The sequence below is a fragment of the Pseudomonas sp. MPB23 genome, from assembly GCF_046605395.1.
Classification (GTDB): Bacteria; Pseudomonadota; Gammaproteobacteria; order Pseudomonadales; family Pseudomonadaceae; genus Aquipseudomonas.
In genome coordinates this window covers 1,869,775-2,331,147 of the sequence record NZ_CP176771.1, presented here as the reverse complement: position 1 = coordinate 2,331,147, position 461,373 = coordinate 1,869,775, and the positions used below count along the sequence as shown (strand labels likewise).

408 protein-coding genes, 6 tRNA genes, 3 rRNA genes and 11 pseudogenes (1 of these 428 only partly in view) are annotated in these 461,373 nt (G+C 60.8%); 187 read left to right on the top strand and 241 right to left on the bottom strand.

Going from position 1 to position 461,373, the window contains the following annotated elements; genetic code table 11:
- Nucleotides 1-11: 11 nt before the first annotated feature.
- Complete coding sequence (gene fadD1, locus ACLH0J_RS10840) at nt 12-1,703, bottom strand: long-chain-fatty-acid--CoA ligase FadD1 (RefSeq protein ID WP_411391970.1); 1,692 nt, start codon at nt 1,701-1,703, stop codon at nt 12-14.
- Nucleotides 1,704-2,093: 390 nt separating this feature from the next.
- Nucleotides 2,094-3,782 (bottom strand): long-chain-fatty-acid--CoA ligase FadD2, encoded by a 1,689-nt coding sequence (gene fadD2 / locus ACLH0J_RS10835; protein ID WP_411391969.1) that lies wholly within the window; start codon nt 3,780-3,782, stop codon nt 2,094-2,096.
- 210 nt (nt 3,783-3,992) lie between these two features.
- On the opposite strand from fadD2, the gene ACLH0J_RS10830 reads away from it, so the two are divergent.
- Both ACLH0J_RS10830 and ACLH0J_RS10825 read left to right on the top strand, forming a co-directional pair.
- A complete protein-coding gene (locus ACLH0J_RS10830) occupies nt 3,993-4,937 on the top strand; it encodes a lysophospholipase (protein ID WP_411391968.1) in 945 nt (314 codons plus the stop codon).
- A gap of 69 nt (nt 4,938-5,006) precedes the next feature.
- On the top strand, nt 5,007-5,477 hold the full coding sequence (locus ACLH0J_RS10825; RefSeq protein WP_010567077.1) for a MaoC family dehydratase: 471 nt from the start codon (nt 5,007-5,009) through the stop codon (nt 5,475-5,477).
- 127 nt (nt 5,478-5,604) lie between these two features.
- On the opposite strand, the gene ACLH0J_RS10820 is transcribed toward ACLH0J_RS10825, so the two are convergent.
- A complete protein-coding gene (locus ACLH0J_RS10820) occupies nt 5,605-6,072 on the bottom strand; it encodes a ferritin-like domain-containing protein (protein WP_411391967.1) in 468 nt (155 codons plus the stop codon).
- A gap of 207 nt (nt 6,073-6,279) precedes the next feature.
- On the opposite strand from ACLH0J_RS10820, the gene ACLH0J_RS10815 reads away from it, so the two are divergent.
- Nucleotides 6,280-6,516 carry a DUF3820 family protein gene (locus ACLH0J_RS10815; protein WP_411391966.1) on the top strand — a complete coding sequence of 79 codons (237 nt, stop codon included), beginning with the start codon at nt 6,280-6,282 and terminating at the stop codon, nt 6,514-6,516.
- A 104-nt stretch (nt 6,517-6,620) separates the two neighbouring features.
- Here ACLH0J_RS10815 and ACLH0J_RS10810 read toward each other — a convergent pair whose 3' ends face one another.
- The 3 genes from ACLH0J_RS10810 to zwf are packed head-to-tail and all read right to left on the bottom strand — an operon-like array spanning nt 6,621 to nt 9,470.
- Nucleotides 6,621-7,286, bottom strand: coding sequence for a bifunctional 4-hydroxy-2-oxoglutarate aldolase/2-dehydro-3-deoxy-phosphogluconate aldolase (locus ACLH0J_RS10810; protein WP_411391965.1), 666 nt, complete (start codon nt 7,284-7,286; stop codon nt 6,621-6,623).
- 17 nt (nt 7,287-7,303) lie between these two features.
- A complete protein-coding gene (gene pgl / locus ACLH0J_RS10805; RefSeq protein ID WP_411391964.1) occupies nt 7,304-8,017 on the bottom strand; it encodes a 6-phosphogluconolactonase in 714 nt (237 codons plus the stop codon).
- Nucleotides 8,004-9,470, bottom strand: a complete 1,467-nt coding sequence (gene zwf, locus ACLH0J_RS10800; protein WP_411391963.1) for a glucose-6-phosphate dehydrogenase — start codon at nt 9,468-9,470, stop codon at nt 8,004-8,006. Before zwf ends, pgl begins: the two co-directional genes overlap by 14 nt.
- Before the next feature lie 219 nt (nt 9,471-9,689).
- Here zwf and ACLH0J_RS10795 point away from each other — a divergent pair, with 219 nt between their 5' ends.
- Nucleotides 9,690-10,550, top strand: a complete 861-nt coding sequence (locus ACLH0J_RS10795) for a MurR/RpiR family transcriptional regulator (protein ID WP_179130381.1) — start codon at nt 9,690-9,692, stop codon at nt 10,548-10,550.
- Between the two features lie 57 nt (nt 10,551-10,607).
- On the opposite strand, the gene ACLH0J_RS10790 is transcribed toward ACLH0J_RS10795, so the two are convergent.
- From ACLH0J_RS10790 to ACLH0J_RS10745, 10 genes are all read right to left on the bottom strand, one after another.
- Nucleotides 10,608-11,453, bottom strand: coding sequence for a D-hexose-6-phosphate mutarotase (locus ACLH0J_RS10790; protein WP_411391962.1), 846 nt, complete (start codon nt 11,451-11,453; stop codon nt 10,608-10,610).
- Between the two features lie 103 nt (nt 11,454-11,556).
- On the bottom strand, nt 11,557-12,903 hold the full coding sequence (locus ACLH0J_RS10785; protein ID WP_411391961.1) for a carbohydrate porin: 1,347 nt from the start codon (nt 12,901-12,903) through the stop codon (nt 11,557-11,559).
- A gap of 109 nt (nt 12,904-13,012) precedes the next feature.
- On the bottom strand, nt 13,013-14,173 hold the full coding sequence (locus tag ACLH0J_RS10780) for an ABC transporter ATP-binding protein (RefSeq protein ID WP_010567086.1): 1,161 nt from the start codon (nt 14,171-14,173) through the stop codon (nt 13,013-13,015).
- A gap of 2 nt (nt 14,174-14,175) precedes the next feature.
- Nucleotides 14,176-15,021: a carbohydrate ABC transporter permease gene (locus tag ACLH0J_RS10775; protein WP_411391960.1), complete on the bottom strand. Its 846-nt coding sequence runs from the start codon at nt 15,019-15,021 to the stop codon at nt 14,176-14,178.
- Entirely contained in the window at nt 15,014-15,922 is a 909-nt protein-coding gene (locus tag ACLH0J_RS10770) for a carbohydrate ABC transporter permease (RefSeq protein ID WP_010567088.1), read from the bottom strand. The genes ACLH0J_RS10775 and ACLH0J_RS10770 overlap by 8 nt, the downstream gene beginning before the upstream one ends.
- A gap of 93 nt (nt 15,923-16,015) precedes the next feature.
- A complete protein-coding gene (locus ACLH0J_RS10765) occupies nt 16,016-17,302 on the bottom strand; it encodes an ABC transporter substrate-binding protein (protein WP_411391959.1) in 1,287 nt (428 codons plus the stop codon).
- A 104-nt stretch (nt 17,303-17,406) separates the two neighbouring features.
- On the bottom strand, nt 17,407-18,666 hold the full coding sequence (locus ACLH0J_RS10760; protein WP_411391958.1) for an AGE family epimerase/isomerase: 1,260 nt from the start codon (nt 18,664-18,666) through the stop codon (nt 17,407-17,409).
- Between the two features lie 114 nt (nt 18,667-18,780).
- On the bottom strand, nt 18,781-19,617 hold the full coding sequence (locus ACLH0J_RS10755) for an ATPase (RefSeq protein WP_411391957.1): 837 nt from the start codon (nt 19,615-19,617) through the stop codon (nt 18,781-18,783).
- Between the two features lie 127 nt (nt 19,618-19,744).
- A complete protein-coding gene (locus ACLH0J_RS10750; protein WP_411391956.1) occupies nt 19,745-20,743 on the bottom strand; it encodes an NAD-dependent epimerase/dehydratase family protein in 999 nt (332 codons plus the stop codon).
- Nucleotides 20,744-20,795: 52 nt separating this feature from the next.
- Entirely contained in the window at nt 20,796-21,689 is an 894-nt protein-coding gene (locus ACLH0J_RS10745) for a LysR family transcriptional regulator ArgP (protein ID WP_010567093.1), read from the bottom strand.
- A 100-nt stretch (nt 21,690-21,789) separates the two neighbouring features.
- Between ACLH0J_RS10745 and ACLH0J_RS10740 the strand changes: the two genes are divergently transcribed.
- The 6 genes from ACLH0J_RS10740 (at nt 21,790) to ACLH0J_RS10715 (ending at nt 28,858) form a co-directional block, all read left to right on the top strand.
- Complete coding sequence (locus ACLH0J_RS10740; RefSeq protein WP_411391955.1) at nt 21,790-22,389, top strand: LysE/ArgO family amino acid transporter; 600 nt, start codon at nt 21,790-21,792, stop codon at nt 22,387-22,389.
- A 178-nt stretch (nt 22,390-22,567) separates the two neighbouring features.
- Nucleotides 22,568-23,164 (top strand): superoxide dismutase, encoded by a 597-nt coding sequence (locus tag ACLH0J_RS10735; RefSeq protein ID WP_411391954.1) that lies wholly within the window; start codon nt 22,568-22,570, stop codon nt 23,162-23,164.
- Between the two features lie 150 nt (nt 23,165-23,314).
- Nucleotides 23,315-23,491, top strand: a complete 177-nt coding sequence (locus ACLH0J_RS10730) for a hypothetical protein (RefSeq protein WP_411391953.1) — start codon at nt 23,315-23,317, stop codon at nt 23,489-23,491.
- 235 nt (nt 23,492-23,726) lie between these two features.
- Nucleotides 23,727-25,778: a putative bifunctional diguanylate cyclase/phosphodiesterase gene (locus ACLH0J_RS10725; RefSeq protein ID WP_411391952.1), complete on the top strand. Its 2,052-nt coding sequence runs from the start codon at nt 23,727-23,729 to the stop codon at nt 25,776-25,778.
- Nucleotides 25,779-25,904: 126 nt separating this feature from the next.
- The gene (locus ACLH0J_RS10720) at nt 25,905-27,248 is read left to right on the top strand and encodes an imelysin family protein (RefSeq protein WP_411391951.1); all 1,344 of its coding nucleotides are present in this window, start codon (nt 25,905-25,907) and stop codon (nt 27,246-27,248) included.
- 155 nt (nt 27,249-27,403) lie between these two features.
- Nucleotides 27,404-28,858 carry a TrkH family potassium uptake protein gene (locus ACLH0J_RS10715; RefSeq protein ID WP_411391950.1) on the top strand — a complete coding sequence of 485 codons (1,455 nt, stop codon included), beginning with the start codon at nt 27,404-27,406 and terminating at the stop codon, nt 28,856-28,858.
- Here ACLH0J_RS10715 and ACLH0J_RS10710 read toward each other — a convergent pair.
- Complete coding sequence (locus ACLH0J_RS10710) at nt 28,815-29,873, bottom strand: AraC family transcriptional regulator (RefSeq protein WP_411391949.1); 1,059 nt, start codon at nt 29,871-29,873, stop codon at nt 28,815-28,817. The two genes, ACLH0J_RS10715 and ACLH0J_RS10710, sit on opposite strands and share 44 nt — an antisense overlap.
- A gap of 161 nt (nt 29,874-30,034) precedes the next feature.
- Between ACLH0J_RS10710 and ACLH0J_RS10705 the strand changes: the two genes are divergently transcribed.
- The 3 genes from ACLH0J_RS10705 to ACLH0J_RS10695 all read left to right on the top strand — a co-directional run bounded on the left by ACLH0J_RS10705 (nt 30,035) and on the right by ACLH0J_RS10695 (nt 32,181).
- Nucleotides 30,035-30,346, top strand: a complete 312-nt coding sequence (locus tag ACLH0J_RS10705; RefSeq protein ID WP_411391948.1) for an Mpo1-like protein — start codon at nt 30,035-30,037, stop codon at nt 30,344-30,346.
- Between the two features lie 351 nt (nt 30,347-30,697).
- A complete protein-coding gene (locus ACLH0J_RS10700; RefSeq protein WP_411391947.1) occupies nt 30,698-30,880 on the top strand; it encodes a hypothetical protein in 183 nt (60 codons plus the stop codon).
- A gap of 104 nt (nt 30,881-30,984) precedes the next feature.
- Nucleotides 30,985-32,181: an MFS transporter gene (locus ACLH0J_RS10695; protein WP_411391946.1), complete on the top strand. Its 1,197-nt coding sequence runs from the start codon at nt 30,985-30,987 to the stop codon at nt 32,179-32,181.
- Here the strand turns inward: ACLH0J_RS10695 and arfB are convergent.
- Entirely contained in the window at nt 32,178-32,591 is a 414-nt protein-coding gene (gene arfB / locus ACLH0J_RS10690) for an alternative ribosome rescue aminoacyl-tRNA hydrolase ArfB (protein WP_065908949.1), read from the bottom strand. The genes ACLH0J_RS10695 and arfB overlap by 4 nt on opposite strands.
- A 69-nt stretch (nt 32,592-32,660) precedes the next feature.
- Between arfB and ACLH0J_RS10685 the strand changes: the two genes are divergently transcribed.
- Entirely contained in the window at nt 32,661-33,038 is a 378-nt protein-coding gene (locus ACLH0J_RS10685) for a c-type cytochrome (RefSeq protein ID WP_411392804.1), read from the top strand.
- Nucleotides 33,039-33,110: 72 nt separating this feature from the next.
- Nucleotides 33,111-33,283, top strand: a pseudogene (locus ACLH0J_RS10680) (colicin E3/pyocin S6 family cytotoxin); the annotation flags it as partial.
- A gap of 132 nt (nt 33,284-33,415) precedes the next feature.
- Here the strand turns inward: ACLH0J_RS10680 and ACLH0J_RS10675 are convergent.
- The 6 genes from ACLH0J_RS10675 to ACLH0J_RS10650 form a co-directional block, all read right to left on the bottom strand.
- The gene (locus ACLH0J_RS10675) at nt 33,416-34,825 is read right to left on the bottom strand and encodes an amino acid permease (RefSeq protein ID WP_411391945.1); all 1,410 of its coding nucleotides are present in this window, start codon (nt 34,823-34,825) and stop codon (nt 33,416-33,418) included.
- A gap of 548 nt (nt 34,826-35,373) precedes the next feature.
- Nucleotides 35,374-36,615 carry a 23S rRNA pseudouridine(2605) synthase RluB gene (rluB, locus tag ACLH0J_RS10670; RefSeq protein WP_411391944.1) on the bottom strand — a complete coding sequence of 414 codons (1,242 nt, stop codon included), beginning with the start codon at nt 36,613-36,615 and terminating at the stop codon, nt 35,374-35,376.
- A gap of 201 nt (nt 36,616-36,816) precedes the next feature.
- The gene (scpB, locus tag ACLH0J_RS10665; RefSeq protein WP_411391943.1) at nt 36,817-37,743 is read right to left on the bottom strand and encodes an SMC-Scp complex subunit ScpB; all 927 of its coding nucleotides are present in this window, start codon (nt 37,741-37,743) and stop codon (nt 36,817-36,819) included.
- 12 nt (nt 37,744-37,755) lie between these two features.
- The gene (locus ACLH0J_RS10660; RefSeq protein WP_173390412.1) at nt 37,756-38,454 is read right to left on the bottom strand and encodes a segregation and condensation protein A; all 699 of its coding nucleotides are present in this window, start codon (nt 38,452-38,454) and stop codon (nt 37,756-37,758) included.
- Between the two features lie 120 nt (nt 38,455-38,574).
- On the bottom strand, nt 38,575-39,204 hold the full coding sequence (locus tag ACLH0J_RS10655; protein WP_411392803.1) for an L-threonylcarbamoyladenylate synthase: 630 nt from the start codon (nt 39,202-39,204) through the stop codon (nt 38,575-38,577).
- A gap of 13 nt (nt 39,205-39,217) precedes the next feature.
- Nucleotides 39,218-40,081: a PHP domain-containing protein gene (locus tag ACLH0J_RS10650; RefSeq protein ID WP_411391942.1), complete on the bottom strand. Its 864-nt coding sequence runs from the start codon at nt 40,079-40,081 to the stop codon at nt 39,218-39,220.
- Nucleotides 40,082-40,168: 87 nt separating this feature from the next.
- On the opposite strand from ACLH0J_RS10650, the gene ACLH0J_RS10645 reads away from it, so the two are divergent.
- The 7 genes from ACLH0J_RS10645 (at nt 40,169) to ACLH0J_RS10615 (ending at nt 45,758) form a co-directional block, all read left to right on the top strand.
- On the top strand, nt 40,169-40,765 hold the full coding sequence (locus tag ACLH0J_RS10645; protein ID WP_411391941.1) for a septation protein A: 597 nt from the start codon (nt 40,169-40,171) through the stop codon (nt 40,763-40,765).
- Nucleotide 40,766: 1 nt separating this feature from the next.
- Nucleotides 40,767-41,066 (top strand): YciI family protein, encoded by a 300-nt coding sequence (locus tag ACLH0J_RS10640; protein WP_411391940.1) that lies wholly within the window; start codon nt 40,767-40,769, stop codon nt 41,064-41,066.
- 106 nt (nt 41,067-41,172) lie between these two features.
- Entirely contained in the window at nt 41,173-41,580 is a 408-nt protein-coding gene (locus tag ACLH0J_RS10635; protein ID WP_411391939.1) for a translation initiation factor 2, read from the top strand.
- Nucleotides 41,581-41,587: 7 nt separating this feature from the next.
- The gene (locus ACLH0J_RS10630; RefSeq protein ID WP_028617724.1) at nt 41,588-42,265 is read left to right on the top strand and encodes a response regulator transcription factor; all 678 of its coding nucleotides are present in this window, start codon (nt 41,588-41,590) and stop codon (nt 42,263-42,265) included.
- 225 nt (nt 42,266-42,490) lie between these two features.
- Nucleotides 42,491-42,955, top strand: coding sequence for a Spy/CpxP family protein refolding chaperone (locus ACLH0J_RS10625; RefSeq protein ID WP_411391938.1), 465 nt, complete (start codon nt 42,491-42,493; stop codon nt 42,953-42,955).
- A 69-nt stretch (nt 42,956-43,024) separates the two neighbouring features.
- Nucleotides 43,025-44,368 (top strand): sensor histidine kinase, encoded by a 1,344-nt coding sequence (locus ACLH0J_RS10620; RefSeq protein ID WP_411391937.1) that lies wholly within the window; start codon nt 43,025-43,027, stop codon nt 44,366-44,368.
- Nucleotides 44,369-44,408: 40 nt separating this feature from the next.
- Entirely contained in the window at nt 44,409-45,758 is a 1,350-nt protein-coding gene (locus tag ACLH0J_RS10615; protein ID WP_411391936.1) for a CoA transferase, read from the top strand.
- A 105-nt stretch (nt 45,759-45,863) separates the two neighbouring features.
- Here the strand turns inward: ACLH0J_RS10615 and arcD (ACLH0J_RS10610) are convergent, their stop codons facing one another.
- The gene (gene arcD, locus ACLH0J_RS10610; protein ID WP_411391935.1) at nt 45,864-47,291 is read right to left on the bottom strand and encodes an arginine-ornithine antiporter; all 1,428 of its coding nucleotides are present in this window, start codon (nt 47,289-47,291) and stop codon (nt 45,864-45,866) included.
- 447 nt (nt 47,292-47,738) lie between these two features.
- On the opposite strand from arcD (ACLH0J_RS10610), the gene arcD (ACLH0J_RS10605) reads away from it, so the two are divergent.
- The 6 genes from arcD (ACLH0J_RS10605) to ACLH0J_RS10580 all read left to right on the top strand — a co-directional run bounded on the left by arcD (ACLH0J_RS10605) (nt 47,739) and on the right by ACLH0J_RS10580 (nt 54,550).
- Nucleotides 47,739-49,166, top strand: coding sequence for an arginine-ornithine antiporter (gene arcD, locus ACLH0J_RS10605; RefSeq protein ID WP_411391934.1), 1,428 nt, complete (start codon nt 47,739-47,741; stop codon nt 49,164-49,166).
- A gap of 24 nt (nt 49,167-49,190) precedes the next feature.
- Nucleotides 49,191-50,447, top strand: coding sequence for an arginine deiminase (gene arcA / locus ACLH0J_RS10600; protein ID WP_411391933.1), 1,257 nt, complete (start codon nt 49,191-49,193; stop codon nt 50,445-50,447).
- A 69-nt stretch (nt 50,448-50,516) separates the two neighbouring features.
- Nucleotides 50,517-51,527: an ornithine carbamoyltransferase gene (locus ACLH0J_RS10595; RefSeq protein ID WP_411391932.1), complete on the top strand. Its 1,011-nt coding sequence runs from the start codon at nt 50,517-50,519 to the stop codon at nt 51,525-51,527.
- A gap of 97 nt (nt 51,528-51,624) precedes the next feature.
- Complete coding sequence (arcC, locus tag ACLH0J_RS10590; RefSeq protein WP_010566169.1) at nt 51,625-52,554, top strand: carbamate kinase; 930 nt, start codon at nt 51,625-51,627, stop codon at nt 52,552-52,554.
- Between the two features lie 18 nt (nt 52,555-52,572).
- Complete coding sequence (locus ACLH0J_RS10585; RefSeq protein ID WP_411391931.1) at nt 52,573-52,935, top strand: DUF5064 family protein; 363 nt, start codon at nt 52,573-52,575, stop codon at nt 52,933-52,935.
- Between the two features lie 106 nt (nt 52,936-53,041).
- Nucleotides 53,042-54,550: a sigma-54-dependent transcriptional regulator gene (locus ACLH0J_RS10580; protein WP_411391930.1), complete on the top strand. Its 1,509-nt coding sequence runs from the start codon at nt 53,042-53,044 to the stop codon at nt 54,548-54,550.
- Here the strand turns inward: ACLH0J_RS10580 and ACLH0J_RS10575 are convergent, their stop codons facing one another.
- Nucleotides 54,551-59,233, bottom strand: coding sequence for a hypothetical protein (locus ACLH0J_RS10575; protein ID WP_411391929.1), 4,683 nt, complete (start codon nt 59,231-59,233; stop codon nt 54,551-54,553).
- A 359-nt stretch (nt 59,234-59,592) separates the two neighbouring features.
- Here ACLH0J_RS10575 and gcvH point away from each other — a divergent pair, with 359 nt between their 5' ends.
- The 6 genes from gcvH (at nt 59,593) to ACLH0J_RS10545 (ending at nt 66,718) form a co-directional block, all read left to right on the top strand.
- Entirely contained in the window at nt 59,593-59,976 is a 384-nt protein-coding gene (gene gcvH, locus ACLH0J_RS10570; protein ID WP_411391928.1) for a glycine cleavage system protein GcvH, read from the top strand.
- A 10-nt stretch (nt 59,977-59,986) separates the two neighbouring features.
- The gene (gene gcvP / locus ACLH0J_RS10565; RefSeq protein WP_411391927.1) at nt 59,987-62,827 is read left to right on the top strand and encodes an aminomethyl-transferring glycine dehydrogenase; all 2,841 of its coding nucleotides are present in this window, start codon (nt 59,987-59,989) and stop codon (nt 62,825-62,827) included.
- Between the two features lie 163 nt (nt 62,828-62,990).
- Complete coding sequence (locus ACLH0J_RS10560) at nt 62,991-64,367, top strand: L-serine ammonia-lyase (RefSeq protein ID WP_411391926.1); 1,377 nt, start codon at nt 62,991-62,993, stop codon at nt 64,365-64,367.
- 39 nt (nt 64,368-64,406) lie between these two features.
- The gene (gcvT, locus tag ACLH0J_RS10555; RefSeq protein WP_411391925.1) at nt 64,407-65,531 is read left to right on the top strand and encodes a glycine cleavage system aminomethyltransferase GcvT; all 1,125 of its coding nucleotides are present in this window, start codon (nt 64,407-64,409) and stop codon (nt 65,529-65,531) included.
- A 388-nt stretch (nt 65,532-65,919) separates the two neighbouring features.
- Nucleotides 65,920-66,132 carry a cold-shock protein gene (locus tag ACLH0J_RS10550; RefSeq protein WP_411391924.1) on the top strand — a complete coding sequence of 71 codons (213 nt, stop codon included), beginning with the start codon at nt 65,920-65,922 and terminating at the stop codon, nt 66,130-66,132.
- Nucleotides 66,133-66,229: 97 nt separating this feature from the next.
- Nucleotides 66,230-66,718 (top strand): RDD family protein, encoded by a 489-nt coding sequence (locus ACLH0J_RS10545; protein WP_411391923.1) that lies wholly within the window; start codon nt 66,230-66,232, stop codon nt 66,716-66,718.
- Between the two features lie 68 nt (nt 66,719-66,786).
- On the opposite strand, the gene nadA is transcribed toward ACLH0J_RS10545, so the two are convergent.
- Complete coding sequence (nadA, locus tag ACLH0J_RS10540) at nt 66,787-67,845, bottom strand: quinolinate synthase NadA (protein ID WP_411391922.1); 1,059 nt, start codon at nt 67,843-67,845, stop codon at nt 66,787-66,789.
- Between the two features lie 239 nt (nt 67,846-68,084).
- A pseudogene (locus tag ACLH0J_RS10535) lies at nt 68,085-69,482 on the bottom strand (lactate dehydrogenase).
- Between the two features lie 409 nt (nt 69,483-69,891).
- Here ACLH0J_RS10535 and ACLH0J_RS10530 point away from each other — a divergent pair.
- On the top strand, nt 69,892-71,853 hold the full coding sequence (locus tag ACLH0J_RS10530; protein WP_411392802.1) for an ATP-binding protein: 1,962 nt from the start codon (nt 69,892-69,894) through the stop codon (nt 71,851-71,853).
- Nucleotides 71,854-72,247: 394 nt separating this feature from the next.
- A pseudogene (locus tag ACLH0J_RS10525) lies at nt 72,248-73,573 on the top strand (OprD family porin).
- 297 nt (nt 73,574-73,870) lie between these two features.
- Here the strand turns inward: ACLH0J_RS10525 and ACLH0J_RS10520 are convergent.
- From ACLH0J_RS10520 to ACLH0J_RS10435, 18 genes are all read right to left on the bottom strand, one after another.
- A tRNA-Lys gene (locus tag ACLH0J_RS10520) sits at nt 73,871-73,946 on the bottom strand.
- Nucleotides 73,947-74,009: 63 nt separating this feature from the next.
- On the bottom strand, nt 74,010-74,684 hold the full coding sequence (queC, locus tag ACLH0J_RS10515) for a 7-cyano-7-deazaguanine synthase QueC (protein ID WP_411392801.1): 675 nt from the start codon (nt 74,682-74,684) through the stop codon (nt 74,010-74,012).
- Between the two features lie 16 nt (nt 74,685-74,700).
- Complete coding sequence (gene queE, locus ACLH0J_RS10510; RefSeq protein ID WP_411391921.1) at nt 74,701-75,348, bottom strand: 7-carboxy-7-deazaguanine synthase QueE; 648 nt, start codon at nt 75,346-75,348, stop codon at nt 74,701-74,703.
- Between the two features lie 164 nt (nt 75,349-75,512).
- The gene (ybgF, locus tag ACLH0J_RS10505) at nt 75,513-76,349 is read right to left on the bottom strand and encodes a tol-pal system protein YbgF (protein WP_411391920.1); all 837 of its coding nucleotides are present in this window, start codon (nt 76,347-76,349) and stop codon (nt 75,513-75,515) included.
- Between the two features lie 6 nt (nt 76,350-76,355).
- Nucleotides 76,356-76,856, bottom strand: a complete 501-nt coding sequence (pal, locus tag ACLH0J_RS10500; protein WP_003209827.1) for a peptidoglycan-associated lipoprotein Pal — start codon at nt 76,854-76,856, stop codon at nt 76,356-76,358.
- A gap of 52 nt (nt 76,857-76,908) precedes the next feature.
- On the bottom strand, nt 76,909-78,168 hold the full coding sequence (gene tolB / locus ACLH0J_RS10495) for a Tol-Pal system beta propeller repeat protein TolB (RefSeq protein ID WP_411392800.1): 1,260 nt from the start codon (nt 78,166-78,168) through the stop codon (nt 76,909-76,911).
- A 38-nt stretch (nt 78,169-78,206) separates the two neighbouring features.
- Complete coding sequence (gene tolA, locus ACLH0J_RS10490; protein WP_411391919.1) at nt 78,207-79,280, bottom strand: cell envelope integrity protein TolA; 1,074 nt, start codon at nt 79,278-79,280, stop codon at nt 78,207-78,209.
- Nucleotides 79,280-79,732: a protein TolR gene (gene tolR / locus ACLH0J_RS10485; RefSeq protein WP_161793227.1), complete on the bottom strand. Its 453-nt coding sequence runs from the start codon at nt 79,730-79,732 to the stop codon at nt 79,280-79,282. The genes tolA and tolR overlap by 1 nt, the downstream gene beginning before the upstream one ends.
- A gap of 23 nt (nt 79,733-79,755) precedes the next feature.
- A complete protein-coding gene (tolQ, locus tag ACLH0J_RS10480) occupies nt 79,756-80,451 on the bottom strand; it encodes a protein TolQ (protein ID WP_411391918.1) in 696 nt (231 codons plus the stop codon).
- Nucleotide 80,452: 1 nt separating this feature from the next.
- The gene (gene ybgC, locus ACLH0J_RS10475; protein WP_411391917.1) at nt 80,453-80,908 is read right to left on the bottom strand and encodes a tol-pal system-associated acyl-CoA thioesterase; all 456 of its coding nucleotides are present in this window, start codon (nt 80,906-80,908) and stop codon (nt 80,453-80,455) included.
- Between the two features lie 139 nt (nt 80,909-81,047).
- Nucleotides 81,048-82,106, bottom strand: a complete 1,059-nt coding sequence (gene ruvB / locus ACLH0J_RS10470; RefSeq protein ID WP_003193867.1) for a Holliday junction branch migration DNA helicase RuvB — start codon at nt 82,104-82,106, stop codon at nt 81,048-81,050.
- Complete coding sequence (gene ruvA / locus ACLH0J_RS10465) at nt 82,107-82,718, bottom strand: Holliday junction branch migration protein RuvA (RefSeq protein ID WP_411391916.1); 612 nt, start codon at nt 82,716-82,718, stop codon at nt 82,107-82,109.
- 67 nt (nt 82,719-82,785) lie between these two features.
- Entirely contained in the window at nt 82,786-83,310 is a 525-nt protein-coding gene (ruvC, locus tag ACLH0J_RS10460) for a crossover junction endodeoxyribonuclease RuvC (RefSeq protein WP_010566147.1), read from the bottom strand.
- Between the two features lie 155 nt (nt 83,311-83,465).
- Nucleotides 83,466-84,212, bottom strand: a complete 747-nt coding sequence (locus ACLH0J_RS10455) for a YebC/PmpR family DNA-binding transcriptional regulator (RefSeq protein WP_411391915.1) — start codon at nt 84,210-84,212, stop codon at nt 83,466-83,468.
- A 135-nt stretch (nt 84,213-84,347) separates the two neighbouring features.
- The gene (gene aspS, locus ACLH0J_RS10450; protein WP_411391914.1) at nt 84,348-86,123 is read right to left on the bottom strand and encodes an aspartate--tRNA ligase; all 1,776 of its coding nucleotides are present in this window, start codon (nt 86,121-86,123) and stop codon (nt 84,348-84,350) included.
- Between the two features lie 107 nt (nt 86,124-86,230).
- Nucleotides 86,231-86,452, bottom strand: a complete 222-nt coding sequence (locus ACLH0J_RS10445; RefSeq protein WP_010208103.1) for an FmdB family zinc ribbon protein — start codon at nt 86,450-86,452, stop codon at nt 86,231-86,233.
- 185 nt (nt 86,453-86,637) lie between these two features.
- Nucleotides 86,638-86,979, bottom strand: a complete 342-nt coding sequence (locus tag ACLH0J_RS10440) for a ribbon-helix-helix domain-containing protein (protein ID WP_411391913.1) — start codon at nt 86,977-86,979, stop codon at nt 86,638-86,640.
- Nucleotides 86,980-87,160: 181 nt separating this feature from the next.
- Nucleotides 87,161-87,634, bottom strand: coding sequence for a Dps family protein (locus tag ACLH0J_RS10435; protein WP_411391912.1), 474 nt, complete (start codon nt 87,632-87,634; stop codon nt 87,161-87,163).
- A gap of 427 nt (nt 87,635-88,061) precedes the next feature.
- On the opposite strand from ACLH0J_RS10435, the gene ACLH0J_RS10430 reads away from it, so the two are divergent.
- Nucleotides 88,062-88,664 carry a cold shock domain-containing protein membrane protein gene (locus tag ACLH0J_RS10430; RefSeq protein ID WP_411391911.1) on the top strand — a complete coding sequence of 201 codons (603 nt, stop codon included), beginning with the start codon at nt 88,062-88,064 and terminating at the stop codon, nt 88,662-88,664.
- Nucleotides 88,665-88,732: 68 nt separating this feature from the next.
- On the opposite strand, the gene ACLH0J_RS10425 is transcribed toward ACLH0J_RS10430, so the two are convergent.
- On the bottom strand, nt 88,733-88,939 hold the full coding sequence (locus ACLH0J_RS10425; RefSeq protein ID WP_027605535.1) for a SlyX family protein: 207 nt from the start codon (nt 88,937-88,939) through the stop codon (nt 88,733-88,735).
- A gap of 3 nt (nt 88,940-88,942) precedes the next feature.
- Complete coding sequence (locus tag ACLH0J_RS10420) at nt 88,943-89,368, bottom strand: HIT domain-containing protein (protein ID WP_411391910.1); 426 nt, start codon at nt 89,366-89,368, stop codon at nt 88,943-88,945.
- 870 nt (nt 89,369-90,238) lie between these two features.
- Here ACLH0J_RS10420 and ACLH0J_RS10415 point away from each other — a divergent pair.
- On the top strand, nt 90,239-91,537 hold the full coding sequence (locus tag ACLH0J_RS10415) for an OprD family porin (RefSeq protein ID WP_411391909.1): 1,299 nt from the start codon (nt 90,239-90,241) through the stop codon (nt 91,535-91,537).
- 177 nt (nt 91,538-91,714) lie between these two features.
- On the opposite strand, the gene ACLH0J_RS10410 is transcribed toward ACLH0J_RS10415, so the two are convergent.
- Nucleotides 91,715-92,557, bottom strand: coding sequence for a mechanosensitive ion channel family protein (locus ACLH0J_RS10410; RefSeq protein WP_411391908.1), 843 nt, complete (start codon nt 92,555-92,557; stop codon nt 91,715-91,717).
- A 137-nt stretch (nt 92,558-92,694) separates the two neighbouring features.
- Nucleotides 92,695-93,180, bottom strand: coding sequence for a YajQ family cyclic di-GMP-binding protein (locus tag ACLH0J_RS10405; RefSeq protein ID WP_003193880.1), 486 nt, complete (start codon nt 93,178-93,180; stop codon nt 92,695-92,697).
- A 123-nt stretch (nt 93,181-93,303) separates the two neighbouring features.
- On the opposite strand from ACLH0J_RS10405, the gene ACLH0J_RS10400 reads away from it, so the two are divergent.
- Genes ACLH0J_RS10400 through ACLH0J_RS10390 form a run of 3 tightly spaced genes read left to right on the top strand, consistent with a single transcriptional unit; the run spans nt 93,304 to nt 96,882 of the window.
- A complete protein-coding gene (locus ACLH0J_RS10400) occupies nt 93,304-94,221 on the top strand; it encodes a putative 2-dehydropantoate 2-reductase (RefSeq protein WP_411391907.1) in 918 nt (305 codons plus the stop codon).
- A gap of 46 nt (nt 94,222-94,267) precedes the next feature.
- Nucleotides 94,268-96,301, top strand: a complete 2,034-nt coding sequence (locus tag ACLH0J_RS10395) for a sensor histidine kinase (RefSeq protein ID WP_411391906.1) — start codon at nt 94,268-94,270, stop codon at nt 96,299-96,301.
- Between the two features lie 2 nt (nt 96,302-96,303).
- Complete coding sequence (locus ACLH0J_RS10390) at nt 96,304-96,882, top strand: cob(I)yrinic acid a,c-diamide adenosyltransferase (protein ID WP_411391905.1); 579 nt, start codon at nt 96,304-96,306, stop codon at nt 96,880-96,882.
- A 64-nt stretch (nt 96,883-96,946) separates the two neighbouring features.
- On the opposite strand, the gene ACLH0J_RS10385 is transcribed toward ACLH0J_RS10390, so the two are convergent.
- The 3 genes from ACLH0J_RS10385 to secA form a co-directional block, all read right to left on the bottom strand.
- A complete protein-coding gene (locus tag ACLH0J_RS10385) occupies nt 96,947-97,891 on the bottom strand; it encodes a Nudix family hydrolase (protein ID WP_411391904.1) in 945 nt (314 codons plus the stop codon).
- A gap of 19 nt (nt 97,892-97,910) precedes the next feature.
- On the bottom strand, nt 97,911-99,128 hold the full coding sequence (argJ, locus tag ACLH0J_RS10380; RefSeq protein WP_411391903.1) for a bifunctional glutamate N-acetyltransferase/amino-acid acetyltransferase ArgJ: 1,218 nt from the start codon (nt 99,126-99,128) through the stop codon (nt 97,911-97,913).
- A gap of 123 nt (nt 99,129-99,251) precedes the next feature.
- On the bottom strand, nt 99,252-101,987 hold the full coding sequence (gene secA, locus ACLH0J_RS10375) for a preprotein translocase subunit SecA (protein ID WP_411391902.1): 2,736 nt from the start codon (nt 101,985-101,987) through the stop codon (nt 99,252-99,254).
- Between the two features lie 305 nt (nt 101,988-102,292).
- Between secA and ACLH0J_RS10370 the strand changes: the two genes are divergently transcribed.
- The gene (locus ACLH0J_RS10370) at nt 102,293-102,748 is read left to right on the top strand and encodes a DUF721 domain-containing protein (protein WP_411391901.1); all 456 of its coding nucleotides are present in this window, start codon (nt 102,293-102,295) and stop codon (nt 102,746-102,748) included.
- A 4-nt stretch (nt 102,749-102,752) separates the two neighbouring features.
- On the opposite strand, the gene ACLH0J_RS10365 is transcribed toward ACLH0J_RS10370, so the two are convergent.
- Entirely contained in the window at nt 102,753-104,231 is a 1,479-nt protein-coding gene (locus ACLH0J_RS10365; protein ID WP_411392799.1) for a helicase HerA-like domain-containing protein, read from the bottom strand.
- A 264-nt stretch (nt 104,232-104,495) separates the two neighbouring features.
- On the opposite strand from ACLH0J_RS10365, the gene ACLH0J_RS10360 reads away from it, so the two are divergent.
- Nucleotides 104,496-105,617, top strand: coding sequence for a glycosyltransferase family 4 protein (locus tag ACLH0J_RS10360; RefSeq protein ID WP_411391900.1), 1,122 nt, complete (start codon nt 104,496-104,498; stop codon nt 105,615-105,617).
- Nucleotides 105,610-106,353, top strand: coding sequence for a DUF2334 domain-containing protein (locus ACLH0J_RS10355; protein WP_411391899.1), 744 nt, complete (start codon nt 105,610-105,612; stop codon nt 106,351-106,353). The genes ACLH0J_RS10360 and ACLH0J_RS10355 overlap by 8 nt, the downstream gene beginning before the upstream one ends.
- Before the next feature lie 59 nt (nt 106,354-106,412).
- Here the strand turns inward: ACLH0J_RS10355 and ACLH0J_RS10350 are convergent, their stop codons facing one another.
- Nucleotides 106,413-106,589: a hypothetical protein gene (locus tag ACLH0J_RS10350; protein ID WP_411391898.1), complete on the bottom strand. Its 177-nt coding sequence runs from the start codon at nt 106,587-106,589 to the stop codon at nt 106,413-106,415.
- Nucleotides 106,590-106,673: 84 nt separating this feature from the next.
- On the bottom strand, nt 106,674-107,522 hold the full coding sequence (purU, locus tag ACLH0J_RS10345) for a formyltetrahydrofolate deformylase (protein ID WP_411391897.1): 849 nt from the start codon (nt 107,520-107,522) through the stop codon (nt 106,674-106,676).
- 350 nt (nt 107,523-107,872) lie between these two features.
- Between purU and mvaT the strand changes: the two genes are divergently transcribed.
- Complete coding sequence (mvaT, locus tag ACLH0J_RS10340) at nt 107,873-108,247, top strand: histone-like nucleoid-structuring protein MvaT (RefSeq protein ID WP_005790963.1); 375 nt, start codon at nt 107,873-107,875, stop codon at nt 108,245-108,247.
- Between the two features lie 90 nt (nt 108,248-108,337).
- On the opposite strand, the gene sbcB is transcribed toward mvaT, so the two are convergent.
- Nucleotides 108,338-109,765 carry an exodeoxyribonuclease I gene (gene sbcB, locus ACLH0J_RS10335; RefSeq protein WP_411391896.1) on the bottom strand — a complete coding sequence of 476 codons (1,428 nt, stop codon included), beginning with the start codon at nt 109,763-109,765 and terminating at the stop codon, nt 108,338-108,340.
- A gap of 166 nt (nt 109,766-109,931) precedes the next feature.
- On the opposite strand from sbcB, the gene ACLH0J_RS10330 reads away from it, so the two are divergent.
- From ACLH0J_RS10330 to ACLH0J_RS10305, 6 genes are read left to right on the top strand one after another with little or no spacing between them, the layout of a single operon-like run.
- Nucleotides 109,932-110,624, top strand: coding sequence for an RDD family protein (locus ACLH0J_RS10330; protein WP_411391895.1), 693 nt, complete (start codon nt 109,932-109,934; stop codon nt 110,622-110,624).
- Nucleotides 110,621-111,601, top strand: coding sequence for a stage II sporulation protein M (locus ACLH0J_RS10325; RefSeq protein WP_411391894.1), 981 nt, complete (start codon nt 110,621-110,623; stop codon nt 111,599-111,601). Before ACLH0J_RS10330 ends, ACLH0J_RS10325 begins: the two co-directional genes overlap by 4 nt.
- Nucleotides 111,588-113,117 (top strand): DUF4129 domain-containing protein, encoded by a 1,530-nt coding sequence (locus ACLH0J_RS10320; protein ID WP_411391893.1) that lies wholly within the window; start codon nt 111,588-111,590, stop codon nt 113,115-113,117. The genes ACLH0J_RS10325 and ACLH0J_RS10320 overlap by 14 nt, the downstream gene beginning before the upstream one ends.
- Nucleotides 113,114-114,271, top strand: a complete 1,158-nt coding sequence (locus ACLH0J_RS10315; RefSeq protein WP_411391892.1) for a DUF4350 domain-containing protein — start codon at nt 113,114-113,116, stop codon at nt 114,269-114,271. The genes ACLH0J_RS10320 and ACLH0J_RS10315 overlap by 4 nt, the downstream gene beginning before the upstream one ends.
- Nucleotides 114,268-115,263, top strand: a complete 996-nt coding sequence (locus ACLH0J_RS10310; RefSeq protein WP_411391891.1) for an AAA family ATPase — start codon at nt 114,268-114,270, stop codon at nt 115,261-115,263. The genes ACLH0J_RS10315 and ACLH0J_RS10310 overlap by 4 nt, the downstream gene beginning before the upstream one ends.
- A gap of 7 nt (nt 115,264-115,270) precedes the next feature.
- Nucleotides 115,271-116,602, top strand: coding sequence for a DUF58 domain-containing protein (locus tag ACLH0J_RS10305; RefSeq protein WP_411391890.1), 1,332 nt, complete (start codon nt 115,271-115,273; stop codon nt 116,600-116,602).
- Between the two features lie 60 nt (nt 116,603-116,662).
- On the opposite strand, the gene ACLH0J_RS10300 is transcribed toward ACLH0J_RS10305, so the two are convergent.
- Nucleotides 116,663-117,022, bottom strand: coding sequence for a PilZ domain-containing protein (locus ACLH0J_RS10300; RefSeq protein WP_411391889.1), 360 nt, complete (start codon nt 117,020-117,022; stop codon nt 116,663-116,665).
- 225 nt (nt 117,023-117,247) lie between these two features.
- On the bottom strand, nt 117,248-117,622 hold the full coding sequence (locus ACLH0J_RS10295; protein ID WP_411391888.1) for a tetratricopeptide repeat protein: 375 nt from the start codon (nt 117,620-117,622) through the stop codon (nt 117,248-117,250).
- Nucleotides 117,623-117,797: 175 nt separating this feature from the next.
- Between ACLH0J_RS10295 and pyk the strand changes: the two genes are divergently transcribed.
- Nucleotides 117,798-119,249 carry a pyruvate kinase gene (gene pyk, locus ACLH0J_RS10290; protein WP_411391887.1) on the top strand — a complete coding sequence of 484 codons (1,452 nt, stop codon included), beginning with the start codon at nt 117,798-117,800 and terminating at the stop codon, nt 119,247-119,249.
- Nucleotides 119,250-119,359: 110 nt separating this feature from the next.
- On the opposite strand, the gene ACLH0J_RS10285 is transcribed toward pyk, so the two are convergent.
- The gene (locus ACLH0J_RS10285) at nt 119,360-120,292 is read right to left on the bottom strand and encodes an iron-sulfur-binding ferredoxin reductase (RefSeq protein WP_411391886.1); all 933 of its coding nucleotides are present in this window, start codon (nt 120,290-120,292) and stop codon (nt 119,360-119,362) included.
- 215 nt (nt 120,293-120,507) lie between these two features.
- Here ACLH0J_RS10285 and ACLH0J_RS10280 point away from each other — a divergent pair, with 215 nt between their 5' ends.
- From ACLH0J_RS10280 to ACLH0J_RS10260, 5 genes are all read left to right on the top strand, one after another.
- Nucleotides 120,508-122,031 carry a fumarate hydratase gene (locus ACLH0J_RS10280; RefSeq protein WP_411391885.1) on the top strand — a complete coding sequence of 508 codons (1,524 nt, stop codon included), beginning with the start codon at nt 120,508-120,510 and terminating at the stop codon, nt 122,029-122,031.
- A 146-nt stretch (nt 122,032-122,177) separates the two neighbouring features.
- Nucleotides 122,178-123,944, top strand: coding sequence for an ATP-binding protein (locus ACLH0J_RS10275; RefSeq protein ID WP_411391884.1), 1,767 nt, complete (start codon nt 122,178-122,180; stop codon nt 123,942-123,944).
- Nucleotides 123,938-125,263, top strand: a complete 1,326-nt coding sequence (locus tag ACLH0J_RS10270; RefSeq protein WP_411391883.1) for a sigma-54-dependent transcriptional regulator — start codon at nt 123,938-123,940, stop codon at nt 125,261-125,263. Before ACLH0J_RS10275 ends, ACLH0J_RS10270 begins: the two co-directional genes overlap by 7 nt.
- Nucleotides 125,264-125,460: 197 nt before the next feature.
- The gene (locus tag ACLH0J_RS10265; protein ID WP_411391882.1) at nt 125,461-126,780 is read left to right on the top strand and encodes an MFS transporter; all 1,320 of its coding nucleotides are present in this window, start codon (nt 125,461-125,463) and stop codon (nt 126,778-126,780) included.
- Between the two features lie 222 nt (nt 126,781-127,002).
- Nucleotides 127,003-127,635 (top strand): flavin reductase family protein, encoded by a 633-nt coding sequence (locus ACLH0J_RS10260; protein WP_411391881.1) that lies wholly within the window; start codon nt 127,003-127,005, stop codon nt 127,633-127,635.
- 124 nt (nt 127,636-127,759) lie between these two features.
- Here the strand turns inward: ACLH0J_RS10260 and ACLH0J_RS10255 are convergent, their stop codons facing one another.
- On the bottom strand, nt 127,760-128,005 hold the full coding sequence (locus tag ACLH0J_RS10255) for a hypothetical protein (RefSeq protein ID WP_411391880.1): 246 nt from the start codon (nt 128,003-128,005) through the stop codon (nt 127,760-127,762).
- Nucleotides 128,006-128,047: 42 nt separating this feature from the next.
- On the bottom strand, nt 128,048-128,389 hold the full coding sequence (locus ACLH0J_RS10250; protein ID WP_411391879.1) for an antibiotic biosynthesis monooxygenase family protein: 342 nt from the start codon (nt 128,387-128,389) through the stop codon (nt 128,048-128,050).
- A gap of 326 nt (nt 128,390-128,715) precedes the next feature.
- On the opposite strand from ACLH0J_RS10250, the gene ACLH0J_RS10245 reads away from it, so the two are divergent.
- Entirely contained in the window at nt 128,716-129,645 is a 930-nt protein-coding gene (locus ACLH0J_RS10245) for an AraC family transcriptional regulator N-terminal domain-containing protein (RefSeq protein WP_411391878.1), read from the top strand.
- A gap of 18 nt (nt 129,646-129,663) precedes the next feature.
- Here the strand turns inward: ACLH0J_RS10245 and ACLH0J_RS10240 are convergent, their stop codons facing one another.
- The 4 genes from ACLH0J_RS10240 to edd all read right to left on the bottom strand — a co-directional run bounded on the left by ACLH0J_RS10240 (nt 129,664) and on the right by edd (nt 134,770).
- Nucleotides 129,664-131,091: an ATP-binding protein gene (locus tag ACLH0J_RS10240; protein ID WP_411392798.1), complete on the bottom strand. Its 1,428-nt coding sequence runs from the start codon at nt 131,089-131,091 to the stop codon at nt 129,664-129,666.
- Nucleotides 131,092-131,122: 31 nt separating this feature from the next.
- Nucleotides 131,123-131,857, bottom strand: coding sequence for a response regulator (locus tag ACLH0J_RS10235; protein ID WP_411391877.1), 735 nt, complete (start codon nt 131,855-131,857; stop codon nt 131,123-131,125).
- Between the two features lie 133 nt (nt 131,858-131,990).
- Nucleotides 131,991-132,947: a glucokinase gene (locus tag ACLH0J_RS10230; protein ID WP_411391876.1), complete on the bottom strand. Its 957-nt coding sequence runs from the start codon at nt 132,945-132,947 to the stop codon at nt 131,991-131,993.
- A complete protein-coding gene (edd, locus tag ACLH0J_RS10225; RefSeq protein WP_411391875.1) occupies nt 132,944-134,770 on the bottom strand; it encodes a phosphogluconate dehydratase in 1,827 nt (608 codons plus the stop codon). Before edd ends, ACLH0J_RS10230 begins: the two co-directional genes overlap by 4 nt.
- Before the next feature lie 221 nt (nt 134,771-134,991).
- Between edd and gap the strand changes: the two genes are divergently transcribed.
- From gap to ACLH0J_RS10185, 8 genes and pseudogenes are all read left to right on the top strand, one after another.
- Complete coding sequence (gene gap, locus ACLH0J_RS10220) at nt 134,992-135,993, top strand: type I glyceraldehyde-3-phosphate dehydrogenase (RefSeq protein WP_411391874.1); 1,002 nt, start codon at nt 134,992-134,994, stop codon at nt 135,991-135,993.
- A 144-nt stretch (nt 135,994-136,137) separates the two neighbouring features.
- Complete coding sequence (locus ACLH0J_RS10215) at nt 136,138-136,656, top strand: RNA polymerase sigma factor (protein WP_411391873.1); 519 nt, start codon at nt 136,138-136,140, stop codon at nt 136,654-136,656.
- Between the two features lie 73 nt (nt 136,657-136,729).
- Nucleotides 136,730-137,698 (top strand): FecR family protein, encoded by a 969-nt coding sequence (locus tag ACLH0J_RS10210; protein WP_411391872.1) that lies wholly within the window; start codon nt 136,730-136,732, stop codon nt 137,696-137,698.
- Between the two features lie 117 nt (nt 137,699-137,815).
- Nucleotides 137,816-140,383: a TonB-dependent receptor gene (locus ACLH0J_RS10205; RefSeq protein WP_411391871.1), complete on the top strand. Its 2,568-nt coding sequence runs from the start codon at nt 137,816-137,818 to the stop codon at nt 140,381-140,383.
- Nucleotides 140,384-140,519: 136 nt separating this feature from the next.
- Nucleotides 140,520-141,128, top strand: coding sequence for a biliverdin-producing heme oxygenase (locus ACLH0J_RS10200; RefSeq protein ID WP_411391870.1), 609 nt, complete (start codon nt 140,520-140,522; stop codon nt 141,126-141,128).
- 134 nt (nt 141,129-141,262) lie between these two features.
- Entirely contained in the window at nt 141,263-141,664 is a 402-nt protein-coding gene (locus tag ACLH0J_RS10195) for a YbaN family protein (RefSeq protein WP_411392797.1), read from the top strand.
- A 135-nt stretch (nt 141,665-141,799) separates the two neighbouring features.
- Nucleotides 141,800-143,080, top strand: a pseudogene (locus ACLH0J_RS10190) (HAMP domain-containing protein); the annotation flags it as partial.
- Nucleotides 143,081-143,182: 102 nt separating this feature from the next.
- Nucleotides 143,183-143,938, top strand: a complete 756-nt coding sequence (locus ACLH0J_RS10185; protein WP_411392796.1) for a methyl-accepting chemotaxis protein — start codon at nt 143,183-143,185, stop codon at nt 143,936-143,938.
- A 46-nt stretch (nt 143,939-143,984) separates the two neighbouring features.
- Here ACLH0J_RS10185 and ACLH0J_RS10180 read toward each other — a convergent pair whose 3' ends face one another.
- Entirely contained in the window at nt 143,985-144,548 is a 564-nt protein-coding gene (locus ACLH0J_RS10180; protein ID WP_411391869.1) for a nitroreductase family protein, read from the bottom strand.
- Between the two features lie 139 nt (nt 144,549-144,687).
- On the opposite strand from ACLH0J_RS10180, the gene ACLH0J_RS10175 reads away from it, so the two are divergent.
- The 5 genes from ACLH0J_RS10175 to ACLH0J_RS10155 all read left to right on the top strand — a co-directional run bounded on the left by ACLH0J_RS10175 (nt 144,688) and on the right by ACLH0J_RS10155 (nt 152,787).
- Nucleotides 144,688-146,115, top strand: a complete 1,428-nt coding sequence (locus ACLH0J_RS10175) for a di-heme oxidoredictase family protein (RefSeq protein WP_411391868.1) — start codon at nt 144,688-144,690, stop codon at nt 146,113-146,115.
- A gap of 31 nt (nt 146,116-146,146) precedes the next feature.
- Nucleotides 146,147-147,211, top strand: coding sequence for an imelysin family protein (locus ACLH0J_RS10170; protein WP_411391867.1), 1,065 nt, complete (start codon nt 146,147-146,149; stop codon nt 147,209-147,211).
- Nucleotides 147,212-147,213: 2 nt separating this feature from the next.
- Complete coding sequence (locus ACLH0J_RS10165; RefSeq protein ID WP_411392795.1) at nt 147,214-148,311, top strand: DUF1513 domain-containing protein; 1,098 nt, start codon at nt 147,214-147,216, stop codon at nt 148,309-148,311.
- Between the two features lie 262 nt (nt 148,312-148,573).
- Nucleotides 148,574-149,731: an efflux RND transporter periplasmic adaptor subunit gene (locus tag ACLH0J_RS10160; protein WP_411391866.1), complete on the top strand. Its 1,158-nt coding sequence runs from the start codon at nt 148,574-148,576 to the stop codon at nt 149,729-149,731.
- Nucleotides 149,728-152,787 (top strand): multidrug efflux RND transporter permease subunit, encoded by a 3,060-nt coding sequence (locus ACLH0J_RS10155; protein WP_411391865.1) that lies wholly within the window; start codon nt 149,728-149,730, stop codon nt 152,785-152,787. Before ACLH0J_RS10160 ends, ACLH0J_RS10155 begins: the two co-directional genes overlap by 4 nt.
- 167 nt (nt 152,788-152,954) lie before the next feature.
- Here ACLH0J_RS10155 and ACLH0J_RS10150 read toward each other — a convergent pair whose 3' ends face one another.
- From ACLH0J_RS10150 to colR, 5 genes are all read right to left on the bottom strand, one after another.
- Nucleotides 152,955-153,182, bottom strand: coding sequence for a hypothetical protein (locus ACLH0J_RS10150; protein WP_411391864.1), 228 nt, complete (start codon nt 153,180-153,182; stop codon nt 152,955-152,957).
- Nucleotides 153,179-153,898 carry a lipopolysaccharide kinase InaA family protein gene (locus tag ACLH0J_RS10145; protein ID WP_411391863.1) on the bottom strand — a complete coding sequence of 240 codons (720 nt, stop codon included), beginning with the start codon at nt 153,896-153,898 and terminating at the stop codon, nt 153,179-153,181. The genes ACLH0J_RS10150 and ACLH0J_RS10145 overlap by 4 nt, the downstream gene beginning before the upstream one ends.
- A gap of 4 nt (nt 153,899-153,902) precedes the next feature.
- Nucleotides 153,903-154,583 carry a class I SAM-dependent methyltransferase gene (locus tag ACLH0J_RS10140; protein WP_411391862.1) on the bottom strand — a complete coding sequence of 227 codons (681 nt, stop codon included), beginning with the start codon at nt 154,581-154,583 and terminating at the stop codon, nt 153,903-153,905.
- A 188-nt stretch (nt 154,584-154,771) separates the two neighbouring features.
- Nucleotides 154,772-156,052: a sensor histidine kinase gene (locus ACLH0J_RS10135; protein WP_411391861.1), complete on the bottom strand. Its 1,281-nt coding sequence runs from the start codon at nt 156,050-156,052 to the stop codon at nt 154,772-154,774.
- Nucleotides 156,042-156,725 carry a two-component system response regulator ColR gene (colR, locus tag ACLH0J_RS10130; RefSeq protein ID WP_010565305.1) on the bottom strand — a complete coding sequence of 228 codons (684 nt, stop codon included), beginning with the start codon at nt 156,723-156,725 and terminating at the stop codon, nt 156,042-156,044. The genes ACLH0J_RS10135 and colR overlap by 11 nt, the downstream gene beginning before the upstream one ends.
- A gap of 201 nt (nt 156,726-156,926) precedes the next feature.
- On the opposite strand from colR, the gene ACLH0J_RS10125 reads away from it, so the two are divergent.
- A complete protein-coding gene (locus ACLH0J_RS10125) occupies nt 156,927-158,876 on the top strand; it encodes an LTA synthase family protein (RefSeq protein ID WP_411391860.1) in 1,950 nt (649 codons plus the stop codon).
- A gap of 48 nt (nt 158,877-158,924) precedes the next feature.
- Nucleotides 158,925-159,635 carry a phosphatase PAP2 family protein gene (locus tag ACLH0J_RS10120; RefSeq protein WP_411391859.1) on the top strand — a complete coding sequence of 237 codons (711 nt, stop codon included), beginning with the start codon at nt 158,925-158,927 and terminating at the stop codon, nt 159,633-159,635.
- A 221-nt stretch (nt 159,636-159,856) separates the two neighbouring features.
- Here the strand turns inward: ACLH0J_RS10120 and ACLH0J_RS10115 are convergent, their stop codons facing one another.
- The 7 genes from ACLH0J_RS10115 to ACLH0J_RS10085 form a co-directional block, all read right to left on the bottom strand.
- Nucleotides 159,857-160,081 carry a DUF2188 domain-containing protein gene (locus tag ACLH0J_RS10115; protein WP_411391858.1) on the bottom strand — a complete coding sequence of 75 codons (225 nt, stop codon included), beginning with the start codon at nt 160,079-160,081 and terminating at the stop codon, nt 159,857-159,859.
- 114 nt (nt 160,082-160,195) lie between these two features.
- Nucleotides 160,196-161,857, bottom strand: a complete 1,662-nt coding sequence (gene ltrA / locus ACLH0J_RS10110; protein ID WP_082810649.1) for a group II intron reverse transcriptase/maturase — start codon at nt 161,855-161,857, stop codon at nt 160,196-160,198.
- A 1,036-nt stretch (nt 161,858-162,893) separates the two neighbouring features.
- On the bottom strand, nt 162,894-164,540 hold the full coding sequence (gene groL, locus ACLH0J_RS10105) for a chaperonin GroEL (RefSeq protein WP_411391857.1): 1,647 nt from the start codon (nt 164,538-164,540) through the stop codon (nt 162,894-162,896).
- A 51-nt stretch (nt 164,541-164,591) separates the two neighbouring features.
- Nucleotides 164,592-164,888 carry a co-chaperone GroES gene (gene groES / locus ACLH0J_RS10100; RefSeq protein ID WP_003175874.1) on the bottom strand — a complete coding sequence of 99 codons (297 nt, stop codon included), beginning with the start codon at nt 164,886-164,888 and terminating at the stop codon, nt 164,592-164,594.
- Between the two features lie 247 nt (nt 164,889-165,135).
- The gene (locus tag ACLH0J_RS10095) at nt 165,136-165,612 is read right to left on the bottom strand and encodes an FxsA family protein (RefSeq protein WP_411391856.1); all 477 of its coding nucleotides are present in this window, start codon (nt 165,610-165,612) and stop codon (nt 165,136-165,138) included.
- Between the two features lie 66 nt (nt 165,613-165,678).
- On the bottom strand, nt 165,679-166,410 hold the full coding sequence (locus tag ACLH0J_RS10090; RefSeq protein ID WP_411391855.1) for a HugZ family protein: 732 nt from the start codon (nt 166,408-166,410) through the stop codon (nt 165,679-165,681).
- A 104-nt stretch (nt 166,411-166,514) separates the two neighbouring features.
- Nucleotides 166,515-167,522 (bottom strand): DUF481 domain-containing protein, encoded by a 1,008-nt coding sequence (locus ACLH0J_RS10085; protein WP_411391854.1) that lies wholly within the window; start codon nt 167,520-167,522, stop codon nt 166,515-166,517.
- 155 nt (nt 167,523-167,677) lie between these two features.
- Between ACLH0J_RS10085 and ACLH0J_RS10080 the strand changes: the two genes are divergently transcribed.
- From ACLH0J_RS10080 to ACLH0J_RS10065, 4 genes are all read left to right on the top strand, one after another.
- Nucleotides 167,678-168,031 carry an MGMT family protein gene (locus ACLH0J_RS10080; protein ID WP_411391853.1) on the top strand — a complete coding sequence of 118 codons (354 nt, stop codon included), beginning with the start codon at nt 167,678-167,680 and terminating at the stop codon, nt 168,029-168,031.
- 43 nt (nt 168,032-168,074) lie between these two features.
- Nucleotides 168,075-169,607, top strand: coding sequence for an AmpG family muropeptide MFS transporter (locus tag ACLH0J_RS10075; RefSeq protein WP_411391852.1), 1,533 nt, complete (start codon nt 168,075-168,077; stop codon nt 169,605-169,607).
- 107 nt (nt 169,608-169,714) lie between these two features.
- Entirely contained in the window at nt 169,715-171,430 is a 1,716-nt protein-coding gene (locus ACLH0J_RS10070; RefSeq protein ID WP_411391851.1) for a proline--tRNA ligase, read from the top strand.
- A gap of 20 nt (nt 171,431-171,450) precedes the next feature.
- Nucleotides 171,451-172,404 carry a hypothetical protein gene (locus ACLH0J_RS10065; protein WP_411391850.1) on the top strand — a complete coding sequence of 318 codons (954 nt, stop codon included), beginning with the start codon at nt 171,451-171,453 and terminating at the stop codon, nt 172,402-172,404.
- A gap of 46 nt (nt 172,405-172,450) precedes the next feature.
- Here ACLH0J_RS10065 and dinB read toward each other — a convergent pair whose 3' ends face one another.
- A complete protein-coding gene (gene dinB / locus ACLH0J_RS10060; protein WP_411391849.1) occupies nt 172,451-173,509 on the bottom strand; it encodes a DNA polymerase IV in 1,059 nt (352 codons plus the stop codon).
- Nucleotides 173,510-173,786: 277 nt separating this feature from the next.
- Between dinB and ACLH0J_RS10055 the strand changes: the two genes are divergently transcribed.
- The 7 genes from ACLH0J_RS10055 to ACLH0J_RS10025 all read left to right on the top strand — a co-directional run bounded on the left by ACLH0J_RS10055 (nt 173,787) and on the right by ACLH0J_RS10025 (nt 183,495).
- Nucleotides 173,787-173,863: transfer RNA gene (locus ACLH0J_RS10055), tRNA-Met, on the top strand.
- Between the two features lie 279 nt (nt 173,864-174,142).
- Nucleotides 174,143-175,186 (top strand): HlyD family secretion protein, encoded by a 1,044-nt coding sequence (locus ACLH0J_RS10050; protein WP_411391848.1) that lies wholly within the window; start codon nt 174,143-174,145, stop codon nt 175,184-175,186.
- Nucleotides 175,187-175,188: 2 nt separating this feature from the next.
- Nucleotides 175,189-177,930, top strand: a complete 2,742-nt coding sequence (rbbA, locus tag ACLH0J_RS10045) for a ribosome-associated ATPase/putative transporter RbbA (RefSeq protein ID WP_411391847.1) — start codon at nt 175,189-175,191, stop codon at nt 177,928-177,930.
- A 1-nt stretch (nt 177,931) separates the two neighbouring features.
- Entirely contained in the window at nt 177,932-179,056 is a 1,125-nt protein-coding gene (locus ACLH0J_RS10040) for an ABC transporter permease (protein ID WP_411391846.1), read from the top strand.
- 173 nt (nt 179,057-179,229) lie between these two features.
- Nucleotides 179,230-179,306, top strand: a tRNA-Met gene (locus ACLH0J_RS10035).
- Nucleotides 179,307-179,572: 266 nt separating this feature from the next.
- Nucleotides 179,573-182,215: a bifunctional lysylphosphatidylglycerol flippase/synthetase MprF gene (gene mprF / locus ACLH0J_RS10030; RefSeq protein WP_411391845.1), complete on the top strand. Its 2,643-nt coding sequence runs from the start codon at nt 179,573-179,575 to the stop codon at nt 182,213-182,215.
- Nucleotides 182,215-183,495, top strand: coding sequence for a virulence factor family protein (locus tag ACLH0J_RS10025; protein WP_411391844.1), 1,281 nt, complete (start codon nt 182,215-182,217; stop codon nt 183,493-183,495). The genes mprF and ACLH0J_RS10025 overlap by 1 nt, the downstream gene beginning before the upstream one ends.
- A gap of 65 nt (nt 183,496-183,560) precedes the next feature.
- Here the strand turns inward: ACLH0J_RS10025 and recJ are convergent, their stop codons facing one another.
- Together recJ and ACLH0J_RS10015 are read right to left on the bottom strand one after the other, a co-directional pair.
- Complete coding sequence (gene recJ / locus ACLH0J_RS10020) at nt 183,561-185,270, bottom strand: single-stranded-DNA-specific exonuclease RecJ (protein WP_308581004.1); 1,710 nt, start codon at nt 185,268-185,270, stop codon at nt 183,561-183,563.
- Nucleotides 185,271-185,327: 57 nt separating this feature from the next.
- Entirely contained in the window at nt 185,328-185,870 is a 543-nt protein-coding gene (locus ACLH0J_RS10015) for a YaeQ family protein (protein ID WP_010565286.1), read from the bottom strand.
- Nucleotides 185,871-186,018: 148 nt separating this feature from the next.
- Here ACLH0J_RS10015 and ACLH0J_RS10010 point away from each other — a divergent pair, with 148 nt between their 5' ends.
- Together ACLH0J_RS10010 and ACLH0J_RS10005 are read left to right on the top strand one after the other, a co-directional pair.
- Nucleotides 186,019-187,218: a CaiB/BaiF CoA transferase family protein gene (locus tag ACLH0J_RS10010; protein WP_411391843.1), complete on the top strand. Its 1,200-nt coding sequence runs from the start codon at nt 186,019-186,021 to the stop codon at nt 187,216-187,218.
- Nucleotides 187,218-188,102, top strand: coding sequence for a TIGR02285 family protein (locus ACLH0J_RS10005; protein ID WP_411391842.1), 885 nt, complete (start codon nt 187,218-187,220; stop codon nt 188,100-188,102). Before ACLH0J_RS10010 ends, ACLH0J_RS10005 begins: the two co-directional genes overlap by 1 nt.
- 169 nt (nt 188,103-188,271) lie before the next feature.
- Here ACLH0J_RS10005 and ACLH0J_RS10000 read toward each other — a convergent pair whose 3' ends face one another.
- The 10 genes from ACLH0J_RS10000 to ffh form a co-directional block, all read right to left on the bottom strand.
- Nucleotides 188,272-188,556 (bottom strand): DUF3509 domain-containing protein, encoded by a 285-nt coding sequence (locus tag ACLH0J_RS10000; protein WP_411391841.1) that lies wholly within the window; start codon nt 188,554-188,556, stop codon nt 188,272-188,274.
- Nucleotides 188,557-188,812: 256 nt separating this feature from the next.
- Complete coding sequence (gene thrC, locus ACLH0J_RS09995; protein ID WP_411391840.1) at nt 188,813-190,222, bottom strand: threonine synthase; 1,410 nt, start codon at nt 190,220-190,222, stop codon at nt 188,813-188,815.
- Between the two features lie 67 nt (nt 190,223-190,289).
- On the bottom strand, nt 190,290-191,594 hold the full coding sequence (locus tag ACLH0J_RS09990; protein WP_411391839.1) for a homoserine dehydrogenase: 1,305 nt from the start codon (nt 191,592-191,594) through the stop codon (nt 190,290-190,292).
- A 129-nt stretch (nt 191,595-191,723) separates the two neighbouring features.
- Nucleotides 191,724-192,455: a thioredoxin fold domain-containing protein gene (locus ACLH0J_RS09985; RefSeq protein WP_411391838.1), complete on the bottom strand. Its 732-nt coding sequence runs from the start codon at nt 192,453-192,455 to the stop codon at nt 191,724-191,726.
- Nucleotides 192,456-192,594: 139 nt separating this feature from the next.
- Nucleotides 192,595-193,491, bottom strand: coding sequence for a site-specific tyrosine recombinase XerD (gene xerD / locus ACLH0J_RS09980; RefSeq protein ID WP_411391837.1), 897 nt, complete (start codon nt 193,489-193,491; stop codon nt 192,595-192,597).
- Nucleotides 193,492-193,712: 221 nt separating this feature from the next.
- Nucleotides 193,713-194,063, bottom strand: a complete 351-nt coding sequence (rplS, locus tag ACLH0J_RS09975; RefSeq protein ID WP_003175895.1) for a 50S ribosomal protein L19 — start codon at nt 194,061-194,063, stop codon at nt 193,713-193,715.
- 45 nt (nt 194,064-194,108) lie between these two features.
- On the bottom strand, nt 194,109-194,882 hold the full coding sequence (gene trmD / locus ACLH0J_RS09970) for a tRNA (guanosine(37)-N1)-methyltransferase TrmD (RefSeq protein ID WP_024077235.1): 774 nt from the start codon (nt 194,880-194,882) through the stop codon (nt 194,109-194,111).
- Nucleotides 194,864-195,400: a ribosome maturation factor RimM gene (rimM, locus tag ACLH0J_RS09965; RefSeq protein ID WP_010565276.1), complete on the bottom strand. Its 537-nt coding sequence runs from the start codon at nt 195,398-195,400 to the stop codon at nt 194,864-194,866. The genes trmD and rimM overlap by 19 nt, the downstream gene beginning before the upstream one ends.
- A 5-nt stretch (nt 195,401-195,405) precedes the next feature.
- Nucleotides 195,406-195,657, bottom strand: a complete 252-nt coding sequence (gene rpsP, locus ACLH0J_RS09960) for a 30S ribosomal protein S16 (protein ID WP_003175899.1) — start codon at nt 195,655-195,657, stop codon at nt 195,406-195,408.
- Nucleotides 195,658-195,909: 252 nt separating this feature from the next.
- On the bottom strand, nt 195,910-197,286 hold the full coding sequence (ffh, locus tag ACLH0J_RS09955; protein ID WP_024077237.1) for a signal recognition particle protein: 1,377 nt from the start codon (nt 197,284-197,286) through the stop codon (nt 195,910-195,912).
- A gap of 219 nt (nt 197,287-197,505) precedes the next feature.
- Here ffh and ACLH0J_RS09950 point away from each other — a divergent pair, with 219 nt between their 5' ends.
- The 3 genes from ACLH0J_RS09950 to ACLH0J_RS09940 all read left to right on the top strand — a co-directional run bounded on the left by ACLH0J_RS09950 (nt 197,506) and on the right by ACLH0J_RS09940 (nt 201,103).
- Nucleotides 197,506-198,318 (top strand): inner membrane protein YpjD, encoded by an 813-nt coding sequence (locus ACLH0J_RS09950; RefSeq protein ID WP_411391836.1) that lies wholly within the window; start codon nt 197,506-197,508, stop codon nt 198,316-198,318.
- Between the two features lie 12 nt (nt 198,319-198,330).
- Complete coding sequence (locus tag ACLH0J_RS09945; RefSeq protein ID WP_411391835.1) at nt 198,331-199,569, top strand: transporter associated domain-containing protein; 1,239 nt, start codon at nt 198,331-198,333, stop codon at nt 199,567-199,569.
- A gap of 223 nt (nt 199,570-199,792) precedes the next feature.
- Nucleotides 199,793-201,103 carry an MFS transporter gene (locus ACLH0J_RS09940; protein WP_411391834.1) on the top strand — a complete coding sequence of 437 codons (1,311 nt, stop codon included), beginning with the start codon at nt 199,793-199,795 and terminating at the stop codon, nt 201,101-201,103.
- Between the two features lie 112 nt (nt 201,104-201,215).
- Here the strand turns inward: ACLH0J_RS09940 and purT are convergent, their stop codons facing one another.
- From purT to ACLH0J_RS09915, 5 genes are all read right to left on the bottom strand, one after another.
- Entirely contained in the window at nt 201,216-202,397 is a 1,182-nt protein-coding gene (gene purT, locus ACLH0J_RS09935; RefSeq protein ID WP_411391833.1) for a formate-dependent phosphoribosylglycinamide formyltransferase, read from the bottom strand.
- A 69-nt stretch (nt 202,398-202,466) separates the two neighbouring features.
- Complete coding sequence (locus ACLH0J_RS09930) at nt 202,467-202,934, bottom strand: preQ0 transporter (protein WP_411391832.1); 468 nt, start codon at nt 202,932-202,934, stop codon at nt 202,467-202,469.
- Nucleotides 202,935-203,082: 148 nt separating this feature from the next.
- Complete coding sequence (locus tag ACLH0J_RS09925) at nt 203,083-203,298, bottom strand: DUF1289 domain-containing protein (RefSeq protein WP_411391831.1); 216 nt, start codon at nt 203,296-203,298, stop codon at nt 203,083-203,085.
- Entirely contained in the window at nt 203,295-203,819 is a 525-nt protein-coding gene (locus ACLH0J_RS09920; RefSeq protein ID WP_411391830.1) for a gamma carbonic anhydrase family protein, read from the bottom strand. The genes ACLH0J_RS09925 and ACLH0J_RS09920 overlap by 4 nt, the downstream gene beginning before the upstream one ends.
- A gap of 23 nt (nt 203,820-203,842) precedes the next feature.
- Complete coding sequence (locus tag ACLH0J_RS09915; RefSeq protein ID WP_411391829.1) at nt 203,843-204,457, bottom strand: CoA pyrophosphatase; 615 nt, start codon at nt 204,455-204,457, stop codon at nt 203,843-203,845.
- Between the two features lie 146 nt (nt 204,458-204,603).
- Here ACLH0J_RS09915 and ACLH0J_RS09910 point away from each other — a divergent pair, with 146 nt between their 5' ends.
- The 9 genes from ACLH0J_RS09910 (at nt 204,604) to ACLH0J_RS09870 (ending at nt 219,583) form a co-directional block, all read left to right on the top strand.
- Complete coding sequence (locus ACLH0J_RS09910) at nt 204,604-205,152, top strand: NUDIX hydrolase (RefSeq protein WP_411391828.1); 549 nt, start codon at nt 204,604-204,606, stop codon at nt 205,150-205,152.
- A 37-nt stretch (nt 205,153-205,189) separates the two neighbouring features.
- Nucleotides 205,190-205,693: a L,D-transpeptidase family protein gene (locus tag ACLH0J_RS09905; RefSeq protein WP_411391827.1), complete on the top strand. Its 504-nt coding sequence runs from the start codon at nt 205,190-205,192 to the stop codon at nt 205,691-205,693.
- Between the two features lie 261 nt (nt 205,694-205,954).
- Nucleotides 205,955-206,686, top strand: a complete 732-nt coding sequence (locus ACLH0J_RS09900; RefSeq protein WP_411391826.1) for a GntR family transcriptional regulator — start codon at nt 205,955-205,957, stop codon at nt 206,684-206,686.
- A 37-nt stretch (nt 206,687-206,723) separates the two neighbouring features.
- A complete protein-coding gene (gene nagA, locus ACLH0J_RS09895; protein WP_411391825.1) occupies nt 206,724-207,830 on the top strand; it encodes an N-acetylglucosamine-6-phosphate deacetylase in 1,107 nt (368 codons plus the stop codon).
- Nucleotides 207,823-208,833, top strand: coding sequence for an SIS domain-containing protein (locus ACLH0J_RS09890; protein WP_411392794.1), 1,011 nt, complete (start codon nt 207,823-207,825; stop codon nt 208,831-208,833). Before nagA ends, ACLH0J_RS09890 begins: the two co-directional genes overlap by 8 nt.
- Nucleotides 208,834-208,869: 36 nt before the next feature.
- A complete protein-coding gene (gene ptsP, locus ACLH0J_RS09885; protein ID WP_411392793.1) occupies nt 208,870-211,380 on the top strand; it encodes a phosphoenolpyruvate--protein phosphotransferase in 2,511 nt (836 codons plus the stop codon).
- Between the two features lie 26 nt (nt 211,381-211,406).
- The gene (gene nagE / locus ACLH0J_RS09880) at nt 211,407-213,101 is read left to right on the top strand and encodes an N-acetylglucosamine-specific PTS transporter subunit IIBC (RefSeq protein WP_411391824.1); all 1,695 of its coding nucleotides are present in this window, start codon (nt 211,407-211,409) and stop codon (nt 213,099-213,101) included.
- Nucleotides 213,102-213,182: 81 nt separating this feature from the next.
- Entirely contained in the window at nt 213,183-218,885 is a 5,703-nt protein-coding gene (locus tag ACLH0J_RS09875; protein WP_411391823.1) for a toxin, read from the top strand.
- A 236-nt stretch (nt 218,886-219,121) separates the two neighbouring features.
- On the top strand, nt 219,122-219,583 hold the full coding sequence (locus ACLH0J_RS09870; protein WP_411391822.1) for an EF-hand domain-containing protein: 462 nt from the start codon (nt 219,122-219,124) through the stop codon (nt 219,581-219,583).
- Between the two features lie 171 nt (nt 219,584-219,754).
- On the opposite strand, the gene ACLH0J_RS09865 is transcribed toward ACLH0J_RS09870, so the two are convergent.
- A complete protein-coding gene (locus ACLH0J_RS09865; RefSeq protein ID WP_411391821.1) occupies nt 219,755-220,066 on the bottom strand; it encodes an NGG1p interacting factor NIF3 in 312 nt (103 codons plus the stop codon).
- A gap of 4 nt (nt 220,067-220,070) precedes the next feature.
- Nucleotides 220,071-223,967: a phosphoribosylformylglycinamidine synthase gene (gene purL / locus ACLH0J_RS09860; RefSeq protein WP_411391820.1), complete on the bottom strand. Its 3,897-nt coding sequence runs from the start codon at nt 223,965-223,967 to the stop codon at nt 220,071-220,073.
- Nucleotides 223,968-224,253: 286 nt separating this feature from the next.
- Between purL and mltF the strand changes: the two genes are divergently transcribed.
- The 3 genes from mltF to ACLH0J_RS09845 all read left to right on the top strand — a co-directional run bounded on the left by mltF (nt 224,254) and on the right by ACLH0J_RS09845 (nt 229,600).
- Nucleotides 224,254-225,714: a membrane-bound lytic murein transglycosylase MltF gene (gene mltF, locus ACLH0J_RS09855; RefSeq protein WP_411391819.1), complete on the top strand. Its 1,461-nt coding sequence runs from the start codon at nt 224,254-224,256 to the stop codon at nt 225,712-225,714.
- Between the two features lie 74 nt (nt 225,715-225,788).
- Nucleotides 225,789-226,493: a trehalose operon repressor gene (treR, locus tag ACLH0J_RS09850; RefSeq protein WP_411391818.1), complete on the top strand. Its 705-nt coding sequence runs from the start codon at nt 225,789-225,791 to the stop codon at nt 226,491-226,493.
- Nucleotides 226,494-226,558: 65 nt separating this feature from the next.
- Nucleotides 226,559-229,600 carry a membrane-targeted effector domain-containing toxin gene (locus tag ACLH0J_RS09845; protein ID WP_411391817.1) on the top strand — a complete coding sequence of 1,014 codons (3,042 nt, stop codon included), beginning with the start codon at nt 226,559-226,561 and terminating at the stop codon, nt 229,598-229,600.
- Between the two features lie 65 nt (nt 229,601-229,665).
- Here ACLH0J_RS09845 and guaA read toward each other — a convergent pair whose 3' ends face one another.
- The 4 genes from guaA to ACLH0J_RS09825 form a co-directional block, all read right to left on the bottom strand.
- On the bottom strand, nt 229,666-231,243 hold the full coding sequence (gene guaA, locus ACLH0J_RS09840; protein ID WP_411391816.1) for a glutamine-hydrolyzing GMP synthase: 1,578 nt from the start codon (nt 231,241-231,243) through the stop codon (nt 229,666-229,668).
- Nucleotides 231,244-231,325: 82 nt separating this feature from the next.
- Nucleotides 231,326-232,795: an IMP dehydrogenase gene (gene guaB / locus ACLH0J_RS09835; protein WP_411391815.1), complete on the bottom strand. Its 1,470-nt coding sequence runs from the start codon at nt 232,793-232,795 to the stop codon at nt 231,326-231,328.
- A gap of 240 nt (nt 232,796-233,035) precedes the next feature.
- Nucleotides 233,036-233,584, bottom strand: coding sequence for a sugar ABC transporter ATPase (locus ACLH0J_RS09830; protein WP_411391814.1), 549 nt, complete (start codon nt 233,582-233,584; stop codon nt 233,036-233,038).
- A 161-nt stretch (nt 233,585-233,745) separates the two neighbouring features.
- Nucleotides 233,746-234,513: a sulfite exporter TauE/SafE family protein gene (locus ACLH0J_RS09825; RefSeq protein WP_411391813.1), complete on the bottom strand. Its 768-nt coding sequence runs from the start codon at nt 234,511-234,513 to the stop codon at nt 233,746-233,748.
- Between the two features lie 100 nt (nt 234,514-234,613).
- Here ACLH0J_RS09825 and ACLH0J_RS09820 point away from each other — a divergent pair, with 100 nt between their 5' ends.
- The 4 genes from ACLH0J_RS09820 (at nt 234,614) to leuA (ending at nt 239,742) form a co-directional block, all read left to right on the top strand.
- Entirely contained in the window at nt 234,614-235,504 is an 891-nt protein-coding gene (locus tag ACLH0J_RS09820) for a LysR family transcriptional regulator (RefSeq protein ID WP_411391812.1), read from the top strand.
- Nucleotides 235,505-235,534: 30 nt separating this feature from the next.
- The gene (gene xseA, locus ACLH0J_RS09815) at nt 235,535-236,914 is read left to right on the top strand and encodes an exodeoxyribonuclease VII large subunit (RefSeq protein WP_411391811.1); all 1,380 of its coding nucleotides are present in this window, start codon (nt 235,535-235,537) and stop codon (nt 236,912-236,914) included.
- Nucleotides 236,915-236,917: 3 nt separating this feature from the next.
- Nucleotides 236,918-237,739 carry a peptidoglycan DD-metalloendopeptidase family protein gene (locus tag ACLH0J_RS09810; protein WP_411391810.1) on the top strand — a complete coding sequence of 274 codons (822 nt, stop codon included), beginning with the start codon at nt 236,918-236,920 and terminating at the stop codon, nt 237,737-237,739.
- 323 nt (nt 237,740-238,062) lie between these two features.
- A complete protein-coding gene (gene leuA, locus ACLH0J_RS09805; protein WP_411391809.1) occupies nt 238,063-239,742 on the top strand; it encodes a 2-isopropylmalate synthase in 1,680 nt (559 codons plus the stop codon).
- Between the two features lie 183 nt (nt 239,743-239,925).
- On the opposite strand, the gene ACLH0J_RS09800 is transcribed toward leuA, so the two are convergent.
- The 21 genes from ACLH0J_RS09800 to trmJ all read right to left on the bottom strand — a co-directional run bounded on the left by ACLH0J_RS09800 (nt 239,926) and on the right by trmJ (nt 258,843).
- Nucleotides 239,926-240,717 (bottom strand): amidohydrolase, encoded by a 792-nt coding sequence (locus ACLH0J_RS09800; RefSeq protein WP_411391808.1) that lies wholly within the window; start codon nt 240,715-240,717, stop codon nt 239,926-239,928.
- Nucleotides 240,705-241,853 (bottom strand): pyridoxal phosphate-dependent aminotransferase, encoded by a 1,149-nt coding sequence (locus tag ACLH0J_RS09795; RefSeq protein WP_411391807.1) that lies wholly within the window; start codon nt 241,851-241,853, stop codon nt 240,705-240,707. Before ACLH0J_RS09795 ends, ACLH0J_RS09800 begins: the two co-directional genes overlap by 13 nt.
- A 114-nt stretch (nt 241,854-241,967) precedes the next feature.
- Complete coding sequence (gene der, locus ACLH0J_RS09790; protein WP_017846171.1) at nt 241,968-243,437, bottom strand: ribosome biogenesis GTPase Der; 1,470 nt, start codon at nt 243,435-243,437, stop codon at nt 241,968-241,970.
- A gap of 258 nt (nt 243,438-243,695) precedes the next feature.
- Nucleotides 243,696-244,847 (bottom strand): outer membrane protein assembly factor BamB, encoded by a 1,152-nt coding sequence (bamB, locus tag ACLH0J_RS09785; protein ID WP_411391806.1) that lies wholly within the window; start codon nt 244,845-244,847, stop codon nt 243,696-243,698.
- Nucleotides 244,840-245,481 (bottom strand): YfgM family protein, encoded by a 642-nt coding sequence (locus tag ACLH0J_RS09780; protein ID WP_411391805.1) that lies wholly within the window; start codon nt 245,479-245,481, stop codon nt 244,840-244,842. Before ACLH0J_RS09780 ends, bamB begins: the two co-directional genes overlap by 8 nt.
- A 41-nt stretch (nt 245,482-245,522) precedes the next feature.
- Nucleotides 245,523-246,812, bottom strand: coding sequence for a histidine--tRNA ligase (gene hisS, locus ACLH0J_RS09775; protein ID WP_411391804.1), 1,290 nt, complete (start codon nt 246,810-246,812; stop codon nt 245,523-245,525).
- A 21-nt stretch (nt 246,813-246,833) separates the two neighbouring features.
- A complete protein-coding gene (gene ispG / locus ACLH0J_RS09770; protein ID WP_010565238.1) occupies nt 246,834-247,943 on the bottom strand; it encodes a flavodoxin-dependent (E)-4-hydroxy-3-methylbut-2-enyl-diphosphate synthase in 1,110 nt (369 codons plus the stop codon).
- 2 nt (nt 247,944-247,945) lie between these two features.
- Nucleotides 247,946-248,938 carry a RodZ domain-containing protein gene (locus ACLH0J_RS09765; protein ID WP_411391803.1) on the bottom strand — a complete coding sequence of 331 codons (993 nt, stop codon included), beginning with the start codon at nt 248,936-248,938 and terminating at the stop codon, nt 247,946-247,948.
- Nucleotides 248,938-249,696: a type IV pilus biogenesis/stability protein PilW gene (gene pilW, locus ACLH0J_RS09760; RefSeq protein ID WP_411391802.1), complete on the bottom strand. Its 759-nt coding sequence runs from the start codon at nt 249,694-249,696 to the stop codon at nt 248,938-248,940. Before pilW ends, ACLH0J_RS09765 begins: the two co-directional genes overlap by 1 nt.
- Before the next feature lie 12 nt (nt 249,697-249,708).
- Nucleotides 249,709-250,857, bottom strand: a complete 1,149-nt coding sequence (gene rlmN / locus ACLH0J_RS09755) for a 23S rRNA (adenine(2503)-C(2))-methyltransferase RlmN (RefSeq protein ID WP_411391801.1) — start codon at nt 250,855-250,857, stop codon at nt 249,709-249,711.
- A gap of 28 nt (nt 250,858-250,885) precedes the next feature.
- Nucleotides 250,886-251,311 (bottom strand): nucleoside-diphosphate kinase, encoded by a 426-nt coding sequence (gene ndk / locus ACLH0J_RS09750; protein WP_017846179.1) that lies wholly within the window; start codon nt 251,309-251,311, stop codon nt 250,886-250,888.
- A gap of 91 nt (nt 251,312-251,402) precedes the next feature.
- The gene (gene iscX, locus ACLH0J_RS09745; RefSeq protein ID WP_411391800.1) at nt 251,403-251,603 is read right to left on the bottom strand and encodes a Fe-S cluster assembly protein IscX; all 201 of its coding nucleotides are present in this window, start codon (nt 251,601-251,603) and stop codon (nt 251,403-251,405) included.
- Nucleotides 251,604-251,617: 14 nt separating this feature from the next.
- Complete coding sequence (gene fdx, locus ACLH0J_RS09740) at nt 251,618-251,959, bottom strand: ISC system 2Fe-2S type ferredoxin (RefSeq protein ID WP_411391799.1); 342 nt, start codon at nt 251,957-251,959, stop codon at nt 251,618-251,620.
- A 3-nt stretch (nt 251,960-251,962) separates the two neighbouring features.
- Nucleotides 251,963-253,825, bottom strand: a complete 1,863-nt coding sequence (gene hscA, locus ACLH0J_RS09735) for a Fe-S protein assembly chaperone HscA (protein ID WP_411391798.1) — start codon at nt 253,823-253,825, stop codon at nt 251,963-251,965.
- A 51-nt stretch (nt 253,826-253,876) separates the two neighbouring features.
- The gene (hscB, locus tag ACLH0J_RS09730; protein ID WP_411391797.1) at nt 253,877-254,398 is read right to left on the bottom strand and encodes a co-chaperone HscB; all 522 of its coding nucleotides are present in this window, start codon (nt 254,396-254,398) and stop codon (nt 253,877-253,879) included.
- A gap of 8 nt (nt 254,399-254,406) precedes the next feature.
- Entirely contained in the window at nt 254,407-254,730 is a 324-nt protein-coding gene (gene iscA / locus ACLH0J_RS09725; protein ID WP_010565230.1) for an iron-sulfur cluster assembly protein IscA, read from the bottom strand.
- Nucleotides 254,731-254,758: 28 nt separating this feature from the next.
- Nucleotides 254,759-255,145: a Fe-S cluster assembly scaffold IscU gene (gene iscU / locus ACLH0J_RS09720; protein WP_411391796.1), complete on the bottom strand. Its 387-nt coding sequence runs from the start codon at nt 255,143-255,145 to the stop codon at nt 254,759-254,761.
- A 99-nt stretch (nt 255,146-255,244) separates the two neighbouring features.
- Entirely contained in the window at nt 255,245-256,459 is a 1,215-nt protein-coding gene (locus ACLH0J_RS09715; protein ID WP_010565228.1) for an IscS subfamily cysteine desulfurase, read from the bottom strand.
- A gap of 50 nt (nt 256,460-256,509) precedes the next feature.
- Nucleotides 256,510-257,001, bottom strand: coding sequence for a Fe-S cluster assembly transcriptional regulator IscR (gene iscR, locus ACLH0J_RS09710; protein WP_003194020.1), 492 nt, complete (start codon nt 256,999-257,001; stop codon nt 256,510-256,512).
- 286 nt (nt 257,002-257,287) lie between these two features.
- Nucleotides 257,288-258,070 carry a serine O-acetyltransferase gene (gene cysE, locus ACLH0J_RS09705; protein ID WP_411391795.1) on the bottom strand — a complete coding sequence of 261 codons (783 nt, stop codon included), beginning with the start codon at nt 258,068-258,070 and terminating at the stop codon, nt 257,288-257,290.
- A gap of 2 nt (nt 258,071-258,072) precedes the next feature.
- Complete coding sequence (trmJ, locus tag ACLH0J_RS09700; protein ID WP_010565226.1) at nt 258,073-258,843, bottom strand: tRNA (cytosine(32)/uridine(32)-2'-O)-methyltransferase TrmJ; 771 nt, start codon at nt 258,841-258,843, stop codon at nt 258,073-258,075.
- A 145-nt stretch (nt 258,844-258,988) separates the two neighbouring features.
- Between trmJ and suhB the strand changes: the two genes are divergently transcribed.
- The gene (gene suhB / locus ACLH0J_RS09695) at nt 258,989-259,804 is read left to right on the top strand and encodes an inositol-phosphate phosphatase (RefSeq protein WP_411391794.1); all 816 of its coding nucleotides are present in this window, start codon (nt 258,989-258,991) and stop codon (nt 259,802-259,804) included.
- Nucleotides 259,805-259,898: 94 nt separating this feature from the next.
- On the opposite strand, the gene ACLH0J_RS09690 is transcribed toward suhB, so the two are convergent.
- From ACLH0J_RS09690 to queA, 6 genes are all read right to left on the bottom strand, one after another.
- The gene (locus ACLH0J_RS09690) at nt 259,899-260,441 is read right to left on the bottom strand and encodes a glycine zipper 2TM domain-containing protein (protein ID WP_053257883.1); all 543 of its coding nucleotides are present in this window, start codon (nt 260,439-260,441) and stop codon (nt 259,899-259,901) included.
- Nucleotides 260,442-260,565: 124 nt separating this feature from the next.
- Entirely contained in the window at nt 260,566-261,480 is a 915-nt protein-coding gene (secF, locus tag ACLH0J_RS09685; RefSeq protein WP_411391793.1) for a protein translocase subunit SecF, read from the bottom strand.
- A gap of 9 nt (nt 261,481-261,489) precedes the next feature.
- Nucleotides 261,490-263,358 (bottom strand): protein translocase subunit SecD, encoded by a 1,869-nt coding sequence (gene secD / locus ACLH0J_RS09680; protein ID WP_411391792.1) that lies wholly within the window; start codon nt 263,356-263,358, stop codon nt 261,490-261,492.
- A gap of 62 nt (nt 263,359-263,420) precedes the next feature.
- Nucleotides 263,421-263,759, bottom strand: a complete 339-nt coding sequence (gene yajC / locus ACLH0J_RS09675; RefSeq protein ID WP_003175975.1) for a preprotein translocase subunit YajC — start codon at nt 263,757-263,759, stop codon at nt 263,421-263,423.
- A 43-nt stretch (nt 263,760-263,802) separates the two neighbouring features.
- Nucleotides 263,803-264,918: a tRNA guanosine(34) transglycosylase Tgt gene (gene tgt, locus ACLH0J_RS09670; protein WP_010565220.1), complete on the bottom strand. Its 1,116-nt coding sequence runs from the start codon at nt 264,916-264,918 to the stop codon at nt 263,803-263,805.
- 5 nt (nt 264,919-264,923) lie between these two features.
- The gene (gene queA / locus ACLH0J_RS09665; RefSeq protein ID WP_010565219.1) at nt 264,924-265,973 is read right to left on the bottom strand and encodes a tRNA preQ1(34) S-adenosylmethionine ribosyltransferase-isomerase QueA; all 1,050 of its coding nucleotides are present in this window, start codon (nt 265,971-265,973) and stop codon (nt 264,924-264,926) included.
- Nucleotides 265,974-266,081: 108 nt separating this feature from the next.
- On the opposite strand from queA, the gene ACLH0J_RS09660 reads away from it, so the two are divergent.
- A tRNA-Leu gene (locus ACLH0J_RS09660) sits at nt 266,082-266,166 on the top strand.
- A 230-nt stretch (nt 266,167-266,396) separates the two neighbouring features.
- Here ACLH0J_RS09660 and ACLH0J_RS09655 read toward each other — a convergent pair.
- Both ACLH0J_RS09655 and ACLH0J_RS09650 read right to left on the bottom strand, forming a co-directional pair.
- The gene (locus tag ACLH0J_RS09655; RefSeq protein ID WP_411391791.1) at nt 266,397-268,508 is read right to left on the bottom strand and encodes a TonB-dependent siderophore receptor; all 2,112 of its coding nucleotides are present in this window, start codon (nt 268,506-268,508) and stop codon (nt 266,397-266,399) included.
- 271 nt (nt 268,509-268,779) lie between these two features.
- Nucleotides 268,780-269,673 carry a LysR family transcriptional regulator gene (locus ACLH0J_RS09650; RefSeq protein WP_411391790.1) on the bottom strand — a complete coding sequence of 298 codons (894 nt, stop codon included), beginning with the start codon at nt 269,671-269,673 and terminating at the stop codon, nt 268,780-268,782.
- A 94-nt stretch (nt 269,674-269,767) separates the two neighbouring features.
- Here ACLH0J_RS09650 and ACLH0J_RS09645 point away from each other — a divergent pair, with 94 nt between their 5' ends.
- Nucleotides 269,768-270,934 (top strand): MFS transporter, encoded by a 1,167-nt coding sequence (locus tag ACLH0J_RS09645; protein WP_411391789.1) that lies wholly within the window; start codon nt 269,768-269,770, stop codon nt 270,932-270,934.
- A 126-nt stretch (nt 270,935-271,060) separates the two neighbouring features.
- Here ACLH0J_RS09645 and ACLH0J_RS09640 read toward each other — a convergent pair whose 3' ends face one another.
- From ACLH0J_RS09640 to ACLH0J_RS09620, 5 genes and pseudogenes are all read right to left on the bottom strand, one after another.
- Nucleotides 271,061-272,266, bottom strand: a complete 1,206-nt coding sequence (locus tag ACLH0J_RS09640; RefSeq protein WP_411391788.1) for a ferric reductase-like transmembrane domain-containing protein — start codon at nt 272,264-272,266, stop codon at nt 271,061-271,063.
- Between the two features lie 398 nt (nt 272,267-272,664).
- Nucleotides 272,665-272,931: pseudogene (locus tag ACLH0J_RS09635) on the bottom strand (DUF3077 domain-containing protein); the annotation flags it as partial.
- 38 nt (nt 272,932-272,969) lie between these two features.
- On the bottom strand, nt 272,970-274,298 hold the full coding sequence (locus ACLH0J_RS09630) for an OprD family porin (protein WP_411391787.1): 1,329 nt from the start codon (nt 274,296-274,298) through the stop codon (nt 272,970-272,972).
- A gap of 472 nt (nt 274,299-274,770) precedes the next feature.
- Complete coding sequence (locus ACLH0J_RS09625) at nt 274,771-275,307, bottom strand: dihydrofolate reductase family protein (protein WP_411391786.1); 537 nt, start codon at nt 275,305-275,307, stop codon at nt 274,771-274,773.
- Nucleotides 275,308-275,491: 184 nt separating this feature from the next.
- A complete protein-coding gene (locus tag ACLH0J_RS09620) occupies nt 275,492-276,379 on the bottom strand; it encodes a LysR substrate-binding domain-containing protein (protein ID WP_411391785.1) in 888 nt (295 codons plus the stop codon).
- A gap of 130 nt (nt 276,380-276,509) precedes the next feature.
- On the opposite strand from ACLH0J_RS09620, the gene ACLH0J_RS09615 reads away from it, so the two are divergent.
- Together ACLH0J_RS09615 and ACLH0J_RS09610 are read left to right on the top strand one after the other, a co-directional pair.
- The gene (locus tag ACLH0J_RS09615) at nt 276,510-277,019 is read left to right on the top strand and encodes a sugar ABC transporter (protein WP_411391784.1); all 510 of its coding nucleotides are present in this window, start codon (nt 276,510-276,512) and stop codon (nt 277,017-277,019) included.
- Nucleotides 277,016-277,870 carry an MBL fold metallo-hydrolase gene (locus ACLH0J_RS09610; RefSeq protein WP_411391783.1) on the top strand — a complete coding sequence of 285 codons (855 nt, stop codon included), beginning with the start codon at nt 277,016-277,018 and terminating at the stop codon, nt 277,868-277,870. Before ACLH0J_RS09615 ends, ACLH0J_RS09610 begins: the two co-directional genes overlap by 4 nt.
- Nucleotides 277,871-277,891: 21 nt before the next feature.
- On the opposite strand, the gene ACLH0J_RS09605 is transcribed toward ACLH0J_RS09610, so the two are convergent.
- From ACLH0J_RS09605 to flgA, 7 genes are all read right to left on the bottom strand, one after another.
- Entirely contained in the window at nt 277,892-278,329 is a 438-nt protein-coding gene (locus ACLH0J_RS09605; protein ID WP_411391782.1) for a response regulator, read from the bottom strand.
- Between the two features lie 2 nt (nt 278,330-278,331).
- Nucleotides 278,332-279,660: an ATP-binding protein gene (locus ACLH0J_RS09600; protein WP_411391781.1), complete on the bottom strand. Its 1,329-nt coding sequence runs from the start codon at nt 279,658-279,660 to the stop codon at nt 278,332-278,334.
- A gap of 12 nt (nt 279,661-279,672) precedes the next feature.
- Nucleotides 279,673-280,284 carry a chemotaxis protein CheC gene (locus tag ACLH0J_RS09595; protein ID WP_411391780.1) on the bottom strand — a complete coding sequence of 204 codons (612 nt, stop codon included), beginning with the start codon at nt 280,282-280,284 and terminating at the stop codon, nt 279,673-279,675.
- The gene (locus ACLH0J_RS09590; protein WP_411391779.1) at nt 280,284-280,643 is read right to left on the bottom strand and encodes a response regulator; all 360 of its coding nucleotides are present in this window, start codon (nt 280,641-280,643) and stop codon (nt 280,284-280,286) included. The genes ACLH0J_RS09595 and ACLH0J_RS09590 overlap by 1 nt, the downstream gene beginning before the upstream one ends.
- Nucleotides 280,644-280,843: 200 nt before the next feature.
- Nucleotides 280,844-281,275, bottom strand: a complete 432-nt coding sequence (locus ACLH0J_RS09585) for a flagella synthesis protein FlgN (protein WP_411391778.1) — start codon at nt 281,273-281,275, stop codon at nt 280,844-280,846.
- Between the two features lie 27 nt (nt 281,276-281,302).
- A complete protein-coding gene (gene flgM / locus ACLH0J_RS09580) occupies nt 281,303-281,581 on the bottom strand; it encodes a flagellar biosynthesis anti-sigma factor FlgM (RefSeq protein WP_411391777.1) in 279 nt (92 codons plus the stop codon).
- 76 nt (nt 281,582-281,657) lie between these two features.
- Nucleotides 281,658-282,317: a flagellar basal body P-ring formation chaperone FlgA gene (flgA, locus tag ACLH0J_RS09575; RefSeq protein WP_411391776.1), complete on the bottom strand. Its 660-nt coding sequence runs from the start codon at nt 282,315-282,317 to the stop codon at nt 281,658-281,660.
- A gap of 162 nt (nt 282,318-282,479) precedes the next feature.
- Here flgA and flgB point away from each other — a divergent pair, with 162 nt between their 5' ends.
- The 13 genes from flgB (at nt 282,480) to ACLH0J_RS09510 (ending at nt 292,719) form a co-directional block, all read left to right on the top strand.
- Nucleotides 282,480-282,893, top strand: coding sequence for a flagellar basal body rod protein FlgB (gene flgB, locus ACLH0J_RS09570; protein ID WP_411391775.1), 414 nt, complete (start codon nt 282,480-282,482; stop codon nt 282,891-282,893).
- A gap of 15 nt (nt 282,894-282,908) precedes the next feature.
- On the top strand, nt 282,909-283,316 hold the full coding sequence (flgC, locus tag ACLH0J_RS09565) for a flagellar basal body rod protein FlgC (RefSeq protein WP_010567407.1): 408 nt from the start codon (nt 282,909-282,911) through the stop codon (nt 283,314-283,316).
- Between the two features lie 3 nt (nt 283,317-283,319).
- Entirely contained in the window at nt 283,320-283,997 is a 678-nt protein-coding gene (locus tag ACLH0J_RS09560; protein WP_411391774.1) for a flagellar hook assembly protein FlgD, read from the top strand.
- Between the two features lie 15 nt (nt 283,998-284,012).
- Nucleotides 284,013-285,161, top strand: a complete 1,149-nt coding sequence (flgE, locus tag ACLH0J_RS09555; RefSeq protein ID WP_411391773.1) for a flagellar hook protein FlgE — start codon at nt 284,013-284,015, stop codon at nt 285,159-285,161.
- Nucleotides 285,162-285,165: 4 nt separating this feature from the next.
- The gene (locus ACLH0J_RS09550) at nt 285,166-285,903 is read left to right on the top strand and encodes a flagellar basal body rod protein FlgF (RefSeq protein ID WP_411391772.1); all 738 of its coding nucleotides are present in this window, start codon (nt 285,166-285,168) and stop codon (nt 285,901-285,903) included.
- 31 nt (nt 285,904-285,934) lie between these two features.
- Nucleotides 285,935-286,717 (top strand): flagellar basal-body rod protein FlgG, encoded by a 783-nt coding sequence (flgG, locus tag ACLH0J_RS09545; protein ID WP_271673827.1) that lies wholly within the window; start codon nt 285,935-285,937, stop codon nt 286,715-286,717.
- A gap of 14 nt (nt 286,718-286,731) precedes the next feature.
- A complete protein-coding gene (locus tag ACLH0J_RS09540; RefSeq protein ID WP_411391771.1) occupies nt 286,732-287,388 on the top strand; it encodes a flagellar basal body L-ring protein FlgH in 657 nt (218 codons plus the stop codon).
- Nucleotides 287,389-287,415: 27 nt separating this feature from the next.
- Entirely contained in the window at nt 287,416-288,525 is a 1,110-nt protein-coding gene (locus ACLH0J_RS09535; protein WP_411391770.1) for a flagellar basal body P-ring protein FlgI, read from the top strand.
- On the top strand, nt 288,525-289,448 hold the full coding sequence (flgJ, locus tag ACLH0J_RS09530) for a flagellar assembly peptidoglycan hydrolase FlgJ (protein ID WP_411391769.1): 924 nt from the start codon (nt 288,525-288,527) through the stop codon (nt 289,446-289,448). The genes ACLH0J_RS09535 and flgJ overlap by 1 nt, the downstream gene beginning before the upstream one ends.
- Nucleotides 289,449-289,513: 65 nt before the next feature.
- Nucleotides 289,514-291,124, top strand: a complete 1,611-nt coding sequence (flgK, locus tag ACLH0J_RS09525) for a flagellar hook-associated protein FlgK (protein ID WP_411391768.1) — start codon at nt 289,514-289,516, stop codon at nt 291,122-291,124.
- A 12-nt stretch (nt 291,125-291,136) separates the two neighbouring features.
- Nucleotides 291,137-292,333 carry a flagellar hook-associated protein FlgL gene (gene flgL, locus ACLH0J_RS09520; protein ID WP_411391767.1) on the top strand — a complete coding sequence of 399 codons (1,197 nt, stop codon included), beginning with the start codon at nt 291,137-291,139 and terminating at the stop codon, nt 292,331-292,333.
- Between the two features lie 55 nt (nt 292,334-292,388).
- On the top strand, nt 292,389-292,463 hold the full coding sequence (locus ACLH0J_RS09515) for a hypothetical protein (RefSeq protein WP_411392792.1): 75 nt from the start codon (nt 292,389-292,391) through the stop codon (nt 292,461-292,463).
- Nucleotide 292,464: 1 nt separating this feature from the next.
- Nucleotides 292,465-292,719, top strand: coding sequence for a bacteriocin immunity protein (locus ACLH0J_RS09510; protein WP_411391766.1), 255 nt, complete (start codon nt 292,465-292,467; stop codon nt 292,717-292,719).
- 60 nt (nt 292,720-292,779) lie between these two features.
- On the opposite strand, the gene fliR is transcribed toward ACLH0J_RS09510, so the two are convergent.
- The 13 genes from fliR to fliF form a co-directional block, all read right to left on the bottom strand.
- Entirely contained in the window at nt 292,780-293,568 is a 789-nt protein-coding gene (fliR, locus tag ACLH0J_RS09505) for a flagellar biosynthetic protein FliR (protein WP_010567397.1), read from the bottom strand.
- 6 nt (nt 293,569-293,574) lie between these two features.
- Entirely contained in the window at nt 293,575-293,844 is a 270-nt protein-coding gene (fliQ, locus tag ACLH0J_RS09500) for a flagellar biosynthesis protein FliQ (RefSeq protein ID WP_017735842.1), read from the bottom strand.
- Between the two features lie 11 nt (nt 293,845-293,855).
- Nucleotides 293,856-294,551, bottom strand: coding sequence for a flagellar type III secretion system pore protein FliP (fliP, locus tag ACLH0J_RS09495; RefSeq protein ID WP_010567395.1), 696 nt, complete (start codon nt 294,549-294,551; stop codon nt 293,856-293,858).
- Nucleotides 294,548-294,955 carry a flagellar biosynthetic protein FliO gene (fliO, locus tag ACLH0J_RS09490; protein ID WP_411391765.1) on the bottom strand — a complete coding sequence of 136 codons (408 nt, stop codon included), beginning with the start codon at nt 294,953-294,955 and terminating at the stop codon, nt 294,548-294,550. The genes fliP and fliO overlap by 4 nt, the downstream gene beginning before the upstream one ends.
- Nucleotides 294,952-295,437 (bottom strand): flagellar motor switch protein FliN, encoded by a 486-nt coding sequence (fliN, locus tag ACLH0J_RS09485; protein ID WP_411391764.1) that lies wholly within the window; start codon nt 295,435-295,437, stop codon nt 294,952-294,954. The genes fliO and fliN overlap by 4 nt, the downstream gene beginning before the upstream one ends.
- Nucleotides 295,430-296,485, bottom strand: coding sequence for a flagellar motor switch protein FliM (fliM, locus tag ACLH0J_RS09480; RefSeq protein ID WP_262049838.1), 1,056 nt, complete (start codon nt 296,483-296,485; stop codon nt 295,430-295,432). Before fliM ends, fliN begins: the two co-directional genes overlap by 8 nt.
- A gap of 3 nt (nt 296,486-296,488) precedes the next feature.
- Entirely contained in the window at nt 296,489-296,959 is a 471-nt protein-coding gene (gene fliL / locus ACLH0J_RS09475) for a flagellar basal body-associated protein FliL (RefSeq protein ID WP_411391763.1), read from the bottom strand.
- 125 nt (nt 296,960-297,084) lie between these two features.
- Nucleotides 297,085-298,290: a flagellar hook-length control protein FliK gene (locus tag ACLH0J_RS09470; protein ID WP_411391762.1), complete on the bottom strand. Its 1,206-nt coding sequence runs from the start codon at nt 298,288-298,290 to the stop codon at nt 297,085-297,087.
- An 8-nt stretch (nt 298,291-298,298) separates the two neighbouring features.
- Nucleotides 298,299-298,769, bottom strand: a complete 471-nt coding sequence (gene fliJ, locus ACLH0J_RS09465; RefSeq protein ID WP_411391761.1) for a flagellar export protein FliJ — start codon at nt 298,767-298,769, stop codon at nt 298,299-298,301.
- A gap of 19 nt (nt 298,770-298,788) precedes the next feature.
- Nucleotides 298,789-300,156 carry a flagellar protein export ATPase FliI gene (fliI, locus tag ACLH0J_RS09460; protein WP_411391760.1) on the bottom strand — a complete coding sequence of 456 codons (1,368 nt, stop codon included), beginning with the start codon at nt 300,154-300,156 and terminating at the stop codon, nt 298,789-298,791.
- Nucleotides 300,153-300,827 carry a flagellar assembly protein FliH gene (locus ACLH0J_RS09455; RefSeq protein WP_411391759.1) on the bottom strand — a complete coding sequence of 225 codons (675 nt, stop codon included), beginning with the start codon at nt 300,825-300,827 and terminating at the stop codon, nt 300,153-300,155. Before ACLH0J_RS09455 ends, fliI begins: the two co-directional genes overlap by 4 nt.
- The gene (fliG, locus tag ACLH0J_RS09450; protein WP_411391758.1) at nt 300,820-301,818 is read right to left on the bottom strand and encodes a flagellar motor switch protein FliG; all 999 of its coding nucleotides are present in this window, start codon (nt 301,816-301,818) and stop codon (nt 300,820-300,822) included. Before fliG ends, ACLH0J_RS09455 begins: the two co-directional genes overlap by 8 nt.
- A complete protein-coding gene (gene fliF / locus ACLH0J_RS09445) occupies nt 301,811-303,544 on the bottom strand; it encodes a flagellar basal-body MS-ring/collar protein FliF (RefSeq protein ID WP_411391757.1) in 1,734 nt (577 codons plus the stop codon). Before fliF ends, fliG begins: the two co-directional genes overlap by 8 nt.
- Nucleotides 303,545-303,779: 235 nt before the next feature.
- Here fliF and fliE point away from each other — a divergent pair, with 235 nt between their 5' ends.
- The 18 genes from fliE (at nt 303,780) to ACLH0J_RS09355 (ending at nt 325,178) form a co-directional block, all read left to right on the top strand.
- Nucleotides 303,780-304,094: a flagellar hook-basal body complex protein FliE gene (gene fliE, locus ACLH0J_RS09440; protein ID WP_411391756.1), complete on the top strand. Its 315-nt coding sequence runs from the start codon at nt 303,780-303,782 to the stop codon at nt 304,092-304,094.
- Between the two features lie 98 nt (nt 304,095-304,192).
- Nucleotides 304,193-305,599: a flagellar filament capping protein FliD gene (gene fliD / locus ACLH0J_RS09435; protein ID WP_411391755.1), complete on the top strand. Its 1,407-nt coding sequence runs from the start codon at nt 304,193-304,195 to the stop codon at nt 305,597-305,599.
- A 24-nt stretch (nt 305,600-305,623) separates the two neighbouring features.
- The gene (gene fliS / locus ACLH0J_RS09430; protein WP_010567382.1) at nt 305,624-306,025 is read left to right on the top strand and encodes a flagellar export chaperone FliS; all 402 of its coding nucleotides are present in this window, start codon (nt 305,624-305,626) and stop codon (nt 306,023-306,025) included.
- 2 nt (nt 306,026-306,027) lie between these two features.
- Nucleotides 306,028-306,399: a flagellar protein FliT gene (gene fliT / locus ACLH0J_RS09425; protein WP_411391754.1), complete on the top strand. Its 372-nt coding sequence runs from the start codon at nt 306,028-306,030 to the stop codon at nt 306,397-306,399.
- A gap of 331 nt (nt 306,400-306,730) precedes the next feature.
- Nucleotides 306,731-307,066, top strand: coding sequence for a flagellar transcriptional regulator FlhD (gene flhD / locus ACLH0J_RS09420; protein WP_411391753.1), 336 nt, complete (start codon nt 306,731-306,733; stop codon nt 307,064-307,066).
- Nucleotides 307,067-307,069: 3 nt separating this feature from the next.
- Complete coding sequence (flhC, locus tag ACLH0J_RS09415) at nt 307,070-307,636, top strand: flagellar transcriptional regulator FlhC (protein WP_411391752.1); 567 nt, start codon at nt 307,070-307,072, stop codon at nt 307,634-307,636.
- Nucleotides 307,637-307,844: 208 nt separating this feature from the next.
- Nucleotides 307,845-308,717 carry a flagellar motor stator protein MotA gene (motA, locus tag ACLH0J_RS09410; protein ID WP_411391751.1) on the top strand — a complete coding sequence of 291 codons (873 nt, stop codon included), beginning with the start codon at nt 307,845-307,847 and terminating at the stop codon, nt 308,715-308,717.
- A gap of 2 nt (nt 308,718-308,719) precedes the next feature.
- Nucleotides 308,720-309,574, top strand: a complete 855-nt coding sequence (gene motB / locus ACLH0J_RS09405) for a flagellar motor protein MotB (RefSeq protein ID WP_411391750.1) — start codon at nt 308,720-308,722, stop codon at nt 309,572-309,574.
- Nucleotides 309,575-309,676: 102 nt separating this feature from the next.
- Nucleotides 309,677-310,846 carry a flagellar biosynthesis protein FlhB gene (flhB, locus tag ACLH0J_RS09400; RefSeq protein WP_411391749.1) on the top strand — a complete coding sequence of 390 codons (1,170 nt, stop codon included), beginning with the start codon at nt 309,677-309,679 and terminating at the stop codon, nt 310,844-310,846.
- On the top strand, nt 310,843-312,939 hold the full coding sequence (gene flhA, locus ACLH0J_RS09395) for a flagellar biosynthesis protein FlhA (protein WP_411391748.1): 2,097 nt from the start codon (nt 310,843-310,845) through the stop codon (nt 312,937-312,939). The genes flhB and flhA overlap by 4 nt, the downstream gene beginning before the upstream one ends.
- Nucleotides 312,936-314,720 (top strand): flagellar biosynthesis protein FlhF, encoded by a 1,785-nt coding sequence (locus tag ACLH0J_RS09390; RefSeq protein WP_411391747.1) that lies wholly within the window; start codon nt 312,936-312,938, stop codon nt 314,718-314,720. Before flhA ends, ACLH0J_RS09390 begins: the two co-directional genes overlap by 4 nt.
- Nucleotides 314,721-314,770: 50 nt before the next feature.
- Nucleotides 314,771-315,220: a hypothetical protein gene (locus ACLH0J_RS09385; RefSeq protein ID WP_411391746.1), complete on the top strand. Its 450-nt coding sequence runs from the start codon at nt 314,771-314,773 to the stop codon at nt 315,218-315,220.
- Between the two features lie 39 nt (nt 315,221-315,259).
- On the top strand, nt 315,260-315,952 hold the full coding sequence (locus ACLH0J_RS09380; protein ID WP_411391745.1) for an RNA polymerase sigma factor FliA: 693 nt from the start codon (nt 315,260-315,262) through the stop codon (nt 315,950-315,952).
- Nucleotides 315,953-316,429: 477 nt separating this feature from the next.
- Nucleotides 316,430-318,466, top strand: a complete 2,037-nt coding sequence (locus ACLH0J_RS09375; RefSeq protein WP_411391744.1) for a type VI secretion system tip protein VgrG — start codon at nt 316,430-316,432, stop codon at nt 318,464-318,466.
- Nucleotides 318,459-319,358 (top strand): DUF4123 domain-containing protein, encoded by a 900-nt coding sequence (locus ACLH0J_RS09370; RefSeq protein ID WP_411391743.1) that lies wholly within the window; start codon nt 318,459-318,461, stop codon nt 319,356-319,358. Before ACLH0J_RS09375 ends, ACLH0J_RS09370 begins: the two co-directional genes overlap by 8 nt.
- The gene (locus ACLH0J_RS09365; RefSeq protein ID WP_411391742.1) at nt 319,355-322,897 is read left to right on the top strand and encodes a toxin VasX; all 3,543 of its coding nucleotides are present in this window, start codon (nt 319,355-319,357) and stop codon (nt 322,895-322,897) included. Before ACLH0J_RS09370 ends, ACLH0J_RS09365 begins: the two co-directional genes overlap by 4 nt.
- Nucleotides 322,890-324,047 (top strand): hypothetical protein, encoded by a 1,158-nt coding sequence (locus ACLH0J_RS09360; RefSeq protein WP_411391741.1) that lies wholly within the window; start codon nt 322,890-322,892, stop codon nt 324,045-324,047. The genes ACLH0J_RS09365 and ACLH0J_RS09360 overlap by 8 nt, the downstream gene beginning before the upstream one ends.
- Before the next feature lie 300 nt (nt 324,048-324,347).
- The gene (locus ACLH0J_RS09355) at nt 324,348-325,178 is read left to right on the top strand and encodes a hypothetical protein (RefSeq protein WP_411391740.1); all 831 of its coding nucleotides are present in this window, start codon (nt 324,348-324,350) and stop codon (nt 325,176-325,178) included.
- Nucleotides 325,179-325,238: 60 nt separating this feature from the next.
- On the opposite strand, the gene ACLH0J_RS09350 is transcribed toward ACLH0J_RS09355, so the two are convergent.
- Both ACLH0J_RS09350 and ACLH0J_RS09345 read right to left on the bottom strand, forming a co-directional pair.
- A complete protein-coding gene (locus ACLH0J_RS09350; protein ID WP_411391739.1) occupies nt 325,239-328,553 on the bottom strand; it encodes a tetratricopeptide repeat protein in 3,315 nt (1,104 codons plus the stop codon).
- Between the two features lie 172 nt (nt 328,554-328,725).
- A complete protein-coding gene (locus ACLH0J_RS09345; RefSeq protein ID WP_411391738.1) occupies nt 328,726-329,778 on the bottom strand; it encodes a flagellin in 1,053 nt (350 codons plus the stop codon).
- A 242-nt stretch (nt 329,779-330,020) separates the two neighbouring features.
- On the opposite strand from ACLH0J_RS09345, the gene ACLH0J_RS09340 reads away from it, so the two are divergent.
- From ACLH0J_RS09340 to ACLH0J_RS09330, 3 genes are all read left to right on the top strand, one after another.
- Complete coding sequence (locus ACLH0J_RS09340; protein WP_411391737.1) at nt 330,021-330,845, top strand: motility protein A; 825 nt, start codon at nt 330,021-330,023, stop codon at nt 330,843-330,845.
- Complete coding sequence (locus ACLH0J_RS09335) at nt 330,842-331,630, top strand: OmpA family protein (RefSeq protein WP_411391736.1); 789 nt, start codon at nt 330,842-330,844, stop codon at nt 331,628-331,630. Before ACLH0J_RS09340 ends, ACLH0J_RS09335 begins: the two co-directional genes overlap by 4 nt.
- Nucleotides 331,631-331,714: 84 nt before the next feature.
- Nucleotides 331,715-332,044 (top strand): hypothetical protein, encoded by a 330-nt coding sequence (locus tag ACLH0J_RS09330; RefSeq protein WP_411391735.1) that lies wholly within the window; start codon nt 331,715-331,717, stop codon nt 332,042-332,044.
- 30 nt (nt 332,045-332,074) lie between these two features.
- On the opposite strand, the gene ACLH0J_RS09325 is transcribed toward ACLH0J_RS09330, so the two are convergent.
- From ACLH0J_RS09325 to ACLH0J_RS09315, 3 genes are all read right to left on the bottom strand, one after another.
- The gene (locus ACLH0J_RS09325; RefSeq protein WP_411391734.1) at nt 332,075-332,710 is read right to left on the bottom strand and encodes a LysE family translocator; all 636 of its coding nucleotides are present in this window, start codon (nt 332,708-332,710) and stop codon (nt 332,075-332,077) included.
- Between the two features lie 239 nt (nt 332,711-332,949).
- A complete protein-coding gene (locus tag ACLH0J_RS09320) occupies nt 332,950-333,522 on the bottom strand; it encodes a hypothetical protein (RefSeq protein WP_411391733.1) in 573 nt (190 codons plus the stop codon).
- A 110-nt stretch (nt 333,523-333,632) separates the two neighbouring features.
- On the bottom strand, nt 333,633-334,007 hold the full coding sequence (locus ACLH0J_RS09315; RefSeq protein WP_411391732.1) for a c-type cytochrome: 375 nt from the start codon (nt 334,005-334,007) through the stop codon (nt 333,633-333,635).
- Between the two features lie 169 nt (nt 334,008-334,176).
- On the opposite strand from ACLH0J_RS09315, the gene ACLH0J_RS09310 reads away from it, so the two are divergent.
- The 8 genes from ACLH0J_RS09310 to ACLH0J_RS09275 all read left to right on the top strand — a co-directional run bounded on the left by ACLH0J_RS09310 (nt 334,177) and on the right by ACLH0J_RS09275 (nt 343,476).
- The gene (locus ACLH0J_RS09310; protein WP_411391731.1) at nt 334,177-334,557 is read left to right on the top strand and encodes a response regulator; all 381 of its coding nucleotides are present in this window, start codon (nt 334,177-334,179) and stop codon (nt 334,555-334,557) included.
- 193 nt (nt 334,558-334,750) lie between these two features.
- Nucleotides 334,751-335,365 (top strand): biliverdin-producing heme oxygenase, encoded by a 615-nt coding sequence (locus tag ACLH0J_RS09305; protein ID WP_411391730.1) that lies wholly within the window; start codon nt 334,751-334,753, stop codon nt 335,363-335,365.
- Entirely contained in the window at nt 335,362-337,605 is a 2,244-nt protein-coding gene (locus ACLH0J_RS09300) for an ATP-binding protein (protein ID WP_411391729.1), read from the top strand. Before ACLH0J_RS09305 ends, ACLH0J_RS09300 begins: the two co-directional genes overlap by 4 nt.
- A gap of 283 nt (nt 337,606-337,888) precedes the next feature.
- Nucleotides 337,889-338,092 carry a hypothetical protein gene (locus tag ACLH0J_RS09295; RefSeq protein WP_411391728.1) on the top strand — a complete coding sequence of 68 codons (204 nt, stop codon included), beginning with the start codon at nt 337,889-337,891 and terminating at the stop codon, nt 338,090-338,092.
- 113 nt (nt 338,093-338,205) lie between these two features.
- Complete coding sequence (locus ACLH0J_RS09290; protein WP_411391727.1) at nt 338,206-340,104, top strand: alkaline phosphatase D family protein; 1,899 nt, start codon at nt 338,206-338,208, stop codon at nt 340,102-340,104.
- 139 nt (nt 340,105-340,243) lie between these two features.
- Nucleotides 340,244-341,257 (top strand): diguanylate cyclase domain-containing protein, encoded by a 1,014-nt coding sequence (locus ACLH0J_RS09285; RefSeq protein ID WP_411391726.1) that lies wholly within the window; start codon nt 340,244-340,246, stop codon nt 341,255-341,257.
- 139 nt (nt 341,258-341,396) lie between these two features.
- Nucleotides 341,397-342,650 carry an aspartate aminotransferase family protein gene (locus tag ACLH0J_RS09280; RefSeq protein ID WP_411391725.1) on the top strand — a complete coding sequence of 418 codons (1,254 nt, stop codon included), beginning with the start codon at nt 341,397-341,399 and terminating at the stop codon, nt 342,648-342,650.
- 118 nt (nt 342,651-342,768) lie between these two features.
- Nucleotides 342,769-343,476 (top strand): hypothetical protein, encoded by a 708-nt coding sequence (locus ACLH0J_RS09275; RefSeq protein ID WP_411391724.1) that lies wholly within the window; start codon nt 342,769-342,771, stop codon nt 343,474-343,476.
- A gap of 146 nt (nt 343,477-343,622) precedes the next feature.
- On the opposite strand, the gene ACLH0J_RS09270 is transcribed toward ACLH0J_RS09275, so the two are convergent.
- The 8 genes from ACLH0J_RS09270 to hmpA all read right to left on the bottom strand — a co-directional run bounded on the left by ACLH0J_RS09270 (nt 343,623) and on the right by hmpA (nt 352,313).
- Nucleotides 343,623-344,714, bottom strand: a complete 1,092-nt coding sequence (locus ACLH0J_RS09270; RefSeq protein WP_411391723.1) for a pyridoxal phosphate-dependent aminotransferase — start codon at nt 344,712-344,714, stop codon at nt 343,623-343,625.
- A gap of 145 nt (nt 344,715-344,859) precedes the next feature.
- Nucleotides 344,860-345,747, bottom strand: a complete 888-nt coding sequence (cyoE, locus tag ACLH0J_RS09265) for a heme o synthase (RefSeq protein WP_411391722.1) — start codon at nt 345,745-345,747, stop codon at nt 344,860-344,862.
- 11 nt (nt 345,748-345,758) lie between these two features.
- Nucleotides 345,759-346,094, bottom strand: a complete 336-nt coding sequence (gene cyoD / locus ACLH0J_RS09260; protein WP_411391721.1) for a cytochrome o ubiquinol oxidase subunit IV — start codon at nt 346,092-346,094, stop codon at nt 345,759-345,761.
- A complete protein-coding gene (locus tag ACLH0J_RS09255) occupies nt 346,094-346,720 on the bottom strand; it encodes a cytochrome o ubiquinol oxidase subunit III (RefSeq protein ID WP_411391720.1) in 627 nt (208 codons plus the stop codon). Before ACLH0J_RS09255 ends, cyoD begins: the two co-directional genes overlap by 1 nt.
- A gap of 3 nt (nt 346,721-346,723) precedes the next feature.
- On the bottom strand, nt 346,724-348,742 hold the full coding sequence (cyoB, locus tag ACLH0J_RS09250) for a cytochrome o ubiquinol oxidase subunit I (RefSeq protein WP_411391719.1): 2,019 nt from the start codon (nt 348,740-348,742) through the stop codon (nt 346,724-346,726).
- 3 nt (nt 348,743-348,745) lie between these two features.
- On the bottom strand, nt 348,746-349,687 hold the full coding sequence (gene cyoA, locus ACLH0J_RS09245; protein WP_411392791.1) for a ubiquinol oxidase subunit II: 942 nt from the start codon (nt 349,685-349,687) through the stop codon (nt 348,746-348,748).
- Nucleotides 349,688-350,476: 789 nt separating this feature from the next.
- Nucleotides 350,477-350,983: a disulfide bond formation protein B gene (locus ACLH0J_RS09240; RefSeq protein ID WP_411391718.1), complete on the bottom strand. Its 507-nt coding sequence runs from the start codon at nt 350,981-350,983 to the stop codon at nt 350,477-350,479.
- 148 nt (nt 350,984-351,131) lie between these two features.
- Nucleotides 351,132-352,313, bottom strand: coding sequence for an NO-inducible flavohemoprotein (gene hmpA / locus ACLH0J_RS09235; RefSeq protein WP_411391717.1), 1,182 nt, complete (start codon nt 352,311-352,313; stop codon nt 351,132-351,134).
- 147 nt (nt 352,314-352,460) lie between these two features.
- On the opposite strand from hmpA, the gene norR reads away from it, so the two are divergent.
- Nucleotides 352,461-354,005 (top strand): nitric oxide reductase transcriptional regulator NorR, encoded by a 1,545-nt coding sequence (gene norR, locus ACLH0J_RS09230; protein ID WP_411391716.1) that lies wholly within the window; start codon nt 352,461-352,463, stop codon nt 354,003-354,005.
- A gap of 19 nt (nt 354,006-354,024) precedes the next feature.
- On the opposite strand, the gene ACLH0J_RS09225 is transcribed toward norR, so the two are convergent.
- Nucleotides 354,025-354,936, bottom strand: a complete 912-nt coding sequence (locus ACLH0J_RS09225) for a DMT family transporter (protein ID WP_411391715.1) — start codon at nt 354,934-354,936, stop codon at nt 354,025-354,027.
- A 138-nt stretch (nt 354,937-355,074) separates the two neighbouring features.
- On the opposite strand from ACLH0J_RS09225, the gene ACLH0J_RS09220 reads away from it, so the two are divergent.
- Nucleotides 355,075-355,950 carry a helix-turn-helix domain-containing protein gene (locus ACLH0J_RS09220; protein ID WP_411391714.1) on the top strand — a complete coding sequence of 292 codons (876 nt, stop codon included), beginning with the start codon at nt 355,075-355,077 and terminating at the stop codon, nt 355,948-355,950.
- Here the strand turns inward: ACLH0J_RS09220 and ACLH0J_RS09215 are convergent.
- From ACLH0J_RS09215 to ACLH0J_RS09180, 8 genes are all read right to left on the bottom strand, one after another.
- Nucleotides 355,947-358,448 carry a LuxR C-terminal-related transcriptional regulator gene (locus ACLH0J_RS09215; RefSeq protein WP_411391713.1) on the bottom strand — a complete coding sequence of 834 codons (2,502 nt, stop codon included), beginning with the start codon at nt 358,446-358,448 and terminating at the stop codon, nt 355,947-355,949. The two genes, ACLH0J_RS09220 and ACLH0J_RS09215, sit on opposite strands and share 4 nt — an antisense overlap.
- 399 nt (nt 358,449-358,847) lie before the next feature.
- Nucleotides 358,848-360,206, bottom strand: a complete 1,359-nt coding sequence (locus tag ACLH0J_RS09210; RefSeq protein ID WP_411391712.1) for a DUF1329 domain-containing protein — start codon at nt 360,204-360,206, stop codon at nt 358,848-358,850.
- A 26-nt stretch (nt 360,207-360,232) separates the two neighbouring features.
- Complete coding sequence (locus ACLH0J_RS09205) at nt 360,233-362,014, bottom strand: DUF1302 domain-containing protein (protein WP_411391711.1); 1,782 nt, start codon at nt 362,012-362,014, stop codon at nt 360,233-360,235.
- A 482-nt stretch (nt 362,015-362,496) separates the two neighbouring features.
- Nucleotides 362,497-363,408 (bottom strand): SDR family oxidoreductase, encoded by a 912-nt coding sequence (locus tag ACLH0J_RS09200; protein ID WP_411391710.1) that lies wholly within the window; start codon nt 363,406-363,408, stop codon nt 362,497-362,499.
- Between the two features lie 133 nt (nt 363,409-363,541).
- The gene (locus ACLH0J_RS09195; RefSeq protein WP_411391709.1) at nt 363,542-364,444 is read right to left on the bottom strand and encodes an alpha/beta fold hydrolase; all 903 of its coding nucleotides are present in this window, start codon (nt 364,442-364,444) and stop codon (nt 363,542-363,544) included.
- The gene (locus ACLH0J_RS09190) at nt 364,444-365,226 is read right to left on the bottom strand and encodes a class II aldolase/adducin family protein (protein WP_411391708.1); all 783 of its coding nucleotides are present in this window, start codon (nt 365,224-365,226) and stop codon (nt 364,444-364,446) included. Before ACLH0J_RS09190 ends, ACLH0J_RS09195 begins: the two co-directional genes overlap by 1 nt.
- A 150-nt stretch (nt 365,227-365,376) precedes the next feature.
- A complete protein-coding gene (locus ACLH0J_RS09185) occupies nt 365,377-366,063 on the bottom strand; it encodes an LrgB family protein (protein WP_411391707.1) in 687 nt (228 codons plus the stop codon).
- Entirely contained in the window at nt 366,053-366,439 is a 387-nt protein-coding gene (locus tag ACLH0J_RS09180) for a CidA/LrgA family protein (protein ID WP_411391706.1), read from the bottom strand. Before ACLH0J_RS09180 ends, ACLH0J_RS09185 begins: the two co-directional genes overlap by 11 nt.
- 98 nt (nt 366,440-366,537) lie before the next feature.
- Between ACLH0J_RS09180 and ACLH0J_RS09175 the strand changes: the two genes are divergently transcribed.
- On the top strand, nt 366,538-367,434 hold the full coding sequence (locus ACLH0J_RS09175; RefSeq protein ID WP_411391705.1) for a LysR substrate-binding domain-containing protein: 897 nt from the start codon (nt 366,538-366,540) through the stop codon (nt 367,432-367,434).
- On the opposite strand, the gene ACLH0J_RS09170 is transcribed toward ACLH0J_RS09175, so the two are convergent.
- Nucleotides 367,415-367,870 carry a flavodoxin gene (locus ACLH0J_RS09170; protein ID WP_411391704.1) on the bottom strand — a complete coding sequence of 152 codons (456 nt, stop codon included), beginning with the start codon at nt 367,868-367,870 and terminating at the stop codon, nt 367,415-367,417. The genes ACLH0J_RS09175 and ACLH0J_RS09170 overlap by 20 nt on opposite strands.
- A 129-nt stretch (nt 367,871-367,999) precedes the next feature.
- Between ACLH0J_RS09170 and ACLH0J_RS09165 the strand changes: the two genes are divergently transcribed.
- Both ACLH0J_RS09165 and ACLH0J_RS09160 read left to right on the top strand, forming a co-directional pair.
- Entirely contained in the window at nt 368,000-368,467 is a 468-nt protein-coding gene (locus ACLH0J_RS09165; protein ID WP_411391703.1) for a PAS domain-containing protein, read from the top strand.
- 57 nt (nt 368,468-368,524) lie between these two features.
- The gene (locus tag ACLH0J_RS09160) at nt 368,525-369,130 is read left to right on the top strand and encodes a hypothetical protein (RefSeq protein ID WP_411391702.1); all 606 of its coding nucleotides are present in this window, start codon (nt 368,525-368,527) and stop codon (nt 369,128-369,130) included.
- Nucleotides 369,131-369,132: 2 nt separating this feature from the next.
- Here ACLH0J_RS09160 and ACLH0J_RS09155 read toward each other — a convergent pair whose 3' ends face one another.
- Complete coding sequence (locus ACLH0J_RS09155; protein WP_411391701.1) at nt 369,133-370,089, bottom strand: MerR family transcriptional regulator; 957 nt, start codon at nt 370,087-370,089, stop codon at nt 369,133-369,135.
- A 213-nt stretch (nt 370,090-370,302) separates the two neighbouring features.
- Between ACLH0J_RS09155 and ACLH0J_RS09150 the strand changes: the two genes are divergently transcribed.
- From ACLH0J_RS09150 to ACLH0J_RS09125, 6 genes are read left to right on the top strand one after another with little or no spacing between them, the layout of a single operon-like run.
- A complete protein-coding gene (locus tag ACLH0J_RS09150) occupies nt 370,303-370,863 on the top strand; it encodes an antibiotic biosynthesis monooxygenase (protein ID WP_411391700.1) in 561 nt (186 codons plus the stop codon).
- 57 nt (nt 370,864-370,920) lie between these two features.
- Nucleotides 370,921-371,631 carry a dihydromonapterin reductase gene (gene folM, locus ACLH0J_RS09145; RefSeq protein WP_411391699.1) on the top strand — a complete coding sequence of 237 codons (711 nt, stop codon included), beginning with the start codon at nt 370,921-370,923 and terminating at the stop codon, nt 371,629-371,631.
- Between the two features lie 20 nt (nt 371,632-371,651).
- Nucleotides 371,652-372,212, top strand: a complete 561-nt coding sequence (folE, locus tag ACLH0J_RS09140; protein ID WP_010566239.1) for a GTP cyclohydrolase I FolE — start codon at nt 371,652-371,654, stop codon at nt 372,210-372,212.
- A 2-nt stretch (nt 372,213-372,214) separates the two neighbouring features.
- Nucleotides 372,215-372,586, top strand: a complete 372-nt coding sequence (folX, locus tag ACLH0J_RS09135; protein WP_026140129.1) for a dihydroneopterin triphosphate 2'-epimerase — start codon at nt 372,215-372,217, stop codon at nt 372,584-372,586.
- A gap of 16 nt (nt 372,587-372,602) precedes the next feature.
- Nucleotides 372,603-372,899: a DUF1244 domain-containing protein gene (locus ACLH0J_RS09130; protein ID WP_078834165.1), complete on the top strand. Its 297-nt coding sequence runs from the start codon at nt 372,603-372,605 to the stop codon at nt 372,897-372,899.
- Nucleotides 372,892-373,233 (top strand): HopJ type III effector protein, encoded by a 342-nt coding sequence (locus ACLH0J_RS09125; protein ID WP_411391698.1) that lies wholly within the window; start codon nt 372,892-372,894, stop codon nt 373,231-373,233. Before ACLH0J_RS09130 ends, ACLH0J_RS09125 begins: the two co-directional genes overlap by 8 nt.
- Before the next feature lie 90 nt (nt 373,234-373,323).
- On the opposite strand, the gene trxB is transcribed toward ACLH0J_RS09125, so the two are convergent.
- Nucleotides 373,324-374,280, bottom strand: a complete 957-nt coding sequence (gene trxB / locus ACLH0J_RS09120) for a thioredoxin-disulfide reductase (protein WP_411391697.1) — start codon at nt 374,278-374,280, stop codon at nt 373,324-373,326.
- A gap of 282 nt (nt 374,281-374,562) precedes the next feature.
- On the opposite strand from trxB, the gene cysZ reads away from it, so the two are divergent.
- Together cysZ and ACLH0J_RS09110 are read left to right on the top strand one after the other, a co-directional pair.
- Entirely contained in the window at nt 374,563-375,327 is a 765-nt protein-coding gene (gene cysZ, locus ACLH0J_RS09115; RefSeq protein ID WP_411391696.1) for a sulfate transporter CysZ, read from the top strand.
- 54 nt (nt 375,328-375,381) lie between these two features.
- Nucleotides 375,382-376,584 carry a glycosyltransferase family 4 protein gene (locus ACLH0J_RS09110; protein WP_411391695.1) on the top strand — a complete coding sequence of 401 codons (1,203 nt, stop codon included), beginning with the start codon at nt 375,382-375,384 and terminating at the stop codon, nt 376,582-376,584.
- On the opposite strand, the gene ACLH0J_RS09105 is transcribed toward ACLH0J_RS09110, so the two are convergent.
- From ACLH0J_RS09105 to rplU, 7 genes are all read right to left on the bottom strand, one after another.
- Nucleotides 376,553-377,656 (bottom strand): NADH:flavin oxidoreductase, encoded by a 1,104-nt coding sequence (locus tag ACLH0J_RS09105; protein ID WP_411391694.1) that lies wholly within the window; start codon nt 377,654-377,656, stop codon nt 376,553-376,555. The two genes, ACLH0J_RS09110 and ACLH0J_RS09105, sit on opposite strands and share 32 nt — an antisense overlap.
- A gap of 147 nt (nt 377,657-377,803) precedes the next feature.
- Entirely contained in the window at nt 377,804-378,286 is a 483-nt protein-coding gene (locus tag ACLH0J_RS09100) for a glutathione peroxidase (protein WP_411391693.1), read from the bottom strand.
- Nucleotides 378,287-378,387: 101 nt separating this feature from the next.
- Nucleotides 378,388-378,852, bottom strand: coding sequence for a CreA family protein (locus tag ACLH0J_RS09095; protein ID WP_411391692.1), 465 nt, complete (start codon nt 378,850-378,852; stop codon nt 378,388-378,390).
- A 15-nt stretch (nt 378,853-378,867) separates the two neighbouring features.
- Complete coding sequence (proB, locus tag ACLH0J_RS09090; RefSeq protein WP_411391691.1) at nt 378,868-379,986, bottom strand: glutamate 5-kinase; 1,119 nt, start codon at nt 379,984-379,986, stop codon at nt 378,868-378,870.
- A 111-nt stretch (nt 379,987-380,097) separates the two neighbouring features.
- Entirely contained in the window at nt 380,098-381,321 is a 1,224-nt protein-coding gene (gene cgtA / locus ACLH0J_RS09085) for an Obg family GTPase CgtA (RefSeq protein ID WP_411391690.1), read from the bottom strand.
- Nucleotides 381,322-381,514: 193 nt separating this feature from the next.
- Nucleotides 381,515-381,790 (bottom strand): 50S ribosomal protein L27, encoded by a 276-nt coding sequence (gene rpmA / locus ACLH0J_RS09080; protein ID WP_024077370.1) that lies wholly within the window; start codon nt 381,788-381,790, stop codon nt 381,515-381,517.
- A gap of 34 nt (nt 381,791-381,824) precedes the next feature.
- Nucleotides 381,825-382,139, bottom strand: coding sequence for a 50S ribosomal protein L21 (gene rplU / locus ACLH0J_RS09075; RefSeq protein WP_007950961.1), 315 nt, complete (start codon nt 382,137-382,139; stop codon nt 381,825-381,827).
- A 239-nt stretch (nt 382,140-382,378) separates the two neighbouring features.
- Here rplU and ACLH0J_RS09070 point away from each other — a divergent pair, with 239 nt between their 5' ends.
- The 3 genes from ACLH0J_RS09070 (at nt 382,379) to ACLH0J_RS09060 (ending at nt 384,232) form a co-directional block, all read left to right on the top strand.
- Nucleotides 382,379-383,347 (top strand): polyprenyl synthetase family protein, encoded by a 969-nt coding sequence (locus ACLH0J_RS09070; RefSeq protein ID WP_010566226.1) that lies wholly within the window; start codon nt 382,379-382,381, stop codon nt 383,345-383,347.
- 126 nt (nt 383,348-383,473) lie between these two features.
- On the top strand, nt 383,474-383,815 hold the full coding sequence (locus ACLH0J_RS09065; RefSeq protein ID WP_010566225.1) for a zinc ribbon domain-containing protein YjdM: 342 nt from the start codon (nt 383,474-383,476) through the stop codon (nt 383,813-383,815).
- 159 nt (nt 383,816-383,974) lie between these two features.
- Nucleotides 383,975-384,232 carry a hypothetical protein gene (locus tag ACLH0J_RS09060; protein WP_003194088.1) on the top strand — a complete coding sequence of 86 codons (258 nt, stop codon included), beginning with the start codon at nt 383,975-383,977 and terminating at the stop codon, nt 384,230-384,232.
- Nucleotides 384,233-384,367: 135 nt separating this feature from the next.
- On the opposite strand, the gene ACLH0J_RS09055 is transcribed toward ACLH0J_RS09060, so the two are convergent.
- Nucleotides 384,368-384,985 (bottom strand): FKBP-type peptidyl-prolyl cis-trans isomerase, encoded by a 618-nt coding sequence (locus ACLH0J_RS09055; protein ID WP_411391689.1) that lies wholly within the window; start codon nt 384,983-384,985, stop codon nt 384,368-384,370.
- Between the two features lie 97 nt (nt 384,986-385,082).
- Here ACLH0J_RS09055 and ACLH0J_RS09050 point away from each other — a divergent pair.
- Both ACLH0J_RS09050 and ACLH0J_RS09045 read left to right on the top strand, forming a co-directional pair.
- A pseudogene (locus ACLH0J_RS09050) lies at nt 385,083-386,318 on the top strand (methyl-accepting chemotaxis protein); the annotation flags it as partial.
- Nucleotides 386,310-387,173 carry a methyl-accepting chemotaxis protein gene (locus tag ACLH0J_RS09045; protein ID WP_411392790.1) on the top strand — a complete coding sequence of 288 codons (864 nt, stop codon included), beginning with the start codon at nt 386,310-386,312 and terminating at the stop codon, nt 387,171-387,173. The pseudogene ACLH0J_RS09050 and the gene ACLH0J_RS09045, both read left to right, overlap by 9 nt.
- Before the next feature lie 69 nt (nt 387,174-387,242).
- Here ACLH0J_RS09045 and ACLH0J_RS09040 read toward each other — a convergent pair whose 3' ends face one another.
- Genes ACLH0J_RS09040 through ACLH0J_RS09025 form a run of 4 tightly spaced genes read right to left on the bottom strand, consistent with a single transcriptional unit; the run spans nt 387,243 to nt 391,328 of the window.
- On the bottom strand, nt 387,243-387,611 hold the full coding sequence (locus ACLH0J_RS09040; protein WP_411391688.1) for a glyoxalase superfamily protein: 369 nt from the start codon (nt 387,609-387,611) through the stop codon (nt 387,243-387,245).
- A 29-nt stretch (nt 387,612-387,640) separates the two neighbouring features.
- A complete protein-coding gene (locus ACLH0J_RS09035) occupies nt 387,641-389,104 on the bottom strand; it encodes an N-acyl-D-amino-acid deacylase family protein (protein ID WP_411391687.1) in 1,464 nt (487 codons plus the stop codon).
- A gap of 1 nt (nt 389,105) precedes the next feature.
- The gene (locus tag ACLH0J_RS09030) at nt 389,106-389,966 is read right to left on the bottom strand and encodes a MurR/RpiR family transcriptional regulator (RefSeq protein ID WP_411391686.1); all 861 of its coding nucleotides are present in this window, start codon (nt 389,964-389,966) and stop codon (nt 389,106-389,108) included.
- Between the two features lie 12 nt (nt 389,967-389,978).
- Nucleotides 389,979-391,328, bottom strand: a complete 1,350-nt coding sequence (locus ACLH0J_RS09025; protein WP_411391685.1) for a gluconate:H+ symporter — start codon at nt 391,326-391,328, stop codon at nt 389,979-389,981.
- A 248-nt stretch (nt 391,329-391,576) separates the two neighbouring features.
- Between ACLH0J_RS09025 and ACLH0J_RS09020 the strand changes: the two genes are divergently transcribed.
- The gene (locus ACLH0J_RS09020; RefSeq protein WP_411391684.1) at nt 391,577-391,957 is read left to right on the top strand and encodes a lysozyme inhibitor LprI family protein; all 381 of its coding nucleotides are present in this window, start codon (nt 391,577-391,579) and stop codon (nt 391,955-391,957) included.
- Nucleotides 391,958-391,982: 25 nt separating this feature from the next.
- Here the strand turns inward: ACLH0J_RS09020 and ACLH0J_RS09015 are convergent, their stop codons facing one another.
- From ACLH0J_RS09015 to ACLH0J_RS09000, 4 genes are all read right to left on the bottom strand, one after another.
- Entirely contained in the window at nt 391,983-393,428 is a 1,446-nt protein-coding gene (locus ACLH0J_RS09015; protein WP_411391683.1) for a SulP family inorganic anion transporter, read from the bottom strand.
- A 192-nt stretch (nt 393,429-393,620) separates the two neighbouring features.
- The gene (locus ACLH0J_RS09010) at nt 393,621-394,517 is read right to left on the bottom strand and encodes a LysR substrate-binding domain-containing protein (RefSeq protein WP_411391682.1); all 897 of its coding nucleotides are present in this window, start codon (nt 394,515-394,517) and stop codon (nt 393,621-393,623) included.
- Between the two features lie 30 nt (nt 394,518-394,547).
- On the bottom strand, nt 394,548-395,138 hold the full coding sequence (locus tag ACLH0J_RS09005; protein WP_411391681.1) for an NAD(P)H-dependent oxidoreductase: 591 nt from the start codon (nt 395,136-395,138) through the stop codon (nt 394,548-394,550).
- A 117-nt stretch (nt 395,139-395,255) separates the two neighbouring features.
- Nucleotides 395,256-396,020 carry a sulfite exporter TauE/SafE family protein gene (locus ACLH0J_RS09000; protein WP_411391680.1) on the bottom strand — a complete coding sequence of 255 codons (765 nt, stop codon included), beginning with the start codon at nt 396,018-396,020 and terminating at the stop codon, nt 395,256-395,258.
- 183 nt (nt 396,021-396,203) lie between these two features.
- Here ACLH0J_RS09000 and ACLH0J_RS08995 point away from each other — a divergent pair, with 183 nt between their 5' ends.
- A complete protein-coding gene (locus ACLH0J_RS08995; protein ID WP_411391679.1) occupies nt 396,204-397,100 on the top strand; it encodes a LysR substrate-binding domain-containing protein in 897 nt (298 codons plus the stop codon).
- Here the strand turns inward: ACLH0J_RS08995 and ACLH0J_RS08990 are convergent.
- Nucleotides 397,046-398,452 (bottom strand): amino acid permease, encoded by a 1,407-nt coding sequence (locus ACLH0J_RS08990; RefSeq protein WP_411391678.1) that lies wholly within the window; start codon nt 398,450-398,452, stop codon nt 397,046-397,048. The genes ACLH0J_RS08995 and ACLH0J_RS08990 overlap by 55 nt on opposite strands.
- A gap of 273 nt (nt 398,453-398,725) precedes the next feature.
- The gene (gene kynU, locus ACLH0J_RS08985) at nt 398,726-399,976 is read right to left on the bottom strand and encodes a kynureninase (RefSeq protein ID WP_411391677.1); all 1,251 of its coding nucleotides are present in this window, start codon (nt 399,974-399,976) and stop codon (nt 398,726-398,728) included.
- A 144-nt stretch (nt 399,977-400,120) separates the two neighbouring features.
- Between kynU and ACLH0J_RS08980 the strand changes: the two genes are divergently transcribed.
- A complete protein-coding gene (locus ACLH0J_RS08980) occupies nt 400,121-400,594 on the top strand; it encodes an Lrp/AsnC family transcriptional regulator (RefSeq protein WP_411391676.1) in 474 nt (157 codons plus the stop codon).
- Between the two features lie 14 nt (nt 400,595-400,608).
- Here ACLH0J_RS08980 and ACLH0J_RS08975 read toward each other — a convergent pair.
- Nucleotides 400,609-400,713: pseudogene (locus ACLH0J_RS08975) on the bottom strand (catechol 1,2-dioxygenase); the annotation flags it as partial.
- 29 nt (nt 400,714-400,742) lie between these two features.
- Between ACLH0J_RS08975 and antC the strand changes: the two are divergent.
- Both antC and ACLH0J_RS08965 read left to right on the top strand, forming a co-directional pair.
- Nucleotides 400,743-400,877, top strand: a pseudogene (gene antC, locus ACLH0J_RS08970) (anthranilate 1,2-dioxygenase electron transfer component AntC); the annotation flags it as partial.
- Between the two features lie 76 nt (nt 400,878-400,953).
- Nucleotides 400,954-402,357, top strand: a complete 1,404-nt coding sequence (locus tag ACLH0J_RS08965; RefSeq protein ID WP_411391675.1) for an amino acid permease — start codon at nt 400,954-400,956, stop codon at nt 402,355-402,357.
- 74 nt (nt 402,358-402,431) lie between these two features.
- Here ACLH0J_RS08965 and kynA read toward each other — a convergent pair whose 3' ends face one another.
- Both kynA and kynB read right to left on the bottom strand, forming a co-directional pair.
- Entirely contained in the window at nt 402,432-403,304 is an 873-nt protein-coding gene (gene kynA, locus ACLH0J_RS08960) for a tryptophan 2,3-dioxygenase (protein WP_411391674.1), read from the bottom strand.
- Entirely contained in the window at nt 403,301-403,951 is a 651-nt protein-coding gene (kynB, locus tag ACLH0J_RS08955; protein WP_411391673.1) for an arylformamidase, read from the bottom strand. The genes kynA and kynB overlap by 4 nt, the downstream gene beginning before the upstream one ends.
- 292 nt (nt 403,952-404,243) lie before the next feature.
- On the opposite strand from kynB, the gene ACLH0J_RS08950 reads away from it, so the two are divergent.
- Nucleotides 404,244-404,588: a cupin domain-containing protein gene (locus ACLH0J_RS08950; protein ID WP_411391672.1), complete on the top strand. Its 345-nt coding sequence runs from the start codon at nt 404,244-404,246 to the stop codon at nt 404,586-404,588.
- Nucleotides 404,589-404,638: 50 nt separating this feature from the next.
- Here ACLH0J_RS08950 and mmsB read toward each other — a convergent pair whose 3' ends face one another.
- Together mmsB and ACLH0J_RS08940 are read right to left on the bottom strand one after the other, a co-directional pair.
- Nucleotides 404,639-405,526: a 3-hydroxyisobutyrate dehydrogenase gene (mmsB, locus tag ACLH0J_RS08945; protein ID WP_411391671.1), complete on the bottom strand. Its 888-nt coding sequence runs from the start codon at nt 405,524-405,526 to the stop codon at nt 404,639-404,641.
- A gap of 14 nt (nt 405,527-405,540) precedes the next feature.
- A complete protein-coding gene (locus tag ACLH0J_RS08940) occupies nt 405,541-407,058 on the bottom strand; it encodes a CoA-acylating methylmalonate-semialdehyde dehydrogenase (protein WP_411391670.1) in 1,518 nt (505 codons plus the stop codon).
- Between the two features lie 131 nt (nt 407,059-407,189).
- Between ACLH0J_RS08940 and ACLH0J_RS08935 the strand changes: the two genes are divergently transcribed.
- Together ACLH0J_RS08935 and ACLH0J_RS08930 are read left to right on the top strand one after the other, a co-directional pair.
- Complete coding sequence (locus tag ACLH0J_RS08935) at nt 407,190-408,137, top strand: LysR family transcriptional regulator (protein ID WP_262049802.1); 948 nt, start codon at nt 407,190-407,192, stop codon at nt 408,135-408,137.
- Between the two features lie 246 nt (nt 408,138-408,383).
- Nucleotides 408,384-408,609 (top strand): annotated as a pseudogene (locus ACLH0J_RS08930) (DUF3077 domain-containing protein).
- Nucleotides 408,610-408,703: 94 nt separating this feature from the next.
- On the opposite strand, the gene ACLH0J_RS08925 reads toward ACLH0J_RS08930, so the two are convergent.
- The 20 genes from ACLH0J_RS08925 to mrcB all read right to left on the bottom strand — a co-directional run bounded on the left by ACLH0J_RS08925 (nt 408,704) and on the right by mrcB (nt 436,065).
- Entirely contained in the window at nt 408,704-409,195 is a 492-nt protein-coding gene (locus ACLH0J_RS08925; RefSeq protein ID WP_411391669.1) for an OmpA family protein, read from the bottom strand.
- Between the two features lie 4 nt (nt 409,196-409,199).
- Nucleotides 409,200-410,462, bottom strand: coding sequence for a diguanylate cyclase domain-containing protein (locus ACLH0J_RS08920; RefSeq protein WP_411391668.1), 1,263 nt, complete (start codon nt 410,460-410,462; stop codon nt 409,200-409,202).
- On the bottom strand, nt 410,459-411,025 hold the full coding sequence (locus ACLH0J_RS08915) for a YfiR family protein (protein WP_411391667.1): 567 nt from the start codon (nt 411,023-411,025) through the stop codon (nt 410,459-410,461). The genes ACLH0J_RS08920 and ACLH0J_RS08915 overlap by 4 nt, the downstream gene beginning before the upstream one ends.
- Before the next feature lie 142 nt (nt 411,026-411,167).
- Entirely contained in the window at nt 411,168-413,237 is a 2,070-nt protein-coding gene (gene recD / locus ACLH0J_RS08910) for an exodeoxyribonuclease V subunit alpha (protein ID WP_411391666.1), read from the bottom strand.
- Entirely contained in the window at nt 413,234-416,908 is a 3,675-nt protein-coding gene (gene recB / locus ACLH0J_RS08905; RefSeq protein ID WP_411391665.1) for an exodeoxyribonuclease V subunit beta, read from the bottom strand. Before recB ends, recD begins: the two co-directional genes overlap by 4 nt.
- Nucleotides 416,905-420,357 (bottom strand): exodeoxyribonuclease V subunit gamma, encoded by a 3,453-nt coding sequence (gene recC / locus ACLH0J_RS08900; protein ID WP_411391664.1) that lies wholly within the window; start codon nt 420,355-420,357, stop codon nt 416,905-416,907. Before recC ends, recB begins: the two co-directional genes overlap by 4 nt.
- 137 nt (nt 420,358-420,494) lie before the next feature.
- Nucleotides 420,495-420,610: ribosomal RNA gene (rrf, locus tag ACLH0J_RS08895) — 5S ribosomal RNA — on the bottom strand.
- 151 nt (nt 420,611-420,761) lie between these two features.
- Nucleotides 420,762-423,653: ribosomal RNA gene (locus tag ACLH0J_RS08890) — 23S ribosomal RNA — on the bottom strand.
- Between the two features lie 247 nt (nt 423,654-423,900).
- A tRNA-Ala gene (locus tag ACLH0J_RS08885) sits at nt 423,901-423,976 on the bottom strand.
- A 30-nt stretch (nt 423,977-424,006) separates the two neighbouring features.
- A tRNA-Ile gene (locus ACLH0J_RS08880) sits at nt 424,007-424,083 on the bottom strand.
- A gap of 82 nt (nt 424,084-424,165) precedes the next feature.
- Nucleotides 424,166-425,702, bottom strand: a 16S ribosomal RNA gene (locus ACLH0J_RS08875).
- Together the 16S, 23S and 5S rRNA genes with 2 tRNA genes alongside form the textbook arrangement of a ribosomal RNA operon.
- 545 nt (nt 425,703-426,247) lie before the next feature.
- Nucleotides 426,248-426,868 (bottom strand): protein-methionine-sulfoxide reductase heme-binding subunit MsrQ, encoded by a 621-nt coding sequence (gene msrQ / locus ACLH0J_RS08870; protein WP_411391663.1) that lies wholly within the window; start codon nt 426,866-426,868, stop codon nt 426,248-426,250.
- The gene (gene msrP / locus ACLH0J_RS08865) at nt 426,868-427,881 is read right to left on the bottom strand and encodes a protein-methionine-sulfoxide reductase catalytic subunit MsrP (protein WP_411391662.1); all 1,014 of its coding nucleotides are present in this window, start codon (nt 427,879-427,881) and stop codon (nt 426,868-426,870) included. The genes msrQ and msrP overlap by 1 nt, the downstream gene beginning before the upstream one ends.
- Nucleotides 427,882-427,944: 63 nt before the next feature.
- Nucleotides 427,945-428,802 carry a CDP-diacylglycerol--serine O-phosphatidyltransferase gene (gene pssA / locus ACLH0J_RS08860; RefSeq protein WP_411391661.1) on the bottom strand — a complete coding sequence of 286 codons (858 nt, stop codon included), beginning with the start codon at nt 428,800-428,802 and terminating at the stop codon, nt 427,945-427,947.
- Nucleotides 428,803-428,946: 144 nt separating this feature from the next.
- On the bottom strand, nt 428,947-429,963 hold the full coding sequence (gene ilvC / locus ACLH0J_RS08855; RefSeq protein WP_003212125.1) for a ketol-acid reductoisomerase: 1,017 nt from the start codon (nt 429,961-429,963) through the stop codon (nt 428,947-428,949).
- A gap of 47 nt (nt 429,964-430,010) precedes the next feature.
- Nucleotides 430,011-430,502 carry an acetolactate synthase small subunit gene (ilvN, locus tag ACLH0J_RS08850; RefSeq protein ID WP_003176102.1) on the bottom strand — a complete coding sequence of 164 codons (492 nt, stop codon included), beginning with the start codon at nt 430,500-430,502 and terminating at the stop codon, nt 430,011-430,013.
- Nucleotides 430,503-430,504: 2 nt separating this feature from the next.
- Entirely contained in the window at nt 430,505-432,229 is a 1,725-nt protein-coding gene (locus ACLH0J_RS08845; RefSeq protein ID WP_411391660.1) for an acetolactate synthase 3 large subunit, read from the bottom strand.
- Between the two features lie 431 nt (nt 432,230-432,660).
- Nucleotides 432,661-432,990, bottom strand: coding sequence for a YqcC family protein (locus ACLH0J_RS08840; protein ID WP_411391659.1), 330 nt, complete (start codon nt 432,988-432,990; stop codon nt 432,661-432,663).
- On the bottom strand, nt 432,990-433,724 hold the full coding sequence (locus ACLH0J_RS08835) for a tetratricopeptide repeat protein (RefSeq protein WP_411391658.1): 735 nt from the start codon (nt 433,722-433,724) through the stop codon (nt 432,990-432,992). Before ACLH0J_RS08835 ends, ACLH0J_RS08840 begins: the two co-directional genes overlap by 1 nt.
- Before the next feature lie 16 nt (nt 433,725-433,740).
- A complete protein-coding gene (gene mrcB, locus ACLH0J_RS08830; protein WP_411391657.1) occupies nt 433,741-436,065 on the bottom strand; it encodes a penicillin-binding protein 1B in 2,325 nt (774 codons plus the stop codon).
- 118 nt (nt 436,066-436,183) lie between these two features.
- Between mrcB and ACLH0J_RS08825 the strand changes: the two genes are divergently transcribed.
- The 3 genes from ACLH0J_RS08825 (at nt 436,184) to ACLH0J_RS08815 (ending at nt 438,653) form a co-directional block, all read left to right on the top strand.
- Nucleotides 436,184-437,740, top strand: a complete 1,557-nt coding sequence (locus ACLH0J_RS08825; RefSeq protein WP_411391656.1) for an AAA family ATPase — start codon at nt 436,184-436,186, stop codon at nt 437,738-437,740.
- A 92-nt stretch (nt 437,741-437,832) separates the two neighbouring features.
- Complete coding sequence (locus ACLH0J_RS08820) at nt 437,833-438,177, top strand: pentapeptide repeat-containing protein (protein WP_411391655.1); 345 nt, start codon at nt 437,833-437,835, stop codon at nt 438,175-438,177.
- 203 nt (nt 438,178-438,380) lie between these two features.
- Nucleotides 438,381-438,653: a TfoX/Sxy family protein gene (locus tag ACLH0J_RS08815; protein ID WP_010562703.1), complete on the top strand. Its 273-nt coding sequence runs from the start codon at nt 438,381-438,383 to the stop codon at nt 438,651-438,653.
- A 240-nt stretch (nt 438,654-438,893) separates the two neighbouring features.
- Here ACLH0J_RS08815 and ACLH0J_RS08810 read toward each other — a convergent pair whose 3' ends face one another.
- The 4 genes and pseudogenes from ACLH0J_RS08810 to ACLH0J_RS08795 form a co-directional block, all read right to left on the bottom strand.
- Entirely contained in the window at nt 438,894-439,661 is a 768-nt protein-coding gene (locus tag ACLH0J_RS08810; protein ID WP_411391654.1) for a heme ABC transporter ATP-binding protein, read from the bottom strand.
- Nucleotides 439,661-440,698 carry a FecCD family ABC transporter permease gene (locus ACLH0J_RS08805; protein ID WP_411391653.1) on the bottom strand — a complete coding sequence of 346 codons (1,038 nt, stop codon included), beginning with the start codon at nt 440,696-440,698 and terminating at the stop codon, nt 439,661-439,663. The genes ACLH0J_RS08810 and ACLH0J_RS08805 overlap by 1 nt, the downstream gene beginning before the upstream one ends.
- A pseudogene (locus ACLH0J_RS08800) lies at nt 440,695-440,859 on the bottom strand (hemin ABC transporter substrate-binding protein); the annotation flags it as partial. The gene ACLH0J_RS08805 and the pseudogene ACLH0J_RS08800, both read right to left, overlap by 4 nt.
- Nucleotides 440,860-440,983: 124 nt before the next feature.
- Nucleotides 440,984-441,934: a transposase gene (locus ACLH0J_RS08795; RefSeq protein ID WP_411391652.1), complete on the bottom strand. Its 951-nt coding sequence runs from the start codon at nt 441,932-441,934 to the stop codon at nt 440,984-440,986.
- A gap of 80 nt (nt 441,935-442,014) precedes the next feature.
- Between ACLH0J_RS08795 and ACLH0J_RS08790 the strand changes: the two genes are divergently transcribed.
- Nucleotides 442,015-442,230, top strand: coding sequence for a hypothetical protein (locus ACLH0J_RS08790; protein WP_411392925.1), 216 nt, complete (start codon nt 442,015-442,017; stop codon nt 442,228-442,230).
- Here ACLH0J_RS08790 and ACLH0J_RS08785 read toward each other — a convergent pair.
- The 10 genes and pseudogenes from ACLH0J_RS08785 to ACLH0J_RS08740 all read right to left on the bottom strand — a co-directional run.
- The gene (locus ACLH0J_RS08785) at nt 442,209-442,382 is read right to left on the bottom strand and encodes a carbon storage regulator (RefSeq protein ID WP_411391651.1); all 174 of its coding nucleotides are present in this window, start codon (nt 442,380-442,382) and stop codon (nt 442,209-442,211) included. The two genes, ACLH0J_RS08790 and ACLH0J_RS08785, sit on opposite strands and share 22 nt — an antisense overlap.
- 151 nt (nt 442,383-442,533) lie before the next feature.
- A complete protein-coding gene (locus tag ACLH0J_RS08780) occupies nt 442,534-443,460 on the bottom strand; it encodes a hypothetical protein (RefSeq protein WP_411391650.1) in 927 nt (308 codons plus the stop codon).
- Nucleotides 443,457-446,729, bottom strand: a complete 3,273-nt coding sequence (locus ACLH0J_RS08775) for a toxin VasX (protein ID WP_411391649.1) — start codon at nt 446,727-446,729, stop codon at nt 443,457-443,459. The genes ACLH0J_RS08780 and ACLH0J_RS08775 overlap by 4 nt, the downstream gene beginning before the upstream one ends.
- Complete coding sequence (locus tag ACLH0J_RS08770) at nt 446,726-447,577, bottom strand: DUF4123 domain-containing protein (protein WP_411391648.1); 852 nt, start codon at nt 447,575-447,577, stop codon at nt 446,726-446,728. The genes ACLH0J_RS08775 and ACLH0J_RS08770 overlap by 4 nt, the downstream gene beginning before the upstream one ends.
- Nucleotides 447,574-449,643 carry a type VI secretion system tip protein TssI/VgrG gene (gene tssI / locus ACLH0J_RS08765; protein ID WP_411391647.1) on the bottom strand — a complete coding sequence of 690 codons (2,070 nt, stop codon included), beginning with the start codon at nt 449,641-449,643 and terminating at the stop codon, nt 447,574-447,576. Before tssI ends, ACLH0J_RS08770 begins: the two co-directional genes overlap by 4 nt.
- A gap of 506 nt (nt 449,644-450,149) precedes the next feature.
- A complete protein-coding gene (locus ACLH0J_RS08760; RefSeq protein WP_411391646.1) occupies nt 450,150-450,605 on the bottom strand; it encodes a hypothetical protein in 456 nt (151 codons plus the stop codon).
- Between the two features lie 2 nt (nt 450,606-450,607).
- Nucleotides 450,608-452,689: a hypothetical protein gene (locus ACLH0J_RS08755; protein WP_411391645.1), complete on the bottom strand. Its 2,082-nt coding sequence runs from the start codon at nt 452,687-452,689 to the stop codon at nt 450,608-450,610.
- Nucleotides 452,686-454,347, bottom strand: coding sequence for a hypothetical protein (locus ACLH0J_RS08750; protein WP_411391644.1), 1,662 nt, complete (start codon nt 454,345-454,347; stop codon nt 452,686-452,688). Before ACLH0J_RS08750 ends, ACLH0J_RS08755 begins: the two co-directional genes overlap by 4 nt.
- Before the next feature lie 19 nt (nt 454,348-454,366).
- Complete coding sequence (locus tag ACLH0J_RS08745) at nt 454,367-455,560, bottom strand: tyrosine-type recombinase/integrase (RefSeq protein WP_411391643.1); 1,194 nt, start codon at nt 455,558-455,560, stop codon at nt 454,367-454,369.
- A gap of 69 nt (nt 455,561-455,629) precedes the next feature.
- Nucleotides 455,630-456,373 (bottom strand): annotated as a pseudogene (locus ACLH0J_RS08740) (hemin ABC transporter substrate-binding protein); the annotation flags it as partial.
- A 156-nt stretch (nt 456,374-456,529) separates the two neighbouring features.
- On the opposite strand from ACLH0J_RS08740, the gene ACLH0J_RS08735 reads away from it, so the two are divergent.
- Nucleotides 456,530-456,847, top strand: coding sequence for a Rieske (2Fe-2S) protein (locus tag ACLH0J_RS08735; RefSeq protein WP_411391642.1), 318 nt, complete (start codon nt 456,530-456,532; stop codon nt 456,845-456,847).
- Here the strand turns inward: ACLH0J_RS08735 and sfsA are convergent.
- Entirely contained in the window at nt 456,844-457,557 is a 714-nt protein-coding gene (gene sfsA / locus ACLH0J_RS08730) for a DNA/RNA nuclease SfsA (RefSeq protein WP_411391641.1), read from the bottom strand. The two genes, ACLH0J_RS08735 and sfsA, sit on opposite strands and share 4 nt — an antisense overlap.
- Entirely contained in the window at nt 457,557-458,729 is a 1,173-nt protein-coding gene (locus ACLH0J_RS08725; protein ID WP_411391640.1) for a pyridoxal phosphate-dependent aminotransferase, read from the bottom strand. Before ACLH0J_RS08725 ends, sfsA begins: the two co-directional genes overlap by 1 nt.
- Nucleotides 458,730-459,047: 318 nt before the next feature.
- Between ACLH0J_RS08725 and dksA the strand changes: the two genes are divergently transcribed.
- From dksA to ACLH0J_RS08705, 4 genes are all read left to right on the top strand, one after another.
- The gene (gene dksA, locus ACLH0J_RS08720) at nt 459,048-459,491 is read left to right on the top strand and encodes an RNA polymerase-binding protein DksA (protein ID WP_411391639.1); all 444 of its coding nucleotides are present in this window, start codon (nt 459,048-459,050) and stop codon (nt 459,489-459,491) included.
- A gap of 83 nt (nt 459,492-459,574) precedes the next feature.
- Nucleotides 459,575-460,462: a tRNA glutamyl-Q(34) synthetase GluQRS gene (gluQRS, locus tag ACLH0J_RS08715; RefSeq protein WP_411391638.1), complete on the top strand. Its 888-nt coding sequence runs from the start codon at nt 459,575-459,577 to the stop codon at nt 460,460-460,462.
- 174 nt (nt 460,463-460,636) lie between these two features.
- Nucleotides 460,637-460,813 (top strand): hypothetical protein, encoded by a 177-nt coding sequence (locus tag ACLH0J_RS08710; RefSeq protein ID WP_003176118.1) that lies wholly within the window; start codon nt 460,637-460,639, stop codon nt 460,811-460,813.
- A protein-coding gene (locus ACLH0J_RS08705; RefSeq protein ID WP_411391637.1) for a sensor histidine kinase crosses the window boundary here: on the top strand, nt 460,797-461,373 show its start. 2,378 nt of this gene lie beyond the right edge of the window; only the first 577 of its 2,955 coding nucleotides appear in the window; the start codon lies at nt 460,797-460,799; its stop codon lies beyond the right edge, outside the window. Before ACLH0J_RS08710 ends, ACLH0J_RS08705 begins: the two co-directional genes overlap by 17 nt.

Here is a 461,373-nt window from a genome sequence, read left to right as displayed (position 1 = left end):
TTAGGCCTGGGTTACTTTTTCAGGCCCAGCTTCTTCAGTTCTTCATCGCGCAACTCGCGACGCAGGATCTTACCCACGTTGGTGGTCGGCAATGCATCACGGAATTCCACGGCCTTGGGCACCTTGTAGCCGGTGACGTTGGCACGCATGTGTTCCATCACCTGGTCTTTGGTCAGGGTCGCACCTGGCTTGACCACGATGAAAATCTTGATGTGCTCGCCGGATTTTTCGTCCGGCACACCGATGGCCGCGCACTGCAGCACGCCCGGCAGGGTCGTCAGCACGTCTTCGAGTTCGTTGGGGTAGACGTTGAAGCCGGAGACCAGAATCATGTCTTTCTTGCGGTCGACAATACGCAGGTAGCCGTCCGGCTGGATGATCGCGATGTCACCGGTCTTCAGCCAGCCTTCGCTGTCGAGGATCTCGGTGGTGGCGTCTTCGCGCTGCCAGTAGCCCTTCATCACTTGCGGGCCTTTGACGCACAACTCGCCGACCTCACCCAGGGCCAGTTCGACGCCGTCATCGGTGATGACTTTGCACAGGGTCGACGGCACCGGAATGCCGATGGTGCCGATCTGGATCTTCTGGATCGGATTGACCGTCGCCACCGGGCTGGTCTCGGTCATGCCGTAGCCTTCACAGATGTCGCAGCCGGTCACGGCTTTCCAGCGCTCGGCTGCCGCCAGTTGCAGGGCCATGCCGCCCGACAGGGTGACTTTCAGCGCCGAGAAGTCCAGCTTGCGGAAGCCTTCGTTGTTGCACAGCGCCACGAACAGCGTGTTCAAGCCGACAAAGCCGCTGAACTTCCACTTCGACAACTCCTTGACCATCGACGGCAGGTCGCGCGGGTTGCTGATCAGGATGTTGTGGTTGCCGATCAACATCATCGCCATGCAATGAAAGGTGAACGCATAGATGTGGTACAGCGGCAGCGGGGTGATCAGGATCTCGCAGCCTTCATTGAGGTTGGAACCCATCAGCGCCTTGCACTGCAGCATGTTGGCCACCAGGTTGCGGTGGGTCAGCATCGCGCCCTTGGCCACACCGGTGGTGCCGCCGGTGTATTGCAGCACCGCCACATCGCTGCTGGCCGGACTGGCGTCGTTGACCGCTCGGCCGTGCCCCTTGGCCAGCACGTCGTTGAACTTGACCGCCTGCGGCAAGTGGAAGGCCGGGACCATTTTCTTCACGTACTTGATCACGCTGTTGATCAACAGGCGCTTGAGCGGCGGCAGCAGGTCGCCGACCTCGGTGACGATCACATGCTTGACGCCGGTCTTGGGCACGACCTTTTCCGCCAGGTGCGCCATGTTGGCCAGGCAGACCAGGGCCGTGGCGCCGGAATCATTGAATTGGTGTTCCATTTCCCGCGCGGTGTACAGCGGGTTGGTGTTGACCACGATCAGGCCGGCCCGGATGGCACCGAACACGGCGATCGGGTATTGCAGGACGTTGGGCAGTTGCACGGCGATTCGATCGCCGGGCTTCAAATCAGTATGCTGTTGCAGGTACGCGGCGAAAGCACCGGACAATTCGTACAACTCACCGTAGGTGATTGTCTTGCCCAGGTTGCTGAAAGCCGGTTTGTTTGCGAAGCGCTGGCAGGACTGTTTCAGCACCGCCTGAATATTCGGATACTCGTCTGGATTGATGTCTGCAGCAATCCCGGCGGGGTACTTATCCTTCCAAAAGTCTACGTTCATGGAAGCCCACTCCTCAGCGACGCGAATTCATCATCGCATTTGATGCGATTATTATTGGTGTTTGTTTTTAGGTGAATCTGGCGCTTTCAAGCAGGCCGAGACGTCACAAAGCGCGCCGAGAGTAGCAGCTTTGCCAAGAGCCGCCTAGAGCCAAAAGTGGCCCCTACAGTCATAAACATGACTCAAGACCTTTCAATAGTCACTTTTAGAGCAAAGATTCTATACGCTTTGAAATGGCTCTGGAATGGCTCTGGAATGGGATCTACAAGGCGATAAATACAGCGATGGGAGGGGGCTTGCTCCCGATCGCGGTGTATCACCAAACACATTTGGTGACTCAAACACCGTCATCGGGAGCCCCCCCCTCCCACACATTTAACCTCTTTCAAATCACGCGATGTCGCGTAGCTCGCGCCGCAGGATCTTGCCCACCGGCGTCATCGGCAACGACTCCCTCAACACGATGTGCTTGGGCACTTTGTACCCGGTGAAGTTGGTCTTGCAGTAGGCCTTCAACTCTTCGAGGCTCACCCCTTCGGCGCGCGCCACCACAAACAGCTTCACCGCCTCGCCCGTACGTTCGTCCGGGACGCCGATCACCGCGCAGTTGGCCACCGCCGGGTGCGCCATCACCACGTCTTCGATCTCGTTGGGGTACACGTTGAAGCCGGAGACGATGATCAGGTCTTTCTTGCGGTCCACGATGCGCACAAAGCCGTCGTCGTCGATCACCGCGATGTCACCGGTCTTGAGCCAGCCTTCGGCATCCAGCGCCTCGTCGGTGGCGGCCGGTTGCTGCCAGTAGCCCTTCATCACCTGCGGGCCCTTGATGCACAGCTCGCCGCGCTCGCCCAGGGGCAGCTCGACGCCGTTGTCGTCAATGACCTTCATCGCCGTGGCCGGCACCGGGATGCCCACGGTGCCGAGCCGGGACTGGTTGCCATAGGGGTTGGTGCTGGCCACCGGTGAGGTTTCCGTCAGGCCGTAGCCTTCGCCGATCGCGCAGCCGGTGATCTGCTCCCAACGTTCGGCGGTGGCCTTGATCAGTGCGGTGCCGCCGGAGTTGGTGAGCTTGAGGTGGGAGAAATCCAAGTGTTTGAAATTAGGATGATCCATCAGCGCCACAAACAGCGTGTTGAGCCCCAGCAGCCCGGTAAAGCGCCAGTTCTTCAGCTCCTTGATAAAGCCGCCGATGTCGCGGGGGTTGGTGATCAGCACGTTGTGATTGCCGGACACCATCATGCACATGCAATTGGCCGTGAATGCATAGATGTGGTACAGCGGCAGCGGCGCGATCATCACCTCCTGCCCTTCCTTGATCAGTGGATGGCCATCCTCGCCGGTCTGGGACATACAGGCGCGGACCTGCTGCATGTTGGCCACCAGGTTGCCATGGGTGAGCATCGCGCCTTTGGCCAGGCCGGTGGTGCCGCCGGTGTATTGCAACACGGCGATGTCGTCCAGGGTCACCGGGTGACGGGTCACGCCCAGGCCCGCTCCCAGGCGCAGCGCGCGCTTGAACGCTACCGCCCGCGGCAGGTGGTAGGCCGGGACCATCTTCTTCACCTTGTCGACCAGGGTGTTGACAAGCCAGCCTTTGGCGGCGGGCATGAAGTCGCCCATCCTGGCTTCGATCAGGTAGTCGATCTCGGTGTCTTTGCACACCTCCTGCACGCGCGAGCCGAACAGGTTGAGGTAGACCAGCGCGCGTACGCCGGCGTCCTTGAACTGGTGGCGCATCTCCCGCGGGGTGTACAGCGGGTTGGTGTTGACCACGATCAGCCCGGCGCGCAAGGCGCCAAACACGGCAATCGGGTAATGCAATACGTTGGGCATCTGCACCGCGATACGGTCGCCGGGCTTGAGGTCGGTGTGCTGTTGCAGATAGCCGGCGAACGCCGCGCTCTGACGCTCCAGCTCGGCATAGGTCAGGGTGATGCCCATGTTGCTGAATGCCGGACGGTCGGCAAAGGTCTTGCAGGAACGCTCGAAGACTTCGATCACCGACTTGTAGGCCGACAGGTCGATGTCGTTGGGAACGCCCGCCGCGCGTTTGTCATTCCAGAAATCAGGTTGCATTATTCTTGTCCTCTTACCTGAGTGTGTCCGGCCGCTTTTGTGCTGCTACAAAAAGCGGAGCTTTGGGGACGTTAGCAGCTATGGCCAAACAGGCAAACAAGGGAAATAGCGTCATTAATTGCGTGAATCTCCCTACAAGGGTCAGCGCTGATCCGACGCGGTCCCCGGGATGCGCTATACACTGCAATGACCCCGAGCAAAGGAACCGCCATGAATCACTGCACCTTCTGGCTGACCGCGAATGACCGCAGCCGCCTGTACGTCAATCAATGGATGCCCGACGGTCCGCCCAAGGCCGTGGTGATGCTGTCCCATGGCATGGCTGAACACAGCGGTCGCTATGCGCGCCTGGCCGACGCATTGTGCGGCGCGGGCTACGGCGTGTACGCGCTGGACCAGCGTGGCCATGGCCGCACCGCCGATGAAGGCACTCTGGGGTTGTACGCCGAGCAGGATGGCTGGAACAAAGTGGTGGGCGACCTGGCCAGCCTCAACCAGCACATTGGCCAGCAGCAGCCGGGGTTGCCGATCATTCTGCTGGGGCACAGCATGGGCAGCTATATCGCCCAGGCCTACCTGCTGCACCACAGCGCGAGCCTGCATGGGGCGATTCTCAGCGGGTCGAATTTCCAACCCGTGGCGCTGTACCGCGCCGCGCGGCTGATCGCCCGGGCCGAGCGCCTGCGCCAAGGCCTGCGTGGGCGCAGTGCGCTGATCGAGTTCCTGTCATTCGGATCGTTCAACAAGGCGTTCAAACCCAATCGCACCGCGTTTGACTGGCTCAGCCGCGACCCGGTCGAGGTCGATAAGTACATCCACGACCCGCTTTGCGGTTTCCGCTGCACCAATCAGCTATGGATCGACCTGCTCGGTGGCTTGCAGCAAATCAGCAAAGCGTCCAATCTCGCGCAGATTGATCCGGGCCTGCCGATCCTGGTGATCGGCGGCGAATGTGATCCGGTGAGTGAGGGCAAGCGTCTCAAGAGCCTGGCCCACGCATTGCGCGAGGCCGGCTGCCAGCACCTGCAATTGACGCTCTACCCGCAGGCGCGTCACGAAGTGTTCAACGAAACCAACCGCGATGAAGTCACCGCCGATGTGCTGAGGTGGCTCGACCAGGCCCTGACATTGCGCAGGCCGACCCGATGCGAGTAATTTCTCTTTTAAAATCAGCCGCTTGAAATCATCCCATCATTACCGATTAGCCACAGGATGCACCTTTAGATGACCCAGGTAACCAACACCCCGTACGAAGCCCTCGAAGTCGGCCAGACCGCCAGTTACAGCAAGACCGTCGAAGAGCGTGATATCCAGCTGTTTGCCGCGATGTCCGGCGACCACAACCCGGTGCACCTGGATGCCGAGTACGCCAAGGCGACCATGTTCAAGGAGCGGATCGCCCACGGCATGTTCAGCGGCGCGCTGATCAGTGCGGCGGTGGCCTGCGAGTTGCCTGGGCCGGGCACCATCTACATTGGCCAGCAGATGACCTTCCAGAAGCCGGTGAAAATCGGCGACACCCTGACCGTGCGTCTGGAAATCCTCGAGAAGCTGCCCAAGTTTCGCGTGCGCATCGCCACCCGGGTGTTCAACCAGCGCGATGAGCTGGTGGTGGACGGCGAAGCGGAAATCCTCGCACCACGCAAACAGCAGGTCGTGACTTTGACCGAATTGCCGGCCATCACCATCGGCTGATGTTTCCACACCATGCAAATGCGGGAGGGGGCTTACTCCCGATGGCGGTGGACCAGTCACTGAACCTGTCGACTGATTTACCGCCATCGGGAGCAAGCCCCCTCCCACATGGCTTACCGCATTTGGCTTACGACTGAGCGCGAGCCTGGTTACGCAGGGCTTTCACCTGATCGTGGTTGCGTTGTACGCCGTGGTACTGGCGCTCAACCAAATCACGGATGCCCACCAGGTTGTGCTGGGTGATCTTGTCCAGCGCTTCCTTGTAAGCCTTCAGTGCGTGGTCTTCACCGCGCTCGGCTTCGTTCAGGACCGCTTCTTCGTCCTTGCCGGTCACCATCGACTTCACGTCGACCCAGCCACGGTGCAGGGCACCCGCGACGCTGCCGGAATCTTCCGGATCGCCCCCCAGGGCACGTACCGCAGTTTTCAGCTCGGCAGCCGCCGTTGCGCAGTCGGCGGAACGTTTGGCGAACAGGGCTTTGAGTTCTGGGTGCTTGATGTCTTCAGCACACTCTTTAAAACCCTTTTGGCCGTCGATGCTGGTTTCGATCAGGTCGTTGAGTACGGAGATCGATTCTTTGTTGGCGTCAGTCATTTTTCAATTCCTTATGTGGGTTGAGAAAGGTTGTCTTAATCATTGCAGCGCCCATGCCAGGTTTTGAAAAACAAATTAACCCTTATAAATTAATAACTTAAAATTAATTGAACCATCTATTTACACGTTATTTGCATGATCTGTCATTTGGCCTTCATGCAGAATGCCTGTATTTTCCAAGATCTCGACTCACACCGCTGAAACCCCATGAACCCGGAAAAACTCGAACTACTGATCACCCGCCAAATGCCCTTCGGCAAATACAAAGGCCGGATCATCGCCGACCTGCCCGGCGCGTACCTCAATTGGTTCGCCCGTGAAGGCTTCCCCCACGGCGAGTTGGGTGGCTTGCTGGCCTTGATGCAGGAAATCGACCACAACGGCCTGTCCGAATTGCTCGAACCGCTGCGCGCCAAGCACGGCAAACCCGCCCCGCGCCATTAGCCAGAAAAACCAAACCGCTCCTACAGGCAAAAAAAAGCGGCGCACCGACCAAGTGCACCGCAAAAATGCCGTTAAGCACAGCAACAACGATTCGGTAAGTCAGATCAATCCAGCAGCGCCAGCCCCTGGGCGGTGACTTCCTGGATGCGGCCCCAGTCGCCGTTCTTGATCCATTCAGGGTCGAGCATCCAGCTGCCGCCCACGCACATTACGTTTTTCAACGCCATGTAGCTTTTGATGTTGGCCGGGCCGACGCCGCCGGTCGGGCAGAATTTCACCTCGCCGAACGGGCCGCCCAGGGCTTTGATCGCCGCAACGCCGCCGCTGACTTCCGCCGGGAACAGCTTGAAGCGGCGGTAGCCCAGGCAATAGCCTTCCATGATGCCGGAGGCGTTGCTGATGCCCGGCAGCAGCGGGATCGGGCTGTGCACCGAGGCTTCCAGCAGGTCGCGGGTGACGCCCGGGGTGACGATGAATTGCGAGCCGGCCACTTCCGCCGCCTCGAGCATATGGCGATCGAGCACGGTGCCTGCGCCGGTGCACAGCTCAGGGCGCTGCTCGCGCAATATCTGAATGGCCTTGAGGCCGAACTCGGAACGCAGGGTTACTTCCAATGCGGTCAAACCACCGGCTGCCAGGGCATCGGCCAGCGGCAGGATGTCCTGTTCACGGGCGATGGTGATGACCGGCAGGATCCGCGCCTTGGCGCAGAGGCTGTCGATCAGGGCAACTTTATCCGCCATGGACACGGTCGGTTGAGGGCTTTTCATAGCGGCTGATCCTTGGCTCATGGGCACCAGTAAATCTCTAATGGAGGTTGCAAAAACGCGCGAATCGGCATGGCGGCAACGTCGTTGCTGGCCAGCGCGGCGCTCAAGGTGGTCAATTTCGAGCTGCCGGAAACCGACAGCACGATGGAGTGAGCCGTGGCCAGCAACGCGCGACTCATGGTCAGGCGCTGGTGCGGCACGGTCGGCGCCAGCATCGGCCAGCAACGGCGGGTACCGTCGGCCTGCAGGGCGTCACCCAGGTTCGGGCTGTTGGGAAACAGCGATGCGGTGTGGCCGTCATCGCCCATGCCCAATACCAGCACATCAATGGCTGGCAATTCGGCCAGCAGGCGATCGGCCTGCTCGGCAGCGTCTTCGAGATTGGCGGCAGCGCTGTAGAGGCTGAGGAACCTGGCCTTGGCTACCGGGCCTTGCAACAAGTACTGCTTCAACAGGCCGGCATTGCTGTCGGCGTGCTCCACTGGCACCCAGCGCTCGTCGGCCAGGCTGATGGTGACCTTGGACCAGTCCAGGCCTTGCTTGGCCAGGTGCTGGAAAAAGGCCACGGGGCTGCGGCCACCGGACACCACCAGCGTCGCCTCGCCACGGGCACTGATTGCCGCGCGCAACCGTTCGGCCACGTCATTGGCCAGGCCGTCCGCCAACAAGGCGGGCGTGCGGTACTCATGGGCAGTGACGCCCTGAGGCAGTTTCAATTCAGATATCGCCATACCACGACCTCCCATCCCGCGTGATCAGTGCAATCGAGCTCATCGGCCCCCAGGACCCGGCCGCATAGGGCTTGGGCGCATCGCCGGATTTTTTCCACCCGGCGATCAACTGGTCACACCACTTCCACGCGGCTTCGATTTCATCTTTGCGAACAAACAGATTCTGATTGCCGCGCATTACCTCCAGCAACAACCGCTCGTAGGCATCCGGGATACGTGCGCTGCGGTAGGTGTCGGAAAAATTCAGTTGCAGCGGGCCGCTGCGCAGTTGCATGCCTTTGTCCAGGCCCTGCTCCTTGGTCATCACGCGCAAGGAAATACCTTCGTCCGGTTGCAGGCGGATGATCAGTTTGTTGCTGATCTGCAGGCGCTGTTCCGGGGCGAAGATGTAGTGGGACGGTTCCTTGAAGTGGATGACGATCTGCGACAGCTTCTGCGGCATGCGCTTGCCGGTGCGCAGGTAGAACGGCACCCCGGCCCACCGCCAGTTACGGATATCGGCGCGCAGGGCAACGAAGGTCTCGGTGTCGCTCTGGGTGTTGGAGTTCTCTTCTTCCAGGTAACCCGGTACCGGCTTGCCGGCGCTGTAGCCGGCGATGTACTGGCCACGCACCACCTGAGTGGTGAGGCCGTCCGGGCTGATCGGCGCCAGGGCCTTGAGCACCTTGACCTTCTCGTCGCGGATGCTGTCGGCGGACAGGTCCGCCGGCGGGTCCATGGCGATCAGGCACAGTAGCTGCAGCAGGTGGTTCTGGATCATGTCGCGCAGTTGGCCGGCCTTGTCGAAATACCCCCAGCGGCCTTCGATACCGACCTGCTCGGCCACGGTGATTTCCACGTGGGAAATGTAGTTCTGGTTCCACTGGGTTTCGAACAGGCTGTTGGCGAAACGCAGGGCGATCAGGTTCTGGACGGTTTCTTTGCCCAGGTAATGGTCGATGCGGTAGGTGCGGTTTTCCGGGAAGAACTGCGCCACGGCGTCGTTGACCTTGCGCGAGGACTCCAGGTCCGAACCGATGGGTTTTTCCAGCACCACGCGGGTGTTGTCCGCCAGGCCGACCTTGGACAGGTTCTCGCAGATCGCGCCGTACACCGAAGCCGGGGTAGCGAAGTAGGCGATCAGGCGTTGCCCGGTGCCGGCTTTTTCGGCCAGGGCCACGTAATCATCGACGTTCATGAAGTCGACGTGGACGTAGGTCAGGCGTGCGAGGAAACGCTGGACGATGCTTTCGTCCAGCTCCTTGCCGACGTACTTGCGCAGTGCTTTTTCGATATGGGCCAAGTGCTGCTGCTCGGAACCGGACTCGCGGGCCAGGGCCAGGATGCGCGTGTCTTCGTGCAGAAGCCCGGCGCCATCGAGTTGATAGAGGGCAGGAAACAACTTGCGCAGCGCCAGATCACCCAAGGCGCCAAACAGGGCAAAGGTGCAGGGTTCTACGGTTATCGAAGGCATGATGTTTGTTCTTTTATCAAGTTAACCTACAAATACCTTTTTTCAAGGCATCACTCAAGGAAAAATGTAGTAATAACCACAACATTTTCCCGAAATACGCATTGCGAGTGGTGGTGTTCAGCTACCCTCAGTAGGATAGGCCACCGCAAAAGGCCACTCGTCGATTGGTTGCCACCCTTTATTTGCATCGTCGCCCGAAGGAAAGACTGAATGGACCGCGTGCGAAATCTTCTGGAACAGATCCGGAACCGCCTCGAAGAACTGAACAAGGCCGAGAAAAAAGTCGCCGAGGTCATCCTGCTCAACCCGCAGCAGGCGACCCGCTTCTCCATCGCCGCCCTTGCCCAAGCCGCCTCGGTCAGTGAACCGACGGTCAACCGTTTCTGCCGTTCGTTCGGCGTCAGCGGTTACCCTGAACTCAAACTGCAGTTGGCGCAAAGCCTGGCCAGTGGCGCCGCCTACGTCAGCCGCGCCGTGGAGGCCGATGACAACCCTGAGGCCTACACGCAAAAGATCTTTGGCAGCGCCATCGCCTCCCTGGACGCCGCCTGCCAGGCCCTGGACCCGGCCCTGATCAGCAAGGCCGTGGATCTGTTGATCCAGGCGCGGCAAATCCACTTCTTCGGCCTGGGCGCTTCGGCACCGGTGGCCATGGACGCGCTGCACAAGTTTTTCCGTTTCAACCTGTCGGTGACCGCCCATGCCGACGTGCTGATGCAGCGCATGATCGCGTCGGTGGCCCATACGGGCGAGCTGTTCGTGATCATTTCCTACACCGGACGCACCCGCGAGCTGGTGGAAGTGGCGCGTATCGCCCGGGAAAACGGCGCATCGGTACTCGGTGTGACCGCCGAAAACTCCCCGCTGGCCAAAGTCAGCACGGTGAGCCTGAACATTCCGCTGCCGGAAGACACCGACATCTATATGCCGATGACCTCGCGGATCATCCAGCTGACGGTGCTGGATGTGCTGGCCACCGGCATGACGTTGCGCCGCGGCGTGGATTTCCAGCCGCATCTGCGCAAGATCAAAGAGAGCTTGAATGACAGCCGGTATCCGGTTGGAGATGAGTTCAACTAATACTGCACACCGTTTTAGGGTGGCTAGGAACTTACTGTGGCAAGCCCGCTTGCCACATCAAGCCCCCGCCCGCGCCTGCAGACTCAGATGCGCCCGCTCCCCCGGCGCCAGACTCGCCGCGGCCATCGCCGATTCAACACACACAAACCCCGACGCCTCGTTGAAGCTCACGCCGAGCAACGGCCGACTGCCGGGGTGCCACACCACCGTGTCAGCGCTGTCGCCGGTGTCGATGCACAGTTCGCGCTGCCAGGCGTGGTCCTTGAGGTGCAATTCGCCTTCGTGCTGGAACACCCGCTGGCAACCGCCGTCCACCCGCAACTCGCCTTCCTGCTGGCAAACCTGGCGATTGAGCTGGTCATAGCCTTGTGCGCCATCAAGCCCAGACAGCGCTATCTCACCGACATTGCCAATACGCCAATAGGCGTGCAACGCATGGCTCAGTTGGCACGGCAATTCGTCCTGGTGCTCGGTGCAAAGACGCAGTTCCAGGGTTTCCCCCAGGTGCGCGTGCAGGTCGACCTGCCAGTCGCACAGTTGCAATTGCCAATGCAGACGCACGCCCTCGTCATCGGTGCTGCTGTCGAGCAGCTTCCAGTCGATCAGCCGCGCCCAGCCATGGGACGGCCACGCGTTTTCGCTGGGATGACGGCCGTACCACGGCCAGCACACCGGCACGCCACCGCGAATGGCGCCGACCTGCGGCCACTTGGCCGCACACCACAACCAGGGTTTCTGGCCACGGGGTTGAAAATGCAACAGCTGCGCGCCCTGGCGGCTGAACACCGCCTGGCACAAGGGATGGTCGATCACCAACACATCGCGCATCTGAAACCGCTCCCAGGCGAACACCGGACGCTCGCGCAGGGATTTGAAAAAGCGTTGCAGCGGATGCTCATGCATGTGCCACGGTCCTGAATATCTTCACAATGCAACCCAAAAAAAAGCGGATAGCCATGGCTACCCGCAAAATGCGCACAGAGAGAAGGAGCTTATCGCAACGGCCTTAGAACGTAGACTGAATTTTCAGACCTGCGACGAGGGCGTTGTCGACTTTATCCACGCCGCCCGGGTGAACGACGTATTGCAGATTGGGACGCACGGTCAGCCAGTTGGTGACGTGGAAACCGTAGTTGATTTCGTAGTTGTACTCGGTGCTGCGCAGCGGTGCGTACAGTGGATTGTCGTAGTCGCTCACACCGTTGGCGAGGTTGAGCAGTTCGGCGTTTTTCTTCACGTCGTCGTTGACGTGCAGACGAGCGGCACCAATCCCCACATCGTCTTTTGGACGCGCGTCGAAAGGCCCTTTGTACACCAACATGATCGACTGGTAGTTATCGACGGTGTTGGTGTCCTTGTCGTGGAACGTGGCGTTGGCCGCGATGTTCAGACCACGGGACGCGTCGCCGTTATGGGTAGTGAGTTGCTGTTGCGCAACGAACCAATAGCCTTTTTTGCTGCTATGGGTTCGGTAGGCGGCGCCGGTGGTGGCGGCATCGTTGCCGTTGACGTCTTCACGGACGTCGGCGGCATCGGCGGCGCTCTTGTAGTAACCCACACGGTATTCGCCCGGCAGGTTATTGACCTTCGGCGACCAGACCAATTCCACCGGGATCACGGTGCCCTTGGTGCCACTGCCGCTGAGTTTGAAGCCGTTGCCGTGCTCCAACTGCGACGGGTTCTGGTTGTACGCACCGATCTGCGCATACAACTCAGGCGTGATGTGGTACTTCACGCGGATCGCAGCCTGGGCGACCGGCCAGTTGTACCAGGTGCTGACATAGTTACCGACCTGGGAGCCGCAGAACGACAGGTTCTGGAAGTCGCACGGGAAGGTGTTGAAGTCTTCGCCTTCACCGAAGTAACCCAGCTTCACGTCCAGCTTGTTGTCGAACATCTGGTGCTGAATCCAGAACTGGGTCAGACGCACCATGTGGCCACGACCGTACACTTCTTGAGACGAGCTCAAGGTGCCGGCACGCGGGTCACCAATACGGTCGTTGGAGATGTTCTGACCGTTACGATTGGTCAGTTGGATCTTGGCCTGGGTGTTATCCCAGCCCCACAGTTTTTGCAGATCCAGGGCTACGCCGAGACCGAACTGGTCAGCGTAACGGGCAGTTTTGTCGTTGTTGTAACCACCATGCAGGTTGCCACCGACTTCGCCTACGTAGTCAGCCTTGATGTCGATACCTTGCTCGATCAGCTTGGTACGTTCGCCACCCCAATCACCGGTCATCCACTTGGAGTCGGCACTGAAGGCATCGGCCGCCATCGCATTGGCGGACAAAACCAGGGCAGCGGCCGCTGACAGTTGGCAGATCAGCCGAGTGTTGTTGTGTTGCTTTTTCATCCCTACATCCTCGTCTTTATTGTTATTAAACTGTTTTTATCTAACGCGGGTTACATTTTTTTCAATTAAAACAACAACTTATAATTTTAAGAGTTCACACCTACCGGCTTCAGCGGCCTTTGAACTGGGCCACGTTGTCGGCACGATCCTGCGCCGGCAACGACGCGGCAGTGCCCAGGCGCTCGCCGGTCTTGGCGTCGAACAGCAGCACTTTGGCCGGATCGAATTGCAGGGTCAGGGTCTCGCCCACCTGCGGTGCCACATCGGGCGCCAGGCGGCAGCAGACCTTGGTGTCGTTGAGCTGCACGAACACCAGGGTGTCCGGGCCGGTCGGCTCGGTGACCTGGACTTCGGCGCGAATACTCGACGAACCGTTGCCCTCCCCCGTCGCCAGCATGATCTGCTCCGGGCGCAGGCCGAGGATCACATCGCGGTCTTCCAGGCCGGCGTCGTTCATGCCCAGCGGCAGTTCGCAGCGGGCCTGGCCGCTGTCGAGCAGCGCCACCAAACGACCGTCCTTGCGCTGCAGGCGCAGGGGCACGAAGTTCATCGGCGGCGAACCGATGAAGCTCGCCACGAACTGGTTGGCCGGATTGTTGTAGATGTCTTTCGGCGTGCCGAACTGCTGGATGATGCCGTCTTTCATCACCGCCACTTTGTCGCCCAGGGTCATCGCTTCGATCTGGTCATGGGTGACGTAGACCGTGGTGGTCTTGAGACGCTGGTGCATCAGTTTCATTTCGGTGCGCATCTCGACACGCAGCTTGGCGTCGAGGTTGGACAGCGGTTCGTCGAACAGGTAGATCTTCGGCCGCCGCGCCAGGGCGCGGCCCATGGCCACACGTTGTTGCTGGCCGCCGGAAAGCTGGCCCGGCTTGCGGTTGAGCAGGTGTTCGATCTGCAGCAACTTGGCCACCCGCGCCACTTCGGCGTCGATATCGGCCTGGGGCATCTTGCGGATCTTCAGGCCGAACTCGATGTTTTCACGCACGCTCATGGTCGGATACAGCGCGTAAGACTGGAACACCATGGCGATGTCACGATCCTTGGGGCTCATGCCGCTGACGTCCTGGTCACCGATCATGATCGCGCCGCCGGTGATGGTCTCCAGGCCCGCGATGCAGTTCATCAGCGTGGATTTACCGCAGCCCGAAGGCCCGACCAGGATCAGGAATTCGCCTTCCTTGATCGACAGTTCGATGTTCTTCAAGGTGTCGGGCAGGCCGGCGCCATAGGTCTTGTTTACATTGCGAAGTTCAAGCGTAGCCATGATTACCCCTTGACCGCGCCGGCCGTGAGGCCGCGCACGAAATACTTGCCTGCGATCACATAGACCAACAGGGTCGGCAGCCCGGCGATCATCGCCGCCGCCATATCCACGTTATATTCCTTGGCCCCGGTGCTGGTGTTGACCAGGTTGTTCAACGCCACCGTGATGGGCTGGGAGTCGCCGCTGGAGAACACCACGCCGAACAGGAAGTCGTTCCAGATCTGGGTGAATTGCCAGATCAGGCAGACCATGATGATCGGGGTCGACATCGGCAGAATGATCCGACGGAAGATGGTGAAGAAACCGGCACCGTCCAGGCGCGCGGCCTTGATCAACGCGTCGGGAATGCTCACGTAGTAGTTACGGAAGAACAGCGTGGTGAACGCCAGGCCGTAGACCACATGCACAAACACCAGGCCAGTGGTGGTGCTCGCCAGGCCCATCTTGCCGAGGGTGAACGAGGCCGGCAGCAGCACGGTCTGGAACGGCAGGAAGCAGCCGAACAACAGCAAACCGAAGAACAACTGCGAACCACGGAAGCGCCAGAACGACAGCACGTAGCCGTTCAACGCACCAATGGCCGTGGAGATCAGCACAGCGGGAACGGTGATCTTGATCGAGTTCCAGAAGTAGCCATCCACCGTGGCCCAGGCCTTGACCCAGCCGATGCCGGTGACCACGGTCGGCCAGCTCAACAGGTTGCCGGTGCTGATGTCTTCCGGGGTCTTGAAGCTGGTGAGCAACATCACCACCAGCGGCACCAGGTACAGCAGCACCGCGAAGATCAGCACCGCGTAGATCGCGATGCGGCTCAGGCTGATGGCAGGTTTGGAAGCGAGACTAGTCATTACGCTTGGTCCTCAGCTCGGAGTACAGGTAAGGCACGATGATCGCGAGGATCGCGCCGAGCATCAGGATTGCACTGGCCGAGCCCATGCCCATCTGGCCGCGGCTGAAGGTGAACGAGTACATGAACATCGCCGGCAGATCGGACGAGTAGCCAGGGCCACCGGCCGTCATCGCGGCCACCAAGTCGAAGCTCTTGATCGCGATATGCGCCAGGATCATCACCGCACTGAAGAACACCGGACGCAGGCTGGGCAGCACCACGCTCCAGTAGATGCGCGGCAGGCTCGCGCCGTCGATCTGCGCGGCACGGATGATCGACTGATCGACGCCACGCAGGCCAGCGAGGAACATCGCCATGATGAAACCGGAGGCTTGCCACACGGCAGCGATCACCAGGCAGTAGACCACGCGGTCCGGGTCGATCAGCCAGTCGAGACGGAAGCCTTCCCAGCCCCAATCCCGCAGGAGTTTGTCCAGGCCCATGCCCGGGTTGAGCAGCCATTTCCAGGCGGTACCGGTGACGATCATCGAGAGCGCCATCGGGTACAGGTAAATGGTGCGGATAAAGCCTTCGCGACGGATTTTCTGGTCGAGGAAAATCGCCAGCATCACGCCGATCACCAAGGTGATACCGATGAACATCCCGCCGAACAGCGCCAGGTTCTTGCTCGCTACCCACCAGCGGTCGTTGTCGAACAGCCGCTCGTATTGGGCAAGGCCCGCCCAGTTGTAGCTCGGCAGGAACGTCGACGTAGTGAACGACAGCACAAACGTCCACAGGATGTAGCCGTAGAAGCCCACCAACACGATGAACATGCTCGGCGCCAGCACCAGTTTGGGTAGCCAGCGCTGCAGTGCATCGAACGGCGAGGCTTTGCTGAACACAGCAACAGAACTCATGGGGAAATCCAATACAGGGAAAAAGGACTACATACATTCCGCTGTAGGAGCCGACTTGCCGGCAAGCCGGCTCCTACGACGAGGCATTAACCGTTACTTGGCCGACTTGATCGCAGCGCCGAGTTTCTTGGCGGTGTCAGCCGGATCGGCTTTCGGGTCGTTGATGTAGTTGGTCACGACATCAAAGAACGCACCTTGCACGGCCAGGGTGGTGGCCATGTTGTGCGCCATGCTTGGCTGCAGGCCGCCGGTCTTGGCGTCTGCCAGGAAGTCCTTGGCCGCGGTCTGGGCGCAGGCGTCGAAGCCGAGCTTGTCCATTTCATTGAGCATGTCGGTACGAACAGGGATCGAACCCTTGTTGATGCTGAAGACCTTCTGGAAGTTTTCACCCAGCACAACTTTGGCGATGTCCTGCTGACCGGCCGCCGTGCCTTCGTTCTTCTGCTTGAACACCGCCAGGGAGTCGATGTTGTAGGTGAAGGCTTTTTCGGTGCCCGGGAAGGCGACGCACTCGTAGTCCTTGCCGGCGACTTTGTTGGCGGCGGTCCATTCGGACTTGGCCCAGTCACCCATGATCTGCATGCCGGCCTTGCCATTGATGACCTTGCCCGCTTCGAGGTTCCAGTCCTGGCCTTTACCGTCGACGTCCATGTAGGTCGCGACTTTCTTCAGCTCGGTCAGCGCCTTGACCATTTGCGGACCGGTCAGTGCGCCGTTGTCCAGGTCAACCAGGGCTTTCTTGTAGCCATCGGCACCCATCACCGACAACACGACGGCTTCAAATACGGTGCTGTCCTGCCAAGGCTGGCCACCGTGGGCGAGCGCAATGAAGCCGGCTTTCTTCAGCTTGTCGCCGGCGGCATAGAATTCTTCGAGGGTGGTGGGGTTCTTGGTGATGCCGGCCTTCTTGAAGACTTCCGGGTTGATCCACAGCCAGTTCACGCGGTGGATGTTCACCGGAACGGCGACGTAGTCACCTTTGTACTTCACGGTGTCGGAAACTTTCTTGTCGAGCAGGGAATCCCACTTTTCTTCTTTGGCGACGCTTTTGAGCACGTCAGTGTCCAAAAGGCCAGTGGAGGCCCACTCCTGGATGTCGGGGCCTTTGATCTGGGCCACGCCTGGTGGGTTGCCGGCGACCGCGCGGCTTTTGAGCACGGTCATGGCCGTAGCACCACCGCCACCTGCGACAGCGCCGTCTTTCCAGGTGAAACCGTCTTTCTCGACTTGGGCCTTCAGGACATCTACAGCCGCCTTCTCACCGCCCGATGTCCACCAGTGCACGACTTCAACCGTCCCTTTCGAGTCGGCGGCAAAAGCACTGAGGGGAAACAACGAGGCAATGGAAATAGCTACGGCGAGGCGATTAATCGCATTCATCTGAGTACCTTTTCTTTTTGTTATGCATGCAAGTCTGGCGCTTGCGCTGCACGGAGTTTAAACAGGGATTTTTGCGGCGCAGGTAACAAAGGGATGCACAAATGTCACCACCCGGTGACATAGCGCCCGCGTCCCAATGCACTGGCCATGCTGGGCGCCAAGGGCAGCGCGGGAAGCAATACCGCTTGCCAGGCATGGTACAGGTCTGGCTTGCCAGCCCAGATTTTGCTGGCGGGCTGGTTGTGCGGGTTGAGTTCGTGGTGCCAACTGCCGTGAATACGGTCGATAAAGTGGGTGTCGCAAAACGCCCAGAAGCGCCGGTACCAGGTTTCGTAGTGCAGTTCACCGGTACGCTTGAGCAAGGCCTGGGCTGCAGCGCTGGCTTCGGCGTGGGTCCAGTGCAGACGTTCGCGCACTACCGGCTGCTGGTTCCAGTCCAGGGTGTAGACGATACCGGGCGCGCCATCCACAGCCCAGGCGTAGTCGCAGGCACTGGCGAACAGGCCCTTGGCGTCGGTCAGTAGCCAGTCCGGCGTGGCCAGCCCTGCCTGCAGGCGTGCCGCTTCCAAGTGCAGCACCAGCCGGGCCCACTCGAAACCGTGGCCGGGCGTGATGCCATAAGGACGGAAGCCGTCGGCGGGGTTGTCTTCGTTGTAACCGAACACGGGGTTCCATTGGGCGTCGAAATGCTCGATCACCATGAACCGGTGGCTGGCAGCGTGGGTGTGGATGACGCGTTCGACGATACGCAAAGCGCGGTCGAGCCAGCGGGTGTCGCCGGTGACATCCGCCAGGGCCAGAAACGCTTCGGTGGCGTGCATGTTGCTGTTGGCGCCGCGATAGGCTTCGACGCCGCTCCAGTCCTGGGCAAAGGATTCGAGCATCACGCCCTCCTCCTCGCTCCAGAAATGTCGCTCGATGACCGTGATCGCATCCGTCAACAGGGGTTGCGCGCCGGCTGCGCCCGCCACCATCGCCGAGCTGGCGGCCAGGGCCACAAACGCATGCAGGTAGGCCGTTTTACCGGAGTTGCCGTCGATGGCATGGGGCGCGGCGAACCAGCCACCGTGTTCGGGGTCGCGCAGTGGGCCGCTGAGAGCCGCCACGCCGTGTTCGACCAGGTCGACATAACCGGGCAACCCCATGGCGTGGGCCATGGCGAAGCTGTGGGTCATGCGCGCGGTGTTCATGGTTTCGGCGTGGGCATTGGCCGGCAGTCGACCTTTGTCGTCCAGGTTGCCAAAGCCGTCGGGCAGGCGCGCGGCCTTGGCGAATGTCAGCAGGCGCTGGCCTTCGGCGGCGAGCCAGGCGTGATGGGCAGGCGCATTCAGCCAACTGCTGGCAGGCAGTGGTTGGGTGGTCATGGGTGGCCCTTATTGTTTTTGGTGGGATGACCGCAGTCTAAACAAGGGCGAAGTGGGGACATGTAACGAAGCAGAGAGGAAATGTCACCAAGCGGTGACATTTCCTCTCGCCCGTTATTGACTCTGCGCCGAGGCAGCGCCTGGGGCATTGAGGCGCTGATTGAGGGTCTGCATCTGGCTCTGCAGGGTGGTGATATTGCGGGTGGTCTGGATGCGGAACACGTCGAACTCTTTATTGGTCGGCGCATCGCTGTTGGCCGACGGGTTATCCTGGGCGCTCTTGAGCACCACCAGGTCCTGTTCGAGACGGGCAATGGTGGCGCTCTGTTTTTTCAAGGCGGCCACATCGGCGGCCAGTTCCTTGAGCTCGGTGTCGCGCTTGCCGACATCGCCCTGCGCCGCCTTGAGGGTCGCCACGGTGTCGGTCAGCGCCTGCACCTGGCCTTGCAGCCTGGCATTGGCGTTCGACAGGTCGGTGGTGCTGGCGGTCATCTGCGCCAGACGCTTGTCCAGCTCGGTGGCCTGGCCGGCGACGCCCAGTTGCTGCTTGCCCTGCTCCAGCAACTGGGTTTCCAACTGTTTGATCTGCAACTTCAGCGCTTCGCTGCCGGTGTTCACGCTGGCTTCACTGGCCACGACCTTGCCGGAAATGTCCTGCAGGCGCCCCGCTGCTTCTTCGCTGATACGCGCAAAACTTTCCTGGGTGGCAACCAGTTGCTGGCCCATCAGGGAAATCTGCTGGAAGCTCCACCACGCCAGGCCCGCGAAGGCGATCAGCAGGGCGCCGATCAAGGCCCACAACGGGCCGGTGCTGGCGCTCTTGACCTTGACCACGGGCGTGTTGCGCGAGCGCACCGAAGTGGCGGGGCTCGGTTCGAAATCATCGTCATCCCCAAGGTCGGCCCGCAGGCTGGGAACGTTGTCGAAGTCGTCGTTGGCATCGTTGCGCATGAATCAACCCTGAATCGCTGAAGTGGCTGGCTGGAACGCCGAGCGACGGGAGTATAAACCTGTGTCCCGCCGCACTGATCGACCGGAAACCCCGAATTCGGTTCCCAATGTGTTGCCTGGTGTGAACTTACCGCGAACCCGGGTCCTGGGCCTTCCACCAACTGCAGAACTCGTCGAGGGCGGTCCACAGGCTGACCTTGGGCTCGTAATCCAGATAATGCCTGGCCCGGCTGATGTCGAGGGTGAAATCTTTGTTCATCACCTGCATGCCCAGACGCGACAGCGCCGGTTCCGGTCGACCGGGCCACATCGCACAGAAGGCTTCGTTGAGCGCCGCCACGCTGTAGGACAAGCCGTAGGACCTATACCGCGTCACCTGGGGCAGCTCCATTTGGCGCATGACGTAGTTGACCACATCCCACACCGGCACCGGTGCGCCATTGCTGATGTTGTAGGCCTTGCCCAACGCCGAGCCCGTGGCGAGCAAACTGCTGAGCAACGCTTCGTTGAGGTTGTGCACACTGGTGAAGTCCACTTTGTTCAGGCCGTCGCCGACGATGGCCAGACGGTTCTTGCGCTGCATCTTCAACAAGCGCGGGAAGATGCTCATGTCACCGGCGCCCGTGACAAAGCGCGGGCGCAGGGCCAGGACTTCGAGGCCGAACTCCTGGGCACCGAACACCTTTTGCTCCGCCAGGTACTTGGTGGCGGCATAGGGATGTTTGAAGCGCTTGGGGACCTGGTCTTCGGTCAACCCGAGGTGATCGCGCCCATCAAAGTAGATCGACGGCGACGACAAGTGCACCAAACGGCCGACGCGCTGTTTGAGGCAGGCTTCGACGACGTTTTCGGTCACCAGCACATTGCCCTGGTGGAAATCCTGATAGCGCCCCCACATCCCCACGGCGCCGGCGCAATGCACCACGGCTTCGACATCGCGGCACAATTCGCGCACCAGGTCGGCATCATTCAAATCACCCTGGATAAACTCGGCACCACGCCGTACCAGGTGTTCCACACCTTCGGCGCGCCGCCCGTTGACCCGCACGTCCAGGCCCTGCTCCAGGGCGAAACGCGCAAAGCGCCCGCCGATGAAGCCGCTTGCGCCGGTGACCAGAATTTTCATGTATTACCCCGTGTTCTTTCGTTTTTCATCGCTGTTGCCTTGACGTCCGCCATCACTCCAACGGCACCAACCATTGGCCGCACGCCTGGGCCAGATGGTCGGTCAACAAGCCCAACAGTTGGCCGCCACTGCGCCAATGATGCCAGTACAGCGGCACGTCGATGGGCTTATCTGGCAATAACTCCACCAGCAGGCCACGTTGCAACTGGTCGCGCACCTGCAACTCCGGCACCAGGCCCCAACCGAGGCCGGCTTCCGTCAGGCGGATAAATCCTTCGGACGACGGGCATAGATGGTGTTCGAAACCGCCGTCCACGCCGAGCGACGCCAGGTAGCGGTGTTGCAGGAAATCATCCGGGCCGAACACCAGCGCCGGCGTTCGCGCCAGTTGATCGGCGCGCACGCCCTGGGGGAAGTGCCGGGCGATAAAGGCCGGGCTGGCCAACGCGCGGTAGCGCATGGCCCCGAGCAACAGGCTGCGAGCCCCGGCCACCGGACGCTCGCTGGCGCAGATACAGGCCGCCACTTCACCGGCGCGCATGCGCTTGAGGCCGACGGTCTGGTCTTCCACCACCAAGTCCAACAGTAAATGCTGCTCGGCGCAAAAGTCGCTGACGGCCTCGGCCCACCACGTGGCGAGGCTGTCGGCATTCAACGCGATGCGCAAACGTTCGGGCATGCCTTCGTCATCCAGCGCCGGCACCTGGCTTTGCAGGTCACGCTCCAGCAGCCGCACCTGTTGCACATGGTTAAGCAGGCGGCGCCCGATATCAGTGGGCGTCGGCGGGGTGGCGCGGATCAGTACCGGCTGGCCGATACGCGCTTCGAGCAATTTGATGCGCTGGGAAATCGCCGACTGCGACAGCCCCAGTACCTGTGCGCCGCGTTCAAAGCCGGCCTGTTCCACCACCGCCGCCAGGGCGGAAAGCAATTTATAGTCGAACATCAGTTTCTCTAATGAGCGATCAGCAATATTTGTTTTTCTTATACAGCCAGCCCATGGAAGATAGCCAGCATCGTTTCGGCCTGAGCAAGGATTTTCAACTATGTGGCAAAGCTATACGAACGGCCTGTTGGTCGCCCTGGGGCTGATCATGGCCATCGGCACCCAGAACGCATTCGTGCTGGCGCAGAGCCTGCGTCGCGAGCATCACCTGCCGGTGGCGGCCCTGTGCGTGATCTGCGATGCACTGCTGGTGGCCGCCGGGGTCTTCGGCCTGGCGACGATTTTGGCCCAAAGCCCGATACTGCTGGGGATCGCCCGCTGGGGCGGTGCTGCATTCCTGCTGTGGTACGGCGCCTGCGCGTTGCGGCGGGCGTGTACGAAACAGAGCCTGGACCAGGGCGACAGCCTCAAGGTACGTTCCTTACGCGCCGTGTTGCTCAGTGCCCTGGCGGTTACGCTACTCAACCCCCATGTGTACTTGGACACGGTCCTGCTGATCGGCTCGCTGGGCGCGCAACAAACCGAACCCGGCGCGTATGTGGCCGGTGCCGCCAGTGCATCGTTCCTGTGGTTCGCCACCCTGGCGCTCGGCGCGGCATGGTTGGCGCCGTGGCTGGCGCGACCGGCGACCTGGCGCCTGCTCGACCTGCTGGTGGCAGTGATGATGTTCAGCGTCGCCTATCAATTGATCAGCACCTGACGAATAGTCCAAAACGCTCTGGAACCTCTATCCCACACAGTTGTTGCGTGGTTTTGCCACATTCCCGGTGCTATGATCCGGACCCTGCGCCGCAAAGAGTACAAACTCCCCGGCGCTTGTTTGGCCGCCCGTGATCGGCCTTGCGCTCACCGCAACTGACCTGATTAGGAGAATCACCATGGCTTTCGAATTGCCGCCGCTGCCCTACGCACACGATGCCCTGCAGCCGCACATTTCCAAGGAAACCTTGGAATACCACCACGACAAGCACCACAACACCTATGTCGTGAACCTGAACAACCTGGTGCCTGGCACCGAGTTCGAAGGCAAGACCCTGGAAGAAATCATCAAGTCTTCTTCGGGCGGCATCTTCAACAACGCCGCGCAAGTCTGGAACCACACTTTCTACTGGAACTGCCTGGCGCCAAACGCCGGCGGCCAACCTACCGGCGCCCTGGCTGAAGCCATCAACGCTGCGTTCGGTTCGTTCGACAAGTTCAAGGAAGAATTCACCAAGACCTCCGTCGGCACCTTCGGTTCCGGTTGGGGCTGGCTGGTGAAAAAGGCTGACGGTTCCCTGGCCCTGGCCAGCACCATCGGCGCCGGCAACCCGCTGACCAACGGCGATACCCCGCTGCTGACCTGCGACGTCTGGGAACACGCTTACTACATCGACTACCGCAACCTGCGTCCAAAGTATGTGGAAGCGTTCTGGAACCTGGTCAACTGGAAGTTCGTGGCTGAGCAGTTCGAAGGCAAGACCTTCACTGCCTAAGCAACCCTTGCAGTAGAAAGAGCCCGGCGATTGCCGGGCTTTTTTGTGACCGACGGATAGCCAGGCCAGGAATATTGGAACCCAACAACAGGAATTCACCACACATGCGGCAGGAGGAATGAACCTCTTAATCAAGTGTGAGGAATTACGATGGATCCTATTTCGATGGCAACTGGTGCAATCCCAATGATAACGGGCCTTCTTGATAAAGGGATGGATATGGCAAAAGGGGCCATGGACATGGCAAACAAAGCAATGGACGCGTCGAATCCCGACGAAAAGGTCGGAGGAGACGAGCAAAAACCCCAGGGTCAGATTAGTTTTTAAGACCATCTCCAAGCCGAAGGCGGGTTCTCTCCGCCTTCCCTCGGGGGCACCAGCGCTTCCCGATCACGCCTTGCTCACGACTGGCGCGCACTGACATAGGTTGCCGTCTCTCAAAATTGATCCAGCCAGCACCTCAATTGAGCTCATCTCCCCAATGTTCCTTTGACTGCCATCATCAGATTGCCAATACTCATGGCATATTGAAGGCCACCCGCATGAGACAAGGAATGCCCCTTTGAAGCTGGAACTCAAGAACAGCTTGTCGGTGAAGTTGCTACGGGTTGTGTTGCTGTCGGCATTGATCGTTGGCGTGGCACTGAGCGTGGCGCAAATCGTTTTCGATGCCTACAAGACTCGCCAGGCCGTGGCCAGTGATGCCCAGCGCATCCTCGACATGTTTCGCGACCCCTCGACCCAGGCTGTCTACAGCCTGGACCGCGAGATGGGCATGCAGGTCATCGAGGGTCTGTTCCAGGATGACGCTGTGCGCATGGCGTCCATCGGCCATCCCAACGAAACCATGCTCGCGGAGAAGAGCCGCGCGTTGCAGCAATCCCCCAGCCGCTGGCTGACCGACCTGATTCTTGGCCAGGAACGCACCTTTACCACTCCTCTGGTCGGCAAAGGCCCCTACAGCGAGTATTACGGCGACCTGAGCATCACCCTCGACACCGCCACCTATGGCCAGGGTTTTATCGTCAATTCGGTGATCATCTTCATTTCCGGGGTCCTGCGCGCCCTGGCCATGGGCCTGGTGCTGTACCTGGTCTATCACTGGCTGCTGACCAAGCCGCTGTCGCGCATTATCGAGCATCTGACCTCGATCAACCCGGACCGGCCCAGCGAACACAAGATCCCGCAGCTCAAGGGCCACGAACGCAACGAACTGGGGTTGTGGATCAATACCGCCAACCAGTTGCTCGAATCCATCGAACGCAATACCCACCTGCGCCACGAAGCGGAAACCAGCCTGCTGCGCATGGCCCAATACGACTTCCTGACTGGCCTGCCTAACCGCCAGAAACTGCAGGAGCAACTGGACAAGATCCTGATCGACGCCGGCCGCCGGCAGCGCCGCGTGGCGGTTCTGTGCGTGGGGCTGGATGACTTCAAAAGCGTCAATGAGCAGTTCACCTACCAGGCCGGCGACAAATTGCTCCTGGCCCTGGCCGATCGCCTGCGTGCCCACAGCGGCCGCCTTGGCGCCCTGGCCCGCCTGGGTGGCGACCAATTCGCCCTGGTTCAGGCCGATATCGACCAGCCCTACGAGGCCGCCGAGCTGGCGCAAAGCATCCTCGACGACCTGGAAGCGGAGTTCGCCCTCGACCACGAAGAAATCCGTCTGCGCGCCACCATCGGCATCACCCTGTTCCCGGAAGACGGCGACAGCACCGAGAAGCTGCTGCAAAAAGCCGAACAGACCATGACCCTGGCCAAGAGCCGCTCGCGTAACCGCTATCAGTTCTATATCGCCAGCGTGGACAGTGAAATGCGCCGCCGCCGCGAGCTGGAAAAAGACCTGCGCGACGCCCTCAGCCGCAACCAGTTCCACTTGGTGTACCAGCCACAGATCAGCTATCGCGACCACCATGTGGTCGGGGTCGAAGCGCTGTTGCGCTGGCAACACCCGGAACACGGGCTGGTACCGCCCGACCTGTTCATCCCGCTGGCAGAACAGAACGGCACCATTATTCCGATCGGTGAATGGGGGCTGGACCAGGCCTGCCGCCAATTGCGCGAATGGCACGACCTGGGCTTCACCGGACTGCGCATGGCGGTCAACCTGTCCACCGTTCAGTTGCACCATGCCGAATTGCCGCGGGTGGTCAACAATCTGTTGCAGATCTACCGCCTGCCGCCGCGCAGCCTCGAGCTGGAAGTCACCGAAACCGGCCTGATGGAAGACATCAGCACCGCCGCCCAACACCTGCTGAGCCTGCGCCGTTCCGGGGCACTGATTGCGATCGATGACTTCGGCACCGGCTACTCCTCCTTGAGTTACCTCAAAAGCCTGCCACTGGACAAAATCAAGATCGACAAGAGCTTCGTTCAGGACCTGCTGGACGACGATGACGACGCGACCATCGTGCGCGCCATTATCCAACTGGGCAAAAGCCTGGGCATGCAAGTGATCGCAGAAGGCGTGGAGACTGCCGAGCAGGAGGCCTACATCATCGCCGAAGGCTGCCATGAAGGTCAGGGTTACTACTACAGCAAACCCTTGCCGGCCCGCGAGTTAGCGGCGTTTTTGAAACACTCCGAGCGCAATAACGCGGCAATTCTCTGATCCGATAAAACGATACTGAATATTTCCCACGTTTAACCCTTTACACAAAATGCAAATCTTTCGCATTATGTCGCAGTTTTGCGCTTCCACGCGCACCCTCTCAACAACCGAAGCAGGATGTTCGCCATGATTCGTATGCCCCTGGCCACTGCCAGTCTGCTGGCCATTGCCATTTCTCTCGCCGGCTGCGGCGAAGGTAAAGACAAGGCCGCCGCGCCCCAGGCGCCGACCCCGGCTGCCAGCACTGCCGCTCCAGCGGCTGCCACCCCTGCCGGCCAGGTCGACGAAGCGGCCGCCAAAGCGGTGGTTGCGCATTACGCCGACATGGTTTTCGCGGTCTACAGCGATGCCGAGTCCACGGCCAAAACCCTGCAAACCGCAATCGACGCCTTCCTCGCCAAGCCCAACGACGAAACCCTGAAGGCCGCCCGTGCCGCCTGGGTCGCCGCTCGCGTGCCGTACCTGCAGAGCGAAGTGTTCCGCTTCGGCAACACCATCATCGACGACTGGGAAGGCCAGGTGAACGCCTGGCCCCTGGACGAAGGCCTGATCGACTACACCGACAAATCCTACGAACACGCCCTGGGCAACCCCGGCGCCACAGCCAACATCATCGCCAACACCGAGATCCAGGTCGGCGAAGACAAAGTCGACGTAAAGGACATCACCCCGGAAAAACTCGCCAGCCTCAATGAGCTCGGCGGTTCCGAAGCCAACGTTGCCACCGGCTACCACGCCATCGAATTCCTGCTCTGGGGCCAGGACGTCAATGGCACCGGCCCAGGCGCAGGCAACCGTCCCGCGTCCGACTACCTGACGGGCGACGGCGCCACCGGCGGCCACAACGAGCGCCGCCGCGCCTACCTGAGCGCCGTGACCCAACTGCTGGTCAGCGACCTGGAAGAAATGGTCGGCAACTGGAAGCCCAACGTCGAAGACAACTACCGCGCCACCCTGGAGGCAGAACCTGCCACCGACGGCCTGCGCAAAATGCTGTTCGGCATGGGCAGCCTGTCCCTGGGCGAACTGGCCGGTGAACGCATGAAGGTTTCCCTGGAAGCCAACTCGCCGGAAGACGAACAGGATTGCTTCAGCGACAACACCCACTACTCGCACTTCTACGACGCCAAGGGCATCCGCAACGTCTACCTGGGCGAGTACACCCGCGTCGACGGCACCAAAATGACCGGCGCCAGCCTGTCGTCCCTGGTGGCCAAGGCCGACCCGGCTGCCGATGCGGCGTTGAAAGCGGACCTGGCCGCGACCGAAGCGAAGATCCAGATCATGGTCGACCACGCCAACAAGGGTGAGCACTACGACCAGTTGATCGCTGCCGGTAACGACGCAGGCAACCAGATCGTGCGCGACGCAATCGCAGCGCTGGTCAAGCAGACCGGCTCGATCGAAGCCGCTGCCGGCAAGCTGGGGATCAGCGACCTGAACCCGGACAACGCCGATCACGAGTTCTGATCCGTACCGTGTTGAATGAGGCGACCTTCGGGTCGCCTTTTTTCGCGCCCACAAAACCCATGTGGGAGGAGGCTTGCTCCCACAGGTGAAGCCCCGGTTTACAAGACCTGCACCCCAGGTAGAATGGCGCCTCTGCCCTATCTCGAGCTCACTTCATGGCGTTGCCGACCCTGCGCATCATCGGTTTCATCATCGGCATCTTCCTGATCAGCCTTGCGATCGCCATGGTCGTGCCCATGGCCACCTTGGTGATTTTCGAACGCACCCAAGACCTGCCCTCGTTCCTGTGGGCCAGCCTGATTACCTTTGTCGCCGGCTTGACCCTGGTCATCCCTGGGCGTCCAGAACACGTGCACCTGCGGCCCCGGGACATGTACTTGCTGACCGTCACCAGTTGGGTGGTGGTATGCGTGTTCGCCGCGCTGCCGTTTTTGCTGACCCAGCGCATCAGCTATACCGATTCGTTTTTCGAAAGCATGTCCGGCATCACCGCCACCGGTTCAACGGTATTGAGCGGGCTGGACAGCATGTCGCCGGGCATTCTGATGTGGCGCTCGCTGCTGCACTGGCTCGGCGGCATCGGTTTTATCGGCATGGCGGTGGCGATCCTGCCGCTGCTGCGCATTGGTGGCATGCGCCTGTTCCAGACCGAATCCTCGGACCGCTCGGAAAAGGTCATGCCCCGCTCGCACATGGTGGCGCGACTGATCGTGGCGGCGTACGTGGGCATCACCATCCTGGGCAGCCTGGCGTTCTGGTGGGCCGGGATGGGCCTGTTCGATGCGATCAACCATGCAATGTCGGCGATTTCCACCGGTGGGTTCTCCACCTCCGACGAATCCCTGGCCCACTGGAAACAACCGGCGGTGCACTGGGTGGCGGTGGTGGTGATGATCCTCGGCAGTTTGCCGTTCACCCTGTATGTGGCCACCTTGCGCGGTAACCGCCGGGCGCTGATCAAGGATCAGCAGGTACAGGGCTTGCTCGGCTTGCTGTTGATGACCTGGCTGGTGCTCGGCACCTGGTACTGGTGGACCACCAACCTGCATTGGCTGGACGCCTTGCGCCATGTGGCGTTGAACGTCACCTCGGTGGTAACGACCACCGGTTTTGCACTGGGGGACTACAGCTTGTGGGGCAACTTCTCACTGATGCTGTTCTTCTACCTGGGTTTCATCGGCGGCTGTTCGGGGTCGACGGCGGGCGGGATCAAGATCTTCCGCTTCCAGGTCGCCTATATCCTGCTCAAAGCCAACTTGAACCAATTGATTCACCCGCGCGCGGTGATCAAGCAGAAGTACAACGGCCACCGCCTCGATGAAGAAATCGTGCGGTCGATCCTGACCTTTTCGTTTTTCTTCGCCATCACCATCTGCGCCATCGCCCTGGCCCTGTCGCTGCTGGGCCTGGACTGGATGACCGCACTGACCGGCGCCGCCAGTACCGTGTCCGGCGTCGGTCCGGGCCTGGGGGAAACCATCGGCCCGGCGGGCAATTTCGCCAGCCTGCCGGATGCGGCCAAGTGGATCCTGTCATTGGGCATGCTACTGGGCCGACTGGAGATCATCACCGTCTTTGTGTTGTGCATTCCGGCGTTTTGGCGTCACTGACCGTCGACGCTTCCAGCAGCCGTACGCGGTATTCGCCGGGCGTGGCATCGAACCAGCGGCGAAACGCGCGGAAGAAGTTGCTGGGGTCGGCGAAGCCCAATAGGTAGGCAATTTCCAGCAGGGTCATGCTCGGCTGAGCCAGGTACTGCTCGGCCAGTTCGCGGCGGGTGTCGTCGAGCAGGGTCTGGAAACTGGTACCTTCCTCCTGCAAACGCCGCTGCAAGGTGCGCTGGGACAAGTGCAGGGCCTGGGCCACCGCTTCACGCTTGGGCTCGCCCTGGGGCAGCAGGCGGCACAGCACCTGGCGCGCCTTGTGGGTCACGCGGCTTTCAGAAAACCGCGCCAGGTACTCGCCGGCGAACCGATCATGCAGCAGCGCCATGGCTTCATTGGCGGTGGGCAACGGCGCGTCCATATCCGCGCGCTCGAAAATCAGTGCGTCGTAGGGCGCATTGAACTCCAGGGGCGCATGGAACGCTTGTTTGTAGGGCATCAGATCCACCGGTTGATCGCCCTGCAGCAACACCTTGCGCGGTTGCAGGGTGCGCCCGGTCAGCCAGCCGCACAGCGCCAACGCACAGGCCAGCGAGGCTTCCGCGCTCTGTCGGGTGGGGGGCAGGAGATCGCCGTGCACCGTCAGAATCAGCGCGTAGCCCTCGGGTAGCAGTCGGAAACTCAGGTCAGCACTTTCGGCGATGATCCGCTGATAGCGCACCAGCCGCATAAAGCCTTCGGCCAGGGTGTTGCTGGACATCAGCGCATAACCGGTCACATGAAACGACGCCGGGCGCACCACCTTACCCATGTTCAGGCCAATCGCAGGGTTGCCGGACACGTCCACCGCCCGCTGCCACAGCCGGGTCATGGAGTCTTGCGGAAACCGGGCATCCGGGTCATCCAGGGCGGCATAATCCAGGCCCAGTTGCTTGAACAAGGCGCGGCAATCCAGGCCGTCCATTTCCAATGCTTTGACTATCCCCATCGCCCAGCTTGCAGAAGTTGTTCGTTCGCTCATGGCGTCTTCTTAAAAAAGCTGGCTTAAAACGGTAGCCAGGAAAGCCAAGGATACTAAAGTGGCATCTATTGTCACTGGCTGTTACCACTGATCACTCTAGACTCAAATAAGCTCCCCGCCGAATATCTGTTGGGCGACATAACAACAAAGGGCTCGTCATCGTGGAAAACGTCAAGCAATTCAATAGCTTTGCAGAGTTTTACCCTTACTACCTCAGCGAGCACGCCAACAGCACCTGTCGGCGTCTGCATTTTATCGGCACCACGCTGGTGATCGGCCTTTTGGCCTACACGATAGGCAAAGGCTCCCTGGGACTACTGCTGACCCTACCCATCGCCGGTTACGGTTTCGCCTGGGTCGGCCACTTCTTTTTCGAAAAAAACCGCCCGGCCACCTTCCAGCATCCGCTGTACAGCCTGCTGGGGGATTTCGTGATGTACCGCGACATGATTCTGGGCAAGGTGCCCTTCTAGTCGTGTGACCTCTTGTCACTTGCGTTTAAACGATAAAAGTTCACACATCCGTCGACATAAAAATCTTTTTGTCATTTGCAGTGCTGTATCCTGCCAAGGCTTTTTGAGAGCGCGGAATCACCTGCGATTGAAAAAACAGACTTTGCGAGGAGCGACGACGATGCACGAGATACCTAATCTCCCCTTCCCAAGCCTGCACCCAACACCGCAACAGGCCAGCAACAAGCAACCCAAGGCCAAAGAAGCAAAACCAGTCGACAGCAAACGTCAGGACTGACGCCGTACCAGACCGTGTGGAAAGCGCGCCTTTGAGCGCTTTCCACACCGCCTGAATCACCCTGGATACCCGCCATGACCGATACCCTCCCCAACACCCCGGACACTGCCGTACTCAATGCTGCGCTGCAGATGGTCGAAGTCTGGAACCGCCTCAGTGCGGACAAACAAGCCGTGCTACTCAAGCGCTTCGGCACCCAGGAAAACGCGCTCGCGGCCCTGGTCACCACACAATTGTTGACCCCTGCCCAAGCTTGAGGGCGTTCTGATCTGACGTTTTTGCGTTTTACCCCCCTGAACCGATCAAAGCCCCGGTATCATTAGCAGCCTATCTTTACCTGCTGCGACAGTGGACCTCTCCCATGCCAGATACCCAGCGCCCCCTAGCGGTCACGCTGCAAGTTGTTTCCATCGTGTTATTCACCTTTATCGGCTACCTGAATATCGGCATTCCCCTGGCCGTGTTGCCGGGCTATGTCCACAGTGAGCTGGGCTTTGGCGCGGTGATCGCCGGGCTGGTGATCAGCGTGCAATACCTGGCCACCCTGCTGAGCCGCCCGTACGCCGGGCGCATCATCGATAACCTGGGCTGCAAGCGCGCCGTGCTGATCGGCCTGGTGGGCTGTGGCCTCAGCGGTGTGTTCATGCTATTGGCGGCCTGGTTTTCCAGCTTGCCGGCGTTGAGCCTGGGCAGCCTGCTGATCGGCCGACTGGTGCTGGGCAGCGCTGAAAGCCTGGTGGGGTCGGGCGCGATTGGCTGGGGCATCGGCCGGGTGGGCGCGGCCAACACCGCCAAGGTCATCTCCTGGAACGGCATTGCGAGCTATGGCGCGCTGGCTGTCGGGGCACCGCTGGGGGTGCTGCTGGTCAGCCACTTGGGGCTGTGGAGCATGGGCGTCAGCATCATTCTGCTGGCCGTTTTGGGGGTAGCCCTGGCCTGGCGCAAGGAACCCACGCCCATTGTGGCCGGCGTGCGCCTGCCGTTCATGAATGTGCTGGGACGGGTCTTGCCCCATGGTTTCGCGCTGGCCTTGGGCTCCATCGGTTTTGGCACCATCGCGACCTTTATCACGCTGTATTACACCACCCAGCATTGGGATAACGCGGTCTGGGCCCTCAGCCTGTTCGGCGCCAGCTTCATCGGCGCGCGCCTGCTGTTCGGCAACTTGATCAACCGGATTGGCGGTTTTCGCGTGGCGATCGCCTGTCTGTCGGTGGAAATCCTCGGCCTGTTGTTGCTGTGGCTGGCACCCGATGCCAACTGGGCGCTGGCGGGTGCAGCCTTGAGCGGGTTCGGCTTTTCCCTGGTGTTTCCGGCCCTTGGGGTGGAGGCGGTCAACTTGGTGCCGGCATCCAGCCGGGGGGCGGCGGTGGGGGCGTATTCGCTGTTTATCGACCTGTCGCTGGGCATCACCGGCCCGCTGGCGGGGGCTGTCGCCGCAGGTTTCGGCTTCGCGTCGATCTTCCTGTTCGCCGCTCTCGCCGCGTGCGGCGGTTTGCTGCTGAGTGTGTACCTCTACCGACAAGCCCCCAAGGCCCGCGAAGCACGCGACGCCTAGAAGTCGACTTTGCCGCGCCCGGCCTTGATGCTGCCGCGCTTGGTCTTGGATTCGAGGCGGCGTTTTTTCGAGCCCAGGGTCGGCTTGGTCGGACGACGCTTCTTCTCCACCTTGGTAGCACTGAGGATCAGTTCCACCAGGCGTTCCAGCGCGTCGGCGCGATTCTGTTCCTGGGTTCGGTACTGCTGAGCCTTGAGTATCAGCACCCCTTCGCTGGTGATGCGACTGTCACGCAGCGCCAGCAGGCGTTCCTTGTAGAACTCCGGCAGCGACGACGCCGGAATATCAAAGCGCAGGTGTACCGCACTTGATACCTTGTTCACATTCTGCCCACCGGCGCCCTGGGCACGTATGGCGGTCAGCTCGATCTCGGCATCGGGCAGGTGGACGTTATTGGAAATCACCAGCATCGATCAAACACCTTAGGCAACGGATAAGCCAACGTGGAAAACACCCTCTACAACAAGGCCACCCGCACAGTGAAGATCCCCTTGATCGCTTTGCCGGGCACTTTATCACTCATTCAAACGTCGCTGTCCCTGGCCGATCCTGCCAATGGCAAGAATCTCTATGTGCAGCGATGCGCCATGTGTCACGGAGCGGATCTCAAGGCGACAGGACCACCGGCCAACAAAAGCAGCCCGCCGACACCTGACCTTACAACCCCGGCCTTCAAACAGCGCCTGACGGACTACCCAGGCGTTATCGTCGCGTCGGTCATCCTTCGGCCGAATGGAAACCTGATTCCGAAAACATTGCAGGACAATGGCGTGCGAATCCCGCCGCATGCGTGGAGCGTTCAGGATTTCCGCGATTTGAATCAGTACATGAGTGGGGTCATTTCAAAAAGTCGGTGAATTGCCGGCAAAAGAAGTCTTCGACACACGCTGAATCTTCCCACGTCGAACATCAAATAATGCCACTACAGGGGGAAAAGGCGTAAGCGCTGGAAAGATCGCAAGGGGCGCATTTATGAGTGGGACTATGAGAATGGCCGGGTTGAACTTTACGACAAGCAAGGCAAACATCGTAAGGAGAGTTCAACCCTGATACGGGAGAGCGAACGAAGGACGCCGAGCCAGGCCGAACCACGCCAAAATAATCTTGACATGAGCCTCAGACATGCAGCACGAAATTCTTGCATTCGATAAAAAAACCGAGGCTCGAATCTAACCTGCCCGCCCCGGCGAAAAAACCGGCAAGGCGCCGGTTTTTTCGGGTTCGGGGTAACGTCTTACTCCAAAACGCTCCGGGTCGCCTGTGCCTTACGTTTGTTCTTGATCCAGTAACACACCGCCATGAACGCCACCCACACCGGAATCGCAGACACCGACACCTGGATCCCCGGAATCATCAGCATGATCACCAGGATAAACACCACGAACGCCAGGCACACATAGTTGCCGTACGGGTACCACAGCGCCTTGAACAGCGGCACCTGCCCGGTGCAGTCCATGTGTTGGCGGAATTTGAAGTGGGAAAAGCTGATCATCGCCCAGTTGATCACCAGCGTGGCCACCACCAGGGACATCAGCAGTTCCAGCGCATGTTGCGGGATCAGATAGTTCAACAACACGGCCACCAGGGTGATCGCCGCCGAAGCGAGGATGGACCGCACGGGCACGCCGCGTTTGTCGATCTTGGCCAACACCCTGGGTGCATCGCCCTGCTCGGCCATGCCCAGCAGCATGCGACTGTTACAGTAGGTGCCGCTGTTGTACACCGACAGCGCCGCCGTCAGCACCACGAAGTTGAGGATATGCGCAGCGGTGTTGCTACCCAACATCGAGAACACCTGCACGAACGGGCTGCCGCTGTAGGCATCGCCGGACGCGTTGAGGGTCTCCAGCAGGCTGTCCCAGGGCGTCAGCGATAACAGCACCACCAAGGCGCCGATGTAGAAAATCAGGATGCGGTAGATCACCTGGTTGATCGCCTTGGGGATCACCGTGCGTGGCTGGTCGGCTTCGGCGGCGGTGAAGCCGAGCATTTCCAGGCCGCCGAAGGAAAACATGATGATCGCCATGGCCATCACCAACCCGCCCACACCGTGGGGGAAGAAACCGCCGTGGTCCCACAGGTTGCTCACCGACGCCTGTGGGCCACCGCTGCCGCTTACCAACAGGTAGCTGCCCAGGGCGATCATGCCGACGATGGCCACCACCTTGATAATCGCGAACCAGAACTCGGCTTCTCCGAAGACTTTGACGTTGGCCAGGTTGATCAGGTTGATCAGCACGAAGAACGCCGCCGCCGACACCCAGGTCGGGATCTCCGGCCACCAGTAGTGCACGTATTTGCCGACGGCGGTCAGCTCCGACATCCCCACCAGGATGTACAGAATCCAGCAGTTCCAGCCCGACAGGAAGCCGGCGAAACCGCCCCAATACTTGTGGGCAAAGTGGCTGAAGGAGCCAGCGACCGGTTCTTCGACGATCATTTCGCCGAGCTGGCGCATGATCAAGAACGCAATGAAGCCGCAGATGGCATAGCCCAGGATCATCGACGGGCCAGCGGATTTGAGCACGCCGGCCGAGCCCAGAAACAGGCCGGTACCGATGGCGCCACCGAGGGCGATCAACTGGATATGCCGATTTTTCAGGCCGCGTTTCAGCTCGCCTGAAGAGGAATGGGGTCCACTCATGAAAAGGGTCTCACGCAAGGTTTGAGGATGTTGACTGCAGGTTGCTGCCTTGAATTACCGACTCAAGCAGCGCCGCTCAAACCCCGGCGCAGGCACCAGGAGTACAGCGTCTTTCTAACGGTCATGCGTCACCTGTTTGTTTTTATCTGTGACGAAATCGAACCCGTCCGGCTCGTGGCCGGGCGGAATGATCAGGGTGGGTAAACCCTGAGGTCTTGGCCTTTCGCGCGGTTACGCAAAGGGGGTCACAGTAAAACGCGGCGCATTGTACACCGCTCGACAGCTTGGGGCCGCCCTCCAAACGTGGATGCGACGATCTGTCAGGTATTCCTTACGGCGGCAAATTACCCAACAGTACCGCGACTTATTCGTAAATCATTCGTTACAGCATGGAAAATCGGCGTTACAGCGGTTATCTGCAGGAAAAACCGCGTTAAAAAACAGGACCAGATACCCATGATGGCGTGAAAGACTTGTGCGCACACAATAGCCGGCCGAAAAAAAACGCCAACCCGGGGGGGGGTTGGCGTTTTTGTACAGCCCTTACATCACTGCGGCTTCTTACGACCGAAACCAGGACGCTGGCCGGAACCGGCCGGTGCGCCACGGCGCTTGCCCGACGGCTCGTCCGCCACCAGCTTCAGGCCTGGACGCTTTTTCGGCTCAGGCTTGGCTGGGCGCTTGGTGTTGGCGCTGTCGGCTGGGCGGTCGCCCGCGCCGCGACCGGCTTCACCGCGGTTACCGCGGCCACCCGTCGGCGCTTCACCACGGCCAGCAGGGCGCGGTGCACGTGGCGCACGCTCGCCTTCCTGACGCGATGGCGCGGTCGGGCGACGCTCGCCTTCGATCTGCGGCTCACGGGAGATACGCCCGCCGGTAGCCGGCGCATTCAGCGCCGGACGCAGGGTACGCGCCACACGTTCGGTGCGGGCCACCGGACGCGAGGATTTACGCTGCATGCGATCGAGCTTGTCTTTGCTCTTGGCGTTCATCTGCGGCATCGCCACCGGCGTCAGGCCGACTTCGGCGCTGAGGACGTCGACTTCGTACTGGCTCATTTCGCGCCAGCGGCCCATCGGCAGATCGGAGTTCAAGAACACCGGACCGAAACGCACGCGCTTGAGGCGGCTGACCACCAGGCCCTGGGATTCCCACAGGCGACGCACTTCACGGTTGCGGCCTTCCATCACCACGCAGTGGTACCAGTGGTTGAAACCTTCGCCACCGGGCGCCTGTTTGATGTCGGTGAACTTGGCCGGGCCGTCTTCCAGCACCACGCCGGCCTTGAGACGCTCGATCATCTCGTCGTCGACTTCGCCACGCACACGCACGGCGTATTCGCGGTCCATCTCGTAGGACGGGTGCATCAGGCGGTTGGCTAATTCACCGTCGGTGGTGAACATCAGCAAGCCGGTGGTGTTGATGTCGAGGCGGCCGATGTTGATCCAGCGGCCCTCTTTCGGCTTGGGCATCTTGTCGAACACGGTCGGACGGCCTTCCGGGTCGTCACGGGTGCAGATCTCGCCATCGGGCTTGTTGTACATGATCACGCGGCGTACCGATTCGGCAGCCTCTTCACGCTTGATGACCTTGCCATCAATGGTGATTGCATCGTGCAGGTCGACGCGCTGGCCAAGGGTGGCCTCGACGCCGTTGACCTTGATGCGCTTCTGGGTGATCCAGGCTTCGACGTCGCGGCGCGAGCCCACGCCGATACGCGCCAGCACCTTTTGCAGCTTTTCGCCTGCTGGGCCGATTTCCTGGCTGTCGTTCTGGTCTTTGTCGTTCATCTTAAGCACCTCCCGGTGGGTCGATTCAGGCGTGGCCTGAAGAGTGTTGAAAGCGGGGCTTTGGCCGAATAGGTCGGCAAAGGGTCGCGAATCATACGCGCATGACGCGCGTTGCGCACCAGAGACTAGTCGATAACCACCCCGTCATCGGTTTTTCCGCCGACCGGTTCCACCATCCTGGAGCTCGCTCCAAGGTGGGCGTCAGTCGTCGAGCTGGTGCCGCTCGGCCTCGATGGCTTCGGCCAGGGCGCGGGCTTCGTCTTCTTCGTCGCTCAGGGGCGGCTGTTCGAGAGCGGCGACGGCGGCCAGGAGTTTTTCGCGGGCTTCGGCGACGCCGAGGATGTCTTCCTCGGGTTCCGCTTCGCGCTCTGGCTCGGCTTCAACGCTCACCTGGGCGTCAGGCTCGGCCACACCGTCACGCAGCAAGTCGTCGAAGTCGGTCTTGATCCCCTGCTCCATATCGTCCAGCTCCAACAACAGGGTGTGGAAACTGGTTTCGTCCTTCGGCTCTTCCGGTTCGGCGCTGGCGTCGGCCAGTTCCTGCAGGCTCGCCGGGACCGGCGCGTCGTCGAAGTCGAGCACCGGATCGGCTTCCATCTCGCGCAGTTCGGCCAACGGAGGCAGGTCGTCGAGGTTCTTCAGGTTGAAGTGGTCGAGAAACACCTTGGTGGTGGCGAACATCGCCGGTTTGCCGGGCACGTCGCGGTAGCCGACGATGCGGATCCACTCGCGCTCCAGCAAGGTCTTGACGATATGGCTGTTGACCGCCACGCCGCGCACATCCTCGATTTCGCCGCGGGTGATCGGTTGGCGATAGGCGATCAGCGCCATGGTCTCCAGCATCGCCCGGGAATAACGCTGTGGGCGTTCCTCCCACAAGCGGCCGACCCACGGGGAAAACTTCTCACGGATCTGCAGGCGATAACCCGACGCCACTTCGCGCAGCTCAAAGGCACGGCCATCGCAGGATTTGCGCAAAATCTCCAACGCCTTCTTGAACACCGGCGGTTCGGGACGTTCGGCTTCTTCAAAAAGTTCGAACAGGCGCTCCAGGGATTGCGGTTTACCCGAGGCCAGGAGAAAGGCCTCCAGCAAAGGGGCCAGTTCGCGGGGTTCAGTCAGATTCATCGATTCAGCTCGTTATTCGGCTCGCGCCCGCACGTGGATAGCCGCAAAAGGCTCATTCTGCACCAGCTCGACCAAGGACTCCTTGACCAGCTCGAGGATCGCCATAAAAGTCACCACCACCCCCAGGCGCCCTTCTTCGGCGGTGAACAGCTCGACAAAGGGCACGAACCCGCCGCCCTTGAGACGTTCGAGCACATCGCTCATGCGCTCACGAGTGGACAACGCCTCGCGGCTGACCTGGTGGTGTTCAAACATATCGCCACGGCGCAGCACCTCGGCCATGGACATCAGCAATTCTTCCAGGCTCACGTCCGGCAACAGCTTGCGCGCCCGCGCCTCCGGGGCGTCGAGCTTGGGCACCACCACATCGCGGCCCACGCGGCTCAAGCCGTCGATACCTTCGGCGGCGGCCTTGAAGCGTTCATATTCCTGCAGGCGGCGGATCAGTTCGGCGCGCGGGTCATCCTCTTCGGCTTCGACCGTCTCCGAGCGCGGCAGCAGCATGCGCGACTTGATCTCGGCGAGCATCGCGGCCATCACCAGGTATTCGGCGGCCAGTTCCAGGCGCACCGACTGCATCAACTCGACATACCCCATGTACTGACGGGTGATTTCCGCCACCGGGATGTCGAGGATGTTGATGTTCTGCTTGCGGATCAGGTACAGCAGCAAGTCCAGCGGGCCTTCGAAGGCATCAAGGAACACCTCCAGCGCGTCCGGCGGGATGTACAGGTCCAGGGGCATTTCCATGACCGCCTGGCCATACACCATGGCAAACGGCAGTTCCTGCTGGGCGCCGGCCTGGCTGTCGACGGTTTCCACGGCCGACACTCAGGCCTCGGCCATAAACGGCGCGGGGTCACCGCAACCGACACGGATCACCTCGGGCTCGCCATCAGCCAGGTTGATCACGGTGGACGCCTTGCCACCGCCGAAACCGCCGTCGATGATCAGGTCGACGTGTTTTTCCAGCAGTTGGCGCATTTCGTAGGGATCTTCCAGCGGTTCGGTGGCGCCGGGCATGATCAGCGACACGCTCATCAGCGGCTCGCCCAACTCGGCCAGCAGTGCCAGCGCGATCGGATGTTCCGGCACGCGCAGGCCGATGGTGCGCTTCTTCGGGTGCAGCAGCAGGCGCGGCACTTCGCGGGTGGCGTTGAGAATAAAGGTGTAGGGCCCAGGCGTGTGGGCCTTGAGCAGGCGGAACGTGCCGGTGTCGACCTTGGCGAACAGCCCCAGTTGGGATAAATCGCTGCAGATCAGCGCGAAGTTGTGCTTGTCGTCGAACTGACGCAGACGTCTGACACGCTCGACCGCGCTCTTGTCACCGATCTGACAACCGATGGCGTAGGACGAATCAGTCGGATAGATCACCACGCCACCGGCACGAATGATCTCCACGGCCTGTTTGATCAGGCGCGGCTGGGGGTTTTCCGGATGAATCTGGAAGAATTGACTCACGTGCTCTACCTGTTCAGACGGTGGCAATAATGGGGTCATGCTTGAATCGCCCCCACAAGAGCGGCAAGTCTTCCGGGACCGGGCGATACTCGCCGATCTCGGACCAGCCGCCTGGGCCATGAAAGTCACTGCCGGCACTGACCAGCAGACCGAATTCGCGGGCAAGGATCGCCAGGCTGCCGACCTGTTCAGCGGGTTGATGCCCGTTGACCACCTCGATCGCGTGGCCGCCCGCTCCAATATAGTCGCCAATCAACTTGCGACGCTTGCTGCGGGTGAAATCGTAATGCCAGGGATGCGCCAGGCTGACCCAGGCCCCGGAGGCCCGCAGGGTCTCGACGGTGTCTTCCAGGGTCGGCCAATGTTGCTTGACGTCGCCCAACTTGCCGGCCCCCAGCCATTTGCGAAAGGCTTCGGCGCGGTCTTTGACAAACCCTTCACGCACCATCCAGTCGGCGAAGTGCGGTCGGGCCGGCGCGTTGCCGCTGTCGCCCAGTTCCTGCTGAATGGCGCGGGCACCGTCGAGGGCGTTGGGCATGCCTTTAAGACTGAGCTTGCGGCCTATTTCTTCGGAGCGCAGCCAGCGGCCATCGCGCAATTGGGCAACAGCCTCCACCAGCGGCGTGGCGTTTTGATCGAACCCGTAACCGAGCACATGAATGGTGGCGCCGCCCCAGGTGCAGGACAATTCCACGCCGTTGACCAGTTGCATACCCAGGGCCTGGGCGGCTTCGCGGGCTTCGTCGAGGCCTTCGAGGGTGTCGTGGTCGGTCAAGGAAAGGACTCGCACGCCTTTTTCAAACGCACGCGCAACCAGAACCGCGGGCGCCAGGGCGCCATCGGAGGCCGTGCTGTGGCAGTGCAAATCAACATTCACGGAAGTGTGTAACCTCAAGTCAGGTGGCGCTTTCGCTACCAAGGATGTTTGTTATTATGCCGCCACATCCAGCTTCTGGCTCTTACTGTGAAACAATTCATCGACTTCATCCCGCTGTTGCTGTTTTTCATCGTTTACAAACTCGACCCCAGGGTCATCGATCTCGCCGGCCATGAACTGACCTTCGGCGGCATCTACAGCGCCACCGCCGTGCTGATCATCAGCTCCGTGGTGGTCTACGGGGCCATCTTCATCTCCCAGCGCAAACTGGAAAAAAGCCAATGGCTGACCCTGGTCGCCTGCCTGGTGTTCGGCAGCCTGACGCTGGCGTTTCACAGCGAAACCTTCCTTAAATGGAAAGCACCAGTGGTGAACTGGCTGTTCGCCCTGGCGTTCATCGGCAGTCACTTCATCGGTGACCGCCTGCTGATCAAGCGGATCATGGGCCACGCACTGACCCTGCCGGAACCGGTCTGGACACGTTTGAACGTGGCCTGGATCGTGTTTTTCCTGTTCTGCGGCGCGGCCAACCTGTTCGTGGCCTTTACCTTCCAGAACTACTGGGTCGACTTCAAGGTCTTCGGCAGCCTGGGCATGACCGTACTGTTCCTGGTCGGCCAGGGCATCTACCTGTCGCGTCACCTGCATGACACCGACCCTACCACGCCGAAAACCGAGGACTGACATGCTCTACGCCATCATTGCCACCGATGTTGCCAACTCCCTGGAAAAACGCCTGTCCGCGCGCCCGGCCCACGTCGAGCGCCTGAAAATGCTGCAAGCCGAAGGCCGCATGGTCCTGGCCGGCCCGCACCCGGCGATCGACAGCAACGACCCGGGCGACGCCGGATTCACCGGCAGCCTGATCGTCGCCGAGTTCGCTTCCCTGGCCGATGCGCAGGCCTGGGCCAAGGCCGACCCGTATGTAGCAGCCGGTGTCTACGCGGATGTGGTGATCAAACCGTTCAAGCAAGTCCTGCCTTGATCGGGGTCGCGCCGAACCTATTACGTTCGGCGCACTCCTAATGGCTCATTATTCCCGGTAACCTGCCGACAACGTTCTGAATATTCGTGTGGAATCAGGAGTTCCGATGCGCTTACGTCAGTTGTGTCTGTTGGCAGTGTTAATGATCGGGGCTACGGCCCACGCTGAAGAAACCTCAAGCACCGGCAGTTCCACGCCCCTGTCCTTGAGCGCCGGCGCCCAGATCACCGAGTTGCAGCAACGCTTGAAAGAAAGCGAACGGCAGCGTGAAGAACTGAGCAAGCAACTGCAGAGTGCGGATGCTACCCGCGAAAGCGCCCAATTGAGTCGCCTTCGCCAAGAGAACCAACGCCTGGCCCAGCAACTCAAAGAGACACAGGGCGGCGCCTTGACCCGATGGCTGACCGAGCAACAGCAGTGGTTTGTCACCGGCGGGGCCGTCGCACTGATCGCCTTGCTGTGCGGGATCTTCGCCAGCGGTGGGCACCGTCGCCGTCGACAATGGCTAAATTGAGTGAGTCATGAGCGAGCTGTTACTGATAGATGATGACCAGGAGCTCTGTGAGCTGCTGACCAGTTGGTTGAGCCAGGAAGGCTTCCAGGTGCGCGCCTGCCACGATGGCTTGAGCGCCCGCAAAGCCTTGGCCGACAGCGCCCCTGCGGCGGTGGTGCTCGACGTGATGCTGCCCGATGGCAGCGGCCTTGAGTTGCTCAAGCAATTGCGCAACGACCACCCGGAACTGCCGGTGCTGATGCTCTCGGCCCGCGGCGAACCGTTGGACCGCATCCTCGGCCTTGAACTGGGCGCCGACGATTACCTCGCCAAACCCTGCGACCCACGTGAGCTGACTGCCCGCCTGCGCGCTGTATTGCGCCGCAGCCACCCCGCCGCCGTGTCCACCCAGCTTGAACTGGGCGACCTGTGCTTCAGCCCGGTGCGTGGCGTGGTCAGCATCGACGAACAGGAATTCACCCTCACCGTCTCCGAAAGCCGCCTGCTCGAAGCCCTGTTGCGCCAGCCCGGTGAGCCGCTGGATAAACAGGAACTGGCGCAGATCGCCCTGGGCCGCAAGCTGACCCTTTACGATCGCAGCCTGGACATGCACGTCAGCAACCTGCGCAAGAAGATCGGCCCGCACCCCGATGGCCGGCCACGGATCGTGGCGTTGCGCAGCCGCGGCTACTACTACAGCCTTTGACCCTCCCGTGTAGGCGTGAGCTTGGAGCGCCAACGATAACGCGGGGGGCTTGAGTCTCCGTGTTGTTTTTGTGTTTTTCGCGAGCGAGCTTGCGCCTACACAGTTTTGTCAGCCTTCATCGGAATCGTCTTTACCCAAGCTTTACCCACACCTGACCGCCGCTGACCTTGATCTCCGTAATCTACTCACATCCGGACTCACCGGAATAGAGACAGGAGAATCACCATGCGCAAGACCCTAATCGCTCTGATGTTCGCCGCTGCCCTGCCTACCGTTGCCATGGCCGCCATGCCCGAAGGTCCAGGCCCGATGGGCGACCCTGAAGGCCATATGATGGGTGGCCCGGGCCACGGCGGTGAACACGGTCCGCGCGGCAAAGGCGGCCCGTTCAGCCAGCTCGACCTGAGCAAAGAGCAGCGCCAGCAGATCGGCAAGCTGATGGGCGACCAATGGCAAGCTCGCAAGGAGCTGGTCAAAAAGTACCTGGACAAACTCCCGGCCGCCGAGCAGAAAGCCATGCAGGATGAAATCGCCGCCGGCAAGCAGAAAACCCAGGCCGATATCCGTGCCGTGCTCAAGCCTGACCAGCAGAAGAAATTCGACGAAATCGTCAAGAAGCAAGAACAACGCCGCGCCGAGTGGAAGGAATTCCAGGCCTGGAAAGCGCAACAGCCGCAAAAAGCGCAATAATGCTTGCGCGTTAACACTCCCAGCCCAGTGGCTTGCTGCCACTGGGCTTTTCCTGTTTGAGGGTTTCCTGTGCGTTCATTGTTCTGGCGCATCCTGGCCAGTTTCTGGCTGGCCATCGCTCTGGTTGCCGGGTTGTCGATCCTGCTTGGGCACATGCTCAACCAGGATGCCTGGATTCTCAGCCGCCACCCCGGCCTCAATAACCTCGCCGAAGAGTGGACGCAGCTCTACGAATCCCAGGGCGAGGATGCCGCTCAGGAGTTGCTCCAGCAGCGCAAGCGCCAGTACCACATTGATGTGCAGGTGCTGAATGAAAGCGGCGAGCCGGTGGTGCGCGGTACATTCCCACGCCGCGCCGCCGCCTTCGAAGCCCGGCAAAACGACAACAAGGAAGGTCATCTGCCCTGGCGGCGCCTGACTGCCGAATACACCAGCGAGAAGACCGGCGACACTTACCTGTTGATCTATCGCATTCCGCACCCGGAACTCGACCAATGGCACCGCAACAGCCTGGCGTGGCCCTTGAGCGCATTGGCCATCGCCCTGGTGGTGCTGACCTTGTTCAGCCTGTTCGTCACGCTGTCCATCACGCGCCCGTTGAGCCGTCTGCGTGGCGCCGTGCATGACCTCGGCCAGGCCACTTACCAGCAAAACAGCCTGGCGCGCCTGGCCAACCGTCGCGATGAGTTCGGCGTGCTCGCCACCGACTTCAACCGCATGGGCGCGCGTCTGCAAAGCCTGATCGGCAGCCAGCGTCAGTTGCTGCGGGATGTGTCCCACGAACTGCGCTCGCCCCTGGCCCGCCTGCGCATCGCCCTGGCCCTGGCCGAACGCGCCAGCCCCGAGGAGCGTGAAAGGCTCTGGCCACGCCTGACCCGAGAATGCGACCGCCTGGAAGCGCTGATCAGCGAAATCCTGGTGCTGGCCCGGGTCGATGCCGACAACGCCAGCGCTGAAGACATCGAGCTCACGCCACTGCTCAAGACCCTGCAAAAGGACGCCCAGCTCGGCGCCCCGGAGCAGGTGGTGCAACTGACCGCCGACCCCGACCTGCACCTCAAGGGCTGGCCGACCATGATCGAACGCGCGGTGGATAACCTGCTGCGCAATGCCCAGCGTTTCAACCCGCCGGGCCAGCCCATCGAGCTGCAGGCCCGTCGCCAGGGTGAACGCATGCTGATCAGCGTGCGCGACCACGGCCCCGGTGTCGAAGCCGAGCACCTCAGCCAGTTGGGCGAGCCCTTCTACCGTGCCCCCGGCCAGACTGCACAAGGCCATGGCCTGGGCCTGGCCATCGCACGCCGTGCAGCCGAGCGCCATGGCGGCAGCCTGATCCTGGCCAACCATGCCGATGGCGGCTTTATCGCCACGATCGACCTGCCCCTGGAACCTGGGGTTGTCATGCCGGTGTAAGGATCTCTTATAGTGGCCCTTCTCTTAAGGAGGGCCGTTGATGACTGACCTGCTGACATCCATCCAAGCCGCACTCGATCTACCGCCTACACCGCTGACCGCGACCGAGGCCGGCGCCCTGCCCTCGACCTTCGCCGTGACCGAACTGGCCAGCGCCAGCATCGGCGCCGCCGGCCAAGCTGTCGCACAACTGATCCTGCAACAGACCGGGCGCTTGCCCAGTGTGAGCGTGGACCGGCGCCTCGCGTCCTTTTGGTTCTCGTCTTCGATTCGTCCGCTGGGCTGGCAAATACCGCCGCTGTGGGACCCGGTGGCAGGCGACTATGCCTGCGCCGACGGCTGGATTCGCGTGCACACCAACGCCCCCCATCACCGTGCCGCTGCCGAACGGGTAGTGGGCCAGGTCGCCGACCGCGCCGCGATGGAGAGCAAGGTCGCCCCGTGGAACGCCGCCGAGCTGGAACAGGCGATTGTCGATGCCGGCGGTTGTGCCGCGCAGATGCGTTCGTGGCCGGCCTGGCAGCGACATCCCCAAGGCCTGGCCGTAAACGCCGAGGACCTGATGCAGCGCCAGACCTATGCGACCACCGCCGACAGACCCTGGCTCGGTTCGGTGGCGCGCCCACTGGCGGGCATCAAGGTGCTGGACCTGACCCGTGTGCTGGCCGGCCCAGTGGCCAGTCGCTTTCTCGCCGGGCTGGGCGCGCAGGTATTGCGCATCGACTCGCCGACCTGGAACGAGCCGGGCGTGGTGCCGGAAATGACCTTGGGCAAGCGTTGCGCACGCCTGGATCTGAAAGCGGCAGAAGGCCGGCGAGTGTTCGAAACGCTGCTCAAGGACGCCGACGTCCTGTTCCACGGCTACCGCGCCGATGCCCTTGAACACCTGGGCTACACCGCCGGTGAACTGCAGGCCTTGGCCCCTGGCCTGATCGACGTCAGCCTCAACGCCTATGGCTGGAGCGGCCCGTGGCGCAATCGTCGCGGGTTTGACAGCCTGGTGCAGATGAGCAGCGGGATCGCTGAGGCGGGCATGGCCTGGAAACAGGCGGATAAACCGCTGCCGCTGCCGTTGCAGGCGCTGGATCATGCGACCGGGTATTTGATGGCGGCCAGTGCGATCCGCGCGTTAGGCGAGCGATTGACGTCCGGCCGAGGCGGATCGGCGCGGTTGTCCTTGGCGCGGACGGCCACATTGCTGCTAGAGGCCGGGCCAGTGCCCGAGCAGCCCGCATTGCGCGCTGAAGAACCGGGGGATCAAGGCCGGGTGCAAGAGTACACCCCTTGGGGTCCGGCCCATCGACTACTGCCGCCGCTGAACATCAGCGGCACGCCCTTGCAGTGGGATTTGCCGGCGGTGGAATTGGGCTCACACCGCCCCCAATGGTGACCACACCCCGCGTAGGAGCGAGCTTGCTCGCGAAAAACGCAAGGTCACCGCGTTCATCCAGAATGCACGCGTTATCGTTAACGAGCTTCGCGAGCAAGCGCGCGCCTACAAAGACAACACGCCGCTGTACAGCCCGTACGCCGCCAGGCTGGCCCCTGCAATCACGCAGCCGAAAATGCCTTTTTCCACATGGGTGAACACCGGCTGGCCCTGTTCGCGCTTGGCCAGGGCGAACAGGATCACGCCCGGCGCATACAGCAGCGCCGAAAGCAGCAAGTATTTCAAGCCGCCGGCGTAGAGCAGCCACACCGCATAACTCAGCGCGACCAAGCCCACCAGCAAGTCCTTGATGCGATGGCGATGGGCGCCCTCATAGGTCTCGCCACGCCCGCTCAACAACACCGCATAGGCCGCCGACCACAGGTAAGGCACCAGGATCATCGACGAAGCCAGGTAAATCAGCGTGGTGTAGGTGCTCTGGGAAAACAACGTAATGACCAGGAACACCTGAATCATCAGGTTGGTCAGCCACAGCGCGTTGATCGGCACCTGGTTGGCGTTTTCCTTTTTCAGAAAGGCCGGCATGGTCTTGTCGTGGGCGGTGGCGTAGAGGATTTCTGCACAGAGCAGCGCCCAGGACAACAGCGCGCCGAGCAGGGAAACCGCGAGGCCGATGCTGATCAGCAACGCCCCCCAGCGACCGACGATATGTTCCAGCACGCCCGCCAGCGAAGGATTTTGCAGCTTGGCCAATTCCGGCTGGCTCATGATCCCCAGGGACAACAGGTTGACCAGCACCAGCAACGCCAGGACCCCAAGAAAACCGATCACCGTGGCGCGCCCCACGTCCGAGCGCTTCTCGGCCCGCGCCGAATAGACACTGGCGCCCTCGATGCCGATAAACACAAACACCGTCACCAGCATCATGTTGCGCACCTGGTCGACCACGCTGCCGAACTGCGGGTTGCCCAGGCCCCAGATGTCGCGGGTGAAAATATCGGCCTTGAACGCCACGGCGGCGATGACCACGAACATCAGCAACGGCACGAGCTTGGCCACGGTGGTGATCTGGTTGATGAACGCCGCTTCCTTGATCCCGCGCATCACCAGGAAATGCACGGCCCACAGCAGCAGCGACGCACAGCCAATGGCCACGGGGGTATTGCCCTGGCCGAACACCGGAAAAAAGTAACCGAGGGTGCTGAACAGCAACACGAAGTAACCGACGTTGCCCATCCACGCACTGATCCAGTAGCCCCAGGCCGCCGAGAACCCCATGTAGTCGCCGAAACCGGCCTTGGCATAGGCATACACCCCAGCGTCCAGCTCCGGCTTGCGATTGGCCAGGGTCTGGAACACGAAGGCCAGGGTCAGCATGCCGACGGCGGTGATTGCCCAGCCGATCAATACCGCCCCCACCTCGGCCCGCGCGGCCATGTTCTGCGGCAAGGAGAAAATCCCCCCGCCGATCATCGACCCCACCACCAGGGCAATCAGGGCGCTGAGTCGAAGTTTCTGGACCGGTTGAGACATGCAGACTCCTGAACTTCTAACACGTTGAGATGACAATCGTTCACTCAACTCATTAACTCAGCGAGTGTTGTGCTTATTAAGCTCCGCGATAAAACCGCCACGCTCATAACGCATTGGCATGACAGTTTGTAAAGTTTAGGTTTATTTATATTTTTAATACGCCCCCTACTTTGTCGCTTTCGGACTACTTATCGTCGCATTTTGGCAAAGTTTGCACATTCAGGAAAACAGACTAGCTTCAAACCTCCGTATCGCCGACTAAATAATTAACCGCACCGAAGAAAACGCTCTGGAAAGCGCCTTTGCGAAGAAAAGTATTAACCACGGCCTAGTAGCCTAAGTCATTCATTCACAATGGAATGTAGCAATGATGTGATCTAAGTCAGCTATTTGTTTAAGCCACGGAATTACGCTGTGGTCTCTCTTTTCCTGCATTGGAGTTGTGCAATGTCTGAATCTGCCGGAAAACTTCGACTCGGTGCACTGGTTGCACTGGTTGTCGGCTCAATGATTGGTGGCGGGATCTTCTCACTGCCGCAAAACATGGCCGCCAGTGCCGATGTCGGTGCCGTTCTGATCGGTTGGGTAATTACGGCTGTCGGCATGTTGACTCTGGCCTTCGTGTTCCAGACCCTGGCCAATCGCAAACCCGATCTCGACGGCGGCGTCTATGCCTACGCCAAGGCCGGTTTCGGCGATTACATGGGCTTCTCGTCGGCCTGGGGCTACTGGATCAGTGCGTGGCTGGGCAACGTCGGTTACTTCGTGCTGCTGTTCAGCACCCTCGGCTACTTCTTCCCGATCTTTGGCGAAGGCAACACCCCGGCTGCCGTGATCGGTGCTTCGGTGCTGCTCTGGGCCGTGCATTTCCTGGTACTGCGCGGGATCAAGGAAGCCGCGTTCATCAACTTGGTGACCACCGTCGCCAAGGTGGTGCCGCTGGTGCTGTTTGTGTTGATTGCCGTGTTCGCGTTCAAGCTGGACATCTTCACCGCTGACATCTGGGGCCTGAAAAACCCCGACCTGGGCAGCGTGATGAACCAGGTGCGCAACATGATGCTGGTCACCGTGTGGGTGTTCATCGGCATCGAAGGCGCGAGCATCTTCTCGGCCCGCGCCGAAAAACGCAGCGACGTCGGCAAGGCCACCGTGATCGGTTTTATCACCGTGCTGCTGTTCCTGATGCTGGTCAACGTGCTGTCCCTGGGCATCATGACCCAACCGGAACTGGCCAAGCTGCAGAACCCATCGATGGCTGCCGTGCTCGAGCACGTGGTGGGCCACTGGGGCGCGGTGCTGATCAGCGTCGGCCTGGTCATTTCCTTGCTCGGCGCGCTGCTGTCGTGGGTGCTGCTGTGTGCGGAGATCATGTTCGCCGCCGCCAAGGACCACACCATGCCGGAGTTCCTGCGCCGCGAGAACGCCAACCACGTACCGGCCAACGCCCTGTGGCTGACCAACGCGCTGGTGCAGGTTTTCCTGGTCATCACCCTGTTTTCCGCCAGCACCTACCTGTCGCTGATCTACCTCGCCACCTCGATGATCCTGGTGCCTTACCTCTGGTCGGCGGCCTATGCGCTGTTGCTGGCGGTGCGTGGCGAGACCTATGAAAACGACCCGGTCGAGCGCAGGAAAGACCTGATCATCGGCGCCATCGCGTTGATCTATGCGGTCTGGCTGCTCTACGCCGGCGGCACCAAATACCTGCTGCTGTCCGCCCTGCTCTATGCCCCCGGCGCGATCCTGTTCGCCAAGGCCAAGCATGAACTGGGCAAACCGATTTTCACCAACGTCGAGAAGCTGATTTTCGCCGCGGTGGTCATTGGCGCCCTCGTGGCTGCCTATGGCCTCTACGCCGGCTTCCTGACTATGTAACTGTTGTTCACTGGAGGATCTGTAATGACCACGGAAAAAGTGAAGTACGGCGTCCATTCCGAAGCCGGCAAACTGCGCAAAGTCTTGGTGTGTTCCCCAGGTTTGGCCCACCAGCGGCTGACCCCTAACAATTGCGACGAACTGCTGTTCGACGACGTGCTGTGGGTGGCCCAGGCCAAGCGCGACCATTTCGACTTCGTCACCAAGATGCGCGAGCGGGACATTGATGTGCTGGAAATGCACAACCTGCTGACCGATATCGTCGCCATCCCCGAAGCCCTGGACTGGATACTGGAACGCAAGATCACCGCCAACCAGGTCGGCCTCGGCCTGGTCAACGAAGTCGGCTCGTGGCTGCGCAGCCTGGAGCCGCGCAAAATCGCCGAGTACCTGATCGGCGGCGTGTCGGCCGATGACCTGCCCAACAGCTTCGGTGGCAAGACCATCGAGATGTTCCGCGACTTCCTCGGCCACTCCAGCTTTATCCTGCCGCCGCTGCCCAACACCCAGTTCACCCGCGACACCACCTGCTGGATCTTTGGCGGCGTGACGCTCAACCCGATGTACTGGCCGGCGCGACGCCAGGAAACCCTGCTGGCCAGCGCCATCTACAAGTTCCACCCCGAGTTCACCAATGCCGACTTCCAGGTCTGGTACGGCGACCCGGATCAGGACCATGGCAGCGCCACCCTCGAAGGCGGTGACGTCATGCCGCTGGGCAACGGCGTGGTATTGATCGGCATGGGCGAGCGTTCGTCGCGCCAGGCCATCGGCCAACTGGCGCTGAACCTGTTCAAGCACAAAGCCGTCGAGCGCGTGATCGTCGCCGGCCTGCCCAAATCCCGCGCCGCGATGCACCTGGACACGGTGTTCAGCTTCTGCGACCGCGACCTGGTGACCATCTTCCCCGAAGTGGTCAGCCAGATCGTCGCCTTCAGCCTGCGCCCCGACGAAAGCAAACCCGGTGGCATCGATGTGCGCCGTGAAGAAACGAGCTTCCTCGACGTGGTCGCCAATGCCCTCAAGCTCAAGACCCTGCGCGTGGTCGAAACCGGCGGCAACAGCTTCGCCGCCGAGCGCGAGCAGTGGGACGACGGCAACAACGTCGTGGCCCTGGAGCCTGGCGTGGTGATCGGCTACGACCGCAACACCTACACCAACACCCTGCTGCGCAAGTCCGGCGTGGAAGTCATCACCATCAGTGCCGGTGAACTCGGCCGTGGCCGTGGCGGCGGCCACTGCATGACCTGCCCGATCATCCGCGACCCGATCGATTACTAATGTCCAGGCCTGGGCCGCAGCTTATCCGGCTGCGCCCCAGGGGATAACCGAAACCTAAGGAGATCCACCATGGCTTTCAACATGCGCAACCGCAGCCTGCTGTCGCTGATGCACCACACCAACCGCGAACTGCACTACCTGCTGGACCTGTCCCGCGACCTCAAACGCGCCAAATACACCGGCACTGAGCGCGCGCACCTCAAGGGCAAGAACATCGCGCTGATCTTCGAAAAAACCTCGACCCGCACCCGCTGCGCCTTCGAGGTGGCGGCCCATGACCAGGGCGCCCACGTCACCTACATCGACCCCGTGTCGTCGCAGATCGGCCACAAGGAAAGCATGAAAGACACCGCCCGCGTCCTCGGGCGGATGTTCGATGCCATCGAGTATCGCGGCTTCGAGCAGGAAATCGTTGAAGAGTTGGCCAAGTTCGCCGGCGTACCGGTGTTCAACGGCCTGACCGCCGAATTCCACCCGACCCAAATGATCGCCGACACCCTGACCATGCGCGAGCACAGCGACAAGCCGCTGCACGATATCAGCTACGCCTACCTGGGCGACGCACGCTACAACATGGGCAACTCGCTGCTGATGATCGGCGCCAAGCTGGGCATGGACGTGCGCATCGGCGCGCCGAAAGCGCTGTGGCCACACGAAGACTTCATCAAACAGTGCCAGGCCTTTGCCGAAGAAAGCGGCGCACGCATCACCATCACCGAAGACCCGGTCGAGGCGGTGAAAGGCGTGGACTTCATCCACACCGATATCTGGGTGTCCATGGGCGAGCCGGTGGAAGCGTGGGACGAGCGCATCGAGCAACTGCTGCCGTACCAGGTCAACGCCAAAATGATGAAAGCCTCGGGCAACCCCCGCGTGAAATTCATGCACTGCCTGCCGGCGTTCCACAACAGCGAAACCAAGGTCGGCAAGGACATCGCCACGCGCTATCCGAACCTGGCCAATGGCGTGGAAGTGACCGAGGAAGTGTTCGAGTCGCCAGCCAACATTGCCTTTGAACAGGCAGAAAACCGCATGCACACCATCAAGGCGATCCTGGTGTCGGCGTTGGCGGATATCTAACGTCTCACTGCCGGAACACAGTCAATGTGGGAGGGGGCTCGCCTCCTCCCATATCTGTTCCTGTGTTCACCACGATGAATTTCAGAAGGAATGCATTATGCGTATCGTCGTTGCACTGGGCGGTAACGCCCTGCTCCGCCGGGGTGAACCCATGACTGCGGACAATCAACGCGCCAATATCCGCATCGCCACCGAACAGATCGCCAAGATCCACACCGGCAATGAGCTGGTAATCGCCCACGGCAACGGCCCGCAGGTCGGCCTGCTGTCGTTGCAGGCGGCGGCCTACACCAGCGTTTCGCCTTACCCGCTGGACGTGCTGGGCGCCGAGACCGAAGGCATGATCGGCTACATCATCGAACAGGAACTGGGCAATCTGCTGGACTTCGAAGTGCCGTTCGCCACTCTGCTTACCCAGGTGGAAGTGGACGCCAAGGACCCCGCCTTCCAGCATCCGTCCAAGCCCATCGGCCCGGTGTACGCCAAGGCCGAAGCCGAGAAACTGGCCGCGGAAAAAGGCTGGGCCATCGCGCCGGATGGCGACAAATACCGCCGTGTGGTCGCCAGCCCACGCCCCAAACGCATCTTTGAAATTCGCCCGATCAAATGGCTGCTGGAAAAAAACGTCATTGTGATCTGCGCCGGCGGCGGTGGCATTCCCACGATGTACGGCGAAGACGGCAAGCTCAAAGGCATCGAAGCGGTGATCGACAAGGACCTGTGTTCTTCGTTGCTGGCTTCGCAACTGGAGGCCGATTTGCTGGTGATTGCCACCGACGTCAATGCCGCTTTTATCGACTTCGGCAAGCCGACCCAGAAAGCCATCGGCCAGGCCCATCCCGACGAAATGGAAAAACTCGGCTTCGCCGCCGGCTCCATGGGACCCAAGGTGCAAGCGGCCTGCGAGTTCGCGCGCCAGACTGGCAAAACCGCAGTGATCGGTTCACTCTCTGACATCGAAGCCATCGTCCAGGGCAGTGCCGGTACGCGCATCAGCACTGCCACGCCCGGAATCCGTTACCTGTGAAGTTGAGGAGAAACGCCTATGGCCACCTTTGAGTCCGGTCACTTGCACATCGAACGCCACGCACTCAACAACGATGATTACAGCTACAACCTGTGCATCGACTACGAAGTCAGCCAGGACCCCAAAGAAGGCAAGGGAATGTTGTTCAAGCTGCATGGCACCGTGCAGGGCAACGACATCAAGGAGGAGTTCTTCCTGCCCAAGGACCAGGCCTTCGACTTCGCGCGACATGCGATGAACATCGCGCAGAAGTATGGGATGCCGAAGATTGCCACGCTCAATGGCTCGATGCACAAGCAGTACGACCTGATGTTCGAAGATGTCAGGCACCAGTTGGACGTGAAGCCGGGCGACCCCATCAAACCCGAGCACCTGGGATGACATGAATCCCTTGTGGGAGGGAGCAAGTGCCCTTCCACATTGTTGATCTGCACCGCCTGTCAGGCATACTTGCCGCCTCTCGCTCTTCAGAATTGCTAACCGCCCCATGCGTATCCACGTCAGCTTCATCGACCGCGTCGGCATTACCCAGGAAGTCCTGGCCTTGCTCGGTGGGCGCAATCTGAACCTGGATGCGGTGGAGATGGTGCCGCCCAATGTCTACATCGACGCGCCGACCCTCAGCGCCGAGGTGCTCGAAGAGCTGCGCGATGCGCTGTTCAGCGTGCGCGGCGTGCAGGCGGTCACCGTGGTCGACATCCTTCCCGGCCAGCGCCGCCACCTGCAACTCGACGCCCTGTTGGCGGCCATGACCGACCCGGTGCTGGCCCTGGACAGCGCCGGCAAGATCCTGTTGGCCAACCCGGCGCTGATCGCGTTGTACGGTCGCGAACCGGCCGGGGAAAGCATCGCCGAGCTGTTCAATGACCCGGCATTGCTGGACACCCTGCTCGAAAATGGCTTTCGCCTGCCGCTGCGCGAAATCAGCGTCAACGGCCAGACCCTGTTGCTCGACGCCACGCCGATCACCGATGCCGGCGGCCTGCTGACCCTGTACCAGCCCAACCGCATCGGCGAACAACTGTCGGCGTTGCACCATGACCACGCCGAAGGGTTTGATGCGCTGCTGGGCGAATCCCCGGTGATCCGCACCCTCAAGACCCGCGCGCAACGGGTGGCGGCGCTGGATGCACCGTTGTTGATCCAGGGCGAAACCGGCACCGGCAAGGAGTTGGTGGCGCGCGCCTGCCACGCCATCAGTGCGCGCTCAAGTGCGCCGTTCCTGGCACTGAACTGCGCGGCGCTGCCGGAGAACCTGGCCGAGAGTGAATTGTTCGGTTACGCGCCCGGGGCCTTCACCGGCGCCCAGCGCGGCGGCAAGCCGGGGCTGATGGAGCTGGCGAACCAGGGCACGGTGTTCCTCGATGAAATCGGCGAAATGTCACCCTATCTGCAGGCCAAGCTGCTGCGCTTTCTCAACGACGGCAGCTTCCGCCGCGTGGGCGGCGACCGCGAAGTGAAGGTCAATGTGCGCATCCTCAGCGCCACCCACCGCAACCTGGAAAAAATGGTCAGCGAGGGTACCTTTCGCGAAGACCTGTTCTACCGCCTCAACGTGCTCAACGTCGAAGTGCCGCCCCTGCGCGAACGCGGCCAGGACATCCTGCTGCTGGCCCGTTACTTCATGCAGCAGGCCTGCGCGCAGATCCAGCGCCCGGTATGCCGCCTGGCGCCCGGCACCTATCCGGCGCTGCTGGGCAACCGCTGGCCAGGCAATGTGCGCCAGTTGCAGAACGTGATCTTCCGCGCGGCGGCCATTTGCGAAAGCAGCCTGGTGGACATCGGCGACCTGGATATCGCCGGCACCTCGGTGGCGCGCCAGAGCGACGGGGAAGTCGACAGCCTCGAACAGGCCGTCGAAGACTTCGAGCGCAGCCTGCTGGAGAAGCTCTACGTCAGCTATCCCTCGACGCGACAACTGGCCAGCCGCCTGCAGACCTCCCACACCGCCATCGCCCACCGCTTGCGCAAGTACGGCATTCCCGGCAAACCCTGATCACCAGAAGGCGCGTCGCCCACGGTGCTTGATGGCCTCCGTGGCGCTGAAAAACAGGTGCTCGGCCATGGGCGCGCTGATGCGTGAGTAGTAGATCGCGATCACGTCGCTGTCGGCCTTGTCGGCCAGGCTGCGAAAACTCATAAAGCGCTGCTCCGGCCGCTTGAGATGACCAGCGTTGTACGCAGCGTCGGCGGTGGTCGGCGTGGTGTAGTGAAAATGCGCGTAGGCCAGCACCCTGCCCTGCAGGTCCTTGACCACGTATTCCTGCAAGAAATCATCGGCGCGCTTGAGCGCAATCCGCCCTTCGATACGCACGATCCGCACCTCGCCCTGAGCCTTGAGCCAGGCCACCCCATCTTCATCGGGTGGCAGCCGCTTGAGCATGTCGATGCGCAGCAACCGCCCTTGTTCCAGATAACGGCGGCCGGCGTGTTCCAGCTCGTCGAGCAGCGCCTGGGTGGCGGTATCCCGTGCGGAAGGCAACGCTTTACGAATCTTCTCGGCAACAGCCTTGATGGCCTCGGACTGCCGCATCAACCGGGCCTCGACGCTGGCCGGCGGGCTGGACCCGAGCGTCTCGTCGCGGGCCTGTTGCAGCACGATCGGCTCTCGGGCCAACAGCCGGCGTGCGTCGCCCTTGAGGTTTTCCAGGGAGCGGGTCGGCCGGGGGACTGCAACGCCAGCCTCGGTAACGGCCTCGAACTCGGCGGAGCCGGGCCGCTGGTGCAAGCTGACGACGACTTTACGGTCGATCGGGTTGATGACATCGACGATGTCTTCGGTGGCTTGTGGGGTGCGCGCACGTACCTGGCCCAACTGATAGCGTTTCTTCGAGTCGCGGATCAGCCGTTGACCGGCGCCGGGCGCACGCACGCTGCTGACTACAGGATCGCCCGCCTGCTCACGCAACAGTTTGGCCAGGGCGATTCTCGACTCCTGCTCCAGACTGAGGATCGTGGTCCCCACCGGCACCTCGCTGTCGCCCATCAACAGGTCCGGCGCCAGGGCGCGGTATTCCTCCAGCAGCGCAAAGGCTTTGGCGTACTCGTGCAGAATCGCCTGGATGCCTTCGATGCGCTGCGCCAGGCTCAGCACACCGGACTCATCGATGGTTTTCTGCGACTGGGCCGACTGGATCGCCTCGTCAATCGCCGTCTCGACCCGACTGAAATCCTCCTGTTCTTCAGGCAGCGGCGGCCGACGCCACAGGCGCTCTTTGAGCGTCTGCAGTTGTAAGGTGCGCCAATCCAACGGCAGGCCGTGGGGAGAAGGGCCAATCTCGGCGATATACGAGGCGTGCCCCGGAATGCTGAGCAAACGCTCGTAAAAGACGCGCTCCCAAAAGCTCAGGTTGACCATCTTTTCGTGGAACTCGCCGGCCCTTTGACTTTCCTCGGCCAACGCACGGTAAGCCGCCTGGACCACCGTCGAGTCGCTATCGTCCAACTGCGCAGTCAATTGCTCCAAACGCGTCTCGGAAAACTGCTCTTCCCGGCGACTGAAAATCAACACGAACATTTGCCGGCGCATGTTCAGCAGCATGTCCCGCAACTGCAGGCTGTGCTCTTTTTCAAAACCGTCCATGGGCTTGTTGGCGTTTATCTGCAGCAGCACATTGAGCTTTTTTTGCAGCGTCTCGGCCTTTTTCTCCAGCTCCCGCCAATAGCGCGCCCGCGCACTGCTGCGGTGCTGGTCGGTGAAGGCCCCTTGCGCGCTTAAATGGGCCTTTTCACACAGGTCCTCGGCGGCAGTCAGGATGCGTTCTGCCTGCTCCACCTCGGCGCTCACTTCGCGGTATCGCTGCTCGAGCGCCAGGTTTTTCTGCTCCAGTTGCGCACGGCGCTCGGCCGCCGTGCGCTTGGGCTGCCCACCGATCAAGCGCAGGCCCAGGTCGACGGTCCAGACACCCCGCGAATTTTTCCCGAGCCATGGACCCAGGCGCCGAGGCGACCTGAGATCGACGATCCGCCAGCCGCCCTCAACAGCGCTGACGCCATACACCTTACTGTCGATCAGCGTGTAGTTTTCCTCGCTGGCCGGTGCGCCGCCACGCAGCACCCGGACCTGGCCGCGCACCGGGCAGTCAGGCGAGAGCAGCGTGGGAGCGGTCGGCCAACGCTCGCCGGCCCGAGGTGACCACTGGAAAGTCTCAAGCGCGGCCTGCTGCGTCGGGGCCAGCTTGAAGCGTGAATTGGACCAGGAATAATCCATGACTGTGATATCCGCGAACGCACGCTGCCAGGCAAACGTCGACACCGATTGGCGCACATGGCTGACCGGGATCGCCTCTCGCACCTGCCCCGCGTCGGCCGAAATCGCGCGGGGACCGCTCAGGCGTAAACGCTCATCCAGTCGGACCACGGGGCTCATGAGCAGGCCGGCCAGGCTGCCGATCAGTTCGGCGGTCGCCTCGGCAGACGCTTCCCGACTGGCCTCTGCCGGTAATGCCAGGACTGCGCGGAAGGTAGCAAGCGTCTGAAACAGCCAGCCAGCCACCGCCACCGGCCCCCTGATCATGGGTAACAGCGCCGTGAACACTTGCCACAGATCATTCTTGAACACGGTCCAGCGCAGCGCCTCGTTGGACGCCGACTGTTTGACCGCCAGTTGCCACAGGCTTTTCGCATTGTCGTCGAACACCGCCGCCAGGAACTCACCTGGCACCGGCTCGTCACTGAGCAGCGCCGGGCCTGAGACCGGCTGTTCATCGTATTCATCGCCCTGCAGGAAACGCTGCACATGGGGGCGCAGGAAACCGCCGTTGCCGAACAAGGCCCGGCTGCTGTCCGGTAACCGTTGCAGTACCAGGGTTTGCAGCTCGCCCGGACGCGCTATTTCGTCGAGCAGCGCCTGGCGACTGGGAAATTGCTGCAGGAGCGCTTCGCGTTGATCCGGCCGATAAAGAATATGGGGCAGCCCGCTGTTGTCGCGGGGCCCGATCACAAACAGGTTGGCGGCCCGATGGGCACGCCCGCCAGCATGGGTCAGGAACGCCAGGGGCCGGGCCACAATCACCTCGCCGTCGACCACCCGCTGTGGCGGATCGCGCTGCAACAACGCGTGCACCACCCTGGCTCCCGAGCGGGTAAACCCGTGGCACTGGCGAAGACTGTTTTCAAGGGCCCGCATCGGCAACTGGAGTGCCATCTGATCCACAAACAATCGACGCCGTCGTGCCGATTCCGTCGGGTCCGTTATCAACGCACGGTCGAGCAGTTGCGGGTAGCGGCGGCCCACATCCACGCATTCGATCAGGCGCTTGAGGTAGGCAGACGTCAGCCAGCCGGGCACGCTGCCGGGCCTGGTCGAATGGCTGATCTGCACGCTGGCATAGGCGGTGGCGAAGGGGTTTTCCAGCGACCATTGGGTCAAGGTCTTGGCAGAGCATTGCGTCCAGCCGACGGTAGCACCCTGGGTGCGTTCGAAGGTCAGCACAAAGTCGTCGGGGTCAAGGGCGGGTTCCCTCGGATGGTCCAGCTGCAGTTGGCGTTGCAGGGCCTTGCGCGCATACACATCGATCGGGTCAAGACCGTCCAGAAACGAAGCACCGCCGGTGCTCCGTTGCAACCGTTGCAGGCGCTCGAGCCACCGACCGTAGAACAGACGGTCGGCACTCCCCGCCCCCTGCAACCACACCGGCAGTTGTTCTTCGTGGGGCTGCTGGAGGCTATCGGGGTCGAACCACGCCAGTGGCGACGTGAGGGTGGCGAACAGGTGTTCGTAGCTTTCGACCTCGGGCAGTGCCGACCAGTCGATCCGGGACAGGTTGCGCAGTTGCCGCTCGAGCAAGGTCTGGGCCAGCGTATCGAAGACGTCGCCGTCGGGCTCGCGAAGCACCCAGTGGACGGGCACGCCTGGCCGGTAATCGCTCATGTAGCGGGGCAGCAGGTTGCCCAGGGTGTCGAGGCTATCGAGCCTCAGCAGGTTTATCACCGGGACGTAGACCAGGCTGACGAGTTGCCCCTGGACCCGACGCTGCAGGACCAACAGCGGCAACCACTCCCCCACGCCTTCCCCCTGGACCGCATAGACCTGATAGATACGCAGCACATCGGGTGCGCCCAAGGCTTCGCGGTCCACCCGCTGCGCCCACAGTTGCTGCGTCTGTTCGTCCCCCAGCCCCAGCAGCCCTCGTGCTTGCGCCGCTGTCAGCGACGGATTCTGCCGCGCCGCCAGCAGGCACGCGCGCAACTGATTGCCCACGGCGTTCCAGCGGCTGTGGGAAGCACCGTCCGACACTCGCGCGTTCCAGTAGGCCACCAGCCGCCGGGCAAACCCTGCGGGCACGTCGGGCGCCAGCGTATTGAGCATCAACTCGATGTCGTCCACGCTGACGACTGCGGTCACCGGTTCGAAAACCTGCGGCCCCGTTTGGCGCAACAACTGGTGATGGCCTGGCGTGTAGTTCAGCGCCTCGCCGCTCATGCAACGCTGGATCAACGCATCACTCAAGGCGATCAACTGCGTATAGGCCGTGCCGCCTGACATTGCTGGTTTCACCCCGATCCAGATGTGACTGGCCTGCAGACGGCAACCGACAAATTCGTCATCGATCCAGGCCTGGAGCATGGCCTGGGTCACTTGGGTCAGGCTCGGGCGCTGGGCAAACACGCCGGATAAATAATCGCGGGACCGGCGGGCCTGGGAAATTTCCGGGGGAATGGCGGTTGAAGCACTCATGGAACACATCCTGAAAACGAGAGGCGGACACGTTAAAACGCCGGTCGCAGTGCAAAGCGGTAGATAGATCGTCCACCGGACCGCCGAAAGCGACCTTAACCCGTACTGAAAGCGCTACAGCGTAACGATATCGCTACAACCCTGTTTTTTGCGCGCCATGCAAGGCTTTGATCCACATAGGCTTTTTTTCAGCGGCCCAACTGTAGCGAAATCGCTACAGCCAAACGGCATAAGCCTATGGCAGATTTTCATAACGCATTGATTTATAACGAATTAAAAACATTGGCCGCGATATTGCTACGCAACACCCCATTATTCCCATCCCGCCCACCAGATGAATCTGGTCCTGAGGAGTTTCCATGAGCGAGTTGCGTTTCACTGAAGATCACGAATGGCTGCGTGCCGAAGCCGATGGCAGCGTCACCGTAGGCATCACCGCTTTCGCGCAGGACGCGCTGGGGGATGTGGTTTTCGTGCAACTGCCGGAGTTGCAGGCCTATGACAAGGGCGCCGAAGCGTCCACCGTGGAATCGGTCAAGGCCGCCAGCGGCGTGTACATGCCTCTGGACGGTGAAGTCATCGAAGTGAACGCCGAGCTGGAAGGCAGCCCGCAACTGGTCAACGAAGACCCGATGGGCCAAGGCTGGTTCTTCCGCTTTAAACCGGCTGACGCCGAGGCACTGACTAAGCTGTTGGATCAGGATGCGTACGACCGCCTGATCAAAGCCAACGCTGAAGCCTGAGGAACGCACCATGACCGTCAATCTCAGCACCGCCAACGAATTCATCACCCGCCACATCGGCCCGCGCCAGGACGACGAGCAACAGATGCTCGCCCGCCTCGGCTTCGATTCCCTGGAAGCGCTCAGCGCCAGCGTGATCCCGGAAAGCATCAAGGGCACCAGCGTGCTCGGCCTGGAAGACGGCCTGAGCGAAGCCGAGGCCCTGGCCCGGATCAAGGCCATCGCCAGCCAGAACCAACTGTTCAAGACCTACATCGGCCAGGGCTACTACAACTGCCACACGCCGTCGCCGATCCTGCGCAACCTCCTCGAAAATCCGGCCTGGTACACCGCCTACACGCCGTACCAGCCGGAGATTTCCCAGGGCCGCCTGGAAGCGCTGCTGAACTTCCAGACCCTGATCAGCGACCTCACCGGCCTGCCGATCGCCAACGCCTCGCTGCTGGATGAAGCCACCGCCGCCGCCGAAGCCATGACCTTCTGCAAGCGCCTGAGCAAGAACAAAGGCAGCCAGGCCTTCTTCGCCTCGATCCACAGCCACCCGCAAACCCTCGACGTGCTGCGCACCCGTGCCGAGCCTTTGGGCATCGACGTGGTGGTCGGCGATGAGCGCGAACTGAGCGACGTCAGCCCGTTCTTCGGCGCCCTGCTGCAATACCCGGCCAGCAACGGCGACGTGTTCGACTATCGCGAGCTGACCGAACGCTTCCACGCCGCCAACGCCCTGGTGGCCGTGGCCGCCGACCTGCTGGCCCTGACCGTGCTGACCCCGCCCGGTGAGTTCGGCGCCGACGTGGCCATCGGCAGCGCGCAACGCTTCGGCGTCCCGCTGGGTTTCGGCGGCCCGCACGCGGCGTACTTCTCCACCAAGGATGCGTTCAAGCGCGACATGCCGGGCCGCTTGGTCGGTGTTTCCGTCGACCGCTTCGGCAAGCCGGCCCTGCGCCTGGCCATGCAGACCCGCGAGCAACATATCCGCCGCGAGAAAGCCACGAGCAACATCTGCACCGCCCAGGTCCTGCTCGCCAACATCGCCAGCATGTACGCCGTGTACCACGGCCCCAAAGGCCTGACCCAGATTGCCAAGCGCATTCACCAGTTGACCGCGATCCTGGCCAACGGCTTGAACGCCCTGGGCCTGAAGGTCGAGCAAGAACACTTCTTCGACACCCTGACCCTCAACACCGGCGCCCACACCGCCACCCTGCATGACAAGGCCCATGCCCAACGCATCAACCTGCGGGTGGTGGACGCCGAGCGCGTTGGCCTGTCGGTCGACGAAACCACCACCCAGGCCGATATCGAAACCTTGTGGGCGCTGTTCGCCGACGGTAAAGCCCTGCCGGACTTCGCCGCCAAGGTCGAAGGCCGCCTGCCGACCGCGCTGCTGCGCCAGTCGCCGATCCTCAGCCACCCGGTGTTCAACCGTTATCACTCGGAAACCGAGCTGATGCGCTACCTGCGCAAGCTGGCCGACAAGGACCTGGCGCTGGACCGCACCATGATCCCGCTGGGCTCCTGCACCATGAAGCTCAACGCCGCCAGCGAAATGATCCCGGTGACCTGGGCCGAATTCGGTGCCCTGCACCCGTTCGCCCCGGCCGAACAAAGCGCCGGCTACCTGCAACTGACCACCGAGCTGGAAGCCATGCTCTGCGCGGCCACCGGCTATGACGCGATCTCGCTGCAACCGAACGCCGGTTCCCAGGGCGAGTACGCGGGCCTGTTGGCGATTCGCGCCTATCACCAGAGCCGTGGCGATGAACGCCGCGACATCTGCCTGATCCCCTCGTCGGCTCATGGCACCAACCCCGCTACCGCCAACATGGCCGGCATGCGCGTGGTGGTGACCGCCTGCGACGCCCGTGGCAACGTCGACATCGAAGACCTGCGCGCCAAGGCCGTCGAGCACCGCGACCACTTGGCGGCGCTGATGATCACCTACCCGTCCACCCACGGCGTGTTCGAAGAAGGTATCCGCGAAATCTGCGGGATCGTTCACGACAACGGCGGCCAGGTGTACATCGACGGCGCCAACATGAACGCCATGGTCGGCCTCTGCGCGCCGGGCAAGTTCGGCGGCGACGTGTCCCACCTGAACCTGCACAAGACCTTCTGCATCCCCCACGGCGGCGGCGGCCCGGGTGTCGGCCCGATCGGCGTCAAGTCCCACCTCACGCCGTTCCTGCCGGGTCACGCAGCCATGGCCCGCAAGGAAGGCGCGGTGTGCGCGGCGCCGTTCGGCAGCGCAAGCATCCTGCCGATCACCTGGATGTACATCAGCATGATGGGCGGCGCAGGTCTCAAGCGTGCCTCGCAGTTGGCGATCCTGAATGCCAACTACATTTCCCGTCGCCTCGAAGAGCACTACCCGGTGCTCTACACCGGCAGCAACGGCCTGGTGGCGCATGAATGCATCCTCGACTTGCGCCCACTGAAGGACAGCAGCGGCATCAGCGTCGATGACGTGGCCAAGCGCCTGATCGACTTCGGTTTCCACGCACCAACCATGTCGTTCCCGGTGGCCGGCACCTTGATGATCGAGCCGACCGAAAGCGAATCCAGGGAAGAACTGGACCGCTTCTGCGACGCGATGATCGCCATCCGCGAAGAAATCCGCGCGGTGGAAAACGGCACCTTGGACAAGGACGACAACCCGCTGAAGAACGCACCGCACACCGCCGCCGAACTGGTGGGCGAATGGAGCCATCCGTACAGCCGCGAACAGGCGGTGTACCCGGTCGCGTCGTTGATCGACGGCAAATACTGGCCGCCGGTTGGCCGGGTCGACAACGTGTTCGGCGATCGCAACCTCGTGTGCGCCTGCCCGTCGATCGAAAGCTACGCATAACCTGATGGTTTGAACGCGGTCCAACATGTGGGAGGGGGCTTGCTCCCGATAGCGGTGTGTCAGTCACCAGATTTATCAACTGACACTCCGTCATCGGGAGCAAGCCCCCTCCCACACTTTGATCGGGCACATCCGATAGATAATAAGAAACCGGAGAACAACCATGTCCCTTAGCGTGTTCGACCTGTTCAAGATTGGCATCGGCCCCTCCAGTTCCCACACCGTCGGCCCCATGCGTGCAGCCGCTCGATTCGTCGAGGGCCTCAAGCGCGACAACCTGCTGAGCGCCACCTGCGGCATCAAGGTGGAACTCTACGGATCCCTCGGTGCCACCGGCAAAGGCCACGGCAGCGACAAGGCCGTGTTGCTCGGCCTGGAAGGCGAACACCCGGACACCGTGAACACTGAAACCATCGCCGCGCGCCTGGCACAGATGCGCAGCGACGGTCGTTTGAACCTGCTCGGCGAACACAGCATTGCGTTCAACGAGAAAGAACACCTGGCGATGATTCGCAAACCCCTCGCCTACCATCCCAACGGCATGATCTTTCGTGCCTTTGACGCCGCCGGCATCCAGATCCGCAGCCGCGAGTACTACTCGGTGGGCGGCGGTTTTGTGGTGGACGAAGACGCTGCCGGCGCCGACCGGATCGTCGAAGACGCCACGCCCCTGACCTTCCCGTTCAAGAGCGCCAAGGACTTGCTCAGTCATTGCGCCACCTATGGGCTGTCCATCAGCCAGGTGATGCTGACCAACGAAAGTGCCTGGCGCCCCGAAGCCGAAACCCGCAATGGCCTGCTGAAGATCTGGCAGGTGATGCAGGACTGTGTGGCCGCTGGCTGTCGCAATGAAGGGATCTTGCCCGGCGGCTTGAAGGTCAAGCGACGTGCCGCCGCCCTGCACCGCCAACTGTGCAAGAACCCGGAATCGGCCCTGCGCGACCCGTTGTCGGTACTCGATTGGGTCAACCTGTACGCGCTGGCGGTCAACGAAGAAAACGCCAACGGCGGGCGCGTAGTCACGGCGCCCACCAACGGTGCCGCCGGGATTGTGCCGGCGGTGCTGCATTACTACATGCGCTTTATCCCCGGCGCGAGCGAGGACGGCGTGGTGCGCTTTCTGCTCACCGCTGCCGCCATCGGGATTCTGTACAAGGAAAACGCCTCGATCTCCGGCGCCGAAGTCGGCTGCCAGGGCGAGGTCGGCGTGGCCTGCTCCATGGCCGCCGGGGCATTGTGCGAAGTGTTGGGCGGTACGGTTTCCCAGGTGGAAAACGCCGCCGAGATCGGCATGGAACACAACCTCGGCCTGACCTGCGACCCAATTGGCGGCCTGGTGCAGGTGCCGTGCATCGAGCGCAATGCCATGGGCTCGGTCAAGGCGATCAATGCGGTGCGCATGGCCTTGCGCGGCGACGGGCAGCACTTCGTGTCCCTCGACAAAGTCATCCGCACCATGCGCCAGACCGGCGCCGACATGAAAAGCAAATACAAGGAAACCGCCCGTGGCGGTTTGGCGGTCAACATTATCGAGTGCTGACGCTTAGAAGCGCGTCCGCACGTTTTTCAGGAGCTGAATATGTCCACCGAAACCCTGTTGAAAACCCCGTTGCACGCACTGCATATCGAACTCGGCGCGCGCATGGTGCCCTTCGCCGGCTACGACATGCCGGTGCAATACCCCTTGGGCGTGATGAAGGAACACCTGCACACCCGTGAACAGGCCGGGCTGTTCGACGTGTCCCACATGGGCCAGATCCGCCTGACCGGCGCCAATGCCGCCAAGGCCCTGGAAACCCTGGTGCCGGTCGACATCATCGACCTGCCGGTGGGCATGCAGCGCTATGCGATGTTCACCAATGACCAGGGCGGCATTCTCGACGACCTGATGGTGGCCAACCTGGGCAACGACGAGCTGTTCCTGGTGGTCAACGCCGCCTGCAAGGACCAGGACCTGGCACACCTGCGCGCGCGCATCGGCGAGCAGTGCACCGTCGAGCCGCTGTTCGAAGAACGCGCGCTGCTGGCCCTGCAAGGCCCGGCGGCCGTCAAGGTGCTGGCGCGCCTGGCCCCGGAAGTCACCCGAATGACGTTCATGCAGTTCGCCGCCCTGCGCCTGCTGGGTGTGGACTGCTACGTCAGCCGCTCCGGCTACACCGGTGAAGACGGCTTTGAGATTTCCGTGCCCGCCGCCAGCGCCGAGACGCTGGCCCGCAGCCTGCTGGCCGAGTCCGAAGTGCAAGCCATCGGCCTGGGCGCCCGCGACTCGCTGCGCCTGGAAGCCGGCCTGTGCCTGTATGGCCACGACATGAACACCGACACCACCCCGATCGAAGCCAGCCTGCTGTGGGCGATCTCCAAGGCCCGTCGCGCCGACGGTGCACGTGCCGGCGGTTTTCCTGGCGCAGAGCGCATCTTCGCCCAGCAACAAGCGGGTGTGAGCCGCAAGCGCGTTGGCCTGCTGCCCCAGGAACGCACACCGGTGCGTGAAGGCGCAGAGATTGTCGACGAGCACGGCACCGTGATCGGCCGTGTCTGCAGCGGCGGCTTCGGCCCGAGCCTGGGTGGTCCGCTGGCCATGGGTTACCTGGACAGCGCGTTCACCGCGCTGGACACCCCAGTCTCTGCGTTGGTGCGTGGGAAAAAAGTGGCACTTCGTGTAAGTAAAATGCCATTCGTGCCACAACGTTACTACCGTGGCTGATTGACTGTTCCTATAAGTAACGCGGTTGCGTTAACGTGCACTAATCTGTAACGCAACCGCCATAAAACAGTGCAACGACGATAGTCATTTTTATCGGGATATACCTATAACAAGTGATCAAGTCTATCGAATAAGTGATCTTCAAATTGTTGACCCAAGTGTCATACCGCCCAGCAAAACCAGGGCATTTTCCGGGGCTTGTTTTTTCTCCATTAGTTGGCGTAGAGTTTGCCCACTGTGTTTGCATGGGTCGCTTGGAACCTGGACCTGGGCAGTAGCCAAAGTTTGCTACACCCGTTCGACGTCTCTTACTTTCCTGCAACCCAGCCCAGTACTCTTTCATGCGAAAGGGGCTGTCATTCATTTTTAGCGTCAAGGAAATAAGAAAATGGCTGAACGTCAGAGCGGTACCGTCAAGTGGTTTAACGACGAGAAAGGGTTTGGTTTTATCACTCCAGAAAGCGGTCCGGATCTGTTCGTGCATTTCCGCGCTATTCAGGGCAACGGCTTCAAGAGCCTCAAGGAAGGTCAGAAAGTGACCTTCGTTTCGGTACAAGGCCAAAAAGGTCTGCAAGCGGATGAAGTGATCGCCGAAAGCTGATCACTCCCTGCGACAAAAAGCCTCTGGTGGTGACATCAGAGGCTTTTTTATGGCCGTTATTACGTAAAATGGCTTTTTTCCAGCCGAGAGACCTGCCATGCCGAAGAACCTGCTGAGCCCCCAAGGCGAATTCCCCGCCGTTGGCTTGGGCCGTCGCCTGGCAGCGATGTTTTATGATTTCCTGTTGTGCACGGCCCTGCTGATCGTCACCGCGTTCCTCTACAAACTGGTATGGATCGCGTTCGTCGGCGAAGCCAAGATGCGCACCCTCACCGAATCAGGCGCGCTGGACGGCGACCCGTTGCTGTCGACCATTCTGCTGTTCGTGCTGTTTGGTTTCTTCGCCAAGTTCTGGACCCATTCCGGGCAGACCCTGGGCATGCAGGTGTGGGGCGTGCGCGTGCAGAACGCCGACGGCTCGCGCATCAGTCTGTGGCAGGCGCTGTTGCGCTTCGTCGTGTCGATTGCGTCGTGGCTGTGTGTGGGGCTGGGGTTTATCTGGTCGTTGTTCGACAAGCGTAAACGCAGTTGGCATGACATTTATTCCGACACGCAGTTGGTGCGGGTTCCGAAGCAAAAAAAATAACGCCCTGCTTGTGCGGATCAACATGTGGGAGGGAGCTCGCTCCCTCCCACATGTTGATCCGCGTTCGACTATGCGTTGCCGGCCTGTTTCAGGCGCGCAGCCTGGGTGAAGTCCAGCATGCGCTTGAGCGGGCGCACAGCCTGCGGGATCACCGAAGGCTCGACGAAGATCTCGTTGCTACCCTCACGCAGACACTGCAGGGTGCGCTCCAGCGTATTCATCGCCATCCATGGGCAGTGTGCGCAACTGCGGCACGCCGCGCCGTTACCGGCAGTAGGCGCTTCGACGAAGACCTTGTCCGGGCATAGCTGCTGCATCTTGTAGAAGATGCCGCGGTCGGTCGCCACGATAAAGGTCTTGTTCGGCAAACGTTGCGCCGCGGCGATCAGTTGGCTGGTGGAGCCCACGGCGTCCGCCAGTTCGATCACCGAGGTCGGCGATTCCGGGTGCACCAGGATCGCGGCATCCGGGTACAGCGCCTTCATGTCTTCCAGTTGTTTGGACTTGAACTCTTCGTGGACGATGCAGGCACCGTCCCACAACAGCATGTCCGCACCGGTCTGGCGCTGGATGTAAGTGCCCAGGTGCTTGTCCGGGCCCCAGATAATGGTCTCGCCGTTGTCCATCAGGCTTTCGACGATTTCCAGCGCGCAGCTGGAGGTCACCACCCAATCGGCACGGGCTTTGACCGCCGCCGAGGTGTTGGCATACACCACCACTGTGCGCTCGGGGTGCTGATCGCAGAACGCCGAAAACTCCTCCACCGGGCAACCCAGGTCCAGGGAGCACGTGGCTTCCAGCGTCGGCATCAGGATGCGTTTTTCGGGGGTGAGGATTTTGGCGGTCTCGCCCATGAAACGTACCCCGGCGACCAGCACGGTCTTGGCCGGGTGGGCGGCGCCGAAGCGCGCCATTTCCAGGGAGTCGGAGACACAGCCGCCGGTTTCTTCGGCCAGGGCCTGAATCACCGGGTCGCAGTAAAAGTGGGCGACCAGCACCGCGTCCTGAGCTTTGAGCTCGGCCGCGATGGCGGTACGCAGGCTAGCCTCTTCCTCGGCACTGAGGACCTTGGGCTGCTTGGCATCGAGGTGGGCTTGAACCAGTAGGCGTTCGGAAATTTGCGTCATGTTCGCAAGACCTGCAGGCGCCGTTGCGCGAAAGTCGAGTGTACCACCGGCTCTGGAGCCCTTCGGGCGCCGCCGGACGAAGTGATGATGTCATCAAGCACGGGTTAAGGTGAAGCTGCGCAAGGCTACAGAATATCGAATGGATTCAAAAGCCTAATCTGGCACGGCGCGACGCGTCTGTCGGGCAAAAAAACGGGAAGGCTCATCACTGGGCCTTCCCGCATTGACCAGCATGACCCTCAGCGCATCAGTGCATCTGGATCATCCTGCAACAGGACTGAATCCTGCATCTTCGTCAATGCATCCTTCAACATCGACTGCTCCAGCACATCCTTGGATTTTTTGCTTTCCCTGCCCGCATGTTCGAGCAGCGCCAGGTAGTCGCGCTTGGATGAACCGTCCTTCGGCACCACGGTGTCTTCTACCAGGTTGGCCATCACATACTTTTGCGTGTGGGTATTCTGGGAAGCCGCCTGCGTGACGGAAGCACGGGTCAGTTGGCCGTCTTTATAGGCGAAGCTCGCGGTGCTGCTGGCCCTGTCCTGCACTTGCACATACAGATAATTCTGCGATTCGCGACTGCCATCGAACACCGGCGGTTTCCCACCATCAAGGCCTTTGTGGAAGCTCGCCGACAGCACCGATTGCTGGTTCTGGGTTACGCTGCGATCCGCGCTGCTGCGACCGTTGACCTGGGTTTTCTGCGAGACATTGTAGGAAAAACTGTCGACCTCTGAAGGGCGCATCGAGTTGGAACTGTCTACGGCCTGCTTGATGGATGCTTTGAAGTCGGCCAGGCCGGTCAGCAGGCCTTTGTCGCTCGGATTGTTGCTCAAGGCATCGACGGCAGCGCTTTGCGGGTAGTTACTGTTCATGGCGCTGAACGCGTCTTTGAACATCGCCATCAAGTCGGCGTTGGCACTCCCTCGCTTTTCCACTCGGTCGAACTGGGCGAGGTAGGTTTTCAGCGCGTTGGCCTGCTATTTGGCATCGCCGAGGATCGCAGGGTTTTTCAGGTCCACCGCCAGGTCAATACTACCCGCCGGGCCACTCATGCGTGTCGTGCGGCTCTGGCTGTCGGCATGAAAGGCCAGCGTCAGGTCATCACTCCCCTGGGACGTCACCTTGGCATTAAGGTCTACGGACGCCAGCACCTTTGAATCGAACTGCGTCAATTGGCTCAGGTCGAGTTTTGGTGGCACGGCGGTGAGCCCATCGACCGAGGCTTGGAACGCACTGCCCAGTTGACCGACGGCCTTGAGCTCGTCAGCAGTCAAATCACCCCCCTCGACCGTAGCCTGCACGCCAAGCCCATCTTTCTGGCTGGACAGGCTGAAGGTGACGGTCTTGCCGCTGGCGGTCTTGATGCTGAGGTTGACCTGGTTCTCGGCCTCATTGTGCAGCACGGCCTGGTCGGTCTTGAGTGCGCTGGCGTCCCCGGCCCGGTCAGCCGTGGTGTTGAGCACGGACTGTGAAATGCCCGCACCGCCACCCTGGGTGAATTGCGCCACCAACGCCGCTCCCAAGCCGCTGTAGCGACTGGCTGTGGAGATCGAGTTAAAGCGGGTGTTTATGATCTTGGTGACTGCGTCCTGACTGCTATTTTCCCAGGCACGTACACTTTCCTGGCCCGGCATCTGCCCGTCTCGGGAGTAGATATCAACGACATCGGCAGGCGGATTGCCGAGACTGACCACCGAAGCAGGTCGAACCGGTGAGACATCGACAGTGTTCGCCAACGCGGTGGGCGATGTGGCGGTAGCACTAACAATGAGAGGATTGCTAGCGATGATCGGCATTAGCGTAGTCATGACAGTCCGTGTCTTAAAAGCTGATTAGCCTTCAATCTAACCAAGACACGCCACGATTAAAAGCATTGCCGTCGAAATACATGGCAAAGAGCCACACAACAAACTGTCTCTGCAATGCAGCGCTCAGGAAGTTGCTGGTGGGACACATATCTTAATGACATGATGGAGGCCATTTAATCCCCTCGGCAAAACTCAAATGAATAGCACCGTCGGGATGGGCTCTGAGGCCAGCGGGATGACCGCCTCCGGCCTGGGCCAAAACGAAGCGTTCATCCAGCACGTGCTGGCCAGTACCAACGATTGCATCAACCTACTCGACCTCGATGACCGCCTCACCTTCATGAGCGAAGGTGGTCAGAAAATCATGGAAGTCAGTGACTTCAACGTCATCCGCGGCTGCCTCTGGCCGGACTTCTGGAAAAATCAGGGCCACCTCGATGCCAAAGCCGCCGTGCAGGCCGCCAAAAACGGTGAGAGCGCCAGCTTTATCGGCCCCGCCGAGACCTTGGCCGGCAACCTGAAATGGTGGCATGTGCAGGTCAGCCCGATCCTCGGCAGTAATGGCCAGCCCGAACAGATCCTCTGCGTATCCCGCGACATCACAGCCCTGCATGAAGCCGAAGACGCCTTGCACAAGCTCAACGAATCCCTGGAACAACGGGTGGTGGAGCGCACCCGCGACCGTGACCGCATCTGGCGCCTGTCTCCGGACCTAATGCTGGTAGCCCAACTCGACGGCGTGATCTCTGCCGTCAACCCAGCCTGGACACGCATGCTTGGTCACGCCGAACACGAGCTGGTAGGTAGCCAACTGTTGGCCCTGGTACACCCGGACGACCTGGCCGACTCCTCATCGGCAGTCAGCCGCCTGGGAGACGGCAAGAACTTCCCTAACTTCAAGAACCGTTACCGTCACCAAGATGGCAGCTACCGCATGATCGCCTGGACCGCCGTGCCCGACAGCGACTACATCCATGCGGTGGGCCGGGATATCCAGGCCGAAGAAGAAGCCAAGGACGCATTGCGTCTGTCGGAAGACGCCTTGCACCAATCGCAGAAACTGGAAGCCATCGGCCAACTCACCGGCGGTGTCGCACACGATTTCAATAACCTGCTGACGGTGATCAAATCCTGCGCCGACTTGCTCAAGACCCCGTCCCTGAGCGAAGAGCGGCGCATCAAGTACGTGGAAGCCATCGCCAGCACCGTGGACCGTGCCGCACGCCTGACCGCCCAGTTGCTGACATTCGCTCGGCGCCAGGCTCTGCACCCGGAGGTCTTCAACGTCGGTGACAGCGTGTTGCGGGTGGGTGAGATGATGGACAGCCTGACCGGCTCACGGATCAAGGTCACCATCGAAGTGCCGGATCAGGCCTGCTTTATCAACGCGGACGAGAGTCAATTCGATACCGCCCTGGCGAATATGGTGGTTAACGCGCGGGATGCCATGGCCGGTAGTGGCCAGTTGACAATCACGGTGGCGACGGCTACATGGCTGCCGTCCGTGCGCGCCCATCCGCTACGAATCGCTGACTACGTGACCATCGAGTTGAGCGACAGTGGCTCGGGCATCGCACCGGAGAAGCTCGACGCCATCTTTGAACCCTTCTACACCACCAAGGGCATCGGCCAAGGCACCGGGTTGGGTTTGTCGCAAGTGTATGGTTTCGCCAAGCAGTCAGGCGGCGAGATTCTGGTGCAGAGCGAATGCGGCAAAGGCAGCCAATTCATTCTGTATCTGCCCAAGGTCGAGGCCGGTGTGACGCCAGCCCTCCAGGATAGCCACAGCACACCGATTGTTTCGAACCTGTGCGTACTGATGGTCGAGGACAACGCCGATGTCGGCCTCTACACCTCGCAGACGTTGGAGCAGATGGGTTTTCATGTGTTGTGGGTGCCGGACGCAAATAGCGCGCTGGAAGCATTGGCGCCGAACCCGGAAAGCTTCCAGGTGGTGTTCTCCGACATTTCCATGCCCGGCATGAGCGGCCTGGAACTGCTCGACGCAATCGAAGCGCTCTACCCGTGGCTTCCCGTGGTACTTACCACGGGTTACAACGACGAATACGCGCGCATCGCCCAGGAAGAAGCCAAGCGCTTTGTGCTGCTGCAAAAACCCTACTCGACCGAGACGCTGGCCTTGCTGTTGCAAAAGGTCGTCATGAGCCGCCTCAGCGGCGGGCTGAGCAAAAAATAATCGAATTGGCGTTTTGCCGTACCGACATGACCCTCGCGGAGCAGCAAGGGGGCGGTTTGGTGTGCGCTATCCCAGTCTCTAGGCGTGCTTGAGCATCGGCTTGTGTAAGCTCAATTGTTACAGAAATGGATAATTACTTTCACGAAAAGCGTGATCATTATTTCGGCGGAAAAGTGTTATAAGTTTTCCACCTTAGGGCCTGCCCTATATTAAAAATAAACCGTTATAAAACGGTGTATCACTGTGCGCAGTCAATGGACTGCGACGTAAAGCTTTCTTCTTATCTGCCATCGACTTATGACTGTTCGCTTCTGACCGCCTGACTTCAGGAGATATCCTGCTGGCTGTGCATTGAAAATGCGAGGCAGTTCTATTAAAAACTGGGGAACGAAAAATGTCTTCAAAGTGTAATTGGATGGCGCTGACAGTCTCACTAGGTGTTAGTCAACTCGCATCAGCTGCTGGTGTGGACGACCAGGCGACTGCCAAGGGATTTGTTGAAGGCAGCAGTCTGAACCTACTACTTCGCAACTTTTATTTTGATCGTGACGGTAAAAATTCGGCAGGCGATAAACAGGACTGGTTGCAAGTGGTACAAGGCAACTTCACTTCCGGATTCACCCAAGGCACCGTCGGCTTTGGTGTAGATGCCTAAGGATACTGGGGGGTGAAGCTGGACGGTGGCAAAGGCAATGCGGGATCCGGCAACTTGCCGGTCGACAACAACGGCCGGCCGGAGAATGATTTCAGCAGCGCAGGCGCGTCGATCAAGGCCCGGTTCTCCAAGACGGAACTGCATTACGGCAACTTGCAGCCAAACAACCCCGTCCTGGCCACTGCAGGTACTCGCGCCACACCTCAAACGGCGACCGGTTTCAACCTGCTGAGCAGCGAAATTGAAGGGCTGAACCTCGACGCCGGGCACTTCACCGCCAGTAACGGTCCGACCACCACCAACAATAGCCATGAACTGTATGCCGGTTACGCAAACATACCGGCCAAGAGCATCGACTACCTCGGCGGTAAATACGCGCTGACTGATAATTTTTCCATGAGCTTGTTTGCGTCGGACCTCAAAGACGTCTGGCATCAATACTATGGCAATGCCAACTACACGATCCCGTTCACTGCCGATCAATCATTGAACCTGGACTTCAATATCTACCGCACCAACGATTCCGGCCAGGCTAAAGCCGGCGCCATTAACAACACCACCTGGTCGTTGGCAGCGGCATACTCGTTCCTGAGTGCTCACACCGTTACACTGGCCTTCCAGAAAGTTCACGGCAACACCCCGTTTGACTATATAGCCGTGGGTAATAACAAGTCGGGGGATCTGGCCGACTCCATCTTCCTGGCCAACTCGGTTCAATACTCTGACTTTAACGGCCCTGGCGAAAGGTCCTGGCAGGCCCGTTACGACCTGAACATGGCGGCTTATGGCATACCAGGGCTCAGTTTTATGACGCGCTACCTGAACGGTGACAATATCGACGGCACTCACATGCCGGTCGGCAGCGCGTACCAGGCCTATGGTTATGGTGCCGATGGCAAGCATCACGAAACCAACTTCGAAGCCAAATACGTAGTGCAGACCGGTCCAGTGAAAGACTTGTCGATGCGAGTGCGTCAAGCCTGGCACCGCGGTAACGCCGATCAGGCCGAAGGGGATTACAACGAAACCCGTCTGATCGTGGATTACCCGATCTCGATTTTCTAATCGGACGACCACCGGTCAAGTCCGAGGGGTGCATCGCTTTGATGGCCAGCTCCAGCCCTGCTGAAGCTGGCCGTTTTGTTTGTATCGCTCCAGAGCCAGGGGGGGACTCAGTCGGGAATAGACTTGCAGATACGTTTGTACTGCACTCGCGTGCCGCAGTGCCACAGAATAATCAGGCTGTGAAAGACCGGGCCGGGATTCGCCTCGATTGCATGGCATACCACCAAATCGCAGGCAAAAAAAAACCCGGAAATCCTCACTTGCGTGGGCCTTCCGGATTTTCTAAACCGCCAAAAATGGTGGGTCGTGTGGGATTCGAACCTACGACCAATTGGTTAAAAGCCAACTGCTCTACCAACTGAGCTAACGACCCGCTGTGTGGTGGCGCGTATAATACTGATTTCTAAGGATTATTCAACACCTTATTTTAAATAAATCAAAAATAACGCGTTGGGTCCGCAATTCCGGCCGCTTGGAAGCCTTCGGCACGCAGTCGGCAGCTGTCGCATTTCCCACAAGCACGGCCGTCATTGTCTGCCTGATAGCAGGAAACAGTCAGCGAATAATCGACGCCCAGCCCTACACCGGCCTTCACGATATCTGCTTTGCTGAGGTTCTGCAGCGGCGCCAGGATACGGAAGCCATGCCCTTCGACACCGGCCTTGGTCGCCAGGTTAGCCATGCGCTCGAACGACTCCACGAACTCTGGGCGGCAGTCCGGGTAGCCGGAATAATCCACCGCATTGACGCCGATAAAGATGTCGCGGGCATTCAACACTTCCGCCCAGCCAAGGGCCAGGGACAGGAACACGGTGTTGCGTGCCGGGACGTATGTCACCGGGATGCCTTCCCCCGGGGTTTCCGGCACGTCGATGCTGCTGTCAGTGAGGGCTGAGCCACCGATCCCGTTGAGATTCAGGCCGATAACCTTGTGTTCGGCCACGCCCATATCATGCGCTACGCGGGCAGCGGCATTCAGCTCGGCGCGATGGCGCTGGCCATAGTCGAAACTCATGGTGTAACAGGTGTAGCCCTCAGCCTGCGCCATCGCCACTACGGTAGCGGAGTCGAGGCCACCGGACAGCAAGATGACAGCGCGTTTTTGATCGATCGTTTGTTCAGTCATTTCAGCGCCCCGGCTCGTCGTTCCAAAGATATTTATGCAGTTGCAATTGCAGGCGCACTGGCAGGTTGTCAGCCACCACCCAGTCGGCCAGGTCACGTGCATTCAGATCATGATGGCTTGGGGAGTACAGCACCTCGCCCGCGCGACGGTCCAGGCCATATTGGATAAGCTTGGAGTTCGCCCAGTCGTAATCTTCACGGGAACAGATAACGAACTTGACCTGATCGTTGGCCGTCAGCAATTCGATGTTCTCATAGCGATTGCGGTGCGCTTCCTTGGAGCCAGGTGTCTTCAGATCGACCACTCGGCTCACACGCGGGTCCACCGCCGAGATGTCCAGGGCGCCACTGGTTTCCAGGGAGACCTCGTAACCGGCATCACACAACTGTTTGAGCAACGGGATGGCATTGGGTTGCGCCAGGGGTTCGCCCCCCGTCACACAGACGTAACGCGGCCGGTAACCGGCAACCTGCTCAAGGATGTCGTCAAGGGTGCGCACAGTGCCGCCACTGAAGGCGTAGGCGCTGTCACAGTATTGGCAACGCAAAGGACAGCCCGTCAAACGCACAAACACTGTAGGCAGGCCAGCCGTCCGCGTTTCACCCTGCAACGAGTAAAAAACTTCGGTAATTCGTAATGTGTCTTGCATAGTCGCCACGGGCGTAACAGCTAAACAGGCTGTCCGCCTCCGTCAGGCACCTCAAGAGACCCCGCCAACGCGTAGACCCCAGGAAGCGTGTTTCATAAAAGGGCGTGGATTCTAACGAAAAAACCCGCGACAAGCGCGGGTTTCTTCTAAATGGGAGGCATCGCTTACAAGCGTTGTAGGTCCCGCTGGGCCAACTGGGCAGCAGACGTTCCCGGATATTGGGCCACTACCTGCTGCAGAATGCCTTTGACCTTGTCGGTATGACCCAGGCGGCGCTCTACGTCAGCGAGTTTGTACAGCGAATCCGGCACCTTGGCGTGCTTGGGGTATAGCTGGCTGACCTTGGCAAATGCTTGGCCGGCACCCTGCAGATCACCCTTTGCCAGGTTAACCTCGCCCAACCAGTATTGGGCATTGCCCGCGTACTGACTGTTCGGGTATTTGCGCAGGAATGCGGTAAATGCCTGACTGGCTTTATCGAAGTCCTTGGCTTTGATCAGGTCGAAGGCTGCATCGTAATACAGCTTTTCTTTCGCTGGATCACCCGGCTCGCTGCTGGCGGCAGGGGCTTGGCTGGCAGCTGCGGCCCCAGCCGCAGCACCACCGGCAGCCGCACTTGGCGCGCCACCGGTAGAAGAATTATCAGGAGTAGCGGCAGGTGTAACGCCGGCTCCTATACGTCGATCAAGATCCTGGTAACGCTCCAGGCCTTCTTGCTTCAGCTGGTTCACTTGATTTTGCAGAACTTCAATAGCACCTTGTTGCTGCGCCAGTTGATCCTGCATGCGTTGCAGCTGGTTGAACAGTTCGCCCTGTGCCGAGGGCGCGGACGTAGCCGCCCCCCCAGCATAGGCGCCGTTCGTGCCATAACCTGCTGGCGGATAACTGCTCCCGCTATTGTTATAGCCTGAGTTGCTATCTTCCACAGGAACCGCAGCCCACACCGCAAGCGGTGCAAGGCTGAGAGCCAATACAGTCAGAGCACGACGGCACGTTCGCATGACGAATTACTTACGCAGTTCGACGCGACGGTTTTGAGCCCAGGACTGCTCGTCGTGGCCAGTAGCAACTGGACGCTCTTTACCGTAGGAAACCAGTTCCAGTTGGCCTGGAGCAACACCTTGCAGTACCAGGTAACGCTGAACGGCTTTCGCACGACGCTCGCCCAGTGCCATGTTGTACTCACGAGTACCACGTTCGTCAGTGTTACCTTCCAGTACAACGCGAGCGCCGTTAGCTTTCAGGTCTTTCGCGTGAACGTCCAGAGCGCGCATGGCTTCTGGTTTCAGATCCGAACTGTCGTATTCGAAGTAGAAAGTGGTGATAGCGCGCAGAGCAGCTTCTTCGCTCAGGGAGCCGTCAACTGCACCAGTGTTAGCGCCGTAACCAGCGTTTGGATCAACAGCTGCGCCTTCACCGGCATTGTCGCCGCCTTTAGACGAGCAACCAACGGCTACGGACAGAGCCAGAGCCAGAGCAGCAAACTTACCAAACTTCAGCATTTCCATCGTGAAACTCCTAATGAACCCCAGTGTGTTAAGCAAATCGTGTAGCGCCGCGTCAGTTCAGGTAAGGGGACCAGGATGGTTCTCTGACTTCGCCTTGTGCGGTAGGAAGCGGGAGCCTTACGCGTCCATTAATGGACACGAGCATCAAGACTCCCCGGCCCTGCTGGCGGGTGGCGTAGATTACCATGGTGCCGTTGGGCGCAACAGTGGCTGACTCATCTAGGTTGGTATCTGTGAGGATTTTTACGGTTCCGCGCTGCAAATCCTGGGCCGCAACCCGGAAATTAGTGAAACCATCCTGACGGTGAATCATCACCAACGTCTTTTCATCAGCCGAAAGCTTAGGGTTGGCGTTGTAGTTACCAATAAAGGTCACACGTTCCGCGCCCCCACCGCCAACACTTGTTTTATAGACTTGTGGCTTGCCGCCGCGGTCGGAGGTGAAATAGATGGTCGAACCATCTTTACCCCAGAACGGTTCGGTATTGATACCTGGACCGCTGGTTACCCGAGAGATCTGGCGCGAAGCCATGTTCATCACATAGATATCCGGGTTGCCGTCCTTGGACAGCACGAATGCCAGGCGCGAACCATCCGGCGACCAGGCTGGCGCACCGTTGAGGCCTTCGAAATTGGTGATCTGCTCACGACGGCCAGTGTCGATATGCTGGACGAAGATGCGCGGACGCTTCTGTTCGAAGGACACGTAGGCAATGCGCTTGCCGTCTGGCGCGAAGCGTGGCGACAGGATTGGCTCACGCGATTGCAGCAAGGTCACAGCGCGCGCGCCGTCATAGTCGGAACGCTGCAGCGTGTAACGCGTGTTGTCTACGGAGAAACGCTCGGCCGTTACATAAAGCAGACGTGTCGAGAAAGCCCCCTTGATACCGGTGAGTTTTTCAAACGACTGGTCCGAAATATAGTGGGCCATGTCCCGCAGTTGCTCGGCAGTACCCGAAACGCTGCCGGTCATGACCTGCTGTTCAGTGGCCACGTTGAACAACGTGTACTGGATCTGCAGACGACCGCCCGCCGGAACGATGTTGCCGACCATCAGGTATTGGGCGCCAACGGCTTTCCAGTCACGGAAGATGACTTCGCTGGCCTGGGTGGGCTGGCTGATCATGTTGCCTTTCGGAATCGGCGCGTAGTAACCGGAGTTGCGCAGGTCGTCGCTGACGATCTGGGCCATATCATCCGGCAGCATGCTGCCGCCCTGCCAGCCGAACGGTACTACCGCGATCGGGGTGGCCCGATCGCTACCGCTGGTGACCAGGATGTTTTTTTCATCCGCCGCCGCTATGCCTGCCATACAGCAAATAACGACAAGCAGTCCTCGAAGAAGGTTTCTCACAAGGCTAGATCCTCAGGTGTGAATGTCATCTTGAATGAACGATAGGGAGCGAAGTCGCTTGGTTTCATTCCCTGCATCTCGGTCAACCGGCCAATGTTCTTGACCGCGGCAACCGCCGAACTGTCGAACGAACCGTCACCACTGGACTTGGCCACACTGACCGAAGTCACCGTACCGTCCGGCAACATGCCGATCTGCAGCACTACTGTCATACCCTTACGTGCCGAAGGTGGACGCGTCCAGCCCTCTGCTGCCCGTGCCCGGATCAGGTCGTCGAAACTGCCCGCGACTTCATCGCCACGTTCATCGGCCAAGGCTTGCTGACGCTGCGGCGTGTCGGAAAGCAAATCTGCCAAGGCCTGGGCCTTTTTCTCTTCGGCGGATTTACGTGCTGCTTCCTGGGCCTTTTTCTTGGTGGCATCGGCGGCAGCTTTCTTCTTCGCATCATCGGCGATTTTCTTCTTCGCCTCGTCTGCTTCAGCTTTTTTCTTGGCGTCTTCGGCGGCTTTCTTCTTCGCGTCTTCGACTATCTTTTTCTTGGCGTCTTCAGCGGCCTTTTTCTTGGCCTCTTCTTCGGCAGCTTTTTTCGCTTCGTCTTCGGCTTTCTTCTTGGCTATATCAGCCAATTGTTTCTCTTCGGCCTTTTTCGCTTCGGCAGCTTTCTCGGCTTTCTTGGCTTCATCAGCCTTTTTCGCCTCGTCGGCCTTCTTGGCTTCGTCAGCCTTTTTCGATTCCTCGGCCTTTTGAGCCGCCTCTTCTTTCTTTTGTTCCGCAGCAGCCTTCACCGCTTCCTGCTCGACCTTCTTCTGTTCCATCTGCTCGACTTCAGTCTGGCGCGCAGCCGACTTCTGGGCCTCACCCGCAATCTTCTGATTGGTCTGGGTGGTGGCCTGGCTTTTCGATTTCAGCTGATACAGGGTCGCCTGCACGATCGGCTTGGCTGGCGGCAGGTCCGGGGTCATGGCAAAGCTGACGAACAGCAGGCCAAATACCAGGACGTGCAGGGCAATCGCCCAGACGCTAGGCCAGAAGAAGCTTTCCGAGGCGGACGGCTCTCGCTGTTGGTGCATCAGGGCGCCTCGGTAATCAAGCCAACGTTACCGACGCCGGCCTTCTGCAGCCCGCCCATGGCGCCCATGACGGAGCCGTAGTCGACAGACTTGTCGCCCCGGATGAACACTTGGGTGTGCTTGCCGCCTTCGTTGCCGGAGCGAATGATCTTGGTCACCGCGTCGGTCATCGCGGGCAAGGTCAGGGCCTTGTCCTGCTGCTTCTGAGTGTCGACTTCACTGCCAAGGTTCCAGTAATAGGTCTTGTCAGCCTTGATCGAAATGGTCAGGACCTGAGTGTTGTTGTCTTGCGGCAGGGCTTCACTGGAAACCTTGGGCAGATCAACCTTCACGCCCTGGTTGAGCATCGGCGCGGTCACCATGAAGATCACCAGCAGCACCAGCATCACGTCGATGTAGGGCACTACGTTCATCTCAGCGACCGGCTTGCGCTTTTTGCGAGCTCGAGCGATTAAAGCCATTGGGAATTACCTGCTTATTCTTCGCTGGTGTGCACTTTACGGTGCAGGATCGCCTGGAACTCTTCGGCGAAGGTATAGTAGCGACCGATCAACGTTTCGCTGGTGGCAGCAAAGCGGTTGTAGGCAATTACTGCGGGGATAGCGGCAAACAGGCCAATCGCGGTGGCGACCAGGGCTTCGGCGATACCCGGGGCCACGGTGGCCAGGGTCGCTTGCTGGGCCTGGGCCAGGCCGCGGAAGGAGTTCATGATCCCCCACACGGTACCGAACAAGCCGATGTAGGGGCTCACGGAGCCGACAGTGGCGAGGAACGGCAGGCTCTGCTCCAGCTTCTCTTCTTCACGGGAAATCGCAACGCGCATGGCACGGGCCACGCCTTCCATTACCGCTTCAGGGTCAACGCCCGGTTGCTGGCGCAGGCGGGAGAACTCCTTGAAGCCGGCGCGGAAGATCTGTTCGACGCCCGAGTCCGGGTCCGGGTTGCTGCCGGCCTGACGGTACAGCTTGGACAGGTCGATACCCGACCAGAAGCGCTCTTCAAAGCTCTCCAGGGCACGTCGACCTGCACGCAGCAGGTTGCTGCGCTGAAAAATCATGACCCAAGAGGTAACCGATGCGGCTACCAGGGTCAGCATGACCAGTTGAACCACAACACTGGCATTGCTGACCAGGCTCCACATGGAGGAATGGTCGACGACGGTAGGTTCCACGCTAAATCTCCTGCTTTGATTGTTTACCCGCGCCGCTCACGGCGGCAAAGGCCGCACGTAGAGTTTCGGGAATGGCCCGAGGTTTCAAACTGCTGGTGCGCACACACGCCACCAGAAACTGCCCCTCACAGAGCAGCGTTGCATCCGTTGCCCGCCTGACCTGCTGCTTGAAACGCAGGCTGGCACGGTTCAATTCGATTACTTCTGCGCTGACCAGTAACTCGTCGTCCAATCGCGCCGGCGCGTGATAGCGAGCCTCGCTGGAATGCACGACGAATAACAGGTCCTCCCCTGCCAGCTCGGATTGGGCAAAGCCCAGCTCCCGTAGCCGCTCGGTTCGAGCCCGCTCCATGAACTTGAGGTAATTGACGTAATACACGATGCCGCCAGCATCGGTGTCCTCGTAATAAACGCGACAGCGATGTGCGAACGACTGATCCCCATTTTGCGCGCGCATACTCTAGTGCTTACTCCTCAGGTTGCCAATCCGGCTGGGCAACTGTTTTTTCATTCTCTGAAACATTTCCAGTGACTGAATGACGACGCCAGCCACTAGGACAGCACAAACCTTGAATAAATCGACCCACGAAGCCTTTTTAATCGTCCACTGCATCGAGGAATTCGTCTACCACAGGCATCTCACCCAATCGTGACGGAATGTTTAGCCCAAAGTGCAGGTAGGCATGGCGCGTCACCACTCGGCCCCGTGGCGTGCGCATGATGTAACCCTGCTGGATCAGGTACGGCTCCAGCACATCCTCGATGGTATGACGCTCTTCACTGATGGCCGCCGCCAGACTGTCGACCCCGACAGGGCCACCGTCGAACTTCTCAATCATGGTCAGGAGCAGTCGTCGATCCTGGTGATCGAAGCCATGTTCGTCCACATCCAGCAGGTTCAAGGCCAGGTCGGCCACGGCCTTGGTGATATGGCCCTTGGCCCGCACCTCGGCGAAGTCGCGCACACGCCGCAACAATCGGTTGGCGATGCGCGGCGTGCCGCGGGCCCGGCGGGCGATTTCAAACGCGCCTTCCGGATCCAGCGGCAAGCCGAGAATGCTCGCCGAACGGCTGACGATGGTCGCCAGGTCCGCCGTGCTATAGAACTCCAAACGTTGAACGATGCCGAAACGGTCCCGCAGCGGGTTGGTCAGCATCCCTGCACGGGTGGTCGCGCCGACCAGGGTGAACGGCGGCAGATCGAGCTTGATCGAGCGTGCCGCCGGACCTTCGCCGATCATGATGTCGAGCTGGAAGTCCTCCATCGCCGGGTACAGCACTTCTTCGACGATCGGCGAAAGTCGATGGATCTCGTCGATAAACAGCACATCGTGCGGCTCGAGATTGGTCAGCAACGCCGCCAGGTCACCCGGACGCTCCAGCACGGGACCGGAAGTGGACTTGATTGACACGCCCATTTCCTGGGCAATGATATTGGCCAGGGTGGTCTTGCCCAGGCCCGGTGGGCCGAAAATCAGGGTGTGATCCAGGGACTCGCTGCGCCCACGCGCGGCCTGGATAAACAACTCCATCTGCTCACGCACAGTGGGCTGGCCGATGTACTCGGCCAAACTCAGGGGGCGAATGGCGCGGTCCTGGACTTCTTCGCGGTCCCGAGGGCCGGTGGCCGCGATCAGACGATCAGCTTCAATCACTTAAATCATTCCCTTCAGGGCTCGGCGGATCATGTCTTCACTGCTCAGGTTCTTGTCCTTGATGGCCGATACGGCCTTGCTGGCTTCCTGCGGCTTGTAGCCCAGGGAAATCAGCGCACTGACCGCATCGCTTTCGGCGCTGGCCACCTGGCCCGCCGGCATATCCGGCTGGTTTGGCACCAGGGCGAACATGCTCGGCGCCACTTCCCAGGCTTTAAAGTGGTCCTTGAGTTCCACCAGCAGGCGTTCGGCGGTTTTCTTGCCCACACCCGGCACCTTGGTCAACGCCGAGGTGTCCTGGGCCGAAACGGCACGTACCAACTCGTCCACCTCGAGGCTCGACATCAATGCCAGCGCCAGTTTCGGGCCGACGCCGTTGAGGCGAATCAGCTCGCGGAAGAAGTCGCGGTCGCGCTTGCCGATGAAACCATAGAGCAGTTGCGCATCTTCGCGCACCACCAAATGAGTGTGCAGGGTTATCGGCTCACCGACCGACGGAAGGCGATACAGGGTGGTCATGGGCACTTCAAGCTCATACCCCAGCCCATTGACATCCAGAATCAGGTGCGGCGGCTGTTTCTCAGCCAGGGTGCCGCGCAAGCGTCCAATCACGGTTCAGATCCTTAAAGCTTGGGGTCAGATCAAGGCCTGACCGGAAATAACGATTGCGCTGATGCTATCAGAGACGCAGGCGCCCGCCACGACTGCGTGCAGCACCCAGCCCGTGAGGCAGCAGGCTGGAGCGGGTGTGTGCATGGCAAATGGCGATCGCCAGGGCATCGGAGGCATCGATTTGCGGTTTCGAGGTGAGCTTGAGCATGTGCATCACCATCATCATCACTTGCTCTTTATTCGCCGCACCGGTGCCGACCACCGCTTGCTTGACCTGAGTCGCGGTGTATTCGGCGATTTCCATGCCCTCCTCGGCACCGGCCACAATGGCCGCGCCACGGGCCTGCCCGAGCTTGAGGGCCGAATCGGCGTTCTTGGCCATGAACACCTTTTCGATCCCCATGGTCACCGGGCCGTAGGTCTGGATCACTTCACGCACGCCGCGGTAGACGATCTGCAGGCGTTCGGCCAACTCGCCCGCGCCGGTGCGGATACAACCCGAGGCGACGTAGATGCAGCCGCGCGGGGTCTGTTGCACCACGCCAAAACCGGTGATGCGCGAACCGGGGTCGATACCTAGGATTAAAGTCATAACGCCTGCGAATTTAGAAATGAGGCATCAGAAGCGACGCCAGCCCTCTGCAGGAGCGAGCTTAATCGCAAAAAAACCAAAGGCGCCGCAGAGTGTCAGGTTTCCTGCGTTATCGCTGACGATTTTCGCGAGCAAACTCGCTCCTACACAGGTATTCAGCTGAGTTGTGCGGCCACGTCTTCCGGAATGTCGGCGTTGGAATAGACGTTCTGCACGTCATCCAGGTCTTCGAGCATATCCAGCATCTTCAACACTTTCTGCGCACCGTCCAGGTCCAGTTCGGCGCTGGTGGTCGGCAGCATCACGATTTCCGCGTCAGTGCCTTTGAAACCGGCGGCTTCCAGCGCGTTACGCACTGCATAGAATCCAGCGAACGAGGTGAACACATCGATGGATCCATCTTCGTTGGTCACCACGTCGTCGGCATCGGCCTCCATGGCGGCTTCCATCAGCGCATCTTCATCCGTACCCGGTGCGAAGGATATCTGCCCCTTGCGCTCAAACAGGTAGGCCACCGAACCGTCGGTCCCCAGATTACCGCCGCACTTGCTGAATGCATGGCGCACGGCGGCTGCGGTGCGGTTGCGGTTGTCGGTCATGCACTCGACCATCACGGCCACGCCGCCGGGGCCGTAGCCTTCGTAGGTCAGTTCGACCATGTCGTCGGTATCGGCAGCGCCAGCACCACGGGCCACGGCCCGGTCGATGATGTCGCGGCTCATGTTGGCGCCGAGGGCCTTGTCCAGCGCCAGGCGCAGGCGCGGGTTGGAGCCCGGATCACCGCCACCCTGGCGGGCAGCGACAGTCAGCTCGCGAATCCACTTGGTGAAAATCTTGCCTTTCTTGGCATCCTGACGCTCTTTGCGGTGCTTGATGTTCGCCCACTTGGAATGGCCAGCCATAACACAACTCCGAAATTCTCTAGAAACCTTATCAATCCCACCCCTGGTGGAATACAACCCTTGTAACGCAAAGGCGCATCCGAAGATGCGCCTTTTTGGACTGCGTAAACCTCAGTGCGCTTTCACGCCGCAGCCTTACTCAGCCTTCGGCGTTTCGCGCAGACGAATGTGCAGCTCGCGCAGTGCCTTGGCATCCACCACACCTGGAGCCTGCGTCATCACGTCGGCAGCACTCTGGGTTTTCGGGAACGCAATCACTTCACGGATCGACTGGGCGCCGGTCATCAGCATGACCAGGCGATCCAGACCGAAAGCCAGGCCACCGTGAGGCGGCGCGCCGTATTTCAGGGCGTCGAGCAGGAAGCCGAACTTCTCTTCCTGTTCCGCTTCGTTGATGCCCAGCAGACGGAAGACCGCTTGCTGCATCTCTTTGCGGTGGATACGGATCGAACCGCCACCCAGCTCGGTGCCGTTGAGCACCATGTCATACGCACGGGACAGTGCGCCCGCCGGGTTGGCTTCCAATTTTTCAGGAGAGCACTTCGGCGCGGTGAACGGGTGGTGCAAGGCGCTGAAGCTGCCGTCGTCGTTCTCTTCGAACATCGGGAAGTCAACGACCCACATAGGCGCCCACTTGCAGGTCAGCAGGTCCAGGTCGTGGCCCAGCTTGATCCGCAGCGCGCCCAGGGCTTCGCTGACGATCTTGGCCTTGTCGGCGCCGAAGAACACGATGTCGCCATCGACCGCGCCCACGCGATCCAGGATCACATTGAGGTTGGCTTCCGGGATGTTTTTCACGATAGGCGACTGCAGGCCTTCAACACCTTTGGCGCGCTCGTTGACCTTGATGTACGCCAGGCCCTTGGCGCCGTAGATGCCGACGAACTTGGTGTAGTCGTCGATCTGCTTGCGCGGCATGCTCGCGCCGCCAGGCACGCGCAGGGCGGCGATACGGCATTTCGGATCGTTGGCCGGGCCGCTGAACACCTTGAAGTCGACGTCTTTGAGCTGGTCGGCCACGTCCACCAGTTCCAGCGGAATACGCAGGTCTGGCTTGTCGGAACCGTAGCGACGCATGGCCTCTTCGAAGGTCATGTGCGGGAATTCGCCGAATTCCAGGTCCAGCACTTCCTTGAACAGGTTGCGGATCATTTTTTCGGTGATGCCCATGATCTCTTTTTCATCGAGGAAACTGGTCTCGATGTCGATCTGGGTGAATTCCGGCTGGCGGTCGGCGCGCAGGTCTTCGTCGCGGAAGCACTTGGCGATCTGGTAGTAACGGTCGAAGCCGGCCACCATCAGCAGTTGCTTGAACAGCTGAGGCGATTGCGGCAGGGCAAAGAAGCTGCCGGCGTGGGTACGGCTCGGCACCAGGTAGTCACGCGCGCCTTCCGGGGTGGCCCGGGTCAGGATCGGCGTTTCGACGTCGAGGAAGCCGTTTTCGTCGAGGAAGCGGCGGATGCTGGTGGTCATGCGCGAACGCAGACGCAGCTTCTCGGCCATTTCCGGGCGACGCAGGTCCAGGAAGCGATAGCGCAGGCGGGTTTCTTCGCCGACGTCGGAGTATTCGTTCAGTGGGAACGGCGGGGTTTCCGACTCGTTCAGCACTTCCAGCTCGTAGCCCAGCACTTCGATCGCGCCGGATGCCATGTTCGGGTTCACGGCACCGGCCGGACGCAGGCGAACCTTGCCGGTGATCTTCACGACATACTCGCTGCGCACGCGGTCGGCGGCGGCGAAGCTGTCGGCGCGATCCGGGTCGAACACCACCTGGGCCAGACCATCACGATCACGGATGTCGAGGAAGATTACCCCGCCGTGGTCGCGGCGACGGTGAACCCATCCGCAAAGGGTGATTTCCTGACCATCCAGGGTCTCGTTCAGTTGGCCGCAATAGTGGCTGCGCATCATGGTAGTGGTTTCACTTCTCGTAATTCGAAATTCGGTGGAGGCCCGCCTCGTCACCGTACAGGTAAGCAGGGGACGGATAATGCAGGAGCCTGCGCATGGAGTTCAACTCAGTCTGCTTTGTCGCCGCCCGCCAGGTTTTTCTTCGAGCCGGTCTTGAAATCGGTCTCGTACCAGCCACTGCCGCTCAAGCGGAAGCCCGGCATGGACAACATCTTCTTGAGCTCAGGCGCCTGGCAGGCCGGGCAATCGACCAGCGGCGCGGCGCTGATCTTCTGGATGGCTTCCAATTGATGACCACAGGAAGCACATTGATAGTCGTACATGGGCATGGAGATGTCTCAGCGATCAGATCGTTACTGTGCCGCGCCCGCTCCTGGCTAGAGTGCACAGGGAGGAAGCCCAAGGCATGCGCAGCAAAGCGCGGGATTATATCTGGTAAATCGAGGCAGCGCAGCCGGCTTTCTGCTCGGGGCCTCGCCCACCTCGACGGCGGACAGGCCCCGAAGCCCGCTGATTACTCAGGGCTCGGTGAGCCGGCACGACCTTTTAACAGGTGAACGACACACACCACCCTGACCAACCCACTGAAGTTCTTCACCCCACCATGACGCAAGTGCACTTCCCGATCGACGTATGACAGCAACGCACTGACCGAGCAGGCATTGATCCTGGCTATTTCCGTGAGGATATTCCAATAGATCTGTTCAAGCCGCAGGCAAGTGGAAAAGCCATTGAGCCTTACCGATCGGGACAGCGGCTTGGCGAGCCCCATATCGAACCCTTTTGCGAAGGGGTCGATCTTCATCTTATGAAAGCCACTGGTTTCCATTACCCCATTACCCACTCCACGTGACATACACCTGACACTCCATTGCCAAACAGCAGCCCATGAGTTCTCCCATTGGACAGTAGGCTCTATAAAACAGCAGGAAGCGGCAGGCAGCCAGAAGACGGTACGTTGATAGGCGTAGGACAACGCCAGGAAATGCACGGAAACCAGCGAGTGGCGCCAGGACGACGCCACTCGGGGTCGAAGATTATTGACTTTCGAGCAGGGAACGCAACATCCATGCGGTTTTCTCGTGAACCTGCATGCGCTGGGTCAGCAAGTCAGCCGTCGGCTCATCGCTGACCTTGTCGAGCAAGGGGAAGATCCCCCGCGCGGTGCGAGTCACCGCCTCCTGGCCGGCCACCAGTTGCTGGATCATTTCTTCCGCGCCGGGCACACCTTCTTCTTCCTTGATCGAAGAAAGACGCGCGTAGATCGAATAGGCCCCCGGTGCCGGGAAACCCAGGGCACGAATCCGCTCGGCAATGGAGTCCACCGCCAGCGCCAGCTCGTTGTATTGCTCCTCGAACATCAAGTGCAGCGTGCGAAACATGGGGCCCGTGACGTTCCAGTGGAAGTTGTGGGTCTTCAGGTACAGTACATAGGTATCGGAAAGCAGACGCGAAAGCCCGTCGACGATGGATTTACGATCTTCTTCACTGATACCGATATCGATAGCCATGTTTATCCCCTTCAATTGACAAGCATTCATTGATCAGGTGCAGGACCACTCTAGCAAGAGCGCCGGTGATGCGCAGCCCGGGATGTCGGGACGACCTGAGATATATCGTCCAGAACGGCCTTCGGGCGGGCAGTGGCCCAGGCTGAGGGCAAAGTAGGAAATGTCCAAACGAGCCGCTTGAAAAGCCCGCACGTGTCTAGGACAAGCGTTTGACGCATAAATACCCTGCCCCTTGCAATACCCGCAAATGCTTGATTTGAGTAGGCACAGCCTTTGCTGTTAAATAGGCAGCGTGTCGCCGCCGTTACCTTTCGCGGCAGCGGCATAGGCTGATACCCGCGCACGTGCCCAACGCCTCCCATTGTTCAGAAGCGAACCGTGCCAGTCAGCTCTTCCTTGTGATCCGTCTTAACGTGAGTTAATCAAAATGTTGAAAATCGTCCACCTGCTAACGGGCGTTGCGGCTTTGCTGCTGTCCTTTATCCCGAGCCTGCAGCCTGAAAGCCTGCCCTACCTGCAACAACATGACGCTTTGTACCTGGCCTTGTTCGGCCTTCTCAACCTGACGCTGGCACCAGTGATCCCCTACTGGAACAAAGGCACGCGTCATCAACTGCAAAACCTGGTCAGTGCGCTGCTGGTGCTGACTGTTGTCGTACAAACCCTCACCCTCCTGGCACCCATGCCTGAAGTCGACGGCCACCCGGCCATCCTGCTCAGCCTGGTGATTGCGCTGGTCGCCATCGTTCTTCACCTGGCCATCAGCTTCTACCGTTCGTCTCCTGCGGCCGCGTCGCAAAACTACGACATGACCAATCGGGATACCGGGACCGTCAAGTGGTTCAACACCTCCAAAGGCTTCGGCTTTATTTCCCGCGATTCGGGCGACGATATTTTCGTCCACTTCCGGGCCATTCGTGGCGAAGGCCATCGCGTCCTGGTCGAAGGCCAACGCGTGGAGTTCTCCGTGATGAATCGCGACAAAGGCCTGCAAGCCGAGGACGTGATCGCCGCCCTGCCGCGTCGCTGACTCCAGCCTTCGCAGCATAAAAACCGCAATCCGGCGCTGACTGGATCGCGGTTTTTTATGCATTGCGATTAATAGTGAGGCGGTGGGGCTTCCTCCTCGGAGGTTTCGAACTGGCCACCCATTTCTTCCTGACGCTTGAGCAGCGCGGTCATCTGCAACTGCAGGCGCTCGACGGCCCGCTGCTGAGCAACAAGGATGTCATTGAGGGTCTCGATGGTGTCGTCCTGAAAGGCCAGTCGGCTTTCCAGATCGGTAACGCGGTCTTGCAGATCCATAATTCAGCCCTGGGTAAAGATGAAGTCGGCGGGCAACAGTTCGCGCAGGCGCGTCCGCATGGCCGTGACCTGTTCTTCGGTATAAGGCCGCGCCGAATGCTTACCCCATACCGGGGCCGGCCAGGCGGCGTCATCGCGTTTACGCACGATCACATGCACGTGCAACTGGCTGACCACATTGCCCAAAGCGCCGATGTTCATCTTGTCGGCCGCCAAGCCGTCGTTGAGCAACTGAGACAAGGCCGTCGTCTCCTGCCACAAACGCTGCTGGTCGGCGACATCCAGTTGAAACACTTCGCTGATAGCGTTGATACGCGGTACCAGGATGAACCAGGGGTAATTCGAGTCATTGGACAGGAGCAAGCGGCACAGAGGGAAATCCCCAATGGCCAATGTGTCTTGTTGAAGGCGTTGATCTAAAGCGAACACCGCAGGCACTCCGTTCGGCAGGTCAGGTTCAAGAGGCCAGCATACCTGCGAATGACGGATGCTTCACGCCGACCACCCTGCGTACGAGCACGCCATGACGAAAAAAAACGCACCATTTCGAGACAAGCGCACATTTCGACTACGCTAAATCACCAGACGCACTGCCATTCGGCACGATCTGATCAAAAAATGATCGCGAGAACCGCGATGTAGAGGCCTTTGAGAGCAAGGCATTAAGCCATCATTCCACCTGGAGCCAGTAGAGGGCATGCACCAAAATGACCCATTTACGCCTCAAAGAGATCCGCCGACTACCCACTCACTGGGGTGAACGGGTAACGTTTTTCATAAGTGCAGGGTATGAACACCACAAACCTGACACTGCGTTCGGGCGTAAAGACCAAATTCATCGGCTTAAAACCCCCGTGTTTATGCGGCTTTCACGAAATTACACTGCTTTTCACAAAAAAATGACATTCAGTTACCGGTTTGGGCGCGCTTGTTGCATTCATCCCCACATCGTCGGCAACGGCACCTGAAGGGAAGCGGGCGTTTCGCGATGAAAAACAACAGCGATTCAATGCAAACGAGGGAGGGTTTCAATTTTTGAAAGTGGCGTTCACCGCGCTCTTTTACTGATTTATAACAGCATTGAAGTTGTCAGCCTCGCTACATTGAGGCTGTGAAATTGCGACAGGGACATAGCAATTTACGACCAGCTCGTAAAGAAGCTGAAAGGAAAGATAGGCAAGTATCGCCAATAAGGTCAGCGTGATATAACTTTGCGCCGACACAAAAAGAAAGAGCCGCCCAGACAAAAATATAGGTGGGACGGCAGTACTCTTCCTAAAACCAAAGGAGCAAATCACGATGCGCGTGATGAAGTGGAGCATGATCGCCCTGGCTGTTTCAGCAGGCACCTCGCAGTTCGCAATGGCATCCGCCCAGGACGATTCCAAGGGCTTTATTGAAGACAGCACTTTCGGTATCAATACCCGTGCGCTGTATTTCAGCCGCGACTTCCGTAATGAACCCGCAGACGGCTACAGCACCGTCAATGGCAAGCGCAAGAGCCGCGCCGAAGAAACCGGCCTGGGCTTCAACGCTCTGTACCAATCGGGCTTCACCCAAGGCACCGTCGGTTTCGGTATTGACGTGATCGGCCTGATGGGCGTCAAGCTCGACAGCGGTAAAGGGCGCGCCGGTACCGGTCTGTTCCCAACGGGTTCCGATGGCCGTTCGCAAGACGACTACTCCAAGGGCGGCGGCGCGGTTAAGTTCCGTATCTCCGACACCGTATTGAAAGTCGGTGACCAGTACACCACAGCACCTGTGTACGCCTCTGACGACAGCCGTCTGCTGCCAGAGCTGCCACAAGGTATCTCGATCACCAGCAACGAGATCAAGGGCCTGAAACTGGAAGGCGGTCACTTCACTTCCAGCGTCGCGCAGAACCAGACGTACCATGACAGCCTCGGTCTGACGAAAACCGACTTCGTCGGTGGCGTCTACTCCTTCACCCCAGAGTTCACCGGTAGCCTGTACTACGCGAAGACCGAAGATTACTTCCGCAAGTACTACAGCAACCTGAACTGGACCCATGCACTGAGCGACGATCAGTCCTTCGCTCTCGACTTCAACATCTACGACACGAAGAGCGACGGTGCAGGCCTGCAACGTGCTGAAAAAGACGGCACCACCAAGCTCGACAACCGTGCGTTCAGCTTGCAGGGCGCATACACCATCGGCGCTCACACCTTCACCCTGGCTGCACAGAAGGTCAGCGGCGACGGCGACTACGGCTACGGCGTAGACGGCGGCGGTACGATCTTCCTAGCCAACTCCATTGCCCGTTCCGACTTCAACGCCGAAGGCGAGAAGTCCTATCAGGCACGGTACGACATCAACATGGCGACCTTTGGCATTCCAGGCCTGAGCTTCATGGCCCGTTATGTGACGGGTAGCGGCGCCGACACTGGCACCACTAACAATGGCAAAGAGTGGGAACGCGACCTCGAAGCCAAGTACGTGATCCAGAGCGGCCCAGCCAAAGACCTGAGCCTGCGCGTACGTCAAGCGACCTATCGTTCGTCTGACGGCGTGTACTACGGTTCTCCGTCCCTCGACGAACTGCGTCTGATCGCGCAATACCCGCTGAACATCTTGTAATTGACTGTTTGATTACAACGATGACTTAAGGCTTCGGCCTTAAATAAAAAGCCGCTCCTTTGTTCACAAGGGAGCGGCTTTTTTTGTCTGTACTGCTTCAGCAAAAAAATAACTAGCAAGCTAACTAACTTGCACTGAACTCGACCTGCGAGCCAAGTCAAATGCAATTGCTTGCTATTACTTCGCCGCTGTTTCCTGCATTACACGAATAACTCGCTGCGGAAATGGAATATCGATATTCGCCGCCTTCAAACGGTCGCGCGCCAATTCATTAAGCATGAACACCACATCCCAATAATCCGGGGTGTTTGTCCAGCAACGCAGGGAAACTGTGATCGAGCTATCGCCCAAGGCCGAAACCACGGCCACCGCGGCAGGATCGGTCAGCACACGCGGATCTTTCGCCAGATCCAGCAGTACTTCGCGGGCTTTCTGCAGATCGGCTTCATAGTCCACCCCCACATCAAACACCACCTTGCGGGTCGGCTGACGGTTGGTGTTGGTAATGATGCCGTTGGACAGGATGCCGTTAGGCACGATGACGGTCTTGTTGTCGCCGGTACGCAGCACGGTGTGGAAGATCTGGATACTGTCGACGGTACCCGATGTGCCCTGGGCTTCGATCCAGTCACCAATGCGGAACGGGCGGAACAACAGAATCAGCACGCCACCGGCGAAGTTGGCCAGGCTGCCTTGCAATGCCAGGCCGATGGCCAGGGTAGCGGCACCGATGGCAGCCACGAACGAAGTGGTCGCCACGCCGATCATTGAGGCCACACTGACGATCAGCATGACTTTCAGCGCGATGTTCGCCAGGCTGGTGATGAAGTGCTGCAGCGCCAGGTCCGCGTTACGCATCGCCAGCAGGCGACCCACGCGGTGGGTCAATACGTTGATCAGCCACCAGCCAATGGCCAGGGTGATGACCGCCAGCAACACCCGGCTGCCGTATTCCATGATCATCGGGATCCACGACTGCGAGGTCTTGATCAAGTGATCCATTTCAGCGTTTAAATCCATGTAGCTTCTCCTGTATGGCGGATGTACGGCTTTATTGACGGCCTAAAAACGCAAATGAGCCCCGTAGGGCTCAGTTGTAGGCGCGGGATTCTGGGGCGTGGGACGTCAAAAACGTCCACAGGTTCCCCAAGGTGCCGTCAGTCGCGGAAGTTATTGAACTGCAGCGGCATGTCGAAGGTCTTGGCACGCAGGGCGGCGATGGCCTCTTGCAGGTCGTCACGCTTCTTGCCCGTAACCCGTACCTGCTCACCCTGGATGGCGGCCTGGACTTTCAGCTTGGCATCCTTGATGTGGGCGACGATCTTCTTCGCCAACTCTTTGTCGATACCTTCCTTGAGCACGGCTTCCTGCTTCATCAGCTTGCCGGAGGCGTAGGCGTCCTTGACTTCAAGGCATTGCACGTCGATCTTGCGCTTGACCAGGGCCAGCTTGAGGATCTCGATCATCGCTTCCAGCTGGAAATCGGCTTCAGCGGTCAGGTTGACGGTCAGTTCTTTTTCCTTGAATTCGAAGCTGCCCTTGCCTTTCAAGTCATAGCGACGGTCCAGTTCCTTGACGGCGTTCTCGACGGCGTTGGTGACTTCGTGTTTGTCCAGTTCGGATACCACGTCGAACGAAGGCATGTCATATCTCCAATATAAGGGGCGGGCTCAGTAGAGATGGAGCGCGCCCGAGCTAAAATGCCGGGGCATTATAGCGGTTCTTTCGTCCCGTTCACTGTGGGCGACCCTACGGAGCAAAAACTGATGTCGACCACCTGGCATATCCTCGGCGCCGGCAGCCTGGGCACACTCTGGGCCACCCGCCTGGCTCGCGCAGGCGTGCCCGTCAGGTTGATCCTGCGTGATGAGGCGCGCCTGGCCAGCTATCAGGCCGCAGGCGGGCTGACGTTGGTAGAGCATGGTGTCGAACAGACCTACCCGGTGATCGGCGAAACACCCGACAGTCCCGAACCGATTCATCGCCTGCTGGTGGCATGCAAGGCCTACGACGCCCAAAGCGCCGTCGCACAGTTGCAGCACCGCCTCGTACCCGACGCCGAGCTGATCCTGCTGCAAAACGGCCTCGGCAGTCAGGACACAGTGGCCGCGCAACTGCCCCTGGCCCGCTGCATTTTCGCCTCCAGCACCGAAGGCGCCTTCCGCGATGGCGATTGGCGCGTCGTGTTTGCCGGCCATGGCTACACCTGGCTGGGGGACACTCGTCATCCCACCCCACCGCTGTGGTTGGAGGACCTGCACGCCGCCGGCATTCCCCACGAATGGAGCACCGACATCCTCACGCGGCTGTGGCGCAAGCTGGCGCTCAATTGCGCGATCAATCCGCTGACCGTGCTGTACCAATGCCGCAACGGCGAACTGCAGGCCCATCAATGTGAAGTGGCGACCCTGTGCGCCGAACTCGGCGAACTGCTGGCATGCTGCGGCCAACCCGCCGCCGCCCAGGATCTGCAGCACGAAGTGGAACGGGTGATCCACGCCACGGCCGCCAATTACTCCTCCATGTATCAGGACGTGGCCAACGCCCGGCGCACCGAAATCAGCTATTTGCTGGGCTATGCTTGCCAGGCGGCGGCCCGTCACCAACTGAACCTGCCGCATTTGCAACAACTGCAAGTACGCCTGGTCGACCAGTTACTCGCACGCGGATTGCCCCGCGACTGAGCCACGCGCTACTCTGCCCGCCTGTCTATCTCCTGGGAAAACCCTGATGCCGCTGCGCCAGCGTCTAGAAAACCTACCGGTCGGGCAGAAGCTGCTGGCCGCCCTGCTGGTGTTGCTGACTACCGTGTTGCTGGTGGCCAACCTGACCTTTATCAGCGCCGCCTACTGGATCTCCCAGGAAAGCATGGCGCCCCAGGCGTTGCAGGCCATCGGTCGGCTGGTATCCAATCCGGCGCTGGCGGCCGAAGCCCTTGAATCCCCCGCCAACGCCGACGCCCTGCTCAATGAGTTGACCAGCTATTCACCGTTACGCGCCGCCGCTCTCTACGATGGCGAAGGCAACCGCTTGGCGCAGATGCAACATGGCGATCGCCTGCACCTGCCGGACAACTATCGCCATATCGAGGCCTGGCGCGTCACCGAATTCCGCAGCAATCAGGTCATCACCCTGCCCCGCCCCGGCCAGCCTTCTGGACATTTGTTGCTAGTGGCCAGCAGTGAGCTGCCGGTGGCTTTCTATACCGGCACACTGACCGCCAGCCTGGGCATCCTGATTTTCAGTGTGCTGCTGTGGCTGATCATTGCCCGGCAGATCAAACGCCTGATCACCCGGCCCATCCACGAACTGGAAGAACTCTCACGCCAGGTGACCCGCGAAGAGAACTACGCCCTGCGCGCAGGCCCCGGCAACCGCGATGAAATCGGCAGCCTGGCCGAAGCCTTCAACACCATGCTGTCGCGCATCGAAGCCCGCGAGCAACAGCTCAAGCGCGCGCGGGACGATTCCCAGGCCGCTTACGACCAGGCCCAGGGCTTGGCGGAAGAAACGCGCCACACCAATCGCAAACTGGAGCTGGAAGTTCAGGTTCGCAGCAAAATCGAGAAAAAACTCACCGGTTTTCAGAACTATCTGAACAGCATCATCGACTCGATGCCATCGGCGCTGATCGCCCTGGATGAGCAGCTCTACGTAACACAGTGGAACCAGGAAGCCAGCGCGCTTTCCGGCACGCGCCTGGACGAGGCCTTGAATCAGCCGATCTACCTGGCCTTCCAACCGCTCAAGCCGTTCCTGCCGCAGATCAAGGCCACCGTCGAGCAACACACGGTGGAACGTATCGAGCGCGTCACTTGGACCAAGGACGATGAGCCCAAGCACTACGCACTGACCTTCTACCCGCTGACCGGCGGTGCCGGGCGGGGCGTGGTGATCCGTATCGATGACATCACCCAGCGCCTGTCCCTGGAAGAAATGATGGTGCAGTCGGAAAAGATGCTTTCGGTCGGCGGACTCGCCGCCGGCATGGCCCACGAGATCAACAACCCGCTGGGAGCGATCTTGCATAACGTGCAGAACATTCGCCGCCGCCTGTCCCCCGACCTGCCCAAGAACCTGGAGCATGCCGAACAGGTGGGCATCGAACTGGACACAGTCAACCGCTACCTGCAAAGCCGCGAAGTGCCACAACTGCTCGACGGCATTCAGCAAGCCGGGGCGCGGGCGGCAAAAATCGTCACCCATATGCTCAGCTTCAGCCGCCGCAGTAACCGCCAGATGGCCCCCTGCGATCTGCCCGCACTGATCGACCAGGCGGTGGAAATCGCCGGTAACGACTTCGACCTCACCATCGGCTTCGACTTCAAGGGCCAAGCGATCATCCGCCAGTTCGACCCACAACTGGGCCCGGTGCCCGGCACCGCCAACGAGCTGGAACAGGTGCTGCTCAACCTGCTTAAAAACGCCGCCCAGGCCATTCACCTGCGTGAAGACGACAGCGAGCCGGGGCGCATCATCCTGCGCACCCGCCTCAACCCGCCGTGGGCAGAGATCCAGGTCGAAGACAATGGCATCGGCATGAGCGAAAACGTGCGCAAACGGACCTTCGAGCCGTTCTTCACCACCAAGGAAATCGGCCAGGGCACAGGACTCGGGCTGTCGGTGTCGTATTTCATCATCACCAATAACCACAAGGGCCAGATGGAAGTGCATTCCACCCTTGGCCAAGGCACCTGCTTCACCTTGCGCCTGCCCTTGGCTGGCCAACCACTCCCCCACGAACTTACCCAACTGGAGCACTGACCATGGGCTTTCGCCTGTCGAAGATTTACACCCGTACCGGCGACAAGGGTGAAACCGGCCTGGGCGACGGCCGCCGGGTAGGCAAGGACCATCCGCGGGTGGAAGCCATTGGCGAGGTCGATACGCTGAACAGCCAACTGGGACTGCTGCTGGCCAGCCTTGAAGAACAGAGCGGCAAGCATCCGGCGCTGAAGGACGTGATCGAGGTGCTGACCCCCTGCCAACATCGCCTGTTTGACTTGGGCGGTGAACTGGCGATGCCGGTGTACAAGGCCCTGAATGAGGCCGAGGTGAATCGGCTGGAAGCGGCGATTGATCGCTGGAATGAGGAAGTGGGGCCGCTGGAGAACTTCATTTTGCCGGGTGGTTCAGTGTTGATCGCCCAAGCCCATATCTGCCGAAGCCTGGCCCGCAGCGCGGAGCGACGGTGTCAGCACTTGAATGCGGTCGAACCGTTGGAAGGCGTGGCGCTGGCGTATATCAACCGACTGTCGGACTTGTTGTTTGTGGCGGCGCGTGTGATCGCCAAGCGCCAGGGCGTCGCAGAGGTTTTGTGGCAGGCGGCAGCTAAACCTCACTGAGTATTGCGGTGTTTGATCGGGCGTTTTCGCGAGCAAGCCCGCGATAAGGCCCGTCAGTGCACTCTCAAGCTTGCGGCCAAAACGCCCGAATCCCCGCCACACCCTGAGCCCCGGCTTCCCACGCCTGGTCCCGCTCGGCAGGGCCGACACCGCCCAGCAGAAACACCGGCTTGCTGAACCCACGGATCAACTCTGCAGCCTGCTCCCAGCCCAGAGGTTGAGCATCGGGATGGGTCTGGGTCGGTTGCACGGGTGACAGCGTGACAAAATCCACGTCCATCAACTCAGCCAGCGCCAGTTCTTCGGCGTTGTGGCACGAGGCCGCCAGCCAGCGGTCCTTTGGCAGCGGTCGCCCTTTGCTGGCGTATTTACGCAGTTGCGCCGAGGTCATGTGCCAGCCGGCGGCAGGAAAATCCCCCAGCCATTCAAACGGCCCCTTGAGCATCAATTGCGCCTTACCGGCACACAGGCCCACCGCATCCACCGCAAGGTCACGGTATTTGGGGTCATAGCCGTTGGGGGCACGTAACTGAACCAGTTTGATGCCCCCCGCGATAGCTTTCTGGACACCGCGCAACAAGGTCGGGGTTTCCAGATCGCCCGGGGTGATCAGGTACTCGGCGGGCAAACGCGCGGCGGCAACAATCGGTGCGTTCGCCGCCGGGAACTCATAGTTGAGCAAATCCCGAGGCGCCACCCATTCCAGCGGCTGCCCCTCGACGCCATGGGGCTCGCCGGTAAAGGCCGACACTTCCCAGACATCCAGCAACACCTGTTTGTCCGGGTAGTCATGCTGCACCTTGATCAACGGCCGTGCCGTGGTGACCTGGATGCCCAATTCTTCCTGCAACTCGCGCGACAGCGCGGTGGCGACCGACTCATCGGCCTCCACCTTGCCGCCGGGAAACTCCCAGAGGCCGCCCTGGTGCTGGGTATCGGCGCGGCGAGCCAGCAGGACCCTGCCGTCGACGCCGCGGATCACCGCTGCTGCTACATGCACTCGTTTCACCGCGCATATCCTCCGGATTTCAGGTGCGGTATTCCGCGTTGATCTTCACGTACTCGTGGGACAGGTCGGTGGTCCAGATGGTTTCGCTGCACTCGCCGCGCCCCAGTTCGATACGGATGGTGATTTCTTCCTGTTGCATCACCGCCGAGCCCTGGGCTTCGGTGTAGGTCTCGGCGCGGGCGCCACGGCTGGCGATGCAGACGTCGCCCAGGAACACGTCGATCTTGCTCACGTCCAGGTCCGGCACACCGGCACGGCCGACGGCGGCGAGAATCCGGCCCCAGTTCGGGTCGGAGGCAAACAGCGCAGTCTTGATCAGCGGCGAGTGGGCCACGGTGTAGCCGACATCCAGGCATTCTTGGTGATTGCCGCCGCCGTTGACTTCGACCGTCACGAACTTGGTCGCGCCTTCGCCGTCACGCACGATGGCCTGGGCCACGTCCATGCACACTTCGAACACCGCTTGCTTCAACGCTGCGAACAGCGGGCCGCTGGCCTCGGTGATCTGCGGCAGGTTGGCCTGGCCGGTGGCGATCAGCATGCAGCAGTCGTTGGTCGACGTGTCGCCATCGATGGTGATGCGGTTGAACGATTTGTTGGCACCGTCCAGCACCAGGCTCTGCAGTACGTCGCGGGACACTTTGGCGTCGGTGGCAATGTAGCCGAGCATGGTGGCCATGTTCGGGCGGATCATGCCCGCGCCCTTGCTGATGCCGGTCACGGTGACGGTCACGCCGTCATGCACGAACTGGCGGCTCGCACCCTTGGGCATGGTGTCGGTGGTCATGATGCCAGTGGCGGCGGCAGCCCAGTTATCCACAGACAGGTCGTCCAGCGCGGCCTGCAGAGCACCTTCGATTTTCTCGACAGGCAGCGGCTCGCCGATCACGCCGGTGGAGTATGGCAGCACTTGACTGGCGTCCACGCCGGCCAACTGAGCCAGCTTGGCGCAGGTGCGCGCGGCAGCCACCAGGCCCGGCTCGCCGGTGCCGGCGTTGGCATTGCCGGTGTTGGTCAACAGGTAACGGATCGGGCCGGCAACGCGCTGCCTGGCCAGGATCACCGGTGCAGCGCAGAAAGCATTGAGCGTGAACACGCCCGCGACCGTGGAGCCTTCGGCACAGCGCATCACCACCACGTCCTTGCGCCCCGGGCGTTTGATCCCGGCGGAAGCGATACCGAGTTCAAAACCGGCAACCGGGTGCAAAGTGGGCAAAGGACCAAGACCAACAGCCATGAATGCGCTCCTTAAAAATAGATGATGTCTGTGCCGTCGCGATCGACGGTGAAATTAATGGCAAAACGCCGCGACGGCAGAGGCCGGTCGCGGCGCGGGGTGTAGCAGCGTCAGGCGCAAATCTTAGTTGATTTCGCCGTGGCAGTGTTTGAACTTCTTGCCCGAACCGCACCAGCACAGTTCGTTACGGCCCAGCTTCTGCTCATTGCGAACCGGGGTTTGAGCCAAGGCCACATCGACCTCCTCGCCCAAGACCTCAGGGGCCTCAAGACCCGGCGCTTCGTCATGCTGGAACTGCATGCGCGCTGCCAGTGCCTCGGCTTCCTGACGCAAGCGCGCTTCTTCCTCGATCGGGTCTTCGCGACGCACCTGAACATGGGACAGCACGCGAATCGAGTCGCGCTTGATCGAATCCAGCAGTTCGGAGAACAGCGTGAACGACTCGCGCTTGTACTCCTGCTTCGGGTTCTTCTGGGCGTAGCCGCGCAGATGGATACCGTGACGCAGGTGGTCCATGGTCGACAGGTGGTCTTTCCACAGGTCGTCCAGTACGCGCAGTACGATTTGTTTCTCGAAGGTGCGCAGCGCTTCGGCGCTCGCCTGCTCTTCTTTTTCGTTGTACGCGGCCAGCAGCTCGGTCATGAGCTTCTCGCGCAGGGTCTCTTCGTACAGGTGGTCGTCCTCGTCCAGCCATTGCTGGACCGGCAAGTCGACACCGAAGTCGCTCTTCAACGCAGCTTCCAGACCGGCCACATCCCACTGCTCAGGCAGGGATTGTGGCGGGATGTGTGCGCTGACGGTGGCGTTGAGCACGTCCTGACGGAAATCGGCGATGGTTTCGCCAATGTTGTCGGCAGCCAGCAACGTGTTACGCATGTGATAGATCACTTTACGCTGTTCGTTGTTGACGTCATCGAACTCGAGCAGTTGCTTACGGATGTCGAAGTTGCGGCCTTCGACCTTGCGCTGCGCCTTTTCGATGGCGTTGGTCACCATGCGGTGCTCAATCGCTTCACCGGACTGCATGCCCAGGGCCTTCATAAAGTTCTTCACCCGATCCGAGGCGAAGATACGCATCAGGCTGTCTTCCAGGGACAAATAGAAACGGCTGGAACCGGCGTCACCCTGACGACCGGCGCGACCACGCAGTTGGTTGTCGATACGACGGGATTCGTGACGCTCGGAAGCGATCACCTGCAGGCCACCGGATTCCAACACGGCCTGGTGGCGTTTCTGCCAGTCAGCCTTGATCTGGGCGATCTGCTCAGGGGTCGGGTTGTCCAGGGAGGCCACTTCCACTTCCCAGTTGCCGCCCAACAGGATGTCGGTACCACGACCGGCCATGTTGGTGGCGATGGTCAGCGCGCCGGGGCGACCGGCCTGGGCGATGATCTCGGCTTCTTTTTCGTGGAACTTGGCGTTGAGGACCTTGTGCTCGATGCCTTCCTTGTTGAGCAGGTTGGACACGTGCTCGGAGGTTTCGATCGTGGCGGTACCCACCAGGATCGGACGCCCCTGGGCCATGCCGTCCTTGATGTCGTTGATGATCGCCGCGTATTTCTCTTCGGCGGTCAGGAACACCAGGTCGTTGAAGTCTTTACGCGCCAGCGGCTTGTTCGGCGGGATGACCACCACCGACAGACCGTAGATCTGGTGGAATTCGAACGCTTCGGTGTCAGCCGTACCGGTCATGCCGGACAGTTTGTTGTACAGACGGAAGTAGTTCTGGAAGGTGGTGGATGCCAACGTCTGGCTTTCGGCCTGGATGTTGAGCACTTCCTTGGCCTCGATGGCCTGGTGCAGGCCTTCGGACAGACGACGACCCGGCATGGTACGGCCGGTGTGTTCGTCGACCAGCACGACCTGGCCGTCCTGGACGATGTATTCGACGTTGCGATGGAACAGCTTGTGGGCACGCAGGCCGGCATACACGTGGGTCAACAGGCCCAGGTTGTGCGCCGAGTAAAGGCTTTCGCCCTCGGCCAGCAGGCCGATCTGGGTCAGCATGTCTTCGACGAACTGGTGACCGGCTTCGTTGAGTTCGACCTGGCGGGTCTTCTCGTCGATGGTGAAGTGACCTTCTTTGGTCACCACGCCTTCCACTTCCTCGATGTGCTGCTCCAGACGCGGGATCAACTTGTTGATCTCGGTGTACAGGCGCGAGCTGTCTTCGGCCTGGCCGGAGATGATCAGCGGGGTACGGGCTTCGTCGATGAGGATGGAGTCGACTTCGTCGATCACGGCAAAGTTGAGTTCGCGCTGGAATTTTTCTTCCATGCTGAACGCCATGTTGTCGCGCAGGTAGTCGAAACCGAATTCGTTGTTGGTGCCGTAGGTAATGTCAGCGGCGTAGGCGGCGCGCTTCTCTTCCGGCGGCTGGAACGGCGTGACAACGCCAACGGTCAGGCCGAGGAATTCATACAGCGGGCGCATCCAGTTGGCGTCACGGCGGGCCAGGTAGTCGTTCACCGTCACAACGTGCACGCCCTTGCCGGACAGCGCGTTGAGGTAAACACCCAGGGTTGCCACCAGGGTCTTGCCTTCACCGGTACGCATTTCGGCAATCATGCCTTCATGCAAGGTCATGCCGCCGATCAACTGGACGTCGAAGTGGCGCATTCCCATGACACGCTTACCGGCTTCACGGGCGACCGCGAAGGCTTCAGGAAGCAGCTTGTCGAGGGTTTCACCTTTGGCTATGCGGGCCTTGAACTCTTCGGTCTTGGCGCGCAATTGCTCATCCGAAAGGGCAACCATCTGCTCTTCGAAGGCATTGACCAGCTGCACCGTCTTGAGCATGCGTTTGACTTCGCGCTCATTCTTGCTTCCAAAAAGTTTCTTTAACAAAGGCGCAAACATATCGGCAGGTTCTTCCACACATAGGGATGGAGGGCGCACCGTCAGTGGCCCGAGCAGCCCTCACGGCCGCATGCGAACGCGCATTCTACCCGGAATCGTGGGTGAGGAAAGTGGCGTTGTTCCCTGATGCTGGCATGGGGCGGTGAGAGGGCTTGTTTAAAATAAGGGCTTTTGCCGGAACTTCAACCCATGGAACGCAGAAGTTACCTATTGATTTCGCGGGCGAAGCCTAGTCGATGCATGGCTTGGGGGCGCGTGGATGCTTTCTGCTAAGATGGCCGCTCTGTTACTTAAGGTGTCTAATCATGGCATTTCGCCCTCTTACAGCCCGCGCCCCTAGCGTGTTGCTTCGCGAAGCCAAGCCGTTAAAAGCCATCTTCAGCCATGCGCAACGCCTGGGCCATTTGCAACGCCTGGTCGAAAGCCAACTGCAACCGGCCGCACGTGAACATTGTCATGTGGCGTCCTGGCGCGAAGGTAATTTGCTGCTGATTGTCACCGATGGCCATTGGGCGACCCGCCTGCGCTATCAGCAAAAACGCCTGCAACGTCAATTGATGGCCTTTGAAGAGTTCGCCAGCCTGACGCGCATCCAGTTCAAGGTGCAACCGCCCACCGTTCAGCAGGGCGCGGTGGGACATACCATGGACCTGTCGGCGAATGCGGCCGAAACCATTCAGGCAACGGCCGACGGGATCAGCGATCCAGGCTTGCGCGCAGCCCTTGAACGCCTGGCTGCCCACGCCAAGCCCAAGGCCTGAGCCGCTACTTGCGCTTGCTGCCGCCCAGCAGCGACCCCAACAACCCCCGCACCAATTGACGCCCCATCTGATTGGCGGCTTGCTGCATGGCGGACTTGAGCGCCTTGCCGGCCGCAGTGCCCAGAAACGCCCCGGCCTTGTCGGTAAAGCTTGGCTCCTCGGCAGCAGCCTTGGCCTCTTCGGTCGGTCCCAACGCCTTGCGTGCCATCAGCACTTCATAAGCAGATTCACGATCGATGGGCTTGTCATAACGGCCCAACAATGGTGAACGGCTCACCAGCGCCGCGCGTTCGGCCTCGCTCAACGGCCCGATCCTCGATTGCGGCGGCGCCACCAGCACGCGCTGGACGACCTCCGGCGTGCCTTTTTCCTGCAAGGTGCCCACCAATGCCTCACCCGTTCCCAGTTCGGTCAGCACCGCCAAGGCATCAAACGCCGGATTCGGCCTGAACCCATCCGCTACCGCCCGCAAGGATTTCTGCTCCTTGGTAGTGAACGCCCGCAAGCCATGCTGGATGCGCAGGCCGAGTTGGGCCAGCACGCTGTCCGGCAGGTCGCCCGGAGATTGGGTCACGAAATACACGCCCACGCCTTTGGAACGAATCAACCGCACCACTTGCTCAAGGCGGTCCTGCAAGGCCTTGGGCGTATCGGCAAACAATAAGTGAGCCTCGTCGAAAAACAGCGCCAACAGTGGTTTGTCCGCATCACCACGCTCAGGCAGTTGCTCGAACAGTTCCGCCAGTAGCCATAGCAGGAAGGTCGCATACACCTTCGGCGCCTCGTGCACCAGGCGGCTGGCATCCAGCAGGTGGATACGCCCGCGTCCGTCGCCGGTGGGCTGGAGGATATCTTCAAGCTGCAGGGCCGGTTCGCCAAACAACGCCTCGGCGCCCTGCTGCTCGAGCACCGCCAGGCGCCGTAACAGGGCCTGACTGGAACCGGTCGTCATCAGCGCCGCATCTTCGCCGAGCAGTTCCGGGTGATAACGCAGGTGGTTGAGCAGGGCCTTGAGGTCCTTAAGGTCCAGCAGCAGCAAGCCTTCGCGATCCGCCACCTTGAAGGCGGCGTACAGGGCCGACTGCTGGCTGTCGGTGAGTTCCAGCAAACTGCCGAGCAACAAAGGGCCCATTTCACTGATGGTGGTGCGCAACGGATGACCGGACTGCCCATGGATATCCCACAGCGTGACCGGATACGCCTTGGCCGTGTAATTGAGGAAAGGCATCCCGGCGATACGTTCTGCCACCTTGCCCTGGGGATTAGCCGCCGCCCCCAGGCCGCAGAGGTCACCCTTGATGTCGGCGGCAAACACGGCAACGCCTGCATCACTGAAGGCTTCAGCCAGGCGTTGCAATGTGACGGTCTTGCCCGTGCCGGTAGCGCCAGCGATCAGCCCGTGACGGTTGGCCAGGCGCATGGACTGGGCAATCGGCAGGCCGGAAAGGTCTGCGCCGATAAGGAGTTGCGTGGAGTCAGGCATTTCGTCACCCATGGTTAATCTTGACTGTCGCCGGGTCGATACAGGCCAATGTAAGGCTCAAAAAGTCTAAAAAAGCTCAGATAGTTCCTACAGGGACCTCGCGCTATCACAACAAGTATCACACCTTTTTTGACTCTGCCATTTTGCGCAACAGGCATCACGGTTGAAACAACGGATGGGCCGTTTCCGGATCGTCCCCTCCAATCCCGATCGAACATCTATCCTTACCCCAGGTCCACGTAAGGTGAGCAATGGATCGGAGGGGTGTTCATCGTGCATATCGCGGACATAACCATGTTCTACGCCCCCGCCAGCGGGGGCGTACGCACTTATCTCGACGCCAAGCACCGGCGCCTGGCGCTCAAGCCTGGCATTCGCCATAGCCTGCTGATTCCCGGTGCGCATCGGAGCGAACAGGATGGGATCTTCAAGGTTCCGGCGCCCGCCCTGCCTTTCGGCAAAGGCTATCGATTCCCGCTGCGCCTGGCGCCCTGGCGAAACGTCCTGCGCGATTTACAGCCAGATCTGATCGAAGTCGGCGATCCGTACCTGACTGCCTGGGCCGCGCTGAACGCCCGACGCCAATGGGATGTACCGGTCATCGGCTTCTACCACTCTGATTTGCCGCTGCTGGTGAGCAACCGCATGGGCCCCTGGTTCACGCCCAACGTTGAAGCCTACGTCAGCAAACTCTATGGCAATTTCGACCGGGTATTGGCCCCCAGCCAAGTGATGGCCAACAAGCTCATCAGGCTTGGGGTAAAGAATGTCTTCGTACAGCCGCTGGGCGTTGATCTGCAAACCTTTACCCCGGACGTGCGCGACCCCGGCTTGCGCGCCGAGCTGGGCATCGGCGAAGACACACGCCTGCTGATCTTCGCCGGGCGCGGCTCCAAGGAAAAAAACCTGCCGGTGCTGCTCAAGTGCATGAGACGCCTGGGGGATGGCTATCACTTGCTGTTGGTGGGCTCCGGGATGCCAGCCAAAGTGCCTGACAACGTCACCGTGGTCGATGGGTTTCGCCCTGCCCAGCACGTTGCCCGCTTGATGGCCAGTGCCGACGCGTTGCTGCACGGCGGTGACCAGGAAACCTTTGGCCTGGTGATTCTGGAAGCCATGGCCTGCGGCATCCCGGTGGTCGCCGTGGCCGCCGGTGCGTTCAACGAAATCGTCGATGAGCGCTGCGGCCTGCTGTGCGCACCCAATAACCCTCGCGCCATGGCCAATGCGGTGCGCGAGCTGTTCGCCGCTGATAGTCGCCGGCTGGGCGCGCAGGCTCGATGGCATGTGGAGCAGCATTACGCGTGGGACACGGTGGTCGATAGCCTGCTGGGGCACTACTACGCGGTGCTGGAGACCCAAAAACCGATGTTCTCCCATGGCTGAGCGCTCGGTTTTGCTGGTGCTGCACGATGTGGCGCCGTCAACCTGGCCTGACTACCGCGCCTTCGTCGAGGCCATCGACGCCTTGGGTACAGTGCCCATCACCTGGCTGGTGGTACCGGACTTCCATCATCATGACGGCCTGGACGGCCAGGACGACTTTCGACGCCTGCTGGACGACCGCGTAGCCAGGGGCGATGAACTGACCTTGCACGGCTACTACCATTGCGACGATCAACCCGCTCCGCGCACACCGAGACAGTGGTTCATGCGACGCATCTATACCCACGAAGGCGAGTTCTACCAATTGTCGCGGGAACAAGCGTTACAGCGCATTACCGACGGCATCGACCTGTTCCGCCGCCACGACTGGCCACTGCAGGGCTTCGTGGCGCCCGCCTGGCTGATGAGCCACGGCACCCGCCAGGCCCTGCGCCGGTTGCCGTTGACCTACACCAGCGACCCCCACCATCTTTATCGATTGCCCGATTTCACCCCGTTCGAAGCCCCCGGCCTGGTCTGGAGCGCGCGCAGTGCCTGGCGCCGCGGTCTATCCAAAATCCTGAGCGATCGACGCGAACATCACTGGCGCGCGGCGCCGGTCATCCGCCTTGGACTGCACCCGGTGGACATGCGCCATGAGTTTTCCCGCCGTTATTGGCTGCAAACCCTGCAACGCTTGCTGAACGACGGGCGCACCCCACAGACCAAGGCTGCATGGCTGGCCACACAGCCATGAGCGCGGTGATCTGGCGGTTGCCGGCCAGCCCGTGCTTATGCTGATGGCCGCGCCTATGCTCAAGCGTCTTTTTCAGGGGCGCCGGGAAGTTCCTGCAATTGCTCCCACAATTGGGCTGCACCTGGAAAGTCAGTACCGTCCTCGGCATCCAGCGCGTCCGGGTCATAGCGACTCAGACACCCCTCGCCCAACGTAGCGGGCGCCCTGGACGTGGCTTTATCGAGTGGGTCGGTCATGGGTGTGTCCTGTCGTGCGGATCAAAAAAAGGCCTGGGACGATTTAACGCCCAGGCCCTTCATTCTTCAATCATGATGCGTTGATCAGAACACGACGGTCTTGTTGCCGCGCACCAGCACGCGGTCTTCCAAGTGATAACGCAGGCCACGGGCAAGCACCATCTTCTCCACGTCACGGCCGAAACGCACCATGTCTTCGATACTGTCGCTATGGCTGACGCGCACCACGTCCTGCTCGATGATAGGACCAGCGTCCAGCTCTTCGGTAACGTAATGGCAGGTTGCGCCGATCAACTTCACGCCACGCAGGGACGCCTGATGGTAGGGCTTGGCACCGACAAACGACGGCAGGAAGCTGTGGTGAATATTGATCACCTTGCCGGCATATTCGCGGCACAGTTCCGGCGGCAGGATTTGCATGTAGCGCGCCAGTACCACGACGTCGGCTTCGTGTTGCTTGACCAGTCGATTCACTTCGGCGAAGGCCGGTTCCTTGTCCTGCGGGTTGACCGGCACGTGGTAGTAGGGGATGCCATGCCACTCGACCATGCTGCGCAGGTCGTCATGGTTGGAAATCACACAAGCGATCTCGCAGTCCAGTTCATCGCTGTGCCAACGGTGCAATAAATCCGCCAGGCAGTGAGACTCGCGACTGGCCATCAGCACCACGCGTTTTTTCTGCTCGGTGTCGGTGATGCGCCACGTCATCGAGAACTCTTCGGCGATCGGCGCAAAGGCCTCACGGAAAGCCTCGAGGCCAAAGGGCAACGTATCGGCACGAATTTCGTGACGCATGAAGAACCAACCGCTGAGATTGTCCGAGTGATGGCTCGCCTCAGTGATCCAACCGTTGTGGGAGGCCAGAAAGTTACTGACTTTGGCAACGATGCCGACCCGGTCCGGGCAAGCAATCACCAGCCGAAAAGTGCGCATTAGGGGGGAACTCCAGAACTTCGCAAAGGCCGCCATTCTAGCGATTGCGCAGAAAAACTGCAGTATTCGTTAACGCTTATTCTGATCGCTGGCTCGCCCCATGCGCCTTACATAGCCTAAGGGTTTACCCCCCTATATGAATCTAGCGCATCACCTTCCAGCTATTCTGCGAGTTGCAACGAGATTATCCTCGGGCCTATGACCTATTAATTAACTCGATCGCCTAGGTTTGCCACAAACTTTCAAAGTAATTCACCTAAATACGCCCTTAAATGTTTACTTGGGCAAACTGTCTGACTATTATTGGGCCACTCTCCCTGTCAATCAGCGCTCTACATAAGGTAGTCAACATGTCTCTGATCAACGAATACCGTGCCACCGAAGAAGCTATCAAAGAGCTGCAGGCCCGTTTGAAGAACCTGTCCCAAGACGACAAACTGCAAACCGAGCTGGAATTCGAAGGCAAATTGCGCACCCTGATGGGTGAATACTCCAAATCCCTGCGTGACATCATCGCGCTGCTGGACCCAGAGTCGAAAGTTAAAGCACCCCGTGGCGCTGTGAAAACTACCGGTACCAAGCGCGCTCGCAAGGTCAAACAATACAAAAACCCGCACAACGGCGAAGTGATTGAAACCAAAGGTGGCAACCACAAAACGCTGAAAGAGTGGAAAGCCAAGTGGGGCGGCGACGTGGTTGAAGGTTGGGCTACCCTGCTGGGCTAAGCTTCGCCAGGCCTGCGCCTGATACGCGACACATAAAAAACGCCAGCCTGCTGGCGTTTTTTTATTGCCTGTACATTCTATAAAAAGCGACTACAGATTCACCCGAGCCGCTAAAGCATCCGCATATTCCTGCCACTGCGCCAACACCCCACACTGAAGCGGCGTAGCACTAACAGCCAACTCCTGCCGAGCCAGATTAAATACCTCAAGGGTATTTGGCGCGCCCCACTCAGGATCTGACAAACGTTGCTGACAGAAAAGTTTCCAGCGTTGTTGCTCCTCGCTGCTCAAGGTGTCGGGGAAGTTACGGGCGCGGTAGCGAAATAATAATTCCGGCAAACGATGATCATCAAAAGGCCATTGCTGGCGTGCTAATTGCGCCGGATCAACGGTGCGGACTTGTTCGCACAAACGACGATCACGATCCCCGATAAAACCGTCGTATAGCTGCTGTTCGGGGTCGGTACTCGGTACAAAGTCTTCCTCCGCGTAAATGGCTGCCAACTTATCACGCCAAAGTTCCTGTGCGTCAGTTAGCCGCAGCGCCCGCTCCTGAAAAATCCCCATATCCAGATTCAATCGCTCACGGTCTTCGGCCCGCAACACATTCAAGGGAGCGACCACCGGACAACGGTTGATGTGCACCAACTTCAGCGGCACCGGCAGTTCGCCCTCGGCAAGGTCATCACGGCGGGTGTACAAGCGCTGGCGCAAGACCTGCGCATCGAGGTCCAGCAGCCCCTGCGGATCGAGCCCGAGGTCGCAGACGATCAGGGCATTGCGATTGCGCGGATGCCAGGCCAAGGGCAATACCACGCCCAGGTAATGGCGCTCGGCGGAAAACCGCCCGGAAATGTGCACCATCGGTTGTAACAAGCGCACCTGATCCATCACCTTTTGTTTACTGCGCAGTTGGAACAGCCACGCATACAACTTGGGTTGTCGCTCGCGAACAAGCCGGGCCAACGCGATAGTGGCGCGCACATCCGACAGCGCATCGTGAGCCTGGCCATGATCGATACCATTGGCTTCGGTCAGGCGCTCCAGCTTGAGCGTGACGCGCCCATCCTGCTGTGGCCACTCGAAACCCTCCGGGCGCAGGGCGTAGGCGGTGCGAACCACGTCGATCAAATCCCAACGACTGTTACCGCCCTGCCATTCCCGCGCGTAAGGGTCGAAAAAATTGCGATACAGGCTGTAGCGCGTCATTTCGTCGTCGAACCGCAAGGTGTTGTAACCGGCGCCGCAAGTGCCCGGCGCGGCCAGCTCGGCGTGTACCCGGGTCATGAAATCGGCTTCGGCCAGGCCTTTTTCCGCGAGAATGCCGGGCGTAATGCCGGTAATCGCACAGGCCGCGGGATGGGGCAGGATATCGTCAGCGGGCCGACAATAAAGATTGACCGCAGTTCCAATCTCGTTGAGGTCGAAGTCCGTACGAATACCGGCTACCTGAAGTGGACGATCCCTGCGCGGGTTGATGCCGGTGGTTTCATAGTCGTACCAGAAAATGGAGGTCACGGGCTATTCCTGTACTGAAGATCGACAAAGTCTAGGCGCTGAACAACGTCCAAGGCCAGCGCCAATGAGCTGTACAAACATCCAGCAAAACCTTGAGAGGTTGCTTCCATCGCCGACACTGCTAGCATCCGTGTCTCCCAGACGCTCAGCACTGCCAAGGATCGCGATGCCACCAGCCCCATTGGACACCCGCTACCAGATCGAGACCCCGGAGGGCATCGACCTGCCGCTGCGCCCCGCTGGCCTGATGCCACGCGCGCTGGCGTTCGCCTTCGACCTGGTCGTGCGCGGGCTGGTCATGGGTGTCCTTCTGGTGCCGTTGGCCTTGCTTGGCAACATCGGCATCGGCCTTGGCTCGCTGCTATTGTTCCTGCTCAGTTGGTGGTACATGGTGCTCTTCGAGGTGCTCAACCAAGGCTGCTCACCGGGCAAGCAGGTGATGGGCCTGCGTGTCGTACAAGACGACGGCACCCCGATCGGCTGGTCGGCATCACTGATCCGTAACCTGCTGCGGTTTGTCGACATGCTGCCCTTCGGCTACTTTCTCGGCGCAATCAGTTGCCTGCAGCATCCCCACTTCAAGCGTCTGGGCGACCTCGCCGCCGGCACGCTGGTGATCTATCGCGAACAGCCTCTTGCACGCCCCCAGGTACCTCAAGCGCCAGCACTGCGCCTGCCCTTTGCCCTGGAACTGAGCGAACAGCGCGCCATCCTTGGCTTCGCGGAGCGCCAGGGTGAACTGTCCGCAGAGCGCGTTCACGAGTTGGCCTCGATCCTCGCCACCCCCTTGCAGGTCGCCCCGGCCCGCGCAGTGGAGCAACTCAATGGCGTGGCCCGCGGGCTGTTGGGGCCAACATGAAACAGAGCCTGTTTGAAAGCCGCCACCAACCTCAATGGCAAGCCTTCGCCGAGCACCTGAAGCAGCTCGAACAAGGCAAGGCCAAGGCCAGTGATGTGGCCGACTTCCCTCATCAATACCGGCGACTGTGCCAACACCTGGCCTTGGCCCAGGCGCGTGGCTACAGCAGTTACCTGGTAGATCCCTTGCAACAACTCGCGCTGCGCGGCCACCAACAGTTGTACCGTCATCGCAGCCAATTGGCGGCGAACGTGCTGAGTTTCGTCCTGGCCGACTTTCCTCGACTGGTGCGCGAACAATGGCGTTTCGTGCTGATTGCCAGCCTGCTGTTTTTTGGCAGCCTGATAGGTATTGCCCTGCTGGTCTACCTGTTTCCAGACCTGATCTACAGCATCGTCAGCCCCCAGCAGGTGGCCGAGATGCAGAGCATGTACGACCCCGATGCCAGTCGTCTGGGCCGCGCAGCCGAACGTGCGTCCAGCGAGGACTGGATGATGTTTGGCTACTATGTGATGCACAACACCGGTATCGCGTTCCAGACGTTTGCCGCCGGCTTGCTGTTCGGCCTGGGCAGTGTGTTCTTCCTGATTTTCAACGGCCTGATCATCGGCGCGGTCTCAGGGCACCTGACCGAAATTGGCTATGGGGAGACCTTCTGGTCGTTCGTCATCGGCCATGGCGCATTCGAACTCAGCGCCATCGCCCTCGCCGGTGCCGCGGGCTTGCAACTGGGCTGGGCATTGATTGCGCCCGGGCGCCTGTCCCGTGGCGAGTCCTTGCGGCTGGCAGCCCGTCAAAGCGTGCAGATGCTCTGCGGCGTCATGATGTTCCTGCTGATCGCCGCGTTTATCGAGGCCTACTGGTCCTCAAGCACCGGAATCCCCCCTTGGGTCAAATACCTGACAGGCACTGTCCTGTGGTTGCTGGTGGCCGCGTACCTGAGTCTTGCAGGAAGGACACGCCATGCGCCTGAGTGATGCCAGCGTGGTGATTCGCCCACGTTCCTCCTGGGAAGCCATGGACCTGGGCGTATTAATGGCCCGGGAACATCGCCTGCTATTGATGAGCAGTTGGGCGCTGATGACACTGCCGGTGTTCGCGCTGCTCACTGCGCTGCTGTGGAAATACCCGTCCACCGTCATGTTCCTGTTCTGGTGGCTGAAGCCGGCCTTCGACCGCCTGCCGCTGTATATCCTGTCCAAGGCCCTGTTTGGCGAAACGCCCAGCCTCAGGCAAGCCATGCGCCAGTGGCCACGCCTGCTGAATGGCCAACTGCTCGCCAGCCTGACCTGGCGAAGGCTCAGCCTGAGCCGCAGCTTCGTCATGCCGGTGAGCCAACTCGAAGGCCTGGGTGGCCAGGCTCGCCAAAAGCGCTTGGGCGTACTCCTGCAACGCAATGCCGGTGCAGCACGCTGGTTGACCACCGTCGGGGTGCACCTGGAGATCGGCCTGTGGTTCGGCTGCATGGCGCTGTTCTATCTATTTATTCCCCAACAACTCGAGATGGACTGGGACTGGCAACGCCTGGCCCTGGCGACACAGTCGGAGGGACTGTGGCTGGAACACCTGGGTAATACCTTCTACGCCCTGATCCTGGTGTTTTGGGAACCTATCTATGTCGCCTGCGGTTTCAGCCTCTACCTGAACCGCCGTACCGTACTGGAGGCCTGGGACCTGGAACTGGTCTTTCGACGTCTTCGCCAACGCCTGAGCGGCGTGGTCCCCCTGCTATTACTGATGACCGCACTGACATTGCTGCCGTTCAGCCCCCCTGTGATGGCCAACGCTTCCCCCCCCAACAAACCGTTGAGCACCCAAGGTGCAAGCCAATCGATCAAGACGCTGCTGGACAAGCCCCCCTTCAAGAACCCGGAGACCCTCACGCGCTATCGCTTTGGTGAAGACAAAACCGCCGCTGAAAACACAGCACAGCGTGATGGCAAACTTCCAGCTTGGCTGAAGGCACTCCTGGGCAACCTCAACAGCGACACCTTCAAACACATCGCCCAAGGCCTGGAAGTCCTGTTGTGGAGCCTTCTGATGGGCGGCCTGGCCATGCTGGCGTGGCGCTATCGCGAATGGCTGCGCACCTTTGTCGGCCGGCGCTCGCGTCACACCCCCGAGGTGACCCAACCAGTGTCCATACAATTATTCGGTCTGGATCTGGGCACCGAGACCCTGCCCGACGATGTTGCCAGAGCCGCCGAGCAACTGTGGGCCACCCAACCAAGGGAGGCCTTGGGCTTGCTGTATCGCGGCCTGCTCAGCCGGTTGCTGCATGACTTCAACCTGCCGCTCAAAAGCGCCGACACCGAAGGCGAGGTCCTGGAACGTGTTCACCAGTTGCAGCAACCGCAACTGCTGGCCTTCAGCGACGAATTGACCCGTCATTGGCAAAATCTCGCGTACGGCCATCACCTTCCCCCGATATCGGCCCAGTCCAAACTGTGCAGTGATTGGCGCTCCCTGTTCAACACAGGAGGCCCTCGATGAACCGGCCGTTGCTGTGGGTGGGGCTGCTGTTGGCGTGCCTGCTCGGCGCGGGCGGGCTTTACGCCTGGAGCAAAGCCATTCCCTATGACGAAGTGGTCGACCGCGGCCCCTCTCCAGAAGCCCTGACCAACCCTTACCTCGCCGCCGAACACTTTCTGCGTCAACAAGGCCTGACCGTGGAACAGGCCAATAATCTGGAGCGGCTGGGGAGCCTGCCGGCCAAAGGCAACAGCCTTTTGTTACTGGGCGCACGCAGCAACATGTCACCCCGCCAGGTCGAGCATCTGCTGGCCTGGGTCAGATCCGGCGGCCATCTGTTGCTGGTGGCCGAGGCACTGTGGGACGAAGAAACCGGCAAAAGCGGCGATCTGTTGCTCGATCGCCTTCAAATCCACCAGACCTTGAGTGACGAACCTGAAGAGCCCTCATCGGCGCGTCAAAAGACAGCGCCGGACCTGACCAAACTCTATGTCGATAATGAAACCGCCGCGGCCTATTTCAGCTTCGACACCGACTTCAACCTCATCGACCCCAAGCACGTGGCGCAATTTTCCGCCAATAGCGCCCGGTCGAGTCACCTCATGCAGCTCAACCTGGGGAGCGGCAGGGTGACGCTGCTCACCGATAGCGATCTGTGGAAAAACCCGGCTATCGGCAAACACGACAATGCCTGGCTACTGTGGTATCTGAGCCAGGGCACCGCCGTGACCTTGCTGTTCAACAGCGATTTCGACGACCTGTTCACCCTGCTACTCCGGTATTTCCCCCAGGCTTTGGTGGCGCTCATCAGCCTGCTCGCCCTGGGACTCTGGCGCGCCGGTATGCGCCAAGGGCCTATCCAGCCTCCGGCTCCCAAAGCTCGCCGACAGTTGCTGGAACACCTCAACGCCAGCGCTGACTTTCTGCTGCGTCACAGCGGCCAAGGCACGCTGTTGCAAGCCCTGCAGCGCGATATCCTGCGCACCGCCCGGCAGCGGCATCCCGGCTTTGAGCACCTCGACAACACAGAACAGTGGCGGGTGCTTGAACACCTGACGCGTCAACCCACTCACGTCATCAGCCAGGCCCTCGGCCCACTCCCGGCAAAGCGGCTTTCCAGCGCCGATTTCAGCCGGCAGGTGGCGTGCCTGCAAACACTCAGGAATGCCCTATGAGCGATTTTCCAAGCGCCCCTGCCCTGTCCAGCGAAACCCTTCAGCGTGCCAGCCAGCAGGCCCAGTCCCTGCGTGTAGAACTGCGCAAGGCCGTGATTGGCCAGGACCAGGTGATCGATGATGTCCTTACCGCGCTGATCGCCGGCGGTCATGTGTTGCTCGAAGGTGTCCCAGGGCTGGGCAAAACCCTGTTGGTACGTGCCCTGGCTCGTTGTTTCGACGGCGATTTCGCGCGCATCCAGTTCACGCCCGACCTGATGCCCAGCGATGTCACCGGCCACGCCGTTTACGACCTGCATACCGAACAATTCAAGCTGCGCAAGGGGCCGGTGTTCACCCACCTTCTACTCGCCGACGAAATCAATCGCGCCCCGGCCAAGACCCAGGCCGCCCTGCTCGAAGCCATGCAGGAGCGGCAAGTCACCCTAGAGGGCGAAGCATTGCTCATCGACCAGCCGTTCATGGTGCTGGCGACCCAGAACCCCATCGAGCAGGAAGGTACCTACCCCTTGCCGGAAGCTGAACTGGACCGTTTCATGCTGAAGGTCCGCATGGACTATCCACAGGCGCAACAGGAACTGGATATGGTGCGTGAAGTCACGCGTTCCTCTCGTGCCGACATGCTGGATGTGCAGCCGTTGCGCACGGTGCTGCTGGCCGAAGACGTGCTGCGGTTGCAGCAGATCGCCAGTGAGCTGGCCCTGGATGAACAGGTGCTCGACTATGCCGTGCGCCTGGCGCGAGCCACCCGCACCTGGCCCGGACTGGTCATCGGCGCCGGTCCCCGGGCGTCCATCGCGCTGGTACGCGGCGCCCGCGCCAGGGCGTTGTTACGCGGCGGCGAATTCGTCACCCCGGACGACATCAAGGGGTGCGCCCTCGCGGTACTGCGTCACCGTGTACGCATCGCGCCAGAGTTGGACATCGACGGGCTGGACGTCGACCAGGTACTCAAGCAGTTGCTGGACCAGATTCCGGCGCCTCGGCAATGACCTGCCCATGAAACCGACCCGTCTGCTGTTGACCTGGCTTGGCGTACTGCTGGGCTTGAGCACACTGCTCGGCACTGCAGCAGCGCTGCAGTTCAAGGTACCCGACACCTTGCATTCAGTGGCTTGGGGCTTGCTCCTGGCGCTGTTGCTGCTGGCCATGCTGGATGCCATGCGACAGCGCCGCCGCCGGCCTCCGCGCGTGCAACGGCAGATGCCCGGTAGCCTGGCGCTGGGGCGATGGGGTGAGGTTCGCCTGGCCTTGGAACATGACTACCCCCAGCCGCTGACGGTCGAGGTATTCGATCACGTTCCCGACGGCTTGACCGTGGAGAACATGCCACAGTCCATCGCACTGCACCCGGGTGAACGCAGTGAACTGGGTTATCGCCTTCGCCCCCTGCGACGCGGGCACTTCAGCTTCGACCGTTGCGAGATCCATGTGCCCAGCCCGCTGGGCCTCTGGTCGGCACGGCATTTTATCGAGGCCAGCGATGTTATCCGTGTCTACCCGGATTTCGCCCGGCTGTACGGTGCACAACTACAGGGTGTGGATAACTGGCTGAGCCAACTGGGCGTACGCCAACGCCAACGCCGCGGTTTGGGGCTGGAGTTTCATCAACTGCGCGAGTTTCGTGAGGGTGACAGCCTCCGGCAGATCGACTGGAAAGCCACCGCGCGACAACGCACGCCCATCGCCCGGGAATACCAGGACGAGCGCGATCAACAGATCGTGTTCATGCTCGATTGCGGCCGACGCATGCGCAGCCAGGATGACGAGCTATCCCATTTTGACCACGCCCTCAACGCCTGCCTGTTACTCAGCTATGTTGCCTTGCGCCAGGGAGATGCCGTGGGGCTGTGCACCTTTGCCAGCGATCAGTCTCGCTACCTGGCGCCAGTGAAGGGCAGCAGCCAGTTGAACCGGTTGCTCAACGCGGTATACGACCTGGACACCACTCGACGAACAGCCGACTACCAGGCAGCGGCGAGCCAACTGCTGGCCCGGCAAAAACGTCGGGCCTTGGTGGTTGTGATCACCAACCTGCGGGATGAGGACGATGAAGCATTGCTGACTGCCGTCAAACGCATCAGCCGCCAGCACAGGGTGCTGGTGGCCAGTTTGCGCGAAGAAGTACTCGATCAACTGCGCCAATCCGCCGTACAGACGCTGCAGGAGGCACTCACCTATAGCGGCACCGTCGATTACCTCAATACCCGGGATGAGTTGCACGACCGCTTGAGGGCCCATGGGCTGTCAGTGTTGGACACCACGCCATCGGAGCTGGGAACGGCCCTGGTGACACGCTATCAGGGGTGGAAGAAAGCCGGAATGCTCTGAAAAAGAGCGCACGACCACGGCATGGGCAACCACCCGGACCGGGCCGACAACGCGCTATGTCTAGGCCGAAGCCTGCAAGGGATCAAAACTGAAGTAGTGCAACAAAATGCTGATCAATTGCCCATATTCCTCGGGCGCTTCAAGCACGCTGAACCCGGAGTCGTAATGCCGCGGGTTGATATCTTCATGACTCCACAGGCAGGTCGCCGTGAGATCGATGACATCGAAGGTGTCGTCAACCCCTGGAATCTTCAAGCGCAACTTGAAATCCGCGTTGACCATCATGGGTAACTGGCTGATTAACATCAGCCCATCCTCGGAAACATTACCCAAGAAACCGATGGGTTTGTCGGTAAGGCCATTAAACACTTGCAGAAAATAAGGTAGCTGGTGCCGCTCGATCCGTCTGTCAGTAAACATGGTGAGATCGCCATCCAGTGGCCATGACTCTGGCCGTGCCAGTGATTCGGAACGAGCAGAACCGCTCGCTCTCCCTGGATTTCGGCGTGACAACAGACAACGCTGTGTCACTGGACATCCGCCGAATCCGGGCCTCTCATTCATTCGAGTCGAAACTTGTACAAATGAACATCCAAAGGATAGCCCAAGACTGGCGACGGGCCAGTTAGGACCCGACGAATATCTTTACAACGAGGCCGGCCTTGGCTGAGCGGCACTTGCGCCAGGGTAATGCCCCAGTTGCTGCAACGTGTCCAGCCTCGCGCGTGCACGGTAGGCGTACTCACTCGACGGGTATTGGTTGATGATGAATTGGTAGGTCTGCACCGCATCGACGAACAGTTTCTGCCGTTCCAGGCATTGCCCGCGCAACATCGAAACCTCCGGCTGCACATAACGCCGGGTGCGGCTCTCGCGGTCGACCTGGGACAATTCCAGGGTGACGCGCTCGCAATCACCAACCCCATAGGCGCGGTAGGCGTTATTCAGATGATGGTCCATCGACCAGCGGGTACAGCCAACAACGCTGACGGCGAGGGCAGCAATAAGCAAAATTCGCATGAGGGTTCTCCTGTCTTGAGCAGTGTATCGACACCAGGCCGAAAATCTTCAAGGATGTTCATCCATTCAAGCAAACCGAAAACAAGCGAATCGCCGATAAGTAGTGCAAACGAACAATGACTACAACCAAAGAGCATAGTAGCCTTCCTCAGCGCTTGAACTCAGGAGTCTGTGCATGTCCGTCCGTCGTACCAAAATCGTCGCCACCCTTGGCCCGGCCAGCAACTCGCCGGAAGTCCTCGAACAGCTGATTCTGGCTGGTTTGGACGTTGCCCGTCTGAACTTCTCCCACGGCACCCCCGACGAGCACAAGGCTCGCGCCAAGCTGGTGCGTGACCTGGCCGCCAAGCACGGCCGCTTCGTGGCACTGCTGGGTGACCTGCAAGGCCCGAAAATCCGTATCGCCAAATTCGCCAACAAACGAATCGAACTGAAGATCGGCGACACATTCACTTTCTCCACCAGCCATCCACTGACCGAAGGCAACCAGCAAGTCGTGGGTATCGACTACCCGGACCTGGTCAAGGACTGCGGCGTCGGTGACGAGCTGCTGCTGGACGACGGCCGTGTGGTCATGCGCGTCGACACCGCTACCGGTACCGAACTGATCTGCACCGTGACCATCGGCGGTCCGCTGTCCGACCACAAAGGCATCAACCGTCGTGGCGGTGGCCTGACGGCGCCGGCCCTGACTGAAAAAGACAAAGCCGACATCAAGCTCGCCGCCGAAATGGAAGTGGACTACCTCGCGGTGTCCTTCCCGCGCGACGCCGCCGACATGGAGTACGCCCGTAAACTGCGCGACGAAGCCGGCGGTACCGCATGGCTGGTGGCGAAAATCGAACGCGCCGAAGCCGTGGCCAATGACGAAACCCTCGATGGCCTGATCATGGCTTCCGACGCGGTGATGGTTGCCCGTGGCGACCTGGGCGTGGAAATCGGCGACGCCGAGCTGATCGGTATCCAGAAGAAGATCATCCTGCACGCGCGCCGCCACAACAAAGCAGTGATCGTGGCGACCCAGATGATGGAGTCGATGATCCAGAACCCGATGCCAACCCGTGCCGAAGTGTCCGACGTGGCTAACGCCGTGCTCGACTACACCGACGCCGTGATGCTGTCGGCTGAAAGTGCTGCCGGCCCGTACCCGCTGGAAGCCGTGCAGGCGATGGCGCGTATCTGCGTCGGTGCCGAAAAGCACCCGACCAGCAAGACCTCCAGCCACCGCATCGGCCAGGTGTTCGAAAGCTGCGACCAGAGCATCGCCCTGGCCGCCATGTACACCGCCAACCACTTCCCGGGTGTGAAGGCGATCATCGCCTTGACCGAAAGTGGCTACACGCCGTTGATCATGTCGCGCATCCGTTCCTCGGTGCCGATCTATGCGTTCACCCCTCACCGCGAAGCCCAGGCTCGCGCCGCATTGTTCCGTGGCGTGTACACCATCCCGTTCGACCCGGCATCGCTGGCACCGAACGAAGTGAGCCAGAAGGCTATCGACGAGTTGGTCAAGCGCGGCGTCGTAGAGAAAGGCGACTGGGTCATCCTGACCAAGGGCGACAGCTACCACACCACAGGTGGCACCAATGGCATGAAGATTCTGCATGTGGGCGACCCGCAGGTCTGAGTGACAGCTGAAAAACAAAAGCCCCGCCATGTGAATGGCGGGGCTTTTTGCATTCCAAGTGGGAGGATGGCGCCGCCCATGGCGAATCTGGCGACCGTCGAATTCAGCGCTCAACCACGGGGCAGAAACACATCGGCCAGCAGTTGATTGCGCGGCAGCCCCGCCAGGAACAGGCGCTTGGAGAAAGCCTCGACGCTGACCGGATGCCCGCAGAGCAAGGCCAGCGTTTGCCGGGAAACAAGCCGCAGTTGCGCCAATGCCTGGTTCAACTCCGCCGCCGTCCACAGCTCCACCGTCAGGTTGGAATGATGCGCGACCAGCGCGGCCAGGGGCTCGGCCAAGTAATGACCGTCAGCATCATGAGCCAGATGAATAAGACGGATGGCGCCCTGATGATCCTGGCGCAACGCCTCGCGCAGCACGCCCCACAAAGGCCCCAGGCCCGTGCCCGACGCCAGCAGCCAGAGCGGTCGGGCTTGCCAGTCGGGATCGTAGTGCAGCGCGCCGCCGCGCAACTCCCCCAACCGCAAGCGATCGCCTACCCGCAACTGCCGGGCGAGATCGCTGAATTCACCGGGCTGACGGCAATCAAGATGAAACTCCAGGAAAGGATCCTCCTGAGGCAGACTGGCCAGTGAATAAGGCCGCGCCACCTGCCCCGCCCATACCACCAGATGCTGCCCGGCCCGATAACGCAGGGCGCGCTCCGGTTGCAGGCGCAGGCGCAGTACGTTCGAGCTCAACCAATCGACGCCCACCACCTGGGCCGACAACCCGTCACGCAGCGGATCAAACGTTTCGACCCGCACATCCCCACTCACCTGGCACTGGCACGCCAGCCGCCACCCCTCCTGGCGTTGCGCCGGGCTCAGAGCATCGGGCTGCTTGTCCTCGACCTCGCCCCGGCAACGCACCAGACACGCATGGCAACTGCCGGCGCGGCAACTGTAGGGCACGGCGACGCCGGCCTGGTTCAGGGCATCCAACAGGTTGCTGCCGGTGGAGACCGACCAGTGGCGTTCGCCGACGTACAGTTCAGGCATACAAGGTCTCGGATCAAAAAAGCCTGCACAGGGAATCACGCCCGGCAGAGTTTGACCATAGTCGGGTGTATCGGCCACCGTGCCGGGTTATACTGCCGCGCCTTTTTAGCGTCGCGCCAGCACCATACGGCGTGCCTTGGAAAGTTGGCTTCAGCCGACCGATGCACCACTGAAGCCACCTTTATTGAATGTTCCCTTATAGAGGAGCGCGACTCATGACCGTGATCAAGCAAGACGACCTGATTCAGAGCGTTGCAGACGCCCTGCAATTCATTTCCTACTACCACCCCGTTGACTTCATCCAGGCCATGCACGAAGCCTACCTGCGCGAAGAATCGCCGGCAGCCCGTGACTCCATCGCCCAGATCCTGATCAACTCGCGCATGTGCGCCACCGGCCATCGCCCGATCTGCCAGGACACCGGTATCGTCACCGTGTTCGTGCGCGTAGGCATGGACGTGCGTTGGGATGGCGCCACCATGGGCCTGGACGACATGATCAACGAAGGCGTGCGTCGCGCCTACAACCTGCCGGAAAACGTCCTGCGCGCTTCGATCCTCGCCGACCCGGCGGGCGCGCGTAAAAACACCAAGGACAACACCCCTGCCGTGATTCACTACTCCATCGTTCCGGGTAACACCGTGGAAGTGGACGTGGCGGCCAAGGGCGGTGGTTCCGAGAACAAGTCGAAAATGGCCATGCTCAACCCGTCCGACTCGATCGTCGACTGGGTGCTCAAGACCGTTCCGACCATGGGCGCCGGCTGGTGCCCACCAGGCATGCTCGGCATCGGCATCGGCGGCACCGCCGAGAAAGCCGCGGTGATGGCCAAGGAAGTGTTGATGGAATCCATCGACATCCACGAGCTGAAAAAGCGTGGCCCTTCCAACCGTATTGAAGAGCTGCGCCTGGAGCTGTTCGAGAAGGTCAACCAACTGGGCATCGGCGCCCAGGGCCTGGGTGGCCTGACCACCGTGCTCGACGTGAAGATCATGGACTACCCGACCCACGCCGCCTCCCTGCCGGTGTGCATGATCCCCAACTGCGCCGCCACCCGTCACGCACACTTCGTGCTCGACGGTTCGGGCCCTGCGTCGCTGGAAGCGCCATCGCTGGATGCCTACCCGGAAATCGTCTGGGAAGCCGGTCCATCGGCCCGTCGCGTCAACCTCGACACCCTGACCCCGGAAGACGTGCAGAGCTGGAAGCCGGGCGAAACCGTGTTGCTCAACGGCAAGATGCTCACCGGTCGCGACGCGGCGCACAAGCGCATGGTCGAGATGCTGAACAGGGGCGAAACCCTGCCGGTGGACCTCAAGGGTCGCTTCATCTACTACGTCGGCCCGGTTGATCCGGTGCGTGATGAAGTGGTTGGCCCGGCTGGCCCGACCACCGCGACGCGGATGGACAAGTTCACCCGCCAGATCCTCAAGCAAACCGGCCTGTTGGGCATGATCGGCAAATCCGAGCGCGGCCCGACCGCCATCGAAGCGATCAAGGACTACAAGGCCGTGTACCTGATGGCCGTGGGCGGTGCTGCTTACCTGGTGGCGCAAGCCATCAAGAAGTCGCGCGTTGTCGCCTTCGCCGAACTGGGCATGGAAGCGATCTACGAGTTCGAGGTCAAAGACATGCCGGTCACCGTCGCGGTGGACAGCAAGGGCGAATCCGTCCACATCACCGGTCCTGCCATTTGGCAGAAAAAGATCAGTGAAAGCCTGGCGGTAGAAGTGCAGTAAGCACCTCGCTGCGAACGATAAGGCGACCGCGGCAATCAGCCAGGTCGCCTTTTTATTGCCTGCTCGCCACAACCGGGCGACTCGCCACAAGATCCAAGCGGCTCGTGGTATGGTGCTTTCCCCTCACCGTGCCTGTTCATCACCGTATGATCGTGATCCCTCGTCCCCTGCGCCTGACGTTCTACTCCCTGCTGATCATCGCCGGCGCCATACTGGCCGCGGCCTTGGCCACCCGCCATGCCGAACGCCAGGCCCTGGTGGACGACGCCGCACGTGCCAACCAGCAACTGGCGCTGTACGCCAACTCCCTGCACACCCTGATCGAACGCTACCGCGCGCTGCCCGCTGTGCTGGCGCTGGACTCGGAAATGATCAGCGCCTTGAAGGGCCCGCTGGATGCCACCACCCAGGATGTGCTCAACCGCAAGCTGGAACGCATCAACGGTGCCGCGCAGTCTTCCACCCTGGAATTGATGGACCGCACCGGCCTGGCCGTAGCAGCCAGCAACTGGAACCTGCCGAGCAGTTACGTCGGGCATAACTACGCCTTCCGGCCGTATTTCCGCCAGACCTTGAGCCAGGGCACCGGACGGTTTTATGCGGTGGGGGTGACCACCGGCGTGCCGGGGTATTTTCTTTCCAGCGCAGTGGTGGATGAACACGAGCAGTTCCTCGGCGCCATGGTGGTCAAGCTGGAATTCCCCGAACTCGAGCGCGAGTGGGCCCAGGGCGATGACCTGCTGCTGGTCAGTGACGCGCGCGGCATCGTGTTTATCGCCAACCAGCCGGGCTGGCGCTACCGCAACCTGCGGCCGTTATCGGACGACGACCTCGCCGAACTCAAGGCCACCCGCCAGTACGACAAGAAACAGTTGCAGCCTCTGGACGCCCAGCCCTTGCAGCGTTTCGACGAAAACAGCCACTTGATGCGCGTCAACGGCCCCGATGGCAACGCCAATTACATCTGGGAGTCCCTGCCGCTGAAGGCCGAAGGCTGGACCCTGCACCTGCTGCGCAAACCCCAGTTCGCCTTTGAAGACCAGCGCAATGCCGGCCTCGCCGCTGCCGGGTCGTGGCTGGCGCTGGTGTTCCTCGTGCTGTTCCTCAGCCAGCGCTGGCGCCTGGCCCGCATGCGCCAGCGTAGCCGCGAAGAGCTGGAGCAACTGGTGGAAGAACGCACCCAGGCGCTGCGCACCGCCCAGGACGGTTTGGTGCAATCCGCCAAGTTGGCGGCGTTGGGACAGATGTCTGCGGCCCTCGCCCATGAGATCAACCAACCGCTGACCGCCCAGCGCATGCAATTGGCGACCTTGCGCCTGCTGCTGGACCACGGCCGTGTGGAGGACGCCTACAAGGCGCTCACGCCGCTGGACGACATGCTCACGCGCATGGCCGCACTCACCGGCCACCTCAAGACCTTCGCGCGCAAAAGCCCCAGCGGCCTGCGCGAACGCCTGGACCTGGCGACCGTGGTCGACCAATCCCTGCACTTGCTCGACGCGCGCCTGCGCGATGAAGCCATCGGCGTGGTCCTCGACCTGACCCGCCCCGCCTGGGTTCGCGGCGATGCAATCCGCCTCGAACAAGTGCTGATCAACCTGTTGCGCAACGCCCTCGACGCCATGGCCGACAAACCGCGCAAACGCCTGGAAATCCGCCTGCACGCCGATGAGCAACTGTGGCGACTGACCGTCAGCGACAGCGGCGGCGGGATTGCCGACGAACACCTCAATAACGTGTTCGACCCCTTCTTCACCACCAAGCCGGTGGGCGACGGCCTCGGCTTGGGGCTGGCGGTGTCCTACGCTATCGTGCACGAACTGGGCGGACGCCTGACCGCCGGTAACCAGGGCGACGGCGCGGTATTCACCCTGACCCTGCCCATCGTGCTGGAGACGCCAGACCTATGCTGAATGCCGTGATTGTGGTGGATGACGAAGCCAGCATTCGCACGGCCGTCGAACAATGGTTGAGCCTGTCGGGGTTCGAGGTGCAGCTGTTCAGCCGCGCCGAGGCCTGCCTGGAACAATTGTCCAGGGATTTCCCCGGAGTGATCCTGAGCGACGTACGCATGCCCGGGCTCAGCGGCCTGGAACTGCTGGCCGAAGTACAACGCCGCGACGCCGACCTGCCGGTGATCCTGCTGACCGGCCATGGCGATGTGCCGATGGCCGTCGAAGCCATGCGCGACGGTGCCTACGACTTCCTGGAAAAGCCCTTCAGCCCCGACGCGCTGCTCAACAGCCTGCGCCGCGCACTGGACAAGCGCGGGCTGATTCTGGAAAACCGCCGCCTGCATCAACAGGCCGATCATCGCGCGCAGTTGGAATCCAGCCTGCTGGGCGTCTCCCGTGGTTTGCAGAACCTGCGGCGGCAAGTGCTGGACCTGGCGAGCTTGCCGGTCAACGTGCTGATCCGTGGCGAGACCGGCAGCGGCAAGGAACTGGTCGCCCGTTGCCTGCATGATTTCGGCCCGCGCGCGAAAAAGCCGTTCGTGGCCCTCAATTGCGCGGCGATTCCCGAGCAACTGTTCGAGGCCGAGCTGTTCGGCCACGAAAGCGGCGCCTTCACCGGCGCCCAGGGCAAGCGGATCGGCAAGCTGGAATACGCCCACGGCGGCACGCTGTTCCTCGATGAAATCGAAAGCATGCCCTTGGCCCAACAGGTGAAACTGCTGCGCGTGCTGCAGGAGCAAAAGCTGGAACGCCTGGGCTCCAACCAGAGCATTCGGGTGGACCTGCGTATAATTGCTGCCACCAAACCGGACTTGCTCGAAGAGGCTCGCGCCGGGCGTTTTCGCGAAGACCTGGCGTATCGCCTGACCGTCGCGCAACTGCGCCTGCCGCCCCTGCGCGAACGCCGCGAAGATATCCCGCTGCTGTTCGACCACTTCGCCCACAGCGCCGCCGAGCGCCTGGGCCGCAGCGTTGCACCGCTGAGCGGCGTGCAACTGGGGCGCCTGCTCAGCCATGACTGGCCGGGCAATGTGCGCGAATTGGCCAACGTCGCCGAACGCCAGGTGCTGGGCCTGGGCGAGCCAGAACCGGAAGGCATCGAAGCCGGCCAGTCCCTGGCCGCGCAGCAGGAGGCCTTCGAAGCCCACTGCCTCAAGGCCGCGCTGACCCGACACAAGGGCGATATCAAGGCGGTGCTGGCCGAACTCCAACTGCCACGGCGAACCCTCAATGAAAAGATGCAGCGCCACGGCCTGACCCGGGAAACCTTTCTGTAGGCGCGAGCAAGCTCGCACCCACAGGATGAGCGGATTTCCGCTTATCGGCCTCATTGCCATCGGCGGCTTTCCGCTCAAAAAAACACCCAGACCCTTCTAGACCGGGCCCTCGACCGGTTGGCACAGCTCCTGCTATAGCCCAGACCAGGCTGTGCTCCTGCACGCTCCATAAAAACAACTAGCTGAAGGATCCTTCGATGGATAATTCCAACACCTTGCCTCTGGGGTCGGCGGCCGCGCCGGCAAAAGAACGCACCACCTCCAGCCGGATCAAATCGATCTTCAGCGGATCGGTCGGCAACATGGTCGAGTGGTATGACTGGTACGTCTACGCGGCCTTCTCGCTGTACTTCGCCAAAACCTTCTTCCCGAAAGGCGACACCACCGCCCAATTGCTCAACACCGCCGCGATCTTCGCCGTGGGCTTCCTGATGCGCCCGATCGGCGGCTGGCTGATGGGCCTGTATGCCGACAAGGTCGGGCGCAAAAAAGCCCTGATGGCCTCGGTCTACCTGATGTGCTTCGGCTCTCTCCTGATTGCCCTGAGCCCGGGCTATGAAGTCATCGGTATCGGTGCACCCATCCTGCTGGTGTTTGCCCGTCTGCTGCAGGGACTGTCAGTCGGCGGCGAATACGGCACCTCCGCCACCTACCTCAGCGAGATGGCAACCAAGGAACGTCGTGGTTTCTACTCCAGCTTCCAGTACGTGACCCTGATCTCCGGCCAGCTCATTGCTCTGGCGGTGCTGATCGTGCTGCAACAGCTGCTCACCACCGAGCAACTCTACGACTGGGGCTGGCGTATCCCGTTTGCCATCGGCGCCCTGTGCGCAGTGGTAGCGCTGTACCTGCGTCGCGGCATGGAAGAAACCGAGTCGTTCACCAAGAAGGAAAAAGCCAAGGAAAGCGCGATGCGCACCTTGATGCGCCATCCCAAGGAACTGATGACCGTGGTCGGCCTGACCATGGGCGGTACCCTGGCGTTCTACACCTACACCACCTACATGCAGAAATACCTGGTGAACACCGTCGGCATGAGCATCTCCGACTCCACCACCATCTCGGCGGCGACGCTGTTTCTGTTCATGTGCCTGCAACCCCTGGTCGGAGGGCTGTCGGACAAAATCGGCCGCCGGCCGATCCTGATCGCCTTCGGCATCCTCGGCACGCTGTTCACCGTACCGATCCTCACCACCCTGCACACCATCCAGACCTGGTGGGGCGCGTTCTTCCTGATCATGGCAGCGCTGATCATCGTCAGTGGCTACACCTCGATCAACGCCGTGGTCAAAGCCGAACTGTTCCCGACAGAAATCCGCGCCCTGGGCGTAGGCCTGCCGTATGCCCTGACCGTGTCGATCTTCGGCGGCACCGCTGAATACATCGCGCTGTGGTTCAAGAGCATCGGGATGGAAACCGGCTACTACTGGTACGTCACCGCGTGTATCGCCGTATCGCTGCTGGTCTACGTGACCATGAAGGACACCCGCAAGCATTCACGGATCACCACGGACTAAGCGCCTGATGCAGTAAACAATCGGTGAGGGGGCTTGCTCCCGATGGCGGTGTATCAGCTACAAACAAGCTGACTGACACACTGCTATCGGGAGCAAGCCCCCTTCCACAAATCATCCCCTCCCACACCGCAGACAAAGCAAATTCCACGGAGCAGATGGAAATTCGTCGCCATGGATTGCACTATGACCGGCTCCCGAATCCACACGCAGGAACTCCTGGCCATGTCTGACGACAGCTATTACTACGAACCCGCCAACGGCCACGGCCTGCCCCACGACCCGTTCAATGCCATCGTCGGCCCGCGGCCGATCGGCTGGATTTCGTCACACGACAAAGAAGGCCGCCTGAACCTGGCGCCCTACAGTTTCTTCAACGCGTTCAACTACATTCCGCCGATCATTGGTTTTTCCAGTGTCGGGCGCAAAGACAGCCTGAACAATATCGAACAGACCGGCGAATTCGTGTGGAACCTGGCCACGCGTCCGTTGGCCGAGCAAATGAACCAGAGTTGCGCGGCCGTCGGGCCTGAGGTGAGTGAGTTCGAGTTGTCCGGCCTGACGCCCGTGGCCTCGAAGATCGTCGGCGTACCAAGGGTGGGCGAGAGCCCGGTGTCGTTCGAGTGCAAGGTGACGCAGATCATTCAACTGCAACGCGCCGACAAGCAGTTGGTGCCAAGCTGGCTGGTGCTGGGCGAAGTGGTCGCGGTGCACATTGCCAAGTGGCTGCTCAAGGACGGCCTCTACGACACCGCGGCCGCCGAGCCGATCCTGCGTGGCGGCGGCCCGGCGGATTACTTCCAGGTGGGGCCTGAAGCCCTGTTCAAGATGTATCGCCCAGGCGTCACCCCAGCCTGATTGCAATGCAATAAAAGTGTGGGAGGTGGCTTGCTCCCGATGGCGGTGTTTCAGCTACAGATAGGCTGACTGACACACTGTTATCGGGAGCAAGCCCCCACATTAGTTAGATCGACGGCATGCGTCAGTTTGGGGCTGTTGCCCAAGTCAACTGACCGTCTGAATCAACATCGACCAACAGCTCAAGTTGCAGCGTTGCCGCATCATCGGCATCGGAAGCAGTCTTGAACTTCTGCCCATCCAGGATCTTGTGAAACTGTGGTGCACCCATACCATCGAGTGCCTTGACGGCGACGGCGGCGCTATAGCCCCCTTCACCCGGTACTACGGCGGAAACGGCTTCGTGGTGGGCAAATTGTTTACGTGCCATGTTGCAGGTCCTGGCCAATGGAAAAGTCGGCCATTCTACCCCTCAACCGGCCAGTTGCAGGTACTCGCCGCAGGCATTGGCGGCGGATGCGTCGGTGAAGGTCTGGAAATCCATGCTGCGCACGACCCCGTCGTTCACCAGTTCGGCAAAGATCATCAAGCCCGGTGAGTCGAAGTAGGCGCTCATCGCCTGCTCGCTGCTCCAGAAACCGCAGATCAACCAGACATCGGGATCGACCTGGGAATGCTGCAACGAGAATTGCAGGCAGCCCTGAGCCTGGCGGCCCGGTTCGATCAAACTGCTCAAGCGTGCACCGAGTTCGGTGCTGCACCCGGTACGGGCGCGGATAAAGGCCATATGGCTCGCGGGAATGGGGGTGGACATGTTCGACTCTCCCGTTGAGAAGTGATGCTCGGCAGCACTGTGGGGACGTGCTGCCACAGGATCAACGATAACGGCGCAGGGGTCGGCGCGGTTAGTCAATTTCTGCCGGCTTCTTGCACAATCCTGCGAGAAGCGTAGACAGGACGTTGGGCTCGTCGGTTTATTCCATCGGCCAACGCCTTGTTTCAGGGAGATGACAGGCGCGACGCTTGCCTGATTCACCCCGCTCCGCAGGATCAGGCAAGGATTGTGCAGAATCGACCTACCCCGCTTTGAAACGCCGCCGCTAAGCTACGCCCATCAAAGAAGCCTGCAGAGGACACTCCATGTCGTCGCCCGACCTCACGTCCCTCCCCCTCGATGCCGAGATGGAAAAACAGCGCGCCGAACTGGCCAGTATCGTGCACCGGCATACCTGGGAAGATGGCTCCTACGGGACGGCCATCACCTCGCTGTTCCTGAACCGCCACAACACACCGCGCGACTTCAGCCCGGTGCTGGTGGAGCCGGCGCTGTGCATCCTGGCCAGCGGTCGCAAGGAGGTGCGCCTGGCCGACGAAATCTTTGCCTACGACCCGCTCAACTACCTGGTGTTCTCGGTCGCGATGCCCGTGGCGGGCCGGATCATCGAGGCCACCGCGCAAGACCCGAACCTGTCGATCCGTATCAATATCGACCCGGCGCAGCTCACCGCGCTGATCGCAGAAGCCGGCCCGATGGGCGTGCCGTCGCGTCCGACGCCGCGCGGGATGTATGTCGACCGCCTCGACAACCCGTTGCTCGACGCCGTGCTGCGACTGACGCGCCTGCTGGATTCGCCGAAAGACATCGCCATGCTCGCGCCACTGATCAACCGTGAAATCCTCTACCGTTTATTGCGTGGGCCGCAGGGCTATCGGCTGTATGAAATTGCCGTGGCCAACAGCCAAAGCCATCGAGTCAGCCAAGCGATCAAGTGGCTCAATGGCAACTACGAACAACCGCTGCGCATCGATGACCTGGCCAGGGAAGTCAACCTCAGCGTCTCGACCCTGCACCATCGCTTCAAGGCGATCACCGCCATGAGCCCGCTGCAGTACCAGAAGCAACTGCGCTTGCAGGAAGCCCGTCGCCTGATGCTCGCCGAAGGGCTGGAAGCCTCGGCGGCGGGGTATCGGGTGGGGTATGAAAGCCCGTCGCAGTTCAGCCGCGAATACAGCCGGTTGTTTGGCGCACCGCCCCTGAGGGATTTGGCCCGGTTGCGCCAGAGCGTCTAAAAATGTGGGAGGTGTTCTTCAGTCCAGGGTGCGGGGCAGTTGCAGGGTGACCCGCAAGCCTCCCTCGCGCAAATTCTGCAAACTCACTTCGCCCCCATGGCTGTGGGCAATATTGCGCGCGATACCCAGGCCCAGGCCGTAGCCCTGTTGCTGGCCGGCCAGGCGAAAGTGCGGTTCGAAGACTTTTTCCAGGCGTTGCTCCGGCACACCGGGGCCTTCGTCATCCACATGCAGGATGAACTGCGCACCGTCATCCTCGATATGCAAATGGGCGTTCTGCCCGTACTTCAAGGCGTTGTCGATCAGGTTGCCGATGCAGCGCTTGAGCGCCAGCGGCTTGCCCGGATACGGCGCCAACGCGCGCCCGTGCTGGGTCACGCGGCCGTTGCCATTGGGCGCCAGGTAAGGCTCCACCAGGCAGTCGAGCACGTGATTGAGGTCCACCGGTTCGATGTTTTCGTGGATGTCGGTGTCTTTCACGCATTGCAGCGCACCTTTGACCAACAGCTCCAACTCGTCCAGGTCGCGGCCGAATTTGCCTTGCAGGTTCTCGTCTTCGAGCAATTCCACGCGCAGGCGCAGGCGCGTGATCGGGGTGCGCAAGTCGTGGGAAATCGCGCTGAACAACTGGCTGCGTTCGGTGAGGTAGCGGCTGATGCGTTCGCGCATGGCGTTGAACGCGCGGCCCACTTCCACCACTTCACTGCCGCCGCCTTCGGCCACCGGTTCTACGTCGGCGCCCAGGGACATGTCCCGCGCCGCCCGCGCCAGGCGCTTGAGCGGCCGGCTCTGCCAATGCACCAACAGGCCGATGAACAACAGCAGGAAACCACTGGTCAGCACGATAAACCACACCTGCTGGGACGGCAGGCCCTGTTCTTCGAGGCTGGTGTACGGCTCGGGCAACAGCGAGGCGATGTACAGCCACTCCCCAGGTGCGAGTTGAATCTGCGTGACCAGCACCGGCGGGTTCACCGGTTCCAGGGTCAGCGCGTAATGGGCCCAGGAGCGCGGCAATTCGTCGAGTTTCAAGCCGGCATTGAAGATGCGCAGGTCTTCGGCGCTGACGAACTCCACCGAGATATGCACATCGGCGCCCAGGGTCTGGCGCAGCACTTCATCGACCGCCTTGAGCACCGCTTGCTTGCGCGGGGTCTGCGGCAAAATCGCCATGTCCAGCGGGCGGTCATTGAGGGTCACCACAAAGCGTGTGCCGCCCATGCTGCGCAATTGGTCCAGTACCAGCGGGCGATAGGCCACTGGCAGCGAACGGAAATAACTCACGCTGGCGGTCATCGAGTGCGCCAGGCTGCGGGCGCTGGTGATCAGGCCTTCGAGCTGGGTGGCGCGCAACTGCGAGACCCAGATCACGCTGGACAGCGCCTGGGCGAACAACACCGCGAGCAACGTCAACAGGAGCATGCGCCCCAACAGCGAACGTGGCACCGGGAAGCGGCGGCGACGTTCGCTCAGGTGTTCAGTGGGCATTGCCGGCAACCACGCTGGCTGCCAATTGATAACCGCTGCCGCGTACGGTGCGGATCAGCCTCGGCGGTTTTTCGGTATCGCGCAGACGTTGGCGCAGCCGGCTGACGGCCATGTCAACGATCCGGTCCAGCGGCATCAGGTCACGACCACGGGTGGCGTTGCCGATGGTGTCACGGTCGAGGATCTGTTGCGGGTGATCGAGAAACAGCTTGAGCAGGGCGAAGTCGGCACCGGAGAGGATCACTTCTTCGCCATCCACGTGAAACAGCCGATGGCTGATCATGTCCAGGCGCCACTCGTCGAACACCAGCACCTCACCATTGCCGCTGCGCTCCTGGCCGAACTGGCAGCGGCGCAGCAGGGCCTTGATGCGCGCCTGCAACTCGCGAGGGCTGAACGGCTTGCCGATATAGTCGTCGGCGCCCAGCTCCAGGCCGATCACACGGTCGGCCTCGTCGGAGCTGGCGGTGAGCATGATAATCGGCACCTGCGCCTGGCGCGGGTGCTGGCGAATCCAGCGGCAGAGGCTGAAACCGTCTTCGTCCGGCAACATCACATCGAGGATGACCAGATCGCACGGCGCCTCGTTCATCGCCTGGCGGAACCCCGCGCCATCCGGCACGCCACGCACCTGGAAACCGGCGCGACTGAGGTAGGTTTGCAGCAACTCGCGGATTTCCTGGTCGTCATCGACCAGAAGAATCGATTTACTGATTACGCTCACGGGTTCCTCCTTGTTGTTATGGCCAAACTTGAGTCATCTGTTGTCCATCAGGGCCTCATCGGGGGCAAGCCCCCTCCCACATTTGGAATGCATTCCAAGTGTGTGGGCTTGCCCCCGATGGCGCGATCACTGCCTACGCGAATGCCTGTTCGAGCGCCACCCCAGCCCCGGTCAACCCGGAATACGGCGCGGTCACCAACCACACCGGAATACCGTTGAAGTAGTCGCTCATGCAACCTTTGTCACTGAAGCTCTTGGCAAAATCGCTGTGGATAAAAAAGTCGGCAAACCGCGGAATCACGCCGCCGACGATATACACACCGCCGCGGGCGCCAGTGGTCAGCACGTTGTTACCGGCGACCCGGCCCAGCCAGATACTGAACTGGTTCAACACTTCCATCGCCACAGGGTCGCCGGCCAGGCCTGCCGCCGTGATCGCTTCCGGCGTTTCCAGCACCGGCGTGTGGCCATCCACTGCACAGATCGCCCGATACACCCGTGGCAAACCTGCACCACTCAAGGCGCTTTCGGCGCTGACATGGCCGATCTCAGTGTAAATGTGCTGCCACAGCTGGGCTTCCCGCGGGCTGCTCAGCGGCAGGTCGACATGCCCGCCCTCCCCCGGCAATGCCGCGTAACGGCCACCGCCCAGGTCGAGCAAGGTGCCAACCCCCAGGCCAGTGCCAGGGCCGATCACCACCGCCGGGCGCAACGGTTCCGGCGTGCCTTCACAGACCACGCGGAATTCGTCGGGCTTGAGGCGGGTCATGCCCAGGGCCATGGCCGAGAAATCATTCACCAGCAGCAGCTCATCCACCTGCAAGGTGTTGCAAAACGCAGTCTTACTCAGGCGCCAGTGGTTGTTGGTGAATTTAAATTCATCACCGCTCACCGGCCCGGCCACCGACAGGCACACCGCGCCGATGTCGCCTATCTTCAGGCCTTCTTCCTTGAGGTAGACCTTGATCGCGTCCTCAGGGCTTTGATGATCAGCGGTGGCGTGCACGCGGATCGAATGCAGTGCCTGATCCCGCCACAACGCAAACCGCGCGTTGGTACCGCCGATGTCACCGACCAGCGCTAGCTTCACTTAAGCGTCTCCAAGGCAGAGGTAAAGGCGCTGGCGCCCTGCTCCGCGGAGCTTGCAGCCAAGCGCATGAATGCAAACAGCTCGCGACCGGCCCCCACGTTATTGCCCAACAGGCCGGTGGCCGGCGTACGCGCGGCAAATTCTTCGGCGTCCACCTTGAGTTCCAAGGTGCCTTTGACGCCATCCACGCGAATGATATCGCCATCGCGCACGCGCGCCAGCGGCCCGCCGCTCTGGGCTTCGGGGTTGACATGGATCGCGGCGGGAATCTTACCCGACGCGCCGGACATACGCCCGTCGGTCACCAACGCGACTTTGAAGCCACGGTCCTGCAGCACGCCGAGGAACGGCGTCATCTTGTGCAGTTCCGGCATGCCATTGGAGCGCGGACCCTGGAAGCGCATCACCGCGACGAAGTCTTTTTCCAACTGGCCGGCCTTGAACGCATCGGCCAGATCCTGCTGGTCCTGGAACACCACCGCCGGGGCTTCGACGACTTGGTGCTCGGCGGCCACGGCGGAGACTTTCATCACCCCGCGACCGAGGTTGCCTTCCATCACGCGCAAACCGCCTTCCGGCGAGAACGCACGGGCCACGGGGCGCAGGATGGTTTCGTCGAGGCTTTCGATCGGGCCGTCGCGCCAGACCAACTCGCCGTCGACCAGGAACGGTTCCTGGATATAACGGCTCAGGCCCTTGCCGGCCACGGTGTTGACGTCTTCGTGGAGCAGGCCGGCTTCGAGCAGCTCGCGGATCAGGAACGACATGCCGCCCGCCGCCTGGAAGTGGTTGATGTCGGCCTTGCCGTTTGGATACACGTGGGACAGGGTCGGCACCACCTCGGAGAGGTCGGCCATGTCCTGCCAGGTGAGGATGATGCCCGCCGACATGGCGATGGCCGGCATGTGCAGGGTGTGATTGGTGGAACCGCCCGTGGCGTTGAGCGCAACGATGGCGTTGACGATGGATTTTTCGTCGACGATCTCGCCGATCGGCGTGAAGTTGCCGTTGGCCTTGGTCAAGCGCGTGACTTGGTGCGCGGCTTCGCGGGTCAGGGCGTCACGCAGCGGTGTGTAAGGGTTGACGAACGAGGCGCCCGGCAAGTGCAGGCCCATCACTTCCATCAGCAACTGGTTGGTGTTGGCGGTGCCGTAGAAGGTGCAGGTGCCGGGGCTGTGGTAGGACTTCATCTCCGATTCCAGCAGTTCTTCGCGGCTGGCCTTGCCCTCGGCGTAGCGCTGGCGCACATCGGCTTTCTGCTTGTTGGAGATGCCCGACGGCATTGGCCCGCCGGGGACAAAGACCATCGGCAGATGGCCGTAGCGCAGGGCGCCCATCATCAGGCCGGGGACGATCTTGTCGCAGATGCCCAACATCAGCGCGGCGTCGAACATGTTGTGGGACAGCGCTACCGCCGTGGACATGGCAATCACTTCACGGCTGAGCAGGCTCAGCTCCATGCCCGGCTCGCCCTGGGTCACGCCGTCGCACATGGCAGGCGTGCCGCCGGCGAACTGGCCGACAGAGCCGACTTCGCGCAGGGCTGTCTTGATCTGGTCCGGGAAATGTTCGTAGGGCTGATGCGCCGAGAGCATGTCGTTATATGACGAAACAATTGCCACGTTGGCGGCATTCATCATCCGCAGACTATTTTTATCTTCAGTGCCACAACCGGCCACGCCATGGGCGAAGTTGGCGCATTGCAGCTTACCGCGCATCGGCCCGTCGCTGGCTGCGCCGTGAATCAGCGCAAGGTAAGCCTCACGGGTTGCACGGCTGCGGGCGATAAGCCGTTCGGTGACCTCAAGAACGCGGGGATGCATGTATAGAACTCCAGGCTAACGGATGTGGCGACCTGAGCGTCTATGCTGATCAAACGTCCGCAGCGCATGGGATGGCAGGGAGTCGTTTGGATCATCGGACCAGTTGATTCAGGTCACTCGTTGTAGATTGAACAAAATATTGCCACTAAAAAGGCTTGTTTTCTATTTTTATGCGAATAATCTTGTAATTCTTACAACAAATCGACGACAGGCACTTTCCGATGACTCTTCGAATCGCAATCAATGGTTTTGGCCGTATCGGCCGCAATGTCCTGCGCGCACTGTATACCCAAGGCTATCGCCAGGATTTGCAGATCGTCGCCATCAATGACTTGGGCGACAGCTCGATCAATGCCCACCTGCTCAAATACGACACCGTCCACGGCACTTTCGATGCAGAGGTCGCCCACGATCAGGAAAGCCTGACCGTCAACGGTGACCGGATCGCCGTCAGTGCCATTCGCAACCCGGCCGAACTGCCCTGGGCTGCGCACAATATCGACGTGGTGTTCGAATGCACCGGTCTGTTCACCGACCGGACCAAAGCGGCCGCCCATATCAGCGCTGGCGCGCGCAAGGTGATCATCTCTGCCCCGGCCAAGGGCGCGGACGCCACCGTAGTCTATGGCGTGAACCATGACATTCTGCGTCAATCCCACCAGATCATCTCCAATGCCTCCTGCACCACCAACTGCCTGGCGCCGGTCGCCCAGGTGCTGCACCGCGAGCTGGGGATCGAAAACGGCCTGATGACCACCATCCATGCCTACACCAACGACCAGAACCTGACCGACGTCTACCACACCGACCCGTACCGCGCGCGCTCGGCCACCCAGAACATGATCCCGAGCAAGACCGGCGCCGCCGAAGCGGTCGGCCTGGTGTTGCCGGAACTGGCGGGCAAGCTGACCGGCATGGCCGTGCGGGTACCGGTGATCAACGTATCCCTGGTGGACCTCACCGTTCAATTGAAAAAAGAAGCCACCGCGGACGAGGTCAACGCACTGCTCAAGGAAGCCAGCCAGCACTCGAAAATCCTCGGCTACAACACCCTGCCGCTGGTATCCAGTGACTTCAACCATAACCCGTTGTCGTCGATCTTCGATGCCAATCACACCAAAGTCAGCGGCAAAATGCTCAAAGTGCTGGCCTGGTACGACAACGAGTGGGGCTTCTCCAACCGCATGCTGGATAACTGCCTGGCGCTCTGCAACGCCGAATAATCCCTTGCGGAAAGGCTTTTGTGGGAGCGGGCAAGTCGAACCGCCCCTCCCACATTTGAGCGGTATAGGCCCAGAGAAATAGCCACTTGCCATTTGAGTTGATGATAAGCATTATCATTTGCTGCAAATCGGTCTGGTATCACTGTGAGCCAATCTCGCTTCAACCACGTCTTTCTCACCCAACGGGTGATTCTGCTGCGCACCTTGCAGCGGATGGTGAATAACCACAGCACCGCCGAGGACCTGCTGCAGGAAACCTACCTGCGCGTCACCCGGGCCCTGGGCGAACGGCCAATCGACCACCTTGAACCCTTCGTCTATCAAACCGCGCGCAACCTCGCGCTGGATCACCTGCGTTCGCGGCGGATACAGGCGCGTACGCTGCTGGAAGATGTGCCGCTGGATATCCTGCAGAGCGTCGCCGCCCCCATCAGCACCCCCGAAGACGCCACACAGGCCGAGCAACTGCTGGAGCACTTGAGTGTCAGCCTGGCTCAGTTGAGCGCGCGTCAGCAGCAGATCTTTATCCTCAGCCGCGTGCACGGTTGCAGCTACCAGGAAATCGCCGATCAGTTGGATGTGTCCTTGAGCACCGTGCAAAAGGAACTGAAATTGATCATGGCCATTTGCATCGGTGTAGCCGAACGACTGGATCGGCCTTAAGCTTCTCCGACAGAAGTGTCGACCCAACCCGTAGGAAAAATGAATAGAACCTGGCCAAGCCTCGAGGAACAGCGTGACGGACCCGAATGAACTGCGCCCCCATGAGTTGGCTCATGAGGTGTTGCAAGACCCGGCTATGGACCAGGCCCTCGACTGGCTGATCGCCTTGCAGTGCCCGCAGCCAGGGCAGCAAGTCGAGTTCGAGGCCTGGCTGGCCCAGGACCCCGCCCACCGCCACGCCTTTGCCAAGGCCCAGTCGGCCTGGGGCGCCGCCCCGGTGCACAGCGCTGCCGTCGCCCTGGCCGCGCCGCGCAAGCCCACGGCCTGGCGTCGGATCAAACCGCATTGGAAACCGTTGGCCACCGCCGCCGTGTTGTTGATCGGCCTCTTCAGTTTCAGCAACCTGCCGGTGCGCCTGCAAGCCGACCACCTCACCGTGGTGGGTGAACGCCAGCGCCTGCAATTGGACGATGGCGTCAAGGTGCTGCTCAACACCAACTCGGCGTTTTCCAGCAGCCTCAAGGGTCAGCAGCGCATCGCGCGTCTGTACCAGGGCGAAGCGTTTTTCGACATTGCGCCCACCCGCGGCCTGCCCCTGGAAATCGACGCCGGCCCCGTGCGGGCCAGCGTGCGCGACACCGCGTTCGCCGTGCGCTACCTCAATGGCGAAGCCCAGGTGCAAGTGCAGCGCGGTGATGTGGACCTGAGCAACACCGTCGACGATGCGCGCGTGCGCCTGCGCGCCGGTGAGAGCATCCGCATCGGGCCCAAGGGCTTCGGCCAACCGGCCAAGCTGGATGCCAACAAGGACCTGGCCTGGGTGCAGGGTCGGCTGATTTTCGAAAACTGCCCGATGAGCGAGGTGCTCGCCGAACTGGGCCGTTATTACCCTGGCTGGATCGTCAACACCAACGACACGCTCGCCCACGTCGCCGTGACCGGCAACTATCGCCTCGACCAACCGCTGGACGTGGTGCGCTCCCTGGCCCACATCACCTCGGCCAAGCTGTCGGAATACCCCGCGCTGGTCATCCTGAACTAAATGAGAATTATTTTTACTCGATAACCTCTGGCAGTACGTCTCGTCTTAGCCAATGCAACTGATTCCTATTTGGTCCAGTTCGCAACTATAAGATTCGTACCTTCCGGAGCGCTCTCGATGTCCTCTCGTTTCAACCGCCGGTCTTCCTCGCCCGTCCTGTCCTTGCTGACGGCGGCCATCCTGCTGGGTGGCGCGCCCGTCATGACCGCCAGCGCCGCCGAACCGATCCCCCGCAGCCAGGGCAATTACAGCTTCAACATCGAACAACAGCCGCTGGTCTCCGCGCTGAACGCCTTCACTGCGGTGACCGGCTGGCAGGTCGGCCTGCCGGCGGAACTGGGCCAGGGTGTGTCGTCCCCCGGCGCACACGGCCCGCTGTCGCCGGAAAAAGCCCTCGACCAGCTATTGGTGGGGACCCAACTGAGCTACCGCAAACTGGGCAACACCACGATCGTCCTGGAAAAGCGCGCGGCGGGCAGCACCCTCAACCTGCAACAGGTGACCATCAGCGCCACCCGTAACGCGCAGCAAGTGAGCAGCGTGCCCAGCACCGTCAGCGTGCACGAACGCGAGGCGCTGGACCGCCAGAACGTGAATAACATCCGCGAACTGGTGCGCTACGAACCGGGCGTTTCGGTGGGTGGTGCCGGCACCCGTGCGGGGAACGCCGGGTTCAATATCCGTGGCATCGACGGTGACCGCATCCTGACCCAGGTGGACGGTGTGGAAGTGCCGGACAACTTCTTCAACGGCCCCTACGCCAAGACCCGGCGCAACTACGTCGACCCGGAAATCGTCAAGCGCGTGGAAATCCTGCGTGGCCCGGCCTCGGCCTTGTATGGCAGCAGCGCCATCGGCGGCGCCGTGAGTTATTTCACCCTCGACCCGGACGACATCATCAAGCCCGGCCAGGACGTCGGTGCGCGCCTGAAGACCGGCTACAGCTCGGCCGACGAGAGCTGGCTGACCTCCGGCACCTTCGCCGGCCGCGTACAAGACGTCGACGGTTTGCTGCACGTGAGCCAGCGCAACGGCCATGAAACCGAATCCTACGACGGCAACAACGCCACCGGCCTGGCCCGCACCGGCGCCAACCCCGAGGATGCGCGCACCACCAACGTGCTGGCCAAGCTGGGTTGGAACTACGGCGATGAGAACCGTCTGGGCCTGACGTACGAAAAGTACAAGGACGATCGCGACGTCAACCTGAAAAACGCCGTGGGCGGCCCCTTCGTCAGCGGCCAGGGCTTCAACCTCTATCGTGATCGTCGCGGTAACGACACCATCACCCGCGAGCGTTTCGGCGTGGAAAACACCTTCGCCCTGCAATCGCCCATCACCGACCGCATCAAGACCAGCCTGAATTACCAGATCGCCAAGACCGACCAGACCACGGCCGAGATCTATCAGGCCGGCCGTCGCGTCTTGCGCACCCGCGACACGCTGTACGAAGAAAAACAGTGGGTCTTCGACGCGCAGTTGGACAAGGCCTTCAGCATCGGCGGGACCGATCACCAGGTCACCTACGGCACGACCCTCAAGCAGCAGAAAGTCACAGGCTCCCGTGAAGGCTCGGCCACGTGCCTCGCCGTGGGCGCTGGGTGTACCGCCATCGGCGCCCCCAGCCCGACCGCCAGCGACAGCGTGAAAAAAGTCAGTGATTTCCCCGACCCGACCATCAACACCTATTCGGTGTTTGCCCAGGATCAGATCGCCTGGGGCAACTGGACCTTCCTGCCCAGCGCACGCTACGACTACACCCGGCTCAAACCCAAGCTGACCGAAGCGTTCCTCGGCAGCGTCAACCCGACCGGCCAATATTCGGTCAGTGACGAGGAAAAAACCTGGCACCGTGTCACGCCCAAGTTCGGCCTGACCTATGCCCTGACCGAGCAATACACCCTGTTCGGCCAATACGCCGAGGGTTTCCGCACGCCCTCGGCCAAGGCGCTCTACGGACGCTTTGAAAACCTCAACCTGGGCTACACCGTCGAACCCAACCCCGACCTCAAGCCAGAAACCAGCAAAGGCATCGAAACCGGGCTTCGCGGCAAATTCGATTCGGGCTCCTTCGACATTGCCGTGTTCTACAACAAGTACCGCGACTTTATCGACGAAGACAACGCCGTCGTGGGCGGCACCGTCGAACAGTTCCAGGCCGTCAATATCAAACACGCCACCATCAAGGGCGCGGAAGCCAAGGGCCGCCTGAACCTGGACGCCTTCGGCGCGCCCCACGGCCTGTACACCCAAGGCTCGATTGCCTATGCCTACGGTCGCAACGACGACAGCGGCGAACCGCTGAACAGCGTCAACCCGCTCAAGGGCGTGTTCGGCCTGGGCTACGACCAGGACCACTACGGTGGTCTGCTGAGCTGGACCCTGGTGAAGAAACAGAATCGTGTCGACAGCACCACCTTCCACGCGCCGGACGGCGACACCCGCAACGGCGCGTTCAAGACCCCAGGCTTCGGCATCCTCGACCTGACCGGTTTCTACAAGGTCACCAACGACATCACGATCAACGGCGGCCTCTACAACCTGACCGACAAGAAATACTGGAACTGGGATGACGTACGCAGCTACGACAGCGTCGGCGAAGCCAGCGTCACCGGCCCGGCCAACCTTGATCGCCTGACCCAGCCGGGTCGCAACTTTGCGATCAACGTGGTCTGGGACATCTGATCACCACGGCCTCACCTCGTCGAAATTTCAGCGTCGAGGTGAGGATTTTTTACTGTGCCGCGTCTTCTTGTTCGTCTAGTTGATAACTGCTCTCTATAAGGGCAACAAGGCGCACCCCTTCTCAAAGGACTTTTTCATGACCGCTTCTCCTACCGCAGAACGCCCAAGCCTGCGCTCCCAACGCCTGAACCAGATCACCACCGCGCCACACACCCAGCTCGATGCGCTGGTCAAGGCGCACGCGCCGTTCGACACCCAGGCCAACTTCGCGCGCTTCGTCGTGGCGCAGTACCTGTTCCAGTCGGAACTGGCGGCGCTGTACAACGATGCCGAACTGATCAAGATCGTGCCTGACCTGCCCGAACGCTGCCGCGCCGACGCCGCCAGGCTCGACCTGGCTGACCTGAACACCGAGGTCCCGGCACCGGTCGCCGGCGCGCTGAAGCAGCCGAGCAAAGCCGAGGCCCTGGGCTGGTTGTTCGTCTCGGAAGGTTCCAAGCTGGGGGCTGCGTTCCTGATCAAGCGCGCCGTGGGCCTGGGCCTGAGCGAGACCTTCGGTGCCCGTCACCTCGGCGAACCGGCCGGCGGTCGTGCCGAAGGCTGGAAAAGCTTCACCCGCACCCTCGACGCCCTGGCGTTCAGCGCCGAAGAAGAAGCCGAAGTGGAAAAAGGTGCGATCGACGCGTTTGTGCGCTTCACCGTGTTGCTGGAACAAGCGTACGCTAGCGCCCCTGAGCTGGCCTGACTCTATGTAGGCGCGAGCTTGCTCGCGAAGAACGCCAAGACACCGCATTCATCCCGGATGGGCGCGTGATCGTTGACGACCTTCGCGAGCAAGCTCGTTCCTACAGTTATCACTTCCCTGAAAACTCCGCGCAAATGACCGGTAAAACCCAATCCCCCTCGAAAACCGCCCGGCTCCTCTTCGGCCTGCTGGCCTATGTCAGCCTGGGCATCGGGCTGGTGGCGATTGTCGTGCCGGGCCTGCCCACCACCGAATTCATCCTGCTGGCCGCCTGGGCCGCGACCAAAAGCTCACCGCGCCTCAGCGCCTGGCTGGAAAACCACCGCCTGTTCGGGCCGATCCTGTTCAACTGGCGCCACGGCAAGATCATCGCGCGCCGCGCCAAAATCAGCGCCACGGTGAGCATGCTGCTGTGCGCCATGTTGATGCTGGCGTTGCTCGAGCACGGCTGGCCGATCTACCTGGCCATCGCCGGGATGAGCCTGGGCAACCTGTGGATCTGGTCCCGCCCGGAACGGCTCGCACGCCAGGTATAACGCTGGATGTAGGCGCTTTCCTACCGTTCATCGCCTCCCTCTCATGAAACACCCCGCTGCGCCGATCTTCCGGATAAGGCGCCGAACGGACTTGGCACTGCTCGCATACCAACAAGTCAATCCGTGAGTGAACCTATGTTCGATACCCTCTCCATCCGCTTGAAAATCGTATTGCTGTCCGGCCTTTGCCTGCTGGGAGTGATTGCGTTGGTGGTCGGCATCAATATTTACAACACCGCGCAGAATGATGAGTTGGTCAGCGATTCAAGCTCACGCATGCTGACCGCCAGTGTGGAGCAACTGCTGCAGGCCAAGGCCGCCGAACAGGCCGTGCAATTGCAGCAAACCTTCGGCGACAGCCTCGTGGCGCTGACCGCCCTGGCCGACCAGGTCAAAGACCTGCGCAACCTGGCCGCCAAGCGTTCCCTCGAACCCGGCGCGCTGCGTGAAGAACTCAACCAGAGCCTGAAAACCGCGTTCGAACGCAACAGCAAAGTGCTGGGGATCTGGCTGTCGTTCGAGCCCAACGGGCTGGACGGCAAGGACAGCGAGTTTGTCGACGACAAGGCGCGCGCCTCCAATGACAAAGGCCGTTTCTCCAGCTACTGGAGCCGCGTCGGCGGCGAAGGCTCGAACACGGTCCTGGTCGAAGGCGACCTGAACAAGACCACCCCCAACCTCAACGGCACGCCCTACAACATCTGGTACACCTGCCCACGGGATACCCGCCGCACTTGCCTGCTGGACCCGTATGAAGACACGGTGACCGGCAAACCTGTGCTGATGACCACTATTGCCCTGCCGCTACTGGTGGACGGCAACGTCATCGGTGTCCTGGGCGTCGACATTGCCCTGGATGCCTTGCAAGCCACCACCGATGCCGCGCAGAAAGACCTGTTCAGCGGTAAGGCGCATTTGGAGATTATCTCCAGCACCGGCCTGATCGCGGCCTACAGCGGCGAACCGGCCAAAGTCGGCAAGAACCTGATCGACACCTTGGGCGCGGAAGGCAAAGACATCGTGCAACTGCTGGCCAGCGACAGCCGCACGGTTCGCCAACAGGACGCCACTATCAGTGCGATTTACCCGGTCAAGCCGATTACCGACGCCAAGTCCTGGGGCGTGGTGATCAAATTGTCCAAGGCCGTTCTGCTGGCCGACAACGTCAAATTGCAAGCCTTGCTCGACAAAGCCCAGGCCAGCGGCACACTCAAGGCCTTGCTGGTGGCAGCCGTCGCCGCAGTGCTCGGCTTGCTGCTGATCTGGCTGACCGCCACGGGCCTGACCCGGCCGATCAACGGCGTGGCCGCTATGCTCAAGGACATCGCCAGCGGCGACGGCGACCTGACTCAGCGCCTGGCCTATGCCAAGAAAGATGAGCTGGGCGAGCTGGTGAACTGGTTCAACCGCTTCCTCGACAAGCTGCAACCGACCATTGCCCAGATCAAGCAAAACATCACCGAAGCACGCGGCACGGCCGATCAGTCTTCGGCCATCGCGCGCCAGACCAGCGAAGGCATGCAGGTGCAGTTCCGCGAAATCGACCAGGTGGCCACGGCCTCCAACGAAATGAGCGCCACCGCCCACGATGTCGCCAACAGCGCCTCCAATGCCGCCAGCGCGGCACGCGGGGCCGATCAGTCGGCGCGCGAGGGCATGTCGATCATCGAGCAAAGCACCCGCGATATCACCAGCCTCGCCGATGCCGTCAGCAAGGCAGTGGGCGAAGTCGAAGCCCTGGCGGTCAATAGCGAGCAGATCGGTTCAGTCCTGGAAGTGATCCGCAGCATTGCCGAGCAGACCAACCTGTTGGCCCTCAACGCGGCAATCGAAGCCGCCCGCGCCGGGGAAAGCGGTCGCGGGTTTGCGGTGGTGGCCGACGAAGTGCGCAACCTGGCCAAGCGCACCCAGGACTCCGTAGAAGAAATCCGCCTGGTGATCGAACGCCTGCAGAACGGCACCCGCGGCGTGGTGGCGACCATGCATACCAGCCAAAGCCAGGCCCAGACCAATGCCGGCCAGATCCATCAGGCGGCGCAGGCCCTGAGCAAGATCAGCGATGCGGTGACGGTGATCAGCGACATGAACCTGCAGATCGCCAGCGCTGCCGAGCAACAAAGCGCAGTGGCCGAAGAGGTCAACCGCAATGTCTCGGCGATTCGCAGCGTGACCGAAACCCTCACCGAACAGGCCACGGAGTCGGCGGCCGTGAGCAGCCAACTCAATGCACTGGCAACTCAACAGATGAAGTTGATGGACCAGTTCAGGGTGTAAACAACACCACAGGCCCCATGTGGGAGCAAGCCCCCTCCCACACCGTTTAAAGACCAGGCCAAGCCCGCACAAACGCCGCCAGGTCTTCTTTCGGCGCAGTGCGCGGCGGGTTCTGCGGCGTGCCCAGGTAAAGGAAGCCAATCACTTGCTCACCCGCCGTCAGTCCCAGGCCTTGGGCGACGTGGGCCGAGTAGGACAAATCGCCCGTGCGCCACACCGCACCGATCCCCTGGGCATAGGCCGCCAACAGAATGCCATGGGCCGCGCAGGCGGCTGCCAGCACTTGTTCGGATTTGGGTACCTTGGGATGTTCCTGCGGGCGGGCGATCACTACCACCACCAGCGGTGCACGCAGCGGACCGTTCAGGGCCTTGTCGATCGCGGCTTGCGGGGCATCGGGGTCCTGCAGGCGCGCGGCTTCGGCCAGCAGCGTGCCCATCTGCTCACGGGCGGCGCCTTCCACGGTGAGGAACCGCCAAGGACGCAACTGGCCGTGGTCGGGCGCGCGCATGGCGGCGGCGAACAGCACATCGCGCTGTTCCTGGGTCGGTGCCGGCTCCAGCAGACGCGGCACGGAAACACGGTTGAGCAAAGCGTCGAGAGCCTGCATTGGCCACCTCCAGAAAAAATGTGCCGTTATTCTAGCGGGAATGAATCGGGAAGCCATCAAACGATAATTGCTCTTATTCAAACTGTCCTGCCCTGTTAGACTTTGCCACCTTAATTTTCGCCTTCGCTCAGGAAACCCGATGTTCCGTTCGCTTCCTCGCCTGTGCGCAGCCTGGTTGGCCCTGAGCCTGACCGCCTGCGATGACGCACCACGGTTTACCCAGGCAGAGCCGGGTGAAGCCCGGGCAGGTGGCGCAACCACCGTGAACAAGCACGATCAGAACGCGTTTTCCCTGCCCTCGGCCAACCTGTCGCCAACCCGCCGCCTGGATTTCAGTGTCGGCAACAGCTTCTTCCGCAGCCCCTGGGTGATCGCGCCGTCCACCACCACTGCCCGCGACGGCCTGGGCCCGCTGTTCAACACCAATGCCTGCCAGAACTGCCATATCAAGGACGGCCGTGGTCATCCGCCGCTGCCCGACGCGCAGAACGCGGTGTCGATGCTGGTGCGCCTGTCGATCCCGGATGCGCCGCCGTATGCCAGGCTCATCGAGCAACTCGGCGTGGTGCCCGAACCGGTCTATGGCGGGCAATTGCAAGACATGGCCGTACCCGGCGTGACGCCGGAGGGCAAGGTGCGGGTCGACTACACGCCGGTCAACGTCACGTTCAAGGACGGCACCGTCGTCGAGTTGCGCAAGCCCCACCTGCAGATCACCCAGCTCGGCTACGGCCCGATGCATCCGGACACACGCTTCTCCGCACGCATCGCCCCGCCGATGATCGGCCTGGGCCTGCTCGAAGCGATTGCCGATGCGGATATCCTGCGCAACACCGACCCGAAGACAGCCGACAAGGACGCCATCGTCGGCCGCGCGAATTGGGTCTGGGATGACGCCCGCCAGAACACCGTGCTCGGGCGTTTCGGCTGGAAAGCCGGGCAACCCAACCTCAATCAACAGAATGTCCACGCGTTTTCGGGCGATATGGGCCTCACCACATCCCTGAGACCGTTCGATGACTGCACCGACGCCCAGGTCGCCTGCAAACAGGCGCCCAACGGCAATGGCCCCGATGGCGAACCGGAAGTCAGCGACAACATCCTGCGCCTGGTGCTGTTCTATACCCGCAACCTGGCGGTGCCTGCGCGTCGCGAGGTCGACACGCCGCAAGTGCTGGCCGGGAAAAACCTGTTCTACCAGGCCGGTTGCCAGGGTTGTCACACGCCGTCGTTCACCACGGCGGCCAATGCCGCCGAACCTGAACTGGCCAACCAGTTGATCCGCCCCTACAGCGACCTGCTGTTGCATGACATGGGCGACGGCCTGGCCGACCACCGCACCGAATTCAAGGCCAGTGGCCGCGACTGGCGCACCGCGCCGTTGTGGGGCATCGGCCTGACGCAAACCGTCAGTGGTCATACCCAGTTCCTGCATGACGGCCGCGCCCGCAACCTGCTCGAAGCCGTGCTGTGGCATGGCGGCGAAGCACAGGCGGCGCAGCAGCATGTGTTGTCCTTCAACGCCGAGCAGCGTGCCGCACTGCTGGCGTTCCTGAATTCTTTATAAGCTTCGCCCCACTTACAGAAGGGAGCTCGACATGTTCCGTCCCAAGTTGTTGTTCACCAGCCTGGCCGCCCTCGCCCTCGGCGCCTGCTCGCCGCAAGACCCGCAAGCGGTGACCTCGGCCGCCATCGCCAAGCAAGTGATCCTGCCGACCTACAGCCGCTGGGTGGAAGCCGATCGTCAATTGGCCGTCAGCGCCCTGGCCTACTGCCAGGGCAAGGAAAGCCTGGACACCGCCCGTGCCGACTTCCTCCACGCGCAAAAAGCCTGGGCCGAGTTGCAACCGCTGCTGATCGGCCCGTTGGCCGAAGGCAACCGTTCGTGGCAGGTCCAGTTCTGGCCCGACAAGAAAAACCTGGTGGGCCGCCAGGTCGAGCAACTGGTCGACGCCCAGCCGCAGATCGACGGCGCCGCCCTGGCCAAGTCGAGTGTGGTGGTCCAGGGCCTGTCGGCCTACGAATACATCCTCTACGATGCCAAGACCGACCTCGCCAACGATGCGCAGAAAGCCCGCTACTGCCCACTGCTGGTGGCCATCGGCGAACGCCAGAAAGCCCTGGCCGAAGAGATCCTGGCCAGTTGGAACAGCACCGACGGCATGCTCGCGCAGATGACCAAGTTTCCGAACCAGCGCTACGCCGATTCCCACGAGGCCATCGCCGATCTGCTGCGCGTGCAGGTCACCGCACTGGACACCCTGAAGAAAAAACTCGGCACGCCGATGGGCCGCCAGACCAAGGGTATTGCGCAGCCGTTCCAGGCCGATGCGTGGCGCAGCCAGTCGTCCCTGCAAAGCCTGGAGGCCAGCCTTGCCGCCGCCCAGACCGTCTGGGTCGGTGTCGACAACAAGGGCCTGCGTGGCCTGTTGCCTGCCGAGCAGAAACCGTTGGCCGACAAGATCGACGCCGCCTATGCCGCATCCCTCAAGCTGTTCGCCAGCAACCAGCGCACCCTCAACGAACTGTTGAACGATGATGCCGGGCGCCAGCAACTCAACGATCTCTATGACAGTCTCAACGTTGTCCACCGCCTGCACGAAGGCGAGCTGGCCAAGGCGCTGGGCATCCAACTGGGCTTTAATGCCAACGACGGTGACTGATGATGCTCAGGCGACAGGCTTTGGCCATTGGCAGCGCGCTGCTCGGCGCACTCACGCTGGGCGGCTGGACGTTGTTCAAGCAGAAAGACAAAGGCCCGCTGCTGCTGTCGGCACGGGACGACGCAGACGGCAAACACTACGCCGTCGGTTATCGCCTGGACGGCCAGCGGGTGTTCGCCACCCAGGTCGGCCAGCGCTGCCACGACATCATCAACCACCCTGTGCTGCCGATCGCGCTGTTTGTCGCCCGTCGACCGGGCACTGAAAGTTACCTGATCGACCTGCGTGATGGCGCGCTGCTGCAGACCATCACCTCGCTGCCCAACCGCCACTTTTATGGGCATGCGGTGATTCATAAGAGCGGCGACTGGCTGTACGCCACCGAGAACGACACGTCCGACCCCGGTCGTGGCCTCCTCGGTGTGTATAAGTTTGAAGGCGAGCGCCTGGTCCACAGCGGCGAGATGTCCACCCACGGCATCGGCCCGCACCAAGTGTCGTGGATGCCCGACGGTGAAACCCTGGTGGTGGCCAACGGTGGCATCCGCACCGAAGCCGAAAGCCGCGTGGAGATGAACCTCGACGCCATGGAACCGAGCCTGGTGCTGATGCACCGCGACGCCAGCCTGATCAGCAAGGAAACCCTGGGCCAGCCGATGAACAGCGTGCGGCACATGGGCATCGCCCACGACGGCACCATCCTCACCGGCCAGCAGTTCATGGGGCCGTCCCAGGAGCGTTCCGAGCTGTTGGCGATCAAGCGTCCGGGGCAGCCCTTCGTGGCCTTCCCGGTGGCGGATGAGCAGTTGCAGGCGATGGGGCATTACACCGCCAGCGTCGCGGTACACAGCGAATTGCGCCTGGTGGCGCTGACCGCACCGCGTGGCAATCGCTTTTTTATCTGGGACATGGACAGCGGCGAGTTGCGTTTGGACGGGCCATTGCCGGACTGCGCCGGTGTGGGTGCGGTGGCGGATGGGTTTGTCGTGACATCGGGCCAGGGCCGTTGCCGCTTCTACGATTGCCGCCAGAAACAGCTAGTGGCAAAACCGTTGGAATTGCCGACAGGGCTCTGGGATAACCACCTGCACATGATCTGACGCCAAGCCCCGCGTTGCCCCGTCGCTCCTGCGCTGATGCCTGGGAGCGCGCCCCTCCTAGTAATGCAAAGAACTTTTCCCACAGGGTGTGCAGAACGATCTCTCATCGAGGCATCTGCGTTCCCACGAACACTCGCGCATTTACGACTTACTCCCCCCTTCCTTCTCGTGAAAACTGCGGCGCTCAGCATGCAGAGGGGTGCGCCTGCCTATGCGCCTCTCACTCAATACCGCACACCCTACTCACTACAAGGAAGCAACTATGCCGGGCCGCCGGATGATTATCATGCTTAGCATCGTCCTATTAGTCGTAGTGATACTCGCCAGCTACAAGGCGCTTTGGATTTATCAACAGTTGCAGGTTTTGCATGCGCCAAAGCCGCCCGTCAGCGTGGCAGTGGCCCGCGCATTCGAAAAGCCCTGGCAGCGCCAGTTGCCGGCAACTGGCACACTCAAAGCATTGCAGGGCATCAACTTGAGTATCGAAGTGCCCGGCGTGGTCACGCAATTGCACTTCGAGTCAGGGCAAGTGGTCGAGGCCGGGCAGACGCTGCTGCAACTTGAACACCAGACCGAGCAGGCAGAACTGGAGATGGCTCTGGCCGACCAGAGCCTGGCTCGACAAAACTTCAATCGCGGCCAGGAACTGGTGACTATCGATGCCATCTCCCAGGAAGAATTTGATCGTCTCAGCGCGGAATTCAACCGGCACAATGCGCTGGTTGCACAACGTCTGGCCGCACTGAAGAAAAAACGCATCGTCGCCCCTTTTCACGGCACCATCGGCATCCGCCAAGTCAATATTGGCGACTACCTGCAAAGCGCAACGGTGATCGCCAGCCTGCAGGACACCAGCAGCCTTTACGTGGATTTTTACATCCCTGAGCAGGCTGTACAGTTGATCAAGATCGGGCAATCGGTGCGGGTAGAAGTCTCGGCACGTCCGGGCATTTTCAGCCTCGCCAGCGTGAGCGCAATCAACCCGATCGTCGATGACAGCACCCGAAACGTACTGGTGCGCGCCACGCTCGCCAACCCGCGCAACAGCCTGCTGCCGGGCATGTTCGCCGACTTGCGGGTGCTGCTGGAGAACCCGACGTTGCAAACGGTGGTCCCGGAAAGCGCGATCACGTTCAGTCCTTATGGTCAGTACGTCTACGTGGTGACACAAAGCGCCCAGAGCGAGTCGCAGACTCCGCACAGCCAGGACATACCGGTATTTATCGCCGAGCAACGCTTGATCGAAACCAGCGAGCGCCGCGATGGCCTCATCGTGGTGACCAAGGGCCTGAACAAGGGCGAACAGATCGTCACGGCGGGGCAGATAAAACTGGAGCACGGCACACCGGTACATATCAGCATCGACCGGTATCAGCCAGATGCCCAGCCCTTGGCAATCCGTAGGGAGGGCGAGGAATGACGTTTACTGACCTGTTCATACGCCGCCCGGTACTGGCCCTTGTGGTCAGTTTGTTCATCGTATTGCTCGGGTGGCAGGCCTACGCAAAACTGCCGCTGCGCCAGTTCCCCCATATGGAAAATGCGCTGATTACAGTGACCACGGTTTCCCCTGGCTCCAGCGCAGAAACCATCCAGAGCTACATCACCCAACCGTTGCAAAAAAGCCTGGCCAGCGCGCAAGGCATCGACTACATGAAGTCGTCCAGTCGCCAAAATGTCTCGGTTATCTCCATCTACGGTCGAGTCGGTGCCGACAGCGACCGCTTGTTCAGCGAACTGCTGGCCAAGACCAATGAAGTCAGGAACCAGTTACCCCGCGACATTGAAGAGCCGGTCCTGGGTAAGGTAGCGGCGGATAACACCGCGCTGATGTACCTGAGTTTTTCCAGCGAGAGCATGAACAACGCGCAGATCACCGACTACCTGCAGCGTGTGGTCCAGCCACGGCTGGCGACCTTGCCGGGGATGGCCGAGGCCCAGATCATCGGCAACCAGAGTTTCGCCATGCGCCTGTGGCTCGATCCCATCAAACTCACGGGTTTCGGCTTGAGTGCCGGCGAGGTGACGCAGGCCATCAGGCGCTACAACGTGCAACCCACCGCCGGGGACGTAACCGGTGAATACGTTGTCACCAGTATCCAGACCAACACCGAACTCCAATCGGTCGAGGGGTTCAGGGCGATCACCTTGAAAACCGAGGGCGACAGCCAGGTACGCCTGGGTGACGTGGCGCGGGTGGAACTGGGCTCGCAGCGCTACGACAGTTTCAGCACCTTCAATGGTGTGCCGGCGACCTATATCAGCATCAAGCAGGCGCCCGATGCCAACCCGTTGGAATTGGGCGAGCGCGTACGCGAAATGATGCCTCAACTACAATCGCAGGCCCCACCCGACCTGCAGGTGGATGTCGCCTACGATTCGACGCTTTACATCAACGCCTCTATCGACCAGGTATTGTCCAGCCTGGTGGAGGCCGTGGTGATTGTGGTGTTAGTGGTTTTTCTGTTTCTGGGCTCTTTGCGTTCGGTGGTGATTCCCGTCATCACTATTCCACTGTCACTGATCGGCACGCTGTTCTTCATGCAGATGATGGGTTACTCCATCAACGTCCTGACCCTGCTGGCCATGGTTCTGGCTATCGGCCTGGTCGTCGATGACGCCATCGTGGTGATGGAAAATATTCACCGGCATATCGAACGGGGCAAATCGCCTCTTGAGGCGGCAATCAGGGGCGCGCGGGAGGTCTGCGTACCCGTGGTATCCATGACTATTACACTGGCCGCGGTGTATACACCTATCGGTTTCCTGCAAGGTTTGACCGGCGCTCTGTTCAAGGAGTTTGCCCTGACCCTGGCCGGTGCAGTGGTGATCTCCGGTATCGTGGCACTGACCTTGTCACCGATGATGTGTGCGATGTTGTTGCGCCCTGAGGAACAGCCAAAGGGCCTTACCCTGTTTCTGGATCGATTCTTCAACGCCTTGAAAAAAAGCTATCAGCGCCGTCTTCGTCAAATCATGGACGCGCAGCCGGTGGTATTGGTATTCGCGATACTTGTTCTCTGCCTGATTCCGGCCATGCTCAAGTTCACCCTCTCGGAGTTGGCACCCGATGAGGACAAGGGCTTGATCTTCATCCTCTCCAATGCGCCACAAGCAACCAACCTGGCCTACCTGAACACCTACACCCAGGACTTTATCGAGCCGTTCCAGTCGCTGCCCGAACACCAGAGTTCTTTCCAGATCAATGGCCTTAACGGAGTACATTCAGGGGTTGGCGGTTTTCTGCTAAAACCCTGGGAGGAGCGCGACCGCACGCAGATGCAGGTGCTGGCGCCCTTGCGTAAAAAACTGGAGAGCATCCCCGGCCTGCAAGTCTTTGCGTTCAACCTGCCCTCCTTGCCGGGCACTGGCGAGGGACTGCCCTTCGGCTTTGTCATCAATTCCCAGCAGGATCATCAGGCCATGATGACCGTGGCTGAGCGCATCAAACAACGTGTGATCGACTCGGGAAAGTTTGCCTACGTGGACATAGACCTGGCGTTCGATCGCCCCGAAGTGGTGATCGACATCGACCGGAGCAAGGCTGCGCAGATGGGCGTATCCATGGAAGACCTGGGCCAGACCCTCGCAACCCTGCTGGCTGAAACCGAAATAAATCGATTCAGTATTGATGGTCATCTCTACAAAGTGATTGCCCAGGTCGAGCGCATCTACCGAGACAATCCCGACTGGCTGAACCACTACTCTGTAAAAAACGCCAAGGGGCAATTATTGCCCTTGTCGACATTGATCAAGGTGTCCAGCCAACAGGTGCGGCCGAGGCAGTTGAATCAATTCCAGCAGCTTAATGCAGTAACGGTCTCAGGCTTTCCGATTGTCGGTATGAGCGACGCGCTCGAGACCCTGCAAACCATCGCCACGCAGGAGGCGCCCCCCGGTTATACCTTCGATTACAGCAATGCCACGCGCCAATTCGTCCAAGAAGGAAACGCACTCTGGGGCACGTTCGGCCTGGCGCTGGCAATCATCGGCCTGGTGTTGGCAGCACAGTTTGAGAGCCTGCGTGACTCCATGGTGATACTGGTGACGGTGCCGCTGTCGATATGTGGCGCGTTGATCGCACTGTTCCTCGGCTGGTCGACCTTGAACATCTACACGCAAATCGGTCTGGTCACGTTAATTGGCTTGATCAGCAAGCACGGCATCCTGATCGTCGAGTTCGCCAACCATCTGCGCAAAGAAGACGGTCTGTCTCCCCGCGCGGCTGTCGAGGAGGCTGCGGCCATTCGCCTGCGACCGATTCTAATGACAACCCTGGCCACCGTGCTGGGTGTGGCCCCACTGATTTTTTCAAGCGGGGCGGGAGCCGTCAGCCGCTTTGACATTGGCATGGTCATCGCCACCGGCATGTCGATCGGCACGTTGTTCACCTTATTCGTCCTGCCCTCTGTGTACACGGCGCTGACCAAAGCCGATAACACGGATCAAACAACGGTCACCCCGCCTTCAGCGTAATCGGCATAGGGTACGGTCTTCATAGACCGTGCCCAGATAAGCCCGGATCAGTCGTATAACGGCGCGATCCGCAATTGCCTGATCCTTGACCACAAGATTGCGCCCATGCTGGGCGCAAAAAAAAGGGCCTCGCATCGCAAGGCCCTTTCTCGGGGGTTTGAATCGTTTCAACTCTGCGGCCTCATCCCTTGAGACATTCCAAACATAAACAACAGCAAATCGTGATCAGGCTTGGCCTGAGCACTCGCCTTGGCGACGCGTGGCAACAGGCATTGCCCATCGCCCTGCACCGCACTCAGCACTTGCATGCGAGGTTGTTCCCACACGGCCAGTGCCAGGGCTGCGACGCCCATCGCCCCGACCAGGAACACACCTCGTGCTATTTCTAGCTTCATTTGGTTAAACCCTTGATAGCGCTGCCAAACGCCGTCTCGTAAAAGTAGCCAAGTTTTTCCCAGTCAGCGCTGCTCCACGACGAATGGCGGCGCAGTTGCAGCATGTCGTGGGAAGCCGCCCGATAAGCGGTCAAGCGCCGGCGGCATTTCTCAAAATCCAGCAACGCCACTTCCACGTGGGCCGAATCGCCCTCGCCCGTCACGCGCACGAAAACATGCTTGATGTACAGGCAACCGTGCTGCCAACGGCCCTTGTGCATACGCGCCAGGGTGTCGGCCAACTCTTTGAGCAAACGCTCATGTACCAACTCGCCGTATTGCTCACGGCCACCGGCGGCGTACCAGTTTTCGATTTCGTCGAAGCCATCGAGGGCTGCGGTGACCAGCAGTGCCTTCCAGCGGTGCTTCGGATCGCGCTGCGCCTCGCAAAAGACCATTTCCGGGACGCGTACACCCAATTGGCGCAGGCCCTTGAGCGCATCACGCTCGCGCAACACCGTGGGGCGTCCAAACGGGTGCAGCAAACTGCGGTAGATATGCCCCGTCTGGCGCTTGCTGTAGAGCAGACGACCATTGACGCTCATGACGCGCTGCACACCACTTTCACCGCCGCGCCGACGATTGGGTTCTTCGACCCACTCACCCTGCTGGCGCCAGAAATAATCGAAACGTTCTTCGGGAGCTACGTGACTGCCTGCTACGCACTCAACTGCCATCCTGTTACCTCTTGCGCAATACATACACTCGCCACATGGCGTAGAGCGGTATGAAGTCCAGGGAGTCCTGAACACGAAAGCCGGCTTGCTCAAACTCTGCTTCAACGGTAGCAGCCGGTAACACAAACCTGTTTTGGTAACCTTCCTGCTCACCTTTCTTGCTGCGCCGGCTTTCCATGCGCTTGCGTTTCCACGCTTTGAAATTGCCATCAACCCAAAGCGAAATAATCACACTGTCACGGCTAACACGCTGAAACTCCCGCAATATCGCCAGCCTGTGCGCCGGATCACCAATGTGGTGCAGCAGGCGCATACAAAAAATGCAGTCCACCGAGTTATCCGGTAAGTCGATATCGAATGCAGATGTCTGCAAGGGCCGTACCCGTTTCACCACATCCGCAGGCTGGGCAAGCGTGGCCACCTTCAACATCGAGGCCGAATTGTCGGCGCCGATGATCACGCGGTTGGGTTTCTCCGCCAGCAACGGCCAGAACCGCCCGGCACCGCACGGCAGATCCAGCACCAAGCCAGGCTCACCGGCCATCGCCAGCGCACCACGGGCCAATTGCTCGTCACGTTTGTGGGACAACCGGCGAGCCAAATTGTCCTGATGCTTGAGCAAATATTCGCGAGCGTGCTCATCGTCGTACTTTTCGGAAAATTCGAGCTTGATCGGGGTAGGCATCAACGGACCTCCAGTGACTAATGCCTACGACCTTAAGCGACGATCTGTGACCAACAAGTCAACTCGTTGTGAAAAACTTGTCCTGTCCAAGTCCATACATTTCAAGAGATTACAGACACAAGAGCTGGCATCGGGCCATCCTCACCGAATGGCGGCGATCGCCGGCAGGATAACGGCCGGCGGCGGCATCAGGATTTGATCTGACTCAAATCGACATGAAAGCGACACCCATGGGGCTCCATTGGACTGAGGCTGACGCTCCAGCCCTGGCTCTCGCAGATGCGCTGCACCAGCGACAGCCCCAAACCGAGCCCTTCGCCGCGCTTCTCGCTGCCGCGGACAAACGGCTCGAACATGGCCTCACGCTTATCTTCGGGAATGCCCACGCCGGAGTCTTCCACCAGGAACCCGCTGGGTTCGAGGGTCAGGCGAATGAAGCCGTGCTCGGTGTAATGCAGGGCATTGCGCAGCAGGTTGCCCATCACCGCATGCAGGAACGTGGCGTTGTAGCGGGTACCCAGCGGGTTGCCCGGTTGGTAGATCAACACCAGGCCTTTCTGCTCGATGGGCTCACGCCAGATGCCGAGCAGGTCGTCGGCCGCCTGTTCCAGTGTGATCTTGGGCGACATGCTGCCGTTATCGTGTTGGGCACGGGCGAGCATCAGGAAGGTCTGGACCAGTTCACGCATTTCTTCGCAGGCACGGGCGATCCGCTCGACCTGGTTACGTCCGCGCTGGTCGATGGCCGGGTTTTCCAGCAAGAGCTCGCAGGAGCTGGCCAGCACCATCAAGGGCGTGCGCAACTCGTGGCTGACATCGCTGGTAAACAGTTGCTCACGGGACAGTGCCTGGCGCAGCCGTCCCAGCGTGGCGTCGAAGGCCACGGCCAGTTCACCGACTTCGTCGGCCGCGTAGTCCGGCGCCAGGGGCGGCGCCAGGCCCAGCAACTGGTCGCGGTGCCGCACCTGGCGGGCCAGACGCACCACCGGTGCCATCACTTTGCGGGCCAGCACCCAGCCGAGGAACACCGCCAGCGCCAGGCTGAGCACGAAGCCCACCAGCACCACGGCAAACAGCACGCGCTCGCGCTCTTCAAAATCGCTTTGATCCTGCAACAGCACATAGCGCCGACCGTCGACCACTTCGACCATGGCGTGGTACGACAGCGCCTCGCGGAACACCTCATGAAAGCCCGGTTCCAGATGCCGCAGGTCCTTGGGTAACTCGAAATCGCCGGGGCCACCGCTGAAGTAAAACAGCTGGTCCGGTTCAGGCCTATGCCGCCAATCCTCCACACTGTCCATCAGCAACAGCCGCTGCAAATCACCGCCCAGGCCAGCCGAGATCAACTTCTCTTCCACCAGGTGCACGGTCGCGACGATGCCCATGGCGAAGGCGCCTGCCACCAATGCACTCATCAGTGCAAAGGCGATGATGATCCGTTGAGCGAGGCTTTGCTTAAACTCCATCACGGCCCTCGGCCAGGCGATAACCGACGCCGTGCACTGTTTGCAGCAACGGCTTGGCAAACGGTTTATCGATCACTTGGCGCAACTGGTGGACGTGGCTGCGCAGGCTGTCGCTGTCCGGACAGTCGTCGCCCCACAGGGCCTCTTCGAGAATCTCCCGGCGCAATACATGGGGGCTCTTCTGCATCAACACCGCCAGCAGTTTCAGGCCCACGGGGTTGAGCTTGAGCAGGCGCCCTTCGCGGGTGACTTCCAGGGTGTCGAGGTCGTAATGCAGGTCGCCCACTTGCAGGGCACGGCGACCGCCGCCCTGGGCACGACGCAGCACGGCTTCGATGCGCGCGGCCAATTCCGACAGGGCGAAGGGTTTGAGCAGGTAATCGTCGGCGCCGGACTTGAAGCCCTGCAGCCGGTCATCCAGTTGGTCGCGGGCGGTGAGCATGATCACCGGCGTGTCGCGGCGTGCGTCTTCGCGCAGGCGTTTGCACAAGGTGTAGCCATCAATGCCGGGCAGCATGATGTCGAGCACGATCAAGTCGTAATGCTCGGTGGCGGCGAGGTGAAGACCCGACAAACCGTCCTGCGCACAGTCCACGGTATAGCCTTTTAGCCCCAGGTAATCGGCCAGGTTGGCCAGAATATCGCGGTTGTCTTCAACCAATAAAATTCGCATGGGCAGTTTCTCCGTAGGCACGAACGGCCATGATGGCCCGCGCAGCTTAAGGCCAAGTGTGGCTCAGGCATAGCATTGAACAAAATGTCGATAAAGGTTTTCAACCTTGCACCGAGTTGAACGAGATTTTCACTATAGCTTCACAAACTGACTACAGCGTCAGGGCGAACATCGCCGCCCATTGATATAAGGAAGTTAGAGATGGGGTTTCTCAAAACGGCGCCTATGCGCTATTTGCTGTTGGTTACCGGTGCCTGGCTGGTTATTTTCCTGATGACTCGCAGCGTCCTCCTCCTCACCCACCTGGACGAAGTCGGCGGCAATTTGCTGCCGGTGTTTGGCGTGGGCTTGCTCTACGACCTGGGTTTCCTGGCCTACGCGGCGCTGCCGTTGGGACTGTATCTGCTGCTGTGCCCTCCCGCGTTGTGGCACCGCCGCGGCCATCGCTGGTTCCTGCAGGCGGTGCTCAACGTCAGTCTGTTCGCCATGCTGTTCACCTCAGTCGCCGAGTGGTTGTTCTGGGATGAATTCGGCGTGCGCTTCAACTTTATCGCCGTCGATTACCTGGTGTACTCCGATGAGGTGTTGAACAACCTGCTGGAGTCCTACCCGATCGGCAAACTGCTGAGCCTGTTGGCGATGCTCGCCATTGTGTTGAGCCTGGCCCTGCGCAAACCGCTCAATGCTGCGATGAACGCCCCGCTGCCAGCGCTGCGTGGTCGCCTGCTCAACGCATTGGCGCTGTTGGTCGTCGCAGGCCTGAGCCTGCAACTGATCAGCCAGGACAGCCCGCGTGCCCAAGGAGGAAACGCCTACAAGAACGAACTGGCCAGCAACGGCCCGTATCAGTTTTTCGCAGCGTTCCGTAATAACGAGCTGGACTACACACAGTTCTATAAAAGCCTGCCCACCGACGTGGTCGCCAAGCAGTTGCGCGTCGAACTCAGCGAACCCAACGCCCGCTTTATCGGCCAGGACCCGCTGGATATCCGCCGCGACATCACCAATCCGGGCACTCCGCGCAAACCCAATATCGTGCTGGTGACCATCGAAAGCTTCAGCGCCAAATACATGGGCAGCAATGGCGATGAGCGCAACCTCACGCCTTACCTGGATGCGCTGCGCAAACAGAGCCTGTATTTCAATAACTTCTACGCCACCGGCACCCGCACCGACCGCGGCCTGGAAGCGATCACGCTGGCGATTCCACCGACGCCGGGGCGCTCTATCGTCAAGCGCATCGGCCGGGAAAGTGGCTTTGCCAGCCTGGGCCAGCAACTCAGTGCCATCGGCTACGACAGCGTGTTCGTCTATGGCGGGCGCGGTTACTTCGACAATATGAACGCGTTTTTCAGCGGCAACGGTTATCGCGTCGTCGACCAGAGCAGCGTGCCCGAGGCGGATATCTCGTTCAAAAACGCCTGGGGCATGGCGGATGAAGACCTCTACAAACAAACCCTGAGGCTGGCCGACGCCGACTACGCCAAGCAGCAACCGTTTCTGCTGCAACTGATGACCACCTCCAATCATCGCCCGTACACCTACCCGGACGGACGCATCGACATCAAATCCGGCAACGGCCGTGACGGCGCAGTGAAGTACACCGATCACGCCATCGGCCAGTTCCTGGAAGCCGCACGGCAGAGACCCTGGTTCGACAACACGATCTTTGTGTTCGTCGCCGACCACACGGCCGGCAGCGCAGGCCGGGAAGACCTGCCTATCACCAACTATCAGATTCCGCTGTTCATTTATGCGCCCAAGCTGATCGATGCACGGGAAAACGCGCAACTGGCCAGCCAGATCGACTTGGCGCCCACCTTGCTGGGCCTGCTCAACCAGAGTTATGAGTCGACCTTCTTTGGCCGCAACCTGCTGCAGGACAACCCGCTGCCACCGCGTGTCGTGGTCGGCAACTATCAACACCTGGGGCTATTCGACGGCAAGGACCTGGCAATTCTCAGCCCACGCCTGGGCCTGCGTCGCCACGACCAGGCCCTGGGCGAAAGCCAGGAGCTGCGGGTGGGCAGCGATGACCCCTTGATCCAACGGGCAATCACCTACTACCAGGCCGCCAGCTATGACTTCAAACAACAATTGCTGGGCTGGAGGGCGCCCAGGGACGAGGCCCCAGTCCTGAGCAAACGCTAACCCAAACGTCCCGCACACGCGAGTGCGGGACTTTTTCCGGGGCTCACCATGAATACCACCCAACCGGCTTCCAAACCGCTTAACTTCTGGCTGTGTCTGGGTATCCCCGGCGGCGCGGCGCTCCTGATGCTGTTGCTGGAACTGACCTCGCTGGACATGGACCTTGCCAAACGGTTCTACAGCGCCGCAGATGGCGGCTTCATCGGGCGCTACAGTTTCTTCCTCGAAGACATCCTGCACGACCGCGCCAAACAGCTCGTCATCCTGTTTTCGGTGCTGGCCATCCTGGGATTTGTCGCCACCTTTATCCTGCAACGGCTCAAGCCCTACCGCCGGGAGTTCGGCTGCCTGGTCTTGTCCCTGGGACTGGCCACGGCATTCGTCTCACCGCTGAAAACCATCACCGCCGTGCAGTGCCCATGGAGCCTGACGGAATTCGGCGGGAGCGAAACCTACAGCGAACTGCTCAGCCCGCGCCCACCCACCGATAAACCCGGCCGCTGCTGGCCCGGCGGGCATGCGGCCACCGGGTTCGCCTTGTTCGCCTGGTTCTTTGCCCTGCGTGATCGCCGACCGCGGATGGCGCGCAAGGCGTTCATCTTTGCCGTCGCCTTGGGCAGCGTCTTTTCAATCAGCCGCATGCTGCAAGGGGCGCATTTCTTTTCCCATAACGTGTGGACCGCGATCTTCTGTTGGCTGATCTGCCTGGGGCTGTATTGCCTGCTGCTCTACCGGCCAGCCATCGCGCAAGCGCGGTAAATACCCAGGCAGCTCAGCTGCCACTTTCCACTGAGCATAAAAAACCCCGCCTGCATCGCTGCAGGCGGGGTTTTTCAGTCGCCGGGTAAGGCTGGCTGTCGGGTAAGAAGCGACCATTACTGGCCGCCCCTCCCCTAAGAACTGTACGTGCGAGTTTCCCCGCATACAGCTCAAGCCTTTGTAAGCCCTTCCAAATGGGAGAGCCAGCAGTGAGCTCACTCCTAACCCTTGGGTGGATATGGATCGTTGCCGTAGGAGTCCCGGGCGCGGAACCTTCCATCCTGACCATGGATCAGAACTTCACTCTTTTGGTTCTGAGCAATGCTGCGTGCTGCTTCAGCGGCTTCCTGCTGGGTTCTGTGATGCGAGGTATCTTTCGAATTCCCCTCCCCACGTACTGCCCAACCCTCATCCCTCTTCACAACGTGCTGGTTCTTACCTGACATAGGACACCTCGACATTTGAGAATGTCCTTGGAGACTAGCAGGCGAAACCAACAAACACAACATGTACCAAAAACCAACCAACTGAAGCACATCATATAGTGATCTGATAAAGCATCACCGAATGGATTGTGCATGTAGCTGCCGATGACAGTTGGGATGCAACAACACCAGATTGTCCAGCTCGTCGCCTCCGCCCATGTGCCGCTCGATAACATGGTGGATGTTCCACCCGCTTTCGAACGTAATTAACTGCTTGCACATCGGGCAGCGCTTGCTCTGGCCAAGCCACAACGTCAGCGTCTTCCGCTTCCCTTCATCCGAACTCCGCCACGCATATTCCAGCCGTTGCTCGAAGTACATCTCGTCCTCTGGGGCGTACGGGTTAGCCTCCGCCTTGATTTTGGTGTGCCGCTTGATCGGCGTATCGCTGGCGTACAACAGGTGGAGCAGTTTGCCGCTGGGGTGTAGCCCGGTGAATACCCAACTGCGTGTTCCCACGCGCTTGAAGTATTTTTCCTTGATCCAACGTTTGCAGCGATTCAGATGTCGCCGTCTGCACCATCGCCATAGCAATTTCCAGATCCTGTAATCCACGTAGTTGAAGGTCTGCTTGGCGACAATCGGCCGATGATAATTGGCCCAACCCCGAATGACTGGATTGAGTTGCTTGATCAACAGACTGGCCGGTGCCGCTTTGTTTGCTTCAACCAACGCCTTAACCTTGGCCAGAAATGCTTTCACGTTCTTGTGGGCTGGCTTTATCAGCAGCTTGTCACCGTACTTGCGAATATTCTGACCGAGGAAATCGAACCCATCCGCTACGTGCGTGAACAGCGTTTTCTCCACCGCAAGGCTCAACCCCCGCTCGGCCATGAAGGCTTCGACGAGTGGCTTCACCTCGTTTTCCAGCAGCTCTTTCGAGATGCCGGTGATGACGAAATCGTCTGCGTACCGCACATAGTTGACCTTGGTCTTGTAGCTGGCTTTGGTATTACGCTGCCCGAACCGAGATTCGAGCTCCTTTTCCAGTCCATCAAGGGCCAGGTTGGCCAATACTGGCGAGATGATGCCTCCTTGCGGAGTTCCCGCCCCGATTGGGTTCAATTGACCGGATTCCATATATCCCGCTTTCAGCCATTTCCTTAGAACCACCTTGTCCATCGGGACATTGGTGATCAGCCAGTCGTGACTGATATTGTCGAAGCACCCCTTGATATCCCCCTCCATGACCCACTGCGCAGAGTGCTTGCGACCGAGATTGACGAACAATTGCTCGATTGCATCTGCCGTGGAGCGATGAGGACGAAAGCCATAGGAGTTTCGGTCGGCTGTGGTCTCGGACACCGGTTCGAGGGCAAGCAGGCATAACGCCTGCATTGCTCGATCCAACATCGTCGGAATCCCCAGCGGTCTGCGCTGGCCATTTGCCTTGGGAATGTAAACCCGCCGCAGTGGTCGGGGCTTGTAGCCCCTGCGCTCTAACCGAAAAACTGCCTTCCATTTGCTTTCAGGCGTACTCCAGGTTTCCCCATCGACGCCGGGAGTCCTGCGACCCCGGTTTTCAGTGACCCGTTTGACTGCCAATGTCTTGGCTGCAAACGAGCGAACCAGCATCCGCTGCAAGGTTTTCACCTGCCGCCATTGCCGATTCTTGGCTGCCTTCGCGATCCGTACCTGTAGCCCTCGCACCTGTCGATGACCTGTTTCCCAGTCTATCGAATGCCAACTGGTGGCCAGATGGGAGGACGCAGGTACTTCTATTTCAGACGCACTCATCTTGCTGTTCCTCCAGAGAAGATTTCCCCAGTGGGCAGCAGACGCACGTCGCCCCTGTGGGGGAGTGAGTGCACTGCCCCGCAAGGGATTTCTATGAATTAGACGCAGCCGGTCAGACCGACCAACGTCTGTTCTTGATGGCTTTACAAGCCTTTTCGCGATCAAAGACCAGTCGGAAGTCAGCACCGTTTCCGGTTGGGGCAACAGCCCCTATCCAACCCCATTACAGGGTGGCATTCGCTTTTTCCGACATCCTCTACCCGCACTTTCAACAGTCTTCCTCACGGTCGACCTGCCTTACCATACAGGCCAATGGCAAAAATACGGGCTTACCGAGTTCCATAACCGTCACAAGGATGGGTTAGGCCCTGCCTATTCACCGATGACTCAATGTCAGCGTGCCCCCAGATGTAAAAGGGACAACCAGTCATGCACCATTTTGGTCAAAGCCTATCAGCAACTTTGGCTCCATGCGGTTGACGGTGTTTATCAGCAGTTCACTTACGTTGGCCATACCAACCAGCCTAGCGTCTCGCCCGCGTGTTGCTCGCAGGGTCTGCATGGCGCCTCGCGGCGATCACACACCACAAACATCGTGGGACTACATTGTCAGGAAGCTTCGCACCCCGCCGTTACCAGCGACGCACTATCCCTAGGCTACTTTTGGCTGAACAAAAGGTCTCGTGCCTTTCTACCTTGCGGTTTCCAGGTGAGACAATGACAGCTATGGCTTGCGCCCTATAGATAGGAGCAGGCCAGCTCTTTGGACACGATTTCCCATACCTCCCTCGCAGTGTTTCAAAATCTGCAAGATCAGTACGCATATCGTTCTGATGATTTCCTGAGAGAAAATCACGATATATAGGCGACATTGCGCCGAATTCTAAGCACCTTGTGGGTGCCGGAAATCCGGGCTTTACCGCCCGGATTTCGGGTTTTTTAAGCTGTTTCTGCGGGAAAGTGGCCACCGGTTCAACCGGTGACCACCTAGGATGTAGCCCGCTAGGTGCTTCTACCTATAGCGACTCTCGTCGCACTACATCATGCCGCCCATGCCACCCATGCCGCCCATGTCTGGCATACCGCCGCCAGCCGAGCCGTCTTTCTTCGGTGCTTCAGCAACAGCCGCTTCGGTGGTCAGGATCAGACCGCCGATGGAGGATGCTGCTTGCAGTGCCGAACGAGTCACCTTGGTAGGGTCCAGGATGCCCATTTCGATCATGTCGCCGTATTCGCTGGTTGCCGCGTTGTAACCGAAGTTACCTTTGCCGTTCTTGACAGCGTTAACCACAACGCTTGGCTCGTCGCCGCTGTTGGCAGCGATCTGACGCAGCGGCGCTTCAACAGCGCGACGCAGTACAGCGATACCCACGTCCTGATCGGCGTTGTCACCTTTCAGGTCCAGGATGGCTTCCAGGGCGCGGATCAGTGCAACACCACCGCCAGGTACCACGCCTTCTTCAACGGCTGCACGGGTTGCGTGCAGGGCGTCTTCAACGCGGGCTTTCTTCTCTTTCATTTCAACTTCGGAGCCAGCGCCAACCTTGATCACTGCAACGCCGCCGGACAGCTTGGCCAGACGCTCTTGCAGTTTTTCACGGTCGTAGTCGGAGGAAGTTTCAGCAACCTGGGCACGGATCTGCGTGATGCGCGACTGGATGTCCTGGTCTACGCCCGCACCGTCAACGATGATGGTGTTTTCCTTGGAGATGGTCACACGCTTGGCGCTGCCCAGGTTTTCCAGGGTGGCGCTTTCCAGGCTCAGGCCGATCTCTTCGGAGATAACGGTACCGCCGGTCAGAACGGCGATGTCCTGCAGCATGGCTTTGCGACGGTCGCCGAAGCCTGGAGCCTTGACGGCTGCGACTTTGACGATGCCACGCATGTTGTTCACGACCAGGGTCGCCAGGGCTTCGCCTTCAACGTCTTCGGAAACGATCAGCAGTGGGCGGCCGGCTTTGGCAACGGCTTCCAGCACTGGCAGCATTTCGCGGATGTTGGAGATTTTCTTGTCGACCAGCAGGATCAGCGGGCTTTCCAGCTCGGCAACCATGGTTTCTGGCTTGTTGACGAAGTACGGGGACAGGTAGCCACGGTCGAACTGCATGCCTTCTACAACCGACAGTTCGTTTTCCAGGCCAGTGCCTTCTTCAACGGTGATCACGCCTTCTTTACCGACTTTTTCCATGGCTTCGGCAATGATGTCGCCGATGGAGCTGTCGGAGTTGGCGGAGATGGTGCCTACCTGAGCGATTGCCTTGGTGTCAGCGCATGGCTTGGACAGGTTTTTCAGCTCTTTGACAATGGCGATGGTCGCCTTGTCGATGCCGCGTTTCAGGTCCATCGGGTTCATGCCGGCAGCGACGGCTTTCAGGCCTTCGTTGACGATCGACTGAGCCAGAACGGTAGCAGTGGTGGTGCCGTCGCCAGCGTCATCGTTGGCACGGGAGGCAACGTCTTTGACCAGCTGCGCGCCCATGTTCTCGAAACGGTCTTCCAGTTCGATTTCCTTGGCTACGGAAACGCCGTCCTTGGTGATGGTCGGAGCGCCGAAGCTCTTTTCGATGATCACGTTACGGCCTTTCGGACCCAGGGTCGCTTTTACTGCGTCGGCCAGGACGTTGACACCGGTGAGCATTTTCTTGCGGGCGGAATCGCCGAATTTAACTTCTTTAGCAGCCATGATCGATATTCCTTAAATACTTTGTAGTAACGGGAAAATGAGCGGGGAAGATCAGTCTTCCAGTACAGCGAGAATTTCGTTCTCAGCCATTACCAGCAGGTCTTCGCCGTCGACTTTCACAGTGTTGCTGCCGGAGTAAGGGCCGAAAACAACCTTGTCACCCACTTTCACGGCCAGCGCGCGCACATCACCGTTTTCCAGGGTCTTGCCTGGGCCAGCAGCGACGATCACACCGTGGTTGGCTTTTTCAGCAGCCGAACCTGGCAGAACGATCCCGCCAGCGGTTTTCTTTTCTTCTTCGCTGCGACGGATGACGACGCGGTCGTGCAGAGGACGAAGCTTGCTCATTGTCGATCTCTCCTAATTGTGATTTTCATCGGCCGGTATCAATTCCGGCGGGTTAAATTCCGGCGGTGCCGGTCGCGGCTCGCTGGGCAAGTCGCGGAAGTCTGTCTGATGTCACCACCAGAAACCTTGCGGTGACCGTTACATAAGGGCGTATATGCTTATTACAAGGGGCCGCAGATGAAATTTTTTGCGCCTGAGGCCGGGTAAATGCAACACGGCACCCGAGGGTGCCGTGCCGGTGAAGCGGTTATTTGCTGTCGCGGTGTTCGAACTCACCTTCGATCACATCGCCTTCACGCCCCAGCGGCTGGCGCGGTGCCGGGCCGCCACGGGGTTGCAGGTCATCGGCGAAGGCACGCTGGCGAATCGCCGCTTCTTCGGCACGCTGGCGCATCTTGCCGGCCAGCAGCTTGCGGGTGAACGGCAACAACATGATCAGGCCAATCACGTCACTGATGAAGCCCGGCAGGATCAACAGCCCGCCCGCCAAAGCCATCATCAGGCCTTCAAGCATGGTCTGGGCCGGCAATTCGCCGCGATTCAGGCTCTCACGGGCACGCAGCGCCGTGGCCAGGCCGGCGATACGCAGCACCAGGACGCCGAGCATCGAGCCGAGAATGATCAGCAACAGGGCCGGGAAAAACCCGATCGCACTGCTGACTTGAACGAATACGAACAGCTCCAGCACCGGGAACAGCAGAAAGAGCAATAAAAAAGGGCGCATCAAATGGTTCCTCAACGCAAGAATGCCTTGCCAGTGCACCTTAGATGACGTCGCCGTTTCGTGAATTCAAGCATCGGCACTGGCTTTTTTCGGCCAGGCTTCGGCGTGAGCCAGTGAAACCAGGGCCTCGCGTACTTGTGTCGGCGTGTTGCAAGACGCTGCGAAGGGCAACCAGTGTACAGACTGACCGATGCGCAGGTGCATGCCTTCACTGTCGATACCGGCCAGTTGCGCGGGTTCGTGGGTGGGCAGGCCGGTCAAGGCCACGTAATGGGCGATAGCCTTGGCATGATCGCTGTTCATGTGCTCGATCATGCTGCGCTCGGTCGCGCCCGCGAACGGGTTGGCCAAGGTTAACTGGTCGATCCAATGAATCGCGCCGAAACCGCCTATATAACGGTGGCGTACCGGCTTGAGCACCCAGAAGTCGAAGTCGTGGGCCTTATGGTAATTGGCCGATTCGGGAAAGTAGCGGTAGTAACGCTCGGCCGCCGCCTCGATGGCGGCGCTCGCCTCCAGTTTCTCGGCTTCGGCCAGGTAGGTCAGGCGTCCCACCGCCTGCACATCATCCGCTTCGCGCTCGCCCACCAGCAGCGAGCACTTGGGATCTTTTTGCAGGTTATGGGTGTGTTGGGCAATGCGGCTGATCAGGATCAGCGGGCGGCCCTGCTCATCCAGACAGTAAGGCGCGACCGAACCGAACGGAAAACCGGGCATAGCCTTGGACAATGTGGAGAGAGCCCCACGGTATTCCTTGAGCAACAGCTCTCGGGCGTTCTTGGCAACCTGTGCGCTCAACGTATAACTCCTCGGGTATTCGACGGCCCATAGGCTATGGGAATGGATCTCAACGCAAGGTAATCAATATCGGCGAAGGTTGCCAAGCGGGTTTTGCCGCCTGATTACCAGGCGACACCGAACCCTGCGGTGTAGCGGGTCTTGCTCAGGCTGCTTTCCGAGTCGCCGCTGACAATGTCACGCTCGGCCTTGAGATTGAGGGACGCCCATTCGGTGACCTTGTAGCGCAGGCCCATTTGCGCATCCAGGGAGTAATCGACCGGTCCGTCGATGGGCCGCCCCAATTCACCGCTGGTGAAGAACTCGACGGTCTTGCCCACCAGGTAGCGGTTGTAGTCCCACTTCATGGCCACCGAGTAGAAATTGTCCTTACCGCCGTCGGCATATTCATAGTCGGTGCGGTTGACCAGCGAACCGAGGGAAAACGCACCCAGCTCATCATCCCAGAACTGGTAGCCCGGGCCGGTACCGACGGTGCGCTGGCGGGCCAGGTCCTCAACCTTGTCGCGCTTGTAGGTCAGGCGCCCCTGCCAGAACCAATGCTCGGTGATAAAACGGTCCAGGTCATATTCCAGGGCCCAGTTGTCGGTGGTGGTCACGTCGTCCTGGAATTCGCGGTTGTATTCGCCTTCCCCGGTATGGCGCCATTGACCATGCCGCGCAACGGTCTTGAAATCGACGTCGTAGTCATTGGTGTCTTTTTCGGCACGCTTATAGTCCAGCGCCAGGTCGACATTGCCCTTCCACACCAGGTCTTCGATCACAGGCTTGGGCTTGAGGATCTGTTGGATGCTCGCCAGCTCGACGGTCTTGGGCGCCTCGCCATTGGCCAGCACCACCTTGCCATCCTCCGCCGCTGTCAGCGACTTGGCCTTCTCGCCGGTGTAGGCATCCTGCTTGACCAGCAATTCCTGGTCGCTTTCCAGGGTTTTCACCTGTTTCCAATCCACCGGGATCGCCCCCGCGTAGTCGGTCTGGATCAGCAGCTTGCCACCGTCGAAGACTTTGATCTTGCCGGTCAGGCGATCACCGTTCTTCAACCAGACGGTATCGGCCAGCAGGGGCGTGGAAACACTGAAGACAGCGAGGCACAGCAGGGTTCTGGACAACATAAGCAGATAGGGAGCTCAAGATTGGCGAAAAAGGGCGATTATCGTGTTAGATAGCTACGACTGACTCAAGGATTCAGGACGAGTTCAATGCTCATTCGCGCGTTTACAGACGTTTCCTACAAATAGACCGACATTCCGAACGGACAGGGACACCTATGGACCCACTCGCCGATACCCCGCAGAGCCCCGCCGAAATGCGCCGCACCGCGCTGTACCTGACGCTGGCGCAAGTGCCCGCAGGCTGCGTGGTGAGTTACGGCGAGCTGGCCCACCTCGCGGGCCTCGGGCGCGCGGCGCGCTGGGTGGGACGCACGCTCAGCCAGCTTCCCGAGGACACCCGGCTGCCCTGGCACCGGGTGCTGGGTGCCGGCGGTCGGATAAGTCTGCCGGCCGGCAGCGCCTCGGGAGACGAGCAACGCGCGCGCTTGCGCGAAGAAGGCGTCACGGTCCGCAACAATCGCGTGGATATTCAGCGCCATGGCTGGCGCCCGGTAGAGCACAGCGGTTAGAGTGCGCGCTTTGTTTCCGCGAATCTGAGGCAGACTCCAGCCCATGCCCCGTAAAACCTGGCGCGCCGCGCTCGCCGCCTATGCCAGCCCCTCGACGTTAGTGCTGTTGTTGCTCGGCTTTGCCGCCGGCTTGCCTTACATGTTGGTGTTCTCGACGCTTTCGGTGTGGTTGCGTGAGGCCGGTGTGGCCCTCGAGACGATCGGCTATGCGAGCCTGATCGGCCTGGCCTATGCCTTCAAATGGGTGTGGTCGCCGCTGCTCGACCAATGGCGCCTGCCGCTGCTCGGTAAACTCGGACGTCGTCGTTCCTGGCTAGTACTTGCCCAGTCGCTGGTGATCCTCGGATTGATCGGCATGGGCTTCTGCGACCCGCAAAAACATCTGTCCTGGCTGATCGCCATTGCCGTCGTCGTTGCGTTCGCGTCCGCCACCCAGGACATCGCGGTCGACGCCTACCGCCTGGAAATCGCCGACGACAGCCGCCAGGCCGCCCTGGCCGCCAGCTATATGTCCGGCTATCGCATCGCCGCCCTGCTGGCCACGGCGGGTGCGCTGTTTTTTGCCGAAGGCTTCGGTTCCACCGGCTTCAACTATAAACACTCGGCCTGGACCGGCACCTATGTGCTGTTCGGCGTGCTGATGATCCCGGCGCTGCTGACCACCCTGTTCATGCGCGAACCGAACGTGCCGCTGCGTACTCAGTTGCAGGCCGGGCGCTACAGCTTCGTTCATCAATTGGTGTCGGTGTTCGTGCTGATCGTGCTGCTGGTGTCCGTGCCGGCCATGTTCACCCAGCTGTACAACACCGATTTTGCCAGCGTGCTGTTCCACGGCGTGAGCCTGTGGGAATTGCTGATGGAAGACCGCGCCTTCCTGCGCGCCATCCTCTATATCACCCTGACCGCCCTGTGCCTCTCGGCCGTGGGCCGCCGTGGCCTGGCGCCGGTGCTGACGCCGGTCAACGACTTTATCCTGCGCTATCGCTGGCAAGCCCTGCTGCTGCTGGGGCTGATCGCCACCTATCGCATGTCCGACACGGTGATGGGCGTGATGGCGAACGTGTTCTACATCGACCAGGGCTTCACCAAGGACCAGATCGCCGGGGTCAGCAAGATCTTCGGCCTGATCATGACACTGGTCGGCGCCGGCATGGGCGGCCTGCTGATCGTGCGGTTCGGTATCCTGCCGATCCTGTTCATCGGCGGCGTGGCGTCGGCCGGCACCAACCTGCTGTTCGTGATGCTCGCCGACATGGGCCCGGACCTGCAGATGCTGATCTTCACCATCTCCCTGGACAACTTCAGCTCGGGCCTGGCCACGTCGGCGTTCGTGGCCTACCTGTCGAGCCTGACCAACCTCAAGTTCTCCGCGACCCAATACGCGCTGCTCAGCTCGATCATGCTGCTGCTGCCGCGTCTGATCGGCGGCTATTCAGGCGTGATGGTGGAGAAGTTCGGGTATCACAACTTCTTCCTGATTACCTGCATGCTGGGTGTGCCCACGCTGCTGCTGATCGCGCTGCATTGGTACCAGGAAAATCGGCGGATTCGCTTGAACCCGCCCGAAGAAGACTGACACACCTGCTCCTGGGGGCACATGTCAGCCGCGATCCTGTACGCGAGCAATTTGCGCCCGTACAATCCCAAGTCACTTCAAGTCCAAGCAACCGACAACGGCCTCCCATGCGTACCAGTCAATATTTGCTCGCCACACTGAAAGAAACGCCTTCCGACGCGGTTGTGATCAGCCATCAGCTGATGCTGCGCGCCGGTATGATCCGCAAGCTGGCTTCCGGCCTGTACACCTGGCTGCCCATGGGCCTGAAGGTGATGCGCAAGGTCGAAGCCATCGTTCGCGAAGAAATGAACGCCGCCGGTTCCCTGGAAGTGTTGATGCCGAGCACCCAACCGGCCGAGTTGTGGCAGGAATCCGGGCGCTGGGAAGAGTACGGACCTGAATTGCTGCGCTTCAAGGACCGTCATGGCCGCGACTTCTGCGCCGGCCCGACCCACGAAGAAGTGATCACCGACCTGATGCGCAACGAGTTGAGCAGCTACAAACAGCTGCCCCTCAACCTGTATCAGATCCAGACCAAGTTCCGTGATGAGATCCGCCCACGCTTCGGCTTGATGCGCGGCCGCGAATTCATCATGAAGGATGCGTATTCGTTCCACGCCGACCAGGCGTCCCTGCAGGTCACCTACGACCGCATGCACACCGCCTACTGCAACGTGTTCACGCGCCTGGGCCTGAAGTTCCGCCCGGTTGAAGCGGACAACGGCTCCATCGGCGGCGCCGGCTCCCACGAGTTCCACGTACTGGCCGAGTCCGGCGAAGACGATATCGTGTTCAGCAACGGTTCCGACTACGCGGCGAACATCGAAAAAGCCGAAGCCGTGCCACGGGAAACCTCCCGTCCAGCCCCGGCTGAAGAACTGCGCCTGGTGGACACCCCGGAGACCAAGACCATCGCGGCCCTGGTGGAAAAATTCAATCTGCCGATTGAAAAGACCATCAAGACCCTGATCGTGCACGCCGAAGAAGCCGGCAAGCTGATCGCCCTGGTGATCCGTGGCGACCACGAGCTCAACGAAATCAAGGCCGCCCAACAACCGGGCGTGGCCAGCCCGCTGGTCATGGCCTCCGATGCCGAACTGCGCGACGCCATTGGCGCCGGTGCCGGTTCCCTCGGCCCGCTGAACCTGCCGTTGCCGATCATCATCGACCGTTCGGTCGAGCTGATGAGCGACTTCGCTATCGGCGCGAACATCGACGACAAGCACTACTTCGGCGTGAACTGGGAGCGCGACCTGCCAGTACCGACCGTGGCCGACCTGCGTAACGTGGTCGCCGGTGACCCAAGCCCGGACGGCAAGGGCACCCTGGAAATCAAGCGCGGCATCGAAGTCGGGCACATCTTCCAGTTGGGCAACAAGTACAGCAAAGCGATGAAGTGCGAAGTGCTGGGCGAGAACGGCAAGCCGATTACCCTGGAAATGGGTTGCTACGGCATTGGCGTCTCCCGCGTGGTTGCCGCTGCCATCGAGCAGAACAACGACGAGAAAGGCATCATCTGGAGTGACGCCCTCGCGCCGTTCCAGGTGGCCCTGGTGCCGCTGCGCTACGAAACCGAGCAAGTCCGCGAAGCCACCGACAAACTGTATGCCGAACTGACGGCCGCCGGTTTCGAAGTGCTGCTGGATGACCGCGACAAGAAAACCAGCCCGGGCATCAAGTTCGCCGACATGGAGCTGATTGGCATCCCGCACCGGATCGTGGTCAGTGACCGCGGCCTGGCCGATGGCAATCTGGAATACAAGAGCCGGACCGAAGCCGAAGCCCAACCGTTGCCGGTGGCTGACGTGCTGTCTTTCCTTCAGGCGCGTATTCGTCGCTGAAAACCAGATCAAGAGAAGTCATGTTCAAGCGAAACACCAGAGCCCTGGGGGGCGCCGCCTTGTGCGGCGCCCTGCTGGTCAGCGGCTGCGCCAACCAGATGTCGCAACGCAGTGAGCACGAGGAGCGGGTCGAGCGTAAGTTGCTCGACCACAGCCTGCAGATCGATGTCGGCGAACCCAAAGTGCTGGAACTGCCGCAACGCCGGGTTCGCATTCACGAGCAGAAGACCTTCGAGGTCACCGAATTCGAAGTCACCCGTCGTTACGATCGCTACACCCCCTACCAACCCTGGCGCAAACTCTATGAGATGCCGTTGGGAGCGGTCGCCCTGGTGGCCGGCGCGGGCGCCAACGTGGCGAATATCTTCGCCCTCGGCAACCTGCCGACCAGCATGACCCACGACTGGCTGACCTATGGCATCGACGGCCTCAACCCGTTCATGAACGTGCAATCCCATGGTCGTGCGCAACAGAACCTCGCGGGTATCGATGAAGTCCAGCGCGACAAGCGCGTGGAGTATTCGAGCCTGCCCTGGAGCGAGCGCCCGGTGCAGGTCACTGCCGGCAAGCAGACTCATGAACTGACCACCGACCGCAACGGCGTACTGCGCCTGAACCTGTTGGACAGCCCGTTCGCCGAGCAGGACCTGAACCGTGTCACGACCTTGAAGATCAGCGTGGACGATGGCCAGGACGATGCGCATTCGGACTCGACCCTGGCGATCAGCAACACCCTGCGCGGCAAGTTGCTCGAAGCCCACGGCCTGATCTACGACGACCTGGAAGACGATGAAGTCAACCAGTGGGTGCACCGGGTCAAGCGCCTGTCGGAACTGGGCCTGGAGGAAGAAGCCAGCGAACTGGAACAAAGCCTGATTGAACTGACGCGCAACGATCCGGAATTGCAGCAGGAATTCCTGCAGGCGCTGACCAAGGATGCGGGACGACTCGTCGCGGATCCCGGAGCCCGCTGAGGCTGTGGGAGGGAGCTGACGCCCTCCCACATTCTGTTGGGGATTTCTACCAGGAGAGCTCGAGCTGTTCGTTGCCACCACTCAGGTCGAGCAACCGCACGCCAATCCCCAGCAACCGCACCGGCTTGCCGCCGCGATTGAACGCCTGGGTCAGCAACTGTTGATAACTCTCCAGGTCCCGCCCTGCCCCCGCCTGCTCCAGCGTCGTCTGGGTAAAGTCATGAAATTTCACCTTCACGAACGGCTTACCCGCGCGGTAACTGCTGTCGATACGCGCCATGCGTCCGGCCAGGGTTTCCATCAGCTCGGGCAGTTTCGCCAGGCAACTTGAGAGATCAGGCAGATCCACATCGTAGGTGTTTTCCACACTGATGGATTGGCGCCGGTTGTCGTTCTGCACCACACGATCATCAATCCCACGGGCCAGGCTCCACAACCTCTCACCAAAGCTGCCGAATTCACGCACCAGCGCCAGCTTGTTCCACTCGCGCAATTGCAGGCAGTCTTCGATGCCCAGGCGCGCCAGCTTGTCGGCCGTGACCTTGCCCACACCATGCAACTTGCTCACGCGCAATTGGGAGACAAAGTCCTCGACCTGGTCTGGAGTGATCACAAACAAGCCGTTGGGCTTTTTCCAGTCGCTGGCGATCTTGGCCAGGAATTTGTTCGGCGCCACACCCGCCGACACGGTGATGTGCAGTTGATTGGAGACGCGGCGCCGGATGTCCTGGGCGATGCGCGTGGCACTGCCGCCAAAGTGCGGGCTATCGGAAACATCCAGGTAGGCTTCATCCAGCGACAGTGGCTCGATCAGATCGGTGTAGTCGCGAAAAATCGTCTGGATTTCTTTCGATGCTTCTTTATAGGCATCCATGCGCGGCTTGACGATGGTCAGGTCGGGGCACAGCTTCAAGGCGTGGCGCGACGACATGGCCGAACGCACGCCATAGGCCCGCGCTTCGTAATTGCAGGTGGCGATGACTCCGCGTCGATCCGCCGAGCCGCCGACGGCCAGTGGTTTTTGCGCCAGGCTCGGGTCATCGCGCATCTCGATGGCGGCGTAGAAGCAATCACAGTCGACGTGGATGATTTTGCGCTGCGTCATAGATAAGAAGGCAGTTCAACGGGTGGCCAGTATCGCATTCACACCTGTATATAGCACCAGTAGTTTGAATCTTCCCTCTGAGCGGTAGGAAAATTCTCAGATGAATTTATTTTTTCAATCGAATTTAACCCTCCGATAGAGCTGAAAGCCTCGGCCAGACTGGCCCCGAGGACTTTCAAGCGCCGCGTTGGAGCGCTAACCGATTGAACCACAAGCGCTTTTCTTCCGGTAACAGGTTGACACACCGGCGTTCCTCTGTAGAATGCCGACACACAGACGCGGGATGGAGCAGTCTGGTAGCTCGTCGGGCTCATAACCCGAAGGTCGTCGGTTCAAATCCGGCTCCCGCAACCAACACAAACGAAAACACCGCCTCGACCTAACCGTCGAGGCGGTGTTTTTGTTTGTGCTGCTTTTAACGACTGAAGAGTAAGGGCGATGGTCGCGCGCCGCTTCAGCCCGATTGCTTGATAAAGATCAACGTTATGCACGGCACTCGATGGGTAGCATCTACCAAGATGGGCGAACGCGGGTATTCGCCAGACATGGCTGATGAAATAACGTGATCTCGCTTACGTCTCACGACACCGCACGACTTTGCTCACACCCCAACCCACGCTCAAGGATCGGATCATGACGCCCATCCCGAGTACCGATGCAAAGTGGTCTTGGCGGCGTGCCGCAAGGATTCTTCTGATCCTGGTCATAGCGCTGGCCGTCGGTACCGGCGGCGCCTGGTATTGGTGGCATAGCCAGCAAGGCAAGCTGCCCCAGGGCCTGGTATCAGGCAACGGCCGCATCGAATCCGACCAAATCGACATCGCCGCGAAGTCCGCCGGACGCGTGCGCGAGGTGCTGGCCCGGGAAGGCGATCTCGTCACCGAAGGCCAGGTACTCGCCCGCCTCGATACTACGGAGTTGCAAGCGCAACGCGCCAAATATGCCGCCGACGTGGCGTCCGAGGAGGCCTCAATGCTTGAGGCGAAGGCGACCGTTGTGCAACGCCAGGCAGAACTGACCCTCAAGGAAGCAAAGCTTCGCCGCGCCCTCAAGCTGGTCGTGACCGGTGCGATCAGTGAGGACAACCGCGATGAGGCGCAGGGCGAACGCGATTCTGCCCGCGCTGTGCTCGAAGCCGCCGAGAAGACCGTGACCGCACGCCAGCGATCGGTGGTGGCCGCGCAAGCCCTGGTCGATCAGACCGACGCCCAGATCGTCGATACCATTCTTTTGGCGCCGGTGCAGGGCCGCGTGCTTTATCGTCTCGCCAACCCAGGGGAAGTGGTTGCGGCGGGCGGAAAGGTGCTGACGATCATCGACCTGTCAGAGATCTACATGGAGATCTATCTCCCCTCCGAACAGGCCATGCGCGTGACGATTGGGTCGGCCGCACGAATTGTCTTCGACGGTGCCGACTTCGCCGTCCCGGCCAAAGTGAGTTTCGTCTCACCCGACGCTCAGTTCACGCCCAAACAGGTCGAGACCCGCAGCGAGCGCGACAAGCTCATGTTCCGGATCAAGCTGCGCATTCCGCCGAGCCTCATCGCGCGCCATCTCAACCAAGTGAAAACCGGGACTCGCGGCATCGGCTATGTGCGCCTCGATCCGAACCCGCCAGATTGGCCGGATAACCTGCAAAAACGCGTTCAGGGCGACCCTGCCGATGCCGAGGATTGACAATGGTGGCTCGCGCATCGCTGATCGCCGAGGTGTCCAACGCAACCCATCTGTATGGCAAGGTTCGAGCGCTCGACGATGTATCGCTCGAACTGCCGAGCGGCCAGATGACCGGCATCATCGGCCCGGATGCCGCCGGAAAGTCCACGCTGCTGGGCCTGATCGCCGGAGCGCGGAAGATACAGAGCGGATCGGTCACGGTCCTCGGCGGCAGCATGGACAATGCCCGGCATCGTCGCTCCGTGTGCACGCGCATTGCCTATATGCCGCAAGGACTCGGCAAAAATCTCTACCAGGAGATCAGCGTCCGCGAGAACCTGGCGTTCTTCGCCACCCTCTTCGGCCTGTCTGCGTCGGAACGCGACGCACGCACGCAGCGCCTGGCGGCCGCCATCGGCTTGCTGCCCTTTCTCGATCGGCCTGCCGGAAAGCTGTCGGGCGGCATGAAGCAAAAACTCGGTTTGTGCTGCGCGCTCATTCACGACCCCGACCTGCTCATTCTCGATGAGCCGACGACCGGCGTGGATCCGCTGTCGCGTCGACAGTTCTGGGATCTGATCGGCGAGTTGCGGCGCGAGCGGCCGACCATGAGTGTGGTCATCTCCACCGCCTATATGGATGAGGCGGGCCAATGTGATTGGCTTATCGCGATGGATCACGCACGCGTGCTGGCCTGCGGTACCGCGGATGAGCTGCGTGCGAAGACCGGCCAACAAGACATGGAAGCGGTGTTTGCCGCCCTGCAACCAGGACAGCAATCGGCGGCGCCGCGACTGGTGATTCCGCCACGCCAGCCGAGCACGGAGGCGCCGGTGATTGTCGCGAGGAACCTGACCCGCCGTTTCGGCAGCTTCACTGCGGTCGATCGCGTCAGCTTCGCCATTGAGCGCGGGGAAATCTTCGGCTTCCTCGGTTCGAACGGCAGCGGCAAGACCACGACCATGAAGATGCTGACCGGACTGCTGGCGCCCAGCGAGGGAGAGGCCGAGGTCTGCGGAAAACCTGTCGATGCCAACGACCTGTCGGTCCGCCGGCGCGTGGGTTTCATGTCGCAATCGTTCTCGCTCTATGGCGAACTGACCGTGCGGCAAAACCTGCGTCTGCATGCGCGCCTTTTTCATCTGGCCACCGACCGCGCCGACGCGCGTATCGCCCAGCTCATGAACGATGTCGGCCTTGTCGACTATGCCGACACCGAAGCGAGCTCGCTGCCGCTGGGTGTGCGGCAGCGCCTCTCGCTGGCCGTGGGCATCGTGCACGATCCCGAGTTGCTGATCCTCGACGAGCCCACCTCAGGCGTCGACCCGCTGGCACGCGACGAATTCTGGCGTTTGCTCGGCGATCTCTCACGAACCCGCAATGTGACGATCTTCGTCTCCACGCATTTTATGAGCGAGGCCATGCGCTGCGACCGCATCTCCCTGATGCACGCCGGTCGCGTCCTCGTCTGCGACACGCCGCAAAACGTCATCGCGTCCAAGGGCAGCGCGAATCTCGAAGAGGCGTTCATCGCCTATATCGAAGACGCCGAGCCCTCTTCGCCCGCGCCCCCAGCCGCCATTGCCACGATGCAGCCCCGGCAGGATGCGCTGACTGTGTCACCCAGGCGCTGGGCCTTCATGCCGCTGCGGCGGCTCCTCGCCTTTGCCAAGTGCGAGACGTTGTCGCTGATGCGCGATCCGGTGCGGCTTGCCTTCGCCTTTCTCGGTTCGTTCATCATGCTGTTGATCTTTGGCTTCGGCGTCTCCAGCGATGTGACCAACCTCACCTATGCGGCGTTCGACCACGACGAGACGCCGGAAAGCCGAGACTATCTGGCCAATTTTTCGAGCTCTCGCTATTTCACCGAAAAGACGCCGGTCCACAGCATCGAAGAAATGCAGCAACGCCTGAAGTCGAACGACATCACGCTGGCGATCGAAATCCCACCCGGCTTCGGACGCTTGGTCAAACGCGGTGCGGATTGGCAGGTATCGGCCTGGATCGACGGCGCCAACACCTCGCGCGCCGCCACCATCGAGGGCTACGTGCAATCGGCGCACAATCTCTTCTCCGAACAGAGAAAGCGCGAGTCCAGCGACGTCACGAGCACGAAACCGACGACCAGCATCGTGATCCGCAACCGTTACAACCCGACAGCCGAGAGCATCTACGCGATCGGGCCTGCGGTGCCGGCGATGCTGCTGATGATGTTTCTTGCCATCCTGACAGCGGTCAGCGTTGCCCGCGAAAAGGAAATCGGCACAATCACGAACTTCTACGCCACCCCCACGACGCGCCTGGAGTTCCTGATCGGCAAGCAACTGCCTTACATGGGCGTTGGCATGCTCAATTTTTTCATCATGACCGCGACCGTGCTGTTCCTCTTCGATGTCCCGCTCAAAGGCGACGGTCTCACGCTGACCCTGGGCGCGCTGTTCTATGTGGCGGCGGCCACCGGCTATGGGCTGTTCATCTCGACCTTCACGTCGAGCCAGGTCGCCGCGGTGTTCGCCGGAGCGGTGCTGTCGATGCTGCCGACCATGCAGTTCTCCGGCATGATGCAGCCCGTTTCGACGCTGGAGGGCGGCGCACGCTTCATGGGTTACCTGTGGCCGACGAGCTACTACCTGCATATGAGTGTTGGCGCGTTCACCAAGGGACTCGGTTTCACCGACATGGCCAGCGATCTGCTGGCGCTGACCCTGTTCGGTCCGGCCTTCCTGTTGCTGTCCGCGCTGCTCTTGCGCAAACAGGAGAAATAAGATGAACAGCCTCTTCAACATATTCTGGCTCGGCGTCAAGGACCTGCGCGCCCTCTCGAAGGACCTGATGATGATCCTCTTCATCATCTATTCCTTCGGCATCAGCATCTATATGCAGTCGACCGGCGCCGGCGAGACCGTCAACAATGCCTCCGTGGCGATCGTCGACGAGGACAATTCCAGCCTGTCGCGCTCGATTGTCGGGCTGTTCTATCCACCGTACTTTCAGGCGGCCAAACTGATCAGCGCCGCCGATATCGACCGCACCATGGACAACGGGCTTTACACCCTCGTCGTGGTCATTCCTCCGCGCTTTGAAGCGGATGTGCGCAAGGGGCGCGATATCGAGGTGCAGGTCAACGCCGACGCCACCGCCGTCCAGCAGGCGTCCTTGGGTGGGGGTTATATCCAGAACATGGTGACCGACGAGGTCACGCGCTACCGCCAGGAAATGGAGCGAACCAGCGGACTCTCCTCCGATCTCGTCATCCGCCGCGCGTTCAATCCCAACGGCACACAATCCTGGTTCCGCGCGGTCGTCGGCCTCGCCGATCAGCTGTCGATGCTGATCATTATCCTGACCGGCGCAGCGCTGTTGCGCGAGCGCGAGCACGGTACGATCGAGCACCTGCTGGTGATGCCGTTGACGGCCTTCGAGATAGCGCTCGCCAAAGTCTGGTCGAGCGGGCTGGTGATCATGATCGGTTTCATCTGTTCTCTTTTATTCGTGGTCCAGGGTGTCCTCGACGTGCCGATTGCCGGCTCGCGCGGCGTTCTGCTGCTCGGCACCCTCATCTACATCTTCGCCACGGCAGCGATTGGCATCTTCCTCGGCACGCTCGCGCGCACCATGGCGCAATTTGCCCTGCTGATGATGATGGCCGTGATGCCGATGATGATGCTGTCGGGCGGCATGTCGCCCATCGAGAGCCAGCCGCAATGGGTCCAGTACGTGACGTGGTTTTTCCCGTCGCGGCACTATGTGGGCTTCATGCAGGCGATCGTGTATCGAGGCGCGGGCCTCGATATCGTCTGGAAGGAGTTCGTGACGGTGCTGGTGATGGGCGTGACGTTTCTGGTGATGAGCTTGCTGCTGTTCCGCCAGTCCGTTGCGACCTTGCGATAAGGGTTTCTGAGCCTGCCGGTTTTTGGCCGGGACGATTGTCCGACAAAAAACCTTTTCCTTGCGCGCACTTACCGCACATTGTCGTGATTCAGCGGCTAATTCGCAGTTATTTGACCCATTGGACCATTAACGGTTGACACCCTGGCGCTTGGCTGTAGAATGCCGCCCACAGACGCGGGATGGAGCAGTCTGGTAGCTCGTCGGGCTCATAACCCGAAGGTCGTCGGTTCAAATCCGGCTCCCGCAACCAAACATCAAAAAAGGCTACTCGAAAGAGTGGCCTTTTTTGTATCCGATAAAAAAGTTCTTCTGAAACAATGGCATGGCATCTTTCATGAAACCGTACGGGTTTTATCGAGTCCATGCCATTGCACGCTACGCTTAATCCTCTACGACCAATGGCCGCAGTCGCCGCCCCCGGTGATACGCGTTAATATTTGTAATTATTTTGTCCATAGGGATTGGTAACTTGGCTGGATACCTCCATCCTGTCGCGCACAATCCACGAGGTGATTGATGCGCGCCAACTCGTCTGAACCACAAGACACCGTCACAGCAGAACAACCGATCGCGCCCACCCGCTTGCGCTGGCTGGATCTGTTAAGCAAGTACCGCCAACCCATCGGGCTGGCGGTTACGTTGCTGCTGTTTGCAATCGCCCTCGTCGCCTGCCGCCACCTGCTGCTCGAACTGGACCTCTACGCCCTCCATGACTCGATCCTGGAAGTGCCCAAGCCAGCGTTGCTCGGCGCATTTGCCGCTGCGGTCGCGGGCTTCGTCGTTCTGTTGGGCTATGAGTTTTCCGGCGCGCGCTACGCCGGGGTGAAACTGCCCGCCAAGACCCTTGCCCTGGGTGGGTTCACCGCGTTCGCCATCGGCAACGCCATCGGTTTATCGATGCTCTCAGGCGGCTCGGTCCGCTACCGTTTATATGCACGCCATGGCCTCGGCGCGTCGGAAGTCGCACACATGACCGTGTTCGCCAGCCTGGCCCTGGGCTGTGCCCTGCCGCCATTGGCGGCGCTGGCCACGCTGAGTAACTTGCCGGCGGCCTCGACCTACCTGCATCTACCGCAAACGGTGCTCGGCGGAGTGGCGGGCGCCGTGCTGTTGTTGTCGGCCATGCTGTGCATCGGCATCTATCGTCGTCGCCTGCCGGAACAACCCTATCCGGATAACCTGGTGGTCAAGGTCGGCCGTCGCACCCTGCGTCTGCCGGGTCGTCGCCTGACCTTCCTGCAACTGATCATCACGGCCCTGGACGTCGCTGCGGCCGCCACAGTCCTTTATATGCTGTTGCCGGAAGCGCCGCCCTTCGGGCCGTTCCTGCTGGTGTACCTGCTGGCCCTGGCCGCTGGCGTGCTCAGCCATGTGCCGGGGGGCGTGGGTGTCTTCGAAGCCATCCTGCTCGCCGCCTTCGCCGACAAGCTTGGCGCCGCGCCATTGGCCGCTGCCCTGCTGCTGTATCGCATGATCTATGTGGTGCTGCCGCTGCTGATCGCCTGCGTGTTCCTGTTGGTCAACGAAGCCCAACGCCTGTTCCAGACCCAGCAAAGCCTGCGGGTCGCCTCGGGCCTGGCGGCGCCGGTACTGGCCGTGCTGGTTTTTTTGTCCGGCGTGGTCCTGCTGTTTTCCGGCGCCACACCGGAAATCGACTCACGCCTGGAAAACATCGGCTTTCTGATTCCCCACCGCCTGATTGATGCTTCGCACTTTGGCGCCAGCCTGATCGGCGTATTGTGCCTGCTGCTGGCCCAGGGCCTGCGTCGACGCTTGTCGGCGGCCTGGATGTTGACCATGGTGCTGCTGCTGACCGGCGCCCTGCTGTCACTGCTCAAGGGCTTCGACTGGGAAGAAGCCAGCCTGATGACCATGACCGCGGTGTTGCTGGCCATCTTCCGACGCTCGTTCTACCGCGCCAGCCGCCTGACCGAGCTGCCGTTCTCGCCGCTGTACCTGGTGGCCAGCGTCTGCGTGCTGGGGGCTTCGATCTGGCTGCTGCTGTTTGCCTATCAAGACGTCCCTTATAGTCATCAACTGTGGTGGCAGTTCACCCTCGACGCCAACGCCCCGCGCGGCCTGCGCTCGCTGCTGGGCGCCGCCGTGTTGCTGGTGATCGTGTCGCTGACCTGGTTGCTGCGTACCGCGCGCCCGGTGATTCACCTGCCGACGCCGGAAGAACTGGAACGCGCCACCAAGATCCTGATGGCCTCGTCGCAGCCCGACGGCGGCCTGGCGCTGACCGGCGACAAGGCGCTGCTGTTCCACCCCAATGACGAAGCCTTCCTGATGTATGCCCGTCGCGGTCGCAGCCTGGTGGCCTTGTATGACCCGATCGGCCCGACCCAGCCCCGCGCCGAGATGATCTGGCAGTTCCGCGACCTGTGCGACATCCACCATGCGCGTCCGGTGTTCTATCAGGTGCGCGCGGAGAACCTGCCGTACTACATGGACATCGGCCTCACCGCGATCAAGCTGGGCGAAGAAGCCCGCGTCGACCTCAAACGCTTTGACCTGGAAGCCAAGGGCAAAGAGATGAAGGATTTGCGCTACACCTGGAACCGTGGCACCCGGGACGGCCTGTCCCTGGAAATCCACGAACCGGGCACCGCGCCGATGGACGAACTCAAGGTTATTTCCGATGCCTGGCTGACCGGCAAGAACGTGCGGGAAAAGGGCTTTTCCCTCGGCCGCTTCAGCGACGACTACCTCAAGCACTTTCGCATTGCGATCATTCGCTTCGAAGGACACCCGGTGGCCTTCGCCAACCTGCTCGAGACCTACAACCACGACCTGGCCAGCCTCGACCTGATGCGCGCCCACCCCGATGCGCCCAAGCTGACCATGGAGTTCATGATGGTCGGCCTGATTCAACACTATAAGAGTCATGGTTATGCTCGCTTCAGCCTCGGCATGGTGCCATTGTCGGGCCTGCAACCTCGCCGTGGCGCGCCGCTGACCCAACGCCTGGGCTCGATGGTGTTCCGTCGTGGCGAACAACTGTATAACTTCCAAGGTTTGCGCCGTTTCAAAGACAAGTTCCAGCCTGACTGGGAACCCCGCTACATGGCCGTGCCCGCAGGACTTGATCCGCTGGTGGCACTGGCCGATACCGCCGCCCTGATCGCGGGTGGCTTGACTGGATTGGTGAAACGCTAATGATTCGACGCTCCTGGCGGTATGTATTGGCCGTTGTAGTGCTGCTGGCCCTGATCCTGGGGGGTGGCTATTGGTATTGGAACCGCCCTGCCGCGCAACCGACCCTGGAGCAACTGCCTCAGGCCGACGGTTCGGTAATGACCCGCGTGACGCCGGCCGGGACAGCAAAAGCGCGCGTGGCCGTAGCGGTGATGGCGGATGAAATCCTGACCGACAGTCAACTGATCGCCCTGAGCCAAGGCGGTAAGGCACAAATCGTCCAGGTGATCCTGCCCAAAGACGACTGCAAGCTGCAGGAACAGGCGCTACAAGGCGCCCTGGCCCAACTCAAGGGCGCGCCGACGCTGGTGAGCGGCATCGGCCCAGGCGCCGCCCTTGCGTGGCGCTGGCTGGCCACCCAGAACAACGACAAGGCCAACGCGATCTCCGTCGGCTTCGCCCTGGTGCAGGAAGGCTGCAAGGACCCGCTGCCCAAGACCGCCGCCCATGGCAACTGGCTGGTGGCGTGGAACGACAACCCTGACGATGAAAGCGCCAGTTTCGTACGCGACACACCGCGCGCCACCACCAGCATCAGCGACTACGACATTCATTACCCGCAAGTGCTGAACAACGAACTGCGCAAGCAATTGGTGGGTTCGGACAACGGCGGCCTGGCGATTCCCGTGGTGGAAGTCCCCGCCGGCCAGGCCAAGGATACCGTGACCCTGTTCCTCTCCGGCGATGGCGGCTGGCGTGACCTGGACCGCGACGTGGCCGGCGAAATGGCCAAGATCGGCTACCCGGTGGTCGGCATCGACACCCTGCGCTACTACTGGCAGCACAAGACCCCGGAGCAAAGCGCCAAGGACCTCACTGAACTGATGCAGCACTATCGGCAAAAGTGGGGCACCAAACGCTTCGTGCTGACCGGTTACTCATTCGGCGCCGACGTACTGCCAGCGATCTACAACCGCCTGCCGGAAAACGAGCAGCAACGGGTCGACGTTATCATCCTGCTGGCCTTCGCCCGCACCGGCAGCTTTGAAATCGAAGTGGAAGGCTGGCTGGGCAACGCCGGTAAAGAAGCCGCGACCGGCCCGGAAATGGCCAAGCTGCCGGCGGACAAGGTGGTGTGCATCTACGGTGCCGAAGAAGTCGACGAGAGTGGCTGTACCGACAAGACGGCGGTAGGCGAGGCGGTGAAACTGCCTGGCGGGCATCACTTCGATGAGAACTACCCGGCACTGGCCAAGCGTCTGGTGGATATCATCGTCAAGCACCAGGCCAAATCCGAGTAATTCCGGGCTGTACGCAAAACCCAATGTGAGAGGGAGCAAGCCCCCTCCCACATGGATTGGTTGGGCTAGCGCGGTTCGATATGCGCAATCATCAACTGCACGGTTTCCTGGCCACGGAATTCGTTCACGTCCAGCTTGTAGGCCAATTCCACCCAACGCACCGTCGGGTTCGGCCAGACCTCACGGTCGACCCCAAACGCAATGCCATCGAGCTTCACTGATCCGCATTCGCTCTTGAGCACCACCTTCAGGTGCCGCTCCCCAACCACCCGTTGCTCCACCAACTGAAACACCCCGTGAAACAGCGGTTCGGGAAAGTGCTGCCCCCAAGGGCCGGCGTGGCGAAGGGCGCGCGCCAGTTCCAAGTGAAACTCTTCCACCGCCAGGGTGCCATCGGACAACAGCCGGCCGGTGAGGTCTTCTTCGCGCAATTGCCGACGCACTTCCGCATCAAAGGCTTCGGCAAACAGTGGGAAATGTTCCTCGGGCAAGGTCAGCCCCGCCGCCATGGCGTGGCCGCCGTACTTGGTGATCAGGTTCGGATGCTGGCTCGCCACCACCGCCAGCGCGTCACGGATGTGAAAGCCCTGCACAGAACGGCCCGAGCCCTTGAGCAAGCCATCGCCCGCGTCGGCGAAGGCGATGGTCGGGCGGAAGTAGCGCTCTTTCATGCGCGACGCCAGAATGCCGATCACCCCTTGGTGCCACTCCGGATCGAACAAGCACAAACCGTAGGGCATCGACTCCACCGGCAAGTCCTTGAGCTGGGCCAGGGCCTCGCGCTGCATGCCTTGCTCGATGGATTTGCGATCCTGGTTCATACCGTCCAGTTGCGCGGCCATTTCCCGGGCGGCGGCAACGTCGGTGGTAAGCAGGCACTCGATGCCCAGGCTCATGTCATCCAGACGCCCGGCGGCGTTCAGGCGGGGCCCGAGGATAAACCCGAGGTCGGTGGAGGTGATACGGGCGTGATCACGCTTGGCCACTTCGAGGATCGCCTTGATCCCCGGCCGTGCGCGACCGGCGCGGATGCGCTCCAGGCCCTGATGGACCAGGATGCGGTTATTGGCGTCCAACGGCACCACGTCGGCGACGCTGCCCAGGGCAACGAGGTCGAGCAACTCGCCAAGGTTGGGCTGCGGCTTATTTTCGTACCAGCCCAGACTGCGCAAACGGGCACGCAAGGCCATCAAGACATAAAAGATCACCCCGACCCCAGCCAAGGCCTTGCTGGGAAACTCACAGCCCGGCTGGTTCGGGTTGACGATGGCATCCGCCGCCGGCAACTCATCCCCCGGCAAGTGGTGGTCGGTCACCAGCACTTTGAGCCCCGCCGCCTTCGCCGCCGCCACGCCTTCGACGCTGGAGATGCCGTTGTCCACGGTGATCAGTAACTGCGGCTCGCGCTGCAAGGCCACGGCGACAATTTCCGGGGTCAGGCCGTAACCGTATTCAAAGCGGTTGGGCACCAGGTAGTCGACATGGGCCGCACCGAGCAAACGCAGGCCCAGGGTGCCCACGGTGCTGGCGGTGGCGCCGTCGGCGTCGAAGTCGCCGACGATCAGGATGCGCTGGCGTTGCTCCAGGGCCGTCACCAGCAGGTCTACCGCTGCGTCGATGCCCTTGAGCTGCTGGTAAGGAATCAACCGCGCCAGGCTCTTGTCCAACTCTGCCTCTGACCTTACCCCGCGCGCGGCGTACAGACGGGTCAACAGCGGTGGCAATTCACCGAGAAACGGCAGGACAGCGGGTAACGGACGGGGATCAATACGCATGGGACGGTGGGGAATTCTCTGTAGGGGAAATATTAGTGGCAAGCTACAAGCGCTGGCTCAACCGCGCTCGCCGACCAGCCACTGTAACTGCACTTCATGCTGGCCACGATCATCGGTGACGAAGATCGTGCCTTCGCTGATCATCACGTCCCACTTGATCACGCGAGGCATGTCCTTGGCCAACGTCTCGAGGACTTCCTGCGGAACCGCCGCGATGTGCACGTTTTTCATGCTTTTCGCCGCTGGCACCACCTTGCCTTCCCACACACGCAGGCTGCCGTAGGCGAGCAAGCTGGTACGCTCGGCGCGGCGCGAGCACCAGGTCAGGCGGTCGACATCGGGCTGGCCGACTTCGATCCAATGCAAGACGCGGTCATCCAGGCTTTTTTCCCACAGGGCTGGCTCGTCTACATCTGACAGGCCACGGCCGAACGAAACCTGCTCGTTGTACCAGAGGGCGTAGGCCAACAGGCGCACAGTCATGCGTTCTTCGGTTTCCGAAGGGTGGCGGGCGATGGTCTGTTTGACGCTCTCGTACACCGAGCGGTCGAGGTCGGTGAGGTTGAGTTCGAATTTGTAGGTCGTGGACGGCTGGGCCATGAACGGACTTCTAGAGACAGGAAAAGGCGGCCAGTCTAACCGATGGCGAAGCTATTCAACGAATCATGCTCTGCATCATCCTTATCCCTGGGCCACTCGCCTATGTTAAAAGGCTTCACATCACCGCCCTGCGCAGACAAGGATCCTCATGTCGTTTAATGCCAAACCGCTTGCCGGCTTGAAAGTCATCGAACTCGGCACCCTGATCGCCGGCCCGTTCGCCTCACGCATCTGCGCCGAATTCGGCGCCGAGGTGATCAAGGTGGAATCGCCCGATGGCGGCGACCCGCTGCGTAAATGGCGCAAGTTGTATGAAGGCACCTCGCTGTGGTGGTTCGTGCAGGCGCGTAACAAGAAGTCGCTGACGCTCAACCTCAAGCACCCGGACGGCCTGGCGATCCTCAAGCAGTTACTGGCGGACGCCGACATCCTGATCGAGAATTTCCGCCCTGGCGTGCTGGAAAAGCTCGGCCTGAGCTGGGACACCCTGCACGCGCTCAACCCCAAGCTGGTGATGGTGCGCCTTTCGGGTTTTGGCCAGACCGGGCCGATGAAGGATCAGCCGGGGTTTGGTGCGGTGGGCGAATCCATGGGCGGACTGCGCTATATCACCGGTTTCGAAGACCGTCCGCCGGTGCGCACCGGGATCTCCATCGGCGACTCCATCGCCGCGTTGTGGGCCGTGATCGGCGCGTTGATGGCACTGCGTCATCGTGAGGTCAACGGCGGTTTGGGTCAGGTCGTGGACGTGGCCTTGTACGAAGCCATCTTCGCGATGATGGAAAGCATGATCCCCGAATTCGACGTGTTCGGCTTCATTCGCGAACGCACCGGCAACATCATGCCCGGCATTACCCCCTCCTCGATCCACACCAGCGCCGATGGCAAACATGTGCAGATCGGCGCCAACGGTGATGCGATCTTCAAGCGCTTCATGTCGGCTATCGGTCGTGACGACCTGGCCAACGACCCGACGCTTGCCAGCAATGACGGACGCGATAGCCGTCGCGATGAGTTGTATGGGGTGATCGACCGCTGGGTCAACTCGCTGCCATTGGAGCAGGTGGTGGAACAGCTCAATAAGGCCGAGGTGCCTGCCAGTCGCATTTACAGCGCCGAAGACATGCTCGGTGACCCGCAGTTCCTGGCCCGTGAAATGTTCCTCAAGGCCCAACTGCCCGACGGCAAGGACTTCAAGATGCCCGGCATCGTGCCCAAGTTGTCGCAGACCCCGGGCAGCTGCGAATGGGTCGGGCCCCAACTGGGCGAACACAACAACGTGCTGCTCGCCCAGTTGGGGTACGACAGCGCCGCTGTTGTCCGCTTGCGCGAGGAAGGCGCGATCTGATGGCCGATCGATACAAACGCTGGCTGATTCAGCTGTGCCTCGCCGCACTGATGGCCGGCGGCTGGCCACCGGCAGCGCAGGCCGAGGACACGCTGATCTGGTTGCTGCGCGACCTACCGCCGTTGACCATTCTCGAAGGCCCGAGCAAAGGCCAGGGTGCGTTGGACCAGTTGTTGCCGATACTGATCGAGCACTTGCCGCAATATCGACATCAGGTGCTGCACGTCAATCGCGCGCGGGGCATGCAAATGTTGCGCGAGCCCACGTTCACCTGTGATCCCTCATTACTGTGGACGCCAGAGCGCGCCCAATACATGGTGTTTTCCCGCCAGGCATTTGTGGTGGTCAGCAACGGGATCACGATCCGACGCAGCCAACAGGAGGCCATGGCGACGTTTATCGTGGACGGCCAGTTCGATCTGCAGGCCTTTCTCGACGCCCATACAGCACGGGTGGGTGCGATTGCCGAACGCAGCTACGGCCCGGTCATTGATGAACGGCTGAGGCACGCCGATGCGCAGACACTGGCGTTCCACTATGGCAACGACGCCCTCGGCAGCTTGTTACAGATGCAACGCCTGGGGCGGCTGGAAGCGGTGTTGGGCTACTGGCCGGAAATCCGCTATCACGCGCTACGACAAGGGATCGCTGCCGACGACCTGAACTTCTACCCCATCAAAGGTAACGCGCCCTACCAACGTACCCATATCGGCTGTTCGGACACCCCCATGGGACGCGAGGCCATCGAGCGCATCGACCAAGTGCTGCATGACATCCCGCTGAAACAGGTGCAACAGTCCTACGCCGCATGGCTGGACCCGGTCATGCGTAAACAGTATCTGCGCGATAACCCGAGCTTTTTCCAGGAAGTGCCTCCGCCGTGAGAAATCACAGACAAAAGAAACCCCGAAGCGTGGGGAAACACTTCGGGGTTAAACGTGGCCTACAAAGACCAGTACAACAAGGCACAAACACCGGAGCACAATGTTCATTCTTGCTGTTACGAAATCTGACAGGCCATGCCATAGGAAGTTTCAACAGGTAAACAATTCTTCATGCCACGGCGCCGCCGCGGGTTTGGGCTGCACTACGCAGGGCAGCGATCATCGAAGGTTCCAGGCGTCCTTCGGCGATTTTGAGGTCGCGCAGCAGGCAGTCCACCACATCGACCAGCAGGCGCTTATCCATCAACTGCGCCCGGTCGACGTCACGCTCGACCATGATCGCGCCAGCACGATTCTTTACGGTCACCAGGCACTCGCCCTGCACACCAGAGGGGGTCAGCGAAACCTGATAAGGGCTCAATGCTTCTTCGAGCAATAGGCTGATACTTTCCATCTCGATCACCACTCAATAGTTGGGGAACAATCGTTTCAAGGGGAGCTGTATCTATCCTGATTGACGGATCGGAACATGGAAAAGTTCGTTTTTTCGTCGTTATGGAATCAATAGGGAGCGTCTTGCACCAGCATGCGCTTGCAACATGACAACCAAAAAACGTACGCACATGACTGCTTACACAATGGGCCCGCCAGAAACGAAAAACGCCGCTACCCCAGGGAAGGGGCGCGGCGTTTTTGTGTGCGTATCAGCCTTACAACGGCTTACCACGATTGCCATGCTGGCTGACAAACGCCTGCATCGCCTTCAGGTCATTCGGTAGCACGGTGCAACGCTCTTCACGCTCGAAGAGGTCAGCCAAGTGCGCCGGCAACTCCAGCGCCTTGCCAACACCCGCCTTCTCCACCGCTTCCGGGAATTTGACCGGGTGCGCGGTACCGAGGATCACCATCGGGATGTCCAGGCTGCGCCGGCATTCACGGGCGGCCTTCACACCGATGGCGGTGTGCGGGTCGAGCAGTTCGCCGGTCTGGGCATAGACTTCGGCGATGGTTTCGCAGGTCTGCGCATCGTCCACCGCCAGCGAGTCGAACAGCTTGCGGGTTTCGGTCCAGCGCTCTTCATCGACACTGAAACCGCCACCGCTTTTGAAGGTGTCCATCAAGCCGGCAATCGCCGCGCCATTGCGACCATGCATGTCGAACAGCAGACGCTCGAAGTTCGACGACACCATGATGTCCATGGACGGCGACAGGGTGGCGTGCAGGGTTTCCTTGACGTACTGGTTACCGCTCATAAAGCGGTGCAGGATGTCGTTGCGGTTGGTGGCGACGATCAACTGGTTGATCGGCAGGCCCATGTTGCGCGCCAGGTAGCCGGCGAAGATGTCGCCGAAGTTGCCGGTCGGCACCGAGAACGACACCGAACGTGCCGGGCCGCCCAACTGCAGGGCTGCGTGGAAGTAGTAGACGATCTGGGCCATGATCCGCGCCCAGTTGATCGAGTTCACCGCCACCAGGCGCGTGCCCTTGAGGAAGCTCTGGTCGGCGAAGCTGTTCTTGACCATTTCCTGGCAGTCGTCGAAGTTGCCTTCGATGGCGATGTTGTGGATGTTCTCACCAAAAATGGTGGTCATCTGCCGACGCTGTACTTCCGACACGCGCTTGTGCGGGTGCAGGATGAAGATGTCGACGTTTTCGCAGTGCTTGCAGCCTTCGATGGCCGCCGAGCCGGTATCACCGGAGGTTGCACCGATGATCACCACACGCTCGCCGCGCTTCTCCAGCACGTAATCCAGCAGGCGACCCAGCAGTTGCAGGGCGAAGTCCTTGAACGCCAGGGTCGGGCCGTGGAACAGCTCCAGTACCCACTCGTTGCCGTTCAGTTGGCGCAATGGGGCGATGGCGCTGTGGGAAAATACGCCGTAGGTCTCTTCCAGGATCTTCTTGAAGTCCGCATCCGGAATGCTGCCGGTGACGAACGGGCGCATCACGCGAAAGGCCAGCTCGTGATACGGCAGACCGGCCCAGGACGCGATTTCTTCCTGGGTGAAGCGTGGCAGGTTTTCCGGCACGTACAGGCCGCCGTCGGTGGCAAGGCCTGCCAGCAGAACGTCTTCGAAATTCAGGGCCGGTGCCTGGCCGCGGGTGCTGATGTAACGCATGACTGGCTCCTCTAAATCATTCTCGAACAGAGGCCGCCGAACGCACGGGGCCCCTGGCACAAATCGGTTAGTTCAGGTGTTCGACGCGAATACGTACCACCGGGCCCACTACGCCTTGCAAGGCTTCCAGGGCGGTGATGGCATCGTTGATGTGCTGCTCGAGCACGCGGTGAGTCAGCAGGATCATCGGCACCTGGCCGTTCTGCTCCTCGACTTCCTTCTGCATGATCGACTCGATATTGATGCCGCGCTCCGACAGGATGCTGGCAACCTGGGCCAACACGCCCGGATGATCCTTGGCCTGGATGCGCAGGTAGTAAGCGCTTTCGCACGCCTCGATCGGCAGGATCGGGTGAGCCGACAGCGAATCGGGTTGGAAGGCCAGGTGCGGCACGCGGTTTTCCGGGTCGCTGGTCATGGCGCGAACCACGTCCACCAGGTCGGCGATCACCGACGAAGCGGTCGGCTCCATGCCGGCGCCCGCACCGTAGAACAGGGTGGAACCAGCAGCATCGCCGTTGACCATCACCGCGTTCATCACGCCATTGACGTTGGCGAGCAGGCGGTCGGCCGGGATCAGCGTCGGATGCACACGCAACTCGATACCGGCCGGGGTGCTGCGCGCCACGCCGAGGTGCTTGATGCGATAGCCGAGGGCTTCGGCGTAATTCACGTCGGCCGTGGTCAGTTGGGTGATGCCCTCGGTGTAGGCCTTGTCGAACTGCAGCGGGATACCAAAGGCGATGGACGCCAGGATGGTCAGCTTGTGGGCTGCGTCGATGCCTTCCACGTCGAAGGTCGGGTCGGCTTCGGCGTAACCCAGGGCCTGCGCTTCGGCCAGCACGTCTTCGAAGGTACGGCCCTTCTCGCGCATTTCGGTGAGGATGAAGTTACCGGTGCCGTTGATGATGCCGGCCACCCAGTTGATGCGGTTGGCGGACAGGCCTTCACGGATCGCCTTGATCACCGGAATACCGCCGGCCACGGCGGCTTCGAAAGCGACGATCACGCCCATCTCGCGGGCCTTGGCGAAGATCTCGTTACCGTGCACGGCGATCAGCGCCTTGTTGGCGGTGACCACGTGCTTGCCGTTTTCGATCGCCTTGAGCACCAGCTCGCGGGCAATGGTATAGCCGCCCACCAGCTCGATGACGATATCGATTTCAGGGTTGGTCGCCACGGCGAAGACATCGTTGGTAATCGCAATACCGGTCGTTTGGAACTGAGGCTTTGGCGAACGCGTGGCAATTTGCGCCACTTCAATCCCGCGCCCTGCACGGCGGGAAATTTCTTCAGCATTACGCTGAAGTACGTTGAAGGTGCCGCCACCGACGGTCCCTAACCCACAGATGCCTACTTTGACCGGTTTCACTGAAGAACTCCCCATGAAACGGCCGACGCGAGGTCGGCCGTGGAAAACAGCCGCACAACTGCGGCTTTCAATTAACGACCCATCGACTGCTCAAAGGGCCTTGATCGTCGAAGGTTCGACGATGCTGATTTATTTGGCACTGAGCGCCAGTTTGGCAACTTGCGGCGCCGGCTGGTAGCCCGGAATCACTTGGCCGTCAGCCAAAACGATGGCCGGCGTACCGTTCACGCCGATGGACTGGCCCAGGGCGAACTGTTTGGAAACCGGGTTGGCGCACTTGTCCGCCTTGATTTCCTTGCCATCGACCATCTTGTCCATGGCCGCTTTCTTGTCGGCCGAGCACCAGACCGCCTGCAACTGCTCGTCACCCGGTGAGCCCAGGCCCTGGCGCGGAAACGCTACATAGCGCACTTCCACGCCCAGCTTGTTCAGCGCCGGCACTTCGGCATGCAGCTTGTGGCAATACGGGCAGGTGGTGTCAGTGAACACGGTGATGTGGGTCTTGGTCTCGCCAATGGCGGGATACACCACGGTTTCAGCCACCGGAATGCCGTTGATCAGCTTGGACACGCCCAGGCGCTCGGCTTTCTCGGTCAGGTTGACCGGCTTGCCGTCCTTCAACTGAAACAGGTAGCCCTGGACAATGTATTGGCCATCAGCACTGGCATACAGCACGCGACTGCCCTTGAGTTTCACTTCGTACAGCCCGGCCATCGGGCTGGCGCTGATGCTTTCGATCGGTGTGTCGAGCTGCAGGTTGGCCAGGCTCTTGCGAATGGTCTGCTCGGCAGCGTCATCGGCGACGGCAAAGGTGGAAACCAACGCAATGGCTGCGGCGGCAATAATCTGGGTCAAGCGCATGGGAACTCCTGAAGGCAGATGCAGGGACGGGAAGTAACACCGCTTGGAAACACGGGTCTGAGCCGTCCCCTTTGCGAACCGGCAAAGCCTACCACAGTTGGGCCGCAGGGCAGCCCGTGGCGGGATAAATTGGCGCTTTTCAACCCCGCGGGTGGTGCTTGGCGTGCAGATCCTGCAAACGTGCCCGCGCCACGTGGGTATAGATCTGGGTTGTGGATAAGTCGCTGTGCCCGAGCAGCATTTGCACCACCCGCAGATCCGCGCCGTGGTTGAGTAAATGGGTGGCGAATGCATGGCGCAACGTATGGGGCGACAGTGCCTTGCCGATCCCCGCCACCTTGGCCTGGTGCTTGATGCGGTGCCAGAAGGTCTGGCGGGTCATCTGCTCGCCGCGCAGGCTGGGGAACAGCACATCGCTGGGGCGCCCGCCAAGCAGTTCGCCACGGGCCTCGCGCATGTAGCGTTCGACCCACACAATCGCCTCTTCCCCCATGGGCACCAGTCGCTCCTTGCTGCCCTTGCCCATCACCCGCAGCACACCCTGGCGCAGGTTGACTTGCTCCAGGGTCAGGCTGATCAGCTCAGTCACCCGCAGGCCACAGGCATACAACACTTCCAGCATGGCGCGGTCGCGCTGGCCAATGGCTTCGCTCAAGTCGGGGGCGGCGAGCAATGCATCGACGTCAGCTTCCGACAGGGATTTGGGCAATGGCCTGCCCAGTTGCGGCATGTCAATCTGTAGCGTCGGATCGAGGGCGATGAGCTTTTCCCGCAGCAGGTAGCGATAGAACCCACGCACGCCGGAAAGGAAGCGTGCCGTGGAGCGCGGCTTGTAGTTCTGCTCCAGACGCCAGGCCAAGTGATCGAGGATCAGCTCGCGGCCGGCGTTGATCAGTTCGAGGTGTTTTTCCTGCAGCCAGCCATTGAACAGGGCCAGATCGCTGCGATAGGCCTGACGGGTATTGTCCGACAGGCCTTTTTCCAACCAGAGGGCGTCGAGGAAGCGATCAATCAGAGGGTGGTCGATGGCGGGCATGGGGGCTCAGGCAGATGACGGTAGTGTCGGGTAGATCCTATCGCAGGCAAGCCTGCTCCTACATTGGATTTGTGTCGTGCATCGATTTTATGACCACTAACGATCAAGTGAGGGAGCTGGCTTGCCTGCGATAGCCGCGCCTCTACCCCAGATCAGTCGACAAATTCCAGGCACAAAAAAGCAGCCCGTAGGCTGCTTTTTTCTGCATCGGGAAGCTGGACTTAAGCCAGTTTTTCCTTGATGCGAGCTGCTTTACCGGACAGGTCACGCAGGTAGTACAGCTTGGCTTTACGTACGTCACCGCGACGCTTAACGGCCATGCTGTCGATTTGCGGGCTGTAGGTCTGGAAAGTACGCTCTACGCCAACACCGTTGGAGATTTTACGAACAGTGAAAGCACTGTTCACACCACGGTTACGCTTGGCGATTACCACGCCTTCGAACGCTTGCAGACGCGAACGGTCGCCTTCCTTCACTTTCACCTGAACGACAATGGTGTCGCCCGGGGCAAAGGTAGGGATCTCTTTGGTCATCTGCTCTGCTTCGAGTGCAAGGATGATTTTGTTAGTCATGCTGTGCTCCTAAGGTAAGTCAATGGACCTACCATCGATACGTTGTTAACTATCGTCCCGCGCGAGGATGTATTCCTCGAGCAGCTTCTTCTCTTCTCCAGAAAGCGAGCGGCTTTCCAGAAGATCGGCGCGTCGTTCATAGGTCCGACCAAGGGACTGCTGTAAACGCCAACGCCGGATGTGTGCGTGATTGCCACTTAGCAATACGTCGGGAACACGCTGATCCGCATACACCTCCGGTCGGGTGTAGTGCGGGCAATCCAGCAAACCATCCGTGAAGGAATCTTCCTCCGCAGAGTCCGCATGCCCTAAAGCTCCAGGCAGCAGTCGTGTAACCGCATCTATCAGGACCATCGCCGGCAGCTCGCCGCCAGACAGAACATAGTCCCCAATCGACCACTCTTCATCGACATGAGCTTCAATAAAACGCTCGTCAATGCCTTCATAGCGACCGGCAATCAGGATCAGTGCTTCCTCATTCGCCAGTTCGCGTACCGCCGCCTGTTTCAGCTGACGGCCTTGAGGGGACAGGTAAATGACCTTCGCCTTCTCCCCTGCTGCTGCCTTGGCCTGAACCAATGCGTCTTCCAGGGGCTTGATCTTCATCACCATGCCCGGGCCACCGCCAAAGGGGCGATCGTCCACAGTGTGATGTCGATCCGTCGTGTAGTCTCGCGGGTTCCAACAGGTGAGCTGCAACAGCCCCTGTTTCACCGCCCGACTGGTGATGCCGTACTCGCTGATGGCGGAAAACATCTCGGGAAACAAACTGATCACTTCAATGCGCAAATTAGCCACGCTTAGAAGTCCGCGTCCCATTCCACCTTCATCTCGCCCGCGGCCAGGTCGACGGCCAACACGCATTGCTCGGTATAGGGCAACAGGCGTTCGCGATCATCCAGGCTGCCAGCGCAAGGCTTGACCACCATTACATCATTGGCGCCGGTTTCCAGAAGATGATCGATTTTCCCGAGTAATTGCCCGAGTTGATCAATAACCTTCAGACCTTCCAGCTGGTACCAGTAGTACTCGCCGTCGGTCAATTCAGGGAACAGGTTGCGCGGCACGCAGATCTCATAACCGGCCAGAAGACGAGCTTCTTCACGATCATCAAGACCCTTGAGCTTTGCGACCAGGAACTTGTCGTTCCCACGTCCACTGACCAGCTCGACCTGTTTCACACTCCCCTCGCGCTTGAGCGTCCAGGTTTTGTACTGCAACAGGTTTTCAGTCGGATCAGTAAAGGAATACACCTTCACTTCGCCGCGAACGCCATGAACAGAGTAAATCTTGCCGATAACGATCAAATCATCAGCAACAGCTGGCGTCGCGTTCATATTGCTCAGGCTGCGGCCTTAGCCGAGTCCTTCAACAACTTGGCAACACGCTCGGATGGCTGTGCACCAACGCTCAGCCAGTAGGCTACGCGCTCTTGGTTCACGGACAGACGAACTTCTTGACCACGAGCAACAGGGTTGAAGAAACCAACCTGTTCCTTGTGCGAACCGTCGCGCGGGTTGCGGCTGTCGGTTACGGTCAAGTGGTAAAACGGGCGCTTTTTGGAGCCGCCAAGGGCAAGACGGATTGTTAGCATGTGAACATCGTTCCTGTAGTCGGTGCTGCAAATCTAAATGCACAGCGGGCATAGGTGCCCGAAAGGCCGCATATTCTAAGGAATATCCGGACTTTTGCAAATGTCTTTTTCTGGCGCCTATCAGCGTGCCATTCAGATCTGCTATAGAGCCGTCGGTTAAAACGGCAAGTCAGCTCCCGCCAGACGGCGGGTTTGCTGGAGATCCCACATCCCTGTGGGGCGGAGCAGGAGCCAGGCTCCCGCTCGAATACTTTACATTTTCGGCATGCCGCCGCCGGGCAACATACCGCCCATGCCGCGCATCATCTTGGCCATTCCGCCTTTCGCGGAGAATTTCTTCATCATTTTCTGCATTTGCTTGTGCTGCTTGATCAAGCGACCGATGTCCTGCACCTGGGTGCCGGAGCCCATGGCGATCCGACGTTTGCGCGAACCGCTGATCAGCTCAGGGTCGCGGCGCTCGGCCGGGGTCATGGAGTTGATGATGGCTTCCATCTGTTTGAACTGCTTCTCTGCCGCGCCCTGGGCATTGCCCATCTGCGCCAGGTTCACACCGCCGATGTTCGGCAGCTTGTCCATCAGGCCGCCAAGGCCGCCCATGTTCTTCATTTGTTGCAACTGATCGCGGAAGTCTTCGAGGTCGAAGCCTTTACCCTTCTTCAGCTTCTTGGCCAGTTTATCGGCCTTGTCCTTGTCGAGCGTCGCTTCGGCCTGTTCGATCAGGCTGAGCACGTCGCCCATGCCGAGGATACGCGAGGCGATACGCTCAGGGTGGAACGGTTCGAGCGCGTCGCTCTTCTCGCCCATACCGATGAACTTGATCGGCTTGCCGGTGATGGCGCGCACCGACAACGCGGCACCGCCACGGGCGTCGCCGTCGACCTTGGTGAGGATCACGCCGGTCAGCGGCAGTGCGTCGCCAAAGGCCTTGGCGGTGTTGGCCGCATCCTGGCCGGTCATGGCATCGACCACAAACAGGGTCTCGACCGGGTTGATCGCGGCATGCAGCGCCTTGATCTCGCCCATCATCTCTTCGTCGATGTGCAGGCGACCGGCGGTATCGACGATGACCACGTCGATGAATTTCAGCCTGGCTTCTTTAATAGCGGCGTTGGCGATGTCGACCGGCTTCTGGCTCAGGTCGGACGGGAAGAAGGTCACGCCCACTTCGCCCGCGAGCATTTCCAGTTGCTTGATGGCCGCCGGACGGTACACGTCGGCCGACACTACCATCACGGACTTCTTCTTGCGCTCTTTAAGGAAGCGCGCCAACTTGCCGGCGGTGGTGGTCTTGCCCGCACCTTGCAGACCGGCCATCAGCACGACGGCCGGTGGCACGGCGCTGAGGTTCAGGTCTTCGTTGGCCGCACCCATCAGGCTTTCGAGTTCGGCCTGGACAATCTTCACAAAGGCCTGGCCCGGGGTCAGGCTGCGGGACACTTCGGTGCCGACCGCGCGCTCCTTGACCGAGTTGACGAAGTCCTTCACCACCGGCAAGGCCACGTCGGCTTCCAGCAACGCCATGCGTACTTCACGCAAGGTGTCTTTAATATTGTCCTCGGTCAGCTTGGCCTTGCCGGTAACGTGGCGCAGCGTCTGCGAGAGACGGTCAGTCAAGTTTTCAAACATGCGCGATCCTTTCAGGCCCTATGGTAGACCGAGGTAATGGCGGCCCAGGCTGTGGTAAATCGCTATTAAAAACAGCGCTCGGCGAGCCTGCGGCGTGGGCAGGTCGCGGATTATAGCGAAGACTGCGCCCATGCACACCCGCTGTCTGGTCCGGGAGTCTTTCGTGGAACGCAGGTGTATGCCAAACTCAGCGCCTTTCGGGCTTGCCTAACAGGATTTATGCTCCCTTTGTCACCCAGCTTGCTACCCAGTCTCGCCGCCGCCCTGCTGTATGCCGCTGCGACCCTCTATCAGGGCATCCGCCTGGCCAAATGCGCCAAGGCCGACAAACGCCTGCTCACCGGCCTCGGCGTACTTGCGCTGCTGGCCCATGCCGCGAGCCTGTTTACCCATCTGATGACGCCGGTCGGCCTGGGCCTGGATTTTTTCAGCGCCGCCAGCCTGATCGCCGCCGCCGTGATCGCCCTGACGCTGATCGCCTGCGCGCGCATCCCGGTGGAAAACCTGCTGCTCCTGCTCTTTCCCCTGGGCATGCTGACGGTGCTGCTGGCGCAATTCGCCCCCACCGGCACGGTGCAGGTGATCGACGAAGAGCCGGGCATCCTCGCCCATATCCTGCTTTCGATCCTGGCCTACGGCATGTTCACCATCGCCGTGTTCCAGGCCCTGCTCCTGCTGCTGCAGGATCACCAGCTCAAGCACAAGCACCCTTTGGGGCTGATCAAGAACTTCCCGCCGCTGCAAACCATGGAAAGCCTGCTGTTCGGTTTCCTCTGGGCCGGTTGGACGTTGTTGTCGCTGTCGCTGATTTCCGGCTGGCTGTTCGTCGAGAACCTGTTCGCCCAGCACCTGGTGCACAAGACCCTGCTGGCGTGCCTGGCCTGGGTGGTGTTCAGCGTACTGCTGTGGGGCCGCAACCGGCTCGGCTGGCGTGGACACAAAGCGATTCGCTGGACCCTGGCTGGTTTCTGCCTGCTGATGCTGGCCTATTTCGGCAGCAAGCTGGTCCGCGAATACATCCTGCATATCTGACGGGCGGCAATCATGGACAACTTGCCCCTGGGGCCGATGCTCGCGGTAATCGCCCTGCTGGTGTTATGGGCGGCACTGTTCACTGCCATCGAAGCGGCGCAGCAACACCTGCTGGCCCTGCGCCCCGGTACGCGCCAGGGTGACAAGGCCGCGACCCGCCTGAGTTTCCCGCGCCATAGCCTGGTCCTGTGCAACAGCCTGTGTCGCGCGGCAGTGGTGATTCTGTGCACCTTGCTGGCGATCTATGCCTGGGCGCAGAACGGCCCGTGGCTCGGCTGGCTGATCTCCTGCACCCTGCTGCTGATACTCGCCGACTACCTGCCCCGCGCCCTCGCCACCCGCCATCCGCAAGCGATACTGGGCTTTGGCAATGCACTGCTGGGCGTGCCGCTGAAAATCCTCTACCCACTGGCCTGGCTGCTCAATGGCATCAGCCTGTTGCTGCTGCGCCCGTTCACCCGCACAGCCAGCGTGGTGAAAAAGAGCGACGACCCGTTGCCCGACCATGACGACGAACCAGAATCCGCAGCCGACGAAGACCGCACCCCCGGCATGCCCGGCATCCACGCCCTGGACAACATCACCGTCAACGACATCCTGGTGCCCCGCAGCGAAGTGGACGGCATCAACCTGGATGATTCGATCGAAGCGATCATCGAACAACTGCGCAACTCCCAGCGCACGCGCCTGCCGGTGTTCCACAGCGACATCAACCAGGTCGAAGCGGTGCTCAACACCCGGCTGATCCAGCACCTGCTGCCGGATGCCAGCCTGACCAAAGAAGCGTTGCTCTCGGCCTCCTACGAACCCTATTTCGTTCCGGAAAGCACCGCCCTGCAGTTGCAACTGCTGAATTTCCACAAGCAACAGCGGCGCCTGGGCATGGTGGTGGATGAGTACGGCGAAGTGCTGGGCATTGTCACCCTGGAAGATATTCTCGAAGAAATCGTCGGCGAATTCGAAAGCGATCAGGCTGGCGACAACCCGCATATCCAGGCACAGCCCGATGGCCGCTATGTCATCGACGGCGCCGCATCGATCCGCGAACTGAACAAGAGCCTGGCCTGGCACCTGCCCAGCGATGGCCCCAAGACCCTCAACGGCCTGGTGACCGAAGCCCTGGAGACCATTCCGGATTGTGCGGTGTGCCTGAAGATCGGCCGCTACCGCCTGGAAATCCTCGAGACCGAGGACAACCGCGTCAGCAAGGTGCTGATCTGGCACACCAGCCGCGTACCGGTCGCCGTATAGCCCCCCTTGTTGTATCGCCAAGCCCCTTCCTATAATCCCTGCGGCTTACCAAAGCCTTGCCCGACCGCGTGCTATCCGCACTGAACACGTCCAGGCACTGCCTTATCGTGTCTGACCGGTGTCCGCTCCCATCCCGAGCCGCTCCGCTCACAACCCTGATCCATGGGTGTTCGACCAATAATAATCCGCGTCCAAACGCGCACTGACCGTCAGGGATAACGCCATGAGCACCACCTATAACGAGGCAGCGACCGCCGCCCCGACCAACTCGACTGCACGCGTCGCCACTGCGAGCATTGTCGGCACCGCTATCGAGTTCTACGACTTCTACATCTATGCCACGGCAGCCGCGCTGGTGATCGGCCCGGTGTTCTTTCCGCAGAGCTCCGGTACCGCGCAGATGCTCGCGTCGTTCCTGACCTTCGGCATTGCCTTTATCGCCCGCCCGTTGGGTTCGGCGCTGTTCGGCCACTTTGGCGACCGTATCGGCCGCAAATCCACCCTGGTGGCCTCGCTGCTGCTGATGGGCGTGTGCACCACGCTGATCGGCTTGCTGCCCGGCTACGACAGCATCGGGGCCTGGGCGCCGATCCTGTTGTGCGTGCTGCGTTTCGGCCAAGGCTTGGGCCTGGGTGGCGAATGGGGCGGCGCGGCGTTGCTGGCCACCGAGAATGCACCGAAGGGCAAGCGCGCCTGGTTCGGCATGTTTCCGCAGTTGGGCCCGTCCATCGGTTTCCTGGCGGCCAACGGCTTGTTCCTGATCCTGGCCATGAGCCTGAACGACGAGCAGTTCCGCAGTTGGGGCTGGCGTATCCCGTTCATCCTCAGTGCCGTGCTGGTGATGGTCGGCTTGTATGCGCGTCTGAAGTTGCATGAAACCCCAGTGTTCGCCAAGGCCGTGGCCAAAGAGGCACCGGTGAAAGTGCCGCTGGTGGAACTCTTCAGTCAGCATTGGCTGCCCGTGCTGCTGGGCGCTGCATCGATGGTGGTGTGCTATGCGCTGTTTTACATCACCACGGCGTTTTCCCTGAGCTACGGGGTTTCGACCCTGGGCTACAGCCGTGAGACGTTCCTGGGGCTGCTGTGCTTTGCGGTGCTGTTCATGGGCCTGGCCACGCCGCTGGCGGCCCTGGCCAGTGATCGGTATGGGCGTAAACCAGTGCTGATTGTCGGCGCGGTGCTGGCGATTCTGTCGGGTTTCACCATGGAACCGCTGCTGACCCACGGCTCCACTTGGGCCGTCGCGCTGTTCCTGGCCCTGGAGTTGTTCCTGATGGGCGTGACGTTTGCGCCGATGGGCGCGCTGCTGCCGGAACTGTTCCCGACCCGCGTGCGTTATACCGGGGCTTCGGCAGCGTATAACCTGGGAGGAATTGTCGGTGCGTCGGCCGCACCGTTCTTCGCGACCAAGCTGGTGGCGATGGGCGGGCTGAGTTATGTCGGCGGGTATGTATCGGCGGCAGCGCTGCTCAGCTTGATTGCGGTGCTGTGCCTGAAAGAGACGCGCAATAACGATTTGAACAAGGTTGCCTGATAGCCCGCTATCGGGAGCAAGCCCCCTCCCACCTTTGAATGCATTCACACATCTGAACTTGTGAATACAGTCAGTATGGGAGGGGGCTTGCTCCCGATGCAGACGACGCGGTTTAGAGCTCTACAACAACCGCCTGTGCCGCACGGGTCGCTTTGGCGCGGGCTGCTTCGATCGACTCATCCCGTGCCAATGCCACGCCCATGCGGCGCTGGCCATTCACTTCCGGCTTGCCAAACAGACGCAGCGCCGTATCTGGCTCGCTCAGGGCCGCGCCGAGGTTGGCGAAGGCGGTCTGGGTCGATTGGCCTTCCACCAGGATCACCGCCGACGCCGAAGGGCCGAACTGACGGATCAATGGGATCGGCAAGCCGAGGATCGCGCGGGCGTGCAGGGCAAACTGCGACAGGTCCTGGGAAATCAGGGTCACCAGGCCAGTGTCATGGGGGCGCGGCGAGACTTCGCTGAACCACACCTGATCGCCCTTGATGAACAACTCCACGCCAAACAGACCGCGACCACCCAGGGAATCCGTCACCGCCTTGGCCACGCGCTCGGACTCGGCCAGGGCAATCGGGCTCATGGCCTGGGGCTGCCAGGATTCCTGGTAATCGCCCTTCTCCTGGCGATGGCCAACCGGCGCGCAGAAGGTGGTGCCGCCAATGTGGCGCACGGTCAGCAGGGTGATTTCGTAGTCGAAGTCGATAAAGCCTTCGATGATCACGCGGCCCTTGCCGGCACGCCCGCCTTCCTGGGCGTAATCCCAGGCTTTCTGCACGTCATCGACGCCGCGCAACAGGCTCTGGCCCTTGCCCGACGAACTCATCACCGGCTTGACCACACACGGGAAGCCCAAGTCCTGGACGGCCTTGCTGTAGGCCTCGAAGGTATCGGCGAAGTGGTACGGCGAGGTCGGCAGGTCCAGCTCTTCGGCGGCCAGGCGACGGATACCTTCGCGGTTCATGGTCAGCGAGGTGGCGCGGGCTGTCGGGATCACGGTGAAGCCTTCGGCCTCCAGCTCCACCAGGGTCGCGGTGGCGATGGCTTCGATTTCCGGCACGATGAAGTGCGGCTTTTCCGCTTCGATCACCGCACGCAGGGCGGCGCCGTCGAGCATGTTGATCACGTGGCTGCGATGCGCCACCTGCATGGCCGGCGCGTTGGCGTAGCGATCCACGGCAATCACTTCAACGCCCAGGCGTTGCAGTTCGATTACCACTTCCTTGCCCAGCTCACCGCAGCCACACAGCAAAACGCGGGTCGCGGTTGGCGACAATGGAGTTCCGATTCGGGTCATCTCAGGTCCTCAGGGGAGCGGATCATGGGGAGAAAGGCCGGCATTTTACATGAACTGCAAAAATTGGCCTCAGTTGGCGACGGCTCGCCGGCGCACACGCCAGACCATGATCAGCCACACCGCCGTGACCCCGGCGAATTTCGACGCCAGGGCAGTGCCCACCACAGCAGGCGTGAGCGCGCCGATCAGGCCGAAAAAGATAAAAGTGTCGAGGGGAATGCTCAGCGCCGAACTGATCCACAGGCGATCATGCAGCGGACGCTTGGTGATGCTGAACACCAGCCAGTCGATGCACTCGGAGACCGCGAACGCCGTGGCGCTGGCCAGGGCGATGGACGGATCGGAGGTGATATACGACAGCACCAACGCTGCCAGCATGGCGACGATTGCCCCATGGCCGAAGCGGGTTTGCACCATGTCACGCAGGATAAACACCAGGCCACCCCAGGCGGACCAGATGACATCCAGGTGCGGGGCGGTGGAGAAGGCGAAGTTGATCAGCACGACGCTGCTGATGTAGGCAATCAGGAAGAGCATGGGGGATGGACCTGTGGGTAATGCTGCACAGGGTACACAATTGCAGGAGTGTCGTCTGGGGTGGCCCTATCGGGAGCAAGCCCCGCCCACATTTTGATGTGTGAATACATTCAAGTGTGGGAGGGGGCTTGCTCCCGATAACCACGGTTCAGGCGCTCGACTTCCCCGGCATCATCCACACCAACCCATCCGCCACCGCCCGCTCATGGCACAACCCCAGCACCGCGCGGCGCTCGGCGTTGTCCATGCGGCTCCAGCGCGTGATCTCATCCGCCGTGCGCTGGCAGCCGGTGCAGATGTCGTCATCGTCCAGCGCGCAAATGCTCACGCACGGCGAGGCGACGGGGCGTTCTTTCGGGTTCATGCTTCCTGCTCAGCCAGATCCCGCGCATAACGCTGAGCGTTATGCACATAGTGCGCGGCGCTGGCTTCGAGCATCTTCTTTTGCGCGTCGGTCAGTTCCCGCACCACTTTGCCGGGCGAGCCCATCACCAGGGAGCCATCGGGAATTTCCTTGCCTTCGCCGATCAGCGAGTTGGCGCCGATGATGCAGTGCTTGCCGATCTTGGCGCCGTTGAGGATCACTGCGTTGATACCGATCAGGCTGTAATCGTCGACGGTGCAGCCGTGCAGCATGGCGTTATGACCAATGGTCACGCCGGTGCCCAGGGTCAGCGGGTAGCCCATGTCGGTGTGCATCACGCTGCCGTCCTGCACGTTGCTGTTCTTGCCGATCAGGATCAGTTCGTTGTCGCCACGCAACACCGCGTTGAACCAGACGTTGGCGCCCTCCTCCAGCTTGACCTTGCCCACCAGCGTGGCATTGGGGGCCACCCAGCTGTGTGGATGTGTCTCGACGCGGGCATCGCCCAGGCGGTATTTCATAGTGTTCCCTCTCGGCTGGCCATTCAGTCGATGGCTGGACTATTGATGAAGCTCTTGGGTGGGTGATGCAGGCTGATCTTGGCGTCGTCATAGAGCAGATTGATCAACTCGACGATCATGATTGCGGTCAACCCCCAGATCTTGTATTCGCCGAACCGATAGCTGGGCACATACCAACTGCGGCCCTGGTAGTCGATTCTGTGGGTATGTTCACGCGGGTCCTGTCGGAAAAACTCCAGGGGCACGCTGAAGACTGCGGCAATCTCGGCATCGTTGGCCAGGTAGTCGACGTAATCGGGGATCACGCCAACGTAGGGCGTCACGCGAATGCCGTGCAGGGAAATCAGCGGGCTCAGCGGGCCGATGACTTCCACCAGGCCGGGCGGCAGGCCGATTTCTTCTTCGGCTTCGCGCAGCGCGGTGAAGATCAGGTCCGGGTCTTCGGGGTCGCGACGCCCGCCGGGAAAGGCCACTTCGCCGCCATGGGTCGACAGGCCGCTGGCGCGCAGGGTCAGGATCAGCTCAGGTTCGTCACTGCGGGTAATCGGCACCAACACGGCGGCCTCGGGGAAACGCCCGTCAGTCTCGAGCAGTTGCGGCGTGTGATTGCTTACCCGGCGAAGTAGCTCGTCCAGCATGAGTCATCTCGATCTGTTGGCTACCTTGCATCATGCACCAAAGCGTGCGGTCGCCCAACCCCAAAACCCGGGCGGTGTCGCTAAACGACAACTTGCAGGCCCCCGCAGGCCACGCCAAGATAGACGCACTTTCCAGGAACCCCAGCATGAAATTCTGCAGCCAGTGCGGTAAACCGGTCACTCAACGCATTCCCGAAGGCGACGCCCGCCTGCGTTTTGTGTGTGATCACTGCTCGACCATTCACTATCAGAACCCCAATATCGTCGCCGGCACCCTGCCGGTGTGGGGCGATCAGGTGCTGCTGTGCCGCCGCGCCATCGAGCCGCGTATGGGTTACTGGACCCTGCCGGCCGGCTTCATGGAGAACGGCGAGACCGTGGAACAGGCCGCCCTGCGCGAAACCCTGGAAGAAGCCTGCGCCCGCGTACGCAACCTGAGCATCTATACCCTGATCGACGTACCGCATATCAGCCAGGTGCATGTGTTCTACCGCGCCGAACTGATCGACCTCAACTTCGCCGCCGGCCCCGAAAGCCTCGAAGTGAAGCTATTCGACGAAGCCGACATCCCCTGGTCCGAGCTGGCTTTCCGCACGGTCGGGCGTACCCTAGAATACTTCTTCGCCGACCGTCGCCAGCAGACGTTCCCGGTGCGCAGCGAAGCTGTGCCGCCGCTGTCCAAGCCCGCCCAATAATCACTCGGCAAATCGTCACCCAAGGGAAATCGTTTTAATGCGTTGGTTGCTTGCTCTGTTCTGTCTGTCGTTCGCCACGCTGTCGTCAGCCTCCACCCTGCACACCCTGCACGGTAAAACGGTCGAGAAAGTCCTGGTCCTCAAGTCCGCCCATCAATTGCAGTTGATCAACGACGGCAAGCCGTTCAAGACCTACCGCATTTCCCTGGGCAAAAACCCCAAGGGTCAAAAGTTGATCGAAGGCGACCGCCGTACGCCGGAAGGCCTCTATTGGATCGACTGGCGCAAGACCAGCGATCGCTACAACCTGGCCATGCACATCTCCTACCCCAATATCAGCGACTCGGCCCGCGCCCGCCGCGAAGGTGTGAACCCGGGCAGCATGATCATGATCCATGGCACCCCCGACACTGAGGAATACCCGGAGCAGTGGTTCCACACCCTGGACTGGACCGACGGCTGCATCGGCATGCGCAATGTCGACATGCGCGAAGTCTGGAACCTGGTCAAAGACGGCACCCTGATCGAGATTCGGCCCTAACCCGGACCGTTCGTAAAATAAATCAAAAAACACGCCTGCCAACGGCAGCACCTGCCGGTGAATACCAGTTCACCGCGCGGGCTGCGCATTTCTGCGCCCCATCAAGACCTCTCTAATACCACTTGCCGCCAGGCCGCACAAAAACACCCTGAAACCATTAGATTCGGCGTTTTGGCTGCATTGACATGGTATTCAAGTGGTATTAGTTTCCGACCACTACCGAGCGACAACACCCCAATAACCGCATCGGAAACCTGACAAATGAACCCCATCCTGACGCTGCGTCCCGACGACAAACAGTCCACGCCGCTGTACCTGCAACTGGCGCGTAATCTGGAAGCGGCGATTCATGCCGGCCAGTGGAAATCCGAACAGGCCCTGCCTTCCGAACGCACCCTCAGCGAGCAGCTAAGCATCTCGCGGGTCACCGCCCGTAAAGCCCTGGAAGTCTTGTTCGCCCAGGGCCTGATCCGCCGCAGCCAGGGCTCCGGCACCTTTATCACGCCTCGCCTGGAACAGCCGCTGTCACGCCTGTCGGGGTTCAGCGAAATGTTGCGCCTCAAGGGGTTCGTGCCCAGCTCCCAATGGCTGGAGCGCGACATCACCGCGCCGACCCACGAAGAGCTGATCCGCCTGTGCCTGTCGCCGACCGACAAGGTGGCGCGCCTCAAGCGCCTGCGCAAAGCCGATGACACGGTGATGGCCATCGAAATGACCACCCTGCCCGCTTCGGTGCTGCCGCAGCCGCAGGCCATCGGCCATTCGTTGTACGAATACCTGGAACGCATCGGCAAGCCCATCGTCCGCGCCCTGCAGCATATCCAGGCGATCAACGCCTCGGACGAGTTCGCCACGCTGGTGGGCATCGCCCCCGGTACCGCCATGCTGCTGATGACCCGGGTCGGCTACACCGCCGACAACACGCCGATCGAAATCACCGACACCTACTGCCGCAACGACTACTACGACTTCGTCGCAGAGCTGCGCCGCTGAGACTGTGCCGCCCAACCGCGGCGTTAGAGAACTGCCCATGTCCGAAGACAATATCCTCACCCCGCGCGGCTGGATGCGCGGTCGCCTGGTGCACGCCCACGGCAAGGTCATCGCCATCGACGGCGCGCCTTGCGATCCGGCCGACAACGACCTGCCCTACCTGCTGCCGGGCTTCATTGACCTGCATGTGCATGGCGGTGGCGGCAAGGACATCATGGAAGGCGCCAGCGCCTTCGAGACCATCACCCGCACCCACGTGCGCTTTGGCACCACGTCGCTGCTGGCCACCACCATGACCGCGCCGGTGGACGAGATCTCCAGTGTGCTCGGCCAGCTCGGCACCTTTTGCCAACAGCGTCCTGCCGGCAGCGCCCGGGTGCTCGGCGTGCACCTGGAAGGCCCCTACATCAATCCGGGAAAACTCGGCGCACAGCCCAACTTCGCCCACACCGCGTTGATGGAAGAAGTGGAGGCCTACCTACGCCTGGCGCCGATCCGGGTGATCACCATCGCCCCGGAAATCGCCGGCCACGACGCGTTGATCCGCGTCCTCAGCGAACGCGGCGTGCGCATGCAGATCGGCCACACATTGGGCAGCTACGAAGAAGGCGTCGCCGCCCTCGCCGCCGGAGCCAGCAGCTTTACCCATTTGTACAACGCCATGAGCCCGTTGCATCACCGCGAACCGGGCATCGTCGGCGCCGCGTTGGCCCACGCCACCTACGCGGAATTGATCCCGGATTTGCTCCACGTGCACCCCGGCGCCATGCGCGTGGCCTTGCGCGCGATCCCGTGCCTGTATTGCGTCACCGACTCCACCGCCGCCGCCGGCATGCCCGACGGCGAATACAAACTGGGCAGCCACACCGTGACCAAATGCCTGGGCGGCGTGCGCCTGGCCGACGGCACCCTGGCCGGCAGCACCCTGACCATGGATCAGGCACTGCGCAATCTGGTGAAAATCGGCCTGCCCATCAGTGAAGCCTCACAACGCCTGTCGCAATTTGCGGCGGACTACCTGGGCCTGGAAGAACGCGGCCGCCTGCAACCCGGCAGCTTTGCCGACTGCGTGCGCCTGGACCGCTCCCTACACCTCACCGACGTCATGGTCGAAGGAGAAACCATTGTCTTCCCACATGCTTGAAGAGGCATTGGCCTCCTGCGACGCCGTCGCCGCCCAACTGCAACGCCTGGGCCCGACGCTCGAACACATCGCCGAGCACCTGCGCCGTCAGCCACCGCACGTGGCGATGACCATCGCGCGCGGCAGTTCCGACCACGCCGCCAGTTACTTCGCCTACCTGGCCATGCAGCACGTGGGCATTGTGGTGGCGTCGTTGCCGATGTCGGTGGTGACCTTGCTGCACGCGCCGTTGAAGGTCAGCGGCCAGGTGGCGTTCGGGTTTTCGCAATCGGGGCAAAGCCCGGATCTGGTCGACAGCCTGCGCCTGCTGCGCCAACGCGGCGCCTTGAGCATTTCGCTGGTCAATGCCGAACACTCGCCCCTGCAAGCGGCTTGCGAATACCACGTGCCGCTGTGCGCCGGGCCGGAACTCAGCGTAGCCGCGACCAAAAGCTGTATCGCCACCCTCAGCGCCAGCGCGCTGCTGATCGGCCACTGGAGCCAGGAGGCCGACGTGCTGCACGCCTGCCAGGCGTTGCCCGCGGGCCTGCGCGAAGCCGCCCGACAAGATTGGCGCAGCGCCATCGACGCCCTGCGCGACTGCCAGCAATTGATGGTGATCGGCCGTGGCGCCGGGTTTGCCATTGCCCAGGAAGCTGCGCTCAAGCTCAAGGAAACCTCGGCGATCCAGGCCGAAGCCTTCAGCAGCGCCGAAGTGCGCCACGGGCCGATGGCCTTGATCGGTGCCGACTACCCGCTGCTGGTCTTCGCCCCACGCGGCGCCGAGCAAGCCGGCCTGCTGAGCCTGGCCGCCGACATGCGCCAGCGCGGCGCCCGCGTGCTGCTGGCCGCGCCGGACGATATCGCCGAACGCGACCTGACCCTGAGCCGCGCCGAACACGCGAGCCTGGACCCGATCCTGGCGATCCAAAGCTTCTACGTGATGGCCGCCGGTCTGGCGGTCGCCCGTGGCATGGACCCGGACCAGCCCCGCCACCTGAGCAAAGTGACCCGCACCCACTGAGTCGATTGCCACGATTTCCTGATGAGTACCGTGCCCATGTCCAACAACAATAATGAATTGACCCTCGGCGCCCCCCTCAGCGGGCCGGTGTTGGCCCTGGGCAGCGTCCCGGATGAAGTATTCGCCAGCGGCGCCATGGGCGACGGCGTGGCCATCGACCCGCTGAACGATGGCCTGCACGCGCCCTGCGACGGGGTGATCATCCATGTCGCCCGCACCGGGCATGCCCTGACGATTCGCGCCGAGAACGGTGCCGAGTTGCTGATGCACATCGGCATCGACACCGTGGCGCTCAATGGCGAAGGGTTCGCGCTGCGGGTCAAGCAAGGTGAGCGCGTCAGCCAGGGCCAGGTGCTGGTGCAGTTTGACCTGGACCGCATTGCGCGCCAGTGCAAGAGCCTGGTCAGCCCGATCATCCTGACCAATGGCGAGCACTTCGAGCTGCGCGTCCTGGGCCCGAAGACGGTCAAGGTCGGCGAGCCATGGCTGCAGATTGCGCCGCGTTCGACCGCGCCGGGGCAAACGGCTGTGGATAACTCTGCGGCGCACGCCAGCGCCAGTGTGCGCGTCAACCATCGCGGCGGCCTGCACGCCCGGCCGGCGGCGTTGGTGCGCAAGACCGCACAGGGCTTCAGCAGCCAGTCGCAGGTGCACCTCGGGGATAAGTCGGCCGCCTGCGACAGCTTGATCGGCCTGATGGGGCTGGGAATCGGCGAAGGCGACGAGGTGCGCGTGAGCTGTCGCGGCAAGGACGCCGAGGCCGCGTTGCACGCGTTGGTCGCCGTGCTCTCGGTCGTCAGCAACGCGGCACACCCCGCGCCGGCCGCCGTCGCGCCACGCCGGGCGAACACCGAAGCCGATGTGCTGCAAGGCGTGTGCGCCGCCCCGGGCCTGGTCTGCGGGCCGCTGTTGCGCCTGGCCGCCATCGAGCTGCCGGCCGACCCCGGCAATCACCGCGCCGACGAACAACGGCAACGCCTGGACGCCGCCCTGGAACAGGTGCGCGGCGAAATCCGCACCACCCTCGAGCACGCTCACCAACGCCAGCAGGTCGAAGAAGAAGACATCTTCGCCGCCCACCTCGCCCTGCTCGAAGACCCGGCCCTGCTGGACGCCGCCACCACCGCCATCGAACACGGCAGCGCCGCCACCCATGCCTGGCGCGATGCTATCCAAACCCACTGCGCGGTGTTGCTGGCCCTGGGCAAGCCTTTGCTCGCCGAGCGCGCCAACGACCTGCGCGATCTGCAGCAACGGGTACTGCGCGCGCTGCTCGGTGAAGCCTGGCAGCTCGAATTGCCTGCCGGGGCGATTGTCAGCGCCGATGAATTGACCTCATCGGATCTGCTGCAACTGAGCGCGCAGCAGGTCGCCGGGATCTGCATGGCCGAAGGCGGCGCCACCTCCCATGTGGCGATCCTGGCACGCGGCAAAGGCCTGCCCTGTGTGGTCGCCCTGGGTGCTGAAGTGCTCGCCGTGCCCCAAGGCCAACGGGTGGTGCTGGACGCCACCCACGCTCGCCTGGAACTGGCGCCCAGCGACGCGCGCCACGCCGAAGTGCACCGGATTCGCGACGCACAAACCCTGCGCCGCCAGCAACAGCACGCCCAGGCGAAAGGGCCGGCGATCACCGCCGATGGCGTGCGTATTGAAGTGGCGGCCAATGTCGCCTCCAGCGCCGAAGCCGAGCTGGCGTTCGACAACGGTGCCGATGGCATCGGCCTGTTGCGCACCGAATTCCTCTTCGTCGACCGTCGCACCGCCCCGGACGAACAGGAACAGCGCCAGGCCTACCAGGCCGTGCTGGATGCGATGGGCGACACCTCGGTGATCATCCGCACCATCGACGTGGGCGGCGACAAACAGCTCGACTACCTGCCGCTGCCGGTCGAGGCCAACCCGGTGCTGGGCCTGCGCGGCATTCGCCTGGCCCAAGTGCGCCCCGACCTGCTCGACCAGCAACTGCGCGCGCTGCTGCAAGTGAGCCCGCTGCATCGCTGCCGCATCCTGCTGCCGATGGTCAGCGAAGTGGACGAACTGCTGCAGATCCGCCAGCGCGTGGATGCGTTGTGCGCTGAACTCAAGCTGAGCCAACGCCCGCAACTGGGGGTGATGATCGAAGTGCCCGCCGCCGCGCTGATGGCCGAACAACTGGCCCAACATGCTGACTTCCTCTCCATCGGCACCAACGACCTGTCCCAGTACACCCTGGCCATGGACCGCGACCACGCCGGCCTCGCCGCACGGGTCGATGCGCTGCACCCGGCGCTGCTGCGGCTGATCGCCCAGACCTGCTCGGGCGCGGCCAAACACGGGCGTTGGGTCGGCGTGTGCGGCGCCCTGGCGTCCGACCCGCTGGCCACGCCGGTGCTGGTCGGCCTGGGGGTCAGCGAGCTGTCCGTCAGCCCGCCACAGATCGGCGAAATCAAGGACCGCGTCCGTCACCTCGACGCGGCGCAATGCCGGCGACTCAGCCAAGACCTGCTCGACCTGAGCAGCGCCAAGGCCGTTCGCCAAGCCTGCCAACACCACTGGCCGCTGAGCTGACAACAACAAGAAAAAGGAGACCCGCCATGTACCCACTCTTCATCGAAGGGCTGCAACGCCTGGGCCGCGCGCTGATGCTGCCCATCGCCATCCTGCCGATTGCCGGCCTGCTGTTGCGCCTGGGCGACACCGACCTGCTCGACATCGCGGTGATGCACGACGCCGGGCAGGCGATCTTCGCCAACCTGGCGTTGATCTTCGCCATCGGCATCGCCGTGGGCTTTGCCCGCGACAACAACGGCACGGCTGGGCTGGCCGGCGCGATTGGCTACCTGGTGATGATCTCCACCCTCAAGGTGATGGATACCAGCATCAACATGGGCATGCTCGCCGGGATCGCCAGCGGTTTGATGGCCGGCGCGCTGTACAACCGTTTCAAGGACATCAAGCTGCCGGAGTACCTGGCGTTCTTCGGCGGGCGGCGCTTCGTGCCGATTGTCACCGGGTTCAGCGCGGTGGGCCTGGGCGTGATCTTTGGCCTGGTCTGGCCGCCGATCCAGCACGGCATCAACAGCTTCGGCGTGCTGCTGATGGAAAGCGGCAGCCTCGGCGCCTTCGTGTTCGGCGTGTTCAACCGCCTGCTGATCGTCACCGGCCTGCACCACATCCTCAACAACATGGCCTGGTTCGTGTTCGGCACCTTCACCGACCCGACCACCGGCGCCGTGGTGACCGGCGACCTGACCCGCTATTTTGCCGGCGACCCGAAAGGCGGCCAGTTCATGACCGGCATGTTCCCGGTGATGCTGTTCGGCCTGCCCGCCGCCTGCCTGGCGATGTACCGCAATGCGCTGCCGGAACGGCGCAAGGTGATGGGCGGGATCTTCCTGTCGATGGCGCTGACGTCGTTCCTGACCGGGGTGACCGAACCCATCGAGTTCGCCTTCATGTTCCTCGCGCCGTTCCTGTACCTGATCCACGCGCTGCTCACCGGCCTGTCGATGGCCGTGACCAACCTGCTGAATATCCACCTGGGCTTTACCTTCTCCGGTGGGTTTATCGACATGGTGCTGGGCTGGGGCAGGTCCACCAATGGCTGGCTGGTGGTGCCGGTGGGGCTGGCGTATGCGCTGATCTACTACACGGTGTTCAGCTACTGCATCCGCCGCTTCAACCTGAAGACCCCCGGCCGCGAAGAGCTCCCGGTGGCACCGGCCGAAGCGCTGAGCGACAACCAGCGCGCCACGGCCTACATCCGCGCCTTGGGCGGTGCGCAGAACCTGCTGAGCGTCGGCGCATGCACCACGCGACTGCGCCTGGACATGGTCGATCGCAACAAGGCAGTGGATGCCGACCTCAAGGCCCTAGGCGCCATGGCCGTGGTGCGGCCAGGCAATGGCGGTAGCTTGCAGGTGGTGGTGGGACCGATGGCCGACAGCATTGCCGATGAGATCCGCTTGGCGATGCCGGGCTCCGGCCAGGCGCAATCAGCCACCGCTGTCGCCGCACCTCAAGCCGCCCCCAGGGCGCAACAATGGCTGGAGGCCCTGGGTGGCCGGGACAATATCGTGCAACTGGACTGCGTCGCCATGACCCGCATTCGCCTGCAACTGGCCGACGAAAAAGCCCTGTCGCAGCAACACCTCACGACCCTCGGTTGCCAAGGGGTCAGCCGGCTTGAGGATGGCGTGTGGCACCTGCTGGTAGGCGATCAGGCCCAAGGCTTGAGCGATGCACTCAACGCCCTGGCCCCTCGCAGCCCGATCCGCGCCGACGCCTGATCCCCCTACCTATCTACCGCCCTGACCACGGCGGCCCTCTCCATGCTGAAGGTTCTTCCCCTCAGCATGGAGCCCGTGCCCGTGAGCACTTCCCCACCAGCCCTGACCTTTGACGAGATCAAAGGCTCACTCAACCTGATCGGCCAGCACCTGCTCAACGTCGAGACGCCGTTGCTGCCCAGCCACACCGCGTCCGCCGAACTGGCCTACCTGGAACGCCTGAACACCCATCTGCAGCAGTACCGCCAACATATCCTGGCCAAAAGCCGTGCGCTCTACCACGACCTGGCCCAACGCGACCTGCGCAGCGCCGAAGGCCAGACCTTGCTGACCACGCTCAGGAGCACCCTGAACACGCAATTGCTGGAAATGGATCGACGCGAACAGGTCGACGGCAAAGCACGCAAATCCTTCATGACTTTTGAAGCCGGCTACACCGCCCTGGCCAACGAGGCCGCCCTTGGTGCGGCGGATCGCCTGCTGCACCCCGAGGAGCGGGCGATCCTCGAACGAGTGCCGCTGGGGTTCACCCAACGCCCCGGGCTGTATGCACTGACCTTGCAATACCAGGGGCAAACCGTCGAACTGGCTGGGGCTTTTGTGCTCACGCAACACGCGAGCCCGGTGGTGGCCGACCTTCAATCCACTGCCGCAGTGGGCCGCGTGGCGCTGTTCACCCCGTCACGCGGGATCGAGTTTTTCGACACCCTGGCCGACCTCGACACCCAACTGCTCCAACGCCTGAACGCGCCGAGCGAACGCCAGCACTTCATGAACCTGCTCACCACCGGTTATCACGCACTGACGCCGCACGCGATCTGGCCGCTGGCGTTGGCCCCGATCAGCGACCGCCCGCTGTTCGAGCACCTCGACAACGCGCTGATCGCCAAACGCAGCGAAGACATCGACCGCGCCCTGAGCCTGGTGGACAACCCGGATCACGACACCCGACAGCTGAGCGCCGCACTTGACCAAGCCATCGCCAGCGCCGTGCCCGACCTCAGCGCACGCCTGCAATGGCGCGCCCAGGCCCTGCTGGACCGCTGGCTGCGACACAGCGCGCCCGACTGGTACCGCAGCGCAAGCACCGCCCAACGCGCCCGGTTGGCCGACGATCTGCATCACTACAACCAGGCCCGGCACAACCTCGAGCAGTTGTTCGGCCCCCTCGCCACGCCGCACGCCCTGGCCCGGCACCAGTGGCTGGAACGCCTGAGCGATGAGCTGGACATTCACGACCTGGACCCGGACCGAGTCCAGGTCACCACCCGCCGCTTCGTCAGCCCCATCGGCGACTATTCCCACGAACGCAGCCTGGTCGAACTGGCCCTGCGCGGCCCGCACCCGGACGATGAACGCGCCGGCTCGGACTTCCTGAAAAAGACCACCCTCACCTACGACGACGCGCCCCTGCCCGATGCCTATCACGCCCTGACGCCCGCCTGGCTGGCGCAGCAATTGGGCACCTTGCAGCCGCGCATGGACTTCGGCGCCCTGCAAAAACAACTGCAAGCCAAACCCGAGGCCTGCCAGGCGCTCGAAGCGATGCTCGATCACAGGATCAACGCCCTGGCCTACACCGCCTTGCTGCAAGGGCATCTCAGCGAACACGATGTCGCGCTGATACAGCGCCTGCGTCAAGGCAACGATACGCGCCTGAGCGCTTCGACCCTGGCGCTGCACAAAGCGCAGTTGCAAGACCTCTGGGTGCTGCGCCAGCGCGACGCCAACGGCGTGGTCAACCGCGTGTTGCTGTGCACGCCCCAGGCGCCGCGCGAGCAGCAGTTCCAGGCGTTCGACAGTGAAATCGCCTGCCAGAACCACATCCTCGGCTGGACGCTGGACAACGACCGCACCTCGCCACCGGGCAGCCTGACCGATTACCTGATCACCCGTGTGGCCCTGCGCTTTCGCGCCAAGATGCAGCAGGTACTCAGCGGCCTGAGCTACATGTTTCACGCCCAGGAATACCGGGAAATCAGCTTCGGACACGCCGGCAGCCACGCCGAATGCCTCAAGGCCATGGCCACCCATGTGTTGGCCACGCGCCTGGATGACGATGAGTTCAACACGCCTGGCTGGTACCGCTCGGCCCCGCAGGCCACGCGTCGCACCCTGATGAAGCTGGCCGACGACACCGAGGGCGGTTTGCGCGCCTACAGCGAATACCCCTTGTCCGAAGCCCGCGTGCCGAGCTTTACCACCTACCTGCACGAGCAGGCGCGCAAACGCCTGAACGGCCTGCTGGGGCGACCGCTTAACGATGTCGACCCCGACAGCGTATGGGCCTATTCGCCCGCGTCTTTGGTCGGTTCTTCGACGCCTGCGCCCATCAGCTACACCCAGCTATACCGCGACGGGTATGCCGACGGCATCGGTTTTCTCGACGAGAAATTCTCACGCTCGGCGCGCTTCAAAGGCCCCGATGACGTGGATTTGAGCGCACTGACCGCGGAAAAAGTGGCGCGCTCGGTCACGGGCGTCTGGATCGGCCAACGCTACATCAACGAGATCAAGACCCGGCTGCTCAACGTCGGCAGCCCGGATTACGACCTGCGGCGCGACACCACCCTGGCCTTGACCCAAGGGCAACTGCGCAGCGCGGCCCTTGAATGCCAGTTGCAGGGGCATATCGCCTCGGTCGACAGGCAGTGGCTGGAGCGCAGTATTTCGAGCATGGGCGAGACCTCGCCGGCGATCCGTCGCGACCATGCGATCCATCGCCTGAGCCTCGACGGTGAATGGGTGATCGGCTGCTACCTCTTCACCCACGACAATCACCCGACGCTGCTCTACACCCCCAACGCCCCGGACGGCATCAGCGTGCGCGAAGCCAGGCAGTTCAATTACCTGCTGAAAAAGCTGCCCGGCATGCTCGGGTACCTGGTGCAGCGTGTCGCGGTGCAATCCCAGGCGCGGGTGCGCACGTATCTGGAAGACGCCAGGCGTCAACTGCCCGAGGACCTGGACAACACCAGCGTCAGCCCGCCGCGCCATGACCCGATTCACGCGCAAACCCTGACCCAGGACCTGCGGCGCGAGGTCTATGATCTCAAGCTGCAGCGCACCATCGACGACGTGCACGCGACCACCGTCAACCGCACCGTGATGATCAGCGGCATTTTCTGGACTTGCGTGGAGTGGGTCGCCGCCATCGCCACCGCGCCCTTCCCGGTGCTGAGCCTGAGCGTCGGCCTGGCGCTGGCGTTCAAGGACGCCATGCTCGCCCTGCACGCCTACCATCAAGGCGACAACGCCCAGGCCCTGGAGCATTTCATCGGTTACCTGCTCAACAGCGCCGGTGGGCTGTTCACCGATCTGCGTCCGGCCCTCGGCACCCTGCAACAGCTGATCCGGCCCGCCGCGCGCCAGGCCCCGCGACGCCTCGTGCACAGCCCGGCGCTGAAGCTGATCGGCCCCCTCGAACCGACGCCGCCCGTGCCTCTGGACATGCAATCGGTACTGTTCAACGGCGAGTTCCTCTGGGCCCATCACACCCCGGACACGATCGGTCGCTATTTGCTCTATCGCCTCGACCCGGCCACCGGCAGGCTGGTCTCGACCACCCGCCTGGCCGCACCCGATGCCCAGGGCATCTGGAGACGCACCGGCGTGACCGGCGGCGCGCCGAAGTATGAAAAAGTCCCGGACTCGCCCGACACCCTGAAAAACTACGAGATGCCGGCCAAATACGCCGAGAAGTTGGAGCACGTGCTCAATCCCGAGCTCAAGGCGCTGCTGCGCAGGCAAGGGGAAGGACTCTACGACAATCCCCACATCAGCCTTGCAGCCGCCGCCAGGGATCTGCAACCGCTGCGCGAGGTGTACCAGCAACAGGTCGAACAACTGAGCAAGGATGCCGGCGACTTCTTCAGCAAACAGGCGGTGCCGCTTCCCCGCGCCGAGGTGCCGGCGGTCACGGCGGATACGTCGCTCGCCGCGCTCACGGACAACCCCGTCTTCACGCACGCGCCGAACCTGATCGTCGGCGCCGACCCCGGCTCGGTCGCCGGCCTAAAGGCCGTGATCGAGCACCTCGATGCCCTGCTCGCCAAAGGCTTCAAGCGTCTGTATGTGCAGTACCTGCCCGGCGATGTCTTCCGCGCGAAATTGGCGAAGCTCAACAGCGGCAAATCCTGGAAGCATATCGAGCGGCACCTGAAAATCGTCGATAAGGCCCTGGGCTTTGCCGAAGATGCGGAATTCTCCTACCTGGCACTGGTGCGCAAGGCCTCGGCCAAAGGCCTCAAGATCAAGGCACTGGACGCCTCGACTTCCTACCACCTGGACGACGCCCTGAACCTGGGCGACACCCCGCCGACCACGCCGCGCGACGCCGGGTTGCGTAACTTTTATTCGCACAAGGTGCTGGAAGCCGACAACGAAGCCGTGCCCGGCGAACGCTGGATCGCCCTGGTGGACCCGGCGCGCATGACCCGCCTCAATCAAAAACCGGGGCTGGCGGATCTGCACCCGGCCATCGCCGTGCGCGTGGAGGATCTCGGCGCCGGCCAGACCGTGGGGGTGCGTATCGACCACACCACGAGCGCCGATTACGTGCTGGCAGTGCAAACACCCTCCAAACCCGCAGACCTGCCAGGTTCGTCCACCGCCGCCACCGCGCCGGCAGTGACGCATTACAGCGACTACGATATTGCCCCGCCCCTGCGCGAGAGCATCCTCATTCAGTCCAATCAATACCGTGGCCTGGACACGCGCTACCTGCCCTCAGCCGCACACCGCGAAGCGTTTTATGCCTTCAAAAGCACACGGGACCGCCTCACCCTGGACGCCCAGCAGTATTTGAGCACGCAGACACTGCCAGCCCGGCCCGAACTGTCGCGGCTCAACGGGCAAACCCTGCCCGAGCCGTTCATGCAAACCGTCAGCGACAGTCAACTGGCGGGACTGGTCATCGGCGAAGCCCACAGCGCGCAATCGAGCAAGGCGTTTCTCATCAAGCATATGGAAACACTCAAGGCGCTGAAGTTTGAAACGTTGTACGTCGAACATCTGCTCACCGACTTGCACCAGGCAGACCTGAATCTATTCCGACAGTCAAAACGTCTTTCGCCCACTCTCAAGGACTACCTCCAACGCCAGGACGCCGGGCACATGCCGCTCTACAGCGGCGCCAACCGTTATTTTGAAGTGATCCAGCAAGCCAACAAATACGGCCTACGGGTTCGCGCACTCGACTGCACCGCCAGCTACCACGTCAAAGGCGCCAACCCCGAGGCCCGCAACCAGATGTTCAGCTACTTTGCCGCACAGGTGATCAACGCCGACCAGGCGGCACACGGCCCGCACAAATGGGTGGCGTTCATCGGCAGCGCTCACACCAACACCCACCTGCAAGTGCCCGGCCTGGCCGAACTGCAAGGCGCGGTCAGCCTGCACATCCGCGATACCGCCCCCACGTTGTCGGGCAACATCCGTCCCGGCCGCTGGGAGACGAACCTGGAAACCCGCTGGGCGGCGCTGCGCAGTGACTTCACTCTGGAACTCGGCGTACCCGGTAGGCGCGAACCCACCGCGCTCGCACCCCAGGACCGAACCCGGCTCAAGGAACCCGGACACTTTCTGATCGAACGCCCATCGATGGCAGAGACCTTCGTGCTGCACAAATCCCGAAGCGGGGAAATCGTCTCGACCCCGATCCAAGTAGACGATCAGGGCCTGTTTTTCATTGATCGCTGGGACATGGCGCCGCAGCGCTTTGTCTACCAAACCACCTTGATCGACACCCTGCGCGCCCAGGTGCAACTGACCCCGGCGCCGTAAGCAAATGGGCAGCGACCCACGAAGGTGAGCGACACGAGCTACGAGGGACAACCTGAAAGACTTGTCGGAAAGATCTGATGCACCTGCACCGACGCCATCGCCAACGTTTGAAACCAGCCACCTGTTAGATCTCACAGTTGATACGAAAGAAAACGATCACTAGGCTTGTTTGGCAGGACAGTACATCCGTGTAGTTGTCGCCCTGGTTCCTATTCATTGGACATGGAGTTAAGGAGATGGCTATTACTGTCGAAAAATTAGAAATCGCTCGTAGTGACTTTGAGAGAAATGACGAGAATCGGGACGGATTGTTAACCGCAGATGAATACAGACGGGCGATGACGAACTATGGCATTTCGGATAATTCCATTGATCAAGCCCTGAACGAAATGGACCCCGACCACAATGGCGAAATTACCTGGTTTGAATTCCTCGTTGATTATGTAAACGATGTATTGGAGCGCAAGGCCATATATGTCCAGCTAATTGAGCAACTGGATCAGACCTTCAAGGAATATGACACCGATAAGGACGGCAAAGCGTCTGTCATTGAAATTGTCGAGGCGCTGAAAAAACAAAACTACAGCGGCTACGATATTGAGAATGCGATCACTCACCTGACTCAGCACTATGACTTCGATCAGGATGGTCAAATTACTTGGAACGAGTTGTTCATCAGCCTTATCCCGCAGGTTTAAAACTGACAGCTCTGGAACAGCCCCATATTGATTTAGCGCCGAATACACACATCACACCTGACGCTGATTCAAATGTAGGCACCGGATTGCCGGCGATGAGGCCCGCCCAGGCAACAAAAAACCCGCTGACCCAACAGGCCCAGCGGGTTTCTTGTTCATGCAGCCAACAGATCAGAAATCCGCCAACTGCCACACTTCATACGCTGGCGTCTCATAGGGATGGCTCAGCTTCAACGCCGCCACGACGGCCACGATCAGCTCATCGGCCACCACCAACTCGACCTTCCATTCTTCAACCACTTCAACCTGGCCCACTTGCCCGATAAACGGCTGGCTGCCGTCCAACGCGCGGAATTGGCCCTGGCCCAGCACTTGCCAGGCGCAGCAGTCGTAGTCGCCGATGCGCCCGCCGCCGGCTGCGAAGACGGCGGTTTTCACCGTCTCCACATGGCTGCCAGGCACAAAGAAGGCGAGCTTGTACACGGCCTTAGTTCACCCACACGCGAGCGTTGCGGAACATACGCATCCAGGCGCCGTCTTCGTTCCACTCTTCCGGGCGCCACGAGTTCTGCACGCCACGGAATACACGCTCCGGGTGCGGCATCATGATGGTGACGCGACCGTCGCGACTGGTGAGGCCGGTGATCCCGCGCGGCGAGCCGTTCGGGTTGGCCGGGTAGCTTTCGGTGACCTTGCCGTGGTTGTCGACGAAACGCATGGCCACGCAACCGGACACATCGGCTTCGAGCAGGGCTTCTTCGCTGGCGAACTCGGCATGGCCTTCACCGTGGGCGATGGCGATCGGCATGCGCGAACCGGCCATGCCTTGCAGGAAGATCGAGTTGGATTCCTGCACCTGCACCATGGCCACACGGGCTTCGAACTGCTCGGAACGGTTACGCACAAAGTGCGGCCAGAACTCGCTGCCCGGGATCAGTTCGTGGAGGTTGGACATCATCTGGCAACCGTTGCACACGCCCAGGGTGAAGCTGTCGTTGCGCTCGAAGAAGCCCTGGAACGCATCGCGGGCACGGCTGTTGAACAGGGCCGACTTGGCCCAGCCTTCACCGGCACCCAGCACGTCGCCGTAGGAGAAACCACCGCAGGCCACCAGGCCTTTGAACTCGTTGAGGTCGACGCGACCGGCGAGGATATCGCTCATGTGTACGTCGATCGCATTGAAGCCGGCGCGGTCGAACGCCGCTGCCATTTCCACCTGGCCGTTGACGCCCTGCTCACGCAACACCGCCACTTGTGGACGGATGCCTTTCTTGATGTACGGCGCGGCGATGTCCTGGTTGACGTCGAAGCTGAGCTTGATGCTCAGGCCCGGGTTGTCTTCTTCCAGGATCGCGTCGAATTCCTGCTCGGCGCAGTCGGCGTTGTCGCGCAGGCGCTGGATCTGGTAGCTGGTCTCGGCCCACTGGCGTTGCAGCAGGCGGCGCTGGCCTTCGAACACGGTGTCGCCGTTGAAGACGATGTCGATCTGGCCGCTGTTGATCGGCTGGCCGATCACCGCCACGCAGTCGCCCAGGCCAGCGGCGCTGAATTGTGCGAGTACGTTAGGTGTTGCGTCCTGGCGCACCTGGATCACTGCGCCGAGTTCTTCGTTGAACAGGATGCCGTTGATCTCGCAAGCGTCTTCGGCAACGCTGTCGAGCACCAGGTTCAGGCCGCAGTGACCGGCGAAGGCCATCTCGACCACACTGGTCAACAGACCACCGTCGGAACGGTCGTGGTAGGCCAGCAGGTGGCCGTCGGCGTTGAGGCCCTGGATCACCGCGAAGAAGGCTTTGAGGTCTTCGGCGTCATCGACGTCCGGCGCGTGTTTGCCGAGCTTGCCGTGGGTTTGCGCGAGGATCGAGGCGCCCATGCGGTTCTGACCACGGCCCAGGTCGATCAGGATCAGATCGGTGGTGCCCTTGTCCATGCGCAGTTGCGGGGTCAGGGTCTGGCGGATGTCGGTAACCGGCGCAAAACCGGTGACGATCAGCGACAGCGGCGAGGTGACGCTCTTGTCCACGCCTTCGTCGTTCCAACGGGTGGCCATGGACATCGAGTCCTTGCCCACCGGAATGGTGATCCCCAGTTCCGGGCACAGTTCCATGCCGACAGCCTTGACGGTGTCGTACAGGCGCGCGTCTTCGCCAGGATGACCGGCGGCGGACATCCAGTTGGCCGACAGTTTGATGTCGGACAATTTACCGATGCGCGACGCAGCGATGTTGGTCAGGGTTTCACCGATGGCCATGCGGCCCGACGCCGGGGCGTCCAGCAGGGCCAGCGGCGTGCGCTCGCCCATGGCCATGGCTTCACCGGTGTAGACGTCGAAGCTGGTGGCGGTGACGGCAACGTCGGCCACCGGTACCTGCCATGGGCCGACCATTTGGTCACGGGCCACCAGGCCGGTGATGGTGCGGTCGCCGATGGTGATCAGGAAGCTTTTGCTCGCCACGGCCGGGTGATGCAGCACGCGTTCGATGCTGTCGGCCAGGTCGAGCGCGCTTGGGTCGAAATCATCGCCCAGTTCGGCTTCACGTACCGCCGAGCGGTGCATGCGCGGGGCTTTGCCCAGCAGCACTTCGAGCGGCATGTCCACCGGGCTGTTGCCGAAGTGGCTGTCGGTAACGGTCAGTTGCGGTTCGGCAGTGGCTTCGCCGACCACGGCAAACGGGCAGCGCTCGCGTTCGCAGATGGCCTGGAAGCGCGCGAAGTCGTCGGCACCGACGGCCAGCACGTAACGTTCCTGGGATTCGTTGCTCCAGATTTCGTGCGGGGCCATGCCCGGCTCGTCGTTTGGAATGTTGCGCAGTTCGAAACGGCCACCGCGGTCGCCGTCGTTGACCAGTTCCGGGAAGGCGTTGGACAGACCGCCGGCGCCGACGTCATGGATGAAGCTGATCGGGTTCTTGTCACCCAACTGCCAGCAACGGTCGATGACTTCCTGGCAGCGACGCTCCATCTCTGGGTTTTCGCGCTGTACCGAAGCGAAGTCCAGGTCCGCCGAGCTGGTGCCGGTGGCCATGGACGAGGCCGCGCCGCCGCCGAGGCCGATCAGCATCGCCGGGCCGCCGAGCACGATCAGCTTGGAGCCGACCAGGATCTCGCCTTTCTTGACGTGTTCTTCACGGATGTTGCCCATGCCGCCGGCCAACATGATCGGCTTGTGGTAGCCGCGCACTTCGTCGCCACGCGGGGTGGTGATGGACTGCTCGAACGTACGGAAGTAACCGGTCAGCGCCGGACGGCCGAATTCGTTGTTGAACGCGGCGCCGCCCAGCGGGCCTTCGATCATGATGTCCAGCGCGGTGACGATGCGCTCAGGCTTGCCGTAGGGCACTTCCCACGGCTGTTCGAAGCCCGGGATCTGCAGGTTCGACACGGTGAAGCCGGTCAGGCCCGCCTTGGGCTTGGCGCCACGGCCGGTGGCGCCTTCGTCGCGGATCTCGCCGCCGGAACCGGTGGCTGCGCCCGGGAACGGGGCAATCGCGGTCGGGTGGTTGTGGGTCTCGACTTTCATCAGGATGTGCACCGGCTCCTGCACCGCGCCGTACTGGCGGGTTTCAGGGTCCGGGAAGAAACGGCCGGCGACGCTGCCGACGATCACCGAGGCGTTGTCCTTATAAGCCGACAGAACGCCTTCGCTGTGCATCACGTAGGTGTTCTTGATCATGCCGAACAGGCTTTTTTCCTGGCTTTCGCCGTCGATGTCCCAACTGGCGTTGAAGATCTTGTGACGGCAGTGCTCGGAGTTCGCCTGGGCGAACATCATCAGTTCGATGTCGTGGGGGTTGCGTTTCAAGCCGATGAAGGCGTTGACCAAGTAGTCGATCTCGTCTTCGGCCAGGGCCAGGCCCAGTTCGGTGTTGGCTTTCTCGAGGGCGGCGCGGCCACCGCCGAGCACGTCGATCGCGGTGAGCGGCTTGGGCGCGGCGTGGCTGAACAGGCCGACGGCCTGTTCCAATTGGCCGACGATGATCTGGGTCATGCGGTCGTGCAGGCTGCTGGCGATCAGCTCGGCCTCAGCCTCGCTGAACTGCCCGGCGACATAGAAGGCGATGCCGCGTTCCAGGCGCTGGATTTTTTCCAGGCCGCAGTTACGGGCGATATCGCTGGCCTTGCTCGACCAGGGCGAAATGGTGCCGAACCGTGGCAGAACCAGGAACAAGCGGCCGGTCGGCTCTTGAACGGGAACGCTTGGGCCGTACTTCAGAAGGCGTGCCAGCACTTGCTGTTCGTCGGCGGTCAAGACGCCGGTCACGTCGGCGAAATGAGCAAATTCAGCATACAAGCCTGTAACCGCTGGAACCTTCTGGCTCAGTTGCTCAAGGAGTTTGCTGTGGCGAAAGGCAGAAAGGGCAGGAGCGCCGCGCAGGATCAACATCTTCGGGACAGCCTCGGGAAGGGGTGTGCTTTGAGGCCGTGCATTCTAGCGTAAACCATCGTCAACGGCACCCGAAACGGCACGGGTGGCCGCTGCCGGACGTCAGTTGGCACGGTTTGCGCCGTATCGGGGCGTTATCCCAGGCATTGGGCGCAGTTATTTTAACCGTCACAATCGTTCGCCAAGCCACGTTTCTGCGGGCTGCAGCCCAGTTTGGCGGGCGCTAGCAGACAAGTCCCCCGCTGTCGAGATATGGCGCCGTGGGCCGTTTGCGTATACTGCGCAGATGTTCTCACCAACTGCTTTGCGCCCGCGATGTGCCAGATGGCTCATCGCAACCGGACTCTTCCTGATGCTCAGCGCCTGTGTTGATAAACCCAGCACGCTCGAGCGAATCAAGGAGGATGGCGTATTGCGGGTGATTACCCGGAACAGCCCCGCCACGTATTTCCAGGACCGCAACGGTGAAACCGGTTTCGAATACGAACTGGTCAAGCGTTTTGCCGACGACCTGGGCGTGAAGCTGGAAATCGAGACCGCCGACAACCTCGACGACCTGTTCGGCCAGTTGGGCAAACCCAACGGCCCGGTCCTGGCTGCCGCCGGCCTGGTCAGCAGCGAGCAACGCCTCAAGCAGGTACGTTTCTCCCACCCGTACCTGGAAGTGACCCCGCAGATCATCTACCGCAACGGCCAGTCGCGCCCCACCAACGCGGCGGACCTGGCCGGCAAGAAGATCATGGTGCTCAAGGGCAGCACCCACGCCGAACAATTGGCGGAGTTGAAAAAGCAGAATCCCGCGATCGAATACGAAGAATCCGACGCCGTCGAGGTGGTCGATCTGTTGCGCATGGTCGATGAAGGCCAGATCGACCTGACCCTGGTGGACTCCAACGAAGTCGCGATGAACCAGGTGTATTTCCCCAACGTGCGCGTGGCGTTCGACCTTGGCAACGCCAGCCACCAGAGCTGGGCCGTGGCCGCAGGCGAAGACAACAGCCTGCTCAACGAGGTCAACAGTTACCTGGACAAGGTCGACAAGAACGGCACCTTGCAGCGTCTGAAAGATCGCTACTACGGGCACGTCGATGTACTCGGCTACATGGGCGCCTACACCTTTGCCCAGCACCTGCAGCAGCGCCTGCCCAAGTACGAGAAGCACTTCAAGGCCTACGCCAAGGAAGAAAAAGTCGACTGGCGCCTGCTGGCCGCCATCGGCTACCAGGAATCACTCTGGCAACCGACGGTCACTTCCAAGACCGGCGTGCGCGGCCTGATGATGCTGACCCAGAACACCGCCCAGGCCATGGGCGTGTCCAACCGTCTGGACGCCAGGCAAAGCATCATGGGCGGCGCGAAGTACCTGGCCAAGATCAAGGATGAGCTGGACGACGACATCGCCGAGCCGGATCGCACCTGGTTCGCCCTGGCCGCCTACAACGTGGGCACCGGGCACCTGGACGACGCGCGCATTCTGGCGAAGAAGGACGGCCTGAACCCGAACAAGTGGCTGGACGTGAAGAAAATGCTACCGCGCCTGGCGCAGAAGCAGTGGTACAGCAAGACCCGCTACGGCTACGCACGGGGCGGCGAACCGGTGCACTTTGTGGCGAACATCCGACGCTACTACGACATCCTCACGTGGGTGACCCAGCCACAACTGGAAGGCAACCAAGTGGTGGAAGGCAAGCTGCATGTGCCGGGCGTGAACAAGACCAAGCCGCCGGAAGAGAACCCGCAGTTGTAGACGCTGCAGCCCGCGCAACCACCTGCGCCGCCAAGGTTCCTGCCAGAAAGCACACCCGCCACAGGGCCATGCTCATGAGCAAATACAGCCAGATCTATGACGACCTGCTTGCCAACATCACCACCGAACGCCTGCAACGCGGCGCACGCCTTCCTTCTGAAACCCAATTGATCGACCGCTACCAGGCCAGCCGCGGCACCGTGCGCCGGGCCATCGAGCAATTGCAAGAGCGCGGGTTTGCGCAAAAGATCCATGGCAAAGGCACCTTCGTGCTGTCACCTGCCCCGCTCGACTTTCAACTGAGCGGCCTCGTCAACGGCCAGGAAACCCACACCGATCCGAACAATGACATACGCAACCAAGTGGTCGAACTCACCCACTTCGCCCTCGAAGGTCCGTTGCTGCAACACCTCGAAGCCGAGCCCGGCACGCTGATCACTCGCATCAAACGGATACGATATATCGCCGGCAAACGGGCGATCCTCGACATCAATCACTTCGTCTCCAGCCTGATCCCAGGCCTGGACCCCAACCTCTCTGATCAGTCGGTCTACGCGTTTCTCGAGCAGCCCCTGCAACTGCCGATCAACTATGCCCAGCGCACCATCGCAGCCCAGCTCTGCAATAACGATGACCAGGCGCACCTGGACCTGGACGGGCAAAGCCATGTGATCGTGGTGACCACCCAGACGCTTTTACACAATGGGCGACAGTTCGAGTACAGCGAGTCGCGACATACATTGGACACGTTCCACTTCTGCGACATCGTTCGACGCTAACTATCTAACGCTTCGCCGCCCACCCTCCCCGGCATGCTTTTTCTCCCTAGCCCCAGGAGATTCCCATGCCGATTACCGATACATCCCCCGCCGCCCAACGCCAGCTCAAAGCCCTGGCGCCGGTTGTGCTCGAGACGTGCCCGAACATGCAGGCGATGGCGACCGACACGGCCCGCGAGATCCTCGCCAAACATGATCTGGCCGGCCTGGACCCGCAACAGGTGTACTGGCACCGGTTCAAGGCGGGCGAAAGCGATGGCCGCGCATTTACCGGCTGGATTCACAACGACAAGCCGCTGGAATCCATGACCTTGCCGCAACTGGTTATTCACCGTTTCAGCCTGCACGACCAGGACAACGCCGACCTGCTCGACGGTGACGGCGGCTTCTACAGCGTAGGCCCCGAAGCGCGGCTTTTCGATCACAACAACGAGGTGCGCCTGTCCGCCAGAGCGGTGCTCAACGACTTTTGGGACATCAACTTCAGCGACCGTTATGCCACGCGCATGCACCGTTTCTGGAGCAGCCATCAGGATGACTTTCGCACACTGTGCAAGGTCAACTTCCTCGCCAACGCTCTGCAAGCCCGGCAGGACGGACAGTTGACCGCCGCGCAGTTCCAGACGGTCATCAACGCCGTCGCCAGCGACCTGACCTGGCCACCGACCTTACCCAACCTACACGCCGAAGCGCCCGCCACCACCGGCCTGAGGTTGGCGGCGCTGGACATCGGCGGGCATGTCGCCAGCGATATCCTGCGCATCATTGACCGCGACGATCGGCAAATCCTCTATGTGCCCGGCGACGCCCAGGCCTTCCACTGCTTCGACACACCGGCCGACCTGCACTTCTGGCTCCTGTGCCAAACCAACCACCCGCAAAACCGGGCGCGGTTCATGACCCACTTCCCCCTCTCGGCACAAATCCAACAGGACGATACCGACGCCGTGACCTGGAAACAGATGCTGGTGACGCCGTTGCTGATTTACCGCACCGCCCAAGCCCTGACCGGCACGCTGCCGCCGGACTGGGTGGACAAGGGGCTCAATGCCTGTATCGATCAACTGTTCGTGACTTGGGGCCAATGGAATCACCACCTGATCAATCAGGCGGATCAGTCCATCGACGGCGATGCATTTAGCTGGCTGGCCCAGTCCAGCAAGGCGCGTATGCAGAATGACGCTGACTTCTGCCTGCACAGCAACGGCGATCTGCGCAAGAAATTGTGGATCGGCTACCTGAACGCCTTCAGTAAAGTCTTCGGTCCGATGGCCGTGGTCGGCGGGCCGGTGGCCCTGGTGGTGATCGGCGCCAGCGCGGCCAACCTGGGACTCAATATCGACCAGGCCATCAACGGCAAAACCCCGGCTGAACGCCGCGCGGGCGTGCAGGGCGCGGTCTTCAGCGCCATCGACACCCTGTTCAACCTGAGCTTGCTGAAAGCCGATGGGGTATTGCCGGATGTCACCGAGGCCTCGGACAGTGTCGCCGAGGTTTGCGTGAACGCCCCGAAGCCGCTCGATATACAGCCGAACAGGATTGCACCGGAACCCGTGCAGCCAATCGACGTGCCGGCCCACTACGCGACCAACCTGATCCTTGAAGGTGAAACCCTCAATACCACGCCCGGAAAGTTCTTCCAGGTCTATACCCTGAAAACCTCGAACGGCCTGCCTCAACACGCAATCATGATGAACGACCAGGCCTACTACGTGCGTTATGAAAACAACCTCAACGGCCCGAGCCACTGGTCCATCGTCGATCCGGCCAACCCCAACGGCTTCTCAGGCGCGGTGCCGGTACGCGTGAACCCGATGGATCAATGGGAGCCCCTGTCCGGCGCAAGAGGCCTGAAGGGCGGAGGGGTCAATGCCAGCAAAGCAGCCAAGGCCACTGCCGGGCCTTCGACATCGAGCGCCATTAGCCGGGTGACCACGCAGTTCGACACCCCTCCCTCACTACGCCGCACGTTGAAGAAATGGGCGCTCGACATCCTCGAAACCCATATCGAGGCCCGCTTCCTGAACGTCGACCGCTTTACTCACTACTTCGGCCGCACCCATGACCAGTTACTGCAAGCCGCCAAAACGTTCTATCGAGACCTGTCTTGGCCACGCTTGCCGCAGCGGCCGAGTATTCCAGCGCTTGAACCGTCCACCTCGTTCGCCGAATTGATCGAACGCCTGCCCGAAACCCTGCCGGGCCTGGTCATCGGCGAAACCCTGGACCGCATCACCAGCACGCGCCTGATCATGGAAAACATACCGCTGCTCGCGCGCAAAGGCGTCAAAACCCTGTACATGCAGCGCTTGCTCAACGACTTTGCCCAGGACGACCTGAATCACTATTTCCAGAGCGGGGTAATGTCCGAAGACCTGCAAGACAGCTTGAACGCAATGGGCACCGACCCCGCCGGGCAATTCAACAAACTGCAACTGATCAAAACCGCCAGGAGCCACGGCATTCGCGTCCAGGCTCTCGACTGCGCCGCCCGCTACAAATACCCCGACCCTCTCATCGCGCGTACCGAACAAATGACCAGGAACTACCTGGCCCACAGCCTTTTCAGCACCGACCAAGCCCTCAACGGAGGGGGTAAATGGCTGATCCTGACGGCGCCCGCCAGCACCAACACGTTCAGAGAAGTGGCCGGTCTCAGCGAATTGGAAGGCGGGATCGGGCTGCGTATCGAGGAGGTGTACCCAGGGCAAGGCAACGACCTACGAATAGACCCCGGCACCCCGGTCGATTACGACTCGGTCATGCAGAGCGAAGGGATAAGCAATACCTTTGAAACACTGCACGCCGACCTACGCATACAGGTCGAAGCGCCGCCCGTGCAACGCACTGAACTGCAAAATCGGCGCCTGCTGTTTCGCAAGGGCATGTACCTGATCGACGAAACCGAAGGCACCTACACGCTCTTCCACCGCAGCCGCGACCAAGGCATCGTCATGACCCCCATCACGCACCTGGCCGACGGCAGCTACGTCATCGAACGCCCCACCTGGCCACTGGTGCACCAAGTGCACTTCCCCTCGCTGGACCAACTGTCCTCAGCCATCACCAACACCGGGCTGAGCCTGCAAAGCCGGTTGCCGCGCTGAGGCGTTGAGCGGACGAAAAAAAACCTGGCATCGGCCAGGTTTTTTTCACGGGCTAAGTGCCGTGTTTATTCCCACTCAATCGTCGCCGGCGGCTTGCTCGACACGTCATACGTCACGCGCGAAATCCCTTCGATCTCATTGATGATGCGGCCGCTGACAGTTTCCAGCAGTTCGTACGGCAGGTGCGCCCAGCGGGCGGTCATGAAGTCGATGGTCTCTACGGCACGCAGGGCCACGACCCACGCGTAACGGCGGCCATCGCCTACAACGCCCACGGATTTCACCGGTTGGAACACCACGAACGCCTGGCTGACCTTGTGGTACCAGTCGGCCTTGCGCAGTTCTTCGATGAAGATGTGGTCGGCGCGACGCAGCAGGTCGGCGTATTCCTTCTTCACTTCACCGAGGATACGCACGCCCAGGCCCGGGCCCGGGAATGGGTGGCGGTAGACCATGTCGTACGGCAGGCCCAGTTCCAGGCCCAGACGGCGGACTTCGTCCTTGAACAGCTCGCGCAGCGGTTCGACCAGCTTGAGGTTCATTTCATCAGGCAGGCCACCCACGTTGTGGTGGGACTTGATCACGTGAGCCTTGCCGCTCTTGGCGCCGGCCGACTCGATCACGTCGGGGTAGATGGTGCCCTGGGCGAGGTACTTGATGTTGTCCAGTTTGTTGGACTGGGCATCGAAGACGTCGATGAAGGTGCGGCCGATGATCTTGCGCTTTTTCTCCGGGTCGGACTCGCCGGCCAGGTTGTTCAAGAACTGATCTTCAGCGTTGGCGCGGATCACCTTGACGCCCATGTTCTCGGCGAACATGGCCATCACTTGCTCGCCTTCGTGCAGGCGCAGCAGGCCGTTGTCGACGAACACGCAGGTCAACTGGTCGCCGATGGCCTTGTGCAGCAGCGCGGCAACCACGGAGGAGTCAACGCCACCGGACAGGCCGAGCAGCACGTTGTCGGTACCGACTTGTGCACGGACCTGGGCGATGGCGTCTTCAGCGATTTTCGACGGGGTCCACAGGGCTTCACAGCCGCAGATGTCGAGGATGAAACGCGACAGGATGCGCCCGCCTTGCTTGGTGTGGGTCACTTCCGGGTGGAACTGCACGCCGTAGTAGCGACGATCATCGTTGAACATGCCGGCGATCGGGCAGCTCGGGGTGCTGGCCAGGATGTGGAAGTCCTGCGGCATCTTGGTGACTTTGTCACCGTGGCTCATCCACACGTCGAGGCCGAACAGGCCATCGGCGTCGACGTGGTCTTCGATGCCGTCGAGCAGGCGGCTCTTGCCGACCACGTCGACACGGGCGTAACCGAATTCACGCAGTTCGGAACCTTCAACCTTGCCGCCCAGTTGTTCGGCCATGGTCTGCATGCCGTAGCAGATACCGAAGACGGGCACGCCCAGGTCGAATACGGCTTGCGGGCAACGCGGGCTGTCGGCTTCGTGCACGGACTCCGGGCCACCGGCGAGGATGACGCCTTTCGGTGCGAATTCGCGGATCGCTTCGTCGTCCATGTCGAACGGGTGCAGTTCGCAGTACACGCCGATTTCACGCACGCGGCGAGCGATCAGTTGGGTGTACTGGGAACCGAAATCGAGGATCAGGATGCGGTGGGCGTGAATGTCGAGGGCCATGAGATCAGTCTCGTCTAATGAATCAGAAACAACTCGGGGCTGAAAAAGACAGCCCCGGTTACTTAACTATGTGCTGGAAGCCTCAACCTACGCGGTAGTTTGGCGCTTCCTTGGTGATCTGCACGTCGTGAACGTGGGATTCGGCCATGCCGGCGCCGGTGATCCGCACGAACTCTGGCTTGGTGCGCATTTCGTCGATGTTGGCGCTGCCGGTGTAGCCCATCGAGGAACGCAGGCCGCCCATCAGTTGATGGATGATGGCGCTCAGGGTGCCCTTGTACGGCACACGGCCTTCGATGCCTTCCGGTACGAGCTTCTCGGCGCCTGCCGAGGAGTCCTGGAAGTAACGGTCGGAGGAACCTTGCGCCTGGGACATGGCGCCCAGCGAACCCATGCCGCGGTAAGCCTTGTACGAACGGCCCTGGAACAGTTCGATCTCGCCCGGCGCTTCTTCGGTACCGGCGAACATCGAGCCCATCATCACGCAGGAAGCACCGGCGACGATGGCCTTGGACAGGTCACCGGAGAAGCGGATGCCGCCGTCGGCGATCAACGGCACGCCCGTGCCTTCAAGGGCCTCGGCGACGTTGGCGATGGCGCTGATTTGCGGCACGCCCACGCCGGCGACGATACGGGTGGTGCAGATCGAGCCAGGGCCGATACCGACCTTGACCGCATCCGCGCCTGCTTCGGCCAGGGCCTTGGCGGCAGCGCCGGTGGCGATGTTGCCGCCGATCACTTGCACTTCAGGGAAATTCTGTTTGACCCAGCGCACGCGCTCGATCACGCCTTTGGAGTGACCGTGGGCGGTGTCGACCACCACCACGTCCACACCGGCCGCGACCAGGGCCGCGACGCGATCACCGGTGTCTTTACCGGTACCGACGGCGGCGCCGACGCGCAGACGACCTTGGTCATCCTTGCTGGCCAGCGGGTAAGCCTTGGCTTTTTCGATGTCGTTGACGGTCATCATGCCCTTGAGGGCGAATTTGTCATCGACGATCAGCACGCGCTCAATGCGGTGCTTGTGCAGCAGTTCGCGCACATCGTTCTTGTCGGCGCCTTCCTTGACCGTGACCAGACGCTCTTTAGGCGTCATCACTTCGCGGACGGTGACTTCAAGACGGTTCTCGAAACGCACGTCACGGGAGGTGACGATGCCGACCAGGTCGCCATCGTGCAGCACCGGAACGCCGGAGATGTTGTGCAGGCGGGTCAGTTCGAACAGATCGCGTACGGTGGCGTCGGCGTCGATGGTGATCGGATCTTTCACCACACCGGCTTCGTAACGCTTGACCTTGCGCACTTCGGCAGCTTGCTGCTCGACGGTCATGTTCTTGTGGATGATACCGATGCCGCCTTCCTGAGCCATGGCAATGGCCAGACGGGCTTCGGTGACGGTGTCCATGGCAGCGGAAACCAGGGGAATATTCAGCTCGATGCCACGGGTTAGGCGGGTCTTGAGACTGACTTCGTTAGGAAGCACCTCGGAATAACCGGGCACTAGGAGAATGTCGTCGAATGTCAGAGCTTCTTGGCTGATACGCAGCATCGCGGGGGCTCCCGAGCGGGAAAATGGAAGCGCGCCATTATACTCAGACACCCCTCAGGTCTCAATGTAAAACTCTGACAAACTTGGTAATACTGACAGAAGGGGAAAACCCCACGCTTTTCTGTAGGAGCGAGCTTGCTCGCGAAGAACGCACAGGCCCCGCGTATGACCAGACAGCCCTCGTTATCGTTGACGTTCTTCGCGAGCAAGCTAGCGCCTGCAGTGAATCGTATGGGCGGCCTACAGTTCGACTTTGACCCAACTGATCTTCTGGTCCAGCCAATCGGCAAACTCGTCGATAAAGCTCTGCTTGAACCCCGCCTCTGCCCAGTTGTTGAAGATGAATCCGAGGTTGGAAAACCCGCATTCCTGCAGGAACAGAAACCCATTGATGTCATCTTCATGCCCACACAGCGGGCAGGTGAAGTTGTCGGTGTGGCCGGGCATCCAGTCTTCCAGGCTTTCGAACAGCGCTTCGCCGACTTCCTTGAGGCATTCCGGGCAGCCGGCTTCTTCGAGAAAGCCCTTGGCCGGTGTATAGATGCAGCGCTTGTAGATGATCTCAAGGCCGTTGACCGGTTCGTTGAACGGCAACGCCTCAGGGTGCAGCACCACGGCGCGGGCACCATCGGCCAGGGCATAGCCCATGCGATTGCCGGTGCGCCCGCATGTGGTCAGTTCTTCCTTGACGATGTTCTTGCGCACCAGCCAGCGCACGATCGCCCGGGCGCGGGGTTCATGGACCGGCAAGGTGGAGATTTTCGGGACAAGGATGCTTTGGGAATTCATGGGGCCTGAGAGTCCTGCGGTGTAGCGTCTGGCGCTTTCGCGAGCAAGCCCGCGCCCACATTCGACCGCGATCCTGCAGGATAAATGCGCTCAACGATGGGAGCGGGCTTGCTCGCGAAGAGGCCCTGAAGGCTGGCAGCTTAATCCCTGAATAAATCAGGTCAAGTACTCAAGTACCGTCCGATCAACGCAATGCCACTGGCCAACACCAACCACGTCACCAACCGCACAAAAGCCTCGCGGGACATGCGCAGCGTCAACCGGCGCCCGCACCAAAGCCCCAGGGCCATCGCCGGCAGCAGGCACAACGCCAGCAGCAGCAACGGCACGTCGGCATACACCCCGGCAATCAGAAACAGGCTCAGGCGCACCACCGTGCTGCAACTGATCAGCGCACTTTGGGTGGCCCGCGCCGCCTCCTTGGGCAAGCGGCTGTTGAGGTAGATCGCATATAAAAAGCCGCCGCTGCCGAACAACGCACCAAACAAACCACCGACGGTGCCCATGGGAATCGACCAGCCCGCCGCCAACTGCGCTGGCCGGGCCTTCACCGCCAAGGTGTAAATCGCGTAGGCACTGATGAACAGCCCCATCAACAACAGCAGCAGGTCCGAATGCAGGTTGAGCAAAAACACCACGCCCAGGGTGCAGCCGATCGCCATGCACGGCAGCAGTCGCAACAGCTCCGGCTTGTCCACATCCCGTCGCGATTGCAGGAGGTTGCCAAATGCTGCGACAAAATCCAGCAGCACCAGCAGCGGGATGATCTTCGACAACGGCATAAACAGGATCAGCACCGGCCCGGCCACCAGCGCCGTACCAAAGCCGGCGATGCCGAACACCACGTAAGCCACGACGACACCCAGGCCGATCACCAGCCAATCCACACCGCCAAACGACCACTGACTCATCAACTCAACCGGGTCCATGGATAATTCCTTGTATAGAGATGGCCATCACTTTAGCCATCGGCGAGGGTTGCGACTAATATCTTCAAAGCCCTCCACCTATCTCGAAAAGGCATGACGCGTGATTTCTACCCGCCAACTGCGCTACTTCGTCGAAATCGCCGACAGCGGCAGCTTCAGTGCCGCCGCCGAGCGCCTGTTTGTCGCGCAATCGGCCCTGAGCCGACAGATCAAGGAACTGGAAACCCAACTGCAAACCCCATTGTTCGAGCGCACCGCCCGCCAGCCAAGGTTGACGGCCGCCGGCGAAGCCTTTTACCCACGGGCGCGCAACCTGCTGAGTGAACTGCACAAGGCCAGCGAAATGGCGACGCAAGTGGGTAACGGCCAAGTCGGCACCCTACGCTTGAGTCATTCGAGCACCGTACCGATGAGCGGCCCGTTGCTGCGCGGCATCAGCACCTGGCTGGCGCGTTGCCCCGGCGTATCGATGGATATCGTCAAACTGTCCTCCGAAGCCCAACTGGAGGACATCGCCGACGGGCGCCTGGATGTCGGCCTGTTGCGTCTGCCGGTGTTGCGCCAGCGCGAAGGCGTGCGCGTGCAGCCTTTATATAGCGAGCGACTGTTGCTGGCGGTGCCACCGAAGCATGCGCTGGCCCGCAGCGACACGCCGGTGGAACTGGCAAGGCTCAAGGACGAGGCGTTTATCTCGATCCCCCATCCCCAGCGTGGCGGCCTGAGTTATCTGTCAGCGGAGTTGTGCATGCGCGCCGGATTTTTCCCCAAGGCTGCACGAGTGATGTCGCGCAAGACCACGCAATTGCAGTTGATCCAGGCCGGCTTCGGTATTGCCTTGTTACCAAAGTCCATGCAGGACATCGCCCCCGCGAATCTGCACTTTTTGCCCCTGGCCGACCCGGACTGCCTAAGTACCGTGGCCCTGGCCTGCGCGCAGGTGCCAAGCGCGCTGGTGGAGCAATTCTGTCAAACCTTGCGCGAATGCCTATAAACTGCCGCCCATGATTAAAGATCCCTCGCCATGATTAAAGATCCGTTCGCCCGCCTGGGCCTGGACCGCGAAGTCCTGACTGTCAGCCAACTCAACGGCCGTGCGCGGGTGCTGCTAGAAGACGTGTTCACCAATATCTGGGTCGAAGGCGAGATCTCCAACCTCGCCCGCCCGGCCTCCGGTCACGTGTATTTCACCCTCAAGGACAGCGGCGCCCAGGTGCGTTGCGCGTTGTTTCGCAACAACGCCGCGCGGGTGCGCCAGGCTTTGAAAGACGGCCTTGCCGTGAAAGTGCGTGGCAAGGTCTCGCTGTTCGAGGGCCGTGGCGACTACCAGTTGATCCTCGACACCGTGGAGCCGGCCGGCGACGGCGCGTTGCGCCTGGCCTTTGATGCCTTGAAGGAAAAGCTCAGCGCCGAGGGCCTGTTCAGTGCCGAGCGCAAGGTGCCGCTGCCGGCCCATCCGCAACGCATCGGCATCATCAGCTCGCCCACCGGTGCGGTGATCCGCGACATCATCAGCGTGTTCCGCCGCCGTGCGCCGCAGGTGCAATTGACGCTGATCCCCACCGCCGTGCAAGGCCGCGAAGCGATCCCGCAGATTGTGCGGGCGCTGAAGCTGGCGGATGCTCGTGGCTTCGACGCGCTGATCCTCGCCCGTGGCGGCGGTTCGCTGGAAGACCTCTGGTGCTTCAACGAAGAAGCCGTGGCCCGTGCGGTGGACGCCTGCGTCACGCCGATCGTCAGTGCCGTGGGGCATGAGACCGATGTGTCCATCTGCGATTTCGTCGCCGACGTCCGCGCGCCCACCCCTTCCGCTGCGGCCGAATTGCTCGCACCGGACGCCAGCAACCTGGTGCGCCAGGTCGAGAGCCTGCATCGCCGCCTGGTGATGCTGATGCGCAATCGCCTGAGCCACGACCGCCTGCGCCTGGAAGGCATGGCCCGCCGCCTGCGCCACCCTGGCGAGCGTCTGCGCCAGCAGGCCCAACGCCTGGATGACCTGGACATGCGCCTGCGCCGCGCCTTCGAGCGCAGCCTCAACACCCGGCGCGAACGCTTGATCCGCCTGGAAACCCGCCTCGCCGGCCAACACCCCGGTCGCCAACTGGCCCTGTTGCGCCAGCGCCTGGACAGCCTTGCCGAACGCCTGCCCCGCGCCATGCGCGAAGGCCTCAAGGCGCGCCGCCTGCAACTGCAAAGCCAGGTGCAGACGCTACAGGTGGTCAGCCCCCTGGCCACGCTGGGCCGTGGCTACAGCATCCTGCTGGACGAGCGCGGCCAGGCCATTCGCAACGCCGCGCAAACCCACACCGGCCAACGCCTGACCGCGCGCCTCGGTGAAGGCCAATTGCAAGTGCGAGTGGAAGATAACCACCTGACACCCGTCACCCTTTCGTTATTGGATTGATCGATGCCCCGTCTCTTTAGTGTGTTGATGCTGCTGTGCCTCGCCGTTAACGCCCACGCCGACAGCTACATCACCCGCACCCTGAACAAACCGGTACCGGGCGGTGTGGCCGTGGTCGAACTGGGCCCTTCTGCCACGGCGCCGAAAGCCACCTACCAAGGCAAGCCGGTGCTGGTGGTGAAAGAGCAGGACAACTGGCTGGCGATCGTCGGCATTCCGCTGACCCTCAAGCCGGGCAACGAGCGCATCAGCAGCGGCGGACGCAGCCTGCCGTTTATCGTCGGGTACAAGCAATACCCGGAACAGCGCATCACCTTGAAGAACAAAAGCCAGGTCAACCCGGCGCCGGCACAGCTCAAGCGCATCGAGGCGGAGCTGGCGGTGCAGATCAAGGCTTACCGCAGCTTCAGCCCGAACCTGCCGAGCAACCTGGTGCTGGACAAACCCGTGAACGGGCCGCTGTCGAGCAAGTTCGGTGTGCGCCGCTTCTTCAACGGTGAAGAGCGCAATCCCCATTCGGGCCTGGACTTTGCCGTACCGGCGGGCACGCCGATCAAGACGCCGGCGAATGGCAAGGTGATCCTGGTCGGTAACTACTTCTTCAACGGCAACACCGTGTTCGTCGACCATGGCCAGGGCTTTATCAGCATGTTCTGCCATATGTCGAAGATCGACGTAACCGTGGGCCAGCAACTGGCGCGCGGGGCGGTGGTGGGCAAGGTCGGCTCGACGGGCCGCGCGACCGGACCGCACATGCACTGGAACGTCAGCCTCAACGACGCCCGCGTGGACCCGGCGATCTTCATCGGCGCGTTCCAGCCTTGATGACCGCGATTGCGCGCCGGATAACTGGCGCGCAATTAAAACAAGCCCATCGACATATACCCACCATAAAATCTCGTCTCCACCGCAAATAGCAGAACTTATCTCAATTTTTCTCGACTACTTGCCATCTTTCACCCCGGCGGTTAGGGTTGAGCTTATGAAAACATCTCACACCCTCATTCAGCTCCGCCAGCACCGCAGCCTGTGCCTCGTCAGCGCACGACTGCCAGGCTGAATCGATCTGCCTCGTCCCCCGCTTCATACCCAATAACAGTTCTACGGCAGGCCGCCTTTTTTCGGCCCCTACAACAAAGGATTTCCCGATGAGCATGCTCAAAGACCCGTCTTCGAAGTACCGCGCGTTCCCGACCATCGATATCCCGGACCGCACCTGGCCGTCGAAAACCATCACCAGCGCGCCGATCTGGTGCAGCTCCGACCTGCGCGATGGCAACCAGTCGCTGATCGAACCCATGGATGCGGTGAAAAAACTGCGTTTCTGGAAGACCCTGGTCGCCGTCGGCGTGAAGGAAATCGAAGCCTCGTTCCCGGCCGCCTCGCAAACCGACTTCGACTTCGTGCGCACCCTGATCGAAGACAACCACATCCCCGAGGACACCACCATCCAGGTGCTGACCCAGGGCCGTGAAGACTTGATCGCACGCACCTTCGAATCCCTGCGCGGCGCCAAAAAGGCCATCGTGCACCTGTACAACGCCACCTCGCCGTCCTTCCGCCGTATCGTGTTCAATCAGGACAAGGAAGGCGTCAAGGCCATCGCGGTCAACGCGGCCAAGCTGTTCGTCAAATACGCCGCCCAGCAGCCGGAAACCCAGTGGACCTTCGAATATTCCCCGGAGACGTTCAGCGCGACCGAGCTGGAGTTCGCCAAGGAAGTGTGTGACGCGGTGATCGAGGTGTGGAACCCGACGCCTGAGCACAAGGTGATCCTCAACCTGCCTGCCACCGTTGAGTGCGCCACCCCGAACATTTATGCCGACCAGATCGAGTGGTTCGGTCGCCATATCAACCGTCGCGACAGCGTGATCATCAGCCTGCACACCCACAACGACCGTGGCACCGGCGTCGCGGCCACCGAGCTGGGCCTGATGGCCGGCGCGGATCGCGTCGAAGGCTGCCTGTTCGGCAACGGCGAGCGTACCGGTAACGTCGACCTGGTGACCGTCGCACTGAACCTCTACACCCAGGGCGTGAACCCTGAGCTGGACTTCTCCGACATCGACGGCGTGCGCAAAGTCGTCGAGGAGTGCAACCAGATCCAGGTGCACCCACGTCACCCGTACGTCGGCGACCTGGTACACACCGCGTTCTCCGGCTCCCACCAGGACGCGATCCGCAAGGGCTTCGCCCAGCAGAAACCCGACGCACTGTGGGAAGTGCCGTACTTGCCGATCGACCCGGCCGATATCGGTCGCAGCTACGAAGCGGTGATCCGCGTGAACAGCCAGTCGGGCAAAGGCGGTATCGCCTACCTGCTGGAGCAGGAATACGACATCAGCTTGCCGCGCCGCATGCAGATCGAATTCAGCCAGGTAGTCCAGGCCGAAACCGACCGCGTGGGCCTGGAGATGACCGCCGCGCAGATCTACGCCTTGCTGCAGCGTGAATACCTGCAAGCCAACACTCCGTACGCGCTGGTCAGCCATCGCCTGCAGGAAGAAAACGGCAACAGCTTTGTCGAAGTGGAAGTCTCGGGCAAAGGCCAGGGCGAAACCAACCTGCACTGGAAAGGTAAAGGCAACGGCGCACTGGAAGCCCTGGTGGCCGGCCTGCCGGTGGCGGTCGAGATCATGGACTACAACGAACACGCCATCGGCGCGGGCACCAATGCCAAGGCGGCGGCCTACATCGAGCTGCGAGTGAACGGCGAACGTCCGGTGCATGGCGTGGGCATCGATGAAAACATCACCACCGCCAGCTTCAAGGCCCTGTTCAGCGCGCTGAACCGCTCGCTGAGCCAGTTGGAAGCGAAAGCGGCGTAAGCGTAACGCCGTAATACAAAAGGCTCCTGGATGAGAATCCAGGGGCCTTTTTATTTGAGGTGTATGGTGATTGGTCTGGCCCCATCGGGAGCAAGCCCCCTCCCACATTTGAATGTATTCAAAGATCAAAAATGTGGGAGGGGGCTTGCTCCCGATAGCGATATTCCCAACCACAAAAATCCATCAGACAAACTGGAAAGTATCGGCATCCAAATTCGCCGGAAACCGCGTGCGATACGCCGCCAGCTCCGCCGCGTCCAGGCACACCTGAAACACCCCGTCCGCCTCCCCCGCACTCAGCAGGCTCTCACCCTGGAAATCGAGCACCTGGCTATCCCCGGTATAGACAAAGCCCTTGCCATCCGTGCCCACCCGATTCACCGCCGCCACATAACACAGGTTCTCGATCGCCCGCGCCGGCAACAAGCGGTTCCAATGCTGACGCCGAGCACCCGGCCAGTTGGCGGTGTAGAGCAACAGGTCAGTGTCCTGGGCATCACGGCTCCACACAGGGAAGCGCAGGTCATAGCAAATCAACGGACGAATGCGCCAGCCCTTCAACTCAAACTGCACCTGGCGCTCGCCGGGGGTGTAGTACTCGTGCTCGCCCGCCATGCGGAACAGGTGGCGCTTGTCGTAATGCAGCACCTCGCCATCCGGCCGCACCCACAGCAGGCGGTTGCGGTGGCTGCCGTCGGCGGCCTGGATGATCACACTGCCGGTGATCACCGCACCGTACTTCGCCGCCTGGGCTTGCAACCAGCGCTGGGTCGGACCGTTTTCCGGCTCGGCGAGAGTTGCCGATTCCATGGAGAAACCGGTGGTGAACATCTCCGGCAGTATGATCAGGTCAGCGCCCCGGGCCTGCTCCAGCAACAGTTCAAAATGATCGAGGTTGGCCTGGCGGTCGTGCCACACCAGGGTGGTCTGGACCAGGGCGATGTTCAGGTTCGGCAATGCAGTCAGATCACGCATAGTTTTTCGGCTGCCTGTTGCAGCGTCTCCTCACGTTTGGCAAAGCACAGGCGCACCAGGCGCTGGCCTTGGGGTGGGTTCCGGTAGAACACCGACACAGGGATGGTCGCGACACCGTGTTCACGGGTCATCCACAGGGACATGGCGACGTCATCAAGGTCTGGGCGGATCTGAGAGTAGTCCACCAACTGGAAGTAAGTGCCGGTGACGCGGGTAAAGCTGAAACGCGACGGTGCCAGCAGGTCGCAGAACAGATCGCGCTTGGCCTGGTAGAAGGCTGGTAACTCGTCGATGTGTTCCGGGTGTTCGGCCATAAAGTCGGCCAATGCGAACTGCAACGGGGTGACGCCGCAGAAGTTCACGTATTGGTGCACCTTGCGCAGTTCAGCCGTCAGGGCCGGCGGTGCGACCACGTAGCCGGTCTTCCAGCCGGTCACGTGGTAGGTCTTGCCAAAGGAGCTGACCACGAAGGCGCGCTGATAGAGTTCTTCATGGGCCAGCACACTGACATGGGGTACACCGTCGAACACCAGGTGTTCATAGACCTCGTCACTGACCAGATAGATATCGCGGCCGCGGATCAAGGCCGCCAACAGGTCCAGCTCGGCGCGGCTGATCAGTGCGCCGGTGGGGTTGTGTGGGCTGTTGAGGATGATCATGCGCGTGCGCGGCGACAGCGCGGCCTGGATCTTTTCAAAGTCCAGGGCAAAACCGTCCAGGCTCAGTTGCACATGCACGCAGCGGCCACCGGCCAGCTCGACCGAAGGCTCGTAGCTGTCGTAGCACGGGTCGAACACGATGACCTCATCACCACTGCGAATCACGGCCTGGATCGCGCAGAAGATCGCGGCAGTGGCGCCAGGGGTGATGGTCACCTCGCTGTCGGGATTGACCGTTACACCGTAGCTGCGAGCGATCTTCGCCGCCACTTGCTGACGCAGGGCCGGCAGGCCGGTCATCGGCGCGTATTGGTTATGGCCGCTGGCAACGTGCTTGCCCACCGCATCGAGCAAAGCCTGGGGGCCATTGAAGTCGGGGAAACCCTGGGACAGATTGAGCGCGCCGGTTTCGGCAGCGAGTTGTGACATGGTGGTGAAAATGGTTGTGCCGACATTCGGCAGCTTGCTGGTGATCATCGATGGCCCCTGCAGGTGAGCCCCAAGTTTTAAGCTGCCTGCCGCATCGGGTCAAGGCACAAACCATCACGCACAAAAAAGGGCTCATCAAGAGCCCTTTTTACGAGGTCGGAATCAGCGTTTGTCGCGGCGCTTCTTGTCGGCCTTCTTGTGGTGAGTCATCAAACGACGCTTCTTGTTCACCTGACGGTCCGTCAGCGTGTTCTTGTTGCCTTCGTATGGGTTCTCGCCACCCTTGAACTCGATCCGGATCGGCGTGCCGACCAGTTTCAAGACACGGCGGTAGGTGTTTTCCAGGTAACGCACATAGGACTTGGGCACCTTCTCGATCTGGTTACCGTGGATCACGATAATCGGCGGGTTGGCACCACCCAAGTGGGCGTAACGCAGTTTGATCCGGCGGTTGTTGACCATCGGCGGCGCGTGCTCGCCCACGGCGTCTTCCAGGATCTGGGTCAGGCGGTTGGTCGGCCAGCGGGTGACCGCGGACTTGAACGAGTTCTGTACGGAGGCATAGAGATTGCCCACGCCGGTGCCGTGCAGGGCCGAGATAAAGTGGATATCGGCGAACTCGACGAAGAACAGACGGCGCTGCAGTTCGATCTTGACGAAATCGCGCTCGCTCGGCGTCATGCCGTCCCACTTGTTGATCGCGATCACCAGCGCCCGACCGGCTTCCAGGGCAAAGCCCAGCAGGTTGAGGTCGTGGTCCACCACGCCTTCGCGGGCATCCATCACGAAGATCACCACGTTGGCGTCTTTGATGGCCTGCAGGGTTTTCACCACGGAGAACTTTTCAACTTCCTCGTGGATCTTGCCGCGCTTGCGCACACCGGCGGTGTCGATCAGCGTGTACTTCTCGTCGTTACGCTCGAACGGGATGTAGATACTGTCGCGGGTCGTACCGGGCTGGTCGTAGACGATGACCCGGTCTTCACCGAGCATGCGATTGACCAGGGTCGACTTGCCAACGTTGGGACGGCCGATGATGGCGATCTTGATACCGTCTTTTTCGCTCGGGCCTGGAATGCGCTTGGCTTCCTCACCTTCGGCGACGACCTCTTCTTCGCCCTCTTCTTCCTCGGCGTCATCCTTGGGGAAATCGCGCAGGGCGATTTCCAGCATCTGGGTGATACCGCGACCGTGGGCACCGGCGATCGGGATCGCGTCGCCCAGGCCCATCGGGCTGAATTCGGCGCGGGCCATTTCAGGATCGATGTTGTCGATCTTGTTGGCGACCACGTAGGAACGCTTGTTGCGCTTGCGCAGGTGCTCGCCGATCATCTGGTCAGCAGCGGTGTAGCCCGCACGGGCGTCCACCAGGAACAACACGACATCGGCTTCTTCAATGGCCAGCAGCGACTGCTCGGCCATCTTTTCGTCCATGCCATGCTCGTCACCGGAGATACCACCGGTGTCGACAATAATGTAGGAGCGCCCTTGCCACTTTGCCTCACCGTATTGGCGATCACGGGTCAGACCGGACAAGTCGCCGACGATGGCGTCGCGAGTCCTGGTCAGGCGGTTGAACAAGGTGGACTTGCCGACGTTAGGTCGGCCCACCAGGGCGATTACGGGAACCATGCGGCTCTCCACTTCGTTATTTCAGAAAATACAAAAGCCGCTGCAGGGCAGCGGCTGGTGCTCGGGGCGGCATTTGAATGCCACATACCCTGCCCGACACTGAGTCTTGTAGGCGCGAGCTTGCTCGCGAAAAACCCAAGGACGCCGCGTTCATCCAGAAACCCGCGTTAGCGTTGACGTCCTTCGCGAGCAAGCTCGCTCCTACATTAAGCAATGAAGCAGGGCCGCCTGGGGATGACCCCAAGCATAGTCAAACCTTTACTTGATGGTCAGGGCTTCCAACTTGCCGCTGTTGCCATACACATAAAGCATGTTACCCACCACCAGCGGACGTGCACGCAGGCCATCGCTGTCGATGCGCTCGCGACCGACAAAGCGACCGTCCACCTGGCTCAGCAGGTGCAGGTAGCCTTCGAAGTCACCGACCGCAACATAGCTGGAGAACACTTCCGGAGCCGATAGCTGACGGCGAGCCAGGGAGTCGTTGCTCCACAGCGCAGTGGTGGAACGCTCGTCGACACTTTCAACAGTGCCGGACGCCAGGCTGACGTAGACGCTGCCGAACCCTTGGGCGACACCGGCGTAGCTGGAAGCATCACGCTGCCAGTTGACGCGACCGCTCTGCAGATCCAGTGCGGCAACGCGGCCCTGGTAAGTGGCGACGTAGAGGGTTTCACCCGACAGCAGCAAGCCACCGTCGATATCCACCACGCGATCCAGCTCGGAACGACCTTGCGGGATGGCTACGCGAGTTTCCCAGACCGGCACGCCGTTCTTGGTATCCAGCGCGACCACTTTACCGGTCGACAAGCCCGCAACGGCCAGATTATTGGTCACAATCGGACCGCTGGTACCACGCAGCGTCAACACTGCCGGGGTGCTGTCGTACAACCAGCGCTGTTCGCCAGTGCTGGCGTCAAGGCCGATCACACGGTCGTCCTGGGTCTGCACCACGACGATATCGCCGTTGGTGGCAGGCGGTGCGAGGACTTCACTGGTCACGCGAGCGCGCCATTTCTCTTCACCGGTGCTCGAATCCAGCGCCACGACTTCGCCCTTGAGCGTGCCGAGCATAACCATGCCGTAACCCACGCCGACGGCGCCGGATACAGGCAATTCGAGGTCTTTCTTCCACTTCACGTCGCCGTTCATGCGATCCATGGAAACCACCTCGCCGGTCACGTCAGCGGCCACAATGTTGTCACCGTCGATTGCCGGTACCAACATGTTGTAGGTCTCGCCCTGCCCATCACCGATGGAGCGGCTCCACTGCTTTTGCAGGACCACTTCTTCCTTGAAGCTTGTCAGCTCGGCCGGAGGCAATTCTTTTTTACTGTTGCTGCTGCAACCCGCGGCCAGAACGGCCAGAGCCAGCAATGCTGCATGTTTCCAACGGATCACGTCACGCATCCCCTTTGGCCAAGTCGTCCAGCTTGATTTGTAAGCCACCGACCGCCGCTTCATCAGACAGCGCCGCCTTGGCTTTTTGGTACGCAGCATTGGCTTCGTCGGTACGACCCAATTGGACCAACAGGTCACCCTTGAGCTCTTCGCGAGTGGCTACAAATGCCTTGTCAGCATCGCCGTCGAGCAGTTTGAGTGCGTCGTCGGCCTTATTCTGTGCCGCCAATACCTGAGCCAGGCGCTGACGTGCGATTTCACCCAGGGTCGGGTTGGTCGGTTTGTCGACGATAGCCTTCAGTTCGGCGGCGGCGTCATCCAGCTTGCCGGTATCGACCGCGACTTTCGCGACGAACAGGCTGCCATATTGGGCGTAGGTGCTACCACCGAATTCATTCTTCAGCTTGGCGGCCAGGTCGGCAACCCGCGCAGGGTCGGGCTTGCCGTCCGGCGTCAGGGTGGTTTCCAGCAATTGCTGATAAACGATCGAGGCGCCTTGGGACTGGTTGGCCTGATACTTGGTCCAGGCTTGCCAGCCGAACACCACCACTAAAGCCAGCAGACCGCCAGTAACCAGGGGCTTGCCGTTACGCTGCCACCAGTCCTTGAACTCGGCCAGTTGCTCATCATCAGTACTCGACACCCCAACACTCCTTAATCGCTAAATTCGGCTGTTCGACAGCTTCAACCCTGCACGACGCAGGTGGCCAAGTGCGCAGCGAGCGCATCAAAGGCAATGTTCTGTTGCTCGCCCTGGCCACGCAGGGGTTTGAAACCTATCACTTGCTGGGCCAGCTCGTCATCGCCGAGGATCAGCGCATACAGCGCACCGCTCTTGTCAGCCTTCTTGAACTGGCTCTTGAAGCTGCCGGCGCCGGCGTTGATCTGCAGGCGCAGGTTCGGCAGTTGGTCGCGTACTTCTTCGCTGAGGGCCAGGGCTGCCAGTTCCGCGGCCTCGCCAAAGGCGCACAGGTACACGTCAACCTGACGGGAGATTTCTTCCGGCACCTGCTCCAGGGTTTCCAGCAGCAGGATCAACCGCTCGATGCCCATGGCAAAACCCACGCCGGGGGTCGGCTTGCCGCCCATCTGCTCGACCAGGCCGTCGTAACGGCCACCGGCGCACACGGTGCCCTGGGCGCCAAGTTTGTCGGTGACCCACTCGAACACGGTCTTGCTGTAGTAATCGAGGCCGCGCACCAGTTTCGGGTTGATCACGTAAGGAATCCCGGCGGCCTCCAGGCGCGCCTTGAGCCCCTCGAAGTGGGTGCGGGATTCGTCGTCCAGGTAGTCGGCCATTTTCGGCGCATTGACCAGCACGGCCTGGGTGTCGGCGTTCTTGGTATCGAGGACGCGCAGCGGGTTGGTTTTCAGACGGCGCTGGCTGTCTTCGTCCAACTTGTCCAAGTGGGCAGACAGGTACTCGACCAGGGCGACGCGGTAGCGGCCCCGGGATTCGCTGGTGCCCAGGCTGTTGAGCTCAAGCTTGACCGCGTCGCGGATGCCCAACAGGCCCCACAGGCGCCAGGTCAGCACAATCAGCTCGGCGTCGATGTCTGGACCGTCGAGGTTGAACACTTCCAGGCCGATCTGGTGGAACTGGCGATAACGGCCTTTCTGTGGGCGCTCGTGACGGAACATCGGGCCGATGTACCACAACTTCTGCGGCTGGCCGCCACCGGTGAGGCCATGCTCGAGAACGGCGCGCACGCACGCGGCAGTGCCTTCCGGACGCAGGGTCAGGGAGTCGCCGTTGCGATCTTCAAAGGTGTACATCTCTTTTTCAACGATGTCGGTCACTTCACCAATGGAGCGCTTGAACAGCTCGGTGAACTCAACGATCGGCATACGGATCTGCTTGTAACCGTAGTTATCCAGCAGGCGCGCGACAGTGCCCTCGAAGTAGCGCCACAGCGGCGTCTGCTCAGGCAGGATGTCGTTCATGCCACGAATGGCTTGCAGAGACTTGCTCACATCAAATCCTTAAATTCGTTCTTAGCCGCGCGCGATAAGCGCTGCGTCAGAGGCGACCTTCTCGGCCGCTTTCTCGCGGATCAGTCTTTCGAGCTCATCCACCAGATTGTCATTCGTCAACTTCTGCGACGGCTTGCCATCGATGTAGATCAGGTTCGGTGTACCACCGGTCAAGCCGATGTGCGCCTCTTTGGCTTCACCCGGGCCGTTGACCACGCAACCGATCACCGCGACATCCAGCGGCACCAGCAGGTCTTCGAGGCGTCCTTCCAGTTCGTTCATGGTTTTCACCACGTCGAAGTTCTGCCGCGAGCAGCTCGGGCAGGCAATGAAGTTGATGCCACGGGAACGCAAATGCAGGGATTTGAGAATGTCGTAACCGACTTTCACTTCCTCGACCGGGTCTGCCGCCAGGGAGATGCGGATAGTATCGCCAATCCCTTCGGCGAGCAGCATACCGAGACCCACCGCAGATTTCACTGTGCCTGAACGTAAACCGCCAGCTTCAGTGATACCCAGGTGCAGCGGTTGCACGATTTCCTTGGCCAACAGGCGGTAGGCTTCAACGGCCATGAACACGTCGGAGGCCTTTACGCTGACCTTGAAGTCCTGGAAATTCAGGCGCTCAAGGTGCTCGACGTGGCGCAGCGCAGACTCGACCAGCGCCGCCGGTGTCGGCTCGCCGTATTTCTTTTGCAGGTCTTTTTCCAGGGAACCGGCGTTGACGCCGATACGGATCGGAATCCCGCGATCACGGGCCGCATCCACCACGGCGCGCACACGGTCTTCGCGACCGATGTTGCCCGGGTTGATACGCAGGCAGTCGACACCCAGTTCGGCCACGCGCAATGCAATCCTGTAGTCGAAGTGAATGTCAGCAACCAGCGGCACCTTGACCAGTTGCTTGATGCGACCGAAGGCCTCGGCGGCATCCATGTCCGGCACGGATACCCGCACGATGTCGACGCCGGCCGCTTCCAGACGGTTGATCTGGGCGACGGTGGCGGCGACATCGTTGGTGTCGCTGTTGGTCATGCTCTGCACTGCGATGGGGGCGTCGCCGCCCACCGGCACCGAGCCGACCCAGATCTTGCGCGATACGCGACGTTTGATTGGAGATTCGCCGTGCATGACTATTGTCCCAACTTCAGGCGAGCGGTCTCGCCACTGGTGAACGGCGCCACGTCCACAGGCTGGCCGTTGTAGACCACTTGCGCGCCACGGGCATAACCCAGACGCAGCGTCAAAGGAGGTTTGCCGCCCTGGTCGAGGGTATCGCCCTTGCGCTTCAGGCCGCTGAACAGCACTTTGCCGTTGCCGTCACTGACTTGCGTCCAGCAGTCGGCGACGAAGGTAATCTGAACGTGCCCGTCACCGGCGATCAACACTGGGGTGGTGGGTGGCGAAATGGTGGAGGTTGCCGGGGCGGCGGGTGCGACAGTCGCCGGCGCCTGGACGGGAGCGGCCGGTGCATGGGACTGGGCGACCGGGGCTGCCGCAGTACTCGGCACGGTCGGAGCCGGTACAGCCGCGGGGGCCGCTGGGGCCGTTTCCGCGACTGGCGGTTCGGCGGCAGGCTCTTGCGGTGCGGCCTGCCCTTCGGCAACGGCCTGGTCTTCTGGCTCATCCAGCGGATGAATCTGGGTGGTGCCGTCGGCGCTTTCGACTTCGACGTGCTCCATGGCGTTGCTGGTCATGTCCTTGGTGCGCTGGGAAGCCTGGTCCTGCCACCAGATAAAACCGCCACCGATCACGGCGATCAGCAGCAACAGGCTGACAATCCGCAGGATGGTGTGGGAAACCCGCACCGGCTCTTCGATGCGACCCAGTCCATGGACATTGCTGCCTTGGGAGTCGGTACCGGTGAACTGGTCGAATTCCTGGACCAATACGGTCTGGTCTATGCCCAACAACTTCGCGTAGGCGCGGATATAGCCGCGGGCAAAAGTATGCCCAGGCAGCTTGTCGAACGCGCCGGCTTCCAGGTTGCCCAGGGATGTGGTGGTCAAATTGAGCTTGAGGGCCACTTCCGCCAGCGACCAACCATTGCTTTCGCGGGCCTGACGCAAAGTGTCGCCTGGGTTTACGCGATTAGCTGCTACAACTTCCGGGTGCGCCGCTTTCATCATTGCTCCGACAGGTATTGCTGATATTCCGGCGTACCGGGATAGAGTCGTTCGAGTTGCTGGCCAAAACGTGCGGCCGCGTCGCGTTCTTCATGAACCGTCGCTAGGCGCACACCGAGCAATAGACTACGTGCATTTTGCCCGCTAAGCAGGCTAAAACGTTCGTAATAGTCACGTGCCGGCACATAATGCCTGTCTTCGTAGGACAACTCAGCCATTTCGAGCAACGCGCGTGGCTGGTGTCCGTTCAAGTGCAGGGCTTTTTCCAGTTGCTGGCGTGCGCTGTCGCGCTGGCCGAGGCGTATCGAGGTCACTCCGAGGTTCTCGAACACCCGCGAACGCTCAGGATAGAGGGTATCGGCGCTGGCTTGCTGGAAATAAAGGGCTGCCTGGTCATAACGTTTCTGCTCGAACAGGAAGCTGCCGTAATTATTCAGCAGCCGCGGGTCGGCAGGTCGGGCGGCCAGGGCTTTGTTGAAATACCGATCGGCCAGTTCAGGCTCGGCCTGGGCCTGGAACACCAGGGCCAGTGCGGCATTGGCGTGCGCATCGTCATTGTCGAGCTCCAGGGCCTTTTTCAACGGCACCTTGGCCTGCTCGCTCATGCCTTGCTGCAGGTAACCCAAGCCCAATTGCACATAGGCCACCCGTGCCTCATCACGACCTTTACCGGTTTGCAAAGGGCTGTCATGTCCCGATGAAACACAACCGGCGGCGAGGCCGGTAACAAGCAGAAGCAGCGCAAGGCGCAAGGGCATAGAGATCCTCTCTCAGGTTCGATTCACAGCGCTTTGCGGCATATCGTCGGTGGCGCTCAATTCGCGCACGGCGATATAACGCTCGCTGCGACGGGTGCGATCCAGCACCTGTCCTACCAATTGGCCACAAGCGGCGTCGATGTCTTCACCACGGGTGGTGCGTACGGTGACATTGAAACCGGCATGGTGCAGTTGATCCTGGAAACGGCGGATGGCGTTGTTGCTCGGCCGCTCGTAGCCAGAATGGGGAAACGGGTTGAACGGAATCAGGTTGATCTTGCACGGGATGTGCTTGAGCAGCTCGATCATCTCGACCGCGTGTTCGACCTTGTCGTTGATGTCCTTGAGCAAGGTGTACTCGATGGTCAGCACGCGCTTTTCGCCCAGGGACGACATGTAGCGCTGGCAAGATTCGAGCAGCATCTTAAGCGGATACTTCTTGTTGATCGGCACCAATTGGTTACGCAATGCGTCATTGGGTGCGTGCAGCGACAACGCCAGAGAGACGTCGATGTGCTTGGACAGCTCATCGATCATCGGCACCACGCCGGAGGTCGACAGGGTCACACGGCGCTTGGAGATGCCGTAGCCCAGATCGTCCATCATCAGGTGCATGGCGGCGATGACGTTATCGAAGTTCAGCAGCGGCTCACCCATGCCCATCATCACCACGTTGGTGATGGCACGGTCGACGGTCGCCGGGACGCTGCCAAAGGATTTGTTGGCAATCCACACCTGGCCGATGACTTCGGCGGCGGTGAGGTTGCTATTGAAGCCTTGCTTGCCGGTGGAGCAGAAACTGCAGTCCAGGGCACAGCCTGCCTGGGACGAAACGCACAAAGTGCCACGTTTGCCCTGGGGAATGTAGACGGTCTCGACGCAACTGCCGGACGCCACGCGCACCACCCACTTACGGGTGCCGTCGCTGGAGATGTCCTCGCTGACAACCTCGGGACCACGCACCTCAGCAATGGCCTTGAGCTTGTCGCGCAGGGCTTTGCTGACGTTCGTCATGGCGTCGAAATCGTCGACGCCAAAGTGGTGAATCCACTTCATTACCTGACCGGCACGGAAACGCTTCTCCCCGATTGAGTCGAAGAATTTTTCCATTTCCTGTTGAGTCAGACCCAGCAGGTTGGTTTTTACAGTCGATGTAGTCATGGATTCACCTTCACTCTCAAGCCAACGCTTAGCGAGTGGTTACTTCAGTAGCGGCGAAGAAGTACGAGATTTCGCGAGCAGCAGCGGCTTCGGAGTCCGAACCGTGTACAGCGTTGGCATCGATGGAATCAGCGAAGTCAGCACGGATGGTGCCGGCAGCCGCTTCTTTAGGGTTGGTAGCGCCCATCAGCTCACGGTTCAGAGCGATAGCGTTTTCGCCTTCCAGCACCTGAACGACAACAGGACCGGAGATCATGAAAGCAACCAGGTCGCCGAAGAAGCCACGAGCGCTGTGCTCAGCGTAGAAGCCTTCAGCTTCAGCCTTGGACAGTTGCTTGAGTTTCGAAGCTACAACCTTCAGGCCGGCTTTTTCGAAACGAGTGGTGATCTCGCCGATGACGTTTTTTGCAACAGCGTCAGGCTTGATGATGGAGAAAGTACGTTGAACGGCCATGGTGTAACTCCAGAAACGGTAATTTACGAAAAATTAAACCCGCGAATTATACGCGGGTTATTGGGTATTGCCTAACTGCGTAAGGGAGGCGTCAGTCCTGTTCTTCTTTCCAGGCCGTCTGAATAGCTTCCAGAACCTTTTCGCTGACGCGATCCGGCTCATCGTCAAACCCGGGCAAAGCCATGACCATGTCACGCAAAGCGACAAAATTCAGGGAATAGGGATTCAGATCCGGGTTGCCGTCGGCTAACAGGATAGCGATCTCTTGCACATCAACCCATTTAAGACTCATGACACTTCCTTGAATCAATGCGGCGCTTCGGCCGCATGGTTGAGCGAATATTTCGGAATTTCGACGGTAATGTCTTCAGTCCCGACCTTTGCCTGACAGCTTAGGCGCGAATGCGCTTCCAGGCCCCATGCGCGATCCAGGAAGTCTTCTTCCAGGTCATCCGCCTCTTCCAGCGAGTCGAAACCCTCGCGAATGATGCAGTGGCAAGTGGTGCAGGCGCAAACACCGCCGCAGGCGCTTTCGATCTCGATGTGGTTGTCATGGGCAACTTCGAGGATGGACTTGCCGGTCTCAGCCTCCACGACCATACCGTCCGGGCAGTGCTCGGCGTGTGGCAGAAAAATGACCTGCGGCATTAATTATTCCTCGATTTCATTCAGGTTGCGCCCGGCCAGTGCGGCTTTCACCGTCTGATCCATGCGGCGAGCGGCAAAGGCATCAGTGACCTGCGACAAGCGCTTGGTCTGCTGCTCGATGGCATAACCATCGCTGCCCTTCATCAGTTCGGCCAATTCCTGCATCTGCAGGTCGATGACCATGCGCTCTTCAGCGTCCAGCAGACGCTCGCCGTCAACTTCAAGGGCGCCCTGCACCGCTTCGAGCAGACGCTGGGCATCCACTTGCTGCTCACGCAGCACGCGGGCCACTTTATCGTCACCGGCGTATTGGAACGAGTCCTTGAGCATCTTGGCGATTTCGCCGTCGGTCAGGCCATAGGACGGCTTGACCTGGATGCTGGCTTCAACGCCAGACGCCAGTTCACGCGCCGCCACACTGAGCAGGCCGTCGGCATCCACTTGGAAGGTCACGCGAATCTTCGCCGCACCGGCAACCATGGCCGGAATGCCGCGCAATTCAAAACGTGCCAGGGAGCGGCAATCGCTGATCAGTTCACGCTCACCTTGCAGCACGTGAATCATCATGGCCGTCTGGCCATCCTTGTAAGTGGTGAAGTCCTGGGCGCGGGCGACGGGGATGGTGGTGTTGCGTGGAATCACCTTCTCCATCAGGCCACCCATGGTTTCCAGCCCCAGGGATAGCGGGATCACGTCGAGCAACAGCAGTTCGCCACCATCGCGCTTGTTGCCGGCCAGGGTATCGGCCTGGATCGCGGCACCAATGGCCACCACTTGATCCGGGTCGATTTCAGTCAGCGGCTGGCGACCGAACGCTTCGGCCACGGCCTCGCGAACGCGCGGCACACGGGTGGAACCGCCGACCATGACCACGGCGGCGACGTCTTCCAGTTCGATACCGGAATCACGCACGGCGCGGCGGCAGGCTTTGAGGCTGCGGGCGACCATCGGCTCGATCAACGCATCAAAGGCTTCGCGGGTCAGTTGGGCCGACCAACTGCCGTAGGAAACTTCAACAGAGGAGGCGTCAGTCAGGGCTTCTTTGGCGGCACACGCGGTTTGCAGCAGATGGCGCTGCTCGCCAGGGTCCAGATCGTCGGACAAACCGGCACTGCTGATGATCCAGCGGGCGATCGCATGGTCGAAGTCATCGCCGCCCAGGGCCGTATCGCCGCCGGTGGCCAACACTTCAAAGACCCCGCCGGTCAGGCGCAGGATCGAAATATCGAAGGTGCCGCCACCCAGGTCGTAAATCGCGACCAGGCCTTCGGCCTGCTGGTCGAGGCCATAGGCCACGGCGGCCGCGGTTGGCTCGTTGAGCAGGCGCAGCACGTTCAGGCCGGCGAGTTTCGCCGCGTCCTTGGTGGCCTGGCGCTGGGCGTCGTCGAAATACGCCGGCACGGTGATCACCGCCCCCACCAGTTCGCCGCCCAGGGTGGTTTCTGCACGCTGGCGCAGCACCTTGAGGATATCGGCCGACACTTCCACTGGGCTTTTCGGGCCCTGGACAGTGTCAATGAACGGCATGTGCGACTCACCGCCGACAAAGCGGTACGGCAGTTGGTCGCCCAATTGCTTGACGTCGGATAATCCACGACCCATCAAGCGCTTGACCGACAGCACGGTGTTCAGGGGATCGGTAGACGCAGCCAGCTTGGCCGACTCACCGACTTCGGTGCGATCGGCGTGATAGCGCACGGCGGACGGCAGGATCACCTGGCCATCGGCGTCGGGCAGCGGCTCGGACAGGCCGCTGCGCAAGGCAGCAACCAGGGAATTGGTGGTGCCCAAGTCAATCCCCACCGCCAGGCGACGCTGGTGCGGTTGGGGGCTTTGGCCGGGTTCGGCGATTTGCAGTAGAGCCATGGTAATCAGGTCTTATCTGTCTATCAGGCGTGCATCACGGGCAGCACTGGGTTAATCGTCGAGGCGCTCTTCTAGCTGGCGCACTTCGTAGGTGAGCTTGTCGAGGAACTGCATGCGTCGCATCAGGCGCTCGGCCTGCTCGCGTTGCGCTGCATCATCCCAACAGGCCGCGAAGCTATCGTTGAGCTCATCCTGGGCAGTTTTCAGACGACGCTTGAAGACCGCGACGCCCGCCACATCGGCGTCGTCCTGCAAGTCTTCGAGTTCTTCGCGCCACTGCATCTGCTGCATCAGGAAGTCCGGATCGTGCACCGTGACCTCCATCGGCAACTCGCCACCATTCATCGCGAGCAGGTAACGCGCGCGTTTCGAAGGGCTCTTGAGCGTCTGATAGGCTTCGTTGAGGCTGGCCGACTGCTCCAGCGCCAGGCGTTGCTCACGCTCGGAAGCGTCAGCGAAGCGGTCCGGATGCACGCCACGCGCCAATTCACGGTAGCGCGTGGCAAGTTGCTCGAGGTCCAGTCGAAAGCTCGGCTGCAGCTCGAATAAAGCGAAATGACAAGGAGTACCCACGAATAGCCTCAGATGTTGAAGCTTTCGCCGCAGCCACATTCACCGCGCACGTTGGGATTGTTGAACTTGAAGCCTTCGTTCAACCCTTCCTTGACGAAATCGAGTTCGGTGCCGTCGAGGTACGTCAGGCTCTTAGGGTCGATGATCACTTTCTCGCCGTGACTTTCGAACACCTGGTCTTCCGCCACCACCTCGTCGACGAACTCCAGCACATAGGCAAGGCCGGAACAGCCCGTGGTGCGAACACCCAGACGAATCCCCTCACCTTTACCGCGCCCATCCAGGGAGCGTCGCACGTGCCGCGCAGCCGCTTCTGTCATGCTGATAGCCATCGTTGACTCCTTACTCGTCGCCAAATGCTTAGATCAAGCCTTTCTTCTGCTTGTAGTCGCGAACGGCCGCCTTGATGGCGTCTTCGGCGAGTACCGAGCAGTGGATTTTCACGGGCGGCAGGGCCAGTTCTTCGGCCAACTGGGTGTTGCTGATCGTCACAGCCTCATCCAGGGTCTTGCCTTTCATCCATTCGGTCGCCAGGGAGCTCGAGGCGATGGCCGAACCACAGCCGTAGGTCTTGAACTTGGCGTCTTCGATAACGCCCGCCTCGTTGACCTTGATCTGCAGGCGCATCACATCGCCGCACGCCGGAGCGCCGACCATGCCGGTGCCGACATTAGGATCTTCCGCGTCCATCTTGCCGACGTTGCGCGGGTTTTCGTAGTGGTCGATGACCTTTTCACTGTAAGCCATGGTACTGAATCCTCACTCATCAGGGCCGCTCTGGAACCCTGTAAAAACGCCTGCGTTTTCCGCCACGTTCCTACAGAGCTGGGGTGGCGGCTTCTATAGTTAGTGTGCCGCCCACTCGATCTTGGAAATGTCGATGCCGTCTTTGTACATGTCCCACAGCGGCGACAAGGTGCGCAGCTTGGTGACGGCTTCGCAGACTTTCTGCGCGGCGTAGTCGACTTCTTCTTCGGTGGTGAAACGGCCAAACGTAAAGCGGATCGAGCTGTGCGCCAGTTCATCGTTGCGGCCCAGGGCGCGCAACACGTAGGACGGCTCAAGGGAAGCCGAAGTGCAGGCCGAACCGGACGAAACCGCCAGATCCTTGAGCGCCATGATCAGCGACTCGCCTTCGACGTAGTTGAAGCTCAAATTCAGGTTGTGCGGTACGCGGGCAGTCATGCTGCCGTTGATGTACAGCTCTTCAAGGTTTTCGACCTGCTTGTAGAAGCGCTCGCTCAAGGCCTTGATGCGCACGTTTTCGGCAGCCATCTCTTCCTTGGCGATACGGAACGCTTCGCCCATGCCGACGATCTGGTGGGTCGCCAGGGTGCCCGAACGCATGCCGCGCTCGTGACCGCCACCGTGCATGGTGGCTTCGATGCGCACGCGAGGCTTGCGGCTCACGTATAGGGCGCCAATGCCTTTAGGGCCGTAGGTTTTGTGCGCCGAGAAAGACATCAGGTCGACTTTCAGCTTCGACAGGTCGATGTCGACCTTGCCGGTGGACTGAGCCGCGTCGACGTGCAGCAACACACCTTTGGAGCGGGTCAGCTCGCCGATGGCCGCGATGTCATTGATGGTGCCGATTTCGTTGTTCACGTGGATCACCGAAACCAGGATGGTGTCTTCACGCATCGCTGCTTCGATCATCGCCGGAGTGACGATACCGTCGGTGGTCGGCTCGATGTAGGTGACTTCGAACCCTTCACGCTCCAGCTGGCGCATGGTGTCCAGGACAGCCTTGTGCTCGATCTTGGTGGTGATCAGGTGCTTGCCTTTGGTCGCGTAGAAATGCGCGGCGCCCTTGATTGCCAGGTTGTCGGATTCAGTAGCACCGGAGGTCCAGACGATTTCGCGCGGGTCAGCACCAACCAGGTCCGCGACTTGACGGCGAGCGTTCTCGACCGCTTCCTCGGCTTTCCAGCCGAATACGTGGGAGCGGGAAGCTGGGTTGCCGAAGTTTCCGTCAACCAGCAGGCACTCGCTCATCTTTTGCGCGACACGCGGATCAACCGGGGTGGTCGCTGAGTAATCAAGGTAAATCGGCAATTTCATGGACTTTCTCCTAAATCAGGCTGGCTGGCGTGCCGTTAGCTCTTCGGCTGTCACTCGACGGCGGACGCTTCAATCTTGTCCAGACGCGGCGCCTTGGTGTTGCAACGGCGCTGGTCCTGACGCTGGGCTACTTCTTGCACCTCACGGCGAGTCACAAGATCAGCCAAGCTGATACCACTCAAAAACTCATGGATCTGCAGGCTCAAGTCACACCACAAGTGGTGCGTCAGGCAGGTGTCGCCGGCGTGGCAGTCACCCAGGCCCTGGCACTTGGTGGCATCGACGGATTCGTTGACCGCGTCGATCACCTGGGCGACCTGGATGCCCTGCATGTCGCGGGACAGTTGATAGCCGCCACCCGGCCCACGCACACTGGAAACCAGATTGCTGCGGCGCAACTTGGCGAACAGTTGTTCGAGGTATGACAGGGAAATGCCTTGGCGCTCGGAGATATCGGCCAGGGACACCGGCCCAGTTTGCGCGTGCAAGGCCAAGTCGAGCATGGCGGTTACCGCGTATCGGCCTTTTGTAGTCAGTCTCATGGACAAGTACCAAGGTGTTTCAGAATGGGAGCGAGTATGCGATTCCCGAGTATTTAAGTCAACTATAAGACCCACTACTTTAGTCAGGATTACCCGTAAAAAGGGCGCGCGAATAATAGCAGGACGGGGTAGGGACGAACAGCGGGAACACGGCAGGATAGGGTTTCTAAGACCAATGGAGCCCCCTTGTAGCAGCCGACTTGCCTGCGATGACAGTGGGTCAGCGACTTGATCAGTGGCTGGCAGACCGCTATCACTGGCAAGCCAGCGCCTACAGGGGAGGTTGTCAGCTCGCTTTGGTGACGGCCTCGTCCTTGATCTCAGCAAAGTCCTCTTCGCGCAGCTCAGGCAGATCTTTCGCACAATAGCTGCTGCCCAACTCCTTCAGCGCCCCGCACATGCCATCCAGCTTGCCGTCTACCGCTTGCAGGTGATCGAGCAACTGGCCGATGGCTCGGGCCACCGGGTCGGGCATGTCCTCGCTGACGCCATAGGCATCGAAGCCGATCTTCTCGGCCATGGCCTTGCGCTTGGCTTCCTGCTCATCGCCCACTCCAGGCTTGACGATGATCCGGCCAGGGATACCCACCACGGTTGCACCAGGCGGAACAGCCTTGGTCACCACGGCATTGGAGCCCACTTTGGCGCCCGCCCCCACAGTAAAAGGCCCGAGCACCTTGGCGCCCGCCCCGACCACTACACCGTCTTCCAGGGTCGGGTGACGCTTGCCCTTGTTCCAGCTAGTCCCCCCCAGAGTCACACCCTGGTACAAGGTCACGTCATCGCCGATTTCGGCCGTCTCGCCGATCACGATGCCCATGCCGTGGTCGATAAAGAAGCGACGACCTACCTTTGCGCCCGGGTGAATCTCGATGCCGGTCAACCAGCGACCAAAGTTCGACACCAGCCGCGCCAGCCACTTCCAGTCCATGCCCCATAAGGCGCCGGACAGGCGATGAATCCAGATCGCATGCATACCGGGGTAGCAGGTCAGCACCTCAAAGGCATTGCGCGCCGCCGGATCACGGTGAAAAACACTCTGGATATCTTCTCGCAAACGCTCGAACATTTTTAATCCTTCCGCTTAAGGAGCTCGCCACGGGCCGCTTTCTGGGTTTCCGTGAGGATGCCACGCAATATATTCATTTCCGCTCGGCTCACCGAGCTGCGTCCGTACAGGCGACGCAGGCGCGCCATCAAGTGCCGGGGTTTTTCAGGATCGAGGAACTCAATGGCCACCAGGGTTTGCTCCAGGTGTTCATAGAACCGCTCCAGCTCGTCCATTGTGGCCAGCTCGCCACTTTTGGTCGATGCGACTTCATCCTTCTCTACCTTGCTCGGCTGACCTTCAGCGGCCAGCCAGGCCATGCGCACTTCATAACTCAACACCTGCACCGCCGCCCCAAGGTTCAGCGAGCTGAACTCAGGGTCTGATGGAATGTGCACGTGATAATGACATCGCTGCAGTTCTTCATTGGTCAGGCCGGAGTCTTCACGGCCGAACACCAGGGCGATTTCAGCACCGCCAGCAGCCTCTTCCACCACTTTGGTGCCGCACTCACGCGGGTCGAGCAGCGGCCAGGGAATGCGACGGTCGCGGGCGCTGGTGCCAAGCACCAGGTTGCAGCCGACCAGCGCATCTTCCAAGGTGGCGACGACCTGGGCTTTTTCAAGGATGTCATTGGCGCCGGATGCGCGCGCATCGGCCTCGTGATGCGGGAACAGGCGCGGCTCGACCAGCACCAGGCGCGTCAGCCCCATGTTTTTCATGGCTCGCGCCACCCCGCCGATGTTCCCGGGATGACTGGTATTGACCAAGACGACACGAATGTTTTGCAGCAAGGGAGGCGCTCTCGGACACGGGAAAGGGGAGCAAATCTTACAGAACAGCCTAAGGTTATGCCACGAAAGCTCACGCCGTCCTTCACCTGAAGAAAGTTTCTGCTAGAATGCTCGGCTTTCTTTAACAACCTTAGGTGACACATCCATGCAGCCCATGCTGAATATCGCGCTGCGCGCCGCCCGCAGCGCCAGTGAATTGATCTTCCGCTCCATCGAGCGCCTGGATACCATCAAGGTCGACGAAAAAGACGCCAAGGATTATGTGTCCGAGGTGGATCGCGCCGCCGAACAGAAAATCATCGACGCTCTGCGCAAGGCCTACCCTACCCACGGCATCCTCGGCGAAGAAACCGGCCTGCACAAAGGCAGCGGCGAAGGCGAAGAGTACCTGTGGATCATCGACCCACTGGATGGCACCACCAACTTCCTGCGCGGCATCCCACACTTCGCTGTGAGCATCGCCTGCAAATACCGTGGCCGCCTGGAACATGCCGTTGTGCTCGACCCGGTTCGCCAGGAAGAATTCACCGCCAGCCGTGGCCGTGGCGCCCAGCTAAATGGTCGTCGCCTGCGCGTCAGCGGCCGCACCAGCCTGGACGGCGCCCTGCTGGGTACCGGCTTCCCATTCCGTGACGACCAGATGGACAACCTGGACAACTACCTGGGCATGTTCCGCGCCCTGGTTGGCCAGACTGCCGGTATCCGTCGCGCTGGCGCTGCGAGCCTGGACCTGGCCTACGTTGCCGCCGGTCGTTTCGATGCGTTCTGGGAGTCGGGCCTGTCCGAGTGGGACATGGCAGCGGGCGCGCTGCTGATCCAAGAGGCGGGCGGCCTGGTGAGCGACTTCACCGGCGGTCATGACTTCCTGGAAAAAGGCCATGTGGTTGCCGGCAACACCAAATGCTTCAAGGCAGTCCTGACGGCGATCCAGCCGCACCTGCCGGCCTCGCTGAAGCGTTAAGCGAACGAGCACAAAAAAGCACCCTGCGGGGTGCTTTTTTTATGCCTGTGATTTGGACACTGTAGGAGCCGGCCAGCCGGCTCCTACAGTGAGGTTATTGCTGGTTCTGGCCGAGGATCAGGCGACCCTCTTTATCGACCGGGATCTGGCCGCCTGGATCACGGTCCATGCGCACCGAACCTTCTTTGCCATCGAGGGTGTAACGCACGTCATAGCCGACGACCTTGTCGCTGATATCGTTGACGGTGTTACAGCGAGTCTGGGTCGTGGTGTAGGTATCGCGGTTCTGCATGCCTTCCTGAACCTTGTTACCAGCGTAACCACCACCGACTGCGCCAGCCACGGTGGCCAGCTTCTTACCATTACCACCACCGACCTGGTTGCCCAACAGGCCACCGGCCAGCGCACCGACGACCGTACCGACGATCTGGTGTTGATCCTGAACCGGCTTCTGCCGGGTCACGGCGACGTCCTTGCAGACCTCGCGCGGGGTTTTGATCTGGGTTTTCACCGGCTGCACCGCCAGCACTTGCGCATACTCAGGGCCGCTTTTTACCAGGCTGTAGGTGGCGACAGCACCCCCGGCAGTCACACCGACAGCACCCAATACCGCACCAACCAGTAACGACTTGTTCACGTTGAACCTCCTGACCATCACAAACGGACCGAACGATCCGCGCTATACCCAGCCTTGGAGCAACAAAAAAGGCACGAGTTCAATACTCGTGCCTTCTTTGTAACAACAGATCAACAAGCGCCCATCAAGGACGGTCGTCGACCTCTTTGTCGGTGACCGCAGGAGGGATCAGGTCTTCGCTGTTGAGGTTCAGCCAGATCAGCACCACGTTGGCGATGTAGATCGACGAGTAGGTACCCGCCAGAACGCCAATGAACAGTGCCAGGGAGAAGCCCCACAGGTTGTCGCCGCCGAAGATCATCAGCGCCGCGATCGCCAGCAGGGTGGAGATCGACGTCGCCATGGTCCGCAGCAGGGTCTGGGTGGTGGAGATGTTGATGTTCTCGATCAACGACGCCTTGCGCAGTACACGGAAGTTCTCGCGAACCCGGTCGAATACCACGATGGTGTCGTTGAGCGAGTAACCAATGATCGCCAGCACGGCGGCCAATACGGTCAGGTCGAAGGTGATCTGGAAGTACGCCAGGATGCCCACGGTCACGACCACGTCGTGAATCAGCGAGACAATGGCGCCGACACCGAACTTCCACTGAAAGCGGAACGCCAGGTAGATCATGATGCCGACCAGCGCCATCAGCATGCCGAGGCCGCCCTGGTCGCGCAGCTCTTCACCCACTTGCGGCCCGACGAACTCGACGCGCTTGACCGACGCCGGGTTGTCACCGCCGACCTTCTGCAAGGCTTCGGCCACCTGGTGACCCAGTTGCGGGTCTTCGCCAGGCATGCGCACCAGCAGATCAGTGGTCGCACCAAAGCTCTGCACGATGGCTTCGTGATAGCCGGCCTTGACCAGCTCTTCGCGTACCTGGGTAACGTCGGCCGGCTTCTCGTAGGTCAGCTCGATGAGCGTACCGCCGGTGAAGTCCAGACCGTAGTTCAGCCCCTTATGGAACCAGCTGAACAACGCCAGAACGGTAAGGAGCACGGTGACGCCGAACGCAATATTGCGAACGCCCATGAAGTTGATTGTACGTAACATGGCAGCCCCTTAAATCCACAACTTCTTGAAGTCACGTCCGCCAAAGATCAGGTTGACCATTGCGCGGGTCACCATGATGGCCGTGAACATCGAGGTAAAGATACCGAGGGACATGGTCACCGCAAAACCTTTGACCGGGCCTGTGCCCATGGCAAAGAGAATCCCGCCGACCAGCAAGGTGGTCAGGTTGGAGTCGAGAATCGCGGTGAATGCCCGGCCGAAGCCTTCGTTGATTGCGCGCTGCACGGTCATGCCGGCGGCGATCTCTTCACGAATCCGCGAGAAGATCAGCACGTTGGCGTCCACCGCCATACCCATGGTAAGTACGATACCGGCGATACCCGGCAGGGTCAGCGTAGCGCCCAGCAGCGACATCAGGGCCAGCAGCATCACCATGTTGCCCGCCAGGGCCACGGTGGCAATGATGCCGAAGAAGCGGTAGATGGCGATGATGAACAGCGACACGAACAGCATGCCCCACAAGGCTGCGTCGACACCTTTGGTGATGTTGTCGGCACCCAGGCTAGGGCCGATGGTGCGTTCTTCAGCGAAGTACATCGGCGCAGCCAGGCCACCGGCACGCAGCAGCAGGGCCAGTTCCGAGGATTCGCCCTGGCCGTTCAGGCCAGTGATGCGGAACTGAGCACCCAGCGGCGACTGGATGGTCGCCAGGCTGATGATCTTCTTCTCTTCCTTGAAGGTCTGCACCGGCACGTCTTTCTCGACGCCGTTGACCATTTGCTTGGTGTAGGTGGTGATCGGGCGTTGCTCGATGAAGATCACCGCCATGCTGCGACCGACGTTGCTGCGCGTGGCGCGACTCATCAGTTCGCCGCCATGACCATCCAGGCGGATGTTCACTTCAGGGGTACCGTGCTCGCCAAAGCCGGCCTTGGCGTCAGTCACCTGGTCGCCGGTGATGATCAAGCCACGCTCGATCTGCGCCGGAGGGCGGTTGCCTTCACGGAACTCGAAGGTCTCGGAAGTGACTTTGGAAGCGCCCGGCTCAGCGGCCAGACGGAATTCCAGGTTGGCGGTCTTGCCCAGGATACGCTTGGCTTCAGCGGTGTCCTGCACGCCCGGCAGCTCAACCACGATGCGGTTGGCGCCCTGGCGCTGAACGATCGGCTCGGCTACACCCAGCTCGTTGACGCGGTTACGCACCGTGGTCAAGTTCTGCTTGATGGAGTATTCGCGGATTTCCGCCAGCTTGGCCGGGGTCATCGCCAGACGCAGTACAGGTTGACCGTTGAGGTCGGCCGGTACGATGTCGAAATCGTTGAAGTTCTTGCGGATCAGCGCGCGGGCCTGTTCGCGGGAAGCTTCGTCAGAGAAGCCCAGCTGGATGGCACCGTTGAGCTGCGGCAGGCTGCGATAACGCAACTTTTCTTTGCGCAGCAGGCTCTTCACGTCGCCTTCGTAGACTTTCAGGCGCGCGTCGAGGGCTTTGTCCATGTCGACTTCCAGCAGGAAGTGCACACCACCGGACAAGTCCAGACCCAGCTTCATCGGGTGAGCGCCAATGCTGCGCAGCCATTTTGGCGTGGTCTGTGCCAGGTTGAGCGCGACAACGTAGTCGTCACCCATGGCCTTGCGCACGACGTCTTTGGCCGGCAATTGGTCTTCTTGCTTGGTCAGGCGCAACAAACCGCCCTTCGCATCAGCTGCCAACGTTGCCGCTTTGACCTGGATGCCCGCATCGGTCAGCGCTTTGCTCGCGCGTTCCAGGTCAGCCTGATTGACCTTCAGCGAAGTGCTGGCGCCAGAGATCTGGATCGCAGGGTCATCAGGATAGAGATTGGGAGCGGAATAAATAAAACCGATCGCCAGCACCGCCAGGATCAGTACGTATTTCCACAGAGGGTATTTGTTCAGCATCACGCCGCCCGCTTATAACGCGGGGCGCCTTGCGCGCCCCGTCGATTGGTAAAGGTTGTTGCTTAGATCGCTTTGAGCGTGCCTTTTGGCAGCGTGGCGGCGATGGCGCCCTTCTGGAACTTCATTTCGACGGTGTCGGAGACTTCCAGAACCACGAAAGCATCGGAAACCTTGGTGATCTTGCCCGCGATACCGCCGGTGGTCACAACTTCGTCACCTTTCTGCAGACTGCCCAGCAGGTTTTTCTGCTCTTTGGCACGCTTGGCCTGTGGACGCCAGATCATCAGGTAGAAGATGACCAGGAAGCCGACCAGGAAAATCCACTCGAAACCACCGCCCATAGGGCCGGCAGCAGCAGGCGCAGCGGCGTCAGCCATGGCGTTAGAGATAAAAAAGCTCATTTAGCACTCCAGTTGCAAATAGTGAATCTTAGGGTCGGAAAACTCAGTCCAAGGGCGGCACAGGGAGCCCGCGCTTGGCATAGAAGGCATCGACGAAGGCGGCCAATGTACCCTGTTGAATAGCCTCGCGCAAACCAGCCATCAGGACTTGGTAGTGACGCAAATTGTGGATGGTATTCAACATGCTACCCAGCATTTCCCCGCACTTGTCCAGATGGTGCAGATAAGCACGGGAGAAGTTCTGGCAGGTATAGCAGTCACAGGTGGGATCCAGCGGCGAATCATCATGGCGATGGAACGCGTTTCGGATCTTCAGCACGCCTGTATCGATGAACAGATGCCCATTGCGGGCATTGCGGGTTGGCATCACGCAATCGAACATGTCCACACCGCGGCGCACACCCTCTACGAGATCTTCCGGTTTGCCAACGCCCATAAGGTAACGAGGTTTGTCAGCGGGCATCAGGCCCGGCAGGTAATCCAACACCTTGATCATTTCGTGCTTGGGCTCGCCGACCGACAAACCGCCGATGGCCAGGCCGTCGAAACCGATCTTGTCCAGGCCTTCCAGCGAGCGCTTGCGCAGGCTTTCATGCATGCCGCCCTGGACGATGCCGAACAGCGCCGCAGTGTTGTCGCCGTGGGCGTTCTTCGAGCGCTGGGCCCAGCGCAGCGACAATTCCATGGAAACCCGCGCGACGTCTTCGTCAGCCGGGTACGGCGTGCATTCGTCGAAAATCATCACGATGTCGGAGCCCAGGTCGCGCTGGACCTGCATCGACTCTTCCGGGCCCATGAACACTTTGGAACCGTCGACCGGCGAGGCGAAGGTCACGCCCTCCTCCTTGATCTTGCGCATGGCGCCCAGGCTGAACACCTGGAAACCACCCGAGTCAGTGAGGATCGGGCCTTGCCACTTCATGAAGTCATGCAGGTCGCCGTGCTTCTTGATCACTTCCGTGCCCGGGCGCAGCCACAGGTGGAAGGTGTTGCCAAGGATGATTTCGGCACCGGTGGCGACGATATCGCGCGGCAACATGCCTTTGACGGTGCCGTAGGTACCGACCGGCATGAACGCCGGGGTCTCTACCGTACCGCGCGGAAAAGTCAGGCGACCGCGACGGGCTTTGCCGTCAGTGGCCAGCAATTCAAACGACATACGACTCATAGTTGTTCCTCTGGGCCGCGTGGCGCCGGATTACGGGTGATAAACATCGCATCACCGTAGCTGAAAAAACGGTATCCATTGTCGATGGCAGCCTGATAGGCAGCCATGGTTTCCGGATAACCGGCAAATGCCGACACCAGCATCAACAGTGTGGATTCCGGCAAATGGAAGTTGGTCACCAACGCATCGACCACATGAAACGGCCGGCCTGGGTAAATAAAGATATCGGTGTCGCCACTGAACGGCTTGAGCACGCCATCACGCGCCGCGCTTTCGAGGGAACGCACGCTGGTGGTGCCCACGGCAATCACCCGCCCGCCGCGCGCCTTGCACGCGTTGACCGCGTCCACGACGTCCTGGCTGACTTCCAGCCATTCACTGTGCATATGGTGGTCTTCGATGTTATCCACACGCACCGGCTGAAACGTGCCGGCCCCCACGTGCAGGGTCACATACGCGCTCTCGACGCCCTTGGCGGCGATCGCATCCAGCAGCGGCTGGTCGAAATGCAGCCCGGCCGTCGGCGCCGCGACGGCACCGAGGCGCTGGGAATACACCGTCTGATAGCGCTCGCGGTCCGCGTCTTCGTCGGGGCGGTCTATATAAGGAGGCAACGGCATATGGCCGACGCGCTCCAGCAGCGGCAACACTTCCTCGGCAAACTTGAGCTCGAACAACGCATCATGCCGCGCCACCATCTCGGCTTCGCCACCGCCATCGATCAGCAGGGTCGACCCCGGTTTCGGCGACTTGCTGGAGCGCACATGGGCCAGCACGCGATGGCTATCCAGCACCCGCTCCACCAGAATTTCCAGCTTGCCGCCGGAAGCTTTCTGGCCAAACAGCCGCGCCGGAATCACCCGGGTATTGTTGAACACCATCAAATCGCCCGGGCGCAAATGCTCAAGCAAATCAGTGAATTGACGGTGTGCGAGGGCACCGCTGGGCCCGTCCAGGGTCAGCAGTCGACTGGCGCGACGCTCGGCCAACGGGTGGCGGGCGATCAGCGAATCAGGGAGCTCAAAAGTAAAGTCAGCAACGCGCATGATGGGGTTCGTCTAGCAGGGCCGGGAAGTCTAGCGGAAATAGTCAAAATTGACCATGAAACGTGATTGACCAACGGTAATCTCATCTCTATACTTCGCCGCCATTGAGCCCTGATGGCGGAATTGGTAGACGCGGCGGATTCAAAATCCGTTTTCGAAAGAAGTGGGAGTTCGATTCTCCCTCGGGGCACCATCTTAAAAAAAGACCTTGAAATTCAAGGTCTTTTTTTTCGTCTGTCGAAAAGTGGGCAAGCGCGAATTCAGCGTTCACCGCAGCCCCTGTGGGAGCGGGCGTGAACTCGCGATAACCACAGCAGCCACACCGACTACACCCCCGCCTTCGCCATCTCCCCCCGACCGCGATTGACGCCCAACAAAAAGCCGCAACCGGGCGCGGCTTTTTGTGCGTTTTGCGATCCTGCCTTAGAACTTCCAACTGACAGACGCTGTGAAGTTACGCGGGTCGCCATAGTTGCTCTGGCCATACCGCACAGCTTGCAGGTACTTCTGGTTGGTAAGGTTGTCGAGGTTGAGCTGGGTGCTCCAGTGTGGGTCGATATCGTAGTGCGCCATCAGGCCCACCAGTGCGTAACCACTCTGGTTCGCGGCCGGCGTATCGTCGTTCTGGATCTCGCTTTGCCACTTAACCGTGCCGCCGACCTTGACCTTCGGTGCCATCGGCAGTTTGTAGCTCATGGAAGAGGTAAAGGCATGGCGCGGGATGAATTTGCGTCCACGGTCGTTATCCGCATCCGTGATGTACACGTAGGTGTAACCGCCACTGACTTGCAGGCCCGGAGCCAGCTCACCAGAGGCTTCCAGTTCTACACCGTTGCTCTTGTAGGACATGCCCTCATACAAGTAACCCCCCAGGCTGGCATCGTAGCCGGAGTAAGTGGCGACGTTGTCCTGCTTGGTATGGAACACGGCAGCCGAGACGTCCAGCTTGTTGTCCAGCAGATGGCCTTTAATCCCGGCCTCGTAGCTCTTGCCTTCCAGCGGATCGAGCACCTTGCCCTGAGGGTCCAGGTAGTACTGCGGATTGAAGATCTCTGTATAGCTGGCATACAGCGAATACTGCGGCGTCAGATCGTAGACCAGGCCGGCATAAGGTGTAACCTTGCCGTGGACACGCACATTCCGGCCTGAACCGTAGTTTTCGCCATCACTGTCGGCACTGAGCATGCGCGCCCCGGTGATCAGGTGCAGATCGTCGGTGAGGCTGAAGCGCGACCCGGCGTACACACTCTTCTGCCGGTCGGTGTAGTTGGAGGTATCGGCAGCGTTGGCGATGTCGTAAGTAGTGGGCTTGGCAATGGAGCCACTGAGCGCATCCTGCAACGATACCGAGGTGTAGTACGACGACGTGCCGTATAGCGAGGATTCGTTGTTGCGCGAGCGGGCTATGTTGGCGCCCACCGTCAACTGATGTTCACGTCCGCCCAGGGAAAAGGGGCCACTGAAAGACAGATCACCGTCCAGTTCACGGTTCTTGTCCTTGTACTTGGATGCCAGGCCGGTGTAGCCCGTGGAAGAAGTGCTGTCAGCGTAGATGTAGAACATCTCGGTATCTTCCCGGTGCTCCATGGCGGTGAGGGTTAAGCGCGACTTCCAGTCGTTGGCGAAACCGTGCTCCCACTCCGCAAAAGCGCGAGTGGTGTGAACATCCCAGTACACCCAAGGCTGGGCGATGTTGGCGCTGGTACTGCTGTAATGCAGCGACTTGCCACTGGCGTCGGTCAGCGGCAACGCGCCCCAACTGGCACCGTTGGCATTGCTTTTCTGGTCTTCGTAACCAACGGTCAAGGTATCGCTGTCGGTCAGGTCGAATGCCAGCATGCCGCTGAAAATGTTCTTTTCCCGGGAGTAACGATCCAGGTAGGAATTACCCACCTCGTTGGCATAAATCAATCGCCCGCGAACATTGCCCGTTTCGGTCAACGGGCCCGACACGTCGATATCGACCCGGCGCTTGTCCCAGGAACCAGCGCTCAGATCAATCTTGGCCTGAGTCTCGTAAGTCGGACGCTTGCGCACGAAGTTGACCGTTGCCGAGGGATTGCCGCTGCCTGTCATCAGGCCATTGGCACCGTGCAGAATATCCACCTGCTCGTAGGTAGCCATGTCGACATCGCCCACCAGCAGCCCGCCGGTCATCTGCATTCCTACGCCGTCATACTGGAAATTGGTGATATCGAAGCCCCGTGCCGTGAAGTAGGTGCGGTCGGTTTCTACTTTCTGGACGTTCACACCCGGCGTGCTGTCCAGCACATCGCGGACACTGTTGAGTTTGAAATCGTCCATTTGCTCACGCTTGATACTGGTCACGCCTTGCGGGGTTTCCTGGGCCGTGAGGTTCAACCGCGTGGTGCTGCTGTCGGGCTTGGCCTGATAACCCGGCGGTGCATCTTCGGCCGTAGCGCTAATGTTCGTGGAAGGCAGATTCAGAGTGCTGTCATCCGCAAAGGCACTGTTAAGAATACCCAAGGCGATCAACGTGAGGGCTGACGCGGGCAAGGAGGACATTTTGCGCATGAATGGCTAAAACTCCGAAAGGTATAAATGCAAATAATGTTTATTTGCAATTGTTACATTCAGAGTTAACGAAAATCAATTTCATTCAGGTATCAGCTTTGTAGCAAGCCGGATGACGACGACCTTGACTGGATTGAACGGATTTTCGACTGCCTTCGGTTCAATCACAGCAAGGTCGAACACGGGATTCTGGAATCGGCAACCCTTCCACCGCCAGAGCGGCGATGCCAACAGCACGCAAGCCCTCCGAAAGATCAGGTCTCACCACCTCTTACATCCGGTGATGTTCCACCAAAAAGTCCACGAACAAGCGCACCCGCGCCGGCATTGTCGAGCCGCCTACGAACACCGCATGTATCGGTTCCTCGTCGCCGGGGTTCCAGGCTTCCAGCAGCGGTATCAGGTCGCCCCGCTGCAGGTCCTCGTTCACGCTGAACTTGCCGATACGTGCAATGCCGGCACCTACTCGCGCCAGTTGTGCCAGCGCTTCACCGCTGCTGCATTCGATGTTGCCGCTGACCTTCAGGGAAAACTCTTTTGCGTCGCGGATGAACGGCCAGTTGGGCTCGGCACGCCGGAAGTTGAAACGTAGGCAATTGTGCCGTAGCAGGTCTTCCGGTTCCTGGGGGATGCCGTGGCGCTGCAGGTACTCGGGCGATGCCACCACTACCTGGCCGGTGGCGCCGATCCTGCGTGCGGTCAGCGGGCTGTCGGGCAGATGGCCAAAGCGTACCGCCACGTCCGCCTGACCGCCGAGAATGTCGACCACTTCATCGCCGAGGGTGAGGTCGACGACGATATTCGGGTAACGATCGCTGAATGCAGCCACCAAGGGAACGATGGCCAACCGTCCATGACCAAGAGCGGCGCTGACCCGCAATCGGCCTCTTGGAACGCCCTGGTCGGCGATGGCTTCTTCGACCTCGGCTATGTCGGCCAGGATGCGCCGGGCGCCGCGCAGGAAAGCCTCGCCCTCGGCGGTGAAGGTGATCGCTCGGGTGGTGCGCAACATCAGCCGCGTGCCAAGACGTTGCTCAGTGCGCGCGATGATCCGACTGACCGCCGAGGGTGTCAGCCCCAATGCACGCGCAGCGGCCGACAGGCTGCCTTCCTGCGCCACGGTGGCGAACACGCCCATTTCACCTGATCTGCCGTTGAAGTCCATTTGTGCCCCTTACGCAAAGGTGATTGCCAGAAATGCTATCTACCGCCTTAAAAGGCTGGATCGTAGCATTGGCGGCATAGATAAGGAGCCTTCCATGCACATCAATCCACCACTTGTCGCACTTGCCATTGGTGCCTTTGGCATCGGCGTTACCGAGTTCGCCCCCATGGGCATGTTGCCGGGCATTGCTGCGGATCTCGGCGTTTCCATTCCCGCCGCGGGTCTGTTGGTCAGTGCGTACGCTCTGGGTGTACTGCTCGGCGCGCCGCTGATGACGCTCACCACTGGCAGGATTCCCCGGCGCTATCTGCTGATCGGACTCATGGCGATTTTCACCCTGGGTAATCTGATGTCAGCCCTGGCTACCGATTACTACAGCCTTATGGTCGCCAGGGTGGTGACTTCACTCAACCACGGTGCGTTCTTTGGCGTTGGCTCCATCGTCGCCGCCAGCGTGGTGGCCCCGGAAAAACGTGCCGGGGCGGTTGCGGCAATGTTTATGGGCCTGACCTTGGCGACCATCGGCGGTGTACCACTGGCCGCCTGGTTTGGCGAACTCTTCGGTTGGCGCACCGCATTCTGGGGTATTACCGGCCTCGGCGTGGTGTCCATGGCCGCGTTGTGGTTCGCCCTGCCCAACCTGCAGGCACCGCAAAGCGTCGGTGTACTGGCCGAAATTCGGGTACTGGGCCGTGGCCCGGTGCTGGGCGCGTTGGCCCTCACCGTAGTGGGCTCGGGCGCAATGTTTACGGTCTTCACCTACATCGCGCCGATCCTCAGCAGCGAGACCCATGCATCCACCCCCTACATCACCGCCATGCTGGTGCTGTTCGGTGTGGGGCTGACACTGGGCAACATGTGGGGCGGCAAGGCCGCTGACCGCTCGATAGATCGCACCCTGATCGTTTCACTGAGCGTGCTGATTCTCGTCTTGCTCGCGTTCACCGTCCTGATGCGTTGGCCGCTGCCGGCTGCCGTTGCCATCCTGATATGGGGTATCGCCAGTTTCGCGCTGGTGCCGCCGCTACAGATGCGCGTCATGGAGGCTGCCAAGGACGCGCCTAATCTGGCCTCGGCGGTAAACATCGGTGCGTTCAACTTCGGCAACGCAATTGGTGCGGCGCTCGGTGGAGCGGTGATCAATGCCGGGCTGGGTTATCCGGCGATTTCACTGGCAGGAGCGACAATGGCGGGGCTGGGACTGCTGATGGTGTTGGCTTTTGTCTGGCGCTCCAGAACGATTGCAACTGCGGTGGTGTGACCTTGATGTGCAGAGGGGCCGCAATCACCCCATTCCTGACATTGACTACTGATGAAATCAGCACAGTAAATCCGTCAAATGAAGCAACAAAACCTGAGGCGGTTGAGTCGTTTGCATCCCGCCGGTTCAACGGAACTCGAAGAGCTCAAAGTGCAGATTAGCTTTCGGGATCCGGTTGATATCCAACAGTTCCTGCACCTTTGTCAGTAAACCTTTGGGGCCGCAAAAGCTGACGTGAATCTTGTGTGGATTGGTTTGAGCCACCGCTTGACGCAAGGTTTCGGCCAACTGTTCGATGCCACCGACATTACGAACGAATTGTGCCCCACGCATCTGGGTCATGGCTTGCAGCGCCTCGGGCGGAGGGACGGCGCGCGAGGGTGTGAAGCAATAGACCAGAGTCGCTTTTTCAAAGTCTTTTGCGTCTGGGTCTTGCAACCAGGAAATGAACGGCGAAATGCCCACACCTGCGCCGATCCAGATTTCCCGCTCGGCCTGAGAGGCGCGTTTAAAACGTCCGTAAGGGGCATATAGCGTGGCGAACATGCCGATTTTGGCGCACTCGCACAGCTTTTTGGTGTAATCCCCCAGCCCTCTGATGATGAACGCAATCTGCCCATTCGGACCGTTGGCGCTGGCTATCGTGAAGGGGTGTGGCTCCCGCAGGCCCTTTTGCTGCATTGCCAGAAACGCGAACTGCCCAGCGTTGAAGTCAAACCCTTTATGGATCGGCTCCAGTGTCAAATGCAGTGCATCATTTTCTCTGTTCACGGCCGTCACCCGGTACTCGCCGGCACGGGCAACAAATGGATAGAGCACCAGCTTGTAGAGGGCGGCAAGCACACCCAGTCCGCAGAACAGCGTCAACCAGATACCCGCAGGGCTGAGCAGGGTGATCGGCGATTTGAAACTGAGCCAATGCATGATCACGATCAGGAACAACGGGCCGGAGAGCTTGTGCCACCATCGCCATACGCGGTAAGGAATGTTGCGGTTCAGCGCCAGTAGCACTATCAGACCCAGTGCGACATAGCTCAACTGGCGTACCAGTCGCGTCCAGTATTTGGGCAATTCCAGGATAGGCACGCTGTTCCAGACATCCAGATTCGCCTTGAATACAAAATGATATGAGGCAAATACCAGAGCCCATATGCCTAGCCATTTATGTGACTCATAGACGCGATCCAGGCCGCCAAAAAGACTCTCGACCACACCCCAGCGACTGGCCAGCAGGCAGGAAGCGGCCATGTAAACCAGTGCGCAAGTCCCGAGTATCAGGCTAAGGGTTGCCGACGTCAGCCACGTATCGACAGGTATATCTATCAGCAGCATTACTGTCGTAATCAGCAAGATTCCGAGTATGCAGTGCGACGCTTTCAACGCGAATGCTCCAATCACTAATTCGGTGTTGCAAGACTGAAATCTCACCTTCCTTGGAAGTTTCAGGGGCCTCAGACCTTAGCAGAACGCTGAAATAGGCATATGACCTCAGTCATGATCAGGACGAAGCCCCAAATAAGTCCCTCGTACACACCACCACTCGCCATACTTGGCGTTTCTTGATCACTTAAACCAGCACGTTCTCTTTGCTTTTTTGCTGGACAGTAAGGATCAACGTGTATCCCTTACTGCAAAATCCCTGACAACCGCACCCTCAACTTGAAATACAGCCCCTTGTGGGGCTGGCTTGCCCGCGAAAGCGTCAGTCGCAACGCCCTCAAACCACCAGACTAACGACCCCCTGCTTCACCCGCCGCCATCCCCCCATTGGCCAACATCCCACTCGCCAAATCATCCACCACCGGCTTCGCCATCTCCCCCAAATAATGCGCCGCCCAGGCATAACGATCCGCGCGGGTGTCCATGGCGGCATCCAACGCCAGCAGTTTTGAGCAGTGCAGCAACTCGGAGGCATGCTCCAACGCATCGCGGATGGGCACGCCGGCATTCACGCGCAACAGAGGGTGGCGATTTGGCTGTTTGCCGCCGGTGGAAAAACCAAAACCCCATCGGTTTTAGAATGTAGCCTGCCTGTTTAGAGGATATTCAACGGATATTCGGTAATCAGGCGCGTCTGCACCAGGTGCCCCCCGGTAGATGCATCGCCATCGTGCAAAGCCTCGCGCAGCCGGAAGGACAGGTTCTTGGCCGGGCCGCTCTGTACTACGTATTTCACTTCGGCGTCGGTTTCGTGTTCCTGGTCGTTGGCACCATAGAACCCGGTGTAGGCCGAATTGCCGGGAGTATGCGTTCCGTCGATACCGGAACCGCGGATATGACGGGCCATGAAGCTCAGGCCAGGGACGCCAAAGGCGCTCATGTCCAGGTCATAGCGCATCTGCCAGGACCTCTCGCCCGGGCCGTTGAAGTCGGAGTACTGCACCGAGTCAGCGAGGTTGATTGAGTTTCCGTAGCGGCCGGCACCGACGCCGGCGTTGGTCCCTCCAAAGCCGACATAGTCGAATGGCTCGTCACCATCAACCTTCTGTCCGGCCAGGGTGAAGGTCTGCGCGCCCACGGTGTAGGCCGCCGCCAGCGAGGCTGCAGTGGTGTCGATGGTCCCGGCCTTGGCGCTGCCGTCGTCCAGTGTGCGATAGAGGTTGAAGTCCAGCGCGACGGATTGGTCAGTGGTCAGTGGATGAACAAGGTTCAAGTTGACGTAGTACTGATTCCAGACGTCTTCCAGGTGCGCTCCGTACAGCGACGCGGTGAATTCCTTGCTGAACTGGTACTTGCCCCCCGCGAAGCTGGCCGACGCGGCTCCCACACCAGCATAGCTGGCGAGAATGTCGCCGCTGCGCGAGGTGGTGGTGTTACCGGTACCTGAGGTGTAATGGCCGGCCTCTAGGTTCAGGCCGGTGATCTCATGGCTGTCGATCTGGAAGCCCGATGCAGTCTGCGGTATCAGGTAGTTATCGGCAGTGGCAAACACTGGCGACGTGGGCTGCAAGTCGCCGATCTTGAGCGTGGTGTTGGAAACACGGAATTTAATGTCACCACCGACCTTCGCATAGCCTCGATCCGGATTGCCATTGACGTCGGATGGAATGGTCGGGCCACCGGCACGGTCGGTGTTCCCGTCGATACGCAGCGCCAGGTCGGCAAACGCATCGATGCCGATGCCAACGGTGCCTTGGGTGAAGCCCGAACTGTAGGTCGCCATCAGCGCCTGGCTCCAGTCACGGGTATGGCTGCCGCTGCCGTTCTGGTTCCAGAACACGTTGCGGTTGAGAATGTTTAAACTGCTGTCCGCGACAAAACCCTTGGAGTCGGACTGATCGCTTGCATAGCTGATGGCCGGCAAGGCAAATGCCAGCGCCACGGCCAAGGTGTTGAGTTGAAGTAGCAGTTGGCGTTTTTTCATTATTTGCTCCAGTGCACGAGTTCGTGTTGGAGCATTAGGGCAACAGCCCAGGCCATCAACAAATGAAACTGGATGAATATTTTGATATCAGACCTGGCTCCTAGACAGGCCGTGTTGTCACTCGAAAGCGGCTGCTTTTGGCCGATTCTGTTGAAAAAGTCGGTTTTCTCAAACTGCCAAAAGACTGATCGGTGAAAGCGCCTCTTTTACGCACGGCTACGTGAAATCTGAGTCTGAATGCCTTTACGGCGATTCAAGATTTCAATCTCATGCGCGTACTTTTCTGCCGTGAAAACCACATCCGACTTTTTCAACAGAATCGGCCGTTTTCCGCCTGCCCTAACCGCCAGAAATCAACCATCAACTACCTACCCGCCAGAAGAAAACCCAACGTTCACGAAAATCGCCCCCGGTAAATACACCCGCCCCCTTTCCCCCTCATTACTCTAGACCGAACACCCTCCCGAACCGGTCATACAGTCAACCGATAGCTAGCCTGCACCAACCCCGAAGGAAAGCTGCAGCTGGATACCAGTTCCAAGTCAATATCCCGCTGGAGGGGCCCGAACAATCGCCTTCCCGATCCGATCAGCACCGGAACAGTGGTAATCACCATATCGGCGACTAACCCATCGCGCAGGAAGGATTGCACCAACTGCCCACCATCGACATAGACACGATGCACGCCTTGCCCATCCAGTTCGGCCATAAGCTCCCCTGGTGCGAGGTGTGAGAAACGCAGCTTGCCCTTCAGTGCCTCGGGCACCGGGGTGCCGGCCAGTTGTTTAGACAGCACCACTACGGGCCGGTCGTAGAACGATGTGTCGAAGGTCCGCACCTTCTCATAGCTTCCTCGCCCCATCACGATCACATCCTTGTCGGCGATGAAGGCGCTGTAGCCATGATCTTCAGTCGGATCATCACGCTGCAAAAGCCAGTCGATGTCGCCATCTGGTCGGGCGATGAAGCCGTCCAGGCTGACGGCGATGAAAACATGTGCTGTGGTCATCAGGACCTCCTCATAGAAGCGCTGTAGCGATTATCAGCTCAGCAAAACCATCAAACTCTTCGCGAAACTGGACGATCCCCAGACCATCACCCCGGCGGCGCCTCGAGCGATGTATGCCGGTTTCAATGTGAAGTGCAGAGTCGCTCAGCGTCTGGACCAATCCGGTACAGGCCCACCCCATCCCCTACTTCACCTGTGCTTCGTCCAACAGCCAATGCGCGAATACCTGAATGGGCGCGCGACTCAGTTCAAGGGGTTCGGGTAACACGAGGCAAAAGGTCTTGGCGACATTCTTCTCCTGTGGCCATGGCGCGACCAGCCGGCCTTGCGCCAGTTCGACTTCCACGTACAGACGCGGTACGAGTGCCACGCCGAGCCCCGCCAGCGCGGCTTCGATCAACATCGCATGCAAATCGTAGCGCGCGCCCATCGCTGCGTTGCTCAGGACAATCCCGGTTTGCTGGGCGTAGCGCTGCCAGGCATCCGGGTTCTGTCGTCGGTGTAAACGCGGCAATGAATCCAGAGCCGTTGCCTGCTCGCCCGGATTCAGCAGGCCAGGGTGACAAACAGGAATCAACACTTCGTTCAACAGGCGGTGCGTGTGCATGCCTGTCCAGGCCGGGTGCTCAAAATGGATGGCGGCATCAAAGCCGCTCCCGGCGAGCACGAACGGCTCCGTACGTTCCGAGAGGTGCACGCAGATATTCGGGTGTTGCTGGCCAAAGCCGGGCAACCGCGGAATTAGCCAGCGCAGGGCAAAGGTTGGGCTGACGGCGATGTCCAGGCTGGCGCCGTCGCTGGGCTGGCCCATCACGTACTGGCTGTCCCTGTCGAGCCGGTCGAGCAGTTCGCGCACTTGGGCCGCGTAGCGCTCACCGTTGGGCAACAGCCGCACGCGGTTGCCAATACGCTCGAATAGCGTGACGCCCAGGAAGGCTTCCAGGCGGCCTATCTGCCGACTGATGGCGCCTTCGGTCAGGGCCAATTCATCGGCGGCCCGGGCGAAACTGCCATGCCGTGCGGCTGTTTCAAAGGCCATCAGGGCGGCGTTACTGGGGAGCTTTCGGCGCATGGGCTTTCCTGGTTCATATCAAGGCCTCCACCGTGATATTTAGTCACTGAAGGGTGCCGAAAAGTCGTTTTATAGGCCATTACCGTGTCACTAGCATGAGGAAACATCAACCCATCAATGAAGTGACCTGATGATTTATACCGTCGAATGCAACTACGCTGAACCCGCCAGCGAAGCTGAGTGGAATGGGTTTTACAGCCTGGAAAAACTGCCCGCGTTGATCTCGGTGAGCGGATTTAGCACCTCACAGCGTTTCAAAGCCTTGAGCGGCGATTGCCCGGCCTACCTGGCCCTGCATTCAGTCGATGCGCTTGCCGTATTGCAGAGCGACGAGTACCGCCAAAAAGGGGGAGGCAATTTTTCCCGTTGGCAGGCGCACATCACTGATTGGAAGCGCAACCTCTATGCCGGGCTGGACCGGGCGGTGGCTGTGGGCGCGGATGAATACCTGTTGATCAGTGAAGAAGGCCCGCAAGCACTGATTGGGTTAGGCCTTACACCCTTCGCGCTGCACGCGGTGGCGTTGGACAACGCCCCTGCACAGCGTTGGCTGGCCAAACTGGCTTGCACGCAGGCAAGGGCCAGCGATCTGCAGGGGCTGAACGTCTATCGCGCAATGACCCGGCAGTTGCGGTCATGAGTGCCGTGGACCTCGACCGCTGGAGACTTCCCAGCCAGCACATCGGCGAGTTTTCAATCACAGCGATCAGCGACGGCTACCTGGGGGCCAGCCTGGATTTTCTCGCCAATATCGCGCCAACGGAGGCGGCCCGGCTGCAATTAGCCGCCGGGATCAGCGAGCCTGCTTCTATCCATATCAATGCTTATCTGGTCCGTGGGCGTGGCCGCACGGTGTTGATCGACGCCGGCGCCGGTGGCTTCAATCAATGGGGCGGGGAGTTGCTGGCCAATCTTGCATTGGCGGGTGTGCAACCCGGCGACATAGACACGATTCTGCTGACCCACGCGCATCCCGACCACATCGGTGGCTTGTTGAACGCCGCAGGAGAAATGGCCTTCGCCAATGCTGAGTTGGTGGTGCACCAGCGAGAGCTAGCGTTCTGGAAAGACGATGGTCACCTTGGCCAGGCCAGTGAACGCGCGCGTAGAAACTTTCTATTTGCACGAAGGGTGTTCGAGCGCTATCGGCAAAATCTGCGCCCGTTCACCGCTAGTGATGTACTGCCGGGCATCAGCGCGATGCCATTGCCTGGGCACACCGCCGGGCATTGTGGCTACCGCTTCGAGTCCGCAGCGGGCAACCTGTTGGTGTGGGGCGATATCGTTCACTTTCCGCAGATTCAGATTGCGCGCCCCGATGTCACGATTGCCTTCGACCAGGACCCGCTGCTGTCGGCGGCCACGCGAACGAGGCTGTTGGATGTTGCCAGTTCAGACAACTTGATGATCGCTGGCATGCACTTGGGCGCGCTCGGTTTTGCCCATATCAAGCGCTCCGGTAACACCTACGCCATTGCTTACGAAACGTGAGCTGATACACCGGATTTCGTTCTATCCACCAATGAGTGCCTGGGGATTTTCACGATCCCGAAGTCCCCTCTGCACTTCTAGTGCCTGATCAATGGTGAGCTGGAGCTCGTCATCGTTCCAGGGTTTGCTGATGTAGCGGAAGATGTACCCGTCGCTGAGCGCTTGCGTGATCATGCTCATATCCGCATAGCCGGTCAGCAAGATATTCATGCATTCCGGATCGCGCTTATACACCTCGCGAAGCAGCGTCGGACCGTCCATGAACGGCATGCGTGCGTCGCAGACGATCAGGTCGATCGCGTGCTGTTCAAAGAGCTTCAGCGCCTGGGCCCCACTCGTGGCCAGAAGCAAGTCGTAAGGTTTTACGCGCAGCAAACGTCGCAGGCTGTTGAGGATGCTTTCTTCATCATCCACCAACATGATGGTGTGGCGTTTTACGCAAGAAGAGAGGGGTTCCATGATCAGCATCCTTCTTCGGCACACGTAGAAAGGGCCTGCTGTTGGGGCTGGCGTAAGGGTAACCACGCGCGGAAGCGGCTCCCCCTGCCCGGCTCACTTTCGACGGTGAGCCTTCCGTGGTGCTTGAGGATGATGCTGTATGACAGCGACAGGCCAAGGCCCGACCCCATGCCCACCGGCTTGGTTGTGAAGAACGGTTCGAATATTCGGTTCTGGATTTCAGGGGGGATGCCATGGCCGTTGTCGGCGATCTCAACAAACACCCCGCCCTCTTCTCGCCCGCTCCTGACGGTGATTTCGCCGTCGGCGCCCACGGCATGGCTCGCGTTGATGAGCAAGTTCATAAAAACCTGATTGATCTGCGAGCCCATGCATTCGATGGGCTCGATATCCCCATAGCACTTGATTACCTGGGCCTTGAACTTGATCTCGTTCCAGATCACGTTGAGGGTACTGTCGAGCCCCTTGTGCAGATCGGCCAACTGCCATTCGTAGCTGTCGACATGGGAAAACTCGCGCAGGTCCCTGACTATGCGAGTGACCCGATCAAGACCGTCGGCCGATTCGACAAGCAGCTCGTCGATGTCCTGACGCATGAATGTGTAATCCATCTTGTCCCGCATGACCGCAAGCTCGGGATGTACATTGGCGTGACTTTCATCGCTCGCCTGTTCATGGGCTTCAAGCAGCGCAAAGATGTCCACCAGGTAACGACGCAGGGTGTTGACGTTGGAGCAAACAAAGCCGATCGGGTTATTGATCTCGTGGGCCACGCCCGCAGCAAGTTGCCCTATCGCCGCCATCTTCTCGGACTGCAGTAACTGCGCCTGCGCATCTTCGAGCCGCGCGATAAGCAGTGCCTGGGCACTCTTTTCTTCTTCCAGCAACTTGTTCAGGTGCGTCAGCTCGAGTTGGCGGGCTGCGGTGTCGGTGGTGTCAGTGATGGCCAGGCCCACGCCCAGACTGCTGCCATCGGCGTCCTGCACGGGGAAGAAGGTGCAGTTCTGATACATGTGCCGGACTAAGCCGCTGATGGGCCGGGTGCTTTCGAAATTGAACAGGTGCGGCCGTTGCTGCCATGACGTGAAAGCAAAATTTTGCAGAGTGACGACGCTGTTGATCTTCTGTCGGGTCCACACCTCCGGCAATTCCGGAAATGCTTCGAACAGCGTACGACCCACAAGTTCTTCAGCGCTGCGACCGCTGTTGATAGACATAAAGTGATTAGAGAACAGCACTTTGCAGTCCTGGTCGACCAGCAGCACGCCCATGTTGATGGCCTTGAGCATCGACTCAAGGGTTTCCCGGGAAATTGCCTTGCTGTCTGTCATGAAAAGGCCCCCTCAAAGCTCGTCCAGCAAACGATCGATGGCCCGAATAACAACGCCTGCGGTACGTTCAGTGATGCAGATCAGCAGGTCGCAGGAGAATTGATGGGACTGAACCTCGAAACGGATTTCCAGCACCATCGCAAGGTGTTCGTTCAGGTCCAATTCATCCAGTGCGTTGCCGGACTCTTCCCTGTGGACCAGAATCGACGGCGCGTCATAACTCACTTGTATCGCCACCTGCTTGGCCAGGCCGCTGATGCAGGCACCGGACAGGATGTTGGTGACATCCAACATCAGTTCTTCCTGCTGCGCGGGGTCGCCGTCGTTATAGCCCAGGAGTTCGGCGAGCTTATCGGCCCCCATCGCGCCAAAGCAAACGAACACCTCGCCGCGTAACTCCCCCAAAAAAGACTGGCGGGTCACGACCATCGAGCTTTGACGAAGATGGTCCGGAATCAACAGGTGGTTCTGTTCCCGGATCAGAGGGTGAATGAAAGGAACCGAGAGCGTCACCATGGTATTGGTCAGCAAGGCCAATCGTTCGGCGGCCTGCCCCATGGCAATATTCATCAGCTCCTGCAAAGCATCACGTTGGTCTTCGGTAAGCGCGGCCAAAGTTTCCATCAAAGCACTCCTATGAAGTGCAAGGCATTGAGCAGGGCTTCAGCCGTAACGGGCTTGGCTACGAATACGGCAGCGCCCAGGTCGATGACTCGTTGCCTGGCCAGGGGTTGGATGTCTGCGCTGATCACCACGACGACCACATTGGCGTCTTCGCGCTTGAGCGCCTCCAGGGTCTGGAAACCGTCCATGACGGGCATAGTGAGGTCGAGAAAAAGCAGATCGACCAAACCGGCGTGATAGGCCTCCATCACCTCGGAGCCATTACAGGCCTGGCGGACATCTTCGGTCAGTGATTCTGGGAGGGCCCGCAAAACCATCTTGCGGGACATGGATGAGTCATCGGCAATTAGAACTTTCATGGTGCACTCCACAGGTATGAAGTGTCCTGCGGCTTCGGTCGAAGCCGGAGAAACTAAGATTTTTTTAAATCTTTTAGTCACTCTAGCCCTACGCATGGCAAAGAGCCATCAGGAAATCCTGATATTGCTTCAATAATTGCCCACTTCACCGACACACCTGAAAAGCGTGTTCGCTTCGATCACACAGCCAACCTCGCGACTCAATCACCCGCACGCAGCCTGCGCCCATCCGGCCCATACAAGGCGTTACCCACCACCGAATTCAAAAACCCGACAATCCGCTGGTTACCCGCCATGCGCAGCCCCAACGCCGCGCCATTCGCCACATTCAGCTCCCGCGCCCGCCGCGCCAGCGCCTGCACTTCCTGCCAGGCCGCTACGCAATCGGCATCCTGCGCCGCCTTCAGCGCCCCTTGCCGCCCGGCGCCATAGCCGAGCCTCAACTGCGCCCCGGAGCGGATCGCTTCCAGTTGCTCCAGTTTCTGCAACGCCGCCTGTTTGCACGCCGTCAGTTCCTGCAGTTTTTCACCGTCGACCTTGGCCTGGGCCAGTGCACGCCGTTCCAGTTCCAGCCAGTCGACCAGTTCGACGATCGCCTGCTGCTGCAATTCCAAGTGTTTGGCCAGACTCATCGGCACCTGCACCTCATCGGTCAGCGTTCATGGGAGGGTTTCGCGCACGCTGGCGGCAAGGCCGTCGAAGATCGAGTCTGCGCTCACCTGGTAGGTGCCGCTGTCGATGGACTGGCGCAGGGCCGCGACTTTGTCCATGTCCACGTCCGACGACGTCTCAACCTGCGAGCTGGCAGTGCTGCTGGAGACTTGCACGCTGTCGTCGACGGTGGCTTCCAGGGGCAGGGTTTCGATGCGCGGGTTGCCGGTGGCTTTGCCGTCGGTGGGCGCCAGGGTGTTGGTCAGGTTTGCACTTATGATTTTCACGTTAGAGGCCTCAATTGGCTGTGGTTGAGGTCACTATCGGCAATCGCGATGGCAAACTTTGACCTTCGATTAAAAATTAATAGCGCAGCAGTAATTCGTTCTGGCCCACCACTTGGGCGCTGAGCAGTTTGCCGTCGTTGCCCATGACCCGTACGGTGCTGCCCAGGCTGCCGTTGTCCAGCGCCTTGCCGTCGCGGCTGATGGTAAACCCCGCGCCCTGGGCTTGCAGGACCACGCGGGCGTTGCGCTCCACCAGCCAACGCTCGCGCACGTGATTCTGGGTGATCACCATGCCCCGGCCGAGGGTGCGGCTGGCCTGGCGGCCGATGATCTGCGAAAGCTCGAACACGCTGCCTTTGGGCAGGCGTTCCAGCGGGCCGCGCTTGAGTTCCAGCATGGGGACCTTGATCACGTCACCGGCGGCGATGCGCTGGCGGCTGACCACATAGTCGCCGACCACGCGCACGCTGACTTGCAGGTAGCCCGCGACTTCGTCCAGGCAGCGCACGCCCACGGCGGCCCGACCGATCACGCTTTGTTCGGGATGCACCAGGTAGGGCCGCGGCGTCGCGCAGGCGGCGATGCGCGCTGCCGGCTGGCCGATGTCCACTGCAACCAACTGCGCACGTGCCGGCAAGCGCGGTGCAAGCAACTCGCGCACCGCGTCCTGCAGGCCGTCGGCCTGGGCCAGGGTGCAACACAACCAGCACATCAAGCCGCCTAATCGCCTTGTCATCACTCAAACCCTCCGCGCTGCCCAGCGCAGAATTCTAGTCGCCCCGCCGCCGAGGCAAGGCCTGAATTGGTCGTCAAATAGCCGCCTGTTTCGGCCTTTGCCGGGACGGCCTTGGGACTAACCTGCGAGCCGTTCATTAATTTGATGCACAGGTCCGCAACCATGATCGACAAGCTCGACAACGAGCTGCGCTTTCAGCAGGACGCAATGAGTTTGCGGGCTGAGCGCCAGCAGGTATTGGCCAATAACATCGCCAACGCCGACACACCCCAGTTCCGCGCGCGGGATTTTGACTTCAGCGCCGAACTGGCCAGTTCCCTGCAAAAGTCCAACACCCAGGGCCGCGGCATGAGCCTGGCCACCACGTCCGACCGCCACCTGCACGCCGACTCCAGCCGCTTCGCCAGCCGTGACTTGCTCTACCGCGTGCCGGACCAGCCGAGCCTGGACGGCAACACCGTGGACATGGACCGTGAGCGCGCGCAGTTCACCGACAACGCCGTGCGCTACCAGGCCAGCCTGACCTTTCTGAGCAGCCGCCTGCAGTCGCTCAAGACCGCCATGCAGTCCGAATAACCCAGGGAAACCACCATGTCGATGTTCAGCATTTTCGATATCGCCGGCTCCGCGCTGAGTGCCCAGTCCCAGCGCATGAACGTAACCGCCAGCAACCTGGCCAACGCCGACACCACCAGCGGCCCGGACAACGAAGCCTACCGGGCGCGGCAGGTGGTGTTCGAATCGCAATACCAGACCGGCAGCAACATCGGCGGCGTGCGCGTCAGCCAGGTGGTCGAGGACGGCTCGCCGATGCGCCAGGAATACCGCCCCGGCGATCCGCTGGCCGACGAGTCGGGCTACGTGACCATGCCCAACGTCGAGCCGGTGGGCGAAATGGTCAACATGATTTCCGCATCGCGCTCCTACCAGGCCAACGTCGAAGTCATGTCCACCAGCAAGGAAATGATGCTGAAAACTTTGACCCTAGGTGAGGCGTAAACCATGACCAGTACGATTTCCAGCTCGGTGTTGTCGACCATGAACAGCACCAGCACCACCGCCGAGAGCAGCACCTCGGCGTCGGACGAATTGCAGGACCAGTTCCTCACGCTGTTGACCACGGAGCTGCAGAACCAGGACCCCACCGACCCGATGGACAACAGCGAGATGGTCACCCAACTGGCGCAGATCAGCACCATCAGCAGCATCGAAGACGTCACCAGCACTCTGGAAGGCATCTCCGGCCAGATCAGCGCCTCCGAAACCCTGCAAGCCTCGGCGCTGGTGGGCAACGGCGTGTTGATCGACGGCAACACGATCCAGGTCGACGACGGCGTCACCACTGCGTTCGGCGTCACCCTGGACAGCGATGCCGACAGCGTCACCGTCACCATCAAAGACAGCAGCGGCACCGTGGTGCGCACCCTGGATGAAGGCGAGATGAGCGCCGGCACCCAGTCGCTGTCGTGGGACGGCCTGCAGGACGACGGCACCACCGCCGCCGACGGCGCCTACACCTTCTCCATCAGCGCCACCAGCGACGACGTCGCCGTGGCCAGCACTGCCCTCAAATACGCGCTGGTCACCGGTGTCACCACCGACAGCAGCAACGCCGTCGCGCTGGACCTGGGCGGCGTCAACGAAAACGTCGCCCTGAGCGACATCAGCCTCGTCCTATAACGAAGGAGAATCACCATGGCTTTTTCCCAAGCGCTCAGTGGCCTGTCGGCAGCGTCCACCGACCTCAACGTGGTCAGCAACAACATTTCCAACTCCCAGACCGTGGGCTTCAAAAGCTCGACCACGCAGTTCGCCGATGTGTACTCCGGCGCCGATGTCGGCCTGGGTACCCAGGTGTCGGGCGTGGTGCAGAACTTCGAGTCCGGCAGCCTGACCACCACCGATAACGACCTGGACCTGGCGATCAACGGTGACGGGTTCTTCACCTTCTCCGACGGCACGCAAACCGTGTACTCGCGCAACGGCCAACTGACCCTGACCGCCGACGGCTACCTGGAAAACGCCGCCGGCGACAAATTGCTGGGGGTCAACGGCGTGATCCAGATCCCCACCACCGGCATGCAAGCCAGCGCCAGCACCGAGCTGGATGCCGAGTTGAACCTGGACGCCAGCAAAAGCGTGATCACTACCGCGTTCAGCCAGACCGACTCGACCACCTACTCCTATTCCACCAGCACGACGCTCTACGATTCCCTGGGCATCAGCCACACCAGCACGCTGTATTTCAGCAAGACCGCCGACAACACCTGGGACGTGCACACCGCCATCGACGGCAACCTGCTGACCGACTCCCAAACCGTCAGCTTCAGTTCCAGCGGCCTGATCACCAGCGGCGCCACCGGCACCTATACCTACGACCCGGCCAACGGCGCGGCGAGCATGTCGCTGACCCTCGACCTGACCGGCACCACCCAGTTCGGCAACGATTCGTCGGTGACCGACATCACCCAGAACGGCTACACCTCCGGCAGCCTGGTGAGCTTCACCATCGATGAAACCGGCACCGTGGTCGCCACTTACTCCAACGACCAGACCAAGAATATCGACCAGATCCAGCTCGCCAGCTTCAGCAACGAAAACGGCCTCCAAGCCAACGGCGACAACACCTGGCTGGCCACCACCGCCTCCGGCCAGGCCCTGCTCGGCGTGGCCAGCAGCGGTTCGCTGGGATCGATCCTGAGCGGCACCACGGAAGATTCCAACGTCGACCTGACCGCCGAACTGGTGAACCTGATCATTGCCCAGCGCAACTTCCAGGCCAATGCCAAGTCGGTGACGGCGCAAAGCGAAGTGCTGCAGCAAGCCGTGAACATCGGTTCCTGACCCTATGGATCGCATGCTCTTCACGGCCATGAGCGGGGCCAACCAGGCGCTCGAACAGCAGGCCGTCGTGGCCAACAACCTGGCCAACGTCGTGACCCCGGGGTTTCGCGCGCAACTGGTGCAGATGCAGTCTTCACCGGTGGCGGGCGAAGGCCTGCCGACCCGTGTGTCGGTGGCCGCCAACGGCGTGGGCGTGGACTGGAGCGAAGGGCCGATCGTGCACACCGACCGCGCGCTGGACGTGGCCCTGGACGAAAACGTGATGCTCGCGGTGCAGACCGGCGACGGCAGCGAAGCCTACACCCGGCGTGGAGACTTGCAGGTCGACGGCACCGGCGCCATGACCGTGGGCGGGCGTCCGGTGATCGGCGATGGCGGGCCGGTCACCGTGCCGCTGGGCAGCGAAGTCACCCTGGGCAGCGACGGCACCATCAGCGTGCGTGAACTGGGCATGGAGCCCCGTGGCTTGAGCCCGGTGGGCAAGTTGAAGCTGGTCTCGGCGTTGCCCGGCACGTTGCAGGCCGGCACCGACGGGCTGTTCCGCACCGCCAACGCCCAAGCCCTGCCGGCCGACGACAGCCTGCGCGTGGCCCCCGGCGCACTGGAAGGCAGCAACGTCAGCCCGACCAACGCCATGGTCGCGATGATCGACAACTCGCGGCGCTACGACATGCAGATGAAAGCCATCAGCACCGCCGACGAAAACGCCAAGAGCGCCAACAGCCTGCTTTCCCTGAGCTGACCGCCCGGTTGAACCGACAAGGAACCCAACGATGATTCGATCACTGTGGACGGCAAAGACCGGCCTGGAAGCCCAGCAGGGGCAAATGGACGTGATCGCCAACAACCTGGCGAACGTCAGCACCAACGGTTTCAAGCGCTCGCGTGCGGTGTTCGAGGACCTGGTGTACCAGAACGTGCGCCAGCCCGGCGCCCAGAGCAGCACCGACACACGCCTGCCCTCCGGCTTGCAGGTGGGCACCGGCGTGCGCGAAGTCGCCACCGAGCGCCTGCACACCCAGGGCAACCTGGAGCAGACCAGCAACTCCAAGGACCTGGCGATCAACGGCCTGGGTTTTTTCCAGGTGGACATGCCCGACGGCAGCACCGGCTACACCCGTGACGGCAGCTTCCAGCTCGACTCCAATGGCGAGATGGTCACCTCCAACGGCTACAAGCTGTCGGCCGGCATCACCATCCCCGCCAACGCCACCGCGATCACCATCAGCAGCGACGGCATCGTCTCGGTGACCACACCGGCCTCGTCCACCGCGACCCAGGTCGGCCAATTGAACTTGGCACTGTTCATCAACCCGGCCGGCCTGGAAAGCATCGGCCAGAACCTCTACCTGGAAACCGACGCCTCGGGCGCGCCCACCGAAACCACGCCGGGCCTCAACGGCGGCGGTACGCTCTCCCAGGGCTACGTGGAAACCTCCAACGTCAACGTGGTGGAAGAAATGGTCGGCATGATCCAGACCCAGCGCGCCTACGAAATCAACAGCAAGGCCGTGGAGAGCTCGGACGAGATGCTCCAGCGTCTGACCCAGCTCTGATCGAGACCCCAACCATGGTTCACAAGTACTTATTGGCCGGCGTGTTGGCCCTGGCGGGCTGCGATCAACTGCCGCACAAACCGGTGGTGCCCGACGAAGACCTGCCGGTGCCGGTCTACCCCTTGCGCCAGGCCAACGGTTCGATCTACCAGGGCAGCCTGGGCTCGCAGCCGCTGTTCGAGGACCGGCGCCCGCGCCGGGTCGGCGACACCCTGACGATCCAGTTGGAAGAACAGGTCAGCGCCAGCAAGAACTCATCGTCCAATGCCAGCCGTGCCGGTTCCATGGGCTTGAGCCTGGCGACCAAATCCAGCCGGCCCAGCCAGGTCGGCTCCTACGGCCTGGACGCGTCCACCACCCACGACTTCGTCGGCGCCGGCGGTTCCCAGGCGAACAACTCGTTCACCGGCACGATTTCCGTGACGGTGATGCAAGTGATGCCCAACGGGCACCTGCGCGTGCGCGGCGACAAACAGATCGCGATCAACCAGGGCACCGAGTTCATCCGTTTTTCCGGGCTGGTCAACCCGCGCAGTATCACCGGTGATAACACCGTGTCGTCGACCCAGGTGTCCCAGGCGCGCATCGAGTACGTGGGCGATGGCTACATCAATGAAGCGCAGCGGATGGGTTGGCTCCATCGCATCCTTCTGAACGTTTCACCTTTCTGAGCCTCACCTTTTTTGAGAACCCATGCCATGTTCATGAGAGCCGCCAGAATCCTGCTGCTGAGCTGCCCGTTGTGGCTGGGCGCGACGGTGCACGCCGAGCAGATCCGCGACATCGCCGACTTTGCCGGCATCCGCCCCAACAACCTGGTGGGCTATGGCCTGGTGGTCGGCCTGGATGGCAGCGGCGACCAGACCACCCAGAGCCCGTTCACCGAGCAGGGCCTGACCAACATGCTGTCGCAGTTGGGCGTGACCCTGCCGGCCGGCGCGAACATGCAGATGCGCAATATCGCGGCGGTGATCGTCACCGCCAACCTGCCGGCCCTGGCCCGCGCGGGGCAGCAGATCGATGTGGTGGTGTCGTCCATCGGCAACGCCAAAAGCCTGCGCGGCGGCACCCTGCTGATGACCCCGATGAAGGGCGCCGACGGTGAGGTCTACGCCGTGGCCCAGGGCAACCTGCTGGTGGGCGGTGCCGGGGCGTCGGCCAACGGCAGCAGCGTGACGGTCAACCAGTTGGCCGGCGGGCGCATCAGCCGCGGCGCGATCATCGAGCGCACGGTGGCGCTGAACCTGAACAACGAACGTGGCCTGCTCGGGCTGTCCCTGCATGATCCGGACTCGGCCACCGCGCAGCGCGTGGTGACGGCAATCAACCTGGAAATGCGCCGCACCGTGGCGTCGGCGGTGGACGGCGGCCTGATCGAGATCCAGGGCCCGCTGTCGCCCAATGAGCGCACCAACTTCATGGCGCGCATCGAGAGCATCGACGTACTGCCGATCCAGGCGCGACCGAAGGTGATCCTCGATTCGCGCACCGGCTCCGTCGTGCTCAACAGCTCGGTGAAGCTGTACCGCGCCGCCGTGGCCCACGGCAACCTGTCGGTCATCATCGACACCACCAACACGGTCAGCCAGCCCGGCGCCTTCAGTGGCGGCCAGACGGCGACCAGCTCCCAGAGCAATATTTCCATCGAGTCCCAGGGCGGTTCGCTGCACCTGCTCGAAGGCACGGCGAACTTGATGGACGTGATCAAAGGCCTGAATGCACTGGGGGCCACCCCGCAGGATCTGATGGTTATTCTGCAGGCACTCAAGGCCGCCGGTTCATTGCGGGCCGAGTTGGAGATCATCTGATGAAAAGCGCCGATGGTTTTGCCCTGGATGTGCAGGGCCTGGACCGGCTGCGCAACAGTGCGCACCTGGACCCCCATGCCGGACTCAAGGAAGCCAGCAAACAGTTCGAGGCGCTGTTCCTGCAGATGATGCTCAAAAGCATGCGGGCGGCGGTGCCCAAGTCGGAGATGTCGAACAACTCGCAGACCGAGATGTACACCGAGATGCTCGACCAGCAATGGGCCCAGAGCCTGGCGGGCAAAGGCATCGGCCTGGCCGAGCAACTCACCCGGCAATTGAGCGGCTACACCACCCGCCAGAGCCCCGAGCTGGACAGCGCCACCAGCGCCTTCCTCGACCTGCCGCCGGCGCGCCCCTCGCCGTTTGCCAGCCCGGCGTTTGATGCCTGGAAGCGCCGCGAAGTCAGCGGCACCGACAAGGACCAACCCGAGCATGTGCAAGCGTTTATCGCGCGCTTGAGCGAGCCGGCGCAAAAGGCCGCGCGCAGCAGTGGCGTGCCCGCCGAACTGATCCTGGCCCAGGCCGCCCTGGAAACCGACTGGGGCCGGCGCACCATCACCACCGCCGGCGGCGCCGACAGCCACAACCTGTTCGGCATCAAGGCCGGCGGCCAATGGCAAGGCCCGACCACCCAGGTGATGACCACCGAATACACCGACGCCGAGGCGCAAAAACAGTTGGAAGCGTTTCGCGTGTACCCCAGCGACGAAGCCGCCTTCAACGACTACGCCCGCTTGATGCGCAGCCGCCCCGGCTACGCCGCCGTGCGCACCGCCAACGATGCGCCCCAGGCCGCCGTCGCGCTGCAACAGGGCGGTTATGCCACCGACCCGCGCTATGCCCAGAAGCTGATTTCGGTGATGGCCACCATCGGTCCGCTGCGCACCGTCCCGGCCGTGGCGCAGTTGCAAAACGATTTATAGAACAGGGGTCAAGTTGCCCTTTCGCCGGGCCGATAGTGCCAACCATGTAGCCCAGGAGCTTCTCGATGAGCATTATTTCCATTGGCGTCAGCGGCCTGACCGCCGCGCAGATCGCCCTCAGCACCAGCAGCAGCAACACCACCAACGCCTACACGGAGGGTTACACCCTGCAGGTGGCGACCTTCTCCGAAGCCACCGCTGGCAGCGGCGTGCAGATCGCCAGCGTGGATCGCCAGTACAACCAGTTCGTCACCAGCCAGCTCAACAGTTCCACCAGTGCCGAGAGCGCGTTGTCGACCTACCAGACCGAAATCGACCAGATCGACAGCCTGTTGGCCGACGGCGACGCCAGCCTCGACACCCTGATGCAAAGCTTCTTCTCGGCGATCCAGACCCTGACCTCCGACGCCAGCGACACCGCCGCGCGCGAGGAAGTGATCGGCGCCGCGCAAACCCTCACATCGCAGTTCACCCAACTGGGCAGCTACCTGGACGACATGGCCAGCGACGTGAACAGCCAGATCAGCGACCAGGTCACCCAGGTCAATGACCTCAGCGAACAGATCGCCGGCCTGAATAAAAAGATCAGCCTGTCCGAAGCGTTGGGCACCACCTCCAACACCCTGCTCGACCAGCGCGACCTGCTGGTCAGCCAGCTCAGCGAACTGGTGGACGTGGACGTCACCACCCAGAGCAACGGCAGCTACACCGTGTCCCTGAGCAACGGCCTGGCGCTGGTGTCGGGCAATGACAGCTTCGACCTGAGCACCGCCGTCTCGGCCAGCGACCCGACGCAAACCGTGGTCACCTATGTGGACGCCGCCGGTCACACCACCACCCTGGACGATTCCACCTTCGAGGGCGGCTCCCTGGGCGGCTTGATGGACTTTCGCGACACCAGCCTGACGGACGCGCAAAACCAGCTGGGTATCCTCGCGGTCAGCCTGACCCAAGCCTTCAACACCTTGCAGGCCGCCGGCACGGACCTGAATGGCGACACCGGCACCGCAGTGTTCTCGGTGGACAACCCGAGCATCTACGGCAATACCCAGAACACCGGCGATGCCACCTTGAGCGCGACCTTCACCGACGATGTCAGCGCCTTGAGCGCCACCGACTACACCGTCAAGTATTCCGCCACCGACGGCTACACCGTGACCCGCAACGACACCGGTGCCAGCGTCACCGCGGCCTATGACAGCAGCAGCGCCACCCTGACCTTCGCCGGCATGAGCGTGGCCATCAGCGGCACGGCCGACAGCGGCGACAGCTTCCTGGTATTGCCCACGCGCAACGCCGCCAGCAGCTTCACCACCTTGACCAGCGACGGCAGCCTGATCGCCGCCGGCACCTCCACCGGCGCCAGCGACAACAGCAACGCCCTGGCGATGCTCGACCTGCAGACCAGCAACATCGTCAGCGGCAGCAAGACCCTCAGCCAGACCTATTCGACCCTGGTCAGCGACGTGGGCAGCACCGCGAGCAAGGTCGCCGGGCAACTGGAAACCCAATCCGGCCTCACCGACCAACTGACCACCCTGCAGCAGTCGGAATCGGGGGTGAACCTGGATGAAGAGGCGGCCAACCTGATCGTCTACCAGCAGTACTACCAGGCCTGCGCGAAGGTGGTCGAAGTGGGCACGACCCTGCTCGACACCCTCCTCGACATCAACTAGCGGAGCGACGCCATGCGCCTTAGCAGTGCGACGATTTACAACCAGAACCTGAACTCGATGCTCACCCAGGAAAGCGCCTACCAGGACGCCGCCCAGGAAGTGTCCAGCGGCACGCGGGTGGTCACCCCTTCCGACGATTCGCTGGCCGCCGCCCAAGCGGTCAACGTGCGCCAGGCGATCGCGGCGAATAGCCAATATGCCGACTCGCGCAGCGCGATCAACACCTCCTTGTCCCAGGAAGAAAGCACCCTGGACAGCATCAACGACGCCATCACCAGCGCCCAGTCGCTGATCGTACAGGCCAACAACGGCACCTTGAGCGACGCCGACCGCGAATCCATCGCCACCTCGCTGCAAGGGGTGTACGACACCCTGGTGACCCTGGCCAACGCCACGGACAGCAACGGCAATTACCTGTTTTCCGGCTACCAGAGCCAAAGCCCGGCGTTCGCCACCAATGCCGCTGGCGAGCTGGTGTACCAGGGCGACAGCAATGCGGTCACGCAGTTGGTCAGCTCCACCCAGAGCATGGCCAGCGGCGACACCGGAGCGACGATTTTCCTCTCGGTGAGCAGTTCGGCGGGGTTCATCGCCCAGGCCGGCAGCAACAGCGGCAGCGTGACCTACAGCGGCCCGACCATCACCGACACCCAGAACGCCAACTACGGCACCGGCTTCAGCCTGACCTTCAGCACCGCCGCCGATGGCACCGCGCAATACAGCCTCGACGGCGCCGACCCGGTGGCCTACACCTCGGGCGACACCCTGGAAGTCAACGGCCTGTCCCTGACCCTTACCGGCACCCCGGTGGACGGCGACACGATTGCCGTGAGCAAAGCGGCCGACGCCAACCCGGACGTGTTCGCCACCCTGAAAAACCTGATCTCGGTGCTGCAAACCCCGGTGGAAACCGACGCCGACCAAGCCAACCTGAACAACACCCTGGCCACCGCCAGCCGCCAACTGAACAACGCCCAGGACAAAGTACTCACGGTACAGACCTCGGTAGGCTCGCGGCTCAACCAACTGGACGTACTCGACACCATCGGCGACGACCTGGCCCTGAGCTACACCGAACGCCTGTCCGGCCTGGTGGATGCCGACTACACCGAGTCAGTCAGCGAGTACACCGCACTGCAAGTGGCGTTGCAGGCGGCGCAGCAGACCTTCGTGAGCATCCAGAAGATGTCGCTGTTTGAATACATCTGAAAACGCTGGGAGGGGTTGGGCTTGGCGCTCCGATACCGAAGCGGATGGTGGATCGGTGTACGACGTGGACAATTTAAGGGTTAATACCCCAAAAAATCACATTGGCCTCCATAGAACGTCGCAGGCATGACATGGCACATATTTCTGATTTCACAGAAGCGCAATTTATTGAATTGATCAATGAGATACGAAGCGTAAACAAAGGCGGAACAGATGACGCGCTGGGCCAATTGCTGGAAAAATTCAGCCAGCTTGCGGGGCATCCAGAGGGATACGATTTGATTTTCCACCCTGAATCAGGGGCTGATAACTCTGCCGAAGGCGTGACGCGGACGGTCAAGGCATGGCGTGCGGCCAACGAACTCCCCGGCTTCAAGGACGCTTGAGGTCCAACCTCGACCAGCCTGAAGGGCTGCCGGTTATCCCACCGTTCTATTCTGGGGGCGTCAAGGCCGTGCCATGTTGTCGACCAGGTACTGCATGAAGTGCAGGGTATTGGTGAGCAGGCTGGCCAGGAACGGGCCGAGGTCGCCCATCACCACCATCAGCAGGATCAGGCCCACGCTCAGTGTCAGTGGGAAGCCGACCGAAAATACCGTCAACTGTGGCGCGACCCGGTTGAGGATGCCCATCGCCAGGTTGATGATCAGCAGCGTGGCGACCATGGGCAAGGCCAGCAGCAGGCCGGTGAGGAAGATGGTGCTGCCGTAGCGGGCGATCAGGTTCCAGGCATTGGGGTCGAAGCGCAGTTGGCCGATGGGCAGGCTTTTGAAGGTGTTCGCCAGCAATTCCAGGACCATCAGGTGGCCGTCCAGCGCCAGGAACATCAGGATCGTGATCATGCCCAGGTAGCGCGACAGCACCAGGCTGTTGGTGCTGGTGTCAGCGGAAAAAAACGTGGCGAACGCCAGGCCCATTTGCATGCCGCAGATATCGCCGGTCATCTCCACCACCGCCAGCGTCACGCGCATGACCATGCCCAGCGACATGCCGATCAGCACCTGTTCCACCGTCACCCCCAGCCCGGCCCAGGAGAACAGGGCAACGTCCGGCAGCGGCGGCAGGTTGGGCGCCAGCAGGAACGCCAGCAGCATCGCCAGGCCGACCTTCACCGGGCTCGCGACGTTTTTATGCCCCAGGATCGGGTCGCTCATCAGGTACGCCAGCACGCGGCAGAACGGCCAGAAAAAACTGGTGAGCCACAGTTGCAACTGCGCCGAACTGAACTCGATCAACGCCCGTCAGCCAATCAGCGTGGGCAGGCTGGTGAACAGTGCGCGGGTGTAGTCCACCAGCATTTCCATGATCAAGGGCCCGGCGATCACCAGCACCACGCACACGCCAATGATCTTGGGGATAAACGACAAGGTCGACTCGTTGATCTGCGTGGCGGCCTGGAACAGGCTCACCAGCAAGCCGATAAACAGCGTGACGAACAACACGGGCGCGGCCACGATCATGCTCATGCGCATGCCTTTGTATGCCAGGTCCATGACCATTTCCGGGGTCATCGTCTACCTCCTCATCCGGTGAAAAAACTCTGCGCCAGGGAGCCGAGCAGCAGTTGCCAACCGTCCACCAGCACAAACAGCATCAGCTTGAACGGCAGCGAAATGGTGGACGGCGGCACCATCATCATGCCCAGCGCCATCAGCACGCTCGCCACCACCAGGTCGATGATCAGGAACGGGATGAAAATGGTGAACCCGGCCTGGAACGCGGTCTTCAATTCGCTGGTGACAAACGCCGGCAGCAGCACACGCATAGGCACATCTTCGGGCCCTTGCAGGTCGCCGAGGCGGGCCACGCGGGCGAACAGCGCGAGGTCGCCCTGGCGGGTCTGGGTGAGCATGAAGGCGCGAAACGGCTGGCTGCCCTTGTCGAGAAATTGCTCCACGGTGATCTCATCCCGGGAGAACGGTTGCCAGGCGCTTTCGTAGGCCTGGTCCAGGGTCGGCGACATGACGAAAAACGTCAGGAACAGCGCCAGCCCCAGCAGCACCTGGTTCGGCGGCGCCGAGGTGGTGCCGATGGCCGTGCGCAGCAGGCCCAGCACGATGATGATGCGGGTGAACCCGGTCATCATCAGCAGCACCGCCGGCAGGAACGCCATGGCGCTGAGCAGCAGCAGGGTTTGCAGGCTCAGCGACCATTGCTGGCCGCCGGCCTGGCCGGTGAAGGCGCTCAGGCCCTGCATTGCCGGTTCCAGGGCGGTCATGACGAACGCCCCTTGCGCTGCAGGTTGTGTTTCAAGGCGCTGGCCAGGCGCTCGGCGAAGCTGTCACCCGGCACGGCAAGCGCCGGTTCAGGCTCGGCGGCCGGTGCGTCGAACTGCGCCAGTGCGGTGACTTGCTGGGCAGTGACGCCCAGCACCAACCATTGGTCGCGCACGTGCACGATGACGACTTTCTCGCGCTGGCCCACGCCGGTGCTGTTGACCACCCGCACCGTCTTGCCCGAGGCCTGCGGCCGTGAGCCCATCCGCCGTGCGAGCCAGCCGCAGACCAGCACGCAGGCGACCACCACCGCCAGGGCCATCGCGGTCTTGCCCAGCAGTGCCAGGTTCATCACGCTGTCCGAGGGCACGCCAAGGGGCACGGGTGTCGCGCTGATCTGGCTCATCGGTTGAGCTTTTGCACGCGTTCGGACGGGGTAATGATTTCCGTGATCCGAATGCCGTATTTGTCATCCACCACCACCACTTCGCCCTGGGCGATCAGGTAGCTGTTGATCAGGATGTCCATCGGTTCCCCCGCCAGGCCGTCCAGTGCCAGTACCGAGCCCTGGGCCAGTTCCAGCAACTGCTTGATGGTGATCCGCGTGCGACCGAGCTCGACGCTGAGCTTGACCGGAATGTCCATGATCATTTCCAGCTCACGCGCGGCAGCGGCAGGCGTGGGTGTCGGCAACGGCTTGAACAGGCTCGAGCCTACGCTCGGCGCCGGGCCGGCCACCGCTGCGTCGGTCTGCTCCTGTTCGGCCAGGGCCGCCGCCCACGGGTCGTCATCACCGGCGTCGACGGCATCGGCATCGGCGGCCTGTTCGGCGAGGGCGTCGGCCCATTCATCGGGCTCTTGGGGCTCGAGGGTGTTTGAATCAGTCATGGTCGGATTCCTTGGCAGTGGACACGTGGCCCTTCACGAATCGGCTGGTAGAAGAGGAAGAAAGGCTCAGGGAGTGGTCGACCAGGTCCTTGACCAGTAACGCGCGCTGGCCGTTCTGGCTGCCGTACTCACAGGTCATGACCGGCACGCCGTCGACCCGCGCGTTGATGATGTCGGGCAGCTCGATGGGCAACACATCGCCCACCTTGAGCGCCATGACCTGGCCCATGCGGGCATCCAGCTCGACGAAGTCGGCAATCAGCTCGATCTCCGAATGGGCGATCTCGCCGGCCATACGCTTGTTCCAGTGGCGCTCTTCGTCGGGATTGGTATCGGTCAACGGGCCGTTGAGCAATTGGCGCATCGGCTCGATCATCAGGTACGGGATCACGATGTTGAAATCGCTGGACAGGTTGCCGACCTCCAGGTGGAAGGTGGCATTGACCACGATTTCGTTCGGCGAGCTGGTGATGTTGGCGAACTTGGCCTGCATCTCCGAGCGCAGGTATTCGATGTCCAGGGGGTAGACCGACTTCCAGGCATCCTTGTAGGCGTCCACCGCCAGGCTCAGCAAACGCCGGATGATGCGCTGCTCGGTATGCGTGAATTCGCGGCCTTCGGACTTGGTCACGAAGCGCCCGTCGCCACCGAACAGGTTGTCCACCACCATGAACACCACGCTCGGCGGGAACACCACCAGGGCCGTGCCGCGCAGCGGTTTCATCGCCAGCAGGTTGATGTTGGTGGGCATCGGCATGTGCATCGAGAATTCGCTGTAGCTCTGGTAGCGCACGCTTTTGACGGTGATGTCGATGCTGCGCCGGATCAGGTTGAACAGGCTCATGCGAAAGTAACGGGCGAAGCGCTCGTTGATGATGTCCAGGGCGTGCAGACGCTCATGGATCACCCGGTGCTGGGTCGCCGGGTCGTAGGGGCGGACTCGCGAAGCGTCCAGGGTGTCGGCGTCGTCCGCCGGCGCATCACCCTCGTCGCCGCCGCGAAGCAGCATGTCGATCTCGTCCTGGGAGAGCAAATCGTCAATGGCCATGGCTTACTGCACGATAAAGTCGGTGTACAGCACGCGTAGCACCGCGGGTGCGGGCTGCTGCGGTGCCAGGGACTGCCTGAGGGTTTCCAGGATGCGCTCGGCCAGCGCCGCCTTGCCCTGGGGCGTGATGACCAGCGCGGCGTTCTGCCCGCTCAACAGGGTCAACAGTTGGCTGCGCACTTGCGGCATGTATTGCTGCAACTGCGCCTGGGTCGCGTCATCCGCCACTTCCAGGGCAAACCCCACGTACAGCAGGCGTGGCTCGTCGCGCTCGTTCACCAGGTTGACCGTCATCGGCGCGATGTTGACCAGCCGTGGCGCCTGGGGTTTTGTCTCGGCGGGCTCGGCCTTCGCCGCCTCGCCGGTCTTGGCGATCCGGCTGAGGTAGACGTAGGTACCGGCAGAGCTGCCGGCGACGACGACCAGCGCCAGCAGCAGAATCAGGAGCCAGGGGGTTTTGCGGGTGGTGGTCATTATTGGCGGAACCATGGAATGAAGGGGGAACGGTTAGGCAGGGCTCAGTATGACCATCGCCCTGCCCGGCCCATGGCGCGATAAGACCGGGGTAACGGTGGTATCTCGCTGTTTTGATTTGGGATTCAGACGTACAGGTCGACCCCCGAACTGCTCAGCAACACCTGCTGGACCTGCGCCGGCAGCGCCTCGTCGCGGCTGACCGCCACGTTTGCCGGGCTGGCCTGCGGGTCACGCTGCGCCTGGCCGCCTGCCGCCTGGCGCGAGGACTGGTCGCTGACCGACGCCTGCCCCAGCGCGATGCCTTGGCTCGCCAGGGCCTCGCGCAGTTGCGGCAACGCCTGCTCCACCGCCGCGCGCACCGAGGCATGGGCCGCCTGGAACTGCGCCTGGGTGGTGCCGTCGTTCAGGTTGAGGCTGATGGACAGCGGCCCCAGCTCGGCGGGATGCAGGCGCAGGTCCACCTGCTGATCGCCGCGTGTGACCATGTCGACCATCTGCTGGCCCAGGTCGGCGGCCCATTCGGTGCTGCCGATGGCGGCGCTGAGCACCAGGCCATTGGTGGCGAGGTTGTCGGGCGCGGCCCGCACGGGGGTCGGCGCAAGGCTGAAGAAGGTTTGCGCATCGGGCTGACTGTCAGGCTGTCGGTCGTCGGTTTGCGTATGCACCGTGGGCACGCTGTCGGCAACGGTGGCGACCAGGGCCGGCATGGCATCCGGCAGGTCGAGGGATTCGCTGGCGATGTCGGTATCGTCCTCCGCCACCGGCACGCTGGGCGCCTGCACCGCGCTGACCACCGGGGTGGACACCGAAGGCGCGGTGCTCACGGCCACGGGCGCCGCCACCGGCACACTGACGGGAATCGCCGGCACCACGATCATCGCGGCGGTGTCCGACTGGCCGGCGCTCTCGATCAACGCCATGCGCTGGCGGATATCGTCCAGGCTGGTGTCGCCTTTGGAGGTCGGCTCGGGGTCTTGAACGGACGCCACGGGTTCATCGGCGATGAGGTTCAACACGTCGTCCGCCACTGGCGTTGTCGGCTCGGTGGCGAGCGGCTGCACCTGGGCGAGCACCGGCACGGGCGTCGCGACAGGCTCGGGGGCGACTGGCGCGACCGAGGCATCCGGCGCAACCGGAGCAACCGGAGCAACCGGCGCGGTTTCGACCGGCACCGCCGGCAGCGGGTCTGCCGTCGGCGCGCTCACCTGGCTCAACACCTGCGAAAACGACACGCTCGGCACCTGCGACGCCTCGGCGGGCGCATCGCTCGCCACAGCGGTCGACGCAGGCGCGGCAGCCTGGGGCATTAACGACGCAAGAATATCCATGGTGTCCCTTAGTGGCTGCTATCGATGGAAGAAGGAAACGTCGCCGCCCGCCGCCGTAACTGGCTGGCCAGCTCATCGGTTTGACGCTGTTCGATACGCCCGGCACGCACCTGGGCCTGCTCGGCGCGACGGCTCAACAAAGCCTCGATCGCGCTGACCTTGCGCCACTGCGCCATCCACGCGAGCTGGTGGTGCGCCACCTGTTTGCGGTGTCGCTCCAGGCTCTTTTGCGCGCGCTCCACGGCGTCTTCCAACGACTGCAAAAAGCCGCGGTAATTGGTCAAGGCCGAGGGGCTCATGCCGTCCTTGGCCAGCTCCAATTGCAGGTTCTGGCGGTACTCCTGCTGGTACTGGTCCAGGGCGCGCAACTGGTTGATCACCTGTTGTTCGGCGGCGCGGCTTTGCGCCAGGGCGCGGGCCGCGACGTCGCGGGCCTTGGCGGTCAGTTCGATCAGCAGGTGCAGCGAGTCGTCAGCCATCGGTGGTCACTCGAAAAAGTCAGTTGCCGGGAAACAACAGGTTGAGGCCGTGCAGGGTCTCCTCGACGCTGGCGCGGTCGTCGATGCGCTGCTGCAGGAACCGCTCGATATGCGGGTACAAGCCCACCGCGCGGTCCAGTTGCGCATCGTGGCCCTGGGTGTAGGCGCCCACGCTGATCAGGTCGCGGTTGCGTTGGTAGCGCGACAGCGTTTGCTTGAGTTGATTGGCTTTGCGTTGCTGGGCGTCGCTGGCGATGGCGGTCATCGCGCGGCTGATCGACGCTTCGATATCAATGGCCGGGTAGTGCCCGCTTTCGGCCAGGTGCCGGGACAGCACGATATGCCCGTCCAGAATCGCCCGCGCCGAGTCGGCAATCGGGTCCTGCTGGTCGTCGCCTTCGCTGAGCACGGTGTAGAACGCGGTGATCGAACCGCCACCGGGCGGCCCGTTGCCGGTGCGTTCCACCAGTTTTGGCAGCTTGGCGAACACCGACGGCGGGTAGCCTTTGGTGGCCGGCGGTTCGCCCACGGCCAGGGCGATTTCGCGCTGGGCCATGGCATAGCGCGTCAGGGAATCCATGATCAGCAGCACGTCTTTGCCCTGGTCGCGAAAATCTTCAGCCACCCGTGTGGCGTACAGCGCGCCCTGCAAGCGTTGCAGCGGCGATGTGTCGGCCGGCGCGGCGACCACCACGGAGCGGCGCAGGCCCTCTTCACCGAGGATGTTGTCGATAAAATCCTGCACCTCGCGACCCCGCTCGCCGATCAACCCCACCACGATCACATCGGCCTGGGTGTAGCGCGCCATCATGCCCAGCAGCACCGACTTGCCCACGCCGGAGCCGGCAAACAGGCCCAGGCGCTGGCCGCGTCCGACACACAGCAAGGCATTGATGGCGCGGATGCCCACGTCGATCTGGCGGTCGATGGGCGCGCGCTTGAGCGGGTTGAGCGGCTGAGTGTGCAAGCCGGCGTGATGGGCGCCCAGCAGCGGGCCGCGACCGTCCAGAGGTTGGCCGCCGCTATCGAGCACACGGCCGAGCAACGCCATGCCAAGGGGAAAACGGCGATTGCCGCCGGCACCGGTCTGGCCGTCCTCGGCGGCGAACACCCGCGCCCCCGGTTGCAGGCCGTGGATTTCCGCCAGGGGCATCAGGTACAGGGTGTCGCCGGCAAAGCCGACCACTTCGGCCTCGGCGTACACGCCCTCGAAAGCGGTGAGTTCAATGCGGCAGGCACCGCCCAGCGGCAGGCGCAGGCCGACCGCCTCCAGCACCATGCCGGTGGCGCGGGTAATGCGCCCGCTGCGCAAGTGTGGCGCGACCTGCAACGGCGCGCCCTGCAATATCGCCAAGCGCTGGCTCCAGCGCGCGAGATGGACGTTCATGGCAACTCATCCAGGGCGCGCTCGACGTTGCGCTGAAGTAGGTCCAGGCGCGAAGGCCGCGTGGCATCCAGCTCGCCGCCGGCGCTGACCACACGGCAACCGCCCGGCAACATCGCGGGGTCGGCGTGCAAGGCCCACCCCGCCGCGTCGATCTGCGCGCCGAGGCTGTCCTGCACGCGCTGCAAATCCTCCGGGTTGAGCCACAGTTTGGGTTTGCCGGTGAGTTCCAGGTCGCTGTCGAGCAGGCGGCTGATCAGCACCAGCACCTGTTCAGGCTGCGCGGTCAGCGCCTCGCCGGCCAACTGCCGCGCGGCTTCCAGGGCAATGCGCACCAATTGGCTGGCGATCTGCACATCCATCGACTTGAGGGCTTCGTCGAAGTTGCGGCACAACTCCAGCAGCGGTTGCAGGGTGCGCACCACCTGTTGCTGCAACTCCACCGCGGCGGCCTGGCGTCCTTCCTCCAGACCCTGGGCATAACCTTGCTCCACGCCTTGGGCATGCCCGGTCTGCCGGGCTTCGGCGAGGGTCTTTTCGCGCAGCACCTGCATGTCCAACTTGTGCTGGAAGGCTTGCTTGCGCAGGCGTTCGCGATGGCTGCTGTGCGGGTCGTCGGTGGACGTCGCCGGGCTGGCCAGCGGGTCCATCTGCCAGGGTTGCCAGTCAGACATAGGTGTCATTGCCGCGCGCGGTCACGATGTCGCCGCTGTCGGACAAGCGCCGCACCACGGCGAGGATGGCCTTCTGTTCGGTTTCGATCTGCGACATGCGGATCGGCCCGCGTGCCTCCATGTCTTCCCGGAACAACTGCCCGGCACGCTGGGACATGTTGTGCAGGAAGCGTTCGAGCAATGCCGGCGGCGAGCCTTTGAGGGCGATGGCCAGGGAATTCTGCTCGACCTGTTGCAGCAGGGTCTGGATGCCGCGGTCGTCGACGTCGATCAGGTTTTCGAACAGGAACATCTCGTCGAGGATCTTCTGCGCCAGGTCCTCGCTGTGCTCGCGCACGGTGCCGATGGCCAGTTCTTCGTGGGTCGAGCTCATCAGGTTGAGGATCTCCGCCGCCGTGCGCACGCCGCCCATTTTGCTGCGCTTGAGGCTTTGGCCGTCGAGCATGGTGCCAAGCACTTCGGTCAGTTCCTGCAACGCCACCGGCTGTACGCCGCTGAAGGTGGCGATCCGCAGGATGATGTCGTTGCGCAGGCGGTCGGGCAGCAATTGCAGGATGTCGGAGGCCTGGTGGCGCTCCAGGTGCACCAGGATGGTGGCGATGATCTGCGGGTGTTCGTCGCGGATCATCTCGGCGACCATCGAGGCTTCCATCAGGTTCAGCTTGTCGATGCCGGAACCGGTATTGGTGTTTTCGAGGATGTCGTCGATCAGGCTGGCGGCGCGCTCGCTGCCCAGGGCCTTGGTGAGCACCGCGCGAATATGGTCGCTGGTCTGGATGTTGATGGCGGCGTACTGGTCGCTCTCGTCCATGAACTCTTCGAGCACCTGGCGCATTTCGTCATGGGACACCTGGCTCAAGCGCGCCATTTCCATGCTGATGGTTTCCACATCGCTGCTGGGCAGGAACTTGAACACTTCCGCCGCGCTGTCGGCGTCCAGGGACAGCAGCAAGATCGCACTGCGGCGCGAGCCGGTCATTTTGTTAGTCATTTTTCTTCATCCATCCGCGCACGATCATGGCGACCAGCCGCGGGTCTTCGGCGGCGATCTGTTGCAGGCTCTGCAGGTTCTGCTCATACAACGCCGATTTGCGCGGCAGGGTGTGCGGCAGGCTCTCCTGGCCGGCGACGACGACGCTGGTGCCGGTGCCGGTGCCGGTCGGCAGCAACGCGGCGCCCGACTCGGCGGCGCTGAGGGCGAGCATCTGCGCCTGATGGTTGGCGTTGCGGCGCTGCATCGGGCGCAGCACCAGCCACCACAACAGCAGCGCGGCGAAGGCCACCAGCAGATAACGCAAGCCGCTGGTCAGCAGGTTGTAGGCCTCGGGGGTTTTCCACCAGGGCTGCTCGGCCACCGACGTGTCTTCGGTCACGAACGGGCTGTTGATCACCTGCAGCGCATCGCCACGGCTTTCGGTAAAGCCCATGGCCTGGCGCACCAGGTTGTTGATGTTGTCCAACTCTTCCTTGCTCAGCGGCTCGGTGGTCGGCGTGCCGTCCTTGAGCACGGTGCGGTAGTTGACGACCACGGCGGTGGTCAGGCGCTGGATCGTGCCCAGGCTCGACTTGACGTGCTCGACGTTGCGGTCGACCTCGTAGTTGATCATCCGCTCGCTTTGGGTGGTGCTGGCGGGCTTGTTGGCCTTGGCATCGCTGGCCGTGGCGGCGGCAGCCGTCCCGCCGGCCGGGGTCGGGGCGGTGGCTTTGGTCGGCGCCGGGGTGTTGGGCGGCGCGTTGGTCAGCGCGCCCGGCACGCCGCGACCGGCGTCATCGCCGTCCACCACATGCTCGGAGGTCTGTTTGCTGCGCACCGCCGCCTCGTTGCTGTCCTGGTTCGGCGCGTAGCGTTCGGCGGTGCTTTCGCGGGAGGAAAAATCCACCTGGGCGACCACTTGGGCATGCACGTTCTGGCTGCCGAGCAACGGCGTGAGGATGTCTTCGATGCGGCGCTGATAGGAGCGCTCGATCTCATGCACATAGTCGAGCTGGGTGCCGTCCGGGCCATTGGCATCGCCACGGACCTGGGACAGCAGGCGCCCGTTCTGGTCAACCACGGTGACCGCGTCGACGCTCAGTTCCGGCACGCTGGAGGTGACCAGGTGCACGATCGCGCTGGCCTGGCTTTGCCCCAGCTCGCGGCCGGGTTGCAGGGTCAGCACCACCGAGGCGCGCGCGGCTTCACGGTCGCGCACGAATACCGATTGCTTGGCCATCACCAGATGCACCCGCGCCTTGGCCACCGGCCCCAGGGACTCGATGGTCCGCGCCAGTTCGCCTTCCAGGCCGCGCTGGTAATTGAGGTGTTCGGCAAACTGGCTGACGCCGAAGGCCTGCTTGTCCAGCAGCTCGAAACCGACACTGCCGCCCTTGGGCAAGCCTTGCTCGGCCAGTTGCAGGCGCAGGGCGTTCATCTTGTCGCCGGGCACCAGGATGGTGTTGCCGCCTTCACTCAGGCGATAGGGAATGGCGCGCTTGTCCAGCTCGCTGATGATTTGCCCGCCATCGGCTTCGCCGAGCCCGGAAAACAGCACGCGGTATTCCGGCTCGCGCGCCCACAGCAGCAACGCCACCACCACCGCCACGGCAGCGGCGGCCGCCAGCAACAACGGCACCAGGGGCTGGTTGCGAAACAGCGTGGTCAGCGCCTCCAACGGCTTGGTCGGCGTACGGATCGCCAGATTTTTTTGCGCGCCTTTGGCCAGGACTGCGGTACTCACGAACACCTCGATAGCGAGGGTAGGGCCTGTACGAAAGACATTGCAGAGTCCGGTAACAGTAGTGGTCGATCAGCCTCCCCTAGCAGAGAGGGATGGCTGGCAGGACTTCATTCTGGCGAAAATGCCAAAAGCTAAACCCCGGAAAAGCCACCGCTTTTGTGCTCATTTGGGCGAATGTGCCGGCCAGCGGGCTTGCTAATCTGCTGGCCTGATCGCTGCCCATGGAACCTGCCGCATGAATGCCTCCGCACTGACCAACGCCCTGCAACAACTGTCGCTGCTGGCCGAACAGGCCGAAGGCACGAGCCTGCAACGCATCGCCCCCACCACGGGGTTTGCCGGCGAGTTGCAATCGTCGCTGCAGCGCATCAACCAGTTGCAACAGACCGCCACCCGCCAGTCCAACGCCTTCCAGGCCGGCAGCGAGGCGGTGTCGCTGAGCGATGTGATGGCCGATTCGCAAAAAGCCAGCGTGGCGTTCCAGATGGGCGTGCAGGTGCGCAATCGCTTGCTGAGCGCCTACAAAGACGTGATGGCCATGCAGGTGTAAAAAAATCGAGGCATGCCTAAAGACGGGTCAGCCGTTTGCCGATGCTGGGTTCAACCGCACCCCATCGAGTGTGAACACAAACTAGGACAGGCATTCACATGGCAACCACGACTTCGACCAGCTCGACTGCAACCATCACCTCCCTTGGGGTCGGCTCCGGCCTGGACCTGGACAGCATCCTGACCAGCCTGGAGGAATCCAAGGAAGCCAGCCTGCTGACGCCCATCACCAACCAGGAAACGTCGGTCAATGCCGAAATCACTGCCTACGGCACGCTGACCAGCGCCCTGACCAGCCTGCAGACGGCGGCAGAAGCCCTGGCCGACTCAAGCCTGTACACGTCGCTGAGCACCAGCCTGTCCGGCACCGGTGTCACGGCCGCCACCACCAGCACAGCCAGCGCCGGTACCTACACCCTGCAAGTGACCCAACTGGCCCAGGCCCAAAGCCTGACCACCGACGGCGTCGCCAGCAAAACCACGGCCCTGGGCACCGGCACCCTGAGCCTGCAAGTGGGCACGGCGGACGCGGTGACGATCACCCTCGACAGCACCAACAACACCCTCGAAGGCATTCGCACCGCCATCAACGCCTCCGGCGCCGGCGTGACCGCCTCGATCGTCAGCGATGGCAGCGACACGCCATATCGCCTGGTGCTGACCTCCGACAGCACCGGCACCGAGTCGGCTATGACCGTGACCTATACCGGCGACGACAGCACCGATACGGCTTCCAGCCTGTTCGGCTATGACGGCAGCAGCGGCAACATGACCCAGACCGTCGAGGCGCAGGACGCCAAGCTGACCCTCAACGGCATCTCGATCACCAGCCAAAGCAACACCGTGGAAGACGCCCTGCAAGGCGTCACCCTGAGCCTGTCCGCCGCCGGCAGCTCGCAGACCCTGACGATTTCCCAGGACACCGACACGATCTACGACGCCATCTCCGCGTTCGTCACCGCCTACAACAGTTACGTTTCCAGCGTCGACACCCTCACCGCCTACGACGCGGATACCGACACTGCCGGCGAGTTGCTGGGCGACTCGACCACCCGCCGCATCAGCACGGAGTTGAGCAGCGACCTGTACACCGCCATCGGCAGCGGGACCTTCAGTTACCTGTCGCAGTTGGGCATTTCCCTGGAAGTCGACGGCACCCTGGAGATTGACGAAGACACCCTGACCAGCGCCATCACCGACAACATCGACGACGTGTCACAGTTTTTTATCGGCACCGACGGCGAATCCGGTTTCATCGGCCAGATCACCGACGACCTCGACACCTACCTGGACGAAGACAGCGGTTTGATCGTTGCCAAAACCGACAGCCTGGCCTCCAAACTGGAACAACTGGAAGAGCGCTACACCGAAAAGCAGGCGCTGATCGACTCCGAGATGGCGCGCTGGACCGATGAATTCACCCAGCTCGACACCTTGATCTCGTCGCTCAACTCCACGTCTGATTACCTGACCACCCAGTTCGACGCACTTAACAGCAGCGATTGACGACACCACCTGGAGCAACCCCTGATGAGTTCCCTTCGAGACGCGAATGCCTACGCCAAGGTGGGCGTGGAAAGCGGCATTTTGGCGGCCTCACCGCACCAAAGAATCGTAATGCTGTTCGACAGCTACCAGGCCTCGATCCGTATCGCGCGCCTGCATCTGCAGGCCGGCCACATCGCCGAAAAAGGCCAGGCCATCACCAAGGCAATCAACATCGTCAGCCAGGGTTTACGTGCCTCGCTGGACCTTGAACAAGGGGGGGAAATCGCTGTGCAACTGGACCAACTCTACGACTACGTGGTGCGCGTGCTGCTGCGCGCGAACCTGAACAATGACGACGACGCACTGACCACGGCGGCGGCATTGCTGGAAAATGTTGCCGCCGCCTGGCGCGCCATCGGTTCGCACATCGAGGAAGAGCGGTAGACATGATGCAAGCACAACTGATCGCCGCTTACGAACAACTGCTGGAACAGTCCCAACGCCTGCTCGAGTACGCCAAAAAAGCGGATTGGGATGGCATCTTCGCATTGAAGTCCCAGGGACTGATCGACGCGGCTTACTTGCGCCGCGCACAAGATCAAGTTGATCTTGATGCCAATGGCCAACAATACAAGCTTGAACTACTCAGTCAGATCCTGGCCCTCGAAGAGCAAGTAAATTATTTTTTGCATGCGCGCCAGAATGACTTGGGCGAGTTGATGCAGATCAACCGCAAGAAGAGCAATTTGAACACAGCCTACCGTGCGTCGTCCGAGCAAGTGATACCAATAAGCCACTATTTGTATCGAAAGAAATAACAAGCACTTACACGCTGTATCTACCCGCGACACGTAAGTGTGAAACTATCCTTGATGTACGTTAAAAACACTAAAAACAGACAAGAAATAACATTCCTCAGTCTGTTATCGTACGACTTACTTGATACTTTAGAAAAAATTAAAAGAATCGGTATTCACGACCAGCTAGCGGATGGTCGGGAGCATGAATAACCGAACAACGATACAAACAGGCACTCGCTGTACACCTATAACAGCCTGACTTTAGTACTTGTCGATTTGCAGCACTGTCTGCCAGAGGTCGCACCATTAGGTGTGCCGAACTGTAGTACCCAACGGGAGGGGTAGAAAGTTGCCAAATACCAACACTGAGCTTGAAGATATCCAGGACCTGAATCTTTCGTATTTATTACTGGCCCAAAACCTATTGCGCAAAGACCGCGAGATTGCGATTTTTCGCCTGAAACTCAGCGAACAAATGGCCGACCTGCTGACCAAGCTCAGCAGCAAGCAAATGACCCAATTGGCGCGGGTCAACCAACTGATTTGTCGGCCGGTGTTCGAAGAGACCGACCGCCTGTCCAAGGTGCTGGGCAACGCGCGCGAACTGGGCATGGTGGAGATCCATTCCGCCCTGCTGATGGCCGCCGCCGACCGCTCGGGCGACTTGCGCATCGGGGAAGGCTGATCCATGTCAGACAAAAGCCTGGTCACCGAAATGCAGCAAGTGCAACTGGCAATCGAACTGATTGAACTGGGCGCACGGCTGCAGGTGCTGGAAACGGAAACGTCGCTGAGCCGAGGTCGATTGATCCGTCTCTACAAGGAAGTACGCGGCGCCTCTCCCCCCAAAGGCATGCTGCCTTTCTCCACCGACTGGTTCGTGACATGGCTGCCGAACATTCACTCGTCGCTGTTCTACGGGATCTATCGCAGCCTGATGGAGATCGGCGGGCACCGCATTGATGCCTTCGTCAAAGCCTATCGCCTGTACCTGGAACAGGTGGGCGACCAGGACGGCGAACTGGTGCTGGGCCTGACCCGGGCCTGGACCCTGGTGCGTTTTTTCGAAAGCGACATGCTTGAGCTGATCCGTTGTTCCTGCTGTTCCGGCGAATTCGTCGCCCACTCCCATGCGCCGGCGCAGCAGTATGTGTGCGGGATTTGCCAGCCGCCGTCGCGGGCGGGCAAGACCTTGAAGCGCCGTGATATCGACGCACAACTGCTGACCAGCTTGCCGCCGATACGCAAGGTGTAAAACGCCCGCTCCTGCAGGAGCGAGCTTGCCTGCGAAGACCCCATAGACGATGCGGCCCTCCAGATAGCGCTGCGTCATCGTTAACGATCTTCGCAAGCAAGCTCGCGCCTACAGCCATCGTCATCCGCCAAAAAAGTTTCTCAATTCGCCCCTCGCCGTTGCCGATATTCAGCAGGTCACCCATTGCTTGAATCTAAGGAACGACCACGTGCTCATCGTATCCGGGCTTATCGTTGTACTGTTATCGGTGTTCGGTGGCTTCGTCCTGTCCGGTGGAGCCCTGGGCCCGCTGTACCAACCCACCGAGTTGTTGATGATTGCCGGCGCCGGCGTCGGTGCGTTCATCGCGGCCAACAACGGCAAGGCCATTCGGGCCACACTCACCGCCGTCTCGCGTTTCAAGCGCAGCGCCAAGTACGACAAAACCTTGTACCTGGAGCTGATGGCCATGCTCTACGCCTTGCTGAGCAAGGCCCGCCGCGAAGGCATGATGGCCCTGGAGCGGGATATCGAAGAGCCCGCGCAAAGCCCGATTTTCGCGCGCTACCCACGACTGCTGGCCGACCCGCTGATCATCCTGTTCATCACCGATTACCTGCGCCTGCTGATCAGCAGCGTCATGCAGGCCCATGAACTCGACGAGCTGATGCTGCACGAGATCGAAGGCTTCGAGCACGAATCCCACCTGCCCTCCGACGCACTTTATAAAGTCAGCGATGCCCTGCCGGCGTTCGGCATCGTCGCGGCGGTGATGGGCGTGGTCAAAGCCTTGAGCGCGGTGGACGTCGGCCCGGACTTGATGGGCCAGATGATCGCTCACGCGCTGGTCGGCACCTTTCTGGGCATTTACCTGGCGTACGGTCTGGTCGCACCGCTGGCCAGCCGCATCGACCGGCAGGCCGCCGAGTCCGCCAAGATGCTGCAATGCATCCGCGTCACGCTGCTGGCCAGCGTGCAAGGCCTGCCACCACAACTGGCCGTGGAGTTCGGCCGCAAGGCGCTGCACACCAGCGAACGCCCCGGCGCCCTGGAGCTGGAAACCTATGTGCGTGGCGGCGGCAGCCAGCCGGGAGCCGACTGAGCATGAGCGATCGACCGATCATCATCCGCCGCAAAAAAGCGGCCCGCCACGCCCACCATGGCGGGGCCTGGAAGATCGCTTTCGCCGACTTCATGACTGCGCTGATGGCGCTGTTCCTGGTGCTGTGGGTGCTCTCCAACGCCAGCAACAAAGACAAGGAAGCGATTGCCGAATACTTCAGCACTCCGCTGGTGATAGCCATGAGCAAAGGCGATCGCAGCTCGTCCAGCACCAGTGCAATCCCCGGCGGCGGCCCCGATGCGCGGTTTTCCGAAGGCGAGCGCGCGCTGCAGGCGCCGCGCCCGTCGCGCTTCTCCGAGGATGAACGGCGACACCTGGAAGCCCTCAAGCAGCGCCTCGACAACGCCGTGGATCATGACCCGCAACTGCGCGAACTCAAGCAGCAGATCGCAATCGAGCTGAGCCCCGAAGGCCTGCGCGTACAACTGCTGGATACCGACAAACGCCCGATGTTCGAGCTGGGCAGCGCCAACGTCGCGCCGTACCTGCGCAAGCTGCTCAGGACCTTCGCCCCGGTGCTCAACGAACTGCCCAACCGCATCCAGATCAGCGGGCACACCGACAGCCACCCCTACCCCGGCGGCGACACCGGCTACAACAACTGGGACCTGTCCGCCGACCGCGCCAAGGCCTCGCGCCAGGAGCTGGTGGCCGGCGGCCTGGACTCCGACAAGCTGCTGCGAGTGTCCGGCATGGCCGACCGCATCCGCTTCCACGGCGCCGGCCCCTATGACGCCGCCAACCGACGCATCGAAATCATCGTGCTCGACAACCGCGTGGCCGAACGCATCTTGTCCCAGGACGAATACGGACCACTGGAACCATCCGCCCATTAACGCGCGATTGTGCCGGCTGTTCGTGGGATCGGTGGCGCGGGCGGCTGCGCACAATACCGGCTTTGACAGGTCGCGCGGCTCACCGCAGGCGCCCGGAGAGCCATGGCCGAGACCAGCAGAGAGGACAAGACCGAAGCGGCGACGCCGCGACGGATCGAAAAGGCCCGCGAAGAGGGCCAGGTCGCACGTTCCCGCGAAATGAACACCTTCGTCATGCTGCTCGCCGGCATCGGCGGGCTGTGGCTGATGGGCGGCGGCCTGTACGACGACCTTGGCCAGGTGATGGAACAGGCGCTGCTGTTCGACCGCGCGCAGCTATTCGATACCGCACGCCTGCTCAGCACGTTGTGGACCTTGAGCCAGACCGCGCTGCTGGCCGTGGCGCCGTTCTTTGCGCTGATGACCTTCGCCGCCCTCGCCGCGCCGGCCCTGCTGGGCGGGCTGGTGATCACCCTGAAGGCGGTGCGCCCACAGTTTTCCAGGGTCAACCCCATGAGCGGGCTGGCGCGTTTGTTTTCGGTGCAGGTGCTGGTGGAGTTGGCCAAGGCCATCGCCAAAGCCAGCCTGATCGGCATCGTGACCTACTGCTTTGTGCGCAGCCATATCGCACAGTTGCTCAACCTGCCGCACATGCCCGCGCCCAAGGCGCTGGCCGCCATGCTGGGCCTGACCGCCAGCGCCTGCGCGATGTGTGTCGCGGCGCTGATCATCGTGGTGGGCATGGACGTGCCCTATCAGCTATGGACCTACGCCAAGAACCTGCGCATGTCCAAGGAAGAGCAACGCCAGGAACACAAGAACGCCGATGGCGACCCGCATATCAAAGCCAGGATTCGCCAGGTGCAACAAGCCCGCGCGCGGCGCCGCATGATGAGCAAGGTGCCCAAGGCCGACGTGATCGTCACCAACCCCAGCCACTTTGCGGTGGCCCTGGCCTACCAGAAAGAAAAGAACGGCGCACCCCGCGTGGTCGCCAAGGGCGCCGATGACGTGGCGCTGCGCATTCGCGAGATCGCCGCCGAGCATCACCTGCCGATGCTCGAAGCCCCGCCGCTGGCGCGGGCCCTGTATTTCCACGTCGACCTGGACCGTGAAATTCCCATCGAGCTGTACACCGTGGTCGCTGAAGTGGTGGCCTGGGCCATTCGCCTCAAGCGTGTCAGCGAACACGGCGGCGACCTGCCGCCGACCCCGGTGAACCTGACTGTACCGCCAGGCATGGACCAGCGTGGCCCGCGTAACCCGACACCTGAGGATGATCCGACCCCATGAAAGGCATGACCGATCTATTCGGCCCCGACTCCTGGCTGGCCACCACCGACCTGAAGATCATGACCGGCCCGGTGCTGATCGTGCTGATCCTGTCGATGATGATCCTGCCGCTGCCCACGTTCATCCTCGACCTGCTGTTCACCTTCAATATCGCCCTGGCGATCATGGTGCTGATGGTCAGCATGCTCACGGAAAAGCCCCTGGATTTCTCGGCGTTCCCCTCGGTGCTGCTGTTCACCACCTTGCTGCGCCTGTCGCTGAACGTGGCGTCCACGCGGGTGATTCTGATGGAGGGCCACACCGGCCCCGACGCCGCCGGCAAGGTGATCGAAGCCTTCGGTGAATTCCTGGTGGGCGGCAACTTTGCCGTGGGCCTGGCGCTGTTCCTGATCCTGGTGACCATCAACTTCATGGTGATCACCAAGGGCGCCGGGCGTATCGCCGAAGTCGGCGCGCGCTTCACCCTCGACTCGATGCCCGGCAAGCAAATGGCGATCGACGCCGACCTCAACGCCGGCCTGATCGGCGAACCCCAAGCCCGCCAGCGGCGCAAGGAAGTGGCCCAGGAAGCCGACTTCTTCGGCTCCATGGACGGTGCCAGCAAGTTCGTGCGCGGGGACGCCGTGGCCGGGCTGGTGATCATGGGCGTGTGCATTATCGGTGGCCTGGCCATCGGCATCCTGCAACACGGCATGGCCTTCTCCGACGCGGCCCACACCTACACCATGCTGACCATCGGCGACGGCCTGGTCGCGCAGATTCCCGGCCTGGTGATTTCGATTGCCGCCGGCGTCACCGTGTCGCGGGTCAACACCGAACAGGACGTGGGCCAACAAATGATGGGCCAACTGTTCAGCCGCCCCAGAGTGCTGATGATGACCGCCGGCGTGATGGGCCTGCTCGGGCTGGTGCCGGGCATGCCGAACCTGGTGTTTCTGCTCCTCACCGGGCTGCTGGCCGGGTTGGGCTGGTGGTTTTCCAAACAGGAAGAGCTGGCCCCGGAAGGCTCGCCCGCGCAGACCTTGCTGCCCAAGTCGGCCGCGCAAAGCAGCGAAGCATCCTGGGACGACGTGCAGTTGGTCGACACCCTGAGCCTGCGCGTCGGCCATCGCTTGATCCAACTGGTGGATGCGCGCCAGCAAGGCGAGCTGATCACCCGCATCAAAAGCCTGCGCAAGAAATTCGCCCAGGACATGGGTTTCCTGCCGCCGGTGGTGCACGTGCGCGACAAGCTGGAACTGGCCGCCAACACCTACATCATCAGCCTCAAGGGCGTGGAAATCGGGCGTGGCGAGGTGTTCCCCGGCAAGTGGCTGGCGATCAACCCCGGCAAGGTCACCCATGAATTGGAAGGCACTGCGGCGGTGGACCCGGCGTTCGGGCTGCCGGCGATCTGGATCGAGCCCAACCTGCGCGAACACGGGCAGATCTATGGCTACACCGTGGTCGACGCCAGCACCGTGACCGCCACCCACCTCAACCACCTGCTGCACCAGCACGCCAAGGACATGCTCGGCCGTGGCGAAGTGCAGAAGCTGTTGGACAAGCTCGGCCCCGACAGCAAAGGCCTGGTCGACGAAGTGGTGCCCAAGCTGGTGTCGCTGACGGTGTTGCAGCGCGTGCTGCAGAACCTGCTGGAAGAAAACGTCTCGATCCGCGACATGCGCACCATCCTCGATGCCCTGGCCGAACACGGTGGCGTGCAGCAACCGCCGGATGTGCAGGAACTGACGGCGGTGGTGCGCGTGGCCCTGGGGCGTTCGATCGTCAACCAGTTGTTCGGCAACAAGACCGAACTGAAGGTGATCGGCCTGGACTTCAACCTCGAACAAGTCTTGATGCAGGCGGTGGGCAACGGCGGCGCGCTGGAACCCAGCCTGGCGGACAACCTGATGCAACAGACCACCCTGACCCTCAAACGCCAGGAAAACAGCACCGAGCCACCGGTGCTGGTGGTGCCCAACAAGCTGCGCCCGGTGCTGTCGCGCTTCCTGCGTCGACGCCTGCGCCAACTGACGGTGATCGCCCTCAGCGAAATCCCCGACGACCGCACCCTGCGCATGACTAACGTGATCGGAGGCAAACCCAAGTGAGCGCGCAACGTTTTATCGGCGCCAACAGCCGCGACGCCATGAACCAGGTGCGGTTTGCCCTGGGCGAGGACGCGTTGATTCTCTCCAGCCGCATGACCGACGCCGGCGTGGAAATCATGGCCCAGGCCGACGCCCCACCTCCACCCGCACCGGAGCCACCCACGCCGGACCTCACCGCGCTGAGCGAACGCCTGCTCGGTGAAATCGAGGACATGCGCCAGTTGATCCACACCCGAGCGCAGCCCTCGGCCCTGCTCAAATGGCTGCTCGACGCCGGCTTCAGCGCCAGCCTCAGCGCGCAGTTACTGGGCTCCAACCCACCGCAGTCGCCCGACGCCACACCGGCCCGGCTCAAGGCCTGGTTGGCGCAACGCATCGACAGCCACTTGAACCAACTGGCCGATGAAGCCGAGCTGTTCAACGCCCCCACGGTGATCGCCCTGGTCGGCCCCACCGGCGTGGGCAAGACCACCACCACCGCGAAACTCGCCGCCCGTTATGTGATGCGTCATGGCCCGGGCGACGTGGCGTTGGTGACCACCGACAGCTTTCGGATCGGCGCCCACGAACAACTGAAGATCTACGCGCAATTGCTCGGCGTCGAGCTGCACGCCCTGGCGCCGGATGCGCCCCTCGGCCCGCTGCTGGGCAGGCTGGCCGACAAGCGCCTGGTGATCATCGACACCGTCGGCACCAGCCAGCGCGACCGCCGCCTGGTCACGCACATCCAACAACTGGGCAACAGTGGCCGCGCGGTGCGCCTGATGCTGCTGCTCAACGCCGCCAGCCATGGCGACACCCTCGACGACGTGCTGCACACCTACCGCGAGGCTGCGCACACTGCCGGCTGCCGCCTGGACGATTGCATCGTCAGCAAGTGCGACGAAGCCGCGCGGCTTGGGCCGGTGCTGGACACCCTGATCCGCCACGGTTTGCGCCTGAACTACCTGTCGGCAGGCCAGCGGGTACCGGAAGACTTGCAGTTGCCCGGCGCGTCGGATTTTTTGCAGCAGGCGCTGGACGTTTCGCGCCCGTCGCGGTTTGCGTCGGCACCCGCGACATCGACGGGCCAACACCTGGACGCGCTGGTGCGCGGACTGTTGGGGCAGCGCAAGGCCCTGTTGGCGTTATGCGACAGCCTGGCCGTGCACATCGACGGCTTCGCCTCATTGATCGCGCTGCAACAAGACGCCTGCCTGAGCGAGCCAACAGCAGGCGCGCCGGCGGCGATCACCACGACCAAGGGCGGCCTGCGGGTGGTGCATGACGGTGAGCGACAACGCCTGGGCAACCTGGCCGGACGCGGCGAAGCCTTTGGCATTCGCGAGCTGCGCTACCGCAACCACCCCGCGCGGCTGACCCTGCGCCATCTGCCCGTGGGGCCCAAAGGTGCCCTGCGGCGCGCCTGGTTCGGCACCGTGCAAGACAGCCACAGCGGCCAACACCTCGGGCAACGCTACTGGCTGGCCGACGATCAACAGGGTCTGGATGAACAGGCCGCCGCGCTGGTGCAGGCGTTGAAACACGAAGAACTCGTCAGCCTGACCGCACACGGTGCGGCGCGGTTACTCGACCTCCATCCACACCTGCCCGCCGAATTGCGCCAGTCCCTGGCCAGCGGCCTCGCCAGCACCGCCGTGCGCCTGACCCATGCCAACGACGACTGGGCGTTCCAGGCCCGCGCCCAATTGCTCGGGCTGTTGCCGAAAAAACCCAGGGGCCATGCCCGCGAAATCCTCGACGGCTTGCTGTACGTGTCTGCCGTGATGAACAGCCTCTGAACGCGCACGACCAGGCGGCGGGGCTGCGCCAGTGGGCCAGGCAGCGCCAGGTGGATCGCACTTTGATCCTGTTCGGTTCCGCGAAGGAGGCCGCCCTGTCGCACCAGACCCTGGCGCGCTGGCATCGCCAAGGCCAGCGCTGGGTCGGCGATCCGGCGCGCTGGCGCGTGCAGGCGGTGGATAACTATCAGCACGACCTGCCCGCGCGCTGGGCCGTGTGGGTCGACGACGACCTGGATGCCTTCAGCCGCACGTTCAACACCTTGAGCCGGTTACGCGAACAGGGTGGCCCGGCGCAGGTATTGGCGATGCACATCGGGTTTTCCCGCAAGGGTCTGCTCGACAATTTGCGTGAAGCGGCGCAGCGCTACCTGGGGATGCGCTTGCTGTTGATCGACGAGATCGCCACCGCCAACCCCCACAGTGGATGTGCGCTAAGCCGGGAACATGTCATCAGGCACATAGCTGTTCCGCGCTTAAGCGGCCAGGGCCAACGGTAATAATCCCGTGGATTTTTTTGTCTTTCGCAGGCGCGCACGATGTATACGGCACAGGGCAAGATAAACCAGCAGGAAGTGCTCCAGCAGTACCTACCCATGGTCCGGCGCCAAGCGCTGGGGTTGAAGACGCGGTTGCCCTCCAATATTGAACTGGACGATCTGATTCAAGCCGGCAGCATCGGCCTGCTCGACGCCATGACACGCTACGACTTGAGCGTCGGCGCCACCTTCGCCACCTTCGCGTCACAGCGTATTCGCGGGGCGATGATCGACGAACTGCGCACCCGCGACTGGGTGCCCCGCAGCGTGCGCCGTAACGCGCGGGCGGTGGAAGACGCCATGCACCGCGTGGAGCAGAACCTCGGGCGACCGGCACGCGAGCGCGAAGTGGCCTCGGCCATGGGCCTGACCCTGGAGCAGTACCAGAAGGTGCTCGACGACACCAACGGCAGCCAGATGCTGCCCTTTGACGACGTGGATGAAGAACACAGCGAAGGCAGCAACTCGCGACTGCAGACGCCATTCGCCGAACTGATCAACGACCGCAACCGCGTCAACCTCACCCGCGCCATCGACGCCCTGCCCCCCCGGGAACGCCTGCTGCTTGCACTGTGTCACCACGAAAAACTCAACCTGCGCGAGATCGGTGTGGTGCTGGAAGTGAGCGAGTCACGGGTGTGCCAACTGCACGCCCAGGCGATCGCCCGGCTGCGGGCCAGCATGCAGGAATAGCGGGTGGAATGGTGATGGTTGCCAGGCCTGTTGTGGTGAACGAGCTCTTTGTGGCGAGCAGGCGTGCCCCGCGGCGGGCTGCAAAGCAGCCCCAAACCCCACAAATGCGATACGCAGTTTTCTACACATTTGCCCAACCTAAACCCCCTCCTCTGCGCCCCACCCACATGGCAAAAAGTTGCACAGTAAAAAGCTGAAACCCCACCCCTAAATCCCCTACAGCCCTTTATTCACAAGGGCTGCAGCCAAGTGCGCAAGAAGTTGCACAGCACTGTGCAACTTCTTGCGCACTTTTTCCCCTTTTTCCGTCCAAAAAAGCCGCCCCGCCTGCCTTTTAGCCACTAAGCCACTGATCTGTATGGCAATTATTTTTTTGGCACACCGTTTGAATCTAAGTCGCCCCCCAACGGGGCATTTCGCCCCCTGGACACCTTCATTTTTCAAGCAAATTCGCGGCATGACAGAAGGAAAAAAGGGATGTTCGCACCAGCCAACCAGAGCCACTTCAGCCTCGCCCTCAAGGGGCTCAAATACGAGCTTCTAGTCCTTTCCCTGACGGGACGCGAAGCCATCAGCCAACCGTTCGCGTTCGACCTTGAACTGGTCAGTGAACACTCGTCGCTCGACCTCGAGAGCCTGCTGCACAAGCCGGCTTTTTTGCAGCTCGCACCGGACGGCCGCGGCATTCATGGCCAGGTTTATCGCGTGGCCCAGGGCGACGCCGGCAAGCGTCTGAGCCGTTATTCGATGACCCTGCGCCCGCAACTGGCGTACCTCGCGCACCGCTTCAACCAGCGCATCTTCCAGAACCTCACGGTGCCCAGCATCATTGCCCAGGTTCTCGAAGCACATGGCATCCAGAGCAATGCCTACACCTTTCACCTGGGGACGACGTATCCCACACGCGATTACTGCGTTCAATACGACGAATCCGACCTGCAGTTCATCCAGCGTCTGTGCGAAGAAGAAGGGATTCACTACCACTTCCAGCACAGCGCCACGGCCCACAAAGTCGTGTTCGGCGACGACCAGACGGTGTTCCCCAGGCTCACCCCCGTGGCCTACCAGCAAGACTCCGGCCTGGTCGCCAGCGAACCGGTCATCAAGCACTTCGGTTTGCGCCTGGAAACCCGCACCAGCCGCACCACCCGCCGCGACTACCACTTTGAAATCCCGCGCGTCAGCCTCGAAGGCGACGAGCGCAGCGACGCCCTACCCGACCTCGAAGACTACGACTACCCCGGCCGTTTCCACGACAGCCAACGCGGCAGGCACCTGGCCAAGCGCGCCCTCGAACGCCACCGCAGCGACTACCGGCTCGCCGAAGGCACAAGCGATCAACCGCTGCTGCTCAGCGGCCATTTCCTACCCCTGAGCCACCACCCCAAGGCCCGCTGGAATGACCTGTGGTTGCTCACCGAAGTCATCCACGAAGGCAAACAGCCGCAGGTCCTGGAAGAGTCGATCACCAGCGACACCCCCGATGACGATTTCCACCAGGGCTACCGCAACCGTTTTCTCGCCACCCCGTGGGACGCGTTCTACCGCCCGCCGCTGAAACATCCCAAACCGCGCATCCTCGGCAGCCAAACCGCCGTGGTCACCGGTCCCCAAGGCGAAGAGATCCACTGCGACGAATACGGCCGCGTCAAAGTGCAATTCCACTGGGACCGCGAAGGCCAGGGCGACGACCACAGCAGCTGCTGGCTGCGCGTCTCGTCCGCCTGGGCCGGCGCCCGCTACGGCGGCATCGCTATCCCCCGCGTCGGCATGGAAGTGCTGGTGACCTTCCTCGAAGGCGACCCCGACCAACCGCTGATCAGCGGCTGCCTGTACCACAAGGAACACCCTGCGCCGTATCCGCTGCCCGCGAATAAAACCCGCACCGTATTCAAAACCCTCAGCTCGCCGGGTGGCAGTGGCTTCAACGAACTGCGCATCGAAGACAAAAAAGGCCAGGAACAAATCTTCCTGCATGCCCAGCGCGACTGGGATGAAAACATCGAACACGACCAGAAAATCCGCGTCGGCAACGAACGCCACGACACGGTCGAGAAGAACGCCTACAGCGAATTCAAGGCCGAGGAGCACCACACCGTCCACGCCGACCGCAAGGTCCAAGCACGGGCGGATGACCACCTCACAGTGGCGCTGAATCAGCACATCAAGATCGGCACGGGGCTATTCGTCGAGGCAGGCCAGGAGATTCACCTGAGCAGCGGGCTGAAGGCCGTGCTGGAAGCCGGTATGGAACTGACGCTCAAGGCCGGCGGGAGTTTTATCAAGATCGACCCCAGCGGCGTGTGGATCAGCGGGCCGGCGACGAATCTGAATTCCGGGGGCAGCCCTGGCAATGGCACGGGGGCAGCGCCGTTGTTGCCGGGGCTGTTGAAGGCGGCGGATGCGGATAAGGCCGGCCAGCTGTTGTTGCCGGCACTGCGACAAGCGTTGATGCGCAGGAAACCGTTTTGCGCGATCTGCGAAAAAGCCAAACAGGAGGCCGGCAATGCTTAATTCCGAATGGACGCTGGAAAATGGGCTGCCGCAACATTTGCCGTGGAATGGCACCGTTGGTTTGCTGCTGGATGGCGTGAGTGTCGAAAAACTGCCACAGCGCCTATACCAATGGACGCAAAGTCCGGTGTTCGAGCCGCTGTACCTTGGCACTCGCTGGGCTGGAGTCCTCGATATTTCCCCCTGCCTGGTGCAGATAAAAACGCCGAACGATCCGGTCCTGACCCACTTCCTGAGCGCCTCTGGTCAGGAATGGGGTCATCTGGTCTTCAGCGACCACCCGTGGGGTGACCTGGTCGCGCACTGGCGTTGGCTCACCAGCGTATGGCACCCGCAAGGTGTAGAAGTGTTGTTGCGCCTCGCCGATCCCGCCGTCATCCACGCCCTGCTCGGGCAGGCCCACAGCATCAAGGACCCGACCTTGTTCGGGCCTTGCACCCACGTCGTCACCGCTGATGCGGCGCTGGGATGCTGGCACCTGAACCTGCGCCCGGGCGATGCACCAAAGGCCAATCACAACAAACGCTATCGATTGAACGATGAGCAACTCGGTCTTTTGGATGCAGTGAGTTTTCGCCATGCCGTCATGCGCATCGACCGGCACCTGCACGAACACTTTCCACACTATCAGGCTCATACGACCCCGTCGCAGCGCTGGGAACATCTGCATGCGCTTGCATCGGCTGCCTACGATCGTGGGTTCAACACCGAGTTGGACATCACGCTCTACGCCAACATCCACGGGTTCCTCGGGGAACGAGCACTGGAGGCGCATCCAGATTTGGATGCCCAACTGAAAACCCCATCGCAGCAGACACCCACGCAGCGACTCGAAGAGGTCGCCAGTATCGCCAGTGCAAGGGCTGAACACTTGCCAAGGAACCCGCTATGAAAAAAAACCCCAACCACGTCAATGCAAGCCGCGATGACGCCAAAAGCTCCATGGCCACCTGCCCGCTGATGAAAAGTACGATGCAGTTGGTGCCTCTGAGCTATGGCCTGGTCGATGACCCAGCCCTGGACCCTTCGGCTGAAATTCCCGTCCCTTACCCACTCGCCACCCGCCCGCTCGGCATTCGTCTGCTGCGCAATGGTTGGCTCTATGTGATCGACGCGCAAAAGGGCGAACTCTCGGAATACCGCGTCCTCGATGGCGTGGTCAGCGCGATGCTCTGGCAGGGCACGGACGTCCACAGTGATCGGCGCGAAACGCCCATCAACAAGCCGGTGTTGATCTATCCCGCGCGCGCTGAGCTGTATGTCTGCTACTCCGAAATACCGTGGACCGCAAAAAAGTGCCGCCAGGTCCTCAACAGCCCATCCGAGCGCGACTACTTCATGCAGGCCGTCGATCTGGGCCAGGCCGATTGTGAAACCGGCGGGCCCGGTTTATTGACGCCCTACCAGGCCGAACGCTGGTTGGCCGAGGTCGCCTCCAGCGGCGATGACGACGCCGATTCCGACAATGAACACACCCCGTATGCGTGGGAAATGCCTGCACGTTTTCGTGAAATTTCGATGCGCCACCTCAGCAATTGCGTCGAGGCGGGGTACCACTATGACGTCATGTATGTGCTGGTGAAGGATGATATTGGCGTGCTGCGCGACCTCGCCAACTACCAGGATCAGGTCGCCGAGTGGATCGACGCGTGGGCCAACGGCGGATCGCAAGCACGCGGCAACGAACGTGACTACCTGCTGGCCTGCTATATCGAATCGCTGACCCAATTGACCCAGGCGGATATCGGCGGACTGGCCGATGCGAGTAACCACCCAGCCATCAAGCGCATGCTCGGCGACCTGGAGGCCATGCCGGCGCCGCAGCAAGGTACGACGCGCCAGGCTCTGGTCGACTACCTCAACAAAGGCGGATTGCCTACACCGCCGAAGGGCAGTCCCGTGCCGCGAGAACTGGCGCGCTTGCACAAGGAGGCCCTGGAAGACGCGCTGTACATGGTCCGTTACCAGGGCGCCTCTGCAGACTACGCCGCCGCGACTCACGACATCGAAGACACGGATCGGCGCTATTACACCCGGGAACACTTCAAGACGTCGCCCCAGGACTTCGTCGAGGAACATTTCGAGGCCCTGATCAAGCTTGGTAAAGAGCAGGACCGCCGCATCAAGGAGGCCCTCAATGGCGCAAAGATGGGCCAACGCGGCATCAATGACCTGATCGACCGTGAGGCGATGGACAACGCACTGCTCGCTCACCGCCAATCGCTCAAGCGTTGGCACACCCTGCTCGACCACATCACGGCGGATCGCACGACGCTGTTTTGCGCCGGACTTTTCCATAAAAGCGCGTGGTACTACGACCCCCAGGATGACAGACAGATCGGCCAGGGTTTTACGACCGAATACGCCTGCCTGAAGGACATTTGCCGAAGCGACGAAGCCTGCGAGCGGGTGCTCACGTACCTGGAGAAAGAGCCGCAATTCAGCCGCCCCCTGTTTTACACGCTGCCCTACAGCGAACAGACCACGCTGTGGGCGCAGTATGCATTCGTGCCGGCGGCGGGCATGACGCTGTTCAACAACATGCCCGAGCTTTTGAAAAAACTTCAGGACCTCGAGAACAACCGGTTACCGGCCCTCGACAGGCTCCCGGACGACACCCGCGCGGTTGCCGACGCCACCCAACAGACCATGACCCCGGCGCTCAATCGCGGCCTGGAAAAAGCCCTGGCGGACTTTGATCAGGTGTTCAAGGGCCAGCCGATGCCGACGCTCGATCAGCTCTTCAGTCGCTTGCCCAAGGCCTTGCTGATGCGCATTCTGGACGCGGCGAAGCACGAGGGCGTGACCTTTACCTTTGCATCGGCGGACGAGAAGGACTCACTCCGGCGCGAACTCCGGGACTGGTTCAGAGAACAGGACTATCTGCAAAGGCTCAAGCGCGAACGGGTCTGGTCAAAACAGACAGCGGGCCACAAATCGCCCAGAGCGCGAGAGCTTCAGGTTGAAATCGCGAACACCCGCTATCGACTGGGCATCGCCGAAGCGCGCCTGGCCAACGCACTCAGCCCGATTGGCGACTTGCCGGACAACCATGTCCAGTTTTTCGGGGCCACGCCCGCGCGGGCGGGGATAACGGTGGTCTTTGCGCCGGCGGGCCGGCAGGAAATAGCGGAGTTGATGGGGAGCTTTCGGCAGGGTGTAAAGGCCGCGCCGATACCGAATCTGGTGGGGGATGGGGCGGCGTTGTTGGTGTTTGTGGTGCAGGCGTTGAATCTTTGGCAAGTGGTGATAGAGAGTTCAGCGACAAGTAATACCTCACAAACTTGGCGACCTTTTGCAAGTGCTTTGATGGCTACGGGCGCAGCCGGTTTTGCAGCGGCGCAAGGGGTATTCGATACGGCGCTGAGCGCTCGCATCTCAGTGTTGGCCAAAGGGCTGCAGAATCACGCTATCGACTATGTCTATGTGCAGATGGGCAAGTTGCACATCGGTTTGGGAGTGATGACATATCTATTAGGGGCATCCTCTGCCAGCTTCAGTCTCAATAGTTATCAAAGCCGTTGGGAGCAAGCCGTCCGCAGCGGAAACGATGGGGCTCAAGCTGGGGCGATCATGTCTATGGCCGGTTCAAGCGGTTTGCTGACGAGCAATCTGTATGGTCTGAACAGTACTGCCTCCGCAGGCTACGCCGTATTTATGGCCGAACAAGGAGCCGCCAGAACCGCCGCATGGGCCGCCGCCGGTGCGCGGCTCTCAAGCGTTTTTTTCCGTGTAAACCTGGCTGGCGCGCTGTTTACGGCGTTGGAGTTGGGCGGCAACTATCTCTACAACCACTACAACACCAGCGCCCATGACCAATGGCTACAAAGCACACCGTGGGGACGGGATGCGAGCAAACGCAAATCCTTGAGCCTGGCTGAATACCAAAACACCTTGATCACGATCATGCAGGCACCCTCCGTGCAGGTCGGCCCTGTCGAACACGACACCTGGTGGAAAAACCTGCTGCTGGAAGCCAAGGTCGGCGATATGCATTTGCTGTTGCCCGGGCTGGATATCGGCGCATTTACGCCACCGATGGGCGGCAGGCCCAGCCATCAGTTAAGCATCGCTGCGTACCGCATCAACACGATTCGCAAGGAAAGAGGGCTACCCCACGAACGCTGGGAAATACTCAGCGAGGCCGTCGAGACCCGGCTACGTCGCGTCGATAGCCATCAGATAATTCTCTGCATCGGCTACCCCGTGCCCGATGAACCGATACCAAACAGGTCCCGCGAAGAGCTGATGCTGGTGGTGGTCATTCAAAGCCCCAACGCCAACGGGCAGCCGCATCAGCGAACGTACTCTCTCCGCTTTGAGCCAAGGGGTAGCGGCGCCTTCCCGCCAGTTGATCAGGAACCCCTTCTCCCCAACGCGCCGCTGCTGCAGATAGAGCCCCTGATGCTGGAGTTGATTTCGCATGACTAAACCCATTGATACCCCCTCGACCGATCCGGCGGCAATGAAGGTATACCGAGCCGGAGACATCGAATCGTTTGCTTCTGGCTACACGACGTACCTGGCACCGCTACCGCTGCCGACAGAGGCATCGCCCTACAGCCCCTACGTGAGCGATCTCAATGACACGTACTTGGACTTTGGCGGCGGTAAGCCCCAAGTATTTTCATGGCAGATGACATTGGGGGGACCTTTTACCACTGTGTTCTTGATGCTCGTCTGTTTTCCGATGATCGGCGCACTTATGGTTTTAAGCCTCGGCGATGACCGGGCTGATATGTGGGACGCGATGCAAGGTATCTTTCTAGCGGGTTATGAAAATGCCATCTGGACGTATTTATGCGGCATGGGCGTCTGCCTCGCAGCATGGCTCAAAGCCCACAGCCTATACACAGAAGTCATCCCCACCCGCTTCAACCGCCAACGCCGCGAAGTCTGCTTCATGCCCCAGGGCGCACAAGCCCCCCTGTTCGTCCCCTGGGAATCCCTCTGCGCCTGGGTCGTCCAGGCGCAAGGCGGCTCACAGTATGGCGTGACTCGCCAGTACGGCATGGGCATGGGCTTTTATCACGAAGGGGAACTGGTCCGCGTTGAGTTCATGTGCGCCGGGATGCCGCTGGCGATTGCCCACTGGGAAGCCGTGCGCGCCTACATGGAATACGAAGTCCACGACCTCAAAAGCATCCAGGACCCGCTGGACCTGCAAGGCCCAAACGATCCGCCCCATGAAGGCCTGCACACCTTCCGCAACGCCCGCGCCCGTCTGCACCGGCGGATTCGCGAAAAGGAAGTCGGCTGGGTGTATGGGTTTTTCTGGTACCTCTACCACGTCATGACCTTCTGGACCTTGCCCAACCGCCTCGTCGAATGGGAAGTCAAACGCATCGCCAAGGTCGGTCGCAAAAAATTGCCGGATGCCATGCGAGCCTGGTCGGAGGCGATTCCTGAGGAGCAGTGGGCCAAGCCCAGTGAGGCGTTGACTCGGTTGGGACAGCGCGTCAAAGAACTCAAGCAACGCAGACCGCAGCGCTCGATCACCGACATTTTTGCCGAGGTTTACCGACGCGAACATGAGCCGGTGGGTGGCTCTGAACGCACGTTCAAGCGGTGGCGTAAATGATGCTGGAGTTGATTTCGCATGACTAGACCCATTGATACCCCCTCGACCGATCCGGCGGCAATGAAGGTATACCGAGCTGGAGACATCGAATCGTTTGCTTCTGGCTACACGACCTATCTAGCACCGCTACCGCTGCCGACAGAGGCATCGCCCTACAGTCCCTACGTGAGCGATCTCAACGACACGTACCTGGACTTTGGCGGAGGTACCCCCCAAGTATTTTCCTGGCAGATGACATTGGGGGCGCCTTTTACCGGTGCAGTCTTCGCGCTCTTGGGTGGCCCCGTTGTCGGCGCTCTTATGTTTGCAACCCTCGGTCATGATTGGGATTATCTGTGGAACGCGATGCTAGGCATCTTTCTAGCGGGTTATGAAATTGTCTTTTGGGTATCTTTGTGCAACCTCGGCGTAGGCTTCGGGGTATGGCTCAACAAACACAGCCAATACACCGAAGTCATCCCCACCCGCTTCAACCGCCAACGCCGCGAAGTCTGCTTCATGCCCCAGGGCGCACAAGCCCCCCTGTTCGTCCCCTGGGAATCCCTCTGCGCCTGGGTCGTCCAGGCGCAAGGCGGCTCACAGTATGGCGTGACTCGCCAGTACGGCATGGGCATGGGCTTTTATCACGAAGGGGAACTGGTCCGCGTTGAGTTCATGTGTGCCGGAATGCCGCTGGCGATTGCCCACTGGGAAGCCGTGCGCGCCTACATGGAGTACGAAGTCCACGACCTCAAGAGCATCCAGGACCCGATGGACCTGCAAGGCCCAAACGATCCGCCCCATGAAGGCCTGCACACCTTCCGCAACGCCCGCGCGCGCTTGCACCGGCGGATTCGCGAAAAGGAAGTCGGCTGGGTGTATGGGTTTTTCTGGTACCTCTACCACGTCATGACCTTCTGGACCTTGCCCAACCGCCTGGTCGAATGGGAAGTCAAACGCATCGCCAAGGTCGGCCGCAAAAAATTGCCGGAGGCCATGCAAGCCTGGTCGGAGGCGATTCCTGAGGAGCAGTGGGCCAAGCCCAGTGATGAGTTGATTCGGTTGGGACAGCGCGTGAAGGCGCTTAAGCAACGTCGGCCGCGGCGGGCGATCACGGATATTTTTGCCGAGGTGTATCGCAGCGAACATTAGGTCGTGGGGGCTGCTTCGCAGCCCAACGCGGGGCAAGCCCGCTCGACACAGCAAGTCTGCTCACCCGTCGGCGTAGGCCACTTCGTTGAAGCTCGCGACCAGCCAGGTCAACTCCGCACGCGGCACTTCGGTCAGCGGCTGCAGGTCGAACCGCGCCATGCGTCCCACATACTCGCTGGGTTTCAACAAGCGCTCGACCACGTGGTAATGCGGGCGGTCGAGGTAGTCATCGAACAGCACGATCACCGGTTTGGTCGTGCGCAGGTAGGCGGTGACAAAACACGCGATGCGAAAGCGTCCGTCGATCAGGATCACATCGGGCTGTTCAAAGAACGGCTCATCCCAGACCCGCAGCGGGTAGGTGTGGAATTTCTTCCAGTGCCGGGCGTTTTTCGGGCGCGCCCATTTGCCGGTCTCGCCCACGTCCACCGGGTAGATGCGCGGATGCGAGGGCAGCGTGGCGTTGGCGATCCAGGCTTGCATGTCTTCGGCCCAACGGGCGTCGTTCTCCACCGAAATCACGCGTTTGTCCGCCATCTTGGCCGCCAGCAGGGTTGAGCCGCCGCTGCCGTATTCAAGGATCATCGAGGCCTGGGTATAGAGGCGCTCGACGTAGGCGGCCACGTCAGCCGGAAAGGTCACCTGCGGTTCCTGCATCGGCGCGCGCGGCGGCTCGGCCTTGGCGCATGGGTTCTGGTGATGCTTGAGGTACTGCGCCGCCAGGTCGCTGTCGATGGCCGCGAGCAGTTGTGCAACGACGTCGTGGGCGGCGTAGACCGTGTGCAGCACAAACGCCAGCTTCAGCCGCTGGTTGTCGGACAGCGCCGCCAGGCGCGCGGCATCCGGCAAGAACAGCGCATCGGCACACACCAGTTGGGAGGCCTGCGGCTGATGCTGCAGGTTGTTCAACCGGTAAAAACTGAAGCCCAGGCGCGCCAGGCAACGGCTGATCAACCCCACATCGGCCTGCCGGTCATGGGTCGGCACAAAGTTGACCCGCGCCTGCACCAGCAACGTATCGGCCAGGGTGCGCTGGCCGTGTTCGATCACGGCCAGGCTGTCGTTGAGGTTATCGAGCAGCAACCAGTCCACCGCAGGCAGGCCATTGATCGCATCCAGCTTGAGGGTGGGCAGCGCCAGCCTGGCCAATACCGCCGACGCCGCCAGCGGTTCCAGGGTGGCGCTCATGGCTGGGTCGAGGCAGGCGTAGAGCGTGGCGGGTTGACCGTTGCCCAGCGCCGCGTGGGGGTAGTAATGCAGCTCGCCCAGTTGCATCAGTTGCCGGGCGTTGTCGATGCGGCTGGTGGGGTCGAAGGCCACCGTGGAAAACGCCGCCATTTTCTGCAGCGCCACAAACTGCGCCGACGCGATCAGCGTACCGCCGTGGTCCAGGGTCACGACTTTGCCCTGGAACTTAAAGGCGAAGCCCTCGTCCGCCGCCGGCGCGAGCGGATGCCGAAGCTCGACCGCCGCCGCGTCCCCGGCAAACCGCGCCTGCCCTTGCGCGTCCAACGTCAGCGCCGCCACCGGCTTGCCTTCGCAGTAGCGCTGCCAGATCGCGCGCAGGGCGTTGCCGAAATGCTGGGCAAAACGCTCGCTATCACACACCGGCGAGTTCATCAGCACCGCGCGCAGGTGGCCACGGATGCGCGCCAGGCTGTCGAGGTCGCCGGCCAGTTCCATCACCCGTTGCCGGTACTGCGCCCAACTGTGCACCACCAACTCCGGCAGCCCGGCGTTGACCAGGTGCGTGGCCGAGTGGCGCCCGGCGAAGGTCGGCCCGGGCAGGGTGACCACCGGCACGCCCATCAACAACGCTTCGCAGGTGGTCAGGCCGCCGGAATAGGGCCAGGGGTCGAGGGCGATATCGACGAGGTTGTAGGTCTCCAGCAAGTGCTTGTGCCCCACCGGCCCTTCGATCATCACGCGTTCCCGGTCGATACCGTGGGCCGCCATGACGCCGTGCACATGGTCGCGCAACGCGCGGGTGCCGAACGCGCCGCCCTTGAGCAGCAGGCGCGACTCGGGCGTGGCGCGCATCAACTCGGCCCAGTGCGCCAACAGCACATCGTTGACCTTGGTCGGGTTGTTGAAGCAGCCATACGTGACAAAACCGTTCGCCAGGGCCGGCAGCGCCTTGATGTCCGGGGTGTAGGGCGGCGGGTCGTAGCAGATGTAGTCGTCGGGCAGGCGGATGAGTTTTTCGGTGTAGAACGCATCCTCGCCTTGCGGTGACTCGATGCGATCGGTGAGCAGGTAGTCGATGGCATCCAGGCCGGTGGTGTTGATCAGGCCACCGACCCATTTGACCAGCAACGGCGCCGGCTGCAAGGCCATGGCGCCCATGCGGTTGCCGGCGTTGTGGCCGCAGAGGTCGATGAGGATATCAATGCGATCGTCGCGGATGCGCCGGGCCAGCGCCTGGTCGTCCATATGCTTGATCGTCAGCCACTGCTGCACCGACGCCTGGATGCGCACGGTCAGGTGGTCGCACACCTGGCTGGTGCTGTAGGCGAACAATTCGAACCGGTGGCGCGGCAGTTTTTCCAGCACGCCCACGATCATATTGCCCACCGGATGCTGGCGCAGGCCGTCGGACACCAGGCCGATGCGCAGGCAGCGGTCAGGCGTGCGGTCGAGTGCCTCAGGGCGTGGCGGCACGTTTTTGGGGCCGAAGCGCGCTTGCCATTCCTTGCACACCGCAAAGATGAAGTCACGGCTGCGCTCGGGGTCGTAGTGCAGTGACGTCAGGCGGTTGGAATACGGCAACGCATCCTTGCGCTTGGCCAGCGCCACGGCCTTTTGGTAGTAGGTGTCGGCCGTGGCCAGTTGGCCGATGTCCTTATACAGATTGGCGGCGTTGTTCCAGTGGCTGTAGTCCCCCGGTTCACGCTCAATCAGTTGGTCAAACACCGCGATGGCCTCGCCGTGACGTTCCAGGCGATTGAGGATCAAGCCTTTGCGCGACAGCATCCGGCAGTCATGGGGCAGCAGCGCCAACGCGCGCTCGATGCACGGCAAGGCGTTGGCGAACTGACCTTTCTCGAAATACAGCGTGGCCAGGCGGTGATGGCCGGCGGCGAAATCCGGATCGATCAGCAGCGCCCTGTGGATAAGTTCCAGAGCGCGATCCGCCTGGCCAAGCTTTTGCGCAGCCTTGGCCACCAGTTCCAGGGCCTGGGGCTCGTCGGGTGACAGGCGCAAGGCCTGCTCGAAGCTGGCCAGGGCCTCTTCGGGATGGCTGTGCAACTGCAGGTCGCCCAGGTCTTTCCACACCCGCGGGTCGTGAGGCCGCTGCTGGCTGAGCCGTCGCGCCTGGGCCAGCGTGGGCGGGGCGGTGTGTTTGTGCGAGCCGGAGCGCGGGGATCTGGGCATTCAGGAGGGGCCTTGTGAAAAAAGAGTCTGCGCGAAATGCTATCGCGCGCGCCTTCCTGCCAAAGCCCGGATAAACCCCTCTCAACGCCACGATTACCAAGGATTGTGTGGCGAACACACGCAAAAAAAGGGGCGCAGCATGCGCTGGCCCCTTCGTACCGCGAAGTCGCGATTATTGCAGCAGCGACAGCATTTGCTGCGGCATGGAGTTGGCCTGGGCCAATACCGACGTACCGGCCTGTTGCAGGATCTGGGCGCTGGTCATGGCCGACACTTCCGTGGCGTAGTCAACGTCCTGGATCCCCGAACGCGCGGAGGTGAGGTTGGTGGTGGTCGTTGAAATGTTGGTGATTGCCGAGTCGAACCGGTTTTGCACCGCACCCAGGTCCGAACGCATCGAGTCCACCGTGTTCAGGGCGTTGTCGAGGGTGGTCAGGGTGGTGGTGGACTTCTTGGTCACCTCGTTGTCGGTGTCGATGCTGATGCTCGCCGAGGTCGTGGTGCCGCTAGTGGTCAGGGTCACTTCGGCGGCGTAGGTCTTGCCGCCTACGGTCAGGAAGTAGTCGCCGTCGGCGTCGGTGGACAGCGTGCCGCCGCTGACGGTGGTGCCGGACTTGTCGACATAGCTGGTGTTGGTCGAGGTGATCGCGGTGCCCGAGGAGTCCGACAGGGTGCTGGCGGTCAGGGTGGTGTCGTAGCCGTTCACGTTGAAGCTGCTCAGGCCCAGGGTCTTGGAGTTGATTTCGCTGAGCTTGATGTCGATGGTTTCGCCATCGTTGGCGCCGACCTGGATGGTGATGGTCTGGTCTTTGGACAGCACGTCCACGCCGTTGAACGCGGTTTGCGAGGAGATACGGTCGATCTCGTCCAGACGCTGGGTGATTTCGTCCTGGATCGACTGCAAGTCGGACTGGGAGTTGGTGCCGTTGGATGCTTGCACCGACAGCTCACGGATACGCTGCAGGTTGTCGTTCACCTGGTCCAGCGCGCCCTCGGTGGTCTGCGCCAGGGAGATACCGTCGCTGGCGTTGCTGCTCGCTTGTTCCAGACCGGTGATCTGCGAGGTCATGCGGTTGGCGATCGCCTGGCCGGCGGCGTCGTCGGATGCACTGTTGATTTTCAGGCCGGACGACAGGCGTTCGATCGAGGTGCTCAGGCTGTTCTCCGAGGAGTTCAGGTTTTGTTGAGCGATCATGGACGTGATGTTGGTATTGATAACTGACATGGTGCAGTTCCTTTTCGTGGGTAAGCCGCTTGGACAGATCAGAGGCCCGGCGTTGATGCCCTCAGCGCCGTTGCCGTACAGACAAAGCGAACATCGGCGATCGAATCGACCGTCTTTAGGCAGCCCCTGAAAAAATTTGCGCAGCCGTCCGATTTCGCCACCCAAAGTGCCTGTATTAGCCGATTTGAATCAGCACCCACCGCGTTATAAAGCCTGCCTTGGCCCACAAACAGGAGTGCTGCATGAACCCCTCAACCCTGATCGGCATGCTTGCCAGCCTGCTACTGCTGACGGTGCTGCTGATGTTCAGCGCGCAACAACCCGGCTTGTTCATTGACCTGCCGGCGCTGGGCATTGTGGTGGTCGGCACCTTTGCCGCGACCTTCATCAGCTACCCGCTGCGCGAAGTGCTGCGCATCTTCAGCCTGATCAAGACGGTGGTGTGCCACGAACGCGAATACGCCCAGGAAGACATCGACGAACTGGTCAGCCTGTCGCGCCTGTGGCTCGACGGCGACCTGCGCGCGGTGGAAGACGCACTCGACCGGGTGAAGAACCCGTTCCTGCGTTCCGGCGTCCAACTGGTGATCGACAAGACCCCGCTGGATGACATCCTCGACCTGCTGCAATGGCGCATCGCGCGGCTGCGCGCCAAGGAGCATGCCGAGGCCCAGCTGTTCCGCGTGATGGCCAGCTACGCTCCGGCGTTCGGCATGCTCGGTACGCTGGTGGGGCTGGTGAACCTGATGTTCGTGCTCGGCGACGGCGACATGGTGACCATCGGCCGGCAAATGGCCGTGGGCCTGATGACCACCCTCTACGGCGTGTTACTCGCCAACCTGCTGTGCAAACCGGTGGCGGTGAAACTGGAACGCCGCACCGAACAGCGCGTGGTGGTGATGAACATGGTGCTGCAAGGCGTGGCAATGATGGCCAACAAACGCAGCCCCGGGCTGATGCGCGAAACGCTGAAATCCTTCGTCGCCCACTACCAGAACGACCTGCGCGACGAACCCGTGCGCCCCGCCCGCGCGCTGATCCCGCTCAAGTGGAAAGCCCGCGCATGAGGGCCAGCACGCGTCACCAGGCAGTGGCGATCGCCAGCGGCCTGCCGCCCGTTGAAGATGCGAACGGCGAGACCTGGATGATGACCTACCTGGACATGATGACCCTGCTGCTGGTGGTGACCATGGCCATGCTCGCGCTGGCCGGCAAAGCCCATGAGCGCACGCGTCAGAGTGCCGACCTGCGGGTGCCGCCGGTCTTTACCGCCAAAAGCCTCACCTCGCTGCAACCGCCGGGCGCACTGCTGCGCGTGCCCCAGGCGCCCGAACCGGTCGCGGCAGCCGAGCCTGTCGTTGAACACGAGCCGGTCATCGCGCCCGAACCGGTCGCCACTGTTGAGCCCGCGCCGCCCAAGCCCAGCACACAAGACCTGCTCAACGAACTGCCGCTGGACAAGCTCGGCAAGGACATCGAAGTGGTCACCAACGACAGCAGCGTGAGCTTTCGGATCAGCAGCGAAATACTGTTCCCCTCCGGCCAGTCCGACCTCAACCTCGGCGGCCTCGCCGTGTTGCAGCACCTGATCCCGGTCCTCGACAGCGTGCCGCACAAAGTCATCGTCGCCGGCCACACCGACACCCAAGACATGCGCAGCGCACGCTTCCCCTCCAACTGGGAACTCTCCAGCGCCCGCGCCGGCAGCGTGGTGCGCTACCTGCAAAGCAACGGCATCCAGCCCACCCGCCTCGCCGCCATCGGCTACGCCGACACCCGGCCGCTGTCCGACAACACCACCGCCGAAGGCCGCGCCCGCAACCGCCGCGTGGAACTGATCCTGGAGCGCTGACACACGGGTCTTTTTTTTCCGCCACAGAACAGTGATCATCGCCCTCCCCCCCACTTGCCCCAAAAACGCCGAGGAACCGAGACCATGGAATTGACGCTGGAAGCGGTTGCGCTCTTCGCACTCAAACTGGTGCACGAGACCGACGGCGGCAGCCCGCTTCTGCGCGACGACCTGGTGATGGATGGGTACGAGCGCGAGGTGTTTGGGTTATTGGTGCGGCAGGGGGATCTGGCGCGGATTCAACTCAAGATCGACGAATGCGTGACCCAGGCGCTGGAGGCCGTGGGCGGTGCCGACACGGTACTCGGCCGCGAATTGCGACGGCTGGCGACCGACGTGCAAAACGCCCCGCAACTCGACGCCCTGCCCGCACCGCTGACCACCCTCAAGGATTACTTGAAAGACATCCAGTGATTCAGTTACCCGCAGGCGCAAACCGCCCCCTTACCGCCGTCCTTCAACCAGCATGCGCACGGCCAAACCCATCAGCACCGTGCCCATCAGCCAGCGCTGCACCACCTGCCAACCGGGCCGGGTGACAAAAAACACCGCGATGGAACCCGCCATAAGGGCAATCACCGCGTTGACGCTCACGCTGATGACAATCTGCGTAAAACCCAGCAGCAACGATTGCGTCAGCACACTGCCGTGGCCATTCGGGTCGATGAATTGGGGCAGCAACGACAGGTACATCACCGCCACTTTGGGGTTCAGCAGGTTGGTCACAAAACCCATCATGAACAGCTTGCGCGGGCTGTCCTGGGGCAAGTCCCGGACCTGAAAGGGCGAGCGTCCACCCGGCTTGATCGCCTGCCAGGCCAGGTAGACCAGATACACCGCACCGCCGAGCCGCAGCGCGTCGTACGCGAAGGGAACAGCCATCACCAACGCGGTGATACCCAAGGCCGCGCACAGCATGTACACGACAAACCCCAACGCAACGCCGCCGAGGGAAATCATACCGGCCATGGGCCCCTGGCAAATCGAGCGGGAAATGAGGTAAATCATGTTCGGCCCGGGCGTCAGCACCATGCCCAGTGAGATCAGGCCGTAGGCAAGCCAGTTGGACAATTCGGGCATGGTGCCGCTCCAGGATAAGGGGTTGGGCGCCATGGTAGGGCGTCCGACCGGAGGGCGTTAGAGACAGATCCGCGAGTAAAACGTCATACACCGGTGTAGGCATACGCCTGTCCCATGTTAATGAGACACATGCGGTAAGCGCTGGAAGCACCAGACCTATAAGTCCTTCCAAGCGCAGAACCCGCATTCGGTCGTCGAGCCTCTCAGACGCACGCACAGCGCGATGATAAGGCCTGTGCTCAGCCCGCCTTCACCTCGCCCCCCTGCCCACCAATCAACACCCGATTCGCCGGATCGGTAATATCAAACACCTGCTGCACACACGCCGCAGGGTCAAGCTTGAACTGGAACTCCACCAGGTACACCTTCGCCTTTTCCGGGCTGAACGTGCTCATCACCGGCCCGCAGCTGTAATAACCGCCGTTGCCGTGGTTGCTCGCCGAGCTGGCCACGGTGAGTTTCTTGCCGGGATCGGCCTGGATTTCCAATTGCGGAAAACGCTTGAAGCCGGCACTGGCGACGGTCTGGTTGAGTTTGGCGATCCAGTTGAAAACGCGGCCTTCGCCGGTGTCCATCACGGTGCCCAGGGTTTCCATGCGCTGATCGGCGTCACCTTCGCGGCGTATCGAGAATTCCACGGGCGCGGTGCCGCCGTAGGCTTTCATCACCACTTTGGCGTGTTCGGCGTCCACGGCCACGGTTTTCTGGCGCAGTTGGACGCCGTCCTTGAGCAGGCTGGGAGAGGAGTCACGTTGGTTGGATTGGCAGGCGCAGAGGGCCAGGGCGAGGGAAAGCAGCGCGATTCGTTTCACGGGGGAGATGTCCTTATCGGGAGGTTGGGAGCAACCACTGGCCCCAAGATTAAACGGAATGTTCCACAGCGCAAGCGTATCGACACATCCCCGTGGGCGTGCACGAGGACTTACTGGGGCTGGAACGTCTCAAGGTACGCCAGGATATTGTCAATCTTCTCCGGGTCGCTGATGCCCCAGAAGATCATGCGCGTGCCACTCACCACTTTCTTCGGCGCCTCGATATAGGCGGCGAGTTTGTCCCGGGTCCAGACCACGCCGGAGTTTTTCATCGCATCGGAATACTGATAGTCGGCGGAGGTGCCGGCGGGGCGACCGACGATGCCGTTGAGTTCCGGGCCAAAGCCGCCGCGCGCGCCTTCGCCGATGCTGTGGCAACCGCCGCAGGTCTTGGTGAAGAGTTTGCCACCCGCCTCGGCATCGCCGGCCGCGTGGGCCAAGCCCAGGTTGAGCATCAAGGCAAGGGTGAGCAAGGCGTACTTCATAGCGACTCCACATCGGGCAACGGTGGCCGATTATGCCTGCATCAGCGCCAGCGTGCTGCGCCAGGCAACCGCTCTAGAACGACCACCCATCGCTCAGGACAGATCCGATCGAACCTAATCAGGCCCACTCCACTCCACCTTACTAACCCCTGATGGTGGAGTAAGGATCATGGCTCAGCCATCGATTTTGGTATTGGAAGACGACGAGATCATTCGATCGTTGATGGTGGATGTACTGGAGGATTTCGGCGCAATCGTGACGTCTTTCCCTTCGGCGGATGAAGGCATGATTTACCTGGAGCGTGCGGACGATCCGGTGGACCTGATTGTCAGCGATATCCAGATGCCGGGGTTGCTCAACGGTTATGACTTGAGCCGGGTGGTGGCGCACCGTTGGCCGTCGGTACCGGTGTTGCTGACCTCAGGCAATACCATGATGGCGGCCGGACTGGGCGGTTCGGTGCGCTTCCTGCCCAAGCCATGGAGCACCGAACTTCTGCTGGAGTGCGTGCAAACGGCGCTGACACAGCAGAGTTCCGTGATGCATTGATAGCCTCGCAATATCACTTTGCGCGAACTTCAGCGCCGGCTGCGCAGTCATTAGGGATGCCTGATAGGAAATTTCTGATCCGCTGGTCAGCACATTCGCGTTGTGCATTCAGGTAGCGCAACGGTTGTGTAGAATCACCGCCCTTTTTCATGCGTCATCCATGGCCGAGAGGCCCACAGTTCGAGCTTATTGAATGCATTCACAGGCCCATGACGTCAGTGCGCCCTCCTTGCTTGACGCGCTGCGCACCGGCACAGGCCTGCTGCATGTCGCGCTCGAAAAGCGTCTGCCGTTTTTCTCCGAAAGCCTGGATGCCGACGGATACCGGCGCTTGCTCCAGGCCTACTACGGGTTTTATCGCCCGATGGAAGCCGCGTTGTATGGCTGTGGCCTCATTCCTGAAGGCTTCGACCAGACCTTGCGTACGAAAACGCCAACGCTGGTGCGTGATCTTCACGCCCTCGGCCTGAGCGATGCCGCCATCGACGCCTTGCCGCGCTGTGCCCACCTGCCCTCGTTCGACACCCCTGCCGCGTGCCTCGGTGCACTGTATGTGCTCGAAGGCGCGACCCTGGGTGGCCAGGTATTGCGGCGGGAAATGGCCCTGCGCCTGAATCTGCACGCCGACAACGGCGGGGCGTTTCTCAATGTGTACGGTGCCGAGACCGGTCGGCGCTGGAAAGACTTTCTCGACTACCTGAACCGCCAGCCGCTGGACGACAGTGCCACGCAGCACGCGGTAATGGCGGCACGCTCGACATTCAGCGGCTTTGAGCAATGGCTCGACAGCCAGGAGGTACTGCTATGAAACCCGACGATTTTGAGACGCTGCTTGCCAACTGCGCCGACGAACCCATTCGCTTTCCCGGCGCGATCCAGCCACATGGCGTGCTGTTGACGTTGTCGGAGCCGGACCTGCATATCCGCCAGGTCAGCGCCAATGTCGCCGCCCTGTTCAACAACACCCCCGAATCGCTGCTGGGCCAGCCGCTGCACACGCTGATCGGCGCCGAGCACGCCCAGGCCGTGCAGGCGATTGCCGAGGGCAATAGGTTTTTCGAGGCGGCGCCCCTGCACGTCACCCTTAACGGCCGGGATTTCGAAGGCCTGCTGCATCGCCATCAACAGGTGTTGGTGCTGGAATTCGAACCACGCCTCAAAGACTTCCAGCCGCGAGCGTTGAAGGGGCACACCCGTGACCTGGGCAAAATGCTGCAACGCCTGCAGGCAGCGAAAACCCTGCAAGCGCTGTACGAAATCAGCGTGACGGAAATCCAGGCCATGACCGGCTACGACCGCGTGCTGATCTATCGCTTTGAAGATGAAGGTCACGGCCAGGTGATTGCCGAAGCGTCGTCGCCGGCCATGGAACGCTTCAACGGGTTGTTCTTCCCCGCGTCCGACATCCCTGAGCAAGCCCGCGAGCTGTATCGCACCAACTGGCTGCGCATCATCCCGAACGCGGCCTATGAGCCGGTGCCGCTGGTGCCCAGATTGCGCCCGGACACCGGCCAGCCCCTCGACCTGAGCTTCGCCACCCTGCGCAGCGTGTCGCCGATTCACTGCCAGTACATGCAGAACATGGGCGTGTTGTCGTCCATGAGCATCTCGCTGATGAAGGGCGACACACTCTGGGGCCTGATCAGTTGCGGCAACCGCGAGCCGCTGATGGTGCCCCATGACCTGCGCGTCGCCTGCCAGACCATCGGCCAGGTGCTGTCGTTGCAGATCAGCGCCATGGAGGCCCTGGACCTGAGCCATCAGCGCGAAGAAAAAGTCGAAACCCTGGCACAACTTGAGCAGGCGATGAAGGCCTCTGAACACAACGTGTTCGATGGCCTGGCCCAACAACCGCGATTACTGATGGACCTGACCTTGTCCGGCGGCGTGGCGATCATCGAAGACAAACAATTGCACCGCTACGGCAACTGCCCGGAGCCGGCGCAGATCCGCGCATTGCACAAATGGCTGCAAGACAGTGGCGAGTCGGTGTTTTCCAGTCATCACCTGGCCTCGGTCTACCCGCCGGGCGCCGAGTTTCAACAGGTAGCCAGCGGCGTCCTGGCCATGAGCCTGCCAAAGCCCGTGGACAACGGCGTGCTGTGGTTTCGTCCGGAGGTGAAAGAGAACATCCACTGGAGCGGCGACCCGAAAAAGCCCCTGGCCCTGGAAAACTCCGACGCGGGCCTGCGCCTTCGCCCACGCACATCGTTTGAAATCTGGAAAGTGGAAATGGCCGGCATCGCCACAAAGTGGAGCCACGGCGACAGCTTCGCCGCCAACGACCTGCGCCGCTCGGCCCTGGAAAACGACCTGGCCCGCCAGGTGCTGCGCGAGCAACAAGCCGTGCGCGCCCGCGATGAGTTGGTGGCGGTGGTGTCCCACGACCTGCGTAACCCGATGACGGTGATTTCCATGCTGTGCGGCATGATGCAAAAAGCCTTCAGCTCCGACGGCCCACACACCTCGCGGCGTATTTCCTCGGCCATCGACACCATGCAACAGGCGGCCGGGCGCATGAACGTGCTGCTGGAAGACTTGCTCGACACCTCGAAAATCGAAGCCGGCCGCTACGTGGTCAAGCCCGTGGCGCTGGAGGTGAGCCAGATGTTCGAGGAGGCCTATTCCCTGCTGGCACCGCTGGCGATGGAGAAAGGCATCGACCTGTCGTTCAATGCCGAGCCCGGCCTGCAGATCAATGGCGACCCGGAGCGTTTGTTCCAGGTGCTGTCGAACCTGATCGGCAATGCCATCAAGTTCACCCCGCGCCAGGGCAACATCGGGATCAGCGCCATGAGCAACGGCGAGGAGATCGTGTTTTCGGTACGCGACTCCGGCGAAGGCATTGCCCCGGAGCAGTTGCCCCACGTGTTTGACCGCTACTGGACCCAGACCGAAAACAACCCCACGGGCAGCGGCCTGGGACTGTATATCACCCAAGGCATCGTGCAGGCCCATGGCGGCAAGATCGTTGCTGAAAGTGAACTGGGGCGTGGCAGTGAATTCCGTTTTACGGTGCCGAAAGTCACGGAAAATTCGCACACCTGAAGCACTGAGCCGGTGAGCCGCAACACCTTGCAAGCAGCCGGATGACTCCAGCGCTTTGCGCATCCGGCTCGCGCCAAACCGAGCCGCGTTGACGCTGGAAGGCACGACCGGCGCGGCGCGGCCCGTTATACCGAAAACGGTGACGAGGCCGCTTGAGAGGTGAATCGCGTCCTCTTGTCATAATTTGCCCAGAGGTGTTTATAGCTCGCCGCTCTCGCCTCTTTGTAGGTTTGGCTGCGCTTCACATCCACGTGAGGCGTACGACTCAAAGAGGAATCTTTCCATGATCAATGCCATCCATCACACGCCGGTGCCGTTTCCATCCACCGCCATCCAGCAGGATGACGCCACCCACTCCCGCAAAAAACGCAGCATCGACCCGACGCCTGCGCAACCGTCCACCGTCGAGTTCGGCGGCCCGGCGGCGAATGACCGGCACCGCAATACCGGCGGGCTGGACAGCCTGGGCGGCGGTCGCCTGCTCTAACCCATGATGCGAAGGGCTGTGCACGGCCCTTCGCATTTTCATGGGCCTTAACAAAACACTGACATTCACTGCGCTAGAGTTTTCGGTTTGATCCCCCCGGAGCCCTTTCCTGCATGCCACACCCCGACACACTGCCCGCCGTCCTTGCCGGCCCGCTGCTACGCCGCCTGGAACCCCGGCGCCTGGTGTTGTGGCTGGTGGGCAGCCGCGAACTGACGTTGACCCTCAGGCTGCAGTTCGCCGAACAGTCCCTGGCGATAGCGCTGGACCAGGGCCAGTGCACCGTGGTGCCGGTAGGCCGCGAGGCTTTTATCCATCTGATCGACGTCCCGCTGGACGACGCCCTGCCCCAGGACGCGGTGATCGACTATGACCTGCTGGTCGACGAAAGCCCCATCGCCGAGTGGGCGCCGCACCTGCTGTATGGCAACGCCCAACGCCCCAGTTTTGTGCTGCACCGGCGCATTAATCAATTGGTGCACGGCTCCTGCCGCAAACCGCACCACCCTGCCGCCGATGGCCTGCTGTGCGTCGACCGCCTGCTGGCCGATGCCACCCTGGCCGAGCAACGCCCGGCCCTGCTGATGATGAGCGGCGACCAGGTGTATGCCGACGATGTCGCCGGCCCCATGTTACGGGCGATCCATGCGCTGATCGCGCGTCTGGGCCTGTTCGATGAATACCTGGAAGGCGCCGTAGTGGACGACAGCGCCAGCCTCTACGGGCATCGCGCCAGCTACTACCATCGCGCCGATCTGCTGCCGGCGCTGGACAGCAACCAGACCCTGCGCGAGCGTTTTTTTGGCGGCGTGAAAAAACCGATCTTCACCAGCAGCACTGCCGACAATCACCTGGTCACCTTTGCCGAAGTCATCGCGATGTACCTGCTGGTGTGGTCGCCCACGCCCTGGGGGCTGATCACGCCGCAGCCACCCGTCTTGAGCGCCGAAGAACGGCAGCGCTATGCCCAGGAACAGGTACAGATCGATCGGTTCCGCGATGGCCTGCCGGGCGTCGCGCGGGTATTGGCCCACCTGTCCACCTTGATGATCTTTGACGATCACGACATCACCGATGACTGGAACCTCAGCGCCCAATGGGAACAGACCGCCTACGGCCATCCCTTCTCCAAGCGCATCATCGGCAACGCCTTGCTGGCTTATCTGCTGTGCCAGGGCTGGGGGAACCAGCCGGATGTCTTTGGCGAACTGCTGAGCCAGACCCAGGCGCTGAGCACCCGGGTCCAGGCCAATCATCTGGAGGCCAGCGCGCAGGATGAGTTGCTCGAAGCGCTGCTGAAATTCCAGCAGTGGCATTACGTGCTGCCCACCACGCCCGCCCTGGTGGTGCTCGACACCCGCACCCGCCGCTGGCGCAGTGAGTTCACCCTCAAGCAACCCTCGGGCCTGCTGGACTGGGAAGCCTTGAGCGAACTGCAGCAGGCCCTGTTGGATCACCCCTCGGCCATCATCGTCTCGCCGGCGCCGGTGTTTGGCGTCAAGCTGATCGAGACGGTGCAAAAGGTGTTCAGTTGGTGCGGCTATCCATTGCTGGTGGACGCGGAAAACTGGATGGCCCATCGCGGCGCCGCCCAGGTGATCCTCAACATCTTCCGTCACTCGCGCACGCCGGGGAACTACGTGATCCTGTCGGGCGACGTGCACTACTCGTTCGTCTACGAAGTGCTGATCCGCCATCGCAACGCCGGGCCACGCATCTGGCAGATCACCAGCAGCGGCATCAAGAACGAATTCCCCCCGCGCCTGCTGGAATGGTTCGACCGCCTCAACCGCTGGCTCTACTCGCCCCGCTCGCCCCTCAATGGCTTCACTCGCCGGCGCACCATGCAGGTGGTGCCGCACATTCCCGAGCATGCCGAAGCGGGTGAACGGTTATGGAATTCGGCGGGAATCGGCCAGGTGTTTTTCAACGAACAAGGCCAGCCGGAAGCGATCTACCAGCACAACGCGGACGGCAGGGTTCGGACGAGGATGGTGGCACCGAAAAAATAGCCTAATGCCACCAACCGGATGCCGTACATCCGCGCTATTTCAACGCGCGCACGGCGGCGTTGTACAGTAGCCCCAGCCGTGGAGTATCGGCTTCACTATTGGCTGGCCTTCGATGCCGGTCCCTGCAAGGAGCACGCAGATGGACGACCTCTCGGGAAACACCCCACTGCACCATGATTTTTCCCACCTCAACGCCGACATGCTGCACACCATCCTGGAGTTGGTCAGCGACGGCATCTGGGATTGGAACGCCAATACCGGGTTCGTCTACCGCAACCCGGGCTGGTACGAAATGCTGGGCTATCCGCGCCACTCCCTGGAGAACAGTGTGTTCACCTGGGAAAGCGTGATCCACCCGGACGATTACCCTCAGGTGATGGCGCTGTTCGATGACTATATCCACCGCCGCGCGCCCCATTACCAAGCCGAATACCGGTGCCGCAAAAAAGATGGCAGCTACCTGTGGGTCGAAGACCGGGGCTACGTGATTGCGCGCAACCCCGACGGTTCGGTGGCGCGAATGGTGGGCGCCCATCGCGATATTCATCTGCGCAAATGCTCCGTCGAGCAATTGGAGCGGCGCAATCAATCCCTTGAAGCACTGGTGGCCGAGCGCACCCGTGAACTGTCGCGGGTCAATCAGCAGTTGCAATTACAGTTGGACGAAAACCGCTCGCTGGCCGAGCGGGACGCCTTGACCCTGGTCGCCAACCGTTACCGCCTGGAACGCGTGCTGCTGGAAGAATGCGACCGCGCCCAGCGCTTTCGCCTGCCGCTGGCACTGATCGCCATGGATATCGATGACTTCAAGCCGATCAACGACCGTTACGGCCACGGCGCGGGGGACCAGACCCTGGTGCGCGTGGTGGAGCGCCTGGAAAGCTGCATCCGCGCCGGTGATCTGCTGGCGCGCTGGGGGGGCGATGAGTTTATGTTGGTCTTGCCCAAAACCTCGCTGCCGGTGGCCAAGGCGTTAGCCGAGCATATCTGCCAGGCGATGAGGGCCCCTCCAGACAAAGACGGTTTCAGCGTCACGCTGAGCCTGGGTGTGGCCGAGCGCCGACCGGACGAGACCGCCGTCGACCTCATGACCCGTGCCGATCAGGCCCTGTATCGCGCCAAGGCGGCGGGCAAGGCACGGGTAGCGGAATAACGCCCCAACGACGAAGGTGACGGCATTGCACATGGGCTCCTTCCGATTTGGAATGACCCGGCGACTTTATTTCGTTTGCCCCAGGGCCCGGCACCCGGCTTAGATAAAAAGACGCCCGCCACTGCCGAGTCCGAGATTCATGAGCCGCGAAACCATCAGCCAGTCGATTTCCATCGTTCACCCCATCAGCCTCAGCCACGGTAAAAACGCCGAGGTCTGGGACACTGCAGGTAAACGCTATATCGACTTTGTCGGCGGCATCGGTGTACTCAACCTCGGCCATTGCCACGCGGCCGTGGTGGCGGCGATTCGTGAACAGGCCACCCAACTGACCCACTACGCCTTCAACGCCGCGCCGCATGTGCCCTACATCAAGCTGATGGAGCGCCTGACAGCCTTTATCCCGGTGGATTACCCGGTCAGCGGCATGCTCACCAACAGCGGCGCGGAAGCCGCGGAAAACGCCTTGAAGATCGTACGAGGCGCCACCGGCCGCACCGCCGTGATCGCGTTTGACGGGGCTTTCCACGGGCGCACCCTGGCCACCTTGAACCTCAATGGCAAGGTCGCGCCCTACAAACAAAAGGTCGGCGTCCTGCCTGGCCCTGTGTATCACCTGCCGTACCCCAGCGCCGATAACGGCGTGACCTGTGCCGAAGCATTGAAGGCCATGGACCGCCTGTTCAGCGTGGAAATCGATGTCAACGATGTCGCCTGTTTCATCCTCGAACCGGTGCAGGGCGAAGGGGGTTTCCTGGCCCTGGATATCGCGTTCGCCCAAGCCCTGCGCCGCTTCTGCGATGAGAAAAACATCCTGCTGATCGCCGATGAAATCCAGTCCGGTTTCGGCCGCACCGGCCAGCGTTTTGCTTTCTCGCGCCTGGGCATCGAGCCCGACCTGATCCTGCTCGGCAAAAGCATCGCTGGCGGTGTGCCGCTGGGTGCGGTGGTCGGGCGCAAGGCGCTGATGGACAACCTGCCCAAAGGTGGCCTGGGCGGCACTTACTCCGGCAACCCCATCGCCTGTGCGGCGGCGCTGGCCACCCTTGAGGTGATGACGGACGAACATTTGCACGCCTGGGGCGCGCAGCAAGAAGACATGATCGTCGGCCGCTATCAACGCTGGCGCGCACAAGGCCTGTCGCCTTATCTGGGCCGCCTCACCGGCGTCGGCGCGATGCGCGGCATCGAACTGGCCAACGCCGACGGCACGCCCGCGCCGCAACAACTGACCCAGTTGCTCAGCCTCGCGCGGGACGCCGGGCTGCTGCTGATGCCCAGCGGTAAGTCGCGGCATATCGTGCGTTTGCTGGCACCGCTGACCATTGAGCCGGCGGTACTGGAGGAAGGCTTGGACATCCTGGAGGCGTGCCTGAGGCAATTGACGCGGTGAGGACTTACCATAGGTCCGTTTTCCTGGCGGGACAGTGTGTTGCCTTGACCTGATCCCCCTCCCCGCCGAAAATGCCCGACGCTTTTTTGTCCTCGTTTACTGAAGTAGTGAAATTTCAATGTCTGATTCCTACAACACCGAAGAATCCGTCGTCGCTTTGCAATCCAAAGCTGAATACGAAAACGCCATCAATCTTTCACAGCATCTGCCCGCGGCCAAGATCATCAGCGAGATGGTGCTGGACGCGTTCCACACCTCCAAGGAAAGCGACCAGATCCGCGAACTGCGCGTCGCCATCCGCCAGGCCCACGATGCCTTCGACGACGACACCGCCTACGACCTGATGGGCCAGCTCAAGCAACTCAAGGACGCCGAGGCGGCCGACAACACGGCCCTGGAAGACCTGAGCAGTAAGTTCTCGATCAGCCGCATCTTGTCCAGCTTCAAGGACGACCCGCAGTTTCAGGAGTTGGTCTACGGCCTGGCGCTGAAGGTGCTGAACCAGTCCCACCAGGCGATCAGCAACCCCAGCGCCGGCAAGAGCAAGGCTTCGCGGGCCAAGAAAGACGCCGAAGTGTTTGTGATCAGCAAAGACGGGATCAGCGTCACCCTGCCACTGCGCACACCGCGCGCCAAACTCAACGTTGATCGCGAGGCGTTCGAGTTCCTGGGCTTCAGCTTTGTGGGTGAAGGCGATGAGGCGGAGCTGGACGTCGAGAGTTTTGTAGATAACGCCGGCACCGAACAGCCGCTGAGCCGCAAGAACGTGATTACCGCGCTGCAACAGCAGACGGCGTTCGAAGGCTACAGCATCGCCCAGCAGTAACCCCGCCCCCCTGTAGGCGCGAGCTCGCTCGCGAAAACCTCGAGAACGCCGCGGGCTACCTGATGCCCCGCGTTATCGTTGACGACTTTCGCGAGCAAGCTCGCTCCTACAGAGGGTACCGGTGTCAGCGATGGCATTGCGCCGTGTTACACACGTTCCACCTGGGCCGCAAATACCTGCCGAAAACGCGCCATCTCCTCTCTGCTCCCCACCGTCACCCGCACCCACTGCGGCCAGCGCTTCCATACCCGGCCGATCTTCACGCCGTGCGCGGCCAGCGTCTCGATGACCCGCTCGGCTGGTTGCTTCACGTCGATCATGAAACAGTTGCTGTGGGACGCCGTGCAGGCAAACCCGCGGGCCTTGAGCCAGGTGACGGTTTCATCGCGCAGTTGGGCATTGAGTGCCTTGCGTTGGCCCAGCAGCTTGCGGTCTTCCAGGCTGGCCAGGCCGCCGAGCAAGGAGGCGCCGGCCGGTACGTTGTCGCCGCCAAACACCGCCAAGCGTTCCAGCAGCGTCGGGTGGCCGATCGCCAGGCCCAGGCGGGCGCCGGCCATGCCGTAGATTTTCGAGAAGGTCCGCAGCACCAGCAGGTCGTCGTGGTCCTTGACCCAGCTCACGACGCTTGGCGCATCGGCAAAGTCGATATAGGCCTCATCCACCACCAGCACGCTGCCCTCCGGTTTGTTCGCCAGGGCCTGGCGAATCGCGTCGGTAGGCGTCAGGGTGCCGGTGGGGTTGTTGGGGTTGCACACATACAGCATGCCCGCCTGGGGATCGGCAGCGAGCATGGCCGGGATGTCATGGGCGTGGTCGGCGTTGAGGTCGACTTCGCGCACCGGCACCTTGCGTGACTCGGCCGCCTGGCGCGGCACTTCGTAGGACGGCGTGGCCATCACCAGGCCACGGGTTTCGCGGGTAAACGCCAGCACCGCGTAGCGCAGGGCTGCCATGGAGCCGGAAAACACCGCCACCCGGTCCTGCTCGATGCCTTGCTGTTGGGCAAACAACGCCGCCAGGGCGTACATGTGCTTGTAGGGATAACGCCCGGCCGTGGCGATGCCGCGTTGCATCGCTTCGCGTGCGGCCGGCGACGGGCCATAGGGGCTTTCGTTGTAGTTGAGCAGCACCGTTTCAGTAACACTCGGTGGCTCGGCGGCCAGCGCCCAATCCAGGCGCCCCAACAACGGCAACGCAGCGCCCAGGGCGAGAAGGGAGCGACGACTAACGCTGACCATGGTGACTACTCCTTGCGGGCGGGTGATGGATTCGCACAGCTCGTACAGAGGGGTATGACGAGAAAAACACGCGCAAATTTAAACCCGCGCCCAAGAAAAAGCCCCGCGTTTCTCTCGAAGGCGGGGCTTTTCAAGGCTGTGACACTCAGGGCGCGTAGGTCAGCAACAGCTCTTTCGGTACTTGGAAATCCAGGGACATCATCACGCTGAGCGCGGTGATGGTGAAGATCGAGAACACGAACAGCTTGCGGGCCCAGACGGTGTCATCCACCGCCTTGTAGCCGGTCCAGGCCATGTACAACCAGTACATGCCCATGGCGGCAGCGACGGCAAGGTAGCTCATGCCGGCGTAGCCACTGAAGGTCAACATCAAGGTCGCCACGAGGAAGGCCAGGATGTACAGCAGGATGTGTTTCTTGGCCACCTGGATGCCACGCTTGACCGGCAGAACCGGAATCGACGCAGCCAGGTAGTCGTTGAAGCGGAAGATCGCGATGGCGTAAGAATGCGGCATCTGCCACAGGCTGAACATCACCAGCAACGTCAGCGCGGCCATGTCGAAGCTATTGGTTACAGCCACATAACCAATGACCGGCGGCATCGCCCCCGACAGACTGCCCACCAGCGTGCCGTGTACCGACTTGCGCTTGAGGTAGAGGCTGTAGAGGCCGACGTAGATGACAAAGCCGATCACGGCAAACAGCGCCGCCAACGGATTGGCCACCTTGTACAACAACGCCACACCGGCAACACCCAGGACGGTCGCGAACAGCAGTGCCAGCTTCAGGGAGATAAGGCCCTGGACCAGCACGCGATTCTTGGTGCGCTCCATCTTGATATCAATGTCGCGGTCGATGCAGTTGTTGAAGACACAACCGGAAGCAACCACCAGGGACGTACCGATCATCGCGGCCAGGAAGATGGCCAGATCGACATGTCCCTTGGAGGCCAGGAAGAAACCGCCCGCCACAGAAAGCACGTTACCGAAAATGATCCCCGGTTTGGTGATTTGGATAAAGTGCTTAAGCGACATCGGGTCTTACCTCACTTCGCCATCATGTAGGTGTGGATGCTGAACATGATCCACAGCGACAGACCAACCAGCAGAACGATCACCAGGGCCGCGAACACGAACGCAATCACGTTCTCGCGCTGCGCCTCGGAGCGGTCCAGGTGCAGGAAGTACACCAGGTGAACCAGGACCTGAATCACCGCGAACGCCAGGACGATCATCAAGGTGATCGACTTCGGCAAGGTTGGGTACATCACCAGGCCGAACGGGATCAGGGTCAGGATGACCGACAGGATGAAGCCGATAGCGTAAGTCTTGACGCTGCCATGGCTTGTATCGTGGCTGTCATGGGAGTGTGCATTAGCCATTACAGAGTCCCCATCAAGTAGACGACGGTGAATACGCAGATCCAGACCACGTCCAGGAAGTGCCAGAACAGGCTCAGGCAGTTCAGGCGAGTCTTGTTGGTGTTGGTCAGGCCGTGCTTATTGACCTGATACATCATCATCGCCATCCAGATCAGGCCAGATGTCACGTGCAGACCGTGGGTGCCCACCAGCGTGAAGAACGCCGACAGGAAACCGCTGCGGCTCGGGCCGTAGCCTTCGGAGATCAGCAGGTGGAACTCGTTGATCTCCATGCCGATGAAGCCCAGGCCGAACAGGAAGGTCAGGCCCAGCCAGGTCAGCACGCCCTGCTTGTTGCCCTTGTAGAAGGACAACATGGCGAAGCCGTAGGTGATCGAACTGAACAACAGCAGGGCGGTTTCGCCGAGCACGTAAGGCAGTTCGAAGATGTCGTGGCCCGACGGGCCACCCGCTACGTTGTTTACCAGTACCGCGTACACCGCGAAGATCGACGCAAACAAGATGCAGTCGGTCATCAGGTAGAGCCAGAAACCGTAGACGGTTACCGGGCCCGAGTCGTGGTGATGGTCATCGTGCCCATGGTCATCGACATGGGCGTGTCCAGCATTGGTCACTAAGTTCGACATGGTTTAAGCCTGTTCCAACGAGGTTTCTACACGGTTGGCCGGGATCTTCTTCTCGGCCACCAGGCGAGCGTGCTGCTCGGCTTCGATGCGCTCGATCGTTTCGACCGGCACCATGTAGCCTTGATCATCACGTGCAGCGTGGACAATGAAGTAGCCGATGGTGCCCACCAGGCTCACGATTGCCAGCCACCAGATGTGCCAGATCATCGCGAAACCGAACACGGTCAACAGCGCACCCATCACCACGCCAGTGGCGGTGTTGTTTGGCATGTGGATCGGTTCGTAGTGCTTAGGCTTCAGGTACGCAGTACCGTTTTCCTTGGCTTCGGTGAACGCATCGATGGTGTTCGCGGTAGGAATCACGGCGAAGTTGTAGAACGGAGGTGGCGACGAAGTCGACCATTCCAGGGTGTGGCCGTTCCATGGGTCGCCCGATTCGCACATGTTCTGCTTGCGATCACGCACGCTGACATATAGCTGGATCAGTTGGCAGGCGATACCCACCGCGATCAGCACGGCACCGATCATGGCAACGTACAGGTACGGCACCCACTCAGGGTTGGTGGTGGCGTTCAGACGACGGGTCATGCCCATGAAGCCCAGTGCATAGAGCGGCATGAACGCGACGAAGAAGCCCGAGATCCAGAACCAGAATGCTGCCTTGCCCCAACCGTCGTGCAGCTTGAAGCCGAACGCTTTCGGGAAGAAGAAGCTGAAACCAGCGATGTAACCGAATACCGCGCCGCCGATGATCACGTTGTGGAAGTGAGCGATCACAAACAGGCTGTTGTGCAGCACGAAGTCAGCACCCGGGATGGCCAGCAGTACGCCGGTCATGCCGCCGATGGCGAAGGTCACCATGAAGCCCAGGGTCCACACCACCTGGCTGGTCATGCGCAGACGACCTTGGTAGATGGTGAACAGCCAGTTGAAGAGCTTCACCCCCGTCGGGATCGAAATCAGCATCGTCGCCAGGCCGAAGAAGGCGTTGACGCTGGCCCCCGAACCCATGGTGAAGAAGTGGTGCAGCCATACCATGAAGCCCAGTACCGAGATCGCACCGGAGGCGTAGACCATCGAGTGGTGACCGAACAGGCGCTTGCCGGTAAAGGTCGAGATCACTTCGGAGAAGATACCGAACGCTGGCAGGATCAGGATGTACACCTCAGGGTGACCCCATGCCCAGAACAGGTTCACGTACATCATTGGATTGCCACCAAGTTCGTTGGTGAAAATGTGGAAATCCAGGTAACGGTCAAGCGACAGCAATGCCAGGGTAGCGGTGAGGATCGGGAACGAAGCCACGATCAGCACGTTGGCCCAGGTGCAGGTCCAGGTGAAGATCGGCATGTCCATCATCTTCATGCCAGGGGCGCGCATTTTCAGCACGGTGGCCAGGAAGTTGACCCCCGTCAGCGTCGTCCCTAGCCCTGATAACTGTAGCGCCCAGATGTAGTAGTCCACACCCACGCCCGGACTGTATTTGAGGCCCGACAATGGCGGATACGCAACCCAACCGGTCTTGGCGAATTCGCCGACACCCAGGGACACGTTGATCAGCACAACGCCGGACACCAGCAGCCAGAAGCTCAAGGAGTTCAGGAACGGATAGGCAACGTCACGCGCGCCGATCTGCAGCGGCACTGCAAGGTTCATCAGGCCGGTGAAGAAAGGCATCGCCATGAAGATGATCATGATCACACCGTGAGCGGTGAAGATCTGGTCATAGTGTTCAGGCGGCAGGTAGCCCGGCGCGCCCTCAGTGGCCATGGCCAACTGGGTACGCATCATGATGGCGTCGGCAAAACCACGCAGCAGCATGACCATGGCAACGACGATGTACATCACACCGATTTTCTTGTGGTCGACCGAAGTCAGCCACTCAGTCCACAAGTAGGTCCACTTCTTGAAGTAAGTGATAGCCCCAACCAGTGCCAGACCACCCAGCGCGATCATGGCGATGGTAATCATCACAATCGGCTCGTGGAACGGGACCGCATCCCAACTTAATTTACCAAACATCGTTTACTCCTCTGCCCCAGCAGTTGAATGCGAGCCCGTGTCAGAACCTTCAACCGCAGCCACTTCTTTCTTCTCGTGCTTGACCGGCTTGCCTGGTTTCATACCTTCGTACTTGTCGACGATTTTCTGAAACAGGTCAGGCGTGTAAGCGGAGTACAACGCGACTGGGTTGTTCTGGCTTGGTTTGGCAAGGGCTTCGTATTCAGCTTGATCAAGCTGTTTAGGTGCGGCCTTGACTTCGGCTACCCAGGCGTCGAATTCTTCCTGGCTCGTCGAGATCGCTTTGAATTTCATGCCGGTGAAACCTGCGCCGCTGTAGTTAGCGGAAATGCCGTCCATTTCAGCTTTCTGGTTGGCGATCAGGTGCAGCTTGGTCTGCATGCCGGCCATCGCGTAGATCTGGCCACCCAGGCCTGGGATGAAGAACGAGTTCATCACAGTGTCGGAGGTGATCTTGAAGTTAACCGGGGTATGTTCCGGGAACACGATCTTGTTGACGGTGGCGATACCCAGGTCCGGGTAGATGAACAGCCACTTCCAGTCCAGCGCGACCACTTCGATATTGATCGGCTTGGCTTCGGATTCCAGCGGACGGTACGGGTCCAGTGCATGGGTGGACTTGTAGGTCACATAACCCAGGGCAATGATGATGAGGATCGGAACCAGCCACACTGCGATTTCGATCTTGGTGGAGTGCGACCACTTCGGCGCGTAAGTCGCCTTGGTGTTCGACGCGCGGTATTTCCAGGCGAAGGCGAAGGTCATGATGATCACAGGGACCACGACCAGCAACATCAGCAGGGTGGCAGTGATGATCAGGTTGCGTTCATCCAGACCGACCTGTCCTTTGGGGTCGAGCAAGGTCCACTTGCAGCCTCCCAGCATTAACATCATGCCAAGCAGCGGCAAAAAGCCTAGTAATCGGGGGTACCTGTTTTTACTCATCTCACGACCTCTAAAGCAGCTTGCGCAATGCAGTTGGGTTTTGATCGCCAACACTTCACCCTGCCAAGGGTTGGCATTTCTCTTCGATTGAATAAGAGCCTGCCCGTCACGTCATAAATGTACGTTCACGGACCTGCGGTGAGTTCTTATTCGATTTCGTGGTTAAAGGCCTTGTTACAGACCAATTCCCTTTGGTGCGGATAGTTGGAAGGCTGCCGGAACCTGGGGTCGCACAGAGCCATCCATCTGCCCCTCGACCGCTCCAATGCTCAAATAGTGAACAGCACCGGACATTCAGTGCGGGCGATTGTAGTTAGCTGGCGATGTATAAACCATGTCTTATAAAGAAATAATTTTTATCGTTTGCAGCAATAATCCTTCACCATTTTTGCAAAGGTTCGCGATCTTATCGCGTTCGATTCTCAACAAAAACCACAAAAAATGCCGTGTTATTGGACAAGCCGTCGCACCCCTTACGCCCTGCCAGGGCCTGCAAAACCCATTCAAGTCCCCATAAAACAAGGCATTCGGACATCGCCGCAAGGCCCGAACGACGCGACATTCAGGGCAGGGTTCAAACGACGAACTGACAGCACAAATTGACCGCTCGGTGCAAATTCCAAGGGCCAATCGGCGGGTCAAAAACGTCCTGTTACAGCATCCGTGTGACAACATGTCGCATGCTGCGCACACCCGAACTTGCTCCTCGTCATAGACCCTTCAAAAATGCCTACAAACAAAAACGCCCCGGCCTACCTTCAAGAAGGACCGGGGCGTTTGCGGAAAGGCTTAGACCTTGCGCTGGCGATTCCGATAGATGCCCAGCGGCACCAGGATCACGGTCAGCACGAACGCCACCAGCGCCCATTGCGCCAGGGACAGTCCCAGCACGGGCGGGTACGGGGTGCTGCAAAAGCCATCGACCTGAAAGCCCAGCGGGAAGAGCTTGGCCAGAGGCAGGTCGTCGACGATCGGTTGCAGCACATCGACGCCGCAACTGACCTGGGGATAGAACTGGGTGTACACATGATGACCGGCCGCCGCCACGCCGCCGAGGGCGCTGAGTACCACCAGGCCTTCGAACAGGGTGATCGCCCCTTTGTTGCGCATGGCGGCACCAATAAACGCAAAAACCGCAATCAACAGCAAGGCATAGCGTTGCAGGATACACAGCGGGCACGGCGCCTCGCCCAATACCACCTGCATGTACAACGCGCCGCCGATCAGCGCCAGGCAGATGATGCCCAGCAACACCAGAAAGCGCCGCTCCCTGCCTAAACGCAATTCGTCACTCATCCCCATTTCCCTTTGTTTGGTTGTGCCTGTGGCGGCAAGTTTACACACAGAGAGTGGTTTAAACAGAAGGGGGTTAACGGGGGATTAATACGCCACTTGTAGGAGCGAGCTTGCTCGCTCCTACAAGTGTGTATGTGTATCGGGGGGGTTATTCGAGGGCGGCGGCGGGGCCGAAGAATTCGTAGCGGCTTTGTTTTTCGGGTACGCCCAGGGCCTTGAGGTGGCGCTTGATCACGGCCATGAAGCCTTTGGGACCGAGGAAGTAGGCATCCAGGTCGCGCTGCTCAGGCAACCACGCCGCCAGTTGTTCCTGGCTCAGCAGCCCCACGGTGTCGCCGGCCGGGCTGATGCCGTCGTCTTCGGCGTAGCAATAGAAGCGCTTGAGCTGCGGATGCTTGGCCGCCAGGCCGTCGACCCAATCACGGAACGCATGCACCCCGCCATTGCGCGCGCAGTGGATAAAGTGCACCGGCCGCTCGGTGGCCAGGGCTGCTTCGAGCATCGGCAGCGTCGGCGTGATGCCCACCCCGCCACTGATCAGCACCAGTGGTTTGTCGCTGGCGGCCAGGGTGAACTCACCCGCTGGCGGAAACAGGTCGATCGTCGCGCCGACCTGCAGTTGATCATGCAGGTAGTTGGACACCCGGCCACCGGCTTCGCGCTTGACGCTGATGCGGTATTGGCCGGCGTCGCTCAGGGCCGACAAGGAATAGTTGCGGCGCACTTCTTCGCCATCGAGCACCAGCGTCATACCAATGTATTGGCCGGGCGCAGCGGCGAGAATCGGGCTGCTGTCCACCGGGGCGAAATAGAAAGACGTGATTTCGGCACTTTCCTCCACGCGCTTCACCAGCTTGAACGCCCGCGCACCCCGCCAGCCGCCCGGCGCCTGGGCTTTCTCGTCATAGATAGCGGTCTCGGCGCCAATCAGAATATCCGCCAACTGACCGTAGGCCGCGCCCCAGGCACTCATCACCTCGGGGGTGGCGATCTCGCTGCCCAGCACTTCGGAAATCGCACGCAACAGGCAGGCGCCGACGATGGGGTAATGTTCCGGCAGGATCTGCAAGGCCACGTGCTTGTTGATGATCTTCGCCACCAGGTCGCCCAACTGGTCGAGCTGGTCGATATGCCGCGCGTACATCAATACGCCATTGGCCAGGGCACGGGGCTGGTCGCCGCTGGCCTGATGGGCCTGGTTGAATAGCGGGCGAACCTCCGGGTATTCGGAGAGCATCATGCGGTAGAAATGGGTGATCAGCGCTTCACCGCCGCTTTCCAGCAGGGGCACGGTGGATTTGACGATGGCACGGTCTTGGGCACTAAGCATGGGAGCCTCCTGGGCTTCTTTACGGACTGCCTTGAGGTACTCAGTATTCGTGCCAACTGATAAACCCTTAAATTTCAACGAGTTAAATTACCTGTAGTCAGTATGACTTCCTACACCTTACAGTCATAAGGACTACAAGGAGTCATTATGACTGCGCAATCGCTGCTCACCACCCTGCTGCCCCTGGTCGCCGACCTATCCCGCGAACTGCCTGAAGGCGAACGTTACCGCCGCCTGCTGCACGCCATGCGCGCCCTGCTGCCGTGCGATGCCGCCGCGCTGTTGCGCCTGGACGGTGAGTCGCTGGTGCCGCTGGCCGTGGACGGTTTGAGCGCCGATACCCTGGGCCGACGCTTCAAAGTCAGCGAACACCCGCGCTTCGCCGTGCTGCTCAGCAGCCCTACCCCGACGCGTTTCGACAGCGACAGTGAATTGCCCGACCCCTATGACGGTCTGGTGGAGGGCCTGCACGGGCACCTGGAAATTCACGACTGCATGGGCTGCCCGCTGTTTGTCGATGACAAACCCTGGGGCCTGCTGACCCTCGACGCCCTCGACACCGAGCGCTTCGAACGGGTCGAACTGGATGCCCTGCAAGCCTTCGCCAGCCTCGCCGCCGCCACGGTCAATGTGGCCGAACGCATCGAGCGCCTGGCGCTACGCGCCGAAGACGAGCACCAGCGCGCCGAGATCTACCGCCAGGCCAGCGGCCAGCAGCACAAAGAGATGATCGGCCAGAGCAAGCCCCACAAGCGCCTGGTGGAAGAGATCAGCCTAGTGGGCGGCAGCGACCTCACCGTGTTGATCACCGGCGAAACCGGGGTCGGCAAGGAACTGGTGGCCCAGGCGATCCATGCCGCGTCGTCCCGCGCGGACAAACCGCTGATCAGCCTCAACTGCGCCGCCCTGCCGGAAACCCTGGTGGAAAGCGAGCTGTTCGGTCACGTGCGTGGCGCCTTCACCGGCGCGCTGAACGAGCGCCGGGGCAAGTTCGAGTTGGCCAATGGCGGCACGTTGTTCCTGGATGAAGTCGGCGAGCTGTCGTTGACGGTGCAGGCCAAACTGCTGCGCGTCCTGCAAAGCGGCCAGTTGCAACGCCTGGGCTCGGACAAGGAACACCAGGTGGACGTGCGCCTGATCGCCGCCACCAACCGCGACCTGGCCGACGAGGTACGCAACGGCCGCTACCGTGCTGACTTCTACCACCGCCTGAGCGTCTACCCGCTGCAAGTACCGGCGCTGCGCGAGCGCGGGCGCGATGTGTTGCTGCTGGCCGGTTTCTTCCTGGAGCAGAACCGCTCACGCATGGGCCTGGGCAGCCTGCGCCTGACCAGCGACGCCCAGGCCGCGCTGCTGGCGTATAACTGGCCGGGCAATGTGCGGGAGCTGGAACATTTGATCGGACGCAGCGCATTGAAAGCCCTGGGTAACTGTCGCGAGCGTCCGAAGATTCTCAGCCTGAGCGCCCAGGACCTCGACCTGCCCGACGTCGGCGCGCCGCTGATCGAAGCGCCGACAGACGCACCGCCCATCGTCACCGGCGACCTGCGCCAGGCCACCGAGGCCTACCAGCGCCAAGTGATCAACGCCTGCCTGGAGCGCCACCAGCACAACTGGGCCAGCGCCGCCCGCGAACTAGGCCTGGACCGCGCCAACCTGGGCCGAATGGCCAAGCGGTTAGGGCTCAAATAGCCCTGGCCACCCTCCCACATCAGATGTGCTCTGCCTTGAAGACAGGTTTCACCGGCTGAACCGGCCTGGGCTTACGAAACACCAACACATTCCCCAACATCACCAGCACCAACCCCGCCAACGCCGGCGCGGTCCACTGGTAGCCCTCGGCAAACGCCGACACATTCAGCGCCACCACCGGAAACAGCACCGTGCAATACGCCGCCCGTTCCGGGCCCATGCGCCCCACCAACGTCAGGTAAGCGGTGAAGCCGATCACCGACCCCGGAATCACCAGGTACCACAACGCGCCGAGATACCGCGCGCTCCAGTCCATCTCGAAGGGAATACCGCGCACCGCGCAATAAGTCGCCAGCATCGCCGCACCATAGGCCATGCCCCAGGCATTGGTGGTCAGCGGCCGCAGCCCAGCCTTCTGCTGCAAGCTCGACAGCATGTTGCCGGCCGAAAAACACATCGTCCCGAGCAACGCCAGGCCCAGGCCGAGCAAGGTCTGCGGGCTGGCGGTGTGTCCCGCCAGTTCCGGCCAGAACAGCAAGCCCAACCCCAGCAAACCCAGGCCGCCGCCCATCAATACATTGCGCGCCACCCGCTGGCCGAAAAACACCCGGGCGTTCAGCGCGTTCCACAAAGTCGCCGTAGAAAACACCACCGCCACCAGCCCGCTGGGGATCCATTGGCTGGCCGTGAGAAAGCACATGAAATTCACACAGAACAGACACAACCCTTGGGCCAGGCAAATGAGATGGCCGCGCCGGTTCATCACCTGCAGCTTGCGACTGACCAGCAACAGCGCAAACAACACCAGCGCCGCCAGGCCGAAGCGATAGACAATCGAGACGGGAATCGCCACGACGCCCAGTTGCCATTTGAGCGCGATCCAGGTGGTGCCCCAGATCAGCACGGTGAGTGAATACAGGAAAAGGTTCATAGCGGGCTCCATCGATTGAGCCACAGTGTCGCCCTCAGTCCGTGTCGTGCTCTTGCACAATCTTGCGCTTTTGTCGGGCGACGGGATCACAGCACCCGCCGCCGGGAGTAGGATGCAAGGCGTCGGAGAGTACGAACCATGTCTGATCTGGAATCCCTGCACGTCTTTCAAGCCCTTAACCGCTCGCCCCACGCACGCCTGGAAGCCTGCGCCGAGCTCGGTGACGGCTTGTCTGCGGCCTTGTGGAGCAACCACCATGACGCCCAGGACTACCAGGCGCCCAGCCATCACACCTTGTCCTGCTACATCGGCGGCGGCACCGGGACGTTTCGGCGTGATCAACCGGGCACCAAGGGCGGGCCCGACAAGCTGTGCATCCTGCCCGCCGAGCACCAGTCGGCGTGGGTGATCAACGGTGAAATCCGCCTGGCCCATGTGTATTTCAGCCCGGAGCAGTTCGCCCTGGGCTGCGTCACCCTGCTCGACCGTGAACCGCGCGCCTTGCAACTGCGCGAAAGCACCTTTCTGGAAGACTCAAGCCAAGCCCGGCGCTTCCACCAGTTGATCGCCCTCAACTGGCACGAACCCGCCGAACGCTTGCTGACCAGCAGCCTGGCCCATGAAATGCTCAGCCACACCTTACTCAGCCAGGTGGGCGCCCGCGACGGCCTGCGCCTCAAAGGCGGACTGGCGGCGTACCAGCGGCGGCTGTTGGTGGAGTACATCGACCAGCACCTGGAAGAGCCGATCAGCCTCGGGCAACTGGCCGCGATGTGTGCGCTGTCCGAATACCATTTCGCACGGATGTTCCGCCAAAGCTTCGGCCTGCCGCCCCATCAATACCTGCTGGCGCGACGCCTGACCCGCGCGCAGACCTTGCTGCGCAGCGCTGCCCTGCCTCTGGGCGAGATTGCCTGGATGTGCGGATTTTCCAGCGCCAGCCACTTCACCCATCGCTTTCGCCAGGCCATGGGCGCCACGCCCGGCGAATACCGCCAGGCGTTCTGCACTTAAGTCATCAGCCCGAGCATTTTCGCTTTGGCCACCGCCTGGGTGCGCCGCTCCACGCCCAGCTTGCTGTGGATGCGCCGCGCATGAGTCTTGACGGTGTGCAGTGAGATGAACAGGCGCTCGGCGATTTCCAGGTTGGAGTTGCCCAGGGCGATCAACTGCAGCACTTCCAGTTCGCGCTGGCTCAGGGGATTGTCCACCGTGCCCGGCGCGGACACTTGCGGCTCCATGCCCAGTTCACTCAACAACCCCGGTGCACGCAAACGCAGTTCGCGAACCGCCTGCTGCACCTGGCAGCGTGCCGCCAGCGCCAGCCCCGCTTGCAGCGAGCGACGCGCCAGGGTCGCATCGCCCAGGTGCCAGGCGACTTCGCCCAGCGCCAGGTGCAGCTCGGTTTCCAGGCAGAGCATGCCGCGCTGGTGGGTGGTTTCCAGCAGCACGCTGAGCCGCGCCACGGGTTGATCGGCGCAGCCCACTTTGACTTCCGCCAGCACCAGCAGGTACTCAAGACGCGGGATCAGTTCCAGAGTGGCCGGCGGCGCTTGCTTGGCCTGGGGCCCGCGAAAATGACGGAGCACGCGGCGCACCGCTTCCACGGTCAACTCGGCGCGGCCCTGCTGCAACCAGAAATGCCCGCTGACCAACAGCAGGACCGCGCGGTACACCGTGTCCGGCACCTGGCGCTGCTGCATCAGCCGCTCGGCCTCGCGCAGCTGGAAAAACGCCTGGGCGTAATCGCCACGGTTGGCGGCCAGCAGGGCCAGGCCGAGAAACCCGTAAAGCACGCGCTTGTCCTGGCTGGGCAGGCACAGCGTCAGACCGGTTTCGAAGCACTCGGTGGCCAGGACATCCTGGCCCTGGCGCAATGCCAGATGCCCACGGCGCAGCGCGATGCGTCCCATCAGGGGCCCGGCCTTGAGTCGCTGTTTGAGCAGCATCGCCTGCACATTGTCCAGCAGGCTTTGCGCTCGATAAGGCGCGCCGCGCTGTTCCAGCAGTTGGGCGTGATCCAGTTCGAGCAAGGCCTCGAGCAGCAACGAACCCTGGGCCCGCGCCAGGCACAACGCTTCGCGGTTCAGGCCCTGGGCCACGTCCAGCTCACCGCGCAGCAAGGCTTGCTGGGTCAGCCCCGACAGGCACATCAGCCGCGAGGTCCAGGCGCTGTCGGGCAAGGCTTGCAGCGCTTCGAGAAAGTGCACGCGGGAACCCTCGGCATCACCGCCCAGGTGCAGCAACCAGCCCCACTGCGCCTGCCAACGCGCCAGCAGATGCCGCTGCTGCGCCGCCGTCGGTTGCGGGGCAAATCGGGCCAATTGGTCGATGCACTGCGCGGCCTGGTCGAAGCGCCCGGCGAACAGCAGCGCCGCCGTCACCAGGCCCACCAATTGCGCCGAGCAGAGCATCCACTCATCGCCATGCTGTTCATGCAGGCGCAGCAACAGCGCGGCGTTCTGCTGGCGAAACAGGTCCTCGAAACTGAAGTGCTGCAACAGGCTCACTGCCACTTCATATTCTTCGGCCAGCAGCGCCTGCTCGAAGGCGGCCTGCCAGTCCTGTTCGGCGGTGAACCACTGGCAGGCACGCCGATGCCAGGAGCGCTTGGCCGGCCAGGGTTCATCGCGCAGCAGTTGGGCCAGGGGCGGAAAAACCTGCAGCCAGTCGGTGTCTTCCCATGGCTGGATAAACGCGCCGAGGAGCTGTAGATCGCGCAGGTACTGATCGCCGTCGCCATGCCCGAACAAGTGCTCGCACAGCCCGGCATTGAAGCGCGGCAGATGCGCCAGCACCCGCCAGGCATCGGCCAGTTCCGCCGGCAACGTGCTGAACAGTTCGTGTTGCAGATAATCGAGCAAGGTCTTGTCCGGGTGACCATCGCCAAGCAAGGCGATGCGCACACCGGCGCACCAGCCGGCGCTGAACTGCAGCACGCTGTCGACGGACTGGCCGGGCGCCTGGGTAAGCAAGTGCTGGATTTCCGCAGGGCTGAACGCCAGTTCAGCGCCACATTCGAGCAGTTCATCGTCGAGCAGCAAGCGTGGCCAGTTGCACGCCGGACGGCGGCGCGCCCCGAGCCACCAGGTCAAGTTGGGGCTGGCGGCGGTCAGCAGGCGGTCGAGCAAGGCATCGGTGTCGGGCGCGGGCAGGCGGCAGAAGTCATCGAGAAACACCCAGGCCGGGGTTTGCCAGCGACCAAGGTCCAGCAGCAGCGTGGCTTCATCGGTAAAAGGCAGGCCAAGGTTTTGCGCCAGGCGCTGGCACAGGTCGAGGGGGCTGAGGGCCACGCCGTTGAGCGGCAACCAATACACCTGGCAACCGCTGGGGGCCTGTAAGGCGCATTCGCCGAGCAACGCGCTCTTGCCACTGCCACCGGGGGCGCACAGCAACCTGACCCGGGCCTGCGCCGCCAGCAACGGCTCGGCCAGGCGCGGACGCAACAGGTGGTGAGCGGACAGCCGGGGCATGAATCCAGGACGGTCCAGGCAGCGTGTCATGGCGGTCATTGCTGCATCCTGCGTTCTTATTGTTTTGCAACCTGACGCCTACCCTAGTCCTGTGGCCGGCGGTTGTTGAAGAAGTATTCAGCGGGGTGATTGACAGGCATGCATAAAACCCAATGTGAGAGGGCTTGCGTGCGATAGTGGGGTGTCAGTCAGCTTATCTCTGATTGAAAAACCGCTATCGGGAGCAAGCCCCCTCCCACATTGGGTTTGCTCTGCCTTGGGGGGAGGCCTCACTGGCGAAGCCGGCCTGGATCTCATGGCCAAGCAGTCATGACAGGCCAGATCACTGGGTCAAGTGTGGGAGGGGGCTTGCTCCCGATAGCGATGGGACAGTCGACACCTGCCTGAACTGAACCACCGCAATCGGCAGCAAGCTCCCTCCGACATCTCACAGGGAGATCAGCGCACCCCCGTGGCTCTCAATGCCGCTGGGGTGTAATCCGCTGCCTTCGCCGCGAAGCCGAACACGAAGCTGCTCTTCTCCTCGTTCTTCATCCCCAGGGCGATGTAACGCCCGGCAATGATGTCGTAGAGGGTTTCCACGGTATACGCCGGGGTCTGGTGATCGTAGTAGAACTGCGCATGGCCCTCGGCGACACGCCACAACTGACCACGGCCATCGTAGTGATCGGCCAGCGCCACTTGCCAGCTGTCTTCGTCGATGTACATGTGGCGCTTGGCGTAGATATGCCGCTCGCTCGGCTTGACGGTGCCGATCACTTCCCACACCCGGTGCAGCTCATAGCGGGTCAGGTCCTGGTTGATATGCCCGGCCTTGATGATGTCGTCGTACTTGAGCGACGGCGAGTCGAGCTTGTAGCTGTTGTAGGGGATGTACATTTCCTTCTTGCCCACCAGTTTCCAGTCGTAGCGGTCGGGCGCGCCGGAGAACATGTCGAAGTTGTCCGAAGTCCGCAGACCATCGGAGGCCGTGCCCGGCCCGTCGTAGGCCACTTGCGGCGCACGGCGTACGCGGCGCTGGCCGGCGTTGTAGATCCATGCCAGGCGCGGCTCCTTCACCTGGTCGAGGGTTTCATGCACCAGCAGTACGCCGCCCGCCAGACGCGCCGGCGCGGTAACCGACTGCTTGAAGAAGCTCAGCACGTTGGCCGCCTTGGCCGGGTCCATGTCCGGGATCAACTGCGGCACTGCCACTTCTTCCTCGAAGCGGATCGGCGTGTAGCTGCCGTTGGTCTGCGGTGTGGCCTGGGTGATGATGCGCCGCAGGTTGCCGCCGTGGTAACGGGTGATGTGGTTCCACAGCACCTCCACGCCATTCTTGGGGATCGGGAACGCGTAGTAACGGTTGCCGGTGAACCCTTCCAGGCCATTGCCATCATTGATCGGCTTGACGTTCAGCGCGCTGCGCTTGATCGACTCGTAGATCTCCGGCGGCAGGTTGACCGTGCGGTGGGTCGGGTACACCGGGATCTTGTAGGTCTCGGGGTAGCGCTTGAACATCGCCACCTGGCCGTCGGAGAGCTTGTCCTTGTACTTGTCGACGGTGGCGGCGGTGATCACGAACAGCGGTTTTTCGTTGGCGAACGGGTCGGCGAGGAAGCCCTTGCTGTCCACCGCACCGCCGTTTTTCGGAATGCCGCCGGTCCAGGCCGGAATCGAACCATCGGCGTTACCGGCTTTTTCTGCGCCGATCGGCGTCAGGGTGGTGCCCAGTTTGGCGGCCTCTTCCGGCGACACCGCTGCCATCACGTGGGTGGCCAACAGACTCAGGGCCAGCACTGCAATTGTCTTACGCATGGATTGTTGTCCTTCTTTAAGCCAAATCAGAAGTTCACGCCAAAGCTGAGGGCGAGGAAGTCGCGGTCGGTCAGGGTGTTGTAATCGCCGCCAAAGAAGTCGGTGTAGCTGAGGCTGGCGGTGTAGGTGTTGCGGTAGTCCGCATCGACGCCGACGCTGATGGCCTTGGCGCCTTTGTTGAACAGGCCGTTGGGGCCGTAGCCGGCGACATCGTGGGACCAGGACAGGTTGGGCTTGAGGTTGATCCCGGCGATCACGTTGTTGTAATCGAGGATCGCCCGCGCGCGGTAGCCCCACGAAGTGGAGGTGACGAAGCCGTCGGTGTCGCCTTGGAAACCGTAGGCGCCATACACCGAGTCGCGGCCGTAACGCAGCTTGGATTTATCTTCCAGGCCGCCGACATGCACGATGGCCGCTTCGCCCACCAGGGTCAGGCGTTCGGCGCCCAGCACCTGGTCGAAGAACTGGGTCATGGTGCTTTGGATCTGGGTGATTTCCTTGCGGCGGTAGCCTTTGTTGTCGGCGCCGAAAGAGGAGCTGATTGGCGACGCCGCGTTGCCGGCAATCGGGTTGATCAGCGCCAGGGTCAGGTCGGTGGTGTTGAGCTGTACCGGGGCGTTGGGGCGGTAGCTGATTTCCCCGGTCCACGCCGTGCCGGTGGGCAAGGTGGTGGAGAAGCTCGCGCCATACAGGCGGATGTCTTCCGGATAATCCAGATAGTACTGGCCACGGCCGAGCATGGTGCTCTGGGCCAGGGCCGAACCGAAACCGGCAGGGGCAGCCGCGGCAATACCACCGATCGTGGCGAGGTTGGTGTTGGCGGTAATCGTGCCCACCATCGGGGTACGGCTGTGGTAGTTCATGAAGTACAGGCCGTACTCGGTGTCGTCGCCCAGCCAGCGCAAGGCCGCGCCGAACTGGCCGGAATCCCGTGCATCACGGTCGCCGGCACGTTGCACCACCACGCCTTCGCGGGTCACCACAAAGCCTTGGCCGCGTGCTGCGGCGATCGGTTGCAGCGGCGCAATCGCTGGGCTGCCCACCGTGTAATTACCGGTGCAACCATCCGCCGCCACGTCACCGCCGAAGAAGGTGCCGCAGTTATCCAGCACGGTCTGGTCCCATTCCAGTTGGTAGAAGCCTTCCACCGTCAGTTGGTTGGTCAGGCTCTGGGACGCGAACAGCATGTTGACCGGAATCAGGCCTTCCTTGATCTCGGCACCGGGCCGACGGAACGCCGACACGTCAATCGGGTTGATGCTGTTGATGGAGTTGCCGATGAAGGTACTTTCGCCCCAACTGACCACCTGCTTACCGGCACGCACGGTGCCCGGCAGGTCGCCCAGGGAGTAGTTGTGGTAGACGAAGGCATCGAGAATCTGCGCGCCGCTGGACTTGGCGCCCTCCTTGCGGTTGTGGTCGCTGATCTGTTTGAACTCGCGGTCTTCGTCCTTGAGCTCGAAGTCATACCAATACTTGCCGCGCACGAACACACCGGTGTCGCCGTACTTCAATTCCAGGTCGTGCAGGCCCTTGAAGATCTTGGAAAAGGTCTCGCCCTTCTTGAAGTTCAAGCGCCCGTCATCGCCTGTGGACGCCTGGCCGGTGCCGCCATTGACGGTGCCCACGAGGCTTTTATCGGCATCGCGCATGCCCCAACTCGCGCCCACCGACAGCGAGGAATCGAATTGCCCCTCGATCTCGCCAATGTTGAACGAAACAGCCTGTGCCTGGGCACAGCACCCCAACGCAACCGCAGCGGCCAGCGCCTGTGGCCTGAAGATGGCGCGCATTGTTGTTCTTGTCATGCGTCTTCCCCGGTGAGTGACAGAAGGCCCCACCCTACTGCCGTGCATCGGGAGCGATAAGCGCACCAAGGAGGGATTCGTGCTGTCGCTCGAAAGGATGACAAGCCGCTCTGGCCTGGGCCTGCGCGGGCCTATGGATGGGGTGGATAGCGGGTTATCAGGGGCATGGATGGCGCGTGGCAAAACTGTTGCGTTATCCGTAACGGTCCTTGTCCTGAAGTGCTATTACTCATTTTGTTACAAGCGACTATTCTGGCCTCGCTTTCAGGGCAAACCGCCCGCTTCCACAACCGGAAGACAAGCCAGACTTGAATGGATTGATCAACGTTTTCAATCTGTTACCAGTGTTCACTGACGTTGATTTGTAGCTCCTTAATCTAACGTCTTACTTCAGCCGCTACGCTTGTAGCGGCTTTTTTTTGCCTGAAATAAAACGGGGCGCCATGAGCGCCCCGTGGGATTGGATCTCTATCGGACAACGATCACAGGCTGTATTTCTGCAAGTTGGCCATCATCTCCTTCAAGGCTTCGATATTGTCCTTGGGATGGGCTGCGCCGTCGAAATCGCAGATCTGTTGCCAGTGCGCCGCCACATCCTCGGGCGAGAACCCGGCCTCGGGGTCGAAGCCCACGCCCAGGCTGCGCTCCCAGCGAGTCTTGCCGATCCAGCCACCGCCCACCTCGAACAATCCCGAGGTTTCCTGGCACGCCTCGCTGCCCAGGTACACCACCAGCGGGCTGACCAGCTCGGGTTTGAGGCGTTCGAAGACTTGGGGCGGAATCAGGCCTTCGGTCATGCGCGTACCGCCGGTGGGGGCGATGGCGTTGACCAGGATGTTGTTCTTGCGCCCTTCCAGGGCCAGGGTGCGGGTCAGGCCATACAGACCGAGCTTGGCCATGCCGTAGTTGGACTGGCCGAAGTTGCCGTAGATGCCCGAGGTGGACGCAGTGAAGATCACCCGGCCGTAGCTTTGCTCACGCAGGTGGGGCCAGGCGGCGCGGGTGACTTTGTAGGCACCTTCGACGTGCACCCGGTAAACCAGGTCCCAGTCGCTGTCCTCCATTTTGTGGAAGGTCTTGTCGCGCAGGATGCCGGCGTTGTTCACCACCACATCGACGCGACCGAAGACGTCGAGGGCGTTATGCACGATTTTGTCACCGTCGGTGACAGAGTCATGGTTGGCCTCGGCGATACCGCCGGCGGCACGAATCTCGGCCACCACCCGGTCGGCGGCCGAGGCATTGGCGCCCTCGCCCTGGGTGGAACCGCCCAGATCATTGACCAGGACCTTGGCCCCGTGCCGGGCGAACAGCAGCGCATGGGCCCGCCCCAATCCGCCGCCGGCACCGGTGACGATCACGACCTTATCCTGAAACTGCACTGACTGACTCATACCGAACTCCAATGGCGACAAGGGGAATAGGTCGAGTGTCCGGCAAGGGGCCACGGGTCACAATAAATACGCTTGCGGCTGAATAGTGCCCGATAAGGCCAGGGGATGATTACCCACAGTCCCGTAGGAGCGGTTAGGAATACGCCACGCGCGCGACCGACTGAACGATCTGCTCACGAAAGGCCTGGTAATGCTTGAGCACCTGCACCGGCGCCTCGATCTGCGGATAGTGACCGATATTGGCCAGCAGTACCGTGTCGGCGTGGGGCACCAATTGTTGGTAACGCTCGACCATGTGCGCGCCAGAGATCGGGTCGATCTCGCCGTCGATCACCCGCAGCGGCACTTCGCCGCGCTGCATCGCCCCCACCCAGCGTTCACGCAAACGCCGACGCTGGGGAATATAGGCGATCAATTTATGCAGGATGCGCGTGCCCTCGTTGCAACTGATCAGGCTCCAGAAATCGTCCAGGGCGCTTTCACTGGGGCGGGTGTCGGGGCCGAAAATCAGGCTGAAATTGTCGGACAAAGCGTTGCGTCCAAAGGCGCGGCCAATCATCCAGCCCAGGGGGCTGAGCAGCAGCTTTTGCACCAACGCCGTGCGATGGGTTTCGGGGAACAAGCCACCGTTGAGAAACACACAACTGGCCATCTCGAACCGGCCTTCGTAATGCCGTGCCAACAGTTCCTGGGCCACGCTGTCACCGTAGTCGTGAGCCAACACGTGAACCGGCTGCGTCACCCGCAGATGTTCCAGCAAGGCCTGTTGCAGATCCGCCTGTTCCAGCAGGCAATAGGTGTGGTCCAGCGGTTTGTCCGAATCGCCAAAGCCGAGCATGTCGCAGGCGATCACCAGGTTGCGCTGGGCCAGGGGTTGCCACAGGTAATGCCAGTCCCAACTGGCGGTGGGGAAGCCGTGGATCAGCAGCAGCGGTTCGCCCTGCCCCGCCACCCAGTAGCGGATGGCGTGGCCACGAAAGACGAATTCCCGACCGTGCTTGCGCCAGGCTCTGAGCGGGATCTCGGCGAGAGGCATCAGCTTTTATACCCTGGGTCTAGACTGTCCAGCTTGCGCAGCAACGCCGGCCAGGCCAGCGCGCCGCCCATACCGTGTGCGCTCTTGGTGACCGCCGCCACCATCGCCTTGGCACCGGCAAGAATCGGCGGCTCGATGGCGATCAATTCCACCCCGCCGCTTTGCGCCAGCACTTGGATGTCGCAGGCACGCTGGAAGGTGAACATCATCAGAAAGGTATCGGCGATGCTGCCGCCGCAGGTCAGCAGACCGTGGTTGTGCAGCATCAGGAAGTTTTTGTCGCCAAGGTCGGCCTGCAAGCGGGCCTTCTCGTCGTGGTTCAACGCCACGCCTTCGTAGGCGTGATAGGCCAGGCTCGACAGCACGAATATCGACTGCTGGCTGATCGGCAACACGCCCTGCTTCTGCGCCGCCACCGCGACACCGGCGGCGGTGTGAGTGTGCAGCACGCATGTCACGTCATGGCGAACTTCATGGATAGCGCTGTGGATGGTGTAGCCCGCCGGGTTGATCTCGTAGGGGCTGTCCATCCGCTTGTTGCCGGCCTGGTCGACCTTGACCAGGCTCGAGGCGGTGATCTCGTGGAACATCAGCCCGTACGGGTTGATCAGGAAGTCATCGGTGCCCGGCACCTTGGCCGAGATATGGGTGAAGATCAGATCATCCCAGCCATGCAGCGCGACCAGGCGATAGCAGGCGGCGAGGTCGACACGGGTTTGCCATTCGGCGGCGCTGACCTGGCCTTTGACAGTCGGTGACGATGCAGCAGGGGCTAAGCTCACGGTAATGACCTCCTTGGCGCATTTTTTATTATTTTTTTTCTGTGATGGGCCAGTCTAGTCAGACCTCATGGCTGGGGTAGTTGCCTTCGCAGCCAGCTTGATGACTGAACGAGTCAGTCATGAGAATAGTTGAAGTGCGCCCACATCGCGTCAGAGAAGCGCCGCCAACAAAGGCGCGGCGAACAGATTGAGCAAACCCGTCAACACCATCACCAGGCCGGCGACGGAACCCTCTTCGCCGCCCACTTCATGGGCCCGGCTGACGCCTGCGCCGTGGGCGCCCACGCCGAACAACGCGCCACGGGCCAGCGGCGTACGCAGCGGCAGCCACTTGAGCAGCACACCGCCGAGCATGGCGCCGAACACGCCGGTGAACATCACGAATACAGCAGTCAACTCCGGCACACCGCCCAGGTCAGACGACACCGGCATGGCGAACGGCGTGGTGATCGAACGGGGCACCAGGGACATCGTCACCGCGCTGTCCAGCGCCAGCGCTTTGGCCAGGCCGAACGAGGTGCCGATGGACGCCACGCTGCCCGCCACCATGCCCAGCAGCAACGCCGACCAGTGCCGCGCCAACAACCGGCGCTGCTGCCAGATCGGCACCGCGAACGCCACAGTGACCGGCCCCAGTATCAACATCAGCCAGTGGGTGTCGGCGGCGTACTCGGCATACGCGGTGTGCATCGGCACGGCCACCGCCAGCAGCAACACCGGCACCAGGATCAGCGGCGACAGCAGGTAGCGCCCGGTGCGCCGGTAGATCCAGCGGCTGAATAGATAGGTGGTCAGGGTCAAGGCGAGCCAGAACATCGGCATCGGTTCAAGCTTCATGGCGCAGCCTCCAGCGGCAGACGGCTTCCACCGTGAACGCCGTCACCAACATCACCGCCAACGTGCTGAAGCCGATCACCAACAGAATGCGCCAGCCCTCGTTGCGCATCAGGCCACCGTAGTCCAACAGGCTCATCAGTGCAGGAATGAAGAACAGCAGCATTTCCGCCATCAACACCCCAGCGCCCAATTCCAGGGCTGCCGGTTTGACCAGGCCGGTGGCGAAGGCGGCCAGCAACAGGCCCAGGCCGACCACGCCACCAGGCACCGGCCACGCCAGCCAGACGGCCAATTGGGTGCCCAACTGGTAAATGGCCAGCAGCACGGCCAGTTCAATCAGCAGACGGATAAGATGCTTGAAGCTGAAACGTTTCATGGGCTTTGGATCCTCGCAAGCCTCCATTTTAGAGAGCCCTCTTCCATCCCCACAGCGAATTGTTAGACTGCCATCCATTCCAAACTGGAATCAGGCCAATGGAATTCAAACAGCTACGCAGCTTTGTCGAAGTGATTCGACGTGGTGGTTTTACCCAGGCCGGGAAAACCCTGCATATCAGCCAGTCAGCCGTCAGCAAGCAGGTGGCGCAGTTGGAGCACAGCCTCGGCACGCCACTGCTCGACCGCATCGGTTCGCAGATCCGCCTGACCGCCGCCGGCCAAGTCGTGCTGCAACGGGCCGAAGCGATGTTGCGCCTGCACACCGAACTGCTCAGCGAACTCGACGACATGCAGCAACTGACCCGCGGCGAACTGCGCCTGGGCCTGCCGTTGCTGGGCGGCGACACCTTGTTCGCCGAGTTGTTCGCCGAGTACCGCAGGCGCTATCCGAATGTGACCATTCAGTTGCTCGAGGGCGGCAGCCGCAATATCGAACAGGCGATCCTGAACGGCGAACTGGAAGTGGGCGGCAGCTTGAAGCCCAGCGATCCGGCGTTCGCCTGGCAGGCTTTCTGCGATGAGCCGCTGGATGCGCTGTTGCCGATGGATCATCCGTTGGCCGACAACGCTCACGTGCGCCTGGAGGAATTGGCCGACACGCCGTTCCTGATGTATCAACGCAGCTTCGTGCTCAACGACCGACTGATGCAGGCGTGTCAGCAGTTGGGCTTTACCCCGAAGGAAATCGGCCGTAGCGGCCAGGCGGATTTTCTTGCAGCCCTGGTCGCGGCCGGCCAAGGCGTGGTGCTGTTGCCCAGCGTGGTCGCCCGGGGGCTGGTGCGACCCGGCGTGGTGCGGCTTACGCTGAAGGCGCCCGACTTCCTGCGCTGGGATATTGCCTTTATCTGGCGCGAGGGCGCCTACCTGTCCAAAGCCGCCCAGGCCTGGCTGGCGCTACTGCGCGAGTTCCCGCTCAAGCGCGCAGCGCAGTGACCAGTTCGGCCAACCAGGGCTCGGCGTCGGTTTCCGGCGTGACACTTTCGCTGGCATCCAGGCGCAACATCGGCAGCACTTCACGCAGGCCCAATTCGGCGAACAGCTCGCGCATTTGCTCGCCGCCGGCACAAAAGGTATCGCCGTAACTGGCGTCGCCCAGGCCGATCACGGCGCCGGGCAGGCCGCGCCACGCAGCGGGGAGTTGATCGCGAATCGTCGAATACAACGGCTGGAGGTTGTCGGGCAACTCCCCCATGCCGGTGGTGGAGGTCACCGCCAGGAAGGCTTCAGGGGCAAAGGCCTGCACATCGGCGAGGGTTGCACGCGGGTTATGCCAGGCGTCGAAACCGGCGGCTTTAAGGATGCCAGTGGCGTGACGGGCGACGTCTTCAGCCGTGCCGTACACCGAGCCGGAAAGGATGGCGACTTTCATCAATCTGATCCTGTGGTTGAGCGAAAGCGTGGGATATTAGCAGTTGTCGCCACTATTTCGGCGCACACCGTGCAACATTCAACGCCTATCATAAACTGCCAGAACCAACCACACGCCAAGGAGCGCTCAATGATCAACGCGCAACTGATGCAAATGGTGATCAACGCCTCCAACGACGGCATCGTGATCGCCGAGCGGGAAGGCCGGGACAAGCCGCTGATCTACGTCAACCCGGCATTTGAACGGATGACCGGCTACACCCCGGATGAAATTCTCTATCAGGATTGTCGCTTCCTGCAGTCGGGCGACCGCGACCAGCCGGCCCTGATCGCCATTCGCGATACCCTGGAACAGGGCGGTTCCTGCCGGGAAACCCTGCGTAACTATCGCAAGGACGGCAGCCACTTCTGGAATGAGCTGTCGCTGTCGACGGTGTACAACGCGGCCGACAAGCAGACGTATTTCGTTGGCGTGCAGAAGGATGTGACCCTTCAGGTCAAAGCCCAACAGCGCGTCGCCCAGCTCGAAGCGGAACTGGCTCAGGTAAAGGTCGAACTGGCAACCCTCAAAGCGACGAGCGGATCGAACAAAGGTTAGGAAACTCGGCCATTAAGAGGATAATGGCGTTTTAATGCCTCCCCTTGAGCATACGCTATGCACCGCGACGCGCTTCTGACGCAGGATGAGCTGGATTTTATCCAAAGGATGCAACACAACCCGCAGCTCAACCTGCGGGATGCGTCGTCGAGCCTCACCGTCAACGGCGGTGCACAAATACGCGACTTGCTCACCCGCTTGGCCGCCCATGATCAACTCACCATCCAGGCACAGTTCGAGAACCAGCAACTGACGTTCCCCCTGCACCTGGTAGAGGACGAATTTCATGCGGTGCACCTGCGCCTGGGCGTGCCGACCATTTTTGAAGACGGACCGATGATTCGCCCGTGGCGCCTGGCCCTGGAAACACCGGTTGCGCTGGAGAATGTCCGAGGCAACCCCAGCGCCTATTGGGTGCATGAAGTGTCATTCAAGGGTGTACTGGTGGAAATCCGAGGCCGGATCAAGCCACCCAAGACCTTTTCCCTGTGGTTCAGCCCTTCGGGCTACGAACGCATCGCCCTGCGTGGCACGCTGGAGCGTGAAAGCGCCCGAGGCCTGTTCGCCTACCGCCTGGATCAAAGCGACGCGGATGAAACCGAGCGCCTGCGCCAGTTCATCCTGCATCAGCATCGCTTGATACACCCTGAAGTCCACGCCTGAGATCAGGTGTCCAGGGTACCGCCCAGAAACAACTGCAAACGGTGCTGCATCGATCGCCCGTCATTGCCCAGGCAGCCGATGGAAGATCCCGCCAGGCTTTGCTCTGCCAGATCCGAAGCGTCGCCTGCCAGGAGTAACGGACAATCCAGGGTCAGCGCCAGGCGCTTGAGCCGCGACGGCAGCTCGGAGCTGGGCGAGCGATTGGAAAACAGCACCAGCGCTTGCGGCCGGGTCTTCTCGCAGATAAGCGTCAACTCGTCGAAAGGCTGACCGACGCTGAGCACCTTCACTGCCAGGTCATCGGTGCCGATCAACAACCCCGCCACCAACAGCTCCAGCTCCCGGCACTCTCCGGCAATCGCCGACAGCAACACCCGAGGCGCCGCCGAAGCATTGATCATCTGCAAACGTTGCGTAATGCGGGCCCGCAGGAAGGCATCGAAGAACAGCCACTCGCTGGCCTGACCAAAGCGCCCCTGATGACGCAGCAATTGTTGCCATAACGGCATGAGCACATTCTGGAATACCACCGCGATGGGGTAGGCGGCGAAAATCTGCCCGTACACGCGCTCCAACTCGCGGTCGTCAAACCCGTGGATTGCCAACCGCAGGTGATCCTGCCACTGGCTCCATTCGCGTTCGATATCGATGCGCGAAGGCTGGGTGGGTTCGCTGAGCGCGTCGTTACGCGCCAGGATCTTGCCCACTTTGCTCACCGCGACGCCGCGCTCGATCCAGTCGAGAATACGGTGCACGGTGTCGATATCGGTGCTCGAGTACAACCGATGCCCGCTTTCGGTGCGGGTTGGCTGGATAAGACCGTAGCGACGCTCCCAGGCGCGCAAGGTCACCGGGTTGACGCCGGTCAGCCTGGCGACTTCACGAATAGGAAAAAGATCAGCGGAATCACTGACGCTGGCGTGCGTCGTTTCGTGATGAGGAGCAATAGTTTCGGGCATTAGCTGTCAGAAAAAGTCCGTCTCGATTTGAACCTCATTTAACGCTTATTCAATCGCCCGATTCAAGCTGCACGGCGAGCCGACCGAAGACGCTGGCGTATTTCGGCAAAACAGGAATAATCCTTGCCTGCTTTTACGTAGCGGCCTTACCCGACCGCTACGTTCGTGCGCCGCCTACCCGGCCCAGCGCACCTGATTACTTGGAGATACACGATGTCTACCTCACCCGTCACCTTGATGGTTGCGCGCCGCGTGGCCAAAGGTCGTTATGAAGAATTGATGGCCTGGCTGCGCGAAGGCGAGCAATTGGCCACCGACTTCCCCGGCTACCTGGGCTCAGGCGTACTCGCGCCGCCGCCCAACGATGATGAATTCCAGATCATTTTCCGTTTCGCCAACGAACAGACCCTGCATGCCTGGGAGTTTTCCGCGTCCCGCAGTGCGTGGCTGGGCCGTGGCAGCGACCTGTTCGCCGACCCGTCCGAGCACCGCGTGCGGGGCATCGAGGGCTGGTTTGGCGCAGTCGGCGCACGCCCGCCGCGCTGGAAACAAGCGGTGGCGATCTGGCTGGCGTTTTTCCCGGTGTCGCTGCTGTTCAACTTCGTCCTCGGGCCGTTGCTCAGCGAGCTGGCACTGGCGCCTCGCGTACTCGTGAGCACCCTGGCGCTCACGCCCCTGATGGTTTACGGGTTCATCCCGCTGTCGACCCATCTGCTGGCGAACTGGCTGCACCCCACACCGCCACCGCGCAAGACCACCCAAGCGCCTGCTTGAGTACAGGGGTGCTCGCTCGCTGGTATAGTTTCGACCTGCCCGCGATTCGAGCCGCCCATGACTGCAACAAACGCCCCGATCCTGATCACCGGTGCCGGCCAGCGCGTCGGCCTGCATTGTGCCCAGCGCCTGCTGGACGAGGGCCACTCGGTGATGTTCAGCTACCGCAGCGAACGCCCCGGAGTGCAGGCATTGCGCGAGCGCGGTGCAATCGGCGTGTTCGCCGATTTTTCCACGCAAGCAGGCATTCTGGCGTTTATCGCTGAGCTGCATACCCATACCCAAAGCCTGCGTGCAATCATCCACAACGCCTCGGCCTGGGTCGCTGAAACCCCAGGCGACGAAAGCCGCGCTTTTATCGACATGTTCAGCGTGCACATGCTTGCGCCGTACCTGATCAACCTGCATTGTTCACCTTTGTTGCAACGCTCGACACCTGCCGACATCGTGCATATCAGCGACGACGTGGTGCGCAAGGGCAGCCGCCAGCACATTGCCTATTGCGCCACCAAGGCCGGGCTCGACAGCCTCACGCTGTCGTTCGCCGCGCAGTTCGCGCCGCACATCAAGGTCAACGGCATAGCCCCCGCGATGGTGATGTTCAACGAAGGCGATGACGCGGCCTACCGCGCCAAAGTCCTGGCCAAGTCGGCACTGGGCATTGAGCCCGGGCCCGAGGTGATCTACCAGAGCGTGCGTTACCTGCTGGATAACCCCTATGTCACCGGTACCACCCTGACCGTCAACGGCGGGCGGCATATCAAGTAAGCCGTCTGTGAGGATGTTGTATGACTTTATCCCTGCCCCACCACTACCGCGAGATCCTCAAGGGCCTGGGTGAAGACCCCGAGCGCGAAGGCTTGCTCGACACCCCCAAGCGCGCTGCCAAAGCCATGCAGTACCTGTGTCATGGCTATGAGCAGAACCTGGAAGAAATCGTCAACGGTGCCCTGTTCGCCTCCGACAATGATGAAATGGTGATCCTCAAGGACATCGAGTTGTACTCGCTGTGCGAACATCACTTGCTGCCCTTTATCGGCAGGGCCCACGTGGCCTATATTCCGACCGGCAAGGTGCTCGGCCTGTCGAAGCTGGCACGCATCGTCGATATGTTCGCCCGGCGCCTGCAAATCCAGGAAAACCTCACGCGCCAGATCGCCGATGCCATCCAGGAAGTGACCCAGGCTGCCGGCGTCGCGGTGGTGATCGAAGCCAAGCACATGTGCATGATGATGCGCGGTGTGGAAAAACAGAATTCAACCATGAACACCTCGGTGATGCTCGGCGCGTTCCGCGAGTCGAACACCACGCGCATGGAGTTCCTGCAACTGATTGGACGGAGCAAGTAGCAATGCCACAACTTCAACCAGGCATGGCGCGCATCCGGGTCAAGGACCTGTGCCTGCGCACCTACATCGGCATCAATGAGGACGAGATCCTCAACAAACAGGATGTGCTGATCAACCTGACCATCCTGTATGCCGCCCAGGACGCCGTGCGCGACAACGATATCGACCATGCGTTGAACTACCGCACCATCACCAAGGCGATCATCGCCCACGTGGAAGGCAACCGCTTTGCCCTGCTCGAGCGCTTGACCCAGGAACTGCTGGACCTTGTGATGAGCAACGAATCGGTGCTGTACGCCGAAGTCGAAGTGGACAAGCCCCATGCGCTGCGCTTTGCCGAGTCGGTTTCGATCACTCTGGCGGCCAGCCGCTGACATTCAAGTGAGCCCTATGAACGACCAACAACGCCTCGAACTCGAAGCCGCCGCCTTTCGCCGACTGGTGGCGCACCTGGACAGCCGCAAGGATGTGCAGAACATCGACCTGATGAACCTGGCCGGTTTCTGCCGCAACTGCCTGTCCAAGTGGTACAAGGCCGAGGCCGACGCGCGCCAGATCGAGCTGAGCCTCGATGACGCCCGTGAAGTGGTGTACGGCATGCCGTACGCCGAATGGAAAGCCCAATACCAGCAAGAAGCCAGCGCCGAACAACAGGCGGCGTTCGCCAAAGGAAAACCCCATGACTGACCTGAACACCCTGCGCGCCAGCCTCGACAGCGGCGAACATCTCTTCGCCGACACCCTGGCCTTCATTGCCGCCGGTTACGACTATCAGCCACAAGCTTTCACCAACGGCACCGTGGAAAACGCTGCCGGGCAGAACGAAGGTTCGTGCAAGACCCTGGGCCTGGCCCTGCTGGAAGGCTTGAGCGATCAGCAAGCCTTGCTGGCGTTTGGCGAGCATTACCGTTCGGTACTGGCCACGCCTGAGGGCAGCGACCATGGCAATATCCGGGCGTTGATCGAGCACGGCCTGACCGGTGTGAAATTCAGCGCACAGCCGCTGACCCGCAAATCCTGAATCAAACGCAGATCAAAATGTGGGAGCGGGCTAAATTGCCCAAAAAAAACCGGCCTCGCAGCCGGTTTTTTCATATCAACGGGTTCAGCTTCAAGCGTTCTGCAGACCGTCGAGGTAACGCTCGACATCCAGCGCCGCCATGCAACCGGCACCGGCCGAGGTGATCGCCTGGCGGTACACGTGGTCGGCCACGTCGCCGGCCGCGAAGATGCCTTCGATGTTGGTCGCGGTGGCATTGCCTTCACGGCCACCCTTCACCACCAGGTAACCGTCTTTGGCATCCAGCACGCCTTCGAACAACGAAGTGTTCGGGGTGTGGCCGATGGCGATGAACACGCCGTCGACTTTCAGCTCGTCGAAGCTGCCATCGTTGTTCTTCAGGCGCGCACCGGTCACGCCCATGTTGTCGCCCAGGACTTCGTCCAGGGTGGCATTGAGCTTGAGGATGATCTTGCCTTCAGCGACACGGGCGTTCAGCTTGTCGATCAGGATCTTCTCGGCGCGGAAGGTCTCGCGGCGGTGAACCAGGGTCACGGTGCTGGCGATGTTGGCCAGGTACAGTGCTTCTTCCACCGCGGTGTTGCCGCCGCCGACCACGGCGACCGGCTTGTTGCGGTAGAAGAAACCGTCGCAGGTGGCGCAGGCGGACACACCCTTGCCCATGAACGCTTCTTCCGACGGCAGGCCCAGATAACGGGCGCTGGCGCCGGTGGCGATGATCAGCGCGTCACAGGTGTAGACACCGCTGTCGCCGGTCAGGCTGTAAGGCTTTTTCGAGAAGTCGACTTTGTTGATGTGATCGAACACGATCTCGGTCTCAAAGCGCTCGGCGTGTTCTTTCATACGCTCCATGAGCACCGGGCCAGTCAGACCGTGGACATCGCCCGGCCAGTTGTCGACTTCAGTGGTGGTGGTCAACTGACCGCCCGCCTGCATGCCGGTGATCAGCAGTGGCTTGAGGTTGGCTCGGGCAGCGTAGACGGCAGCGCTGTAACCGGCAGGGCCGGAACCGAGAATAATCACTCGCGAATGACGGGTATCAGACATGACTCACTCCTATCGACCACCCGGACAACAAGGCGGCTGGAATAAAAAAGGGACCACGAAGCACTTGGGGAAGGCTTGAACTCGCAGGCCCTGAAAATAATGGGTGCAGCGTATAGAGGGGGGCAAGATTAAGGAAATACGGAATAACAATCCAGCTCATAGGTGGTCTCTATTCAGTCGGCTCGGTTAATCGACGCCTTTGTTACCGCTGATGTCGCCGCTTTCGCCCTGAATGCAAAGCCGGTAAGGTCGGCGCGTTCGTCATCCTGCTCGGAGTCTTCCATGCCCGCCCCTGTTCTTTCCGGTCCGCAATACCTGCGCGAAGGCCTCAAACTGGTGCTGAGCCCCGGCCTGCGTCTGTTTGTGCTACTGCCGCTGGCGATCAACCTGGTGCTGTTCGTCGGCTTGATCTATTTCGCCGGCCATCAGTTCAGCCTGTGGGTCGATCATTTGATGCCGACACTCCCCAGTTGGCTGAGCTTTTTGAATTACCTGCTATGGCCGCTGTTCGTGGTGCTGGTGGTGCTGATGGTATTTTTCACCTTCACCATGCTCGCCAATATCATCGCAGCGCCCTTCAACGGTTTTCTTGCCGAAAAGGTCGAGGTGGTCGTACGCGGTACCGATGACTTTCCTGCGTTCAGTTGGGGCGAACTGGCGGCCATGGTACCGCGCACCCTCGCGCGGGAAATGCGCAAGCTGGGCTACTTCCTGCCACGGGCCATCGGCCTGTTCATCCTGTCGTTCATCCCGGTGGTCAACCTGATCGCCGCGCCGCTGTGGCTGCTGTTCGGCGTGTGGATGATGGCGATCCAATACATCGACTACCCGGCGGATAACCACAAGCTGGGCTGGAACGAAATGCTCGCCTGGCTGCGCCAGAAGCGCTGGCAGAGCATGAGCTTCGGCGGCATCGTTTACCTGGTGCTGCTGGTGCCGGTGGTCAACCTGCTGATGATGCCGGCGGCGGTGGCCGGCGCGACGTTGTTCTGGGTGCGCGAGCAGGGCGCCGAAGCGATGGCGCAGCAAAGCGTGGCCACGTCATAAATCCATCATCTGGGTGACACAATGACGACATAGCCCACAGCGACACTGTGGGTCATGACGACAGCTTCGCTTCACATCACTCTGATCACCGAAACCTTCCCGCCTGAGATCAACGGGGTGGCCAATACCCTTGGCCGTCTGTGCGAGGGTTTGCGCGCGCGCGGCCATCAAGTCGAGCTGGTACGTCCACGCCAGGGTGTCGACCAGACCCGGCCCAGTGACGCTGAGTTGCTGCTGTGCCGCGGCTGGCCGCTGCCGGGTTATCCCGGCCTGCAATGGGGCCAGTCGTCGATGCACAAATTGCTGCGACGCTGGACGCGCCAACGCCCCGATGTGCTGTATATCGCCACCGAAGGCCCACTGGGGCTGTCGGCGCTGCGTGCGGCAAGGCGTTTGGGGATCAGTGTGGTCAGCGGTTTTCATACCAATTTCCAGCAGTATTCCAACCAGTACGGCCTGAGCCTATTGAGCCGTGTGGTCACGCATTACCTGCGCTGGTTTCACAACCGTTCGACGTTGACGCTGGTACCCAGCGCCAGCCAGCGCCTGGAACTGGAGCGCCGGCATTTCGAGCGGCTGGGGATGTTGTCGCGCGGGGTCGACAGCCAGTTGTTCCACCCCGCCAGGCGCGATAATGCCTTGCGCGAACGCTGGGGCCTGGGCAACGACGATTTGGCTGTGCTGCATGTCGGGCGCCTGGCCCAAGAAAAAAACCTCGGGCTGCTCAAGCGCTGCTTCGACGCCTTGCAGAGCAGTTATCCACAGAGACGCCTGAAGCTGGTCATCGTTGGCGATGGGCCGCAACGCGCATTGCTGGAGCACGATTTGCCCGAAGCGGTGTTTTGCGGCACCCAGCGCGGCGAAGAGCTGGCACGGCATTACGCATCAGGCGATCTGTTTCTGTTCCCGAGCCTGACCGAAACCTTCGGTAATGTGGTGCTGGAAGCCATGGCCTCCGGGCTCGGCGTGGTGGCTTATGACCAGGCCGCCGCCACCCAGCATATCCGTCATGGCTACAACGGCGTGCTGGCGATGCCGGGGGATGAGGACGCGTTTTGCGATGCGGCGATCTGGCTGCTGGAGGAGCGTGAAACCTTGCGCAGAGTCAGGCTCAATGCCCGCCAGCATGCCAGTCGCCAAGGTTGGGCGGCGATTATCGAGCAGTTCGAGCGCCAACTGCGCGGGGTGTGCGAGGACGGGCACCCAGTGCCCGTCCTGAAGCCGCTTACACCAGGGTCGTCAACGCCTCACGACTGAACGGCAGGATGTCGCCCTCGCGCCCTTCGCGCACCTTCACCGCCCAATCCGGGTCGACCAGCAGCGCCCGACCTACGGCGACCAGATCGAACTCATCGTTGTTCAGGCGCTCCAGCAGCTTCTCCAGGCTGGCCGGTTGCGCGACCTTGTCGGTGTTGACCATGAACTGCAGGAACTCGCCATCCAGGCCGACACTGCCAACGGTGATCGTCGGCTTGCCGGTGAGCTGGCGCGTCCAGCCGGCCAGGTTGAGGTCGGAACCTTCGAACTCCGGCTCCCAGAACCGGCGGGTGGAGCAGTGGAAAATATCCACACCAGCGTCGGACAGCGGCTTGAGGAATTCACCCAGCGCCTCCGGTGTTTGCACCAGGCGCGCGGTGTAATCCTGCTGCTTCCACTGGGAGAAACGGAAGATGATCGGAAAGTCCGGGCCCACGGCGGCGCGGGTGGCCTGGATCAGTTCGATGGCAAAACGCGAACGATTGGCCAGGCTGCCGCCGTATTCGTCGGTGCGCTGGTTGCTGCCTTCCCAGAAGAACTGGTCCACCAGGTAACCGTGGGCACCGTGGATTTCCACGCCGTCCATGCCGATGCGCTGAGCGTCCTCGGCGGCCTGGGCGAAGGCGGCGATGACGTCCTTGATGTCCTGGGCGGTCATGCCGTGGACGACCACGTTGCCGTCCTTGAGTTTTTCCATCGGTCCGTACGCCGGCACGCTGGCGTCAGGCTCGGTGCCGATACGACGCACACTGCCCACATGCCAGAGCTGCGGGACGATCTTGCCGCCTTCGGCATGCACGGCGTCAACGACTTTCTTCCAACCGGCCAGCGCGGCCTCACCGTAAAAATGCGGGACGTTCGGGTAACCGTTGGAGGCCGGGTGACCGACCACGGTGCCCTCGGTGATGATCAGGCCCACGCCCGCTGCGGCACGGCGCCGGTAGTACTCGATGACCTTGGCATTGGGCACGCCCCCCGGCGAAAACGAACGGGTCATCGGCGCCATGACCACGCGGGACGACAAGTGCAGTGCTCCGAGCTGGAACGGTTTGAACAAGGCTTGGACAGGCATGGCAACACTCCACGAAAGACGGGGTTTATGATGCCGATAATATGGGGCGCAGGCAGGGCTGAGTAGCACTATTGATCGGGGTGATTAAGGGCTAGAAACGCCGCGCCCCCTGTAAGAGCGAGCTTGCTCGCTCTTACAGGGGTAGGGTCAGCTCAGGGCTTTTTCGATGGCCAGGACGACGGTCGGATCGTCCGGCGCCGTACGCGGCGAGAAGCGCGCCAGCACCCGCCCGTCTTTACCCAGCAGGAACTTCTCGAAATTCCAGGTGATATCCCCAGGAAACTCGGCACCCTCGCCCGCCAGCAAGCGGTACAACTGGTGACGCTCAGGGCCGTTCACATCGAGTTTGCTGCCCAGGGGAAAGCTCACTCCGTAATTGAGGCTGCAGAACTCCTGGATTTCTTTCTCGGTGCCCGGTTCCTGGCCTGCAAACTGGTTACAGGGCAGGCCAAGCACGGTAAAGCCCTGGTCCTTGTATTGCTGATAGAGTTTTTCCAACGCCGCGTATTGCGGGGTCAAGCCACATTTGGAGGCCACGTTGACCACCAGTACGACTTTGCCCTTGAAGGGCGCCAGCGGCAGCTCTTGTCCGTCCAACGCTTTGAGTTTCAGGTCGTGGAAAGCACTCATGACGAACTCCAGATTTCCCATGTTCTTTGCAGTGCGGCTGTTCGAGATTACAACCCGCAAGCCTGCAATCATAGACGCCGATGACAAAACTCGCCTGCTGGTTACTGAGCGGTCGGCCACGGCAAAATCGGAATTGCCGTCACGGCATTCTGCGGGCTGCCCTCGATCAGACGGTCGCTGTAAACCAGGTACACCAAGGTGTTGCGCTTCTTGTCGAGAAAGCGCACCACCTGCATGGTCTTGAACACCAGCGAGGTCCGCTCCTTGAACACTTCCTCGCCGTCCTTGAGCTCGCCCTTGAAGCGGATCGTCCCAACCTGGCGGCAGGCAATCGAGGCTTCGGCACGGTCTTCGGCCAGGCCCAGGCCGCCTTTGACGCCGCCGGTCTTGGCGCGGGACAAGTAGCAGGTCACGCCGTCGACCTTGGGGTCATCGAAGGCTTCGACCACGATCCGGTCGTTGGGGCCGACGAATTTGAACACCGTCGACACCTGGCCGATCTCTTCGGCCGAGGCCAGCAACGGCAGGGCCAACAGCAGGCCAAGCAATCCCTTCATCACACGCATGGTGTATTCCTTTGGTTAAACCAGGATCAGGTTGTCGCGGTGAACCAGTTCCGGCTCGGCCATATAACCCAAGAGTCCGACAATCGCGTCGGACGATTGTCCAATAATTTTCTGCGCTTCAACGGCGCTGTAGTTGGCCAGGCCGCGGGCGATCTCACGACCGTCCGGCGCTACGCACACCACCATTTCGCCACGGCGGAAGCTGCCCTGCACCAGTTTGACGCCCACCGGCAGCAAGCTCTTGTGGCCTTGGGACAGCGCCGCTACGGCACCGTCGTCCAGCACCAGCGTGCCACGGGTTTGCAGATGCCCGGCCAGCCACTGCTTGCGCGCCGCGAGCATGCCGCGTTCCGGCGACAGCAGCGTACCGATGCGCTCGCCGGCCTTGAGGCGATCGAGCACGCGCTCCAGGCGCCCGCCGACGATGATGGTGTGGGCCCCCGAACGCGCCGCCAAACGTGCGGCACGCAGTTTGGTCTGCATGCCGCCCCGGCCCAGTGCGCCGCCGACGCTGCCGGCCACGGCGTCCAGCGCCGGGTCATCGGCGCGGGCTTCGTAGATCAGTTGGGCATCGGGGTTGTTGCGCGGGTCGGCATCGAACATACCATCGCGGTCGGTGAGGATCACCAGCAGGTCGGCTTCCACCAGGTTGGCCACCAGGGCGGCCAGGGTGTCGTTGTCGCCGAAGCGGATTTCGTCGGTGACCACCGTGTCGTTCTCGTTGATCACCGGGATCACCTTGAGCTCCACCAGGGTGCGCAAGGTGCTGCGGGCGTTGAGGTAACGCTTGCGGTCGGACAGGTCGTCGTGGGTCAGCAGGATCTGCGCCGTGTGGCAGCCGTGCTCGGCAAAGCTGGATTCCCAGGCTTGCACCAGGCCCATCTGACCGATGGCGGCGGCGGCTTGCAGCTCGTGCATCGCGCTGGGTCGGGCGGTCCAGCCGAGGCGGCTCATCCCGGCGGCAACCGCCCCGGACGACACCAGCACCAACTCGACACCGGCCTCATGCAAGGCCACCATCTGCTCGACCCACACGCTCATGGCGGCGCGATCCAGACCCTTGCCATCCGCCGTCAGCAGCGCACTTCCGATCTTTACGACCCAGCGCTGCGCACCTGTCACTTTGCTCCGCATCATCTTCAACCTTAGATAGAGGGCTACACGCGACCCAGCGCCGCCCATAACGTTATACCCGGATACCAAAACGCCGCTCCTGGGAGCGGCGTTCAAGTTTATCGCAACGGATCAGTCACGCACGTAAATGATTTCCGGACCGTCTTCGTCATCCACGTCTTCTTCGTCCCAATCATCGTCGCCGATGTCATGGACCGACTTCACGCCGCTGCGGCGCAGGGCACGTTGGTCGTCCAGGGCCTGCAACTGGGCGCGGGCTTCGTCTTCGATGCGCTGGTCGAGGTCGGCCAGTTCGGCCTTGAACACCGGATCGGCCGCCAGGCGGTCGGCGCGGTCTTCCAGGTAGCGCATGATGTCGCGGGTCAGGCGCTCGGTGCCTTCTTTGGCGATGGCCGAGATCACGTAGACCGGACCGGTCCACTCCAAGCGGTCGACGATTTCCTTGACGCGCTCCTCGTGCTCTTCTTCAAGGATCTGGTCGCACTTGTTCAGCACCAGCCAGCGATCACGCTCAGCCAGGGACGGGCTGAACTTGGTCAGTTCGTTGACGATCACTTCGGCGGCGTCCGGTGCGCTGGTGTCATCCAGCGGCGCCATGTCGACGAGGTGCAGCAGCAAACGGGTCCGCGACAAGTGCTTGAGGAAGCGAATCCCCAGGCCGGCGCCATCGGAAGCGCCTTCGATCAGGCCGGGAATGTCGGCGATCACGAAGCTTTTCCAGCGGTCGACGCTGACCACGCCCAGGTTTGGCACCAGGGTGGTGAACGGGTAGTCGGCGACTTTCGGCTTGGCGGCCGAGACCGAACGGATGAAGGTACTTTTGCCGGCGTTCGGCAGGCCCAGCAGGCCCACGTCGGCCAGGACTTTCATTTCCAGCTTGAGATCACGCTGCTCGCCCGGCTTGCCCGGCGTGGTCTGGCGCGGCGCACGGTTGGTACTGGACTTGAATCGGGTGTTACCCAGACCGTGCCAGCCGCCCTGCACAACCATCAGTTTCTGGCCGGCCTTGGTCAGGTCGCCAATCACTTCCTGGGTGGCCGAGTCGATGATCGTGGTGCCGACCGGTACGCGCAGCACCATGTCCTCACCTTTTTTACCGGTGCAGTCGGTGCTGCCGCCGTTGGAACCACGCTCGGCATCGAAGTGCCGGGTGTAACGGTAGTCGACCAGGGTGTTGAGGTTTTCGTCGGCCATCATGTAGATGGAACCGCCGTCACCGCCGTCACCGCCGTTGGGGCCACCGTTTTCGATGAATTTTTCGCGACGGAAACTCATGCAACCGTTACCGCCGTCGCCTGCTTTTACTCGGATGGATACTTCATCAACGAACTTCATAACAAAACGCCTCTCGCCGCATGGACGAGCTTAAGAAACCAAGACATAAGACTCTTGCAAAAATGAGCGCAGCGACCTCAATCAACGACCGCAAATCCAGCGCTTGAGCTCATTACAAACAGCTTTGCAAGAGACTCACTCCACAAACGAAAAAGCCCCGTCGCGAGACAGGGCTTTTCCAGCAACTACGTAATTATGCCGCGACGACGTCAGTCTTCGGGACAATGCTCACGTAACGGCGACCGAAGGCGCCTTTTACTTCGAACTTGATCACGCCTTCGACTTTAGCGAAGAGAGTGTGATCTTTACCCATGCCAACACCGTAACCGGCGTGGAATTGGGTGCCGCGCTGACGCACGATGATGTTGCCCGGAATGATAACCTGGCCGCCATACATCTTCACGCCAAGGCGTTTGGCTTCTGAGTCGCGACCGTTACGGGTACTACCACCAGCTTTTTTGTGTGCCATGAGTCAATTCTCCTAGTGAGGAATTAGGCTGAAATTAAGCCTGAATACCGGTGATTTTGATCTCGGTGTACCACTGGCGGTGGCCCATACGCTTCATGTGGTGCTTACGACGACGGAACTTGATGATGCGGACTTTATCGTGACGACCTTGGGAGATCACTTCAGCCACAACGGTAGCGCCAGCAACAACGGGGGCGCCGATGTTCACGTCATCGCCATTGGCGACCAACAGAACGCGATCAAAAGTCACGGATTCGCCGGTAGCGACTTCCAGTTTTTCGATCTTCAGGTATTCACCTGGGGCGACCTTGTATTGCTTGCCACCAGTAACAATTACTGCGTACGACATGGTATTTCTCCGATAATCCTGCTCACCCAGCGCTTTATAAGAAGAGGTATTGGCTGGCATGGCTGCATGGGATGGACGTCCCGAATGCAATTGCGTAAGGCAGGTGCTGCCCAGGAAGTTCAGGGTGCGCGATTGTACGCAAGGCTTTGGTGCGTTGCAAGTAGCCGTCTATCGCGCCTTGACACCTGGGGGTCAGGGTCCTAGCATGCCGCGCAACCCTTCTGGAGCGACTGTCGCTGATGCAACCCCAAGCTTTCTACCGCGCGGTCGCGGACGATTTTAGCGCCGTCGACGGCATCATCAAGCAGCAGCTGACGTCTAAAGTGCCGCTGGTCTCGAAAATCGGCGACTACATTACGTCGGCGGGCGGCAAACGTCTGCGTCCTTTATTAGTGCTGCTGTGTGGCAAGGCCCTGGGCCGCGAAGGCGATGACCTGCGCCTGCTGGCCGCCACCATCGAGTTCCTGCACACCGCCACCTTGCTGCATGACGACGTGGTCGACATGTCCGGCATGCGCCGCGGTCGCGAAACCGCCAATGCCATGTGGGGCAACGCCCCCAGCGTACTGGTGGGCGACTTCCTGTACTCGCGCTCGTTCGAGATGATGGTCGAACTGGGTTCGATGCCGGTGATGAAGATTCTTTCACAGGCCACGCGCATCATCGCCGAAGGCGAAGTGCTGCAACTGTCGAAAGTCCGCGATGCCAGCACCACCGAAGAAACCTATATGGAAGTGATTCGCGGCAAGACCGCGATGCTCTTCGAAGCCTCCACCCACAGCGCCGCTGCCTTGTGTGGCGCGACCGCCGAACAGGCCGAAGCCCTGCGCACCTTTGGTGACCACCTGGGCGTAGCGTTCCAACTGGTGGACGACCTGCTCGACTACCGCGGCGACGCCGAAACCCTGGGCAAGAACGTCGGCGATGACCTGGCCGAAGGCAAACCGACGCTGCCGCTGATCTACACCATGCGCGAAGGCACGCCGGAACAGAAAGCCCTGGTGCGCAAAGCGATCCAGAAAGGCGGGATCGAAGACCTGGAAAGCATTCGCGCCGCCGTGGAAGCTTCCGGCTCCCTGGACTACACCGCACAACTGGCACGCGATTATGTGGCCCGTGCGATCAAGTGCCTGGATGCCATTCCCGCCAGCGAATACCGGGACGCCCTGGTTGAACTGAGCGAGTTTGCGGTCGCCCGCACACACTAGAAATACCCCATGTGGGAGCACGCCCCCTCCCACATTTGGTTTGCATTGCCAATTCACGTCCCCGCCCTTGGTCCAATTCCCTATATAATGTGCGACTTTAGCCATCCTGACCGTTAAGGAGCTTTAGTGAGCACGTTGCCACCCTGCCCAAAATGCAATTCCGAATTCACCTACGAAGACGGCGCCCAGCTGATCTGCCCGGAATGCGCCCATGAGTGGTCCGCCACTGGCGAGACCGAAGCAGCCGGCGATGAAACCGTGAAGAAAGACTCTGTGGGCAACGTCCTGCAGGACGGCGACACCATCACCGTGATCAAGGACCTCAAGGTCAAGGGCACGTCCCTGGTGGTCAAGGTCGGCACCAAGGTCAAAAACATCCGCCTGTGCGACGGCGACCACGATATCGACTGCAAGATCGACGGTATCGGCCCGATGAAACTCAAGTCCGAGTTCGTGCGCAAAGTCTGAACCTGCTCCTTCCATCCCGCGCCCGCCGCGGGATGGCGTTTTGCCCTCCCTGTTGATCGAACGCAATCCCCACACATAAAAACCCGGAAACCGCCAATAGGCACTTGCTATTCTACGAATAAGAATTATTCTCATTGAAACCCATCAAGGAGAACACCCATGACTTATTTGATAGATGCCTGGCTGGACCGCCCACACCCCTACTTGCGCATCCTTCATCGGGAAACCGGGGAAGTCTGTGCGGTGCTGGAGGAAGAAGCGCTGAACGAACTGCAGGACCAGGGCGACCTGGACGTGAATGGCCTGAGTTCAAGTGAACCCGGTGTGCTGAAGGAAGTGGTGCGTAATCTGTTCTTGTTCTGCTATGCCCGAGCATTGCGCCCGGCGACAGAGCTCAATGGCAAGTTTCATCCATGAGCGACCGCGCAACCCCCTGTAGGAGCGAGCTTGCTCGCGAAAAACCTCAAGACACCGCGTTTATCCAGGAAACCCGCGTTATCGTTGACGGCCTTCGCGAGCAAGCTCGCTCCTACAGGTAATCAAAAGCAGGTCTTACAGAACGTCGAGCAGCTCGACGTCGAACACCAGAACGCTGTGCGGCGGAATGCTGCCAACGCCTTGAGCGCCGTAAGCCAGTTCGCTCGGCACGTACAGACGCCATTTGCTGCCAGCATTCATCAGTTGCAGGGCTTCGGTCCAGCCGGCGATCACGCCGCCAACCGGGAATTCTGCTGGCTGCCCACGATCATAGGAGCTGTCGAACACGGTGCCGTCGATCAGGGTGCCGTGGTAGTGGGTACGCACCTGGTCTTCACGGGTCGGCTTGGCGCCTTCACCCTGGGTCAGCACTTCAAATTGCAGGCCGGAAGCCAGGGTGGTGATGCCGTCTCGCTTGGCGTTTTCAGCCAGGAACGCCAGGCCTTCGCCGGCTGCAGCTTCAGCCTTGGCAGCCGCTTCGGCTTGCATGACTTCGCGGATGACCTTGAAGCTGGCGGCCATTTGCTCCTGGTCAACACGGCTTGGCTTGCCGGCGAAGGCGTCGGTCAGGCCAGCCAGGATCGCGTCCAGGCTCACACCCGGTGGTGGGTTGTCGCGCAGTTGGTCGCCCAACTGACGGCCGATACCGTAGCTGACGCGGGTTTCGTCGGTGGACAGATTAACTTCGGACATGAAGAGGCTCCGCTGTAGGGCAGCGCTGAAAACACCGGTTTCCCGCACCGCCCAAAACTAAAAGGGCCCGCAGACTAGCACAGAATGTGACGTCGGGATGAACGCCACCCACGTCAGGGCTACGGGGCGCCGCCGGTTGGTTGCACACATATGTTTACGAGTTAATCGTTTCAGTTTCCCATCTTGCCGCCGATATGGCCTGAACACCTTGGCTGGCTCAAACAACAACACCGTCCAGCAGACAAACATCACCTTTGCGGAGCACTCGATGAACAGCTGGTTCGGTAACATCAGCGTCAACCTCAAACTGGGACTGGGCTTCGGCCTGGTACTGGTCCTTACCTCGATCCTGGCCATTACCGGCTGGACCAGCCTGGGCGGCCTGATCGACCGCAGTAACTGGATGAGCGACATCACCCAGCTCAACGCGTCCCTGACCAAGCTGCGCGTCGCACGCCTGCAGTACATGCTCGCCAACGGCGATGACATTGCGGCCCAGAACGTGCAGACCAACCTGGATGCCTTCGTCGCCCAGCAACAGAAACTGCTGGACAGCTTCAAGAGCCCGGCGAACCTCAAACTGCTCAACGAGCAGAAAACCATCATCACCGCCTATCAGCAGTCCCTGAATAAAATGCGCGAGGCCTACCGCAACGGCAACGCTTCTCGCCAAGTGATGGGCGACAAGGCCGACATCGCCAACGCACAAATCAATGCGCTGGAAGCCAGCGTGAAACAAATGCCTGACAGTTCGGAACACCTCGCCCAATTCCAGGCGGTGGCCGATGCCAAACTGCAATTCCAACTGGCCCGCTACGAAGTACGCGGCTACACCGCTAACGTCAATCCAGATACCGAGGCCCGCGTCGCGGCGCAAATCGAAAAAACCATCAGTGGCTTGAAAGTCCTCAGCGCTGCATTCGGCGCCAGCCAGCAAAGCGCCTTGACCGCGCTGGAAACCGCCCTCGGCGATTACCGCAGCACCGTACAGAACTACAAGGCCGCCAACGCCAACATCGTCGCCGCCCGCGCCGAAATGACCACCCAAGGCGCCGACATCGTCACCATCAGCGACAAGCTCTACGACATCCAGCTTGATCGCCGCGACGCCGAAAGCGCCCAGGCCCGCAGCCTGCAATTGATCAGCACCTTGCTGGCGTTGCTGGTTGGCATCATCGCGGCACTCGTCATCACCCGCCAGATCACGCGCCCGCTCCAGGAAACCCTGGCCGTGGTGGAACGCATTGCTTGCGGCGACTTGAGCCACAACATCCAGGTCACCCGCCGCGATGAACTGGGCGTGCTGCAACAAGGCATCCAGCGCATGGGCACCACATTGCGCGAGCTGATCAGCGGTATTCGCGACGGCGTGACCCAGATCGCCAGCGCCGCCGAAGAGTTGTCGGCCGTGACCGAACAGACCAGCGCCGGTGTGCACAGCCAGAAGGTCGAGACCGACCAGGTCGCCACCGCGATGCATGAAATGACTGCCACCGTGCAGGAAGTCGCGCGCAACGCCGAGCAAGCCTCCCTGGCCGCGGCCGATGCCGATGGCCAGGCCCGCGCAGGCGACAAGGTGGTGGCCGAAGCCATCGCCCAGATCGAACGCCTCGCCACCGAAGTGGCGCGCTCCACCGACGCCATGGCCCACTTGCAGCAAGAGAGCAACAAGATCGGCAGCGTGATGGACGTGATCAAGGCCGTGGCCGAGCAGACCAACCTGCTGGCGCTCAACGCTGCGATTGAAGCCGCACGCGCCGGTGAAGCCGGCCGTGGATTTGCCGTGGTCGCCGACGAAGTACGCGGCCTGGCCCAGCGTACGCAAAAGTCCACCGAGGAAATCGAAGGGCTGGTGGCCGGATTGCAGAACGGCACCCAGCAAGTGGCCAACGTGATGAACAACAGCCGCAGCCTCACCGACAGCAGCGTCGAGCTGACGCGCAAGGCCGGCGTGTCTCTGGAGAACATCACCCGTACGGTGTCGAACATCCAGTCGATGAACCAGCAGATCGCCGCCGCCGCCGAGCAGCAGAGCGCCGTGGCTGAAGAGATCAGCCGTAGCATCGTGAATGTGCGTGATGTGTCCGAGCAGACCGCCACGGCCAGTGACGAGACGGCCAAGTCGAGCGTGGAACTGGCGCGCTTGGGCAGCCAGTTGCAGCAGATGGTCAGCCATTTCCGCGTGTAAAGCGCACTCACTGTGGCGAGGGCGCTTGCGCCCTCGCCACAAGAGGGTTTTATTGCCGGCGGCTTGCCCTCAGCCCTGCTCGTCCTCGACAAACACCACACGATTCCCGAACGGGTCCTTGATACTCATCTCCCGCGTGCCCCAGGGCGTGTCCTCAACCTCGGGTTTGGCATAACGGTAATCCTTGCCCACCAACTGCTGCTGGTAGGCGTCCAGCCCTTGCGCCTGAATCCGCACGGCCGCGCCCGGCGAGGCGTCGCCATGGTGCTCGGACAAATGCAGCACGCATTCGCCCAGCGACACCTGCAGGTACAACGGGAAATTCGCCTCGAAGCGATGTTGCCAATCGACCTTGAACCCCAGGAAATCGACGTAGAATTCCAACGCCTTGGCCTCGTCGAAAATCCGCAGAATGGGGATGACTTTTCCTAAGTGCATGGCAACCGCTCCGTATAAAAGAGCGCCCACTATAGAGGCGCAAACCCGCGCCGCAAATCCCCGTTGCGCGCCAGGAATCGTCCCGACCGCTGCCCATCCGCCCGCCCCTCGCTGTAGCTCAACACGCCGTTGACCCACACCGCGTCGATCCCCTCGGCAGCGCGCTGCGGCTGCTTGAAGTCCGCCACATCCCGCACCCGCAACGGGTCGAATAACACCAGGTCGGCCCAATGTCCTTCACGAATTTCGCCACGTTCGGACAAGCCAAACCGCGCCGCCGACAACCCGGTCATCTTGTGCACCGCCGTGTGCAGCGGGAACAACCCGACATCCCGACTGAAATGCCCCAATACCCGTGGAAACGCGCCCCACAAGCGTGGGTGGGGGAACGGATCTTCAGGCAGCCCATCCGACCCTACCATCGACAGCGGATGCGCCAGGATGCGTCGCACATCCGCCTCATCCATCCCGTAATACACCGCCCCTGCCGGTTGCAGGCGACGGGCCGCGTCCATCAGCGAAACGTCCCACTCGGCAGCGATGTCCTGCAAGTCCCGCCCCCCCATGTGCGGGGACGGCGTGGACCAGGTGATGGTGATGCGAAAGGCATCGGTGACTTGCTTGAGATCCAGGGTCGAGGAACTCGCCGCATAGGGGTAACAATCGCACCCCACCGGCTGGGTTTTCGCCGCCCGCTCCAGTGCAGCCAACAACTGCGGACTACGCCCCCAGTTACCCGCACCGGCACATTTGAGGTGGGAAATGATCACCGGCGCCTTGGCATGCCGACCAATCAGGAACGCCTCGTCCAGCGCCTCCAGCACTGGCTCGAATTCGCTGCGCAAATGGGTGGTGTACACCGCACCGAAGGCGCTCAGTGCTTCACTCAGTTGCAGCACTTCCTCGGTGTCGGCCTCGAACGCGCTGGCGTAGGCCAGGCCTGTGGATAACCCCAGCGCGCCGGCTTCGAGGCTTTCCTGCAATTGCACGCGCATCGCGATGATTTCACCGGGCGTGGCGGTGCGCAGCAGATCGTCCATATGGTTGCTGCGCAGCGCCGTATGGCCGATCAACGCGGCGACGTTGACCGCCGGGTGTGCGTGTTCCACCGCCGTGCGGTAATCGATAAAGCGCGGGTAGGCGAAGGCTTCCGCGTTGCCCAGCAGGTTCATCGGGTCCGGCGGATTGCCGCGCAGGCTCACCGGCGATGCGCTGATCCCACAGTTGCCGACAATCACCGTAGTCACGCCCTGGCTGAGCTTGGGCAACATCTGCGGCTGGCGAATCACCACGGTGTCATCGTGGGTGTGCACGTCGATAAAACCCGGCGCCAATACGCGACCGCCAGCCTCCAGCTCCTGCACGCCATGAGCCGCGGATAGATCGCCGATGTTCTCGATGCGCCCGTCGCGCAGCCCCACATCGGCGACATAGCCTGGCGTGTTGCTGCCATCGATGATCAGCGCCTGGCGAATCAGCGTGTCGTACGTCATGTCAGTCTCCAAGCGGCAGGCTGTCGGGGCCGCCGCGATAGTCGTCCAGGGCCAGCTTGATCCGGCGCAGGCGTTCCTGGTTGGCGTCCGGCTCGGCCAGCGCCAGCTCGGTGGCGAGCAGGTCGATGGCCAGCAGCATGCCGTAGCGCGCCGCCGTGGGTTTGTAGATAAAACTGGTTTCGGCCGGTTGCAGCGGCAGCAGCACATCCGCCAATTGGGCCAGGGGTGAATCGGCCAGGGTAATGGCCAGGACGCGCGCGTCGTAGTTGCGCGCCAGTTCCACCACGTCCAGCAACTCGGGGGTAAGGCCGCTGAGCGAGCAGACAATCAGCGTGTGTTCGGGGCCCAGGGTCGCTGCCGTCACCCGCATCATCACCGGGTCATGGCACGCGGCAATCGAGTAGCCCAGACGCACCAGGCGCACCTGCAACTCATCGCTGCACAGGCTCGACGGGCCGCCCATGCCGAACGCATGGATCATCCGCGCCTTGCCCAGCAGGCTGACCGCATCGACGAAACTCGTCTGCTTGAACCCCGACAGGTGCTGGCGCAAGGTCGCCTCGATATCCCCCAGAATCTGGCGATGGAACGCCGACTGCTCAGGCTTGCCCGCCGGGTCCAGGAAGCGACTGCCGACGCCGCTGGCCTGGGCCAGTTGCAGGCGCAGATCACGCAAATCCCGGCACCCGACGCTGCGCGCAAACCGCGACAACGTGGCGGTGCTGACCTCGGCGCGCTGGGATAACGCCTCCAGGCTGGCCGACGCGGCGAACCCCACATCTTCCAGCATCAGCTTGGCGATACGTCCTTCGCCGGCGCTGAAGGAATCCTGACGGGCGCGGATCTGGTAGAGGATGTCCATGGGGTCTCCGGATTACAGGATGCACGACAGACCATAGGTCAGACCGAAGGCGACCAGCGAAATCAGGGTCTCCAGCACGGTCCAGGTCTTGAAGGTCTGGATCACCGTCATATTGAAGTATTCCTTGATCAGCCAGAAGCCGCCGTCATTGACGTGGGAAAAGATCACCGAGCCCGCACCGGTGGCCAGCACCAACAATTCAGGGTGTGGATAACCCAGGCCCAGGGCGACCGGCGCGACCACGCCGGAGGCCGTCGTCATCGCCACGGTGGCCGAGCCGGTGGCAATACGCATCAGCGCAGCGAACAACCAGCCCATCACCAGCGGCGACAGGTTGAAGGCATGGGCCAGGCCGAGGATCTCATGGGTGACACCGGCGTCCACCAGGATGCGATTCAGCCCACCGCCCGCGCCCACCAGCAAGGTGATGCTCGCGGTCGGCGCCAGGCATTCGTTGGTGAACTTGAGGATCGCTTCGCGGTTGAAGCCTTGGGCCAGGCCCAGGGTCCAGAAACTCACCAGGGTCGCCACCAGCAGCGCGATCACCGAGTTGCCGATAAACAACAGGAACTGGTTGAACCCGCTGCCCGGCGTGGAAAGCACGTTGGCCCAACCGCCGATCATCATCAGCACCACTGGCAACAGCAGCGTGCCCATGGTCAGCGCAAAGCTCGGCAAACGGGTGCGGGGCTCACGCTCGATGAATTGGCGTTCCAGCGGGTTGTCTGCCGGCAAGTGAATGCGCGGCACGATGAACTTGGCGTAGACGGGACCGGCGACGATCGCCGTGGGGATGCCGATCAGAATCGCATACAACACGGTCTGCCCCACCGACGCGTTATACGCCAGCACCGCCATCATCGCCGCCGGGTGCGGTGGCACCAGCGCATGCACCACCGACAACCCGGCGACCATCGGCAGGCCGACCATCAGGATCGACACCCCCACCCGCCGCGCCACCGTAAACGCAATCGGCACCAGCAATACAAAACCGACCTCGAAAAACAGCGGCAGCCCCACCAGGAAGGCGATGCACACCATGGCCCAGTGCGCATTGCGCTCGCCGAAACGCTCGATCAGCGTACGCGCCACCTGCTCGGCGCCGCCGGACTCGGCCATCATCTTGCCGAGCATGGTGCCCAGCGCCACCACCAGGGCGATATGCCCCAGGGTTTTACCGACGCCCGCCTCGTAGGACCCCATGATGGTGTCCGCCGGCATCCCGGCCATCAGCGCCAGGCCGATGGACACCAGGGTGATGACGATAAACGGGTTGAGTCGGTAACGTGCAATCAGCACGATCAAAGCAATGATGGCGATGGCAGCGTATGCCAATAGCCCGAAGCCCGGTGATGCGACCATGCGGTACTCCTCGGAAAGGGTCACGTCGAATGCGTTGTGAAACTCATAAATCATTACCGAGGCGTATTTTCAAACCGGATGAAAGTCATTTTCGTGCACGGACAAGCGCTGTCGCATTGGGATATGCCCGACGGGCATGGATGAAAATTCGGGGGGTGTTCTTACATGAAGATAAGAGGATGTCGGAAACTGAGCGGCGACCATCGCGTCGTAGAATGCCTACTCCCTCATGCCCAGGAGCATCGACCATGATTCGCACCTCCCTCACCGCCGGCGTCCTGCTGCTCGCCCTGTGCGGCGTCACCTCGGCCGCCGAAAACGCGGCGCTGAAAAAATGCATGGACGGCGCCAACACGACCGCCGACATGGTCAGTTGCAACGCCAAGGCCGCCAAGGTGCAGGACGATCGCCTGAACCGCGCCTACAAGACCGCCCTCGCTGCCCAGGACGGCGCGCGCAAACAGCAACTGCAAGACGTGCAGCGCCTGTGGATCAAATACCGCGACGCCAACTGCGCCTTCGCCGGCTCCGCCACCGGCGGCACCATTGACCAGATCAACGGCTCCGGCTGCGTGCTGGACATGACCCAGACCCGCGCCCAGGAACTGGAAGACCTGGTCGGCCCGTAACCCCCGCTCCTACAAGGGTTTGTGGTCAGTCGTGGTGGACCTTGGCGCGCTTGAGCAGTTGCTTGCAGCGCTCGGACAAATGCAGCACCCGCAGGTGCTTGCCGGCCTTGCTGTAGCGCTCGCGCAGGGTCATCAGCGCGGCGATCGCCGAATAGTCGACAAAGCTCAGGTGACGGCAATCGAGCGTCACCACGGCCGGATCGCTGGCCGGATCGAACTGGTTCAAAAACGGCGTGGTCGAGGCGAAGAACAAGGTGCCGTGCAGGCGGTAAAGCTTGCTGCCATCGGCTTCCAGATGCGCATCGGCGTACAGCTCGCGCGCCTGTTGCCAGGCGAAGTTCAGCGCCGCGATCACGATCCCGCACAGCACCGCCGTGGCCAGGTCGGTGAAGACCGTGATGACCGTCACCGCAACGATCACCAACACATCATTGAGTGGCACCTTGTTGATCACCCGCAGCGACGCCCAGGCGAAGGTCTGCTGAGACACCACAAACATCACCCCCACCAGCGCCGCCAGCGGAATCCGCTCGATCAGCGGCGACAGAAACAGAATGAACAACAGGATCATCACCCCGGCGAACACCCCGGAAAAACGCCCGCGCCCGCCGGAACTGAGGTTGATCACGGTCTGCCCGATCATCGCGCAACCGCCCATGCCGCCGAACACCCCCGAGACCATGTTCGCCGCGCCCAGGGCCACGCTTTCGCGGTCGGGGTAGCCACGGGTCTCGGTGATTTCGTCGGTGAGGTTCAGGGTCAGCAAGGTTTCCAGCAGGCCGACCATGGCCATCAGGAAGGCGTAGGGCACGATGATGCCCAGGGTTTCCAGGGTCCAGGGGATTTGCGGCAACGCAAAGCTCGGCAGGCCGCCGGCGATGTGGGCCATGTCGCCGAGGGTGCGGGTCGGCAGGCCGAGCAGGTACACCGCCAGGCCCACGCCAAGGATCGCTACCAGCGCGGGCGGCACGGCACGGATGATTCGCGGCAACAGGTAGACAATGGCCATGGTCACCAGCACTAGGCCGGTCATCACATACAGCGGCGTGCCGTTGAGCCAGGTGTCACCGCTTTTGAAATGCTCCAACTGCGCCAGGGCGATGATGATCGCCAGGCCGTTGACGAACCCCAGCATCACCGGGTGCGGCACCATGCGCACCAGCTTGCCCAGGCGTAACAGGCCGAACGCGACCATGATCAAACCGCCCAGCAGCACCGTGGCCAGCAAGTACTCCACGCCGTGTTGCACCACCAGCGCGACGATCACCACCGCCATCGACCCCGCCGCACCGGACACCATCCCCGGCCGCCCGCCGAACAGCGCCGTGAGGGTGCAAATGATAAAGGCGCCGTAGAGCCCCATCAGCGGATTAAGGTGTGCCACCAGGGCGAAGGCGATGCATTCGGGCAGCAAGGCGAAAGACGTGGTGAGGCCGGCCAGGGCGTCGGCGCGAAGACGGGTAAGGTTCATGAGGTACCAGGGCATTGCGGGGGATAAGGCGGGGAATGGTACGGAATTGGGAAGAGGGGAGCCAGATTTTAAACACGCGCGGCATATTGCGGTGATGCTCGATTGCTGTGACGAGCGGGCTTGCCACAACAAGCCCGTGTTCCACAACAAACCGGCTGCCAGATCCCCCCGCTTTTACGCACCAGTCACGCTTCAGCACGCATACCGCGCCAGCTTGGCCTGAATGAAGTCCAGGAAGCACTGGATGCGCAGCGCCAGTTGCGAGTTGCGGTAGAACACCGCATGGATCGGCTGACGATAACCGGTGTTGAACGCTTCCAGCACCGGCACCAGGCGCCCGGTGTTGATGTCGTCGATGGTCATGAAATTCGACAGGCAGCAAATGCCCTGGCCTTCCAGTGCTAGCTGGCGCAGGTTTTCGCCACTGGACGCGGCAATGCCGGGTTCGATCAACCAGCGGTCGCCTTCCCCGTGGCGCAGCGGCCAGTGGTTAAGGGTTTCGGTCTGGCTGAACCCGAGCAAGGTGTGCTCGGCCAACTCGGCGACGCTGGTCGGTGTGCCGTGTTGCTGCAGGTAAGCGGGGCTGGCAAGGATATGCAGCGGCGTACAACCGAGAGAACGCGCATGCAGGGTGGAGTCCGCCAGGGCACCGATGCGAATGGCAATATCGGTGCTCTGTTCCAGCAGGTCGATGATCAGGTCATCGCTGTTCAGCTCCAACTGGATGTCCGGGTAGAGCCGGCGAAACTCGGCGATGTACGGCACGATCCCATGCAGCATGAACGGCACGGCCGCGTTGATGCGCAGGCGCCCGGCCGGTTTTTGCTGGCGCGACGACAGGTGCTCTTCCAGCTCATCCATCTGCGCCAGGATCAGCTTGGAGCGCTCGAAGAAATACTTGCCCTCCTCGGTCAAATCCATGCGCCGCGTGGTGCGGTTGATCAGCGTGGTGTCGAGCTTGGCTTCCAGGCGCGACAAGGTGCGGCTGACCGCCGACGGCGTCTGCCCGACCTGCTCCGCCGCCGCCGAAATCGAGCCGCACTCAATCACGCTGACAAAGATCTGTAGCTCGTCGGATCGGGCTTTCACGGGCTGTCCTCGTTCTCGGTTCAGCGCAGCTTACACCGAGAGGTTGAACACCTGCGCCAGATGCTGCTCGTAACGCGCCACGTCGGCCTCGATGGCCGGGCGCTTCATCACGTCCACACACAGGAAGGTCGGCAACGCGGTCATGCCGAGGAACTCATTGGCCTTGTGGAACGGGAAATACACCGCGTCCACGCCTTTGGCTTCAAAGAAGTCGCTGGGGTCGTCGAAGGCTTGCTGCGGTGCGTTCCAGGTCAGCGACAACATGTACTGCTTGCCCTGGATCAGACCGCCGCTGCCGTACTTCTGCGACGCGTCGGAGCGGGTGCGGCCATCGCTGGCGTACAGGCTGCCGTGGCCCTCGGTGAAAACTTCGTCGATGTATTTCTTGACGATCCACGGCGCGCCCATCCACCAGCCGGGCATCTGGTAGATGATCACATCGGCCCAGAGGAATTTGGCCACCTCTTCGGCCACGTCGTAGCCTGCGTCGATATGCGTGACCTTGACGTCGATCCCGCCACGGTCCAGCAGGGCCACGGCGGTGTCATGCAGGGTGGTGTTGTAGCGGCCGTCGGAGTGGGCGAATTTCTTGCCGCCGTTGAGCAGAAGCACTTTTTTCATGGGAGTCATCCAGAAGGTTGAAAAGATCTGGAGGCAGACTACCGGCTTGGATCAGTGGGAATAAGCCACGAGACGGCAAAATACATTTGACCTGTACGCACGAATAGATCGCTATTGTTAACCAGCGATCAGCAGGTGGCCGCCCAACAACGCCATGCCGATGAAAAATACCCGTTTGAATAACACCGCGCTGATGCGCCGGCGCACCACCTGACCCAGCCACATCCCCAACAGTGCGGGCGCCAGCGCCAGCAGCGAGGCATTGATCTCGCCGCCGCCAAGATTGCCGCGCCAAGCCAACCCGGCGGCCAGGGCCAGGGTCGACACGCTGAACGACAACCCCAGGGCTTGCACCAGTTGATCGCGCGTCAAACCCAGGGCCTGCAGATACGGCACCGCAGGAATCACGAACACTCCGGTGGCCGAGGTGATGGCCCCGGTGATTACGCCACACAGCGGGCCCAGCCAGCGCTCGGTTCGAGGCTTGACGTTGAAGCTGGGCAGCAACAGTCCACTCAACGCATACAGCAGCAACGCGCCGCCCAGCGCATGCACCACCCACTGGCCGCCGTCCATGCCCAGCCACAACGTGCCCAGCCCGGTACCGAGGAAGATCAACAACAGCATCGGCCACAAACGCCTGAGCAAACCGCATAAATGGCAGCCGAACGCCAATTGCCAGAGGTTGGTGACCGTCGACGGAATGATCAGCAACGCCGCAGCCTGCGCCGGCAACATAGCCAGACCGAGCATGCCCATGGCCACCGTCGGCAGGCCGAGGCCGATCACACCCTTGACGGTGCCGGCCAGCAGGAAGGTACCAATCACCAGCAGGGTCAAGGCGGGGCCGAGATGTTGGTAGAACGCGAGGAAGGTATTCATGCGGTGATTGTGGTGCTTTCGGAGGGGCTCGCAAATGCGCCATATACTGAGGCAGACTCTTGTTTTGCCTGAGGCTTAGGGCCTCATCGCGAGTAAGCTCGCGCCTACAAAATTCACCCACGCCCCTGTAGGAGCAAGCTTGCTCGCGATAGCGCCAGTCCAGCGAAAGGAAATCTTCCAGCCATGCACTTCGACCTGATCGACCTACGCCTCTATCTGCATGTCCTCGACACCGGCAACATCACCGCCGGCGCGGCCCGCAGCCATTTATCCCTGGCCGCCGCCAGCGCGCGCATCCGTGCGATGGAAGCCGCGTTCGGGGTTGAATGCCTCGAACGCGGCCGCCGCGGCGTCACACCGACGGCCGCGGGCCAGGCCCTGGCGCGGCATGCCCGGCTGTTGCTGCAACAGGCCGAGCACCTGCAACAGGACCTGGCGGAATATGCCAAGGGCGTCAAAGGCCAGGTGCGCCTGCTGTGCAACACCACTGCCCTCAGCGAATACCTGCCGGAACTGCTGGCGGATTTTCTGCGCGACCACCCCAACCTCGACATTGACCTGCAGGAACTGCCCAGCCTGCGCATCACCCAGGCCTTGCGCCAGGGTACCGCAGACCTCGGGATCATCTCCGACGCGGTGGACACCCACGGCTTACAGACCCTGCCCTTTCGCGACGACCCGCTGGTGCTGATCATGCCGCTGGCGCATCCGTTGGCGGCAAGTACGGTGAGTTTTATCGACAGCCTGCATTACGACTACGTGGGCCTGACCGCCCACAGCGCGTTGGCGGTGTACCTGGAAGAACAGGCGTTGCACGCGGGGTTTCGCTTGCAAACGCGGATCCGTGCCGAGGGTTTTGACGGGGTGTTGCGCATGGTCGCACGCGGCGCGGGCCTGGGGATCGTGCCCCGGGCGGCGCTGGCGCGCTGGCCGTTGGCGCAGCGCGTCAAGGCCCAGCCGTTGCGAGAGGATTGGGCCTGTCGAACGCTGCTGTTATGCGCGCGCTCGTTCGAACAACTGCCGGGTTATGCCAGGGCCTTGCTCGACGCCTTGGCCCTGCCCTTGCGGAAAAACCCGTAATACACCGCCGACAGAATCAGCAGGAACGGCACGCCGAACACCAAGGTCATCTTGAACGCATCGGTGAAATACGTGGTGATCATCACCGCGCCCAGCAGCACCAGACCCAGCAGCGTGCTGTAGGGAAACAGGCGCAGTTGGAAGGACAACTTCGCCCCGCCATGACGCTTGCGATAGCGGCGGAAGAACAGGTGCGTCAGGAAGATCATGAACCAGGTGAAGACCGCGCCGAACATCGAGATCGCCATCATCAGCGTGAACGAGCTTTCCGGGTAAACCACGTTAAGCAAGGTCGCCAGGCCGATGCCCGAGCTGGACAGCAACAAGGCGTTCAGCGGGACGCCGCTCTTGCTCAACGCGCCCATGGACTTGGGCGCAAAGCCGGCGCGGGACAGGCTGAACATCATGCGCGTAGTGATGTAGAGCTGGCTGTTCATCGCCGACAGCGCCGCGATCAGGATCACGAAATTCATTACCCCGGTGGCGCCGGGAATGCCAAGGGTCTGCATCACCGTGACGAACGGGCTCTGCGTCTGCCCGGCCTGGTTCCACGGCACGATGGCCAGCATCAGCGCCAGGGTCAGCAGGTAAAACACCACCAGGCGCACGATGGTCGCGCGAAAGGCTTTCTTTACCGCCTGCTCCGGGTCGGCCGCTTCACCGGCGGCGACGGCGATCATCTCTACGCTCAAGTAGCTGAAGATCGAGATGATCACTGCGATCCACATACCGCTCAAGCCATGCGGGAAAAACCCGTCGTGGGCCGTGTAGTGCTGCACCCCGTACTGCGGGTTGCCGGAGCCGAACACCACGTACACCGCAAGGAGGATGAAACCGACGATGGCGCTGATCTTGATCGTCGAAAACCAGTATTCGAAGTTGCCGAAGGTTTTCACGCTGATGGCATTGAGCAGGATCAGCACGCTGGAGAACGACACGATCCACACCCACTCCGGCACGTTGGCGAACCAGTACTTCATGTACATCGCCACCGCCGTGACCTCGGCGCCCACCGCCAGCACAATCGCCGCCCAATAGGCGTAGCGCACCAGGAACCCGGCCAGCGGGCTGATGTAGAACTCAGCGTAGGCCCCGAAGGAGCCGGAAGTGGAATGGGCCACCGTCATCTCCGCCAGGCAGCCCATCAGCAGCAAGGTGATCAATGCACCGATGGCGTAGCTCAGCAGCACGCTGGGCCCGGCATAACCGATGGCATAGGCGCTGCCCATGAACAGCCCGGTGCCGATGGCGCCACCGATGGCGATCATGCTCATCTGGCCGGAAGTGAGCTGGCGCCTCAGGCCCAGTTCGCGGTGGGTGATTTCTGCAAAGCCGTCGTTTGGCGTGGTCACGTTGGTGTGCCCCTTATTATTGTGATTGCACGATTTGTCTGTTGCCGCAGATCCCTGTGGGAGGGGCTTGCTGGTGATAGCAGCCTTTCAGTCGATACCTAGGTGACTGATCCGCCGCCATCGGGGGCAAGCCCCCTCCCACATTGAGCCTGCGTCAGACACTCAATGGATGAACACCGCAGCCCCCGATGGCGGTGTGTCGGTCGCCGGATTCGCACGCTGATACAGCGCTATCGGGAGCAAGCTCCCTCCCCCATTGTTGTCTGTGTTTATTCAAGTGACGCTGTTACGGACCTTGAATTGCGCCTGGTCCCAGGTGCGGTTGTCGAGGATCTCACCGAGGATTTCCACGGCGTCCCACACTTCGGTAAAGCAGGTGTACAGCGGCGTAAAACCAAAGCGCATGATGCGCGGCTCGCGGTAGTCGCCAATCACTCCACGGGCAATCAGCGCCTGGATCACCGCATAACCGTCGGGGTGTTCGAAGCTCACATGGCTGCCGCGTCTGGCGTGCTCGCGCGGGGTGATCAACACCAGACCATGGGCGGCGCAACGGGCTTCGACGCACGCGATAAACAGGTCGGTCAAGGCCAGGGATTTACTGCGCAGGCTGGCCATGTCGGTCTGTTCGAAAATCTCCAGGCCGCATTCCACCATGGCCAGCGAGGTGATCGGCTGGGTGCCGCACAGGTAACGCGCGATGCCGGCACTCGGTGCATAACGCGTCTCCATGGCGAACTGCCGGGTATGCCCGAACCAGCCCGACAACGGCTGGCGCACCACGTCCACCAGCGCCGGGTTGACCCACACGAACGCCTGGGAACCGGGGCCGCCATTGAGGTATTTGTAGGTGCAACCGATCGCATAATCGGCGCCGGCCCGATGCAGGTCGATGGGCACCGCGCCTGCCGAATGCGCCAGGTCCCAGAGGCTCAGCGCGCCGCACTCGTGGCTCAACGTGGTGAGCGCGTGCATGTCGTACAGGTAGCCGGTCTTGTAGTTGACGTGGGTGAGCATCACCACCGCCACGTCCTGGTCGATGGCCTGGGGCAGTTCGTCCGGGCAGTTGACCAGGCGCAGCGAATAGCCCTGTTGCAGCAACTCGGCGAGGCCTTCGGCGATGTACAGGTCGGTGGGGAAGTTGCTCGCTTCGCTGACGATCACCTTGCGCTGCGGCGCGCGTTGGCGCTGCACGCTCAAGGCGGCGCTGAGCACCTTGAACAGGTTGATGGAAGTGGTATCGGTGATCACCACCTCGCCCTCGCCCGCGCCGATCAACGGCGCCAGGCGATTGCCCAGGCGCTGGGACAAGTCCGCCCAACCCGCGCGGTTCCAACTGCGAATCAAGCCATTGCCCCACTCCTCGGCGATCACCTGCTGCGCCCGCGCAAGCGCGGCCACCGGACGCGCGCCGAGGGAGTTGCCGTCAAGGTAGATCACCCCCTGCGGCAAGGCGAACTGGTGACGCAGCGGCGCCAACCGGTCCTGGTCGTCAAGGGCTTGGCAATGGCTTCGAGTGATCATGGGCTGTCCTGGTTTTTGTAAGTGAAGATGCCGTAAATAATGAGCGAAGCTTTAGAGAATTTTCGTGCAAAGTTGCGGGCAACAAGCTAATTAAGCTGTAGGAAATTCGAAGTTCAACCGAAAACACGCGGATTTATTCTAAGCATGATTCTCGACGCCACCGACCTGCGCCTCCTGCATTTCCTGCAACAGGACGGCCGTATCAGCAACCAGGAACTCGCAGAAAAAGTCGCGCTGTCGCCCTCCGCCTGCCTGCGCCGTCTACGCCTGCTGGAAAGCGAAGGCATCATCAGCGGCTATCGTGCGGTGTTGAATGCCGAGCGGTTGGGGATCGAGCTCGAGGCCATCGTCCACCTGTCGCTGCGCCAGGACGTGGAGGATTGGCATGAGATGTTTATCCAGAAGGTGCAAGGCTGGCCGGAAGTGGCCAGCGCCTATGTGATCACCGGCGCCAGCAACTACGTGCTGCGGGTGCAGGCGCGCAACCTCAAGCACTTTTCGGACTTTATCGTGAACCACCTGAACCGCACGGCGGGGGTAATGGATATCCGTTCGGAGATCGTGTTGCAGAAGATCAAGGATCGCGATGAAGTGTTGGACCTGGTCGTGCGCAAATAGCAGCAACACCATCGGTCAAAAAATGCACGAACCCGCTGCATACGCTTTTGCTCCAGCGGCGCATCGGCAAGCTGCACCTCAAAGTCAAAATCGATCTACGCAAAGCGCCCTTCCACACCCAGGTGCCGATGCCCCGGCGCCGAGATGAGAATGGCGGGACAGTTCGGCCGATCTGTACGTGTGCGGGCCCCCTCCGATGGTCGATTCCATCCAACAATGGCTGGTGGATCAGGCACTTGATGGCGTTCAGTTGTATTACGAGAAGTTCACGCAGAGTAATATCTGCCCCCTCAGCACTTCTGAGGGGTTGGGCACGGCGTGTAATCAACCCCGAGAAAAACAAGTAGAAGGGAATGTTAATGGCGGATGACATGGTTAACCCGGTAGGCCTCAAGCGCGGCCTGAAAAACCGGCATATTCAGCTGATTGCCTTGGGCGGCGCGATCGGTACGGGGCTGTTCCTCGGTTCGGCCGGCGTGCTCAAGTCGGCGGGGCCGTCGATGATCCTCGGCTACGCGATTGCCGGTTTCATCGCGTTCCTGATCATGCGCCAGCTCGGTGAGATGATCGTCGAAGAGCCGGTGGCCGGTTCCTTCAGTCACTTCGCGCACAAATACTGGGGCGGTTACGCGGGCTTCCTCGCGGGCTGGAACTATTGGGTGCTCTACGTGCTGGTGGGCATGGCCGAACTGACGGCCGTGGGCAAGTACATCCAGTTCTGGTGGCCGGAGATTCCGACCTGGGTCAGCGCGCTGGTGTTCTTTGTCGCGGTGAACCTGATCAACACCCTGAACGTGAAGTTCTTCGGTGAGACCGAGTTCTGGTTCGCGATCATCAAGGTGGTGGCGATCGTCGGCATGATCGTGCTCGGCTGCTACCTGCTGTTCAGCGGCTCCGGCGGCCCGCAAGCGTCGATCAGCAACCTGTGGAGCCACGGCGGGTTCTTCCCCAATGGCGGCATGGGGCTGTTGATGTCCATGGCGTTCATCATGTTCTCCTTCGGTGGCCTGGAGCTGGTGGGCATCACCGCTGCCGAGGCCAGCGAGCCACGCAAGGTGATCCCGAAAGCGATCAATCAGGTGGTGTATCGCATCCTGATTTTCTACGTCGGCGCGCTGACCGTGCTGCTGTCTCTGTACCCGTGGGATCAACTGCTGCAAACCCTCGGCGCGTCGGGCGATGCCTACAGCGGCAGCCCGTTCGTGCAGATCTTCTCGCTGATCGGTAACGACACCGCCGCGCACATCCTCAACTTCGTGGTGCTGACCGCGGCGCTGTCGGTGTACAACAGCGGCGTGTACTGCAACAGCCGCATGCTGTTCGGCCTGGCCGAGCAAGGCGACGCACCGAAAGCGCTGATGAAACTCAACAAGCAAGGCGTGCCGCTGCGGGCCCTGGCGATTTCGGCGCTGGTGACGCTGCTGTGCGTGGTGGTCAACTACGTCGCGCCGCAGAGTGCGCTGGAGTTGCTGTTTGCGCTGGTGGTTGCCTCGCTGATGATCAACTGGGCGCTGATCAGCATCACCCACCTCAAGTTCCGCAAGGCCATGGGCGAGCAAGGCGTGGTGCCGTCGTTCAAGACCTTCTGGTTCCCGTTCAGCAACTACCTGTGCCTGGCGTTCATGCTGATGATCATCAGCGTGATGCTGGCGATTCCGGGGATTCGCAATTCGGTGTTTGCGATGCCGGTTTGGGTGGGGGTGATCTACATTGCCTACCGCTTGCGCGTCAGTAAGGCGAAAGCGGTAGCCGCCGCGCAGTAATACTCCTGTGGGAGCAAGCCCCCACATTTGGTTGCATTCCAAATGAAAAGCCCCGGTGATCCGGGGCTTTTTGTTTAGAGCGTGGAACGTACTCGCCACAGCTCGGGGAACAGCACCGTGTCGAGCATCTTGCGCAGGTAACCCACGCCCTCGGTGCCGCCGGTGCCGGGCTGGAAGCCGATGATCCGTTCCACCGTGGTCGCATGGCGAAAGCGCCATTGGCGGAAGGAGTCTTCCAGGTCGATAAACTTTTCGGCCAACTGGTACAGGTCCCAATAACGGCTCGGGTCACGGTAGACCTCGCGCCACGCCGCTTCCACGGAGGCATCGTGAACCGTCGCCGCCGTCGGGTCACGTTCGGCGCGTTGCGGGTCGATCGTCAGGCCGGCCTTGACCATCAAGTTGATCGCTTCGTCGTACAGCGACGGCGTGGCGATCGCCACTTGCAGTTCTTGCAACAATTGCGGGCGATGGGCATGAGGCCGCAACAGCGCCGGGCTTTTGTTGCCGAGGATGAACTCGATCTCACGGTACTGGAACGACTGGAACCCGGACGATTGGCCGAGGAACGGGCGAATCGCCTTGTACTCCGACGGGGTCATGGTCGCCAGCACCGCCCAGGCGTGTACCAGTTGATCGAAGATCCGCGAGACCCGCGCCAGCATCTTGAACGCCGGCGGCAACTCGCCCAGGCGCAAGTGTTCGCGGGCGGCCTTGAGTTCGTGGAGCATCAGTTTCATCCACAGCTCGGAGGTCTGGTGCTGGATGATAAAGAGCATCTCGTTGTGGTCCGGCGACAGCGGGTGCTGGGCGCTGAGGACTTTGCCCAGGTCCAGGTAGTCGCCGTAGCTCATGGACTCGGAAAAATTCAACTGGGCGTTATGCCATTCTTCCGGCGGTTGCTGATCTGCCTGCTTATAGTCTGGAGAGAAGGGACACTGGCTCATCGCGTCGGCTCCAAAAGCGGGCGCAGGATTGCGCGAACCGGGCTGGCGTCGAGGTGGGCAAACCGCAGCGGCAGGGCGATCAGTTCATAGTCGCCCTCCGGCACGTCATCGAGGACGATGCCTTCGAGTATCGCCATGCCATGGCGGGCCACGGCGTTGTGGGCATCCATGGTCTTGGACTGTTGCGGGTCCAGGGACGGCGTGTCGATACCGACCAGGCGCACGCCCAGGCTGGCGAGCAGCTCGATAGTCTGCGGGGCGATGGTGGTGAAGTTCGCATCCCATTCGGTCAGCGGCGCCTGTGGATAAGTGCGCAGCAACACACGTTCCGGCAAGTTATCCACACGCCCGTGCAACTGCTGCGGCTGCACCAGCGCGCCGCTGTCCAGGCAGTGCAACACGCGGCACGGGCCCATGTACACGTCCAGCGACACTTCGCCGATCGGCGCGCCGTCCGCGCTGTAATGCAGCGGCGCATCGACATGGGCGCCGGTGTGCGGCGACAAGGTAATGCGCCCGACATTCACCGGGCACTCCGGGCCGAACTGCCACACGCGCTCTTCCTGGAACGGCGTATCCCCCGGCCAGGTCGGGGTCGCCGTACTCAAGGGCGGGCTGATGTCCCACCACGTTTTTATTGGGTTCATATCAAGGCTCTCGGTCGTGAATGAAGTGAATGATACGAGGGCCAGTCGTGAATTTTCTTGCGAATTCCGGCGCCAAGCGGGAAATCTTTCGCACTTACTGCGAGAAAACGGCTTATTTACGCTCGAAAATGTCGCCGAGCCACAGTGGCGCTGCCCCTCCCACATTGACTGCACATGGCCTGAGGAGTCGTATTCGCCTGCGCTTCTGGGCATCCCGATGTCGAGTTCAGACCACTGGCGCAACGCCCAAGGCCTTAGGGTGCATCTTTCCATTCCCTGCCTCGGAGTCATCATGTCCACACCCATCACCGTACTGCGCGACACGCACCCCTTGCCGGTCCTGGATGCCTGCAAATGGGAAAAGCTCGAAGGCGACCCGCACACCGTCAACCTCAACGCCTACACCAGCGAAGACGGCAGCAAGATCATGGGCACCTGGATCTGCACACCGGGCAAGTGGTACGTGGAATACGTGAAGTGGGAATACTGCCATTTCCAGGAAGGCTACTGCGTGATCACCCCGGAAGGCCTGGCGCCGATCCATTTGCGCGCGGGGGATATCTTTGTAGTGGAGCCGGGGATGAAGGGGACGTGGGAAGTGGTTGAGACGGTGCGTAAGTATTTTGTGTTTGCCTGAACCGCAATAAATGGTGGCGAGGGAACAAGCGCCCTCGCCACAGGCGATGTTTATTTGGGCTTGCGGTAGCTGTTGATGATCGCCGAGAAGTCCTTACCCCCTTCCCCGCGCTGGCTCATCGATTGATACAACTGTTGGGCCACAGCGCCGAGGATCACCGGCTGCTTCGCCTGGCGAGCGGCTTCGGTGGCCAGCCCCAGGTCCTTGAGCATCAGGTCGGCACCGAAACCACCGGTATAACCCCGCGATGACGGCGCGGTTTCGATCACGCCCGGCCACGGGTTGTACGTGTCGGAACTCCAGCAACGCCCGGTCGAGCTGTTGATGATCCCGGCCAGCACCTGGGTGTCGATACCCAATGCATCGCCCAGGGCCATGGCTTCGCTGACGCCGACCATGCTGATGCCGAGCAGCAGGTTGTTGCAGATCTTGGCGATCTGCCCCGTGCCAACGTCGCCGCACTGCACAATATTGCGGCCCATCTGCGCCAGCACCGGTTGCAGGGTGGCGAACAGTTCCGCGGTGGCGCCGACCATGAAGGTCAGCGTCCCGGCTTGCGCGCCGCCAGTGCCGCCGGAGACCGGTGCATCAGCGACGGCCACTCCTTGCTTGGCCGCCGCAGCCGCGACATCGCGGATGGTTTGCGGGTCGATGGTGCTGCAATCCACTGCCGGCACGCCTTGGCCGATCCCGGCCAATACGCCGTCTTCCCCCAGCCAGACGCTGCGCACATGGGCGGCGGCCGGCAGCATGGTAATCACCAGCTCGGCGCCGGTGGCGGCATCACGCGGCGAGTCGCTGATGCGGCCGCCCAGCTCGGCCAGCTCCTTGAGCACGCTCTGGTTCAGGTCGAACAGGTTCAGCGCATGGCCAGCCTTGATCAGGTTGCGGGCCATGGGTGCGCCCATGTTGCCCAAGCCGATAAATGCAATCTTCATGGTCGTCTCCTGGATCAGCGCAGGTTGATGGTGGTGTTGACGCCATCGTTGACCGTGTCGTCATCGAACCAGCGGCTGGTGACGGTTTTGGTCTGGGTGTAGAACTGCACCACTTGCTTGCCGTACGGGCCAAGGTCGCCGAGCTTGGAACCGCGCGAACCGGTAAAGCTGAAGAACGGCACCGGTACCGGGATCGGGATGTTGATGCCGACCTGGCCCACATCGATTTCGCTCTGGAACTTACGCGCTGCCGCCCCGCTCTGGGTGAACAGGCCAGTGCCGTTGCCGAACGGGTTGGCGTTGACCAGCGCGATCGCCTCATCAAGGGTGTCGACTTCCAGCACCACCAGCACCGGGCCGAAAATTTCCTGGGTGTAGATCTGCATATCAGTGGTCACGCCCGAGAACAGGGTCGGGCCGACGAAGTTGCCTTGCTCGAAACCCGGCACCTGGATGTCACGCCCGTCCAGTTCCAGCTTGGCGCCCTCTTTCACACCGCTTTCGATCAACTCCAGGATGCGAGCCTTGGCGCGCTTGGAAATCACCGGGCCCACATCGGTACCGGCTTCGCTGCCGGCATTGACCTTGAGTTTTTGCGCCAGCGCTTTCAGATCCGGCAGCCACTGCTTGGCCGCGCCCACCAGCACCACCACCGAAGTGGCCATGCAACGCTGGCCCGCCGCGCCGAAACCGGCACCGACCAGGGCGTTGAGGGTGTGTTCGCGATTGGCATCCGGCAGCACCACCGCATGGTTCTTGGCGCCCATCATCGACTGCACGCGCTTGCCGTGTTTGCCGGCCAAGTCATACACGTGAGTGCCCACGGCGGTCGAACCGACGAACGACACCGCCTTGATGTCTTTATGGGTGCACAGCGCGTCCACCACGTCCTTGCCGCCATGTACCACGTTGAGCACGCCGGCCGGCACACCGGCTTCCAGCGCCAGCTCCACCAGCAGCATGGTCGACAGCGGGTCCTGCTCGGACGGCTTGAGAACGAAGGTGTTACCGCAGGCAATCGCCATCGGGAACATCCACAGCGGAATCATCGCCGGGAAGTTGAACGGGGTAATCCCGGCGCACACGCCGATGGGTTGGCGCAGGGTGTAGGTGTCGACCCCGCCGGCAACGTTTTCAGCGAATTCACCCATTTGCAGAGTGCCGATGGAACACGCGTGCTCCACCACTTCCAGGCCACGGAAAATATCGCCCTCGGCATCAGCAATCGTCTTACCCTGCTCGGCGCTGAGGACCACGGCAATGCGCTTGGAATGTTCACGAATCAGGGCTTGCAGCTTGAGCATGATGCGCATGCGTGCGCCGATGGGCGTCAGCTTCCAGGTCTGGAAGGCGCGATGGGCGGCGTCGATGGCGGCGTTGACTTCATCGGCCGTGGCGAACGGGACTTTGGCCAGCACTTGCTGGGTGGCCGGGTTGACGATGTCTTGCCAGTGGGTGGTCGTTGACTCGACCCATTCACCGTTGATCAGCAACTTGACCTGTTGCACGGAAATATCGGCAGATGCGTTCATGTGGTCTCCAATTCTTATTTATATGCAGAGAACCAAGGCGTTGAATCGCCTTGAAGATGAGGCGTTCGGACTGTTTTTGGAGTATAGATGTGCAAATCTCTAATAAGAACGCACATAAAAGCCGGTCCAATATGCAAAAAAACATCACATCGCTGGGTTCCCTGAACTGGGACGACCTGAAGTTTTTCCTCGAAGTGGCCCGCACCCGCAAGGCCAGCGTCGCCGCCAAGCGCCTGGCGGTGGACTACACCACGGTGTCGCGACGCATCAGCTCACTGGAAGTCTCGCTCGGCACCTTGCTGTTCGAAAAATCCCGGACCAACGGCTTCGTCCTCACCCCCGAGGGCCAGCGCCTGCTGGGCTACGCCGAATCCATCGAAAGCACCTTGCACATGGCTTGCGAGCAAGTCTCCGGCTCCGGCGTGGCGCTGTCCGGCCACGTACGCATGGGCTGCACCGAAGGCTTCGGCAGCTTCTTCGTCACCCCGCAACTGAGCCATTTCGTCGACACCTACCCGGCGATCTCGGTCGACATCCTGCCCCTGCCCCACTTCATCAGCCTGTCCAAGCGCGAAGCCGACATCGTCATCGCCCTGGAACGCCCGGAACACGGGCCGTATGTGTGCTGCAAACTGTGCGACTACAAACTGCAGCTATACGCGACCCAGGACTACCTCGACCAACACCCGCCCATCCACCGCCCGGCGGACTTGGCCGAGCATCCCTTCATCAGCTATGTGGACGACCTGGCCTTCAGCTCGGAGCTGCTCTACCTGGCCAACGTCGTACCCGGCGCCAGCGCCAGCCTGCGCAGCACCAGCGTGATCGCGCAATACGTAGCGGCGCAGCAAGGGCGGTCGATGGCGATCCTGCCGTGCTTTTTGGCGGCGCAGGACCCACGGTTATTGCCGGTGCTGGGAGAGCAGATTGAGATTACGCGGCAGTTCTGGATGTATTGCCGGGAGGACTTGCGCAAGTTGAAGCGGATTACGTTGTTGTGGGACTACATCCGCGAAGTGACGGAGCAGAATCGGGGGTTGTTGATGGGGGAGACGCGGGAGATGCGGTTTGCGGATTAAAGAGCCATCAACGACGATTCCCTTTAAATTGCAGGACGATTGATTCCTAGAGAATCTCCGGCCTATTGCGCCTTAGGGTTTGAGTCACTAGCCTCCGTACTTCGCTGACATCAGTGAACGGGTTTAGCGACGCGAACCCGGACACAGCCACCAACGGCAGGAGCTTCGTGCTTGTCGTTCTCGTGTTATGGCGGCTGTGCGTGGGAGACCTTCGGGTCTGCCGGGTCCTGGGTCCGGTTCGCTAACCTGCGTACAGCGACCACCCTCGGCGTCGTCACCTTCGGCGATTACGGCGAAAACGAAAAACCGCTGTTCCGGGTCAACGCCGGCATGCCACTCAACGAAGCGCTGGAACACGCGTCCCCCCTGCTTTTCTACTCCCAGAAACTCGCCATGGAAGCCGCCATGGATGTGCGAGATGGGCAAGGCAGTGGTGGATGATTTGACGCAGGCAATGACGCCGAGCCGTTAAGCGAACACCGTCTCCAGCACACCGTAGTCCAACTGTGGGAGGGGGCTTGCTCCCACACTTGATTGCATTGCAAACCGGGACTGGCTGACTCTACTCAGTCCGACGTCACCACAATCGACACCCGCCGATTCTCGGTGCGTCCCGCCGCGGTGTCGTTGGACACCACCGGCTGGCTGCTGCCCAGGCCGCGCAGTTGGATGTTTTCTTCTTTCATTCCCACGCTGTTCAGCACCGACGCCACGCTTTTAGCCCGGCGCAGGGACAACAATTGGTTGTAGGTTTCCTTGCCGGAGGTGTCGGTATGGCCGTCGATGCGTACACGCTCGATGCCCACGCCCAGCAAGGCCTTGCCGATACGCTGGACGATGTCAGTGCTGGGTTGGTTGAGGGACTCGACGTCGCTGCCAAACAGCACTTTGCCGGACAGGCCGAACGCCCAACCTTCGTCGGTCAGTTCAAAGCCCTGTTGCTTGAGCACGGCGACCTGCGCCGGGGTCAGGCCTTTGGGTGGGGCCGTCTGACAGCCGCCGAGGGCCAGGAAAGCCATCAGCAACGACATGAACAAAACACGTGCAATCGAGAACAAGGGATCAGCTCCTGTGGTGAACGTTGACAATAGGCGGGTCCGGTTCCGCCGTTTGCTGGCCGCCCGAGGCCAGGCGCTTGACCTGGTACATCGCTGCGTCGGCAGCATTGAGCAAGTCGCCGGGCGTGGCGCCGTGATCGGGGTAAAGGGCAATGCCGATACTGAGTGAAGTGAACACCTGCGCGTCGCCGGGCACGGCAATCGGCAAGTCCATGCTGGCGATGATCTTGTCGGCGATGCGCTGGGCGTCTTCAATCTTGTGCAACGGTGCCAGCAGGATAGCGAACTCATCACCGCCCAGGCGCGCCACCAGGTCACCTTCACGCAGTTGCGCACGCACGCGGTCGGCGACGGCCACCAGCACCGCATCGCCGGCGGCGTGGCCGAAGTTGTCGTTGATATCTTTGAAGCGGTCGCTGTCGAGAAACAGCACCGCGACCCGCTCGTTGACCTTGGATGCACTGCGCAACGCACGAACCAAGCGACCTTCAAAGAAGGCCCGGTTGGGCAAGCCGGTCAGGCTGTCGTGGTAGGCCTGGTGCGCGAGGGTCTCGTTTTCGCTTTGCAAGTGGCTCTGCCAGGCTTCCATCTCGCCGAGCAAGGCATTGAAGTCGCTGCCCAGGCTGTCGAGTTCGGCGATACGTGCCGGCGGCACCCGCCGATCGAAGTCGCGCTCGCTGCGGGCCGCGTGGGCCACATCGGCGAGGCTTTGCAGCGGTCCGGTAATGCCACGCAACAGGCGCCGCGCCAGGTGCAGGGCCACCCATGCGCTGAGGGCGGTACAGATCAGGATTCCGGCCAGCCCGCTGAGCAGGAAACGCAGCAGGCTACCGCCGTGACCGGTCAACTGGATGCTGCCGATGTTGCGCCCTTGATGGAGGATCGGCTGACTGATCGGTTGTTCGAGCAAGGCATGCGCCAGTTCAAGTTCGACCCGCGACAGCATGCCGGTTTCCGGGCGTATCCATTGCGCCAGCAGCTTGCCGTTGGCACTGAACACTTCGGCCCGGGCCACTTCCTCGGTGGATGCTATGAGGCTCAAGGATTCGGTGGCGGCGGCGCTGTCGTTGAACACCACCGCCGCTTCCACGGTGTAGTTGATGGAGCGAGCGATCAAGTGCAGGTTGTGTTCGGCATAGACCCGCAGCGCCAATACACCAAGCAGGGTCATGGACACACTGGCCAGGGTCACCGCCACCAATGCCAGGATCAGATGCCCGCGACCGATGACCGAACGCAAGGTCGGTCGCACATGACCGACTTTCATGGCACGGGCGCCCGGCGGCGAGACAGCTGCAACACGCTGGGATGAATGCGCACGCCGCTGCGCGCCACCGAATCGAGGTTGACCTCGAAAGACACTTGCTCATCACTCACCCGCAGGCAAAACAGACTGCCCACGGTGCATTGGTCGCCGCCTTCGCTGATGCTGAGTACCGGATGGCCGATCAACGAGGCGAACAGGCGGCTGCGTTCGTCATCCGTGAGGTTGCCGATGTACACGGCGTCACAGGCATTGACGATATCTGAGTGATCGGCCAGCAACCGCTGCACCACCACTGGCCGGCCCGTGGCCTGGGTGGTGCCTTTGACCAGGTCGTCGGTGTATTGGGTCGGCCCGACAATGCACAGCCGCAGTTGCGCTGGCTCCACCGGCCAACGCGCGTAACTGAGAATGCCAAGCACCACTTGGGTGACCGCCTGGGCACGGGAATCGGCAGGGCTGGGAGCCTGGGCAAATGCGCCAGGCGCGAGCAGACAAAGAACCGCCACCCGCAGCAGGCGTCTCCAGTTCAAACAGCGCCCTGTCGGGGAGACAGCCACATTCATGCAGCGATTTCTCTCAGGTGATTGCACGGTGATGCCGCAAAGATAGCACAGCCACAGAGCCCCCCGCGAAGGGAGGCTTTCGCGCAGAGCGCTATTTTTTCAGAAAAGTCAGACAACCAAATCCGAAATATTGTGTGACCTATCAGTCAGTTTTTTCCGCCTCGTGGCCCAACTCCAGCATCAACCCACTCAAGCGCTTGACCTTGCGTCGCACGGCTTCTTCAAACACGCCGCCACGGGGCTCGATCAGGCTGAACCAACGCTTGGCCCGGGTGATGCCGGTGTAGATCAGCTCTTTGGTCAACACCGGGTTGAGCGCATCCGGCAGGATCAATGCCGTGTGGGTGAATTCGGAGCCCTGGGACTTGTGCACGGTCATGGCGTACACGGTTTCCACATCATTCAGGCGGCTGGGCAGGACAAAACGCACACCGCCCTGGCCATCGTTGCGTGGGAAGGCGACGCGCAGCACCTGAGGCCCGCCGTCGCTTTCGGGCAGTTTGAGGGCGATGCCGATGTCGCCGTTCATCAAGCCCAGGCCGTAATCGTTGCGCGTCATCAGCACCGGGCGGCCTTCGTACCATTGCTCATCGCCCTCGATCAGCCGCACTTTGCGCAAGGCGGCGGTGATGCGCAGGTTCAGGCCTTCCACACCCCAAGGGCCTTTGCGCACTGCGCAGAGTAACTGGAAAGCGTCGAAGGCATGCAGCAGTTGTTGCGCCCAGTGGGTCCAGGCGGGGTTTTCGCGTGGGGTGTCGAGGGCCGGGCGCGCGCTGTGCAGCAGGTCGAGGTAATAGCGATAACCCGCGGCGCCATCACCCTGCCCGTCCAGCACCAGGCGTTCCAGGGCATGGTCATGCTCGCCCTTGAGGCTGACGCAGAACAGGTCCTTGTGGCTGCGCGCCGCGAGCAACTTGCGGGCTTCTTCGGCGTTTTGCTGGTTGACCCAACGTGCCAACTGGCCAATGCCGCTGCCTTCGCCGAAACGGCGCGAGTAACGCAGCATCACCACTTGTTGCGCCAGTGAATGGCTGCCGTCGACATCTTCCTGCAAGCCACTGGCGCTCAGGTCCTCGCCACTGACCGCTTGCAGCCACTGGCGGGTGTCGGCGCTGTACCAGCCGGCCTCGGCGTCGCGGCACAAATCGCCGAGAACGGCGCCGGCCTCCACCGAAGCCAACTGGTCCTTGTCGCCCAACAACACCAACCGCGCGTTGGGTGGCAAAGCGTCCAACAGGTTGGCCATCATTTCCAGGTCGATCATCGACGCTTCATCCACCACCAGCACATCCAAGGGCAAGGGGTTACCCACATGGTGACGGAAGTGACGGGTGCCCGGGCGGCTGCCCAGCAGGCGGTGCACGGTAGTGACCTGGGTCGGGATTTTTTCCTTCACGCTTTCCGGCACTTTCAGCGACAGCACTTGCTGGCTGATGGATTCGGTCAGGCGGGCGGCGGCTTTACCGGTGGGCGCCGCCAGGCGAATGCGCAAGGGACTGCCGGCTTCCACGGCGGGCGCCTGTAACAGCGCGAGCAGGCGCACCACGGTGGTGGTCTTGCCGGTGCCGGGGCCGCCGGTAACGATGCTGAATGCACCGCGAGTGGCCAGGGCGCAGGCAAGTTTTTGCCAGTCGATCACGCCGTCCGGCGCGGGTTGATCGAACAGGCCGTCGAGGCGTTGGGGCAAATCGGCCGCGACGGTTTCCTGAGTCGCGAGCCGCAGGCGCAAGGCGCTGTCGATGCGTCGTTCGTAGGTCCAGTAGCGGCGCAAATACAGACGCTTGCCGGCCAACACCAACGGGCGGCTTTGGGCCGACTCACTGCCATCGACGGCCAGCGCGACCAGACGGCTGGCGGCCAGGGCATGGCACCAGTGCGCACCGTCCAGACCGTCGAGCAGTTGCGACGGCAGCAGCATGGCGCCGGTTTGCGCGTCGCCTTCTGGCGGCAAAGACAGGGCGAAGTCCGGCGCTTTCAGGGTTTCAAACAGGTCAAGGCATACATGACCGTGGCCCAACTGATGACTGGTCAATGCCGCCGCCAGCAGCACCAGGGGATCGGCCTGCGGCTCGAGTTCGTGCAGGAAGCCGACGAAGGCTTTGTCCAGCGCGCGCAGCCAGCCGCGGTCAACCCAACGCTCCAACAGTTGCAGCAGGTCGGCGGCGTGGCTGAGGGGCGTCAGCGCCTCAAGCGGTAACGGCGACAGGCTCATAACAACACTCCTTGTTCCCAGGCGGGCTCAACCTTGGGCGGGATCGGCTTGCCCTGGAACAGCAGGTCCAGGCCTTCGATCAGTTCCCGTGGCGGGCGGGTGAAATACGCGCCCTGGCTGGCGGCTTGGGTACCGCGCAGGAACAGGTACAACGCCCCGCCGACGTGGCGGTCGTAATCGTAATCCGGCAGGCGCGCCTTGAGCTGGCGATGCAGGGCCAGCAGGTAAAGGACGTATTGCAGGTCGTACCGGTGCTCAAGGATCGACTGTTCCATGGCGTCCTGGGTGTAGGCCGAATCGTCGGGACCGAGCCAGTTGGATTTGTAGTCGGCCACGTAATAGCGACCGTCGTGCTCGAAGGTCAGGTCGATAAACCCCTTGAACATGCCGTTGAGCAACACCGGTTCGGCAGCGACGCGGGACACGCCGTTGTGGGTGTACTGGCACACCAGTTTGTCGAGGGCAAGCACGTCGACTTTGTGGCTGGCGAACCAGAACTCCATTTCGATCTGGTACTGCTGCAGGCCGCTGAGGCTGACCCGGTCGTTATCCAGCGGCAGCGGCGTTTGCAGCAGGTGGCCGAGCCATCCGCTGAGGGTGACGATCCAGCCTTCCCAGTTGCGTCGGTTGCAGCGCGCGCCCACGGCCTTTTCGATCGCCTCCGGCGACACGTTGAAACCGTCCTCGCCAGCCCACTCCAGCAGGCCGTGAAGAAAGGTCCCCGGATTCGGACCGCGTGGGAAACGATGAATATCACCGCCAGACGCTGCCACTTCTCGCGGTGCATCAGGGGCCAGGCGTTCGTCATCGAACAGCTTCTGGGCTTGTGGGCTTTCCGGCGCTTCGAGCGTGGCGGCACTCATGCTGTCGCCGATGCGCAAGGCGCTGTAGGACGCAATCCACCAGTTTTCGGCAGCCTTGCGCTTGGGCAGCAAGGGCGCAAGCAGCGTGGCTTCGTTGCGGGGCGGATGGAACAGGATGTCCTGTGCGTCGGGGACGTGGGCATAGTTGATAGCGGAGCAGCCCTCCTGTACATCCAGCAACCAACGCGCCAGGCCGGCAGACTCAGCCAACGCGGTACCGGCGCCGAGCAAATAGCCCAACGCAGACAGGTGCAGCACGGAACTGCTGCTGTTGCCGCGCTTGAGGTCGGCGATGCCGAGCCAGCAGGCGTGCTTGGCGCGGGTCAAGGCCACATAGAACAGACGCAGGTCTTCGGCCAGGCGTTCGTCGTCGGCCTGGGCGATCAGCTCGGCGGTGGGGCGCAGGCTGACGTGGGCTTTCCCAAGTTCATCGTGGTAATGAAGCGGTAACCGACTGCCGTCCACCGGCTTGACCGAGCAGATGAAGGGCAGGAACACCAAGTCGTATTCCAGGCCCTTGGACTTGTGGATGGTCACGACCTTGACCAGTTGTTCATCACTTTCCAGGCGCAGGATCTGCTCTTCCCCGGCTTGCCCCGAAAGCGCCAAGTGTTCGGCCAGATGGCGGATCAACGCCTGTTCACCATCCAGTTCCGAGGCGGCGTGTTGCAGCAGTTCACTGAGGTGCAGCAGGTTGGTCAGCACCCGTTCGCCGTCGTTGCGGGCGACCAGGGTTTGCGGCAATTTGAAATCATGCAACAGGCGTCGCAGCATCGGCAGCACGCCTTGGGTGCGCCAGATCGCGCGATAGCCACGGAACTGCATCACACGCGCTTCCCACGCCAGTTCGTCCTGATTCAGACGCTCAAGTTCGGGCAGTGACAGGTTCAAGGTGACGCAGGCCAGGGCCGCGCGCAGCGGGCGCTCGACGTCCGGCTCGGCGCAGGCCTTGAGCCAGGCCAACAGGTCATGGGCTTCCTGGGCGGCGAAGACGGAATCCTTGTCGGACAAGTACACGCTGCGCACACCACGCTCGGACAGTTGCGCACGCACGGCCTGGGCTTCCTTGCCGTCGCGCACCAGGATGGCGATGTCTGACGGGAGTACACCTCTGAAGCCGTCATCCGGATGCAGGAAACCGGCGCTGCCTTGCTGCCCGCCATTGAGCAACGCGACGATTTGCGTGGCGCAGGCAGCGGCCAGTTGCTGACGGTAAACCGCGTTGGAAATCGGTTGGTCGGTCGCCAGGTGCCAGAGGTTCATGGCCGGCAGCGTTTGGCCATCGACCTGTAATTGCTCCTTGCGACCCTGGGACAACACCGGGTGGAACGGCACCGGGTTGTCGCCATTCGATTCACGGAACAAAAATGCGCCGCGGCCTGTTTCCGCACGCTGGAACACATGGTTCACCGCCTCGACCATGGTATGGCTGGAACGGAAGTTGGTGCCCAGGGTGTGGTGGCGGCCGGTGGTGGATTGACGGGCGCGCAGGTAGGTGTAGATGTCGGCACCGCGGAAGGCGTAGATCGCCTGTTTGGGGTCGCCGATCAGGAACAGGCCACTGTCGAGATGGTTTTCTTCGATGCGGTAGATGCTGTCGAAGATGCTGTACTGCACCGGGTCGGTGTCCTGGAATTCGTCGATCAGCGCCACCGGGAATTGCTCGCGGATCACGCTGGCCAGACGCTCGCCACCGTCTGCGTGCAGGGCGGCGTTGAGGCGGATCAGCATGTCGTCAAAGCCCATTTCGGCGCGACGGCGTTTTTCTTCTTCAAACCGTTTGCCCACCCAGCCGGCGGCGTGTTGCAACACGGCGGCGTCGGGGGTTGGCAGCGCATCGAGGGCGGCCTTGAGGCCGGCCATGGCGTCGATGCCAGGGTGTTGCGGCGGCTCGCCCTTCCAGGCTTCGGCCATGCCGTCGGGAGTCAAGCGGGTGAAGCCGGTACCGATGTCCAGTTGTTCAAGGGTTTCATCCGCCGCCCAGGCACTGATTTTTTCAAACCAGGGCTCGAAGTATCTGGCTTGCATCTTGCGACCATCGACAGCTTTGGCCGCGACGGCTTGCAGGCAAATATCGCGTAGTTCCGCAGCCCAGTGCTGCCAGGGGGCCTTGAGTGCAACCAGGGCCTCGCGGCGCTCTCGCAGGCAGGCGTTGATCAGTTCTGCCGGCTCACGCAACTCGTCAGTCGGGCGCTCGCTGCCGAACAGCGCACGTACCCGTGGCATCAACACCGCCGGGCCACCCCAGTTGTTGCGCACCCAGTCGAGCGCGTCGTCGTGCATGGGGTAACAGAACAACCGCCAATAGTCGCGAAGCACTTCGCCGAGCAAGTCGCTGTGGTCGGTTTCCAGGGTTTGGGTGAACAGGCTGCCGCTGTCGAACGCGTGCTCGCGCAGCATGCGCTGGCACCAACTGTGGATGGTCGAGACGGCGGCTTCATCCATCCACTGCGCGGCGATATCCAGCCGATTGGCGCACGCGGGCCATTGCTCGGGTGGGTATTGATCGCGCAGGTCGGCGATCAGGGCGTCCGGTTGTTGGATTTCGTCGCGGAAAAACCGCGCGGCTTCGGCCAGGCGAATGCGGATGCGTTCGCGCAATTCTTTGGTGGCCGCGTCGGTGAAGGTCACCACCAGGATTTGCGGGGGCAGTAGCTCGCGGCCAAAGCCGGACGCTTCGCCACCGTGGCCCAGTACCAGGCGTAGGTACAAGGCCGAGATGGTGAAGGTCTTGCCGGTGCCGGCGCTGGCTTCGATCAGTTGACTGCCTTTTAAGGGGAACGCCAGGGCCAAGGGTTTGCTGCTCATGCGCTGGCCTCCTCACGGGTGAGCGATCGCCATGGGGCGTTGATCAGCGGGCGATACAGGGTTTCGCACCAGCCTTCGAATTCTTCGCCGGCGACCAGCGCGGCGTAATCGGGGAATTGTCGCGTGAGTGCTGGGGTTTCGCGGCGTTCGCCGTCGGTGTTTTGGCCGTCACCCTCATAGGCTTTACTCGCGGCAACCTGGGCTTTGGCGGGATCGGTCTGAGCGAGCCAGGCAAAAGCGGTTTTGACGGCTACGGGGAGCGGCTTTCTCATCCCGCTATACCAGGCCAGTAACAGGTTACCGAGGATGTCCTGGGCGGTGGATTGCTCCAACGGTGCCAGTAGCAACGTGTCGTCACTGGCCACCAATCCAGTGCTCAGGGGCAAGCCACAGGCACAGGCGACCACATGATTGACCCAGGGACGAATCAGGCGATGCCACTTGCGGGTCTTGATTGAGCCGATGCTGTTGGGAATGGTGGTGACGCTTAACAATCCGCCATCACTGCGTCGATGCAAGCCACTGATCCAGCCTTCCAGCTCAATGCCTTGATACTCGAAACTGATCGGTTCGGCAGCGGTATGCGGGGTCGGCCAGAGCGCCAGAAGCTGTTGATAGCGTTGCAGCAAGTCGGGCAACGGCTCGATCAGTTCATTTCGCAGGCATTCGCCGAAACCGACCATCGGCAGCAGGCCACTGCCTTGCAGGCGCAGGGCCTGGGCGTTCAGCGCCTGGTCGAGATGATCGGGCTGGCTCAGCGCCGCGTTCAGCAGGCTATCGCTCAGGCTGTAGCGTTGTAGGGCATCGAGGACGAAGGGCTCTTCATCGGCCAGCGGTACTTCGGCGGCTTCAAAGAAAACTTTCAGACGTTGGCTGAAGAAATGTTTGACCGGGTTGCGCAGGAAGTCTTGCAACTGGCCGAGGCTCAGGGGTTCTTCCTGTTGGTGCGGAGTCAGTTCGTCTGCTGTTGGCGTGGCATCCACGGTTTCATGCAGCAACTGCCATTCGCGGGCGTAGCTGAACAGCGGGTCGCCCTCGTGGAAGTAACGGGCGCTGAAGGGTTGGAGCGGATGCTCCTGGGTCATGGCGTCGATCAGCGGTTTATCGGCATCGGTGTTGTGCCAACCGCTGGCGAGGTGGTCGCGCAACTGGCCGATCAATACCGAGGCAGGGCGCTCGCTGTTGTCGCGGATGCTACGGCCCACCCAACTGATATAGAGCTGGTCACGGGCTGAGAGCAGGGCTTCGAGCAGCAGGTAGCGGTCATCTTCGCGGCGCGATCGGTCGCCGGGACGGTAGTCGCTGCCCATCAGGTCGAAATCCAGCGGTGGTTGCGCGCGAGGGTAATCACCGTCGTTCATGCCGAGCAGGCAAACCAGCTTGAATGGGATCGCACGCATGGGCATCAGGGTGCAGAAATTGACAGCACCGGCGAGGAAGCGCTGCGACAGACGGCCTTGGTCCAGACCCGCCAACCAGGCCTCACGGACTACGGTCAGTGGTAACTCATCCTGCAGGCCAACGGACTCGCAGGTTTCTAGCCAGGTCTCCCTGAGTTGCTCCAGTTGACCCAGCAAATAGTCGTCGTGTTCGCTGCTCGCCAGGAAAAACAACTGCAGCAGGCGTTGCAAGCGCTCGCCCCATTCTTGCGGTGCCGCCGGTTGGGACAGCGCCTGATGGGCGTCATTCAGTGCGTCAAGCAAAGCAACCAGCGGACCGATCAGGGCCGCGTCGAGACCACCGATTTCATCGTAAGGCTCGATACCGTCACAAGCGGCACCCGTACCGACTGCGTACCCGAGCAACATGCGTCGCAGCCCAAATCGCCAACTGTTTTGCTCCAGCGCGTTTGGTAAGCCCAGGCCGGCACGCTGCTCGGCGTTGAGGCCCCAACGAATGCCGGCACCTTCGATCCATCGGTGCAGCGTGGGTAAGTCGCGCTCCTTTATGGCAAAACGTTCACGCAACGCAGGAACGTCGAGCAGGTCAAGAATTTCACTGACGGGGAAGCGGCTATCGGGGAGTTTCAGCAAGTGTTCGACGGCAATCAGCAACGGATCGCGGCCGCGTTGCCCTTGATCGGTGAGCGTGAAGGGGATGAAACGTGGATCGGATCTTTCCAACTGGCCGAACACGGCGCGAATGTGCGGTGCGTAGCTGTCAACGTCGGGGACCATGACGATGATATCGCGAGGACGTAGTGCAGGATCGGCACTGAAGCGTTCGAGCAGTTGGTCGTGGAGGATCTCCACTTCGCGTTGGGCGCTGTGAGCAATGTGGAAGCGGATTGAGGTATCACGCTGCAAATCGACAGCAGGCCAAAGCTCGCGCGTTTCGTTGAGTGGGCGCAGTTCGAGGATGTCGTCCTGCAACTGGTTGAGCAGTGTAGTGGGGTCGCTGTCACTGAACAGATCGATGCGACCGTCACGAAATGCGGCGCGGTAGCTGTTGGGGTCATCGTAACTGTCCAGCAGGCTGATGTAGTCACGGCCCTGTTTGCCCCAAGCGGCCAACAGCGGGTGAGCGTGCTGGTGCAGGGTCTGAGGGTCGATAGTCACTGGCATGCCGGCCTTGCGCGCTTGTCGTTTGTATTCGTTACGCAGCAGGTCTTTGTCGGCAACGATGTCAGACCAATGGTGGCGACAGGGGTTGTGCACGCACAGCAAGACCTGACTGAACCGTGCCAAACCAGCAAGTGCTTCCAGCGCCTGTGCGGGTAACGAGGAAATCCCGAAAACGATGACGCGGGACGGCAATCCTGGGGGCGCTTTCTCTAGTCGATTAATACACTCGATAAAGCGCTGGTGAACGCCAGCTCGGCTTTGCGCCATACCTTCTTCGCCGACATCCAGCAGCAGCGCGCGCCATAGTTCAGCCTGCCAGCAGTTAGCGGGATCCAGAGGCTTGAATTCGCCTCGACCGTTGCGCAGTTGGTGTCGGCCTGCAGCCCAGTCCTCAAGCCAATCAGCGCGGTAGACCTGATATTGGTCAAACAGGTCTGCCAGGCGTTCAGCAAGTTGGTAGCGTTTGCGCAGATCGGTATCGTGAGTCAGAAAGCGCTGCAGAGGCTCGAAGTGTAGCTGGTTGATGAGCTCTGGGAGCAGGCGCATAAGGCGCCAGGTCAGCGGGGCTTTATCGAGCAGGGACTTGGGAGGGATCTCGTCGCGTCCCAGAACCATACGGTAAAGCTGCCACATGAAGCTGCCTGGTAGCTGCACGTCGATGGCTGCGGCGATCCCACAGCCGCCCATATCGTCATCTTGCGGGTCTTCGGCCAAGGCCAGCTTGAGCCATTGGGCGATGCCGTTGCTCTGCACCAGAGCGATTTCGTTTTTCAAAGGTGCCAATGGATAACGACGCATCCAACTGACTACCAGACTGCGCAGTTCATCCAGGCGGTTGCCGTGAACCACCATGAATCCAGCACTGAGGGACGTCGCATCCGGCATAACGGCTTCCTTGGGAAAAGCAAAATCGAGGCATGGACTTTAGCATTGAAGGCCGCCGCGATGAGCCTCTTCGTACTTTCCGAACGCCCAAAACAAAACCCCTGTCTGCGTAAGCAAACAGGGGTTTCGGAATTTAATCTTGACGATGACCTACTCTCACATGGGGAAACCCCACACTACCATCGGCGATGCATCGTTTCACTACTGAGTTCGGGATGGGATCAGGTGGTTCCAATGCTCTATGGTCGTCAAGAAATTCGGGTACTGACTCGTGACCTGATGGCCTCGCTTCAGCAAATTGGGTACGTGATAGCAATCGGTGTTTTGTGAGATTCGAACTTTCGGTTCATTTCGTCTTCACACACCGCAATCTGGCCTTTCGACGCAAATTCCTTGGGTGTTATATGGTCAAGCCTCACGGGCAATTAGTATTGGTTAGCTCAACGCCTCACAGCGCTTACACACCCAACCTATCAACGTCGTAGTCTTCGACGGCCCTTCAGGGGACTCAAGGTCCCAGTGAGATCTCATCTTGAGGCTAGTTTCCCGCTTAGATGCTTTCAGCGGTTATCTATTCCGAACATAGCTACCCGGCAATGCCACTGGCGTGACAACCGGAACACCAGAGGTTCGTCCACTCCGGTCCTCTCGTACTAGGAGCAGCCCCTCTCAAATCTCAAACGTCCACGGCAGATAGGGACCGAACTGTCTCACGACGTTCTAAACCCAGCTCGCGTACCACTTTAAATGGCGAACAGCCATACCCTTGGGACCGGCTTCAGCCCCAGGATGTGATGAGCCGACATCGAGGTGCCAAACACCGCCGTCGATATGAACTCTTGGGCGGTATCAGCCTGTTATCCCCGGAGTACCTTTTATCCGTTGAGCGATGGCCCTTCCATACAGAACCACCGGATCACTAAGACCTACTTTCGTACCTGCTCGACGTGTCTGTCTCGCAGTCAAGCGCGCTTTTGCCTTTATACTCTACGACCGATTTCCGACCGGTCTGAGCGCACCTTCGTACTCCTCCGTTACTCTTTAGGAGGAGACCGCCCCAGTCAAACTACCCACCATACACTGTCCTCGATCCGGATAACGGACCTGAGTTAGAACCTCAAAGTTGCCAGGGTGGTATTTCAAGGTTGGCTCCACGCGAACTGGCGTCCACGCTTCAAAGCCTCCCACCTATCCTACACAAGCAAATTCAAAGTCCAGTGCAAAGCTATAGTAAAGGTTCACGGGGTCTTTCCGTCTAGCCGCGGATACACTGCATCTTCACAGCGATTTCAATTTCACTGAGTCTCGGGTGGAGACAGCGCCGCCATCGTTACGCCATTCGTGCAGGTCGGAACTTACCCGACAAGGAATTTCGCTACCTTAGGACCGTTATAGTTACGGCCGCCGTTTACCGGGGCTTCGATCAAGAGCTTCGCGTTAGCTAACCCCATCAATTAACCTTCCGGCACCGGGCAGGCGTCACACCCTATACGTCCACTTTCGTGTTTGCAGAGTGCTGTGTTTTTAATAAACAGTCGCAGCGGCCTGGTATCTTCGACCGGCATGGGCTTACGGAGCAAGTCCTTCACCCTCACCGGCGCACCTTCTCCCGAAGTTACGGTGCCATTTTGCCTAGTTCCTTCACCCGAGTTCTCTCAAGCGCCTTGGTATTCTCTACCCAACCACCTGTGTCGGTTTGGGGTACGGTTCCTGGTTACCTGAAGCTTAGAAGCTTTTCTTGGAAGCATGGCATCAACCACTTCGTCATCTAAAAGATAACTCGTCATCAGCTCTCGGCCTTAAGATCCCGGATTTACCTAAGATCTCAGCCTACCACCTTAAACTTGGACAACCAACGCCAAGCTGGCCTAGCCTTCTCCGTCCCTCCATCGCAATAACCAGAAGTACAGGAATATTAACCTGTTTTCCATCGACTACGCTTTTCAGCCTCGCCTTAGGGACCGACTAACCCTGCGTCGATTAACGTTGCGCAGGAAACCTTGGTCTTTCGGCGTGGGTGTTTTTCACACCCATTATCGTTACTCATGTCAGCATTCGCACTTCTGATACCTCCAGCAAGCTTCTCAACTCACCTTCACAGGCTTACAGAACGCTCCTCTACCGCATCACCTAAGTGATACCCGTAGCTTCGGTGTATGGTTTGAGCCCCGTTACATCTTCCGCGCAGGCCGACTCGACTAGTGAGCTATTACGCTTTCTTTAAAGGGTGGCTGCTTCTAAGCCAACCTCCTAGCTGTCTAAGCCTTCCCACATCGTTTCCCACTTAACCATAACTTTGGGACCTTAGCTGACGGTCTGGGTTGTTTCCCTTTTCACGACGGACGTTAGCACCCGCCGTGTGTCTCCCATGCTCGGCACTTGTAGGTATTCGGAGTTTGCATCGGTTTGGTAAGTCGGGATGACCCCCTAGCCGAAACAGTGCTCTACCCCCTACAGTGATACATGAGGCGCTACCTAAATAGCTTTCGAGGAGAACCAGCTATCTCCGAGCTTGATTAGCCTTTCACTCCGATCCACAGGTCATCCGCTAACTTTTCAACGGTAGTCGGTTCGGTCCTCCAGTTAGTGTTACCCAACCTTCAACCTGCCCATGGATAGATCGCCCGGTTTCGGGTCTATTCCCAGCGACTAGACGCCCTATTAAGACTCGCTTTCGCTACGCCTCCCCTATTCGGTTAAGCTCGCCACTGAAAATAAGTCGCTGACCCATTATACAAAAGGTACGCAGTCACAGAACAAAGTCTGCTCCCACTGCTTGTACGCATACGGTTTCAGGATCTATTTCACTCCCCTCTCCGGGGTTCTTTTCGCCTTTCCCTCACGGTACTAGTTCACTATCGGTCAGTCAGTAGTATTTAGCCTTGGAGGATGGTCCCCCCATATTCAGACAAAGTTTCTCGTGCTCCGTCCTACTCGATTTCATGACTAAGAGATTTTCGCGTACAGGGCTATCACCCACTATGGCCGCACTTTCCAGAGCGTTCCGCTAATCTCAAAGCCAGTTAAGGGCTAGTCCCCGTTCGCTCGCCACTACTAAGGGAATCTCGGTTGATTTCTTTTCCTCAGGGTACTTAGATGTTTCAGTTCCCCTGGTTCGCCCCTTACACCTATGTATTCAGTGTAAGGTAACCATCTTATGATGGCTGGGTTCCCCCATTCAGACATCTCCGGATCAAAGTCTGTTTGCCGACTCCCCGAAGCTTTTCGCAGGCTACCACGTCTTTCATCGCCTCTGACTGCCAAGGCATCCACCGTATGCGCTTCTTCACTTGACCATATAACCCCAAGCAATCTGGTTATACTGTGAAGACGACATTCGCCGAAAATTCGATACTCTCAATTAAGAGAACTCACAAATTTTACCTTAGCCTGATCCGTTACCAGTGAAAGTAACGTTCAGTCTATCTTTCTATCACATACCCAAATTTTTAAAGAACGATCTAATCAAAGACTAGAAATCAACATTCACCATCATCACGATGGAATGCTCATTTCTAAGCTTTCAACTTCCAGAAGCAGTAGTGGTGGAGCCAAACGGGATCGAACCGTTGACCTCCTGCGTGCAAGGCAGGCGCTCTCCCAGCTGAGCTATGGCCCCGTATTTCTACAGGCGTTTCCCACACAAAATTGGTGGGTCTGGGCAGATTCGAACTGCCGACCTCACCCTTATCAGGGGTGCGCTCTAACCAACTGAGCTACAGACCCAATTTCGGGCTGCTTCTTATCGTCTTCTTCAATGAATCAAGCAATTCGTGTGGGAACTTATGGAGCAGCTGATGTCGTCGATTAAGGAGGTGATCCAGCCGCAGGTTCCCCTACGGCTACCTTGTTACGACTTCACCCCAGTCATGAATCACACCGTGGTAACCGTCCTCCCGAGGGTTAGACTAGCTACTTCTGGTGCAACCCACTCCCATGGTGTGACGGGCGGTGTGTACAAGGCCCGGGAACGTATTCACCGCGACATTCTGATTCGCGATTACTAGCGATTCCGACTTCACGCAGTCGAGTTGCAGACTGCGATCCGGACTACGATCGGTTTTCTGGGATTAGCTCCACCTCGCGGCTTGGCAACCCTCTGTACCGACCATTGTAGCACGTGTGTAGCCCAGGCCGTAAGGGCCATGATGACTTGACGTCATCCCCACCTTCCTCCGGTTTGTCACCGGCAGTCTCCTTAGAGTGCCCACCATAACGTGCTGGTAACTAAGGACAAGGGTTGCGCTCGTTACGGGACTTAACCCAACATCTCACGACACGAGCTGACGACAGCCATGCAGCACCTGTCTCAATGTTCCCGAAGGCACCAATCTATCTCTAGAAAGTTCATTGGATGTCAAGGCCTGGTAAGGTTCTTCGCGTTGCTTCGAATTAAACCACATGCTCCACCGCTTGTGCGGGCCCCCGTCAATTCATTTGAGTTTTAACCTTGCGGCCGTACTCCCCAGGCGGTCAACTTAATGCGTTAGCTGCGCCACTAAGAGCTCAAGGCTCCCAACGGCTAGTTGACATCGTTTACGGCGTGGACTACCAGGGTATCTAATCCTGTTTGCTCCCCACGCTTTCGCACCTCAGTGTCAGTATTAGTCCAGGTGGTCGCCTTCGCCACTGGTGTTCCTTCCTATATCTACGCATTTCACCGCTACACAGGAAATTCCACCACCCTCTACCATACTCTAGTCAGTCAGTTTTGAATGCAGTTCCCAGGTTGAGCCCGGGGATTTCACATCCAACTTAACAAACCACCTACGCGCGCTTTACGCCCAGTAATTCCGATTAACGCTTGCACCCTCTGTATTACCGCGGCTGCTGGCACAGAGTTAGCCGGTGCTTATTCTGTCGGTAACGTCAAAACAATCACGTATTAGGTAACTGCCCTTCCTCCCAACTTAAAGTGCTTTACAATCCGAAGACCTTCTTCACACACGCGGCATGGCTGGATCAGGCTTTCGCCCATTGTCCAATATTCCCCACTGCTGCCTCCCGTAGGAGTCTGGACCGTGTCTCAGTTCCAGTGTGACTGATCATCCTCTCAGACCAGTTACGGATCGTCGCCTTGGTGAGCCATTACCTCACCAACTAGCTAATCCGACCTAGGCTCATCTGATAGCGCAAGGCCCGAAGGTCCCCTGCTTTCTCCCGTAGGACGTATGCGGTATTAGCGTCCGTTTCCGAACGTTATCCCCCACTACCAGGCAGATTCCTAGGCATTACTCACCCGTCCGCCGCTCTCAAGAGAAGCAAGCTTCTCTCTACCGCTCGACTTGCATGTGTTAGGCCTGCCGCCAGCGTTCAATCTGAGCCATGATCAAACTCTTCAGTTCAAACATCTTTGGGTTTTTAAGAAACCCTAAACTTGGCTCAGCAATCGTTGGTTACATCTTTGATTTCTCGCGGAGTAACTTGCGATGCTGATAATCTTGTTGACTATCAGTCTGACTCCACAAGCACCCACACGAATTGCTTGATTCAGTTGTTAAAGAGCGGTTGGTTAAGATCTTTCGTCTCAACCGAGGCGCGCATTCTACAGCAGCCTCATTTGCTGTCAAGTGGTTATTTTCAGAAGTTTTCGAGGACTTCCTCAACAACTTCAACCACTTGCGCTTCCGATCTCTCGTTAGCGGGAGGCGAATTCTACAGCGTTACACGCTGCTGTCAACACCTCTTTTTCTCCGCTTTCGACCGAGAGGATCGAAACGTTAATAGAGCCAAACTACGCTGCCCTACCAACTCCTTCTGGGCTTCGATGAACTGAAGCAGGTCGCTGTCGAATCTTGCATAACTCTTTGTTTACCAAGGAGTTTTCCGTTTCGACTGCGCCGGAAGTGGGGCGAATTATAGACTTCCAGAATCTGCCGTCAAGGGTTAATTACGCTTTTGTTGCAGAAGGTGCTTTTTTCGCAATAAGACGGGGAATTCGCCGCATTACTGGCGGTATCCGCAGGATAAGAAGCAGCGCGCCTATAGAAGCATAGATAGCCCACTCCTTCAGATCAGCCCGCACGATCCACAACATATGCAACAAACCAAGCCCAAGCACGCCATACACCAGGCGATGTAACTTCTTCCAACGGCTGCCCAACCGACGCTGACTGTAACGATTCGACGTCACTGCCAGCACCAACAAAGACAGAAAACCCAGCGTACCTACAATAATGTAAGGGCGCTTACACAGCTCCACCCCCAACTGTGACCAATCCAGCCCCAGGACAAACACACAATATGCCGCCAAGTGCAGCACTACATAAGCAAAGCACCACAACCCCAACTGCCGCCGCACCGCGACCCACCCTACCCAACCGCTCAACTTCTGCAACGGCGTCATCGCCAGGGTGATTAGCAGCAGGATCAACGTGCCCAAGCCCAGCCGATCAACCAGCACCTTGCCTGGGTCCGGCCCCAAGGCAAAACGCCATGCCTCATACAGCCAGAATAACGGCCATACCGCTGTGGCAATAAACACGCCGACGCGCCAGATCGGGAAACGCATCAGTAGTTCTTCCGCAGGTCGAGGCCAGTATAGAGAGCCGCCACCTCATCCGAGTAACCGTTGAACATCTGCGTCTCGCGCACATTCGGGCTGAACAGACCGCTTGGCAAGCGCCGCTCACGCGCCTGCGTCCAACGAGGGTGGTCGACCGTGGGGTTCACGTTCGCATAAAACCCATACTCATTCGCCGCAATACTTTGCCACGTGGTCTTTGGCTGCTCGCTCACCAAGCTGATACGCACAATGGACTTCACGCTCTTGAAGCCATACTTCCATGGCACCACTAAACGCAGCGGTGCGCCATTCTGGTTAGGCAACTCCCGCCCATACATTCCCACGGCCAAAATCGCCAAGGGATTCATCGCTTCATCCAGACGCAGCCCTTCTACATAGGGCCAATCGATCAAGCCGAAACTCGAGCGCTGACCCGGCATGCTTTTGGGGTCCTGGAGGGTTTCAAAGCGGATGTACTTGGCGTTGGAAGTCGGCTCAACCTGCTTGAGCAACGCCGAAATGGGAAAGCCCATCCATGGAATGACCATCGACCACGCCTCCACACAGCGCAAACGGTAGATTCGCTCTTCCAATTGATAAGGCTTCATGAAGTCTTCCAGGACGTAACGCCCCGGCTTTGCCACCTCACCATCGATCACCACACTCCAAGGCTCGGTCTTGAGTGAACCCGCATTCGCCGCAGGATCACCCTTGTCCGTGCCGAACTCATAGAAGTTGTTGTAGTGGGTCGCGTCTTTGAACGGGGTAATGGCTTCGTCCTTGACGGTTACCGCCTGCCATTTCGTACCCGGCAGTTTTTCGGCAAACCAGCCTGGGACCTTGCCTGGCTCGACATCCGCATACCGCGCGGCATCATCAGCACTGGCCCAGCGCGGCAAGCTGCTGGCAGCAACACCGGCCAGCGCACCACCGAGCAAGCTACGACGAGACAGATAGAAAGATTCAGGAGTGACGTCCGACTCATGACAATCGGACGCTTTAGGCAATTTGATTAACATGGCAACTCCGCAGCATTGGAGAACTGATGCACCAATAGACTGCGGAGTATGGGGGAAATTACATTAAGGCAACGTTTTGTCCCGACGCAGATGCAGCAGATACTGAATCGGCCCGGAAGCGGCATAAACCAGAAATACCAACAGTAGAATACGTGGCGGATCACTGAAGACGACTGCGAAAACCAGCACTACGACAAGAATCGCCACAAAAGGCACTCGCCCTTTGAGGTCCAACTCCTTGAAGCTGTTGTACTTGATGTTACTGACCATCAGCATGCCAGCGGCCGCAACCATCAAGGCCACCAGGAACGACATCTTCGAGCCTTGGATGCCGTAGTCGCTGAACGCCCAGACGATACCCGCCACCACGCCTGCAGCAGCAGGACTGGCCAGACCAATGAAGTAACGTTTGTCGGCAGTACCCACCTGGGTGTTGAAGCGAGCCAAGCGCAACGCGGCGCCCGCAACATAGATGAAGGCCACCATCCAGCCGACCTTGCCCATATCCCCCAAGGCCCAGGCAAACGCCAGCAGCGCAGGTGCGACACCGAAGGCAACCATATCCGACAGCGAGTCATACTCGGCACCGAAGGCACTTTGAGTATTGGTCATCCGCGCCACGCGCCCATCAAGACCGTCGAGCACCATGGCCACGAAGATGGCGATGGCAGCAAAACCGAAGTATTTGCTGGCACTCGCTGCGTCACCTGCAGCTAGCGCGCTTTGGGCGCTCATGGAATTGATAATGGAATAGAACCCGGCAAACAGGTTCGCCGTGGTGAACAGATTGGGAAGAAGATAGATACCACGATGCCGGACCTTGCGGCCTTCAGCGTCATGCCCTTCTTCGACATGCTCATCGATCGGTAGCAGGCTTTCGGCGTCAGAAGCCTGGCTTGGCTCTTCGGGACGTTCGCTCATGGACTTTACCTTGCAACGGTGTGAAAAAATTCGACAAATACTTGCGGCGAGTGTTCGCCCGCAAACGATGCAGCTTTATACCAGAACCCGCCCCTCAAACGAAAAAACGCGGCCTAAGCCGCGTTTTCCTTTGATACGTACGACTTAGTTTTTAGCTTTGTCGACGATCTTGTTGGCACCGATCCACGGCATCATGGAGCGAAGTTGCTCGCCGATGATTTCGATACCGTGAGCGGCGTTGTTACGACGCTTGGCGGTCATCGAAGGGTAGCCGGTAGCGCCTTCACTGATGAACATTTTGGCGTATTCGCCGTCCTGAATACGTTTCAGGGCGTTGCGCATAGCCTGACGGGACTCGGCGTTGATCACTTCCGGACCAGTCACGTACTCACCGTACTCGGCATTGTTGGAGATCGAGTAGTTCATGTTGGCGATACCACCTTCGTACATGAGGTCAACGATCAGCTTCAGTTCGTGCAGGCATTCAAAGTAGGCCATTTCTGGCGCATAGCCAGCTTCAACCAGAGTTTCAAAACCGGCTTTGACCAGTTCAACAGTACCGCCGCACAGAACGGCCTGCTCGCCGAACAGGTCGGTTTCAGTCTCGTCCTTGAAGGTGGTTTCGATGATGCCGGTACGACCGCCACCAACGCCTGCGGCGTAGGACAGCGCAACGTTCTTGGCGTTGCCCGAAGCATCCTGGTAGATCGCGATCAGGTCAGGAATACCGCCGCCTTTGACGAACTCGGAACGCACGGTGTGGCCTGGGGCTTTCGGCGCGATCATGATCACGTCGAGGTCAGCACGTGGAACAACTTGGTTGTAATGAATCGCGAAACCGTGGGAGAAGGCCAGGGTGGCGCCCTTCTTGATGTTCGGCTCGATTTCGTTTTTGTACAGCGCGGACTGGAACTCGTCCGGGGTCAGGATCATGACCAGGTCGGCAGCAGCAACAGCAGAGGCGACGTCAGTCACTTTCAGACCGTGGGCTTCAGCCTTGGCAACAGTGGCCGAGCCTTTACGCAGACCAACAGTCACGTCAACGCCGGAATCTTTCAGGTTGCAAGCTTGCGCGTGGCCTTGGGAACCGTAGCCGATGATGGCGACTTTCTTGCCCTGGATGATCGACAGGTCACAATCTTTATCGTAATAAACTTTCATGAGGTTCCTCTATATATCCAGGCCTTAAGGCCATTCACTAATTTGGGTTAGATGCTGAGTACTTTGTCGCCACGGGCAATCCCGGTGACACCACTGCGTACGGTTTCCAGAATCGAGGCCGTCCCGATCGACTGGATGAAGCTGTCCAGCTTGTCGCTTGTACCGGTCAATTGCACGGTATAAACACTGGCACTCACATCGACGATTTGCCCGCGATAAATGTCGGTAGTGCGTTTGATCTCGGCACGTTGGGCACCCGTAGCCTTGACCTTGACCAGCATCAGCTCGCGCTCTATGTGGGCACTTTCCGACAGATCGACCAGCTTGACCACTTCGATCAGCTTGTTGAGGTTCTTGGTGATCTGCTCGATCACCTCATCGTGGCCTACGGTAGTCAACGTCAGCCGCGACAGGGTCGGGTCTTCGGTCGGTGCCACGGTCAGGCTTTCGATGTTGTAGTTGCGTTGCGAAAACAGGCCGACAACACGAGACAGAGCGCCGGGTTCGTTCTCCAGAAGCAGGGAGATAATGTGCCGCATGATTAAGTACGCTCCGTCTTGTTCAGCCACATGTCGCGCATAGAGCCGTCTTTGATCTGCATCGGGTAGACGTGCTCACTGGTATCCACCTGAATATCGATGAACACCAGGCGATCCTTCATGGCGAACGCTTCTTCCATCTTCGGCTTCAGATCTTTCAGATCGTTGATGCGAATACCGACGTGGCCGTAAGCTTCGACCAATTTGACGAAGTCCGGCAGCGATTCCATGTAGGAATGGGAGTGACGGCTGTTGTAGCTCATGTCCTGCCATTGACGAACCATGCCCAGCACGCCGTTGTTCAGGCACACGATCTTCACCGGAAGGCCGTACTGCAGGCAGGTCGACAGTTCCTGGATGTTCATCTGGATGCTGCCTTCACCCGTGACGCACGCGACGTCGCTGTCCGGAAAGCTCAGCTTCACACCCATGGCCGCAGGGAAACCAAAGCCCATCGTGCCCAGGCCACCGGAGTTGATCCAGCGGTTAGGCTTGTCGAACTTGTAGTACTGCGCGGCGAACATCTGGTGCTGGCCCACGTCGGAGGTCACAAAGGCGTCGCCCTTGGTCACTTCGCACAAGGTCTCGATCACGGTTTGTGGCTTGATGATGCTGCCGTCGCCCTTGTCGTAAGGGAACAGGCCGCGGTCACCGCGCCATTCGTCGATCTGCTTCCACCAACTGGCGACAGCTTCTTTGTTCGGCGTCTCGCCGATTTCCTTCAGAGCAGCGACCATTTCGGTCAAGACACTTTCCACAGGACCTACGATCGGCACATCGGCCTTGATGGTCTTGGAAATGGACGCTGGGTCGATGTCGATGTGGATGATCTTGGCATTCGGACAGAATTTGCTCGCGCCGTTGATCACTCGGTCATCGAAACGTGCGCCGACTGCCAGGATCACGTCCGCGTGGTGCATGGCAACGTTGGCAGTGTAGCTGCCGTGCATGCCGAGCATACCGACGAACTGACGGTCCGTACCCGGGAATGCGCCGAGGCCCATCAGGGTGTTGGTGACCGGCAGATTGAGCAGCTTGGCCAGTTCGGTCAGCGGCGCGGAGCCACCACCCAGAATCACGCCACCGCCGGAATACAGCATTGGGCGCTTGGCCGCCAGGAGCATTTCTGCCGCCTTGCGGATCTGCCCCGAGTGGCCACGAACGGCCGGGCTGTAAGAACGCAGCTTGGCTTTCTTCGGGAAGATGTATTCGAATTTCTCAGCCGGGTTGGTCATGTCTTTCGGGATATCGACCACTACAGGGCCCGGGCGACCGGACTGTGCGAGGTAGAATGCCTTTTTCATGACTTCCGGGATTTCCGAGGCATGTTTGATCATGAAGCTGTGTTTCACGATCGGCCGGGAGATACCGATCATGTCGGTTTCCTGGAATGCATCGGTACCGACCATGGTGCTAGCGACCTGACCGGAGATGATCACCATCGGAATGGAGTCCATATAAGCAGTCGCGATGCCGGTAATGGCATTGGTTGCGCCTGGGCCGGACGTTACCAGTACCACACCGGCTTTACCGGTGGCACGGGCATAACCATCAGCCATATGGGTCGCCGCCTGTTCGTGGCGAACCAGGATGTGGGTAACAGCCGGCTCCTTGAACAGTGCGTCGTAAACATGCAGCAGAGCACCACCTGGGTACCCGTAGATATAGTCGACGCCTTCGTCGCGCAAAAAGCGGACGAGCATCTCACCGCCAGATAAAAGCTCCACGTTGTTCACCTCTAAAACGCCAGAATACCGTCCGTTGAAAACCGACGGGTCTTAATAGGTTTACTTCTCAACAGAGCATGAGCGACGGTGGTCGCCGACTACGTCAGCACTGACTGAGCAAGTATTGGGATCGTCCCAAGTGTTGCGGGCTTTTCCCACCCAGCGCGAGGTAACGCGTTGCGGGTGTAACAGGTCGGCGCGGATGTGCGCCTCATGATCTGCTGAGCGGGCCTGCTTCTGGCAGTCCCGATACAGCGGACTTTGGATTCTTCTGTTTCAGCCCCTTCAAGTCAAGCAATAATTGCGCTTTTTTCCAACTAAGCGCATGAGAACGTAGAAGAAAGGGCTTTGATGAGGGATAAAACTCGCCTGAATGTCGTCAAGCGGTAGAAATATGCGCAAGACTGCCGGAAAAACCGACAGTCAGGCAATTAACGAGCGTCAGCGATCAATTGGTCGAACTTTTTCAGCGCATTGCGTAAACCTTGGCTCTCCAGCGGCCGATCCGCATAGACCATCTCGGCCATCTCCATGATTCCAGAAGCATTGGGCAGCGGCAGGTCCTGTTCGAGGATCTGCTTCATGCGTACGAGGAAGACCCACTGCAACCATTGATGGAAGTCCAGGGTATCCACCGAAAAGGGTTCCACACTACTGAGCGCCTCAACGCTGGGGGACACTTCGTCCCACCAGCCCTGGACGCGCAATTCGCGCTCAATCAGCAACAACTGTTCGGCAATCGCTGGAAAACGCGCATCCATCAAAGGTTGACCTTGGCTTTTTGCCGAGCCTGGGCGGCGCCGGCTGCGTCCCCTTGAGCAGCACGCGCATCGCCAATCAGGGCCCACAGGCTGGCTTGCAGGTCAGGACGACCATTGGCCAGGGTCAAGCCACGACGAGCAAACTGTTCTGCTTGCGGCGCATCGCCCTGGGCCATGCGCACTTGCGCCAGGCGATACAGCACTTGCGGCTCGCGAGGCGCGACACGCTGGGCTCGCTCAAGGCTCGACGATGCGCCATTCAGGTCGCCGCCGGCCTGCTGTTGCTGCGCCGTGGTCAACAAGGCCAGTACCGGGCCGTCCAGTTGCTCGTCAGCCGACAGGCCGCCAGCGCTTGAGGACGATGGAATGCCGCTTGGTGTCGATGGCATGTTGTAGGTGCCCTGGTTGATCGGCGCCGTTTGAATCGGCGTGGCCTCGATCGGGCCCGAGGTGCTTGGCCCCGGCGTCCACGGCTCGGCACTGATCGGCGCGGCGGTGGCAGCCCCCGCCCCCGGCACCATGACCACCACACCCGAATCCTGCGGTACAGCCCGAGCCGCAGTTTGGACAGGGCGCTTAGTCACGGTCTGGCGGAAACCGCCATTGGCCGAGATCCGGTCGTTATTGGAGACGGCAGTGCTCGAATCCACCACGGGAATGGAGCCGCGCTGCACGCTGGCGCAACCATTGAGCAAAGCCAGAGCTGTAATAGCTGGAATCCACCACTTGTTCACTTGAAACCCTCTTTGCTTAATTCATCCAGCCCTTGACCCAATCCATCACCGATTCGGCGTCAGCAGGGGCACCGCCACCGCACGCCGCGCCGGGTGGCGGTTCGCTGCCGCGAATATACGGCATCTGCACCGCGCCCGGACAGTTGGCATCGGAGCCCTGGCCAGTGTGCGGATCAATCCAGGCCTGGACGATGTTATCCGGCTGCGGCATGTTCAGCGGCAGCGGGTCAGCCTTGCGCATGAAACTGGTCCACACCTGTAGCGCACCCGTCGCGCCGGTAAACGGCGTCTTACCATTATCGTCACGCCCCAACCACACCACCGCCAGCACATCCTGGCCAAAGCCGGCGAACCAGCTATCACGCGAGTCGTTACTGGTGCCGGTCTTGCCTGCCAGCGTCAGGTTGGAGGGCAGAACCTTATAAACGGAACTGCCGGTACCTTCGCGCATCACGCGCTGCATGGCGTTCTGGATCAGATAGATGGAACCCGCATCGAAACGCTGTTGAATCTGGAACGGATAGCGCTTGAGCGGTTCGCCTTCAGCCGTCAGCACACTGCGAATCCCACGCATCGGTGTATTGAAGCCACCGTTGGCGAGGGTCTGGTACATCGTTGTCACTTCCATCGGCGTCATCGCGCCGGCCCCCAACAAAATCGACGGGAACGCCGGAAATTCACGGGTGATGCCCAAACGCGCCAGGGTCTTGAGGACATTCGGTACGCCTACTTCCAAGCCAAGCCGGGAGGTGGAAATGTTGTAGGAATGCGCCAGCCCCTGGTACAGGAATACTGTGCCGTGGGAGCGGCGGTCGAAGTTCTGAGGTGTCCACACCTGACCATCGGCACCTTTGACGGACAACGGCTCATCCGACAGCCAACTGGTCAGGGAATACTTGCTCGGTTTTTCCAACGCCGTCAGGTAGACCGCAGGCTTGACCAGCGAGCCGATCGGCCGCACAGCATCCAGTGCGCGGTTGAAACCGGCGAAACTGGCCTGGCGACTGCCAATCATGGCTTGGACCTCACCGGTTTCCGGGTTGGTCACCACCATCGCGGCTTCAACTTCATCGGAGCCTTTGCGTCCCGCAAGGCGCTTGAAGGTGTCGTTAACCGACGCCTCGGCTTTCATCTGCAGAATCGGGTCGAAACTGGTGAAGATCCGCAGGCCTTCTTCGGTCAAGTCTTCGTCGCGGTAGTCTTCACGCAACTGACGCTTGACCAGGTCGATAAAGCCGGGGAAGGAACTGTCCGCCAGCTTGCCCCGAGTGGTTACACCCAGTGGCATTTTCTTCGCAGCGGCGACCTGTTCAGCCGTGGCAACGCCCTGCTGCTCAAGTACATCGAGCACCAGGTTACGACGTTCCAACGCCCGCTCGGGATTGCGACGCGGGTTGTAATAAGAAGGCCCTTTGACCATGCCCACCAGCAATGCGACCTGATGCAGCTTCAGTTCGGACAGCGGCTGACCAAAGAAGAACTGGCTGGCCAGGCCAAACCCGTGCACCGCGCGCTGACCGTCCTGGCCGACGAAGACCTCATTGAGATACGCCTCGAGGATTTCCTGCTTGCTGTAATGCAACTCCAGCAGCATCGCCATCATGGCTTCGGTGAGCTTACGGGTCAGGCTGCGCTCGTTGGTCAGGTAGAAGTTCTTGACCAATTGTTGCGTCAGCGTGCTGCCGCCCTGGGTCATCTTGCCGCCGGATGTGTTGACCCAGATAGCTCGGGCAATCGACTTCGGTGAGACGCCCCAGTGACTATAGAAATCCCGGTCTTCTACGGCAACCAGGGTTTCCAGCAGGTATGGCGGCACCTGATCGAGCTTGATCAGGATGCGATCTTCAAGGTTCTTGGGGTAAATCCCGCCGATCATCAGCGGTTCCAAGCGCACAACGGGCAGCTTCGAACCGTTGAGGGACGACAGCTCGGCAACATAGTCGCCGGAGAAGCGCACGCGCACCGGCTGGGCTTTTTCCAGGCCTTCATAGAATTGAAAGCCGCGGGTGTTCAGGTCAACGGTATTACCACTGACAGCGGCCGCGCCCGGGCCATTGCTCACCGGTTCGCGGCGGTAGCCCAAGGCGTCGAGTTCGGTGAGGAAGTCATCCTTGCTCAGCTTCTGGCCGCTGAAGAGTTCCAGCGGGCGCGCGTACACCTTGGCCGGGATAGTCCAGCGCTTACCGGAGAACTTCTCCTGAACCACAGCGTCGAGGTACACCGCGAAGCCGGCGAGCACCACAAGGCCAACCAGACCGAGCTTGAACGCCCAGCCCAGCCACGGGCGCAGGCCGCGGGAAGGAGGTTTTTTACGGGAACGGGGAGATCGGGTTCGAGTCATGGCGGCGGATTATACGCACTTTATTGATCATCAACATGAGCCGGACAGCGGTTTGCACGGCAGGCGTCAGCAGCCATAATGCGCGCCATGATTTCCCCCAGACTTTGAAGGATCGCCCATGAGCCAGCCCCTGATCGCAGCCCTGCAGAACCCGGCTTTATACCCCCATCCGGTTGAAGCGTTCCAGGTCATTGAGACCCATATTTCCTGGGTCATACTGACCGGCCCCTATGCCTATAAACTGAAAAAGCCGATGAACTTCGGCTTCCTGGACTTCACCAAGCTGGAAGATCGGGGACATTTCTGCAACGAAGAGCTGCGTCTCAACCAACGTCTGACCAAAGATTTGTATCTTGAAGTGTTGCCGATCACTGGTACTGCCGAAGCACCGCAATTAGGCGGCGACGGCCCGGTCATCGAATATGCCCTGAAAATGCGTCAATTCCCGCAAAGCCAGTTACTCAGCACCCTGCAAGCCAACGGCGAGCTGACCAGCGCGCATATTGACGAGATGGCCAAACAGATCGCGCATTTCCACCTCACCGCACCGAAAGTACCGCAAGATCACCCGGCCGGCACCCCGGATGAGGTGATGGCCCCGGTACGGCAGAACTTCGAGCAGATCCGCCCGTTCCTCAGCGACAAGGCCGACCTGGCTCAGCTTGAAGCCCTGCAAGCCTGGGCCGAAAGCAGCTTCGAGCGTCTCAAGCCGTTGCTGGCGCAGCGCAAGTTGGAGGGTTTCACTCGCGAATGCCATGGGGATATCCACTTGGGCAATGCCACCTTGATTGATGGCCATGTGGTGATCTTCGACTGCATCGAGTTCAACGAACCTTTCCGCTTCACCGATGTGTATGCCGACACCGCCTTTCTGGCCATGGACTTGGAAGACCGTGGACTCAAGTCCCTCGCACGGCGTTTTATCAGCCAGTACCTGGAACTGACGGGAGACTACCGAGGCCTCGAATTACTGAATTTCTACAAAGCCTATCGCGCGCTGGTCCGCGCCAAGGTCTCGCTGTTCAGCATGCCGAGCGAGGCAAGTCCCGTGCAACGCGCCACTACCCTGCGCCAGTACCGCAACTACGCCAACCTGGCGGAAAGCTACAGCACTATTCCATCGCGCTTCCTGGCGATCACCCATGGCGTGTCGGCGGTAGGCAAAAGCAATGTCGCCATGCGCCTGGTGGAAGCATTGGGCGCCATACGCCTGCGCTCGGATGTGGAGCGCAAGCGCCTGTTCGGCGAACAGCAAGTGGAAAACACACCACAGGCCGGCATCTATGCTGCGGACGCCAGCGTTGCCACCTACGCACGCCTGAATGAAATCGCCGATACCGTACTGCGCGCCGGCTTCCCCGTGGTGCTGGATGCCACCTTTCTGAAACGCGAACAACGTGATGCCGCCGCCAAGGTTGCCGAAGCTACCGGCGCTCCCTTCCTGATCCTGGATTGCAATGCGCCGCAAGCGGTTATTGCCAGTTGGTTGGCGCAGCGTCAGGCTGACAAAAACGATCCTTCCGACGCAACACTGAGCGTTATCGAAGAACAACAGGCAAATCGAGAACCGCTGACCACTGGAGAGTTGCTCCTCAGCAAACGTGTCGAAACCAACGAAAGCGGGACACTCGATGCCTTAGTGGCGCATATTCGTCAGAATCTGCCAGGCCTGTAAGAAAAATTTCTTGGCCGTGTCGCTGTATTCGGCGAGCGGCCATGAAATAGTGGCACTATAATGGCGTCATAAATCTAACGGGAGTCGCCTTCATGAGTCAGCCCAAGCTTCTTGATACACCGCTTTACGCGCTCCTGCACAAAGACGATATCCGTGGTTTCAACCAAGAACGCCCCAAAGACGGCGTTATCGACATGCGTGGTGGCGACTTCCGCGGGCTGGACCTGCGTGACCTCAATGCCGCGGGTGTGGATTTTACCGACGCGTATTTCCGCTCCGCCGACTTACGTGGCCTGGACTTGCGCGCTTGCTCGCTGGACGGTGCCAGCCTGGCCCATGCGCAGATCTCAGGTACCTACTTTCCGCCTGAATTGACGGCCGACGAGATTCTCATGTCAGTCAATTTCGGAACTCGCCTACGCTACCGCACCAAGTAAACATCGCTCATCCGCCCCCCGGTATGCACAAGCGTACCGGGCACCTTTGCCTGCCCGCCGTCAAAATCCCCGCGCCATTCTTATAAGCTTTTAAGCCGTTCCTGACCAAAGAACTACACTTTTCCTACTGAGCGCTACACTCCTGTTCAGGTCTGCCTGGTCACGATACCCACCGCACCATTCGGCCGTCGCAAGGAGGCTTGATGAACGATGAGCTGCAACACCTAAAAAACCTCGGCAAGACGTCAGCGCAGTGGTTGCATGCGGTGGGCATCCACAGCGCATCCGACTTACGCCGCCTGGGAGCGGTCGATGCCTACCGGGCTGTGCGGACTCGTGGGTTCCGCGCATCGAAAGTGTTGCTATATGCAATCGAGGGAGCATTGATGGACGTGCACTGGAACGACATCCCTGCCGAACGAAAGGAGGCATTGAACCGCCAGCTCGACGCTATCTCGGCGCGCCAGAAAAATTAAATCAAGCCGAACCGCCCAATGATCACGGGCATTTCAAACAGACGTTTGAGGAAAACCCAGGAGCATGGCAAAACAGCTGTTGACTCACAAATGAGAATCGTTATGATTATCACAACTGGTCGCGAGATCAGCCGATAACTGAAAGCCCCTTGGTTCGGACTCTCAGTTTATCTCCTCATCAGGCTAATCACGGTTATTTGACCCGGCTCTTGCCGGGTCTTTTTTTGCCCGCGATAACGTTCAGCGCGCAATGATCAACGGATGCCCGCGCTCAGGATGCGGCTGTACCAAAACATCCAAGCCAAATACGGCTTTGAGCGGTTCAGGTTGCATGACCTGAGCCGCAGAGCCCAGGACATGCGGGCGCCCGCCCTCCAGCAGCAGGATTCGATCACAGTAACGAGCCGCCAGATTCAGGTCGTGAAGAATCACCAGCACCGCCGCACCATGGTCGGCAAAGGTACGAATAGCCTGCAACATCGTGTGTTGATGCAAGGGATCGAGCATCGACGTCGGCTCATCCAGCAATAACGTCTGCCCCGCTTCACCGGGCCACAACTGCGCCAGTACCCGCGCCAGATGTACACGCTGACGCTCACCGCCGGACAATGCCAAGTAGCTGCGACCGCTCAAGTGCCCGACATCCGCGGCCTGCAGCGCCGCATCGATAATCTCGTCATCGCGCACTCGACCAGTCTGATGGGGTAAGCGGCCCATACCGACGACTTCTTCCACACGAAAGGCGAAGTCCAGGGTCGATGTTTGGGGTAAAACCGCCAGTCGCTGAGCCCGCTGCGATCCGCTCCAATCTTTGAGTTCCTGCTGGCCCAGCCACACCTTGCCCTGGTTCGCAAGCAGCTCACCGCAGAACGCCCCTAGCAACGTGCTCTTGCCCGCGCCATTGGGACCGAGCACACCGAGTACTTGGCCCGGCAACAGGTCCAAGGTGACATCTGCCAACACGGTTTTGCGACCACGACGGATGTGCAGGTCTTCCACACGCAGCATCAGGCACGCCCTCGTAACAACAGGTAAAGAAAAAACGGCGCGCCAATAAACGCAGTCACGATACCGATCGGCAGTTCAGCAGGCGCCAACGCAAGGCGTGCGACCAGGTCGGCGAACAGCAACAGGCTCGCGCCCGCCAATATCGACGCCGGCAATAGCACCCGATGGTCAGGTCCCGCCAGCAGGCGTACCAGATGCGGTACCACCAACCCCACAAATCCAATCATTCCCGCAGCCGCCACTGCAGCGCCTACACCTAACGCGGTGCAAAACACCAACTCACGCTTGAGCATTTCAACATCGATACCAAGGTGACTCGCTTCAGACTCGCCGAGCAGCAGTGCATTCAACGCTTTGGCCCGGCGCGGCAGCCACAGCGCCACTCCGGCAGCAACCAGCAGCAAAGGCCACAACCGCGAATAGCTGGCGCCATTGAGACTGCCCAGGTTCCAGAAAGTCAGGGTGCGCAAGGTGGCGTCATCCGCCAGGTAGGTAAACAATCCCACCGCCGAACTGGCAAGGGCCGTCAGGGCTATGCCGGCTAGCAGCATCGTCGCGACATGGGTCTGCCCATTGCGCCGCCCCAGCCGATAGACCAGCGCGGTCACCCCCAGGCCACCCAGGAACGCACACAGTGACAACAGGTACGGCCCGAATGCATCCGGCAAACCGCCAAAAAACGAACCGCCGACAATCGCCACCGCAGCCCCCAGTGCGGCACCACTGGAAACCCCCACCAAACCAGGATCGGCCAACGGGTTGCGAAACAACCCCTGCATGGCCACGCCCGATAATGCCAACACACCGCCGACGGCCAAGCCCAGCAAGGTACGCGGCAAACGAATCTGCCCCAGGATCAGCTCAGCCTGCTCCAGCCCCTGTGATGGAATCGGCAGCCCCATCAATCTCAGCGCCGCCCGGAGGGTGTCCAGTAACGGCAGGCTCACCGGCCCCAGGGCCAAAGAAAGCCAGATCGCCAGGAGACATAGCAACGCCAGCCCGATAAACAGCGCTCGCGGTTTAACCAAGGTGCTCATGGGGCGGCATCAACCTGGGCCGGGTAAAATTCGGCAGACAGCTTCACAAGACTTTGCGGCAATCGCGGCCCCAGTCCCCCAACCAGCAACGTCGGGTCCAACTCAAACACCCGGCCGTCCTTGGCCGCCGGCGTGGATGCCAGAATCGGATTTTCCGTGAAAAAGGTAATCAAAATTTAGTGTTACTCGCCTTGCAAGCCCATAAATACTAGGCCGAGGGTTATGTAACTGAGTTTCTGTTACAAAATCGCCCCATTTTAGGACGAAAAAAATCACTCCACAATATCAACAACCCGCTTGCAGGTAGACAGAACGCTTGGCCATGTCCAGGCGTAGCCCTTCGCGGGAAAGTTGCATCGCCTCTTTGTGGCGACGACTACGTATCCATTTGATCCACTGAAGCAACTCAACGTACCCCTGTTCCTCAATCAGCAACAAAAACCGCCGCCGCCATTGAATGCTCGTTCTTAGACAAAGCCCACTACGCCGCTTCAGGTCATACCCCCCCAGACCATCCAAGACCCCTTGAAGGAATTCCACCCAGAGTTCCGGGTGGCCCAAGTGCGCTAAAGCTGTGCCCGCTAACAGAGAAAAAGTGCTCGGACATTGACGTCGCCAACATTGAAACGTCGGTCGAGGCCGACTTTTCTCGACAAGTCGGGTATTCGTCGAGCCGCAGTTTGGGCAAGTCGCCGTTTGGATCGTCAACATGCTTTTGAGCCAGCCAATGACCGCCTGCCGCTGACTATCTATTTGCTCAGCCGGTTGCAGATTTTGGCGATCCTGCCGGGCGGACCACCACTGATGCAACTCAGGGAACTCCTGCGCCATAACCTCCCTGGCCGCACGTACCCAGCGATAAAACGCGTTACAGGAAATGCCAATGAGCGGTGCAGCAGTTGGGCCGGGCCAACCTGCCAGCAGGTAAACCGCAAAGGTTGACCACAGGTGCATATGTTCCAGTCGGGCAAACGGCGTTCCGGTCAAGCTGTTATAGCCCTTACGGCAGGAACGGCATCTATAAGTCGGCAGGCGAAATCCTGGTTGCACACCTTTTGAGAAATACACATTGGAACTGTTGCAGTGCGGGCAGCATCGATGCTGCTGATAGGGCAGCTCATGCAGATGGCGGATGAACATATCCGCCACAGGACGCAGATTGACCGGCAAACATACATCGTAGTCTGGTAACTCATCTTGCCCCGACAGGGGCGGTATCAAGCGAGTTGGGATCATGGTTTCTTCCCGGCCCACAGAAACGCGGACACCGCGCTGCCAGTGGCCATGGGTTAGGAATAGAAAATCAACTTTCCAGTATGAAGGCTGCAAAAGTCCGGCAGCTCAACACCAAGCTAGCTCTTGTGTTCGCCTCCGGCGATGCCTGTCAGTTCGACTGGAGCCACGAGCACGTCGAGATTGATTGTGTGCCACAAACCATCAAGGTGGCGCACTTTCGTCTGGCCTACAGCCGGCAGATGTTCGTCGCAGCCTCATTCACTGCTGTTTCGAGTCAACGACGAATCTGGTTCTGAAGCTTTTGGTAGTACTCATGGCGATGTATCGCGGTTTCTTTCGGAGCTGTGAAACCCAAACGAACATGTTTGCCTTGGACGTCCATCAAACTGACTATTATTTCCTCACCCAAACGGAATTTCTCGCCTGGCTTGCAAGTTAGTAGCAACATTGTTATTCCTTATTTGTTGTTCTTTTCTGCGCGGCAAAATACCGCCATCTTAAATATAAGAAAGTGCTGTCCGGCAAAGAAAGATAGAAGTTCACTTGATCAACCCCGTTCTTTAGCCCTGCCGGTGGCGTACTCATGCGCGGTCCTTAGGTTACACGGCCAGTTCCGCTTCACGTTTTGCGATGGCGTCCTCCAACTCCGGTGATCGCTTGGCCCATTGCTCGGGTGGTAGCGGCCTTGACCATTCGATGATGTCGGGGTAAAGCAGATCAGGCGGCGGGTTCAGTTTCCAGCGTTCAAGGACATCTATCAGTAGCGTATTAAAAATAAAAATCCCGCAGAAGCCTTCCCACAAAGCAGTTATTAACCAGCCTCTCAACTTCGCAGCCTTGATAAGGTCGTCCAGGTAGGTAGCCCATATTCCTTTAGATCTGTCGAAGCGTGCCGTCTGATCTTCAACAGCGTCCGGCCCAATCTCCATATAGCTACGCATGCACTCCCACAACGCCATGGCCGTGGTGCCGCCACCACAGTTAAACCCGAACCAAAAATGCTTGTTATCCTCCTTGGCCTGCGGGTCAGGGTTCTCAAAGCCAACAATCAATAAGCCCATCGTAGCTTTACCCGCCTGACTCACCGACGACTGCTGCGTGGCCGCCGCCGTCACGCTTTCCCAGGGGACAATCCAGTACTCGCCATCCTCTCGTGGCACACACACTTCGCGGCGTTGCCGATTAAAACGCACCGGCAACGGCACCTCGCGAAATAAACCTTGGATAACAAACCAGATAGGAAGAAGCATAATAATTGAGCCCAAGATCAAAATATCTTGGCTGAAGTCAGAGTTAAGATTTCGGGTAAAGTAAGACATGGCTAATACTGTCATTATACTAGGCCAAATCACCATAACTGCTGAGCCGATGCTGTAATTACCGATATCGAGAAATACCTCGTTCTTGCGCCAAATGGTGTTGAGCACGTCCGAGGGTTTTTCACCGGTGGGAATGGGTAACGGCGCCAAGTAGTCATTGCGCGAAAACATCCGTTTTTTCGTGGTGCCCGCCGGTGGCGTACTCATGCGCTGTCCTTAGGTTGCAGGTAAATAGAGCATGAACGCTCACTGTCGAGCGGGTAGCTTGGCACACGATCCAGTTCCGGTGTCGGATCGTCCCGCAGGGCAATCACGTCCCCACTGCCACTCACGGTAAAGGCCACACCGCGTTCGCCGCCGATGAAGTTGCGGGCGCCCAGCAGCGCGGTCAATGGCGTGCGATACCGCAAGCGCAGGGAGACCGTGCTGGGTGGTGTGCTAAGGACACCCTGCACTGACCTGAAGGGCCCGCTCAGGCGTAAACCTTGGCCTTCGTTGGCTGGGATCCAGCGACAGGTGCTACCGGGCAGCCAGTGAGGTGCCATATCCCGCCATGGGCGAGGTGGTTTATAGGCGGAGTACGGGCTGTTTTTGATCAGGTCGCGAGACGCCTGAGTGTCGATCGGATCGCCGATTAGGCTCAGTTCCAGATAGACACTGCCAGGTTCGGCGCCGGGCAAGTCGATGGTCAGGGCATTGATGACGCTCTGGGAGGCTAGCCCGGAAGGACCACTGGAACCGACCATCACCGAGCTGCTTTCTGCGCTGACGCGGGGGGTATACAGGATGCCGTACAGTTGGTTGAGTTCGTCTTGCTGTGCTTTGGCCGCAATAGGCTCTAGATTGCCAGCTCGGGCTTTTGACCAGCAGCAATAGTTGAGGAAGTTTTGCAGTGGGGTTTGCTGAAAAAACCAAGTAACAAAGTACAGCACGCCCAGCACGAACATGATCCAGTTGAGCGGCCCCATGCACATCGAATAGCGCATGATCGCCGCTTCCACTTCCACTAGGCCCGCCAAGGCTCTCGCCGTCTGACCGACCCCTAGTAGTGCTTGGGCGCCATAGGCGGCGACCTGCCCGGCGACCACGGTCTGGCGCATCGTCAGCCACGGGTCGATGTGCGTTTGAGCGCTTTCTAGTTGTTTTTGCAGGGATTTAAATTCTGATAATGCGGCACCCGTAGATAGAAGCCCAATCACCCCACCAAACAGGGTGAGGGTTGGGGCCGCCGCTGAGCGAATCAGAAATCGATCCTTCCCCAACCCCTGCCGCACCTGATTATCAATCACTGCGGTGAGCGCGGCGGCAGCATACAACGTTGCGGAAACTGTATCGTTGACGCGCTGGCTGTCGACCCCCTCCACGGCTCCGGCTTGACTCAAGTAGTTATCCGCATTGAGCGTATTCAGCAGCAAGGCCGCCAACGGCACCACGCCACCGCTGTTGGTCACAAAGGAGGAGTTCACGATGCCTTTCACATGCCCGGCACCGATGGCATCCCCCGTGGTGCGGGCCCATTGGGTCAGCCCTTCCGCTTGTTGGCCCAGTAATTTCCAGACTTGAGTGCCACCCTCGCTTACAGACTGTGAACGGGCCTCGCTGCCCAGACGAGCAGCAACGAAGACGCCCAGCCAGGCACTGCTGAAGGTTTTACCGCCTTTGAGCAACAGCAACGACGCAGCCAGACGGTTGACCAGCACGCTCCATGCGCCATGGGCGTCTCGGGCCATGCTAGCGAGGTCGTCCAGAATCGGCGCGGCCAGTGGCGCAAGTGCCTGATGGGTCGCGGTGATGTTTTCCGACGCCAGTGCGGCCATCAGCTCGCCCAGGCGAGTGGTGTTGTTAATGCCCGCATCGAGCGAGGGCGTCCAGGCGCGGAACAATTGTGTCAGTGCGCCGCCATCAGCTGCCCGTACGTAGTCGGCGTATTGTTCGGCGCCCTGGGCTCGAATGCATTGGGCGGTCAGGCAACCGGTGGCCAGTTCGGTTAACCAGTGCCGAGTGTCCAGGTCATAGTAATCGACAAACCAGGTGCCGCTGACTGAACGCTTGAGGTACACGCCTCGGTCGGTAAACAATGCTTTATGGCGTTGTTCGATGTGTTGGAAATGCGCTGGCGCGGTGGTATCGAGCCAGGTGTTCATCGCGGTCAGATCGATATACTCGCCGACCTTGACACTGAGGAAATCGTTGTCGACGTTAGCCTGCTTTTCGGCACGGTACTCACGTACCACGAACTCTGCCTCGTTGTACAAATCAGCCGGAATAAAGGCCCGTACGGGCGCAACGATACTGGCAATTCGCGCATCACGGGCGGAGGCTTCGCTCGCGCTCGGCTGACCGCCGTATTGACGGGCCTGGGTTTCATCCTTGAGCGCATCATCCAGTTTGTGCTGAGCATCCAGCATGACCTTACCCTGCTCAGGCGTAAGGGTGATGTCCCGGCCTTTGTAGCGATAGCTGAGAGTGCCCGCCAGTTCAGCCCCATCTTCGCTGATCAGGCTGCGAACAAACCCGCCGATACTCAGGCGCAGATTGTTGTCACCGATCCATTGTTCGTGGCGCGCTTCCACCCATTCTTGCTCGTGGTTGATATCGCGCAGTACACCCAAGTCATCATCCAGGCACGCGAAGACAGGGAACAAATCTTTGGCCTGCGCTTTGGCGGTTTCCAGCCAATCCTGAGTGCTCTGACCCTCCCACCGTTCGGCACTCCACTCGCCCGGAGGCTCATCGCTGGCGTCGGGGTGTTGGGCGATGACCTTTTCCCGTTCACGAGAACGGTGCATCGCTTCGGTGTAGGCATTGATGTTCGGGGTCGTTGGGTCTTTCACCGCGGTCGCACCCAGTGCATCCGTATCATCACCGCCCCGTTGTTGGTCAGCCTTCATCGACCGGGCATAGATGGCCGGGATGAGTTCGGCCATGACCTGATCGGCTTTGACCAGCGGTGGGCAATGAGGCGCTTGTAGCTCGTTGGCCACGGTGCGCAAGGCGACGTGGCGCATGTGCGCACTGCGTTTGGCGCTGCTGTCGCTCAGCGCCTTGCAGTGTTCCGGATTCAGTGGAAACTCGCTATAGAGCATCCAGGCGTCATAGATTTTCTTCAGGGCCAGACCTGTCAGGGTGCCATCCAGCACAACGGTGGCATCGGCTTCCAGCGCCTGCTCACTCAGCAAACCATTCGGCCCGATTGCATAGCGCTTGAGAGGACCGTTGTCTTGCCACAAGTACAGAAAACCTCCCCGCAGGCGGCGTGCCGCCATAGGGTGGCTCTGGGTGGTAGCGCCGGGCGCACAGCAGGAGTGGATGGCTTTTTCTTCCGCCAGCGCATACCGCACGGGCACTACGAATATGTCGGGTTGGTGGGCTGGGCATGGCGTAATTGAACTGTTGATATCTTCGTGGGGCATCGCCTTGGCGGCCCGGTTAGCCTGAGCCAACCGATCAACCATGGCCAGTTTTTCTGCGCTCATGCGGAGAATTCCTTATCGGTGAGCTGCTGACGCTCTAGTTCAGCACTCAGGTTGTCCAGGCGTTGCTCAGGTAAAATCCCAGGTTCGCTGAGAATCTGTCGGTAAACGGCATGGCCGGGAGCGTCCGGAAAGTCATTGCCTAGTAAGGCGTGAAAGCTGGCCCAGCGGGTGACTTCATCGGCGGCACCGTAGCCTTGCCGTTCAGCGCTGAGCTGACAGGTTGTGACCCACTGCTGCTGTGCGGCGTGATCCAATCCTTGCAGGCATTGAGGGAAGTGCTGCTGACAATGTTCGATCAACTGCTGGGCAAGACGTAGCCGCTTGGCTTCGCTCAACTGAGCCAGTTGTTCTGGGGTAAGGCATAACCAAGGCTTTTCCGTATACTGCGCGACGGGCTGCTCAGGGTTTTCCTGACGAATAAATCCGGAGCTGTGAGCCAATTCCGGAAGCAAAATAAGTCGGATTGGCCCCATCAATCGATCACGCGCCTGGGGCTCCAGACCTGTCAGCCACAAACGCATGATACGGGGGTCGTAGTAACGAAAAAGGACCGTGGCATCGCCCTCTACGCGGGCGTGAATCAGGCTGCGCAGGTGCTGAAATACAACGTCTTCACCGGCTTCTGACTCCAACCAGATACCCGCCGTTGCACTCCACTCCTGTGCAAAGATGCGGGCCAATGGGCTGCCGGGAAAAACCGACACCAGTATCGGGCCAATATCCGCCAACTCGTTGTAGGCAGTGTGCTGATACAGCGACTGAAACTTAGTATTTTTCCCCTGATCCAGCAGGCGCTCGGACAGGTTGTCGATCTGAGCACCATCCAGCAGTAGATAAGCCTGATTCATGCAGTCAACTCCGCAAGTTTTTGACACACCGCACAGACCGGTGCGGCGTGACGTGCGGCCTGAATCAACGCCGATGTTTGCGTGACCAGTGACGGAGCAACCAACGCCTCGGCGACCATGGGTAAAACCGAAAGGGCCTGCTGCGCAGGGATCCCTGCGATGGGCGCGCCACCTTGAACAATGGGTACGCTGCTGAAAATGCCCCCTGAGTTGATCACAATGAACTGTCCACCTGCCTCAAGCGTCAGGCTCATGCCCGCATCGATCACCACATTGGTCGCGGTGACATGGGCTTGAGATCCAGCCTGAATCACCAGCGTGCCACCGGCCGTGGTGCTGCTATTGCCGATAATCGAGATCACCTCGTCGCCACCAATCAGGGTGTTGCGCAGGCCTTCGGTGTTATGCAGTTCGTCACCCTTGATCAGGCTGGAACTGTTCTTATCGACCTGTTCTGATCGGTCATTGCCAATCAGGCTGTGGCTGTCGCGGGTGATCTGTTCGCGGCGGTCGTTACCAATCTTGGCGTCACTGTCATTGAGGACTAATTGCTCGATATCGCGCTGGGCACGCAGGTAGATTTTTTCCTGCCCCGCCCGGTCTTCAATCGACAGTTCGTTGTAACCGCCACTGCGCGGCGAGCTGTGGCTGCGCAACACGGTTTTAGTTTGGTGCGCGGGCAATGGGTACGGCACCGGCATGACCTTGTTAGGCACGCACCCCGTGATTAACGGCTGGTCAGGATTGCCTTCCAGGTAGGTCACCACCACTTCCATGCCGATGCGCGGGATGGTCACCGCACCGAAGTTCTCGCCTGCCCAACTGGACGATACGCGCAGCCAGCAACTGCTCTTGTCGCTGCCCAGTTCGGCGCGATCCCAATGGAACTCGACCTTAACTCGCCCGTACTCATCGCAGAAGATTTCCTCTCCTACCGGCCCGGTGACACGGGCGGTCTGGCTGACCAACATCGATTTGCGCGCCACCAACGGCGGACGGTAGAACACATCCCAAGGAATCGCACTGAAGGTATTGCGGTAGCCTTGAGTAAAGCCGTCTTCGGGGTTGACGTCACTGGTGATCGCTTCCTCTAGCGCCTGCGGTTGCTTGCCCGAGTGCGTCACGCTGAGCAACAACCACAGGTCGTTGCATTGTTGACGCGGATGCTCGGTCAGGTCGAAGAAGTGACCGCTGCGCAGGTTCGGCTGGTCGCTTTTGCCCTCGGCCAACTGGTAGTCGGCACGGTGCCGCTCAAGGGCTTGTCGGGCAAACTGTTTGCCGAGCTTTTCATTCTCGATCAACACGGGATAGCGGTAGTCTTCGAGTGCCGGAGTGAACTCGGCACTGAATTGGCTTTCCAGCAACAGGCTCGGGCGTTTTAGATCATAGGCCCGTCGCGTGGTCGTGCTGGTTCGGGTGCTGAAGCGCATAGAGAACTGGCTGATGACCGGGTGATCCGCCGCCAGGCCAGAACCTTGCTGATACGGTGTTTCGCCCAACTTGGGGAAATAGGTCTGATCGTCAGTAAATACCAGATGATGACCATCCTGATCGTGTTGGTGGTGCCACGACATCCCGTCCTCGCTGCACAACCGCTGGACATACTCGTAATCGGATTCCCCATACTGCGTGCAGTATTCGCGCTCGGGACTGCTGCTGACATGGAAGGTATAGGCATCGGCCAGGATGCCGTGGCCTTTGAGTACTTGGGCGATGATTTGCGGCGCCGTCAGATGCTGAAAAATCCGCTGGTTATGGCTGAACTGCAAATAGTGCAGCGCGGGCACCAAAGTCAGGTGGTAGCGGGTCAGGCGTGTACCGGCGTCCCCCACCAACACATCCTCGATGCGTCCATGAATACCTTCGCCATTCAGGCCGAACTGAAGGAATGCTGACTGACTGAGCAGGCTTTCTAGATCGAAATCAGGGGACTCACTGACCAGTTCAACCTGGATCGCATACAAGCTGCTGATGGCTTCAGTGCCCTTAAAGGCCAGCACCTTGAAATCATTGCGAACAGCGGGAATGAGTAACGCGAAGTGCGCAGTATTGGCAGGCGCGAACATACGCTTATCCTTAAGCTGAGAGAGAAGACAACACAGGCTCTCTGGCCAGACGTGGCCGGAGCAAACTTAAAACCCCGATCACGCTAGCAAGCGGATAAAAGAATTTATGTAGGGAATTTCCTAAAGTTCGCACGAACATTGACTGCTCGGAATGCTTGTCCATAGTTCTGCGGACGAGGACAAATTGAGCACTCCGTAGACGCTGACGTAAAACGAATAGTTATCAAAAAGGGTGAATAATAATTTTTGATAGCTAGAGCGATTTAAAAAGATTTCTGGTTGACGACATCAAAATAAAGATAAGGGCTCTACCCCTGGAAAGATCGCCCGAATGCGCCAATCTTGTGACCGAATACGCCAGCGATACCCGCACTTAATGAGATGGTCAGCCCAGCGAGGACCTTGGCGCGCCTAAACTTGCCAGGGCAAGCTCTTTACCGAAAGATGGATGTCGAGCCCCCGAAGCGTCACGGTACCCTCTCGATGGAGCCACCCTGCCCAGGCAGTCATCGAATTGACTGCACCTGGACTCTGGGACTGTTGATCTTGGACAGCAGTTCTCGATTCACGCCCTCCAGTTGTTCGTTCTCTTTGACAAGCAGTACATTTTGCTCCTGAAGTGCCTTTTTCTCCGTGCTAAGCCGCAGATTCACGATGGCGATCTTCTTCAGATCCGCATCTCGCTCAGCCAGCGCGTCACGTAGTTCCTTGATCAAAAGATCAGCCCCATGAAGGGCTTTCTCCTTCTGGACGAGCTTTTGCCGCGACTCCTTATTGGTCTTCTGACGAATCAGCTCAGCAAGGTCGGGGTAACGGTTATGGATCGTGGCATTGCTTATGCCAGCCTCTTCGGCAACCGAGGCGATACTTAGTTTACGACTCGATTGAACGTGTTTGGGACGCCCCTTGGTGATTCTTGAGATCGCCAACTCAATTGCACGCCTGGTTTGGTCGCTTCCCATACTTATATCGCCTCTACTGCTGGTATAAGACTCGATGGACGCACTGGCAGGGGATATGCCTCCACAGGGTGTCCAAGCTCGCCTAGCACACGTTCTGCCTCCCGCAGGTGCCTTGTGGCTCGCTCCCAGGCCGGATCGCCAAGATCAGGCCATGCGAGCACCTCAGCCTGCTGATCTCTAATCCGCCGCCAGATCACCAAGTGTCCCTGGTCAATGACACCCTCGCCGCAACCTGCGCAACGAATTGCATCGTAAAGCCCTTCGCCGCCGCATCCCTTGGTCGTCGCGAGACACCAAGAGTGGCCGGTGCCACGAATAAAAACACCTTCACCCACGGCCCTAACCAAAGCTTTAGGATCTTTGGCCGCCTTCACTTCGGATCTCCCTCTGAAACGCACGATATGGTCGGCCCTGCCGCCAGAGAGATTCTGACTTGGAACAAGCCAGCCGGATATGATACTGACCTGAAGCTCATCTCTTTTTGATAGTACGGATTCAAAAAGGGTGTCATCAAACAGCGGGTCTTTTGCGTAGTGCAGAGTCATGTCCATTGACCAATGTTTAAAATGGTGTCGTAGATACCGAACATCACCAAGTACGTTCCTAGCAACAAAAACAGCAAATGTTCTCCGGAACTGGTGGGTTGCGAGCGGCCACAGCTCCCCAGGGACTATCGCAGCGCGATCAATGACCTCAGACATATCATCACTCGACACGACCAACTCAAAACGCTCAACCACCTTTTTGAGCAATTTATTTGTTAGTACGTTCTGTAGAAATTCAGGTCTCGTGCCAAGTGCTCTCCAACCAAGAAAAAGGCTATTCTCCAAAAGCACAGCGTCATTGCTGATTTTTGACTTCACCATTTCGTCTCTGGCCACTTCGGTAAGATAAGCTTTTCTTTTTCCGATATAAGGTACCAAAGGCTTCCGCACCTCGAGAGCCACATTGATAGCCCTTTCGACGACAGGTGGAACCATCCACTTTGCAGGCTTTGGCTGCTCTTCAAGTTTGTATGTGAACCCATGAACCCAGCAATACTCTTCGCCATCCATATCGCATGAGCGTTCAAAGCAGTTGTCTTTCAATGAAATAATTTCGGAATCCCGCATACCGCTAAACATCGCTATGATGATGTAGCAGCAAGTGCGAAGAAATCGGACCTCATCATCAAGATCGGTAAGATAGCGCAGTCCATTCAGGTCAAGCAAATACTGGGTTTTTGAAAGTGCCCTTGCTCTCGCAATATCATAAGAGACGGTTTCATGGGTCTGGTGCTCTCCCTTAGCACCTGCTTTCAGTCGCACACTTGCATGGTATTCAGCAAGCTCTATCTCATTTGAATAAAACGAATGGAAAGTATTCCAGACATGCAAAATCCTCTCTGATTCACGCTCCATGAACTCTATTGATTTTCGTCCAAGCTCAGCATATATCCGCTTTGGAATGATTTCTGTCCTGGCATCATACATGCCATCTGTACGTCGAGCCCCTGCAAGACTGAATGCAGTCTCCTCTGGCCATGGGTGCTCATTCATTGGCTTGGGCAGACGCCCCCTAAAAGCGTAAATTAATTCGAGGACTTCTAAGCGAGCAACCTTTTGTCTCTGCTTAATAGACTTATCTGCGTTTACATAGGATGCATACGCAGCACACCTCGCAGGGGTTAATTTGTCGAAACCCGTAATAGATTGTGCGTACATCCAGCGGAGAAGCGGTTTCAGGTTCGTCCAGCACGAAATCAGCGTCCCCACTTTTATGTACTTTGTTGATAGCGGCGACTTTGCAAGCCAGCGGGTGTATATAAAAGATTTAGCGGCTGCCAGTAAATCACTCTGTGCTTCGTCCTGAATACTCGAGTCATCAGAAAGCTGGCAAGCGAAATTAATAAAAAGGTTTGATGAGTTTTTGTTAAGGACGTACGGAGAAAAATCCCAAAGAATGTCCTGATACATCGAAAGTGGGAATGGTTTACCGTCCTCACCGGCGATGTATGTCACGGCTAGGCCGTGGCGATTATCAACAGCGATGCTCCGCAGAACTGCACACGGAGGCCTCGTTACAGTTGCTTTAGCAGCATTCATTCATCACCCCCCAGCAAAGCCCTATCGCGCCACATTGGATGAGGGGTATCGAGGGCTCGGCATCTTTCGCGCTCTACTACAACTGGATCAAAACGGGGAGTTATGTCGTTGTCGATAGCACGGATTACCCACGCATAGACAGATTTCCAACGCGATTTACCAAGTAGCTCACGCTCTTTAATTAGGAGCCAGTAAAAGCTGAAAAGACGGTACAGATCTGATTCGATCACGACCTGATTTGGGCAACGGAAGCAATGGAGAAAACGCTGGCAATTGGTGGTGCCGTTTCTTGGTGCAAAACGGCCGTTGATCGGGTCTGAGCAGCGCGCAACGCCAGTATTTAGAGCTCCACTCAGCAACAGATCAACTTTTTCGGGCTCCATGGATAGTTGAGCTGACAAGTCATCGCGAAAGCTCTGTTCACTCACCATTCCGGTCATGACACCTTCGAGAATTCGCCCAACAAACTTGTGATTCCGCTCCATCTCAGGCGTGACAGCCAGGTAGTGGCTATCAGTCATGCGCGGACTGTTACCCAAGAGTTGAGCTGTCTTGAACAGGTTGCCACTGGTCAATTGCCATATTCGCGTGGCAAAGGTTTTTCGTAGCCTCGATACATTGACCTTGAGTAATTCTGACTTTCCGTTCGACGCCTTTCTATCACTAAAAATTTGATGCCTAGCCACTAGTGCAAGGGTTTGCTGGGAAATATTTGAGGCGTTGAGAGCGGTCACCCCTATATCCCTAGCACGGTAAATCCAGAGGCGATCTTGCAAGGTCTTCGGCGCGAGTTCTAACAGCGGCGCCGATCGGGCTAGCGCCTCCCTATACAAAGTGACTACATCGCTTGGTACGGACGCGGACTCATCATCGCTGGAATGGTAGCGAAAAGCTTGCCGGTGAATTTTGAAGCCTCGACGCTTATATACTTGGAGCACGCCCAAATCTGGCTTAAGAGGGTGATCGGTAATCGCGTCTCTGCTCATCTCCAGCAGTGGCGTGAGATTGCGACCACTTCTGGCCGCGATCAGCAAAAGGTAGACCGTCATAGCAGCTGCCTCGCTTCCTCCGGGTAAATTGCCAGAGCGGATCACGTCTAAATCCTTCAGGAGCGCCACCAGCAGGCGTTCAATCTCGCCCTGCGTAAATGCCTGATGACCAACATACGCTCGGTCTGCATTCGGAAACGGGATTTGGGGAAAAACGCCAATCCCGAGTTGCCCGGCGCGAACACGGTTCATTAATACTGTCTTTGTTGCGTTGTAGATAGCCCGCGCCGATGTGACAGAGATTGTTCCCTTGCCTCTTGCGGGCTGCTCCTTCAACCATTCTGTATAGCGCTCTACTGTGCGCGGGGTTATGTCAGCAACGTGCTCTATGATGCGCCCCTTGTTCGATTCGGCATCGAGGTACTTGAACCAGTAGCGCATTCCAGAGGCACAAAGATTCAATACGGTTGCTTGACTGACCCCGGACGATTGAATTTCGCGGACGGCCTCATGCAACTGACGTGAGAGCAATTGTCTTGTGGCTGGCTCGGCCGCTCCTGGCACCGATGCCCACAGGGCGAAGTCGAACGCCCGAGTTCCGACGCAAATCGTCATATCGTCAGGTGGTTTCTTTGCTGTTGCGATTGGGATGACGTTTTCTGGCTGCATCCCATAAGTCTTTCTGGCTCTAGCCATGGCCCCTCCCAAGCAAGTCCAACTCTTCCTGATAGGCATTGAGTTCCGAGTTTTCCATGAGGTCAATGCAGTGAAGGTAAATACTGGTTGTCTGGACGCTGCTGTGGCCGAGACGATCTCTAACCCAGGCGAGTGCTTGGCCCATGGCCATGCGCTGTGACTGGTGGAATAGCTCGAAGGTGGCAAAGGTGTGCCTCAGCATGTGCGGAGTAACCCTGAACGCTAGGCGAGGTTTTTTATCGGCCCAAAGTAGTCTGTAGGCATTATTCAAGCCTTTTTCATTGAAAGGATGACCATTACGATTCAAAAAAACAGGCTCAATCCCAGAGTTGCCTGTAGCGCGACCAGCCTTGGCCCTGGATGCTCCCTCACCAAAGCGCAGATAGTCGAAAAGCTCTCGCATAACGTGCCAACTAATGAATACGGTCCTGGGCTTGGAGTTTTTCAGCCGCATATCCGACGGGCCGAGATCAATCCGAATGCGCTTCCGTATATCCAGCCCGGTCGGGTCAAAGACATATTTGGTAGGGAATGTCCTGCACTCTTCATTGCGAAGGCCGGTTTGAAGCATTAGCACCGTCATCAATCGGAGCGTTCGAGTTGTGCATGCCTCAATTAGGAGCTTGGATTGATCAAGCGATAGCAGCTTAGGTGGCTCGCGGAAAACCTTCAGGCGCAGGTCGTCGCCGTCTGTCGTCTTAGCTGCGTGTGCATGCCTCATGAAGCCCTGATTGTTCCCGGCAACAAATGTCGGTGAGGCATCCCAAGGCACTGAGCCAATGAGCGCTTGTTTATGTGCCCATTTATAAAAACCCATGAGGCAGGTCAGGCGCTGATTCACCGTGCTCGGTTTAATGGCCCTTAACCCCGTTGATGGATTTGTCAGGGTGATTGACCAATTCCTGTACGCGGCAAGATTACTTACGGAGGATCGAACCTGCCCGACGCAAGGGACAAGAGCCCAATCAAGGTTGTTTGCCTCCAACCATGAGAAGTAGTCGTACAGCGCCTCGCCGTGATTTCTCCATGTCTTGGGGCTTCGGGTCTTACCTCGCTCTAAAGCCAAATACATTAGGTAATCGTTTGCTGGCTCAACCAACTCCATCTGCCCGTCCAGCATGAATGGAATGCCCTTATAAGGCTGTGTTAGCAGAACGAAACTGTCATCGGTGAACAGTAGCCGCATGGCTCCTACCACTCATTCAGTACTGGAAATGATTTCCTGCTTAGGCTACTGAATCATAAGCATTCTGTCTGTAACAAAAATAAGGTTACCCTCCTTGAACAAGGCCGCCCGCGCCGCGTCACCGGTCAGTGCACGATCAGCAAACACCAGCACGGCAGGGCTCAGGCCCGCCAGCGACTCCACCGAAAACGGTTTGTAGCCGCCGTGAGTCGCCAGGTTATGCCCGCCGGCCTGCCGCACTATCCAGTCGGCGGCCGTGTCCTTACCGGCGATCAGCGGTTTGCCACCGGCGTTGCCGATCAGCACTAAGACACCGGGCGCCTTTTGCAGGGTCTGCGCCTTCGCAACCGTGGCCTTTTGCTGGCCGAGTGCCCGCTCATACCCGGCAAATAACTCATCAGCCTTGGCCCCATTCCCCAGCAATGCACCCAAGTGCTGAAGATTGCTTTTCAAGGTAGGCAAGTCCGGTTGCGCCGAGAACATCTCCACCTGCACACCCGCGCTGCGGATTTGCGCCAATACCGGTGGAGGCCCCATTTCCTCGGTACCCACCAGCACCTGCGGGCGCAGGCTGAGGATGCCTTCAGCCGACAACTGGCGCTGATAGCCAATGCTCGGCAACGCCTTGAGAGATTCAGGGTGCTGGCTGGTGGTGTCCACGCCCACCAACTTCGACTCACCGCCCAGGGCTGTTACCCATTCCGACAGCGCCCCACCGGCACTCACCCAGCGCTGAGGCAGTTCAGAGGCTTGCGCCCCAGGGTTGAACAGCAGTCCGACAACAAGCGCGATAGCACTGGCACTCAGGCGCATAACGAGGTTTCCTTCCAAGGGCAGGGCCGTCCGAGTGCTCAACGATGTGACAGATAACCCCTGCCGGACATCGAACTGAGCACCCCACCAGCTGACAGGCGAAGCCGGCATTTGATAATTGTTTGCATTTGAACGTCAAGGCACTTAAGGATCGAAATGAAGTTTCTCTGCCCCTCCGACGCCCTGGCGCCCAATAGCAGTCTCGGTTTTGATATCGACGGCACCAGGCTGTTGGCCGTGCGCCGGGACGGCATCGTCTACTTCTATCTCAACCGCTGCCCCCATCGTGGCATCCCGCTGGAATGGCAGCCAGACAGTTTTCTCGACACCAGCGCCAGCCTAATCCAGTGCGCGACCCACGGTGCGCTGTTCCTGATTGAAAGCGGCGAGTGCATCGCCGGCCCGTGCGCGGGACAAAGCCTCACAGCCCTGCCTGGCCGCGAAGACGAACAGGGGCTGTGGGTGCAACTCTAGTCGCCGAACAGCACATCCAGTCGGCGCTCGACATACATTTCCTCGGGGGTGACGCGCACGCCATAGGCCAGTACCTCAACGCCCGCAGCCTTGGCCTCCCGCAGGGCGGCGGCGTATCCGGCGTCGATCTCCACTGCGGGGCGCACTGCATCGATGCCGGAAAGATTGACGCAATACAGCTGTACCGCACGCACGCCGTCACGTGCCAGATGCGCCAACTCCCGCAAATGCTTGGCACCGCGCTGAGTTACCGCATCAGGGAAAGCGGCGACGCTGGAACCGTCAAAGCCCAGGGTGACGCTTTTGACTTCGACATAGGCCGCGCCGCCGGGGTAATCCAGGCGAAAGTCGATACGGCTGTTCTCCTGGCCATACGGCACTTCGCGCTTCAATGAGGTGAAGCCATCGAGCTCAACGATCACCCCGGCATGCAAAGCCTCCTCGATCAACGGGTTGGCGCGTGCGGTGTTAACGCACGCCAATCGCCCCTGAGGCGTCTCGGCGATTTCCCAGGTCCCCGGCAACTTGCGCTTGGAGTCATTGGAGCGACTGAACCACACCTGCCCACCCTCCACCATGCAATTGAGCATCGAACCGGTGTTCGGGCAGTGAATGGTCAGCAACTCGCCGGTAACGGTTTCGATATCGGTGAGAAAACGCTTGTAGCGGCGAATCAAGCGCGCCTCTTCGAGGGGAGGATGAAAACGCATCAGGCTTGCCAGCTCCGCAAGCCACGTGCGATTCGTTCCACCGCTTCCTGAAGCCGATCCAGATTTTGTGTATAGGCAAAGCGCACGTGATGCCCGGCCTGATAGCGACCAAAATCCAGCCCTGGCGTAAAAGCCACGTGCTCGGTTTCAAGAAAGTGTCGGCAAAACGCGAAGGCATCGCCGCCGAACGCACTGATATCGGCGTACAAATAAAACGCCCCCTCCGGCTCTACGGCGATCCTGAAACCCAGCTCGCGCAGAGCGGGCAGCAAAAAGTCGCGGCGGCGACCGAACTCGGCGCGGCGTTCCTCCAGGATATTCAGGGTCTGGGGGGTGAAACAGGCCAACGCGGCGTACTGGGCCATGCTGGGGGCGCTGATGTAGAGGTTTTGCGCCAATTTCTCCAATTCACCCACCGCCGCCGGAGGTGCTACCAGCCAACCCAGGCGCCAGCCGGTCATGCCGAAATACTTGGAAAAACTATTTAGGACGAAGGCCTCGTCGTCGACTTCCAGCACGCTGGCGGCATCGGTGCCATAGGTGAGGCCATGATAAATCTCATCCACCACCAGATGGCCGTCACGCGCCTTGATAGCGCCCGACAGTGCGGCCAATTCATCCCGCGTGAGAATCGTACCGGTCGGGTTGGCCGGAGAGGCTACCAATGCACCCACGCTGTCCTGGTCCCAGTGCTTGGCGACCAGATCGGCAGTCAGTTGGTAACGTACCTCGGGGCCCACCGGCACCAACTGGGCCGCCCCCTCCACCAGCCGCAGGAAGTGCCGGTTGCAGGGATAACCTGGGTCGGCCAGCAACCAATGTTTGCCTGGGTCCACCAGCAGGCTGCTGGCCAACAGCAAAGCACCCGAACCGCCAGGGGTAATCAGGATGCGTTCGGGGTCTATGTTCAGCCCATAGCGCAGCTGATAGAACCCACTGATGGCCTCGCGCAACTCCGGCAGGCCACGGGCCGCGGTGTAACGCGTCTTGCCGTTGGCCAGCGCCGCCTGGCCGGCCTGGATGATCGGCTCGGCGGTGGTGAAATCCGGTTCGCCGATTTCCAGATGGATCACATCATGACCGGCCGCTTGCAGCTCATTGGCTCGCGCCAGCAACGCCATGACATGAAAAGGTTCGATGGCGCGACTGCGCGCACTGTAGGGCTGGGCCATTAGCCTTCCTTAACCGTGAGGACAAAATCAGGATTCTACCGAACCCCTGGCGTAAAACATGCTCTATTGCTGCTCGGCCATTCAAGATGAGCCAGCAAGCGCTTGCAAAACGACTAAAATCAACAACCGAGGCGCCCCATACCCAGCCATGGCGGGCTACTGCAGTTTGCAACCCCGGCGTGGCGGCCCTCGACAACCGGGAGTGGCGCACCCCGAATCTATCTGGTAAGTTCGCCCGCTTGCAGCCGCAGGGCCGGCAGGTGTCGGTGACGTTGCAATCCTGCGCAATGGATTAGAAGAGTGAGAGGCGGTCTATTCATGTCCACCCAAGCAAAGCAACAGCAGACTCAAGGCCTCAACGGCTTCGAACCTTACGTAGAAAAGAAAGGTGAAGAGTACATGGGCGAGCCCATGCGCGAGCACTTCACCAAGATCCTGAACAAGTGGAAACACGACTTGATGCAGGAGGTTGACCGTACCGTTGACCATATGAAGGACGAAGCAGCCAACTTCCCTGACCCGGCCGACCGTGCCAGCCAGGAAGAAGAGTTCGCCCTTGAACTGCGCGCCCGTGATCGCGAGCGCAAGCTGATCAAGAAAATCGACAAGACGCTGCAGCTCATCAAGGAAGAAGAATATGGCTGGTGCGAATCCTGCGGCGTCGAGATCGGTATTCGTCGCCTGGAAGCCCGCCCTACCGCAGACCTTTGCGTAGACTGCAAGACCTTGGCCGAAATCAAGGAAAAACAGGTCGGCAAGTAATCCAGCCGAGTTGAACGAATGGGGCGTGCGAACGCCCCATTTTTGTTTCTGGCGTTTACCGAATTTCCAGTAGTATCCGGCCCATGACAGCCTCAACCTATATCGGGCGATTCGCCCCCACGCCCAGCGGCCATTTGCACTTTGGCTCCCTGGTCGCCGCCCTCGCCTCCTACCTCGACGCCCGCGCCCATCAGGGCCGCTGGCTGATGCGCATGGAAGACCTCGATCCACCCCGTGAAGAGCCCGGCGCCCAGGCGGCGATCCTCCACGCGCTGGAAAGCTATGGCTTTGAGTGGGATGGGGAACTGGTCCGACAAAGCGAGCGGCACGACGCCTACGCCAAAGTGCTGAACGACCTGTTCAACCACGGCCTGGCCTATGCCTGCACCTGCTCACGCAAACAACTGGAACCCTACGCCGGGATTTACCCCGGTCTGTGCCGCAATGCCGGCCACGCCCAACAGGATGCCGCCATCCGCTTGCGGGTTCCCGAGCTGGAATACCACTTTACCGACCGAGTACAGGGCGAATTCCGACAACACCTGGGCCGTGATGTAGGCGACTTTGTCATCCGTCGCCGCGATGGCCTCTATGCCTATCAACTGGCTGTGGTACTCGACGATGCCTGGCAAGGTGTTACCGATATCGTGCGCGGTGCCGATCTGCTCGACTCCACACCGCGCCAGCTATACCTGCAAGAGTTATTGGGCCTGCGCCAACCGCGCTATCTGCACGTTCCGCTGATCGTCCAGCCGGACGGTAACAAGCTGGGCAAATCCTATCGCTCACCGCCGTTGACGGCAGACCAGGCCACACCGTTGCTATTGAGAGCCCTGCGCGCCCTCGGCCAGCACCCTGGCGACGAGCTGCTCCACGCCAGCCCACGGGAGCTGCTGGATTGGGGCATTGCCCACTGGGATGCGACCCAGATCCCACGCACACTCACACTGGCCGAAGCGCAATTGAGCTGAAGCCCCTTGCAGCTTGCCAAGCATCCGTTACCATCGCGTAGGTCCGAGGCTGCTCACAAAAATACACAGGCAACACGTTTATCCAGGATGTATGCGTTAACGTTAACGTCCTTCGCGAGCACGGTCGCTCCTACAGAAACCGTTGCATCACCGCACTTTCAATCAAAGGCCAATATGTACATCTATCGATTGGTCCTGCTGCTGGTCGTCGGGATCTACCTGTTTTCCCCCGCCATCATGGATTGGTGGATCGACGCCACCGGCGCCTGGTACCGCCCCTATCTGCTGTGGCTGATCCTGATCGTCGTGACCTTCATCCTGCAGAGCCAAAAAGATGCCGATGAGCTTTAGCCTCACCCAGATGCTGCTGATCAGCGCCGCCTACCTGGCTACGTTGTTCGGGGTCGCCTGGATCAGTGAGCGTGGAATGATTCCGCGGGCGATCATTCGCCATCCCTTGACCTACACCTTGTCGTTGGGCGTGTACGCCAGCGCCTGGGCGTTCTATGGCACGGTGGGCCTGGCCTACCAGTATGGTTATGGTTTTCTGTCCAGCTACCTCGGCGTGTCCGGCGCATTTTTGCTGGCACCGGTACTGCTGTACCCGATCCTGAAGATCACCCGGACCTACCAGTTGTCGTCCCTGGCCGACCTGTTCGCCTTCCGTTTTCGCAGCACCTGGGCCGGCGCGCTGACCACCATTTTCATGCTGATTGGCGTGCTGCCCTTGTTGGCACTGCAAATACAGGCGGTGGCCGATTCCATCAGCATCCTGACCCGTGAGCCGGTGCAATATCGCGTTGCCCTGGCCTTCTGCGCGCTGATCAGCCTGTTCACGATTTTCTTCGGTTCACGCCACATCGCCACCCGCGAGAAACACGAAGGCCTGGTCTTTGCCATTGCCTTTGAGT

Bases quoted from the DNA above. Each gene is read 5' to 3' on its own strand.
- fadD1 (WP_411391970.1), bottom strand. From the start codon at position 1,703: ATGAACGTAGACTTTTGGAAGGATAAGTACCCCGCCGGGATTGCTGCA.
- fadD2 (WP_411391969.1), bottom strand. From the start codon at position 3,782: ATGCAACCTGATTTCTGGAATGACAAACGCGCGGCGGGCGTTCCCAAC.
- ACLH0J_RS10830 (WP_411391968.1), top strand. From the start codon at position 3,993: ATGAATCACTGCACCTTCTGGCTGACCGCGAATGACCGCAGCCGCCTG.
- ACLH0J_RS10825 (WP_010567077.1), top strand. From the start codon at position 5,007: ATGACCCAGGTAACCAACACCCCGTACGAAGCCCTCGAAGTCGGCCAG.
- ACLH0J_RS10820 (WP_411391967.1), bottom strand. From the start codon at position 6,072: ATGACTGACGCCAACAAAGAATCGATCTCCGTACTCAACGACCTGATC.
- ACLH0J_RS10815 (WP_411391966.1), top strand. From the start codon at position 6,280: ATGAACCCGGAAAAACTCGAACTACTGATCACCCGCCAAATGCCCTTC.
- ACLH0J_RS10810 (WP_411391965.1), bottom strand. From the start codon at position 7,286: ATGAAAAGCCCTCAACCGACCGTGTCCATGGCGGATAAAGTTGCCCTG.
- pgl (WP_411391964.1), bottom strand. From the start codon at position 8,017: ATGGCGATATCTGAATTGAAACTGCCTCAGGGCGTCACTGCCCATGAG.
- zwf (WP_411391963.1), bottom strand. From the start codon at position 9,470: ATGCCTTCGATAACCGTAGAACCCTGCACCTTTGCCCTGTTTGGCGCC.
- ACLH0J_RS10790 (WP_411391962.1), bottom strand. From the start codon at position 11,453: ATGCATGAGCATCCGCTGCAACGCTTTTTCAAATCCCTGCGCGAGCGT.
- ACLH0J_RS10785 (WP_411391961.1), bottom strand. From the start codon at position 12,903: ATGAAAAAGCAACACAACAACACTCGGCTGATCTGCCAACTGTCAGCG.
- ACLH0J_RS10780 (WP_010567086.1), bottom strand. From the start codon at position 14,173: ATGGCTACGCTTGAACTTCGCAATGTAAACAAGACCTATGGCGCCGGC.
- ACLH0J_RS10775 (WP_411391960.1), bottom strand. From the start codon at position 15,021: ATGACTAGTCTCGCTTCCAAACCTGCCATCAGCCTGAGCCGCATCGCG.
- ACLH0J_RS10770 (WP_010567088.1), bottom strand. From the start codon at position 15,922: ATGAGTTCTGTTGCTGTGTTCAGCAAAGCCTCGCCGTTCGATGCACTG.
- ACLH0J_RS10765 (WP_411391959.1), bottom strand. From the start codon at position 17,302: ATGAATGCGATTAATCGCCTCGCCGTAGCTATTTCCATTGCCTCGTTG.
- ACLH0J_RS10760 (WP_411391958.1), bottom strand. From the start codon at position 18,666: ATGACCACCCAACCACTGCCTGCCAGCAGTTGGCTGAATGCGCCTGCC.
- ACLH0J_RS10755 (WP_411391957.1), bottom strand. From the start codon at position 19,617: ATGCGCAACGATGCCAACGACGACTTCGACAACGTTCCCAGCCTGCGG.
- ACLH0J_RS10750 (WP_411391956.1), bottom strand. From the start codon at position 20,743: ATGAAAATTCTGGTCACCGGCGCAAGCGGCTTCATCGGCGGGCGCTTT.
- ACLH0J_RS10745 (WP_010567093.1), bottom strand. From the start codon at position 21,689: ATGTTCGACTATAAATTGCTTTCCGCCCTGGCGGCGGTGGTGGAACAG.
- ACLH0J_RS10740 (WP_411391955.1), top strand. From the start codon at position 21,790: ATGTGGCAAAGCTATACGAACGGCCTGTTGGTCGCCCTGGGGCTGATC.
- ACLH0J_RS10735 (WP_411391954.1), top strand. From the start codon at position 22,568: ATGGCTTTCGAATTGCCGCCGCTGCCCTACGCACACGATGCCCTGCAG.
- ACLH0J_RS10730 (WP_411391953.1), top strand. From the start codon at position 23,315: ATGGATCCTATTTCGATGGCAACTGGTGCAATCCCAATGATAACGGGC.
- ACLH0J_RS10720 (WP_411391951.1), top strand. From the start codon at position 25,905: ATGATTCGTATGCCCCTGGCCACTGCCAGTCTGCTGGCCATTGCCATT.
- ACLH0J_RS10715 (WP_411391950.1), top strand. From the start codon at position 27,404: ATGGCGTTGCCGACCCTGCGCATCATCGGTTTCATCATCGGCATCTTC.
- ACLH0J_RS10710 (WP_411391949.1), bottom strand. From the start codon at position 29,873: ATGAGCGAACGAACAACTTCTGCAAGCTGGGCGATGGGGATAGTCAAA.
- ACLH0J_RS10700 (WP_411391947.1), top strand. From the start codon at position 30,698: ATGACCGATACCCTCCCCAACACCCCGGACACTGCCGTACTCAATGCT.
- ACLH0J_RS10695 (WP_411391946.1), top strand. From the start codon at position 30,985: ATGCCAGATACCCAGCGCCCCCTAGCGGTCACGCTGCAAGTTGTTTCC.
- arfB (WP_065908949.1), bottom strand. From the start codon at position 32,591: ATGCTGGTGATTTCCAATAACGTCCACCTGCCCGATGCCGAGATCGAG.
- ACLH0J_RS10675 (WP_411391945.1), bottom strand. From the start codon at position 34,825: ATGAGTGGACCCCATTCCTCTTCAGGCGAGCTGAAACGCGGCCTGAAA.
- rluB (WP_411391944.1), bottom strand. From the start codon at position 36,615: ATGAACGACAAAGACCAGAACGACAGCCAGGAAATCGGCCCAGCAGGC.
- scpB (WP_411391943.1), bottom strand. From the start codon at position 37,743: ATGAATCTGACTGAACCCCGCGAACTGGCCCCTTTGCTGGAGGCCTTT.
- ACLH0J_RS10640 (WP_411391940.1), top strand. From the start codon at position 40,767: ATGCTCTACGCCATCATTGCCACCGATGTTGCCAACTCCCTGGAAAAA.
- ACLH0J_RS10635 (WP_411391939.1), top strand. From the start codon at position 41,173: ATGCGCTTACGTCAGTTGTGTCTGTTGGCAGTGTTAATGATCGGGGCT.
- ACLH0J_RS10630 (WP_028617724.1), top strand. From the start codon at position 41,588: ATGAGCGAGCTGTTACTGATAGATGATGACCAGGAGCTCTGTGAGCTG.
- ACLH0J_RS10625 (WP_411391938.1), top strand. From the start codon at position 42,491: ATGCGCAAGACCCTAATCGCTCTGATGTTCGCCGCTGCCCTGCCTACC.
- ACLH0J_RS10615 (WP_411391936.1), top strand. From the start codon at position 44,409: ATGACTGACCTGCTGACATCCATCCAAGCCGCACTCGATCTACCGCCT.
- arcD (WP_411391935.1), bottom strand. From the start codon at position 47,291: ATGTCTCAACCGGTCCAGAAACTTCGACTCAGCGCCCTGATTGCCCTG.
- arcD (WP_411391934.1), top strand. From the start codon at position 47,739: ATGTCTGAATCTGCCGGAAAACTTCGACTCGGTGCACTGGTTGCACTG.
- arcA (WP_411391933.1), top strand. From the start codon at position 49,191: ATGACCACGGAAAAAGTGAAGTACGGCGTCCATTCCGAAGCCGGCAAA.
- ACLH0J_RS10595 (WP_411391932.1), top strand. From the start codon at position 50,517: ATGGCTTTCAACATGCGCAACCGCAGCCTGCTGTCGCTGATGCACCAC.
- arcC (WP_010566169.1), top strand. From the start codon at position 51,625: ATGCGTATCGTCGTTGCACTGGGCGGTAACGCCCTGCTCCGCCGGGGT.
- ACLH0J_RS10585 (WP_411391931.1), top strand. From the start codon at position 52,573: ATGGCCACCTTTGAGTCCGGTCACTTGCACATCGAACGCCACGCACTC.
- ACLH0J_RS10580 (WP_411391930.1), top strand. From the start codon at position 53,042: ATGCGTATCCACGTCAGCTTCATCGACCGCGTCGGCATTACCCAGGAA.
- ACLH0J_RS10575 (WP_411391929.1), bottom strand. From the start codon at position 59,233: ATGAGTGCTTCAACCGCCATTCCCCCGGAAATTTCCCAGGCCCGCCGG.
- gcvH (WP_411391928.1), top strand. From the start codon at position 59,593: ATGAGCGAGTTGCGTTTCACTGAAGATCACGAATGGCTGCGTGCCGAA.
- gcvP (WP_411391927.1), top strand. From the start codon at position 59,987: ATGACCGTCAATCTCAGCACCGCCAACGAATTCATCACCCGCCACATC.
- ACLH0J_RS10560 (WP_411391926.1), top strand. From the start codon at position 62,991: ATGTCCCTTAGCGTGTTCGACCTGTTCAAGATTGGCATCGGCCCCTCC.
- gcvT (WP_411391925.1), top strand. From the start codon at position 64,407: ATGTCCACCGAAACCCTGTTGAAAACCCCGTTGCACGCACTGCATATC.
- ACLH0J_RS10550 (WP_411391924.1), top strand. From the start codon at position 65,920: ATGGCTGAACGTCAGAGCGGTACCGTCAAGTGGTTTAACGACGAGAAA.
- ACLH0J_RS10545 (WP_411391923.1), top strand. From the start codon at position 66,230: ATGCCGAAGAACCTGCTGAGCCCCCAAGGCGAATTCCCCGCCGTTGGC.
- nadA (WP_411391922.1), bottom strand. From the start codon at position 67,845: ATGACGCAAATTTCCGAACGCCTACTGGTTCAAGCCCACCTCGATGCC.
- ACLH0J_RS10530 (WP_411392802.1), top strand. From the start codon at position 69,892: ATGACCGCCTCCGGCCTGGGCCAAAACGAAGCGTTCATCCAGCACGTG.
- queE (WP_411391921.1), bottom strand. From the start codon at position 75,348: ATGCAAGACACATTACGAATTACCGAAGTTTTTTACTCGTTGCAGGGT.
- ybgF (WP_411391920.1), bottom strand. From the start codon at position 76,349: ATGCGAACGTGCCGTCGTGCTCTGACTGTATTGGCTCTCAGCCTTGCA.
- pal (WP_003209827.1), bottom strand. From the start codon at position 76,856: ATGGAAATGCTGAAGTTTGGTAAGTTTGCTGCTCTGGCTCTGGCTCTG.
- tolB (WP_411392800.1), bottom strand. From the start codon at position 78,168: ATGGCAGGCATAGCGGCGGCGGATGAAAAAAACATCCTGGTCACCAGC.
- tolA (WP_411391919.1), bottom strand. From the start codon at position 79,280: ATGCACCAACAGCGAGAGCCGTCCGCCTCGGAAAGCTTCTTCTGGCCT.
- ybgC (WP_411391917.1), bottom strand. From the start codon at position 80,908: ATGCGCGCGCAAAATGGGGATCAGTCGTTCGCACATCGCTGTCGCGTT.
- ruvC (WP_010566147.1), bottom strand. From the start codon at position 83,310: ATGACTTTAATCCTAGGTATCGACCCCGGTTCGCGCATCACCGGTTTT.
- ACLH0J_RS10455 (WP_411391915.1), bottom strand. From the start codon at position 84,212: ATGGCTGGCCATTCCAAGTGGGCGAACATCAAGCACCGCAAAGAGCGT.
- aspS (WP_411391914.1), bottom strand. From the start codon at position 86,123: ATGATGCGCAGCCACTATTGCGGCCAACTGAACGAGACCCTGGATGGT.
- ACLH0J_RS10445 (WP_010208103.1), bottom strand. From the start codon at position 86,452: ATGCCCATGTACGACTATCAATGTGCTTCCTGTGGTCATCAATTGGAA.
- ACLH0J_RS10440 (WP_411391913.1), bottom strand. From the start codon at position 86,979: ATGTCACGTGGAGTGGGTAATGGGGTAATGGAAACCAGTGGCTTTCAT.
- ACLH0J_RS10435 (WP_411391912.1), bottom strand. From the start codon at position 87,634: ATGGCTATCGATATCGGTATCAGTGAAGAAGATCGTAAATCCATCGTC.
- ACLH0J_RS10430 (WP_411391911.1), top strand. From the start codon at position 88,062: ATGTTGAAAATCGTCCACCTGCTAACGGGCGTTGCGGCTTTGCTGCTG.
- ACLH0J_RS10425 (WP_027605535.1), bottom strand. From the start codon at position 88,939: ATGGATCTGCAAGACCGCGTTACCGATCTGGAAAGCCGACTGGCCTTT.
- ACLH0J_RS10415 (WP_411391909.1), top strand. From the start codon at position 90,239: ATGCGCGTGATGAAGTGGAGCATGATCGCCCTGGCTGTTTCAGCAGGC.
- ACLH0J_RS10410 (WP_411391908.1), bottom strand. From the start codon at position 92,557: ATGGATTTAAACGCTGAAATGGATCACTTGATCAAGACCTCGCAGTCG.
- ACLH0J_RS10405 (WP_003193880.1), bottom strand. From the start codon at position 93,180: ATGCCTTCGTTCGACGTGGTATCCGAACTGGACAAACACGAAGTCACC.
- ACLH0J_RS10400 (WP_411391907.1), top strand. From the start codon at position 93,304: ATGTCGACCACCTGGCATATCCTCGGCGCCGGCAGCCTGGGCACACTC.
- ACLH0J_RS10395 (WP_411391906.1), top strand. From the start codon at position 94,268: ATGCCGCTGCGCCAGCGTCTAGAAAACCTACCGGTCGGGCAGAAGCTG.
- ACLH0J_RS10390 (WP_411391905.1), top strand. From the start codon at position 96,304: ATGGGCTTTCGCCTGTCGAAGATTTACACCCGTACCGGCGACAAGGGT.
- argJ (WP_411391903.1), bottom strand. From the start codon at position 99,128: ATGGCTGTTGGTCTTGGTCCTTTGCCCACTTTGCACCCGGTTGCCGGT.
- secA (WP_411391902.1), bottom strand. From the start codon at position 101,987: ATGTTTGCGCCTTTGTTAAAGAAACTTTTTGGAAGCAAGAATGAGCGC.
- ACLH0J_RS10370 (WP_411391901.1), top strand. From the start codon at position 102,293: ATGGCATTTCGCCCTCTTACAGCCCGCGCCCCTAGCGTGTTGCTTCGC.
- ACLH0J_RS10365 (WP_411392799.1), bottom strand. From the start codon at position 104,231: ATGCCTGACTCCACGCAACTCCTTATCGGCGCAGACCTTTCCGGCCTG.
- ACLH0J_RS10355 (WP_411391899.1), top strand. From the start codon at position 105,610: ATGGCTGAGCGCTCGGTTTTGCTGGTGCTGCACGATGTGGCGCCGTCA.
- ACLH0J_RS10350 (WP_411391898.1), bottom strand. From the start codon at position 106,589: ATGACCGACCCACTCGATAAAGCCACGTCCAGGGCGCCCGCTACGTTG.
- purU (WP_411391897.1), bottom strand. From the start codon at position 107,522: ATGCGCACTTTTCGGCTGGTGATTGCTTGCCCGGACCGGGTCGGCATC.
- mvaT (WP_005790963.1), top strand. From the start codon at position 107,873: ATGTCTCTGATCAACGAATACCGTGCCACCGAAGAAGCTATCAAAGAG.
- ACLH0J_RS10330 (WP_411391895.1), top strand. From the start codon at position 109,932: ATGCCACCAGCCCCATTGGACACCCGCTACCAGATCGAGACCCCGGAG.
- ACLH0J_RS10325 (WP_411391894.1), top strand. From the start codon at position 110,621: ATGAAACAGAGCCTGTTTGAAAGCCGCCACCAACCTCAATGGCAAGCC.
- ACLH0J_RS10320 (WP_411391893.1), top strand. From the start codon at position 111,588: ATGCGCCTGAGTGATGCCAGCGTGGTGATTCGCCCACGTTCCTCCTGG.
- ACLH0J_RS10315 (WP_411391892.1), top strand. From the start codon at position 113,114: ATGAACCGGCCGTTGCTGTGGGTGGGGCTGCTGTTGGCGTGCCTGCTC.
- ACLH0J_RS10310 (WP_411391891.1), top strand. From the start codon at position 114,268: ATGAGCGATTTTCCAAGCGCCCCTGCCCTGTCCAGCGAAACCCTTCAG.
- ACLH0J_RS10305 (WP_411391890.1), top strand. From the start codon at position 115,271: ATGAAACCGACCCGTCTGCTGTTGACCTGGCTTGGCGTACTGCTGGGC.
- ACLH0J_RS10300 (WP_411391889.1), bottom strand. From the start codon at position 117,022: ATGTTTACTGACAGACGGATCGAGCGGCACCAGCTACCTTATTTTCTG.
- ACLH0J_RS10295 (WP_411391888.1), bottom strand. From the start codon at position 117,622: ATGCGAATTTTGCTTATTGCTGCCCTCGCCGTCAGCGTTGTTGGCTGT.
- pyk (WP_411391887.1), top strand. From the start codon at position 117,798: ATGTCCGTCCGTCGTACCAAAATCGTCGCCACCCTTGGCCCGGCCAGC.
- ACLH0J_RS10285 (WP_411391886.1), bottom strand. From the start codon at position 120,292: ATGCCTGAACTGTACGTCGGCGAACGCCACTGGTCGGTCTCCACCGGC.
- ACLH0J_RS10280 (WP_411391885.1), top strand. From the start codon at position 120,508: ATGACCGTGATCAAGCAAGACGACCTGATTCAGAGCGTTGCAGACGCC.
- ACLH0J_RS10275 (WP_411391884.1), top strand. From the start codon at position 122,178: ATGATCGTGATCCCTCGTCCCCTGCGCCTGACGTTCTACTCCCTGCTG.
- ACLH0J_RS10270 (WP_411391883.1), top strand. From the start codon at position 123,938: ATGCTGAATGCCGTGATTGTGGTGGATGACGAAGCCAGCATTCGCACG.
- ACLH0J_RS10265 (WP_411391882.1), top strand. From the start codon at position 125,461: ATGGATAATTCCAACACCTTGCCTCTGGGGTCGGCGGCCGCGCCGGCA.
- ACLH0J_RS10260 (WP_411391881.1), top strand. From the start codon at position 127,003: ATGTCTGACGACAGCTATTACTACGAACCCGCCAACGGCCACGGCCTG.
- ACLH0J_RS10255 (WP_411391880.1), bottom strand. From the start codon at position 128,005: ATGGCACGTAAACAATTTGCCCACCACGAAGCCGTTTCCGCCGTAGTA.
- ACLH0J_RS10250 (WP_411391879.1), bottom strand. From the start codon at position 128,389: ATGTCCACCCCCATTCCCGCGAGCCATATGGCCTTTATCCGCGCCCGT.
- ACLH0J_RS10245 (WP_411391878.1), top strand. From the start codon at position 128,716: ATGTCGTCGCCCGACCTCACGTCCCTCCCCCTCGATGCCGAGATGGAA.
- edd (WP_411391875.1), bottom strand. From the start codon at position 134,770: ATGCATCCCCGCGTTCTTGAGGTCACCGAACGGCTTATCGCCCGCAGC.
- gap (WP_411391874.1), top strand. From the start codon at position 134,992: ATGACTCTTCGAATCGCAATCAATGGTTTTGGCCGTATCGGCCGCAAT.
- ACLH0J_RS10205 (WP_411391871.1), top strand. From the start codon at position 137,816: ATGTCCTCTCGTTTCAACCGCCGGTCTTCCTCGCCCGTCCTGTCCTTG.
- ACLH0J_RS10200 (WP_411391870.1), top strand. From the start codon at position 140,520: ATGACCGCTTCTCCTACCGCAGAACGCCCAAGCCTGCGCTCCCAACGC.
- ACLH0J_RS10195 (WP_411392797.1), top strand. From the start codon at position 141,263: ATGACCGGTAAAACCCAATCCCCCTCGAAAACCGCCCGGCTCCTCTTC.
- ACLH0J_RS10185 (WP_411392796.1), top strand. From the start codon at position 143,183: ATGCAGGTGCAGTTCCGCGAAATCGACCAGGTGGCCACGGCCTCCAAC.
- ACLH0J_RS10180 (WP_411391869.1), bottom strand. From the start codon at position 144,548: ATGCAGGCTCTCGACGCTTTGCTCAACCGTGTTTCCGTGCCGCGTCTG.
- ACLH0J_RS10175 (WP_411391868.1), top strand. From the start codon at position 144,688: ATGTTCCGTTCGCTTCCTCGCCTGTGCGCAGCCTGGTTGGCCCTGAGC.
- ACLH0J_RS10170 (WP_411391867.1), top strand. From the start codon at position 146,147: ATGTTCCGTCCCAAGTTGTTGTTCACCAGCCTGGCCGCCCTCGCCCTC.
- ACLH0J_RS10165 (WP_411392795.1), top strand. From the start codon at position 147,214: ATGCTCAGGCGACAGGCTTTGGCCATTGGCAGCGCGCTGCTCGGCGCA.
- ACLH0J_RS10160 (WP_411391866.1), top strand. From the start codon at position 148,574: ATGCCGGGCCGCCGGATGATTATCATGCTTAGCATCGTCCTATTAGTC.
- ACLH0J_RS10155 (WP_411391865.1), top strand. From the start codon at position 149,728: ATGACGTTTACTGACCTGTTCATACGCCGCCCGGTACTGGCCCTTGTG.
- ACLH0J_RS10150 (WP_411391864.1), bottom strand. From the start codon at position 153,182: ATGAAGCTAGAAATAGCACGAGGTGTGTTCCTGGTCGGGGCGATGGGC.
- ACLH0J_RS10145 (WP_411391863.1), bottom strand. From the start codon at position 153,898: ATGGCAGTTGAGTGCGTAGCAGGCAGTCACGTAGCTCCCGAAGAACGT.
- ACLH0J_RS10140 (WP_411391862.1), bottom strand. From the start codon at position 154,583: ATGCCTACCCCGATCAAGCTCGAATTTTCCGAAAAGTACGACGATGAG.
- ACLH0J_RS10135 (WP_411391861.1), bottom strand. From the start codon at position 156,052: ATGGAGTTTAAGCAAAGCCTCGCTCAACGGATCATCATCGCCTTTGCA.
- colR (WP_010565305.1), bottom strand. From the start codon at position 156,725: ATGCGAATTTTATTGGTTGAAGACAACCGCGATATTCTGGCCAACCTG.
- ACLH0J_RS10125 (WP_411391860.1), top strand. From the start codon at position 156,927: ATGGGGTTTCTCAAAACGGCGCCTATGCGCTATTTGCTGTTGGTTACC.
- ACLH0J_RS10120 (WP_411391859.1), top strand. From the start codon at position 158,925: ATGAATACCACCCAACCGGCTTCCAAACCGCTTAACTTCTGGCTGTGT.
- ACLH0J_RS10115 (WP_411391858.1), bottom strand. From the start codon at position 160,081: ATGTCAGGTAAGAACCAGCACGTTGTGAAGAGGGATGAGGGTTGGGCA.
- ltrA (WP_082810649.1), bottom strand. From the start codon at position 161,857: ATGAGTGCGTCTGAAATAGAAGTACCTGCGTCCTCCCATCTGGCCACC.
- groL (WP_411391857.1), bottom strand. From the start codon at position 164,540: ATGGCTGCTAAAGAAGTTAAATTCGGCGATTCCGCCCGCAAGAAAATG.
- groES (WP_003175874.1), bottom strand. From the start codon at position 164,888: ATGAGCAAGCTTCGTCCTCTGCACGACCGCGTCGTCATCCGTCGCAGC.
- ACLH0J_RS10095 (WP_411391856.1), bottom strand. From the start codon at position 165,612: ATGCGCCCTTTTTTATTGCTCTTTCTGCTGTTCCCGGTGCTGGAGCTG.
- ACLH0J_RS10085 (WP_411391854.1), bottom strand. From the start codon at position 167,522: ATGTTGTCCAGAACCCTGCTGTGCCTCGCTGTCTTCAGTGTTTCCACG.
- ACLH0J_RS10080 (WP_411391853.1), top strand. From the start codon at position 167,678: ATGGACCCACTCGCCGATACCCCGCAGAGCCCCGCCGAAATGCGCCGC.
- ACLH0J_RS10075 (WP_411391852.1), top strand. From the start codon at position 168,075: ATGCCCCGTAAAACCTGGCGCGCCGCGCTCGCCGCCTATGCCAGCCCC.
- ACLH0J_RS10070 (WP_411391851.1), top strand. From the start codon at position 169,715: ATGCGTACCAGTCAATATTTGCTCGCCACACTGAAAGAAACGCCTTCC.
- ACLH0J_RS10065 (WP_411391850.1), top strand. From the start codon at position 171,451: ATGTTCAAGCGAAACACCAGAGCCCTGGGGGGCGCCGCCTTGTGCGGC.
- dinB (WP_411391849.1), bottom strand. From the start codon at position 173,509: ATGACGCAGCGCAAAATCATCCACGTCGACTGTGATTGCTTCTACGCC.
- ACLH0J_RS10050 (WP_411391848.1), top strand. From the start codon at position 174,143: ATGACGCCCATCCCGAGTACCGATGCAAAGTGGTCTTGGCGGCGTGCC.
- rbbA (WP_411391847.1), top strand. From the start codon at position 175,189: ATGGTGGCTCGCGCATCGCTGATCGCCGAGGTGTCCAACGCAACCCAT.
- ACLH0J_RS10040 (WP_411391846.1), top strand. From the start codon at position 177,932: ATGAACAGCCTCTTCAACATATTCTGGCTCGGCGTCAAGGACCTGCGC.
- mprF (WP_411391845.1), top strand. From the start codon at position 179,573: ATGCGCGCCAACTCGTCTGAACCACAAGACACCGTCACAGCAGAACAA.
- ACLH0J_RS10025 (WP_411391844.1), top strand. From the start codon at position 182,215: ATGATTCGACGCTCCTGGCGGTATGTATTGGCCGTTGTAGTGCTGCTG.
- recJ (WP_308581004.1), bottom strand. From the start codon at position 185,270: ATGCGTATTGATCCCCGTCCGTTACCCGCTGTCCTGCCGTTTCTCGGT.
- ACLH0J_RS10015 (WP_010565286.1), bottom strand. From the start codon at position 185,870: ATGGCCCAGCCGTCCACGACCTACAAATTCGAACTCAACCTCACCGAC.
- ACLH0J_RS10010 (WP_411391843.1), top strand. From the start codon at position 186,019: ATGTCGTTTAATGCCAAACCGCTTGCCGGCTTGAAAGTCATCGAACTC.
- ACLH0J_RS10005 (WP_411391842.1), top strand. From the start codon at position 187,218: ATGGCCGATCGATACAAACGCTGGCTGATTCAGCTGTGCCTCGCCGCA.
- ACLH0J_RS10000 (WP_411391841.1), bottom strand. From the start codon at position 188,556: ATGGAAAGTATCAGCCTATTGCTCGAAGAAGCATTGAGCCCTTATCAG.
- thrC (WP_411391840.1), bottom strand. From the start codon at position 190,222: ATGCGTTACATCAGCACCCGCGGCCAGGCACCGGCCCTGAATTTCGAA.
- ACLH0J_RS09985 (WP_411391838.1), bottom strand. From the start codon at position 192,455: ATGCGCTTGACCCAGATTATTGCCGCCGCAGCCATTGCGTTGGTTTCC.
- xerD (WP_411391837.1), bottom strand. From the start codon at position 193,491: ATGCCCGCCATCGACCACCCTCTGATTGATCGCTTCCTCGACGCCCTC.
- rplS (WP_003175895.1), bottom strand. From the start codon at position 194,063: ATGACTAACAAAATCATCCTTGCACTCGAAGCAGAGCAGATGACCAAA.
- trmD (WP_024077235.1), bottom strand. From the start codon at position 194,882: ATGGGACGCGGACTTCTAAGCGTGGCTAATTTGCGCATTGAAGTGATC.
- rimM (WP_010565276.1), bottom strand. From the start codon at position 195,400: ATGAACGCGACGCCAGCTGTTGCTGATGATTTGATCGTTATCGGCAAG.
- rpsP (WP_003175899.1), bottom strand. From the start codon at position 195,657: ATGCTAACAATCCGTCTTGCCCTTGGCGGCTCCAAAAAGCGCCCGTTT.
- ffh (WP_024077237.1), bottom strand. From the start codon at position 197,286: ATGTTTGAAAACTTGACTGACCGTCTCTCGCAGACGCTGCGCCACGTT.
- ACLH0J_RS09950 (WP_411391836.1), top strand. From the start codon at position 197,506: ATGCTCCCTTTGTCACCCAGCTTGCTACCCAGTCTCGCCGCCGCCCTG.
- ACLH0J_RS09945 (WP_411391835.1), top strand. From the start codon at position 198,331: ATGGACAACTTGCCCCTGGGGCCGATGCTCGCGGTAATCGCCCTGCTG.
- ACLH0J_RS09940 (WP_411391834.1), top strand. From the start codon at position 199,793: ATGAGCACCACCTATAACGAGGCAGCGACCGCCGCCCCGACCAACTCG.
- purT (WP_411391833.1), bottom strand. From the start codon at position 202,397: ATGACCCGAATCGGAACTCCATTGTCGCCAACCGCGACCCGCGTTTTG.
- ACLH0J_RS09930 (WP_411391832.1), bottom strand. From the start codon at position 202,934: ATGCTCTTCCTGATTGCCTACATCAGCAGCGTCGTGCTGATCAACTTC.
- ACLH0J_RS09925 (WP_411391831.1), bottom strand. From the start codon at position 203,298: ATGAACCCGAAAGAACGCCCCGTCGCCTCGCCGTGCGTGAGCATTTGC.
- ACLH0J_RS09920 (WP_411391830.1), bottom strand. From the start codon at position 203,819: ATGAAATACCGCCTGGGCGATGCCCGCGTCGAGACACATCCACACAGC.
- ACLH0J_RS09915 (WP_411391829.1), bottom strand. From the start codon at position 204,457: ATGCTGGACGAGCTACTTCGCCGGGTAAGCAATCACACGCCGCAACTG.
- ACLH0J_RS09910 (WP_411391828.1), top strand. From the start codon at position 204,604: ATGAAATTCTGCAGCCAGTGCGGTAAACCGGTCACTCAACGCATTCCC.
- ACLH0J_RS09905 (WP_411391827.1), top strand. From the start codon at position 205,190: ATGCGTTGGTTGCTTGCTCTGTTCTGTCTGTCGTTCGCCACGCTGTCG.
- ACLH0J_RS09900 (WP_411391826.1), top strand. From the start codon at position 205,955: ATGAACCCCATCCTGACGCTGCGTCCCGACGACAAACAGTCCACGCCG.
- nagA (WP_411391825.1), top strand. From the start codon at position 206,724: ATGTCCGAAGACAATATCCTCACCCCGCGCGGCTGGATGCGCGGTCGC.
- ACLH0J_RS09890 (WP_411392794.1), top strand. From the start codon at position 207,823: ATGCTTGAAGAGGCATTGGCCTCCTGCGACGCCGTCGCCGCCCAACTG.
- ptsP (WP_411392793.1), top strand. From the start codon at position 208,870: ATGTCCAACAACAATAATGAATTGACCCTCGGCGCCCCCCTCAGCGGG.
- nagE (WP_411391824.1), top strand. From the start codon at position 211,407: ATGTACCCACTCTTCATCGAAGGGCTGCAACGCCTGGGCCGCGCGCTG.
- ACLH0J_RS09870 (WP_411391822.1), top strand. From the start codon at position 219,122: ATGGCTATTACTGTCGAAAAATTAGAAATCGCTCGTAGTGACTTTGAG.
- purL (WP_411391820.1), bottom strand. From the start codon at position 223,967: ATGTTGATCCTGCGCGGCGCTCCTGCCCTTTCTGCCTTTCGCCACAGC.
- mltF (WP_411391819.1), top strand. From the start codon at position 224,254: ATGTTCTCACCAACTGCTTTGCGCCCGCGATGTGCCAGATGGCTCATC.
- treR (WP_411391818.1), top strand. From the start codon at position 225,789: ATGAGCAAATACAGCCAGATCTATGACGACCTGCTTGCCAACATCACC.
- ACLH0J_RS09845 (WP_411391817.1), top strand. From the start codon at position 226,559: ATGCCGATTACCGATACATCCCCCGCCGCCCAACGCCAGCTCAAAGCC.
- guaA (WP_411391816.1), bottom strand. From the start codon at position 231,243: ATGGCCCTCGACATTCACGCCCACCGCATCCTGATCCTCGATTTCGGT.
- guaB (WP_411391815.1), bottom strand. From the start codon at position 232,795: ATGCTGCGTATCAGCCAAGAAGCTCTGACATTCGACGACATTCTCCTA.
- ACLH0J_RS09830 (WP_411391814.1), bottom strand. From the start codon at position 233,584: ATGAATTCCCAAAGCATCCTTGTCCCGAAAATCTCCACCTTGCCGGTC.
- ACLH0J_RS09825 (WP_411391813.1), bottom strand. From the start codon at position 234,513: ATGGACCCGGTTGAGTTGATGAGTCAGTGGTCGTTTGGCGGTGTGGAT.
- xseA (WP_411391811.1), top strand. From the start codon at position 235,535: ATGATTAAAGATCCGTTCGCCCGCCTGGGCCTGGACCGCGAAGTCCTG.
- ACLH0J_RS09810 (WP_411391810.1), top strand. From the start codon at position 236,918: ATGCCCCGTCTCTTTAGTGTGTTGATGCTGCTGTGCCTCGCCGTTAAC.
- leuA (WP_411391809.1), top strand. From the start codon at position 238,063: ATGAGCATGCTCAAAGACCCGTCTTCGAAGTACCGCGCGTTCCCGACC.
- ACLH0J_RS09800 (WP_411391808.1), bottom strand. From the start codon at position 240,717: ATGCGTGATCTGACTGCATTGCCGAACCTGAACATCGCCCTGGTCCAG.
- ACLH0J_RS09795 (WP_411391807.1), bottom strand. From the start codon at position 241,853: ATGATCACCAGCAAGCTGCCGAATGTCGGCACAACCATTTTCACCACC.
- der (WP_017846171.1), bottom strand. From the start codon at position 243,437: ATGGTTCCCGTAATCGCCCTGGTGGGCCGACCTAACGTCGGCAAGTCC.
- bamB (WP_411391806.1), bottom strand. From the start codon at position 244,847: ATGCGTGACGTGATCCGTTGGAAACATGCAGCATTGCTGGCTCTGGCC.
- ispG (WP_010565238.1), bottom strand. From the start codon at position 247,943: ATGCACGGCGAATCTCCAATCAAACGTCGCGTATCGCGCAAGATCTGG.
- ACLH0J_RS09765 (WP_411391803.1), bottom strand. From the start codon at position 248,938: ATGAAAGCGGCGCACCCGGAAGTTGTAGCAGCTAATCGCGTAAACCCA.
- pilW (WP_411391802.1), bottom strand. From the start codon at position 249,696: ATGCCCTTGCGCCTTGCGCTGCTTCTGCTTGTTACCGGCCTCGCCGCC.
- rlmN (WP_411391801.1), bottom strand. From the start codon at position 250,857: ATGACTACATCGACTGTAAAAACCAACCTGCTGGGTCTGACTCAACAG.
- ndk (WP_017846179.1), bottom strand. From the start codon at position 251,311: ATGGCCGTTCAACGTACTTTCTCCATCATCAAGCCTGACGCTGTTGCA.
- iscX (WP_411391800.1), bottom strand. From the start codon at position 251,603: ATGAGTCTTAAATGGGTTGATGTGCAAGAGATCGCTATCCTGTTAGCC.
- fdx (WP_411391799.1), bottom strand. From the start codon at position 251,959: ATGCCGCAGGTCATTTTTCTGCCACACGCCGAGCACTGCCCGGACGGT.
- hscA (WP_411391798.1), bottom strand. From the start codon at position 253,825: ATGGCTCTACTGCAAATCGCCGAACCCGGCCAAAGCCCCCAACCGCAC.
- iscA (WP_010565230.1), bottom strand. From the start codon at position 254,730: ATGGCTATCAGCATGACAGAAGCGGCTGCGCGGCACGTGCGACGCTCC.
- iscU (WP_411391796.1), bottom strand. From the start codon at position 255,145: ATGGCTTACAGTGAAAAGGTCATCGACCACTACGAAAACCCGCGCAAC.
- ACLH0J_RS09715 (WP_010565228.1), bottom strand. From the start codon at position 256,459: ATGAAATTGCCGATTTACCTTGATTACTCAGCGACCACCCCGGTTGAT.
- iscR (WP_003194020.1), bottom strand. From the start codon at position 257,001: ATGAGACTGACTACAAAAGGCCGATACGCGGTAACCGCCATGCTCGAC.
- cysE (WP_411391795.1), bottom strand. From the start codon at position 258,070: ATGTTCGAGCGTTTGCGAGAAGATATCCAGAGTGTTTTTCACCGTGAT.
- suhB (WP_411391794.1), top strand. From the start codon at position 258,989: ATGCAGCCCATGCTGAATATCGCGCTGCGCGCCGCCCGCAGCGCCAGT.
- secF (WP_411391793.1), bottom strand. From the start codon at position 261,480: ATGTTACGTACAATCAACTTCATGGGCGTTCGCAATATTGCGTTCGGC.
- secD (WP_411391792.1), bottom strand. From the start codon at position 263,358: ATGCTGAACAAATACCCTCTGTGGAAATACGTACTGATCCTGGCGGTG.
- yajC (WP_003175975.1), bottom strand. From the start codon at position 263,759: ATGAGCTTTTTTATCTCTAACGCCATGGCTGACGCCGCTGCGCCTGCT.
- tgt (WP_010565220.1), bottom strand. From the start codon at position 264,918: ATGTCGTTTGAATTGCTGGCCACTGACGGCAAAGCCCGTCGCGGTCGC.
- queA (WP_010565219.1), bottom strand. From the start codon at position 265,973: ATGCGCGTTGCTGACTTTACTTTTGAGCTCCCTGATTCGCTGATCGCC.
- ACLH0J_RS09655 (WP_411391791.1), bottom strand. From the start codon at position 268,508: ATGCGCAAAATGTCCTCCTTGCCCGCGTCAGCCCTCACGTTGATCGCC.
- ACLH0J_RS09650 (WP_411391790.1), bottom strand. From the start codon at position 269,673: ATGGACTTCAACGGCAGATCAGGTGAAATGGGCGTGTTCGCCACCGTG.
- ACLH0J_RS09645 (WP_411391789.1), top strand. From the start codon at position 269,768: ATGCACATCAATCCACCACTTGTCGCACTTGCCATTGGTGCCTTTGGC.
- ACLH0J_RS09640 (WP_411391788.1), bottom strand. From the start codon at position 272,266: ATGCTGCTGATAGATATACCTGTCGATACGTGGCTGACGTCGGCAACC.
- ACLH0J_RS09630 (WP_411391787.1), bottom strand. From the start codon at position 274,298: ATGAAAAAACGCCAACTGCTACTTCAACTCAACACCTTGGCCGTGGCG.
- ACLH0J_RS09625 (WP_411391786.1), bottom strand. From the start codon at position 275,307: ATGACCACAGCACATGTTTTCATCGCCGTCAGCCTGGACGGCTTCATC.
- ACLH0J_RS09620 (WP_411391785.1), bottom strand. From the start codon at position 276,379: ATGCGCCGAAAGCTCCCCAGTAACGCCGCCCTGATGGCCTTTGAAACA.
- ACLH0J_RS09615 (WP_411391784.1), top strand. From the start codon at position 276,510: ATGATTTATACCGTCGAATGCAACTACGCTGAACCCGCCAGCGAAGCT.
- ACLH0J_RS09610 (WP_411391783.1), top strand. From the start codon at position 277,016: ATGAGTGCCGTGGACCTCGACCGCTGGAGACTTCCCAGCCAGCACATC.
- ACLH0J_RS09605 (WP_411391782.1), bottom strand. From the start codon at position 278,329: ATGGAACCCCTCTCTTCTTGCGTAAAACGCCACACCATCATGTTGGTG.
- ACLH0J_RS09600 (WP_411391781.1), bottom strand. From the start codon at position 279,660: ATGACAGACAGCAAGGCAATTTCCCGGGAAACCCTTGAGTCGATGCTC.
- ACLH0J_RS09595 (WP_411391780.1), bottom strand. From the start codon at position 280,284: ATGGAAACTTTGGCCGCGCTTACCGAAGACCAACGTGATGCTTTGCAG.
- ACLH0J_RS09590 (WP_411391779.1), bottom strand. From the start codon at position 280,643: ATGAAAGTTCTAATTGCCGATGACTCATCCATGTCCCGCAAGATGGTT.
- ACLH0J_RS09585 (WP_411391778.1), bottom strand. From the start codon at position 281,275: ATGAGTCTGGCCAAACACTTGGAATTGCAGCAGCAGGCGATCGTCGAA.
- flgA (WP_411391776.1), bottom strand. From the start codon at position 282,317: ATGACAAGGCGATTAGGCGGCTTGATGTGCTGGTTGTGTTGCACCCTG.
- flgB (WP_411391775.1), top strand. From the start codon at position 282,480: ATGATCGACAAGCTCGACAACGAGCTGCGCTTTCAGCAGGACGCAATG.
- flgC (WP_010567407.1), top strand. From the start codon at position 282,909: ATGTCGATGTTCAGCATTTTCGATATCGCCGGCTCCGCGCTGAGTGCC.
- ACLH0J_RS09560 (WP_411391774.1), top strand. From the start codon at position 283,320: ATGACCAGTACGATTTCCAGCTCGGTGTTGTCGACCATGAACAGCACC.
- flgE (WP_411391773.1), top strand. From the start codon at position 284,013: ATGGCTTTTTCCCAAGCGCTCAGTGGCCTGTCGGCAGCGTCCACCGAC.
- ACLH0J_RS09550 (WP_411391772.1), top strand. From the start codon at position 285,166: ATGGATCGCATGCTCTTCACGGCCATGAGCGGGGCCAACCAGGCGCTC.
- flgG (WP_271673827.1), top strand. From the start codon at position 285,935: ATGATTCGATCACTGTGGACGGCAAAGACCGGCCTGGAAGCCCAGCAG.
- ACLH0J_RS09540 (WP_411391771.1), top strand. From the start codon at position 286,732: ATGGTTCACAAGTACTTATTGGCCGGCGTGTTGGCCCTGGCGGGCTGC.
- ACLH0J_RS09535 (WP_411391770.1), top strand. From the start codon at position 287,416: ATGTTCATGAGAGCCGCCAGAATCCTGCTGCTGAGCTGCCCGTTGTGG.
- flgJ (WP_411391769.1), top strand. From the start codon at position 288,525: ATGAAAAGCGCCGATGGTTTTGCCCTGGATGTGCAGGGCCTGGACCGG.
- flgK (WP_411391768.1), top strand. From the start codon at position 289,514: ATGAGCATTATTTCCATTGGCGTCAGCGGCCTGACCGCCGCGCAGATC.
- flgL (WP_411391767.1), top strand. From the start codon at position 291,137: ATGCGCCTTAGCAGTGCGACGATTTACAACCAGAACCTGAACTCGATG.
- ACLH0J_RS09510 (WP_411391766.1), top strand. From the start codon at position 292,465: ATGGCACATATTTCTGATTTCACAGAAGCGCAATTTATTGAATTGATC.
- fliQ (WP_017735842.1), bottom strand. From the start codon at position 293,844: ATGACCCCGGAAATGGTCATGGACCTGGCATACAAAGGCATGCGCATG.
- fliP (WP_010567395.1), bottom strand. From the start codon at position 294,551: ATGACCGCCCTGGAACCGGCAATGCAGGGCCTGAGCGCCTTCACCGGC.
- fliO (WP_411391765.1), bottom strand. From the start codon at position 294,955: ATGAGCCAGATCAGCGCGACACCCGTGCCCCTTGGCGTGCCCTCGGAC.
- fliN (WP_411391764.1), bottom strand. From the start codon at position 295,437: ATGACTGATTCAAACACCCTCGAGCCCCAAGAGCCCGATGAATGGGCC.
- fliM (WP_262049838.1), bottom strand. From the start codon at position 296,485: ATGGCCATTGACGATTTGCTCTCCCAGGACGAGATCGACATGCTGCTT.
- fliL (WP_411391763.1), bottom strand. From the start codon at position 296,959: ATGACCACCACCCGCAAAACCCCCTGGCTCCTGATTCTGCTGCTGGCG.
- ACLH0J_RS09470 (WP_411391762.1), bottom strand. From the start codon at position 298,290: ATGGATATTCTTGCGTCGTTAATGCCCCAGGCTGCCGCGCCTGCGTCG.
- fliJ (WP_411391761.1), bottom strand. From the start codon at position 298,769: ATGGCTGACGACTCGCTGCACCTGCTGATCGAACTGACCGCCAAGGCC.
- fliI (WP_411391760.1), bottom strand. From the start codon at position 300,156: ATGAACGTCCATCTCGCGCGCTGGAGCCAGCGCTTGGCGATATTGCAG.
- ACLH0J_RS09455 (WP_411391759.1), bottom strand. From the start codon at position 300,827: ATGTCTGACTGGCAACCCTGGCAGATGGACCCGCTGGCCAGCCCGGCG.
- fliG (WP_411391758.1), bottom strand. From the start codon at position 301,818: ATGACTAACAAAATGACCGGCTCGCGCCGCAGTGCGATCTTGCTGCTG.
- fliE (WP_411391756.1), top strand. From the start codon at position 303,780: ATGAATGCCTCCGCACTGACCAACGCCCTGCAACAACTGTCGCTGCTG.
- fliD (WP_411391755.1), top strand. From the start codon at position 304,193: ATGGCAACCACGACTTCGACCAGCTCGACTGCAACCATCACCTCCCTT.
- fliS (WP_010567382.1), top strand. From the start codon at position 305,624: ATGAGTTCCCTTCGAGACGCGAATGCCTACGCCAAGGTGGGCGTGGAA.
- fliT (WP_411391754.1), top strand. From the start codon at position 306,028: ATGATGCAAGCACAACTGATCGCCGCTTACGAACAACTGCTGGAACAG.
- flhC (WP_411391752.1), top strand. From the start codon at position 307,070: ATGTCAGACAAAAGCCTGGTCACCGAAATGCAGCAAGTGCAACTGGCA.
- motB (WP_411391750.1), top strand. From the start codon at position 308,720: ATGAGCGATCGACCGATCATCATCCGCCGCAAAAAAGCGGCCCGCCAC.
- flhB (WP_411391749.1), top strand. From the start codon at position 309,677: ATGGCCGAGACCAGCAGAGAGGACAAGACCGAAGCGGCGACGCCGCGA.
- flhA (WP_411391748.1), top strand. From the start codon at position 310,843: ATGAAAGGCATGACCGATCTATTCGGCCCCGACTCCTGGCTGGCCACC.
- ACLH0J_RS09380 (WP_411391745.1), top strand. From the start codon at position 315,260: ATGTATACGGCACAGGGCAAGATAAACCAGCAGGAAGTGCTCCAGCAG.
- ACLH0J_RS09375 (WP_411391744.1), top strand. From the start codon at position 316,430: ATGTTCGCACCAGCCAACCAGAGCCACTTCAGCCTCGCCCTCAAGGGG.
- ACLH0J_RS09370 (WP_411391743.1), top strand. From the start codon at position 318,459: ATGCTTAATTCCGAATGGACGCTGGAAAATGGGCTGCCGCAACATTTG.
- ACLH0J_RS09365 (WP_411391742.1), top strand. From the start codon at position 319,355: ATGAAAAAAAACCCCAACCACGTCAATGCAAGCCGCGATGACGCCAAA.
- ACLH0J_RS09360 (WP_411391741.1), top strand. From the start codon at position 322,890: ATGACTAAACCCATTGATACCCCCTCGACCGATCCGGCGGCAATGAAG.
- ACLH0J_RS09355 (WP_411391740.1), top strand. From the start codon at position 324,348: ATGTTTGCAACCCTCGGTCATGATTGGGATTATCTGTGGAACGCGATG.
- ACLH0J_RS09350 (WP_411391739.1), bottom strand. From the start codon at position 328,553: ATGCCCAGATCCCCGCGCTCCGGCTCGCACAAACACACCGCCCCGCCC.
- ACLH0J_RS09345 (WP_411391738.1), bottom strand. From the start codon at position 329,778: ATGTCAGTTATCAATACCAACATCACGTCCATGATCGCTCAACAAAAC.
- ACLH0J_RS09340 (WP_411391737.1), top strand. From the start codon at position 330,021: ATGAACCCCTCAACCCTGATCGGCATGCTTGCCAGCCTGCTACTGCTG.
- ACLH0J_RS09335 (WP_411391736.1), top strand. From the start codon at position 330,842: ATGAGGGCCAGCACGCGTCACCAGGCAGTGGCGATCGCCAGCGGCCTG.
- ACLH0J_RS09330 (WP_411391735.1), top strand. From the start codon at position 331,715: ATGGAATTGACGCTGGAAGCGGTTGCGCTCTTCGCACTCAAACTGGTG.
- ACLH0J_RS09325 (WP_411391734.1), bottom strand. From the start codon at position 332,710: ATGCCCGAATTGTCCAACTGGCTTGCCTACGGCCTGATCTCACTGGGC.
- ACLH0J_RS09315 (WP_411391732.1), bottom strand. From the start codon at position 334,007: ATGAAGTACGCCTTGCTCACCCTTGCCTTGATGCTCAACCTGGGCTTG.
- ACLH0J_RS09310 (WP_411391731.1), top strand. From the start codon at position 334,177: ATGGCTCAGCCATCGATTTTGGTATTGGAAGACGACGAGATCATTCGA.
- ACLH0J_RS09305 (WP_411391730.1), top strand. From the start codon at position 334,751: ATGCATTCACAGGCCCATGACGTCAGTGCGCCCTCCTTGCTTGACGCG.
- ACLH0J_RS09300 (WP_411391729.1), top strand. From the start codon at position 335,362: ATGAAACCCGACGATTTTGAGACGCTGCTTGCCAACTGCGCCGACGAA.
- ACLH0J_RS09295 (WP_411391728.1), top strand. From the start codon at position 337,889: ATGATCAATGCCATCCATCACACGCCGGTGCCGTTTCCATCCACCGCC.
- ACLH0J_RS09290 (WP_411391727.1), top strand. From the start codon at position 338,206: ATGCCACACCCCGACACACTGCCCGCCGTCCTTGCCGGCCCGCTGCTA.
- ACLH0J_RS09285 (WP_411391726.1), top strand. From the start codon at position 340,244: ATGGACGACCTCTCGGGAAACACCCCACTGCACCATGATTTTTCCCAC.
- ACLH0J_RS09280 (WP_411391725.1), top strand. From the start codon at position 341,397: ATGAGCCGCGAAACCATCAGCCAGTCGATTTCCATCGTTCACCCCATC.
- ACLH0J_RS09275 (WP_411391724.1), top strand. From the start codon at position 342,769: ATGTCTGATTCCTACAACACCGAAGAATCCGTCGTCGCTTTGCAATCC.
- ACLH0J_RS09270 (WP_411391723.1), bottom strand. From the start codon at position 344,714: ATGGTCAGCGTTAGTCGTCGCTCCCTTCTCGCCCTGGGCGCTGCGTTG.
- cyoE (WP_411391722.1), bottom strand. From the start codon at position 345,747: ATGTCGCTTAAGCACTTTATCCAAATCACCAAACCGGGGATCATTTTC.
- cyoD (WP_411391721.1), bottom strand. From the start codon at position 346,094: ATGGCTAATGCACACTCCCATGACAGCCACGATACAAGCCATGGCAGC.
- ACLH0J_RS09255 (WP_411391720.1), bottom strand. From the start codon at position 346,720: ATGTCGAACTTAGTGACCAATGCTGGACACGCCCATGTCGATGACCAT.
- cyoB (WP_411391719.1), bottom strand. From the start codon at position 348,742: ATGTTTGGTAAATTAAGTTGGGATGCGGTCCCGTTCCACGAGCCGATT.
- cyoA (WP_411392791.1), bottom strand. From the start codon at position 349,687: ATGAGTAAAAACAGGTACCCCCGATTACTAGGCTTTTTGCCGCTGCTT.
- ACLH0J_RS09240 (WP_411391718.1), bottom strand. From the start codon at position 350,983: ATGAGTGACGAATTGCGTTTAGGCAGGGAGCGGCGCTTTCTGGTGTTG.
- hmpA (WP_411391717.1), bottom strand. From the start codon at position 352,313: ATGCTTAGTGCCCAAGACCGTGCCATCGTCAAATCCACCGTGCCCCTG.
- norR (WP_411391716.1), top strand. From the start codon at position 352,461: ATGACTGCGCAATCGCTGCTCACCACCCTGCTGCCCCTGGTCGCCGAC.
- ACLH0J_RS09225 (WP_411391715.1), bottom strand. From the start codon at position 354,936: ATGAACCTTTTCCTGTATTCACTCACCGTGCTGATCTGGGGCACCACC.
- ACLH0J_RS09220 (WP_411391714.1), top strand. From the start codon at position 355,075: ATGTCTGATCTGGAATCCCTGCACGTCTTTCAAGCCCTTAACCGCTCG.
- ACLH0J_RS09215 (WP_411391713.1), bottom strand. From the start codon at position 358,448: ATGACCGCCATGACACGCTGCCTGGACCGTCCTGGATTCATGCCCCGG.
- ACLH0J_RS09210 (WP_411391712.1), bottom strand. From the start codon at position 360,206: ATGCGTAAGACAATTGCAGTGCTGGCCCTGAGTCTGTTGGCCACCCAC.
- ACLH0J_RS09205 (WP_411391711.1), bottom strand. From the start codon at position 362,014: ATGACAAGAACAACAATGCGCGCCATCTTCAGGCCACAGGCGCTGGCC.
- ACLH0J_RS09200 (WP_411391710.1), bottom strand. From the start codon at position 363,408: ATGAGTCAGTCAGTGCAGTTTCAGGATAAGGTCGTGATCGTCACCGGT.
- ACLH0J_RS09195 (WP_411391709.1), bottom strand. From the start codon at position 364,444: ATGCCTCTCGCCGAGATCCCGCTCAGAGCCTGGCGCAAGCACGGTCGG.
- ACLH0J_RS09185 (WP_411391707.1), bottom strand. From the start codon at position 366,063: ATGAAGCTTGAACCGATGCCGATGTTCTGGCTCGCCTTGACCCTGACC.
- ACLH0J_RS09180 (WP_411391706.1), bottom strand. From the start codon at position 366,439: ATGAAACGTTTCAGCTTCAAGCATCTTATCCGTCTGCTGATTGAACTG.
- ACLH0J_RS09175 (WP_411391705.1), top strand. From the start codon at position 366,538: ATGGAATTCAAACAGCTACGCAGCTTTGTCGAAGTGATTCGACGTGGT.
- ACLH0J_RS09170 (WP_411391704.1), bottom strand. From the start codon at position 367,870: ATGAAAGTCGCCATCCTTTCCGGCTCGGTGTACGGCACGGCTGAAGAC.
- ACLH0J_RS09165 (WP_411391703.1), top strand. From the start codon at position 368,000: ATGATCAACGCGCAACTGATGCAAATGGTGATCAACGCCTCCAACGAC.
- ACLH0J_RS09160 (WP_411391702.1), top strand. From the start codon at position 368,525: ATGCACCGCGACGCGCTTCTGACGCAGGATGAGCTGGATTTTATCCAA.
- ACLH0J_RS09155 (WP_411391701.1), bottom strand. From the start codon at position 370,089: ATGCCCGAAACTATTGCTCCTCATCACGAAACGACGCACGCCAGCGTC.
- ACLH0J_RS09150 (WP_411391700.1), top strand. From the start codon at position 370,303: ATGTCTACCTCACCCGTCACCTTGATGGTTGCGCGCCGCGTGGCCAAA.
- folM (WP_411391699.1), top strand. From the start codon at position 370,921: ATGACTGCAACAAACGCCCCGATCCTGATCACCGGTGCCGGCCAGCGC.
- folE (WP_010566239.1), top strand. From the start codon at position 371,652: ATGACTTTATCCCTGCCCCACCACTACCGCGAGATCCTCAAGGGCCTG.
- folX (WP_026140129.1), top strand. From the start codon at position 372,215: ATGCCACAACTTCAACCAGGCATGGCGCGCATCCGGGTCAAGGACCTG.
- ACLH0J_RS09130 (WP_078834165.1), top strand. From the start codon at position 372,603: ATGAACGACCAACAACGCCTCGAACTCGAAGCCGCCGCCTTTCGCCGA.
- ACLH0J_RS09125 (WP_411391698.1), top strand. From the start codon at position 372,892: ATGACTGACCTGAACACCCTGCGCGCCAGCCTCGACAGCGGCGAACAT.
- trxB (WP_411391697.1), bottom strand. From the start codon at position 374,280: ATGTCTGATACCCGTCATTCGCGAGTGATTATTCTCGGTTCCGGCCCT.
- cysZ (WP_411391696.1), top strand. From the start codon at position 374,563: ATGCCCGCCCCTGTTCTTTCCGGTCCGCAATACCTGCGCGAAGGCCTC.
- ACLH0J_RS09110 (WP_411391695.1), top strand. From the start codon at position 375,382: ATGACGACAGCTTCGCTTCACATCACTCTGATCACCGAAACCTTCCCG.
- ACLH0J_RS09105 (WP_411391694.1), bottom strand. From the start codon at position 377,656: ATGCCTGTCCAAGCCTTGTTCAAACCGTTCCAGCTCGGAGCACTGCAC.
- ACLH0J_RS09100 (WP_411391693.1), bottom strand. From the start codon at position 378,286: ATGAGTGCTTTCCACGACCTGAAACTCAAAGCGTTGGACGGACAAGAG.
- ACLH0J_RS09095 (WP_411391692.1), bottom strand. From the start codon at position 378,852: ATGCGTGTGATGAAGGGATTGCTTGGCCTGCTGTTGGCCCTGCCGTTG.
- proB (WP_411391691.1), bottom strand. From the start codon at position 379,986: ATGCGGAGCAAAGTGACAGGTGCGCAGCGCTGGGTCGTAAAGATCGGA.
- cgtA (WP_411391690.1), bottom strand. From the start codon at position 381,321: ATGAAGTTCGTTGATGAAGTATCCATCCGAGTAAAAGCAGGCGACGGC.
- rpmA (WP_024077370.1), bottom strand. From the start codon at position 381,790: ATGGCACACAAAAAAGCTGGTGGTAGTACCCGTAACGGTCGCGACTCA.
- rplU (WP_007950961.1), bottom strand. From the start codon at position 382,139: ATGTCGTACGCAGTAATTGTTACTGGTGGCAAGCAATACAAGGTCGCC.
- ACLH0J_RS09070 (WP_010566226.1), top strand. From the start codon at position 382,379: ATGCAACCCCAAGCTTTCTACCGCGCGGTCGCGGACGATTTTAGCGCC.
- ACLH0J_RS09060 (WP_003194088.1), top strand. From the start codon at position 383,975: ATGACTTATTTGATAGATGCCTGGCTGGACCGCCCACACCCCTACTTG.
- ACLH0J_RS09055 (WP_411391689.1), bottom strand. From the start codon at position 384,985: ATGTCCGAAGTTAATCTGTCCACCGACGAAACCCGCGTCAGCTACGGT.
- ACLH0J_RS09045 (WP_411392790.1), top strand. From the start codon at position 386,310: ATGGGCACCACATTGCGCGAGCTGATCAGCGGTATTCGCGACGGCGTG.
- ACLH0J_RS09040 (WP_411391688.1), bottom strand. From the start codon at position 387,611: ATGCACTTAGGAAAAGTCATCCCCATTCTGCGGATTTTCGACGAGGCC.
- ACLH0J_RS09035 (WP_411391687.1), bottom strand. From the start codon at position 389,104: ATGACGTACGACACGCTGATTCGCCAGGCGCTGATCATCGATGGCAGC.
- ACLH0J_RS09030 (WP_411391686.1), bottom strand. From the start codon at position 389,966: ATGGACATCCTCTACCAGATCCGCGCCCGTCAGGATTCCTTCAGCGCC.
- ACLH0J_RS09025 (WP_411391685.1), bottom strand. From the start codon at position 391,328: ATGGTCGCATCACCGGGCTTCGGGCTATTGGCATACGCTGCCATCGCC.
- ACLH0J_RS09020 (WP_411391684.1), top strand. From the start codon at position 391,577: ATGATTCGCACCTCCCTCACCGCCGGCGTCCTGCTGCTCGCCCTGTGC.
- ACLH0J_RS09015 (WP_411391683.1), bottom strand. From the start codon at position 393,428: ATGAACCTTACCCGTCTTCGCGCCGACGCCCTGGCCGGCCTCACCACG.
- ACLH0J_RS09005 (WP_411391681.1), bottom strand. From the start codon at position 395,138: ATGAAAAAAGTGCTTCTGCTCAACGGCGGCAAGAAATTCGCCCACTCC.
- ACLH0J_RS09000 (WP_411391680.1), bottom strand. From the start codon at position 396,020: ATGAATACCTTCCTCGCGTTCTACCAACATCTCGGCCCCGCCTTGACC.
- ACLH0J_RS08995 (WP_411391679.1), top strand. From the start codon at position 396,204: ATGCACTTCGACCTGATCGACCTACGCCTCTATCTGCATGTCCTCGAC.
- kynU (WP_411391677.1), bottom strand. From the start codon at position 399,976: ATGATCACTCGAAGCCATTGCCAAGCCCTTGACGACCAGGACCGGTTG.
- ACLH0J_RS08980 (WP_411391676.1), top strand. From the start codon at position 400,121: ATGATTCTCGACGCCACCGACCTGCGCCTCCTGCATTTCCTGCAACAG.
- ACLH0J_RS08965 (WP_411391675.1), top strand. From the start codon at position 400,954: ATGGCGGATGACATGGTTAACCCGGTAGGCCTCAAGCGCGGCCTGAAA.
- kynA (WP_411391674.1), bottom strand. From the start codon at position 403,304: ATGAGCCAGTGTCCCTTCTCTCCAGACTATAAGCAGGCAGATCAGCAA.
- kynB (WP_411391673.1), bottom strand. From the start codon at position 403,951: ATGAACCCAATAAAAACGTGGTGGGACATCAGCCCGCCCTTGAGTACG.
- ACLH0J_RS08950 (WP_411391672.1), top strand. From the start codon at position 404,244: ATGTCCACACCCATCACCGTACTGCGCGACACGCACCCCTTGCCGGTC.
- mmsB (WP_411391671.1), bottom strand. From the start codon at position 405,526: ATGAAGATTGCATTTATCGGCTTGGGCAACATGGGCGCACCCATGGCC.
- ACLH0J_RS08940 (WP_411391670.1), bottom strand. From the start codon at position 407,058: ATGAACGCATCTGCCGATATTTCCGTGCAACAGGTCAAGTTGCTGATC.
- ACLH0J_RS08935 (WP_262049802.1), top strand. From the start codon at position 407,190: ATGCAAAAAAACATCACATCGCTGGGTTCCCTGAACTGGGACGACCTG.
- ACLH0J_RS08920 (WP_411391668.1), bottom strand. From the start codon at position 410,462: ATGAAAGTCGGTCATGTGCGACCGACCTTGCGTTCGGTCATCGGTCGC.
- ACLH0J_RS08915 (WP_411391667.1), bottom strand. From the start codon at position 411,025: ATGAATGTGGCTGTCTCCCCGACAGGGCGCTGTTTGAACTGGAGACGC.
- recD (WP_411391666.1), bottom strand. From the start codon at position 413,237: ATGAGCCTGTCGCCGTTACCGCTTGAGGCGCTGACGCCCCTCAGCCAC.
- recB (WP_411391665.1), bottom strand. From the start codon at position 416,908: ATGAGCAGCAAACCCTTGGCCCTGGCGTTCCCCTTAAAAGGCAGTCAA.
- recC (WP_411391664.1), bottom strand. From the start codon at position 420,357: ATGCCGGATGCGACGTCCCTCAGTGCTGGATTCATGGTGGTTCACGGC.
- msrQ (WP_411391663.1), bottom strand. From the start codon at position 426,868: ATGCGTTTCCCGATCTGGCGCGTCGGCGTGTTTATTGCCACAGCGGTA.
- msrP (WP_411391662.1), bottom strand. From the start codon at position 427,881: ATGTTAATCAAATTGCCTAAAGCGTCCGATTGTCATGAGTCGGACGTC.
- pssA (WP_411391661.1), bottom strand. From the start codon at position 428,802: ATGAGCGAACGTCCCGAAGAGCCAAGCCAGGCTTCTGACGCCGAAAGC.
- ilvC (WP_003212125.1), bottom strand. From the start codon at position 429,963: ATGAAAGTTTATTACGATAAAGATTGTGACCTGTCGATCATCCAGGGC.
- ilvN (WP_003176102.1), bottom strand. From the start codon at position 430,502: ATGCGGCACATTATCTCCCTGCTTCTGGAGAACGAACCCGGCGCTCTG.
- ACLH0J_RS08840 (WP_411391659.1), bottom strand. From the start codon at position 432,990: ATGGATGCGCGTTTTCCAGCGATTGCCGAACAGTTGTTGCTGATTGAG.
- mrcB (WP_411391657.1), bottom strand. From the start codon at position 436,065: ATGACTCGAACCCGATCTCCCCGTTCCCGTAAAAAACCTCCTTCCCGC.
- ACLH0J_RS08825 (WP_411391656.1), top strand. From the start codon at position 436,184: ATGAGCCAGCCCCTGATCGCAGCCCTGCAGAACCCGGCTTTATACCCC.
- ACLH0J_RS08820 (WP_411391655.1), top strand. From the start codon at position 437,833: ATGAGTCAGCCCAAGCTTCTTGATACACCGCTTTACGCGCTCCTGCAC.
- ACLH0J_RS08815 (WP_010562703.1), top strand. From the start codon at position 438,381: ATGAACGATGAGCTGCAACACCTAAAAAACCTCGGCAAGACGTCAGCG.
- ACLH0J_RS08810 (WP_411391654.1), bottom strand. From the start codon at position 439,661: ATGCTGCGTGTGGAAGACCTGCACATCCGTCGTGGTCGCAAAACCGTG.
- ACLH0J_RS08805 (WP_411391653.1), bottom strand. From the start codon at position 440,698: ATGAGCACCTTGGTTAAACCGCGAGCGCTGTTTATCGGGCTGGCGTTG.
- ACLH0J_RS08795 (WP_411391652.1), bottom strand. From the start codon at position 441,934: ATGATCCCAACTCGCTTGATACCGCCCCTGTCGGGGCAAGATGAGTTA.
- ACLH0J_RS08790 (WP_411392925.1), top strand. From the start codon at position 442,015: ATGAAGGCTGCAAAAGTCCGGCAGCTCAACACCAAGCTAGCTCTTGTG.
- ACLH0J_RS08785 (WP_411391651.1), bottom strand. From the start codon at position 442,382: ATGTTGCTACTAACTTGCAAGCCAGGCGAGAAATTCCGTTTGGGTGAG.
- ACLH0J_RS08780 (WP_411391650.1), bottom strand. From the start codon at position 443,460: ATGAGTACGCCACCGGCGGGCACCACGAAAAAACGGATGTTTTCGCGC.
- ACLH0J_RS08775 (WP_411391649.1), bottom strand. From the start codon at position 446,729: ATGAGCGCAGAAAAACTGGCCATGGTTGATCGGTTGGCTCAGGCTAAC.
- ACLH0J_RS08770 (WP_411391648.1), bottom strand. From the start codon at position 447,577: ATGAATCAGGCTTATCTACTGCTGGATGGTGCTCAGATCGACAACCTG.
- tssI (WP_411391647.1), bottom strand. From the start codon at position 449,643: ATGTTCGCGCCTGCCAATACTGCGCACTTCGCGTTACTCATTCCCGCT.
- ACLH0J_RS08760 (WP_411391646.1), bottom strand. From the start codon at position 450,605: ATGGGAAGCGACCAAACCAGGCGTGCAATTGAGTTGGCGATCTCAAGA.
- ACLH0J_RS08755 (WP_411391645.1), bottom strand. From the start codon at position 452,689: ATGAATGCTGCTAAAGCAACTGTAACGAGGCCTCCGTGTGCAGTTCTG.
- ACLH0J_RS08750 (WP_411391644.1), bottom strand. From the start codon at position 454,347: ATGCAGCCAGAAAACGTCATCCCAATCGCAACAGCAAAGAAACCACCT.
- ACLH0J_RS08745 (WP_411391643.1), bottom strand. From the start codon at position 455,560: ATGCGGCTACTGTTCACCGATGACAGTTTCGTTCTGCTAACACAGCCT.
- ACLH0J_RS08735 (WP_411391642.1), top strand. From the start codon at position 456,530: ATGAAGTTTCTCTGCCCCTCCGACGCCCTGGCGCCCAATAGCAGTCTC.
- sfsA (WP_411391641.1), bottom strand. From the start codon at position 457,557: ATGCGTTTTCATCCTCCCCTCGAAGAGGCGCGCTTGATTCGCCGCTAC.
- ACLH0J_RS08725 (WP_411391640.1), bottom strand. From the start codon at position 458,729: ATGGCCCAGCCCTACAGTGCGCGCAGTCGCGCCATCGAACCTTTTCAT.
- dksA (WP_411391639.1), top strand. From the start codon at position 459,048: ATGTCCACCCAAGCAAAGCAACAGCAGACTCAAGGCCTCAACGGCTTC.
- gluQRS (WP_411391638.1), top strand. From the start codon at position 459,575: ATGACAGCCTCAACCTATATCGGGCGATTCGCCCCCACGCCCAGCGGC.
- ACLH0J_RS08710 (WP_003176118.1), top strand. From the start codon at position 460,637: ATGTACATCTATCGATTGGTCCTGCTGCTGGTCGTCGGGATCTACCTG.